Here is a 461,373-nt window from a genome sequence, read left to right as displayed (position 1 = left end):
AGTCGCCATTCTCTTCGCCTCCATTTCCGTCGGCGGAATGGCAACTTGGCGGAGTGGACTATCCAGTCGGCGTGCCCAGCGAGAATGCGCAATATCCGCTGGAAAAGGCGCTGGCGTGCACGCACGTCGGACACTGGATGCAGGATCATCGGATCGAGCTGTACGGCTGGATCAACCCTTCGCTCAACGCCAGCACATCCAGGTTCTCGAACTATCCGTTGTCCTATGACGCGCGGCCCAATCGCGGTGAATTCAATCAATTCCTGTTCCGTTTGCAGCGCCTGCCGGACACGGTGCAGACCGATCACATCGATTGGGGTTTTCACCTGGACGATCTGTACGGTTACGACTACCACTTCACCACGATGAAGGGCGTGACCAGCGATCAGCTGCTGAATCATCCGCGGCCCAAGAGCGCGTTGAACGGCAAGATCTACGGCAACGACCCGATGATCGCCTATGTCGACTTGTACGTGCCTTGGGTGGCGCAAGGCATGGTGGTCCTGCTCGGTCGGTATCTGTCGTTGCCGGACATCGAGGCGCAGTTCTCGCCCAATAACTACCTATTGACCCACTCCCTGTTGTACACGGTCGATGCGTATACCGATATGGGTATCCTCACCACCACCAAGCTCAATGATCAATGGATTTTGCAGCTGGGCGTGCATGGCGGCGATGACACCGCGCTGTGGGATTCCAACAGCCGCTTGAGTGCGCAGGTCTGTTTGCGCTGGGTCTCCAAGAGCAACAACGACATGTTGTATCCGTGCGTGGAGTCCTACAACAACGCCTCGCAGACCTACAACAATCTGCAGGAATTCGTTTTGACCTGGGGGCACCGTTTCTCGCCGCGTGTGCATACGCTCACCGAGGCGTACCACATCTATGTGCGTAATCAGGCGCTGGCCACCGATCCGTGGCAGTCGCAGGCGCCAACCGGCAGGCCCGGTTACCCCCTGGGCCAAGCGCCGAATTTCCCGCTGGGGCGCAACTCGACCGACGCCATCGTCAACTACGTCAACATCCAGCTCGATTCGAAAAACATGCTGTCCATTCGCAACGAATTCTTCAACGACCACGTTGGGCAGCGGACCGGCTTTGCCACGCGCTATTCGGAGCATACGATCGGCCTCACCCACTGGGTGTCGCAGGATCTGGAGATCCGCCCCGAGCTGCGCTATGAGAAAGCTTACGATTTCCCGGCTTACGATGCCGGGCACAAGAGCCATCAGACGACCGCTTTGCTCGACGCGATCCTGCATTTCTAAGTAGTTCATGGTGGCAGCGCGCCGCCGTTGAATGCCGTCGCGCGGTGAGTGCCGCGCGACGGCAGGGCGCCGTCTGGTACCTACTACAGGCGGCGCGTGGTCGATCCGCATCCTGGGCCGCGATACACGTGTGCATGCACCGGCTTTATGCAGAATTTATGCGGTCTGCGCCAGTTCGCTACTGAGAGTTTATGGCGCGCACTTCGATAATATCGATCTGGGCCGCTAGGTCCGTCCGATGCCCCCTCCTATGTTTCCTGCTTGTTTTTTCGGTCCCCGCCCAGCGCGTTCGGCGCTCGGTGGCGTTTGCTTGCGATTTGCGGTCCGCTTTGATTGTGGGCTGCGCACCTGTCTGGAGTTGACACCATGAGCGGTTGGCTTGCATTTGTTTGCGGCGTAGCGGTGATCGTCACCGCTGGCTACCTGTTGTACGTGATCCTGCGTCCCGAAGATTTCTGAGCCGAGTGCCACCCTCATGATCGATACCCTGTTTGTCTATGCGCTCGCGCTGTTGCTGGGATGGCCGTTGGGCCTGTATCTGGCCAAGGTGATGCGCGGCGCACCGATGTGCGGCGATGCGCTGTTCGGCTGGATCGAACGCCCGCTGTATCGCTTGCTGGGCACCGATCCAGCGCGCGGCATGCACTGGCGCGGCTACACGGCGGCGTTTTTGCTCAGCAATCTGGTGCTGGGCGTGCTGGTGTTTGTGCTGTTCGTCACCCAGGCGTGGTTGCCGTTCAATCCCGACGCGGTGCCGAATATGCGCTGGGACGTGGCTCTGCACACCATGGTCTCGTTTCTGACCAATACCGATCAGCAGCATTACTCCGGGCAGGCGCAGTTGTCGTACCTATCGCAGGCGATGGGCGTGGTCGGCCTGCAGTTCGTCACCCCGATGATGGGGCTGGCGTTGGTTGCGGCAACGCTGCGCGGGCTGTTCGGTGGGCGTGCGCACGCGGCCGCAGCGAGTGTCGGTTCGAGTGCGCCAGCGTCTTCGATGGCCGAGCCGCCGCACGCCGAGGTGGATGTCGGCAACTACTGGGCCGACGTGATCCGTCCAACCCTGCGCTTGCTGCTGCCGCTGTGTCTGCTTTGGACGTTGTTGTTGACCCAGCAGGGCGTGCCTTCCACGTTGGCTGCCGGTCCCGCTGCCACGCCGCTCGATGCGAGCGCCGGATTGCAGACGCAGAAGATTCCGCTTGGGCCAGTCGCGGCGATGGTGGCGATCAAGCAGCTCGGCACCAATGGCGGTGGCTGGTATGGCCCCAACAGCGCCATGGCGCTGGAAAATCCCACCCCGTTCTCCAACCTGCTGGAAGCCCTGGGGATATTGCTGATTCCGGTGGCGGTGGCGTTCATGGTCGGCCCGTTCACCGGGCGGCGTAAGTTCACGGCACTGGTGTTCGGCAGCATGCTGGCGATGTCGCTGGCGTCCACCGGGGCATCTATGTGGGCCGAAGGTCATTCGCCCAGTAGCGCCAGCGCCGCGTTGATGGAGGGCAAGGAAGTGCGCTTGGGCGTGGATGCCGCGGCGGCGTGGTCGTCACTGACCACGCAGACCTCCAACGGCTCGGTCAACGCGATGCACGATTCGCTGGCGCCGCTGACCGGGGGCGTGGCGATGATCAACATGTTGATCAACGCGATCTGGGGCGGCATCGGCTGCGGTTTGCAACAGTTCCTGGTTTACCTGTTGTTGAGCGTATTCCTGGCCGGGTTGATGACCGGACGGACACCGGAGCTGTTCGGGCGCAAGATCGAGGCGGCCGAAGTTCGTCTGTTGGCGCTGTTGATCCTGCTGCAGCCGCTGGTGTTGCTCGGCTTCACCGCCCTGACCCTGGCCATGCCGGCGGCGATCATCGCCAATTCCAATCCTGGCTTCCACGGTATCAGTCAGGTCTTCTACGAATACACCTCGGCGTTCGCCAACAACGGTTCCGGTTTCGAAGGGCTGGGCGACGGCATCCCGTGGTGGAACCTGACCTGCACCGTCGTGCTGCTCCTGGGTCGCTATCCCGCCCTGATCGTGCCACTGATCGTGGCTGCGCAGATGGCGCGCAAGCGCGTGGCGCCTGAAACGGGCGGCAGCCTGCAGGTGGAAACGCCGACCTTCGCGCTGACCTTGATCGCGGTCATCGTGGTCCTGACTGTTCTGCAATTCACGCCGGCGCTGGTGTTGGGGCCGATCGCCGATCACCTGACCCTGGCCGCGCACTGAGACGATGACGATGAGCACCTCACAGGTTTCTTCTTCCGTGGCGACTTCCTCCACGCGCAGTCCCGGTCTGTTCGACGCCGCCGCGCTGCGTGCGGCGCTGCGCGACAGCGTGTTGAAATTATCGCCTCGCCATCTCCTGGGCAGCCCGGTGATGGCAGTGGTCTTCGTCGGCACCTTGCTGTCGGCATTGATCACGCTGGCCGGGCAGGGACCAGCCGGATTCGGTTGGACGGTGACCGCGATTCTGTTGGTCACCGTGTTGTTCGGTAACTTCGCCGAAGCCGTGGCCGAGGCGCGCGGTCGCGGTCAGGCCGCCTCGCTGCGGCGTGCGCGCAAGGACCTGGTGGCGCGCCGCGTCGCCAGTGCGCGGCTGGACGGCGAGACCAGCATTCCCGCCGCCGAGTTGCGCCCGGGCGACTTGGTGGTGGTGTCCGCCGGCGAGTTGATTCCCGCCGATGGCGAGATCGTGCACGGCCTGGCGACGATCAACGAAGCCGCGGTCACCGGCGAGTCGGCACCGGTGCTGCGCGAAGCCGGCACCGATCGTTCGGGCGTCATCGGCGGCACCAAGGTGCTGTCCGACGAGATCGTGGTGAAGGTCACCGCCGAACCAGGGCATAGCTTCCTGGATCGCATGATTGCCCTCGTGGAAGGCGCCAATCGGCAGAAAACGCCGAATGAGATCGCCCTGACCATGCTGTTGGCGGCGATGACCCTGACCTTCCTGATCGTGGTGGCGACACTGCCGGCGATTGCCGCGTTCGTCGGTGTGCGGGTCGATCCGCTGCTGTTGATCGCGCTGTTGGTGTGTTTGATTCCGACGACCATTGGCGGGCTGTTGCCGGCAATCGGCATTGCCGGCATGAACCGTGCATTGTCGGCCAACGTACTGGCCAAATCGGGCAAGGCAGTGGAAGTGGCCGGCGACGTGGATGTGCTGTTGCTGGACAAGACCGGCACCATCACTCATGGCGACCGCCAGGCCACCGCGTTCCATGCTCTCAGCGGTGTCGACATGGCCCAGTTGCGCGAGGCGGCGATGCTGTCCTCGCTGGCCGACCCGACCCCGGAAGGCAAGTCGATCGTGCGTCTGGCGCGCGAGCAAGGTCTGCCGCTGGCCGATCCGCAGGATGCCAATTTCGTCGCCTTCACCGCGCAGACGCGCATGTCCGGGGTGGATCTGCCGGCGCAGGGCGAGCACGCCCCACGCTCGATTCGCAAGGGTGCCGCCGATGCGTTGATCCGCCACGTCACCGCGCTCGGCGGGCAGGTGCCGGTGGAGTTGAAGGGCCGTGTCGAGCAGGTTGCGCGTAGCGGCGCCACGCCGTTGGTGGTGGCCGAAGGCCGGCATGTGCTCGGCGTGGTCGAACTGTCGGATGTGGTCAAACACGGGGTGCGGGAAAAATTCGCGCGGCTGCGTGCGATGGGCATCAAGACGGTGATGATTACCGGCGACAACCCGCTCACCGCCGCAGCGATCGCCGCCGAGGCCGGCGTGGACGACTATATCGCCGAAGCCACGCCCGAGGACAAGCTGGCACGTATCCGTCAGGAGCAGGCCGGCGGGCGGTTGGTGGCGATGGTCGGCGACGGCACCAACGATGCGCCGGCGCTGGCCCAGGCTGATGTCGGCCTGGCGATGAATTCAGGCACGCAGGCGGCCAAGGAAGCCGGCAACATGGTCGATCTAGATTCGGATCCGGCCAAACTGTTGGCGGTGGTGGAAGTGGGCAAGCAGCAGTTGATTACCCGCGGCGCGTTGACCACGTTTTCGTTGGCTAACGATGTGTCCAAGTACTTCGCGATCCTGCCGGCGTTGTTCGCCGCGTCGATCCCGCAAATGGCGGCGTTGAACGTGATGCGTCTGTCCAGCCCGGCGCATGCGGTGCTGGCCGCGTTGATTTTTAACGCGCTGGTGATTCCCGCGTTGATCCCGCTGGCGTTGCGCGGTGTGCGCTTCACTCCGTCCTCGGCCACTTCGCTGCTGCGCCGGAACATGCTGATCTACGGTGTCGGTGGCGTGCTGTTGCCGTTCGTCGGGATCAAGGCGATCGATCTGTTGCTGGTGGCGCTGGGTTGAGCCTGGCGCCGATTTTCCCGACTCTTCCGGAACTGCTGCAATGAACGTTTCTTCCGTTTCTCCGCGCGAACCGATGCGCTTGCGCGCGGTGCTGGTCTTGCCGTTGTTGGTGCTGGGCGCGGCAGCGTTGTATTCGCTGATCGCCACCATCCTGGCGGGTGCCCTGTTTCCCGCACAGGCCAACGGCAGCCTGCGCGAACGCGACGGGCACGTGGTTGGCTCGGTGCTGGTGGCACAGCCTTTCGCCGCGTCTGGCTATTTTCAGCCACGTCCCTCGGGCGCCAAGTACGATCCGATGTCCGCCGCCGGTAGCAACCAGGCACGCAGTAACCCCGACCTGATCAAGCGTCTGGACGAAGCGCGCCACGCGATTGCTACGCGCGAGGGCATCGCCCCGGAGGCAGTGCCGGATGACTTGTTGACGCAGTCCGGCAGTGGCCTGGACCCGGAGATTAGCGTGGCCGCGGCGCAGGTGCAGGTGGCACGGGTGGCGGTGGCACGCGGGCTAGCGCCGCAGCGCGTTGCCGCTCTGGTTGCCGCGCACGTGCAGCCGCGCCAGTTCGGCGTGCTCGGCGCGCCAAGGGTGAACGTGCTGGAGTTGAATCTGGAGCTCGATGAAGCAGCTGCAAGCGCGGCGGGTTCTTCGGGAAATGGCGCGCAGCAAGCACAATCACGCCCGCGATAAGGAACAGGGAACGGCGCGGACGCTGTTACGCTGTCGCCACGTTCCATTCCCAGACTTTTCATGTCCGACCTCCGTACCCAGCAGGCCGATGCCCTGATCGGCGAACTCAAGCGCGAACGCGGTGGACGCCTGACGGTGTTCCTCGGCGCAGCGCCCGGGGTGGGCAAAACCTATGCGATGTTGTCGCGCGCCCGGCAGTTGCAGCAGCAGGGGAGCGTGCTGGTGATCGGCGTGGTCGAGACCCATGGCCGTGTCGAGACCGCGGCGCTGCTGGAGGGGCTCACCGTGCAGCCGCGGCGGCGGGTGGAGTATCGCGGCCGGACGCTGGATGAGATGGATCTGGATGCGCTATTGGCGCTGCGTCCGCCGTTGGTGCTGGTCGACGAACTGGCGCATCGCAATGCGCCGGGCAGTCGCCACGAGCGCCGCTGGCAGGACGTGGAGGAATTGCTCGATGCCGGCATCGACGTCTACAGCACGGTCAACATTCAACACCTGGAAAGTCTCAACGATGTCGTTCATCGCATCACCGGCGTGCGCGTCAGCGAAACCGTGCCCGATGCGATGTTCGACCGTCTGCGCGATATCGTCCTGGTCGATCTGCCGCCGCGCGAGCTGATCGAGCGCTTGCAGCAAGGCAAGGTGTATCTGCCCGAGCAAGCGGGTCAGGCCTTGCAGGCGTTCTTCTCGCCCTCGAATTTGGCTGCCTTGCGCGAACTGGCGATGCAGACGGCAGCCGATCGCGTCGACAACGATCTGCGCGACGTGCAGGCCGCACAGGGGCGGCCTGGGCTCGCGCTGCGGCGGCGGGTGATGGTGGCGATCGATGGGCGTGGTCAGTCCGATTACCTGGTGCGGGTGGCGCGGCGTGTGGCCGAGCGCCGCGGCTCCCCGTGGACCGTGGTCACCGTGCAAACTCAGGCGCAGCCTGAAGAAGCATGGCAACTGGAGATCGACCGTGCCTTCGCATTGGCGCGTCGGCTCGGTGGCGATGCCGCGCTGTTGCGCGGCAGCAGCGTGGCCGACGCCTTGCTCGACCACGCCGCGCGTAACGGCGTGTCCACCTTGTTGCTCGGCCGCACGCGCGAGCGACCGCTGGCGCGGATGATCAACCGGACGCTGACACAGCAGCTATTGCAGCGTGGTGCGCACTACGAACTGGTGATCATCAGTTCGCCGGAGGCGCGTGCGCGCTCGCGGCGGCGCTGGCGCAGCCCCGGCCACTGGTTGTCGCGCGACGATCTTGCGTTCGCGATGGTGGCTTCCGCACTGGCGGTGGTGGTGGCATGGATTGCCGAGCGTTGGGTCGGTATCGACGATCTGTCGATGGTGTTCATCGTCGCGGTGGTGATGGTCGCGGCGAAGACGCGCATGGCGGCGGCGGTACTGGCGGCGCTGTTGAGTTTCTTCGGCTACAACTTTTTCTTCATCGAGCCGCGCTTCACCTTCCAAATCGGTACGCGTCAGGGCGTGGTCACGGTGCTGCTGTTCCTGGTCGCCGCGCTCGTCGCCGGGCGCCTGGCCTCGCGTCTGCGCAGCCAGGTGCTGGCCTTGCGCGCGGCCAATGCGCAGACCACCGCGTTGCAGCGGCTGGGCCGCGAACTGACCAGCGCCGCCGATCTTGGACAGGTGCTGGATGCGGGGCGTCACGCGCTGTCCACCACGCTCGATGCGGAGGCCTGGGTGCGATTGCAGCCGCTGGAGGCCGCGCACGCCGGTGCCGACGACTACGCGCCGTCGATGGCGGCGGTGGATCGCAGTGCCGCCGACTGGGCGCAGCGCCACGGTCAGGCCACCGGTCGCTTCACCGACACCCTGGCCGGCGCCAGCTGGTGGTTCCTGCCGGTGCGCCATGAGCGTGGCGCGATCGGCGTGGTTGGCCTGCGCTTTGCTGCCGGTGTGCAGCGTCCTGGCCTGGAACAACAGCGTCTGGCCGAGGCGATGGTCGAGGACATCGGTCAGGCCGCGTTGCGCACGCGCTTGGTCGCCGACTTGGAAAGCGCGCGCGTCAGCGGAGAGACCGAGCATCTGCGCTCGGCGCTACTGTCGTCGGTGTCGCATGACCTGCGCTCGCCGCTGGCCGCCATGATCGGCGCCGCCAGCAGCCTGTCCAGCTATGGTCAGGCCATGAGCGCCGAAGACCGCCGCAGCCTGCTGGACACCATCCAGATGGAAGGCGAGCGCCTGGACCGCTACATCCAGAACCTGCTGGACATGACCCGGCTCGGCCACAATGGGCTGACCTTGAACCGCGATTGGATCGGCGTGGACGAACTGATCGGCTCTGCGGCGCGGCGCCTGCAGCGCTACCAGCCAGAGGTCCTGCTGGACATCGTCCTGGCGGCGGACCTGCCCACGCTATGGGTGCATCCGGCGCTGGTCGAGCAGGCGGTCTTCAACGTGCTGGAGAACGCAGCCAAGTTCTCGCCGCCGGATACGGCGATCCGGGTCGCCGCGATGATGGTCGAAGGACGCCTGCGGATCGACATCGCCGACCGTGGCCCGGGCATCCCCGAGGACGAACGCGCGCGTATTTTCGACATGTTCTACAGTGTCGAACGCGGCGACCGTGGCCGTCACGGCACCGGCCTGGGCCTGACCATCTGCCAGGGAATGATCGGTGCGCATGGAGGCAGCGTCGAAGCCTTGCCTGGTCCCGATGGTCGCGGCACCACGATCCGCATTACCCTTCCGTTGATCGAACCTGCTGCCCCACCACGCCGCCCCGATGCCGACTGAGTCCCACGCCGATCCGATTCCGCCGCCGCGTATTCTGGTGATTGACGACGAGCCGCAGATTCGTCGCTTCCTTGACATCAGCCTGCGCGCGCAGGGCTACCGCGTGCAGCAGGCGGCCACCGGTGGCGAAGGCTTGGCGCAATTGGCCGCGCATGGCGCCGAATTGGTGGTGCTGGATGTCGGCCTGCCCGACCAGGACGGGCACAGCGTGCTGCGCGAATTGCGGCAATGGTCGTCGGTGCCGGTGATCATGCTGACGGTGCGTGCCGGTGAGGCGGAAAAAGTGCAGGCGCTGGATGCTGGCGCCAACGACTACGTGACCAAGCCGTTTGGCGTGCAGGAATTGATGGCGCGTATCCGCGTGTTGTTACGTATGCAGCCGACGACGGGCGAGGCCGAGCCGGTATTCGACGACGGCCATCTGCACATCCATATTGGGCTGCGCGAGGTTCGTCTGGAGGGCGAGCCGCTGCCGCTCAGCCGCAAGGAGTACGCGCTATTGGCGCTGCTGTTGCGCCACAGCGGCCGGGTGGTGACGCAGCCGCAGTTATTACGCGAATTGTGGGGGCCAACGCACCAGGACGACACGCATTACTTGCGCATCCTAGTCGGCAAGTTGCGGCAGAAACTCGGCGACAGTGCGGTGGCACCACGCTACATCGCCACCGAGCCCGGCGTGGGATTGCGTTTCATCGGGATGTCTTGCAGCTCGTAGCGTTTTGTTCGCAACTCTTAGTGGCGAGGTCGTGTGGAAGTAAGCTGTGGCGCGCACTGATTTTTATCGTTGCGTTGCATACCGCTCAAGCGTTGCGCCGCATCAGCGATCCGGCAATACCTTCCCAGGGTTGAGAATGCCGTCGGGGTCCAGAGCAGACTTGATCGCGCGCATCGCGTCCAGGGTCGCGGTATCGAAGGCCTGGGCCATGTAGTCGCGCTTGGCGACGCCGATGCCGTGTTCGCCCGAGAGCGTGCCTTCCAGTGCCAGGACCAGCGCGAACAGGCGTGGCAGCGCGGCCTGCGCGCGGGCACTCTCGTTGGCGTCGTCGGGTGCGTACATGATGTTGACGTGCAGGTTGCCGTTGCCGGCGTGGCCGAAGGCGACGATCGGCAACGCGAACTCCGCCGCCAACGCTTCCACGCCTGCGACAAGATCGGGAATACGCGATACCGGCACCACCACGTCTTCGTTGATCTTGCCTGCACGGATCGTGCGCAGCGCCGGGGACAGTGCGCGCCGCGCCGCCCACAGCCGGTCGCGCGCGCTGCCGTCGGCGGCCACGTCCAATGTCATCAGGCCGTCGCCCTCGGCCGCGGCGGCCAACGCTTGCAGTGCGTAGGGCAGGGTGTCGTGGTCGCCGTCGGCCTCGATCAGCAACATCGCGCCCGCCTCGGGCACCTCGCTGCCGCTCTGGCGTAACAGGGCGATGGCGCTGCGGTCCATGAACTCCAGCATCGTGGGTGTACTCGGCTGTGCCATCAGCCGCGACACGGCTGCCGCCGCGCTGGCGGCGTCGCGGTACAGAGCGCGCAGACCGGCCTGTGCCAATGGCCGTGGCGAGAGTTTCAGGGTCGCTTCCACGATCAGCGCCAGCGTGCCTTCGCTGCCAACCAGCAAGTGGGTCAGATCGTAGCCGGTGGCATCCTTGGTGTACGCGCCGCCGCAGCGGATCAATTCACCGCTGCCGGTGACGGCGACCAGACCGAGCACGTTGTCGCGGGTGGCACCGTACTTCACCGCGCGCGGCCCGCCGGCGTTGGTCGAAAGATTGCCGCCGACGCTGCACATCTCCGCGCTTGAGGGGTCCGGTGCCCAGAACAGGCCGTGGGGCGCGAGCGCTTGCTGCAGATCGCCGTTGAGCACGCCGGGTTCGACCACCGCGCAGCGGTCCTGCGGACGCAACTGTAGGATGCGGTTCATGCGCGCGAACGACAGCACCACGCCGCCGGCGAACGGCACCGCAGCACCAGTCGTGCCGGTACCGGCACCGCGCGCCACCAGCGGCACGCGATGTGCGCGACAGGCGCGCACGATCGCCTGGACCTGTGCACGCGTCTGCGGCAGCGCCACCGCGTCGGCCAGCGCCCAGCGCCGCGAATCGTCTTCGCCGTAGCTGCGGCGGCTGGTAGCGTCGGTGCGCCAGCCTTCGTCACCGAGCAGAGCGGCGAGGGTATCGGTCAAGGTGGCAGGCAGTGACGTGCTCATGGCAGTGACGGCGCAGAGGGAGAACGGGGTGGCGGCAGCAGTTTCCAGGCGAGTACCGTCAGCGTCAGTGGCTGCCACGCCCTGCGTCGTGCGGATAGCGACGCGGCAAGGCCGCATGTGCCGAAGACGCCGGCTGCCAGCGACAAGACCGCGCTGGGCCGCCATGGCGCGAAGGCGGCGGTCTTTAGCGCCAGCGCAACCGCAGTGTGGGGTAAGAAACCGGGCATGTCAGACGTCGTCGGCGCGGAAGGCATCGCGTAGCCAAGTCAGCCGTGGTGGCTCGCCCTCGGCCTCGACCACGTCGAAGCGGCACGGCCATGCCGCGTACTGTGGATGTGCGGCGAGGAATAACTGCGCGGCCAACAGCAGGCGGCGGCGTTTGCGTAGGTCGACAGAGGCCGCGCCGCCGCCGAACGCGGCGTTGCGCCGGTAACGCACTTCGACGAACACCAGGCCTTGTTCCTGCTGCATCACCAAGTCCAACTCGCCGCCGCGGAAGGCCACGTTCGCCGCGACCAGACGCAACCCGGCACGTTGCAGTTCGGCCCGTGCCGCCGCTTCTACCGCCTTGCCGCGCTGGCGGCGATCAGGTTCCATCAGGGAGCGGGGTGGCCTGTCCGCCGCTGAAGGTGGACCATGCCGGTCGGCGCAGGATGTTGCCGAAGCCGTCCAGATGCAGCATGCCCGTGGCGCCGCGCAAGCTGCTTTCCTTGCCAGTTGCCAGTTTTTCCAGATAGGCGGTGATTTGCCAAGCGTCGTAGCCGAACGCGAACAGGCGCTCGGCCGGGCCGCGCGCGGTCGGCAGCATGTCGGCGACATTGGTCGCCGCCGGCAGGCCGCCGACGCCGCGCACGTTCCATAGTTCGCTCGGATAGGCGATGCCGTCTAACACCAGATCGTCTTCGGGTTTGCCGGTACCCAGCACCAATTGCGAGGTCGCCACCCGGGTCTTGCCGGCGAACCCGGCCAGCGCCAGTTGTGGTGCCAGCGCGCGTGCGGTATTGCCCTTCACCGCCAGAAACACGGCATCGGCGGCCGCTGCATTGCGTAGCTGCTGGCCGATGTCGCCGGGCGTTTCGGCCACGCTGACGCTGCCGGCGATCTTGCCACCGCGTTCGCCGAAGCGTTCGCGGAACGCGGCCGCCGCGCGGCGACCATTGTCGTCGTTGCTGCCGATCACCAGCGCATTCCGACGCTCGTGGGCCAACAGGTATTCGGCGGCGGCGATGCCGTCGTCTTCCGGCGCCAGCGAGAAGCCGGCGCTGCCGCTGGGCGGGGCGCTGGTGCCGCGATTCAGCGCCAGCACCGGCACTGGCAGTGCGCCGTGTCCGAAGAGCGCGGTCACTTCGTCGCGGCCGAGCGGACCGACCACGAAATCGGCGCCGTTGTTGATCGCCTTCTGGTAGGCGGCCAGTGCGCCGGCCGGGGTGCCGGTGGTGTCGATGAAGTCGATCGGTGGCCGCCGCCGGCTCTCGCCGTAGTAGCCAGCGAGCAGGCCGTCGCGCACCGGTGCGGCGGCGATGGCCAGGTTGCCGCTCAGCGGCAGCAACACTGCCAATTTCGCTGGTGGGCGGTAGCCATCGCGTTCGGCCGGCGGCCGCTTGCTGGTGTCCACGCCCCATTGCGGTGCTTGGTTGCGATCGTTGCCGCTCGCACTGGCGGCCTGCGCTTGGGTTTGCTGCGCCGGGTTCCTTTGCGCGGCCGATTGGCTCGGCGAGGCGCTCGGCGTCACGCTGGTGGTGGCGCAGCCGGCGAATAGCAGCGCCAGCAACGACAGGGCGGGAATCCTTGCGAATCGCTTGTTCATTTCTGGTCCATTCGGCTGGGCACGCCGGGCGTGCCGGGGAAAACCGCTACGATTCTACCCTTGACTTATGGGATGCCATAGATGAGCGATCAACCCGGAACCCTGCATGTCGTGGCGACGCCGATCGGCAACCTGGCCGACCTGACGCCGCGCGCGCAGGAGGTGCTGCGGTCGGTGGCGGCGATCTGTGCCGAGGACACTCGCCGCAGTGGGCAGTTACTGGCGCATTTCGGCATCGAGCGGCCGTTGGTCGCGCTGCATGAGCACAATGAGGAGGCGCTGGCGCAGCGGATTGTCGCGCGCTTGCGCGGCGGCGAGTCGCTGGCGCTGGTCAGCGACGCCGGCACCCCCCTGGTCAGCGACCCCGGTTACCGGCTGGTGCGTGCCGCGCGCGTGGCTGGGGTGCGGGTCAGCCCGGTTCCCGGCGCCTGCGCGGCGATTGCGGCGCTCAGCGTGGCTGGATTGCCCAGCGATCGCTTCGCTTTCGAGGGCTTTTTGCCGGCCAAGGCCGCCGCCCGCCGCGAGCGCTTGGCGCGGCTGGCCGGCGAGGCGCGCACCCTGGTGTTCTACGAGGCGTCGCACCGCATCGCCGAGTCCCTGGCCGACTGTCGCGCCGCGTTTGGCGACACCCGTCCGGCGGTGATGGCGCGCGAGCTGACCAAGCTCTTCGAGACCGTGCTCGACGGCAGCCTGGCCGACCTGCACGCACGGGTGGAGGCCGACGACAACCAGCGCAAGGGCGAGTTCGTGTTGATCGTGCAGGGCGCTGGCGACGATGCAGACGCGCAACTGGCCGAAGGCCGCCGCGTCTACGCCAAGCTCAGCGAACACCTGCCGCCGTCCACCGCCGCCAAGCTGGCCGCCGAACTCACCGGCGCGGCGCGCAAGGCGTTGTATGGTGGTTGAGGCGGGCATGGTCCAGCGCTTGCGTGTTGGCAATGAGGAAAATATTTCCTAACTACATGCGACAATGCCTGCGGCGGAGTCGGCCAGGCAGTCGCGTCACTCCGGCGCATTTCGGTGCGGCGGGGTGCCGAGGAAAGTCCGGGCTCCACAGGGCAAGGTGCCAGGTAACGCCTGGGCGGCGCGAGCCGACGGAAAGTGCAACAGAAAGATACCGCCTACGTCCCTCGCCACCCCTCTGCCGCTGCTGGAGTGCATTGGCGATGCGCGGCATCGGCCAAGCGCGTTCGGCGACGGTAGCGGGGTGGCGAGGGGCCGGTAAGGGTGAAATGGTGCGGTAAGAGCGCACCGCGAGTCCGGTAACGGACCGGCACGGCAAACCCCACCTGGAGCAAGACCAAATAGGGACCTCATGGCGCGGCCCGCGTCGGGTCCGGGTAGGTTGCTCGAGCGTACCGGTGACGGTGCGCCTAGAAGAATGACTGTCCACGACAGAACCCGGCTTATCGGCCGGCTCCGCCACTTCCTCTTTTTTACATCAGCCGCCGTTTCGACCGCAGCGCGGTCGTGGGGCGTGGCGGCTTTTCCGGATCGCGGGTCCATGCCGCTGGGACGTGGTTCTTCTGTCGCGTCTGCCCAGGAAATCTCCTGTCCGGCCCGAACCGACGCGCGTGGTTCCAGCCGTTGGCGTTCACCGCGACCAGGGCGCTAGCTCGGGTGGCGTAGCCCTGGTCGCGTTCGTCGTGGAGGCGCACGCGCCAACCTGGGTTGCACCCCGGGTGCGCGAACGATCAGGCATATGCGGTCGATTGTGCTGCCTTTGCGCAGTGCCGCACGAGTGGGCGATCCGCGATGGCAGTTTGCCGGGATGATCTTAACGCGGTGTACACGAGGCTTTAACGCCACGTACACGGGGCTGAATTTTCGTTCAATATTAAAATTTCATGCGAAACAGTAACTTGTGGATAAGCTTTGAACAATTCTCTAAAGAGTCGCGCAAGACATTGATCCCGAAGGTGATTTGTTGTTCGGGAAGTTGTTGACAACCGGTCGCGCGCTGCTAAGGTGGGGGCTTGAGGGGAAACCGGGTTTTTTGTGGTTTTTCGTGGTTCAATGACCGCTCCAGGCGGAATCGAAACGAAGAAGGTATAGGCGCTGTGTTTCAGGGCGAGACCGCGATCACTGTTGACGAGAAGGGGCGTATGGCGGTTCCCACCGCATACCGCGACCTCGTCGCGCGCATGAGCGGTAATCGGCTGGTGCTGACCTACAACCCGTTCGAGGCCGGATGTCTGTGGCTGTATGCGGAGAAGGAGTGGGAGCGGGTCCGTGACGAGGTCATGGCCAAGCCCAATACCCAGCGCGTGGTGCGGGTCCTGCAGCAAAAGCTGGTGGGGTCGTCCGCGACACTGGAGCTGGACGCCAATGCCCGCATCACCGTTCCGCCGAGCCATCGCGCCGCGGTGGGCATTGAAAAGCGCGCCGTGCTGTTGGGCATGGGCGATAAGTTCGAATTGTGGAGCGAGCAGGCTCATCGCGCATTGATCCAGCAGACCCTGTCTGACGAGGATCTGGGCGATGGATTGCTCGATCTGAAGTTGTGAGTCGGGGTGTCCGGATGCGCGGACAGGCGCAGGCCGGTCACCTCGCGGTGTCGTACCCATCGGCAGCGCATGTGCCGGTGTTATTCGCGCAGGTCATGGATGGTCTGCAGGTGATCGAAAACGGAATCTATCTGGATGGCACGTTCGGGCGTGGCGGACACGCGCGCGGGGTGCTGCACAAACTCGGCCCAGGAGGCCGGCTGCTGGTGATGGACAAGGACCCCGAGGCGATTGCCGAAGCCGAACACGCGTTCGGCGGCGACGCGCGCGTGTCCATCCGTCGCGGCAGTTTCGCCGACCTGGGGCACTGGGATGCGGCGACCGCTCTGGACGGGGTGCTGTTCGACCTGGGCGTGTCCTCGCCGCAGTTGGACGTGGCCGAGCGCGGTTTCTCGTTCGGCAAGGATGGTCCGCTGGATATGCGCATGGACCCGCATGCCGGCGAGAGCGCGGCGCAATGGCTGGCGCGCGCCGACGAACGCGAGATTGCCGATGTGTTGTGGCATTACGGCGAGGAGCGGCAGAGCCGGCGCATCGCCCGTGCCATCGTCGCGCGCCGTGCCGAGCAGCCGTTGACCCGCACCGCGCAACTGGCCGAGTTGATCGCCACGGTGATGCCGCGTGGCGATAGCAAGACGCATCCGGCCACGCGCAGCTTCCAGGCGATCCGCATCCATACCAATCGCGAACTGGCTGATTTGGAGAGCGGGTTGGATGCGGCGCTGGCCAGGCTCAAGCCGGGCGGGCGTCTGGCCGTGATCAGCTTCCATTCGCTCGAAGACCGCATCGTCAAACACTTCATGCAGCGTCACGCCAAGGCGCCGCCGAGCAACCGGCGTCTGCCCGAGGCGCAGACGTTTGTGCCGGCCCTGCGTCTGCACGGCGGGGCGATCAAGGCCGATGCCGAAGAGCTGGCCGGCAACCCGCGCGCGCGCAGCGCAGTGCTGCGGGTGGCGGAGAAGCTGGCGGGGTTGGGGACCCAGGTTGCGGCGTTGTCTCACAGGAGTGGCGCATGAGCCGCCTGCTGCTGATCGTGCTGTTGGCCTGCACCATCGCCTCGGCGATCGGGGTGGTGTACATGCGCCATCGGCATCGCCAACTGTTCGTCGAACTGGCGCAGTTGGAGCACGCCCGCGACGATCTGAACATCGAGTTCGGTCGGCTACAGCTTGAGCAGGCGACCTGGGCCGAGAGCAACCGTGTCGATCAGATTGCGCGCCAGCGCCTGGGGATGAAGTTCCCCGAAACCGGCGACATCGTGGTGGTGCGCCCATGAGTAAGACCGGTCGCAACCGTTCCCGCAGCAACTTCAATCTGCGCGGTCGTCTGGCGCTGGTCGGTGCCGCGCTGGGGTTGTGTTCGATGACGCTGATCGGCCGTGCCGCCTATGTGCAGTTGATCAACACGGATTTCTATCAGCGTCAGGGCGAGGCGCGTTTTTTACGCGAACTGCCGATTGCGACCTCGCGCGGCATGATCACCGACCGCAATGGCGAACCGCTAGCGGTGTCCACGCCGGTGGAATCGATCTGGGTCAATCCGCAGGAACTGCTACGTAATCCCGACCGCATCCCGCAGTTGGCGCAGGCGTTGGATCTGCCCGTCGATGAGTTGACCGCCAAGTTGTCGCAGAAGGTGGACAAGGAATTCATGTACCTCAAGCGCCGGATCAACCCGGACAAGGCGCATGCGGTGATCGCGTTGGGCATCCCGGGCGTGTTCGCGCAGCGCGAGTTCCGGCGCTTCTACCCACAGGGCGAAGCGATGGCGCATGTGCTTGGCTTTACCAACATCGATGATCGCGGCCAGGAGGGGCTGGAGCTGGCCTTCGATGAGTGGTTGCGTGGTAAGCCCGGTGCCGAGCGCGTGATCCGCGACCGCAAGGGCGCGATCGTGGAGAGTATTGATCTGGTCAAGCCGACGCAGCCGGGCAAGGATCTGACTCTCAGCATCGACCGCCGCATCCAGTTCCTGGCGTACAAGGAATTGCGCAACGCGCTGGTGGAGAACAAGGCGGCCGGTGGCTCGATCGTCATTATGGACGTGGTCACCGGCGAGATCCTGGCCATGGTCAATCTGCCGACCTACAACCCCAATGCCGTCACCGGAGTCAATTCCGACGCACGTCGCAACCGCGCGGTCACCGACTTGGTCGAGCCGGGTTCGACGATGAAGCCGCTGACCATCTCCACCGCGCTCAAGGCCGGTGTGGTGACCAAGGACACCTTGATCGACACCAACCCGGGCTACATGGCGGTCGGTCGCTTCACCATCAAGGACGTGCCGCACAACAACGGTGTGTTGACGGTGACCGGCGTGATTACTCGCAGTTCCAACATCGGTGCGGCCAAGATTGCAGCCAAACTGCCGGATCAGACGTTTTACGACCAGATTCATAGCTACGGTTACGGCAGCGCACCGCACAGCGGCTTCCCCGGCGAATCGGCCGGCGTGCTGCCGTCGCCAGCGCGCTGGAGCGGTTCGTCCAAGACCACGATGGCCTATGGCTACGGCCTGTCGGTGACGCCGCTGCAGATTGCTCGCGCCTATTGCGCGCTCGGCAACGGCGGCAAGTTGGTGACGCCGACCTTCGTCAAGGGCCAGCACGAGGAAACCAAGCAGGTGCTGGACCCGGCGATCGCCAAGGAAGTGGTGGCGATGATGGAGACCGTGGTGACCCAGGGCGGTGCCAAGGGTGCGGCGATCCTGGGCTATCACGTTGCCGGAAAGACCGGCACCGCACGCAAGACCGGTCCCGGTGGCTACGAGCACGGTCACTACAACGCACTGTTCGCCGGTCTGGTGCCGGCGAGCCATCCGCGCTTCGCAACGGTCATCGTGATCAACGATCCACAGGGCACCAAGTACTACGGTGGTCTGGTGTCGGCGCCGGTGTTCCACAACGTGATGGAAGGCGCGCTGCGGCTGATGGACGTGCCGCCGGACGACATCCAGTCGTGGCTGGCGGCGCAGGCCGCCGGCAAGAGCGGGCATGCGTCGTCGCCGTTGCCGACGGAGCCGGATCCGGCCACCGTGCCGGATGCCGCCGCTGAGGTCGATGCCGCACTGCCGAGTGTGCGCGCCATCGCGCCGCCGGCGGCAGCGCTGCCGGCGCCGTTGCAGGAGACGCGTCAGTGACCCGCGCGCTGCCTTTGTCGCAATTGCTGCCGGACGTGGCGCTGCCGCGCGAGGTGCAGGTGTCTGGGCTGGCCATGGATAGTCGTGCGGTGCGTCCAGGCGACGCCTTCGTGGCGATTGCTGGTTTCGGCGCGCATGGGCTGAGTTTCGTCGAACAGGCGCGCGCAAATGGTGCCGTCGCGATCCTGTTCGAGCCGCCAGCACCGGCCGATCTGCCGGCGTCGGCAGATGCGATCGCAGTGCCGGGCTTGCGCGCGCGCATGGGCGCGATGGCCGACCAACTGCACGGCCATCCGTCGCAGGCGATGACCATGGTCGGGGTCACCGGCACCAATGGCAAGACCTCTATCGTGCAACTGTTGACACAGGCCTGGCACGTGCTGGGCACGTGCAGTGGCAGTATCGGCACGCTCGGCGCTGGCTTATACGGTCGTGTGTTGCCGACGGGATTCACGACCCCGCTGGTGCTGCCGTTGCACGCGTTGCTGGCGCAGTTGCGTGATGCCGGTGCGCAAGCGGTGGCGATGGAAGTCAGCTCGCACGCGCTGGATCAAGGCCGCGTGGATGCGGTGCATTTCGACGTGGCGGTGTTCACCAACCTCACCCGCGATCATCTCGATTATCACCGCGACATGGCCGCTTACGGCGCGGCCAAGGCGCGCTTGTTCGCCATGCCGGGGCTGAGAGCTGCGGTCGTGAATCTGGACGATACGTTCGGTCGCCAACTGCTGCATGCACTGGATCCGGCGTTGCGGCGCATCGGCGTCAGTTCGCGTGGCCGCGATGGCGCGACAGTGCGCGCCGAGGCGCTGCATCTGGATGCGCGCGGCATCGGTTTCGACCTGGTCGTCGGGACGCAGCGGCATGCGCTGCAATCGCCCTTGCTGGGTCGTTTCAACGTGGATAATCTGCTGGCCGTGGCCGGCGCGCTGTACGCGCTGGACGTGCCGCCGGTCAGGATTGCCGCCACGCTGGCGCAATTGCAGCCGATCCGCGGGCGCATGAACCGTCTCGGCGGTCGCGATGCGCAACCGCTGGTGGTCGTGGATTACGCGCATACACCTGACGCGCTGGAACAGGCACTGCAAAGCTTGCGCGATCATGCCAAGGGGCGGTTGCTGTGCGTGTTCGGCTGCGGTGGCGAACGCGATGCTGGCAAACGTCCGCAGATGGCGGCGATCGCACAGCGCCTGTCCGATTATGTTTTCGTCACCGACGACAATCCGCGTGGCGAGGATGGCGAGCGCATCGTTGCCGATATTCTGGCGGGCTTCGACGGCATGACGACGGTGCAGGTGCAGCGCGAGCGTGCGCAGGCGATCGCCGCGGCGATCGCCATGGCCGGCGCCGAAGACATCGTGCTGATCGCTGGCAAGGGCCATGAGCCTTATCAGGAGATCGCCGGGATCAAGCATCCCTTCGACGATACCGAGGTTGCCGCACAGACGCTGCGCGTACGCGTGGCGGAGGGGGTTCGATGAAGCGCTTGCCGTTGTCGATGATTGCGCACTGGGCCGACGCCGACCTGCACGGCGATGACGTGGCAATCGATGCGATCAGCCAAGATACACGTCGTCTGGCCGCCGGCAGCCTGTACGTGGCGCTGCGTGGGGAGCGTTTCGACGGGCATACCTTTGCCGCCGATGCCGCCATGCGCGGTGCCAGCGCGTTGCTGGTCGAGCGGCGGCTGCCGCAAATCGAACTGCCGCAAATCGTGGTTGCCGACACGCAACTGGCTTTGGCGAGGATCGCGGCGGGCATGCAGCGCGGTCGCGCCACGCGCGTGGCCGCGATCACCGGCAGCAACGGCAAGACCAGCGTCAAGGCGTTGTTGCTGGCGATCCTACAGTACGCCTGTCGGCTCGATGGCGGCAGCGTCTACGCCAATCCCGGCAACCACAATAACGAGATTGGCTTGCCGCTGGCGGTGATCGCCGCGCCAGACGACGCCGATTACGCGATCTACGAGATGGGTGCTGGCAAACCGGGCGATATTGCCTATCTGACCGACATCGCTCCGCCGCGTGTGTCGCTGGTCAACAACATTGCGCCGGCACACCTGGAGCGCATGGGGAGCCTGCTCGGCGTGGCTCAGACCAAGGGCGCGATCTACGCCGCATTGCCGGCCGATGGTACGGCGGTGATCAACATCGACGATGCCTTCGGTCTGTGGTTTGAGCAGCAACTCTCGGCCGCGTCGCGGCCGCGCGTGCTGCGCTTCGGCTTGCAGCATGGTGCGCACGTCACCGCCACGCGCATACGCATGGCCGCGGACCGTACCCATTTCGTGCTGCTGACGCCGCAGGGCGAGGCGGAGACGACGCTGCCGCTGCCGGGACGGCACAACTTGCTCAACGCACTGGCTGCCGCTGCGCTGGCGCTGGCGCTGGACGTGGCGCCAGCGCGTATCGCTGCCGGTCTGGCGCAGGTGCAGCCGGTGCCCGGTCGGCAGATTTCGCACACCTTGCCAGGTGGCGCGGTTTTGATCGACGACAGCTACAACGCCAATCCCGGTTCGCTGGCGGCGGCGATCGATGCGCTGGCAGCGATTGGCGGCGAGCGCTGGTTGGTGTTGGGCGACATGCGCGAACTCGGCGCCGGCGCCGAAGCACTGCATGCCAGTGGCGGTTCACGTGCACGCGCTGCCGGACTGACACGGCTGTACGCCCTGGGGCCGCTCAGTGCGCACGCTGCGCAGGCGTTTGGCGACAACGGTCGGGTGTTCGACAGTCATGCCACGTTGGTCGAGGCATTGCAGCGGGATCTGGCCGCTGTCGTGGCCCGGGAAAAGCAGGATCAAAAGCAGGAAACAGAGCTGATGCATGACAAGACCGGTGTGCCGTCCGATGGCGCACTCCCACGGGTTCCGGGTCCTGGATCCCGGATCCCGACGCTCCTCGTCAAAGGCTCCCGTGGCAGTGCCATGGATAAAGTCGTGAGCGCGTTGCTTGGTCACGCAGAGGAGGCGCCGCATGCTGCTTGAACTGGCGCGTTGGCTGCGACAACTCGATAGCGTGTTCGGGCTGTTCGGCTATCTCACCTTCCGCGGCATTCTCGCGGCGCTGACCTCGCTGTTCCTGTCGCTGTGGCTGGGACCGGCGGTGATCCGCAAGCTGGCGCAGTTCAAGGGCGGCCAGCCGATCCGCCAGGATGGCCCGCAAACCCATTTCTCCAAGGCGGGCACGCCGACCATGGGCGGTTCGCTCATCCTGCTGACGGTGTTGCTGTCGGTGCTGCTGTGGGGCGACCTGCGCAACCGCTACGTGTGGTTGGTGCTGGTGGTGATGCTGGCATTCGGTGTGATCGGTTGGTACGACGACTGGATCAAGATCGTGCGCCGTGACCCGAACGGGTTGAAGTCGCGCTGGAAATACTTGCTGCAGTCGATCTTCGGCTTGGCTGCCGGCTTGTTCCTGTACTACACCGCCGACGTGCCGGCGGCGATCACCTTCTACATCCCGATGTTCAAGTCCATCGCGCTGCCGCTGGCGGGGATCAGCTTCGTCACCATTGCCTATTTGTGGATCGTCGGTTTTTCCAATGCGGTCAATCTCACCGACGGTTTGGATGGGCTGGCGATCATGCCCACGGTGTTCGTGGCTTGCGCGTTGGGTGTGTTCGCTTATGCCTCGGGCAATGTCGTGTTCTCCGATTATCTGAAGATCCCGGCCATTCCGGGTGCTGGCGAGCTGGTCATCATCTGCACCTCGATCGCTGGCGCGGGCCTGGGCTTTCTGTGGTTCAACACCTATCCGGCGATGGTGTTCATGGGCGATATCGGTGCGCTGGCGCTGGGGGCGGTGCTGGGCACCATCGCGGTGATCGTGCGCCAGGAATTGGTGCTGGTGATCATGGGCGGGGTGTTCGTCATCGAAACGCTGTCGGTGATGATCCAGGTGGCCTCGTTCAAGCTCACCGGCAAGCGCGTGTTCCGCATGGCGCCGATTCATCATCACTTCGAATTGAAAGGTTGGCCGGAACCGCGCGTGATCGTGCGCTTCTGGATCATCTCGGTGGTGCTGGTGTTGATTGGTTTGGCGACGTTGAAGGTGCGCTGATGAACGACACCGCACGTCAGGCGACAAGACTGGAGGCCATCGGCGGGCGCTACGACGCCTGGCTGCTCGGTGCTGCCGTGACGCTGGCTTCGCTCGGCATCGTGATGGTCGGCTCCAGTTCGATCGAGCTGACCACCAGCCCGTTCTACTACTTGAACCGGCATTTGCTGTTCCTCGCCGGTGGTGTTGGCCTGGCCATCTGGGCCATGCGTACCGAGTTGAAGTACATCGAGCACTACAACCAGTTGCTGCTGCTGGCCTGCTTCGGTTTGTTGATCGTGGTGTTCGTGCCCGGGCTCGGCAGCACGGTCAACGGCGCGCGGCGCTGGATCAATTTGGGCATCTCGCGCTTTCAGACCGTGGAAGCGGTGAAGGTGCTGTACATCGTGTGGCTGTCCAGCTACCTGGTGCGTTTCCGCGACGAGGTCAACGCCACCTGGCCGGCGATGCTCAAACCTTTGGGCGTGGCGGTGGCGCTGGTCGCGCTGCTGCTGCTGCAGCCGGATTTCGGTTCGTCCACGCTGTTGCTGGCCATTACCGCCGGCATGCTGGTGCTCGGCGGGGTCAACTTGCCGCGCATGTCGATGCCGATCGTGATCGGGTTGCCGGTGTTCGCCTTCATTGCCATCCTCGAACCGTACCGCCTGCGCCGCATCACCTCGTTCTTGGATCCGTGGGCCGACCAGCTCGGTTCCGGTTACCAGTTGTCCAATGCGCTGATGGCGGTGGGACGCGGCGAATGGTTCGGGGTCGGTCTCGGCGGTTCGGTGCAGAAGCTCAATTATTTGCCTGAAGCGAATACCGACTTCATTTTCTCGGTGATCGCCGAGGAGTTGGGGTTCGTCGGCGTATGCCTGATCGTGGCGCTGTATGCGCTGCTGGTCGGTCGCGCGTTTTGGTTGGGCATGCGCTGCGTGGAGATGAAGCGCCACTTTTCCGGCTACATCGCCTTCGGCATTGGTCTGTGGATCAGCCTGCAGAGTTTCGTTTCGGTCGGGGTCAACCTGGGCATCCTGCCGACCAAGGGGCTGACTTTGCCGCTGATCTCCGCTGGCGGTTCCAGTGTGTTGATGACCAGCCTGGCGATGGGGCTGCTATTGCGCGTGTCCTACGAGTTGAACCGTGCCGAGCGTCAGGTTGCGCTGGTGCGTAGCGATGCGGCGGCTCCGATTAAGCAGACCGTGGACAATGCGGCGGACCTGCAGGCCGCGCGCGAAGCCAGCGCGCATGCGGTTGCTGCGGCGATTCAGTCCGGTGTGCCGGGTCGCGGTACCAGCCGTATGCAGCCGCGTGTCGAACCGACCTTCGGGAGGTTGGGATGAGCACGCCTATGTCTGCATCGACGCTTGGAGCGTCGGCGCCGGTGATGATCCTCGCGGGTGGCACTGGCGGGCATATTTTTCCGGCACTGGCCGTGGCTAAGGTGCTGCGTGCGCGTGGCGTGCCGGTGGTGTGGTTGGGCGCAGCTGGACGCATGGAAACACGGCTGGTGCCGCAACATGGGATCGAACTGGACACCATCGAAATCGCCGGCCTGCGCGGTAAGGGGCCCCTGGCCCTGCTGAGTGCGCCGATACGGGTGTTGCGTGCGATCCGTGCTGCTAGCGGCGTGCTGCGCCGACGTGCGCCGTGCGCGGTGATCAGTTTCGGCGGTTTCGCCGCTGGCCCCGGTGGTCTGGCCGCAGCTCTGCAGAGGCGGCCGCTATTGGTCCACGAACAAAACCGTGCGCCTGGCCTGACCAACAAGGTGTTGGCGCGGGTCGCGCGGCGTGTGCTGACCGGTTTTCCAGGCAGCTTTGCCCGTCATGAGGAAGCGGTGGGCAACCCGGTGCGTGCCGAAATCGCCGCGCTGCCCGCGCCGTCGCTGCGCTTGGCCGCACGCGACGGTGCGCCGCGGTTGTTGGTGCTGGGCGGCAGTCAGGGCGCGCGGGTACTCAATCAAGCGTTGCCGCAGGCGCTGGCCGCGCTGGGGATGCGAGTCGACGTGCGCCATCAATGCGGCGAGGCGCTGCGCGAGGAAGCGGCGCAGGCGTATGCCACAGCCGGTGTCGATGCCAGTGTCGAGGCTTTCATCGGCGACATGGCGGCGGCCTATGCCTGGGCGGATCTGGTGGTATGTCGTGCTGGCGCGTCGACGCTGGCCGAAGTGTGCGCGGTGGGGGTCGGCAGCGTGCTGGTGCCGTTTGCTGCCGCAGTCGACGACCACCAGACCCGCAACGCGCAATACCTGGTCGAGCGTGGCGCCGCACTGCTGTTGAAGCAGGACGATGCCCTGGCCGGTCAGTTGCAGCGCGTGCTGGGTGAACTGTTGGCGCAGCCTGCGCAGCGCCTGGCCATGGCCGAAGCGGCACGCCGCCTAGCCAAGCCGGATGCGGCCGAGCGCATCGCGGACATCGTGCTGGAAGAAGTCGGTGGAGCCGGGACTCGGGACCATCGTCTCGGGACTCGGCAAGAGCACAAGCAAGAGCAAAAAGGCATGCAAGCAGACGATTTCGGTGGCCAGGCGCGTTGCGTTGCCCCTGCGCTTTCCTCGGATCCCGTGTTCCGTGTTCCGTGTTCCGGCGCGGAAGGAGTCCGCGCATGATCCGTCGGCTTCACGACACCGGCGATCTGATGCGCGCGTTTCCACGCGTGCATTTCGTCGGCATCGGCGGCACCGGCATGAGTGGCATCGCCGAGGTCATGCTGACCTTGGGCTATGAAGTCTCCGGTTCGGACAATGCCGACAATGCCGCGACCCGGCGCCTGGTCAAGCTTGGCGCACGTGTACTGCGTGGGCATTCGGCGGCCAACGTACTCGGCACTGATTGCGTGGTGGTGTCCAGTGCGATTCGCGAGGACAATCCGGAATTGATGGAAGCGCGCAGTCAGCGCATTCCGATCATGCCGCGCGCGGCAATGCTGGCCGAATTGATGCGCTTCCGCCGCGGTATCGCGGTGGCCGGCACGCACGGCAAGACCACCACCACCAGCTTGACGGCGGCGGTACTCAGCGAAGGCGGAATGGATCCGACTTTCGTCATCGGCGGCCAGTTGCTTGCCGCTGGCGCCAACGCCAAGCTCGGTGGCGGCCAGTGGTTGGTGGCCGAGGCCGACGAGAGCGACGGCAGCTTCCTGCGCTTGAACCCGCTGATCTCGGTCATTACCAACATCGATGCCGATCATCTGGAGAATTACGGCAACGACTTCGCCCGGATCCAGGCCGCCTTCGCCGAATTCTTGCAGCGGCTGCCGTTCTATGGCTTGGCGGTGCTGTGCATCGACGATCCCGAGGTCGCCGCGTTGGCGGCGCAGACGCCGCGCCACGTGATGAGCTATGGACTCAGCGAGAATGCCGATGTGCGCGCCGAGGACGTGGTCCAGGAGGGTTCGCGCATGCACTTTACCTTGCGCATGCCCGAAGGCAGCAGCACGGCGGTGACGCTGGCCTTGCCGGGTCGCCACAACGTGCTCAATGCGTTGGCCGCCGCGGCGATCGGTTGGCAACTGGGGGTGACGCCGGCGGCGATCGCCAGCGCCTTGCAGAGCTTCGCCGGCATCGGCCGGCGTTTCAACGATCTCGGCGAGGTGGTCACCGCCAACGGCGCGCGCGTACGCGTGGTCGACGACTACGGTCACCATCCGCGCGAGTTGGCCGCGGTGTTCGCCGCCGCACGCGGCGGCTGGCCGGACAAGCGCTTGGTGGTGGCGTTCCAACCCCATCGCTACAGCCGTACCCGCGATCAGTTCGATGCGTTCGCCGCGGTGTTGTCGGAAGTGGACGCACTGGTGCTCAGCGAGGTCTATCCGGCTGGCGAGGCGCCGATTCCGGGGGCTGACGCGCGTGCGCTGGCGCGTGCGATCCGTGCGCGGGGCCGCAGCGAGCCTGTGGTGGTCGGGCAGGTCGTCGAACTCGGCAGCGTGCTGCCGGATGTGCTGCAGGATGGCGATCTGCTGCTGATGATGGGCGCTGGCGACATCGGTTACGTCGCCCAGCACATCGCGCAGGACGGCTTTTCCAGCGGAGCGGGCGCATGAGCATGCCGTCCTTGTCGCCGTCGCGTTACACCGATCCGAGCGTGTTCGGTCGTGTTGCGGTGCTGCTCGGCGGTAGCTCCAGCGAGCGCGACGTGTCGCTGACCTCTGGCGCCAACGTGCTCGATGCATTGCGCAGTCGCGGTGTGGACGCACAGCCGGTCGATGGCATCGCGGCGTTGCTGGAGCGCATCCGTGCCGGTGCGGTCGATCGCGTGTTCAACATCCTCCATGGTGGCGATGGCGAGAATGGTGTGCTGCAGGGGCTGCTACGCGCATTGCAGGTGCCGTTCACCGGTGCGGACGTTCTCGGCAGCGCGCTGACCCTGGACAAGATCCGCACCAAGCAGGTGTGGATCGCCGCCGGGCTGCCGACGCCAGGCTTCGCCCGGATCGCCGCCGATGCCGACCTGGCCGCAGCGGCGGCCGAGCTCGGCTATCCGCTCTTCGTCAAGCCGTCCTGCGAAGGGTCCAGTGTCGGCGTGTTTCGCGTGCTGTCCGCAGTGGATCTGGCCCCGGTACGCGCGTTCGCGGCCGATTACGCCGGCGAACTGCTGATGGAACAGATGGTGCAGGGTGAGGAATACACCGTCGGCATTCTCGGCGACATCGCACTGCCGTCGATCCGTATCGTTCCCGTCGGCGATTGGTACGACTACCACGCCAAATACATCGCCGAGGACACCCAGTACCTGTGCCCTGGATTGTCGGGCGAGGACGAGGTCCAGATTCGCCAGCTTGCATTGCAGGCCTTCGCCGCTGCTGGTTGCAGCGGCTGGGGTCGGGTCGATGTGATGCGCGATCGCGTGCGCGGTCTGCAACTGATCGAGATCAACACCGCGCCGGGCATGACCAGTCACTCGCTGGTGCCTAAAGCCGCGGCGCATCTGGGCATTGATCTGGCCAGCCTGTGCTGGCGCATCCTCGAGCAGACATTGCCGGAGGTGGCGGCGCGATGAACGCTTCGCTGCGTATTTTCGCCTGGTTGCTGGCGCTGGCTTTGGTCGCGCTGCCGATCGTGGCCGTGCTCAACGGTTGGGTTGGTGCCGAGCGTTGGCCGCTGAGCCGCTTGCAGGTTAGCGGCGATTTCAAACGCGTGTCGGCCGAGCAATTGCGCCAGGTGGTGCTGCCGTATGCGCGCCGTGGTTTCTTCGCGGTGCGCTTGCAGGATGCGCAGAATGCGATCCAGCGCTTGCCGTGGGTGGAAAGCGCGAGGGTGCGCAAGCGCTGGCCGGACGTGCTGGAAGTGCGCGTCACCGAGCATCGTCCATTCGCGCGTTGGGGTGAGGATCGCATGTTGTCCGCGCAGGGACGCATCCTCGCCATGCCCAACGATTTGCGCAATGCCGCCCTGCCGCGTCTGGCCGGTCCGGATGCCAAGGCCGCGGAAGTGGTCGCGTTATACAACCAATCGTGCGGCTTGTTCGCGCCGCTCCGATTGCAGGTCGCAGGCGTGGCGATGGACGCGCGCGGGAGTTGGTCGCTGGTGTTTGGCGATGGCGTGCAGGTGGTGATCGGGCGCGACGATGCACATGCGCGCCTGGAGCGTTTCGCCCGTGTGTTGCCGCAATTGCTGCAACCCGGTCAGCCACCGCTGGAGCGTGCGGATCTGCGTTACACCAATGGGTTCACGGTGGCGTGGAAGCCCGAGAGCCGAGACCCGGGGCCGGGGACCGGGGTACCGAAGAAGCCGGAGCCTGGAACCCGAAACTCAAAGCACGAAACAAGCCCGAACAGCCGGGGCGTTGCATTTGCGTCGTTCCGGGTCCCGGGCCCCGGAACGACCCTCACCACTCTACGTAGTAGTCACACATGAACCGCAAAGGCGATAAATCCCTCATCGTTGGACTGGACATCGGCACCTCCAAGGTCGTTGCGCTGGTCGGCGAATACTCGCCCGGCAATCCGATCGAGGTGATCGGCATCGGTTCGCACGAATCGCGCGGGCTTAAGCGCGGCGTGGTGGTGGACATCGAATCCACGGTGCAGTCGATCCAGCGCGCGATCGAGGAAGCGGAGCTGATGGCTGGCTGCGAGATCCGTTCGGTGTACGCGTCGATTTCCGGCAACCACGTGCAGTGCAAGAACTCGCCCGGGATCGTGCCGATCCGCGATGGCGAGGTGACTTGGACCGACCTGGACCGTGTGCTGGAAGCCGCCAAGGCGGTGGCGATCCCGGCCGATCAGCGCATCCTCCACGCGATCCCGCGCGAGTACGTGCTGGACGATTCGCAGGAAGGCATCCGTAATCCGGTCGGCATGACCGGCGTGCGCCTGGAAGTGCATGCGCACCTGGTGGTGTGCGCGCAGTCGGCCGCGGCCAACATCAGCAAATGCGTGCAGCGTTGCGGCCTGCAGGTGGACGACCTGATTCTGTCCTCGCTGGCGTCCTCGGTCGCGGTGTTGACCGCCGACGAACGCGAACTGGGTGTCGTGCTGGTGGATATGGGCGCAGGCACCACCGACCTGGCGGTGTTCGTGCAGGGCGCGATCTGCCACACCGCGTCGTTGCCGATCGCCGGCGATCACGTCACCAACGACATCGCGCACATGCTGCGCACGCCGACCCCGGAAGCCGAACAAATCAAAGTGCGCTACGCCTGCGCGTTGGCGCAGTTGGCCACCGCCGAGGAAAGCATCCAGGTGCCCAGCGTCGGCGACCGTCCGCCGCGACGCATGCCGCGTCACTCGCTGGCGCAGGCGGTGCAGGGGCGTTACGAGGAGATTTTCGAGATGGTGCAGGCTGAGCTGCGCCGCTCCGGATTCGAGGAGCTGGTGCGCGCGGGCATGGTGCTGACCGGCGGCGCCTCGAAGATGGAAGGCGTGGTCGAACTGGCCGAGGAAATGGTGCAGATGCCGGTGCGCGTGGGGATTCCGCAGCACGTCACCGGTCTGGGAGAAGTCGTCGGCAACCCGGTGCATGCCACCGGCGTGGGCTTGTTGTTGATGGGCAGTCAGATCGAACACCCGCGTCGCCCATCGTTGCCCACTGGGCGTGCAGGCAGCTTGTTCAAAAAATTGAAGAACTGGTATCGCGGTGAGTTCTGAGCATTCGATGCATAGGTCGCGGAATCGATAAGAGCGAAAAGCAGTAGAGCAGTAGAGCGGTAAGGCAGATGGCAAAGGCAATAGAGCGTTAACAGCAATATCCACTAGAGAAATTGCCGGTACCAAGACCGGACTGGGAGCGGAATTTTTTTCCTGTACCCGAGTCCGAGTCCGAAGTCCCGGCCCCATAACAAGAGGAAAACGGACATGGCGCATTTCGAATTGATTGAAAAGATGGCACCCAATGCGGTGATCAAGGTGGTCGGTGTCGGCGGCGGCGGTGGCAACGCGGTCGCGCACATGGTCAGCAGCAGTGTGGATGGCGTGGAGTTCATCACCGCCAACACCGACTCGCAGGCCATCAAGAACTGCGGTGCCAAGTTGCAACTGCAGCTCGGTACCAATGTCACCAAAGGTCTGGGCGCCGGTGCGAACCCGGAAGTCGGCCGTCAGGCCGCGCTGGAAGACCGCGAACGCATCATGGATGCGCTACAGGGTGCGGACATGGTGTTCATCACCGCCGGCATGGGCGGTGGTACCGGCACCGGCGCGGCGCCGGTGGTGGCGCAGTTGGCCAAGGAAATGGGCATTTTGACCGTGGCGGTGGTCACCAAGCCGTTCCCGTTCGAAGGCCGTCGCCGCATGCAGGTAGCGCTGAAGGGCATCGAGGAACTGAGCCAGCACTGCGATTCGCTGATCACCATTCCCAATGAAAAGTTGATTACCGTGCTCGGCCGCAACGCCACCATGATCCAGGCGTTCCGCGCAGCCAATGACGTGCTGCAAGGCGCCGTGCAGGGCATCGCCGATCTGATCGTGCGTCCTGGCCTGATCAACGTCGACTTCGCCGACGTGCGCACGGTGATGTCGGAAATGGGCCTGGCGATGATGGGCACCGGCTCGGCGCGCGGCGACGACCGTGCGCAGGCGGCAGCCGAGGCGGCGATTCAGAATCCGCTGCTGGACGACGTCAACCTCGCCGGGGCCAACGGCATCCTGGTCAATATCACCGCCGGTCCGGATTTCACCATGGCCGAGTTCGACGAGATCGGTCGCACCATCGAGGGCTTCTCCTCGGAGGACGCGACGGTGGTGGTCGGCACCGTGCTGGATCCGGACATGCAGGACGAAGTGCGCGTCACCGTGGTCGCCACCGGCCTGAACCGCACGGTGGCGCGTCAGTCGCAGCGCCCGGAGCAGCGCGCGCCGATCAAGCTGGTGCGCAACGCCACCACCGGTCAGCCGGAGTTCGGCGACTTCGACTATGCCGGCGACGCCGTGTCCAAGGCGGTCGGCGGAGCGATGGGTCTGGGCCTGCGCCGTCCGAGCAGCGACGCGGTGGGCGTGGGATCTGCCGGCCCGTCGGCGCCGGCAGCGGCGGATCTGCCCAGCGATTACCTGGATATTCCCGCGTTTTTGCGCCGCCAGGCCGACTGAGGTTCGCTCTCGGCCGGCGTACGCGCCGGCCCGCAATACCGCCGTCCAGGACTGTCCACCTGGCTGGCGTGCCGTGTTCCCTTGCTGCCGGGTCGTCGCGACCCGGCAGGTTTTTGCGACTGTGTCAGCCGCATCGATCAAGTGTTGCGGTACTGAAATGCTGTGACCGCTTTATTAAAACCGCGCCAACCGCGTGATATTCTTGTGATCTGTTCAGTTCCGGTGTGAACAGATGTTCTCAGACTCTCTGCCATGACCCAGCAACGCACCCTCAAGAACACGATTCGCGCCACCGGCGTGGGCCTGCACAGTGGCAACAAGGTGTACATGACCCTGCGCCCGGCCCCGATCGACCACGGCATCGTGTTTCGGCGCGTGGATCTGGACCCGGTGGTGGAAGTGCCGGCCGATGCCGAGCTGGTCACCGAAACCACGTTATGCACCGGGCTGAGCCACGGCCAGGCCAAGATCCAGACCGTGGAACACCTGATGTCGGCGTTGGCCGGTCTTGGCGTGGATAACGTCATGGTCGAGCTCTCTTCGGCCGAATTGCCGATCATGGATGGCTCGTCCGGCCCGTTCGTGTTTCTGCTGCAGTCCGCGGGCATCGTCGAACAGGCAAAGCCCAAACGCTTCATCCGCATCAAACGCGAGCTGGAAGTGCGCGATGGCGACAAGATCGCCCGCTTCACACCCTACGACGGCTATCGGCTGGGCTTCACCATCCAGTTCGATCACCCGATGATCCCGGCCAAGCAGTCGCGCCAGGAAATCGAGTTCTCGACCATGGCCTATATCAAGGAAATCTCCCGCGCACGCACCTTCGGTTTCATGCGCGATCTGGAGTACATGCGCGAGCGCAACCTCGGCCTGGGCGGCTCCATGGACAACGCCATCGTGCTGGACGAGTTCCGTGTCCTCAACGACGACGGTCTGCGCTATGCCGACGAATTCGTGCGGCACAAGATCCTCGATGCCATTGGCGATCTGTACCTAGCCGGCGGTCCGATCCTCGGGGCTTACGAAGGCTACAAATCCGGTCATGCCCTGAACAATACACTGGTGCGTGCGCTGCTCGCCGAGCAGGCGGCCTGGGAATGGGTCAGTTTCGAATCGCCGGCGGCGCCAGCGCCGGTCGCCTATGCGAATGTGGCCTACGCCTGAGCGCGACGGGTCAGGCATCTCCATCCAGGCCAGGGCCACGGAATCGGCAATTCGCCATTCCCCCTTCATTTTAACTTTAATTTAACTTGTTGATAACAGCCTCGCGACGGGCACCCGTTAGGATGCGTCCGGTCGCGGCGTATTTGTCTACGTGCGTCGACGGCTGCGGTCGGAGTCCGTGGTCGTGCCGGGTGTCGTGGAACCGACGTCTTGCAGGGAAGCCAGTGCCTCGCGCAGTCCTTTGTGCGTGGCTGCTGACACCGGTATGGATGTACTCCTTGCCTGCTGCATTGGGGAATGCGCAGGTGTCGTTGCGGTCTTGACGGTCACCTTGGTGACTTTCAGCCCGAGGGAACGGGCGGCGACGAGGATGTCGGCTTCGGCAAGCCTGACGCGGGCGTGCCAGACCGATGATTCAACCAGAAAAATGAGCTGTCCGTCGTTCACATTGGCCAGCCGGCAATGGGAGGCCAGCGGCGGCGGCAGATGGGGGCGTAATTGCCGGTCCAGCGCGTCGAGCCACAAGGCGCGGCGCAACGGGTTGCCCGCTTTGTCTGCCAGTGCGGCGTCCAACGCCTGCTGGGGCGTGGCGGTATGGGCTTCGCCGGATTTTCGCTTAGACATGAAAACTCAATATGGCGTTCAAGAAAATCGTAATCCGTTCCACTGCAACAGGGGGCAACACTCGGTCGTGGCGATGGCAGCAATTCGCCGACCACCGTTCACTCGCCGGGCTCGGTGTGGTGCTGGGTGTCGGCATGGTACTCGGCCTTGGTGTTGGTGCCGCAATTGGATGGGGCGGTTCGGCGTATTTGCGCGCCAAGCTGGAGCGGCAGGATCGTGAGCTGGCGCAGGTGCGCCATGACGCGCAGACACAGGTCAACGCGCTCGCCGCGCGATTGGGTGAGTTGCAGGCGCAGGCGACGCGGCTCAACGCGTTGGGCGAACGTCTGACCCGCATGGGCAAGCTGCAGGATGGCGAGTTCGACTTCGAGCAACCGGTCGGTGTCGGTGGTGGTGGCGACGAACCCAATCACGATATTCCCGCAGCCCAGCTCGGCAAGGAATTGGATGGGTTGCAACAGCGATTTTCCACCTCTGGCCAACAACTGTCGGTGCTGGAATCGCTGTTGTTCGATCATCAGCTCGACCAGAACGCGGTGCCATCGCGGATGCCGATTCGCAACAGCTACATCACCTCTGGTTTCGGCGTGCGTGTAGACCCTTTCGGTCGCGGCACCAGCTTCCATAAGGGGCTCGACTTCCATGCCAGCGTGGGCGATCCGGTCCTGGCCGTGGCCGACGGCGTAGTTAGTTACGCCGGCGTGCGCGCTGGCTACGGCAACGTGGTCGAGATTGATCACAGCAATGGCTATGTCACCCGCTACGCGCATAACTCGCGGTTGTTGGTCAAACTGGGGGATCTGGTGCGCGTCGGTCAGGAAATCGCCAAGGCCGGTTCCACTGGTCTTTCCACCAGCGCGCACGTACATCTGGAAGTGTGGAAGGATGGCGTGGTGATGAATCCAGCCAAGTTCCTCGGCGACGGCGCCCCTCGGGTGGGCCGTCGCGGCCGTGGTTGAGGAAGGTTCCACGCGCATGACCGACGCTTGAGTCGCCGAGCGCCGCCCCAAGTTACAATGTGCTTTGCCATAACAGGGCGCCTCGCGCCCTGTTTCGTTTGCGGCCCAGCGATTCGCTCGGGATTGGGCCGTATGGGCGTTCCTTTCCAATCGGTTTCTTCAATGATCAACAGTCTGCTTACTCGCGTTTTCGGTAGCCGCAACGAGCGTCAGCTGCGTCAGCTCCAGCGTATCGTTGCTAAGATCAATGCGTTGGAGCCGGAGATGGAGCAGCTCTCCGACGCGCAACTACAGGCCAAGACTCCGGAACTGCGTGGGCGTATCGCCTCTGGCGAAACCTTGGACAAGGTGCTGCCGGAAGCGTTCGCGGTGTGTCGCGAAGCCAGCCGTCGCGTGCTGGGCATGCGTCACTACGACGTGCAGTTGATCGGCGGCATGGTGCTGCATCTGGGCAAGATCGCGGAAATGCGCACCGGTGAGGGCAAGACCCTGGTGGCGACGTTGCCGGTGTACCTCAACGCGCTGGAAGGCAAAGGCGTGCACGTGGTCACGGTCAACGACTACCTGGCGCGCCGCGACGCCGCGCAGATGGGCAAGCTGTACAACTGGCTGGGGCTGAGCGTGGGCGTGGTGTACCCGGGCATGCCGCACAGCGACAAGCATGCCGCCTATGCCGCCGACATCACCTACGGCACCAATAACGAGTTCGGGTTCGATTACCTGCGCGACAACATGGCGCTGTCCAAGGCCGACCGTTTTCAACGTGGCCTCAACTACGCCATCGTCGATGAGGTGGACTCGATCCTGATCGACGAGGCGCGCACCCCGCTCATCATCTCCGGCCCGGCCGACGAGTCGCCGGAGTTGTACATCCGCGTCAACCGCATCGTGCCGCAACTGGTCAAGCAGGAATCGGAAGAAGGCGAGGGCGATTACTGGGTCGACGAGAAGGGCAAGCAGGTGCATCTGTCCGAAGCGGGCATGCAGCACGCCGAAGAACTGCTGCGCGCCGCCGGTATCCTCGCCGACGAGAACGACAGCCTGTATGGCGCGCACAACCTGAGCGTGGTTCACCACCTCAATGCCGCGCTACGTGCGCATGCGATCTACCAGCGCGACGTGGACTACATCGTGCGCGACGGCGAAGTGGTCATCGTGGACGAATTCACCGGCCGCACCCTGCCGGGGCGGCGCTGGTCCGACGGCCTGCACCAGGCGGTGGAAGCGAAGGAGGGCGTGCCGGTCCAGCGCGAGAACCAGACGCTGGCCAGCATCACCTTCCAGAACCTGTTCCGCATGTACAAGAAGCTGTCCGGCATGACCGGGACGGCCGATACCGAAGCCTACGAATTCCATAGCATCTACGGCCTGGAGGTGGTGGTGATCCCGACCAACCGCCCGACCATCCGCAAGGACTGGCCCGATCAGGTGTTCCTCAACCGCCAGGGCAAATTCAATGCGGTACTGGCCGATATCGAGGACTGCGCCAAGCGTGGCCAGCCGGTACTGGTCGGCACCACGTCGATCGAGACCTCGGAGATGTTGTCCGAGCACCTGCGCAAGGCCGGGGTCAAGCACGAGGTGCTCAACGCCAAGCAGCACGAGCGCGAGGCGCAGATCGTCGCCAACGCCGGCCAGCCAGGCGCGGTGACCATCGCCACCAACATGGCCGGTCGCGGTACCGACATCGTGCTCGGCGGTTCGCTGGAAGCCGAGCTGCATGCGCTGGGCGAGGAACTGGACGCCGCCGAACGCGCGCGTCTGAAAGCTGACTGGCAAGAGCGCCACGAGGCAGTCAAGGCGGCGGGCGGGCTGCATATCATCGGCACCGAGCGCCACGAATCGCGGCGTATCGACAACCAGTTGCGCGGCCGCTCCGGTCGTCAGGGCGACCCGGGGTCTTCGCGTTTCTATCTGTCGCTGGAAGACAATCTGATTCGTATCTTCGGGGGCGAGCGTGTCGTCAAGATGATGCGCTTCATGGGGATGAAGGACGAGGATGTCATCGAGGATCGAATGGTGTCTCGGGTCATTGAAAATTCGCAGCGCAAGGTGGAAGCGCATAATTTTGATACCCGTAAGAATCTGCTCGACTTCGACGACGTCAACAACGATCAGCGCAAGGTGATCTATGCTCAGCGCGACGAACTATTGGATGCCGACTCGGTCAAGGAGAACGTGGATGGTATCCGCGACGACGTGATCTACGATCTGGTTTCGCGCTTCGTGCCGCCCAATTCGGTGGACGACCAGTGGGACCTGCCAGGCCTTGAAGCGACCCTGGTCAGCGAATTGAGTCTGTCGCTGTCGGTGAGCGAACTGGTCAAGCGTCACGAGGAGCTGGACGCGGCTGGCATCGTCGAGTCGGTGCGCCAAGAGGTGGAACGCCATTTCCACGAGAAAGAGGAGGCGATTGGCAGCGAGACCATGCGCGCGCTGGAGAAGCACATCATGCTTACCGTGCTCGACCAAAGCTGGAAGGAGCATCTGGCGCGCATGGATTATTTGCGCCAGGGGATCCACCTGCGTGGCTATGCGCAGAAGCAGCCAAAACAGGAATACAAGAAGGAAGCCTTCGAACTGTTCTCGGAAATGCTGGAGCATGCCAAGCGCGAAGTGGTGACCTTGCTGGCGCGGGTGCGTATCCGCAGCGAGGAAGAAGTCGCCGCGCTGGAGGTGCAGGAGCGTCAACAGATGGAGGCGAAGCTGAGCCAAGCGCAGTTCCAGCACCAGGAGGCCGGTGGCTACAGTGCGGAGGAGGACGCCGAGCAGCCCTCGCCTGTGCCCAATGGTGTGCCTGTCATGCAGGTCACCCGCGATATCCCCAAGGTTGGCCGCAACGATCCGTGCCCGTGCGGCAGTGGCAAGAAATACAAGCACTGCCACGGTCAGCTGAACTGAGTGCGCTGCCGCGTGGGTGCGCGGCAGCGTCGTGTGCCGGGAAAATGGGCTGGGCGCCGCGTAGATGCGCTCGGTTCGTCTCGGTGTCACTCACGAGGACAGGCGGGCAAATGCGCTGCGGCGCGTGCGGGAGCCATTGCGCGGTACGCGGCCTGTGGGTAGCGTAGCTTGAGCCTTCCAGCGTGGCGTCGGAACTTGCCGTGAAGCCTTGCCCCAGTCTTGAACTGAAGGTGTTCGTGCCAGCGCGCGACTATGCGCTGTCGCTGTGTTTCTACCGCGAATTGGGTTTCGTGGTCGAGGAGCTCAGCGACGGACTCGCCTGCTGCCGCCATGGCGAACGCTGTGCGTTCCTGTTGCAGGATTTCTACGCGGAAGGGTTGGCGCACCATCTGATGCTGCACTTGCTGGTGGAAGATGCCGACGCCTGGTGGCAGCGATGCGAGGCGGTCGATCTCGCCAGTCGCTACCGCGCGCGGTTTGGCATCCCCGAAGATCGGCCATGGGGCATGCGTGATTTCACCCTGCACGATCCTTCCGGAGTGTTGTGGCGGATTGGTCACGCCCTTTCCGCTTGAATCCGCCTCGCCATGGGGCTGCGTGGTAGGCCATGCGTTGTCACGTGGATACACGGCTGGCGCCAGCTAAGTGCTAAGTGAAGCGCATGGTGCGAATCGTCGACGTTGTGACGGCAATTGATTGCGCGGACCCTGCCGGAGACGGCAAGCTTGCCGCATGTCCGAACCGCTCCGATCCATCCATGTCGTGGCCGCCGTCATCACCGATGCGCGCGGTCGTATTCTATTGAGCCGGCGTACTGGCGGCAGCGATCTGGCCGGGCTGTGGGAATTCCCGGGCGGCAAGCGCGAGCCGGGCGAAACCTCCGAGCAGGCGCTGGTGCGCGAGTTGCAAGAGGAACTGGGCATCGATGCGGTGGTCGGCGCGTGGCTGATGGAGGTGCCGCAGCGCTATCCGGATAAACGGCTGCGCCTGGAAGTGCGTCAGGTGCAGTCGTGGAAGGGAACCGCGCGTGGCCGTGAAGGTCAGCCATTGATGTGGGTGATGCCGGACAAGCTGGGCCGTTACGCCATGCCGCCTGCCGATCAACCGGTGGTGGCGATGCTGCGCCAGCCGGACCGTTATCTGGTGACGCCTGAGCCGGCCGATCCTGCGCTGTGGCTGGCCGCGCTGGAGCGCGCGCTGGACAGTGGCGTGCGCTGTGTGCAACTACGCGCGCGCAGTCTGCCGCACGCGCATTGGTGGCCGCTGGCGCGGGCCGCTGCGGCGCTGTGCGCCGCGCATGGCGCGCAGGTGTTGGTCAACCGCGATCTGGCACTGGCGCAGGAACTGGGTGTCGGCGTGCATCTTGGCGCGGAGCAATTGGCGCAGTATCAGGCGCGTCCGCTGCCGTCTGCGCAGGTCGTGGCGGCGTCCTGCCACACTGTGGAGGAATTGCAGGCGGCGCAGCGGCTCGGGTGCGATTTCGCGGTAGTCGGGCCGCTGGCGGCCACCGCCAGTCATCCCGGCGCTACGCCATTGGGTTGGGAGGCGTTCGAGCGGCTGCGCGAGCAGGTGGCCCTCCCGCTGTATCCGATCGGCGGTTTATTGCCATCCCAGGTGGCCGAGGCGCGGCGTCACGGCGGGCAGGGCATCGCCGCGATCCGTGGACTGTGGCCGTTGACCGCCGACGTGGCCTGAGCGCCGTCGGCAGCGCACGCGCCGATTGCCGAGCACCGTTTGCGGCCAAGACGGCGCCACGTGGCACGATTTCCTTGCCGCGGACGGGTAAGGCATCTCACCCCAATGTGCAGCGTACGCTCCAGAAACTGATCCAGTGGGAATCGTGTCGCTGTCTTGGAACCAGCACGGTGGCGATTGGCGTGGCGTTATCGCTGAAGGTTTGCGCCTGCGCTGTAGCGACTGTTTCAGCGGTGGGGCGATCGTATCCCGGCGGTCGAGGATGCGTTGCGCGGCGACGAATACCCGTCCTGGAGGCATCCTCGACACGGGTTCGCTCAGTCGTGCGCGGGTTCCATCGCCAGCCGCGCCAGGATGCTGGTGGTCGGCTTGGCCAGATTGAGCGTGTAGAAATGCAGCGCCGGTGCGCCGCCGGCGATCAAACGTTCGCACAGCGTGGCGACCACATCCGCGCCGAATTCGCGGATCGACTCGGCATCGTCGCCGTAGGCCTGCATGCGTCTGCCGATCCAGCGTGGAATCTCCGCGCCGCACTGTTCGGAGAAACGCCGCAACTGACTGAAGTTGGAAATCGGCATGATCCCCGGCACGATCGGAATCTGCACACCGAGTTTGCGCACCGCGTCGACGAAGTGGAAGTACGCGTCGGCGTTGTAGAAATACTGGGTGATCGCGGCATCGGCGCCGGCCTCGACCTTGGTCTTGAAGTGGCGCAGATCGCTGAGCGCATCGGTGGCCTGTGGATGCGTCTCCGGATAGGCGCCGACTTCCAGGCGGAAGGTGTCGCCGTATTCGGCCCGGATGAAGGCGATCAAGTCCGCGGCATAACGCAGGTCGCCGGGATGGCCCATGCCCGAGGGCAGGTCACCGCGCAGCGCCACCAGGCGTCGACAGCCGATGGCGCGGTACAGCTTGAGCAGTTCGCGGATTTCCTCGCGGCTACCGCCCACGCAGGACAGATGCGGTGCGGTCTCGAAGCCATGCTGTTGTTTGAGGTGGCGCACCGTCTCGGAGGTGTAGCTCAGGGTCGAGCCGCCAGCGCCGAAGGTGCACGACACGTATTCGGGCGCGTAAGACTTCAGCCGCGCGGCGGTGCGGTCCAACTGCACGCGCTGCTCGTCGGTCTTGGGGGGGTAGAACTCGAAGCTGATGGCGGTCATGGGGGCGACGCAGCGGGTAATGCGGGAGATTATATCTCTTCATCCGGATGAATATGCAACAGTGTTGCCGAGTGTCATGGGGGACGGGCCCGGTGCTGAGCATGCGTCCATCGGCGCTGGCGCGCTGCGATGTGGCGCGGTACTGGCGGATGGAAGGGTGGGCGCTTTGCTAAAGTCCCCGGCCTCATTCCCCCTCTACGCGGAGCCATACGATGTCCCATGCCGCCTTCTATCGGATCGGAACGCCGGGGCTGCCTTGGGGCGCTGCGGAACGGGCGGCCTGGCTGGCCGAACAGCATCCCCGGCGTTGTTATCAGACCGAGGTCGTCGCCGCCATCGAAAACCTGCGGGGGCCGTGGGACGTGGTGGAATATGGCGCGCTGAATTACCCACAGGCACGCTATCGGCTCTTGGCGCTGCGTAGTTGCGATTGGGACGTCGCGTTGCCGTGCATGCTGGTCACTGGGGGGGTGCATGGCTACGAGACCAGTGGCGTGCACGGTGCGTTGCAGTTCGCCGCGCAGGAAGCGATGACGTATCGCGGCCGCGCCAATGTGCTGGTCGTGCCCTGCGTAAGCCCCTGGGCCTACGAACGCATTCATCGCTGGAACGCGGATGCGCTCGATCCCAATCGCTGTTTTCGCAACGACAGTCCGGCGCAGGAGTCGGCTGCGCTGCTGCGGCTGGTCGCGCCATTGCGTGCACAGGTGGCGATGCATATCGATTTGCACGAGACCACCGATAGCGATGAGTCCGAGTTCCGTCCGGCATTGGCCGCGCGCGATGGTGTCGCCTACGTACCGGGTAGCATTCCGGATGGTTTTTATCTGGTCGGCGATAGCGAGAACCCGCAACTGGCGTTCCAGCAGGCGGTGCTGGCGGCGGTGGCGCAGGTGACTCACATCGCCCAGGCCGACGCCGCGGGTGAACTCATCGGGACGCCGATTGCCGCGCCTGGCGTCATCCACTACCCGCTGAAGCAGTTGGGCCTGTGTGCCGGTATCACCGATGCACGCTACACCACGACCACCGAAGTGTATCCGGACAACGCCAACGCGACGCCGGCGCACTGCAATGCGGCGCAAGTGGCGGCGGTGCGTGCGGCGATCGACTACGCGTTGGCGCATCCTTGAGAGTGGCTAAAAAATCTCGTGAGTCGCTGTCGGGTGGGCGCCCAAGCGCGGTGCGCAATGTCTGCGCTCTTCTCTGCGTCGGGTTCCGGCATGTCGCGGCTACTGTCGTGCGCGGTCGCGGCCTGACGCGCTAGGCTTACGCGCATCCCTGTTCGCATTTTAGCCATGTCCATCGTTCTCACTGCTTTCGCCCGCCCGCGCCTGTTCCCGCGCGACCGTCGCCGCAACGCGATCCAGGATTGCACGCCCGAGCAGTTCGAGCGCCACCTCAACGACACGGTGCCGTTACAGGTATTGGATGGCTATGCACCGTTTTGCAAAATCCATGTGCATCGCAACTGGACCTCGACCCGCTGCTTGACGGTGCCGATCAACGATGCCAACCGCACTATGCTGTGTTCTGGCTATGAAGCGCGCAGTCGCGAGGAACTTCCCGTGCTGGTGCGTTGGTTCGAGGGCGTCGAACCGCCAGTTGCCGATTATCTGCTGCCGATTCTCTACAGTCGCGATCAACTCGCGCACGAAGGCACGCCGATCGAGGCGGACTGGGGCGTGGTCGGCTGCCTGTATACCGCCGAGCCGCAGGAAATCCCGATGGCCCCGATCACCATGCTACGTAATGCGCTGGGCGTGGAAGAAGGTGGTTCCGGCGTGCTGCTGGACCGCGCGGCCTATCGGCGCAGCGTGGAATTCTGGGAACATCACGCGAACTGGCGTCCGACGCCGTAACGGTTCGGAATGTGCGATGGACCTTGCGAGGGAGTTGGCCATGCCCGTCCCACTGCTGCGCGCACTAGATGCGATATTGACGCATATGTATTCTCCGGAGCATGGGAATGTGCAGTTCACGAAGGGGCATTGCTGGGAAATCGGGGGTTTTCTGCGTTCAATTTTTCCGCTTCGTGGAAGAGAGTGGCTGAAGCGGAGCGGATTCGGTTCGCACGCATTCGGTCATCACGAGCTGGACGTCGTCTGTTTGTCGTGCCCTTCCATGAAAGCGGATGAGACGCTCACCGCATCGTCGATGTGGTAGGCATTGCAGGCTGGGCCGATCGGGCGGTTACAACGTACTTGCGTTCCTGTTCCAGTGGGGCATCTTTATTCAATCCCGCCAAGCGGCGGAGCCCCATCGAGGTGGGGCAACTCTAAGAGTGGCTGATCAGTGATCAAGGTGGGTCCGTTTGAGGGTGCTGCTGACAGCAGCGGTCATGCCGGTCACAGGTGCTTTGTGATGAACGCACTGCCAAGCGCTCCAGAAGATCGAAGCCTGAGCGTCGCGTCCTCTGGGGCGCCTCTTGGTATGCCGGGACAATCCAGTTGCATCTGGAAAATGTTGCAGAAAGCGTAGATGTTTAGGGAGAAATTCAGGAGGCACAATATTTTTTGTGATGTCTGCATAATTTTCTCTGAACATTCACTCGCGTTAGACGCATTCTCAAGCCCGCTTATGATAAACGTACTCCATCAGTGCAGTTCCCCAATAGTTGACAAGCAGGTCACGTCCATCGTCAAATCGAAAGCAATCAACATGACAAGATATTCGGCGTTCGTCATTTTCTCAGGGTCGCGCTGTGCACCGTATTCGCACTGATGACCGGCGTCGCCACAGCGCTTCGCTCACGACAGGTACTTAATCATCATCAATCGGCGGGGTTTCAATTAAAGTCGTTGATGCAAGCGACGGCCAACCCCGCTCCGGGTCGTCGCGTTGCAAATGTCAGCGCAGCCGCGCGGGATGCATCCGGTGGCACGCATGCACATGCTTCGCTTGGCAGGCATGTGTATATCTCCCTTCGCACTTGAGAGGTAATTAACATGGTTGGACGTTCGAGCGTTCGTTATTTTCGCAAAACCGCGCTGTGCGCTTTTTTCGCAGTGGCAGCAGGCGCCTCCATATCGGCTAGCGCAGAAAAATCCGAGCAAGTTATTATCAAAAATTATAGCACATCGAGCGGCGTGCAAGCCTTTTGGATTCAAAGCGAAGCTAATCCTGGCGGATGGGCGTGTTTCCCTGTGAGTCAGCCGACACTGTTGCCTAACGGCCGAGCAATCCCTGGCGGAGCCAATGCTCCGGCAATATTATACAATATTTCTTACGACTTCTATGCATTGAGTTCAACTAGCTGCGAGAAGGGTGGTCAACGTATAACTAAGCTGTCCACAATTAAATACAAAGTGATTGACCCATATGTGAAAACTGTAAATATTGATATTACCGACTATGGGTTGAATATCACTCAGGGTAAGTAAGGTCGTAAAGTTACAGGCGACAACCGTTAATGCAGCGCGGATGCAGATCATCGCGTCACGGGCATCCGCGTTGCATATGTCAGTGCCGTCGCGCAGAATCCAAGCGGCGGCAGATTCTTGGTGTGCATGACGCGATTGGCGCGTAGGTTGTTCATTGTTTCATTGAAATGCAGAAACCATTATGTCCACTGGCTTGGTCAATCTGGCATCCAAGCGTCGCGGACACCGTGTTCATGCCGTCGCCCCGGTCGGTGCGCGGCGATCCTAAGTGTGCATGTGCATCAAGCTGTAGGCCGTCATGTTCAGTACGAACACCTGGTCCAGCTTCTCCAAGCCACGCACCATCGCCTGCCGGATCCGGCCCACGTTCTTGGCCGAGCCAATCCCTACTCGACCCACTTGCGTTTGTGCTGGGGGATCGCGTTGCCCTAGCTGGCCGTTAGCGCATCTGCCACTGCCCCTGCCGAACGGAAGTTTTTTGCGCCACGTGCGGCAGGGCCTTCAGGCGCTCCAGCGTCTGGGTGAATTCGCAGGCCGTCTTGTCCTTGCGACACAGTCGTGCATTCGCATCGTTGGTGGAAATGTGTGTGCCGTCGCTGCGCGATTGTCCGCGGAAATCGTCGTCGTCCTCGTCATTGCCGTTCTTGCCATTGAAGCTCTTGCGCCCTGCTCAGGCCTGGATATCGGCACCTATACCGCGTCGTCGATCGGCAGATCGATGAACCAGCGGTACGTGTAATACACCTGCTCTATTGAATGCGTTCTTCACGAAGGGACGTTACTGGGGGATCACGGGTTCCCGGCGTTCAAGTTTCCTGTTGTCCGGACGATAGTGGCTGAAGCAGAGCGGATTCGGTTTGCATGCATTCGGTCATCACGAATGGGACGTTGTCTGTTTGTCGTGCCTTTCCATGACGGCAGATGAGGCGTTCACCACGTCGTCGATGTGTCGTTATGCAGGCCGGGCCGATCAGGCAGATACAACGCGCTTGCGCTTCCGTTCCAGTGGGGCGTCTTTTTGCGCGATAGCGTCCGTCTGTGTTCCAGGTTGCAACGACTGTGTTTCATCACTTTCAGGAAATCATCATGTTGTTCATTTCATTCGATTCCCACACCGTTGCCGAGGCGACGACGTCACGCGAGGGGGGCGATGAACAGATCTGCTCGCGTTTTTCTGCGGTGGTCTGGCTGTGATGATGACCTGTCGCCGTCGCCACGATGCACTGTCGTCCACGTCCGACAGCAGCATCGGTCTGTCCGGATCTGAAGTGCAACGGCACTCGCACGAGCTCAAGCGTGCGAGCGATACGTCCGCTGTCCAGGTCAACGCCGTCATCGCGGCGAGTGATAGCAGCAACGATGCACTGCGCGAGACGGAGTCCAGCGTGCGCCATGTCGCTGGCATCGTGTGCGAGGTCGCCGCTGTTTCAGCGCAACACAGTGCGGGCATCGCGTCGTCTGGTCGAACCCGCGGGCCGTTGGTGGAGCAGGCACTGCAATGGCAGCGGGCGGAAGCGATGTTCAGGTGGTCGGCGCAGCAGCTCGCCGCCGGCGTGGGCGAGCCGGGCCATGCGTCGATGGAGGTGGTGTCATGAGTACCATAATCAGATCAATGGCCGCGATGGCGCTGAGTGTTGCGGTGCCTGCATGGGCAGCCAGCACGACGGCCAACCTCTCGGTTACCTCGAATTACGTTTCGCGCGGATTCGAGCAAAGCTGGGGCAAACCGGTGGTGCAGGGGGGGCTGGACGTCGTCGGCGACAGCGGTTGGTATGCGGGCACATGGGCTTCCGGAGTGAGTCCGTATTTCATCGAAGGTGGCCATACCGAATGGGACGTGTACGCCGGTTATGCCGCCAATCGCGGCGATTGGGGCTGGCGTTCTGGCGTCTACTATTACGCGTATCCTGGCGCGCTGATAACGGTGAGCGGTACGCACTACGACTACGGCGAATTGATCGTCGCCACGCACTGGCGCACCGTCGAACTGTCCTATGCCAGTACCTGGACCCGCGACTATGTAGGCTACAACGGCGCTTCATTGGGGATCGGTGGGGGACAGCATTCGCGTGGGTCCGGCTATCTGGCGCTGGACGCCACCTACGAAGTGGCGCCGGCCTGGCAGGCGAGCGTGCATGCCGGACACCAGCACATCCGCAATTTCGCCGATTACGGTTGGACCGATGCGCGCGTGGGCCTGAGCCACACCTGGCGCGGGACCGAATTCGGCCTGGCGTATGCACGCGCCTGGAGTGGCGCTGACCTGTACCGGCATTACAGCACGGGTGTGCCGGATGGAAGTGGCCGGATTCATGTCTCCAATCCGATCGACGGTGCTTGGACATTCACCATCAAGCGCAACTTCAAGCTGTAGTCGCGCGCACAAGCCTTGCCGTGCCAGTCTGCGCGTAAACCCCAGTCGTTCCGCGCGCTGCCGCCTCCCGCGCAGCGTGCCGATGCGTGTCGTCGTATGCGCATTTGCTACCGAATACAGCGCGCACGCTGCGCGCGTCGAATGATGTACCCCGTCGAAACTGGCGGCAAGGAAGAAATCCGGCTGTGATAGCTTCGGTCTGTCTGGGTCGGACAGGAGCAGAACGCATGTCGTTGCAAGTGATCGGAGCCGGTTTGGGCAGGACAGGGACGCTGTCGTTGAAGTTTGCGCTGGAGCATCTTGGATTCGGTCCGTGTTACCACGCGACCGAAGTTGCCGCGACCATGCGGAAGGCGTTGCCGCTGTGGAATGCGGCGGAGCGGGGGGCTGCGGATTGGGCGGCGATCTTCGCCGGATACCGGTCGACCACCGACCATCCAGGCTGCTACTACTGGCGTGAGTTGATCGACGTCTATCCCGACGCGAAGGTCATCCTGACCGTGCGCGATCCGGAGAGTTGGTTCGAATCCGTCACCCAGACCATTCTGGTTCCAGGCAAAAAGAGCACCTTTCTGGGACCGGAAGGTGAAGAGTTCAGTAAATTTCTGAAGAAACACTTCGCAGGTCGTAGCGAAGACCGCGCATTCATGGTCGATTATTTCAAAAGATGGAACGAACAGGTCATCGAAACCGTGCCGGCCGACAGGCTATTGGTGTTCTCTTCACAGCAAGGGTGGGCGCCACTGTGCGCATTTCTCGGTGTGCCGGTTCCCACACACGCGTATCCGCACTTGCACGCGCGGCAGCGCTTGCGCTGGTTTACGCGCGGACTGCGCCTTCCCGACGATGTAGCGTTACGCGAGCGACACGTGCGCGATTATCTCGACTACCTACGCAAGGATTTATTTGGGTGAAGATGCCTGAATAGAGGGTGATCCGGATAATTTTGTGATAAGAATCAACAAAACAGAACTGTTGTGAAGAAAGTGTCAAGAATATATTGATATGCCGGATGGAGGTTGCTAGCCTGAAATTGGCTGATGATTTTTCTTCAGCCAATCAATATGAAAATTCATAATAGGTGAGTACGATGAAAATCAAAAATGCCATTTCTATTGTGTTTCGGAAGATGCTTAACGTGTTCGGACCACGTAAGGTCGCTTATATCTATACGCAGTGACAGCATGTACGCTGACAGCGGCTTGTGATGGCCGATCTTGGCAGGTTGGCAGAGTGGTTTTGGTGAATCAGGCGTCTCGTCACGTCTGGTGAATTGCTCGTGTGTTCCATGATAACTTTGCTGCCTGCCGAGATATAGCGTATGGATGGATTCTGCGTCGTATTGCGCGATGTCTTGATTGGATTAATATTTGGAGCAGTACGCATTTGACCGCGCCGCGAGATGTCGCATGCGATGCGTTCCTCGCTAGACGATTGTCCAAAGGATGCCGATGTGAGCATGCCTTCCAAGCAACGGGAATACCCAAATCGTTTTTTCGATTCCACAGTATGGAACGAGTTTGCCTTCCGTCCGGATGACATCGTCATCGCCAGTTACGCGAAGGCCGGAACCACCTGGGTCCAGCAGATCGTCGCACAGTTAATCTTTGGCGGTGACGCGCAGGCCGAGGTGTCCAAGATCTCTCCCTGGTTCGATTCGGTCTATCCGGACAAGGCGACCAAACAGCGACTGCTGGCCGAACAAACCCATCGTCGCTTCATCAAGACCCATCTTCCCGCCGATGCGCTGGTGCTGTCGGAGAAGGCGCGCTATCTCTACGTCGCTCGCGATGGGCGTGATATCGTCTGGAGTTTGTACGATCACCAACGTGCGGTCAGCGCCGATGCGCAGGCGCGGCTGGATGCGCAGTCTCACAGCGGCGGCACGTTGAAGGTGATGCCGCCGCCGGCATGCCCGGTCGATGCGTATTTCGAGACCTGGTTGCGCGAGGATGGCGCGCCGCTATGGCCTTTCTGGGAGGGGGTGCGCTCTTGGTGGGCGTTGCGCGATTGCGATAACGTCCTGTTGGTGCATTACGCACAGCTGTTGCAAGACCTGCCGACGCAGGTGCGGCGCATCGCCGCGTTTCTGGACATCGCGCTGGACGCCGCGCGCTGCGAGCGTGTGGTGGAGCATTGCAGCCTCGGCTATATGCGTCAGCATGCGGCGCGCTATGTGCCGCAGGGTGCTGGTTTTTGGCGCGACGATGGCCGTGCGTTTTTCAACCGTGGCTGCAATGGACGTTGGCGCGACATCCTGACGTCGGCTGCAAGTGCGGCCTATCTGCAGCGCGCCGCTGCCGAACTCGGTAGCGAGTGTGCACAGTGGCTGGCCACAGGCACTCGCGTGGATGGTGCCTGCGCGGATGTCGGGATGGTGGCCTAGGCACGAGGTATCCGTTTTCTATACGAATCACGCCATGCACGCTACGTCAGAGGAGGCCTACAACCGTATTGCGCAGTACTACGACTGGTTGCGGGATGTATTGTGGAACTCGGCCAACACGCCGCAATGTGTGCGAACCTTGGCTGCACTGGTAAAGACTGGAACGGCTCTGGAACTTGGGGTTGGTACTGGCCGCATTGCCTTGCCGCTTGCGGCCAGTGGGGCAACAGTGTGCGGGATCGACAATTCCCAGGCGATGCTGGACAAACTGCGCGTCAAGTCTGGAGCCGAGCGCTTGCGCTTGGTGTGTGGCAATTTCGTCGATGTCCCGGTTGCGGGGGCGTTCGATCTGATCTACTCGGTGTTTTCTTTCGGTTATCTGCTTGAGCAGAGCGAGCAGGTGTGCTGCTTGGCTGCCGTGCGCGAGCGTTTGTCCGACTCGGGGGTGTTCGTGATCCAGACGGCGGTGCCGCAAGCGGAGATGCTTCAGGCTGGGGGCAAGGTATCGTCGGTGCTGGAGGTGCCACCCTTGGATGATGAGGGGGATACGCCGGTGGTGCTGCTGTGTTCCAGCGCCGACCCGTTACGGCAACTGGTGCAGCAACGGATCGTGGTGATGACCGAGTCTGGCACCCATATTTTTAAAGATCGCTACCGCTATGCGTGGCCGTCGGAACTGGACCTGATGGCGCGTCTGGCGGGTCTCGAATTGAAGGAGCGCTGGTCGGACTGGACGCAACAGCCCATCGGTGCGCGGGCGCGCTCTCTGATTTCGATCTACCGTCGCGCTGGATCAGCGTAACGATACGCGCAGGTGCTTGCTTGCGCTGCGCGGGAGCCTGACTCTGGACATGGCGCCCAACAGTGCACCGCGGCCTGGGTGAAATGGCGCTGCGCGTGGCAGATGTATTGTCCATGCCAAAACGGATCGGGCGCCCTGCGGCGCCCGATCTGCGATTGACGACGGCGAGGCCGGCACTCAGTAGCGGTAATGCTCCGGCTTGTACGGGCCGTCGATCGCGATACCCAGATACGCCGCCTGGTCTTCGGTCAACTTGGTCAGCTTGACCCCGATCTTTTCCAGATGCAGCCGCGCCACTTCTTCGTCGAGCTTCTTCGGCAGCCGGTACACCTGCTTTTCGTAGCTGCCCTTGTTGCGCCACAGGTCGATCTGCGCCAGCGTCTGATTGGCGAAGCTGTTGGACATCACGAAGCTGGGATGGCCGGTGGCGCAGCCCAGATTGACCAGGCGGCCTTCAGCCAGCAGGAAGATCGCGTTGCCGTTGGGTAGCACGAACTTGTCCACCTGCGGCTTGATGTTGATCTTCTGAACGCCAGGCAGCGCGTACAGCGCATCGACCTGGATTTCGTTGTCGAAGTGCCCGATGTTGCAGACGATGGCCTGGTCCTTCATCTGCGTCATGTGTTCGATACGGATGATGTCCTTGTTGCCGGTGGTGGTGACGTAGATGTCGGCGCGGCCAAGGGTGTCCTCGATAGTGGCGACCTCGAAGCCTTCCATCGCCGCCTGCAATGCGCAGATCGGGTCGATCTCGGTCACGACGACGCGCGCACCATAGGCGCGCAGGCTGTGTGCCGAACCCTTGCCGACGTCGCCGTAGCCGCATACCACCGCGACCTTGCCGGCCAGCATCACATCCATCGCGCGCTTGAGGCCGTCGGCCAGCGATTCGCGGCAGCCGTAGAGGTTGTCGAACTTGCTCTTGGTGACCGAGTCGTTGACGTTGATCGCGGGCACCAGCAGGGTGCCAGCCTCGGCGAGCTGGTACAGGCGATGCACACCGGTGGTGGTTTCTTCGGACACGCCCTTCCAATCTTGCACCACGCGGGTCCAGTAGCCGGGGCGCTCCACCGCCACGCGCTTGAGCAGATGCTTGATGACTTGTTCCTCGTGCGAGGACGCCGGTTCGTCCACCCACTTGGACCCGTTCTCCAGCTCATAGCCCTTGTGGATCAGCAGGGTCACGTCGCCGCCGTCGTCCACCACCAGTTCCGGACCGGTCAGGGTGCCGTCGGGCAGGGTGAAGGTGAGCGCGTCGAGGGTGCAGTCCCAATATTCCTCCAGTGTTTCGCCCTTCCAGGCGAAGACTGGGGTGCCGCTGGCGGCGATTGCCGCGGCGGCGTGGTCCTGGGTGGAAAAAATGTTGCACGAGGCCCAGCGCACGTCGGCACCGATGTCCTTCAGCGTCTCGATCAGCACTGCGGTCTGGATGGTCATGTGCAGCGAGCCGGTGATGCGCACGCCGGCCAGCGGCTTGGCCGCGGCGTACTGACGGCGGATCGACATCAGCCCGGGCATCTCGTGCTCGGCGATGTCCAGTTCCTTGCGGCCCCAGTCGGCGAGGGCGATGTCGGCGACCTTGTAGTCGCCTGTGGCGGAGAGGCTCTTGCGTACAGCGTTCATCGATAATGCTCCGGTCAATGGCGAGAAAACTCGCGAAGTCCGGGCGCCGTTGTCGCTGATGCCGTCCGCCGAGCCTGGCCGGGTCTGCAGCACGGGAGTCCCGGTCTCGACACGGTCGCAGCGCCCCTCGACGAAGGGGGAATGAATTATAGCGGCTGCGGGGTGCCGGACTTGAATGGGGGGCTGGGAGACCGTGCATGCCGGCCGCACGATCGACAGCGGTTGGCTGCGGACCGTCGTGCGGGAGCATTGCCGCGAGCCGATGCAATCGTTCGTTCTGCAACCGTTATGGTCGCTGACAAGGCGTGTAATCGTTTTCGGTTAGGCTTGCGACGCCCCCACCGTCGAGCCATGCGTTTTCCGATGAACGAGTCCCGTAACAACATCGTCTTCGCCACGCCCGATCTTCCCCTGCGCGACGACGTGCGCCGCCTTGGCGCCCTGGTGGGCGAATTGCTCGCCGAACAGGTGTCCGGCGCGTTCCTCGAGGAGATCGAACGCATTCGTATTGCGGCAATCGCGCGCCGCGAACGCAATGCGCCCTCGTCCTTGCTCAGTCAATCCCTCTCCGGGCGCACACCACGCGAGGCGGAAGCGCTGGTACGTGCCTTCAGCACCTATTTCCAGGTCGTCAACATCGCCGAACGGGTACACCGCATCCGCCGCCGTCGCGACTATCAACGCAGCAGCGCCGATACGCCGCAGCCCGATGGCCTGCACGACGCTCTGTACCGGCTCAAGGCGCAGGGCGTGAGCGTGCAGGAACTGAGCGACTGGTTGCCGCGTCTGGATGTGGAGCCGGTGTTCACCGCGCATCCGACCGAAGCCGTCCGCCGCGCGCTGCTGGAGAAGGAGCAGTTGATGGTGGCCAGCCTGGTCGATCACCTCGACGGCATGCGCACGCCGGGCGAGCAGGCCACCGACGCGGCGCGCTTGCGCATGGCGCTGACCGCCACGTGGCAAACCGCGGACTCCTCGCCGGTGCGGCCGACCGTGGAAGACGAACGCGAGCATGTCGGTTTCTATCTGAACCAGGTGCTGTATCGGGTGATCCCGGTGATGTACGAAACCCTGGAGCACGCGATCGAGCAGACCTACGGCCAGTCCTTGCACTTACCGCGCCTGCTGCGTTTCGGCACCTGGGTTGGCGGCGACATGGACGGCAACCCCAATGTCGATGCGACCACCATGACCGCCACCCTCGATGCGCAGCGTCGCGCGGTGCTGGAGCGCTATCTCAAGGAACTGCGGCAACTCGCCAGCCTGCTCAGCCAGTCGATCATTCTGGTTGGGGTCAGCGCGCCATTGTTGGAACAACTCGAACGTTACCGCCAACTGCTGCCGCAGGCCGCCGCCCGTTCGCGTCCGCGTCATGCGGACATGCCGTACCGCTTGCTCAACGACCTGATGCGGGCACGGTTGCAGGCCACGCTCGACGATGCGCCGGGTGGCTACGCCGCGCCGAGCGAACTGGAACACGACCTGCAATTGATCCTGGACAGCCTGCGGGCGAACAAGGGCTTGCACGCGGGTTGGTTCGCGGTGCGACGCTTGCTGTGGCGGGTGCGCAGTTTCGGCTTCCACCTGGCGCGGCTGGACGTGCGCCAGGAATCCAGCGTGCATGCGCGCGCGGTGGCCGCCGCGTTGGGAGTGCAGGAGTGGGAGGCACTGCCGGCAGCCGAACGTGCGCGCTTGCTCGGTCCCTACGCTGGCGGAGAGACGCCGTTGCCGGCCTGCGCCGATGCCGGCAACGCGCGGTTGGACGCCGTGTTCGCCGCGCTCGCCGATGCGCGTGCGCGTCACGGTGCCGACGCGCTGGGCAGCTACATCATCTCGATGGCGCACGACCGTGCCGACGTGCTGACCGTGCTGGCGCTGGCGCGCCGTGGTGGTCTGGTCGATGCCGCTGACGCGGTGCCGCTGGACATCGTGCCGCTGTTCGAGACCGTGGACGACCTGCGTGGCGGCACCGCGACCCTGCGCGATCTGCTCGCCGATCCGGTCTACCGCCGTCACCTGGATGCGCGCGGCGATGTGCAGATGGTGATGCTCGGATATTCCGACAGCGGCAAGGACGGCGGCATCGCCGCCTCGCGCTGGGGGCTGCAGCGGGCGCAGGTGGAACTGCTGGAGGCAGCGGGCGAATCGGGAATTCGGCTGACGTTCTTCCATGGCCGGGGTGGCTCGATCGTGCGCGGTGGCGGCAAGACCACCCGTGCGCTGGAGGCGGCACCACCCGGCAGTGTCGATGGACGTTTGCGGGTGACCGAGCAGGGCGAAGTGATCCATCGTAAATATGGCATCCGTGCGCTGGCGCTGCGTTCGCTGGAGCAGATGACGGGCGCGGTGCTGCTGTCGAGCCTGCGCCCGCGCCCGGTCGATGCGCGCGAAGCGCAGTGGCGGCCGGTGATGGACAGGGTGGCCGAGCACAGCAGCCAGGCCTACCGCCACTTTGTCGGCGACGCCGAGTTCATGCGCTATTTCCGCTTGGCGACGCCGATCGACGTGATCGAGCGGATGACGCTGGGGTCGCGTCCGTCGCGGCGGCTCGGCCAGGATGCGGCGCTATCCAATCTGCGTGCCATCCCGTGGGTGTTCGCCTGGAGCCAGGCGCGCGCGGTGATCCCGGGCTGGTACGGGGTCGGCAGCGGGCTGCAGGCCGCAGTGGATGCCGGGCACGAAGCCGCACTGCGCGCGATGGCCATCGACTGGCCGTTCTTCCGTACTTTCCTCGACGACATTGCCATGGTGCTGTCCAAGGGCGACCTCAACATCGCCGAAATGTTCTCGCATCTGGCCGGGCCGCTGCACGAGCGCTTCTTCCCGCGCATCCGCGACGAATTAGCGCTGACCAAGCATTGGGTGAAGGCATTGACCGGACAGGCGTCGCTGCTACAACACGACCCGCGCCTGGCGTTGTCGATCCGCCTGCGTAATCCCTACATCGACCCGATCAGCGTGCTGCAGGTGGACTTGCTGCAGCGTTGGCGCGCCACCGACGGCGAGGACGAGGAGTTGCTGCGCGCTCTGGTGGCGTGCGTCAACGGCGTCGCTCAGGGCTTACAGAACACCGGCTGAGCCATGCCGCGCGGATGTGTCGAGGCCGCCGTGCGGGCGGCCTCGTGTTGCTCCACGATGGCGCCGAACCCGTCGCCATGTCCGCGCCGATGGCGGCAACATTGTCACGCGCGAGGCTGGCGTTGCGACCGGATTACCGCCGACTGTGGTGCTGGCGCGCCGTGATCTGCCCTTCTTTATTTGAAATGACGAGGAACACAAACATGCGCTGGATGGTGTGGAACGTATTGATCGCGGCGACGTTGGCCGCGCAGGCGCAACCGGCAGGGAAGGTGGCGCCTGCGCGGCAGTTGCAGGTGGAGCAGGTGTGGATGCTGTTCCGCCACGGTGTGCGCGCGCCATTGCCGGGCGAGGCGGCTGCCGCCGCGTTGGCGCCGCAGCCGTGGCCGGTGTGGACGACACCGCCGAGTCTGCTGACCGCGCATGGCCGTGCCGCGGTGAAACTCAGCGGCGACTACACCCGGCAATGGTTGCTGCGCGATGGCGTCCTGCCGGCCCATGGTTGCCCGGCGCAGGCCACGGTCAGCGTCTACGCCAACACCGACCAACGCACGATCGCCAGTGCGCAGATCCTGGCAGAAACCTTGGCGCCAGGCTGCAAGTTGCAGGTGGGGCACCAGAGCGAGGGCAGCGACGATCCGCTGTTCCGCCCGGTCGAGGCCGGTGCGGTGGACTTCGACGCCGCCGCCGCGGTAGCGTCGATCCAGCGCCAGACCGGTGGTCCGGGCGCGCTGCTGGCGCCGTATGCGAAGGAACTGCAGACCATGCAGCAGATCCTCGGCTGCGCGCAGGCGTGCGACTTCGTCCGCATGCCGTCGTCGCTGACGCCTGGTCGCAACGGTCGCAGTCTTGCCTTGCACGGGCCGTTGGACCTGACCTCGGGCACCGCCGAGGTGTTCATCCTGCAATACACGGAAGGTCTGCCGCTGGATCAGGTTGGCTGGGGTCGCGCCACGCCTGAGCGTCTGGGCATGGTGTCGCGGTTGCACGCCTTGCTGTTCGACATCTATGCGCGTCCGCAGTACATGGCCGCGCGCGCCGGCGCCCCCCTGGCGCACCGCGTGCTGGACACGCTGGGGGTGGCTGACGCGCCACGGCTGAGCGTACTGGTCGCCAGCGACACCCATATCGCCGCGCTCAGCGGCTTGCTCGACCTGCATTTCCATCTGCCCGGCTACGGTCGCGACGATGCGCCACCTGGCGGAGCGCTGGTACTGGAACAGCTGCGCGACCTGCGCAGCGGTCAACGCTACGTGCGCGTGCGTTACCAGGCGCAGTCGCTGGACCAACTGCGCGCATTGACCCCGCTGAGCCTGCGCGCACCGCCGTTGTTGCAGACTTTGCAGTTGTCCGGCTGCAACGATCCTGCGACCGGGTTGTGCCCGCTGCCGCGGTTCCAGGCGCTGCTGAAGCAAGCGCTACAGCGCCGCGGGTGAGCTGAGGTAAGCGCAGGCGCCGCCACACGCTTCATGTGTGCGACGGGTGTGGTTTGCCGAATGCCGGAATAAAAAACGGGCCATGTTGCGGCCCGTTTTCCGTGCAGACGTAGAGCCGCCGATTTACTTCAGCTTGGCGTCCGCTCGCAGCGCTTCGGCGCGGTCGGTCTTCTCCCACGAAAATGCCGTGGCATGGTGCTGGGCACCGGTGCCGTCGGTGTAGCTGAATGCCTTCGGTGTGCGGCCGAAGTGGCCGTAGGAGGCGGTCTGCTGATACATCGGGTGGATCAGGTCGAGCATCTTGATGATGCCGAACGGACGCAGATCGAAGTGCTTGCGGATCAGCTTTTCGATCTTGTCGTCGGCGATCTTGCCGGTGCCGAAGGTGGTGACCGAGATCGAGGTCGGCTCGGCCACACCGATGGCGTAGGACACCTGTACCTCGCAGCGGTCGGCCAAGCCGGCGGCCACGACGTTCTTGGCCACGTAGCGTGCGGCATAAGCGGCCGAGCGGTCGACCTTGGACGGATCCTTGCCGGAAAACGCGCCGCCGCCGTGGCGTGCCCAACCACCGTAGGTGTCGACGATGATCTTGCGCCCGGTCAGGCCACAGTCGCCCACTGGCCCGCCGATCACGAACTTACCGGTCGGGTTGATGTGGAACTTGGTGTCCTTGTGCAGCCACTTGGCCGGCAGCACCGGCTTGAGGATCTCTTCGCGCACGGCTTCGATCAGGTGTTTCTGCTTGATGTCCGGGTCGTGCTGGGTGGATAGCACCACCGCGTCGATCGCCGCCGCCACGCCGTTCTCGTAGCGCAGGGTCACCTGGCTCTTGGCGTCCGGGCGCAGCCACGCCAGCGGCGAGTTCTTCTTCTTGCGCACCTTGGCCTGTTGCTCGACCAGGCGATGGGAGAGGTGAATGGCGGCCGGCATGAAGCTCTCGGTCTCGCGGGTGGCGTAGCCGAACATCAGGCCCTGGTCGCCGGCGCCCTGTTCTTCCGGCTTCTTGCGATCCACGCCCTGGTTGATGTCCGGCGATTGCTTGCCGATCAGGTTGAGCACGCCGCAGGTCTCGCCGTCGAAGCCGACCTGCGAGCTGTTGTAGCCGATCTCCAGAATCACCTTGCGTGTCACCGCTTCCAGATCGATCCAGGCGCTGGTGGTGATCTCGCCGGCGACGATGGCCACGCCGGTCTTGACCAACGTTTCGCAGGCCACGCGTGCGCGCTTGTCCTGGGTCAGGATCGCGTCGAGCACGGCATCGGAGATCTGGTCGGCGATCTTGTCCGGGTGGCCTTCGGAGACCGACTCGGAGGTGAAGAGATAGCTGGACATCGCGGCTATATCCTTGCATTCGGATGAAAAGATGGAGATTCATGATACACGTGCGCGTGGCGTCGTGCATTGCGTCGCGCCCGATGTTGGGCGGGATTAACCGTTCGTGGGGCGCGCCGGTGGCGTCATCATGCGGTAGCCGGATTGCAAGAATGCTGTCGTTGCCGACGTCCAGGCTATGCCTAAGTCAGCAATGGGGATGTGCCGTGCTCCGACTGGAACACAGTGTTCAGGGATGCTTTTCCCATCTTGGCTGCGGCCGGACGCAGCCGCAGAGGCGATCCCAACGCGCATCTGCCGTGAGCAGCGCGCGCTGCCGAGAACGTCTCCCCAGCGAAGCAGAGGTCATCGCATGAATCCGATCAGTCGCCTGTCGCCACGGCGCGCGGTGTTCGTCTCCGATGTGCATCTCGGCGCGCCGCACTGCCATGCCAGCGAACTGGCCGATTTTCTCGGCGGCCTGCGTTGCAACCAGGTGTATCTGGTTGGCGATATTGTCGATTTCTGGTGGATGGCACAGCGGCGCGCGGTCTGGGGCGTGGGCCATCAGCGTGTGGTCGATGCGCTGCATGCGTTGGCGCGTAGCGGCACCGAATTGATCTACGTGCCCGGCAATCACGACCGCCCGATCCGTCGTTTCTGCGGTTTGGCCTTGCCGGCCATGCAGGTGCGCCGACGTGCGGTGCATGCGACCGCCGACGGACGCCGGCTATTGGTGGTGCATGGCGACGATTACGACGCCGTGACCCAGTTCGGTGGTTTGCAGGAAAAGTTCGGCGATTGGCTGTACTACCGCATTCTCACCGGTAACCAATTGACCAACCGCGTGCGCCGTCGCTTCGGGATGCGTTACTGGTCGCTGGCCGATTATCTGAAGCGGCAGAGCAGCGCCGCCGAGCGCTATATCGAGCGCTTCGTCGCGGCGGGCCTGGACGACGCACGTCGCCGTGGCCTGGATGGGGTGATCTGCGGTCATGTGCATCGCGCCGGCCTGTTCGAGCGCGATGGGCTGGTGTACGCCAACGATGGCGACTGGGTCGAGAGCCTCACCGCGCTCAGCGAAGACCATCAGGGTCGTTTGCAATTGCTCTCGCATACCGGAGAGGTGCTGCAGACTCTGCCGCCGCGCGCGCTGTTGCTGTCGCATGCGGCGTAGCACGAGCGCGGGTATGACTGTTCGCACTCGCACTCGCACTCGCCATGCAGATGCGGGATGGTGGAATGCGCATGCGCTGTTCCCTGCCGGTGTTGTTCAAGCCGCGTTGGACAGGGCTGGCGGTACGCCGGCGATCAGTGCATCGAAATAATCGGCGGTCAGCGCCAATTGCGCCTGTGCGCTTTCGGCGCGGTTGACCACGGCGCGGAAGGCGGCGTTCTCCGGCCGGTCCTTGGCGTACCAGCCCAGATGCTTGCGCGCGATGCGCACGCCTTGCGCTTCGCCGTAGAACGCGTACAGCGCGTGCAAATGCCCGAGCAGTGTGTCGCGCACGAATGCCAACGATGGCGCCGGGCTTACTTCGCCGTGGGCCAGGTAATGCGCGATCTCGCCGAAGATCCAGGGGCGGCCTTGCGCGGCACGGCCGATCATCACCGCATCGGCACCGGTGGCCGCCAATACCTGCGCGGCCTTGTGCGGTGAATCGATGTCGCCGTTGGCGATCACCGGAATGCGTAGCATCGCCTTGATCTGCGCAATCGTCGCGTACTCGGCCTGGCCGCTGTAATGTTGGTCGCGCGTGCGCCCATGCACGGCCAGCGCGGCGATGCCGCAATCTTCGGCAATACGGGCGATGGTCGGTCCGTTGCGATGGTCGCTGTCCCAACCGGTACGGATCTTCAGCGTCACCGGCACGGGTGATGCCTTGACCACTGCGCTGAGGATGCGCGCCACTAGTGCTTCGTCGCGCATCAACGCCGAGCCGGCCCAGGCATTGCACACTTTCTTCGCCGGACAGCCCATGTTGATGTCGATCAGTTGTGCGCCGTGGTCGGCGTTGTAGCGCGCCGCGTCCGCCAATTGCTGCGGTTGCGTGCCGGCGATCTGCACGCTGATCGGGTCCGGCTCGCCAGCGTGGTCCATGCGTTGCAGCGACTTGCGCGTCTGCCAGAAGCGTGGGTCGGAGAGGGTCATTTCCGACACCGCCAGGCCAGCTCCCAGGCGTTTGCACAGCAGCCGGAACGGCTTGTCGGTGACCCCGGCCATCGGCGCCAGGATCACCTTGGGGTCGATGGTGTAGGGGCCGATGCGCATATGCCTAGTGTAGCGGGGCGGCCACGGAGATGTCCTCGTTGGCCGCCAGCGCTGACTCCCAACAGGCCGCGGTGCGGCCTGCCCCCTTCCCTTACTGGGAGGAGAGGCGGATGTTGTCCAGGTACAGCGCTGCCGGCGCTGCCGCGTTGGCACGGAACTCGACGCGGTTACTGCCGGCGTTCAATGTCACCGGCTGTTGCAGCGTCGCCCAGTCGCTGGCCGAGGTGGTCTGCGCGAACGTCGGCGTGCCGACCTTGACGCCGTTGATGTACAGATCCACGGTGCCGATGCTTGCGCCGGTGGTCGAATACCGGGTTTGCAGTTGATACGTGCCGGCGCTGGGGACGTTCACGTCGGTGCGGATGCTGGCGGCGGGATTGGTGCCGAAGTCGACATAACCCAGCGCTTGGTAGTTGCGTATCGGTCCGGACACACCGTAGACGACCAGGTTGCGAATGTTGCGGAAATCGAAGTTCTCCGCCTCGTATTGCAGCACCCCGGTGTAAGCGGGTGGCGCATCCGGTGGCTGCAAGGGGACGATCTGCGGCGATGTCTGGCCTGCATTGGCGGTGCCGGTGCACTGCACGGTGATGTCGAGGGGGCCGTTGTGCGCCACGTTCAGCGTCAGTCCGTTGGTTGTCGTGGTGCTGGTGACGATGCTTGCCTGGTGATCGCCGCGATCTGCGAAGGTGAAGGTTGGCGCGGTGGTGGCACCTTCGATATCGATCGTGTCTGTCTTCAACGCGCCGTTGGGGGAGTCGAAGTTGGTGAGGTAGATCGACAGCGTCTGCGGGAATTCCTTGATCACGCCGCTGGTGTAGGGACCATAGGTCAGGTTGAGCGTCGCGCAGCTGTTGTACTTCAGCGGGATGGTGCCGCTCGCGCTCTGATTGGTTTTGAACGGGTTGTAGGTCACCCAGGTGTTGTCTTGTCGCCCTGCATAGAGGGTGCCGGTGTATTCCTGCGGGAACAGCGCGTTGAGTTCGTTGAGTTTGTCGTTGATCGTGGGCCAGCGTGTCGCGTAGGTGGTTTTGGGGATCTGCACCTTGAACGACTTGGCGGTGTCGTCGGTCAATTGGAAGACGGTGGGAATGGCCGGATAACGTCCGGTTTTCTTGTACCAACTGTGCTGGTTCAAATAGGTGCCATCGTCATCCAGCAGATACAGCCCGGTGAAGAGCGACTCCGGTGAGGAATACAGATTCCTGTCGTCGCCGCTGGCGGTGTCGTTGACGATCACCACTTTGGAGCGGTCGATCACTTCCTGACGGCTGAGGATGCGCAGCGTGCCGTCGAGGATCTTGCGGTAGATGTCCAACTGGATATTGCGGTAATGCGGATAGAACTCCCAGCGTCGGGTGGTGTAGCCATCGGCGGTGGTTGCATTCGGCAGGTTATGCACCGCATCCAATCGGATCTGTTCGGGACCATCGAACATGGTTTCGCCAGTGAATGTCAGGTGCTCGATCAGGTGCGGCGAACCGGCCTGCACGGGATAGTTGTCGCTGTCGTCGCCCTTGCTGTCGTACCAACCGCTGCGATCGGGTCGAATGCCGTAATGACCGGCGAAGCCAGACAGGAACATGCCCAGACTCACGCTCTCGATATCGTGATAACCGTAATCGGTGGTGAATTTTTCTTCGATGATGAAGTTCTGCGCGTAGTTGCTCAGCGCATTGCGCAAAATTTGGTCGCGCTTGACCATCGCCAACGGATTGATGTTCGCGCCCCAGAATCCACCGGTGAAGCTCACCGCCAGATAGCCGCCGTATTTGTTGGTGAGTTTGAGCAGGTTCGCCCAGTGCTCCCAGCGTTGGATGGCCGAGCCGGAACACGGCTGGTCGAATCCCCAGAACTGCTCGGCATAGTTGAAGCCGATGAAATTCGGGTAGTCACGGAAGAACTCGCCGTAGACGGTGGATTCCAAGTCTGTATCCGGTGGATAGTCGGGAAAATGGCTGAAGCCGCCGCTGGATGGTTGGATCATCGCCCACACGCCATTGGCGGCGGCGGTCTTGATCCAGGAACGTGCGGTCTCGATACCATCCTCCACTTGCAGCCAGTTGCATTGGTTGCCGGTGGCGCCTTTATGGTAGATGGACAGGGAAATCAGCAGCACGGTATACGGCCGCAGATCGGCTGGGATCAGGTCGATGATTTTCTGCGCGTCAGCCGCGTTCCAGCTGTCGGCATGGATCAGGAACATCGGTTGGCTTGGCGAGAGTGGCCGGCGCAGCGTAGTGCTGTTATCGGTTTGGCTGACGACCTGGCGCGGTACGGTTGCCGTGGTCGGCGTCCGCGTGGTCGCCGACCACACGGTGGGTGTTGCCGAGGCTATCTGCGGTGAGGTGTTGGCCGCGCTATGTGCGTCTTCATCGCCGCCGCATGCGCTCAACAGCATGCTCAACAACGCGCACGGTAGCGCGCATTTATGCAATTCTCGTGGCATCTTCATCGGAGGTTTCCGTTTGCGGAGAGAAAGACGGCCTGGCCAAACACACCGAGGGCGGTCGCAGCGTGCGACACGACGGGAGGATTGGCGCCGTGAACCTATACTCTAGCAAGCACACACAGCTGCAATTGGGAACGCGTACACGCTGCACGCCTGTGTTTACGCAGACGACCACAAGAGGTGTCAAGTATCACATGTTATCTGATTGCCAGATTGCACTGGCCGTGTGTCGTCTTGCAGTTTGTGCGATGGATGAAGGTCGCATGCGGTGCAAGCATGGCGATGATGGTTGTCGTTTCAGGCGTGTTCGTGTCGACGCAATCGATCAACGCTCCGTCCCCGCGGAGCCTGCGTCGCACGCGGTGGCCTCTCAGGTCTCCATGCCGCTCACCGACCCGCGCGATCCACCGCACGTGCTGTCTCTCATCTTGAAGGGTGCGCTTCCGAAAGGCGTCTCGCCGGCATTGCTCGTTCAAGCCGCTGCTGCGCGTTAACAGAATGGTATTTGCGGGCCGCGCGATTTCGGCAACATCTTCAGCAATCGCAATGGTGACAAGTTGGTTTTGTATATCAATTCGGCTTTTGCGGTTGGTCCCGCCATTCTCGATCTCATTCAACCGTGCTTGAGCATGCAGTAGACGATGTAGGAGGTGCGGAAATTCGATTACCCCGAGGTAATCAAGAACGCCGCATCCCAGGCGCAACAGCAACAGTTGCAAGCCCAGCAGGCGCAGATGCCGGGATGGCGTTGAGCACGACGTAGCACGGCGCGCGCCGCATTCGAAGATCAATACTGATCTGTCATCCAACGGACTGAACCTGCGTGGTGGCACGATTGAGATTTATGCTCATCGTGGCGCATCCCGCATGCGTCCAGGTGGATGCGTCATGTCCTCGAAGTCAGCGAAGCCTTGGTGTTCCTGGGACGAGTGCCGCGTCCAGTTGCTTGCGCAGCTGTTCGCTGCTTGGTTGAAGTGGTCGTCTGCGGCGGGTCAGCCGACGTCCGGCGTTATGTGAGGCATGGATGCGCAGGCACCCGCCGCCTCGGTCGAGCGGGCCGCGTAGTGGTTGGCGAAGCGCACATGGGTGGCGAAAGCGGCCTGCGGCACCAGCGCCAGCGAGGCAGCGAGGGCGCCGTTGAATGCGTCACCAGCGCCGGTGGTATCCACGGTATGCGCGGCCTCGGCACCGATGCGGTAATAGGCCTGGGTGTCGCCGCGCAGGTGTTCCTCGGGGTGTGAGATGAAGGCGCCGACTGCACCCAGTGTCACCACGACGGTGCCGTCCGGCAGCAGTTTGCGGCACAGTGCGTGCAAGCTGCCGCCGTCGGTGGCGGCGACGGCGTCGGCGTCCACGCGTTCGCCGACGTGGCGCGCGAGCAGGGCGGCGAACTCGGTTTCGTTGGGGGTGAGGACGTCGGCCAAATTGAGCAAGCCGATACTGGTTTGTGCATTCGCCGGTGCGGCGTTGAGTACCGTGGTCAGACCGGCCTCGCGCGCCAGGGCCAGGGTGCCTTCGATGGTCTCGATGGGCGACTCCAACTGCGCCAGCAGCACCCGCGCCGATCCCAGTAGCGCGCGCTCTGCGTGTACGAAGTCCAGGCGCAGCGCGGCGTTGGCGCCAGGGCCGACGACGATGGTGTTGTGGCCGTGTCCATCGACGTAGATGCCGCCGGTGCCGGTCGGTTCGCTGCTGACCTCGGCGACCAGGGCGATACCGTCTTGCGCGGCCAGTGCGCGTGCCATTGCACCGCCGGTGTCATCGCCCAGTGCGCAGACAAAACTGGTGTGCGCGCCGGCACGGGCCGCGGCGACTGCCTGGTTGAAACCTTTACCGCCGGGGCCGGTGCTGTAGTGCCCGGTGATGGTCGCGCCCGGCGCCGGCAGGCTTTCGCAGCGCCACACATGGTCAACATTGAACGAACCGACGACGATGACCGAACGCATAGACATGGCTGTTTCTCGATTGGAACTGGAACAAAGAACGGGGGAGTGGTGCGTAGATCCGGCTCAGGCAAAGTGCGATAGCACGCCGGCGATGGTGGCGGTCATGAAGGTGGCAATCGAGCCGCCGAGTACGGCACGCAGGCCGAAGCGTGCCAGATCGTGGCGGCGTTCGGGGGCCAGGCCGCCGATGCCGCCGATCTGGATCGCAATGGAACTGAAGTTGGCGAATCCGCACAGCGCGTAGGTGGCGATCAGCCGGCCTTCGTCGCTTAGGTGCATGCCGGGGATCTGGCCTGTCACGATCTTCGACAATTGCGAGTAGGCCACGAATTCGTTGATGACCACCTTCTGCCCGATCAGCGAACCGACGGTGGTCGCATCCACCCACGGGGTGCCGATGACCCAGGCAATGGGTGCCAGCGCGTAGCCGAAGAGGGTGGATAGGTCGGTTGGGTGGCCGATTGTCCTGGCCAGCCCGGTGACGTCGCCGAACCAGGTCAGCGGCGCATTGATTAGCGCGATCAACGCGATGAAGGCCAGCAGCATCGCTCCGATGTTCAGCGCCAGGCGCAAACCGTCGCCGGCACCGGCGGCAGCGGCGTCGATCACGTTACTGGTGGTTTTCTCCACCGCTATCTTGACCGTGCCGTGGGTCAGCGGCGTCGCGGTTTCCGGGACCAGCAGTTTGGCGACGACCAGGGTGGCCGGCGCGGCCATGATGCTTGCCGCCAGCAGGTGCTTGGCGTAGAACGCCTGCTCAACCGGATCGCCGCCGCCGAGCATGCCCACGTAGGCGGCCAACACGCCGCCGGCGATGTGCGCCATGCCGCCGATCATCATCGTCAGTAATTCCGATTCGGTCATCTTCGCAATGTACGGACGTACCGTCAGCGGCGCTTCGGTCTGGCCGATGAAGACGCTGGCGCAGACGCTGGTGGTTTCTGCACCGGACACGCGCATCACGTTGGTGATCGCCCAGGCCATCAGCCTGACCAGCGTCTGCATCATGCCTAGGTGGTACAGCACGCCCATCAACGCGGAGAAAAAAATGATGGTCGGCAGCACTTGGAAAGCGAAGATGAAGCCGTAGGTTTTGCTATCCAGCAGGGTGCCGAAGATGAAGCTGGAGCCATCGTTGACGAAGCTCAGCACCTTCACAAATCCACGGCCCAGCCAGTCGAACACGTCGCGCCCGCCGGGCACTAGCAGCACCAATGCAGCGAAGCCGATCTGCAGGATCAAACCGGTCGTCACCAGCTTCCAATCCACCGCGTGGCGGTTGTTGGAGAACAGCCAGGTGATTCCGATCAGCACCGCCAGTCCGAACAGGCCGAAGCCGACCCTTCCCAAACCCTCGACCATCTGCGTCCCCTGGCCCGCACAAAGGAGGGAAGCCTAGTGCAGGGTGGCACAGGCGGCAAGGCGCGTTGTTTTCAGCGCACGCCTTGTCGCAACGCGCTTCAACTGGCTTGGCACTCATTTCGATGTCGATCGCTCTAGACTGTGTAACCGTCCACCGGCCGTATAAGGGGCCGACATCGCAGGAGGAATTGCCATGCTTTACCGTCGTCTTGGTAGTACGGGGTTGCAGCTGTCGGCGCTGTCGTTCGGTGCCTGGATTAACTTCGGCGGAGAGGCAGGCCGCGACGAAGCTCGCGATTTGATCGCCGCCGCCTGGGATCACGGGGTCAATTTTTTCGATAACGCCGAGGTTTACGCGCACGGTCGCGCCGAACAGGTGATGGGTGATGTGATCGCCGACCTGCGCCTGCCCCGCGATGGTTACTGTGTGTCCAGCAAGGTCTACTTCGGTGCAGTCGAGGCGCCGCGTCCGACTCAGCGCGGCTTATCGCGCAAGCACATCACTGACGCCTGCCATGCCGCGCTCAAACGTCTGCGGGTGGATTATCTGGACTTGTACTACTGTCACCGCCCCGATCTGGACACCCCGGTTGAGGAAACCGTGCGCGCGATGGACGCGTTGATCCGGCAGGGCAAGGTGTTGTATTGGGGCACCTCCGAATGGCCGGCCGAGCGCATCCGCGAAGCGGCGCAGGTGGCGCGCGCGCTTGGCTTGCACGCGCCGTCGATGGAGCAGCCGCAGTACAACCTGCTGCATCGTCAGCGCGTGGAGCAAGAGTACGCGCCGCTCTATGCCGAACTCGGTCTGGGCACCACGATCTGGTCGCCGTTGGCTTCGGGGTTGCTGACAGGCAAGTACAACGACGGGATCGATCCGGCCTCGCGGCTGGGGCAGGACCGCAACGCCTGGTTGCAACAGGAAGTGATCGGACCGCCGGCGCAGCGCCGGGTCGCGCGCGCGCGCGCCTTCACCGCGCTGGCCGCCGCCGAGGGCGTGGCCCCGGCGGTGTTGGCGATTGCCTGGTGTTTGCGTCACCCGCATGTGTCCACGGTGATCCTCGGCGCCAGCCGGGTCGCGCAATTGCTGGAAAATTTCAGTGCGCTGGACTGGGCCGGACGCGAGGATGCGGCTTTGTGGGAGAGGGTCGAGGCTGCCCTGGAGTGAGCATGGGCATGGGGGGGGGGGGGGGGCGCCTTGCGCCCGTCCGAGCGCGAATGCTGGCGATTCAATTTGCTTTAACTTTCAAAATTGAGATTTCGATTTTTAATTTGAATTATTTTAATGAGGATGGATCTTGATTGGCAACTGAGAATCATTATCATTGGATCGACCCTTTGGAAGGAGTTCGACTATGACCGCCCAACCCGTTTTGCTACGTCGTCCCGAGATCCTGAGCCTGCCCGAACGTGTGCTGTCGCGCGCGATGCCAGTCGACGCACCTGTCACGAGCCAGTCGCTGCTCAACGGCCGCCGTGAAGTGCTGATCCAGCACGGCGACCGCATCTATCGCCTGCGTCATACCAGTAACGACAAACTCATTCTGACCAAGTGATGTCCGTCCGGCTGCGTTGGACGTCTTCTCTGCGTCCATCGCGTCGGCTACGCAGCCGCGATCTTCCTCGCCTCCTCTCTACGCTGCACCGCGCGGCCTTGTGCCGCGTTGGCGCAGGTCCTTTGCGAAACCGATGACGTCATGTTCCGTACCGTTGCGCTAACCAGCGCGCTATGGCTGGCTCTCAATGGCGATGCGCACGCCGCTTCCGATTCCGCCGCGGTGAATGCGACCCCGCGCGACTTGGACCGCCTGCAAGTCACGGCCACGCGCACCCAGCGCGCGATCGTGGACGTGCCGGGCAGCGTCGATGTGATCGACCGTGAGCAAATGGACCAGACAATGGTGCATGACCTGAAGGATCTGCTGCGTTACACCCCGGGCGTGTCCGCGACCGTCAACAGTGGTCGCTTCAGCGGCATCGGCGGCATCCGCATTCGTGGCCTGGACGGAAATCGGGTGTTGATCCTGACCGACGGCGTCCCGGTCTCGGACAGCTTCAGCTTCGGCAGTTATCTCAACGCCAACCGCAATGGCGTGGACATGGAGATGCTCAAGCGGGTGGAGATCGTGCGTGGCCCGGCCAGCGCGTTGTATGGTTCGGATGCGCTCGGCGGCGTGGTCGCCTACGTCACCAAGGATCCGGCCGACTACCTGGCAGCGGACAAGGATCACGACGTTTGGCTGAAATCCGGTTACGAAAGCGAGTGGAAGGGGGTCTTCGCCAGCGCGTTGCTTGCCGAAGGCGGTGAGCGCTGGAGCGGCCTGGTCACAGTCAGCCACCGCCAGGGCCAGGAAAGCGAGAATCAGGGCGGCAATCGCAGCATTGGCGCCGCGCGCACCGCGCCCAATCCGCTCGATCGCGACGGCCGCAGTCTGCTCGGCAAACTGGTGTATAGGCCCAGCGCCAATCAGCGGTTCAAGCTGACCGTGGACGCCAACGAGGACAATGCGCGGATCGATGCGCTGAGCAATGTCGGTGCCAACATCCTGTCCCAACGCGGACGCGATCACCAGACCCGCGTGCGGGTGTCGCTGGCCCACGAGGCCGAACAGCTCGATCGCGCGTTCGTCGACGATCTGCAGTGGCAGTTGTATCGCCAGGACAGCCGGAGCCTGCAGCGCACCGACGAACACCGCAGCAACGGTACGCTGCGGCACATGCAACACGATTTCGATCAGCGCATGTCCGGGCTGCAGGCCAACCTGCACAAGCAGGTGGATCGCGGCAGCATTGTGCACGACATCAGCTACGGCATCGACCTGTTGCAGACCGATACGCGCGAAGAGCGCGACGGCCAGACGCAGAACTTGCGCACCGGCGCCATCAGCAAGACCGTGGGCATAGAGACGCTCCCTGTGCGCGATTTCCCGATGACCACGACGCTCAAGGCCGGCGCCTACATGCAGGATGAAATGCGTCTGGCCGATGGCCGTTTCAGTCTGATTCCGGCGCTGCGCGCGGACTATTATCGGCTTTCACCACAGATGGATACGATCTTCGCGACCGGTAATCCCGCAGTGGCGGTGAAGAAAATCGGTACAACCAACGTCTCGCCTAAGCTCGGTGCAGTCTGGCGCCTGGACGATGCCTGGTCGGTGTTCGCCGATTACGCGCATGGCTTTCGTGCACCGCCCTATAACGATGTCAATATCGGCTTCACTAATCTGATGGTCGGTTATACCGCGATCGCCAATCCGGACCTGAAGCCGGAGACGAGCAAGGGTATCGAACTGGGCGTGCGTTATGTCAGCGATGTCGGCTATTTCGGTCTGAGCCGCTATCGCAACGACTATCGCAACTTTATCCAGTCATACAGTTTCGTCGGCTTTAATGCCGATGGCCTGATGTTGTACCAGTCGCGCAATGTTGATCGCGTCGCAATCGACGGTGTGGAAGCCAAGGCCGGGATCGATGCCGGCGCTTTCGATCCGCGCTGGGCTGGCTGGTCGCTGCGTGCCAGCGCCGCCTATGCACGCGGTGACAACAAGACCGACGACGCGCCGCTCAACTCGGTGGAGCCGCTGCGCGGCGTGCTTGGGTTGGCGTACGAGCGCGATGCTTGGGGCGCGCAACTTGTCGGCACTGTTGTGGCGAAGAAGCACCGGCCGCAGTCGCCGACCTACTACACGCCGTCAGGCTACGCGACGCTGGACTTGCTCGCGCACTGGGCCATCACGCCCGGCGCGCGGCTCAATGTCGGCGTGTTCAACGTGACGGATCGCCGCTATATCGACTGGGACATGCTGCCCAGCGCAACGTTGGCTAACAGCACCGTGCTGGATCGTTACACCGGGGCCGGGCGCAACCTGTCGATCAGCCTAGCGTTGGATTGGTAGCGGGGGATGCATACGGCCTCGTTCCCTGGCACTGGCAGCGGCTGCGCCTGTGACCGGCGCGTTTTCTCTTCCTCCACCACGACCCGACCACACACCATACGATGAACGCAACGTATCCGCTCCCGCTCCTGCTGCTTGTCAGCACCGTTCCCGCCCACGCCGAGGACGCCGCGCCGATGCGCGACCGCGCCAGTATCCTGGCGATGCAGGGCGAATACTCAGTAAATTTTGCCTTCGACGAGACAGTGTTGCTGCAACCCGGTTACAAACGCGCGCCGCCGCAGCGCAGCGGTGGCGACGAACTGGTGGTCGTAGTCGAGGACAGCCCACGCAAGGTGGTATTGCAACATCTGCTGGTAGACACCAAGAGCGGTCACGTGACCAAGCACTGGCGCCAGGAGTGGATCTACGAAGCGTCGCAGCGCTTCGAATTCAGCGCCGAGCAGACATGGCAGGTGCGCCCGCTCGCCGCAGCGGCGACGCGCGGCGCGTGGACCCAGTGCGTGTACGAGGTCAGCGATGCGCCACGCTACTGCGGCACCGGGCGCTGGGACTATGCAGACGGCCATCCGACCTGGACCAGCGACCTGAGTTGGCGGCCCTTGCCGCGCCGCGAATACACCAAACGCAGCGACTACAGTGCGCTGATGGTGGTTAACCGTCACACGCTGACCCCGGCTGGCTGGACCCACGAACAGTTCAACACCAAGGTCAGGCGTATGCCGGACGGAAGCCAGCACGACATTGCGCGCGAGTTCGGCTTCAATGACTACGTCAAGACAAAGGACGTCGATTTCGCGCCGGCCTATGCCTACTGGAAGGCGACGCGGGACTACTGGGCCAGGGTGCGCGTGCGTTGGGACAAATGGCTCGGCACCGGGCCGGGTGTGCATCTGAAAACCGGGCGCGACGGCATGGCGATGATCGTGCCGCTGTTCGCGCAGGCCGAGACCGTGCAGCAGGGCAAGCCGGTGACCGATGCGCAGATCGACGCGGTGTTCGCGCAATGGGTTGAACCCGCGCCGACCACGCGCTGAGCGCACACCCGGCGTCAGCGCCGGTCGCGTTCATTGCTCGCGTAGTGCCAAGGCCGGCGGCGTGCGCAAGATGCCCCGCGTCCCTGACCAGCCGGCGAGCAGGCTCAATGCCACACCGCCGAGGCCGCCGAGCAGCAGTGCTGGCCATGGCGGCATCAGGGTCAGCTCGAAGGCTTGCCGGGCGACTACCACGCCGATGATCGCCGCCGCGCCGACCGCCAGGAGCGCGGCGATCAGGCCGAGTGCGCCGAATTCCACCAGGACCGCGCCGCGCAGTTGCCCACGACGTGCACCCAGCGTGCGTAATACCGCGCTGTCGTAGCGGCGCTCGCCAGCGGTCGCCTGTAATGCTGACAACAGCACCAAGGTGCCGGCCAGCAGGCTGAAACCCATGACCACTTGCACGGCCTGCGCCACGCGATCGATGACCTCCCGCACTCGTTGCAGAATTGCATCGATGTCCAGTAACGACACGTTCGGGTATGTGCGGCTGAGGATGCTCAGTTTGACTGCGGAAGTGCGTGACAGATGGAACGCGCAGATCAGGTTGTACGGCGCATCCTGCACTGCACCGGCGTTGAGCAGCAGGAAGAAGTTGGCTCGGAACGAATCCCAGTTGGCCTTGCGCACGCTGGTCACCGTGAAGCTGCGCTGCTGCTCGCCGAGCAACAAGGTGATGCGATCGCCGAGTCGCAGGTCGTAGCGCCGAGCCCAGGCTTCTTCCACCGATGCCTCGGCCGCAGTGCTGCTCGCGCTCCAAAAGCGGCCTGACAACAAACGGTTGGCGGGTGGGAACTGGTGTCGCCAGGAGAAGTTGATTGGACGGTCGGCGGTATCGCCGTCGTCGTCTGGCCCTTGCGTGTGGCGTTGTGGCGGCTTGCCGTTGATCGCTACCAGTTTGCCGGTGCTCAATGGCTCCGCCGTCGGATCGGCGATGCCGAGTCCGCGTAGGGTGGCGAGCACTTGCTCGGTTTGTTCCGGCTGGATGTTCATCAGGAAATAATTCGGTGTGTTCGCTGGCAAGCGCTCACGCCATTGTCCGAGCAGGCCGGGTCCGATCACCGCCAGCAACAGCAAGGCGCACAACGACAGCGACAGGCCCACCAATTGCACCACGCTCAACGCGCGGCGTCGGGTCAGCGCTGCCAGGCCCAGTTTCCAGGGACCACGCAGGCGCGACTGCAATCGCCGCAGTAACGCCAGCAGCACGCTGCCGAGCAAGGCAGCGAGCGTCGCCAACAGGCTCAGTCCGCCCAGGACCCATGCCGCCAGCGCGCCGTCGCCGGTGGCGTAGACCGCCAGCGCCACGGTGGCGACCAGAGCGGCGCTATAGACCAGCAGCGAGGTTGGCGGCAGGGCGGCGAAGCTACGGTTGAGCACGCGCATCGGCGGCACGCCGCGTAAGCGCAACAGCGGCGGCAGGCCGAAGCCGAGCAATAGCAACAGGCCGATGCCGGCGCCGCTCAGTGCCGGTGCCGCGTGCGGCAGCGGCAGCCGGTCGGGGATCAGGTTGCCCAGTGCTGCGACCAAACCGAGTTGTGTCAGCATGCCCAGACCCACGCCGAGCGCGCAGGCCGGAATCGCCAGCAGCAGCAATTGCAGTGCCAATGCGCCGAGAATGTCGCGCTGGCGCGCGCCCAGGCAGCGGAGTATCGCTACGCTGTCGATGCGCTGCAGCGCGAAACGGTTGGCGGCCAGCGCCGTGGCGACGCCGGCCAATAGCACCGCCAGCAATGCCGTTAGCGCCAGGAAGCGTCCGGCGCGGTCGAAGGTGCCGCGTATGCCGCGCTGGCTGTCTTCGATCCCGATCAGGCGCAATGCCTTGGCGCGCGGTGCCAGCCATGCACGCAGGGCGGCGATCTCCTTCGCAGGGCCGATGAACATCAACCGGTAGGAGGCGCGGCTGCCGGGGCCGAGTAGGCCGGCGGCATCGATGTCGGCACGGTTCACCAGCAGTGGCGGCGACAGTTGCATCAACTCGCCGGAAGCGTCCGGTTCGGCGCGCAAAACCCGGGTGACGCGCACGCTGCCGGCACCCAATTCCAGCGCATCCCCGAGCCGCAGGCCCAGTGCATCGAGCAGGCGCGGATCTGCATAGGCCTGGCCGCGCGGAGGCGGTCCGGCGGTTTCGCTATCGGTACTGGCGCGCTCGCGCGCCACCCGCAGTTCCCCGCGCAAGGGATAACTGTCGCTCACTGCCTTGATGGTGGCCATCTGGCTGGCGTCGCCATGGAACAGCACGCTCGGGAAGCTGACCACCCGGGTGCTACGCAGGCCACGGCGCTGCGCCTCCTGGGCGAAAGCGGCGGGAATGTCCTGGCGTCCGCTGACCCCGAGATCTCCGCCGATCACCTCCGCCGCGCTTGCGGTCAGTGCCAGGGTGACGCGGTCGACCAGTGTGCCGACTGCGGTCATCACCGCTACCCCCAACACCAGGGCGGCGAACACGGTCAGCAGGTCGCCGGCGAACAACTCGCGACGTAGGGCGCGTGTGGCATGGCGCAGCAGGTTCATGCGCCGGGCGCCGTGTCGGCGACGCGCAAGCGGCCACCGTCGAGCCGGTAGCGATGCGCGCAGCGCTGCGCCAGGCGCAGGTCGTGGGTCACCAGCACCAGCGTGGTGTCGTTGCTGGCGTTGAGCGCGAACAGTAGGTCGCTGATCTGCTGTCCGGTGGCTTGGTCGAGGCTGCCGGTGGGTTCATCGGCGAACAGAATCCGCGGCCGCGCCACGAACGCGCGCGCCAGCGCCACGCGCTGCTGCTCGCCGCCGGACAACTGCCGTGGATAGTGTTTGGCGCGCGCGCTCAGGCCAACCGCCTCCAGCACCTCGCGGACCCGTACCGGCTCTTCGCGTCCGGCCAGTTCCAGCGGCAGCGCGATATTTTCCGCCGCCGTCAGCGACGGTAGCAGGTGGAAACTCTGGAACACGAAGCCGACCGCGCGTGCGCGCAGCGCGGCCCGCGCTTCCTCGTCGAGAGCGTTGAGGGGCTGCCCAGCGAGCAAAATTTCGCCGCGCGTGGGCAGGTCCAGACCGGCGAGCAGGCCGAGCAGGGTCGTCTTGCCGGAGCCGGATGCACCGACGATGGCGACACTGTCGCCTTCACCGATGGTCAATCCGACCTTGTCGAGAATGTGGACCGTGCCCTCCGGTCCGCTGACGGATTTGCCGACATCGCGCACATCGATGGCGATGCCGGTGCGGGGAGTGGGGGTGGTCTGACTGTCGATGAGGGAATCTCCGAATGATGCGTGGCGATGCGACGAGAAGGAGGTTGGTCTGGATGCGTAGTGTCTGGCTGTGGCTGGCATGGTGTGTGCTGCTGCCCATCATCGCCTGTGCCAAAGATGCCATGGGACCGGTGCTGGTGGTTGGCGATAGCCTAAGCGCCGCGCACAATATCCCGGCCGAATCTGGCTGGGTGGCGCTGTTGGACAAGCGCATGCATCAGCAACTGCGGACACCGCCAGTGGTGGTCAATGCAAGTATCAGTGGCGAGACCTCCTCCGGTGCGTTGACCAGATTGCCGACCCTGCTGCAGAAGTATCAGCCCTCGGTGGTGGTCATCGAACTCGGTGGCAACGACGCGCTGCGGGGCCTCGCGCCCGCAGAGTTACGCGCCAACTTGGAGCGAATGATCGTGTTGAGCCGTCGTGCCGGCGCGAAGGTCTTGCTGCTGGGCATCGATGTACCGCCGAACTATGGGCCGGCGTATCGCCAGCGGCTGCGCGCGGTCTACGCCGATCTGGCCGCACAGTACCGGACCGGGCTGTTGCCGTTCCTGCTGGAGGGGGTGGCACTGCATCCGACGCTGATGCAGGACGATGGGTTGCATCCCACCGCCGCCGCTCAGCCGAAGGTTCTGGATAACGTATGGTCAAAACTCAAGTCATTGATTAATAAGTAGATTTTTTCGATTCCGAATGAATCGCAACGATCTTCACACTGTCACCACCTCGCATCGATCATGTTTCACAAAGCTGAAGAATAGGGGATGGGGTTATGCGTCAGAACAAGGAAACATCAGGGCTTGTCTTGGTCGTTGAGGACAACCGCAACATTTCCGAGATGATCGGTGAGTATTTAGAAGGGCGCGGATTCGAAGTGGATTACGCCTGCGATGGTTTGGATGGCTACCGCCTTGCGGCGGAGAACAGCTACGACGTGGTCGTGCTGGATCTGATGCTGCCGCGTCTGGACGGCATCGAGGTGTGTCGCCGCTTGCGCAACGATGCGCGCAAGTCCACCCCGGTGCTGATGCTGACCGCGCGCGATACGCTCGACGATAAACTTACCGGTCTTGGCTTTGGTGCAGACGATTACCTGACCAAGCCGTTCGCCATCCAAGAATTGGAGGCGCGCTTGCGCGCGTTGATCCGTCGCGAGCGTCGTCAGGTCGGTGCGGAAGTGCTGAAAGTGGCGGATCTGGTGCTGGATCCAGTGAGCATGCGTGCCACCCGCGCCGGTAGCGAATTGCAGTTGTCGCCGATTGGCCTGCGCCTGCTGACCATTTTGATGCGCGAATCGCCGCGTGTGGTCACACGCCAAGAGATTGAGCGTGAGATCTGGGGCAATGGTTTGCCCGATTCGGACACGCTGCGCAGTCATCTGTACAACCTGCGCAAAATCATCGACAAACCCTTCGACCGCCCGCTGCTGCACACCGTGCAGAGTGCCGGCTACCGCATCGCCGACATCGCCCAACCGATGAGTTGAGCCTGCGGCTGATCGTGGCGTGCAAGCGGCCCCAGTGGATGGGGCCGCTTGCACGAAGGGCTCACGATCACTCTTTCTATAATCGCGGCAATGATCATGGACGCTGCAATGCCGCACAGTTTATCGCGTAAATTCCGCTTGCCCCCGATCGCCCGCGTCCTGTTCGCGGGCTGTGTCCTCGCGCTCGCCAGTTATCTGGTGGTGGTGATTGTGCAGTATTCGTTGGTCGGCTCGATCCTGCACGAGGAAGCACGCCATTACTGGCAATTGCGCGCGCAACTGCCGCAACAGCCGCCGCCGGACAGCCATAGCCTGCGCGGTTACCTGGTGCCGCCCGGACAGTTGGACATTGGCGTGCCGGCCAGCTTGCGCACCTTGGCGCCTGGTATGCACGTGGATCGTCCCGGCGGCGAAATTGTGTTGGTCGACCAGACGCCGGCCGGACGCCTGTATCTGGTGTTCATGCGTGCGCAAGTGCAACGCCTCATATTCTGGTTCGGGGTCGTGCCGGTTGTGTTGATCCTAGTCGCGGTGTTGCTGTTTGCCTGGCTGACCTGGCGTGCCTCCCGGCGTTTGCTGTCGCCAGTGATCTGGCTGGCGCGTCATGTCTCGCAATGGGATCCGCGTTATCCGGTCGCCGCCGAGTTGGCGCCGGAAAATCTGCCGGCCGAGGTACAGGGCGAGTCGCGGCAATTGGCCCTGGCGCTGCATGCGCTGGCGCAACGCGTCACGGAGCATGTCGCGCGCGAGCACAATTTCACCCGCGACGCGAGCCACGAATTGCGTACGCCGCTGACGGTGATCCGCGTCGCCACCGACATCGCGATGACCGATCCCGACTTGCCGCCACGCTTGAATCGCAGCTTGCAACGCATTCAGCGCGCCGGGCGCGACATGGAAGCGGTGATCGATGCATTTTTGATCCTGGCGCGCGAAGCGGATGTTGTGCCGCAGAGCGAGACCTTCGAGGTCGCCGACGTGATCGAATACGAGATCGAGAATGCGCGCGAGTTGCTGAGCGGCAAGCCGGTTGCGCTGAGCGTGCGTGTGCTTGCCCCTGTGCGCTTGCATGCGCCGCCACGGGTGTTGCACGTGGTCATGAGCAACCTGCTGCGCAACGCTTGCAGCTACACCGATGCCGGTCGCATCGAAGTGGAGGTCGCAGAAGACCGGATCAGCATCCGCGATACCGGCATCGGTATGTCAGACGACGCGTTGCAGCGTGCCTTCGAGCCATTCTTCCGCGCCGAGTCAGATCGGCCGCAGGGAACTGGGCTTGGCTTGTCGATTGTGCATCGGTTGTGTGACCGCTTTGGCTGGCGGGTCGGGCTGGAAAGCGCCGAGGGCGGTGGCATCACCGCCACGGTGTGTTTCGATCCGGCCAAGTGAGCGCTGCGTCCGACGGTCGTTGCGGTTCCAGCGTTGATGGCACAAGATCAACCGCAGCTTATTCGCGAATGGAAGATCATGCTGCAGCTGCCGCAGGCGGGGAAATCCACCATGCGCTCGGCGCAGGAGCGCGGCTTATGGCAAAATCGGCGCGTACCCGGCTTCGCCATTGCCCATGACCGTTCTCCTCCGGCCTTCGTCGTTGCATCCGCATTGCGCAGGGCTGCGCTGAGCCATGGCCGACCAATTCGGGCACGTGCCGCGTGGACCGCGTCGTATGTTGATGGCGACGCGCTGGTCGTTGCAGGGCTTGCGTGCGGCTTGGCTGCATGAGTCCTCGTTCCGCCTGGAAGTGTGCCTGTGCGTGCTGCTGGCGCCATTGGCGCTGTGGTTGGGGCAGGGGCCGGTGCAGCAGATCTTGATGATCGGCTCGCTGCTGCTGGTGCTGGCGGTGGAGTTGCTCAATTCCGCGATCGAGGCGGTGATCGAGCGCTACGGTCCGGAACATCACGAACTGGCCGGTCGGGCCAAGGACATGGGCTCGGCGGCGGTGTTCCTGATGTTGGGCAATGCGGTGCTGTGCTGGGGGTTGATCCTGCTGCCGCGCATGCTGTGATTCTTCCCGGTCTTCTCCATCGTCAAAGGATGTGCCCGCATGGCCCTTGAATTCCTCGCCGATCCCAACACCTGGGTCACGCTGCTGACGTTGAGCGCGTTGGAAATCGTGCTGGGCATCGACAACCTGGTGTTCATCTCCATTGCGGTGGGCAAGTTGCCGCAGGCCCAGCGTCCGGGTGCGCGCAGGTTCGGCATCGCGTTGGCGTGCCTGACCCGCATCGCGTTGCTGGTGTCGTTGGCGTTCCTGGCGCGGATGCAGGGCGAACTGTTCAGCGTTGCCGGCATGGGCATTTCGATCCGCGACTTGGTATTGATCCTCGGCGGCCTGTTCCTGCTGGTGAAGGGAAGTATGGAGATCCGCGAGTTGATCGTCGGTAGCGAGGAGGCCGATCCCGGCACCGGCAAGGCGTCCGCTGTGTTCTGGATGGTGATCGCGCAGATCGCGGTGATCGACATCGTGTTCTCGCTGGATTCGGTGATTACCGCAGTGGGCATGGCGCAGCACATTCCGGTGATGATCGCCGCGGTGTTGCTCGCGGTGGCGGTGATGCTACTGGCGGCCAATCCGTTGGGCAGCTTCATCGATGCCAACCCGACGGTGAAGATGCTGGCGTTGGCCTTCATCCTGATGATCGGCGTGGTGCTGATCCTGGACGGCTTGGACGTGCATGTGCCCAAGCCCTATATCTATGCGGCGATGGGGTTCTCGGTGCTGGTGGAATGGTTGAATCTGCTGATGCGTCGGCGCGGCGCGGCCTCCAGTAGGCACCGCGCCGGCAAGTGATGCGTCGGGCACCGCCGAATGCGGACGATATGAGATGCCTACTCGCGGTGGGTGAGTGGTTGCGCTGTGACCTGCCCGCAGATGAAGCGGTCTGTGTCGATACCCATGCCAATGGCGATGCGGTGTCGGGCGGTGTCGGTGGCAGAATAGGCAATCTTTGCCTCCCGGCTCACGTCTCCCTATGACCTATCTCCACCAGATCGATCCCATCGCTTTCTCGCTCGGCCCGGTGAAAGTGCACTGGTATGGTTTGATGTACTTGGCCGGGTTCGTATCGGCCTGGTGGCTGGGACGCAGCCGGATCCGTGCCGGGCGCCTGCCGGGCGTGGATGCTGACGGGTTCTCCGACCTGCTGTTTTACGCGATGCTCGGTGTAGTGCTGGGCGGACGCATCGGCTACATGCTGTTCTACGCGTTGCACGATGTCCTTGCCGATCCGTTGTTGGTGTTCAAGGTATGGGATGGCGGCATGAGCTTCCACGGTGGCCTGATCGGCGTACTGGTCGCCTCGGCGTGGTGGACGCGCAAGGCGCGCCTGCATTTCTTCGACACCATGGATTTCATCGCCCCCTTGGTTCCGCTGGGGCTGGGATTCGGTCGCATCGGTAACTTCGTCGGCGGCGAGTTGTGGGGCAAGTTCACCGACGCGGGCTGGGGGGTGATCTTTCCGCGTGCGCCGGAACTGCAGTATTGGCCGATGGCACAGATTCAGGCGCAATACGCCGCCGGCGCGTTGGACAAGTTCGCGCGGCATCCCTCGCAGCTCTATGAGGCGGCGTTGGAAGGTCTGGCGATGTTCGCGGTGTTGTGGACATTCTCGATGAAGCCGCGTGCGCGTTACGCCGTGTCTGGCCTGTTCGCGCTTTTATACGGCGTATTCCGTTTCGCGGTGGAGTTCGTGCGCGTGCCGGATGCACCGATCGGCTATCTGGCGTTTCACTGGTTGACCATGGGGCAGATCTTGAGTACGCCACTGATTCTGTTCGGTCTATTCTTGTTGTGGCGCTCGCGTAGCGCACCGGTACTGCAGCCAGTGCCGCCGATGGAGGTTGCCAAATGACCCCGTATCTGGAGTTGTTGCGTCATGTGCTCACACATGGCGCGGAGAAGTCCGACCGCACCGGAACCGGTACGCGCAGCGTGTTCGGTTGGCAGATGCGCTTCGATCTCAATGCGGGCTTTCCCCTGGTCACCACCAAAAAGCTGCATCTGCGTTCGATCGTGCATGAGTTGCTGTGGTTCCTGAAAGGCGAGACCAACATCGCCTACCTCAAGGACAATAAGGTCAGCATCTGGGACGAGTGGGCCGATGCGCAGGGCGAACTCGGCCCGGTGTACGGCAAGCAGTGGCGGCGCTGGGCCGGTGCCGACGGTCGCGAAATCGACCAGATGCAGTGGCTGGTGGACGAAATCAAGCGCAATCCGGATTCGCGCCGACTGGTGGTCAGTGCCTGGAACGTGGCCGAGCTGCCGCAGATGGCGTTGATGCCGTGCCACAGTCTGTTCCAGTTCTACGTGGTCGACGGCAAACTCAGTTGCCAGTTGTACCAGCGTAGCGGCGATATTTTCCTCGGCGTGCCGTTCAATATCGCCAGCTATGCGTTGCTCACGCACATGGTGGCGCAGGCCACTGGCCTGGGCGTGGGCGATTTCGTGCATACACTGGGGGATGCGCATTTGTATTCCAACCACTTCGCGCAGGCGCGCGAGCAGTTGGCGCGCACGCCGCGGCCGTTGCCGAGGTTGCGTCTGAATCCGGCAGTCACCGATCTGTTTGCCTTCACTTACGACGACATCGCGATCGAAGGCTACGATCCGCATCCGGCGATCAAAGCGCCGGTAGCGGTATGAGTGCCGGCAAGTCACCGCGCGCCGGGCGCTCGGTTTTTGCGCAGGAAAAGTTCGCAGATCACCTAATGGCGGTCGCCACTGGTGTATCGGTCAGTCTGATCAGTGGCCTGTTGGTGCTGCCGCTCCTGGGAATTGCCAGGATGATGCTCTTTCCCGGTCAGCAGTTGACACTGGAAGGAATGCTTTTGGCAGTTTCCGCCCATCCTTTCCAGTCTTCTCTTTTCTTGGCTTTTTATTTCTTGGTCTTGATCTTCATTGAGATGGTGCGCAAGGTTGCAGCCAGGTACTACGACGAAGTCGATCGGGTTTCCAGGAGTAGTCGGGGCGCGCGTTCATGGTCGCGTTGACGCTGTTCGCGGCGATCGACAAGGCCAATGCCATCGGTCGCGACAACGACCTGCCGTGGCGGCTACCGGACGATTTGAAGCGCTTCAAAGCGTTGACTCTGGGCAAGCCAGTGCTGATGGGGCGCAAGACCGCGCAGTCGCTGGGGCGCGCACTGCCGGGGCGATTGAATCTGGTCATGACTCGATCGGGACATGTGCCGTTCGCGGACATGCAGCCTGTGGCGTCGTTGCGGGCGGCGCTCGATGCGGTCCGGGATGCCGGTGCCACGGAACTGGCGGTCATCGGCGGTGGCGATATTTTCGCCATGACGCTGCCGCTGGCCGGACGGCTGTACCTGACCCATGTCGATACGCTGGTCGATGGCGCCGACGCACATTTCCCTGCGTTCGACCCGGCGCAGTGGGAGGTGCTGGCACGGCAACCGCATCCGGTCGATGCCCGCCACGCCTTGGCGTTCGAGTTCGTCGACTACCAGCGCCGACCGAGCGCCGTGTAGGCGCCCGGCTGTGCGAAGCGATCAGTCCTGGCCCGGCGAGGGCGTGGTTGTGCTGCGTTTCTGAGGGTTACGCTGCCGCGGCGTGCTGGCGCGTGCTGCCGGTGGGGGGCCTTCGACCGCGCGCCCAGGGACTTGCACGACCTGTAGCTCCTCGCTATCCAAACGCAGTGCGGTGAGCTTGCCGCCCCAGACCGCACCGGTGTCGATGGCATGCACGCCCTGGGTGATGGTCAGGCCCAGCGCGGACCAGTGGCCGCAGACGATCTTCAGGTCGCGCTCGACCCGTCCCGGCACTTCGAACCAGGGATACAGGCCCTGTGCCTGGGTGCCGGGGGCGCCTTTTTCCTCGATGGCGATGCGACCGCGCGGAGTGCAATAGCGCGCACGGGTGAACAGGTTGATGATCGCGCGCGAACGGTCGTAGCCGGTCAGCCCCGGCGTCCATGCCGGGCGGTCGCCGTACATGTTGCGCAACAGCCTGCGGTAGCCGTTGCCGTGCAGTTGTTGCTCGACCTCGCGTGCGTGTTTTTCGGCTATGGCCGTGGTCCACTTCGGCGCGAGTCCGGCATGGATCATCATCCACCCTAGTGCGCGGTCGGCGTGCAGCAGTTTCTGCATGCGCAGCCAGGTCAGCAGTTCGTCGCGGTCTTCGGCCAGCACGATGCGCTGCAAGTCCGGGTTGACCTTGCGCTGTTCGTCCGCATTGCGTTCGCCGATCGCCAGCAGCGAGAGGTCGTGGTTGCCAAGCACCACCACGCTGTGTTCGCGCAGCGAATGCACCAAGCGCAGCGTTTCCAACGACTGCCCGCCGCGGTTGACCAGGTCGCCGCAGAACCACAGCCGGTCCAGCGCCGGATCGAAGCGAATTTTTTCCAGCAGCCGCTGGGTGATGTCGTAGCATCCCTGCAGGTCGCCGATTGCCCAGACGCTCATGCGGCCGCCATCAGTGCAGGGTCCGTGGCACGGATAACACGAATGGCGCGATTGCGGCGATAAACTGGGTGCCGTCGTCGGCTTCCATGTCGTAGTGTCCGCTCATCATGCCGTGTTCGGTTTCCAGCATGAGTCCGGAGGTGTAACGGAAATCCTCGCCGGGGCGCAGCCGCGGCTGCTCGCCGACGACCCCGTCCCCGTCCACGCGCTCGATCCGCCCGTTGCCGTCGGTGATCTCCCAGTGTCGGGCGATCAGGCGTGCGGCGATGCGGCCACGGTTACGGATGCGGATCGTGTAGGCGAACGCATAGCGCCCTTCCTCAGGTGCCGATTGGTCGACGAGGAATCGGGGCGATACTTCGACCTCGATGCGATAGGGGGCGTCATCATTCATGCTCACAGTGTAAGCAAAGCGGACGCCGGAATGGACGACCCACGCCGAGGAGCCCATCGTGAAAGGGAGGCACACCCCATTGGAGTCGCTGGCTCAGGAGAGCGGTAGATTGGCCAGCCGCACGAAATCGGCGACCGCGAGTTGCTCGGCGCGCGCGTCCGCGCGTACCCCAGCGGCCTCGAACTGCGGGGCATCGCAGACGCCGTTGAGCGCATTGCGCAGGGTCTTGCGGCGTTGCCCGAACGCGGCGCGCACCACGTCGGCGAAGCGGCGCGGATCGGCGATGCCAACCTCTTGGGCAGTCCGCGGGACCAGCCGCACCACCGCTGAATCCACTTTGGGAGGAGGGCGGAACGCACCCGGCGGTACGACGAACAGGGCGGTCACCTCGCAGTAGGCCTGCAGCATCACGCTGAGCCTGCCGTAGACCTTGCTGCCTGGCGCGGCGGCCATCCGGTCGACCACCTCTTTTTGCAGCATGAAGTGCATGTCGGTGATCGCCGCGGCATGGTCCAGGGCATGGAACAGGATCGGCGAGGAGATGTTGTAGGGCAGGTTGCCGACCAGACGGATACGGCCATCGCCGGCCATCGCGCCGAAGTCCACCGAGAGCACATCGCGGTGAAGGATGGTGAGTTCGCCGAGGTTGGCTGCGGCGGTGGTTAGTGGTTCGATCAGGTCGCGGTCGAATTCGATCACCGTCAGTTGGCCATGCCGGCGCAGCAGGGGGAAGGTGATCGCGCCCTGCCCGGGGCCGATCTCGACCAGCCGGTCGCCCGGTTTGGGATCGACCGCGCGGACGATGTTGTCGATGTAGTGGCGGTCGCTGAGGAAGTGTTGGCCGAGCGATTTCTTGGCCGGTGCGCCGAAGCCGGGAGAGGAGGTCATGGTGTGCATTTTATCGGCATGGGATGGACGATGCTGCGTGCTGGCATGATCCGCACGCTCGTCCGACGGGGCTTGGATCGCCTCCGCAGGCCATGAGCGGTATCTTTGGGCGGTTCCGCGCTGCTGCCGTGCCCGTTGTCAGCCGAGACGCGCCTTGTCCCGGATTTCCCATGGGTGTGGGCCACTCGAAGCCGAAGTGTCTACTGCAATGCAGGCACGGTTATCCATCCTGGCGCGCGGCTAGTTGCGCACACAAGGCGACTGCGGCGAACAGGCTGGATGGATCGGCAAGGCCGCGACCGGCCAGTTCCAGCGCGGTGCCGTGGTCGACCGCCACGCGCGGGTAGGGCAGGCCCAGGGTCAGATTCACCGCCTGCTCGAAACCACTGTATTTCAGCACCGGCAGCCCTTGATCGTGGTACATCGCCAGTACGGCGTCGACCTCGGTGAGCTTCTGCGGCAGGAACGCGGTATCGGCGGGCAGCGGGCCGAGCAAGCGCATGCCCTCGCCGCGCAGGGCCTCCAGCACCGGCCGCATCACGTCGATCTCCTCGTGCCCCAGATGGCCGTCCTCGCCGGCGTGTGGGTTGAGTCCGAGTACGGCGATGGTGGGCATGGCGATGCCGAACGCGCGGCGTAGCGCGGCGTGGGTGATGCGCAGGCTACGTTCCAGTAGTTCGGGGGTTAGTGCATCGGCGACTGCGCGCAGCGGTAAGTGCGTGGTGACCAGCGCCACGCGCACGATGTCGTTGGCCAGCATCATCACGACCTCGCAGCCGGCGTGCTGGGCCAGCAGTTCGGTCGTGCCGGTATAGGCGATGCCGCCTGCGTTGATCGCGGCCTTGTGTACCGGGCCGGTGACCATGCCGGCCAGTTCGCCGCGCAGGCAGGCGTCGGCGGCCTGGGTCAACGCGCCGATCACCGCGGCGGCATTGGCCGCCTCGGTACGACCGAATCGGTTGGGTAGGGTGTTGGCGACCACGCGCAGACGCAGGTCGCCGGGGGCGAGGGCGGCACTGGATTCGGGCAGCAGTTGCAGCGGCAGCGATAGCGCCGCGGCGGCGGCGCGTAGGGTGTCGGGATCGGCGAAAGCCAGCAGTTGGCAGTCGTGCCGCGGCTGTTGCGCCAGCCGCACACACAGCTCCGGGCCGATCCCGCCCGGCTCGCCTGGGACCAGCGCGAGCGAGGGGCGCATGGTTCAGTGTTTGGCAGCGGCGGGAGCCGGCGCCGGTGTGGTCTCGGTGGCCGGTGTAGGCGTGTCGGTGTTGCCCAGGCGCAGGTCGACGTAGGCTTCGCCGCGCATTTCCTGCAGGAAGCGGTTGTACTCTTCCTCCAGCTTGCGACGACCGATGGTCTCGCGAACCTGGGCGCGCTGCGTGTCGCTGGTGACGTCGGTCTGACGTTCGCCGACCCGTTGCAGGATGTGCCAGCCGGCCTCGGTGCGGAACGGCGGAGAAATCTGCCCGTCTTGGAGGCTTTCGACCTGGTGGCCGAAATCCGCGCCGAACGCATCGATCGGGAACCAGCCGAGATCGCCGCCCTGATTGCGGCTGTTGGTATCATCGGAGGCTTCCTTGGCCACTTTTTGGAAATCGGCGCCACCGGCGATGCGCGCGCGCAAGGTCTCGATCTTGGCCTTGGCGGCGGCATCGGGCTGCGCGTCGCTCACCCGTGCCAGGATGTGGCGGGCGTGGTACTCGGTGACGGTCTTCTTTTCAGGGTTGGCGGCGGCGTCACGTACTTCGACCAGCTTCAGCAACTGAAAGCCGCTGGGGCCGCGCAGCGGGCCAGCCACCTGGCCGGGCTTCATGTCGCGGATCAACTGGGCGAATGCGTTCGGGATCTCGTCCAGGCTGCGCCAGCCGAGATCGCCGCCTTCCAGGGCGTTGGGGCTGTCGGAGTAGCGCACGGCAGCGGCATTGAAGTCGATTTCGCCCTTGTCGATCAGGCTCTTGACGCCATCGATCTTGCCCTGCGCGGTCTTGATCTGCTCGGCAGTGGCGCCTTCCGGCAGGCCGACCAGAATATGCGCGAGGTGGTATTGGGTGCCGGTGGTCGCTTGCTGGGTCAGGGCGGCGTCCACTTCGCTTTCGCTGACGTTGATGCGGCTTTGCGCGAAGCTCTGGCGCAGGCGCTGCACGGTGATTTCGTCGCGCACCGAGTTGCGGAAGTCGTCGTAGGACATGCCGTCGGCGGCAATTTTCTTGCGCAGGCCGTCCACGTCGGTGTTGTTCTGCTGGGCGATGCTGGCAATGGCGCGGTTCAGTTCGTCGTCGCTGACATGGATGCCGGTGCTGTTGGCGCGGGCCACTTGCAGTTTGACCAGAACCAGGCGTTCGAGCACTTGGCGGCGCAGCACGTTATCCGGCGGCAGTTGCGTGTCGCGACCTGCATACTGCGCCTTGACGTTGCGCACGGCACGATCCAGCTCGCTCTGCAACACGACATCCTCGTCGACCACCGCAGCGATGCGATCCAGCGGTTGGGTTTGTTGTACGGCGGCCTGGGCGGATACGCCAGCGATTGCCAGCACGGCGAGGAGAAAAGCAGAGAGGGTCTTGGTCATGGAATCTGGTTCGGATCGTAAGCGTCCGGATCGGCCGTGGTGTTGCTGGGCGGGACCAAGTACAGGTCGTCGCGGTTGTAGCCGAGGATAGCACGGCGCAGAACGCGGTCCGTGTCCTGCCCCAGCGAGGAGAACCCCTTCAGGACGAATTCGATCTGGAACGCGGTGTCCATTGCGCCGGTGCGATTGCGCACGTAGCGCCGCGCCAGCGCGCGCACGGCCACGCAGCAACTGTCCCATTGCACGCCGAGGATGCTCTCCAGCGGCTTTTTGTCCATCATCGAATAGTAATGGCGGCCGACCAGGCTCCAGTTCGGGTTGATCGGGTACAGGAACGAGGCGTCGGCCTGCTCCAGCAGGTCGCGGCGGTAGCGATAGCCGACGTTGATGATGCCGTCGCCCGGCAGCAGGTAACGCATGCGGAAGCTGGCCAGATCCTTGCGGTGATACTTGGGATCCCACTGATAGGTGGTGCCCAGTGTCCAGCGGTCGTTGATCATGTAGTTGGCGTCGGCGACCCAGGCCGACTTGCCCTGCGCGATCGTGGTGTCGCTGTTGGGCAGGCTGACCCGGGAGTCGTCGAAATACAGGATCTGTCCCAGGCTGACCGACAGCTTTTCCTTGCCGTCGTTCTGGCGCAGCAGGCGTGAACTCAGCGCCATCGTCAATTGGTTGGCATCGTTCTGGCGGTCGGCGCCGGTGTAGCGCGAATCGCGGAACAATTGGCCCCAGCTGAAGGTGAATTCGCGGGTGTCGAAGATAGGCAGGTCGTTCTGGTCCCGGTACGGCGTGTACAGGTAAAAAAGTCGCGGTTCCAGGGTTTGCAGATAATTAGTTTTGCCGAGCTTGGTATCGCGGTCGAAGTAGACGCCGGCATCGACGCTGGCGATCGGCAGGCTGCGCGAGGGCGTGGTGTCGCCGCCGAGCGTGGTCGCAAGATCTTTTTCCAATTGGTATGCGGTATAGCGCCAGGCCAGGGTCGGCTTGAGGAACCAGGCGGCGCCGGCCAGCGGCATGGAAATGTAGGGTTTGAGATCCAGGCGGTCGCCGCCGGGCCGCTCGGTGACCACCCCGGTGCGCTTGTACAGCGCATCCTTGGCGTGGATATCGTCGTGTACGAAGCGCACCGCTTCGCTGTACAGCCCGGCCTCGAAGTAGTCGCCGAGCGGTTTGTTCCAGTTGAAGAACGCGCGCGGCTGGCGGCTGTAGGGCAGCGAATCTTCAGTGAGAGTGTAGTCGGCCAATTGCCAGCGATCGGCCATCAGCCCGGCGGTCCAGGTCTCGCCGCTGCCATAGACGCCGACTGTGCTCTGCAGGTTGCTGACGGTGTTGCCAAGCAGGCGGTTGGAGAAGTCTTCGGTATAGCGATCGTCGCTGACCCAGATCAACGAGGCGCGCACCTGCCATTGCGGGTTGATGTTGTGGTAGCCCTGGTACTGGAAGCGACCGCGGTCCTTGTCGCGCAGTTTATCGTTGGGCAGGTAGCCCGCCAGTGCCTCGCCCTTGCCGCCATCGTAGAGATAACGGAATTCGCTGCCGAGCATCAGGCCGCGTCGGCTCATGAAGCGCGGGTACAGCGTGGCGTCGTAGTTCGGCGCAAGATTGAAATAGTACGGCTGGATGTAGTCGAAACCGTTGCGGCTGTTGAAGCCGAACGTCGGGAACAGGAAGCCGCTGGTGCGATTGTCGTTGATCGGGAACTTGAACCAGGGCGAGTACATGATCGGGACTTTGTAGATTTTCAGGACCGCGTTGCGCGCGGTGCCGAACCCTTCGTTGCTGTCGACGTCGATCTCCGGTGCAGAGAGTTCCCACACCCGTTGCGAGGGATCGCAGGTGGTATAGGTGGAGTGGTGCATTTGTCCCAGCGCACCCTGCAGATCCACCGAGTTTGCGGTGCCGTTGCCGCGCCGGGAGGTCAACTGATAGCGGATGTTGGTGATCTTGTGGGTGTTGGTGTCCTGATTACCCTCGGCGCGGTCGGCGATCAGTCGGATCGACGAATCCTGGTAGCGCACGTGACCCTGAGCGATGTAGTTGCCGGTCTCGGTGTCCATGCGCAGGCTGTCGGTGCCTATGAACTGGTCGCCGCGCTTGAGCGCGACATTGCCGGTGTAGTTCGGGATCGTCGTGGTGCCCGAGAGTTGGTCGCCCTCGACATCGGTCGGCTGCTGTTCGCGGTTCGCAGCGAGCTTCGGATCCGGCTTGGGGGCGTCGTCGAACTTGGGCAGCACGTCGGGGGTCGGGCACAGACCCCAGTTCGGCGGCTTTTCGGCCGCCACTGTCGGCAGACAGAGGGCGATACTGAACGGAAGGGGTAGCAGGCGGAGAGCTCGGCGCACGCGCGTCAGGTATCGGGCGAAAACGGCCGCTAGCTTGCCCCATCCTGCGCATAGGGGCAATGAAGGTGCCCCACGGCGTGGGACGGGGTTCATCGGGGCCGCGGTGGGTTCAGCACAATGCGTCGACGTGGGCGATGCTGCATTCGCGCAGCGCTTGCAGGTCGTAGCCGCCTTCCAGCAGCGACACCACCCGGCCGTCTGCATGCCGCTGTGCAAGCGTGCGCAATTGGGCGGTGAGCCAGGCGAAGTCTTCGCTATCGAGCATCAGGTCGGCAAGTGGGTCGCGCAGATGCGCGTCGAAACCAGCGGAGATCAGCAGCAGTTGCGGTTTGAAGGTGTCCAGCAGCGGCAGCATTTGGTCGGCCCAGGTGTTGCGGAATCCCATGCCGTCGCTACCCGGCGCCAGCAAGGCATTGTGCAGGTTGCCGACGCCGCGCTCGTGGACTCCGCCCGAGTGTGGAAACAGACCGGACTGGTGGGTGCTGAGGTAACGCACGCGAGCGTCGCGCTCGAAGATCGCTTGGGTGCCGTTGCCGTGGTGCACATCGAAGTCGACGATGGCGATCCGCTCCAGACCGTGGCTGTCGAGGGCGTGGGCAGCGGCAATAGCAACGTTGTTGAACAGGCAAAAGCCCATTGCGGTGGTCGCGGTGGCGTGGTGGCCGGGCGGGCGCACCGCGCAGAAGGCGGTGTCGCTTTCGCCGCGCATGACCGCATCCACCGCCGCAGTCCCGGCCCCGGCGGCGCGTAGCGCGGCGGCGCGCGAGCCGGGCGAAAGCATGGTATCCATGTCGAGCATGCGCGTGCCGTCGATGTCGGCCAGGACGCGATCGATCAGCGCCTGCTCGTGCACCCGCGCCAGATCGCCGAGCTTGGCCAGCGGCGCCTGGCGCCATTCCAGCTCGGGGAAGGCCTCACGCAGCGCCGCGACCACTGCCTCCAGGCGTTCGGGCCGTTCCGGGTGGTCAGGCCCAGGCATGTGGCCGAGGCAGGCGGGATGGGTGTAGATCAGCATGTGCAGGCGCGTTGTGGGGTGCCGCTAGGCGTGGCGACGGTCGTGGCGCCACAGCACTTCGCCGTGGCCATCGGCCCGTGCCAGCACGCGTGCCAACACGAACAGTAGATCCGACAGTCGGTTGAGATAGCGCACCGTTTCCGAGCGTACCGCGTCCTGCCGCGAGAGCGCGACTGTCTCGCGTTCTGCGCGGCGCACGATGGTTCGGGCCAGGTGGCAGCGCGCTGCCGCCTCGCCGCCGCCGGGCAGGATGAAGTCCTGCAACGGTGGCAAGGTGTCGTTGTAGCGGTCCAGGTGCTGCTCCAGTGCGTCGATGTCGGCGGCCTGGATCGCGGCGTGGCCGGGAATGCACAACTCGCCGCCGAGGTCGAACAGTTGGTGCTGGATCGCGGTCAGCAACTGGCGTACGTCCTCGGCCAGCGAACAGGCCAGGACCATACCGATCGCCGAGTTGGCCTCGTCCACGGTGCCGTAGGCGGCGACCCGGGCCGAATCTTTGCCGACCCGGTTGCCGTCGCCCAGTCCGGTGCTGCCGTCGTCGCCGGTTCGGGTATAGATCCTGGAGAGACGATGACCCATGTCCGCTCAGTGGCCGGCTGGCTGGTCGCGCTGGCCCAGGCGTGTCAACTGCTCGCCGCCGACCTGGATCGCGGCGGCCAGGGCCACGTACAGGCCCGCGCTGCTCAGGTAAGGCAACAGCCAGTCGCTGTAGTTCTTCAGCCAGCCAGCCAGAGTGGGATTGGGCACGCTGTGGCTGACCCAGTAAAAGCTACCCTGGGCGATCAGATGGCACAGGGCCACCGCTATCAGCAGGCTGCCCGTGGCCAGGCCCAGCGCGCGCCAGTCGGCGCCGCGGTAGTGGCTCACCAGCCAAGCGCCGCCGACCCACAGCACAAAGTATGCGGGGATCAAACACCAGTACGCTGGCGACACGCAGTAGTGCTGCCAGAAATCCAGGCCCTGGCCATGGATGACCAGATAGTCGACCAATACCGCTATGGCCATCAGCAGCGGGAACGCCCAGCGGGTCCAACTGCGCAGGTAGAAGCCGCCGATGAAGAACACCGCCCAGGAAGCATCGGGAATGGCGCCGAAGTGATTGATGCGGGTCGCGGCCAGCAGCGACGCCAGCAAAAGCAGGGCGGGGAGGCGGTGGGCTGAGGACGTCATGGCGAAGGCAATCGTTTGCGCGTGAGACGATGCATTCTACTGGGATGCATGGGGCTTTGCCGCTGCCGAGTCGAAAGTGGTGGTAGGTGCGGGAGTCTGCAAATTGAACCGTTTAACTGTTATGCGATGAACGACGTGCCAAACCGAATTGTCGCACAGGCTGTGAGAATGGCTGCATCTATCGGCAAGCCTGATTTTCTTTCCTCAATGCTTCTTCTAACTGTGCGCGATCACTCCCTGAGACTGCGTCTCTCAGCGAATCGACCTCTTCTTTTCGGATGATGCATGGGTCGATTGTATAGCCTGGGGGCCAGAGGCCGATAAACTTTGAAACCATTGCAATAACTTCTCGCGGCGGCAAGTTGGTGCGCATATGCAATCGTTCCGGCCCAGAAGAAAAGGTTTTCTCACTTGTATGGTGCGCCATGATTTTCGGCGCGAAATCGATGTTGTCTCCGGATTGATTGCCTTTCAGGGGATCAGTGGGTAGCGTCAATATGAGCTGATCTGGTGAGTGTGCCGTGGGTGCAGTTGAATATTCTTCTGTTTCATGGATTGGCGCGGGCGGCGGGACATTGGCGTTGTTTGATTTTTTCGGTTTCCCCGAAGCGCGCTTGCTGGCTAATGGCATATCGCGCTCCTTGCCTGCGACGATGTTGTCTTTGATGTGCTGCAAAGAGGAGGGCTCCAAAGAACTCCTTTGGATGAATTTTATTTTCATTCCTGCTTGGCTGTGCAGGGGTGTTACGGCTGATTTTGAAATTAAAAACAAGAAGAAAAAAAAATGAAGAGTTAAAACGAAAAGTGCGGAAATAAATTTCAGTTTTAAATTGCTATTGTCGAGTTCTTTTTTTGATTTTGAATGCATGGTGCGTGCTTGCCTAGTTATATTGAGATCTCCGGAATTTTGGCTGCGTTAATTCTGGGGTCTTTTGATATTATTGCATCTAGTTGGGTGGTGTTGATTTCTTTATAGTATTTCGGGGTTGTGGGGTGGCATGAATGTTCAAAGATATAGAGCCAGTAAATCAGGTCGTTGCCAATCATTTCCTCGTAACATTTGTAAATTTTTGAAATTGTGTTGTGGTCGCAATAAAAATCCGGCCTGCGGGCTATTGGTTTCAATTGATCGTATATTTCATTTGCCTTTATATGATTTGATCTTATTATTTTGAATTTATAATCTTCCATTATGGGTTTCGATAGGAATGGGATTATTGCGCTATTTGATCGTCTGGCGATATATGCCGCTCCAAGAAGGGTCCTGTAAAATCTACCCATAAAATCAATCGTGTAGGTGTTTTTTATTGAATGGAAGACGTCTGTCATAATTACGGCGACACCTCCCGTTTTTAGCGTTCGGATAACCGATGCTAGTCCTCGTGAGTTGTTATGGACTGGGGTAAAGTCGTCACCAAATTCTGTCGCCATTTTTTTTGCTATTAAATCAAAGTCGCGATTTTTAGCATTGACTTCTGGCTGGTCGTAAATTACGCATATTTTTCGAAATTTTGAAATATGAGAAACTAATGCAAAAATGGCGGGGACAAAAGAGCCGTAGTGCATGGTGGTGAGGAGTATGCCGCTATCAGCTTTGATTACAGCCTGTTCGATTTCTTCAATATTATGCGTGTTGTTTTTGATGAAATTGATACATGCAACGGAGTCTGATTGCTTTAAGATATCAATTGCCAATCTTTCCCTGAGTCTCCATCTGTAATAGTGATTTATCGTGCATCCTGAATTTTTACACGCATCGGTCATGATATCAAAATCCGCTTCCGAAAATTTTATTCCGGTTGTATATTCAATAATTCTGCTCTTCTTATTTTGGGTTGCAAAAAACAAAAAATAATCAATTAGAAATTTCTTTAGCGAGATTGGAGTTTTCACGTGCGGCATCCGGTTTTTCTGAGGATATTTTCAATATTTTCCTTGATGCCCTCCAAATTATTGATGCTGTTTATGGCTTTAATTGCATCATTGGCGTTATTCGCATTCATGGCCAGGAGGGATTGATAATGATTTATGTGGATAATCGCCTCTTCCATGACTTTTGGCATTGATCGACTGGGTTGCAGATTGCTTGTTAGCCACGTGCTCTTCAAAATATTGTCAGCATGGTCAAGATAATTATTCAAGTGGTAGAGTATTGTAGATGCACTTGCGCATTTTTCGATTTTCACGAATTCATGCCCTTGCCAAATGAAGAGTGTTGATCCGTATTTTGATGTGGCTAGTATCTCAAAGGCGCAAAATCCTCGGCTCAATCCATTGCGAGATGAAAATATTTGGATGTTGGGATGGGAGGTGATTTGGTCTGGGAAGGAAAATATAATTGGAAGTAATGCATGCTTGCTTTTGCTTGTTGCATCAATTATAGAAATGGCTTGAGAGCGGCTGATTATTTTTTTATTGGATGGGTGAAGTGCTGATAAAATATCTGGATCGCCAGAAATGTACAAATTCTCTCTGCTCTCCTCGCGAAAGGAGAGGTTGATGAAGTTATGGGTGGTTGGTAAGGCAATTATTACGGGGGAGTCAATGTGGCCAAACGCCGTCATCATGACTTCGTCAATAGATATGCCGTGCATCGTCGGTATCTAATAATTAAAAAAATAAAAGGGCCGTCAAAATGACGGCCCACCTTAAAATCTAGATTTTATTAAAAATGGCAGACGCAAATAGGGGTGGTCGGTGGCTGCGGGATGTCGCTGGTTAGAAAAGAGAGGTGATCTTTGATATGATCTGCTGCCATCAGACTATTTTGCAATAAGTCGAGAAAAATATCAGGCGTAACCATTGTGAATCATCCTTGAATATAATATGGTTTAATTTGCCGTGTTGCGACCGGCACTGCGATTCAAGCAATCTCTAGTTCTCCTTGTCAAGGAAAATTGGTGAGATTTCTACATGGGTAGACGTGCCAGGCTTGGCCGCACCTTGCGAGGCTGGTCGTATCATGGTCGGATGAGCAAACGACATGACGTAGTGATCGTGGGCGGCGGCTTGGTCGGTGCCAGTCTGGCTATCGCGCTGGACCGCCTGGGCATGGACGTGGGGCTGGTCGAGGCCGCGCTGCCGGGCGCGTTGCCTGCGGTGTTCGACCAGCGCAACCTCAGCTTCGCTGCGGCCACGGTCAACGCACTGACCGCGCTTGGGGTGATGCAGCGCTTGCGCGCGCCGACCGGCCCGATCCGGCGTATCCATGTCAGTCGTGCTGGCGATTTTGGCCGGGTCCGGCTGGACGCGGCCGACTATGGGCGCGAGGCGTTCGGTCAGGTGGTGGTGGCGCGCGATTTCGGCGAGGCGCTGGAGGCCAGTCTGGCCGCCGCCTCGCATCTGCACCGCTATCGACCCGCGCGGTGCGTGGCGGTCGAAGACGGGGACACTGCCAATTCGCGGCGGCTGCGCGTCGTTCACGACGGCGTCGAGCAGGTGTTGCAGGCGCGGTTGCTGGTTGGCGCCGACGGTAGCGCCAGCGCCGTGCGGGACGCGCTGGGCATCGACGCGATCCGCCACGATTTCCATCAAACCCTGTTCGTGGCCCGGGTGCGCGGGAGCCGTCAACCCGATGGCACCGCCTACGAGCGCTTCCGCGATGATGGTCCGACCGCGCTGCTGCCGCGTGGTGATCGGCATTACGGTGCGATCCATGCGGTCGCCACCGAGGACGCCGACGCGGTGGTGGCGCTGGACGAAGGGGCTTGGCTGCAGCGCCTACAGGACGCGTTGGGTTGGCGGGTCGGTCGCTTGCTCGGCAGTGGCGAGCGCAGTGTCTATCCGATCGTGCAGGTTCTGGCCGATCGCTTGACCGACGCGCGTGCGGTGCTGTTGGGCAATGCCGCGCAGACCCTGCATCCACTTGGTGCGCAGGGTTTCAACCTGGGGCTGCGCGATGCGCTGACCCTGGCTGAAATACTCGAACACGATCGCACCGATCCCGGCGCGCCGACGCTGCTGCAGGAGTACGTGCGGCGCCGCGAGCAGGATCGCCAGCGCACCGTGGCTTTTTCCGGCGGGCTGGCGCGGCTGACGGCCAATCCCGCGTCCGTTCTGCGCCCGTTGCGCAGTCTGAGTCTGCTGGCCGCCGCCGGTGCCGCGCCGCTGCAGTCGTTGCTGGTCGGTGGGGCGATGGGGTTCCGTGGCGAGGTGCCGCGTTTGTGTCGGGAGTCTGTGGCATGAGTCGGCGCGGGATGCTGGATACGGTGGTGGTCGGCGGTGGCGTGGTCGGTACGGCGTGTGCGTTGGCGCTGGCCAGCGAGGGCCTGGCGGTGGCCCTGGTCGAGGGCCGTGAACCACCGCGTTGGTCGCCTGCTACGCCGGACTTGCGGGTATATGCCTTCGCTCCGGATAACGCGGCGCTGTTGCACGGCAGTGGAGTGTGGTCGCAGGTGCTCGCGCGCCGCGCTTGCGCATACCGGCGCATGCGTGTTTGGGATGCCGGCGGTGGCGGTGAGTTGACGTTCGATGCCGATGCGCTGGGACGCGATCAGTTGGGCTGGATCGTCGAACACGCGCTGTTGCTCGAGCAACTGTGGGCGGCGCTACCGGCGGCCGGTGTGCAATTGCACTGCCCGGCGCGGGTAGAGGCGTTGGAGCCGTCGCACGAGCGGGTCCGTTTGCGCCTGGACGATGGTCGCCGGCTCGATGCGCGCTTGGCGATTGCCGCCGATGGCGCCGAGTCCACCTTGCGTAGTCTGGCGGGGTTGGATGCGCCGGCGCACGATTATGCTCAGTGCGGTGTGGTCGCTTTCGTACAGACCGAACGGCCGCACCAGGACACGGCCTGGCAACGTTTCCTGCCGGGCGGGCCGCTGGCATTGCTGCCGTTTGCCGATGGTCGCAGCTCGATCGTGTGGACGTTGCCCGAGGCGGAGGCGGCGCGGGTGCTGGCGCTGGATGAGGCGGCCTTTGGCGCGGAACTGACCCAAGCTTTCGGTGCGCGCCTGGGCACGGTACGTGCCGCGTCGCTGCGGGTCGGATTCCCGCTACGTCGACAACTGGTGGAAACGTATCGACGCGACGGCCTGTTGGTGCTCGGCGATGCTGCGCATGTGGTGCACCCGCTGGCTGGGCAGGGAGTCAACCTCGGCCTGCGCGATGTCGCCGCACTGACTGCGCTGGTGCGGCAGGCGCAGGCGCGCGGTGTCGATTGGGCTGCGCCGCATCGGTTGGCGCGCTGGGCGCGTGCACGGCGCAGTGACAACACCGTCGCTGCTTACGGTTTCGATACGATCAATCGTGTGTTCTCCAACGATGACCTGCACCTGACCCTTTTGCGTGGGCCGCTGCTGGGGCTGGCCGGCAAATTGCCGCTGCTGATGCATGCATTCTGGAAGCGCGCGTCCGGCATGTGAGTATGTGTTGCAAGCTGAGCATCGTGGTCACTACGCCGCAGATGCATGCGGCAGTCGCTTCGTCTTGCTGGAAAGGAGTCAAAAACATCGGCCCGAACGCAATAGAGTGGCTAAGAAAACGCCGCGAGTCGCTGTCGGGTGGGGGCTGACAGCGCGCAGGAACCTCAGTGTACAAAGGGGTGCATGAGGATTCCGAACACGGCCCGCGCCCATCCGGCGGCGACGCAGTCGTTTTGTTAGCTACTCTTAATCGTGTCTAAAAAATCGGTGCTGCATCGGCGCGCAGCCGCCTTGCTCAACGCGTATTTCCCTTGCTGTCTGGCAGTTGCGCGTATGCCATTGCGTGCGCAGCGTTTGGTATGCGTGATGCTTATCGAAACGGAAACGACCTGTGCAGGTGTCGTAAGCGACCTGCGCCACGAAGCTGGGTTTACAGCCAGCCGGCCAATTGCGCGCGACTGAGGCGTCCGCTATGCGAGGTGTCCAGTGCATCGAATTCGTCGGCCAGCGCTGGATTGGCCTGTGCCTCGCTGCGGCTGATGTAGCCGTCGTGATCGCTGTCCAGCGCGTCGAAGTCGATGTGGTAGTTGCCTGCGACGCGTTCGGGTTGGATCGTGCGCACGGTCACCGGCGCTTCGCCGGCAGCGACCGGTAACTGGACCTGGTGGGTCACCACGCCGTTGCTCAGCGGCTGCGAGCGGACCAGGGCAGGAACCTCGCGCAGCGGTTCGGTGGTCACGCTGGAGGTCGCGTTGAGATTTTGCGCGGTGGCGGGCATGGCGATCGTCGCGGACAGGCAGGCGATGAGGATGGCGATAGGGTAGAGCATGGACACGATGGACTCCGGTGCGGCGATAACAGTGAGCGGTGACGTTTTCAGATGGGAATGAACGGGAACGCGAGTTTCAATAGTCCCTTCAACCCATCTTCGGCGGTGCTGGCGATGGCTTTGACGCCAAGGCTGTTGAGCGCTCTGCGCACATCCTGCCAGCGTAGCTTGCTCAGGTCCTGTTTCAGCAGGTCGGCGACTTCTTCTGCGGTGGGGGCCAACTTTTCCAGCGCGCGCGTCACCTTTTCCGGTTCCGGCTGCAGGTAACCCCATCGCTCGGCGATCTTCAGCAACGTGTCGAAGCGCACCGCGATCACATCGCGGTTGCGCTCGTACACCGGCATCGCGCCGACGTCGAGGATGGCTTGTTCGAAGCGCTGTTGGTCATCGGGGTGCTCGATGCGGATCGCCAGGAAGCCATCTTTTTTGCTGCGTTCGCTGACATGCTTTGCCCCGGCGCGCAGGTTGTCTTCGGTCAATAGCGCGGCGACGATGCGCTGCAGCGCGGTCTCGCCGTCCTCCGGTACCAGTGCGCGCCAGCGAGCGTAGCCGTCGCGGCGCAGGCCCTTCACTTTGGCCGGCGTCACGCGCAGGCGCAGCGCCACCAACGCGTTGGAATCGCTGCGCGCGATCGCGCCGTCGCGTTCCAGTAAGACGAAAATCAGTAACTCCAGGTCGCGTTTGGTCAGCGACTGGAATCCCTGGAGTAGGGTCAGTCGCAGGAATTCCTCGGCGAAGCCGGCCGGGTCGTTCAATGCGATCGGCTGCATGTGTGCGTTCCTCCAGTCGAGGGACGCAGGATGCCCTGCGGCGATTGCGCCGATTGAGACGCCACTGCGATGCGTATCCCATCACTGCCCGTGTTCGCGCCCTGGATGATCGCTGCGGAACGTTTCGATCGCGCCGCGATCCTGCATGGTCACATAGACGTCGCGTCCGTCCTTGCCGCCGAAGGCCAGGTTGGTGGGCTTGCGGCCCTTGGTCGCGACTTCGTGCAGGACGGTTCCGTCGGGAGCCAGTACCAGCACCTTGCTGGCATTGTAGCGGGCGATGTACAGATTGCCGTCGGCGTCGCAGCGCATGCCGTCCAGGCCGAAATTGACGAAGCTGGCGAATAGCCGTTTGTTGGACAGCGTGCCGTCGCCGGCGCGGTCGTAGACCCATATCTTGCGCTGCACGCTCTCGTTGACGTATAGGCGCTTGCCGTCCGGGCTGACCTCGATGCCGTTGGTCGTGCCCATACCGGTTTCGATCAGGTGCGCGCTGCGGTCGCGATCGATGCGCCACAGTTGGCCGACGTTGTGTTTCCAGTCCGGATCGCTGGCGTACAGGGTGCCGTCCGGCGCCATCGCGATATCGTTGGGCTGGAATGCACCGGCAAGCGTGGCGTAGACCTCGATCTGCTTGCTGTGCAAGGCGATGCGCAGGATGCGATGCTGGACGTAGTCGGCCACGTACATGAGCCCGTTGTGGTCGAAGCGGGTGCCGTTGCCGATGCTGCCGTGGGGGAGCTCCACGAACAGCGTTGCGCGCGGGTGCCCGGCGGCATCGCGGTCGACGCGGCCGATGGTGCCGTCGTGGCCGAAATTGTCTACGTACAACGCACCGTCTGGTCCGGTCGCTGGTCCTTCGATGTTATGGGTGAACACACCATCGCCGATTAGGTCGTGGGCGCTGAAGAGGGTGTCTTGTGCACCTGCAGGGGAGGCCAGTAGCAAGGCGGCGATAGCGAGGAAAAGGCGGGGCATGAGCGTCTTCCTGGAGTGCGGAGGCGGCAGTGTGCCATACCCGCCGCGACCAATCGGTTAACCTGCGGACACTGTACGGTTGGAGTTGCACATGATGCTGTGCTCGCCGAATCGCCGTCTTTTGCTGTCGAGCGCGTTGTCTGCTGCGGCTGCTGGAACATTGGCCACGCCGCTGTGGGCAGCCATGCGCGGCAAGCGTCGCAAGCCGTTGGGCGTGGCGCTGGTTGGACTGGGCAGTTACGCCAGCGAGCGCTTGGCGCCGGGCTTGGCATTGACCCGGTATTGCCGGCTCGTCGGCATCGTCACCGGCTCGCCGCATAAAATTCCGCACTGGCAGGCCAAATACCGCATCCCCGATCGCAACGTCTACAGCTACGACGACCTGGAGCGTATCGCCAACAACCCGGCAATCGATGTGGTCTACGTCGTGACGCCGACCTCGCTACATGCGCCACTGACGCTGCGCGCTGCAGCGGCGGGCAAGCATGTGTGGTGCGAGAAGCCGATGGCGCTGCATGCGGATCAGGCCCAGTCGATGATCGACGCCTGCGCGCGCAACAAGGTGCGCTTGAGTATCGGCTACCGCATGCAGCATGAGCCGAACACGCGACGGGTCATCGCGTTGGCCAGCGAACGTCCGTTCGGCGCGATGCGCAAGGTATACGCGGAAGCCGGCTACGACGGCTATCGCGACACCGATCCGGCGCAGCGGCCGTGGCGCCTGCGCAGGCAGTTCGGCGGCGGTGCGATGTACGACATGGGCGTGTATCCGCTCAACGCGGCGCGCTACACGGTGGGCGCCGAGCCGCTGGCGGTCAGCGCGATTCGTTCCACCGAACGGCCAGTGTTGTTCGACGAGGTCGACGAATACATGCGGTTCACCCTGGAATTTCCGCATGGCGTTGTGGCCGAGTGTGCAACCAGCTTCGGTTGCAATATGAATCGGCTGCGCGCCGAATGCGAACGCGGCTGGTATGGATTGGCTCCCTTCCAGGCCTACGACGGCATCCATGGCCAGGCCAGCGACGGGCGTGTGTTCGATGCGATGGTGCGTCATCAGCAGGCGTTGCAGATGGACGAGGACGCCCTGGCGATTCTCACCGGTGGGCCATTGCGTGCACCGGGCGAAGAAGGCTTGCGCGATATCCGCATCGTCGATGCGATTTACCGCTCCGCTGGCGCTGGCGGGCAGCGCATCGTGTTGTAGCGGGCGTTTTCAGGCATTCGTCGTTGGTGCGATCTGCTGGAGGCGATCAACGGATGCAACCGGCGCCGTGTGCTCAGCCCGGTATCGCCAGCACGGTGATCTCTTCGCGGTCGTGATACAGCTGTTTGGCGCGCAGTTGCAGTGGGCGTTCGGCGCGCTCGGCGAATAGATCCAGGCACAGTTGAGTTTCGTCCCAGCGTTTTTTCATCGGCAGCTTGAGGTTGAAGATCGCATGCCGGCACCAGCCTTCGCGGAACCAGGTGGCCATGCGCTCGGCGACGCGGCGCGGTTGTTCGACCATGTCGCAGACCATCCAGTCCAGCGGTTGTGGCGGTTTCCAGTGGAAGCCGTCGGCGCGCAGGTGATCGACCAGCCCGCTGTCGAGCACGTGTTGGCGTAGAGGGCCGTTGTCCACGCTGGTCACGTGCAGATGTTGGCGGGTCAGCACCCAGGTCCAGCCGCCGGGGGCGGCGCCGAGGTCGGCGGCGCGCATGCCTGGCCGCAGCAGGGTTTCGCGCTCGTGCGGCGTCAGGAGCGTCAGCAGCGCTTCTTCCAGCTTCAGCGCAGAGCGCGAGGGGGCATCGGGCAGCAGCTTCAGCCGTGGAATGCCCAACGGCCACAGCGCACTGTCGTCGCTGTCGGCGATCCCGAGCAGGGCGTGGGTGCCGTTCATGAAGCACACGTGCAGGCGCGGTAGCCGGGGGTGCGGCGTGTCGCTGAGCAGGCCGGCCTTGCGCAGCGCTGGACGCAACGCGTTGCCGAAGCTGCGTGCCAGGCCCGACAGTGGCTTGCCGGTGTCCGAGTCCGGGTGTTCGACCCATAGATCGCCACAACGTGCCTGCCCGGCCAGCGCCAGCAAGATTGGTCCGATGCGGTCGTGGGGTGGCAGGTCGCGCAGTTCGGCCAGCAGGTGCAATTTCTGCCGCGCGAAAATCAATTCGCGCCAGGGCAGCGTGTGCGGTGGCAGTGCGGTGTCGCAGATCAGCAGCGCATAGCCGCTGTTACGTTCGGTGCGTGCGTAGGCGGCGAGCCCGATGCTGGCGGCGCGCGCGTTGAGTTCTGCGGCCAGTTCGGGTTCGAAGCCGGGCCGGCAATAGCACAGCAGGCCGTTGACGGAGGACATGGGCAAGCCTTGGTTGGCGGGGTCAGTAGCGGGGGCTGTCGAGTTCGCCGTAGCGACGCAGGACCGCGCAGGCGGCATCGCGGTGCAGGTTGCGTACCACCTCGATACCGCGGCGTTCCAGTTCGCCGACCCAGTCCGCTGGTAGTGGGCCTTCGTCGAATGTGGTCAGTGCCATGACGTCCTCGGCGCTGGCACCGATCAGCAGGCGGTCGATGCCGGCCCAGATGGTCGCGCCATAGCACTGGCAGCACGGTTGCGAGGAGGTCGCCAGGGTGACCGGAGACAGCACAGCGTTCAGACGCGGGCTTTGCAGGCGTTGCTGGGCCAGCATGTAGGCCATGTTCTCGGCATGCGCCAGCGAGGTGGTTTGCGGCACCACCCGGTTCACGCCGACCGAGATGATCCGGTGATCCGGGCCGAAGACCGCCGCGCCGAACGGACCACCGCTGCCGGCTTCCAAGTTCAGACGCGACAGTTCCACCGCCAGCGCCACTTTGTCGGTATCGCTGGCATAGACGGCTTGTGGGTCGACCGCATCGTGGATCCAGGCGGGCAAGGTGAGGTGGACTTGCGCGTAGAGCATCGGCGGATGGTGGCGACTGGGGGTACGTAGCTTAGACGCAATTTCCAGATGCAACACCGCCCGCAAGGTGTTGTGGCGATTTCCAATCGGCGTTCGGTAGGGCAAGGTGCGCGAGTTGGAGCAGATCCGCTGCTGGTCAAGCAGCTGATCCATCTGGCAACATCGTGCTGCTGGTGCAGGCTGACGCGGCCGGCTGGAATCGGCTCGCTGGGCTGAATGTGTCGTGGCATCTGCCTTGGATGCGCTGTGTCGCTGGCGTTGCTTCGGTTCAAGCAGGGCGTCGTATAGTGCGCCGCACGCGCGGTGGTCCGCGTTTGCCCATGTTGGTCTCTGCGTGCGCTTGTTGCCCCGTTTCGTGTCCTTGTCCTTGCGGCGTTACTTAGTGCTGGTGGTGTTGCTGTGCGCGGCTCTGGTCGCGTCCGCTCAGCCGCAGGGTGCGGCCATGCCGCAGGATCCGCAGGTCTTGCTGGACCAAGCCGAGCAGGCGTTGAAGGATGCCCGCCGCGCGCAGGCCGATGCCGTCGACCAGGGGGCATTGCAGGATCTGGTGGTGAAGGTGGGCGACGCTGAGGACGAGGCGCAGGGGGTGGTGTCGACCCTGTCGCCGCAGTTGGCGCAGGTGGATGCCCGCCTGCAGCAACTCGGACCGGCCGCTTCCGGCGACGGACCCGACATCACCGCCCAGCGCAATGCCTTCACCCGCCAGCACGGCAGGCTGGATTCGGGGATCAAGCGCGGCAAGTTGCTCGCGATGGAGGCCAGACAGCTAGCCGATGACATCGAGCGTGCGCGCGCCGAGCATTTCAGCCAGGAGCTGTCGCTGCGCTCGCCCTCGCCGCTGTCGCCCGCGCTGTGGCAGCAGATCGCCAGTGATTTTCCCGACGATCGCGACCGTCTGTTGGGGTTGTACGCACAGGCGGTGCAGGCGTTGGATACGGCGCTTGCCGATCGCGGTGCCGGTGCGCTCGGCATCGGTGTCGCGTTGGCGTTGTCCTTGCTGTTTCCATTGCGTTATCTGCTGCGCTGGCTGGGTAAACGCTATGCGATGTCGCGTGCGCCGGGCAGCCGCCTGCGTCGTTCCGGGTTGGCGCTGTGGTTCCTGCTGCTGGGCACGCTGACCCCTGGTCTTGCCGCGCTGGTGCTGGCCGAGACGCTGCGTAGCATCGACGCGATACCGGCGCGGCTGGAGGCTGTGCTGAGCGGGTTCGTCGTGGTGAGCTTCGCGACTGCATTCATGGGGTCGCTGGGGGCCAGCGTGCTGCTGCCCAACCAGCCGAGTTGGCGGTTGTTTCCGATCGACGACGCCACCGCGCGGCGTTTACGCAAATACACCTGGGCGACTGCGGCGCTGGCCTGGATCAGCGGCATGCTGTTGGTGTTGAACCAGGCCAGTCGTATCGGCGATGCCACCACGGTCGCGGTCGATGGAGTGGTCACGCTGGCCTACGCCGTGCTGATTCTGGCGACGGTCAATAGCCTGTCGCGGTTGCGTCGACGCCAGTACGCCGAGGCTGTGGCGCAGGCCCTGGCCCATGCGCAGCCGCCGTCCAGTCAACATCGTGGTGCATTGGCGTTGATCGGTGTGTTGGTCAAGGTGGTAGTGGTGGTGGCGCTGCTGGCGTCACTGTTGGGCTATCTGCATCTGGGCTTGTTCATCACCCGCCAGCTCATCTGGATCACGATGATCGTCGGCGCAATGCGCCTGATGATGAACTTCGCCGACGATTTCGCGCTATGGCTGTTCGCCAGCGATGGCCACATTGGCCGTATCAGCCGTGTCGCCAACGGTGCTTTCGGCGTGCGTCCCAGCCTTCTGGAGCAGGCCGGCGTCTTGACCTCGGCGCTATTGCGTGTGTTGCTGCTGCTGATCGGCGTTGGCGTGTTGTTGATGCCATTCGGCACGAATGTGTCGATCTTCTCCGAAAGGTTCTCGCTGTTGTTCGAGGGCATCCGGGTCAGCGACAAGGTGGTGTTGTATCCGGGCGCGATCGCGCGTGCAGTGCTGGTGTTGCTGTTGGGCCTAGCCACGATGCAGTACCTGCACCGTTGGTTGACGCAGACCTATCTACCCAAGACCGAACTGGACGATGGCGCACGCAATTCGATCAGTACCATGGCGCGTTATGCGGGCATTTTGCTGGCCACGCTGTGGGCGCTGGCCGCGCTGGGTATCGGCCTGGAGCGGATCGCGCTGGTGCTCAGCGCATTGTCGGTCGGTATCGGCTTCGGCTTGCAGTCGATCACTCAGAATTTCGTCTCCGGCCTGATCCTGCTCGCCGAACGTCCGGTGAAAATCGGCGACTGGATCAAGATCGGCGACTATGAAGGCGATGTGCGGCGCATCAGCGTGCGCTCCACCGAGATCCAAGTGGGCGACCGCTCCACGCTGATCGTGCCCAACTCCGAATTTATCACCAAGACTTTGCGCAACATGACCCTGGCCGGGCCGTTGGGGCGGGTGCAGATCCAGTTCGCGGTCCCGTTGGACACCGATGTGGCAAGGCTGCGGACGTTGTTGCTGGAGTTATACGCGGCGCATCCGGGCGTGCTGCAGGAGCCGGTGCCGTCGGTGTTCATCGACTCCATCGCCAATGGCAGCATCACGCTCAACAGTTACGCTTATGTCGTCTCGCCGCGGTTGGTCTACGCCACCCGCAGCGATCTGTTCTTCGCGTTGCTGCAGCGTCTGGCCGAGGACGGGATCGCGCTGGAGTCGCCGCAGCAGATCAAGCTGCTGCGCGATCCGCCCGGATAGGGGCGGGGCTGTGCATGCGATGCGCGTGGGCTGGGGATGGCCGTTGTGCGCGAGCGCTACGCTGTTGCGAGTGCCGTGTTTCCCAACAGCGGTTCGGAGTGCAGGCTAATCCGCAGAAACCACGCAGTTTTTGCCTGCCTTCTTCGCTTCGTACATCGCGCGGTCGGCACGCCGTACCAGGGCGTCCTGATTTTCGCCGGCCGCGCGCATCGCCACTCCGGCGCTGAAGCTGACGAAGACGCGCTGGTCCTCGTGCGTCAACGCGCGCTGGGACAGGGCACGCAGCACCCGGTTTACCGCCGCGTTGGCCTCGAAGATCGTGCAGTCCGGCATCAGCAATAGAAATTCCTCGCCGCCGAAGCGCGCGATTGCATCGCTGGCACGCAGGGTGGTGCGCGCCACCTCGACCACATGGCGCAGTGCGGCGTCGCCGCCGGCGTGGCCGTAGGTTGCGTTGAGCGTGCGGAAGTCGTCCATGTCCAACATCGCCACGCACAGCGGCTGCGCGCTGCGTTCGGTGCGCACCAACTCGCGCGCGAAAAGTTCGTCCAGGCCGCGACGGTTGAGGCTGCCGGTGAGCTGGTCCACTCCCACTAGGTCGCTGACGTCGCGTAGTTCCTGTTCCAGGTGCAGGATGCGTTGCTCGGCCGCTTCCACGTCCTGGCGCGCGGCGATCAGGTGGTCGCGTGCTTGCAGTGCCTGCTGCTGTACATGGCCGGTGTCTTGTAGCACTTCCTGCAGCAGTCGGTTGAGGTCGGCGATGCTGCGTGCGTCGCGGATGGTCTGCGAGTAATCGGCGATGCGGTCGTGGAACTCGCCGGTGCTGGTTGCCATGCCGTTCAGTTCTTCGACGAAGGACACCATCATGCCTTTCATCGCTTCCTTGGATTCGGCGATGCTCTGCTTGAGCAGGCCCTGCTTGTAGATCACTTCGCGCAGGTTGCCGCGCGCTTCTTCGATCGAGTAGCGGTCCAGCGGCCCTACGATCAGGTCGCGTACCACCGCGATCTGGCCTTGTAGCCAACTGGTGTCGTCGAGCAGTTCGCCGATGTTCTCCAGCAACAGGTCGAACAGGCTCAGTAGCAGGGTCTGCTGTTCCTGGCTGTCGTTAGCGCGCAGCGCGATCTGGTGGCACAACTCGCGCACGCGTTGTGCCACCGGTTCCAACGACTGCCCGGGTTGCCACTGGCGTACTGCCTCGCCGCTGGCTTCGGCTTCGTTGGCCAGTTCCGGCAGGGTGTGCAGCAGCGAGGCCAGGGCACCGGCCACGGTTTGGCGCAGCAGGTCGCGCAGACGCTCGCTGTCGCTGGGTCCGGCCAGTGGGTCGTCCACATCGATGGTGCGGATGTATTTGTCGATGAGTTGGCGCAGCGCGCGGCCGTAGCTTGGCCAGTCGCCGCTGCTGGCCGCCGATTGCAGGCGCCTGCCCATGTCGCCGAGTTCGCCATGCAGCCCGGCCATGCCGTCGGCGAAGGCGCCGAGCAGTTCCGGGGGTTCGTGGGCGTGCTGAAACAGGCGAATCAGTGCCGCAGTGGCCGCGGCCGGGTCGATCGCGGGGGGGGGCAATGGCACGACCTCTTGCGTCTGCACGTGCGCCTGCTTGCGCGTGCGCGCTGGCGCTTTGGCGGCGGCAGCGGTCGCGGGTACCGGATCGCGCCGCCGCGGCGACAATAGCTTGCGCAATCCGCTCACTGGCGGCTCGTCGCGTTGATCCGGCATGCCCGGTTATCCTCCCCGTGGGTGGGCACGCCTTGCCGCATGCGCGGCCCCGGGGCGACCCTCAGGTCCTGGATATCGGCGCCGATCGCGCGGGCTTGAGTGGTGCCGGGATGCGCCTCAGAGTGCGCTGCGCACCTCGTCAAGGGATGGCGGGTTGGCTCCGGCACGGGTGCAGTTGATCGCCGCTGCGGCCACGCAAAAGCGCACGAGCTGCTCCAGTGCGGCGGGGGTGCTGCCCAGCGCAGAGAGTGCGGCCAGGTTGGGCAGTTGGTGCAGCAGGGCGGCCTGGAAGCTGTCGCCGGCGCCGACGGTGTCGGCCACCTGCACCACCCGCCCGGCGACGCGCACCTCGCTGTCGCCGCTCCAGGCCACCGCACCGTCGCCGCCCAGGGTCATCACCACCAGCGATGGCCCCTGCTGTAGCCAGCTGCGGGCGATGGCGAACGGATCTTGGTCGGGGTACAGCAGTTCGATGTCTTCCTGGCTGACCTTGATCACGTGCGCCAGGGCGATCCACGTCGTCAGCCGCGCACGCCATACCGCCATGTCCGGTTCCACGGTGGGCCGCACGTTCGGGTCCAGCGAGATCAGCCGCTGCGCGCGTTCGCGCTCGGCCAGGGCCTGGAAGGTGCTGGCGGTGGTTTCGGCGACCAGGGTATAGGAGCCGAAATGCAGGCCGCCGACCGCAGGGGCCAAGGTCGGCAGATCGAGGCTGGTCAATGCGCGGTCGGCGCAGCCGGTGCCGTAGAACGCGTAGTTGGGAACACCGCCGGCATCCAGCGCGACCATCACCAGGGTGGTCGCCTCGCGTTTGTCCACGCAGTAGTCCAGCGTCACCCTTTCGCGCTCCAGGGTGGCGCGCAATTGGCGTCCCAGCGGGTCGGTGGACAGGCCAGTGAACAGCGCCGAGGCCGAGCCCAGCCTGGCCAGGCCGATCGCCACGTTGAACGGCGAGCCGCCCTGTCGTGCGGTCATGCCAACCGACGTGCCGGCATAGCCGTCGATGAAGATGTCGTACAAGGCTTCTCCACACACTACGAACATCGAACGGCTCCTGGTCAGGTGGCAGCGGCGCCGGTCGGCGCGCCAGCCGGCTATTGTGGCCTATCCTGCGTCGGCAGCGATGGGGCAGTCCTCGATGATCCGGACAATCCGCAGCGTGCGGCAGGTTCTGGCACCATGGCGGCCCGCGTCGCCCCTGCGCCGCACGTGCGCGGCCGTGCGGCCGTAGCGCGCGTGCGCCACGGCAGCCGTCGCCTGTTCCCTTTTCAGGATGTTCGCAGTGAAGAAGACCTACCGGCTCCACATCGAGGGCAAGCACCCCGATCGCTTGCTCGATGCGGCCAAGCACGATATCCGCAAGTACATTCGTCGCGAGCGTCGCAAGACCTTGCCGGCCGGCGCCGACTACTGGGATTTCGATACGCTGTTTGGTGCAGAGCAGGCCAACGCCACGGTGCTGCCGCCGGCGGAGTTGCTGCGCGCGGTGGATGCGTTGGTCGCCGCAGGTGGCACACAGTTTTATGTGGAAATCCGTAGCCGTCCCTGTGCGCGTCCGCCGCGGGCCAAGGGAGCGTCCAGCGTTGCCGAGAGCGATCCGTTCGACGACTGAGGGGCGTTCATTGTGCTGCGTGCCGGTTGTGTTGACCGACGCGACAACGGCAGGGCCTTTGCGTGGATACAGCGATGACGAAAGCGGCTTACACGAGTGCGCTTCGCACACGCCGGTGTCTGCTCGGAAGCTGTGACGGTTCGCCTGGGCGCGCGTAACAAGCTGCGACAGCCGTCGCTGCGGTACCCTTGCCGGCCCAGACTGTCCGCGCCACCCATGCCCGTCGAACACAACCAGCGCCCGCTCGAAACCGGGATCCATACCGATCTGGAAGGCCGTCTGACCTATGGCGGCTACTTGCGCCTGGATCGGCTGCTGTCGGCGCAGCAACCACTGTCGGACCCGCCGCACCATGACGAGATGCTGTTCATCATCCAGCACCAGACCTCCGAGCTGTGGTTGAAGCTGCTGGGGCACGAGTTGCAGGCGGCAATCGCGTATTTGCAGCGCGATGCCGTGTGGCCGTGTCGCAAGGTGTTGGCGCGTAGCAAGCAGGTGCTGCGTCAGCTCACCGAGCAGTGGTCTGTGCTGGAGACGATGACGCCATCGGAGTACATGGGCTTCCGCGATGTGCTGGGGCCATCTTCCGGGTTCCAGTCGTTGCAGTACCGTCTCATCGAATCCATGCTCGGCAACAAGAACGTGCAGATGTTGCCGGTGTTCGACCATGACCCCGAGGGCCAGGCCGCGCTGCGAGCGGTGCTGGAAGCGCCCAGTCTGTACGAAGAATTCTTGCGCTATCTGGCCCGCTTCGGCCATGCGGTGCCGGCGATCTATCATGCGCGCGATTGGCGTCAGCCGCATGTCAGCGATTCTTTGCTGCGCCCGGTGTTCGAGCGCATCTACGAGTACACCGATCGCTATTGGCGCGAATACGCGCTGTGCGAGGACTTGGTGGACCTGGAGACGCAGTTTCAACTCTGGCGCTTCCGCCACATGCGCACGGTGATGCGGGTGATCGGCTTCAAGCGCGGTACCGGCGGTTCCAGTGGTGTCGGTTTCCTGCAGCAAGCATTGGAGTTGACGTTCTTCCCCGAGTTGTTCGAGGTGCGCACGTCGGTGGGAATGGATCGCTAGGATTCAGGACGCGTGGACGCTGACCGGCAGGCGATGCGGCACGCGATGTCGCCGTAGCGCGTGGCGCAGGCGATGCCCCGTTCTTCTGCCGATGCCTTGTTTTTCGAGGCTGCCGCTGTGGGAAAGCGGTGTTCGGATGGCGTTGCGGCGTTGGCACCATGGGGGCGCTTGTTTTGCTTGCCGCGGCCGGTTTTTCTCGCTTCCAGGGTTTGGAACTTCACGGCATTTGACGTCAAGCGCCCGCTCGGTGATCCTCGCCCGTCGCCCGGCCTGGCCGGATGCCTACCCCCAGCCCATACTGAATACGCAAGGGAACACCGAATGAGTGTTGACGTCGTCGCGTCGAACCACCCCGCCTCACCGCAGCCGCCCGAGTTCAAAACCCTGCTGGGCCATCCACGTCCGTTGTGGATGCTGTTCATGACCGAATTCTGGGAGCGCTTCGCGTTCTACGGCATCCGTTGGGCGCTGACCCTGTATATCGTGGCCGAATTCTTCAAGGGCGCCGGGACGGGCGAGGCGCCGGCCAATAAACTCTATGGCGCCTATCTGGCGCTGGTGTACGCCTCGGCGCTGTTCGGCGGTTTCGTGGCCGACCGGCTGATCGGCTATCAGCGCTCGTTGTTGATCGGTGCGGTGGTCATGTCGGTCGGGCTATTCCTGATCGCGGTTCCCAACGAAGCAATATTCAAGATCGGCCTGGCCACGATCATCGCCGGCAACGGCCTGTTCAAGCCGAACGTTTCGACCATGGTCGGCAAGCTGTATCCGCCCAGCGACCCGCGTCGCGATTCGGGGTTCACGATTTTCTACATGGGCATCAACGCGGGCGGATTCTTCGCGCCGATCTTGACGGGCCTACTGGCCGATAAGCTGTTCGGCACCGAGGCCATGCCGGCCTACAAATATGTGTTCATCGCCTCGGGGATCGGCATGCTGATCAGCCTGGTGTGGTTTTGGATCGGACGGTGTCAGCTTGGCCCGGTGGGCCGGCCGCCTGTCGGTGGCGAAGGTATGGGCCGCACGGTTGCGGTGCTGTTGGCGACGCTGCTGTTGATTCCCACGGCCTATGGCCTGCTGCTCATCGATGCCAGCATTCTCGGCTGGATCCTGACCACCCTGTTCGTGGCCTTGTGCGCGATGATCCTGATCGAGGGCATCCGCGAGGGCAAGGTGCCGCGCGATCGTTCGATTGCGATGTTGATCGTGTTCGTGTTCAACGTGATGTTCTTTATGTTCTTCGAGCAGGCGGGCAGCTCGTTCAACTTCCTCGCCCAGAATATCGTCGAGCGCGATCTGGGCGGCTGGATCTTTCCGGTTGGTTGGTTCCAGTCGGTCAATACGCTGGCAATTCTGGTGCTGGGGCCGGTGTTCGTGTTGCTGTGGGTAGCGCTGCGCTCGGCCAATCCGTCGATCCCGCGCAAATTCGGCCTGGGCTTAATCTTCAATGGTCTGGCCTTCGCGCTGCTGATGTACGCGTTGTCCGCGCTGGTCGATGGTGCTGGCAAGATCCCGTTCTGGACCTTGTTCATGGTCTACGTGATCCAGACCGTCGGCGAGTTGTGCCTGTCGCCGATCGGTTTGTCGATGACCACCAAGCTGGCGCCGACCAAGGTCGTGGCCTTCGCCATGGGCGGTTGGTTCCTGTCCACCGCGATCGGCAACAATCTTTCGGGCATCTTCGCCGCGGGAGTCAGCGGCGAGAGCGGGATGACGGTGGCCTCGGCGCTGAAAGGCTACACTTTCGGTTTCTGGGCGTTGCTGGGCTCGGGCGTGTTGCTGTTTCTCATTGCACCGCTGATCAATAAGTTGATGCATGGCATCAAATGACCTTGAGGATGTCGCAATGTCGATGAACAAGACGATGTGGACTGCGCTGGCGTTGATGTTGGCGCTTGGCGCTTGCGACAAGAATGCGCCGCCCCACGATGCGCCAGCGCCGGCCAAGCCGTTGGATACCTCGGTGCAGAAGCCGCCGGTGGCCGATCCGAGCCAGCCGGTGGCCTCGGGCAACACCCCGGCGGCGGCCGACGTGGCCGCGGCGGCGGCGCTGAGCGCGCAGTTCGATCCGCACCGCGATCCGGTCGACGACTTGAAGACGGCGATCGTCGAGGCCAAGCGTGGTGGCAAGCGCATCATGCTCGACGTGGGCGGGGAGTGGTGTTCGTGGTGCCACATCCTCGATGCGTTTATCCAGGAGGATGCAGAACTGCGCAGCTTCCGTGATGCCAACTACGTCTGGGTCAAGGTCAATTTCAGCGAAGACAACGAGAACCAAGCGTTTCTGGCGCAGTACCCGAAGATCGTGTCTTTCCCGCACCTGCTCGTGCTCGATGCCGACGGCAAGTTGCTGCACTCGCAGTTTACCGGCGAGCTGGAGAAGGGTAAGAGCTACGACCGCAAAAAGCTCTTCGCGTTCTTCAAGGAATGGGCGCCGCCGAAGCCGTAGCAGCATGATCGCGACAGCGCCGTCTCCTGGGCTGCTATCGTGGTTGCAGGCGCACCCTGCAACCGCGACAGCACGGTCTCAGCGGCCGGTCATGTTGGCCAGGCCTTCGGTCGCCAGGCGGTCGATCAGTTGGTGCAGTAGGTGTTGCTCGTCTTCGTTGAACGGTGCCAGCAGGCGTCGTTCGCATTCCAACACCATCGGTGCGACCACATGATAGACCTCCACACCTGCGTGGGTCAGGTGCAGCACCGAGCGGCGGCGGTCATCGCCGTGCGTCTCGCGATGAATGAAGCCGCGCTCGAGTAGGCGGGCCACCGCGCGACTCACCGCCACCTTGTCCATCGCGGTGCGCTCGGAGACCTCCCCGGCTGACAGCCCCGGATACAGCGCCAGTACCGCCATCACCCGCCATTCGGTCACCGCCATGCCGTAGCGTTCGCCATAGACACGGGCGATGTTGCTGCTGATCCGGTTGGACAGCACGCTGATGCGGTAGGGCAGGAACTGCTCGAGATCCAGCGAGGACTGGTCAGACGTCGGTGAGACGGGCGTTGCGATCATCATACTGCGTTGCACCTTGATAGTTGTTTCATTTGTAACTATAATGGAGGGAGAAGAAGCTTTTGCTCCATTCTCGCGAGTCTGGCGTCCGTCCGCATGTGAAATCTCCGCTGCGGTCGCCGCGACTCCTGTTCCAGGAGACGGTCATGCGTGCACAGCCGCAACATCCGCCGCAGCCGACCAACCTCGGCATGCAGGTCACCACCTTCGACAACCCGATGGGCATCGACGGTTTCGAGTTCGTCGAGTTCGCCGCGCCCGCCGGTCAGGGCGAGCGTCTGCATGAGTATTTCCGCCGCATGGGCTTCACTGCGGTGTTGCGTCACCGCCATCGCGCGATCACGGTGTACCGGCAGGGTGGGGTCAACTTCCTGGTGAACGAGGCGCCGGATTCGTTCGCTGCCGATTTCTCTGCCGCACACGGTCCCTGCGCCTGCGGTTTCGCGATCCGCTTCAAGCGTCCGGCCGATGTGGTGTTCGCCAAGGTGCTGGAGAACGGTGGCGAAGCTGTGGCGAACAAGCCCGATACCCGCGCGGTGCCGGCACCTGTGATCCAGGGTATTGGCGACTGCATGCTGTACCTAGTCGATCAGTATGGTGATACGGGATCGGTGTATGCCGAGTTCGAGCCGGTGCCCGGTGCCGAGTTGTATCCAGTCGGCTTTGGCCTGACCTTCATCGATCACCTGACGCACAACTTGTATTTCGGCAACATGCAGCGTTGGTCGGATTATTACGCGCGGCTGTTTAATTTCCGCGAGATCCGCTACTTCGACATCAAGGGCGCCAAGACCGGCTTGGTGTCTAAGGCGATGACCGCGCCCGATGGCGTGGTGCGCATCCCGCTCAATGAATCGTCCGATCCGAAGAGCCAGATCAACGAATACCTGGACGCTTACCATGGCGAGGGTATCCAGCACATCGCCTGCTTCACCGACGATATCTACGTGACCGTGGAGCGCATGCGCGCGGCCGGGGTGGAGTTTTTGGAAACGCCCGATACTTATTTCGATGTTATCGATCAGCGTATTCCCGACCATGGCGAGGATGTGGCACGGCTGGCCAGGAACAAGATCCTGATCGACGCCGATCCGGAGACCAAACAGCGCAAGTTGCTGCAGATCTTCACCCAGAATTGCATCGGTCCGATCTTCTTCGAGATCATCCAGCGCAAGGGCAACGAAGGCTTCGGCGAAGGCAATTTCCAGGCACTGTTCGAGAGTATCGAGCGCGATCAGATCAAGCGCGGCGTGCTTTGACCGCCGCGCCGGGCAATGCGCTCGCGTCGTCCGCAGCACTTGGCGTCCTGCGGCTGCGTACACTGTGCTGGCGGTAAGCTCTCCACGCGTTACGTTTTCCGTCATTGCGAGTCCGATCATGCACTTCGATTCCCTTCGCTATCAGTCCGGTTTCGGTAACGAATTCGCTAGCGAGGCGGTAGCGGGGGCGTTGCCGGTCGGGCAGAACTCGCCGCAGCGCGTGGCCCACGGGTTGTATGCCGAACAGTTGTCGGGGACTGCGTTCACCGCACCGCGCGCGACCAACCGACGTAGCTGGCTGTACCGGATCCGGCCGGCGTTGTTGCATGGTGGATTCGTTGCCTACACCCAGGCGTACGGGTTCCATAACGCGTTCCAGGATGGGCCGGTGTCTCCGGACCAGTTGCGGTGGAGTCCGTTGCCGTTGCCGGAAGCATCGTTGGATTTCGTCGATGGCCTGTACACCATGGCCGGCAACGGCTCGGCCGAGGCGCAGCATGGGGTGGCGGTACATCTGTACGCGGCCAATGCGTCGATGCAGGGGCGCTTCTTCTACGATGCGGATGCGGAATTATTGATCGTGCCGCAACTGGGACGGCTGCGCGTGTGTACCGAGTTGGGCACGCTGGAGGTGGCGCCGCAGGAGATCGTGGTGATTCCACGCGGTGTGCGGTTTCGTGTCGCGCTGCCCGATGGCCCTTCGCGGGGATATGTTTGCGAAAACTTCGGTGCCTTGCTGCGCTTGCCGGAACTTGGGCCGATCGGCGCCAATGGTTTGGCCAACCCGCGCGATTTCCTCACCCCGGTGGCGGCCTACGAGGAAGACGAGGGCGACTTCGTCTTGATCGCCAAGTTTCAGGGGCATTTGTGGCAGGCGCCGATTGGGCACTCGCCGTTGGACGTGGTCGCCTGGCACGGCAACTATGCGCCGTACAAATACGATCTGCGCCGTTTCAATGCGATCGGTTCGATCAGTTTCGATCATCCCGACCCGAGCATCTTCACCGTGCTTACCGCGCCCAGTGACACTCCTGGCACTGCCAACGTCGATCTTGCGATCTTCCCGCCACGTTGGTTGGTGGCCCAGCATACCTTCCGGCCGCCGTGGTTCCACCGCAATGTCGCCAGCGAATTCATGGGCCTGGTGTACGGTGCTTACGACGCCAAGGCCGAGGGCTTCGTGCCTGGCGGTGCGTCGTTACACAACTGCATGAGCGGGCATGGTCCGGATGCCGCCACGTTCGACAGGGCATCGCAGGCCGACCTGACGCGCCCTGACGTGATCGCCGACACCATGGCCTTCATGTTCGAGACCCGCGCAGTGTTGCGCCCGACCTCGCAGGCGCTGGAAGCCGCGCACCGCCAGCGTGACTACCGGCAGTGTTGGCAGGGATTACGTCGGCACTTCCGTGCGCCTTGAGCGCGCGTTCCATCCGCTGCGCCCTGTGCGTTCAGGCGGCGGCCAGCGCGTCGTGCAGTGGCGCTGGCAGTATTTCCAGCACCCGTTCACGAATACGCTGCGCGTAACGCTCGGAGGTCATCTCTGGCATGGTGCGTAGCGCCTGCGCGATCGCGTGCAGGGTCGCGGTTTCTTCGCGCGCCGCGCGCAGCCGCTGTTGCAGTGCCGGCGAGGCTGGATGGCGCTGCAACTGCAGTAGGTCGAGCAGGTACATGCGCGCATTGAGCAGTGCGCGGCGTGGGTCGGAGGAAGTGGCGACCGATGCAAGCGGCGTGGCGGCATGACGGCCGTCATCCAGATACCCTTGTTGCAGTAGGCCATGCATGATCGCCGCCGCATTGTGCCCGCCCAGCGCGACCAGTTCCTCGGCGCTGCGCTGGCCGTCGGCCAGAATCAAGACGCGCCGTTGGCGCATGTCCAGCGGCGTGTCGTGGGATTGTAATGCCGCAAGGGCGAGGGCGGTCTTGCGCGGATGCATGTGCGGGGACATGGACGAGACGCCAGCGTGTCGATCTGCGGTGAAACGCGGATGACAAAAGGCATTATTTATGTTTAATTTTTGTTGAAATGAACGGCGCCATGTCACTCGCGCCGACCTGCGGAGCCGGCGCGTTAGGCTATCTGTTGTTCCAGCGAGAGAGACTGTCAATGAAGCCTACTCTGCTTGTCGCTGTGTCGCTGTGTCGCTGTGTCGCTGTGTCGCTGCTGTTCGGCCTTGCCGCTTGCGATCGGGGGCCGTCGCCGCCGTTGTCGCCGCCTCCCGCTCCGCCGCCGGGTCCTGCACCCGCAGCGCCGCCACTTCCCCCTGCACCCGTTGCGGCCGGGGAGGGGGCGTTGCCGCCACCTGACATGGATCAGCCCGATACCGACGTGCCGCCCGCACAGGCGCCGGTCAAGCGCTAACCGGCTGTCCGCATGGCGGAGGCGGTCTAGCCGGCGCGAGGCGTGCGTCGTGCGCGGCGGGTCGATCGTCGCGTGGCTGCCGGCGCCTGTGCGTGCGGCGACCGACGCACATCGTGACGTGCCTCAGCGCTGCGCTGCCATCGGTAATTGTTGGCGTCGTGATTGGCGCCGTTCGCGTCGCGCACGCCAGCGGTCGCGCAGGCAGGAGAAAATCACGTACAGGGCCGGGGTACTGAGCAGGGTCAGGCTCTGCGAGACCAACAGGCCGCCGATCATCGCGATGCCGAGCGGGCGTCGCAGTTCCGAGCCTTCGCCCAGGCCCACCGCCAGCGGCACCGCCGCCAGGATCGCCACCATGGTGGTCATCATGATCGGGCGGAAGCGCACCAGACAAGCTTCGCGCACGGCTTCCATGGGCGTTTTGCCATGCGTGCGTTCGACGACCAGAGCGAAGTCGATCATCATGATCGCGTTCTTCTTGACGATGCCGATCAGCAGCACCAGCGCGATCATCGAGACCACCGATAGTTCGGTGTCGGTGATCCACAGCGCCAGCAGCGCGCCCATACCCGCGGCTGGCAGCGTGGACAGGATCGTCACCGGATGCACCAGACTCTCGTACAACATGCCCAGCACGATGTAGACCACCGCGATCGCCGTCAGCACCAGCACCAGCATTGAATTTGGTTGCATCTTCGCGGTGAAGTCGTCTTTATCGGCAATGCGGATGTCGCCAGGCATACGCAGACCGTTGGCGGTGACCTGGATGATCGCATCGGCTTCACCGGTACTCACGTCTGGCGCCAGGTTGTAGCTCAGGTCCATGGTGGTGTATTGGTCTCGATGGGTGATTTGCGACGGTGCCAGGCCCGGCACCTGGTGCGCGATTGCCATGAGCGGAATCATCGTGCCGTTGCGCGCCGGCACGTAGATGCGGTTCAGCGCCGCCGGCGTGGCGGTCTGATCGGGCAATGCGTTCACCACCACGCTGTACTGGTTGAGGTTGGAGTAGATCGTGGAGATCTGGCGCTGGCCGAAGGCGCCGTACAGCGCGCCATCGATGGCGCCGATCGATACCCCAAGACGTGCGGCCAGTGGACGGTTGATGACGATGTTTTGGCGTAATCCGGGGCTGTCCACGTCGCTGCCGACATCACGCAGTTTCGGGTTTTGCTTCAGCGCCGCCTCCAGCTTGGGCAGCCACTGCTGCAACTGTGCGGCATCGTTGCCCTGTAGCGACACGCGGTACTGCGCGCCCTGGCTGGTACCGCCCCCGTCGTTGCTGGGTAGGTCCTGGATCGCGTGTAGACGCAATTGAAGGTCCGGGTAGCGGTCGGCTTTGGCACTCAGCCGCGTCAGCACTTCCGCTGTGGTATCGGTGCGGCCCTCGTCGCGTTGCTTGAGCTCGATGTTGAAGCTGGCGCTGGAGCCCTGCCGGCTGCTGCCCAGGCGTGCGCCGACGGTTTTTACCGCCGGATCGGACATCAGCATGTCGGTGATACGGCGCTGTCGGCTGAGCATGTCGGCGAAGGACACGGTGGCGCTGGACGTCGCGCGGCCCCAGATCAGGCCGGTGTCCTGCGCGGGGAACGCGCCTTTTTTCATCATCCCGAGTAAAAACACCATGGCGACGATCAGCAGCAGCGGGGTCAGCGCCAGCAGCAGCGTGTGGCGTAGCGAGAAGTCCAGCGCCACGGTGTACACGCGTAGCATGCCGGCGTGCATGCGTTCCAGCCAAGCGCCGATGCGGCCGGGCCGTTCGGGTTCGGCGTGCGCGGACAGGAAACGGCTACACAGCATCGGGGTCAGGGTCAGCGACACCGCCGCCGAGACACAGATCGCGGCCACCAAGGTGACGGTGAACTCGCGGAAGAACAGTCCCATGATGCCGCCGGCGAACAGCATCGGAATGAATACCGCCACCAGCGAGGCGGTGATTGAGACGATGGTGAAGCCGATTTCGCGTGCGCCGACCAGGGCGGCGTCCATGCGCGACATGCCTTCGTCGAGATGGCGCATGATGTTCTCGATGACCACGATGGCATCGTCGACGACGAAGCCGATCGCGATCACCAGCGCCAGCAGGCTCAAGTTGTTCAGGGTGTAGCCCAGGATGGACATCACCAACGCGGCGCCTGCCAGCGAGAGCGGCACGGTCGCCGCGGCGATCAGCGTCGGCGCCAGCCGGCGCAGGAACATCGCCATGGTCATCACCACCATGGCCAGGCTGATCAACAGCGTGGCCTGCACCTCGTTCAACGACGCACGAATGGTTGGAGTGCGGTCGAAATAGGCGGTCATCTTGGTGCCGGGCTGCAGGTAGGTATGCAGCATCGGGATCTGCGCCTTGACCCGGTCCACCGTCTCCACAATGTTGGCGCCGGCGCGAGTGAACACGTACATCACCACGGCCCGTTTTCCGTTCAACCAGGCGGCCTGGTATGCGTCCTGCTGGCCATCGTAGACATTGGCGATGTCGCGCAGACGCACCGTACGGCCTTGTTGTTGTGCGATCACGACTTGGCCGAAATCGGCGGCTTTGGCCACCGCGTCGTTGGCGACGATGGCGGTGGTGGACACGCCGTCGCTGAGAAAGCCGGTGGGCGAGGTCACGTTGGCTGCGCGCACGGCGTTGCGTAGATCGTCCGGGGTCAGGCCCATCGCGTTGAGCGCGCGCAAGTTCACGTCCACCCGTACCGCTGGGGTCGAAGCGCCGCCGATATCGACCGAGGACACGCCGTTGATCTGGCGCAAGTGTTGCGCCAGCAGCGAATCGGCAACGTTGTACAACTCGTCGGCCGACTGTGTGTCCGAGGTCAGGGCGATGGCGATGACCGGCGCGTCGTTGGGGTTGGCCTTCTCGTATTGCGGGGTGCCAAGACCCGATGGCAGGTCGGCTTGCGCGGCGTTGATCGCGGTCTGCACGTCCTGCGCCGCCGAATCGATGTTGCGTGTGCTCTGGAAGATCATGAACACCTGGCTGTTGCCTTCCGAGCTGGAGGAGCGCATGGTGTCGATCCCGGGCAACTGGCCCAGGTGCCGTTCCAATGGCGCGGTGACCGTGGCGGCCATGGTCGAGGCATCGGCGCCAGCCTGGGTGGCTTGGACGAAGATGACCGGAATCGAGATGTTCGGCAGCGCCGCCACGCTCAGCCGCAAGTAGCAGAGCATGCCCATCACGAACAGGCCAATGGCCAGCAGTGCGGTGCCGATCGGGCGACGGATGAAGGGCGCGGAAATGTTCATGCGGCCGAGTTCCGCCGGGTCGCACTTGAACTCATGCCTGCTCCCCCGCGACCGTACCAGCCCGCGCCGCGCGCCGCGCGCGATAGGCGCGCAGGCGTTCGGCGGCGCGCTCCATATACAGATAGATCACCGGTGTGGTGTACAGCGTGACCAACTGCGACAGCAGCAGGCCGCCGACGATGGACAGGCCCAAGGGTCGGCGCAGTTCCGAGCCGATGCCATCGCCCAGGGCAAGCGGCAGCGCACCGAGCATCGCCGCGGCGGTGGTCATCATGATCGGGCGGAAGCGCAATAGACAGGCGCGGCGGATCGCGTCGTGCGCATTGGCGCCTTCGCGGCGTGCGTCGATCGCGAAGTCGATCATCATGATCGCGTTCTTCTTGACGATGCCGATCAACAGCACGATGCCGACGATGCCATCTACCGACAGGCTCAGCCCGCACAGCATCAGCGCCAGCAGTGCGCCGACGCCGGCCGGCGGCAGCGTGGAGATGATCGTCAGCGGATGGATGTAGCTCTCGTAGAGCACGCCGAGCACGATGTAGATCAGCACCACCGAGGCGAGCAGCAGCCACACCACATCGGTCTGGCTGCCGTTGAACTCGGCGGCTTTGCCGATGAATTCGGCATGTACTTGCTGCGGCAATTGCAACTGCGCCTGGGTCTGCTCGATTGCCGACACCGCCTGCGACAGCGAGTAGCCCGGCGCCAGGTTGAACGATAGCGTCACGGCCGGCAGTTGCTGCTGGTGGCTGACCACCAGCGGCGTGGTCGCCAGCTTGGCGTTGGCCAGCGCCGTCAACGGCACGGTGCCGCCGGCGCCGACGGCGATGCCGATGTTCTGCGCGCCGATGCCGGTGGCGGTGGAAGAATTGCTCGATGTTGTCTGACCGAAGCTGGTGGCGTTGCTGGCGGTCAGCGCGCCGCTGCCGTTGCTGGCCACCGCCAATTGATTCAGTAACGCGGTGCTGGTACGGAATTCCGGGGCCACCTCCAACACCACCCGGTATTGGTTGAGCTGGGTGAAGATGGTCGAGATCTGGCGCTGGCCGAACGCGTCGTAGAGGGTGTCGTCGATGGTCTGCATCGGTACGCCGAGCGTGCTGGCCTTGTCGCGATCCACCGACAGTTCCAACGCGCGGCCCTGGTTGGCCAGATTGTTGCCCACATCGGCCAGTTCCGGGCGCTTGCGCAGCGCCTCGGTCAGGCGCGTGGCCTGGGTCGCCAGTTCGGTGCTGTCCATGTCCGATAGCGAGTACTGGTATTCGGTGGCGGCCACGCGGGTGTCCAGGGTCACGTCCTGCACTGGTTTCAAGTACAGCGCGACGCCCGGCAACCCGGCCGCCGCCTGTTGCAGTCGTGGCAGCAGTTCTTCCAGGCTGCCGCGCGTGTTGCGCGGCTTCAGCACGATGCTGAGCTGACCTTGGTTGAGTGTGGGATTCATCGAGCCGGCACCGATGAAGGCAGCCACCCCGGTCACGGCTGGATCGCGGCGCAGCGCCTCGGCCACCGCCTGGGTGCGTTTTAGCATCTGCGGGAACGCCACGTTCTGGTCGGCCTGCACCACGCCGGTGATCAGCCCGGTGTCTTGCTCGGGCAACAAGCCCTTGGGGATCAAAACGTACAGCAGCACGGTCAGCACCATCGTTGCCAGTGCCACCATCAGGGTCAGCTGTTGATGATCCAGCACCCAGTCCAGGCTGCGTTCGTACAGCGCCACAGTGCGTGTCCACAGCGTGGTTTTGCCGGCCGCCGTCGCCCGCTCGTGCGCGTCTTCGCCTTCGGGCAACGCATCGGGTTTGAGCAGGTACGCGCACATCATCGGCGTGAGCGTCAGCGATACCAGCATCGAGATCACCACCGCAATGCTCAGCACCCAGGCGAACTCGTGGAACAGGCGGCCGGTGACCCCGGGCATCAAGATCAGCGGCAGGAACACCGCCACCAGCGACACGGTGAGCGAGAGCACGGTGAAGCCGATCTGGCGCGCGCCGATTTCCGCCGCCTCGCGTCCGCTCTTGCCCTGTTCGATGTAGCGCACGATGTTTTCGATCATCACGATCGCATCGTCGACCACGAAGCCAGTTGCCACCACCAGGGCCATCAATGAGAGGTTGTCCAGTGACATGCCGGCGAAGGTCATCACCGCGAAGGTGCCGGCCAACGACAGCGGCACCGCCACCGACGGAATGATGGTGGCCCACAGCCGGCGCAGGAACACGAAGATCACCGCCACAACCAGGCCGATGGTCAGGATCAGGGTGAACTTGACCTCATGCACCGAGGCGCGGATGGTCTCGGTGCGGTCGGAGAACACGTCCAGATGCACGCCGCTCGGGAGCACCTTGCGCAACTGCGGCAGGATCGCGCGGATATTCTCCACGGTCTGCACGATGTTGGCGCCGGGCTGGCGGCGCACCTCCAGCAGCACCGCTGGTTTGCCGTCGGCCCAGGCGGCAAGTTGGTCGTTCTCCACGCCGTCCACCACCTTGGCCACGTCCGATAGCCGCACCGGCGCGCCGTTGCGGTAGCTGATGACGGTGTCGCTGTAGTCGGCGGCACTGGACAACTGGTCGTTGGTGCCGATGCTGTAGGACTGGGTCTTGCCGTTCAACGATCCCTTCGGCGCGTTGACGTTGGTCTGGGTCAGTGCGCTGCGCAGCCCTTCCATGGTCAGGCCCATGTTCGACAGTTGCGCCGGGTTGACCTGGATGCGCACCGCTGGGCGAACGTTGCCGGCGATCGACACCAGACCCACGCCCGGCACCTGCGACAGCCGCTGGGCCAGGATCGAGTCGGCGTAGTTGTTCACATCGCGCAGCGTCAGCGTGTCGGAACTGAGCTTGAGCGTGAGGATCGCCGCATCGGCCGGGTTCACCCGGTTGTAGACCGGTTGGTACGGCAGCGACTGGGGCAGGATGGACTGACGAATTGCCGCCTGCACGTCCTGTGCGGCGATGTCGATGTTGCGGTCCATCGCGAACTGCAACACGATCGTGGACAACCCGGCCGACGAATCGGAGGTCATCATCTGCAGACCGGAAATCTGTCCGAGCTGGCGTTCCAGCGGCGTGGTCACCAGCGAGGCCATGGTGCTGGCGTTGGCGCCGGGGTACTGCGTGGTCACCACAAGGCTGGGTGCGTCGATTTCCGGCAGCGCCGACACCGGCAATCGCTGGTAGCCGAGGATGCCGAGCAGCAGCACGCCTGCCATCAGTAAGGTGGTGGCGATCGGGCGGCGGATGAAGAGCGTCGAAAAGCCCACGGGGGTAATCCTTGCTGGTGGAAGTCCGGTGCGGCTGTGCCGACAGCGGGAGAAACGGCAGTGTTCGCGCTACCGGAGCCGGCCCGATGTGATGGCCGAGGCGGGGCGGGTGGGGCTGGAAGCGGTGGCGATGGTGTCGGTGTCCATGCACATGAGCGCTTGCGCGAGGCGCACGCGGCCAATCGCATGCCATAGCACGCGCACGCGGCGCACGGGCGTTACAGGACTGCTAAGGCACATGTCTGGCGCGTTCACTCAGTGCGGCCCGCCGCGATGTCCGCCACCGTTGGCTTCCCGGCGTTTCTGTTTTTCTTCGGCGGCCTTCAGTTCGGCTTCGGTCGGCGCCGGTGGCGCCTCGCCGGGCTTGAGCGCGTTGACCTTGGTGCCTGGCTTGAGCCGGAATTGCCCTTCGGTGACGACACGTTCACCGGCTTTCAGGCCCTGCACGAGCTGCACCTGGGTATCGCCCACGTCCGCGCCTTGCAGCACCGTCTGCATCTTGACCTTATTGTCGCCCTGCACCACATACACGTAATCGCCGTTGGGGCCACGCTGCACCGCCTGGGTCGGGACCACCACGGCGTCGGGTATGGTGCGTAGGGTCAGTCGCACATTGACGAACTGCCCCGGCCACAGATTCCGGTCGGTATTGGGGAATTGGGCGCGGACCTTGAACGTACCGGTGTCGGCGTTGATCTGGTTGTCGATGACATCCACATGGCCGTCGCCGGTGATTACATGCGCATCGGTGCGGTCCAGCGCCGCGATCGACAGCGGACCGGCTGCCTGCGCCTGGCGTACCTCCTGCAACTGCCGCTCGGGCAGGTTGAAGGTCACATAGATCGGGTGGATCTGGGTGATGGTGACGATGTTGCTGCTGGTGGTGACGATGTTGCCCACATCCACACCGCGCAGGCCGGTGAGGCCATCGTTCGGGGCAAGGATGCGGGTGTACTGCAACTGCACCTGCGCCGCGCGCATTTGCGCGTCGTTGGCTGCCACCGCCGCTTCATACTGCGCCACCTGGTTGCGTTGCGTATCCAGGTCGGTCTTGGCAACGTACTGGCGGTAGGCGGGCGTGTCGGAGCGCTGGAACGTGGAGCGCGCGGTGGCGAGTAGTGCCTGATTCTGGCGTTTGCTGGCCGCCGCCTGGTCGTAGCTGGCCTGCAGCGAACGGGGATCGATCTGCGCCAGCAGGTCGCCCTTCTTCACTTCCTGGCCCTCGCGGAAATTCAGGCTCAACAGCTGACCACCGACCTGTGGGTTGACGGTGACGGTGCTTAGTGCTGTGACCGTGCCAGTGGCGGTGGCGTAGATCGGCACGGCCTGACGGGTCGCCGCGACCACCGTCACCGGAACCGGCGTGTTGTCGGTCTCGGCGCCCATGTCCGCGCCGTGATGCCAGCCACCATGCAGGACACGTGATCCCACCATCACGACGACCACTGCTGTGAGGATCAGCAGTGCAATCTTCCAGAAACGCGACATCCGAGGAAACTCCTGTGGCAAAGCGGGGCGGGTAAGGCCCGTCCGCAGTGGCTAGTGGGATAGGCTAAGCATATCGCCGCTGTGTTGCGATTGGACCATGACTGAAGGGATAGACCGCCGATGCCTGTCACGTCGGTCACTGGCTGCGGAAACGCACCTGCGCGGCATCGGTTGACACGGATTACCAAGGGTTTTCACGCCGCGGCGCCAATATTGGCCGTTCTGCGCCTGCCGCCAATGCACTACCTCGCCTGAATGCCTCATCCGCATCGACTTGTAGATCGCCATGCCTGGAGTCTGCTGGTGCTCGTCCACGCGCTGGCTTGTCGTTCTCACCCTGGCCTGTGCCCGGAGCCCGAGTGCCCGGCGCGGATCGCTGTCGTCATTGGCATTGCAGCCCAGCCTGACGTGTACATCTGCCAGCCAGACCCTGCCGATTACACTGCAAGGCATGAACACCCCACAGGATTCCAGTCTCGGCCGCGAGGTCACGTATCCGGAGAAGTACGATCCAGCGCTGCTGTTTCCCATTCCGCGCGCTGCCGCGCGCACCGAGATCGGCATCGATGCCGGAGCCTTGCCATTCTTTGGTCTGGATCGTTGGCATGCCTACGAACTGAGTTGGTTGGATCCGCGGGGTAAGCCCTGCGTCGCGACGGCGACCTTGCACGTCCCATGCACTTCGCCGTCGTTGATCGAATCCAAGTCGCTCAAGCTGTATCTCAATTCACTCAACGCGATGCGTTTTAATAGCGCCGAAGCGCTGCGCAGTTGCATCGTTACCGACTTGTCGGCACGCGCCGGCGCCGATGTGGCCATGGAATTCGGCCTGCCGCCATTGGAGACGGTCGCGCAAGGCGAGTCGCTAGACATTCTAGACATCGCCATCGACAACTATGGCCCGCCGCATCCGGAGTTTCTATTCGCCGCCGCGGATGAGGTGGTCGAAGAAACCCTCACCAGCGCTCTACTCAAGTCCAACTGCCCGGTCACCGGCCAACCGGACTGGGCCTCTCTGTACTTGCGTTATCGCGGTGGACGCATCGACCGTGCGGGCCTGCTGCGCTACCTCGTCAGCTTTCGCGAGCATGCGGGTTTCCACGAACAATGCGTCGAGCGCATTTTCCAGGACATCATGAGTCGATGCCATCCGCAGTCGTTACAGGTCGAAGCGCGCTACACCCGGCGTGGCGGTTTGGATATCAATCCCTGGCGTGCCACGCCTGACGTCGTCGCGCCATTGACGTTCCTGCGCGATCCGCGTCAATAAGCCTGGCGGTCTACGGTGGTATCGCCATTGTCACGCCCGCACCGCTGCTGCCTGGGTCGGTCGATCTCTGCGACCCCGCGCATGGTTTACGTGCCGGACGTAGCATGCCATGGGTGGAGAGTGTGTTCGGGTTTGCGCCAGGCGATGCGGGGCAAGAGTGCTGCTTCCAAATCGCCTGTTGCGCTTGAATCTTGATGCCATCCATCCATCCGGTTAAAGACTGCTTGGTGGATTTGGGTATGGATGCACAGATCGGTTCATTGGAGGAGTAGGCAGTGATGGTCTCGATACCAGATGCCAAGTCAGCCGGCGATGCAACTTCCTCGTGCCAAGTTCTCAAGCGGATGCGGGATGTGCAATCGCGGTCATTTCGATACCTCCGTCGACACATCGTTCTTAAAATACGCTGTTGACAGCGCTACGCGCTGGCCGGTTTTTCTGGCAGTCGGCGATGTCGACTGCCAACGTCCTGGCCCGGGTTATGCATAAGCTCCAGCCGAGGGTTTCCACTACCCAGGAGCACGTATGTACGAGTCTTTCAGACAGGGGGCGCCGGCCGAGCTATGGCAGGCGTTGGTGCAGGAGGCCGGACAGCGTCGGGGCCGGCCGTTGGATGTATCGCGCGAGCACTATCTGGTGTTCGTGCTGTTGCGCTATCAGCGCGATGCGCAGTTGTTGGCGCGCACTCAGGCGCTGGCCTGGTTGCATGCGCAGGAGCAGGTCGGGGGTGTCCGTGCCAATGCGTTGCGCGAGGTCGGCGATAGCTGTTTGTTGATCGCCGGGTTGTTTCCCGGCCTGGCCGCGCGGCGTCGGGTCAGCGTGGACTACTTCATCGATCTTGGCCGCGGTGCTTACCATGCAGTCGCAGAAACGCGCGACTGCGACGCGGGTCTGTTCGCGCAACTCGCACGTGGCTACCGCGATCTGGTCGGTACGCTGGGGGCTTTGCGTCCGCCGCGTCCGTTGCTGGCAGGCGTGGATAGCGCAATGCATGCTTGATGTTGGGTGCGTACGCGCCGCTGTGACGGTGCGCGTTCGGACTGCATGTGCAGCGTGGCGACCATCTGGAACCCTGTAATCCGCCAGGTTCGGTACGTCGACGCCGTCGACATGCGGACGGACACCTGGATGGACGTGTATCGTGGGCGCTGTCTCTCCGTTTCTGCATCATCATGACTCAGCATGCCTGGACGGCCAACGCCATCCATACGATCGAAGCCGATTTCAATCGTTCGGCCGACACCCATCTGATCCCCTTGGAACTGCCCGGTTTCTCCGGGATCGACCTGTATTTCAAGGACGAATCCAGCCACCCCACCGGCAGCCTCAAGCATCGTCTGGCGCGCTCGTTGTTCCTGTACGCGCTGGCCAATGGCTGGCTGCGCGAGGGGCGACCGGTGATCGAAGCCTCCAGTGGTTCCACCGCGGTGTCCGAAGCCTATTTCGCCCGCTTGCTGGGGCTGCCGTTCATCGCGGTGATGCCGGCGACGACGTCGCCGGAGAAGATCGCCGCGATCGAATTTCAGGGGGGGCGCTGTCACCTGATCGAGCGCGCGTGCGATCTGCATGCCGACGCCGCGCAACTGGCGCGTGAAACCGGCGGCCACTTCATGGATCAGTTTCTCTATGCCGAGCGTGCCACCGATTGGCGGGCCAATAACAACATCGCCGAATCGATCTTCCGGCAGATGCAGGAGGAGTTGTACCCGGTGCCGGAATGGATCGTATGCAGCCCCGGTACCGGGGGAACCGCCGCCACCCTTGGGCGCTACGTACGCTACCGCCGTCACCCCACACGGATTCTCTGCGCGGACCCGGAGATATCGTTGTTCTTCGACGGCTATCGTGAGGCGCTGGCCGGGCGCGATTACACCTGCTTGACCAGCAACGGAGGTTCGCGCATCGAGGGCATCGGCCGTCCGCAGGTGGAGCCGAGCTTCATCCCCAGTTGCATCGATGCGATGATCAAAGTTCCCGATGCGCTGAGCTTGGCTGCGATGCGTTATGTCAGCGCGCGCCTGGGCCGGCGCGTGGGCGGCTCCACCGGCACCAATTTCGTCGGTGTGTTGCAAGCGGCCATGCGCATGCGTGCGCAGGGCCGTCGCGGTTCCATCGTCACCATCCTGTGCGATAGCGGCGAGCGTTACGCGCATAGCTACTATCGGCCGGAGTGGTACTTGCAGCACGGCATCGACGTCGAACAGGCCGATGCGCAATTGGCCGTGGCCCTGGCGGGTGGCGATCTGCCGGCGCTGCCTTGTGCTGCGCTGGAGTGACCACCATCTCCCCCGTCATGGCTGGCGTCGCCGGTCCTTCCTCCGTTACCGAGAGTTCCGCGATGACCAATCCCCTGCTCGATTTTTCCGGACTACCGCGTTTCGATGCGATCCAGCCCGAACACATCGGCCCGGCGATCGATACGCTGCTGGCGCAAGCCCAAGCGGCGGTCGCCGCGGCCGAGCGGATCGCGCCGTTGCGCTGGGACACCTTCGTGACGCCGTTGGACGACGCCACCGAGTCCCTGTCGCGTGCCTGGGGTCAGGTCGTTCACTTGCAGGCGGTGGTCAACACGCCGACGCTGCGCGAGGCCTATAACGCCAACCTGCCCAAGGTGACGCGCTTCTTCAGTGCGCTGGGGCAGAACCTGGCGCTTTTCGCGCAGTACCGCGCGCTGGCGGATGCGCCAGCGGCCGTTGCACTGGATCCGGCACAGCGCAAGGTGCTGGATAACGCGTTGCGTGATTTCCGCTTGGGCGGTGCGGAACTGGACGAGGCCGATAAGCAGCGTTTCGCCACGATCCAGGAGGAATTGTCCGCGCTTTCGGCTACGTTCTCGCAGCATGTGCTCGATGCGACCGATGCTTGGTCGTTATTGATCGATGACCCGGCACGCTTGGCTGGCTTGCCCGAAGAGGTCGTCATGGCCGCGCGCACGGCTGCGGCGCAGGACGGTTTATCGGGCTGGAAACTGACCATGCAGATGCCGTGCTATCTGCCGGTGCAGATGTACGCCGAAGATCGCGCATTGCGCGAGACTTTGTACCGAGCCAATGCAATCCGCGCCTCGGAGTTTGGCGATCCGGCACTGGATAACAGTGCGGCGATTGCACGCATCCTGGCGCTGCGCAGCGAACTGGCCGGTCTGCTGGGGTTCGCCAGCTACGCCGAGTACTCGTTGGCGACCAAGATGGCGCGCACGCCGGAGGAGGTGCTGGAGTTCCTGGGCGATCTGGCTGCACGCGCCAAGCCCTACGCGCAGCGCGATCGGGCCGAGCTGGAAGCCTTCGCACGCGAGCACCTGAGCTTGGAGACGCTGGAGGCTTGGGATCTGGCCTATGCCAGCGAGCAGCTCAAGCAGGCGCGCTACAGTTTTTCCGAGCAGGAAGTGAAACGCTATTTCACCGAGCCGAAAGTGTTGGAAGGCTTGTTCGGCGTCATCCACGACCTTTACGGCTTACGTGTGGAAGCCGACACCGCGCCGCTGTGGCACCCGGACGTGCGCTTTTTCCGTCTCAGCGATGCACAGGGTCGTTTGGTCGGCCAGTTTTATCTGGACCTGTACGCCCGCGAGGGCAAGCGCGGCGGCGCCTGGATGGACGATGGCCGTAACCGCCGCAATCGCGTCGATGGCGTGCAGACGCCGCTGGTGTATCTGGTGTGCAATTTCGGTCGCGGCAGCGATGGCAAGCCTGCGACCTTCACCCACAACGAGGTCGTCACCCTCTTTCACGAGATGGGCCATGGTCTGCATCAGTTGCTGACCCAGGTCGGCGAGCTGGGCGTGGCTGGCATCAACGGCGTGGAATGGGATGCGGTGGAGCTCCCCAGTCAGTTCATGGAAAACTTTTGCTGGGAATGGTCGCGGGTGCAGGCGATGAGCGCGCACGTGGACAGCGGGGCGGCGCTGCCGCGCGCGCTGTTCGACAAGATGTTGGCGGCGAAAAATTACCAGAGTGGCATGTTTGCCGTGCGCCAGTTGGAGTTCGCGTTGTTCGACATGCAGTTGCACAACAGTGCTCCCGTCGATGCGGCAGGCGTGTTGCAATTGCTCGAACGCGTGCGCGATGCGGTGGCGGTGAATCGGCCGCCGGCCTGGAACCGTTTCCCGCATCACTTCAGCCACATCTTCGCTGGTGGCTATGCGGCGGGCTACTACAGCTACAAGTGGGCCGAAGTACTCAGCGCCGATGCTTATGCCGCGTTCGAGGATGCGCCGGACCAGATGGCCGCGACCGGTGCGCGCTTTTTGCGCGAGATTTTGGCGCGCGGAGGGAGTCGCCCGGCACTGGAGAATTTCACCGCGTTTCGCGGTCGTGCGCCGGAACTGGATGCGCTGCTGCGGCACAATGGTATGGCGAGCTGAGTGCCGCAGTTGCCTCGCAGGTCGGTCATCGCCAAGCCGACGTGCCGTTGCGGCGCGCGCTTGATGCTGGCGGTTGCCGGTGGCCGCGCGGGAACGTGGATGGAGCGGCAGGCGTGGCGAGAGGTCCGCCGCGAATCGGAAGCAAGACGGCGCAGCTGCCGCACCGTGTCGGCCAGCGTCCTGCGAGGTGTGCCGGGGTGGGGCGAGTGGGCGGTCTTCCTCCATATGCGGCGCTTGCGCGTATCATGCCGCAACCATCCGTAGGGGGAGGATGCAGGGCCGATGCGCAAGATCATTCACGTGGACATGGATGCGTTCTACGCGTCCGTGGAGCAGCGTGACGATCCCGCATTGCGCGGCAAACCGGTGGTGGTGGCGTGGCGCGGCATGCGCTCGGTGGTGTGCGCTGCATCCTACGAAGCGCGCGTGTTCGGCGTGCGTTCGGCGATGCCGGCGCTGCGTGCCGAACGGTTGTGTCCGGATGCGATCTTCGTGCCGCCGGATTTCGCCCGCTACAAGGCGGTATCGCGACAGGTGCGCGCGATCTTCCAGCGCCATACCGATCTGATCGAGCCACTGTCGCTGGACGAGGCGTATCTCGACGTGACCGTGCCCAAGGGCGGGCCTGCCGCCGCCACCGAGATCGCCCAGACCATCCGTGCGCAGATTCGCGAGGAAACTGCATTGACCGCCTCGGCGGGCATCGCGCCGAACAAGTTCCTGGCCAAGATCGCCTCGGATTGGCGTAAGCCGGATGGTCAGTGCGTGATTCACCCGCATCGCGTGGAAGCATTCCTGACCCCGCTGCCGGTGAACAAGGTGCCGGGCGTGGGCAAGGTCATGCAGAGCAAGCTGGCGGCGTTGGGTATCGTCACCGTCGGTGACCTGCGTGATTGCAGCGAGGCGGAACTGGAGGCGCGTTTCGGTAGTTTTGGCCTGCGCCTGTATCAGCGTGCGCGTGGCATCGACGAGCGTCCTGTGGAATCGGATCAGCCGGTGCAATCGATTTCTTCCGAGGACACGTTCGCCGAAGACCTGGCGCTGGAGGCGCTGGAGCCGGCGATCCGGCGTCTGGCGGAAAAAACCTGGGACGCCACCCGTCGCACCGACCGGGTCGCCCGCACCGTCGTGCTGAAACTGAAGACCGCGCAGTTCCGCATTCTCACCCGCAGTTTCACTCCGGAGCGGCCGCCGGAATCGCTGCAGACGTTGATCGACATCGCCCTGGCGTTGCGCCAACGTGTGGACTTGCCCGCATCCACGCGTTATCGCCTGGTGGGAGTGGGATTATCCGGCTTCCATGAGTGCGCGCCAGGGCAGACCCAGGGCCAGCTGTTCGCCTGATCCGAGCGTGATGCGCATCGCGCGTCACCCGCCTGCCGATGTGCAGGGGTGTGTCGGTCGCAACATGGTGCCGCCTACAATGCCTGCCTTCTTCGCGGGCACAGCAACGAGATGACGTTTCCTTATGCAGTGGTGATATTCGATCTGGACGGCACCTTGGTGGACAGTGGCGCCGACATCGCCGAAGCGCTCAATCGCACGCTGAGCGCGTTCGGCTTGGCGCGTGTGCCCGAGGCCAGCGTGCTTGGCTGGATCGGCGAAGGCGTGCGCACGCTGGTCGAGAGCGCATGGCGGCACGCGCACGATGCCACTCCGATCGATGTGGTGATGCCGGTTTTCATGCGTCATTACGCGGACTGTCTGTTGCGCAGTCCACGTCTGTATCCGGGCGTGGCTGAGGCGCTGTCCCAATTGCGCGCCGCCGGCACCACGTTGGCGCTGTGCACCAACAAGCCGGTCGCCTTGGTGTCGCCGTTACTGTGTCATCTCGGTGTGGCCGATGCGTTTGCGGCGGTACTCGGTGGCGATAGCCTATCCGAGCGCAAGCCCAGCCCGGCACCGTTACTGCACTTGGCGCGGCAGTTTGCGCAGCCGCCCTCGCGTTGCCTGATGGTGGGCGATTCCGCGACCGACCTGCAGGCGGCGCATGCCGCGGGCATGCCCGTGGCGCTGGTGCGCTATGGCTATCCGCGCATGTTGGATCTGACCAAGGCCGATGTCGTGCTGTTGATGGACGACGTGCGCGAATTATTGCGGTTGCGCTGAACCGCGAGTTTCGAGCGCATACCACTTTCGCTGCGTCTCCACCCGCGCTGCGCCATGCGGCGCAGCGTGTTGTGAACGCTCAGCGTGCCGCTGGCGCGTAGCGCAGGGTTAGGCCGTACTCGCGGCCCAGTTGGTTGTACCAATTCACGGTCTGGTAGCGACGGTCGAATACGTTGCTGGCCTTGGCCTGCAATGTCCAGTCGGCTGCGAATGCGTATTCCACGCGCAGATCGACCGTGCCGTAGCCGCCCAGGCGCACCTGATTGGCCGCGTCGTCGTAGCGGTGGCCACTGCCGAATGCGGTGATGCCGAACTTGATCGGCCCGAAGCCGCGATCCACGTCCAGTCGTCCGGTGTTCTGTGCGCGCCGCGCCAGCCAGTTGTCGCGGTTGTCGCCGTCGCTGCGGTTGCGTGGATCGGTATGGCTCAGCTGCGCCGACAGTTCCCAGCCGGCCAGCGTCGCATAACCGGTCAGCTCGGCACCGCGGATGCGCGCCTCGTCCACATTCACCGGCAGGAACGTGGCGGCGTCGTAGGAGATCAGGTCGTCGACGCGGGTTTCGTAGGCGTTGAAGGTCCAGTTCCAAGTGTCCGCGTACTGTGCCACGCCCAGGTTCCCGCTCTTGGACTTCTCCGGTTTCAGTGCCGGGTTGCCGGCGAAGGGGAAATACAGGTCGTTGAAGGTCGGCGCCTTGAAGCCAGTGCCGATGCTGGCGGTGAGTTTGACCCCGCCGCCCAGGGCCAGGCCCCAGCCGAGGCTGCCGGTGGTGTGTTCGCCGAACTGTTGGTTGTCGTCGCTGCGCACGCTGGCCTGTAGCTGTTGTGCGCCGAAATGGCCCTGGTATTCGGCGAACACGCCGGTATTGCGGCGGCTGTCGACGTCGAAGGCGGTGGTGCTGGTCACTTGTTCGCGCTGCCAGTCGCTGCCGACGCTGAGCAGGTGGCCTTCGGTCAGGGTGATGTCGCCCTGCGCCGCCGCGGTATCGCGGCGGCTGTCGAAGGTGCTGACAAAGCTGCGCGTGTGGCTGCCCGGAGCGCGGTAGTAGCTGTGGGCATCGTCGACATTGCGGCCGAGTTGCGTGCTCAGGTGCAGGCGCTCGGATGGGGTCCAGTCGAGGGTGCCGCCGAACACCTGTTGGGTGTTGTCGGCCTCGTTGCCGGCGTATACCGGGTCGCCGTCGTATGCGTTGCGGCTGTCGATGTTCAGCGCCTGACCTGCGACCCGCAGCGTATCGCTCAGCGCGTAGCCGCCGCGTGCGCTCAGCGAGACGTTGCGGTAGCCATCGCGGTCGGGCTGGTCGACGAAGCAGCCCGCGAACAGCATGGCCGAACCGTTGCAGGCGTTGATGCCGCGGGTCTTCTGGTAACCGCTCTGCACGGCGAGCCAGCCGCGCGTGCCGCGGTTGCTGAAGCCGGCGCTGGCGTCGCGCAGGCCATCGCTGCCGCCGCCCAGGCTCAGGTTCTGTTGGAAGCCCTGGCCGGCATGGCGGGTGAAAATCTGGATGACGCCGCCGATGGCGTCGGAGCCGTACAGGCTCGAACGCGGGCCGCGCACGATCTCGATGCGTTCGATCTGGCTCAGCGGCAGGTCCTGGAACGCGGCCAAGCCGGCGCTGGCCGAGCCGATGCGAACGCCGTCTACCAGCACCAACACGTGGTCCGATTCGCTGCCGCGCAGGTTCAGGGTGGTCAACTTGCCCAGCCCGCCCTGGTTGGAGATACCGATGCCTGCCCGGCCTTGCAGCAACTGCGCCAGCGAATCGGCCTGGCTGCGTTCGATCTCGGCGCGGTCGATGACCTGTGCCGGTACCACGCTGTCCTCCACTGCGATCTGGGTGCGGGTGGCGGTGACCAGGACCTGATCGAGGTCGTTGGCGGCATCGGCGGCCAGCGCCAGCGAAGGCAGGAACAGGGCGGACGCGATTGCGACCGAAAGCAGGTGGGACGACATGGGGTAGCAACTCCGGCGCGCGAGCGTGCGCTGTGACAACAAGGGAGTCGCGAATGGGAGCGAGCGAGTGGACAGCACCGAACATGGCGCAGCACGCGCGACGCCCGCGCATCGCAACCTGTGAACTGCAAGGCCGGTCTCCGGGCTGGCGATGGCGGAGGCGGAGGCGGACCTCCCGGCTGCGACGCCTGCCCATGCCATGGCACAGCGGTGTGGGTCGTCAGCGCGGATCGCTTACCGTTGCTGGGGCAGCGCCGGCTTTGTCGCAAGACGCACCGGCTTCCCGTTTCAACCCGCGGGCCGGAGCCGGCGGGTCACCTTGAAGTGGCTCGATTGTACGCCATTGTGGCGCGGTTCAGTCGATCGCACTGGTGCCGGCGCGGCGGCTGGGCTCCTCATCGCTCCCAGTGCTGTTGTGAGCCTTGTCGTCGTCGTCGTCGCGAGCGAAGCGGGTGGTCGCCACTGGCGCGGCCATTGGTCGACCGTGGGCGGCCTGCAATGCGGTTGCTGCGGTTTCCAGTTCGCTCAGCAACTGCGTGCGTCGTGCTTCGGGCAGTTGCTGCCAATGGCAGTCGCGCAACGCGCCTTCCAGCGAGTACAGCAGGTTGAGGCTGGGTTTGAAGCCGGCGCGCTTGACCTTGAGGAAGGCGCCAATTGCACCGGCCGCCGCCAGATCCTGGGGTGTGTGCACGCCCACCTGACGCAGCCAGGCGGTGCTCTTGGGGCCGATGTTGCGCAGCTTGGTCGGACGACGCATCGCGGTGCGTCTATCGCAGGCTGTCGACGAAGACCTGTGCGATGGCTTCCAGGCCGCATTGGTCGTCGGCGTCGAAGCGGGCCAGGTCTGGGCTATCCAGATCGAACACGCCGATCAGGGCGCCATTGCGTAGCAGTGGCACGACCAGTTCGGAGCGCGAGGCCGCATCGCAGGCGATGTGCCCGGGAAATGTCTCCACATCGTCGATGCGCTGGGTCTGCCCGCTGCTGGCGGCGGCGCCGCACACACCCTTGTGCAAGGGAATGCGCACGCACGCGGGCAGGCCCTGGAACGGCCCGACCACCAGTTCCTTGCCATCGTAGAGATAGAAACCGACCCAGTTCAGTTGCGGCAACGCGTGGTACACCAGCGCTGCCAGATTTGCGGCATTGGCGATGCGATCGGGTTCGCCAGCGACCAGCGCACGCGCCTGAGCGAGTAACTGGGCGTACTGTTCCGGCTTGCTGCCGGTAAGCGAGGAGGACGCGAACATCGTGCGAGTCTAGCAGCGCGACCTGCCTTGTGAGCGCCGTCGCAGGGCTGACGTCGGGCGCGTTGCCGGCTATCCTGCGCGCCGCCGCGCGTTTTGCCGCTCAATCCACAGGCTTTTGTCATGCGTTTTCCCGCCTTCTACGTCACCGGCACCGATACCGGCATCGGTAAGACCATCGCTAGCACTGCGCTGTTGCATGCCTTGCGCACGCGCGGTCAGCGCGCGGTCGGCATGAAGCCGGTCGCCAGCGGCTGCGAGCGTCACGCCGATGGCTGGCGCAACGAAGATGCGCTGGCGTTGCAGGCGGCGAGTGTGCCGTGCCCGGCGTATCACGATCTCAATCCCTACGCCTTGCCGTTGCCGTTGGCACCGGAACTGGCCGCTGCCGATGCGGGTGTGCAACTGTCATTGGAGCCGATCGCCGCTGCCTTCGCCCGCTTGCGTGCCCTGGCGGATGTGTTGGTGGTGGAAGGCGTCGGTGGCTGGGCGGCGCCGCTATCGGCGACGCTGGATCAGGCCGACCTGGCACGCGCGCTGGGTTTGCCGGTGGTGTTGGTGGTGGGCTTGCGCCTGGGTTGCCTCAATCACGCCCGGCTGAGCGCCGCGGCGATCGCTGCCGATGGCTTGCAGTGCATCGGCTGGATCGGGAACGAGATCGACCCGGCGATGGAGCGTATCGACGACAACATGGCGATGCTGAGCGAACGGCTGCCGATGCCGTGCTGGGGACGTCTGCCGTATAGGCCGCAGCCGCAGGCCGAGCAACTGGCAACGTTCCTGCAGCCGTGGTCCGGCGAGCAGGTGGCGCCGGGCTGAGTCGTGCCGTGGCGCAATGCAGCGGTGACGTACGCGCTGTGCTTGCAGCAGTGCGATACCCGTGCAGAGGCCTGAATCCGGCGCATAAAAAAGCCCGGTGGAGGGAGGGATCCACCGGGCCTGAGGTTGCATGGGGGGAGGGGCCCATGCAGACCGCCGGGTGCGTCGCGCGGCATGGCCGCAGCGACGTAGAGCGAGAGATTACTTGCTGGTAGTTTTCGGCTTCGCCGCAGCCTGTTCGGTGGCTGCTTCGAACTGATGCTTGGCCAACTGGCCGATGGCTTCTGAGGTCTTCAGGCCGAGACCGAACACTTCCTGGTTGGCCGTGGCCAGACGCTCGAAGCTGTCGCGGGCCAACTGCAAGCCCTTCGGCCACAGCGCCTGGATGCTGCCAAGATCTCGCGCTTCGGTCAGTTCGCTGAGGAAGCTGGCGGTGGCCGAGATGTTCTTCTCGAAAGTTTTCAACTGTACGCCGAACACGCCCTCCGCGCTTTCCAGCGCCAGACGATTGGCACGCGCTGCGGTAGCGGCGAACTGCTGGGTATAGCTGCTGAACTGGTCGTTGAACTGGGCGGACATCATGCAACTCCGTGGGAATGCTGATTGGCTGTTGCAGCGCAACATACTCCGATCCTGCTGCATTGCAACATGATTTTTCTGAAGCCGCTCAGGATCCGTTTAAATTTATTCAAAATCAATAGCTTGAATTAAAAATAGACGCTCCCGGTGGCGTTCGGGATGTGGTCGCGGGCTGGGGCGTGTGCGGCGACCCGTCGGGCTCAGGCCGCAGGGCCGCGATAGCGGCAGCCGGAGGTGCAGGTCTCGTGCACCACCACTTCGCTGAGGATGGGCAGGACTGGCTTGAGCCGCTCCCAGATCCACACGGCCAGACGCTCGCTGGTCGGATTTTCCAGGCCCTCAATGTCGTTGAGGTAGTGGTGGTCGAGTTGCTCGTAGAGCGGCAGGAACGCGGCCTTGATGTCGCCGAAATCGACAAGCCAGCCGGTTTCGGGATCTGGCTCCCCACTGACGTGCAATTCGACCCGGAACGAATGTCCGTGCAGACGCGCGCATTTGTGACCTGGCGGTACGTTGGGTAGGCGGTGTGCCGCTTCTAGGGTGAAAACTTTGAAGATGTCCATGGCGACATTGTATGAGGAGAGTCGTGCGATATCAGTGGCGTGATCGTGTATGCCCTGGCTACTTCTATGGAGATGGGTCGAGCTGCATGCCGCCCCGAAGGGCGGCATTTGTGGATACGTCCACGCGGGCTGGCGACTGTGTCCTGGCTTCAGTGCGGAGCGTTGCTGGGCGGGCGGTTGCCGCCATTGCCCTGGCGGCGTCCCTGACCCTGGCGGCGGGCACCGTCGGCGTGGTGGCCGCCGGGCTTCTTGCTGCCCGCGTGGGCGTGCGACGGCGCATCACCGTGTCCGCGTCGTGCATGGCTGCCGCGGCGCGGTGGACGGTTGCCGCCCGGACGCTCGTCCGGTGGGTTGTTGTTGCCCCAGCGGATCGGTGTGGCTGGCTCGAAACCCGGCACGTCGCGAATGTCCATATCGCGCTTGAGCAGGCGCGCGATCGCGCGCAGCAGCTTGGCTTCGTCCTGCGCCACCAGCGAGACTGCCTCGCCTTGGGCGCCGTTGCGGCCGGTACGGCCGATGCGGTGCACGTAGTCCTCGGCGACCATCGGCAGGTCGTAGTTGATGACTTGCGGCAACTGGTCGATGTCGATGCCGCGCGCGGCGATGTCGGTCGCCACCAGGACGGTGATCCGGCTGGCCTTGAAGTCACCCAGCGCGCGCAGACGCTGGCCCTGGCTCTTGTTGCCGTGGATCGCCGCGGCCTTGATTCCGGACTTGTCCAGGAACGTGGTCAGCTTGTCGGCGCCATGCTTGGTGCGTGCGAACACCAGCGTCTGCTTGCGCGAGTCGGCCGCCAGCAGGTGCAGCAGCAGTTCGCGCTTGCGCGCGCCATCGACTGGGTGTACGCGGTGGGTGATGGTGTCGGCGACGGTGTTGCTCGGAGTGGCCTGGATTTCCTGCGGGTTGTGCATGAACTCGCGGGCCAACTGCTTGATGCCTTCCTCGAAGGTGGCCGAGAACAACAGGGTCTGCCGGTTTTGCTTGGGCAGCTTGGTCAGGATGCGTTTGATCGACGGCAGGAAGCCCATGTCGAGCATGCGGTCGGCCTCGTCCAGAACCAGGATCTCGATGCCGGACAGGTCCACGCTGCGGCGCTCGAGATGGTCGAGCAGGCGCCCCGGGCAGGCGATCAGCAGATCTACGCCCCGGCGCAGCGCGTCGAGCTGGTTGCCCATGCCCACGCCACCGTAGATGGTGGCGCTGGGAATGCGCAGATACTTGCTGTAGCCGCGCAGGCTGTCGTGAACCTGGGTGGCCAGTTCGCGGGTCGGGGTCAGGATCAGTGCGCGTGGCTTGCGCGGGCCCGAGCCCACCGTCTGCGCCGAGGTGCCCAGGTGTTGCAGCAGCGGCAGGCCGAACGCGGCGGTTTTGCCGGTGCCGGTTTGCGCGCCGGCCATCAGGTCGTGGCCCTGCAGTGCCACAGGAATCGCCTGCGACTGGATCGGGGTGGGGGTTTCATAGCCCTGCTCGGCCAGCGCACGCAGCAGGAAGGGCGCAAGGCCCAGGGATTCGAACGACATCAGGATGCTCCAGGTCACACGTCGACGCCGGGACCAGCCCGGCGCGCAGACGCAAGTAGGTGAGGCTCGGAGCGTTCCCGTGAACCGCGCTGCGAGATGGTGTGGATCGACCCGGAGCGCAAGGCTCGGGTTTGTCGGCACCACGAAAGGCGTCGGGTGGAGCGGGCGAGCGGATCGGGCGATCCTGGCCTCGCCGGCGGTCCTTGAGGGAAACGGACGACCGCATGCAGACTTGCGTAGTATACCCTGAATTGGCGTGTCGCACAAAATGCGGTTTAAGTTTCGATTGAAACCAAGCCGGCTTCTGGTCGTAGAATTACCCCATTAGACCCCGCAATGGACGGACATGAAGCTAGGTTCACTAAAGGAAGGCGGCCGTGACGGTACCTTGATCGTCGTCTCGCGCGACCTCACCCGCGCGGTGCGCGCCACTGGCATCGCCCCGACCTTGCAGCGCGCGCTGGAGGACTGGAGCACATTGGCGCCGCGCCTGAACGCGTTGTCCGAATCGCTCAATGCTGGCAGCGCCGACGGGCAGTTCGACCTGGACATGGTGGCGCTGGCCGCACCGCTGCCCCGCGCCTACGAGTTCCTCGACGGCAGCGCGTATCTGCCGCACGTGGAGCGTGTGCGGCGCGCGCGCGGCGCCGAGGTGCCGGAGAGCTTCTACACCGATCCGCTGATGTACCAGGCGGTGAGCGCCGGTTTTTATGGCCCGCGCGATGCGGTCAAGGCGGTCAGCGAGGAGCACGGTATCGACCTGGAGGCGGAGATCGTGGTGGTGACCGACGATGTGCCGATGGCGGTGGATGTGGCGCAGGCTGCCACACACATCCAGTTGATCGGCCTGGTCAACGACATTTCGCTGCGCAATCTGATTCCGGCCGAATTGGCCAAGGGTTTCGGTTTCGTACAGTCCAAGCCGCGCTCGGCGCTGTCGCCGGTGTTCGTCACCCCGGACGAACTGGGCGAGGCCTGGCGCGACGACAAGGTGCATCTGCCGCTGGTGACCCATATCAACGGTGTCTGGTTCGGCGCGCCGGAAGCCGGCGAGGACATGCAGTTCGATTTCGCCCAGTTGGTCGCGCATGCGGCCAGGACCCGGCCATTGGCGGCTGGTGCGGTGATCGGCTCGGGTACGATTGCCAACCACGACACGACGCGCGGGGCCTCCTGTCTCGCCGAGCGGCGGACCGTGGAAACCTTGCGCGACGGTATGCCGGGCACGCCGTACCTGTCCTTCGGCGACATCGTGCGGATCGAGATGCTGGATCGCGACGGCGCCAGCATCTTCGGCGCGATCGAGCAGCGCATCCAGCAGGCGCCGCGACCCTGATCCCTGGGCTGAGCGGTGGCGGTGTCGGGACGACCGATGGCCTTGCGGCGAGCGTGTCCATCGGTATCGTTGTCGCTTGTGCAGACGAAGGGTGGACATGCAAGAGGCATTGCAGCTTTACACCTACTGGCGCTCCAGTGCCGCCTACCGGGTCCGCATCGGGTTGCAGCTCAAGCGGCTGAGCTACCAGGCGCTGCCGGTTCATCTGCTGCGCGACGGCGGTCAGCAGCATTGCCCCGAATATGCGCGGCTCAACCCGCAGGAACTGGTGCCGACGCTGTGCCACGATGGTCAGCCGATCCGTCAGTCGCTGGCGATCCTGGAATACCTGGATGAGCGCTGGCCGGAGCCGCCGCTGCTGCCCGATGCGCCGATCGACCGCGCACGCGTGCGCGGGTTGGCGCAATTGATTGCCTGCGACATCCATCCGCTCAACAACCTGCGCGTGAGCCAGTTCTTCGAGCGCGACTGGAACGTGCCGCAGCCCGAGCGCGAAGAATGGACGCGGCACTGGATCACGACCGGATTCGACGCGTTAGAACAGTTGCTTGCCGAGTCGGCCGACACAGGTGCCTTCTGTCACGGTGCGCACCCTGGCCTGGCTGACTGCTGCCTGGTGCCGCAGGTCTACAACGCGCGTCGTTTCGGTGTTGACATGCAGGCCTATCCGACGCTGGAACGGATCGAGCGGGCATGCCTTGCGCTGCCGGCCTTCGACGCTGCCCGCCCGGAGCGCCAGCCGGACGCGCAAGGCTGAGCGCGCGGTGCCGGGCGCCGCTGAGAGTGGCGTCGGCCGGCTCTGATCGTGGTTCAGACGAAGCCGTGTGTGATCTGCGACGAGGCGCCGGTGTCGTTTTCGTAGTCTTCGTAGGGGTTGTGCTCGCCGCTGGCGCCCTCGGACAAGCGGAACTTCAGCGCCAGGCCGTCGCGCGAGTCGGCCGCGCGCAGTGCCGCTTCCTGATCGATCTTGTCCTCCTTGACCATCCGGAACAAACACTGGTCGAAGGTTTCCATGCCCTCTTCCAGCGATTCCTCCATCGCCTGCTTGATCTCGTGGACCTGGCCGCGGCGCAGCAGGTCGCGGATCATCGGCGTGTTCAACAGCACTTCCGAGGCGGGGCGGCGGCGCCCATCTTTGTCCTTGACCAGCCGTTGCGAGATCACTGCGCGCAGATTCAGCGACAGGTTCATCAGAACGTTCTTGTGTGCGCTCTCGGGAAAGAAATTGAGGATGCGTTCGATCGTCTGGTCGGCGTTGTTGGAGTGCAAGGTCGCCAGACACAGATGGCCTGTCTCGGCGAAGGCGATGGCCGCTTCCATCGTCTCTGCGTCCAGAATTTCGCCGATCAGGATCACATCCGGTGCTTCGCGCATCGCATTCTTCAACGCGTTTTGGAAAGCATGGGTGTCCAGGCCGACTTCGCGTTGGTTGACGATGGACAGCTTATGTTTGTGTAGGTACTCGATCGGATCCTCGATGGTGAGGATATGGCCGGTGGTGGTGCTGTTGCGGAAATCGATCATCGATGCCAGCGAGGTGGACTTGCCCGAGCCGGTCGAGCCGACCACCAGGACCAATCCGCGCGGGGTCATGATTACGTCCTTGAGGACCTGTGGCAGATGCAGCTCCTCAATGCTGGGAATCTTGCTGCGAATGGCCCGGATCACCATGCCGACCTCGCCGCGCTGCTTGAACGCGTTGACGCGGAAGCGTCCTGCGTCCTGCACGGCGACAGCCATATTGAGTTCCAGATCGCGTTCGAACTGGGGTACCTGTCCCTCGTCCATCAGCGAGTAGGCGATTTTTTTGACCATCCCCGGCGGCAGGCCAGTAGCGCCGAGTGGATACAGTTTGCCCTCGATCTTGATATAGATCGGTGCTCCCGTTGTCAGGAACATGTCCGAGGCGTTCTTTTCGGTCATCAGCTTCAGAAAGTAGCCGATATCCATGTGCAATGATTCCCAAAAAATCCTGTGTCGCCCGTTGCAAGTTGCAAGCGTGTCACAGGCTTCCGACAATAGCCGCGATTGACGTCTCCGTCCACGGCCCCCCTTAATGAAAACTAGCTTCGCACACTTCTCTTGTCAGCAGTATGTATATGTAATGGCAGCCGTATTGGTGTTGTTTGCTGCGCCCGCCGCCTTCGCTCAAGTCGCTTCGCCCGAGTTGATGGCTGCGCAGCAGGCGGTTCAGCGCGCAATCCAGGCCGATGCCGATCAGTACGCCCCGGACCTGATCGCCAGCGCCCGGCAGGGCCTGGAGCAGGCCCAGCAGGCGGCCTCGGACCGCCGCCAGCGCAAGGCCGCGCCACAGTTGGCGCTGCGCGTGGCGGCCGATGCCGACCTGGCGCGGGCGCGCAGCGAGGAGGCGGTGGCCAATGCCCAGCTCAAGCAGCGCCAGGCGGAAGTGGCGCAACTGGAACACACGCTCGGTACCGGGGAGGCGCACCCATGAGCCGTCGTTTGACAGGGGGATGGTGGCCGGCCGCGCTGGTACTGCTGCTGGCGCCGTTGATGGCCGTGGCTGCCGACGATCCGGAGCTGGCGGTGTTGAATCAGCGTCTGGTGGCGCTGCAGGCCGATCCGCGCACTGCCGACGTCGCCGCCTACGAGCGTTTGCAGGCGCAGCAGGCGCTTGCCGCGTTCGCCAACGCCAAGCGCAACGAGCGCGAGGAGGCGCGCTATCTGGCCGAGCGCCGGGTCGAGATCGCCGAGACCATGGCGCGTGCGGAGCTGGCGCGGCGTCAGGTCGACCAGTTGGAGAAAACCCGCGGCGACCTGTTGATCGAGGCCAGTCGCCGTGAGGCGGCGCGTGCGCGTCAGGAGGCCGAACGCCTGCGGGTGCAGGCGCAGATCCAGGCCGAGGAGGCCCAGAGCCTGCGTCAGGCTGCCGAGGCCGATCAGCAGGCGCGTCAGGACGCGGAACAGGCTCTGAGCAGTGTCGCCGGGCAGCAGACCGCCAAGCTCAGCGCCGTGCAACAGAAGTCGGCCAAGTTGGCGCGCGAAGAAGCCGAGCTGGTGTCCGGGGCCAAGTTGCCGGCCTCGCGCTTCGAGGGGCGTGGCGAGGTGTTCACCTTTACCGACGCCGGTTTCGGTGCCGGCAAGGCAGCGCTGTCGGCCGATGCCGCGAGCCAAGCCAAGGCCCTGGCCCAGTATCTGCAGATCGGTGCCAAGGGGCGGGTCCGGATCGAGGCCTACGACGCCGATGCTGGGGTGGCGCAGAAGCGCGCCGATGCGCTGCGCGATGCGCTGGTCAACGGTGGTGTTGCTGCCGGCCGGCTGCAGGCAGTCGGCAAGAAGGGCGCGGCGACCAAAGCGCGCGCTGCCGAGGTGGTGATTGCGCCTTGAGCGTTCGTGTTGGTTTAACGGGTTTTTTCCCTGGGCCTGAGTGTTGAACAACTGAATTGGCGCGCTGCGTCGACCGCTCTTGTCGGCGGCGGCTGAGAGGCGTAGGGTCGGTGTTCCAGGTGGCGTTCGGCTGCCTGGTTCCAAACGGAGAGCCGAGCCGATGACGCAGTTACACGCACCGCAGGATGGCGTCGCCGGGGTCATGGTCCCGGGCGTTGTGGTGGGCCTGCTGTCGGTCTATGCGCTTCCGCTCCCAGGCAACGCCCCGTGCCGTCATGGCCGGGGCGTTCCTGTTTTTCAGTTGAAGGAGGCAATTCCTATGTTCGAAGGGCAACCGCAGACCGAAATCGACGAGTTGATCAAGTCCGATCCGGAATTCAAGCAGCTTTACCAGCGCCATAAAACCTTAGATAAGAAGTGTATGGACGCCGAACTCGGCGTGCTGCCGATCGACGATGTCACCTTGGCCCAGATGAAGCGGGAAAAGCTCGTGGCCAAGCAAAAGCTGCTGCGCCTCTACGAGCAGAAGCCGCACTGAAACCCTGACAGGTTCCATTGTCGCGGGCGGTGGCAGGCCTCCTCGTCGGCCTGCCACCGTCCGCGTCATCTCGATTGAAGCCGGGAGTACGGTTTTTTCGTCTTTTTTCTCACTTTCGGTGTCCGAACGCGGATAATCAGCGTTCCAGTCGCCATCGCGGCGCGACGTCTCCGAATTCGATGGCCATTCATTCCTCCGTCCTCGACCTGATTGGCGATACTCCGATCGTCAAGGCCAGCAAGCTCGATACCGGAGTGTGCGAGCTGTATTTGAAGCTGGAAAGCGCCAATCCTGGCGGTTCGATCAAGGACCGTATCGGCCTATCTATGATCGAAGCGGCCGAACGTCGTGGCGATCTGCGTCCTGGCGCGGTGCTGGTCGAGGGAACTGCGGGCAACACCGGCATCGGCCTGGCTCTGGTTGCGCAGCAGAAGGGCTACAAGCTCATCCTGGTGGTGCCGGACAAAATGAGCCGGGAAAAGATCTTCAACCTCAAGGCAATGGGGGCCGAGGTGGTGCTGACCCGCTCCGACGTCGCCAAGGGCCACCCCGAGTACTACCAGGATCTGGCCGCGCGCATTGCTGCCGAAACCCCCAACGCCTATTTCATCAATCAGTTCGGCAACCCCGACAACCCAGCCGCCCACGAATTCGGCACCGGCCCTGAGATCCTGCGGCAGATGGACGGACGGCTGGATGCGATCGTGTTCGGTTGCGGCAGTTCCGGTACGGTGACCGGGCTTTCCCGCGCCTTTGCCGCCGCCTCGCCGCAGACCGAACTGGTGCTGGCCGACCCGGTTGGCTCGATCCTGACCGAGTACATCGAGCAGGGCACGCTGAGCGAGAAATCCGCTACCTGGCTGGTGGAGGGGATCGGCGAGGATTTCCTGCCGGAGATTTCCGATTTCAGCCGGGTCAAGAAGGCGTATTCGATCAGCGATGCGGAAAGCTTCCACACCGCGCGCGAACTGCTGGCCAAGGAGGGCATCCTCGGTGGCTCCTCTACCGGGACCTTGTTGGCCGCGGCGCTGAAATATTGTCGCTCGCAGAGCGAGCCCAAGCGCGTGCTGGTGTTCGTTTGCGACACCGGCAACAAGTACCTGTCGAAGATGTACAACGACTATTGGATGCTGGACAACGGTTTCCTGGAGCGTCCACAGTATGGCGATCTGCGCGATCTGATCCTGCGCCCGTACAGCCAGCGCGACACCGTGGTGGTCGCCCCTGGCGACCTGCTGACCATAGCCTACCAACGCATGAAGCTGTACGATGTGTCGCAGTTGCCGGTGATGGAGGGCAGCCAGTTGGTTGGGATCGTCGACGAAAGCGATGTCCTGTTGCACGTGTACGGCGACGAAGCGCGGTTCCGCGATCCGGTGTCCACGGCCATGGTCAGCAAGCTCGACCGGCTCGATGTCAAATCGCCAATCGAAGCCTTGCTGCCCGTGTTCGACCGCGGACAGGTGGCCATCGTTATGAACGACGGCGCCTTCCTCGGCCTCATCACCCGCATCGATCTGCTCAACTACCTGCGCCGCCGCGTGCAGTGACATACGCGTCGGTGCGGCTTCTGCGGCATGAGGCCGTTCAGACCTTCCTGTTACCATCACGCCCTTTATTTTCCGGACCCCCCATGACGGATCACACGTCGAACCCCCATGACGCCAGCCCCGCGCTGGCGCTGGCGACACTTGCCATCCATGGCGGTCAGTCTCCAGACCCGTCCACTGGTGCGGTGATGCCGCCGATTTACGCCACCTCCACCTATGCCCAGTCCAGCCCGGGCGAGCACCAGGGGTTCGAGTATTCGCGCACCCATAACCCGACCCGGTTCGCCTACGAGCGCTGTGTCGCGGCACTGGAAGGCGGCAGCCGTGGCTTCGCCTTCGCTTCCGGGATGGCCGCCACCGCCACGGTGATGGAATTGCTCGATAGCGGCAGCCACGTGGTGGCGATGGACGATTTGTATGGCGGCAGCTACCGCCTGTTCGAGCGCGTGCGCAAGCGCACCGCCGCGCTGGAGTTCAGCTTCGTCGACCTGACCGACCCGGCCGCGTTCGCGGCGGCGATCACCCCGTCCACCAAGATGGTGTGGATCGAGACGCCGACGAATCCGATGTTGAAGATCGTCGATATCGCCGCGATCGTCGCGATCGCGCGCAAGCATGGTCTGTTGGTGGTGGTCGACAATACCTTTGCCTCGCCGATGCTGCAGCGCCCGCTCGTCCTGGGAGCGGACATCGTGGTGCATTCGGCGACCAAATACCTCAACGGCCATTCCGACATGGTGGGTGGCATCGCCGTGGTCGGCGACAACGCCGACCTGGCCGAGCGACTGGCGTTCCTGCAGAACTCGGTGGGCGGCGTGCAGGGGCCGTTCGACAGCTTCCTGGCGTTGCGCGGGCTCAAGACGTTGCCGCTGCGCATGCGCGCGCACTGCGACAACGCCCTTGCGCTGGCGCAGTGGCTGCAAGCGCATCCGGCGGTGGAGCAGGTGATTTACCCGGGTCTGGCGTCGCATCCGCAGCACGCCCTGGCGAGCCGGCAGATGGCCGGCTACGGCGGCATCGTCTCGATCCTGCTCAAGGGCGGTTTCGCGGCGGCCAAGCGCTTCTGCGAACGGACCCACCTATTCACCCTGGCCGAATCCCTGGGCGGCGTCGAAAGCCTGGTCAACCACCCAGCGGTGATGACCCATGCTTCGGTGCCGGCGCAGCGTCGCCAACAGCTCGGCATCAGCGATGCGCTGGTGCGGTTGAGTGTGGGGGTGGAGGAGGTGGGGGATTTGCAGCAAGACCTGGAGCGTGCTCTGACATGATCGAGCCGCGGCTGGAGTCCTGCCGGTGAACGACCTTCGCCGGCGCGGGCCGAAGGGTCTGTTTTTGCTCAATCTGTCTGCTTGGATCAGGCAGCGCAGCGGGCTGGGCGTGCTGTATCGGAAGTTGCCTCTTTCCTGGCGCGTGGGTGCAGCTCGGCTGCTGTCAGCGTCGTCTGCCGAAAGTGTGCGCTTTGCGCGTACGCCTGCATGGGATAGGCCGTTGCCCTCGGCTGTCGCTGGCCCAGTCGCGCCGATGCAAGCGACTGTAGGTCCAGGAGTCAATATTCTTGGCTATGTACGCGGACAGTTCGGCCTGGGTGAGAGCCTGCGCATGTACGCACGTGCGCTGATCGAGGCTGGGGTACCAGTGCGATTGTTCGACATCGACCTCGGTCTGCCGCACGGTTGGGATGACCATAGCCTGGATGCTTGGATTGGCGATGATCTGCCCTATGCGGTCAGTATTATTTTTGTCAATCCCGATTATCTGAAGTCGGCGCTCGAGCTCGTGGGCGTCGAGCGTCTCGCAGGAAAACATCTGATCGCCTGTTGGTTCTGGGAACTTGAGCGCGTCCCCAGCGCATGGCTTCCCGCCATTGCCTTGGTCGACGAAATCATGGTCTCCACACGCTTCATTGAAAACGCATTCTCCATGGTCACTGACAAGCCGATTTTGCGCGTGCCGCAGCCACTTTCAGCCATTGGCGACAGCGGCCTGCAACGCGCAGATTTTGGGCTCGAAGAAGATAAGTTTATCTTTCTGATAACCTTCGACTTTAATTCTTGGGTCGAGCGCAAAAATCCCTATGCCGCGATCGCGGCATTCAAACGTGCTTTCCCAAAGGGACGCGACGATGTGCGGTTGTTGGTGAAATCCAGCAATGGGCATCGGTACCAAGATTGGTTCCGTCGCCTGCTCAACGAGGTAGCCACCGATCCACGCATTGTCGTGCGCGACGAGGTGATCGATCGCGCTCATGTTCATGCCTTGCAACGCTGCTGCGATGCTTATGTCTCGCTGCATCGCGCGGAGGGCTTCGGTTTGGGGTTGGCGGAATGCATGGCGATGGGCAAGCCGGTCATTGCGACAGCCTGGTCGGGAAACCTGGACTTCATGGAGACCGGCAATGCCATGCTGGTGGGATATCGGTTGGTGCCTGTGCGCGAGGGCGAGTATCCACACGAACATGGCGATGTCTGGGCCGAGCCCAACGTGGAAGAGGCAGCCGCGTTCATGCAAATGCTCGCCGATGACCCTGTTCGAGCACAGAAACTCGGCCAACGGGCGGCGGAATCTGTCGGTACGCTCCTCTCGCCGCAGCACGCGGCCCGCGCCATCGATGTTCGCTTGCGTCAGCTCACCGCCAGCCCGGCGCTACACTCCTAACACGATTGAGGAACCTCATGTCATCATTAATTGCGGCCGCATGGCGCTACAGGGGCTTCATCGTTTCGTCGATCGCCAACGATTTCCGCTCCAAGCTTGCGCGTAGCAAACTGGGCACGCTCTGGATCGTTCTGCAGCCATTGGCACAGGCATTGATTTTCGCGGTGGTGCTGTCGAATGTCTTGGCGGCCAAGCTCCCGGGCGTCGAAAACCACTTCGCTTTCGCGGTCTATCTGCTTTCCGGTCTATTGTGCTGGTCCGCGTTCGCGGAGATCGTGCAGCGTTGCCTCACAGTCTTCATCGATAATGGCTCGCTACTGAAAAAGATGCAGTTCCCAAGAATCAGCCTGCCTTTAGTCGCGGTAGGTTCGGCAATGGTAACCAATGTTGCCTTGCTCGCGGTCATCATGGTGCTTGTGCCGATCTTGGGCATCTCGCTGACGCCTGCGCTGGTTTGGTTGCCGTTGTTATTGTCGATTAACGTCGCATTGGCGACCGGGATCGGCCTGCTTCTTGGTACGCTCAATGTGTTCGCGCGCGATATCGGACAGATCATGGCGGTGGCGATGCAGTTCTGGTTCTGGATGACACCGATTGCTTATCCCGCACAGGTTGTCCCTGAAAGGTTCCAAGCGATCCTGCGACTGAATCCCGTCGCCGCACTGGCGACGGGGTACCACGACATCTTTCTATATGGTCGTGCGCCGCAGAACTCACTCGTCTATCCGGCGGTGTTTGCATTGGTGGCGCTTGCCCTTTCGTTCTTCGTTTTTCGGCGCGCCTCCGCCGAGATGGTTGATGCCCTATGAGCAATTCCGTACTGATCGTCGATGGTGTGGGCAAGTGCTACCGAAGTTATCGGAGCGAGTTGCAACGCTTCGCCAGTTGGTTCGGCGTTCCCATCAAGCCGCAGTCCGAGCACTGGGTGTTGCGGCATATTTCATTCCGGATAGGGCGTGGCGAAGCCGTCGGCCTCGTCGGGCAGAACGGTGCCGGCAAGAGCACGCTGCTCAAGATCATCACTGGCACGGTCCGCCCAAACGAAGGCTCGGTGGCGGCTATCGGGCGCATTTCGGCGCTTCTGGAGCTCGGGCTCGGCTTCAATGCAGAGCTAACCGGTCGCGAGAACGCACGTCATGCTCTCGGCCTGATGGGGGCGGCGAGTCACGAGATCGAACCGATGCTCGAATCGATCGAGGATTTCGCCGAGATTGGCGAGTACTTCGACCAGCCGATCCGTGCCTATTCAAGCGGCATGCAAATGCGCGTGGCCTTCAGCGTGGCGACTGCTGTGCGGCCGGAAACCTTGATCGTTGACGAGGCACTATCAGTGGGAGACTCGTACTTCGTACACAAGTGCTTCAAGCGGATACGTGAATTCCGAGAGGCTGGCACGACACTTCTGATCGTTTCCCATGATGCTGGTGCAATCCAGGCCTTGTGCGATCGCGCGCTGTTGATCGAGGGGGGGCGGTTGATCAGAGACGGCGATCCGCAGGAAGTCATGGATTACTACAACGCTCTGATTGCCGAAAAGGAGAACGCGAGCGTCAGGACTGCAAGTACCGAGGACGGCCGTACAGCGACCGAGTCCGGTACTGGCGAGGCGGTTGTTGATTCGATTCAACTTCTCGACGAAACCGGCAATCCAGTTGAGTACGTTGGCGTAGGCGATGCGGTGACCCTGCGTTGCAAGATTCGCGTTAACGAGTCGATCGACCGGCTCGTGCTCGGTTACATGATCAAAGATAGGCTGGGTCAGCCTGTTTTTGGCACGAATACCCACCACACGGGGCAGACGCGAGAACGCTTGCAGGCAGGTGACCAGTTGATCGCTAATGCCCGTTTCCCGATGAACCTCGGTCCAGGGACTTATTCGGTGTCGGTGGCGTTGTCCAGTACAGAGACGCATCTGGTCAGGAATTACCAATGGCGCGACTTGGCCCTGGTTTTCAATGTGGCCAATATCCGTCACGACACCTTCGTGGGTACGGCCTGGATTCCACCAACTCTGTCGATCGAAGTCCCGCGCGGAGATCGCTTGCCGTGACTCCTCAGCCTAAAATCGTCGCCACTCCCTCGCCGGTGCTGATAGAAATGAGCGTGGGCGAAATCCTGCGGAAGATCAACGCGGTCGTGCTAAGAAGAAAGGCAACGGGCGTAACTGGCGTCGATTCCCTGCGCTGGCCGGAAAATTTCGAGATATGGACCGCAGCCGCACCCGCAACGCCACCACGAGAAGTCTATGACTTGGGTGATCTGCTTTCTCAGGACGATGCCGATTTCGTTAGCAACGCGTATCGTGTGCTGCTGCGTCGTGCGCCGGACTCGGTCGGGTTCCTCGAGAACATAGAGGCGCTGCGTCGAGGTGCGCAGACCAAGTTGGACGTCATTGCTTTATTGCGTTTTTCACCCGAGGGCATGGCTGCCGGCGTGCCTGTGCGTAGATTGCGCCTAGCGTGGCTATTGCATCGCTGGAAGCGCAAGCGTCTGGTGGGTCCCATCCTCTCCTGGGCCCATGCGCTGCTCTGCCTCGGGCGTCGCGGAAGCCAAATGGAGTGGCTGGAGGTTCGCGGCGCGCGCGAGGTCCATCGATTGGGGAGGCATGTCAACCAGATAGTGCTCGAGGCTGGCAGCCGGCTCGAGGCAATCGAGCATGAACTCTCCGCGTTGCGTGAAACGCGCAAAACGCTGGATGCTTTGGTGCAGTCCAACTTGCGTCTGGAAAAGCGTGAAAGCCGACTGCTTGAGGAGGAGGCGCGTCGTGCCGCTCTTGCGCCACAGTTGGACGCGCTGTATTCAGCGTTCGAAGATCGCTTCCGTGGACCCGAGTCACTGATCCAGGCGCGCGCACGTCCCTACTTGCAACTCGTTCGCGAGTGCGGCGCGGGAACTTTAGAGGCTCCAGTCGTCGACGTTGGCTGCGGTCGTGGGGAATGGCTTGCGTTGTTACGTGACGAAGGGCTGCATGCGCGCGGCGTCGATCTTAATTCCCGTTTTGTCAGTGATGCGGCTGTGCGGGGTATGGAGGTGATCGAGGGTGACGCGATCGAGGTGCTTCGAGCGATGCCAGCAGGCAGTGTTGGCGCGATCACCTCGATGCACTTGGTCGAGCACCTGCCGTTCGACCGCGTTGTTGAACTCATTGACGCATGTCATCACGTATTGCGACCCGGCGGCGTGTTGATCCTCGAAACTCCGAATCCCGAAAACCTGGATGTGGCGACGATCTATTTCTACATGGATCCTACCCATCGCAATCCGCTGCCACCAGAGATGCTGCGTTGGGTCGTCGAGGCGCGTGGTTATTCGGATGCAAGGATCGAGCGCCTCAGTGAATGGCGCGATCTGATTGCTCCACCCTTGCTACCCGACGATCTGCCCGGATCATCCTCGATCAACACTCTGCTTGCTCGCACGCACGTCGCTCCCGATTACGCGATCGTTGCCCATCGTGGGGAAGTTCCGCATGAATGAGGTACGTAAAAAGCTTCTTGTGACTGGGGCCGGCGGGTTCGTCGGAAAGCATCTGCTGGACGCGGTGGCGCGGGGACAGTTCGGTCATGTTGAGGCGATGTCATTGCCAGCCGGTACTGACTTGCGCGATATGGCTGCAATCGAAAGTGCGCTGGGCGATGCGTGTCCTGACGCGGTAGTCCACCTTGCTGCACAGAGTTTCGTACCCCAGTCGTTCGACGACCCTGATGAGACTTTGCAGGTCAACTTGATCGGAACCCTGCATCTCCTTCAGGCGCTTGCGCGGAAAGGCTTCTCCGGGCGCTTCCTGTACGTTAGCTCCGGTGATATTTACGGACGCGTTCCCGAGGGCGATCTCCCTGTCGACGAGACCCTTCTGCCGGAACCTCGCAGCCCGTATGCCGTCAGTAAATGGGCCGCCGAACAGCTCTGCATGCAGTGGCATCGAAGCGAGAAGCTCGACGTGGTGATCGCGCGCCCGTTCAATCACGTAGGCGCTGGCCAGGGAGGTCGTTTCGTGCTTTCTTCCCTTGCTCGGCAGGTGGTCGCCATTGCCGAGGGGCGGCAGCCCGCAGTGATCGAGGCGGGGGATATCGATACGACGCGCGATTTCAGTGACGTGCGCGATGTCGTCTCGGCTTATGCTGCCCTGCTGACACGCGGCAGGTCCGGCGGAATTTATATTGTTGCGTCTGGCGTAGAGCGCCGCGTCCGCGATTTGCTCCTTGAAATGTGCCGTCTCACTGGCGTCGAGGCGGAAGTCCGCCAAGATCCCGCCAAGATGCGTCCTGCCGAGCAGAGGCGCATGGTGGCCAGTCCCGCGAAACTCCAGAGCGATACCGGCTGGATGCAGGCTTTCGACATACAATCAACGCTTTCCGAAATTCTCGAACATGCAAGGAAAAATCAATGAGTAAGAACGCACTGATCACTGGCATTACCGGCCAGGATGGCGCATACCTCTCTCGGCTTTTACTGTCCAAAGGCTACAAGGTGCATGGCATTCTTGCCCGTCGCAGCAGCGACACGCTGTGGCGTCTGCGCGAATTGGGCATCGCCGATGACGTCGTCCTGCTTGATGGCGATCTTACGGATCTGTCGTCACTCATCCGCGCCATGCATATGTCCAAGGCTGACGAAGTTTATAACCTTGGTGCCCAGAGCTTTGTCGGTTCGTCTTGGCAGCAGCCGATTCTGACGGCTCAAGTCGATGGCGTAGGTGCGCTCAACGTGCTCGAGGCAGTGCGCATCGTCAATGACAAGGCCCATTTTTACCAGGCATCCACCAGTGAGATGTTCGGCTTGATCCAGGCCGAGATGCAGAGCGAGTCGACGCCTTTTTATCCGCGCAGTCCCTACGGCGTGGCGAAGTTGATGGCGCATTGGGCGACGGTGAACTATCGAGAGAGCTTCGGAATGCACGCTTCGAGCGGCATCCTGTTCAACCATGAGTCCCCGCTGCGGGGTATCGAGTTCGTGACCCGCAAGGTCACCGACGCCGTGGCTCGTATCAAGCTGGGCAAGCAGCGGGAGCTGCGCCTGGGCAACATCGATTCAAAGCGTGACTGGGGCTTTGCCGGTGACTACGTCGAGGCGATGTGGCTGATGACGCAGCAGGCGGAAGGCGGTGATTATGTGGTTGCCACCGGTCTCACCACGACGGTGCGCGATATGTGCAAGATTGCCTTTGGCCACGTGGGCCTGAAGATGGATGATCACTTGGTGATCGACGAGAAATTTTTCCGTCCGGCTGAGGTGGACGTGCTGCTCGGAAACCCTGGCAAGGCGATGGAAAAGCTGGGCTGGAAACCCAAGACGTCCCTGGAACAGCTGATCACAATGATGGTAGACGCGGATATGCGTCGACTTTCGATCTGAATGACTGAGTAGGGGAATACGGTGCGTCTTGCTATCGACATGCAGGCGTGCCTGACCGATTCGCGCGACCGCGGGATCGGCAGGTATGCAGACAACTTGGTTGCTGAGATGGTGCGTCAGCGCCAGGACGACGAGATCCTGCTGGCGCTGGATGGTGCTGACCCTGTGCGCCTGCGCCAGGCACGGTCGCGCCTGCGCCATCAGTGTGTGCCTACGGCAACGACAGTGATGCATTACCCCACAAGCGCTTTCGTCGATCATGACACGCTACGCATGCAAAGTGCTGCGCGTCTCCGTGGCAGATTCTTTGAATCCTTAGGGTTGAATGCATTTCTGCATACCAGTTACTTTGAAACGGGTGGCAGTTATACAACCGCAATCAACTGGGCAGCGGATTCGCGGCCGAAGACGGCCGTCATTGCATACGATGTGATACCGCTACTATATCCGGAGCGCTATCTGACGCCGCATCCGTTCATGGCTGAGTGGTATCCGCGTAAATGTGAGAGTTTTAGTAAATTCGATTGTTTTCTGGCGATATCCCAAGCGACGCGAGTCGACCTGATCGAACAACTTGGTATTTCTCCGGAAAAGATTCATGTGATCAATGCCGGACTTGATCCGGAAATGTTAGCCATTGCGCAGGCTGACTCGCCTGTGGATGAGGGAATCCTCGCGCGGCGCGGCATCGACGCCCCCTTCGTGCTAATGGTTGGCAATGGTGACTGGCGCAAAAATACCCTTGGTGCGCTCGAGGCTTTTGCACGACTGCCGCGTAGCCTTCAGAAAAAGTATCTGCTTGTGCTCACCCAAGTCGGCACAGATGTCAAAGAGGCACTCGCAGGGTCTTTCTCGCATATCGCTTCGCGGGTGCGTGTGCTTGGCCGTGTCGATGATGTTGAGTTGGCTACGTTGTACCGGGCTTGTCGAGTGTTCTATTTTCCCTCATTTTATGAAGGCTTTGGTCTGCCTGTACTTGAGGCAATGGCATTTGGTGCGCCTGTTATAAGCGCCAACACGGGCAGCCTGCCAGAAGTCGTGCACGATCCGCGTTGCCTGTTCAACCCGCATGACATCGACACGGCTGCATCGCTTCTTGAGGCCGCCTTGGAAGATGTAGCCTTTCGTGAGGTGCTGGTTTCCGGCGTCAAGGCGCATGCTTGGGCTTACAATTGGAAGTCATGCGCTGAAGCCGCATTCGCTGCGATGCGAACTCTGGCCGGCGACGTCAATGCGGTGCAGTCGCAGTTTGGCAACGCCGGCGATTTCGATCGTGTGCGGGTGACTCAGGAGGACATCGATGTCTGGTCGGGGCTCCTCATTGATGCCCCCGATGCAGTCGGTCATCTGGAACAGGGGCTGGCTGCGGCTGCCGCGTGTGGTCGACGCCGCATCCTGGTTGATGTTAGCGAGGTGGTGCGACTGGACGCACGTAGCGGCGTTCAGCGCGTTGTCCGCAATTATTGTGCAGGCCTGCACGCGTTAGCTGACGATGTGGGCGTGGAAGTCCAGCCTATCTGTTGGACCGAGCACGGCATCCTGTATGCCAGTGATTACGCCGCCAACCACCTAGGTATGTCCATTCAGACCGCCAAAGCGGCCATGCGAGTCACGGTGAAGCCGAATGACCTGTTGCTGATGCTCGACTCATCGTGGTGGAGTCCCGAACGATTTGATGCCCTGCACGCCCAGGTGGCCGCCGCAGGCGGCGAGGTGGTCTGGATGGTCTATGATCTTATTCCCTTGCTAGTGCCGCATACCTGCGATCCCGTCATGCCGCCAGTGTTCCGGAGATGGCTTGAGCATGCCGCCGCCACCGCGGATGGGTTTGTCTGCATTTCCGAGGCGACGCGGCAGGATCTTGAGCGTTTCCTAGATGCGCAGCCCGCGCATCCAGTGGCAAGACCCTGGACGCGCACGATGCACCTCGGTAGCGATCTGGAGTCTGGCCAGATCGCCGGCCAGGCTTCAGCGGTGATTGCGTCGCTGCTGGAAGCACTAGAGGCCAAGCCGCTAGTCTTGGCAGTTGGCACAGTCGAGCCGCGCAAGGACTACGCGACCATTCTGGCAGCCTTCGAAAAAGTGTGGGCACGTGGTGGTAATGCCGCACTGGCCATCATCGGTAAACATGGATGGAACGTCGAAGAGCTTGTGCTGAAACTCCAGACGCATCCACAATTGGGTACACGACTTTTCTGGTTGCAGGGAATGTCGGATACCGACCTTCACCACCTGATGGACAGAGCGGACGTCTTGGTCCAGGCATCGGTTGCGGAAGGGTTCGGTTTGCCTCTGGTGGAGGCCGGCAGTCGCGGCAAGCCACTCTTGCTCAGCGATCTCGCGGTTTTCAAGGAGATCGCGGGCGAGGAGGCAAGCTACTTCCCTGTAGGTGATGTAGATGCGCTGGCAAGTGAGATCGAACGTGGTGTAGCGAGCGGATGGAAGGTGCCGGCGAATATCCGGACCTTGACTTGGCGCGAATCGTCACGCGGATTGATGGAGAGGTTGCTGTACTAGGTGACCCATCCCCTCAGGGCGGCAGCGGCTTCAAGCTCAGGGAGACAAGGCCGATGCCGAGTTCGCGGCTGTCGGATGACAATCCCAGGCTCGCTGGCGAAGCCGGCTTGTCGTAACGCAGTTCCACTTCGAGGTTGGCACCTGCGACCAGCGCTGGCAATTGGATGGCTATGGTCGCGGGCTGCGGCTCGGATGCGGTCAGCGTGCGGGTTTGCCAGGGGCCACCATTGACCCGAGCTTTCACCGTCATTGTCTGGCGGCTATCGTGCCAAAGGCCATTGGCTTGCAGCATTAGGTACGATCCTTTCGTGACCGACTGCTTTACTTTGAGGTGGAGGCTGGAGCGCTCACCGAGCGACCACACGCCCCAGGGCTCGTCCACCGACCAGCCCTCGCCTAGGTAGGGGCGCAACTCGTTAGGCCCCGCAGGCTGATTTACCGACAACATGACCCTCAACGCCTCAATATTCTGCAGGTCGACCGAAAAGTAAGTCGGCTCCCTAGGCAGCGATGGGAATTGCTCGTCCACGAGCCGAGCGCCCGCCGCAGCGGTGAGTCCGCAGGCACCCGCTGGATATAGCGCGACGTGGTGTTGCGTACCTGGGAGAAATAGCGCCTTGCGGCAGCCTTGGCCGATTACCAGGGCCGGGCCCTCGGGGGTAAGCTCTCCCAATTGCGCGTTTCGTTCCGCGAACACCTCGGGGCTAGGGTTCCAAAGCCACGGGACATACGTATAAATCAAAGCAGCAGCGCGGCTGGGCGTGGTGTATGACTCGGGCTTGGTTGGTAGATAATCGCTTATGCCAATGGCAGCGGCAGCATAAGCCGTAATCCAGGCGCCACGCGCGAGCCAGCGATTCAATCGCCCGTCAGGCAAAGGTTCAAGCAGCGCGATAATTGGATAAAAAAGGCACAGATACCATAGGCCGTAACGCGCAGGTCCTGCGGTGCCGCCGGAATTGATATTGGTCGTGGCGGCTTGCGCTGCCATTGCAGACAGCAAGAAGACGATGGAGAAGGCGGCCATGCCAAGCTTGGGCAGGGTAAGTCGACGCGTGTACAGCCCATGTGCAGCTACCAGGAGCAGCAGTAGACCGAGGGGCCAGTTCGGGAGCAGTCCGACATCGGGGTCGACCAAGTACTGCATGGATGAAAGAACATCCAGGTGGGCTACTTCCGCGCCTTTGTTGATCAACTGCGGAGTCAGTCCGCCATAGCGCGAGAAATAGTAGAACGGATGCAGGAGCGCCAATAGTGCGGCTGTAACAAGTGCCAGGACATCAGCTAGCCCGGGCTTGTCGGTTACGCTTGGACGATAGGCTGTAAGGGCTAGGATGCAGGCCGCAATGGCGGGAAACACGAAGCTGATGTTCTGGGTTGTCACCAGTGCCAGCATCAGCCCCGCAAAGGCCCAGCGCCGTTCCAAGGTCAAGCTCATTGCCGCAATCGTCAAGACAACGGTGAATAACTCGGTATGGACTTTGTCGACATACCAAAGCGCTGGTGATGTCACGACCAGAGCCAGCGCTGCGACTGTACCCTTGAAGCCATGCAGGCGAAAGCAAAGCAGCAGTATGCCCGCTATTAATAGCGAATGTAGAAGCAGGAACCCGGCATGCGATGCTCGGGTCAGCCCAAGGTGCCCTGCTGGCGTGCCCACAGCGCTCGCCATGAGAGGATAAAACCAGAAATGGTTGAAGTCGGTTTCGCCCCCAAGCGTCAGAGGCACATAGGCTTGCTTTAGTTGATCTGCAGTTTGCAGCGAGGCAATACTTCCCTGTTGCCGCAATCGCTCATACGCTTTCCATGTGGGAGCTGTAACAAATGGTCGATGTGTCTGGCTAATGGCCAGTTCCATCGCGTAATACTCTGCGCCGTCGCCGACCCTTGTCGCCGGGAAGCGCATCAAGGCGGTATAAACGACGCAAGTTATAACAAGAAACGCGATCAAGTAGGCGAGCGCCACCCGAAATCGGCGTTGTGTGGGCGAAAGACGACGCAACAGATCATCCGTGCCCTGTGCGGCGTAGTACGTATTCACCCAGTGTTCCTCCTTGTCGAAAGAATGCTGCGGCCGAGGTCGCGGCCTTCGCGCACGGCGTAGTTGGTGCCGCGGTCCTCCGGATAAACCTGAGCCATGCTGGTGACGAAGGTGTTGGCCAGCGGCGTCGCGCGGCCAGGCACAAACTGCGAGTAGTGCTTTTCGGCGATCGGCTGCGCATAGTCGGCACGCCACACGTGGACGTCCTGGATCCAACTACGGTTGAATTCGGGAAACATCTTCTGCAGATGAGGTACAGAGAAATCCAGCAGCTCCTCATCGCTCATGGTGTACATCAAGTGGCTTGGAGGAAGGTACTTTGACAGGTACACGATGTGGCGACCGCCATACGAACTCGGCGGCTCGAAATTAGTATGTTCGATGACGCCGACGTAGGGGAAGCCAGGGTCGTTGACGTTGAGCCAGTATGTGTCGGATAGGCTGCGGTCCAGGCTTAGCACCATGCAGACGTTGGATAAATAGCGGACACGACGCAGTCGGTCGAGATAATCCTGCGGTGCGCTTCCCTCCAACAGGTCCGCGGTGATCGGAAATGCTGTGGAAAGCACCACGTTTTCGGCCGTCACGGCGCCGTCGCTGGTTTCCACGCCTGTTGCACTGCCGGCATCGGTTGTCACACGGAGCGCCCGAGTGGATAGACGGATTTCGCCGCCGAGCTTGGAAATTTCCTCGCCAAGGCGATTGGCTAGTTCGGCAAAGCCGCCTTTGTAGTACGCAAGCACCTCATCGCCGGAGCTGCTCCGGCTGCCACCACGCAGGACCAGCTTCTTCCAGAACCAGACTGCAGATACATCATCGGCTACATCGCCGAACTTGCCGACCAGGAGCGGGTCCCACACGACGTCATAAGCATTTTGCCCGCAAAGGTCTATCAGCCATTCCTTGGCGCTGAGCTTTTCGAGCTGTTTCCAATCCTTCACTGACCGTGCGCGCAGCACCGCAATGCCGAGTCGGATTCGATCGTGGAACGGGAGCGCCTTGAAACGCAATAGATCCAACGGGGTGCTCAGCCGGAAGAATTGGTCGGCATAGTACATGCCGGTACGGGTCGGCCTGAGTAAGATTTTCTCGCGCTCGCCGAGTTCTTCGATCAGCTTGAATATCTCCGCGTCATTATTGAACCAATGATGATAGAACTTCTCAAGAACCTCATCGCCAACCTTGAAGCCGCCGGCCAGGCCACCAAGCTCACCATCTCTCTCGATGACCACCACGCGCTTCCCGGCTTTGGCTATCTCGTAAGCCACGGACAAGCCGGCGAAGCCGCCGCCGACGACAGCAGTATGGAATTGGTTGCTCATTTGCTTGATTTGCCCGTTGATGCTTTGAAGGTGATGGCACGATTCAGCGAAAACTGAAGGATCAGAACGAAAAACAGCGTTGCGAGTTTAGCTGGTAGCGGTGCCCAGCCCAGCACGCCGACCAATATCCACAGTAGAGCGCTGGAGGCTAGATATCCGACTAAGGCCGCAGCGAAAAACAAGCTCAGCCGCTGCAAGGTCTTGTCATATGCCTGGAAGGTAAAGTGCCGGTTCAACGCGAAACTGATTAAGGTGCCGGCGGCATAGCCGATTGCATTGGCTGCCTGGTAATTGACGTGCAACCAGATGAGTAGGGTGTATAGCGACAGGTCGACCATTACACCGGTGCCGCCACACATGGCATACAGGATGAACTGCCGCAACCGCGGATCGGCGATGGTTGTACGCAGGATCTTCATGCTTGGGGCCCGCTGGCTATGTCGTCGAGGTTAGCTGTCGTCTCGATCACCGTTTGCGGGCTTGCATTGACATGACGGAGAACCCGTCCAACGTACTCGCCGATCACGCCAAGTGCGAGCAGTTGCGCGCCACCGATGATCAATGCCGCCACAATCAGTGAAGACCAGCCCACTGGCATTGCATTGATGGTGAACCGCTGTATAACGAAGGCCAACGCTAGCAGGAATCCGAATGCGGATAGTGCAATGCCCATAAGGGAAGCTAGGCGCAAGGGCAGTACGGAAAAACTGGTCGCCATCTTGAGCCAAAGCGAGATCGACTTGCGCAGGCTATAGCCTGATTGTCCATCGGCACGGGAATGATGGTCGATGGTAATGCTGGTGATCCGGCTGGTTGTGGTCAAAATCAAACCATCGAGATAAACATTTGGTCCGTTGAACTTGATCAGCTCGTCCCGCACGCCAGACACCATTGCCCTAAAAGGGGACAGGTACAGACCCTTCGGTTTGCCGAGCAGCTGCGTGGCGGCCCAATCGTTGAAGTTGCTGCCCAATCGCTTCCAAAGAGCGTGCCGCTTGGAGTGGAAGCCCGCATAGCAGACGTCATAGCGGTCGCCCAGGGCGCTCAGCAGCGTGGGGATATCGATGGGAGCGTGTTGCAGGTCGTCGTCCATGGTGACGATGCGCTTGCCCCTGGCCATGCGCAACCCGCACATGATCGCATTGTGTTGGCCTGCATTCTTGCGCAGGCTGACTACCTTCCACCAGTCGTGCCTGCGTGCTAGTTCGAGCAACACATCCCGTGACCGGTCCGGGCTGCAATCGTTGACCAGAATCACCTCGAACGCGTCGCCAAACAGGGGGGGCAGGGCCTCCTCGAGTTTCTGCGCAAGTGCGGGAAGGATTGATTCGCTGCGGTATACCGGAATGACGACCGACAGCTCGTACATCTCACAACGCATCGGAACGGCCATAATATTTGCGGAGAAGGCGATCAGTGTAGCCGCTGCTGATATCCAGACCTAAGCCCGGCGAGAGCGACAGCATCAACGAGGGATCTGGATGGCTGCCGCCCTCCCGGTCGATCAGTTGTCGCTCAGTGCCGATTCCCATCGCGGATTCGAGCATGTCGACTAGACTTGGCATCGTCACCACTTCAGGTGGCGCGATATCGGCCAGGAGGCGTATCGGGCGGGGCTGGCGTAGCAGCTCCAGAGTGATTGCTGCCACATGCTCCACATCCACCAAGCAACGGATTGCCCTGGACCACAGAGGGATCGTTGCGCCCTGGGAAATACGATTGGCGAGAAAGTTGGTCAATGTATTCGGATTTTGGGTGTTGCCCACTACTTGCGGCAAGCGCAGGATGAGGTAGTTGTCCTGCTTCGCAACCCTGTCCTCCATATGCTTCTTGTGCCGCGCGTACATGCCGGAGCCACGATCAGGATCGGCGATGCTGCACGTGCTGAAGTAGACGAACGTGCCATGGGTCGAGTCAAGGTGCTCGGACAGCAGGCGTTCTTCTCGCGCATAGCAGGCATGGTCGGTCTCGTTGGAATTGGATACACCTGAGGCGAAAATGGTCGCATCGAGCATCTCAACCGTCTTCGGGTCAAATGCGGATGCGAGCAGTCCGTTGCCTACGATCATGCGTGCTGGTCCCCCGGCTCTGCTGTTGGCCGCGCGCTCATCTTGATCGCGAGGTCTCAGAGAGTTGTCGGCCCTTCATGAGACAGTAGATTGTAGGGGATTTTTTCATGATTTCCCGGATATTAACTCGCCAGCGCACCGCCGTGGTGGCCCAATCTGGCGAAAGATCGGCGTGTCAACCAAGCGCGGCTTCCAATTCCGGCAACACCGTGAACAAGTCACCGACCAGGCCGATGTCGGCGATCTCGAAGATCGGCGACTCCGGGTCTTTGTTGATCGCGACGATGGTGCCGGCGTCCTTGATCCCGGTCAGATGCTGGATGGCCCCGGAGATGCCGATCGCCACATACAGGTCCGGGGCGATGATCTTGCCGGTCTGGCCCACCTGCAGCTCGTTAGGCACATAGCCGGAGTCAACCGCCGCGCGCGAGGCGCCGACCGCCGCGCCGAGCTTGTCGGCCAGTTGGTAGACGATCTGGAAGTTTTCCGCCGAGCCGACACCACGCCCGCCGGACACCACGCGTTTGGCGCTTTGCAGGTCGGGACGGTCGGAGTTGCCCGCGGCCAGGCCGGTGAAGCGGGTATGGGTCGGCAGCGCCGCGTCGACGCTGATCGCTTCGATCACGGCATTGCCGCCCTGCGCAGCTTCCGGCCAGGAGGCGCTACGGACGGTCGCCACCACGATCTGGTCGGCCGGCGCCTGTACGCTGATGATGGCGTTGCCGGCGTAGATCGGGCGCTTGAACGCGTACTCGCCGTCCACCGCCATCAGGTCGGAGATCTGGTTGACGCCAAGCAGGGCCGCCACCACCGGCATCAGATCCTTGCCGAAGGTGGTGGAGGGGCCGAACACATGGGTGTAGTCGGTCGCCAGCGCGGCGATCTGCGGGCCCAGTACCTGGGCGATGGCGTGTGCGTTGGCCGGGTTGGCGACGGTGAGCACACGGGCGACGCCGGCGATTTGCGCGGCCTGGGCGGCCACCGTGGTCGGATCGGCGGCGAGGACCACGATGTCGATGCCAGTGGGTGAAAGCGCGTGCGCGGCGCTGACGGTTTTGGCGGTCGCGGCGTTGAGCTGCCCGTTCAGATGCTCGGCGATGATGAGAACGTTGGCCATTACAGCACCCCTTTTTGCTTGAGTGCGGCCACCAGTTCGGCGGCGTTCTTGACCATCACGCCGCGGCTGCGCTTGGCCGGCGGGGCGTAATGGGTGATGGCGAGGCTGTCGTTGGCCTGCACGCCCAGGTCGGTGAAGGCTAGGGTTTGCAGCGGCTTGCTCTTGGCCTTCATGATGTCTGGCAGTTTGATGAAGCGTGGTTCGTTCAGGCGCAGATCGGTGGTGATGACGGCGGGCAGATCCACTTCCATGGTTTCCAGGCCGGCATCGACCTCGCGGGTGACCGTGGCCTTGCCATCGGCCACCACCAACTTGCTGGCGAAGGTGGCCTGCGGCCGGCCCCACAGCGTGGCCAGCATCTGCCCGGTCTGGTTGGCATCGTCGTCGATCGCCTGCTTGCCGAGGATCACCAGGTCCGGCTGCTCCTGCTCGACCAGCTTGAGCAGTGTGCGCGCGGCGGTCAGTGGCTGGATCGCCGCGTCGGTCACCACGTGGATGGCGCGGTTGGCGCCCATCGCCAGCCCGTTGCGCAGATGCGCAGCGGCGTCGGCCGGCGCGATGGTGGCGACCACCACCTCGCTGGCGATCCCGGCGTCGCGCAGGCGCAGCGCTTCTTCCAGGGCGATTTCGTCGAACGGATTGGCGGAGAGCTTGACGCCCTCGGTGACCACGCCAGAGCCGTCCGGCTTGACCTGGATGCGGACGTTGTAGTCCACCACGCGCTTGTAGGCGACGAGGATTTTCATCGTGTACGAGATCCTTCAGCAGTGCGGGAAGGCCCGGCCGCGGCGGCTGGCGCGGGGCAGTCGGTGGATTCTAACCGGGCGCGGTAGACCGTGCGATCGCGTATGGTCAATCGCTTCGGGGGCTGTCGACTGATCGCCACGCAGCGAGGTGCGTGGTCTCATCGCGAGGGCGTTATGATTGCAGGTTACGCTCCAGCCATCTAGCTGGTGCCTGTCCACGATACAGGAGAGAGGAATTGGCGACTTGGCTCGTGACCGGCGGTGCTGGTTTCATCGGCGGCAATTTCGTGCTCGAGGCAGTGGCGCGCGGCGTGCGCGTGATCAACCTGGACGCGCTGACCTATGCCGGGAACCTGAACACGCTGGTGTCGCTGGAGGGCAATTCCGACCATGTGTTCGTGCACGGGGATATCGGCGACCGCGCGCTGGTGAGCCGTCTGCTGACCGAACATCAGCCTGATGCGGTACTCAACTTCGCCGCCGAGAGCCACGTGGATCGTTCGATCGATGGTCCGGGGGCATTTATCCAGACCAATGTCGTCGGCACGCTTGGTCTGTTGGAGGCGGTGCGCGATTACTGGAAAGCGTTGCCGGACGGCCGCCGCCAAGGTTTCCGTTTCCTGCATGTGTCCACCGACGAGGTCTATGGCACGCTCGGCGAGACCGGCAAGTTCACCGAAACCACGCCGTATGCGCCGAACTCGCCGTATTCCGCGTCCAAGGCCGCTTCCGATCACCTGGTGCGTGCGTTCCACCATACCTATGGCCTGCCGGTGCTGACCACCAACTGCTCCAACAATTACGGCCCGTATCACTTCCCGGAAAAACTCATTCCGTTGGTGATCGCCAAGGCGCTGGCGGGCGAACCGCTGCCGGTCTATGGCGATGGCAAGCAGGTGCGCGACTGGTTGTTCGTCGGTGACCACTGCGAAGCGATCCGCACCGTGCTGGTCAAGGGCAGGGTCGGCGAAACCTATAACGTCGGCGGCAACGCGGAGAAGCAGAATATCGAAGTGGTGCAGGCGATCTGCGCGCTGCTGGACGCGCGGCGTCCGCGCGAGGACGGCAAACCCCGTGGTAGTCAAATCACCCACGTCGCCGACCGGCCCGGTCATGACCGGCGCTACGCGATCGACGCGTCCAAATTGAAGAACGAACTGGGCTGGGAGCCGACATACAGCTTCGAGCAAGGCATTGCGATCACCGTGGACTGGTACTTGAACCATCAGGACTGGGTGCAGGGTGTGCTCGACGGTAGTTATCGCCTGGAACGGATCGGGACGACAGCATAACGCGCGTCCCTCGCAACCTCCGTACCGCCTGGGCGGTGCGGACATTCAAAGGAAAGACCTCATGACGCAACGCAAGGGCATGATTCTCGCAGGCGGCTCCGGTACGCGGCTGTATCCGATCACCAAGGGCGTGAGCAAGCAGCTGCTGCCTGTTTACGACAAACCGATGATCTATTACCCGCTCAGCGTGCTGATGCTGGCTGGGATTCGCGAGGTGTTGATCATCAACACGCCGCACGAGCAGGCCCTGTTCCAGACACTGCTCGGTGATGGTGCGCAGTGGGGAATGAACATCGCCTACGCGGTGCAGCCGAGTCCGGACGGATTGGCGCAAGCGTATCTGATCGGGCGCGACTTCATTGCCGGAAAGCCGAGTTGTCTGGTGCTGGGTGACAATATCTTTCATGGCCATGGTCTCACCGAGACCTTGCGTCGCGCCGACGCGCGGCAGCATGGCGCCACCGTCTTCGGTTACTGGGTCAACGATCCAGAGCGCTATGGCGTCGCCGCGTTCGATGCATCCGGCAAGGTGATCGATCTGGAGGAGAAACCACTCAATCCGCGTTCCAATTACGCGGTCACTGGCCTGTACTTCTACGATGGCCAAGCCAGTGATCATGCGGCGGAACTGAAGCCGTCGCCGCGTGGCGAACTGGAGATCACCGATCTCAATCGCCGTTACCTTGACGCCGGCGAACTGCATCTGGAAGCCCTGGGGCGTGGCTACGCCTGGCTGGATACAGGTACCCATCAGTCGCTGCACGAAGCGTCCAACTTCATCGAGACCATCCAGGCGCGGCAAGGTCTGCAAGTGTGCTGCCCGGAAGAGATCGCGTTCGGGCAGGGCTGGATCGATGCGGCGCAGCTGGAGAAACTTGCCGCTCCCCTGCGGAAGAACAACTACGGCAAATACCTGCATGCACTGGCTGCACGAGGAACTGTTCCGTGAAAGTGATTGAAACCAGTCTGCCTGGTTGCCTGGCGATCGAGCCGGCGGTGTTTGGCGATGCGCGTGGCTATTTTTTCGAGGCGTGGAATGCTGAACGTTTCGGTCAACATGGACTCCCCACCCACTTCGTACAGAGCAATGTCTCCACCTCCGCCAAGGGGGTGTTACGCGGTTTGCATTACCAGTGGCCGCGACCACAAGGTAAGTTGGTCAGCGTTTTGGAGGGAGAGGTCTATGACGTCGCCGTGGACATACGCCGCGGTTCGCCCTACTTCGGACGGTGGGTTGCGGCCATCTTGAGCGGGGAGAACCGGAAGCAGTTCTGGATCCCGGAAGGTTTTGCCCATGGTTTCGCCGTGCTTTCCGAGCGAGCGGTGTTCAGCTATCTGTGTACCGATGTGTATGTCAAGGAAGCCGATGCGGTGGTGCGCTGGGACGACCCCGCCATCGCGGTGGACTGGCCGATCAACGCGACGGTGTTGTCGCAGAAGGATGCCGTTGCGCCGTGCTTGGCTGATATCTCTGTCGAGCGCTTGCCGGTCTATCGTCCATGACGGTGCTTGTATTCGGCGCCAACGGCCAGGTCGGGCAGGAACTGCTGCGCGCGCTGGCGGCGCAGGGACCCGTGTTGGCGACCACCCGTAGCGGTCGATTGCCCGATGGTCGCGCCTGCGAGCGCACCGATTTCGATCGGCCGCAGGATCTTGGCGGATTACTGGATCGGTTGCAGCCGGCGGCGGTGGTCAACGCGGCGGCCTACACCGCGGTGGATCGCGCTGAGCAGGACACGGACGCGGCGCATCGGGCCAATGCGCAATCGCCTGGGATCATCGCGGACTGGTGCGCGGCGCATGCTGTGCCGCTGGTGCACTATTCCACCGATTACGTGTTCGACGGGCAGGGCACGCGGCCCTATCCCGAGGATGCGCCGACCGCGCCGCTGGGCGTGTATGGTGCGACCAAGCTCGCGGGCGAGGAGGCGATCCGTGCCTCTGGCGCCCATCACCTGATCTTCCGCACTGCCTGGGTGTACGCCGCGCATGGACACAACTTCCTGCGCACCATGCTACGTGTGGGCGCCGAACGCGACGAATTGCGCGTGGTGGCCGACCAGGTCGGCACGCCGACACCGGCCGCGCTGATTGCGCAGGTCACCGCACACGCGTTGGCGCAGCGTGCGACGCTGCCATCGGGCACCTGGCACCTGACCGCAGCGGGCGAGACCACCTGGCACGGTTTCGCCGAGGCGATCTTTGCCGACGCGGTGGCGGCGGGCTTACTGCCGCGCACGCCGCGTGTGCTGCCGATCGCCACCACGGAGTATCCGACACCTGCCAAACGTCCTGCCTATTCGCGCCTAGATGTGTCCAAGCTGCAGTGCGATTTTTCGCTGGAGCTGCCGCAGTGGCGCGACGGTCTGCGCCAAGTGATTGGCGAACTCGTCGCACGGGCTTCCGCCGCCTAGCACGCCGCATGCGCGAGTGGAAAACCAAAGAGCCGGGCGTTGTCCGGCTCTTTGCGTTACAGCGTGCACCGGATTCAGGTGCGCCCGTAGGTGTCTTCGAAACGCACGATGTCGTCTTCGCCCAGATAGCTGCCGGATTGCACTTCGATCAATTCCAGCGGCAACTTGCCCGGGTTCTTCAATCGATGGGTCACGCCCAACGGGATGTAGGTGCTCTGATTTTCGGTGAGCAGCAGTACCTCTTCGCCGCGAGTGACCTCGGCGGTCCCGCTGACCACGATCCAATGCTCTGCGCGGTGGTGATGCATCTGCAGGCTCAGCGTCGCACCGGGCTTGACCGTGATGCGCTTGACCTGGAAGCGCTGGCCGTTGTCGATCGAATCGTAGGCGCCCCATGGCCGATACACCTTGCGGTGCCAAGTTGCCTCCGAGCGCCCGCTGGCCTTGATTCTGGCCACGATGTCCTTGACCTCCTGGATGCGTTCGCGGTGCCCGACCAGCACCGCGTCGTCGGTCTCGACCACCACCACGTCCTGCAGTCCCACCATCGCGATCAGGCGCGAGCCGTAGGCGTAGGTGTTGCGGCAATCGATCTCGATTACGTCGCCGTGGTGCGCGTTGCCGTTGGCGTCGCGCCGCGACACCTCCAGCAGTGCCGACCAGGAGCCGACATCGCTCCATTGGGCGTCCAGGGGCACCACCACCGCGTCGGCGGTCTTCTCCATCACCGCGTAGTCGATAGAGTCGGACGGGCTGGCGGCAAAGGCATCCTTGTCTAGACGGGTGAAGTCGGTGTCGCGCTTGGCTGCTTGCCATGCCATGCCGCAGGCATCGGCGATGGCCGGTTGGAAGCGGCGCAGTTCTTCCAGATAGCGGGAGGCGCGGAACAGGAACATGCCGCTGTTCCAATAGTACTGGCCCGAGGCCAGATAACCCTGTGCGGTGGCCAGGTCGGGTTTTTCGACGAAACGTTCCACCGCACGGGCGCCATTGCCGGCAGCGGCCTTGATGTAGCCGTAGCCGGTTTCCGGTGCAGTCGGCTGGATTCCGAACGTAACTAACTTACCGGCTGCTGCTGCGGCGGTAGCGTTTTTTACGGCCGTCTGGAACGCGGTTTCGTCCAGGATGACGTGGTCGGATGGCAACACCAGCAGGAGTGGATCGTCGCCATCGCGCATTGCCTCCAGTGCCGCCGCCGCAATGGCGGGCGCGGTGTTGCGGCCCTTGGGTTCGAGCAGGATCGCTCCCGGCTTGACCCCGAGTTGTTGCAACTGCTCGGCGACGATGAAGCGATGTTCTTCGTTGGCGACCACGATGGGCGGGCACTCGGCGATCGGTGCGGCGCGCAGCCAGGTCGATTGCAGCATGCTGTTGTCCCCGACCAAGGGTAGGAACTGCTTGGGATAGGTCTCGCGCGACAGCGGCCACAGGCGCGTGCCGGAACCACCGGACAGGATGATGGGGAGAATATCGCTCATGAACAGAGAAATTCCATGTGGGCGTTGAAGGATTCGGGCGAAGAAGAATTCACGATCAGGCGTTCAATAGATCGGAAATTTCTCGCGTGCGTTGTTCCAGCAGGGCCGCATCGCCGCGCGTTTCCACGTTTAGCCGCAGCAGCGGTTCTGTATTGGAGCTGCGTAGGTTGAAACGCCATTGCGCGAATTCGGCGCTGACGCCGTCGGTGTAGTCCAGCGCGGGCGACTGCGCCGCATAGTGCTGCATCACCCGCGCCACGGCCGCTTTCGCGTCGGCGACTTTGAAGTTGATCTCGCCGCTGCATGGGAACTTCTGCATCCGCGCCTCGACCAGGTCGGCCAGTGAACGCCCCGATTGCGACACCAATTCGGCGATCAGCAACCAGGGGATCATGCCCGAGTCGGCGTAGGCGAACTCGCGGAAATAATGGTGTGCGCTCATCTCGCCGCCATACACCGCATTCTCGCTGCGCATTTTCTCTTTGATGAAGGCGTGCCCGCTTTTGCACAGCACTGGGATGCCGCCAGCGTCCTCGACCATTTCGATCGTGTTCCAAGTCAGGCGCGGATCGTGCACGATCTTGCCGCCGGGCTGCTTGGCCAGAATCGCCTGCGCCAGCAAGCCCACCAGGTAGTAGCCCTCGATGAAGCGGCCGTTGGCGTCGAAGAAGAAGCAACGGTCGAAATCGCCATCCCAGGCGATGCCGAAGTCCGCGCCGTGCTGCTTGACCGCGTTGGCGGTGGCGGCGCGGTTTTCCGACAGCAGTGGGTTGGGAATGCCATTGGGGAAATGGCCGTCCGGCTCGTGAAACACGCGGACGAACTCGAATGGCAGGTGTGGTGCCAGCAGATCGACGATGGCGCCGGCGCCGCCGTTGCCGGCGTTGACCACCAGCTTCAACGGTTTGAGCGTGGCGCTGTCGACGTAGCTGAGCAGGTGCGCGATGTAGGCGGACTTGTCCGGGCGTTGGTGTTCGGCGGCAATCGGTGTGCCGGCGGGTGCGGTATCGGCGGCCACGGTGTCGCGGATGGCGAACAGGCCGGTGTCGGAACTGATCGGACGCGCGTGCTCGCGGACCAGCTTCATGCCGTTGTAGTCCATCGGGTTGTGGCTGGCGGTGACCATCACGCCGCCAGCGGCCTGCAGGTGGTCGGTTTGGAAATACACTTCCTCGGTGCCGCACAGGCCGATGTCGATCACCTCGCGGCCGCTGGCGCGCAAGCCCGCTGACAGTGCCGCCTGTAGCGACGGGCTCGCTAGGCGCACATCGTGTCCCACCACCACCGGCCCGCTCTGCAACTGCCCTGCCAACGCCACGCCGATGCGGCGTGCCAGATCTTCGTTCAGTTCGTCGGGCACGCGACCGCGGATGTCGTAGGCCTTGAATGCGGGAAGCGACATGTGAAGAAGGTCCTGGGTAATATAGAAAGGAGATTGTAACGTTTCCGCGCTTAATCGCTCGTTGCGGCTCTCACTCCAACGTGCAGCACACGCTCTAAACTACCCACCTAACAGTGCAATGCGGAGCTGGCGAATGGGCGACATCTCTCCCGGGGCAACCGGGCAGCGCGGCAAGCGGTTCCCCGATGCGGCCACGGCGCTGGCCGATGTGGTGGCGGATGGTCAGACCTTGGCGGTCGGCGGGTTCGGTCTGTGCGGTATCCCCGAGGCATTGATTGCCGCATTGCGTGATAGCGGCGTGTGTGGACTCACGGTGATCTCCAATAATGCGGGTGTCGACGGTTTCGGCCTTGGCCAACTGCTGGCTACCCGGCAGATCCGCAAGATGATCTCGTCCTATGTCGGCGAAAACAAGGAGTTCGAACGCCAATACCTGGCGGGCGAGCTGGAGTTGGAATTCAATCCCCAAGGAACCCTGGCCGAGCGCCTGCGTGCCGGTGGTGCCGGCATCCCCGCGTTCTTCACCGCCACCGGCTTCGGCACCGTGGTTGCCGAAGGCAAGGAGACGCGCGAATTCGACGGCAAGCACTACGTGCTGGAAACCGCGCTGCGTGCCGACGTGGCCTTGGTCAAGGCGTGGAAGGCCGATGCCGCCGGTAACCTGGTGTTCCGCAAGACCGCGCGCAACTTCAATCCGGCCTGTGCGATGGCGGGCAAGGTCTGCATCGTCGAGGTCGAGCAGGTGGTGGAGACCGGCAGTATCGATCCCGATCAGGTGCATCTGCCGGGCATCTATGTGGATCGCATCGTGCACAACCCGTATCCGGAAAAACGCATCGAACAGCGCACCCTGCGCCAGAAGGAGGCATGACATGGCCTGGACCCGCGACGACATGGCGCAGCGTGCCGCCCGCGAACTCACCGACGGTGCCTACGTGAACCTGGGGATCGGCCTGCCGACGCTGGTTGCCAACCACATCCCCGAGGACATGGACGTGTGGTTGCAATCGGAGAACGGTTTACTCGGCATCGGCCCGTTCCCGAGCGAGGACGAAGTGGATGCGGACCTGATCAATGCGGGCAAGCAAACGGTCACGGCACGCGCCGGCGCCAGTTATTTCGGCAGCCACGACTCCTTCGCGATGATTCGTGGCGGCCATATCGACCTGGCGATCCTCGGTGCGATGCAGGTCAGCGCGCATGGCGATCTAGCCAACTGGATGGTGCCGGGTAAGATGGTCAAGGGCATGGGCGGGGCGATGGACTTGGTGGCCGGGGTCAAGCGCGTGGTGGTGTTGATGGAACACGTGGCCAAGGATGGCAGCCACAAGATCTTGCCTGCCTGCGACCTGCCGCTGACAGGCGTCGGCGTGGTCGACCGCATCATCACCGACCTGGCGGTGTTCGATGTGACGGCGGATGGATTGGTGTTGGTGGAGATCGCCGAGGGTGTGGACGAATCCGAGTTGGTTGCCAAGACTGGGGTGCCGTTCCGGCGAGATTAGGCAGCGTCTTCAGCTCAGTTCCCGCGTTGCGCGTAGGCGTAGTGTGTGTGGGGGGGGCTCGGCGCGCCGATCAATTCTGCGGCGGTCGCCACGCGATAGCCGCGGTGTTGTGCCAGAAGTGCAGTCACGCGCTCGGCCGCATGCGCCAGGGTGCCGTCGATTTGCCCTTGCTCCGGTTCGAACTCTGATGGGCACAGGTGACTATCCAGCAGTGGCCGCAGCGCGTGCAGGCGCACCCAGAACATACTGCCTGAAATGAAGTGTGCCTCGTCCAGGCACACATCGGTGTAGCCGGTTCGACGTAATAAATAATCTGCCGCCATGCGATTGCCGCCCCAGAAATCGGCGAGTGGTAGTAGGTGGCCTTCGGGCGCGACCAGGCCGAGCATCGGATCCTGGGCGAAGGCTTCCAGGATACGCGCCGCGCGGTCGGCACCGGCCAAGCGCTGTAGCAGTTCGCTGCGCCAGGCATCGCCGTTGTGCAAATGCGTGCTGCGTTTGGTATGTAGTTTCAGCACGACGTCCACACCGTCTTGCAACAGCCGCTCGCCCGCGTGCAGGAACGGCAGGATGTCGCGTCCACGGTTCTCCAGCACCATCACCTCGTAGGGGAAGCTGCAATCGCGTAACTGTGCCTGCACGGCACTGGCTTGATCGGGCGAGGTGGTCACCAGTAGGCGCCACGGTAGTGCACTCGCTGCGAGCGGGTTCAGCAGTTCGGGCAGCACGTTGGGATACCAGGCATGCACGATGGCGTGGTGCGGTGCCGTTGCTTCCCGTACCCGCGCCGGTGACAGTGCGCGGCGGGTGGCATCGAGGTAGGCGTGGCCCAGGCGCGTGTCTGGTTCCAGCACGGCACCTTCGGCCCATTCGTTCCAGGCATTGACGAACACCAGACGCTGTTCGGCGCGGCGTCCTTGCAGTCGGGTATGGATGGTGGCGCGCAGCCAGTCTTCGTAGCCGCGCGGGGAAGCATGCAGATACACCCGGCCGTTGCCCGGGCGGCGGGCTTCATTATCCCAACCCGGGTTGACCCCTGGATACAGCGGATAGTCGGGCATTGGCCGCGTGGCGATCTCTGTGGCCAGTTCGCGCCAATCCAGCACGTTGCCGGCGTAGTCGGGATTGAGCAACTGTTGGGCGGCGGCCAGCGAGCGGGGATTGCTCATATTCGGTGGAAACTCGACTGCCGCGTCGAACCCGATGGTGCGTGGGTCTGGCCGTTCGAAGCCTTGTACGTAGGCGAGATGGAGCTCGCCGATGCCGTGCTCGCGGCACCAGTCGCGCCAGCGTGCCGTTGTCGCCTTCGGTTCCGGCAGCATGTGCGGGCGGTAGACCAGCAGCATCGGGCGTCCATCCACGCGCAGGCAGCGCGGGTCGCGCAGGTACTCGGCGACATGGGCGATGAAGTTCAGATCGTCTTGTGGGCTGTGCGCCTGCGCCATCAACACGTCTTCGCCGCGGCCATCCCAGCGCCGCGACCATTGTTCGTTGGCCCAGCACAGGCAGAACGGCAGATCCAGCGTCGTGTCGCGCAACCAGTGGCGCAGTGGTGTCTCCAGGAGTGTCTTGCCGCCGAACCAGTAGAAATAGAAACAGAACGCGCCGATGCCGTACTGTTTTGCCAGTTCCACCTGTTGCCGCATGCTGTGCGGATTGCGCAGGTCGTAGAAGCCAAGGTCCGCAGGTAGGCGTGGTTGTGCATGCCCTTCGAATTGCGGCAGTGCGCGGGTGACATTGCGCCACTCAGTGAAGCCGGTTCCCCACCAGGCGTCGTTCTCCGGAATCGGATGGAATTGCGGCAAGTAGAACGCCACCAGCGTGGCCGGTAGCGGTGCGGGCAACGGCGCGTCGCGGTGCGGCACATGGCCGATCGCGCGCTCGTCGGCGCGTACCCGCGGCCTGCGTTCGCTTTGCTCTGGCGTCAGCCGGCCGCGTGGCGGTGGTGGCACCATGTCCGCATAGCGGGCCAGGAAGCGTGTGCGTAAATGGTCACGCTGACCCTGCGTCAGCGGCAAGGCGCGAAAGCCGGCGCGTAACGAGAAATACAGTGCGCTTTTCAGGCGCGAGAGCAAGGCTGTGCTCACAAATTCTGGTAATTCGGGCCAGATCCGCCTTCCGGCGTGACCCAGTCGATGATCGCGTAGGGGTCCTTGATGTCGCAGGTTTTGCAGTGCACGCAGTTGGCGGCATTGATCTGCAAACGCTTGCCGGCCGCGTCGTCGACGATCTCGTACACCGATGCTGGACAGAAGCGCGTGCAGGGGTTGCCGTATTCCTCGGTGCAGCGGGTGACGCAAATCTGTGGGTCACGCACGCGCAGGTGCACGGGCTGATCCTCCTCGTGCTCGGTGGCGGCGAAGTACACGCCCTGCAGGCGATCGCGTGGGGCCAGTTCGCGTTGCACGTAATCGCGCTTGGGCTGGGTGTGTTCATCCAGTCTGTTCATTGTCTTCCAGTCGGCAACCACCTTGAGCGTCCATGGCGATGCGCCCTTGACCAGCGTTTCCCAGGCCGCGTTGAACAAGCCGAACCACAGGCCTTTCTTGAAACCCGGCTTGATGTTGCGCACCTGGCGCAGTTCGGCCATCACCTGCGAGCTGCGCAATCTGGCGTCGAAGCCGGCCGGATCCAACGTCGCACTGCTGGCCAGGTGTTCGGCGGCAAGCATGCCGCTGCGGATTGCCTGGTGGGTGCCCTTGATCTTGGGCACGTTGAGTAGCCCGGCGGTATCGCCGATCAGCAGCGCGCCGGGCATTTCCACCTTCGGCAGCGATTGCCAGCCGCCGCTGGCGATGGCGCGCGCGCCAGCCGACACAATGGTGCCGCCTTCCAGCAACGGCCTTATCATGGGGTGGTTCTTCCACTGCTGGAAGGCTTCCCACGGCTGGTATGCGGGATCGCGGTAATCCAGGCCGCTGACGTAACCCAGCGCCACCTGATCGTGTTCCAGGTGATACAGGAAGCTGCCGCCGTAGGTCGTGTTGTCAGCCGGCCAGCCCAGGGTGTGCACGATCTTGCCTGGGGTGACGCGGCCTGCCGGGAGTTGCCAAAGCTCCTTGATGCCGATCGAAAACGCTTGTGGGTCGTGACCGGCGTCGAGTGCGAAGCGCTGGATCAGGCGCTTGGTCAGATGCCCGCGCGCACCTTCGGCCAGCACCGTGACCTTGGCGTGGATGTCGATACCGGGGGTGTAGCCGGGTTTGTGCGTGCCGTCCTTGGCCACGCCCATGTCGCCGATACGCACGCCGATGACGCTGCCGTCATCGGCGTGCAGTGTGTCGGCGGCAGCGAAGCCAGGATAGATCTCCACTCCCAGCGCTTCGGCCTGCGGCGCCAGCCACGCGCATAGCGCGCCGAGGCTGACGATGAAGTTGCCGTGGTTGTGCATGCCCGGCGGCACGATCGGGAATTTGTGTGCGCGGTCTTTGCTCAGGTACCACAACTCGTCTTCGCCGGCCTGCACGCAGATCGGCGGCGGCGCATTGCGCCAGCCCGGTAACAGCGCGTCCAGCGGCGCCGGTTCGATCACCGCGCCTGACAGGATCTGCGCGCCCACGGTGCTGGCCTTCTCGATCACGCAAACCGAAATGTCGGGATTGAGTTGTTTGAGCCGAATGGCGAATGCCAGCCCGGCCGGGCCTGCGCCGACGGTGACCACGTCGTACTCCATGACGTCGCGTTCCACCGGCTCCGACGCACTGGTGTCGCCCTGCGTTCCCGTCATCGTGTGTTGCTCCCGCTCGCGTGTTCTGGCGACCCGCATTTTCAGTCTTTGTGCGTGAAGGGGCAAATGGCCAACGCCTGCGGCTGCCGGGGCGCGACGTGTTAGCGTGGTGCGATGGAACTGCACTTGCCAGGCGCCGATATCCGTTGGTTGCCCGATTGGCTGGCGCCGGCGCAAGCTGCGCTGCTATTCGCGCAGCTCCGGGCGGAGGTGAGTTGGGAGGTGCATCGCATCCGCCTGTTCGGGCGGATGGTGGATTCGCCACGGTTGAGTTGCTGGATCGGCGATCCGGAAGCGAGCTACCGCTATTCGGGCACCCGCTTCGCGCCGCACCCATGGCCCTCGGTGTTGTTGCCATTGCGCGAACGGCTGACCGCAGAAACCGGGGTGGACTTCAACAGTGTGCTCGCCAACCGCTATCGCAATGGCCGCGACGCGATGGGGTGGCACAGCGACGACGAAAAGGAACTCGGTCCGAATCCGTTGATCGCTTCGTTGAGTCTGGGGGCGTCGCGCCGTTTTGTGTTGCGCCATCGCGGCGAGCCGACGTTGCGTCGGGCGCTGGAGTTGAGTTCGGGCGGATTGCTGCTCATGGGCGGGGACACTCAGCGCCTGTACCGGCATGCCTTGCCGCGTACTGCCAGGCCGGTCGGCGAGCGGATCAACCTGACGTTCCGCACGATCACCGCCGTGTAGGCGGCGCCACAGTGCTCGCTGCATCGGCCTGACCCTGTTGCAAGGTCCAGCCAACCACCGCGCGGCTCAACTGCGACAGCGCCTGGCCGAAGGCGTCGACCACCTGTGCTTCGGTGGTGCCCCCAGCGGTTTGCGTCACCAGGAACGTGTGCGATGAGACCACGCGCTGGTCGACAGTGTGCAGCAGCTTGGCATTGAGTTCGATCGTGGCCGCGGGAACATCGTGCCCGGCGTAATCCGATTCGAAACGGCGCAGGTCCAGCAAAAGTTTGTAGTCGGCGCCGATACCCGTGCCGAGCCGGGCCACACCGGGGATGCGGCCGGAATCCTCGAACGCGCGCAGCAAGGTGTCTTCGAACATGTCGGTGGCGGGCTGCGCCCAACTCACCCCGCTGTAGACCTGTAATTCGTCGGGCGTGGGGCGCACCGCGATACGTGGGCTGTCGATCATGCGCGTGGCGCTGGGTTTTGTCAGTGCCAGTTGCCAGGTCACCTGCGGCCATGCCGGATCCGGAGTCACCCGCGCATCGGGTGCATAGATCGTGGCCGATTCCTTGTTGCCGCCAGCCAGTGAACAACCGGCGAGCAGCAGGGCCTGAGCGGTGAGCAACAAAAAGGTGCGCATCGGCTTCATTTGGGCTTGAACTCCTTGGGGGTATCGCGACCAAGCAGGTAGCGCGCCGGGTTTTTCTCCAGGCGGTCGCTGACTTGGCGCAGGTCGCGGATCAGGCTACGCAACTCGGTCAGGGTCGGACCGAGTTGGCCCAGGCCGTCGTTGGCGAAGCTGTTGATGGCCGAGCGGTTCTCGCCCAGGATTTTGTCGGCATTGCCGGCGGCCGAATCCAGCTTGCTCAGCGTGTCTTCCAGCTTGTTCAATAGCGGCGGCAATTGCTTGACCAGATTTTGGTCCAGGTGCTGGATGGTGCCGTTGGCGGTATTGAGTGTGGCATCGAGGTGACGTGTGGCATCGCGTGCGCTGAGGATCAGCGATTGCACGCCGTTGTCGCGGTCGGCCAGTGCGCCACTGATTTTCTCCAGGTTGTGCAGCGTCGCGGTGATGCTGGCCACGTTACTTTTGCTGAGCAATTCGTCCAGGCGTTCGACGATTTGGTTGGCGGTATCGGTGATGTTCTGCAGCGCCGAGGGCGTGGTCTGGATGATCGGCGCGTCGCTGTTGTCGATCGCGGTCAACTTCGGCGCCTCGGGAGCACCCCCGGAAAGTTGGATGATCGTTGGGCCGGTCAGGCTGGTGATGCCCAGATTGGCGCGGGTGTCGCTCTTGATCGGCGTGGTCGAGTTCACTCGGATGCGTGCCACGACCTGGCGTGGGTCGTTCGGTGCCAGGGTCAATTCGGTGATCGAGCCGACCGCGATGCCGTTGTATTGCACCGGGCTGCCCACCGATAGACCGGTCACCGCTTCGCGAAATACCACCCGGTATTCCTGCCAAGTGCGGTCGGAGGAGTATTTGGCGGCCCACAGCCCGAACAGCAGCAGCGCGATCCCCGTCACGATGGTGAAGGCGCCGATCAGGACGTAATTGGCTTTGGTTTCCATGACTCAGGTGTTCTCGATCCAGGTGGTTTTGGCATCGCGCGCGGCGCGGGCACGGGGCCCGTGGAAATAGTCCTGGATCCACGGGTGGTCCACTTGCTCGATCTCGGCCAGTGGCGCGTTGGCGATGACTTTGCCACCGGCCAACACCGCGACGCGGTCGCAGATCGCGTACAAGGTGTCCAGATCGTGAGTGATCAGGAAGACGGTCAGACCCAGCGCTTCTTGCAGGGTGCGGATCAGGCGGTCGAACGCCGCCGCGCCGATCGGGTCCAGGCCGGCGGTGGGTTCGTCGAGGAATAACAGGGGCGGGTCGAGTGCCAGCGCGCGTGCCAGTCCGGCGCGTTTGCGCATGCCGCCGGACAATTGCGAGGGGAGCTTGTTTAGCGCATCGGCGGGCAGGCCGGCCAATTTCACCTTGAGCAGCGCCAGTTCGTAGTGCCAGCTGTCGGGCAGTTCGGCAAAATGTTCCTTGAGCGGCACTTGTACGTTCTCGCCCACGCTCAGCGAGGAGAACAACGCGCCATCCTGGAACAGCACGCCGGTGTTGCGCTCCACGTGCAACCGGTCTTCGCGGCGACCGGAGTCGGTGTCCACGCCAAGGACGCGGATCGTGCCAGCGTCGGCTTGGCGCAGACCGAGGATGGTGCGCATCAATACCGATTTGCCGGTGCCCGAGCCGCCGACGACGCCGAGGATCTCGCCGCGGCGCACGTCCAGATCCAGTGCTTCGTGCACGGTCTGGTTGCCGAAACGGTTGACTAGCCCGCGCACCGAGATCGCGAATGTCTCGGCTGCCTCGGGGGAGCGGAGATCGGTCAAGGTCCGCACTCCCGGTCAGGCGCCCGAGTGGGCGCGTGCGGCATACAGTTGCGGTTTTCGCTGTCCAATGCGGTCTTCATCATCACCATCCCATCTTCATGAACCACAGCGCGGCGATCGCGTCGATGATGATCACCAGTGAGATGGTCTGTACCACGCTTGAGGTGGTGCGTTCGCCGACCGATTGTGCGGTCCCTTCCACGCGTAGCCCTTCCAGGCAGCCGATCAGGCCAATCGCGATTGCGAAGATCGGCGCTTTGGCCAGACCGACCAGCATGTGCCGAATCTGGATGGTGTCGTGCATGCGCGCCAGGTACATCTGCGGCGGAATGCCCAGGTCGAACGCACCCACGGTGACGCCGCCGGCCAGGCCGGCAATCATTGCCACGAAGGTCAGCAGCGGCAACATCAGCAGTAGTGCCAGCAGCCGTGGGATCACCAGCAGGTCCATCGGGTCCAGCCCCAGGGTCTGGATCGCGTCGATCTCCTCGCGCGCTTTCATCGCGCCGATCTGTGCGGTGAAGGCACTGGCAGTGCGTCCGGCCAGCACGATGGCGGTCAACAGCACCGCGAATTCGCGTAGGAATGCGATGCTGACCAGTTCCACCACGTAGATCTCGGCGCCGAAGTCGCGCAGGACAGTAGAGCCCAGAAACGCAATCACCGCGCCGACCAGATAGGACAGCAAGGCCACCAGCGGCACCGCGTCCAGGCCGACCTGTTCCATGTGGTGGACGGTGGAGGTGAGCCGGAAACGTCGCGGTGCATGCATCAGGCGCATTAACTTGACCAGGGTTTCGCCGAGGAAGCCGACCAGTGCGACGATTTCCTTGCCGTTGCGATGCACGGTATAGCCAAGGCGTTCCAGTGCCGCGGCAAAGCCGTAATCGCGCTTGCGCTTGGGGCGGTCGTCGGCGACGTCCTCAATGGTCGAAACCAGGGCGCGGTGATCCTGGCGGAAATCCAACGATTCCTGGGCGATGCCGTTGCGGGTTGCGTAACGGATCAGCTGCAACACACCGGCCGAGTCCAATTGAGCGATGCCGCTGGCGTCGATGCCGGTGGTGCCCGCTGGCATGCTGCGCAGTACCTCGGACGCGACCAAGGCGGTGGAAAGAGTCCAACTGCCGGTCAGCCGCACCCGCGAGGGGTCTCGGTCGTCTTGGCGGAATTGGGGGGGCTGTGATTCGATCATGTGGACGTCAGTTTCGCGAGCATACCTGTTTCCCCTTCGGCGCAACGTGGTCGGTCGTACGCGACAGGTGGCTGGGGGCGGTGTTCGCGTCATACTAGCCGCCATGCCCGCCCCTCCCCCGCTCATCAGCCCGTCCGCCAACGCGACCTACGCGCAGCGCATCGCCTTCGTCTCCGAGATCGCCGGGCGCCTGCACACCTACGGCACCACGGCGCAGCGGCTGGAGGCGGCAGTGGTGGCGCTGTCGCAGCAATTGGACCTGGACTGTGAGCCCTGGTCCAACCCCACCGGCCTGATCCTCAGTTTCAGCGACCCCACCAAGGCGATCGGCTCCAGCGATATCACCCGTGTGGTACGTCTGGCGCCGGGCGACAACGACCTGCACAAGCTCAGCGTTGCCGACCGCATCGCCGACGACGTGGCCTGCGGGCGGATGAGCGTGGCGCAGGGCCATACCGCGCTGCGCCAGTTGGACCAGCCGCCGGGGCGGCGCTGGATGGCGATGCAGGTGCTCGGCTTCGGCTTAGCCGCCGGCAGTGTGGCCGGGTTATGGCGGCTGCCATGGCTGGACATTGCCACCGCTGCGGTGACTGGTCTGTTGATCGGTCTGCTCAGCCATTTCACCGACAAGCGGGTTGCGACCCGGGAGGCTCATGACGCGCTGGCGGCACTGCTGGCCGGTTCCGTTGCAACTCTCGTGTCGGCCTTTATCGCGCCGCTCAATCTCAATACGGTGATTATCGCCGCGCTGGTGGTATTACTGCCTGGGATGGCGCTGACCAACGCCGTCAACGAATTGACCAGCCAGCATTGGGGCTCGGGCACGGCGCGTTTTGCCGGTGCGGTCACTACGGTGGTCAAGCTGGCCGTGGGCGCGGTGAGCGCGGTGACGCTGGCGCAGTTGCTCGGCCTGCATCCGATGGTGCGGGCCTTGCGGCCCCAGCCTGACTGGGTGGAGTGCGCTTCGCTGCTGGTCGCGGCGTATGCGTTCGCGTTGTTGTTCAAGGCTAGCGCTCGCGATTATCCGTATGCGATGGCGGCGTCGGTGACCAGTTATGCCATCGCGCGCTTTGCTGGGGATGCCTGGGGTAGTCCGGTTGGCATCTTCATGTCGGCGATGCTGCTGACTGCCGCCGGCAATTTGTTTGGACATCTACTGCACCGACCGGGTGCGTTGATCCGATTGCCGGGCATCATCATGCTGGTCCCGGGGAGTGCCAGCTTGCGTGGGTTGCTCGCTCTGGTCCAGCATCAGGACGTACTCGGTGGGAGGTCGGCATTGTTGACCGTGACCAATATCGTGATGGCGCTGGTCGGTGGCCTGTTGTTCGGCAATCTGCTCGTGCCGGCGCGCAAGAATTTATAGCGCGTGTTACGTGCTCGGCAGTGAGTGCGTCGCCGCCTGGAGCGCGTCGAGACAAAGCGCTCAATACCAGCTTCGCACCGCTTACGACCAACGGACCTGATTTCGAAGTACATCGCGCGATCCAGCCTGCCGCCGCATCGGTGAGGCAATAAAAAACGCCGGCATACGCCGGCGTTTCCGATTGGTCGGTCATTCCCGACTCAAGCTTTTTTAGCAGCGGCCCTGCCTGCTTTCTTGACGATACGCTTGCCAGTCTTCTTGGTGCCTTTCTTGGCCGCAGCGGACTTGGCAGCGGCGCCGGCGATCAGGAAATCTTCGACCTTTTTCCCTTTGGCTACGAGATCGGCCAGCCAGCGCGGCTGCTTGCCGCGGCCGGTCCAGGTTTCGCTGGCATTGGCCGGGTTGCGATATTTCGGCGGCACCTTGCCCAGCTTGCGGCCCGGCTTCGGCCCCGGCTTGCTGACCTTCAGACCGCGCGTTCCGGTCGTGGCGGCGCCAGCGAAAATCTCATCGAGGTTGTAACCGTGGCTCTTCGCCAGCCGCGCCAACTGGGCGCGGACCTTGATGATAGGCGTGCGCTTGGCGACGATGGATTGTTGTTTCTTGGCGGTCTTGATGAGCGCGCCCAACTGCTTGGCCGACAGGCCGCTTAGATCGATGGTCATTTTTTCTCCGGAAATATATGGGGATAGCCTATTCGCCATTCCCTGGCTAGGCTCGAATCATAATCATGCTTTATCCAATTGACAAATACCCCGGTTATTCGTGTGAGCAGTCATTGCCCGATCGGGGCGATGTGATCGGCTTATCCTGTGATACCCATCGTATTCAATCGCCTTATCCACTAGTCCGGATCCGGCCGCGATGCAGTGGTTTGATCGTGGTTTGATCGTCGTGGCGTGAAGGACGGGCAAGGGAAAAGGCCGGGATATATTCCCGGCCCATCTTGTTCATGCCCGCAGCTTTGCCAGCAAGGCGGTATGATTCAGGCTTTCCGGGTCCCCGCCGCTGCGTGCGCGATATTCGAAGGTGCCAGCGGCCAGCCCGCGTTCTGAGACCACGACCCGGTGTGGAATGCCGATCAGTTCTATATCGGCGAACATGGTTCCGGCGCGCAGGCCGCGGTCGTCGAGTATTGCGTCCAGTCCGGCTTGCTGAAGGTCGGCCAACAAGGCGTCGCCGGCGGCGTCGATGGCGGGATCGTGCTTGGGGTTGATCACGCAGATCGCCACTGCCCACGGCGCCATTGGCTGCGGCCAGCGGATTCCCGCCGCGTCGTGGTTCTGCTCGATCGCCGCAGCGACGATGCGGGAAATGCCGATGCCGTAGCAGCCCATCGCCATCGCCACGGTTTTGCCGTTCTCGTCCAGCACGGTGGCGTCCAGTGCCTGCGCATACTGCCGGCCGAGTTGGAATACGTGGCCCACCTCGATGCCGCGGGCCAGGCGGATTTCGCCACCATCCTGGGCGCGTTCGCCTTCCACCACGTTGCGCAGATCGGCGACGGTGTCCGGTTCCGGCAGATCGCGGCCCCAGTTCACCCCGGTCAGATGGAAGCCGATTGCGTTGGCGCCGACGACGAAATCGGCCATCGCCGCCACGTCGCGGTCAGCGATTACACGGATCGGCTGCTGTGGATCCACGGGGCCGAGGAAGCCCGGCTCGCTGCCCAGGTGCGCGCGAATCTCGGCCTCGTTGGCCATGCGGTAGCCGGCCAGGCCGGGGACTTTACCCAGTTTGATCTCGTTCACTGCATGGTCGCCGCGCACCAGCGCCAGCACGAACACATCGCCGGCCATCACCGCCACCGATTTGACCGTGCGCTGCAATGGAATGCCGAGCAACTGCGCGACCTCCTCGCAAGTTTTTTGCGTGGGCGTGGCGACTTTGCGCAGTGTCTCGCTGGCCGCCGCGCGTGGCGGCGGCGTGGCGGCGATGGCGGCCTCCACATTGGCCGCGTAGTCCGAGCCGGTGGAGAACGCCAACGAATCCTCGCCGGAATCGGCCAGGACGTGGAATTCCTGCGAGGCATCGCCGCCGATGTCGCCGGAGTCGGCTTGCACTGCGCGGAACTGCAAGCCCAGGCGGGTAAAAATGCGGTGGTAGGCCGCTTTCATGTTTTCGTATTCGCGTGCCAGATCTGTGTCGCTCAGATGGAACGAATAGGCGTCCTTCATCAGAAATTCGCGCGCGCGCATGACCCCGAAGCGCGGCCGGATCTCGTCGCGGAATTTGCTCTGTATCTGGTAGAAATTGACCGGTAGCTGTTTGTAGCTGTTCAGTTCATGGCGCGCGAAATCGGCGGCGGCTTCCTCGGCGGTGGGGCTATAGCAATAATCTTGTTCCTTGCGGTCGCGTATCCGTAGCATCAAGTCGCCGAATTTTTTCCAGCGTCCGGTCGCGTCCCACAGTTCGCGTGGCTGGATGGTCGGGAACACCACCTCCAGGGCGCCGGCGCGGTTCATTTCCTCGCGCACCACCGTCTCCACCTTGCGCAGCACGCGCAGGCCCAGCGGCGACCACGTGTACAGGCCAGAGGCGAGCTTGCGGATCATGCCGGCGCGTAGCATCAGTCGATGGCTGACCAATTCGGCGTCGGCGGGGGTTTCCTTGGTGGTATGCAGGTGAAACTGGGAAAGGCGCATCGAGGGGGCTTCGCTAGCGGCGGGCGCCCATTTTGCCAGTCATTGCGCGCGCTGCGGGTGGGGCGAGCGGCCCACGCTACGCTGCCGTGGTGCGCGGCTTCACTTGCCCGCGGGGGCCGGCGTGCAGTAGGCCTTGATCGCAGCTTCGGCCAGGGCCTTCTGCGTGGCCCGCTGGGATTCGTCCAGTTCCCCGTCCGGCTTGCCATCGCCCTTGCTATCGGTGGTGATCTTGCCTGGTTTGTTGAGGATGTCCAGGTTCTTGCGCGCGATTAGGCAGTTGGAGTTCTCGGCTGGGCCAGCGGCCTGGGGATCGGCTGAGGTATCGCCGTGGGCGTCGATCCGTCGCTCTTGGTACTTGACGCCTGGAGGTGGCGTCTCCGCATAGTGGGTGACACCCTGCGCGTCCTTCCATTGATACAACGTGGTGGCGCCGAGCATGCCACTGGCGGCGAACAGGGGCAGGCAGCAAAAAAACCGGGGCAGGGCGCGCATCGTGGTCTCCAGGGCGCGGCGGCGAAGTGCCGATTGCAGCATTCGCCGACTCGCCTGGCAAGTCGATTAAACTGCGCGAATGGATCACACCCGACCGCCTCCTCGTTCGCGCGCCATTTATTTGTTGCCGAACCTGTTCACCACCGCCGGCCTGTTTTCCGGTTTTTACGCCATTATTGCTGCGGCCAATGGCGACTTCGTGCCTGCCAGCGTGGCGGTATTCGTGGCCGCGGTGATGGACGGGCTGGACGGACGGGTGGCGCGGTTGACCGGCACCAGCAGCGAGTTCGGCGTGCAGTACGATTCGCTGGCGGACCTGGTCAGCTTCGGTATGGCCCCGGCGCTGGTGATGTACCACTGGTCGCTGTCGGCGCTGAAGTTCGATGGCGGCATGATGGGGCGACTCGGCTGGTCGGCGGCGTTCTTGTATGCCGCTTGTGCGGCATTGCGACTGGCGCGTTTCAATACCCAGACCGGTACCGTCGATAAGCGCTGGTTCGTGGGCTTGGCCAGTCCGGCTGCGGCAGGGTTGATGATGGCGTTCGTGTGGTCCTTCGCTGACGGTGCGTTGGGCTGGGATGGCGGTCAGCTGCGCTACGTGGCGTTGGGGTTGACCGTGATTGTGGCGTTGCTGATGGTCAGTCGCATCCGCTTCTGGAGTTTCAAGGGCGGTGGCGAGAAGGGCCGGCGTACTGATCGGGTACCGTTTCTGATGCTGGTATTGGCATCGGTGCTGATTGCGGTGTTGGTGATCGACTTGGCGCGCGCGTTGCTGGCGATCGCTGTGCTGTATGCGCTGTCCGGACCTTGTCTGTGGTTGGGGCGGCGCTGGCGCAAGGTGCCGGACGCCGTATGAGCGCCCTGTCCGAACCCGCGCTGTTGTGGTCGGTCGAGCAGGTTGGCTGGCTGCAGGCACTGGGCCATACGCTGTATGTCGGTGCCGATGCCGCGTCCGTCGCGGTGCTGTTGCCGGTGGACGAGCCGCCAGCATCGGTGCTGTCGCCTGCGGCGACGCATGTGCCTTCGCGCTCCGCCACAGACACTCTGGTGCCCGCTGTATCCCAGGAGCGTCGCCGTGCGCCCACGTCGGATGAACTGCCCGAACCGGCCCATGTAGCGCCGACCGCGGGTATCGCCCGTGCCGGCGGGCTGCGCATGCCCGACCGTCTGCAGATCGCACTCTTGCGCGCTTCCAGCCTCAACCCCAACGATCCGGCCACCCAAGCCTTGATGGCCACTTGGCCGCTGGATCAACTGCGTGGCAATCCTGCGGCCAAGCGCGCGCTGTGGCCGCAGTTACGCGCGCTACGCAAGCGGGTACCGCGATGAGCGCGATGGGTTGGCCGTCTTCGTCCGCGGCCAACCTGCGGACGCTGCGCGAGGCCGATCTCGATGGGGTGATGGAGATCGAGCGTCGATCCTATCCCTTCCCCTGGACCCGTGGCATCTTCCGCGATTGCTTGCAGGCGGGCTATCCGGGTTGGGTCCTGACAGAACAAGGCGAAATCGTCGGCTATGGAGTCATCAGTGTCGCCGCCGCCGAGGCGCACATCCTGAATGTCTGCGTGGCGCCGGAGCGGCAGTCGCGCGGCTATGGCCGCCTGTTGTTGCGTGCGTTGATCAAGTATGGCGCCGACCTGGGCGCGCGCCGTGTGTTCCTCGAAGTGCGTCCGTCGAACTCAAACGCGATTGCGCTGTACCACAGCGAGGGTTTCAATGAGATCGGTCGACGCCCGCGCTATTACCCCGCCGCGCACGGTCGCGAGGACGCGGTAGTGATGGCGATCGAGTTGTTCTTTGATGGTATGACCTAATTAAGAGCTGCTAAGAATGGCTAACAAAACGACGGCGTCGCCGCCGGGTTGAGGTGGGCATTGCTTTGAGTTTTCGTTTGTATGCCTGGTTTACTGTGATTTCCGCAGCATCGCGCGTGCAGACGCACTGCTGCATAATGCATGTAGGCGGAGACCGCCAGCAGTGCCAGAGCGTGGCGCAAGCACAACGCTAGCTCAAGTAGAATCAACGCATGGCCGAGGTATATGGGATTGCGCGACCACCGATGCAGGCACGATTGCACCAAAGTGTGTGGCGCGTTGCGGTTGCAGTGGATTGACCGTGGGCCGGCGTGTTGGAACCCGCGCTTGGGGGCGACATTGAAGATGACCCCGGCCAGCACAATGACGATGCCGATACTGCCTGCATCGGGCAGTGATGCAGGCCCTGCGTCGATCCGGGACAATCCCCAGGCGGTGACGCCGCATAGCGCCATCGCCAGTTGAGTTGGCAGTCGAGTCTCCAGCCAGCTCACAGCCGGGCTCGCTGTTCGCGCAGACCATCGAGCTGTAAGCTCCAATCGGTCAAGCGTTGACGCTCCTGCTCGATCACCGTGGCCGGCACCTTGTCGGTGAACTTGCCCAGCTTGGCCTCGCTCTTTTCCTTCTCGGCGGCGACCCGGGCGATTTCCTTGTCCAGGCGCAGGCGTTCGGCTTCCAGGTCGACCAAGCCTTCCAGCGGCACCAGCAATTTCAGTTCGCCGACGATCGCCGCGGCAGAGGCCGGCACCGATGCGCCGTCTTCCAGCCACTGGATCGTATCGAGTTTGAGCATAAAGCGCAGTTGCGCGGCGAAACGCTCCACCCGCACGCGATCCTGCGGCAGGCCCGCCAGCAGGCGCAGCGGCACTTGCCGCGATGGCGCCACCTGCAGTTCGCTGCGTACCCGGCGCAGTGCCGAGACCATCGCCTGCAGCCATTCGATATCGGCCGCGGCGCCCGCGTAGGCGGACACGTCCATCGTGGCCGCGTCCGGATATGGCTGCAGCGAAATGGTCGGTGCGGCGATGCCCAGGCGCGGCGCCACCTGTAGCCAGAGTTCTTCGGTGACGAAGGGCGTCAGCGGATGCAGCAGCCGCAGTAGTGTTTCCAGCACGTGTAGCAGGGTATGCCGGGTGCTTTCGGCGGCGGCCACGTCGTCGCCACCCAGCGCCGGTTTTGCTAGTTCTAGGAACCAGTCGCAGAACGCGTTCCAGGCGAATTCGTACAGGCATTGTGCGAGCAAATCGAAGCGGTACGTGGCGAAATGTGTCTGTGCCTCGGCGGTCGTTGCCTGCAAGCGCAGCAGGATCCACTTCTCGGCATCGGTGACGGGGGCGTGCTTCTCCAGGCCCTGATGCAACGCGGTGTCCGTAGCGTTATCCATCTGGGCGTGAGGCGATGCGTTTGTCGCTGTCGTGGCCTCAACATCCTCGGCGCGCGTATTCATCAGCACGAAGCGACTGGCATTCCACAGCTTGTTGCAGAAGTTTTTGTAGCCCTCGGCGCGGCCCAGGTCGAATTTGATGTCGCGGCCGTGGCTGGCCAGCGCGGCAATGGTGAAACGCAGCGCGTCGGCGCCGTGGGCGATGATGCCGGTGGGGAATTCCTTGCGCGTGGCTTTCTCGATTTTCTCGGCCATGCGCGGTTGCATCAGTCCAGTGGTGCGCTTGGCGACCAGGTCGTCGATATGGATGCCGTCGATAATGTCCAGCGGATCGAGCACGTTGCCCTTGGACTTGGACATTTTTTGTCCATCCTTGTCGCGGATCAGGCCGGTGATGTAGACGTCGCGAAATGGCACGCGGCCGGTGAAGCTGTCGGTGGCCATGATCATCCGCGCCACCCAGAAGAAAATGATGTCGAAGCCGGTCACCAGCACGCTGGACGGCAGGTAGCGGTCGAAGCCGCGCTCGGCCATCGCCTGCGTATCCGGCCAGCCCATGGTCGAGAATGGCCACAGTTGCGAGGAAAACCAGGTTTCCAGCACGTCGTGATCCTGGCGCAGCGCGGGGGCCTGGCCGCCGTGCTTGGCCGCCGCCTGCGTTCGCGCTTCCTCTTCGTTGCGTGCGACGTAGCAGTTGCCGGCATCGTCGAACCAGGCGGGAATGCGGTGTCCCCACCACAGCTGGCGGCTGATGCACCAATCCTGGATGTTCTCCATCCAGTGGCGGTAGGTATTGATCCAGTTCGGCGGCACGAACTGGATCTGCCCGGATTCGACTAATTCCAGGCCGCGCTTGGCCAGTGCGTCCATGCGCACGAACCACTGATCGGTGAGATAGGGCTCGATCACCTGACCGGTGCGGTCGCCGCGCGGTACTTGCAGTTTGTGCGGTTTGGTTTCGACCAGGAGCCCCTGTTCTTCCAGATCGGCCAGCACTGCCTTGCGTGCCTCGTAGCGGTCCAGGCCCTGATATTTCTGAGGGATCACCGATGTCGTCGGCTCAGTGGTGAGGGGGCCTTGGTCGGAGACATCCACACAGGCGAAATTCGATGCGCGCTTCCCCGTATAGGTCAAGTCATCCAGTTCGCTGGATTTGAGCTTCGCATCCTTTGTGAAAAGGTTGATCATCGGCAATCCATGCCGCACCCCAACCTGGTAATCGTTGAAATCGTGTGCTGGCGTCACCTTGACCACGCCGGTGCCGAACGCGCGGTCCACGTAGGCGTCGCCGATCACCGGCACGCGACGTCCCGTCAGCGGTAACGTCACCGTCTTGCCGATCAGGTGCGCGTAGCGTTGGTCGTCCGGATGCACCATCACGGCGGTGTCGCCGAGCAGGGTTTCCGGACGCGTCGTGGCCACCACCAGATAATCGCGGGTTTCGCGTAGGGTTTCGTTGCCGTCGGCGTCGCGCTCGATGTGTTCGTAGCTGGCGCGGTCCTCCAGTGTGTAGGCGATCGACCACAGGAAGCCGTCTTCCTCTACGCTTTCCACCTCCAGGTCGGAGATCGCGGTCTTCAGCACCGGATCCCAGTTGACCAGGCGTTGGCCGCGGTAGATCAGGCCCTGTTCGTGCCAGCGCACGAACGCCTCGATCACCGCCGCCGAGGGCTGCGGATCCATGGTGAAGGTGCTGCGCGACCAGTCGGCCGAGGTGCCCAGGCGGCGCATCTGTCGTTCGATGGTGTCGCCGGACTGCTGCTTCCACTCCCATACCTTGGCGATGAAACCGTCGCGGCCCAGCGAATCGCGGGTTTCGCCCTTGCCTTCCAACATCAAATTGCGCGACACCACCATTTCGGTGGCGATGCCGGCGTGGTCGCTGCCGACTTGCCATAGCGTGTCGAAGCCGCGCATGCGGTGGTAGCGCACCAGTGCGTCCATCAGCGTTTGCTGAAACGCGTGACCCATGTGCAGCGTGCCGGTCACGTTCGGCGGCGGCAGCAGTACCGTGTAAGTCGCGCCACGCCCGGACGGTGCGAAATAACCGGCCGCTTCCCACTGGGCGTACAGGCGCGATTCGAAGGACGTGGGATCGTAGCTGGAAGCGAGGGTGGTCATGGCAAACCGCGGTTGGGTATTCGAAGTGAAGGGGGAATGCGTGAGGCTGCCAGCGCAGGCAGGTGGAAACCGTTTGAGCATCTCCAACCGCCATGCTCGGCGCGGTCACATGTCGTACTTGTTGACTGCGTAGCCCTGCGTTTTGTACTGCTTCCAGCGCTCGCGCAGCGGTTCGCGCGCGGAGAGGTCGGCCGGTACCACTTCCAGGACGCGCTCGCAGGTGCCCAAATAGGGCGCGTCGCGCAGGTTGATGACCAGTGGTCGCGATGCTGCGTCCACTTCTGGAGGGGCGATCAACACCTGCGCCTCCTCTTCGTCCGCGTCGGCACCGGCGATCTGGTGGGGGATATAGGCGTCGTCGTCGAACGCCCAAAGCAGTTCGTCCAGTTCCTCGGCCTGGGCCAGGTCGCGCGCCAGCACCAGCGTCCACAGGTTGGCGTCGTTGGCCTTGCGCGCCAGCTCGCATACCAGCCGCAGCGGTGCAGTGAGGAACCGTGGCTTGGCGATCAGGTAGAAGTCGGCGCGCATCAGGAGGAGAGGTCGGCAGGCGGAACGCGGGTTCGTTGCTGGGTAGAGCGCTTGCTGGAACCCAGCAGGCGCTCTTTCGCGCTGACGCGGGGCGGCGAGAACGACATGGGGCTGCCTTACCGCGTCCCCGGTCCCGCGTCCCGCGCCCCAGCGCCACCGGTCCGGTCCAGCAGCCACTGCGTCAACAGCCCGACCGGACGACCGGTGGCCATGCCGCGCTTGCCTTCGTCGCTGGCGACGCCGGCGATGTCCAGATGCGCCCAGCGCTGGCCTTCGGTGAAGCGCGACAGGAAGCAGCCGGCGGTGATCGCGCCGGCCCAGCGGCCGCCGATGTTGTAGACGTCGGCGAAGCTGGAGTCGAGCAGGCTTTGATATTCGTCCCACAGCGGCAGGCGCCAGGCGCGGTCGAAGACGTGTTCGCCAGCGGCCAGCAGTTCCTCGGCCAGATCGTCGTGTTTGCTCATCAGGCCGGCGGTCTGGTGGCCCAGGGCGGTCATGCAGGCGCCGGTCAGCGTGGCCACGTCGATCAGGGCTTCGGGGTTGAAGCGCTCGGCGTAGGTCAGTGCGTCGCACAGGATCAGGCGGCCTTCGGCGTCGGTGTTGCCGACCTCGATGGTTTTGCCGGACATGCTGGTGATCACGTCCGAGGGACGGTAGGCGTTACCGTCGATCGCATTTTCCACGGCCGGCACCACCACCACCAAGTTCAGCGGCAGGCGTGCGGTGGCGGTGGCGACGAAGGTGCCGATGACGTTGGCGCCTCCGCACATGTCGTACTTCATTTCTTCGATGCCGCCCTGGGTCTTCAGGTTGACGCCGCCGGTATCGAAGGTGATGCCCTTGCCGACCAGCACGTAGGGCTTGGCGTTGCCGCCGCCGTTCCACTTCAGCACCAGCAGCCGCGGGCGGTTGGCTGAGCCGCGCGCCACCGCCAGGAGCGATCCCATGCCCAGTTCCTGCATGCGGGTCTCGTCGAGAATCTCGGCCTCGGCGCCGTCCACGCCCTTGGCGAACGCGGCGGCCGTCTCGGCCAGGTAGGCCGGGGTGCACAGGTTGGGCGGCAGGTTGCCGAGTTCGCGGGCGAAGCGTACGCCGGCGGCGATGGCTTGGCCCTGGGCCAGGGCGGTGATGTCCTCGCCGAACACGGCCAGCCGGGCCAGACCGCTGTCCTCGGGTTTCTTCTTGCCCAGGGTGGCGGTGTAGCGGTAGCAGGTGTGCTCGCTGACGATCACCGCCTGGCGGATGTTCCAGGCGCGGTCGCGCCCCTTGACTTCCAGTTCGGGCAGGGTGAGCAGCGCAGACACCGCCGGTCCGCTCTTCAGTGTGCGGGCGGCGTCCGTGATCGCCTTCAGGTACTGCGGGACGCCGAATTTGGTGGCATCGCCCAGGCCCACGGCGAGCACGCGCGGTGCGCTGACGCCTGGCAGGTCGTGCAGCAGTGTGGAGGCGCCGGTCTTGCCGCTGAGGTCGCCGCGGTCCGCCAGGGCTGTCAGGCGTCCGCCGCTGGCTGCATCCAGGGCCTTGGCCGCTGGGGACAGCTGCTTGTCGGCGAAGATGCCGACGACGATACAGTCGAACGCCGCCGTGGTCGGGGCGTCGTGGTTCAGGGTGAATTCCAGGGCCATTGATCAGATTCCGTTGGCTAAACCGTACAATTGCGGACCGTTTACCTCCAGCCGGATGGGCTGGAGCCGCCGCGAACGAATCTCAGAGTTTAAATCAACCCACCCCCATGCCGAAGCTCGATCGATACTTGCTGCGCGATTTCTTCCAGAGCTTCTCGGCCACCTTGATCGTGCTGCTGGTGGTCAGCGTCGGGGGCGTGCTGGTGGACGTGCTGGGCAACATCGCCGATGGCCGCATTCCGGCCAAGTTGTTGTTTTCCCAGTTGGGTTTGCAGTTCGTGGTGTACCTGCCGCTGATCCTGCCACTTGCGCTGATGCTGGGCCTGCTGTTGGCGCTGGCGCGGCTGTATCGCGACTCGGAGATGGCGGTGATCACCGCCATCGGCGTCGGTCCAAGGCGGCTGCTGCGGCCGATCCTGATGCTGGTCGTGCCGGTGGTTACGCTGGTGGGGCTGTGCTCGCTATGGCTGGGGCCGTGGGCCGACCGCACTTCCGACCAATTGGTCAACGAGGCCAACCACAGTTTGCTGATGGCCGGACTGGAGGCTGGGCGCTTCACCTCGCTGCCCGATGGCAGCATCGTCTATGTCAGTACCCTTTCCGGCGATGGCACTCGACTCAGCAAGGTGTTTGTGCAGCGGCAGAAGGACGGCCGTCTGGACGTGGTCACCGGACAGCGCGGCGCGATGTTCTTCGAGGGCAAAGCCGAGCGCTATCTGCGTCTGGAGGACGGCTATCGGTTCGAAGGGCCGTTGGCTGGCGATGGGCTGGATTACCGGATGATGCGTTTCGCCAACAACGATGTGGCCTTGAGCGAACGCAGTGCCGCACGCAAGGACGATGATCCCGCATTGCTGACCACCGCCGCGCTGATCGGCGACCCGCGTCCGCAGGCCAATGCGCAGTTGCATGCGCGTCTGGCGCCGCCGCTGCTGGCACTGGCCTTTGCGCTGCTGACCTTGCCGCTATCGCGCAGCTCGCCGCGGCAGCAGCGTTATGGTCGGATCATGTTGGCGTTCCTGGCTTATCTGGTCGGCACCAATCTGATGTTCATCGGCACACAGTGGCTGAGTACCGACAAGCTGCCCCGCGCGCTCGGCTTGTGGTGGCTGACCTTGCCGCTATTGACCCTGGCGGTGTGGATGTACCTGCGCGATGGCCGGCTGTCGCGGCCACGAAGGCTTGCGCCATGAAACTGCGCCCGAACCTGCACGATCTGTATGTCGGCCGCGCCGTACTCGGCACTGTCCTGTTGACCTGGGCGGTGCTGCTGGGCCTGGATGTCATCATGGCTCTGTCCAACGAATTCAAGGACATCGGCAAGGGCAGCTATAGTCTCGGCCATGCCGTGGCCTATGTCGCCTACACCGTGCCGCGGCGCGCCTACACCCTGTTCCCGACCGGCGCGGTGATCGGCGTGCTGATGGGCCTGGGCCAACTCGCCGCCACCTCGGAACTGACCGCGCTGCGTGCGTTGGGTCTGTCGCGGCGGCGGCTGAGCCTGGCGGCGGCGGCGACCATGACGGTGTTGATCGTGGCTATGGTGTTCAGTGGCGAAACCTTGGGGCCGTGGGCGCAGAACCAGGCCGATGTGATCAAGGCCAACGCCAAGTTCAACAGTAATATGAGCATGGCCCGATATTCGGGGCTGTGGGCGCGCGAGGGCGACACGTTCCTCAATGCGCAGGCCGGCGAGGAGCATCTGCAAGACGGCGGCGGCTCCTGGCTGGAACTGCGCGACGTGCGCCTGTACTCGCTTGACCAAAATGGCCGTCTGGCCACGCTGACCCATGCGAGCAGCGCCGAGCATCATGCCAACGGCTGGACACTCAAACAGGGCTATCGCGACACCTTTGCCGAGCGCTCGGTGCAGCGCGAGACGTTCGACAGCCAGCCGTGGCCGTCGCAGCTGGATGCGGCGGCGCTGGCCTCGGGTTTGGCCAAACCACGCAATCTGTCCGCGCACGATCTGCACGTCAGCATCGAGTACCGCCAGCGCAACGGTCTGGACGCGCGCGATTACGAAGACCAGTACTGGAGCCGCTGGTTCTACCCGATCAATGTGCTGGCGCTGTGCTTCGCTGCGATCCCGTTTGCGTTCGGTGCGTTGCGTAGCGGTGGCATGGGCAAGCGCTTGTTTCTGGGCATCCTGTTCGCACTGGTGTTCTGGCTGTTGCAGTTGTTCTTCGGGCGCATGGCTGGCGCGTTGAAGTTCGACTATCGCATTGCCTATGCGCTGCCGCCGCTGGTGATGCTCACCGTTTCCTGGTTGATGTTCCGTAAACGCAGCAGTTAGCCGCGTTAACGGGGATGCTGGGTTTGTTTTTGAATCCTTGTCAGTCGGGTGTCGCTGGCGCGGTCATGCCACGCCAGCCGTTCCCGATCCACCAGCGCCCACCAGAATCCCAGTCCGCCCAGCAGCAATGACAAGGTGCCGACCAGGTAGCGGCGCCACAGGGCGCCCCAGCACGGTGTGCTGCCGTCGGTCGTCTGCAGGCGCAGCCGCCACGGGCGCATGCCCAGGGTCTGGCCACCGCGGCGCCAACTCAGCGTTGCGTAGAGTCCGGCCACTAACCAGCAGCACAGCCACAGCAACCACTGCAGTGCGCTGAACGGCGCGATGTTCTCGCGTGGTGCATGGCCATTGAGGGTGTAGAAGAGGGTGAACAGCGCTGCGACCACGAACCACAGCGCCAGCACCGGCCAGGCATCGTAGAACAGCGCCAGCAGCCGCCACGGTAGCAACGCGTGTGGGCGTGAGTGGGATTCGGGAAGCTGTGCGCTCATCGGCACAGCTTAGAGCGTGTCGTGTGTTTTGCGGTGGGCTGCCTTGTGTTGATCCGGGGCGGTCCGTTTTGGGGCTGCGCCGACAGCACGCGGCCTGTGTAAAACGGATCCAAGGAGTTAGGATTTCTCGGGTCCCGGAGACGGCCTTTCCCGTATTCTTCTCCACCATGCCCATTCTGCATTCTCCTGCCGAACGCCGCCAGCAGGTGCAGCGCCTCGCGCCGCTGCGCGAGGCCGATGCTGCGGCGATCCAGCAATTTTTGGACGCGGCCTGGACTGAGCAGGGGCTGGCGCGGCAGAGCCTGGACAGCTATCGGCGCGACCTGGAAGGGTTTGCGCGCTGGCGCGATGGGGTCGGGGATGGTCTGGTCGGTGCCGACCGTCAGGCGCTGTTTAATTATCTGGCTTGGCGTACCGAACTCGGCTACACGCAACGCAGCAACGCGCGTTGGCTGTCGTCGTTGCGGGCGTTTTTCGCCTTGCGTCTGCGTCGCGGCCAGCGTGGGGATGACCCGACCGCATTGTTGGAGCCGCCGCGGCTGCCGCGGTCATTGCCCAAGGCACTTGCCGAAAGCCAGATCGATGCGTTGCTGGCGGCGCCCGACACAACCGCGCCGCTGGGCCTGCGCGACCGCGCCATGCTGGAGTTGATGTATGCGGCCGGACTGCGCGTCAGTGAACTGGTGCAGTTGCCCGCCAATGCGGTGAATTTGCGTCAAGGCGTGCTGCGGGTCACCGGCAAGGGCAGTAAGGAGCGGCTGGTTCCATTGGGCGAAGAATCCCAGCATTGGTTGCAGTGCTACCTGGACACGGCACGGTCGGTCTTGGTCGCTGGGCAGGCGGTGCCGGCCCGTGACGGCGCGGTGCCGTTGTTCATCGATGCGGCGCGGCGTCCGTTGAGCCGGCAGCAGTTCTGGGTGCTGATCAAACGCTACGCGACGTTGGCCGGGATCGACCCGATGCGGATCAGTCCGCATGGTCTGCGTCACAGTTTCGCCACCCACCTGCTCAACCGGGGCGCCGATCTGCGCGCACTGCAGATGCTGCTCGGGCACAGTTCGCTGTCCACCACTCAGATCTATACCCTGGTGGCGCGCGAACACTTGCAGACCCTGCATCGCAAACATCATCCGCGCGGTTGAGAGCGATCAGTCAGGGGGCTATCCCTGTTCGGTCCATTCATAATCGCGCGCGATGGGGGGTGTGCGACAATCGGCCCAGTCTGCAGCTCTCAGGATAGTTCATGCTCCGTTTTGCCCTCTGTGCGCTGCTCAGCGCCGTTTCCCTCTCCGCCTGCGCCGAGTCCACCACGCCTGCTGTCGGCGCCGATGCCTCGGCCAAGGTCGCGCCTGCGGCTGGCGGCGCGAACGAGCAGCGGGTACGCGCCGGGTTGATGGAACTCGATCCCAGCTTCAAACCGGACTACATCGGCGCGGCGCCGTTCCCCGGTTTTCGCGAAGTGGTGGTCAGCGGGCATGTGCTGTACGTTTCCGACGACGGTCGTTATCTGTTCCAGACGCAGCCCATCGACATTCAGGAGAAGCAGCTCGCGTCCAGTGAGGGCCTATTGAATTACCGCCGCAAACTGCTTGAATCGGCGCCGCGCGCCGACCGCATCGTGTTTGCTCCGCCCAATCCGAAGTACAAGATCAGCGTGTTCACCGACATCGAATGCGGCTATTGCCGCAAGCTGCACAGTGAGATCGGCGAACTCAACAAGCAGGGTATCGCGGTGGAATACCTGGCTTTCCCGCGCATGGGTCTGGGCAGCCAGGACTACAAGGACATGGTGGCGGTGTGGTGCGCGGCGGACAAGAAGAAAGCGCTGACCGAGGCCAAGGCCAGCGGCAAGGTGCCGACCGCGTCCAACAACTGCAAGAACCCGGTGACCATGCAGTACAACCTGGGCCAGCGTCTGGGTGTCAACGGTACCCCGGCGATCTTTGCTCCTGATGGTACGCAGTTGGGCGGCTACTTGCCGCCAGCGAAACTGCGCGAGGCACTGGACATGCGTGCGGCGGAGGCGTCCAAGGCCGGTGCAAGCCGCTAATGGGGCACGGGTCAGGAATGCTGGAACGCCGGTAAGGGGAGCGTTGGCCGGTGCTGCCGGACAGATCCTGCTGCGTCTTGATCTCCCATAGGCCCCGCCATGGCGGGGCTGATGCTTTTCGAGCCGCGAGTTCGGCGTCGAGTCCCGAGTCCCGGCTACAATAGCCAGCCCGTTTCCTCACACGGTTCACCGGACATGATCGTCCTCGAGGGCGCTTCCGCTCTTTCGCCGTTCCGTCGCGCTCGGCTCGAAACCCGTCTGCAATCCATCGTTCCCGGCGTGCGCATCACCGGCGCCTGGCATGTCTATTTTCTCGATCGCGACAGCGATGGTCGGGTCGATCTGAGTGCTGCGTGTCGCATCTTGCAGGCCCAGGAATCGCCGGTTGCGGCCGAGCCGGGGGCCTGTTCGCGCTATGTGGTCCCGCGCTTGGGAACGCGCTCGCCGTGGTCGAGCAAGGCCACCGAACTGGTACGTGGCGCCGGCCTGGCGATCCGGCGGGTGGAGCGTGGGACCCGGCTAGACCTGGCGGGTTGGCCTGCGACACCGACGCATCAGGCGGCGCTGGCCAAACTGTTGCACGATCCGATGACCCAATCGCTGTTGGAGGACGCGGCGCAGGCGCAGGCGTTGTTCCAGGCGCCGGTGCGCGGCGAGGTCGAGCGCATCGCGCTGGCGCAGTTGGAAGCGGCCAACGTGCGCCTGGGGCTGGCTCTGGCCCAGGACGAGATCGACTACCTGCGTCAGCGCTTCGGCGAGCTTGGTCGCGATCCGGCCGATGTGGAACTGATGATGTTCGCGCAGGCCAATTCTGAGCATTGCCGGCACAAAATCTTCAACGCCAGCTGGACCATCGACGGCAAGGAGCAGGAGCGCTCGTTGTTCCGGATGATCAAGCACACTCACCAGCAGACTCCGCAGCACACGCTCAGCGCTTACAGCGACAATGCCGCGGTGGTGGAAGGATATCCGGCCGCGCGCTACCGCCCGGACCCGGCCAGCGGCGAGTACCGCAGCGAAGCGGTCACGCCCTCGGCGTTCTGCATCAAGGTCGAGACCCATAACCACCCGACCGCGATCGCGCCGTTCCCGGGCGCGTCCACCGGCGCTGGCGGCGAGATCCGCGACGAGGGCGCCACCGGTCGTGGCGGCAAGCCCAAGGCGGGCCTGACCGGTTTCAGCGTCTCGCACTTGCGTATTCCGATGTTGCCGCAGCCATGGGAGCGTGCGCGTCCATTGAACCCGCGCATGGCCCCGGCGTTGGAGATCATGCTGGAAGGGCCTTTGGGCGGCGCGGCGTTCAACAACGAATTCGGTCGGCCCAACCTGCTCGGTTATTTCCGTAGCTTCGAGTTGCCCGAGACGCAGGATCTGACCCGCGCCTACGACAAGCCGATCATGTTGGCCGGGGGCTTGGGCGCGATCGACCGGATGCAGGTGCAGAAGATCGCGCTGCAACCGGGCGATGCGGTGATCGTGCTTGGCGGCCCGGCGATGCTGATCGGTCTGGGCGGTGGCGCGGCCAGTTCGGTGGCTTCTGGCGACAGCGCCGAAGATCTGGATTTCGCCAGTGTGCAACGCGACAACCCGGAGATGGAGCGGCGCGTGCAGGAGGTGATCGACCGCTGCGTGGCGTTGGCGGCGGACAATCCGATCCGCTGGTTCCACGATGTTGGCGCTGGTGGTTTGTCCAACGCCATTCCCGAACTGCTGCACGACTCGGGCGTGGGCGGCATCATCGATCTGGAGCGCGTGCCCAGCGATGACCCGTCGCTCTCGCCGATGCAGTTGTGGTGCAACGAATCGCAGGAACGCTATGTGCTCGGTGTGCCGCAGGCGCGCCTGGCCGAATTCACCGCGATCTGCGAGCGCGAGCGTTGTCCGTTTGCCGCAGTTGGCGTGGCGACGGCGGAGCAGCGGTTGGTGGTGGGCTACGGCACGCTGGGCACTGCGGCCGATGCCGCCGGGATGCGCGACTTGCCCATCGATCTGCCCATGGACGTCCTCTTTGGCAAGCCGCCGAAGATGCATCGCGATACCCGTCAGCCGCCGGCGCCGCGCTGGCCGTCACTGGACACCGCCGCGCTGGACTTGCACGAGGCTGGCTTGCGGGTGTTGGCGCATCCTGCGGTGGCGGCGAAGAACTTCCTGGTCACCATTGGCGATCGCAGTGTTGGCGGTCTCACCGCACGCGAGCAAATGATCGGGCCATGGCAATTGCCGCTGGCCGATTGTGCGATCACGCTGGCCGGCTTCGACACCAATGCCGGCGAAGCGATGGCGATCGGCGAGCGCACCCCGCTGGCGTTGCTCGATGCAGCGGCCGCCGCACGCATGGCGGTCGGCGAGGCGATTACCAACCTGTGCGCGGCACCGGTGCAGGCGCTGGATCAGATCAAACTCTCGGCGAACTGGATGGCCGCGTCCAACCACCCTGGCGAGGACGCACGCTTGTACACCGCGGTCAATGCGGTGGGCATGGAGTTGTGCCCGCAGTTGGACCTGAGTATCCCCGTGGGCAAGGATTCGCTGTCGATGCAGGCGCAGTGGCAGACAGTTGCGCATCACGGCGCTCAGACGTCGGATGCAGGCGCAACCCATAAAAGTGTTTCGCCGGTCTCGCTCATCGTCTCCGCCTTCGCTCCCGTTGCCGATGCGCGTGCGCAGTTGACGCCGTTGTTGGCGCGCGAGGTCGAGAGCGATGTGTGGTTGATCGGGTTGGGTGGTGGCAAGCAACGCCTGGGTGGGTCTGTCCTGGCACAGGTGTATGCCGAGGGCGAACTGCCGGCGTTTGGCGGTGCAGTGCCCGATCTGGACGATCCGCAGCGCTTACGCGCCTTCTTCCACCTCATCCGCGATGCGCGCGAGGCAGGTATTCTGCTTGCCTACCACGACCGCAGCGACGGCGGTGCGTTCGCGGCCTTGTGCGAAATGGCGTTTGCCTCCCGCCAGGGCCTGGACATCACCCTCGATGCCTGGGGCGAGGACCCGTTCCGCAGTCTGTTCAACGAGGAACTTGGCGCCGTGGTACAGGTTGCCAACGAGGACCGCGTCGCCTTCGCCGATCTGGTCGAGCGCCATGCGCTGACCGAATGTGCGCAGCGCATCGCCCGTCCCAGTACGGCCGCCGCCGTGCGCGTGAGTCTGGCCGGCAAGCTACTGGCGCAGTGGCGTTGGGAGGCGTTGTTCGATGCGTGGTGGTCTGTCAGCCATGCCATACAGAAGTTGCGCGACAACCCCGACAGCGCCGACGAAGAACGCGCGTTGGCGCGCGATTTCGCCGTGCCTGGGCTGCAGCCGCACTTGACCTTCGATCCGGCCGAGGATGTGGCCGCGCCGTACATCAAGGGACACGTGCCGCAAGTGCAGGCGGTGCGGCAGCGCTCGCCGGTCGCCAGCGGCCAGCGGCCGAAGGTGGCGATCCTGCGCGAACAGGGCGTCAACGGTCAGATCGAAATGGCGCATGCTTTCGAACGTGCCGGTTTCCGTGCGTTCGACGTGCACATGAGCGACCTCATCGCCGGCCGCGTGAACTTGGCCGATTTCGTGGGTCTGGCCGCCTGCGGCGGCTTCAGCTATGGCGACGTCCTCGGTGCGGGCCGCGGTTGGGCGACGTCGATCCTGGAGCGGCCAGTGCTGCGCGATGCGTTCGCCGCGTTTTTCGCACGCAGCGACAGCTTCGCGCTGGGTGTGTGCAATGGCTGTCAGATGCTCAGCCAACTCAAGGACATCATTCCCGGCGCAGCCCATTGGCCGCGGTTCCTGCGTAACCGTAGCGAGCAGTTCGAGGCACGCACCAGCCTGCTGGAAGTGGTCGAATCGCCGTCGATTTTCCTGCGTGGTATGGCTGGTTCACGCATCCCGGTGGTGGTGGCGCATGGCGAAGGTCGTGCCGAATTCGCCAGCGCCGTCGATCAGGCGGCCGCGCGTGTGGCACTGCGTTTCGTCGATGGCAATGGTGCGGTCGCTGTGCAGTACCCATTGAATCCGAACGGTTCGCCCGACGGCATCACCGGCCTGACCAGCGACGATGGCCGGGTGACGATTTTGATGCCGCATCCCGAGCGCACGTCGCGCTCACTCAACCTGAGTTGGCATCCCGCCGATTGGCCGGACACCTCGCCGTGGCTGCGGATGTTCCGTAACGCGCGGGTGTGGGTGGCTTGAGCTGACGCACTGACGCATCCGCTGCCATGCGGATGCGTCAGTCCGCTGCAGAAGCGATACCGCCGTGATTGCATGACCGGGTAACGGCATCGCGCGGATGCCGCTTTGTTGCTGTTCTGCTGCCATACCCTGCATCGCCGGTGCATGCGCCGGCGGTTGCGTGCGATCGTCCTTAGTCCGTGTTGTGTAGGCAGCACAGCCTGTGCTGCGCTCTTGCCTGCGCCAGTTTGGTGGCGTGTTGTGGGTGATGTTGCGCAATCGGCGCTGGCGGCGATTGGCGGCTGACGCAAGCGCATTGCATGTGTCGATGCGTCAATTCATTGGAGTGCAGGGGAGTCGTGTGAGGGGATGCGCTGCGGGTTACAAAGGATGTGTCGAAAAATTGGCGGACAGTGCTTTGATTTTTATTGAATTTTACTGTTGAGATGGATTTCACTCGAAAAATTTAGATTTATGTCGCAAAAGAAAAATTAAAATGTCAAAAACTTGACTTGTTTCGGGCCTGCGGTTAACACTCCAGTCAGTTCCGCATTCTGCCTCTGTTCATGTAATTGGGGCTGGCGACAGGCGCACGTCTTTTGTGTCCTGGTTCCAAGGAGTATGCGGCGCTAAAAACCGACGGGGGGTCGGCCGGTTGAAACGCCGGACGGGGGTGGCTTTTCGAGCAAAAACCAGCCGAATTTAGGAGCAGCCGTCGATGAATCGGATTTACCGCAAGGTCTGGAACAAAGCATTGGGGATGTGGGTCGTGGCGTCGGAACTGGCCAGTGGCGACGCGCGTGCGGCACGTCTACGCGACGGGCGTGGCGGACATGCTCAGGGGCTCACCCTGTCGGCGGCGATCGTGATGGCGTTGGGGGGCGCTGTATCGGTACTCCCCGTCCCCGGACAGGCGCAGTCGCTGCAAACCGCCAGCGCCGCCGTCGCTCAGGGGCAACGCCATAGCGCCCGCATCGCCGCAGTTACCGATCCGGTCAACGTGCAGCACGTTGATGCGGCCAAGCACGGTAAGGTCAAGTACTTTAAGACCAAGTACGTTAAGACCAAGCACAAGACGGTGAGGCAGATCGCCGAGACCAACGCCAAGTACTTCCAGTCCAGTGGCAGTGCCTACAGCAATGTCGGTGCCTATGTCGAAGGCGCCAATGCAGTCGCCGTCGGCGAAGGTGCCAAAGCCATCGGCGGCGGCGGCAGCGCGCTGGGGAGCGGTGCCACGACGTTGGGGAATAACGCAACCGCCGTAGGCAGCAATGCCAGTGCCATCGGCGTCTCGGCCACGGCGATTGGCGGCATTGCCAAGGTATACGAATACGACGATCAAGGCGTCATCATCGGCAGTCATCAGCAAGCCACTCAGGCCATAGGGACCGCATCCACTGCCGTCGGTGGCGGCGCGCGAGCGCTGGATCCGCTGTCCACTGCGGTCGGCACCGGCACTTCCGCGAGCGGCGTGCAAAGCACAGCATTGGGCTATCACGCGCAAACCTTTCGAAATGGGGCCACTGCTGTCGGTGGTTTGTCCAAGGCGGCCGGCTCTCTGGCCACGGCAATGGGGTACGACGCGCGTGCTGCCGGCGACTACTCGGCTGCGGTGGGCGAAGGCGCGCGGGCAACGGCAACCAGTACCGTGGCAATGGGCATGAATGCGTTGGCCAGCGGTACCGATAGCGTGGCGCTGGGCGGTGTGAGTACCGCTGCGGCCAGCGCCGGCAACAGCGTTTCGATCACCGCCGCGACTGGTATCGGTGGAATTGCGTTGGGCGCGGGCGCCGAGAGTCAGGCGAACTACGCGATTGCAATGGGCTACAACGCCAATGTGTCTCCCAACCGGCCGGGCAACGTCGATTCGGTCGCGATCGGCCACAGCGCCGCATCGTTCGCGCCTTACAGCGTGTCGTTGGGGGGCTATGCCCTTGCCAGCGGCAACGGCAGCATGGCGCTGGGCGAGAATTCCAGCGCCTGGAACGACAACAGCATCGCGCTCGGCGCGCGTGCGGATACCTCGACGTTCCGGGTCAACGGGACGGCGCTTGGTGCCGATAGTGGGGCGTATGGCATCGATGCCACTGCGATTGGTGACGGCGCGCGGGTCGGCACGTGGCTGGATGATGCGCGCAACCACGCGCCGAAAAGTGCGGTCGCGCTGGGGGCGCATTCTTACGCCAGTCGCGACAACAGCGTGTCGATCGGTGATGTTGGTAACGGTCTTACCCGGCAGATCACCAGCGTGGCTGCCGGCACCGAGGCGACCGATGCGGTGAATGTGGATCAACTCGATGCGGTCCGGCAAGTCGCCGAGGGCACGGCGCGTCTGTTTGCCGGTGATGGCGATGGCACTGCGCTGGCACAGGGCACGCAGGCGACCGCCGCCGGTGCCGATGCGTTGGCCACCGGTGACTATGCCACCGCGATGGGATCTGCCAGTTCTGCTATTGGGAGCGGTGCTTCTGCGCTGGGTAGCAGCGCCGTTGCCAACGGTGCCAACGCCAGTGCGGTCGGCAGCAATGCCACGGCCGTCGGCGCCTCGGCCACGGCGATTGGCGGCATCGCCACGGTGTACGAATACGACGATCTAGGCGACCTCATCGGCAGTCATCAGCAAACCACGCAAGCCATGGGCATTAACGCCACGGCGGTCGGTGGCGCCGCGCAGGCGATGAGTCCGCTGTCGACCGCAGTCGGCGCAGGCACCTCGGCGAGCGGCGTGCAGAGCACCGCGCTGGGCTTTCAAGCGCAAACCTCCCAGGATGGTGGCACGGCGGTCGGTGGCCGTTCGCAGGTGTCCGCCTATCTGGGCACGGCCATCGGTTACAACACGCGTGCGGCGGGCGATTACGCCGCTGCGGTGGGTTTTGGCGCGCGGGCGACGGCGACCAGTACCGTGGCAATGGGCATGAATGCGTTGGCCAGCGGTATCGATAGCGTGGCGCTGGGCGGTGTGAGTACCGCCGGCGCCAGCGCCGGCAACGGCGTGGCGATCGCCGCCGCGACCGGCGTCGGTGGGGTTGCGTTGGGCGCGGGCGCTGAGAGTCAGGCCAACTATGCGATTGCGCTGGGTTACAACACCAATGTGTTTCCCAACCTGCCGGGCAACGTCGATTCGGTTGCGATCGGCCACAGCGCCGCATCGTTCGCGCCTTACAGCGTGTCGTTGGGGGGCTATGCCCTTGCCAGCGGCAACGGCAGCATGGCGCTGGGCGAGAATTCCAGCGCCTGGAACGACAACAGCATCGCGCTCGGCGCGCGTGCGGATACCTCGACGTTCCGGGTCAACGGGACGGCGCTTGGTGCCGATAGTGGGGCGTATGGCATCGATGCCACTGCGATTGGTGACGGCGCGCGGGTCGGCACGTGGCTGGATGATGCGCGCAACCACGCGCCGAAAAGTGCGGTCGCGCTGGGGGCACATTCTTACGCCAGCCGCGACAATAGCGTGTCGATCGGTGATGTTGGTAACGGTCTCACCCGGCAGATCACCAGCGTGGCCGCCGGCACCGAGGCGACCGATGCGGTGAATGTGGATCAACTCGATGCGGTCCGGCAAGTCGCCGAGGGCACGGCGCGTCTGTTTGCCGGTGATGGCGATGGCACTGCGCTGGCGCAGGGCGCGCAGGCAACCGCCGCCGGTGCCGATGCGTTGGCCACCGGTGACTATGCCACCGCGATGGGATCTGCCAGTTCTGCTATTGGGAGCGGTGCTTCTGCGCTGGGTAGCAGCGCCGTTGCCAACGGTGCCAACGCCAGTGCGGTCGGCAGCAATGCCACGGCCGTCGGCGCCTCGGCCACGGCGATTGGCGGCATCGCCACGGTGTACGAATACGACGATCTAGGCAACCTCATCGGCAGTCATCAGCAAACCACGCAAGCCATGGGCATTAACGCCACGGCGGTCGGTGGCGGTGCGCAGGCGATGAGTCAGTTTTCGACCGCGGTCGGCGCTGGCACCTCGGCGAGCGGCATTCAGAGCACCGCGCTGGGCTTTCAAGCGCAAACCTCCCAGGATGGTGGCACGGCGGTCGGTGGCCGTTCGCAGGTGTCTGCCTATGTGGGCACGGCCATCGGTTACAACACGCGTGCGGCAGGCGATTACGCCGCTGCGGTGGGTTTCGGCGCGCGGGCGACGGCGACCAGTACCGTGGCAATGGGCATGAATGCGCTTGCCAGTGGAACCGATAGCGTGGCGCTGGGTGGCGTGAGTACCGCTGCGGCCAGCGCCGGCAACGGCGTGACGATCACCGCCGCGACCGGCGTCGGTGGGGTTGCGTTGGGCGCGGGCGCTGAGAGTCAGGCCAACTATGCGATTGCGCTTGGCTACAACGCCAATGTGTTTCCCAATCGACCCGGCAATATCGATTCGGTGGTGATCGGTCACAGCGCCGCATCGTTCGCGCCTTACAGTGTGTCGTTGGGGGGCTATGCACTTGCCACCGGCAACGGCAGCATGGCGCTGGGCGAGAATTCCACCGCCGGCAACGACAACAGCATCGCGCTTGGCGCGCGTTCGGTGACCTCGGACTTTCGAGTCAACGGGACCGCACTCGGGACGGACTCTGCGGCATATGGCGTCGATGCCACTGCGATCGGTGACGGCGCACGGGTCGGTACGTGGCTGGACGATGCGCGCGGCCGTGCGCCGAAAAGTGCGGTGGCGCTGGGGGCGCATTCTTACGCCAGCCGCGACAACAGCGTGTCGATCGGTGATGTTGGTAACGGCCTCACTCGGCAGATCACCAGCGTGGCCGCCGGCACCGAGGCGACCGATGCGGTGAATGTGGCGCAGTTGAATGTGGTCAAACAAGCCGCTGCCGCAACCGGCCAACAGTTCAAGAGCAATAGCGGCAGCGATCCGACGAAGGCTGTCGGCAGCGAGGTGGCGGGCAATGATGCGATCGCTGCAGGTGAGGCGACCAAGGCGCACGGCGATGGCGCTTCGGCATTCGGCAGTGGTGCGCTTGCCGGCGCCCGTTACGCGACCGCTTCCGGCTACAACGCCACTGCCAGCGGGGAGTCCAGCACCGCGCTCGGCGGTGCGCTGTACCACACCGATGCGTCTGGTAAGCAGGTGCTCGATGGTGCCACGACCGCCAGCGCCGTCGGTGCGACTGCGCTGGGTGCCGCCGCGACCGCCAGTGGCCTGCGCAGCTCTGCCATGGGCGTCGGTAGTGTGGCGACTGGGCTTGGTGCTACCGCGTCCGGCGCCGCCAGTTCGGCGACCGGTGCGCGCAGTACCGCCATCGGCCTGCAAACCAATGCCATCGGCGATAACGGCCTGGCGATGGGGTACAACAGCGTTGTCCGTCGCAGTGATGGTGTGGCGCTCGGCGCCAATGCCGGTGTGTCGGCGGACAATGCGGTCGCACTCGGTGCCGGTTCGCGTGTGTACCAGGCCGACACCGTGTCGCTGGGCAGTGGCGACGGCCGCGGCGGCCCCGCCACGCGGCGCATCGTCAACTTGACCGCTGGCAATATCGCGCTAGGCAGTACCGAGGCGATCAATGGTAGCCAGATGTACCAGTCCCTGAGCAGCATGGCGGCGTTCCTTGGGGGCGGTGCCGCCCTCGGTGCGCAGGGGCTGTTCGTCGCGCCGACTTACGTGATCCAGGGCGCCATCTACCACAATGTCGGCGATGCGCTGACGGCGTTGGACAGCAAGGTCAGCGATCTCGCTGCCGGCAGTGGCGGTGTCGCCAGCACCGCGCGCAGCGTGAGATTGGCGGCTGCGCACCCGGTTGCTGCGCAGCAGGCGGCGGTGGTTGCTTCGGCAGCGGTGGCGGTGCCGAGAGCGGTGTTCCCCGCGACGCCGGTATCCGGCAGCCCGCATGCCGCACAGTTCGGTGAGGCTGTGGCAGTCGATACGGTCGGCGGTGCTGCGATTGGGGCGGCGGCGCGCGCCGTCGACACGACTGGGACGGCGATTGGCGCTAGCGCCTATGCGCGCGGCCCCAACGACACCGCGATCGGCAGTAATGCGCTGGTCAATGCCGACGGCAGTACAGCGGTCGGCGCCAACAGTCAGATCGCGGCGGTGGCGACCAATGCCGTGGCGATGGGGGCCGGTGCAAGCGTGAACGCCACTGCGGGGACTGCGTTGGGCCAGGGCGCCACGGTCAATGCGCAGGGCGCGGTGGCGCTCGGGCAGGGTTCGGTTGCCGACCGTGCGCAGACGGTGTCGGTGGGCAGCGCCGGTAACGAACGTCAGCTTGTCAACGTCGCTGCGGGGACTCAGGCCACGGATGCGGTCAACAAGAGCCAGCTCGATAACGGTATGGCGAGCGCCAAGTCCTACACCGATGCGCGTTTCGGCACGATGGCCGATAGCTTCGACATGCTGCGCGGCGACGTCGATGCACGTTTGCGCGATCAGGACCGTCGCATCGACCGTCAGGGCGCGATGAGCGCGGCCATGCTCAATATGGCCACCAGCGCCGCGGGTATCCGCACCCAAAACCGTCTTGGCGCCGGCGTCGGTTTCCAGAACGGTCAATCGGCCTTGTCGGTGGGTTACCAACGCGCGTTCGGCGATCGCGCCACGATGACCATCGGTGGCGCGTTCAGTCGCAACGACAGTTCCGTCGGGGTTGGTGCCGGTTTCGGTTGGTGATCCACCGCGGACGGTGGCATGGCCGCCGTCCGCGACGCAGTGGCTCGAAAGTGCAGACCACGGAACCTTGGCGTGGCCGGGCCAACGGATTCGGAACAAAGCAGTGCCAAGGCCGCAATTGTCGCCTGGTCCACGTAACTTTGAAGGGGATTCCATCGTGATCGACAAGCAACATCTTCGTATCAATGTCATCGCCGCCGCCATGCTGGCCATGTCGCTGGGGGCGTCGGGTGCGTTCGCGGCGGCGGCTGTATCGGCGTTGCCGGTCGAGCAGCCGAGAACGCTCCCGCCTGCCGATGCGGTGACCTCCAACCGCATTCTGGTGCGCTACAAGGCGGGTACCTCCGCAGTCTTCGATCGCTCCGCCAAGCTGTCGGCGGTGCAGGCTGCGGTGTCCCGTGCCAGCAACGGCAAAGGCAACGGCATTGCACGCGCGGTCGCGCCCAGCGTGCATGCCGAGTATGTGCGCACCCTGGGCATCGGCGCCGATGTGATCCGCCTGTCCGGCAAACTGAGCAAGGCCGACGTCGATAAGGTGGTCGCGGAAATCGCCTCCGACCCGTCGGTGCAATACGCCCAGATCGATACCATGTTCCATCTCTTGGATCTGCCGCAGGCACAGGCACAGTTCGTGCCCAACGACCCGCTGTACGCCAAGTATCAGTGGCACTTCAGCGACCCTACCGGCGGCATCAATGCGCCTGCCGCGTGGCAGCTGTCCAAGGGCGATGGCGTGGTGGTCGCGGTGCTGGATACCGGCATTCTGCCGAACCATCCGGATGTCGCGGTGAACCTGTTGCCAGGCTACGATTTCATTACCAATGCGGCGGTCTCGCGGCGTCAGACCGACGAACGCGTCCCTGGTGCGCTGGACTACGGCGACTGGATCGAGGACGATAACGTGTGTTATTTCGGCTCCTCGGCCGAGTCCAGCTCATGGCACGGCAGCCACGTCGCCGCTACCATCGCCGAGGCGACGAATAACGGCATCGGAATGGCGGGCGGCGCGCCGAACGTCACTTTGTTGCCTGTGCGGGTGGCTGGTAAGTGCGGTGCCCAATTGTCCGATATTGCCGACGCGATCACCTGGGCCTCGGGCGGCACCGTTGTTGGCGTGCCTGCCAATGCCAATCCAGCCGAGGTCATCAACATAAGCCTGGGTGGCGGTAGCTCCTGCGATCAAGTCACTCAGGATGCGATCAACGGCGCGGTGGCACGCGGCACCACGGTGGTGGTAGCGGCTGGCAACAGCTCGGCCGATGCCAGCAATATCAGTCCTGCTGGTTGCGCGCATGTGATTGCAGTCGGCGCCACCCGAATCACTGGCGGTATGACCGACTACACCAACTACGGTCCGGCCGTGGATCTGTCCGCTCCGGGCGGCGGCGGCTCCATCGATGGCAAACCGGGCGGCTACATCTGGCAGAACGGCTATACCGGCGCGACCACGCCGACTTCCGGCACATACACCTACAAGGGCATGGCCGGCACCTCGATGGCCTCGCCGCACGTGACTGCGGTCGCGGCGCTGGTGCAGAGCGCAGTGATTGCGGCCGGCAAGCCGCCGTTGAGTCCGTCTGCGCTGGAGAACCTGCTCAAGCAGACCGCGCGCCCGTTCCCGGAGTCGATCCCTTCCGGCACGCCGATCGGCACCGGGATTGTCGATGCCAAGGCAGCACTGGACAGAACGCTGCAAAAACCCTGCGATCCGCAGACCCAAAAATGTAAGCTCCCGGCGATTGCACTGACCAGGAACGTGCCGTTCACCGGCCTGGCCGGCGCGGGGGGGAACGAGGTGTTGTACAGCTTCGATGCCCAAGCCGGCTCGGTGCTGAGTTTCCTCACCTACGCTGGCAGCGGCAATGTGTCGTTGTATGTGAGCTTCGGCAAGGAGCCGGGTCCCAGCAACGCCGACGCCAAATCGACCCGCCCAGGCAACAACGAGACCGTGCGTTTCACGACGCCTAAGACGGGTACCTACTACGTCAAGTTGGTTGGAGAGACCAACTACAACGGTGTCAACTTGGTCGCGCGTCAATAAATCCATTCGGCGTAGGAGGCGTCGGGTGTTCCCGGGAAACCCGGCTTCGGCCGGGTTTCCTGCGTTTGCGGCCCATGCTGTGGGCATGTGATATGTCTGGCGTGTCGCCGCGATGACGTTCGGTGCGCCAATCTAGCTCCCGCATGCCGCAGTAGACAGCGGCTGCCATTGGTACGTGGTTCGGCGTTGGCTCATGCCGAACTGCTAAAGTGGACTGTCATCTGGGAGAGATTGCGTGAACGCGCTCGTGAAGGACATTGCTGTCGACAGCGATACGCCCGAAGCCCGCATCGTTGCGGCCTTGCTGGCCAAGGGCCGGCTCAAGGAAAGCGATTTGGCACGTGCGCGCCAGTTGCAGCGCGAAGCCGGTGGCGACCTGCTGTCGCTGTTAGCGCGGCTGGGCTTGGTGTCCGAGCGCGATCATGCCGAGGTCAGTGCCGAAGTGTTGGGCCTGCCGTTGCTCGACGCCAAGCAGCTGCCGGCCACCGCGCCTGAGACCCAATCCGAGGCGCAGCTGCTGTCGCTGCGCTTCCTCAAACAGTTCCACGTCTGTCCGCTGGGCGAGCGCGATGGCGCATTGGAGTTGTGGATGGCCGATCCGCACACCGCATACGCCGCCGACGCGGTTGGCCTGGCCACTGGCATGCGGGTGTTGCCACGGGTGGGGCTGCGCTCGGAGATCGACGACCTGATCGAACGCTGGTTCGGCCAGGGTCGCAGCGCGATGGGCGCGATCGTGGAGACCGCCGACGGCGACAGCGTCGCCACCGACGACATCGAGCACTTGCGCGATCTGGCCTCCGAAGCGCCGGTGATCCGGCTGGTGAACCTGGTGATTCAGCGCGCGGTGGAGTTGCGCGCCTCGGATATCCACATCGAGCCGTTCGAGAGCCGGCTGAAGGTGCGCTACCGCGTGGATGGCGTGCTGATCGACGGCGAAAGCCCACCGGCCAATCTGACCGCGGCGGTGATCAGCCGGGTCAAAATCATGGCCAAGCTCAATATCGCTGAACGCCGTCTGCCGCAGGATGGTCGCATCATGCTGCGCGTGCAGGGCAAGGAACTGGATCTGCGCGTGAGCACCGTGCCGACCGCGCATGGCGAAAGCGTTGTGATGCGCCTGCTCGACCGCGAGACGGTGGTGTTCGACTTCCACCGGCTCGGCTTCACCGATGCTTTCCTGCCGCAGTTCCGCAAAGTGCTGGAACAGCCGCACGGCATCCTGCTGGTCACCGGCCCGACCGGCTCGGGCAAGACCACCACGTTGTACACCGCCTTGAGCCAGCTCAACACCGCCGACGTCAAGATCATCACTGTCGAAGATCCGGTCGAGTACCAGATCGAGGGCATCAACCAGATTCAGGCCAAGCCGCAGATCGGCCTGGATTTCTCGCATGCCTTACGCAGCATCGTGCGCCAGGACCCGGACATCATCATGATCGGCGAAATGCGCGACCTGGAAACCGCACGTATCGCGATCCAGTCCGCGCTCACCGGCCATCTGGTGCTGTCCACCCTGCACACCAACAACGCCGCCGGCGGCATTACCCGCCTGCTGGACATGGGGGTGGAGGATTACCTGCTCACCTCCACGATCAATGGTATCCTCGCCCAGCGTCTGGTGCGGCGGCTGGAGCCGACCCATGCCGAACGCTATGCCGCCTCTCAGGAGGAAATCGAGCGATTCGAACTGCGCCGGTTGCAGCCGGAGGGCGAGATCTTCCTGTACCGCCCTAGACCCTCGGCGATTGCGCCGACCGGATACGTCGGTCGGACCACCATCATGGAGTTCCTGGTGATGAACGATGCGCTGCGTCGTGCGGTGATGCGCCACGCCGGCATGGGCGAGATCGAGCAACTGGCGCGCGAGGCCGGTATGCGGACCATGTACGAGGACGGCCTGGCCAAGGCGCTCAGCGGCCAGACCACGATCGAGGAAGTGCTGCGCGTGACGGAGGAAACTTGATGCGCGCGGTGCGTCGCGCAAGAGCGCAAACGCGCGTGGTCCCGTCCCTGTGGTGCAAGTTTGCGGTGATGGTCCATGGCTTTTTGCCCGTGTCCCCACTCTCGACGCCCGAGTTCCGTTGCTGATGCCTCTGTACCGTTACAAAGCCCTCGATTCGCGCGGCGAGATTCTGGAAGGGCAGATGGACGCCGCCAGCGAAGCGGAGGTGGCGCTGCGTCTGCAGGAACAGGGGCATATGCCGATACAGGCCAAGCTCGCCACCGAGGGCGGCGGCACTTCGCTGCGCGGCCTATTTCGCACCAAACCGTTCGACGGCGCCGCGCTGGTGCAGTTCACACAGCAATTGGCGACCCTCCTCGGCGCCGGTCAGCCGCTGGATCGCGCGTTGTCGATCCTGTTGGAGTTGCCCGAGGACGAACGCTCCAAACGTACCATCGGCGACATTCGCGACGCCGTGCGCGGCGGCGCGCCGCTGTCCACCGCGCTGGAACGGCAACATGGCTTGTTCTCGCGCTTGTACATCAATATGGTGCGGGCGGGCGAGGCGGGCGGCAGTCTGCACGATACCCTGCAACGTCTGGCCGAATACCTGGAACGCAGCCGCGAATTGCGCGGCCGGGTGATCAATGCGCTGATCTATCCGGCGATCTTGGTCAGCGTGGTCGGCTGTGCTCTGTTGTTCCTGCTCGGCTATGTGGTGCCGCAGTTCGCGCAGATGTACGAGAGCCTGGATGTCGCCTTGCCGTGGTTTACCCAGGCGGTGCTGAGCGTGGGCCTGTTCGTGCGCGATTGGTGGATCGTGCTGTTGGTGGTGCCCGCGCTGACCGTGTTGGTGGTGGACCGCAAACGTCGCGATCCGGCGTTCCGGGCCAGCTTCGATGCCTGGTTACTCGGACAACGCTTCGTCGGCGCACTGATCGCACGCCTGGAGACAGCACGGCTGACCCGTACCCTGGGTACTCTGCTGCGCAACGGCGTGCCGCTGCTGGCGGCATTGGGCATCTCGCGTAACGTGTTGTCGAACTTGGCGTTGATCGAGGATGTCAGTACCGCGGCCGATGACGTGAAGAATGGCCACGGTTTGTCGGCGTCGTTGTCCAAGGGCAAGCGCTTCCCGCGGCTGGCACTGCAGATGATTCAGGTGGGCGAGGAGTCCGGCGCCCTCGACATCATGCTGCTGAAGACCGCCGATACCTTCGAACAGGAGACCGCGCAGGCGATCGATCGCCTGCTCGCGGCCATGGTCCCGGCGATCACCCTGGTGTTGGCCTCGGTGGTCGGTCTGGTGATCATCTCCGTCCTCGTGCCTCTCTACGACCTGACCAATGCAATCGGGTGAGGCATCACGCACGTTCCATGGCGCATATGACACTGTTCACGCCGGCCAAGTCCGGTGCGGTATCGCGATCACGGAGTGTGACGCTGGCCCATTCCCGAGGGGAACCTTCGGCTGCCTGCCCTGTCACACTTCATGCGGGAGTTTGCATGCAGATTTCCGCGTTTCGTGCGTAGACGGCGGCGGTGCCGTGCGCTCCCCGCGGGCCGTATGCGTGAAGCGCAACCGCACGTTCCGCGCACGGCCGCTGTCGTTTTCACCGCGTTTGGCTACATAGGTTTTCCACCGCAAGGACCCGAGGCAATGCGAAATCTCCGCTCCATCACCCGTTCCCCCTCCGCCGCGCGACAGTCCGGTATGAGTCTGCTGGAAATCATCATCGTCATCGTGCTGATCGGCGCGGTGCTGACTCTGGTTGGCAGCCGCGTGCTCGGTGGTGCCGATCGCGGCAAGGCCAATCTGGCCAAGTCGCAGATCCAGACCCTGGCCGGCAAAATCGACAACTACCAGTTGGATACCGGCAAGCTGCCATCCAAGCTCGACGATCTGGTCACCGCGCCAGGCGGTGTCAATGGCTGGCTGGGTCCGTATGCCAAACCTGCCGAACTCAACGACCCATGGGGCCATCCGATCGAATACAAGGTGCCCGGCGACGGTCGTCCGTTCGATCTGATCAGCCTGGGCAAGGATGGTCAGCCCGGCGGCAGCAGCTACGACGCGGATATCAAGTACGAGTGATCCGACGCCGTGATTCAGGCCCTTGCCGGCGGTCTGCGCTCGGGCGCGCGGGAGCGCGTCGCGGTGCCATGTGCGCGCATGCGCGGCGTGTCGCTGCTGGAGATGTTGCTGGTGATCGGTCTGATCGCGATGGCTGCGGTTCTGGCCGCGTCGGTCTTGAGTGGCGGTATCGATGGGATGCGTTTGCGCTCGGCGGCCAAGGAAATCGCTGCGCAGTTGCGCTATACGCGTGCGCAGGCCATCGCCACCGGACAGCCACAGCGGTTTCTGATCGATCCGCAGATGCACACCTGGCAGGCGCCCAATGGCCGTCACGGCGAAATCCCGCCGTCGCTGACGGTGCGTTTCAGCGGTGCGCGTCAGGCTCAGCAGCGCGAAGGCCAAGGTGCCATCGCGTTCTTCGAAGACGGCGCCGCCACGGGCGGACGCATCGAACTGCAGGCGCGGCAGACACTTTGGCGTATCGATGTGAGCTGGCTCACCGGCGCGGTCAAGGTGGGGCGGCCGCCGCAGCAGGATCGGCCATGAGACGGCAACGCGGCTACACCCTGATCGAGGTGATTGTGGCGTTTGCGCTGTTGGCCTTGGCGCTGACCTTGTTGCTGGGGTCGCTGTCCGGCGCGGCGCGCCAGGTACAGCGAGCCGACCAGCTCAGTCGCGCCACGCTGTATGCGCAGTCGCTGCTGGCCGCGCAGGGAGTGGAGCAGCCCCTGCAGCCCGGCCACACCCAGGGCGACTTCGAGCAAGGCCGCTTTCACTGGACGCTGGACGTGGCGCCCTATGTCGATCCACGGCGCCCTCCGGATGCGGCCGTGGCGCTGGGCGCTCCCACGTTGTTGCAACTGGATTTGCAGGTGCGTTGGGGCGATGCGTCGGCGCAGGCGCTGCACTGGCAGACGTTGCGTCTGGTCAATCCGCAGGCCGCGGGGATCCCGCTATGACCTCTGCGCCCCGTCGCGCCGCTGCCGGTGGCTTCACACTGATCGAAGTATTGCTTGCCACGGTGTTGCTGGTCGGCGGCCTCACCCTTGCGTTTGCCACTTTGCGCTCGGCGACCGCCATTAGTGGCCGTGGCGAGGCGATCGCTGGGCGCAGCGAGCAGATACGTGCGGTGGAGGGCTTCCTGCGTCAGCGTCTGAGCGGTGCCAAGCCGATGGTCATGAACATCGATCCGCAGACGTTGCAGCAGGTGCGATTCGTCGGTGAGCCACAGCGGATGCAGTTCGTGGCCGATCTGCCCAGCTATCTTGGCCGTGGCGGTCCCTATCTGCACGACCTGCAAGTGAGTGGCGAGGGCGACCATCGGCAATTGGCTATCGCCTTGGTGCAGGTACAGGCTGGCAAGCAGTTGCCGGAATCCACCCCGCGTCCGCCCGAGCCGTTGGCCGAGGATCTGCGCGAGGTGCGCTTCCGTTATCGCGGCATCGATCCCGAGCGCGGCACGATCGGATCCTGGCAGGAGCGCTGGACGCGTATCGACACGCTGCCGCTACTGGTTTCGATCGAATTGCGTGGCGGCGACGGCACCGTGTGGCCACCGTTGGTGGTCGCGCTGCGCCAGGCTGGTGGCATGGCGGGGGGGCACCAATGAAGCCGGTATCGGAGCGGAGCCGCGGGGCGGCGCTGGTGCTGGTGCTGTGGTTGATCGCGTTGCTCACTGCGCTGATCGGCGCGTTTGCACTCACCGCGCGCACCGAAGGTCTGGAAGGCAAGGTGCTGGGCGACGGTGCGCAAGCGCAGGAGCGCGCCCGCGCCGGACTGGAGTACGGGCTGACCCGGCTCGCCAGTACCGCGACGCAGCCGGGCTGGCGTGTCGATGGGCGCCGTTATCGCTGGCAATACGCCGACGCCACCGTGGATCTGCGGCTGACCGACGAGAGCGGCAAGGTCGACGTGAACAAGGCCGATGCGTCGTTGCTTGCCGCACTGATCCGCGCGGTTGGCGAAGACCCGCAGCGTGCCCAGCGCATCGCCGGAGCGATCGTGGACTGGCGCGATCCGGATAATCTCAGTCAGCCCGGCGGTGGTGCCGAGGATCCGGACTATGCCGCCGCGGGCCTGCCCTATGGTGCGAAGGATGCGCCGTTCGAGAGTCTGGACGAACTGCAACTGGTGCTGGGCATGGACCCAGCGCTGTACGCCAAGCTATTGCCCAATGTCACGCTATATAGCGGAATTCTGCGCCCGGCCCCGGAGTTCGCGCCGGCCCCGGTGCTCACTGCGCTGGGCATGGATGCGCAACAGGTGCTCGCGCAGCGCGAGCGTAACGACCAGACACCAGGCATTGGGGCGTCCGGGCGCGGCACCTACAGCGTCGAAAGTCGGGCGCGTTTGGAGAACGGGCGCGAGGCGGTTCTACGCGCAATCGTGCGATTGGGCTCGTCGCCGCTACCTGGCTCCGCCTACACTGTGCTGCGATGGGAAGAAGGATCGACAGTGCGATGAAGGTGTGGCGCGACACGATGGGAAAAATTGGCTTGCGCCTCGCCCCCGGTGCCGGTGGCCTGTTGGCCTGGTGGCAGCGCTCGCTGATGGCGTGGCTGCCGCCGCGCTGGCAGCTGCAACTGGGCTGGTCGCAGGCGCGGTTGTTGCTATGGCGCCAGGACGATCAACTGATGTTGGCGCGGCAGGTCGACGCCGAGTTGGGTCAGGCGCTGGCCTTGCCGTGGCCGCTGCTGCCCGACGAACTGGATGCGGTGTTGGGGCCGCGGCTGGCCGCACTGCCGCGGGTATGGCTGCTGCCGGCGGCATCAGCGTTGCAACGTCGGTTGCGGCTGCCGGTTGCGGCTGCCCAACATCTGCACGAGGTGGTTAAGTTCGAGATCGACCGGCAGACCCCGTTCCAGCCCGACCAGGTGATCTACGACGTGCGCGCCGACGGTCACCGCGACGATGCCCAGCTCGATGCCGAACTGGTGGTGGCTCCGCGCTCGGTTCTGGAAGATCTGCAGGTCGCTGCTGGTGCGTTGCGTCCGACCCTGGCCGGCATCGATGTGGCCGATGCCGTTGGGGTGCCGCTGGGGGTCAATCTGCTGCCGTTGGAACAGCGCTATCGTCGTGCCGATCCGATGCGGCGCTGGAACGCGATTCTGGCCGTCGTCGCGTTGTTGGCGTTGTGTGCGGCTGGCTGGCAACTGCTCGATAACCGCCGCGATGCACTGCAACAGCTACGCATGCAGGTGGATAGTAGCGCGCAGCGCGCCCGCGCGGTCGCCGCGCAGCGCCAGCAATTGGTCGATCTGGTCGAAGGCGCAGCGTTTTTCGATCAACTGCGCGCCGAGCACCCGACGGCAGTGGAAGTCTGGAACGAATTGAGCAAGCGCCTTCCCGAGGGTACGTATCTGGAAAAATTCTCGATCGAGGGGGACCAGTTGCAACTGATTGGCCTCAGCAGCGAAGCGTCCTCGCTGGTTGGTCGGCTGGAAGGCTCGCCGTTGTGGCACGCGCCCTCCCTGACCGGCGTACTGCAGTCCGATCCGGGCAGCCACCGTGACCGCTTCACCCTCACCGCCACATTGGTGGGGAGCAAGCACAAGGAGGCCGCCGATGCCGGTGCAGGTCGATAAGCGCGATCGCTGGCTGGCGCTGGGGCTGCTGCTGGCGGTGCTGGTGATCAGTTATCTGGCGCTGGTGCATCCATGGTGGAGCGTGCCGATGCATGAGGTCGAGGTGCAGATCCAGGACCTGCGCCAGCGCGAGTTGCGCGTGCGTATGCAACTGCAACAGGCGCCGGAAGTGACGCAACGGCTCCATCAGGCAGAGCGCGAACTGGCGACGCGTCCAGGTTTTTTGCGCGAGGCCTCGGCCGAGTTGGCTTCGGCGGGCCTGGTGCAGCGCCTGGAGAGCGCAGTGGCCACGGCGAGCCCGGGGAACCGCAGTTGCGCGATCAGTAATCGCTCGCCATTGGCTGCCGACAACCGCCGCGACCGTTTCACTCGCGTCGCGGTGCAGGTGCGGCTGCGCTGCGGCACTCCGGAATTAGCGGCGGTGCTGCACGCACTGGAAAGCGGGACGCCGGCGCTGTTTATCGATAATCTCAACGTGATGGCGCAGCGCTACCAGCTGTCGCTGAGCGAAAGCGGTAACGGTCTGGATGTGGCGTTCGAGTTGGCTGGCTACCTGCGGCCGAATGCCATGCCGGCATCGACGGATGCATCGGCGGCGGCTGCGCCGCAGGCGACTGCTGAGCCGGTGATGGATGTCGATACCCCGGCTGGCGATGGGGCGGGCGAACTTGTGCCGACTCCAGCGCCCGCGCCTGCGGTACCCGTATCACCGGCTTTAGCGCCTACACCACACACACCACCCAAGCAGTTACCGCACCAGTCGGTGGACCGTCATGCGGGTTGAGGCGATGGGACTGCGCACCATATGGCTGGGAACCCTGGCACTGTGGGGGCTGCTGATCTGGGTACTGGGCCTGGCGGGTCTCGGCGAGCGCATCGCGCCGCTACCCGACGACCCGGCCATGGTTCCGAGCCTGCCCACCTTGCCCAAGGCGGCACCGGATCGGCTTGCCGATTTATCGCACTACGGCGAGATCGCCGCGCGCCCGGTGTTCGCCGAGGACCGCCGACCGCATCCATTTTTCCTCACTGCCGACAACGGTCAGACAGCCGCGCCGACGGTGCGCTTGACCGGGGTGCTGCTCACGGATGACTTCAAGATGGCCACGCTGACCACCGAGCATGGCGAATCGCTGCGCTTACAGGAAGGTCACGATCCGGTGCAGGGCTGGCGGCTGCTGTCGCTGGAGCCGCGTCGGGCGGTGATCAGCGGCGGTGGCGGCACCCAGACCCTGGAGTTGAAGGTGTTCGACGGCAAGGGCGGGCAGCCGCCGACCGTACTCGGCCACGGTGCCCGCGCACCGGTTGCGCAGCCTGGTGTGTCGAATGTGCAGCCCAACACCGTCCCCGCGCCGCACCTGCCGTCCCCGCCAGGCTCCCCCCCGGTGCAAGCCACGCCGTCCCCGCCTGCGGCGTCTTCGGGGCCATCATCCGAGCAGTTGCAGGCGATCCGTGAACGGATCGAAGCCCGCCGCCGGCAATTGCAACAACAGAGCCAGACCCCCCCCTCCGGCCAGAACCCTTGAAGAGTGATCGCATGACGCCGCGCCTGTTTTCCTTGTTTCTCGCGATCGGCCTGGTGGCCGGCTGCGCAACCACTCCCTCGCCCGACGTCCGCCGTGGCGCCGCGATCAATTCCAATGTCGGTCAAGCTGGCAGCTCGCAGTCTGTTGCAGCGGGCGGCAAGGCCGATCCCGATGCGTTCCCTGCGCGGGCGACGCCGGTGATCCATCACGGTAGCGGCAGCATGATCAACTCCGCGGCTGCCTCCGCGCCGGCGCCGTCGCTGGCCAATGCCAGAAGCGGTAGCGCCACGTTCAACTTCGAGGGCGAATCGCTGCAGGCGGTGGTCAAGGCGATTCTCGGCGACATGCTCGGGCAGAACTATGTGATCGCGCCGGGCGTGCAGGGGACGGTGACCCTGGCGACCCCCAAGCCGGTCTCGCCGGCACAGGCGTTGAATCTGTTGGAAATGGTGCTGGGCTGGAACAACGCCCGTATGGTCTACAGCGGCGGTCGCTACAACATCGTTCCCGCCGATCAGGCGCTGGCCGGCACGGTCGCGCCGAGCAGCGCCTCGCCTGCCAGTGCGCGCGGTTTCGAGGTGCGGGTGGTGCCGCTGAAGTTCATCTCCGCCAGTGAGATGAAGAAGGTGCTGGAACCCTACGCGCGTCCGAATGCGATCGTCGGGATCGACAACGCGCGCAATGTCATCACCCTGGGCGGTACCCGCGTCGAGCTGGAAAATTACCTGCGCACTGTGCAGATCTTCGATGTGGACTGGCTGTCGGGGATGTCGGTGGGTGTGTTTCCGATCCAGTTCGGTAAGGCGGATAAGGTTGCCTCGGACCTGGAGAAGGTGTTCGGCGAGAATAGCAAGACGCCCAGTGCCGGCATGTTCCGTTTCATGCCGCTGGAGAATGTCAATGCGGTGTTGGTGATCACCCCGCAGGCGCGCTATCTGGACCAGATCCAGGAATGGCTGGATCGTATCGACAGTGCAGGCGGCGGTGCACGGCTGTTCTCTTACGAACTCAAATACATCAAGGCCAGAGATTTGGCCGAGCGTTTGTCCGAGGTGTTTGGTGGGGGCGGCAGCAATCGCGGCGATCCCAATGTTTCGTTGATGCCCGGCATGCAGATGAACCAGTTGAACGGCGGCGGCAGTTTTGGCGGTAGCGACCTCAGCATGAGCGGCGGTAACAGCAGCTTCGGCGGCGGGAATCTGGGTGGCAGCGGGAGCGATATCAATTCCTTGGGCGGCGGTGGTTCCTCCAGTGGCATCGGCAGCGGCGGCGGGCTGGGGAATGGCGGCCTGCAACTGTCGCCGCGCACCGCCGGCAACGGCAGCGTGACTCTGGAAGTGCAGGGCGACAAGGTCGGCGTCGCGGCGGTGGAGGAAACCAATACCCTGCTGGTGCGTTCCACACCGCAGGCTTGGCGTTCCATTCGCGACGTGGTCGAGAAGCTCGACGTGATGCCGATGCAGGTGCACATCGAAGCGCAGGTGGCCGAGGTCAGCCTGACCGGCGATTTGCAGTATGGGGTCAATTGGTTCTTCGAAAATTCGGTCAACGCGTCCACCGATGGGAGCGCGGCGAATGGGACGGGGATTGGTCGTGGTGCGGGTCTGCCCAGCGCCGCCGGTCGCAAGATATGGGGCGACATCGCCGGCAAAATCGGCAGTGATGGCGTGGGTTGGACTTTCCTCGGCAGAAACGCCGCGGCGGTGATCACCGCGCTGGACAAGGTCACCAACCTCAAGCTGCTGCAGACGCCGTCGGTGTTCGTGCGCAACAATGCCGAAGCCACGCTCAATGTGGGCACGCGCATCCCGATTAACTCCACCTCGATCAATACCGGGATCGGCATCGATTCCAGTTATTCGTCGGTGCAGTACATCGATACCGGTGTGATTCTCAAGGTGCGTCCGCGAGTCACCAAGGACGGGATGGTGTTCTTGGATATCGTGCAGGAAGTGAGCACGCCTAGCGCGCGGCCGGCCGCATGTACCGCCGGCACGACCAATGTGGTCAACACTTCGGCCTGCAACGTGGACATCAATACGCGCCGGGTCAAGACCGAAGCGGCGGTGCAAAGTGGCGATACCATCATGCTGGCTGGCCTGATCAACGACAGCACAGTGGATAGCAGTCTCGGCGTGCCGTTCCTCAGCAAGATGCCGGTGATCGGTGCGCTGTTCGGACAGAAGGGTCAGCAGAAAAACCGCAACGAAGTGATCGTGCTGTTGACCCCGACGATCGTGCGCGACCCGCAGGAAGCGCGCAATCTCACCGACGAGTACGGGCAAAAATTCAAGGCCATGCAGCCGCTCCCGGCGCCCGGCAAAAAGTAAGCGCAGGTGAGCCTGCCCATCGTGTTGGTGCCTGTCGGTGTCGACGATGTTGCGCTGGATGCCTGCCTGGGAGCGCTGGAGGCGAATACGCCGGTGGGCACCCGGGTATGGCTGGCCGACGATGCGCAGGCCGGGCCGCGTGGTGTCCGGGTGATCGAGGCGTGGCTGGCGCGCACGCGCCTGCAGGCTGACTACACCCGGCGTGCGTGCATGCTCGGTGAGGTGGCGCATCTGGACGAGATGTTGCGCGCTTGTGCCGACGCCGATGTGGCGGTGCTGGCGGCCGATGCGCAGCCGCTGCCGGGGTGGTTGCAGCACTTGAGCGCGTGCCTGGCGCGCGATGCCGCCATTGCCAGTGGCACGCCGTGGAGCAATGCCGGCGAGACGTGTGCGTGGCCGCGCTTGGGCGAGATCAATCCGTTGCCCGAGGATCCCGAACGCCTGGCTCGCGCTTGCGCGGCATTGCCGCCGCTACATCCGGAGTTGCCAGCGGCGGTGTGCCATGCGGTCGTCTTGCGCGGCGCGGCGCGGCAGCGCGTCGGTGGATTGGACGCCAGCAGTTACGGTTCTTGGTATGCGGCGCTGATCGATCTGTCCCTGCGCATGGCAGGACTCGGCTGGCGCAATGTGCTGTGCGAGACGGCGCACGTCGCGCGGCGTGCCGAAGGTTGCGCCGCCGATGGCGACATGGAGGCATTGGCGACGCGTTGGCCGGCCTGGCATGCGCGCCTGGCCGGATTCCTGATGCACGATCCGTTGCGCGCCTGCCGCGATGCACTGCGGCGTGGGTACGACACCCTGTCGCCGCTGGATCCGCAAGGGATGCTGTTCGATGTCTAGCCTGCGCGAACAACCCATCGCGGTGGTGGTGGTGACTTACGAGAGCGGCAGTACCATCGATGCGTGCCTGCAGCGGCTGCGCGCCGCCGCCGAAGTGGGGCAGATCCGGGTCGTCGACAACGCTTCGCGCGACGACACCCTGGAGTTGGTGCAGCGTCATGCACTGGAGGATTCGCGGGTACGCTTCGTCGCCAATCCAGATAACCCAGGATTCGCCACTGCATGCAACCAGGGGGCTGAAGCCAGCGATGCGCCGTGGCTGGCGTTCGTCAATCCCGACCTGCTGGTCGAGCCGGAGACGTTGGCGTTGCTGCGGGCGCGGGCGGTTGCGCTCGGCGAGGCATTGCTGGGGGTGGAGCAAGTCGACACGCAGGGCAATGTCGATGCGGCGGTGCGCCGTCGCGATCCGGATTTTGCGGCGATGTTGCGGCATCCGCTGTCCGGTGCACGGCTGGCGTTGTTGGCCGATCCAACGCAGCCGGTACAGCGTGTGCCGGCGCTGTCTGGCGCACTGATGGTGCTGCCGCGCACGTTGTTCGTGCGCATCGGCGGATGGGATGCAGGTTATCGCCTGCATGCCGAGGATCTGGACCTATGCCGGCGCGCACGCGAGGCCGGGGCGACGGTGGCGGTGGTCAACACCTTGCGCGTGTTGCATGTGCGTGGTGTTTCCGGCCGCAAGCGACCGTGGTTCGTCGAATGGCACAAGCATCGTGGCTTGTGGCGCTACTTCCGCAAGTTCGAGGCGCCGACGCGCACCTGGCCGGTGCGCGTGGCGGTGTGGCTGGCGATCTGGCTGCATGCCTGGGTGACCTTCGCCCGGCTGTGCTGGCGCCGTCGCGGCTGACGCGGCGGCGACTGTTGAAGTAGGCGCGTATCGCGGCGCAGGCCGTAAGTGGAGAGTGGACGCCAGCGTCGGCGAACGGCATTTCCGTAGCGGCGACAGCGGTCGGCGTGTCGATGCAACAGGCCACCGCCGCGTCATGGCAAGGCGCCGTCAGCACTCCATCCGGACGCCGCCAGCAGATGCTCCGGCACGGACCCGCAGCGCGCTCTCCTGCAGCGGTCGCGTCGCGGCTTACGCGAAAGCGTGGCTGTTGCGCATCACCGTCAGCACATCGTGGCAGGCGCCCATGGTGTGGTAGTCGGTCTTGCCGGCGGGGCTCTTCTCGTCGCTATAACTGCGGTTGTCGCGGCTGAGGATGCGGAACCAAGCCCCATAGCGGTGGTCGACGAGATGCGTCCAGGAGTACGCCCACAATTTTTCGTAGGTGGCGCGATAAGCCGTATCGCCGGTGGCGGCGAGTAGCCGCGCGGCGGCGGCGATGGCTTCGGCCTGTACCCAGAAGTATTTGTCGTCATCGCAGAAATAGGTCGGGGCCTTTGCCACGTCGGGCACGCCAACCACCGGCGCGTTTGCGCTGCCGGAAGCGAAACCGTAGACGATGCCACCGTGTTGTGCGTCCCAGCCGTGCGTGAGCGCGGTATCGAACAGGTGCCTTGCGGTCGGCAGCAGCCACGCCGGCGCGCCGTTTGAGGATGCTTGCAAGTGGCCGTGCAGCAGCACCAGCAGCTTCGACCACTCCACTTGATGGCCGGGCTGGAAGCCCCACGGTCGAAACAGATGTTTGGGATTGTCGCGGTTATAGTCCCAGTCAACTTGCCAATTGGTGTCGTAGTGCTCCCACACCAAGCCGCCGGCCAGTGCTGCCTGCCGGCGGGTGATGTGGTCGGCGAGCAGCAGCGCGCGTTGCAGGTAGCGTGTGTCGGCGCTGGCCTCGTAGGCCGCGATCAGCGCCTCGCACAGGTGCATGTTGGCGTTCTGGCCGCGATAGCTGGAGAAGACCCATTCCGGCGTCGCTTCGTCGCGATATAGGCCGGCTGCGTCATCCCAGTAGCGCGTTTCCAGCAGTCGCCAGGTTTCTTCCATCCACGCATCGGTGTCGAGGCCGGCCTTCTTCGCGGTGGCGTACGCCAGCAGCACGAAAGCCGCGCCGTAAGCGTGCTGGGTGCGGTCCTCGGGGACGCCGTCGCGCAGGGTCCACACGTAGCCGCCGCTGGCGGCGTCGCGATGGGTGTCGCGCAGGTAACGTAGGCCATGGCGCGCGGCGTCCAGGTACTCGGCGGCCAGCGGCGAGTCGGCGAATTCCTTGGCCGCCATCGCGTAGTTGAAGACGAAGCGGGTGCTGCTGACCAGATGGCGATGGCCGGCGTCGTACACGCTGCCGTCATCGCGGAAGTAGTGAAAGAAACCACCGTTCGGATCGATTGCACGCGGGTGGTAAAAAGCCATGGTGTCGGCGATGTGCGCGCGCAGCACGGTGGCGTCGGCGAAGTTGGGCAACGGCGTGGAGGGCAGATTCATGGGGGCGCTGGCAAACAGGGTCGGAGGAGGGGGAAGCCACAGGCTGCACGACGGTGGCGGTCGCGCCGCCGTCATGGCTGGCGTGGATCAGATCAGTGCATGACGCGGTTGATGGACGCGGCGCCGGGAACGGTCGCCGACAAGGTGGCCGATAGTCGCGAGCCGCGCACGCCGTACCAGAGGATGTAGGTGTAGCACAGCAGTGGGATCACGAAGGCATGCTGGATACCCACCGCGTCGGCTAGCGCACCCTGCGCCAGCGGTATGATGGCGCCGCCGACGATGCTCATGATCAGCAGGCTGGAAGCCGTGCTGGTCATCAGCCCCAGGCGCTCGATCGCCACGGTGAAGATGGTCGGGAACATGATCGAGTTGAACAGGCCGATTGCGATCACGCTCCACATTGCTACATGGCCAGTGCTGAGCATGCTGGTGACGAGCAGTAGCGAGGCGATGCCGGCGAATAACGCGAGCAGCTTGCGTGCCGGGATCACCTGCAGCAGCGCCGCGCCGGCGAAGCGCCCGACCATCGCCCCGCCCCAGTAGAGTGACAGATAGCGGCTGGCGACGGCTTCGCTGAGACCGCCAGTGGTCGGGCCGGAGATGTAGTTGATCAGGAAACTGCCGATCGACACTTCCGCACCGACGTACATGAAGATCGCCACTACCCCCCAGGTCAAATGCCAGTGGTTGAGCACGTCGACGTATTCTTTCACCGTCTGCGTCACGCTGCGTCGTGTGCCGGTGCTGGCGGCATTGCCTTCTTCGCGCAGCGACGGAAGACGCATCACCAGCACGAACACCGCCAGCACCACCAAGCCAGCAGCGAGCATCAGATAGGGGAACTGCACCGAACGCGCCTGCTCGATGTGGTAGGCCGACAATTGCGCCGGCGTCATCGCCGCCAGCTGATCGGCGCCGAGCACCGTGCCGGCCAGAATCAGCGGGCCGATCAACCACGGGAATACGGTGGTGCCCAGCGAGTTCAGCGCCTGCGCGAAGTTGAGCCGGCTCGGGGCTTTTTCCGCTACGCCAAGCAAGCTGATGTATGGATTGGCCGCGACCTGCAACAGGGTGATGCCGCTGGCGAGCACGAACAACGCGGTCAGGAACAGCGGGTACGACGGCAGTCGCGCGGCCGGGAAGAACATCAGCGCGCCGATCGCCGCCACCATCAGGCCAATGACGATACTGGCCTTGTAGCCGACCCGTGACACCACCGCGCCAGATGGCAGCGACATCAGAAAATACGCGCCGAAGAAGGTGAACTGGATCAACATCGACTGCGCGTAGTTCATCTGAAACACGGCTTTCAGATGCGGGATCAACACGTCGTTGAGGCTGGTCAGACCGCCCCAGGTGAAGAAGATCATGCTGACCACCGCGATGGCGGCGGTGTTGGACAGCGGGCGGGAATTCATACAGCGACTCCGGGAACAGGCAAGAAGGCGGCCCGGCGACCGGCGCGCAGATACAGCCGGGCAGGCACGGCGGTCAGTGCAGGCAGTGCCAGCGCGTCCAGCACCCAGCGCGCGGCCTGTACACCAAGCGCGGCGGTAGTGTTGGACAGGGTGGCGTGGTGGTCGGGGGGAGACAGCGCCACGACGGTTGGAAGGGTTCAAAAGGTCGCATATCCTGCGCCGTCGTGACCCTTCGCGCATTTTGCAGTGCAGCAAAGTCCTGGCCGTCGTCGGTGCGGTCGGTACCGGCGGTGTCGCCGTCCCCACGCGCATGCGCTGGTGAAGCTGTGTGGCGCCCCCTTTTGCATCGCCTGAATGCGCTGGGCGCGAGGTCGGCGGGAGCCAGTGCGTCGTCGCGCCAGTGTGTGGTGACGATCACGGTATCTGGAAGGGCCTGCGCGCGTAACGCCGTATGGGTGACGCTCATCTTCTGTGTATGCGCGCCATGATCTGCGCAGCCGTTGCCAACGGGACGATGGTGGATCATGTGGCTGCGACAACCGTGTACGCATACTCGAACGCTTTCCCACACGCCCCAGGAGTCGATTCGATGAGCGATGCCGTGCACGTCTGGGACGAGGCGACGCAACACGCCTTCGCCACCGCTCAGCACCGCGATCCGTTCGCCGTGTTGGGCGCGCATTGTCTCGGCGACGCGCACGTGCTGCGTAGCTATCTGCCCGGAGCCGAAGCGGTGATCGCCATGTTCGAGGACGGCCGCGATGTGCCGTTGCAGGAGGGGCCGGAAGCTGGCTTCTTCCATGCGCGTTTGTCGCACGCTGGTCACTACCGCTTGCGCATCCGTTGGCCCGGTGGCGAGCAGGAGACGGCCGACGCCTACGCGTTCGGCCCGCAACTGAGCGATTTTGACCTGCATCTGATCGGCGAGGGACGCCATCTGCATCTGGCCGACGCGCTTGGTGCAAACATAGTGGAAGTGGATGGCGTGCGTGGTACCCGCTTTGCGGTGTGGGCACCGAACGCCTCGCGCGTGGCGGTGATTGGTGATTTCAACGGTTGGGATGCGCGCCGCCACCCGATGCGCTTGCGTCACCAGGTCGGCGTATGGGAACTGTTCGTGCCCGACGTCGGCCCAGGCACGCATTACAAATACGCCTTGCGCGGCCCAGATGGCGAAGCATTGCCTGCGAAGGCCGACCCGGTTGCGCGGCGCGCCGAACGGGCGCCTGGCACCGCTTCCATCGTCGCCGACCCAACGCCGTTCCAGTGGCATGACGACGCCTGGATGGCGGCGCGCGCGCGCCGCCACGGCCCGCAGGCACCGATCAGCGTCTACGAAGTGCACGCCGGTGCGTGGATGCACGACGACGACGGCCACATACTCGACTGGGATGGCTTGGCCACACGGCTGATTCCTTATGTCGCCGAGATGGGGTTCACCCACATCGAACTGATGCCGATTGCCGAGTATCCGTTCGGCGGCTCTTGGGGCTACCAGCCGCTGGGGCTGTTCGCGCCAACGGCGCGCTTTGGCACACCGGAGGGCTTGGCGCGTTTCGTCGATCGCTGCCACCGTGAGGACATCGGCGTCATCATCGACTGGGTGCCCGCGCATTTCCCCACCGACGCGCATGGCCTGGCGCACTTCGACGGCACCGCACTGTACGAGCACGCCGACCCGCGCGAAGGCTTCCATCGCGACTGGAATACCCTGATCTACAACCACGGACGCTGCGAAGTGTCCGGTTTCCTCATTGCCAGTGCGCTGGAATTCCTGCAGCGCTACCACATCGACGGCCTGCGTGTGGATGCCGTGGCTTCCATGCTCTACCGCGACTACAGCCGCAATGCCGGCGAGTGGGTGCCCAACCATCATGGTGGCCGCGAGAACTACGAGAGCATCGCCTTCCTGCGTCGGCTCAACCAGGTGGTGGCCGAGCATGCGCCCGGTGCCATCACTATCGCCGAAGAATCCACCGCCTGGCCCGGCGTCACCGCCGACCGCGCCCACGGTGGCCTGGGCTTCGACTACAAATGGAACATGGGCTGGATGCACGATAGCTTGCAGTACATCGCGCGTGATCCGATCTACCGTGGTCACCACCACGACGAACTGCGTTTCAGCATGGTTTACGCCTATTCCGAGCGCTTCATGCTGCCGATCTCCCACGACGAAGTGGTCCACGGCAAACGCTCCCTGCTCGGGCGCATGCCGGGCGACGACTGGCAGCGCTTCGCCAACCTGCGCGCCTACCTCGGCTTCATGTACACCCACCCGGGGCGCAAATTGTTGTTCATGGGCTGCGAACTGGCCCAGCCCACGGAATGGAACCACGACGCTGCCTTACCCTGGCACCTGCGCGACGACCCGCGCCATCGCGGCATCCAGTACCTAGTGCGCGACCTCAACCGGCTCTATGTCGAGCATCCCGCGCTGCACGTCTGCGACGACGTTCCCGAAGGCTTTGCCTGGGTCATCGGCGATGACGCCAGCAACAGCGTATTTGCCTACCTGCGTCAGGCGCGTGACGGCGACGCCCCAGTGCTGGTGGTGGTCAACTTCACCCCTGAGGTGCGCCATGGTTATCGTATCGGCGTCCCCCGTGCCGGCCGCTGGCACGAATGGCTCAACTCCGATAGCGCCATCTATGGCGGTAGCAACGTCGGCAATGGTGGCGATGTTTGTAGCGAGGCGCTCGGCGTTCACGGTCACCCCGTCTCCCTGGTTCTGACCATGCCGCCGCTGGCGGTGTTGGTGTTGGGGTATGCGGATTGAGGCGAGGTTGTGCTGGGTCGGACTAAGGCGGACGAACCTGAGGTGGTTGGGTGTTGGCCGGGAAGATGGATGGTTGTCGCAGCGCCCGTCCCGTCGTGCTTGCTGCGTTCGATTGGTCGAGCCACGCCCGCACACGTGGAGGCATGCATCAGGCCTTGCGCACGGCCACTTCCGCTGGCGTTTGACGCGCGGGCAGACAGCGCCCCGTCGTGGACGTTAAACTCACGCCTGCTCCGGCGCCTTGCGCCGCGTGGATGCCAGAGGCGCCAAGCCGGCAGCCAACGCATCGCCTGCATGCTCCGGATGTTTCCGGGCCTATAGCTCAACGGTTAGAGCAGAGGACTCATAATCCACTGATCGAGGCCGGATCGGCGAGGCGGAATTGAGTGGGACGGTTACCCTTTCGTCTCATCAAAAAAGCAAAAAGGGCCTATAGCTCAATTGGTTAGAGCAGCGGACTCATAATCCGTTGGTTGCAGGTTCAAGTCCTGCTGGGCCCACCACCTTTGCTTGTGCTCGCGTGTCGGTACAGTTTCGGTACAGTGGTGTTACATGCGCACTGTTCTGGAGTAACCGAATGGCGACCATCGTCAAGACACCCTCAGGCACATGGAAGGCGCTCATCCGCAAGACGGGATGGCCGGCCACAGCCAAGACCTTCCGCACCAAACGCGACGCCGAGGATTGGGCGCGGCGCACCGAAGACGAAATGGTGCGCGGCATTTATATCCAGCGTGCGCCGTCCGAACGCATGACCATCGAGGACGCACTCAAGCGCTATCTTTCCGAAGTTTCCCCAACCAAGCGCCAGGCATCGGCCGACAGCGACGCGAGACACGCGAAGCCATTGATGCAGAATCTGGGCAGGTATTCGTTGGCCGCACTGACGCCGGAACTGATCGCCAAGTACCGCGACGACCGGCTCGCTGGCCTGGATCGCAAAGACGCCAAGGGCAAGCCCGCCCCCAAGCCCCGTTCGCCCAACACGGTCCGTCTCGATCTCGCATTGCTCGGCCACCTGTTCAACGTAGCGATCAAGGAATGGGGCATCGGCCTGACCTACAACCCCGTGCAAAGCATTCGCCGTCCTGCGCCCAGCCCAGGACGGGATCGACGGCTCACTCGAGAGGAAGAAATCCGCTTGATGGTCGCGGTCGATGCTCACTCGAACCCGATGCTCGGCTGGATCGTGCGCATCGCGCTCGAAACAGGAATGCGTTCTTCGGAGATTACGGGCTTGCGCCGAAGCCAGGTCGATCTTGACCGGCGCGTGGCACGCCTCCAGGAAACGAAGAACACGATGTCGCGTACCGTTCCTCTGACGGTCGAGGCAACCCGGCTGTTTCGAGAGGCGCTGAACAACCCGGTGCGCCCAATTGATACCGACCTGATCTTTTTCGGTGAGCCCGGACGTGACAACAAGCGCCGGGCTTATCAGTTCAATCCGATCTGGATGCGCATCAAGAAGGATGCCGGCTTGCCGGACTTCCGCTTTCACGATCTGCGTCACGAAGCCGTAAGCCGCTTTGTGGAAGCAGGCTTGTCCGACCAGGAGGTCGCGGCCATCAGCGGCCACAAGTCGATGCAGATGCTCAAGCGATACACTCACCTGCGCGCGGAGGACTTGGTGGGCAAGCTCGATCAGGTCGCGAAAAAGACAGGAAATCCATGAATTATTTCAATGGATTTTCTTATTTTTATAGTCGATACAATTATTTGATTTGAAAGGATATTTTTCTATCCGCGAAATGTTCGACGCCAAGATGCCATATTTTGGTAATCGAGGATGACGCATTTTGGTATGGCGAAATAGCTGGATTTGGCTTTAAAAATCAATTGCTTAGATTTGACCAATAGCCATATCAGTCAAAAAATACGCCCATCGACTCATTATTTCGGTGGATGTATTGATGACAACGGAAGAATATCTACTTCAGCGGTATGGCCCACTCATGAGTCTTGGCGACGTGGCGGGGTTGCTCGGTCGCTCGCCAGACGGTATCCGGGTTGCGCTGTACTCGAATAATGATGTCGCCCGCAAGCTCAAGCCCACAATGCTGCGGGTTGGCCGGCGGGTGTACTTCCGCACCCTTCAAGTGAAGGACGCGCTCGCACTCGATAGCAGTGCGCAAGGAGCGCTGGCGCGATGAGCATCAAAGCGATGAACTGGGCATGGGAGCAGCGGCTGCCACCCAATTCAAAGCTGATCCTGATGGCCTTGGCTGATTCGGCCGATGAGGTCGGGAAGTGCTGGCCGCGCGTGCGGCTCATCGCCGAAAAGTGCTGTGCGTCTGAGCGAACGGTGCAGCGCGTTTTGAAAGAGCTGGAAGAACGTGGCTTCCTGCATATCGAGCGCAGATTTCGAGGCGATGGAGGGCAATCCTCGAATGCTTACTACCTGTGCCTCGAATCTCCCCCCGTCAATTTGTCACCCCCGTCTCCCACCCCCTCCGACAGATTGGCACTGGGGGGCGACACCGCCGTTACTCCCCCGGTGACACAGCAGACGTCCCAGGACGACAGGGCTGTGTCACCCCATGAACCACCAACGAGAACCATTAAAGAATCGTCACTACAACTACTGGCGAAGGTTGTCCACACGCCGCCCCCTTCGCCTGTACCAGGCGAGGCGGAGAAAGGCGCCTGCGGCGCATTGGTGTGGCCTCCACGCCTGAATGAGCGGGAGCGCGGTGCCATCGCACCTATGGTGAGTGGCCTCGATGTCAACGATGCACAGATGCTCCTGGACGAACTTACAGGAGTGATGGCAACGCAGAGCATCAAGACCAGCCCGGAACGCTGGTTTCGCGCGATTTCGGATCGCTTTCGTCAAGGACGTTTCACACCATCGGCCGGCCTTGCCGCGAAGGAAAAGAGATTGCGCATTCAGAGCACACCAGCTGAGAAACCAGTTCAGACAGCTTCGCCCGAGGTCATTCGTCACCACCTGGAGCGCATCCAGACCATGCTTGGCAGAAAGGGGGCCACCGTCAAATGACTTCTCGACCGCAGAGCCGCTGCCCGATTGCGATCTTGCGCTATGGAGACCTGGATGCTTACTGCGACAGCTTGGAGCGAACGGGGTTCGTGCGCGTGATCCTAAAAGCGAATCGGTGGCACGGATACGCCTTGAGCGTGGAGAATGCCGGAGATCTCCGCCGCGTTGTTGATGGCCACGGACGTCAACTTTGGTTCAGAACTGTGGATCAAGTCTTGGAGGAGCTTGCGAATATTCCGTATTTGAGCGGAGAATTCAGTATTGATCGAACCGATTGGTAAATCGGCCGGGTTGTCCCCGGTCACCGTATCCCCCAAGGGGGACGCTTGTTTGCCCCAAGAGCGCTTCGGCGCACTGGGCTGCCGGCCTGAAAAGAAGGGCCTGATGATCGGGGAATGCATCGAGATGCCGATCTGACCCGCCGAAAGTGGCGTGACCGTGGGAACCGGAAAAGACGGCCCTGACGACGCGGAAAGACCGTTGTGATTAGCCCGAGGCCCGTGCAACGTGGGCAGGGTGCCGCCCCAAGTAATGAGGGGCTGACTGCCGGGAACAGTAGCTCGAAAGAGCCGGTGGACAGGTCGGAAAGACGGCTAGCGTCCCCTCCTTCTCACCGAAAAGGAGTGGCAAACATGCAATCTCTCAAAACCCTGGCGGTAGTCACCGTTGCTTGCTCGGTCTTCCTGAGCAATTCCACATACGCGCAGATTCCGGTCACTGACGGCGCTTCCATTGCGCAGCAGGTCACCGCCCATGTCGAAACCATCGCCAAGTGGAAGATGCAGTACGACCAGATGACCAGCCAAATCAACCAGATGAAGCAGCAATACGAGTCGCTGACTGGTTCGCGTGGCCTGGGTAACATCCTGAACAACCCGGCGTTGCGCGAGTACCTGCCGAGCGACTGGCAGGGCGTGTACGACGCTGTGAAGTCGGGCGGCTATTCCAGCCTGAGCGGCCGGGCGCTGTCGATCTATGAGGGCAATAATGCGTTCGATGCCTGCGCGCATTTCAAGGTCGCAGACCAGCGAACGGCATGCGAAGCCCAGGCCGTCAAGGGTGCACAGGACAAGGCTTTTGCTCTGGATGCCTATGACAAGGCGAAGTCGCGGCTAACTCAAATCGACCAGCTCATGGCGAAGATCAACGACACGCCCGACTCCAAGGCGATTGTCGAGCTGCAAGCCCGTATCGCAGCCGAACAGGCCATGATTCAGAACGAGCAAACCAAGCTCCAGATGTATCAGATGGTCGCGGCTGCCGAAGATCGCTTGCAGGAACAACGGCGACGCGAATTGAATGCCAAGGCGGCTGCACGGCGCGGCTGGATTCAGCCCCAGGCCACAAACTAAGGGAGATGCGACCATGATTTCCTATTTTCATATTCCCCTGGTGGCGCTCTGCTTTTTCATCCTGCTGGCAATGTGGCGCTTCTGGTCGTGCATCGACCGGATGGGTTTCATGCGCGAGGTCAGCCGACGTGCGCCCTCGATGCTGCACGGTGATCTTGTCGCCGGCATCCTGGCATTCATGCCGTTCCTACTCGCCCTGGTCGATTGGACAGGTATCACGCTGCCGAGCCAGGACAGCCACATATCGTCCTATGCTGCGGTGTTCCTCTCCCTGGGTTGCTTGCTCGGGTGCATGTTCATGCTGCGCCGGTCAGGCGAACGCTTCGCGGGCCATTGGGCCGGTACGCGAGAAAGCGCCCTACGCACGGTCACGGCGCTGCGCATTATCGACGCGGCCGAGCTGGCCCTCGCGCTGGACGTGGCGCAGCAACACAAAGCTCGCCACGGTTCCGGCCGTGTCATCGATGCGGAAACGCGAGAGGTGAGGAAATGAAAAAGCTCGCTCTCTCCCTGGTCGTCGTGGCCGTCCTAGCCGGCTGCGGCGAGAACACGCCAATTCAAACCGTCGATTGGTACAAGGCCCATGACACCGAGCGCAAGGCAATGATCGCCACGTGCAAGGTCAATCCTGGCGAACTGGCGGCCTCTCCGAACTGCATCAATGCCCAGCAGGCGCAGAACGAGAAAGACCTTTCGCGGCGTGGCTTTTTGAAGATGCCGCAGGTCGATGCTGGCAAGAAGGAGGAATAACATGGGCCCGATGATTTTTCAGTTCATTGGTCAGTACCTCGATACCGCGCTGAAACCGTTCATCAGCGGCACAGTGGGCGAAGTCATCTCGACTTTCACTCTGTTCTTCATCGGCGGGGCCACCATCCACCTGACGCTGATGGGCTATGCCATCGGGTGGGGTTACGTCGAAATGCCGTTCTCCGTGTTCATCAAGACGTGCGTCAAATGTCTGTTCATTGGTGCCCTGGCGCTGAATGCAAGCACCTATTCGGATTGGGTCGTCGGAAGCCTCCAGTCGATGGAAACAGGCTTCACGTCGGCCTTCGCCGGAACGGATGCATCGGCTAGCCCGACATCGGTCTATCAGGTGATAGATGCTGCTCTCGGCAAAGGGTGGGGCATTGCTGGCGACTTGTGGGAACGTGCGGGGAACCGGAGCTTCACTGAAATGGGCATGATGCTCGGCGAAGGCTTGAACGCGATCATCATTGCGGTTGCTACCGGGCTACTCGCCATCCCAGCCGGCGGCATGATCGTTGTCGCAAAGGCTGGCCTGACGCTCATGCTTGGCATTGGGCCGTTTTTTATTGCGCTGTTGCTCTGGCCTGTCACGGCGAAATTCTTCGATTCCTGGTTCGGGCAGGTAATGACCTACATCCTGCGCATTGCCCTTGTGGCCGCTGTCATGGGCCTGATCTTCAAAGGCTTCGATGCCATCGTCAATAGCGTCGATCTGGACAGCGATCAAAACACGTTATTCACGTCATTGGTGCTGCTGACCTTCACGTCCGTAATGTTCTGGCTTGTCCAGGAAGTCAACAACGTGGCAGGGCAGCTTGCCGGCGGCATCAGCAGTGCTGCCGTGACTATGCGCGGAATGGCGCAAGGCGCTATTGTTCCGGCTCGTATGGTGAGCGTAGCGGGAAGAATGCTTAACCCGACATCGACCCGCCTTGACCCTCGTACCGGGCACCAAACCACTGCCGGTCGCCTTGAACACCTTGCAATGGGACGAAGCCTTTGGGCGCGAAATCCGGCTTACCGTGAAGCGGTCGCGGAACGGCTGCGGACTGCGTGGCGATCAGAAGGTGGCAGCATGTCTAAGGGGGGATGAACCATGTTTAGCCAGCTAGAACATGAAGCTCTAATGCGCCTTATGACGCACGCAACTGGTTTTGTTCCTGACAGTCGGCGCATTGCCCACTGGTTGCAAGAGTGGGAACGGGCAGACGACCCACGGAACATCAAAGTCAAGGTTCTCGGCCTTGCCCCGGATCACGCCAGAGACGTGCGAGAAATCGCCCAGGCGGCGAAGCGGACAGGGGCCAAGCCCTCAACGCTCGGCCGCCTTGAGTACGGGTACAACATGGAGAATATCGTGCGGGCCTACCCGCTTCCGTTGATGGAGTTCGAGCGATGAGGGACAAGTCGCACGACGAAGTGATGGCCCAGGCATACCGCAAGCGCCCGGCCGAAGCCTTCGCCATGTTCAGGTCGTTGCTGCTCAATGATGGCCGGCGTGGCGAATGGCGCATCTTCTGGCGTCATGTCCTGCTTGCGCTGCGTCGGCGGTAATTTCCTTCTCGATCTGCACCACGGCCTCGCCTCGGCGGGGCTTTTCTTTGGGTGACGGTGGATTTTCCTCGATCGCGCGGGCCTGTCACCATTGCTGGGCATTGGTGACGCAGGCAGCTCGGCCAGGTCGGCGCCGTGTCACCATACCTGGATTGGTAGTAATAGTCGTAATAATACGATTACTACGACTACAAGGCTCTGCCAGTGACCAAAAGCAGCGCTGGAGGTCTGAGTCCCGATCTCGAAAATTTCGTCATGACGAAATTTTTGGCGCTTATGCCGACTGATGCCGAGCCTGTTGCTCCTTCCCCCGAAGGCTGCGGCGGCGAAGCCGCCTTTTTCTCCACCACGCCCGTAGGGCTAAGGGGGCAGCGTGCTGATCTGCAAGTGAATGACTTGTATTGCAAACAGCGGCACCACGCCCGAAGGCAACGAGCAGTTGAAAGTAGCCCTCGCCCAGCAAAGGTTGGCCGCCCGATGCACAGCGAACCATGCATCCATCTTTCTGGATGTCCTTGGCCATGACCCAAAATTTCTTCGTCATGACGAAAAAACGAGGGGGAGTGTGGGCTAGTGCAGGATAGGCTAACGCCGGTATTTTGTGCCACACTACGAGCAAGCACGTGAACTGAACATATTTCCATCGGGAAGGCCATGCCGAGAAAAACTGAAATCGGAGCGACCCGCGACAGTCACATTTACCGCGTTCGCGTACCGGCCGGATTGCAAGCGCAATGGGAGGAATGGTGCGCGAAGTCGGACAAGAAGCCGTCTGAGGTGATCCGGGCGCTAATGCGCTACCTCGTCCAGGACAACATACCGAACGAGGTGCGCAACTGGGTCGCCACTCAGGCTGCCGGCCATCCAGACGATGGGCCAAAGGAACGGGTCGAGGTTCGACTCACGCCAACCGAGTACCAGAGCATCATGATCAAGGCCGATGCCGAGGGCTGTTCCCCTCATCGCTGGATCGTCAACTGCGTGCGGGCCAGCCTGACCCACGAACCGCAATTCACGATGGAAACAACGAAGGCTCTATGGGAATCGTCGTATCAGCTCAGGGGCATCGGCCGGAACTTGAATCAGATCGCCAAGCGGCTAAACGAGGGCAAGTCGGCCGGAATCAAGACCGAACAGTTGGAGAAACTGGCGACCTACATCTACCGGCATACGGACAAGGTGGCCGCCGTCCAAGACGCCAGCCTTAGCCGCTGGAAATTGGAGGTCAGGAACCCGTGAAACGGCGACTACTGCCTCTCTTTCCAACTCCAAGTCAAAGGTCAGCGTACCAAGCGATCACACAAGCATGGCGTGAATCTGCTTCAACCAGCCGGACACCTCACCGGCAGCGTCGCTCTGTGAAAATCTAGCAGCCGTCATTTTCGCGACGGCATCGCGATTGAGACGCTTCTTGGCCCGGCTGACTTTATCCGCGAGTTCCTTGTGGTCGCCCAAAATGTCCGCCCACGTTCGCGGACTGCCCGATGCCTCATGAACCGCTTTTGCCACAATCAGCGGCACATCGCACGTGTCAGTAAAAGTGATGCCAATGCCGTTCATTCCTTCCGAAATAGCATCGGCATGGAGGTAATTTTCAAGCTCACGCTTGGTCGTTATCACTGCCCATGATCCATTCGTCCGGGCATTTACTGCATCACACTCAGGCTGATACTTCGGTGGATTCGCATCATCCCGGTCATAGATGTGTACTTCTGGCAGGCCAAGGTTCTTCAGGTAATGCTTGGCAACCCATTGCTTCAGAGACGCGCCCCCCAGAGGAACCAGGGCCACCCGACTATCGCTAGTGAAGTCCACGACATCGGCCATGCTTGGCTTGAGCATGGCGCTGATTCCTTCAAGGAATTCAATATCGTTTGTGCCCTCGACAAAAACTAAGACTTGGACGCGCCGATCCGGTAAAACGCCAAGCTCATTTGCAATCACCACCAAGTCGTCGTCACTGCAATGTGATACGGCCGCCGTTCCGTCCGCTTGCTTGCGAACACATCGCAGACTGTCACTCGGCAGAAGACCGGCCAGACCCGGTGTGTGGGAGGTGACTAGCACTTGCGTGTTCTCGTCTATGGCAAGCTCTTTGAGTGCCTGAACAAGCAACCGCTGGTTGTCGGGGTGCTGCGAGGTTTCCGGTTCCTCGATGGCATAGATTACGCTCAACGCCCCCTTTTCCGTGCGCCGGCGTTCCGCTTCGGCTCTGAAAAAGTTCAACAAGATGAGACGGCGGACACCGCTCCCTCGCTTGTTGATGGGAATATCGTTGTCCCCTACCAAACCAAATTTAAAGACATCCCATTTGGGGTCCGCCTTGAAAAACGGCTTCAGCTCGCTAGCTAGACGACCGTCCATTTCGTTCAGCTTCGCCAAAGTCCGCTTCGCGACATCCTCTGCCCGTAGTCTTACCGCATCCTCGATTTTCTTCAGGTCGTCCGCCAGCTCCTTCAAAGCTTGGGTAATCGCGAACTTGAGCGGACTCTGAACTTCTTCGTCGCCGTCTTGGCTTGGCCGATCTGACCGAAAGAGCGCGTACATCGGAAGTTGGGGCCTAAGTTGCTCCCAAACCTTCTTTGCGTCTTCCTTGTCGAGTGGCAGCGACTTCCGTTCAAGCGTAAGCGGGTGGCATGCCTCACGGATGGCTTGCCGCATGCTTCCGTTGATCGCCAGACTCACCGTGGATTCGTCAATCCCCAACTTCTTGACCCTGGCTTTGAGGTCGCTGTTCTTTAGAGTTAGCAGATCGGTCGCATCAGCGTTGGTTGGATGCATCGCTATCGCGAAAACTGATTCTTTCGGAGTTTTGGCTGACGAATCCCATTCTTTGATGATTTCCAACTCACCTTTTTCGTTCAACAGATGTTCGGCAGCGAGCGAGGTATGAGCGGCAGCGTCAAGAACTATCTCCGTCGGAAGGCTTGCGAACGCACAGCCAATACGGATCATCGTATCTGTGCTATGCACGCAAGCATCACCGCGTTCTGGCTTGCCGTCGTTGAAGAAAATATCAAGAGCTTCAAGAATTGTTGATTTGCCTGCATCGTTCTTCCCGATGAAAGCGGTCAGATCATCAATCTCAATTCGAGTACGTTGAGAGTACCCTCGGAAGTTTTCAAGAATGACAGCAGAAAGCTTCACGATAGATGCCCCTTATTGTGGTTTTCAACCAGCCGAGATCAGGATGCGATCAGATGGTGCGCTGGCTGAATTGATTAATAGCCTCAACGTACAGTTCGGAATTACTTTGTTGATTCGATGAAAGCACCGAGCTTATCGAGATCATGCGACCAGAACAGGGATAAGCCGCGCGTCTGCGCCTGTTCGAGATTCAGCACCTTAAAAACCCCAGCCAGCGCAGCGGCCGGTACGACTTGCGCGGTGCCGAACTGCTTGATCCAGTATTCGGCTTTGACTGCTGCGTCGTTGTTCAGGCGTTTGACACTGTTGGTCGCGCTGTTCGACACCTTGCACTCGATAGCCATGAGGCGCGTATCGTGCAGGCGCACGACGACATCAGCCTTGCGCTCGCCGAGCTGGCATTCAGCGCAGAACTGCATGGCCTGCGGCCCTTTGACGATCGTGTTGATCGCCACGGCCGGGGCCTCGGTGAAGCCCAGGCTGCGAAGGTAGTCCTTCACCGTCGTCTCTTGGTTCTGCTTGCCCTCGTTGCGTCGCTCGGTGGCGATGCGCTGCGCGGCCAGGAGCACCGACGAAGCCAACAAGGCCGCTTCGCGTTGTTGATCGGTCGGTGCGCCGCCGGCCTCCATCCACGGGAACCGATGCGGATCAATCACGCGCTCGATGACCTCGAACACCTTACGCAGCGCCTCGGAGTTCTTCTTCAAGACGCCCGGGGCGATCGACTCGACATCGGCGATGACTTGCAGATCGTCATCGGAGATTGGTGGGCCGGCCAGGTAGCGCAAAGCTTCGCCGAGTCCCAGACCGTAGGCTTCGGCCAGGTTGTCATCGGTGATCGCGCCAGGGTTGAGGTCGCTCAACTTCTTGAACAGCAGCTCAAACTTACCGCGCGCTTGGTTGTAGTGGGTTGCCCAGGAGTCAGTGACAGCCAGGCGCTCGGCCCGGAACTGTGCGGCGGAGGTTGCGGCGTCTTCAGCCAGTTCGGCAGTGGTCCATCGAGGCGGTGCGCTTGTCATGCGAGAAGTGTTTCCAGGCTTGGGATGCGCAGGCGCTCGATCTCCTTGGGCTCAAACTTGGTTAAGCCGCCGGCATAGGTTCTGCCGCTCCCCGTGTTGATGTTCTTGTTGAGCCACGTCACCAGCCGGGGCATCACTCCATCGGCCAGCGGCTGGCGAGGGTAGAGGCCGTGCGCGATGTTGATGTGTCGCGCGTCGCATGCGTTGAGCGTGAACTGAGGCGGCCGGCGGGCCATGTAGGTGCACAGGATCGGGGCCGGGGCTTTGAGGCCCACGGACCACCAAGCTTTGCGGTGCTGTGCGATATAGCTCTGATCCGCGCCGTTGATCTTCGCCCAGGACAGGAAAGCGCTGATGCGTCTCCGCTCTTCCTTGGTGAAGTCGTCCAGCTCGGCCGGCAGGTCGATGACACGGCGCAGAACCTCGGCCGAGTGCAGATGCGCACCGGCCTGTATCAAGTCTTTGGCCTTAGTGACGGCCGGCAGCTTGACGCGATCGGGCAAGTCCTTCGCATGCTCACCAGCGATCCAGATGTCGTTTGCTCCTGTGACCTGGCCGCGATGCACACGGAACAGCTCGCCAAGCTCGATGTCGCCAGCCGCTGCTGGCTCGGACGGGCGGACGATGATTGACCAGCGCGGCGCGGCATGCAGGCGTTCGCGCGGGATGTCGGTTCCCTTGGTCAAGCCGTTGAGGCGTTCCAGCTCGTCGACGGCGCGCACTCGAACCGGCTCGGCCGTCTCGCCGACGCGGAAGCAGGTGATCGCCGCCGTTGTCGCCGTTCCGGGGAAGGCTTCGACGGTTGGCTCAAGCACGTGCAGGGCGATCCCGCCCAGCTCGTCGAGCAGCAGCCGGCGCAGCGCCGAACCGTAGTTCACATCCATCCACTCGGCCGAGGTGATGAATGCACCCACGTCGCCCGCCTTGGCGAGCAAGCGCGTTTGCAGGAAGAAGTGCAGATGCAGGCCGGCCAGTGCACTCGCCTTGATGCCGAAGTCGGCGAAGTTCGAGGCATACCAGGCTTTCCAGTCCTCGGCGATGTCGTGATGTCGCACGTAGGGCGGATTGCCTATGAAGGCCGTCATGCCGGCGCAGCGCGGCAGCTTGACCTCCCGATAGTCCTTGACCAGAACGGTCGCCCGATCGGTCCAGTCGCGAGCGCTCAGGTTCGCGCGCAGCATCAGCGCGGCCAGGGGGGCCATCTCCACGGCCACGAGCTGCGCGTCAGGAAAGGCAAGACCCGCGGCCAGGATGAAGCGACCCGACCCCGCCCCAGGATCGACGATGCGGGCTGGCGTTCCTTGGCTGGCCAGCCAGGTCATCATCGAGCGCACGATCGGCGCAGGCGTGTAGACGGCACCGGCTGCACGACGCACAGCCGCGGAGCGAATCGACGAAAAGGCTTCGCCGAGCGGGTCGGTGCCGCGCGAGATCGCCTTGCGGATCGCCTCGATGTCCCGAAGCTTGAGCGCCGATGCCGGCGCGGTCTTTACGAGCTTGCGCTCGGCCGCAGACAGGCCGCCATGTCCTCCGATGAGGGCATGGCAGAGGGCTATCAGCTCTTGTTCCGTCTGCACGTTCATTTCCGTTTTCTCTTGGAGCTGGCGAACAGATCCGCCTGTCCTTGTAACTGCTTCTCCGTGAAGGTGCGCATGAAATCCCGCAGTACATCCGCAGCATGCCGATCTTGCGCACGGCAAGCTTGCACGAACGCTTCGCGTAGATCTTTTTCCACCCGAATACGCATCCCGGAGTCTTTAAGTGCCATAGCTGAACCATACCACAACGGATACACATTTGTGTATCCGTTCGGACCACTGTCGGGCACTCAAGTCAGCATTTCTTGACACCGGGTTGTAGTGGCACATCAACCATGCGTAGGTACGCTGCTGGTACAGAGCTTAGCTTTTCCCACCTTCGCCAAGCTGCGCTAAGCTACTGTTGCAAATTACTTTTTTGTTCTGTAGCTTACGCTCCCCTATGCTTGATTTTCCTAGGCATAGTGCGTTGGCGACGAACTCATAATCCTTTGGTTCCAGGTTCGAATCCTGGTGGGCCGTTGGGTCTTTTTATGCCCGCAACCCCAGTGTTGGCGGGGCTTCCCGTATTGGCCTCTTGAGCATGCACCTGCCGCAGGTGCCGTTTTCGGTGCCCATCCAGCCGTGTTTCTCTCTCCGTTCTCTACTGACCTCTTGAACATACAAGAGGCGGAGTCGTGTGTTGATGCGGGTTTACGCGCCATCGGTTCGCTTCTTCGCATGCTCTAGCAGAGGCGACCGAGAATGCGTCGAATCCACCTTGTACGCCGCCGTGCCGCGTCTCCGCCGTTTCCGTGCTGCGCCGACGTCCCCCTATCCTGCTTCCATCGTCCCCTCGCTTTGGGCTGGGTATAGGCGGTCCTGCTGTTCCCTTGACCGTATCACTGCGTTCGCGCTCTAAAGGGCAACCAAGATGTAGCCGCGTGATGGATCAGTTCGCCGTTTCTGTCGGCCAATCCTCCGGAACCAGCGCAGGCGGCTTGGTCCACGGTTCCTCGACCAGCGCGTTTTGAAACCAATGCTCGCGCAGGTTCGCATGCTCAGTGACGATCAATTGGAAACCTGGGACATCTTCCTGCGTGAACTTCAGCAACAACTCGAACAGCCGACGCACCGCATCTAGGTCGGCGTCGGCTTCCGTCTTCTGCACCGATCCATCGGCGTCCCTGTAGACCTGCTCAGAGGGGAAGTAAACCTGGGTTGGTTGGTCGATCAGCAGGAAGCGTGGAATCGGACGGTTGTTCTGCGCCGCGAACAGATGGAGGGCGAGCAGTGCTGACAGATGGTAAGCGAGATGGTTCTCGCCGCCGCCGGTGCGTCCCATCGGCACTGGACGGCCGGGTCGATCGAAGATGATCGTCAACTGCGGCAGATTGAGGCGCGCAAGGTAAGCGCCGAATTCGGCGTTGAACTTCTGTATGTATAGTGACACCTGTGCGGAGATGTTGTTGAGGATCGAGGCTAGGTGTTCGTTGCTGTCATCGGCACCGACCTGCTCCTCAAGCTGCTTGACTTTGTTGCTGAGGCGGCGATTCTCTGCTTCCAGTTTGGCGAGATCCTCATTCGGGAGGAGCGTTTCCAAGAACAGGCTGATTCGACCGACCACACGTGCGGCCGCATTGTTGCGGGTTCCCATTTGGGCGATGACTTCGTTGGCCGAGATCGCTGCGGACAGTTCCACTTCCTTCTGCTTGATATCGCCCGCGATCCCATCTGCCTTGCCGGTCAGCTCGGCCAAGTAGGCTTCGAGCCTGGGGCGCTGGCCGGTGGCGATGCGCAACTCTTTATCGAGCGACTTCAGTTCGTTGAGAAGAACGACGGCGACCGGAGACTCCAGCGCTAGGTTTCGTTCGCTGAACGGCCATTGCCATTCGCCGCTGTCGGGGTTCTTCGGCATTGCCTTGATTGAGGCCAGCCGCCCTATCTGTTCGGCGGCCTCGTTTTCGTAGCCGCCTGACCTCTTGGCGAACTGTCGTGCCGCGTCAATCCGAGTCTGAGTATCACGGCGATTCTGACGCAGTTGGGCCAATTCATCCTCCAGAAGCGAAACCCGGCTGCCGTCGTCGTCTGGCACTGAACCGCCCCGGTTTCCGCGGAGGCTCAACACTCTGAGAGGATTGAGCCATGAGCAAGTCGAACAAGTTCTCGCCCGAGGTACGCGAGCGCGCGGTAAGGATGGTGCAGGAGCAGCGCGGAGAGTACCAATCGCTGTGGGCGGCCATTGAATCCATAGCCCCAAAGATTGGCTGCGTGCCGCAGACCCTGAACGAATGGGTCAAGCGCGCCGAGGTCGATGCCGGTGCGCGTGAGGGCGTGACGAGCAGCGAGGCGCAGCGGATGAAGGAACTCGAGCGCGAGGTCAAGGAGCTGCGCCGGGCCAACGAGATATTGAAGCTGGCCAGTGCGTTTTTCGCCCAGGCGGAGCTCGACCGCCGACTGAAGTCGTGAAGGCCTTCATCGACCAGCATCGCAATGCCTTCGGGGTCGAGCCGCTCTGCAAGGTTCTGCAGGTTGCCCCGTCGGCCTATCGACGTCATGCCGCGCTACTGCGCGAGCCCAGCAGGCGCTGTATCCGCGCCAGACGCGACGAGCGGCTAATGCCGCAGATTCAGCGCGTCTGGCAAGCCAACATGCAGGTCTACGGTGCCGAGAAGGTGTGGCGGCAACTGGCACGCGAAGGCGTCGTCGTGGCCCGCTGCACGGTCGAGCGGTTGATGCGCAGCATGGGGCTGCGCGGCGTGGTGCGCGGCAAGGTCGTGCGCACCACCATCGGCGATGCCAAGGCCCCATGCCCGCTGGACCGGGTCAATCGGCAGTTCCGTGCCGAGCGGCCGAACCAGCTGTGGGTCAGCGACTTCACCTACGTCTCAACCTGGCAGGGCTGGCTGTATGTGGCCTTCGTCATCGACGTGTTCGCTCGTCGCATCGTAGGCTGGCGAGTGAGCAGTTCTATGCGCACGGACTTCGTGCTCGATGCTTTGGAGCAGGCCCTGTATGCCCGGCAACCTGAGCGCGATGACAGCTTGGTTTGCCACTCCGACAGGGGCTCGCAATACGTCAGCATCCGCTACACCGAGCGGCTGGCCGAGGCCGGCATTGAGCCGTCGGTAGGCAGCAAGGGCGACAGCTACGACAACGCGCTGGCAGAGACCATCAACGGCTTGTACAAAGCCGAGCTGATTCACCGCCGGGCACCCTGGAAAACTAGGGAGGCCGTCGAATTCGCCACGCTGGAGTGGGTGTCCTGGTTCAACCACCAACGCCTGCTCCAACCCATCGGCTACATCCCGCCAGCCGAGGCCGAGGCAAACTACTACCGGCAACTCGCCAGTCAGACCGCCGCCGTGGCGGCCTGACTTAAACCAAACAGCCTCCGCGGAAACCGGGGCGGTTCAATCGCGCTACCTAGCCGACGATATCCGCCCAGGGATCGTGCTTATCGACCGACTCCTGCGCGACCTGGACGCGTGATCGGGATGCAGGGGTGAACCCCATCTCCGACTCGTACCCCTTCATCTCCAACGCGAGATCCCGGATCACATCCATCAGCGGGGAGCGCCGCAAGATGCCACTGGGGGTCTTGATGATCATGCCGGCGACACCAGATCGGTTGATCTTGGCCAGCGCCTCACGGTACAGACCTGCGCAATTGGCCCAGCGTTCCAGAACCGTGGCATCAAGGGAAGAAAACAAACCCAGCGGTGCGTTCTCTACCGCATAGGTCCATGCCTCCTTGGCAATGTCAGACATGTACTCCGGCGGCTGGCCCAACTGCCCGTCGGGGCGGGGCGCATGCGCGTTGGTTCGGCATTTTTGTAGCGTGCCTTTGATCTTCTTGATGGCCACAGGCAGAGGTTTACGACCGCGCATAGGGCTCCAGTTCTACGGGTTCGGCTGGGGTCATGTCCGCGTGCGCTGCCGCAGTCCATGGCGTCACATCGATCTGTCCGATCTGCGCCAAGTCAGCCTTGTAATCCCTTGCAGCGCTTAGCTCTGACACGGATTTTTCCAAAAAAAGTTTTCCATTTTGCACGCGAGAAAAATTGAGGGGGCGAGCGGTCTTTTGCGATTGCATCGCAAGGATTTGACCCCCCTACCCAGGATCGGGGCCGGTTGATGCCCCGAGCATTACTTGAGCTGCCTACACGGCAGTGAACGCTCGCGAAGTGCGCCTGCCCCACCCTAACCATTTCTGAGCTGCCTACACGGCAGTGAACGCCTTATTTGGCAGGTCATCCAGTCAGCCTTTTTTCTGAGCTGCCTACACGGCAGTGAATCGAGCATGCCATGACCGTTGTCATTGTGCATCTGTCCAAATTGTTTTTCATCAAGCACCTTCGCGTCCCTGATGCGATTCCTGGGCCGTCTTGAGTACGTGACAGCGATGGCAGATCGCCTGGCAGTTGTTTGGATGATCGGTGCCACCCTGCGACTTTGGGACGATGTGGTCCACCGCCACGGCTGGCGTCAAGCGTCCTGACTGTTTGCATGGCTGGCATAGTCCTTGATCGCGTTGCATGACGAAGGCGCGCAGTTTCTGCCACGTCGCGCCGTAGCCACGTTGATGTGCATTACGCCGGTCTTTGTGCCAGCCCACCTTGTCACGTTGATGGTCGGCGCAGTAGCCAGAACCATCTGAAACTAGCTTCCCGCAACCAGGATGGCGGCAGGGTGTGGGGGCTTTGCGGGGCATTGATGGCCTGTTCTAAAAAGAAGCAAAAAATGTGCAAAAACCACTTGGCTTTTTAGGTGATTGGAGCGTTCATGCGATCACCAACCAACACGTCGAGGGCGATTCAAATGACCACCCAGCTCACACCAACCCAGCACGCCATCCTGGCCCACGCCCATCAGCACACCGAGGGCAAGATCACTTGGGTCCCTGAAAGTCTCAACGGCGGCGCGCGCAAAAAAGTGCTCGAATCACTGTTTAATCGCGGATTTATCAAGCAAAACCGCAACGCTTGGATCATCACGGCCCAGGGCTACAAGGCGTTGGGCGTGCCGCGCAAGGCGCCAGTCAGCGCCAAGGCGATAGAGGCCGTCATCGAACAAGCCAAACCGCGCACTCGCGAAAACAGCAAGCAGGCGCAGGTGATCGCCATGCTCAAGCGCCCTGAAGGCGCCACCATCGCGCAGATTTGCGAGAAAACCGGCTGGCAATCACATACGGTGCGCGGCACGTTTGCCGGTGCATTCAAGAAAAAGCTTGGTTTGAGCATTATCTCGGATAAAGCGCCTGGTGGGGAGCGTACTTACCGCGTCGAATGAAAAATAGGGTGAAATCGGTAGGTTGTTAAGGATTTGAAGAGCATCGGAGAATGCTCAAGAAGAAAAAAAATAATCAGAAAATATGCAAAAACAACTTGGATTTCTAGGTGATTAGAGCGTACATACGATCACCAACCAACACGCAGAGGAAGATTCAAATGGCCAGCCGAATCACACCAGTCCAGCTCGCCATTTTGGCCCACGCCGATGATTACAACGAGGGCAAGATCACTTGGGTTCCCGGCAACGTCCAAGGTGCTGACCGCCAGAGGGTGATCGACGGCCTCCGCAATCGGAATCTGATCAAGAGCATCGGCAATGACTGGTTCATCGCCGACGAGGGCTACAAGGCGCTAGAATTTCCGCTCAAGGCGCTGGCGAGGGTCAAGCCGCGCACTCGCGAAAAATGCGCTATCGATTGATCGAGGAAAAGAAGCCAGGCATTGCTTGGCTTCTTGCTCGGATATTGCATGATAACGGTGACGGTGCGCAGCACCGTCACCGGTTGCTGCAAGGCGAGGGCAGGCGAGGGGAATTTACGCCATCCCTGGCTGCTCCGCCTCCAGCGTTGAACCGAATTTCACACCATCGCTGGCGCGTATTGCGGCTTGCCCGGTGTAGTCCTGCCAGCGGCGCACGATCACGTCGACATATTTCGGATCAAGTTCGATCACGCGTGCGCGCCTGCCGCACTTTTCGCAGGCAATGAGCGTGGAGCCGGAGCCACCGAACGGGTCGAGCACGATGTCCTTGGTCTTGCTGCTGTTGCGCACGGCGCGCTCGACCAATTCGACGGGTTTCATGGTCGGATGCAGGTCGTTCTTATGCGGCTTCTTGATCTGCCAGACATCGCCCTGATCGCGGGCACCGCACCAAAAATGATCGATGCCCTCGCGCCAGCCGTACAGGATGGGCTCGTACTGACGCTGGTAATCCGCACGGCCCATCGTGAAGGTGTTCTTGGCCCAGATGATGAAGGTCGACCAGTGACCGCCAGCGGCACGGAAGGCCGACTGCAGCGTATCCAGTTCGCTGGAACTCATGGCGATGTAGACCGCGCCCTTGGTGCAGCCCAGGATGTTCATGCATGCTTCGGTCAGGAAGCCGCCAAAGCCTTCGCCCAAGTTGTCGTTCAGGATCGGACGGCTCTTGTTGCTTGCCTTGTCCTTGGCGGCGTTGGCGTAATTCACGTTGTACGGTGGATCGGTGAAGGCCATGTCGGGCAACTCGTCACCGAGCAGCTGCGTGTAGTCGTCGGCCTTGGTGGCATCGCCGCACAGCAGTCTGTGATCGCCTAGCAGCCACACATCGCCTGCTTGGGAGATGGGGGCTTGCGGCACGTCCGGCACATTGTCCTCGTCGGTGAGCCCGTCTTTGGTGGCGTCCTCACCGGCGATCAGTGCTTCCCATTCCTCTGGGGAGAAGCCGGTCAGGCCGAGATCGAAGCCGGCGTCCTGCAGTTCGGACAGTTCGATGCCGAGCAGGTCGTCATCCCAGGCGGCGTTCTCGCCGATCTTGTTGTCGGCCAGGATCAGCGCGCGGCGTTGCGTGTCGCTCAAGTGATCCAACGGGACGACCGGCACCTCGGCCATGCCCAGCTGACGAGCCGCCAGCAGACGACCGTGTCCGGCGATCACATTGTTGTGGCCATCGATCAGGATCGGCGCGCCCCAGCCGAATTCGCGAATGCTGGCGGCGATCTGTGCGACCTGGGCCTGCGAATGCTGCTTGGCATTGCGGGCATAGGGAATCAGCGAATCGACCGGTCGGTAGTGGAGTTGCAGTGCGCTCATCGGGTTCTGAAAATGAAAAAACCCGCCATGAGTCGTCCTCATGGGCGGGTTGATGGGGTTGGCCAGCCGTGTCGCCACGCTGCGTGCAGTGGCTGACAGGTCTGTCCAGACGATAGCGGAAATACTACCCCCGAACGGCCTGTTGTGTTGCACGCCCCGATGGTGTCAAAACAGACATGCACGGCAAAGCGTGGACAATCAGCGCACGCATTACCCTGGGTTGCTCAGGTTTTTGGAAGGCAACCGCAGCCCGTCGCGGTTGAGTTGTTCGGCCACGATCTCCAGCGCCTTGTGCCAACGTCGCCATGCGGTGCTGCGATCACAGGCGAAGCGGGTCGTGATGTCCCGCCAGCCGTAGCGCTTGGCGCGCATCCACACCAGGTGGCGTTGTTCCACTTCCAGCCACAGCACCCATCGCATCGTTTCGAGCATGCGCTCGACATCCTGCGGGCTCGGTGGAAAGGGGCGATAGGAGCGATCCTCTGCAGCGAAGGCTTCCCACTGCTGCCGCACGATGTGGGGCCAGGCGTTGAAGTAGCCGGGTATGCGAACGCAAGGCAGTCGACGCCCCGTCGAGGCGGCCTCTTCGAAGCGATGCGCAATCTCCTGGATCGTCCACGGAGCATGCCGGTTAACCATGGCGCTTGCTCCCATACAGACGCTCGCCGATGCGCTGCACGATTTCCCGTTCGATGAAATCCAGTCGCTCATCCTGCGCGTTGATCACCAGGATGGCTTGGTCGCGCCATCCTTGCCGTTTGATCGTCTCCACATCCACGCGCTCTGGCTGGAAACGTCCAAGCGGGCTGCGGTAGGTCGGGGTCGGGATTTTCATGACGTCACACTCCCTGTGTCTCGATGGCCCAGTGCAGCAGGGCCAGTGCATCGGCTTGGTTGTCATCGATGGGGGTATGACCACGTCGCCGAGCGGAGGCGATCATGTCGTCTTTGCCGGCGTTGCCCTTGCCGGTGGCGTGCTTCTTGATCGTGCCGACGGGTACGCCCTGGTAGGGGATCTGGTGGTGTTCGCACCATGCGGTCAGATGCCCCATGAAGCCGCCATAGGCATGGGCGGCATCGACGCCGGCATGTCGGCGCACCTCCTCGAAGTACACCGTGTGGATGGGATTGGCGGTGGAGAGTACTTCGTTGAGCCAGCGTGAACCTGCCCCCTGAGAACGGACGCCAACAAGCACGGGGTCAAGCGGCCTGCTTCGGCTTCTTTGCGTAGTCGTTAGGCGACAGATAGCCAAGCGCCGAGTGCAGGCGGGTGGGATTGTAGAATCCGTGGATGTAGCTGGCGATGGCGGCATGGGCGGCGGCCTTGGTTTCGTACACGCCGGTCGCCTCTTCGTTCTTGAGCGTGGCGAAGAAGCTCTCGGCCACCGCGTTGTCCCAGCAGTTGCCCTTGCGGCTCATGCTTGGCACGAAGCCGTGCGCGGCCAAGGTCTTGCCGAAGTCGCCGCTGGCGTACTGGCTACCGCGATCGGAGTGGAACAGCACACCGGCACCGACCGGCGCCGCCGACCAGGCGTTGAGGAAGGCTTGCTGGACCAGCGCGTTGGGCATGCGCTCGGACAAGCTGTAGCCAAGCACTTGTCGGGTGCGCAGGTCGATGACCGTGGCCAGATACAGCCAGCCCTCGCGGGTCGGCAGGTAGGTGATGTCACCCACCCATGCCGGCGCCGGGTTGTTCACGGCGAACTGCCGATCCAGCCGGTTCCCGGCCACCGGCCGCCCATGCCGACTGTCGGTGGTGCGGGGCGTGAAGCGGCCCTTGACCTTGCCGCACAGGCCCTCCTCGCGCATCAGCCGAGCCACGCGCTTGTGGCCCACCGCATGGGCACAGGCGCGCAGCGCCCGTACCATGCGCGGCCGCCCATACGTGCCTCGGCTGCTGGCGTGCAGCATGCGCAGGTCGGCACGCAGGGCCGCGTCGGGGTCCGGGCGATCTCGACGCTGCAGCCAGCCGTGGAAGCCGGAGGCAGACACCGCCAGCAGGCGGCACAGCATCCGCAGGGGATAGCGAGTCCGTTCATGTGCGACGAAGGCTTACCTCACTTGGACTCCCTGGCGAAGAACGCCGTCGCTTTTTTTAGGATCTCGCGCTCCATCTTGAGCGTGGCGTTCTCGGCTCGCAGCCGGGCCAGTTCGCTCTCCATCTCACTGACCGGCTTGCGGCTGGGAGAACTCAGTGGCTGGCCGCCACGGGATGCGCCAAGCCAGTTGGCCAGCGTCTTGACCGACATGCCCAGTTGCCGGGCGGCTTTGGCCAGCCCGACCGACTCAGCCAGGGCGATAGCCTGAGCCTTGAAGTCGTCCGTGTAGCGACGACGGGTAATGCGTTGCATGGAAACCTCCAGGGTGCGATCAAAGTATCGCTTCCTGGCGTCCGTCCCTGCGGGGCAAGTTCAGCGCTTGAAGCGCAGGAAGCGCATGCCGCCGCCTTCGAATCGCTGCGGGGTGAAGGGCTCGGTGCCGCTGGTGATGGTGCCATCCGAGTGCTGCAGTGCCCACCCGGTGCGAGTGCCCAAGTCCAGGGCCAGGATCGTCGTGTTCATCGTCAAGTGCTCCAAGTCGGGAGGGGGCGAGTGACGGATGCGACGGGTTTTCTGTATAACTTCTCTTATGTGCGCGCGCACGTGTAGCGCATTAATCAGAAAACCCGTCACATCCGTCACTCGGCCTGTTGTTTCAGTCATCGCGATAGGGGGTGTGATGGTTGTGCGGCTTGGGTCTGAGGGTGATGCCGGCCATGCCGCGCGCGCCTCCGGTCAACCGGCACTTGTCGAACTTGCGCGTCGCCATCAGCTCGGAAAAGCGTTTGACCGAGCCAACGTATTCGCCTGCACGCTCTGCCCATTCGCGCCAGTCCGCGAAGAGTTCGGAAACGCTCTCGCGGTAGGTCTTGGCCAGCAGGCAGCGCTCCTGGATCCAGTGGTACTCCCCAGGTCGAGGGTTGGGATATTCGTGGTCATGGTCGAAGTCCTTGTTCGGTTAGGACTGACGGATTGGACGGGTTACATCGAAACTCCCCGTGAGGCGCGCGCGCGTACGCACGCGTAGGACTTACGATGTAGTGCGTCAAATGCGTCAGTCGGATGTGTCGAGAACGCATTTAGCCGTTGTCGTAGACTGTGCCAGCGGGTGTGTGCAGGTGCTTGAGACGCAGGCAACGAAAGCCACGCAGGCCCGTCGTGTTGCGCCACTTCTCCAGACCACAGGTCAGGAATGATCGGAGAAGCGCTTCTGCGAGCCGATGAACTCGCCTGCGTCGTTGCGGTTGACCTGCGCCCACGACATCTCGGGAGCGGCTTGACCGTCGGTCTCCCACATGTGTTTGATGATCTTGGCGCGTTCCCGCGACAATTCACGCCAGGCCACGAAGTGGGGAAGTTTCAAGTGTTGGTCGTGTAAGAATTTCTCCGGTTCTGCTCCCTCAGCGGGTGTGACATGGCCGCGCAAGATGCGGTCGAAGGTGCTCGCATCGAAAACATCCCTGCCTTTGTGCATGCGAGCGAATTTGTGAAGAGAGCGCATGGCGTGGTCACGTGGTGGCGAGGTGGTCAGCGAGGGTAGCGGCGCCGAACCGTCGGCCATTACCCTGCGTTGCCATCCACTTCGGAAGTTTAGGCGCACCATCCTCGACGGTTGCTATTCCCCGGAGCCGTCATGAAGCACCTCGAACTTGCACCTGCCGCCACGCTGAGCGCCAGCGCGCGTGCTCAGGAGATCACCACCATCCTTGCAGCGGCAATCGTGCGTACTTTTGTTGCGCAAGTGCGACCCAGTGCCGAGAGTGGACTTGGCTTTTTGCCCGACCAGAGCGTCTATACAACTCCCTATCCGCAGGAGTTTTCATGAACGATCAACACGCCTCTGTCGCTGCTCAAATCACGGCGCTGTCCAGCCTGCCTATCGCCGATCTTTGGTTGGTGTGGGATCGCTATTTCACCAGCCGTCCCGTTTACCCCCACCGAGGCTTCATTGAATCGCGCATCGCCTACAAAATCCAGGAGCACGCCTTTGGCGGCCTCTCCCACACCACGCGCCAGCGCCTGGAGGCCATTGGCGCCAAACACTCAAAAATCAAGCTGCGGGCAACGCCGGAGGAGATCACCTTTGCACCTGGCACGGTGTTGCTGCGCGAATGGGGGGAGCGGGAACACAAGGTCCGGGTGACGGCGCAGGGGCTGTTCGAGTACGAGGGCAGCAGTTTCAAGAGCCTGACGGCCGTTGCCCGTCGCATCACCGGCACGCATTGGTCGGGCCCGCTGTTCTTTGGCCTGAAAGGCAAGGGCGGTGCACGATGAACGATCTCACGCAGATGGCTTCCAATAAGGCGCGCAAACGCTGTGCCGTCTACTGCCGGGTCTCCTCGGACGAGCGTCTGGATCAGGAGTTCAATTCCATCGATGCGCAGAAGGAGGCGGGCCACGCCTACGTGGTCAGTCAGCGTACCGAGGGGTGGATGCGGGTGGCCGACGACTACGACGATCCGGGCTTTTCCGGTGGCAACACAGACCGACCTGCGCTGAAGCGTCTGATGGCCGACATTGAGCGTGGTCAGATCGACATCGTGGTGGTCTACAAGATCGATCGTTTGACGCGCAGCCTGGCCGACTTTTCCAAGATGGTCGAAGTGTTCGAGCGCCACGGCGTGTCCTTCGTGTCGGTCACCCAGCAGTTCAATACGACCACCTCGATGGGACGGCTGATGCTCAACGTCCTGCTGTCCTTCGCCCAGTTCGAGCGCGAGGTCACCGGCGAGCGTATCCGCGACAAGATCGCGGCCTCCAAGCGCAAGGGACTCTGGATGGGCGGCGTGCCGCCCTTGGGCTACGACGTGGAGCACCGCAAGTTGGTGATCAACGAAACCGAGGCCGCTGTCGTGCGTCGTATCTTTGTGCAGATGCTGACCATCGGCTCGCCTACCAAAATTGCCGCCAACCTGGCCCAGGAGGGCATCACCACCAAGGCGTGGAGGACGCAAGAGGGTCAGGAGCGGGTAGGCACACGCATCGACAAGAAATACCTGCACAAACTGCTGCGCAACCGCATCTACCTCGGCGAGTTATCGCACAAGGGCGCGTGGTATCCCGGTGTGCATGACGCCATCATCGATCCGGGGGTGTGGGGGCGGGTGCAAGAGGTGCTGGCCAAGGATGGGCATCGCCGAGCGGCGCAGACCAAGACCCGCTCACGCACCGATGCGTTGCTGCGCGGCCTGCTGTATGCGCCCTCCGGGGAACCGATGTATCCGACCTACTCGTGTAAGCAAGGGCGTAAGTACCACTACTACTTGTCCAAGTCCGAATTGCGATTCGGCGCGTCTGGCAAGAGTTGCGAGCGCCTGCCCGCGCTGGAGATCGAGGCGGCGGTGGTGGCCCAGATCCGCACGGTGCTGGCCAGCCCGGAGTCGGTGGTCGCCGTGGTGCGGCACATTCAACGCACCGGTGCCAAGATCGATGAGGCCACCACGGTCATGGCGATGGGGCGCCTCAACGACGTATGGGATCAGTTGTTCCCGGTCGAACGTCATCGTATTGCCAATCTGATGATCGAGCGCATCGACCTCGTCGATGCCGGCGAGGTGCGCGGCATCAAGGTGAGGTGGCGGGAGATTGGCTGGAGTGCGTTGATCGAAGAGTTTGCGCCAAACAGCATCGGCGCCGAATTGCTGGAGGTTGAGGCGTGATGGACGCGTCGATTGAAACCTTTGTACTTCTGAAACCTGGCTCCCGTCGCATCCAGCGCGCGGCGGCGGAGCAGGACCGTGTTTACGACGCCAATCTGATAGAAGGGTTAGCGCGTGCCTTCTACTGGCAGCATCTGCTGGACATCGGGGCCATGCCGAGCGGAGCGGCCATCGCGCGTGCGGAGAACCTGGACCAATCGGTCGTCAACGAGTCCAAGCGCATGACGCTGCTGGCCCCTGACATCGTGGAGCAGTGCATGGCGGGCAAGCAGCCACGGCGGCTTACCTTTGCGTGGTTCCAGCGCAACCGTCTGATGGTCGACTGGGATGCCCAGCGCCAGCTCATGGCCAGTCTCGAGGAAAAGGTATGAGCAAACGACATCGCGGGCGCGTCACGGGCGATCCGGTGACGTATCAGATCCCAATGCCAGCAGGCGAGGTGCAGATGGAAACCTTCCTGCCCTGGACGTTGGTGCGTAGAGGGCTCAAGCAGCAGGTCGTCACCCCGCTGGATGCGCCGCAGGAGTTCGGCGAGCAGGCCCGCCGTGAGCGGCAGGTGCGCAAGGTGCCGCAGGACACCGCGTTGATGCGCGCGCTCGGCTTGGCGCACCACTGGCAGCGTCTGCTGGACCAGGGACGGTTCGATTCCATGACCGAGATCGCGCAGGCCGAAGGCATCGACCTTGGCCAGGCCAGCAGGATGAGTCGACTGGCGCACCTGGCGCCGGATGTGGTCGAGGCCATCGTCTCCAGAAACATCGAGGTGGGCGTCAGTCAATTGCTACGCGGCAGGCTGTCGGCGTCTTGGCTGGCGCAACGTAAGGCACTCGCGGTAGACCAATCAGGCCATCGAACTGCTGGCGCTGTAGGAAAAGTCTTACAACACGACAGTTAGATTCCTGATATACAGGGCGTAGAAGTGACGAGAGACTATGCATGCCGGACGCGGGTGCCATGATGGCCACTCATCTCGCGTGGCGCCTGAGCAGCGCCAAGCCGGCACCGCGCTATCGCGATCACGCCCTGGGTAGTAGGCTGTTTTTTTGCCTTCCCACAGGTGAAACCATGGCTGTGCGATCTCCTGTTGCCACGCCGTCCCATGCCGCGCCCACGCTTATCCTGACCGCCGTGCCGGTCACGCACCTGGGCGACCGATCTGGACTGACCGCATGAAATTACGATCCGTCCTGATGGCATCCCCCCTTCTCCAAGGCCGAGGTCTCGCGCGATGAGCCAGGACACCGACGATCAAGAAGATCACAGCGACAATCCCTATCGCCCGCGCAAACTCAAGGTGCGCGATCCGCTGCACGATCTGCAGCTGCTGCGCGATATGGCGATCATCAATGCGCGGGTGCGCGCCGAGCTGGGGCCGCTGCCACCCGGCGGATTGCCGGTGGAACCCAAGCGTAAACCCGCGCCGTGGCCATTCCAATCGACAGCCGCATCCGCGCCCCATTCCCCCGAGGACGACCCGATGAAACTGCACCACCTTGCCGCCACCGCCATCATGCCGCTGGCACTGACCGCTGCGGGCTGCTCCAAAGGCATCGATGTCGGCAATGACGGCGCCACCGGTCACCTCAATCCGCACCCGGTCAAACGCTACGAAGTGATTGCCACCTCACATGCGCCGGGGCCGTGGGATACGATCAAGGCGTACATCGGGTATGACGTCATCAATGCGAAATGCGTGCCGCTGATCCCTTTCATTGGCCAACGACACATGCCCAATACCGGACTCGATGTTCCCATGACACAGGTGGACGATCACACGTGGAAGGGATATTTTTATCGCGACGCCTTGCAAGATGAAGACTACTTCAAGCTTGGAGTGTGTCACTGGGATGTTACCAGTGTAGGTGTCAGCGCAAGAGGGAAAGGTGTGACGTTCGGCTGGGGTGGTATGTTGGTGGAACTCCTGCATGACAGTCCTGAGACGAGTTATTTTAAGAAAATCTCGTACGGAGACAATGCACTGGTTCCTTATGGCGCTCAGGTGTATCCATTTAACTATATTGATGTAAATAAAAATAAAGATGCGTATTTCTCAGTCACCATCGCCGTCAAGGAAGCCAAGCAATGAATCCTGTCGATCAAGAACGTGCCGATGCAGCTAATGATTCGTATTTCAACCGCCCACAAAGTGATGTTGATGACAATGGAAAGTTTGTATTTCTTGACGGGAATAAATATAAAATATTCGGCTATGCGAACGACTCCATTACAGGCTTTCATGCGACGGCATATCAAAGCTTAGATGATCCAGACAAAATCATCATCGCCTATCGCGGTACCGACCCAGGTCTATTTTCCGGCGAGACCGATGCGGAAAAAGCAGGTCATGCGCTCACCACCCTCCAGGACATCGCCGTCGATGCCACGATGGTGCGCGACGCCGTCAATCCGCAAAAAGCCGCCGCCGATGCGTTCACGGCGCAGATGCTCGCCAAGGCCGCCGCACGAGGTATACCCAAAGATCACGTGACCGTAGCCGGCCACTCCCTCGGCGGCGCACTGGCGCAGATCGAGGCGGCCAAATACGGTTTGGCCGGCGCGACCTTCAACGCTTACGGCGCGGTGAGCTTGAATCACCACGTGCCCGAAGGCGGCTCGGCGGTGACGAATTACGTCCTGGCAGGTGATCCGGTGAGTGGGGCCAGTCGGCATTACGGTACGGTGGTGACCCTGGCGACTCCAGAGAATGTGCAAGCGCTCAAAGACGCGCACTACCTCGACGCCAGCCACGGCGCATCCTCACCCAATCCGTTGCGTGCGATGCGCCTGGGCGATCACAGCGGCACACACTTCACTGGCCCGCAGAGCGTGCTGTCCCCGGAGAGGCTGACGCAGCTCCAAGCCAACTACGCGCACAACAAGGCCGCTTTCGATCATTTCCGCCAGGACGTCCATCAGGACCGCGAGCTACTGAACATGGCGCTGAATCCTGTCGCGACTACCGCCATGACGGCGAAGGCGGAAGCACTGGCGGTGCAGATGCGTGCCGAACATGCCTACGAGGCCGGTCGTCAAACCGTGGAGCGCGGCATCCATGCGGTCGAACACACCGCCGGGCAAGCCTACGACACGCTGACGCATCCGGGACAGTGGTTCCAGCAGAGCGTACCAGCCGCGTCCATCCCTCCCACATCGACGAACCCGGATACGTCTTCCTCCTCTTCATCATCATCCGCTGCCGCGTCCATGCCGCCGCCGGCCATGGACAGGCACACGGGCCTGCAGGACGACCACGCCTTCCAGCAGCGCCAGGAACACATAAGGCAGGCGCAGCAGCAGGCGGCGCACCTGGCGCAAGTCCACCGGCAGACACAGCCGCCGCCTTCTCACAGCGCACCTGTCCATGAAAAGCCGGCCGGCGTGGACATGCAGGAACAGGCGCGGATCGCGCAACTCCAGCAGCATGAACAGCAAGCACAGGCAGCGCGCGAACAGCAACAGCGCCTCGCGCAGCACCACGCGCAGTTGCACCGCCAAGCCATGGAGGCGCAGCAACACGAACACGAACAGCGCCACAGCCAAGACCCCCGGTTGCATCAACACGAACAGCGCCAAGCGGGCGAGACGATGTTGTACACCCCGCCGACACGCCCACCGCGTTCGGATGAGCATCTCCAAGACTTCCGTCACCCGGACCACCCGCTCCACCCACGCTATACCCTGTTCAAGGACGCCCTGGCGCAGTCCCACACACTGCCCAGGAATGGCGACAAATTACCCTACGGCCCAGAGCAGCAGGAACGACTGGCTGCCGCGTTCACCAATACCCTGGGCATCGATAAGAATTTCGAACACAGCATCAAAGGCTTCAAGCAACACGAAGGCCAATTGCTGGCATACGAAAATCCCTTCTCGGTGTACGAGAAAAGCAAGGTGCTGCGGATCGATCCGCAGCAGGCGTTAGCGCAATCGCCCGAACAGCATGCCGCCACCTGGCGGGCACGGGAAGCGACCCATGCACCGGCGCCGCCAAGCCGTGCCATCGCCCCTGTGGCGATCACCGCCGAGGATATGCGCCATCCGGCGCATCCGAGTCATGCGCTGTTCGAACAGGCGCGCGATGCCATTGCCGATGCGCATGAACGCTGGGGTCGTCCCGTGCCGGATGCGGAGCAGTTGGACCGCCATGCGGCACAAGTCGTCGTGGAGACGCGCAAGTTTGGCCATACCGAAGTTGACAAAATCTACCTGGACATGCCGCAAGGCCATACGACTCAGACGCCGAATTACCTGGCGAAATCCCACGGACAGCTATGGGCGCGAGTCGATGCGCCGCAACTGACGCAAGCGCCGGACGTGACCCAGGCTAGCCAGCAATTGCAGAGTGTGGAGCAGCAGCGGCTCGCCGAGCAGGCGATGCAGGCCCAGCGCGCGGCGCAGATGCAAGGGCAGGGCATGGTCATGAAGCTGTAGGCGGCAACCGTAGGCTATACAGGCAACACCGCATGGACGAGCATGCGCCAAGCCGCATTCCTCACACCCGATTTCCACCGATTCCCCAAGGACGACTCCCTCGATGAATTCGCGTACCAAAGGCATTACCGCCGTCATCGCGTTGCTACCCGTTGCCATCGCTGGGCTGTATCTGTCTGGCTTTTTGGTGCTGACTCTGCTCGGAGAACACGCACAGGTCCAACTACTGACCTATTGGCGCTATTGGCAGGTGGTCGATCAGCCTGCGTGGCATCCGTATGCGCCGAAAATCAAGCTGGCGGGTATCTGCGGCTTCGGTTTGCCCGTGATGCTCTACCTCATCATGGTGTATGCCATGTTGCGGACGAAGGCGCAGGAGTTGTATGGCAATGCGCGCTGGGCGCGCAGAGACGATCTGTCCCGGCACGATGTGCTGAAGGACGATCCGCGTGGATTGATTGCCTGCCGCTTCGGTCGCCGCTTCATCCGCATCCAGTCCAAGCACTTGTTGCTGGCGGCCAGTACCCGTGGCGGCAAGGGCGTGAGCGTGGTCATTCCGAATTTGTTGGCATGGCTGGAGTCGGCGGTGATCCTGGACGTCAAGCGCGAGGCATGGGAAAAAACCGCCGGCCAGCGCGCCAAATACGGCCAGGTGTATATGTTCGATCCGTTCAGTGATGACGGCAGCACGGATCGTTGGAATCCACTGGGCTACGTGCGCCTGGACCCGAACCATCGTAACGGCGACATCGTCGCCATCGCCTCCACGCTGTACAAGGAGATGAGGGGCGAGAATCCGTTCTGGCCGGCAATGGGCCGCAAGACCTTTGTGGCTGCCTGCGAATGCCTGTTTGACGATTATGCTTCCAAGAAGGGGACTGCATTTGAAACGGGCTTGCCCACACTTGGGGGCGTCTATCGGCTGCTCGCCGGCGCACACCTCAAACCCGGTCAGTCGATGCAGCACTACCTGGGCGAGCTACTCAGGCAGCCCACGCTCGGCACGCATGCGCGAACCGGCCTGAACAACCTGGTCGGCCTGGCGCCGGAGACGTTCACCTCCGCCATCGAAACGGCGCTGGCGCCGTTGAACATTTTCAGCAACCCGATTGTGGACGCGGCGACCAGCGATAACGATTTCGACCTGAGCAAGTTGCGCAAGACCGTCCAGTCCATCTACGTCGGCGTCAGTCCGGCCAAACTGATCGAAGCCAAAGGGGTGTTGAATCTGTTCTTCGAGCAGGCGATCAAACTCAATGGCCGCGAGTTGCCAGAGCACAACCCAGAACTGAAATACCAGTGCATGTTCATGCTCGACGAGTTCACCGCGTTGGGCCGGGTGGAGATCGTGCCGGTGGCCGTGGGCTGGGTGGCCGGCTATGGCATCCGCATCGTGATCGTGATCCAGTCGATTGCGCAGTTGGAGTCGGTCTATGGCGCCGACACAGCGCGCGGCTTGATCACCAATCTCGGCGTGCGGATCGTGTTCACTCCGCGAGAGCAACGGGATGCCGAGGAATATTCGAAGATGCTGGGCGAGACCACCGTGCGCCGTCGGCAGCGCACGCAATCCTACGGTCAAGGCAGCAGCCACAGCTATACCGAGGTGATTGATCGACGTCCGCTGATGAATCCGGATGAGGTCAAGGGACTGTCACCAGACAAGGCCATCGTGTTCATCGAGGGGGTTGGCTATCCGATCCTGGCAAACAAGATTTTTTACTACAAGGACAGTTACTTCAAACCGCTGTTGCTGAAAGCACCGCAGGTGCCTCGGCTCGCGCTGGGCGGAGCGTAATCGCATGAGATTTTTCGGTCGAGGGCGTGCTGACCTCAAACAGCGGCTGGATGTCCTGGAAAAAGCGCTGCTCGATCACAAGAAAAGCATCCACTTCCTGGAGGGTCAGCGCATCCGCACGGTGCGGCAGTTCGCGGCGATGCAGTCGCTGGTGGAGTCGCTGATTCGCACACATCCGCGCCCGGACATGATGCTGCGTTGGTGGAATCACGAAGTCCCAAAGTTGATCGATGAGGTCAGCCATGTGCCGGAGGATATCCACGTCGAACACCAATTGGAGGCACTGGCCTGGCAGGCGATGGTGAAGCGCTATACCTACCTGATCGAGGCGACGGCAGATTTCTATGCGCAATGCCATGAGGGTGAAGACTGAAACGGCGATCTATCGCCTGTAGAGTTCGAACGGTGCTACGCGCAAAGAGACTTATGAGTGTCTACGGAAGCCTGGGCGATTCATGGACGACAAACCGTTTTCGACAACAATCTGGGGACACAAATGAGTGAGTGGTACTACGCCGATGCGTCGCAGCAGCAACATGGACCGATGTCCGCCACCGATTTGCAGCAGAGCTTCCAGCGCGGAGAAATCGGTCTGTCCACCATGGTTTGGCGGGATGATCTCAGCGCGTGGCGCAAGCTGTCTGAGTGCGTCGAGGAACTCGGCCTGAAGGAGGCGCCGCCAGCCACTCCCGGCGCAGATCAGGCGCCAGCAGCTGCCTTGGCAGCGTCCGAACCGGCCATGGCGCAATCGCGATGCGCGACACCCAGCGCCGTGCTCAACAGTGATTCACACCTTGTCACCGTCGACGAGGTAGTACAGGCCGGCTTCTGGAAGCGCGTCGCAGCCCATTTGATCGACAATTTACTGATCAGCATCGTTGCTAGCTGTATAACTCACAGTATATGGGCGCCACTTGAACATGGTGAGTTGTTGGATTCCTGTCCATCCGGCGAAGCCTCAGTTATAGAAATAATTTTAATATTTCCAGTGATAGGCTGCTTGCTAGGATTGGTGCAAATTGCAATTGCATGGGGGCTTTGTTTAATATTTTCCTGGCCTCTACTTGGAGCTATCTACTTCGGAATCTGCCATAGATTTACCAGGCAGGCCACGCTTGGCAAGATGGCCGTTGGTATCAAAGTGGTTCGCAGCGACGGCAGCTACATCACCTTCGCCCGGAGCATCGGTCGCTATTTCGGCTTCCTACTAAGCAGCATGACCATTGGCATCGGCTTCCTGATCGCCGCCTTCACCAGGCGAAAGCAAGCCCTGCACGACATGCTCTGCGATACGTTAGTCGTGGACAAATGGGCATACACCGACCATCCAGAACGGCAACGGCACAACCTCGGCGCGGTAATTATCGTGATCCTGGCGCTGATCGGCATCCTGATAGTGGTGATGCCACTGCTTATGATGATGCTGTGATCTTGGTCCCATTCAAAGGACTGAGAGGAGCCATGATGGCCGCCCGATCCGCATGGTGCCTGAGCAGCGCCAAGCCGGCCATTGCCGCAGGGTGCGATGCCCGAGCGGTTGATAACCTCCAGGTAATTCAATTGCGCCCTCAGTGCATTATATCGCAACTTGTGACCTGCACAGCCATGGTTTCACCTGAGCGTGATGCCGGTTATGCGTCAATATCGAGGACAAGGCACCAAAGGTTGGTGACAAGAAGCAGTATTGGCTGGTTAAACGGAGACTATAGTGGCGTACTCCTTAGGTCAGAATTTCAAGCAAAAAACCCAGTAATCACGTAGGGCGTTCATAATCAAAGCCACCAACCTAGAGGGTATCTAATAGATGGATTGGTTTAACTTTTTTACGGGTAAAATCGCTTTTGGATCAATTGCCGGCATCGCTATCGCAGCAGTGATCACATGCTGGCGAGCTGGCTCTTTTTACCCGGTCAACGCACGACTTCTCCGATTTTTTATCAGCAAAGATGAAATTGAAGATCCGGATATTCGACAAAACTTAGCTGACCAAGCTGCGCTGGTTAGCTTCAGAATGACTCACGGGGTGCGATCTCGAACTATTATCGATGCAAAAAGACTGGCCTTATTTTCGAAAGAGAAAAATTTACCACTCGACTTGATAGGTAAAGCGGGCTGGGTTTTTGATCTAAAAAAGCTTGAAATTAATCCAAAGAGAATTCCGCATGGTGGCTGGCCAGTAGGGGCGGCTATATTGCTTTTTTTCTTTATTTTTGCGATGATAATTTCAGCTGCTATAGCATCTGTGGACGATCTGTTGATTACGATCAAAGGGACCGATACGTCTTTGTGGTTATCAAAAGATGAAGCGAGAAAAGTTAGGCCTTTTTTTGGAGCAAGATCTAGATTTAGCAAGGACGATTGTTTGGAGATAAAAAATATCGATACTCCCGCTGGCTTCCATCCTGGTGATACAAAGATACTATGTGATATTTGGAAAAATCCTTCATTGGGTAAATCCCTTGAAAAGGAAATACACACGCAGCACTGGGCTTTCTGGTGGGCTTTCGTTATGTGTGCTTTGTATGCCCTTATGATTTTTCGCGTAATGAATCAATGGCTCTCTCAGATTGAGCTTAATAAGATGATTTTACTTGATAAAATGCAAGAAAAAACATAAATAAATATAATGGACTGTTTGAGTTGTAGTACTTATTCATTGGGATTTATAGGCCTGGTGGCGCTTAGAGTCAGGCTGCACGCCAAGCCCTGGGCTACCAGAAAGCTCTGCTAGGCATCGCTGGTATAAGCCGAACTTTGGTCCGAATGAACCAGGGCACCTAGTATGGGTTTGCGCAGAAAGCCGATGGCCTGCTCTTCGGAGAAATCCTTCTTCACGTCCAATTTCCTTGGGTAGGGAATTGGACTTCAATCTCGGCTTGCTACTCAGAACGGGGGGGGGCGTCGCCTGCAGAAAAGCTGGCTTGATCTGGAGGCGAACTCTCTAGTCGGTCGCGACCGCGTCGGAACCAGGCCTTCGTGACGCATGAGCGGTGCGTTCCTCTCGAATCTCGCCATACTGTCTGTGCCGGCGGGCCATGACGTCAGTGCGAGTGGACCCACGCAAGATCGCGAGCTGTGCATAACCGGCGCGGGTCAGCACGATGGCTGCGCCTTCGCCCGCGATCCATTTGTCGTGCAGCTCCCCATCCGGCCCTCCGTCTCGCCAGCAGTAGGCTGTCGCCATCAACTCCCCACCAGTGTCGTGCCATGTACGCTCGTCGACGCTCCGCCAGCCCAGTCTCTTGACTAATTGCAGGTTCAACGTTAGCTCCCAGCGGGGGATAGCTCCCAGGCCTAGGTGGGTGACTCGCTGTACGGGTGCGTCGACAGGAATACGATCGGCAATTGAAAGGGGATCGCCGATTTCCGGCAATTGAACGCCAGACAAGCGAAGACGACTCCATTCATAGTGAGACGAATTGTAGTATCGGCCTTGGAAGCGCGTGATTTCGGCAAGCACCAAATCGTTGCTCATTTGATCGTGAGCATCGTCCTCGACTTGAGCCAGCCACTCGCTTTCATCTCTCTGGCCCTTCGGTAGTGTCGGTCGCGCCACAAAGGCTGGGCGGGCTTCCACCGTGGTGCGCGTCCACTTCTGTGCCAACATGCACTTCTCCAGCAGATTGTCAACCAATTCCAGTGGGATTCGACCTGCGGCAGTGAGCTCGCCAGCGATGTGACGCAGTGCACGGAGTCCAGCCACTAAGTGAGGATAAAAATAAGTGATCTTCAGGCCGAATTTCGATAGGGTTTGTTGTAACTTTTGGATGCCCGGCTGACCATAGGCCTCCACACCACCCCACTCGTCGATCAGTTGTTGCATGCGCCACCGCATATGGTCCTCGGATACGTTGGCGACTGGGGCCAAGGTTTTGATCAGGTCCTTAAACGGCGCACTCCATGCTGCGGGATCGGACACTGCTGGTGGGCCATTTGGCTGACGGCGAAGCACCTCGGAGCTTGCGGACAGACCGACGCGCGGGAGCGCCAAGTCGTAGAATGCAGGGAGCGCCACGCACGTTGGTGACACGGCCTGTCCCCATTGCATGGTAAGCCGCTTTGCAAATACTTGGATGCCGAGGTCAACATGGTCGACCAATGCCACGATGCGCGTCTGCAGCGTTGCATCCGGCGCAAACTGTTTTGCGGTCAGCAGCATCTGCAGTCCGGTGAGGATGCTGTCGTCATCGTGGTTGAGCAGTGCGAGGAGCAGAGCGCTAAAGGCGTCGTGGTCCATCGTCGACATGGCAAGTGCCCCGCGTCCAGCGTGCCATTGCAACTCAGCCACTGGCAGAATGAGCAGATGTTCGATTAAGCTAGCTGCGACGGCAGCGTCGGTGATGGGCGACTCGTTAGGAAGTGCCTGGCCGAGCCGGTAGTCGCGGGTGTACGGCAGCTGCTCTTCTACGGTCGCCCACATGGCCGCCCACTTGGGTGACGCCGTCAGCAATGGCCATATCTCGTCCACACGCCAAAGCAGCGAGTTCACTTGTTCCTGGCCAGAGACCAAGGACGCAGCGAAATTGGCGTAGGCGATGGCATGCACCCCCTCGCCTTCCAAACGCAAACGCGCGTCGAAATAGCGAGGCAGCCCGCCGCCCCAAATCAAGGACCAGCGAGCGCTGTCGTCGGCGAGCGGATAGGCGGCGATCAGACGTTCGGCCACCGTGCGTTCGCCGGTATCCAAGGCGCGGTCGACCAAGTCGAACCGCGACTTGTAGTTTTCCTGTAGCTTGGCATGGCGGTCGAACACGGATAGCGCCAACGAGAATTCCGCTGATGGCAACAGACGCTGGAACGCCATCGACGCTTCGTAGCTCGACTCACCTGCGGTAGCATCCGCGTCAAGGCGTGCGTTCAGCGTGGCCATGTCCTGCACACCATCGTAGCGAGTGGTGGAATATCCGTTTCGCCGGTGCAGCGGAGCTACGCCTTCGAGTGCCTGCAGAGCCGCATCAACCATCGCGGAATCTTCGCCTCGCACGATGAGCGCCTCGCGCAGGACGGCCAGCATCGCGGGTCGCACGTCAATCTGGGCGTGGCACACTATATTTTCCAGTAGTCCATCGCGTAGGGGCGCCAGTTGCCCGGGTGATACGAAGTGGATCGCCTCTTTCACGAACTCGGCCTCTTCGTCTTCGCGGTAGTATGCAGCCCGGTGGAATGGCAAGCACAGCGCCACCCAGATTTGGACACAGACCATCGCGCGCGTCGGATCGCGGTGCAGCGTGCCGCGCATCAGCGAATCGACCATTGGCGCGAACTCAATGAGCCGATTCTCAACCAGCGCTTTGGCCACTGTGGCGCCAAGCGTGGCACTCTCAATCGCCGCCTCCATAACTAGCACGTGCGCCAAACGTTGTGCGGCATCATGACCATCGGTGTTGGCCATGCCAATGGCCTGCCGAGTAAGAACGCGTACGCGCTGAGCCCGCCCGGCTGGATCTACCCGGTTGACCACCTGCAGCAACGCGGACCAGAAGATGTACTGCGGGTCCTTCTTGGCAGGCAGCGTGTAGCCTAGAGTCTCGTCGCGCTGCTGCGCAATCAATTCGCGCGCGCGTTCATATCGGCCAATGTTTGCGTAGGCAACTGCCAAACGCGCGGTACTTGCCAGGAACTGGGTCGGGTTGTGTTCCTCGCGCAGACCAAGCAACCCGTCGAGCCGGCGTTCCGCCTCGTCAGGGTCGTGGCCGAGCTTAGCTACCGTCTCGGCCACCAGAATTTGCAAAGGTACATGGCGGTTACCGTGGTCTGGAGCTTTGGCCAAAGTGTTGTCGAAAGCCTGGATCGTCGCGACGAACTCCACAGATCCTAGGCGAGCCGCAGAATAGAGTAAGTAGTGCATCACTTCCACGGCGGCGTTGTCGAGCTGCCGGGCAGCGAAATGCTCGTCAAATCCTCCCGCGCCGGCGCGACCCACGTAATCCATAAAATCTGCACACAGCCTTGCGGCCTCACCATCCGTGACTGCTCGCGGATCACGACGACTCTGCGCGGACAGAGCGCCGGTGGCGGTCACAAATTGTGGAAGCCGCCGCAAGAGCGGGCGCTGAGTCGTCTGGGACGCGGTTACGGATTCACCCAGCCATGCGGCCAGCTCGATATGCTTGATCACATCACGGGTGATGTCGGTCGCCGACTCGTAGTCCGTGGTGTCATTGATGTTAGAGATCGACGGCGCCGTCAGGTCAGCGTACAAAGACCGGGCCTCATCGATCATTCCACGCCTAGCTGCTAGCAGAGCAACCGCGCGCAGCAGGCTGTGAGGGACCTTCGCTAACGCCGGTCCGTTTGCTAAGGCCTCGCCGATAGCTGCCGCTGCCTGTGCTTCGCGCTCTGGCGTAGCATCGAGCAACAAGTATTGTGCCGATTGCACTATTGCTAGGTGGACATGGGCAATAGCATTGAGGCGGTAGCCCGTAACCAGGCCATCGCGGTCAGTCGAAGGGTCTTTAGCGACTGTCGCGAGCGCCGCATATTCACGCAGAGACTGACCTTCGTCCTCGGGATTCTCTACGCCGTGTTCTTCGCGGCGCATAGCGTCAACGATGCGCTCAATACCGGCCACCAGCTCGCTAGGCGTTCGAAATTCGATAGCGTATTTGACCCACTGAATGAATTCCTGTCGGCGTTGCGAAAGGCCCATGCTGTTGCGTTTGCTGCCAAAGTCATGCAGAGGTTCGATTTTCTCGAACAGCTGGCGCGCTCGCTCGAGATTGCCTTGAGCAAGCCAGGCGTCCACGATCAGGTAACCATCGGCACCGACTTCGTCGAGGAAGTCTTCCGCCTCGTTGAGTTGTCCGATTGCCAACAAAGCGCGAACTAAATCGTCGGGCTGCTGAAACGCATCCTCGCGCCGATTGATTTCGTCGAACGCCAAGATTAGAGAAAATGCGGAGGTGGGGTCTTCCACCTCTCTCAGGGAATTAAATGCCAAGCGAATGTCGTCGCGAATCTCGGAGGCCGCGCGCCCAGCCAAGTACTGCGACCGAAACAAGGCTGGCGTGGCAAGGTCCAGCGCTGTGCGGTGCTCGCCAGCGCGCATGAGATAGCGAGCAACCAAGAAGTGCTGCCTTGAGTCTGCGGCTGCGTGCCTGGCTACCTGCACCAGTTGCAGGTATAGCCGCGCGGAGTATCCGGGGTCGGGGGTGCCGTATCGTGTGTGCTCCTGCCGCAGCAGGAAGAGACGAAAACTGTTGTGAAAAATGGACCAGCTATCTCCAGAGCGTTTGAGCAGGTGGTGAACGCGGTCCCATGCGCGTTCCAAAGCAGCTGGTTGGTACAACTCTTCCAGTTCGCGCAGGTCAAGTGGGGCTTCTGCACGCGCCACCAAGCCAAGAATATCTAGAATTTCACTGTTAGCCTCGAGTCCATGCAGCGCCTTGGCATACAGGTCATCAATATCGCCCACGTACTCAAAACCTTGGTTTAGGACGTGATCACGTGCCGTCTCGTCTGGTGCCGCCAGAAGGGCTTGGAGGAGATAGTGAGTCGCCAGAGGATGGCCGTGCGTCAGCTCGCGCACGCGCGAGCGCGAAACCGATGGCGGCAAGCCGAGCGCGTCGGCCATGCCGGTAATGCCTGCTTGCGATAGCGGTGCCATCATGACTTGGCGTGGCCGTAGCTGCGCTTGGGCTTGAACCGCCGGGGGCATCTCCGGCAGATCGACTTTCTGCGTCCCCAACACAAACAGCACTCCCTCGGGCAAGGACGCAGGCAATGGCAAGTCTGCCAAGAAAGAGCGCTCGGGGCGTTCCTCGCGCGGCACATGGTCCAGACCGTCGATGATGACGAGCGTGCGCACACCATCGGTTCGAAATCGTTCTCCGGCTCGTGCAAGCAAAGTTTCCAGTTCCTCGCGCCGATCTTGCGAGGACTCGCGCCGAAAGCGCAGGCCATGCAGGCCGGTTTTGAGAAGGCCCGCGATCAGATCTTCCTGGAAGTTGGCCGACTCAGCCCGACCAATCCCCTGCGCCCCGCCGGGAACAAAGGCCAGATATCGCACCACCACCAGCTGTGGCTCTGCCTCTAGAGCGATCTGCAGTAGTGTCGATTTTCCCGAGCCGGGAGGGCCGACTAAGGACAGGTAGCCAGAGACGTTTGCGCGCACTGCCTGTTGCAGATCTGCTTCAGAGTTCGGGTTTCGCTGCACAGCCACGCCTACAGGAAACTGATGTCGGTGCCGTGGCTCGTTATCGCGCCAGCCCATTTCCTGAAGGAATTCTGCACGTGTCCACCGTTCACGTTCAGGTACCTGGGCAACGAGTTGCGGCAGCCGGTTGGCGATCAGGTCCACCTGCGGCTGTGTTTGGCTGGTGATACCGTAGCGCACGGCGAAATCCTGCTGGTCGCCGTGCACCAGTTCCAAGTGGTGGAAGAATGCTCCAAACTCGTCTTCTGATAGGCCCGAGGCAGTTTGCAATCCGTCCAGGAACGCACACCAGGGGGTTGCGCGCCACTGCGCGAGCGAACGCTTTGGATGCGCTTGCCATTCAGTAATGAATTGCCGGGTAGTGCCTCCATTGCTGAGACGGTCGGTGTCCGACGGTGTATCGGCTACAACTACGCGCAGCCTGATGCGCATGTCGGGACAGCTGGTTTTTAAGTCTTGCCATGCATGCACGAGACCGGGCAATAGACCGGAAGGCCCGTTCAGGAGCGTAGCAATACGGAATGGGCCAGGATCGCGGCTGGATTTGAACTGATGCCCGATGACCTCTTCTTCGTAGCCGAGCACCACGTCGTCCGCGATGCCTGCGCGCCGATCCGCCAGGCCCACCCAGCGTAGGTCGCCGTGGTGGAGGCCGTGATAGATCGCGGCGGCTGCAGCCGCGTATTGACGTGTGTAACCACGCATTGCGTTACGTTCGCCCTCTGCGGGTGCACGGCGGCGCGGCGTCAGATGTGCCGGAACTGGTAGGATCTTGGGTGATCATCTGGTCCATAATAGAGAATCCTTGTCACTCTGCGGTAAACATCGGCGGCGGCGCTAGAAGGCAGGTAGCTTGAATTCATCCGTATAGCGTTTGCTGCTCATGGACACTTCCAAAATCGTCATTTTCCATGGAAGTGGCCATGAAATGTCTAAGAAACCTTTGGCGTATCAATTGGTGGTTATCGGAACGGCGAGAATAAGGGGGGAGGCAATGAAGATCAGACAGCTGAAGATCTTGAACTTCAGAGGAATTTGCAAACTCGAATGGGATCTCCCTAACGAGAAGACGTTCTGCCTGATCGGAAAGGGCGATTCGACGAAGACCACTGTCCTTGAAGCGATCCGTTGCGTGTTCAGCCCGCAATGGAACCATGCGTTCAACGACTCCGATTTCCACTAATGCGACACGGATAACGCGATCCACATCGAGGTCGTTCTCGGGGATCTGTTGCCCGAGTTCTGTGCGGAGCAAAAGTATGGCGCGCATCTTCGAGGCTGGAACAAAGACAAGTTCAAGCTGAACGACGAGCCGGAGGACGATGATGAACATGTCCTCAGCGTTCGCCTACTCGTCGCGAAGGATCTGGAGCCCAAGTGGAAGATCGTCACCGATCGCAACCCCGATGGGGTCGACTTCAAGGCTGTCGATCGTGCCAAGGTCGGCGTCGGCCTGATCGGCACCTACAGCGAAAAGCAACTTACCTGGGCAGCTGGAACGGCGCTCGCCAAGATCACCGAGGCCGACAATCTGAACGAATCACTGGTAGAGGCCACCCGAGCAGCGAGAAGCTCGCTGGACGGGCAAAGGGCACTGGTCCTGAAGAAGTTCGACGCGGCGGCGACCAAGTCGGAGCATGTGGCCAAAGGGCTCGGCGTACCGGTTGTTCATAAGTACAAGGCCCATCTCGATCTCAATACCATCAGCATTCGCATCGGTGGGCTAACCCTGCACGATGGTGACATTCCGTTGCGGCAACTTGGTCTGGGATCGAAACGCATGCTGTTGTGCGGAATCCAAAAGGAAAGCCTCGAAGATCACCACATCACCCTGTTCGACGAAGTTGAGTACGGGCTGGAGCCACACCGGATCGCGCGGCTGATCAAGCACATTCGAGACGACAAAAAGGGACAGTATTTCCTCACGACACACTCTCCCACTGTTCTGCGTGAACTAACGGTCGGTCAGCTCTATGTGCTTCACAAGGAAGACCAAAGCGTGCGTGTGGTGGCTGCAGCTGGCAATAATCTGGACGAGTTGAACATTCAAGGCCATATCCGCTCGAGCCCAGAAGCCTTCCTGTCCCGGAAAGTCGTTGTCTGCGAAGGCGCAACCGAAGTGGGATTCCTGCGTGGCATGGACAATATGTGGTCGGCCAAAAAGCTACTTCCGTATTCCTATTTGGGCGTGGTCACGCTTGATGCGCAAGGCGCGGGCAAGATCAAGGGTCTCGCGGCCGGATTCAATGCCCTCCACTACGACGTGATGGTACTTGCCGATGGTGATGCACAGGACAAGTTCTCGGATCAAGACGCCGCGAAATTGAAGAATGATGGCGTGGACGTCGTGATGTGGGCTGACAATTTGTGCATTGAGCAGAGAGCGATGCTCGACTTGCCGTGGGAGCAGGTGATGGCGAGTATCCGACTTGCCAAGGATCTGGAGTTTCGGGTCTACGACAACGTCAGATCGAAATTCAAGGCCCATCTGGTAGAAAACATTGGCGAGTGGCAGGATGATCTCGAACTACGCAAGGCCATCGGTGATGCAGCCAAGTCGTCCTCATGGTTCAAGAGCATCACCAATGGCGAGCGGTGGGCCGAAGCCGTCTTTCCGGCTTTTGTGGACGCCGTGTTTCAGAAAAATGACTTCGCGACGAAGCTGAGCCAGTTCCGTACCTGGGTTGACAATGGATGAGGGCTTGCCCCAAGTGTTGGCCGACTTCGCTGGCAAGGGCTACGTCATCGCCCCGGCCGGCTATGGGAAGACGCATCTGATCGCAAGGGCAGTGCAGGCAAGTAGCCGGCGGCAGTTGGTTTTGACGCATACCTATGCCGGGGTGAACGCAATCAGAAAGAAGATGCAGCTGCTGCGGGTACCGCCGTCGCGATACCAGATCGACACCATCGCGAGTTGGGCACTGCGTACCTGCCTGTACTTTCCAAAGACGTCGAAGTGGAAGAAGGACAACCCCGCTGGAAAGGATTGGGCGAAGCTGTACGCTGCGTGCGCCACCATGCTCAATAGGCCATTTGTGCAGCACGTCGTCAAGTGCTCCTACGGCGGGATGTATGTCGACGAGTATCAAGATTGCTCGAACCAGCAGCACGAACTGGTGGAGGCGGTGGCACAGCTGCTGCCTTGTCGCCTGCTCGGCGATCCCATGCAGGCCATCTTCGAGTTCGACGAGCGGCCGGTCGACTGGGAGAAGGCCATCTATCCGAACTATCAGTTGCTCGGCGAACTGAAAACGCCGTGGCGCTGGAAGTTGGCAGGCACCGATGAACTCGGCCAATGGCTGGGCCAGGCGAGAACTCTCCTTTCCGAAGGCAAGCAGGTCCCCCTTGACGAGCAGCTGCCCGCCGGGGTGCATCGATACTCGGTGGACCTCAACGATTTCAACGATCCCAAGCGGCTGCGCGTGTTCTTCGAATTCCTAAAGACCGACGACTCTGTCATTGCGATCCACTCAGGTGACCAGAAGTCCAAGAACAAGACCCACAACTTGGCGTATAGCTTAGCCGGAAAATTTTCCAGCTTGGAAGAGGTAGAGGGAAAGGACCTGCACAGGTTTGTAAAGAAAATCGACAGCGCCAAATCGCCAGGGGAACGATTACTACAGGTGATCATCTTCTTGAAGAAATGCTGCAATGCGGTGGGCGGCGTTCTTGCCGCTGCGACCACGCGTGGAGAGGCAGGGAAGGTCATAAAGACGACCAAGTGCCCCGAGATACTGGATGCTGCAAATCGCTACTTGGCGACGGGATCCTACGCGGACATGGCTGCATTGATGGGACTCATCCGTGGTCATCCAGAGGTGACCGCCTATCGCCGGGACCTCATTAACAGAATGATGGGCGTGCTCCGTACGCACGAGGAGAATCCTGGACTCACCCTTATTGAAGCCGCTAGCTGGTACCAGCGTGAGTTTCGCTACTCTGGAAGGCCGATCCGCCATAACAAGCTCATCGGCACGACGTTGCTGGTCAAGGGGTTGGAGTACGACCACGCCATCATTTTGGAAGCAGAATCAATGACTGCGAAGGACCTATACGTGGCGCTGACGCGAGGCGCAAAGTCGGTCAGCATCGTGTCAGTCGCGAATACGATCCCGCGTTAGTGACAGCGGTCTTGAACAACAGAAGGACTCTGGTGGAAACCCTCTATCGAGGTGGATGGCGGCCGCGCTTGATGCAGGGTCATGGACGTGTCCTTGGGGGGGGGGGCAGCGTCTCAGCATTGCTCATGCGTTCGAATCCATGCCAATGCCATGGGAGAACAGGTTGAAGCTGGGGTGGCGACTGCACCACCAAACGCATGAAAATGCAGTTGGATACTGTATGTATTTGAGAAGGTTGAATTCTAGGGTGGTGCGTCACCAGGCATTGGAGTTGCCAGTATCCTTGATCAGGTAATTCTCGGAAACTTGCTCGGCCATCTGTAGCGAGCCACTCCAGTTATTCCACCTCCAGTTCACCATCAGGATATCTATGCAAGGCAGCCTCTCTCAATTGGCGAGGTCGAGCAGCCTAATCTGCGTGCTTTGCACGTAGAGTTTCGCGACATTCTTGAGCAGATCCGCAGCTTTGCCGCCAAGAATGGCCTGGATAGTTTTGAAAACTGCTTCGTAAGAGCGCTCGAGGATCTTACAGCCGAGAAATCGTGGAACGGATTCCACAAGGAACTGCTCAGCCCTTCCCTGCTCACACTCGATGCCCTCCAACTGCTGTCTGCCGCCCAGTCATCATGGGTCTTCGGTGGCATGGGCTCGTGGAATGACCTGGGTTTTGAAGGCGACGAACAGCAAACTTACGAACGCTTGTCCGAAGCGCTCTACAAAATTGCCAACTGGGCGATCGTGGCAGCGACAAACAGCTCGGTTGGCAGTTCTGTCACCGTTGCCGCGCAGAGCAGCAGCAACGCACTTCCCAAACAGAAGTGGTGGCGACTCTTCAGCTGACTTAGTGCGTCGCCGGCGCCCCCTACGCATCCACGTGTGTACCTGTTGGTGCTGCCGTTGTCGCCCACGCCATTGATCGGGCCATTGCCACTGGATTCGTTGCCTCTGGAGGGCGTCACCCGGGTAAACACGTTGCCTGCCAGGCATGAGGATTGAATCTGCTGAGTTAGATGTGTTGTTTCTTCATGCTATCTACGCAGTTCGCCGAGGTAAGCATTTGGCGCTGAGCAACCTAGGCGGTTGAGTTAGTGCGTCCAGGATCTTTGGATAAGCCCGCATCTGGCGCCGTCACACCTCAACCAACAGCCAATGCCCGTGAGCCGAGGATGATCATGCGTAGCATCGCGGTGATCTGCCGGATCAGTTGCGGGTCTTTCTCCGGTGGCAGGTCCATTGCCGTTGCGCCCATCGCGAAGACCAGCCGGGTGATCGCTTTGGAAACCAGCGCCGGCTCGTGCAGCGGTGCGCCCTCCTGCGCAGCCAGGCGGATCAAGTCCACGCGCAGTTCGTCTTCGAAATAATTCAATTCGCGATCCACCGCCCGCTTGAAAGCGTCCGAGCCGACCGTGCCTTCGCGCAGCAGGACGTGCAGCAGCTTGTCGTCGGCACGTAACTGCTCCATGAACGTCTCCACGGAGCTGAGGATGATGCTGCGGCGGTTGCCAGCGGCGCGCTGCCGGGCTTGGCCGATGATGGTGCGCAGCGAACTACCGGCCAGGTCGATCAGCGCCACCGCCAGTTCGTCCATGTCGCGGAACTGGCGGTAGAAGCTGTTCGGCGCGATGCCGGCCTCGCGGGTGACCTCGCGCAGGCTCAACGTGGACACGCTGCGGTGCGGTCCGATCAGCTTCAGCGCCGCCGCCAGCAGGTCTTCGCGCGAGATCGCACCCTTGCGCGCGGGTAGTGCGTCCTCGGGCTGGGGCAGGGGGGGCGAGGTCATGGGCTGGGCCGGAGCAGGCAATGACCGATCATAGCGCCTTTGCTGAATATACAACTGTATAGACATTTGTCTCTGTGTCTGTATAGTGGATGCCATGAATGCCGTCCGTCGTCCCGCCAAGCTCCGTCCCGCCATCAGCGCGTTGCACGCTTGGGTGCGGCCGGATGTCTTCGATTTCTGGTCCACACGCCTGCATCCGTTGTGGACTTGGCAGCGTCCGCGTGCGCGTTTGTTGCAGCGCGAGGCCGCCAGCAGCGACGCGGTGACCCTGGTGTTGCAGCCCAACCGCCACTGGCGCGGGCTGCGCGCCGGTCAGCATGTGGAACTGGGCGTGGAGATCGATGGGCGTCGGTTGTTACGCAGTTACAGCCCCACGCGATTGCCGGACGGGCGCCTGGCGATCACGGTCAAGGTGATCGACGGTGGCCGTGTCAGCCAATATCTGGCCACTACGGCGCGGATCGGCGAGGTGTTCGAGCTTGGCCAGGCTTTCGGCGAGATGGTGCTGCCGGCCGCGCCGCAGGGGCGCTGGTTGCTGCTGGCGGCTGGTAGCGGCATCACCCCGATGCGTGCGCTGTTGCGGCAGTTGGCGGCGGACGGGATGCCTGCCGATGTCGACTTGATTTATTGGGCGCGCCGCCACGACCAAGTGTGCTTCCGCGACGAACTGCAGGCGCTGGCCGCCGCGCATCCGCGCTTTCGCCTGCAACTGGCGATCACCGGCGAGGGCGATTCTCCCGCGCCGCGGGTGGATGCGCTCCCGCTGGACCATCTGCACGGCCTGGAACAGGCACAGGTGCTGGCCTGCGGCCCGGGAGGTTTCGTGCAGGCGGCGCGTGCGCGTCTGCAGCCGCATGTCGCGCGCTTCCAGGCCGAGGCGTTCAGCCCGCCGCCGGCGCTGGACGACACCGAGCAGGGCACGGTCGCGGTGACCCTGGCGCGCAGCGGCCGTGTGCTGCAACTGCCGCGCGGGCAATCGCTGCTCAGCGCGCTGGAAGCCGAGGGCCTGCGGCCCAAGCATGGTTGCCGCATGGGGATCTGTAACAGCTGCGCCTGCGGCAAGCAGTCCGGTGCGACCCGCGACCTGCTCAGCGGCGTCCACACCACCGAACCCGGTTCGCTGAAGCTGTGCATCAACAGCGCCAGCAGCGACCTGATCCTGGACCTTTGAAGGACTTTTCCATGGCGACTCCCCGCAACCGCGCACTGACTCCGGCCGAATTGCAAGCGTTTGGCGATGAACTGGACGCGCTGCGCACGCGCACACTCGCCGACTTGGGTGCGCGCGATGCGCGCTACATCCGTCGCATCGTCGCGGCGGTGCGCTACACCGGTCTGGCGGGACGCGCGTTGCTGTTCCTGGGCGCGTTCGTGCACAGTGTTTTGCTGCCGGCGTGGATCGCTGGTGTGCTGTTGCTCACTTTGTCCAAGATCTTGGAGAACATGGAGCTGGGCCACAACGTCATGCACGGCCAGTACGACTGGATGGGCGATGCGCAGTTGAACGGCAATACCTACGAATGGGACATCGTCGCCACTGGCGAGAACTGGCGTAAGACGCACAATTTCAAGCACCACACCTACACCAACGTGCGCGGCATGGACGATGACATCGGCTACGGCCTGTTGCGCATCTTCCCCGAGCAGCGCTGGCGTCCGTTCTACCTGGCGCAGCCATTCATCGCGGTGGTATTCGCGGTGCTGTTCGAATGGGGCGTGGCGATCCAAGACCTGCGTCTGGGCCGCTGGTTCGCGGGCAAGATGAAGCCCGGTCAGTTGCGCCGTGCGTTCGCTCCGGTCGGGCGCAAGATGGGGCGGCAGATCATCAAGGACTACGTGGTGTTTCCGGCGCTGGCCGGCCCGTTCTTCCTGCCGGTGTTGCTGGGGAACCTGGTCGCCAACGTGTTGCGCAGCATCTGGACGTTCGTGATCATTTTCTGCGGTCACTTCACCGCCGAAGTCGAGACGTTTTCCAAGGACTCGATCAAAAACGAGTCGCGTGGTCACTGGTATCTGCGCCAGTTGCGCGGTTCGTCCAATCTGGCAGGCGGCAAGCTGCTGAATCTGCTCTCGGGCAATCTGAGCCATCAGATCGAGCACCATTTCTACCCTGATGTGCCGGCCAACCGCTATGCGTCGCTGGCGCTGGAGGTGCGCAAGATCTGTGCGCGTTACGGTCAGCACTACAACACCGGGTCGCTGCCGCGGCAGTTCGGCCAGGTAATGTGGCGGATCGTGCGGCATGCCTTCCCCAGTCGGCCGCGGCCGGCGCGTGCCTTGCGGGTCGAGGTGCAACAAGCCGGTTGAGTACACTGCACGGCGCCGCAACACGTGCCGTGCCGTTGGTGCCCGCAGCGATCATGACGTTGCGCGCATGCCCAGCGCATCCTCATGATCACGACCGCAAGTGCGGTGCTGATCGCGGCGAAAACCGACGCCGAACTAGACCCGACCAACCTCATGGCCGTCGTCCAGTCAACCAGGGCGCTGCATGTACTGTCTGAGCACATCGCACAACAGATGCGTGTTCGTGCCGCCGAAGCAGGCTGACACGAGCACTGAGAACGAGGTGTAACACTGCGTGATGCGTGCCGCGCATGGCCGTGGTTTCGCCCCGCAGGTACGATCGGCTTCGTCGCTTCGTCTTGTGCAAAGGTCGGCCATGCCCCGTTCGCTGCTGCGCCAACTCCTGTTGATCTGGATCGTCATCGCCGCCGCCTGCGTGGGCATGGCGGTGGTGCTGGTCGGGCTGTATCGGCACAGCGAGGGCGTGCGCGCGCAGCGGGCGCAAGCGCAGTTGCAGGAGGTCTGCGCACACATGGTCCAGCGCTACAACGGCGCCAGCGTCGCCGCGCACGGCAGCGATGGCACCGGCCTGGCGGCGGTGGTGACCCAATTGGTTCTGGCCGATGCCGCCGGCGTTGAAGGCGGCATCTGGAACCGTCAGCGCGGCTTCCTGGCTTATGCCTACCCGACCTATGATGGCAGCGAGCACAAAACCGACGTGCCCGTGGCCGAACGCGCGGTGATCGTCGCCACCGCACAGCGCGGCGTCGATGCGCACCAGGCGGTGACATACCGGCGCGACGGGCAGCGCGAGACCTTGCTGATCGCCGCGTGTCCGCTGGATCGCCATGCCGTGGCCTGGACCATGACCCGGGTCGCTTCCAGCGATGCTGCGGCCAGTCTACCGCTGGCGTTGGGCATGGCGCTGATTCTGGCCTTGGTGGTGGGGTCGGCGCTGGCCCTGGGCTGGGTGGTGCGGCGCTGGAGCCAGCGCCTGCGGCGTATCCAGCAGGCGCTGGCGACGCCGGCCGAAATCCCCGTCATCCCCGCGACCGGCGCACCGGAACTGGACCGGCTCGGCGCGGCGGTCACCGACTACGCACAGCGTAGTGCGCAGGCGTTGGCGCAGACGCGCCGGCTCGGCGAGGAACTGTCGCGGCACGAGCGGCTGGTCGCGCTCGGGCGCATGACCGCGACCGTGGCGCACGAGATCCGCAACCCGATCGCGACCTTGCGTCTGGCGTTGGAGAACCAGATCGCAGCGGGCGGGGATGCATTCGACGATGCCCAGGCGCAACTGATGCTGACGCAGATCCAGCGCCTGGACGGAGTGGTCGAAAGTCTGCTTGGCATGGTCCAGCCGATCCGCTTGCAGCAGCACACGGTGGAACTGCGGGCTTGGCTGCAGGCGTTGCTGGACCCGGCCGAATGGGACGCGCAAGTGCCGCTGATTGCACTGCATCTGGACGCGGCACCAGCGCAGTGGAGGCTGGATCCACTGCAGGCTGCGCGTGCCTTGCATAATTTGTTACGCAACGCATTGCAGCACGCCGCGCCAGGCACCGAGGTGACCCTGGCCGCGCATGCCGACGCGGACCTGCTCCGATTGAGCGTGTGCAACCGCGGCGAACCGGTTCTCGCGCCGGTCGCCGCGCACTTGTTCGAGCCATTCGCCAGCGGTCGCAGCGATGGCAATGGCCTGGGCCTGGCATTGGTGCGCGAAATCGCCCGCGCACATGGTGGCGAGGCGCGCTACACGCACCACGACGGCATCACCACCTTCACCCTGGAGTTGCCATGGCGCGCATCTTGATCATCGACGACGACCAGGCGTTCCTCGCCACGCTGCAGGCCACGTTGCGCTCGTTCGGTCACGAGGCGATTGCGCTGGCCGACCCACAGGCCGGGCTGCTACGGTTGGGCGAGGGCGATATCGATCTGGTCTTCGTCGATTTCCGCATGCCGGGGATGGATGGCATCGCGCTGATGCGCGCGCGCCAGAACGATGTGCGTGCCGCGTGCGTGCCGTTGGTGATGCTCACCGCCCATGCGTCCAGCGGCAATACCATCGAAGCGATGAAACTCGGCGCGTTCGATCATCTGGTCAAGCCAGTTGGCCGTGCCGACATCGCGGCGGTGGTCGAACGCGCACTGCTCAGTCGTGCCGAGCAGGCCGCGACATCCGTGCCGGCGACGCCTGCCGAGGACGACGATGCACTGCTCGGTCACAGCGCGGCGATGCGCACCGTGCATAAGCGTATCGGCCTGGCTGCGGCCTCCGATCTGCCGGTGTTGATCAGCGGCGAGACTGGCACGGGCAAAGAGTTGGTGGCGCGCGCCTTGCATCGTGCCAGCGCCCGCGCCGGGCAGCCCTTCGTTGCGGTCAACTGCGCGGCCATTCCCAGCGAACTGATGGAGAGCGAACTGTTCGGTTACCGCAAGGGGGCGTTCTCCGGCGCGGTCGCCGACCGCAGCGGCCTGATTCGCGATGCCGATGGTGGCACGTTGTTCCTCGACGAGATCGGCGACATGCCATTGCCGATGCAGGCCAAACTGCTGCGCTTTCTGCAGGAGGGCGAGGTGTCGCCGCTGGGCGGGCGCGGTGCGCAGAAAGTGGACGTGCGCGTGATCGCCGCAACGCACCGCGATCTGGCCCAGGCGGTGGAGAAGGGGGGCTTCCGTGGCGATCTGCGCTACCGGCTCAACGTGGTGCCGATCGAATTGCCGCCGCTGCGCGAGCGCGGCGACGATATCCTGCTGCTGGCGCAACACTTTCTGGAGACTGGCGCGACCAGTGTGCAGACGTTATCGGCCACGGCGCAGGCACGGCTGCGCGTCTATCCCTGGCCGGGCAACGTGCGCGAATTGCGTAACGCCATGCAGCGTTGCCAGGTGCTGGTGCGCGCGCCGGTGATCGAAGCGCACGATCTGGACGAACTGCTGGCCGAGCCGAACGACGCGGCGGCTGTCGAGACCGATGCGATGACCCTGCCGCAGGCGATTGCGCAACTGGAGCGACGCATGATCCAAGCGGCGCTGGCGCACACCCACGGCAATCGCGCCGAGGCCGCGCGCCGGCTCGGCATCCATCGTCAGTTGCTGTACCGCAAGCTCGACGAATACGGCCTGCAGTGAGTGTCCGCTGCGTGTGGTACTGGGTGAAAAGGTGTCCGCAAAACGGACGGAAGTGGATGGAATGCAGACGCCGCGATCCCCGGAGTTCTATTGTATTTTCTTTTAAATCAAATATTTGGAGGTTGGCACGGTGCCTGCTCTATTTCCACTGCAAGCGGCACTCCCTGCCGCTGTGGAGAACCTCTCATGATCCGTCGTAGCGCACTTGCTCTGTCCCTGGTTTTTGTTGCCACCACTGCCGCCGCGCAGGTGTATCCGCCGCCCGCACCGCCGCCTGTCCCGCCCGCACCGCTGGGAGCCGACGCGCCCGTCGCCGCCACGCAGGTGCAGGTGGACGGTACCGTCGAACGCTTCATGATCAACCCGAATGGCGATGTCGATGGGATGTGGTTGATGGACGGTACCCAGGTCAACTTCCCGCCGCATCTGTCGGCCGACCTGCAAGCGGCGGTGCGCCGTGGCGATGCGGTGTCGGTGCAGGGCTATCGTCTGGGCAGCCTGCCGGTGTTGCAGGCGAGCACGATTACCGCGCGCCGCAGCGGTAAGCAGGTGGTGGACCGCCCGCCGAACCCGATGACGCCGCCGCCCGCGCCTCCAGCGCCGCCGTCGCTCACTCCGCTGCAGGCCGATGGCCGTATCGAACGGTTGATCTACGGGCCGCGTGGCGAAACCGCTGGCGTGCTGCTGAGCGACGGCACGGTGGTGCGAATGCCGCCTCCGGCTGCGTTGCAATACAGCGAACTGCTGCGTACTGGCGCGCGTCTGAGTGTCAGCGGCTTCGGTGTGATCACCAATGTGGGGCGTGCGGTGGAAGCGACGCAAGTGGGCCGCGACCGCGCCTCGCAGCAGGGGGTGTTCATGCATTCCGTCCCGGCCCCGCTGCCGGCAGTGCAGGGACAGCCTGGCGTTCCGGCCGTGCCGCCGCCGGCTTCGCGCTGATCGGTTGCCTCTCGCCACGTCGTGCCCGCCGCATGCGGCGGGCACGTTCGCCGGCCTGATGCCGTCGCTTTTGCAAGGTGCGCTGCTGACGTCACCGCACACACCCGCGACTCTGGTCACCAGCCTGTTGCAGCATCAGCAGGCGCGGCTGCAATGGATGCAGGCGATGGCGTGAGTCGATAACGCAATGTTGCGCGTGCCGTTGCGTCAGCCTGTTGCTGGTGCATCGGCGTTTTGATGATGCGCGGCGGCCAACGTGCTGTCGCGTTCGGCGGCCATCAGGGTCAGCGAGCGGCCAATGCCATGCCACTGCGCGCCGCCTGGCAGGCCATGTTCGCCGCTGCGCTCGGCGGTATCGATCAGCACCCGCCAGTGTTCGCCTTTCACCAGCGGCAGGGTAAACACCATGTCCTCGGCCGCGCCATTGAGGATCATCAACAAGGTCACGTTCGCGGCCGCCCGGCGCAGGCCGCTGGAGGGCGCGCGACCGTCCAGGCGCATCATCAGTGCGCGCGCGTGCGGGTCGTGCCAGGCGGTTTCGGTCATCTCCTCGCCGTCCGGTGCCAGCCAGGTCACGTCCTTGATGCCCAGTTCTTCGTCGTAGACACCGTCGAAGAAGCGGGCGCGATGCAGTAGCGGGTAGTGCGCGCGCAAGTGGGTCAGGCGCGAGACGAAGCTGCACAGGTGGCGGGTGCGCTCGCCGCCCTCCCAGTGCAGCCAGTTCAGTTCGCTGTCATGGCAATAGCTGTTGTTGTTGCCGCCCTTGCTGTGCCCGAATTCGTCGCCGGCCAGCAGCATGGGCGTGCCTTGCGACAGCAGCACGGTGGCCAGCATGTTGCGCATCTGGCGCAGGCGTAGTGCGTTGATCTGCGCGTCGTCGGTTTCGCCTTCCACGCCGTGGTTGGCGCAGAGGTTGTTGTCCGATCCGTCGCGGTTGTCTTCGCCGTTGGCATGATTGTGTTTGTCCGCGTAGCTGACCAGGTCGTGCAGGGTGAAGCCGTCGTGGGCGGTGACGAAGTTGACCGAGGCGGTGGGGCGGCGGCCGCGGTGGTTGAACACGTCGGCCGAGCCGGTCAGGCGCGTGGCTAGTTCCGCAAGTTGGCCGGCGTCGCCACGCCAGAACGCGCGCACGGTGTCGCGGAATTTGTCGTTCCATTCTGACCAGCCCGGTGGGAAGCCACCGACCTGGTAGCCGCCTGGGCCCACGTCCCACGGTTCGGCGATCAGCTTGACCTGACTCAGCAGCGGATCCTGGCGACAGGCGTCGAGGAAACCGCCCTTGGGGTCGAAGCCGTGGTGTTCGCGGCCCAGGATCGTGGCCAGGTCGAAGCGGAACCCGTCCACATGCATCTCCGACACCCAGTAACGCAGCGAATCGTTGACCATGCGCAGTGCGCCGGCATTGGTCAGATCGAAGGTGTTGCCGGTGCCGGTATCGTTGATGTAGAAGCGGCGGTTCTCGGCCAGGCGGTAGTAGCTGGCGTTGTCGATGCCCTTGAACGAGAGCGTTGGCCCCAGTTCGTTGCCTTCGGCGGTGTGGTTGTAGACCACGTCCAAGATCACCTCCAGCCCAGCGTGGTGCAGGCGCGCCACCATCTGTTTGAATTCGGACACGGTGCGCGTGGCCATGTAGCGCGGATGCGGCGCGAAGAAGCCGATGGTGTTGTAGCCCCAGTAATTGCGCAGGTTCTGTTTGAGTAGGTGTTCGTCGTCGACGAAGGCGTGGATCGGCATCAGCTCCACCGCGGTCATGCCCAGCCGTTTGATGTGTTCCACCACCTCGTCCACTTTCAATCCGGAGAAGGTGCCGCGCCAGGCTTCTGGCACCGCGGGGTGGCGCATGGTGGTGCCGCGCAGGTGGGTTTCGTAGATGACGGTGCTGTCCCACGGTGTTTGCGGATGTTGATCCTTGCCCCAGGTAAAGGCCGGATCGATCACCGCGCACTTGGGCATGTAGGCGGCGCTGTCGCGACGGTCGAAACTCAGGTCGGCATCCTTGTGGCCGATGACGTAGCCGAACAGCGCCGGGGCCCATTTCAATTCGCCGACGAGTTGTTTGGCGTAGGGATCGAGCAGCAGTTTGTTGGGGTTGAAGCGGTGGCCAGCATCGGGCGCGTAGGCGCCATGCACGCGGTAGCCGTAGAGCTGGCCGGGGCGTGCATCGGGCAGGTAGCCGTGCCAGATCTCGTCGGTGTATTCCGGCAGTGCGATGCGTTCGATCTCGCGACCGCGGTCGTCGAACAGGCACAGTTCGACCTTGCTGGCGTGGGCGGAGTACAGCGAGAAATTGACCCCCAGCCCGTCCCAGGTGGCGCCCAGTGGATAGGGTCTGCCTTCGCGGATGCGCGAACGACGGATGAGCTTGCGCATAGGCATGCGGAAAAATCCTTACGAAGAAGCAGTGCCGTCGTCGGTGGGCGGCGGCGGTGGGTGAGCGTCCGCGTCGGCTTCGGCAGCGGCTTCCGCGTCCACCAGGCGTTCGGCCATCGCCCAGTGGCGGGCGGCGTGGCCGTCGGGTCTGCCTTCGGCCTCCCAGATTTCATGGGCGAGTTGGCGGATGCGGCGCTGGCGTGTTTCTGCGTCCATGGCGTTCTTGCGGATCAGGGGAAGGTGGCCAGCACGGCCAGTGGGAAATCGGCGAACAGCGTCGATGCCGGTGTGGCGTTCGATGCTGCGACGGTGGTTGCGGTCAGCACGGCGCGATACTGTGCCGTTGGCAGTGTCAGCAAGGTGTCACGCCAGTCCAGTCGCGGTTGCAGCGGTGCGGCTGGATCCAGTGCCTGTGCGCTTGCGGTTAGCCGCGGCAGCACGACGACCAGACTGTCGCCTGCGTGTTCGCGGACGAAACCCAGCACGTGTTCGGCGCGAGTGCCGTGCGCCTGCAACGGGCGATAGCTGCCTTGCGCGAACAACACTGGATACGCGCGCCGTAGTTGCAGCAGGTGTGCGATCAACCAGGCTTTGATGTGTCCGCTGTGCCAGTCGCGCAACAGCACCGAAGGCGCGGTCGTATCGCGTAGCCAGGCGTGACGCAGCGGGTAATCCACTGGGCGACGGTTGTCCGGATCCACCAGCGATAGATCCCAGCCTTCGCTGCCTTGGTACAGGTCGGGGATGCCGGGTAATGTCAGGCGCAGCGTGGTCTGCACCAGGCTGTTGAGTGCGCCTGCCGGGGCCAGTGCCGCCGCCGCCTGCGCCAGCGCATCGCGCAGCGCAGCGCCAGCGGGGTGCAACAACGTGGTGTCGAGCAGGGCACGCGCGTCGCGTTCGTAGGCCTGGTCCGGCCAGGTCCAGTAGGTGCGCAGCTTGGCCTCGCGCGCGGCCTTGCATTGCCATGCGCCGATGCGTTCGGCGTAGGCGCGCAGGCCATCGGGATCGTCGACCGCCAATTCCAGCGGCCAGGCCGCGACCAGCATCTGCCACAGCATCAGCAGGTCGCCGGGCGAGGGGGCGGTGGGACCGACTGGCAACAGGTTCGCCGAGAGTGTCTGGAATCGCGCGACTTGCGCTTCCCACCACGGCGCTTGGCTGCTGAGCACGGCCAGGCGCATGCGCAGGTCTTCGCCGCGCTTGTGGTCGTGGGTGGCGGTGGCCAGCAGCGCGCGCGGATGCTGCTGCGCGCGTGCGGCATTGCCGGCATGGAAGTGGGCTGGCGCCAGTGCGAACAGCGCCGGATCGCTGCCGACCTCGTTGCGCGAGAGCAGCACGCCATGCCGGTAGAACGCGGTGTCTTCGACCGACTTGGCGTTGAGCGGTGCCGACAACTGCTCGATGCGCTGGCGCAGCATGCGCCACAACGCCACGTGGGTCTTGTCGCTGCCGTGGTTTTCTCGGCTCCAGCGCTCGATTGCGTCGATCGCCGCGCAGAGCTGCGGCTCGGTGTCGGTGTCGGTGCGTGCGCGTAGCGCCGCCTGTGCTAGGCGTGCCGCCTCGGTCTTGTCCAGACCGTCGGCGCCGGCATAGGTGCGATAGACGGTGAAGTGCCGCAATATTGCGGCCAGACCGCGCGCCAGCATCTGCGAGCTGAATTCTTGGGTGAGCGGATCCAGTCGCGCGGCAGCGGTCAGCGCCTGCACCGCACGCATGAATTCGGTTTGCAGCGATCCTTGCAGAATCTCTTCGCGCGCGGTGCGTTGCTCTTGGTCGAAATCGCCGCTGCGTCCGCTCCAACGCCGCCACAGCGCGGTCAGCGGCGCGGCGCCAGCGGGATCGTGTAATACACCGGCGATCTGGTCCATGGCGTCGTAGCCAGTGCTGCCGTCGCACGGCCAGTCGGTGCGCAGACGTTCGTGCGGGGCCAAGATCTTTTCCAGATACAGCGCGATGCCGTCGGTGCCGACGCCACGCTTGCGTCCGGCGCGGTCCAGTTGCGCGCGCAGCCGTTGCACGTAGCCGGTGGGGTCTGCGAGTCCATCGACGTGGTCCACGCGGACCCCGTCCAGGTGGCCCTCGGCGACCAGCCGCAAGGGCAGTGCGTGGACGGCGGCGAATACCTCCTGCCGCTCAACGCGCAGCGCTGCCAGCGAGGTGATGTCGAAGAAGCGGCGGTAGTTGAGCATGTCGTTGCCGACCCGCCACCAGGCCAGGCGGTAGCATTGACGTTCGAGTAGGCGGTGCAGTGCGTCCTCGCCCGTCTGCGCGGTAGCGTTGAGCTGTGCCGCCCAGACTTGGCGCGTGGCGGGCGATGCCTGGGCGATCGCGCCTTCCAGGCGGATCGGGAAACGTTGATCGTGGTGCTCCACGCGCACGTTGCCGTCCTCGGTCACACCCAGTTGTAGTGCGCCCTCGCGCAGTGCTTGCGCGTAGGGGCGGTCCAGAACGGGCAACCATAGCTTGCCGTCGCGTCCGGGCGCGCGCCAGTCGATGTCGAACCAGTTGGCATGGCGGCTGCGCCGGCCGTGGCTGAGGACGTCCCACCACCACGGGTTGTTCGGATGGGTGGCCATGTGGTTGGGCACGATGTCCAGGATCAGGCCCATGGCATGCGCGCGGACTTGTTCGGACAGGTGTCGTAGCGCCGGCTCGCCGCCCAATTCGGGGTTGACCTGGCGCGGATCGGTCACGTCGTAGCCGTGGGTCGAGCCGGGCACGGCGGTGCCGATCGGCGACAGATACAGGTGGCTGATGCCTAGGCCGGCGTAGTAAGGCACCTGCGTGGCCGCATCGTGGAGGGTGAAACCAGCATGCAGTTGCAGGCGGGCAGTCGCGCGCAGCGGGATCATGCACATGCGTCGGTGGTTGGCGCGTCAGTGGCGGTGACGGATGCGTGGCGGCGTGTCTGCGCGAAGGCATCTAGGCGCGTCGCCAGCGTTGTCGCGGTGGTGTCCGCGTCGGGGGATTGCAGGCGTCGACGCCAGTTCGGATGGCCGTCGATGGTGCCGGGCAGGTTGGGTTGCTGGTCCAGGCCGAGTGCGTCCTCGGCGGGCAACAGCGCCAGCGGCGAAGGTGTGGCGCCGACGAAGCACAGTGCCATCTGTTCCGGGTCGATGGTTTGTCCCGGCGGCAGTGCGGCGGCACAGGCGCGTTCCATCTGTGCCACATCCGCATGCCGTGTCAGATGGTCGATGCGTTGCTGGGTGGCATCGCACAACTGCAGGCGTGCGCGCCAGTCGATGTCCTTGCCTTGGCACCAGCCGCGTAGGGTCGGCAGATCGTGGGTGGTGGTGGTGGCGATGGCGTCGTGGCGCCACTGCATCGGTGGCAGAAAGGCGCCGTTTGGGTCGCGAGTGAACAGCAGTACGTCGATGCCCATCACGCCGCGTTGGGACAGCTCTGTGCGGATGCCGTCCGGCACCACGCCCAGGTCTTCGCCGATCACGATGGCGCGGTGCCGCCACGATTCCAACGCCAGCAGGCGCAGCAGGTCGTGCAGTGGATAGCGCAGATACACGCCATCGGTGGAGGACGTGCCACTTGGGATTACCCACAGTCGCAGCAGGCCCAGAATATGGTCGATGCGCACGCCGCCACGGTCGCGCAGTACCGCGCGCAACAGGGCGATGAAGGGCGCATAGCCGCTGGCACGCAGTGCGTTCGGCGCATAGCCGCTGATGCCCCAGGCCTGGCCGTCGCGGTTGAACGCATCCGGGGGGGCGCCAAGTTCCAGGCCATGTAACACCGCTTCTGGCCAGGCCGCGGCTTCGGCGCCGTGTGGGTCGAAGCCCACCGCCAGGTCGGCGATCAGGCCGATGCCCATGCCGGCTGCCCGCGCCTGCCGCTGCACGCTGGCCCAACTGCGTGCGGCCAGCCACTGCGCGAAGCGATGCAGGGCCGGATCGGTATCGCCGAAGGCGTGCGCGGCGAAGATGGCGTATTCGCGCAGCGCGGTTCCGCCATCGTGCTCGAAGTTCGCCAGGTCCGCGTGCAGTGCGGCGTCGGCGTGGCCGAAATCGGCATGCAACTGACGCAAGCAGCGCCATTTTGCTGTGGCCGAGGCGGGCCAGTCGATCAGCGGGCGTGCCTGTGCCGCGGCGAAGCTCTGCGTCAGTCCGGCTGTTTCTATGGCGCGCTGCGTGGCGAGCGTGCCGAGGACGTGCGCCGGTGCGGCTTGCAGTGGGTCGAGGAAACGGCGGTCGCTCGGCGAATACGGGCTGTAGTGCGTGCCGACCGGAGCCGCCGCGTGGACCGGGCTGAGGGCGATGGCATCGCCACCGGCTGCGGCGATGCGTGTGACCCAGGTGGCCACGCCGTCTGCATCGCCAATGCCGGCGTCGTGCGCACCTTGTGTCGAATAGACCTGTAGCGATAGCCCCCAACGCCGCGGGTCGTGGATGCCGACTGCGTCGGCGACGCTGTAGCAGCGCGGCGGCGCCACCGCCACGGTGGTGCGGCGTTCGCCATGCAGTAGGGCCCAGTAGCCGGGTGCGGCGGGTGCAGCGAGGCGACCATGTGCATCGAAATGGCCTTCCAGGTGCAAGCCGTCTTCGCGTTCCAGTCGGTACGCCGTGCCGGGTGTAGCGCCGATGTCGAGCGCCGCGTCCGGGTCTGTGGTCAGCAATGGCGGTGTGGCGGTATCGGCCTGTAGTCGGCGCAGACTGTCGCGGCAGGCGGTGTTGTCGCGTGCGTCCAGGCCCAGCGTGTTCAGTACCAGGCGTAGTGTGTCTGCGCCGACCGTGCGCGGGATGTCGCTGGCATCGATCCAGTTCACCAGCAGGCCGGCAGCGCTGGCCAGGGTATGCAGTGCGGCGTCGGTCATGGGGACGGGCCGGCTGCATCGAGATGGAAAGCGCACCGCATCTTCGCTGTCGCCGGTGGTGCGTGTGATCGCAGAGCGTATGCGTGAGCGTAGGGGGAAGCGGAGCACCAGCGGGGTGTCGTCGGCCACACGGACGCGATCGCGTCGCGACAGCCTGCGCTCACGATGCGCTGCCGCAGCGGTAGTGTGCGACGAAGGCGGCCGGTGGCAGGGACGCCGGGTTTTCCCCGGTGTTTTCCCGGTGTACAGCGATGCCGGGCAGGTCCAGCGGCACCGGCGTGTCACCGAAGTTGACCGCGACGTGCCATTCGTCCCTGCCCATGCGCCAGCCGGCGGTAACCGCCTTCGGCCCGAGCACGCGCGCGCCTAGCGAACGTGCCTGGGTCAGTGCAGGCAGCAGGTACTGACGACGCAATGCCAGCACGGCCACGAACCAGTCGCACCAGCGCACACCGTCGCCGTGGGTGGCGTCGCCGATGTCGGCGATGGAGGTTTGGAACGTACTTGGCGCATTCGGGTCGGGAATGCGCGCGCGCTGCTGTGGGTCGGCGAATGCGGCAAATTGCGCGAACTCGCGGCGTCGGCCTTCGCGTACGGCCTCGTCCAGCGGTGGCGGGAAATCGGTGAAAAACATGAATGGTGCGCGGCAGCCCCAGGGTTCGCCCATGAAGAACAGCGGGATCATCGGGGTCAGGGCAGTCAGCGCCAGCGCTGAGCGCAGTGTCGGTTCGGCGACCTGGGTGATGAGTCTGTCGCCATAGGCGCGGTTGCCGATCTGATCGTGGTTCTGCGCGAAAATCACGCATTTGTGCGGTGGCAACTGGCTGCTGGGCTCGCCGCGGGGATGGCCGCGATGATCGGCCTGGCCCTGGTAGGCGAAGCCTTCGCCGAGTACCCGCGCCAGGTGTTGCGCCGGGGCATCGGCAAAGCCGGCGTAGTAACCCTCGTGTTCGCCGGTCAGCAGCACGTGTAGGCTGTTGTGGAAGTCGTCGTCCCACTGTGCGCTATAGCCGCGCATCAGCAAGCTGGTTTGGTTTGCTTCGTTCTCCAAGACCAGGTGTACGTGACGTCCATCCTCCACGCTGGCCATGATTGCCTCGCGCAGCGTATCCAGAAAGGCGTTGGGCTTGATGGCGTGGACCGCGTCCAGGCGTAAGCCGTCGAAGCGATATTCGTGCAGCCACATCAGCGCGTTGTCGATGAAATAGCGCTGTACTTGTGGCAGGCGGAAGTCGATCGCTGCGCCCCATGGCGTCGGCGCATCGGCACGGAAGAAGGTCGATGCGTACTGTCCCAGGTAGTTACCATCCGGCCCGAAATGGTTATAGACCACGTCCAGGAACACGCTCAGACCCAGGCCGTGGGCCTCGTCGATCAGTGCCTTGAGTTCGTCCGGATGGCCGTAGGCCGACGCCGGCGCGTATGGCAGCACGCCGTCGTAGCCCCAGTTGCGGCGGCCGGGAAATGCGCTCAGCGGCATCAGCTCGATCGCGGTCACGCCGAACGCTGCCAGCGTAGGCAATTGCGCACGTAATCCGGCATAGCCGCCGCAGGTGCCGACGTGCAGTTCGTAGAACACCGTTTCCGCCCAGGGCCGGCCTTGCCAGTCGTGGTGCCGCCAGCGATAGCCATCGGTGGCCAGCACGGCGCTGGCGCCGTGTACGCCGTCGGGCTGCCAGCGCGAGGCCGGGTCCGGTACCGGCGCATGGCCATCGACCGCATAGCGGTAGCGGGTGCCGTGCGGGCATGCCACCGTGGCAGCGAAATAGCCGTCGCCGACGGCGCTTAGCGCCTGCCGCCGGTCATCGTCGAAGACAAGTTCCACACCTGTGGCGTCCGGTGCCCATAGCGCGAAGACAACCTCGCCCTCGGTGCTCGGCCAAGCGCCGCAACGCGGCGCAGCGCTGTTCGTACTGGTGTTATCGGTTGATGCGAGCATCGTTGCCATGTTCATTCGCCGTACGCTTGTCGTGCAAGACGAGGGTTATCCAGTTGCATGTGTGTCGTCACATGCGATTTCGCAACAGGGAGCCCGGCCTGTTCGCATTCGCTCATACGCTGGCCGTTGCTATCGACGCGGTGCCGGTTGTCGTGGCTGCCACTGGCGCGGCGGTACGCTCGTACAGCGCCATGTACTTGCGCCCGGCCAACTCCCAGCCGCTGGGGCGTAGCATCGCCGCGCGCCGCATCGCTTGCAGCAGGCCCGGCAGACGGAAGGTGCGGAATACACGCTGCAGGCAGCGGCCCAGGCCGTCGGCGGATGGCTCTTCGAACAGGAAACCGGTCACCCCATCGTCCACCGTGTCGATCAGGCCGCCGGTGGCGTGCGCGATCGGCAGGCTGCCGAAGCGCTGAGCGTACATCTGGCTGAGTCCACAAGGCTCGAAGCGCGAGGGCATCAGCAGGAAGTCCGAGCCGGCGAACATGCGCCGCGCTAGTTGCTCTTCGAAGCCGATGTACGCGCCGACATGGCCGGGGTAGTGATGCGCCAGCGCTGCCACCGCCGCTTCGATTTGCGGCTCCCCGCCGCCGATGATCACGATCTGCCCGCCAGCGGCGACGATCTGCGGCGCGACCTCGCAGATCAGATCCAGGCCCTTTTGGTGGACCAGCCGCGATACCACCGCGAACAGTGGGCCCTCGCTGTCGAGCAGGCCGAATGCGTGGCGCACCTGCGCGGCGTTCTCGTGCTTGCCCTGGAACTGGCCGATGCCGAAATGGGTTTGCAGGTGCGTGTCCGTGCGTGGATCCCAGCTCGCGTCGATGCCGTTGACGATGCCGCTGAGGCGGCCGCTGGCGGCGTGCCGTGCCAGCAAGGCGTCCAGGCCGCAGCCCTGTGCCGGGCTGGTGATCTGCGCGGCGTAGCTGACGCTGACGGTGTTGACATGGTGGGCGTGGACGATGCCGGCGCGCAGGAACGACATCTGCCCGTAGAACTCCATATCCTGCAAGCCTTCATTGGGAATGCCCAGCGCCGCCGCCTTCGCATACGGGAACAAGCCCTGGTAGGCGAGGTTGTGGATGGTCAGCAGGCATGGGGTATGTCCGCCGGACCAGCGCACGTAGGCGGCAGCCAGCGCGCATGGCCAGTCGTTGAGATGCAGCAGGTCCGGGGTCCAGTCCAGTCCGGCGCGGTCGCCCGCGATTTGTGCGGCCGCATACGACAGGGTGGCGAAGCGCAGTGCATTGTCGTCCCAGTCGCGGCCCTGGCTGCAGACGTAGGGCGATCCCTGGCGCTCGAAGAGTGCTGGGCACAGCAGGACATAGACGCACAGTCCATCCGGCTGCTCGATGCGACCAAGTGCGCAGGCCGGCAATGCCGCATGCGCAGCGACCCGGCCCACAATTTCCAGCGGACCGGTCTTGCGCAGCACCGCTGGGTAACCGGGGATCAAGACGCGGATGTCGCAACTGCAGTGCAGCGCACGCGGCAGTGCCGCGGCAACGTCGCCGAGTCCGCCGGCCTTGATGAAGTCGGCCATCTCGGAGGTGACGAACAGGCTGGCGCGGCGTAGTGTCGACTGTAACTTGACAGTTAGCTCGGCGCTGCGCACGAAGCGGCCGCGCGTATCACGGTGACGATGGCGCCGTACAGGTAGCACGGGGTGGCTATCGCGTTGTCTGTCGGAAAGATCGGTAGTGATGCGGGGAGACATGGCGATTCCGTCGGAGCAGTGGGGGGACGGTCACACGGAAAGCAACAGCAGTTGCGAGTCCTCGCGGACGCGCGACGTGGCCATGGGATAAGGGCGATGCGCTTGCTAGTATCGAAGCAATTTGACGCTGTTCGATTAAACTACGATTCACGCAATAAAAGGTGCGTGAAGTACAGCCTTGTCTACATTGGTAAGCGGGTGGCGGTAGAACATAAAGCCGTTGGCATGCAGTCGCATGCGCAACATGGGTGCCAATGAATCGTTTAGTTTCGCTGTGCGGGGAGGATGGTGCGCCAGTGCGCAATCGTTGCTGTGCGCGGTGTCATTTCTGGGATGCTGGTGCGTATTCGCGAGATGGTGCGAGTTACAGTGCATTTACGACTGGAATTGAACGGTTTTGTTCTTGCGGGAAAATCCAGTATGCGATTCGATGATGCACGGGCGTAGGTTGCCGGGGCTAGAGGGTTCCACTTTGCAAGCGATGTAGTGCGGCGAGCAGTTCGCTGCGGCGGTATGGTTTGGGCAGGAAGCAGGTCTGCGTTGGTAGATTGCCTGCCTCGGGGGTGTGCAAGCCCGAGGTAAGCAGGACGGGGAGGGCAATCCCTTTGCGCCGGAGCTGGCGGACCATGCCGAGGCCGTCGCAACGGGGCATCTGCACGTCGCTGAAGATCAGATCCACGTCCGGGTGCCGCGCCAGCTTCTCCATAGCTTCGTTCGCTGTACTTGCCGCCAGCACGCGGTATCCATCGGCAGTCAGCATGTCGGCGGCTAGTTCTCTTATGGTTTGATCGTCTTCAACCAAAAGAATTGTGGCCAGGGCGCCTGTCGTGCGCATAATGCTGTCACCACCGAATACTGTGTGGACGCAGCTTCACGGTTTTCCAGTGAAGCGCTGGTGATGCTGGGGCAATCCCGATATTCTCGATTTCACTAAATTACTGCGAGATGCAGCTTGTCCACTCACGCCCGCTATCGGCAGATCGTCGAACTCTCGCACGATTGCATCAAAGAAGTCGGTCGCGATGGCATCGTGCGTTCGATCAATACGCACGGGTTGACCTTGCTTGGGGTATCGGAGCCCAAGAGCATCGTCGGACGCCTCTGGGTGGGGCTGTGGCCAGAAGATATGCAGCCGCTCGCCGATGCCGCCTTTGCTGCGGCCTTACGCAACGAGCAGAACGAATTCTGGGCGCAACGCCCATCTCAGGATGGGCGGCAACGGTGGTGGCATGTGATGGTCAGTCCGCTGGCCAATGCGTCGGCACTGGTCGAAAGCGTGTTGGTGATCAGTCGCGATGTCACCCCGCAGCGTCAAATCGAGCAGGCGCTGCGCACCCTCGGCGACCTGACGCTGGGGCGCGCGGAGGACGGGGCGGAGACAGAGGCGGTGGTGCAGGCCGAGGCTGCGGCGCTTGGACGGCATTGGCAGGCGCAGCATTCGCAATTGCGTGGGCAACTGGATATCGCCTTGGCGGCGCAGCGCGTTGCCGAGCGCGCCATGGCCCAGGCACAGAAGGGCGAGGCGGTCGGACAGATGCTCGCCGGCGTCGTTCACGACTTCAACAACATGCTGCAGACCGCGATGACCTCGGTGAGTATGGTCGCCGACCAACCGCAGCGTCTGCAGCCGGATCAGCGCAGGTTGCTGGGCATCGCCGGCGATGCGCTGCAGCATGGTGCGCGGATGACCCGGCGCCTGCTCGGCTTCGCGCGGGCGCATCCGGTCAAGCCAGAGTGGTTGGACCTGTGCGATCTTGTCGTGCAGATGCAGCCGCTGCTGGCACAGGCACTGGGCAGCGAGATGCGGCTGCAGATGGATACATCCGCCAGTCCCGCGACCACCTATGCCGACCGCAATTCGGTCGAACAGGCGGTGATGAATCTGGCCCTGAATGCGCGCGATGCCTGCCGCCCGGGCGACGTGGTCTGGATCCGTTGCGGTACGCTGGAAGTGCCGCCTTTGCGCGCGGTGGCGATGCGCCAACCCGGTACGTACGTCACCCTGGTGGTTAGCGATCAGGGCGAGGGGATGTCGGAAGAGACCAAGTCGCGCCTGTTCGAGGCGTATTTCACCACCAAGCCGGAAGGGAAGGGGACAGGGCTGGGGTTGGCCCAGGTCTATGGCTTGGTGCGTCAGGCCGGTGGGTTTGTCGATGTCGATTCCGAATTGGGTCGCGGCACCACGATCACGCTGGCCTTCCCGTTGGTGCCTCGGCCGCTTGGCGATAGCGCTGATTCCAACGTTTCTTAGCAGGTGTAAGTGTTCGCCCGTGCCGGTGGTGGCTGTCCCGTGTCTGGCCCGAACCCGGGCGGGGCTCGTGTCCTGGGGAGATCTTATGGTCCGTTGAAGGCTGGCATGCCTGAATGGATCTGGCGCCTGGGGCCGCCGCAACGCCTGTAACAGCCTTCGTGAGCATACTATCTAGGCTTTACAGTGGCACTGGTGTGCCTGCCGACAGGAGCGAGCGAACGTGGTATCGAGTGGCGAACATAATAAGGTTCGTGCGGCTGTGACGTTAAACGTCGCGATGTCCGTGCGCACACAGCCCCAATACTGGCGCGGCTGTGTCCAAAGCCATCGGTGGATGGCATGAGCACTGTCGCTCCGTCCCGGCCCATGCCCTCAGCAGTGTTCCTCGATGCCGGTCATGCCGTGTTGCCGCCGGAGGCACCGCTAGCAATGCCGCTGCAGTCGCTGAGCGAAGGCAAGCTGCTCAATCGACGTCTACCCAGTACGCCAATGGGCATCGCTTGGCGACGTTTCTATGTCTTCGGCACCACCGCAGCGATGACCGCCTATGCCAGCATGCTGATCGGCAAGGTCCTGCTGATCGGCGGAGTCAGCGTGCTCGAAGGCTGTCTGATGGTGTTGTTCGTTCCGCTGTTCGCCTGGATTGCGTTGTCCTTTGTCAGTGCGCTGGCCGGGTTCTTTACCCTGGTGTTCGGCCATGGCCGCAAGCTCGGCATCGACCCGGATGCGCCGCTGCCCAGCGTGCACTGCCGCACCGCCTTGTTGATGCCCACTTACAACGAGGATCCGCATCGGCTGATGGCCGGCTTGCAGGCGATCTACGAGTCGGTGCAGGACACGGGTCAACTCGAGCGCTTCGATTTCTTCATCCTCAGCGACACCACGCGTCCCGCCATCGGCGCAGAGGAAGAAGTCGTCTACGCCGAACTGCTTGAGCGTGTCGGTGGCCAGGGCCGGTTGTTCTACCGCCGTCGTGCCAGCAACACCGGGCGTAAGGCTGGCAATATCGCCGACTGGGTACGCCGTTTCGGCGGCGCTTATCCGCAGATGTTGATCCTTGACGCGGATAGTCTGATGACCGGCGATAGCATCGTGCGCCTGGCAGCGGGGATGGAAGCCAATCCGGATGTCGGCCTGATCCAGACGCTGCCGGAAGTGGTCAATGGCAATACCCTGTTTGCTCGCATGCAGCAGTTTGGCGGCCGTGTCTATGGTCCGGTGATCGCTTTCGGTGTCGCCTGGTGGCACGGTGCGGAGAGTAACTACTGGGGCCACAATGCGATGATCCGTACCGAGGCATTTGCCGCGCACGCTGGCCTGCCGGTGCTACCTGGACGCAAGCCGTTCTGCGGTCATGTGCTCAGCCACGATTTCGTCGAGGCAGCGTTGATGCGTCGTGACGGTTGGGCAATGCACATGGTGCCGTATCTGCAGGGCAGCTACGAGGAAGGTCCGCCGACGTTGACCGATTTGCTGGTACGCGACCGTCGTTGGTGCCAGGGCAACTTGCAGCACTCCAAGGTAGTGACCGCGCGCGGTCTGCACTGGGTCAGTCGGATGCACATGCTGGTCGGTATCGGACATTACTTCACCGCGCCGATGTGGGGCATGCTGATGTTGATCGGCATCGCCATCCCGCTGCAGAACGGCGGCATCGATCTAGTCGCTTCGGTGCTGGCGCCGTTTTCGCCTGCACGCTACTGGCACCAGCAGGATTCCAGCCGGATGTTCTGGGTGTTCGCGGTGACCATGTTCGTGCTGTTGGCGCCCAAGATGCTGGGTTATCTGGCGATGGTGTTCAAGTCTGAGAAGCGACGCGGGTGCGGCGGCGCATTGCGTGCGCTGTTGAGCATGTTGCTGGAGACGCTGTTGGCTGCGTTGATGGCGCCGGTGGTGATGTACATACAGTCGCGCGGTGTTGCCGAGGTGCTGGCCGGCAAGGATTCCGGTTGGGATGTGCAGCAACGCGACGACGGCCGTCTGTCCTGGCGGGCACTGTTGCGCGGCTACGGCGGGCTGAGCGCGTTTGGGCTGTTGATGGGCGGCATGGCTTATGCGGTCTCGCCGTCACTAGCCGCGTGGATGGCGCCAGTGGTGATCGGCATGGCGCTTGCCGTACCGGTGGTGGCGATCAGTTCCTCGCGCGCGGTTGGCCTGTGGTTGCGCAAGTTGCACATTTTCGCCATTCCAGAAGAATCCCAGCCACCGGCGGTGTTGTTGCGCGCGGCAGAGTTGCGCCGGGAGGCCGCCGCGCGGTGCGTCGAGGCGTGAGCCGGGCATAATGCTTGGCGTCACGATAGGGAGCTAACATGCTGGAGACAGTGGAACACGAAACCGGTGCCGCGCCACGCTGGACCGTTCTTTGGCTGCATGGGCTGGGGGCGGATGGTCACGACTTCGCACCATTGGTGCCGCAACTGGTCCGGCCGGGTTGGCCTTCGTTGCGCTTCGTATTCCCGCACGCGCCGATGCGCGCGGTGACCATCAACAACGGCGTGCGTATGCGTGCCTGGTACGACATTGTCAGCATGGACTTTGCTCACCGCGCCGACAGCAGCGGGGTCGCGGCCTCGGTCGCCCAGGTTGAGGAACTGATCGCGCGCGAGCATGCCCGTGGTGTTCCTGCCGAACGCTTGCTATTGGCCGGTTTCTCCCAGGGTGGGGCGATCACCCTGGCGGCCGGGTTGCGTAGGCAACAGCCGTTGGCGGGCCTGATCGGTCTGTCGACTTATCTGCCGGAACTTGCCGAGGTGGCCCGCTGGCATGCCCCGACGGCGCTGTCGCAGCCGCTGTTCATGGCCCATGGGCAGAGCGATCCGGTGATCCCGCAGGTCTATGCCGAGCAGACCGCGCAGGCGCTGCGGGCGCTCGGCATGCCGGTGCAGTGGCAGGGTTATCCGATGGCGCATCAGGTCTGCCCCGAGGAGGTCGCCGATCTTGGCGATTGGATGGCGGCGCGTTTCGCTGCCGTCTGAGCCCAGGCTGGTGCTGGCGGGGTCGCTTGCCGCCGATGGCAGGTATCAAGGGCGCCCGCTACTATGCATCCAGCGCGCACGCCAGCCGACCGAGGACACGCAGGTGAAAGTGCTGATCGCCGACGACGAACCCCTGGCCCGCGAGCGTCTGCGTGTCCTGTTGACCGAGCACCCCAGTGTCGAGGTGGTGGCTGAGGCCGGCAGCGGTTTGGAGACCTTGCATGCCTGCGATCGGTTGCGCCCGGATCTGGTGTTACTGGATATTGCGATGCCCGGTCTCGATGGCCTGGAGGCCGCTCGCTACCTTGCTGCGTTCGAGCCCCGGCCGGCGGTGGTATTTTGCACGGCTTACGACGCGCATGCCTTGTCCGCGTTCGAAGCGGCGGCGATCGACTATCTGATGAAGCCGGTGCGTGCCGAGCGTCTGGCGGCGGCATTGCAGCGTGCCCGCATGTTCGTAGCTGGGCGTGCCGACAGCGCGGCTGTGCCGATGCAGCGTCGTACCCAGCTGTGCGCGCGTTTGCGCGGCATTCTGCGCCTAATTCCGCTCGATACCATCCACTATTTCCAGGCCGAGGAGAAGTACGTGGTGGTCCACCATGCGGGGGGCGAAGATTTGATCGAGGAATCGCTGCGCTCGCTGGAGGAGGAGTTTGCCGAGCGCTTCGTTCGCATCCATCGCAACTGTTTGGTTGCGCGCCAGGAACTGGTCGAACTGCGCCGTCTTGGCGATGGGCAGGTACAGGCGGTGCTGCGCCATGGCAAGCAGCCGTTGGAAGTGAGCAGGCGTTGCGTGGCGCAGTTGCGGCAGGAGATCCGTCAGCGCTGAAGGTGCCGCATTCCCATTGCGGCAGCGGCGGAAGACGACTTTCCGTGATAATGCGTGGATGAAGATCCTGCGTATTGCCACCCGCAAGAGTCCGCTCGCCCTTTGGCAGAGCGAATATGTCGCCGCCTGCCTGCGGCGCGCGCACCCGCAACTGGAGGTGCTGCTGGTGCCGATGAGTACGCGCGGCGACGAAGTGTTGGACCGCTCGTTGGCGGCGATCGGTGGCAAAGGACTGTTTCTGAAGGAACTGGAGCTGGCGATGCTGCGCGGCGACGCCGATTGCGCGGTGCATTCGCTCAAGGATGTGCCGATGGAATTGGAGCGACCGTTCGTGCTGTCGGCGATCTTGCCACGTGCCGATTCGGCCGATGCGCTGATTTCCAACCTGTACGCGGCATTGGATGCGCTGCCGCTCGGTGCCCGTGTAGGGACCTCGTCGTTGCGTCGGCAGGCGCAACTGCGTGCGCGGCGTCCTGATCTGCAGCTGTTGGACCTGCGAGGTAACGTCAACACGCGTCTGGCCAAGCTGGACAATGGTGATTACGACGCGATCGTACTGGCTTGTGCTGGCCTGCAACGGCTGGGCCTGGAACGTCGCATCACTCAGCGGCTGCAGGCGCCGGACTGGCTGCCGGCCCCGGCGCAGGGGGCAATCGCGGTGGAATGCCGCCAGGACATGGCGGCAGCATGCGCGTTGTTCGCCGTGTTGGACGATGTTGCGACGCGTACCTGCGTGGAGGCCGAGCGGGCGATGAACCGCGCGCTGCACGGCAGTTGTCACGTTCCGGTCGCTGCCTTCGCCCAGTGGCGCGGCGAGGATCTGTTGCTGCAGGGACTGGTCGGTGACGTTGCCGACGGGCGCCTGGTGCGCGCGCAGATACAGCGCAGCGCGCAGGATCCACAGGCGCTAGGTCAGGCCGTGGCCGATGCCCTGCTAGCTGCCGGCGCTGGCGCATTGCTCGCATAGACCGGGCGACTTGCCCCGGAGGTTCTGCTGCCCGCGCTAGCAGGCACCCGTCCGTGGCCGTCTAGGGCAGGGTGGTGCCGAATCCTGGGTTTATTTGAACTTGTACACCACGTTCATCGTGGCCAAGGTGTCGGTCTTCTTCTTTCCGCCACTGACGACGCTGTTGTAACGCGCTTGCCAAGCGGCTTTGAGCGCCAGCCGTTCGTTCATGCTCACCGAGATGCCCAGGTCGTCCTGAGCGAAGGTGTCGTAGGCGCCCGATTCGACCAGTAGGGTGTTGCTCAGTTCGGTGTTGTGGGTCAGTCCATACTTGAAATCAACCAGACCGCGGCCGATCAGCCCGGTTTCGGTGCGGTCCTGCGCCACGTCGTGGGCGCGGCGTACGCCGGGGCCGATCTGTACATCGATGCTCTTGTGGTCGCCGTCCATGATCCGCGTGCCGTAGCCGATACCGATCGTGCCCAGCCGGTCGTAGGTGGCGAAGTCGTCGCGTTCGTAGCGCAGGTTGGCTGTCAACTGACGGTGCTCGCCGAGTTGCAACGCGCTGCCAGCGCTGCCGGTGTAGCGGTTGGAGGTGGTCTGGCGCAAGCGTGTGATCGTGCCGTCCGCGTTGGTGTTGGTGTAATCGGCGCTGGCGCGTAACGCGAACAAGTCCAGGCTGTGGATCCAGTCGCCATCCACGTATTGACCTTTGAACCTGCCGTTGATGCTCTCGTTGGAGCTATTGCCATGCGAGGACGCGATACCCAGTTCGCCAGAACCGCTCCAAGGCGAGCTGGCCGGATCCGTGGGGGCAGCCGTGTCGGCGGCCCATGCCGGAGACGCGCTCAGCAGCAATGAGGCGATGGTGGATGCGATGGGGGCACGGCGGGACATGAGTTTTTCTCCGGAGGGGGGCGGGACGCAGCCTTCGGCTAACGAGTTGAAAACGATTTCATCATACCGGATCCACATGACACCCTGGTCATGCGCTGCATTGCCGGTTTGGTCGCTGGCGGCGCCAGGCTGCGCTGCAGCGGGCGTTTTCGGCCTCGGACTCAGACATAATTGTGCCATGGACCGCTACGAACGTATCAATGCACTGCACCGCCAGCTCAAGTCCGCGCGCTACCCGGTGACGGTGGCGCGGCTGCAGGACGAACTGGGCTGTTCCCGCGCCACTGTTTACCGCGATCTGGCGTTCCTGCGCGATGCGCTGATGGCACCGGTCGAAGGCGATGGCGAAGCGGGTTTCCGCTACGAATCCGCCGAGAGCGACCGTTTCGAATTGCCCGGGCTTTGGCTGAGTTCCGAGGAACTGCATGCGCTGCTGGCCTCGCAACAGTTGCTGGCGCGTACTGGTGGCGGAGTGTTGTCCTCGGTGCTGGCGCCGTTGCAGCAACGTATCGAGAGCCTGCTCGCCGCGCAGGCTGGGGTGACCCAGTGGCCGGTGGAGCGGGTGCGGGTGATTCCGCATCGCGGTCGTAAGCTCGACGAGGCCAGTTTCCGCACTGTCGCCTCGGCGGTGCTGGAGCGTAAGCGGCTGTCGTTCGATTACCGCGCGCGTTCCACCGACGAATCGACCAAACGGACCGTCTCGCCGCAGCGCATCACCCACTACCGCGACAACTGGTACCTGGATGCTTGGGATCACGGTCGCGATGCGGTGCGTAGTTTCGCGGTGGACCGTATCAATCATGCGCGGTTGCTCGATCCGCCGGCGCAGGACGTCGCCGACGCCGAACTGGATTCTCAGCTTTCATCTAGCTATGGGATTTTCTCCGGTGCGCCCAAGGGGTGGGCCACGATCGTGTTCAGTCCCAAGGCGGCGCGTTGGGTCGCCGACGAGCACTGGCACTCCAAGCAACAAGGGCGATTTTTGCCCGATGGCCGCTACGAACTGAAAGTGCCGTACAGCGTCTCGCGCGAGTTGTTGATGGATGTGCTGCACTATGGTTCCGACGCCGAGATCGTCGAGCCGCGCTCGCTGCGCGAGCAGGCCAAGGCGCTTCTTGCGCTGGCATTGAGCAATTACAGCGAGGATTGAGCTGGCCAGCGTCGGTGGCCGCGCCCTGTCGGGCTATTCCGGCAGGGCGTCTGCTACGGCGCTACCGCTGAGAATGCTGCCGATGTTGCGCTCGATGCAGTCAACCAGTGCATGCACATGCACGGCGATCTCTTCGCCGAGCGGAGTCAGGGTGTACTCCACATGCGGCGGTACCACTGGGTAGGCGGTGCGCTGCACGAATGCGTCCGCTTCCAGCGCATGCAAGGTCTGTGACAGCATCTTTTCGCTGACTCCCTCCAGGCTGCGGCGGAGGTCGCCGAAGCGGTGCGTGCCCTTGCGCAGCCCTACCAACACCAGCACGCCCCAGCGGCTGGTCACGTGGCTCAGTACCGCGCGGGAGGGGCAGTTTTGCGCGAACACCTGGCCACGTATCATCGCCGTTTGGGCAGAGGAGCCGGCTGGGTTGTCGATGGATTCGGAAAGTATGCTGGCCAAGTGGTGCACCTGTCTGTGGGGGAGGGCACCCCGATCATACGAGCAGCGCCGGGGAATTCGCTGAGCGCCAGGTGATCGATCGGCGAGTGCTGGGCCGTTCAGGGCTTTTCCGGGACCTCGAAGCCAAGCCGGCCGACCTGTTCGCGGCGTTGCGCGATGCGCAGGAGCTTGTCGGTGTTGATGCCGTATTTGTGGTCCATTTTGTCGACCAATTCGCGGTACTGCTTGTGGCTCATGTCTGGACTACGCGCGAACACCCAGGCCAGATCGCGTCCGGGATAGTCGATCAGCGCCCAGGAATAGTCTGGCGCCACTTCCAGAATTCGGTATTTGGTGGGCAACACGGCGAAGAACCAGGTGGTCCAGCGGCGGTTACCGGTCCCTTCGTTAACCGTGGCGCGAGAGGTGATTTCCTTGAGCGGTTCGTCGAAGCCCTTACGGTACTGGTAGCGCACGGCGATCTTGCCATTGTCCTTGAGCGTGTACTCGTCGCTGCTGGCGACATGGCCGCGTTCGGCGAAATACGGGATATGCGCGATCACGTACCAGCGGCCCATGAAACGCTGCAGGTCGATGGGCGGTCGCGCCGCTTCCTGCTCCGGGCCTGGCGACTTCGCCCGCACTGTCGACGCAGGGGCGAGGATGCCGAGCAGCAACACGGAGGCAAACAGAGGAAGCAGGCGCATGGGGAGTTCCGAGAGGTAGGGTCGAGCGTAACGAATTTTGCGCTTACAGCGTGTCAATGGTACGTCGCAGTCCTTGAGATGTGGCAGCGGCACGCTGCGCGCCTTGTCCCTCCGGAGTCACCGTCATGCCGAATATTCCCGTGTCACGTTTTGTTCATGTCCCGCATCCGGGCCTGTGTCGCTTGCTGAAGCAGGTGACGCTGGTCGGACTGGCGATGGTTGTGGTGTGGCCCGCCGCGCGCGGAGACAGCGCATGGCTGGGCTGGTGGCCGCTGTGGTTGCTGGGGATGCCACTGAGCGCCTGGTGGGCGTTGCACCGCTTCCCGATGCCGTTGCGGCCGCTGCTGGCCTGGGTGCGGGCCCGGCCGCGGACACAGGCCCGGTGGCGGGTGCGACAGCCTCCCGGCGTGGCCTGACCTTCGGCAGGGGAAGGCCGAAATGACGCATGATACGGTGCGGGGCCCTTCTCTAGGATCTATCGCCATGTCGTCTCTCGCGCAGGCTTGCTTGCTCGTCGCTTTGCTCACGGCCGGCTCCGTTGCCGCCAAGGAACCCGCAATGCCCCAAGATCCCTATGCCTGGCTCGAAGACGTCACCGGCGCCAAGGCGCTGGACTGGGTCAAGACGCAGAACGCCAAGGCTGAGGCGCGGCTCGCCGACACACCGGCGTTCAAGGCCAGGGAAGCCGGTATCCGCGAGGTGATGGATTCCGATGCCAAGATCCCGTGGGTGGAGAAAATCGGTCCTTATTACTACAACCTGTGGAGGGATCGCGAGCACACGCGTGGCTTGTGGCGACGCACCACCCTGGAGGAGTACCGCAAGCCCGAGCCGAAGTGGGAGACGGTGCTGGACCTGGACGCGTTGAACAAAGCCGAAGGCGAGAACTGGGTGTGGCATGGCGCCGATTGCCTGCGCCCGCAGTATCGCCGCTGCTTGATCGCGCTGTCGCGCGGCGGCGCCGATGCCGACGTCACCCGTGAGTTCGATCTGAGCACCAAACAGTGGGTCAAGGGTGGCTTCTTCCGATCCGAGTCCAAGGGCCGCCTGGGCTGGATCGATGCCGACACGGTCTACGTGAGCACCGACTTCGGTCCCGGGTCGATGACCACGTCCGGCTATCCGCGCATCGTCAAACAGTGGAAGCGCGGTACCCCGATGCAGAGCGCGACGCTGGTGTACGAGGGCAAGCCGCAGGATATGCAAATCCTCGCGATGCACGACGACACCCCCGGTTACGAGCGCGATTTCGTATCCCGCGTATTGGCCTTTTACAACAGCGAACGGTATCTGCGCGATCCCCATGCCGGCGGCCGTCTACGCAAGATCGATGTGCCCAATTCGGCCAACAAAAATGTGTACCGGCAATGGTTGACCGTGCAATTGCGCGATCCGTGGACTGTGGATGGCACCACGTATCCCGCCGGCGCCTTGCTGGTGACCAAATTCGACGACTTCATGGCGGGTAAGCGTGCGTTCCAAGTGTTGTTCGCGCCGACCAAGACGACGTCGCTGGAGTCCTTCGCCTGGACCAAGTCGCGGCTGGTCCTGAACGTTCTCGACGACGTCAAGAGCCGGTTGTGGGTGCTGACCCCGGGCGAGGGCGAGTGGGCGCGTGCGCCGTTTCCAGTGGGCAATATGGCGTTCGGCAGCATTTTTGCCGAAACGGTCGATGCCGACGAAAACGATCAGGTCTGGCTGACCGTCACCGACTTCCTCACCCCGACCACGCTGATGCTGGCCGATGTGCAGCGCGGTCCGCAGAGCATCGAGACGCTCAAGGCAACGCCGAGCTTCTTCGATGCGTCCAAGGACGAAGTCGAGCAGTATTTCGCGGTGTCCAAGGATGGTACCAAGGTGCCGTATTTCCTGATCCGACCGAAGCAGCTCAAGCGCGATGGCAGTCACCCGACCCTGTTGTATGGCTATGGTGGCTTCGAGATCTCGATGACGCCGGGCTACTCGGGTAGCTTGGGCCGCGCCTGGCTCGATCAGGGCGGCGTGTATGCCTTGGCCAACATCCGTGGGGGGGGCGAATATGGCCCGGGCTGGCATCAGGCCGCGTTGAAGCAGAACCGGCATAAGGCTTATGAAGATATGGCGGCGGTCGCGCAGGATCTGATCGCGCGCAAGATCACCTCGGCCAAGCACTTGGGGGTGGAGGGCGGCAGCAACGGCGGGCTGATGGCTGGCAACATGCTGGTGCAGTACCCGCAGTTGTTCGGCGCGGTGGTTGTGCAGGTGCCGTTGCTGGACATGAAGCGCTACAGCCACCTGCTGGCTGGCGCTTCGTGGATGGCCGAGTACGGCAATCCGGACACCGACGATTGGAAATTCATTCGGACCTTCTCGCCTTACCACCTGTTCGATCCCAAGAAGGCCTATCCTCCAGTGATTTTCCTTACCTCCACCCGCGACGATCGGGTGCATCCGGGGCACGCGCGCAAGATGGCGGCGAAGATGCTCGATGCCGGCAAGGACGTGACCTTCTACGAGAACATCGAAGGCGGTCACGGCGGCGCGGCCAATAACGCGCAGCAAGCGCACATGCAGGCGCTGGCTTACAGTTTCCTATGGGAGCATCTTGCCAAGTGAGAGCGTCGTGGTCCGCTGCCTGCAAGGCCGCGGACCAGCGGTTGTGTCGTTTGGCAGTTAAGTCAGCCGGCACAGCCGCGCGAACGCAGCGTCCTGCATCGTCTGGGCCGTGGCCACGCCGATGCAGTGCGGCGTCTCAGCGCTCCCAACGCGCCAGTCCGCGCGCAATCCGCGCAACCGCCTCCTGCAGCCGCGGCAGGCTTTGCGTGTAGGCGATGCGCACGTGCTGGTGCGCGCGGTGATGGCCGAAATCCACCCCGGGGGTGAGCGCCACATGCTCGGTTTCCAGGAAGTGCGTGCAGAGCGCTTGTGCGTCGTCGGTGAACGCGCCAACGTCGGCATACAGATAGAACGCACCCTGCGGCTCGACATCGATGCGGAAGCCGAGTGCCCGTAACGCTGGTAGCAGGTAATCGCGGCGCCGTGCGAATTCGGCGCGGCGCGCTTCCAGGATCTGTAACGTATCGGGATGAAAACACGTCAGCGCCGCCTGCTGGGCAATGCTGGAAGCGCTGATGTACAAGTGCTGTGCCAGCTTTTCCAGTGCCGGTACCGCCGCGCGTGGTGCCACCAGCCAACCCAGGCGCCAGCCGGTCATGCCGAAATACTTGGAGAAACTGTTGAGGACGTAGGCGTCGTCGTCGACCTCCAGCACGCTGGGCGCGTCGATGCCGTAACTCAGGCCGTGGTAGATCTCGTCCACGACAAAGTGGCCGCCGCGTGCGCGCAGCGCCAGCGCCAGCGCTGCCAACTCGGCACGCGTGAGCAGCGTGCCGGTCGGGTTGGCCGGCGAGGCCACCAGCGCACCGACGCAGGCGGCGTTCCAGTGCCGTTCCAGTAATGCGGGCGTCAGTTGGTAGCCGCTGTCCGGTCCGGTCGGGACCAACTGCGCGTTGCCTTCGACCAGGCGCAAAAAGTTCCGGTTGCAGGGATAGCACGGGTCGGCCATCAGCCAGTGTTTGCCAGGATCCACCAGCAGTGCGCTGGCCAGCAGCAGCGCACCGGAACCACCGGGGGTGATCAGGATCCGTGCCGGGTCCAGGTCGATGTCGTGGCGTTGTTGGTAGAAATCTGCCAGTGCCTGTCGTAAGGCCGGCAATCCCCGTGCGGCGGTGTAACGGGTGTGGCCGGCGGCGAGCGCCGTCTGACCGGCGGCGACGATCGGCGCGGCGGTGGTGAAATCCGGCTCGCCGATTTCCAGATGGATCACATCGTGGCCAGCGTGTTCCAGTTCGTTGGCGCGCGCCAGCAGTGCCATCACGTGGAACGGTTCGATCTCGCGGCTGCGCTGGCTGTATTCCGGTCCAGTCGGGGGCGCCGCAGGGGTGTCGCCGGACAAACAGGTCATGGCGGCGATGGTAGCTGATGGTGACGGGGCCGGAAATACTCATCGCGTGTATTGCCAGAATGCGGTGTTGTGGGGAGACTCGACCGACATTGCACGGTGACGTCTCTCCCTTGTCGGGCGCAGTCCCATTGCGTTTCACTAACCGGAACCCCATCACATGCCGTATCGCCCTTTGCTAGCGTGCCTGCTCTTGCTCATGACCACTTCTTTCGCTTCCGCCACCGATGTCACACCGCCGCGCCCAGCCAAGCATCCGCATGCGGTCAAGGCGCCGTTCGGCGCGGTGCGCCAGGACCCCTATTACTGGCTGCGCGACGACACGCGCAAAAATCCGAAGATGTTGGCCTATCTCAACGCCGAGAACGCCTATGCCGACCATGTGCTGAAGCCGCTCAAACCGCTAGAGGACACGCTGTACACCGAGATCGTCGGTCGCATCAAGCAGGACGACAGTAGCGTGCCGTATCGCGAGCGTGGCTACTGGTATTACAGTCGCTACGAAAGTGGTAAGGATTATTCGATTCATGCGCGGCGCAAGGGCAGCATGGACGCGCCGGAGCAAGTTCTGCTCGACGTCAATGCGATGGCTGCGGGGAAGGGATATTTCAACGTGGGCGATGCGGTGGTCAGCCAAGACAACCGCCTGCTGGCCTGGACCGAAGACGAAGTTGGTCGTCGCCAGTATGTCGTGCGTTTCAAGAACCTGGATACGGGCGAGGTGTATGCCGACCGCATTCCGAGTGTGTCGCCGGAGGTGGTCTGGGCCGACGACAACAAGACTCTGTTCTACGTCGAGAACGACCCGGAAACCTTGCTCAGCGTGCGGGTCAAGAAGCATGTGCTGGGTACGCCGGCGACCCAGGACACACTGGTCTACGAGGAAAAGGACGATAGCTTCTATCTGAGCCTGGAGCGTACCCGCGACGACAAGTACATCGTCATCAGTATGGGAAGCACCGTGTCTTCCGAGCAGCGCTACGCGTCTGCCGCCGACCCGCAACACTTCGCGGTGCTGGCTCCGCGCGAGCGCGATGTCGAATACTTCGCTGACCATTTCGACGGACGCTGGGTGATCCGCACCAACTGGAAGGCCAAGAACTACACGCTGATGACCGCGCCCGATGGTGCGAGCGCACGCGCGCAATGGCAGCCCTGGCTGCATTACGACGAAAACGTGTTCATCGAGGGGTTTGCCTTGTTCGATGGTTTCACTGCCATTGCCGAGCGCTCCGATGGCTTGGAGCGGATTCGCCTGCACTTCGTCGACGGCAAAGAGGAATACGTCAAGGTCGACGAGCCGGCGTATTCGATGGGGCTGTCGATCAATTCCGAACCCAACACGCCATGGTTGCGTTACAGCTACACCTCGTTGACTACGCCGGCCACGACGTATGAACTCAATACCCGCACCGGCGAACGCAAACTGCTCAAGCAGCAGCCGGTGATCGGTTACGACGCCAGCAAATACCAGACCGAACGTCTGTGGGTCACTGCGCGCGACGGGGTCAAGGTGCCGGTGTCGCTGGTCTACAAAAAGGGCTTCAAAAAGGACGGTCGCGCGGCGTTGTACCAGTACGCCTACGGCAGCTACGGCTTGTCCACCGATCCGAGCTTCAATCTGCCGGTGGTCAGTCTGCTCGATCGCGGTGTGGTCTATGCCATCGCCCACATCCGCGGTGGCCAGGAAATGGGGCGCCGCTGGTACGACCAAGGCAAGTTGTTGCATAAGAAAAATACCTTCAACGATTTCATCGACGTGACCCGCGCGCTGGTACGGCAGGGCTATGCGGCGCCGGACCGTGTCGCCGCCGCCGGCGGCAGCGCGGGTGGTCTGTTGATGGGCGCGGTGGCGAACATGGCGCCGCAGGACTACCGCGTGCTGGTGGCGCAGGTGCCGTTCGTCGATGTGGTCACCACCATGCTCGATCCGAGCATCCCGCTGACCACCAACGAATACGACGAGTGGGGCAACCCCGAGCAGAAGACCTATTACGATTACATGCTCAGCTACTCGCCCTACGACAACGTCAAGCGCCAGGCCTATCCGGCGATGTACGTCGGCACCGGCTTGTGGGACTCGCAGGTGCAGTACTGGGAACCTGCCAAGTGGGTGGCCAAGCTGCGCGAGGACGATACCGGCACCCGGCCGATCGTATTCCGGGTCAATATGGAGGCCGGCCACGGCGGCAAGTCCGGACGGTTCCGCCGCTATCGCGAGTTGGCCGAGTCCTACGCGTTCGTGCTCGATCAGTTGGGGGTGGAACACGTCGCGAAGTGATGCGTGCGCGCCACTGGGAGTCCAGATGGCCTGGAGGCTGTGGCGTCGCGCATCTGGATGGCGGCGCTGACAATGGCGCTGTGCATGCGGCGACTGCTGTGGTACCAGCAGTCGCCGCACGATGGACTGTGGCGTGGTCGCTCCCGCGCGCGAGGTGGAAGAGGTGGCAAAGCCAGATTCATGCCAGTGTGGCTATACTCGGCACATGAGCACCCCGTCCTCTTATTCGATCCGTATCGTCCTGGCCGCTGCCGTGCTGTTCGCGCTGACCGGATGCGGCAACAAGGGGCCGCTGGTGATGCCGCAGAAACCGGTGCCGGTGGAGGTCGCGCCGGCCAGCACGCCCGAGGCAACGCCGCCGGCCAGCTCCGATCCCGCCACCCCGTCCACGCCGACCGACGGTCAACCGTCGCAACCGACTACCCCCGCCGATGGAAAAGGGTGAGGCCAGTCGCGGCGCGCGCCTGCGCTTCACCAAGATGCAGGGTGCGGGCAATGATTTCGTGGTGCTCGATTTGCGCGATGGTAGTTCCCCGCCGGATGCCGCGTTGGCGGTGCGTCTGGCCGATCGCCACTTCGGTATCGGCTGCGACCAAATCCTGACGATCGAGCCCGCGCGCAATGCGGCGGCACTGGCCAGCTATCGCATCTGGAACACCGATGGCAGCGCCGCTGGGCAGTGCGGCAATGGTGCGCGTTGCGTCGCCGCGTGGTTGGTGCGCGATGGCAGCGCCAGTGGCGATCGTTTCGTCATCGAAAGTCCCGCCGGAGCGCACCGTATCGAACGCTGCGACGATGACCAGTTCGCCGTGGCGATGGGAGTGCCACGCTTTGCCCCGGAAGACGTGCCTCTGATCGGTTTTCCGGATGCGCTGGACGAATATCTGCTGCCGATGCACGGCGAGAGCGTGCGTTTCGGCGCGGTGTCGATGGGGAATCCGCACGCGGTACTGGAAGTGGGCTTGGTCGATGCCGCGCCCGTCGAACGGCTGGGTCCGCTGCTGCAGCAGCATGCCTCGTTTCCGGACTCGGTCAATGTCGGTTTCGTGCAAGTGATCGATCGTGATCGCCTGCGCCTGCGCGTGTACGAACGCGGTGTCGGCGAAACCCTGGCTTGTGGCAGCGGTGCCTGTGCCGCGGCGGCGGTGTTGATGCAACGCGGTCGTGTGGATCGCGATGTGCGCGTGGTCTTGCCCGGCGGCGAGTTGCGCGTGCAATGGCCGCACGCTGCCGCGCCGCTGGTGATGTCCGGGCCGGCCGCGTTTGTTTTCGATGGAGAGTGGATTCAATGAGCGAGAGTCTGGACAAGATCGGTGCGCACGAGGTCGCGGCATGGTTGCGCCGTCATCCGGGCTTTCTGAAGCAGTTTCCCGATCTGGCGCTGACCCTGGTGGTGCCGCGCGATGATGGCCCGACTGCGTCGTTGGCGAGTTACCAACTGGAAGTGCTGCGCGACAAAAATCGCGAATTGTCGCGACGCCTGGCCGAATTGGCGGCCAACGCGCAGGTCAACGAACGTCTGGCCGTGCGTACGCATCAGTTGACCCTGGCGCTGATGCGGCAAGGCAGCGCCGCCGATAGCGTCCGCGCGATGGCGGCGTCGTTGCAGGAAGATTTCCACGGCGACTTGGTCAGCATTGTGCTGCTGCAGCCGTTGCCCGGTTTGGAGCAGGCGCCCTGGTTGCAGATCGTGGCGCAGGACGATCCGCGGCTGGCGCCGTTCCGCGATTGCCTGAAGGATGGCGAACCGATCTGTGGACGCCTGCAACCGGAAAAACAGGCGTTGCTGTACGCCGAGCGGATCGATACCGTGCAATCCACCGCATTGCTGCCGCTGCCTGGCCTGGGCCTGATCGCGGTCGGTAGCCGCGATCCCAACCGTTTCTATCCCGGCATGGGGACATTGTTCCTACGCATGATGGGCGAGGCGCTGGTGGTGGCGCTGCAACGATGAAGGTGGCGGCGACAGACGCCAAACGCGGAAAGCGTGCAAGCCGCCCTGGCGCGGTTGCCGATGCGACGGCTGGTAGTGCCGTGTCTTCCGCGACGTGTCGGGTCTCCGAGTTCCTTGCCTATCTCCGGGTCGAGCGTCGGATGTCCGCCCATACCCTTGATGCATACCGCCGCGATCTGGCGGCGCTGACCACGTGGGCGGCGGATAACCTGTTGGGTGAGCCGGCGGCGCTCGGTGCCGAGCAACTTCGCCAGTTCATCGCCGCCGAGCATCGCCGCGGATTGTCGCCGAAGAGCCTGCAGCGGCGCCTGTCGGCCTGCCGCAGTTTTTATGTCTGGCTGCTCAAGCACGGTCATATCGAGGCGAGTCCTGCCGCGGCGTTGCGTGCACCGAAGGCGCCGCGCAAATTGCCGCAGGTACTCGATGCCGACGAGGCGGTGCGCCTGGTCGAAGTTCCCACCGACGTGCCACTGGGCTTGCGCGATCGTGCCCTGCTGGAATTGTTCTATTCCTCCGGTTTGCGCCTGAGCGAACTGTGCGCGTTGCGTTGGCGTGACCTGGATGCCGCCAGCGGCCTGGTCAGCGTGCATGGCAAGGGGGGTAAACAACGCCTGGTGCCGATCGGCTCGCATGCGCGCAAGGCGCTGTCGGAATGGCGTGAGGAGCACTGCGCCGATGCCGCCGCGCCGGTATTTCCTGGCCGTGGCGGGGTGCCGATCGGCGCGCGCGCGGTGCAGATTCGGATCAAGCAGTTGGCGGCCCGCCAGGGGCTGTTCAAGCACGTGCATCCGCACATGCTGCGGCACAGTTTTGCCAGCCATATTCTCGAATCCTCCGGTGACTTGCGTGGGGTGCAGGAATTACTCGGCCATGCCGATATCGCCACCACGCAGATCTACACCCATCTGGATTTCCAGCACTTGGCCAAGGTCTACGATGCCGCGCATCCGCGCGCCAAACGCAAGTCCTGAGCGCTGAGCTTGTGGTATCGCTACCGTGGCGTAAGCGTGTCATGGAGTACGCTGCGATAGTACGCAGCAGCGCCGCAGCGATGGCATTGTGCAAGGCGGTGGTTGTTGTCGATTCCTTCGCGTTGCTGCGCGACATTGGTGACGGCCTCGCTGTCGCGAGTGTGTGCTCATGCGCTACACGATGCGTTGTACGCGCAGTCGTGGCCGAGGGCGTGGCGTGAGCCAGCGTGGGCAGTGTCGTGGAGGCGCATTGCAGCCGCGCGGACATGCCGACATCGGCTGCAGCGCTTGAACCCGGCGCCGCCCGCCCCCACACCTCAAAAACCCTTTCGGAGGCCGCATGGATCCCAGTCAGAATCCTCACGTTTTCCACGCCACCACGATTCTGTCGGTACGCCGCGACGGCCGTGTCGCCGTCGCTGGCGACGGTCAGGTGACGTTGGGCCATACTGTGATGAAAGGCAATGCGCGCAAGGTGCGCCGGCTCGGTCGCGACGGCCAGGTGCTGGCCGGTTTCGCCGGCGCGGCCGCCGATGCCTTCACCTTGTTCGAACTGTTCGAGGCCAAGCTGGAAAAGTACGGCCAACTGACTCGCGCGGCGGTGGAGCTGGCGAAGGACTGGCGCACCGAGCGCCGCTTGGGCAAGCTCGAGGCGTTGCTGGCGGTGGCCGATCAGGAAACCTCGCTGATCATCGGCGGCACTGGCGATGTGATCGAGCCGGAGGACGGCATCATTGCCATTGGCTCCGGCGGTTCCTATGCCCTGTCGGCCGCGCGCGCGCTGCTCGGTCATACTAGTCTTGACGCCAGAACTATCGCGGTCGAGGCGTTGAACATCGCCGGCGACATCTGCATCTATACCAACCGCAACGTGGTAGTCGAAGAACTGTGAGCGGCATGCGCCATCGTGTTTGCCTCGATGCCATCCGATCAGTGCTGCGGCGTGCGCAGCATCCTTGCAACCGCTTCCTCTTGCATCGATCGGCTGCACGTCGTGCGCGGGGCGTGGTGAGTCGCGTGCGTCGGTCGTCAGTGCCGATAATCCAACGTCATTCGTGAGTATATCCATGTCGCACAAGATCGAATCCTCCTCCGCCACCATGACCCCGCGCGAGATCGTGCAGGAGTTGGACCGCCACATCGTCGGTCAGCACGACGCCAAGCGCGCGGTGGCGATCGCGCTGCGCAACCGTTGGCGGCGCATGCAGTTACCCGACGCGATGCGCGATGAAGTGATGCCCAAGAATATCTTGATGATCGGCCCCACCGGCGTCGGCAAGACCGAGATCGCGCGGCGTCTGGCGACGTTGGCCAATGCGCCGTTCGTCAAGGTCGAGGCGACGCGCTTCACCGAAGTTGGCTACGTGGGCAAGGACGTGGAGCAGATCGTGCGCGATCTGGCCGATACCGCAGTCAAACTGTATCGCGAGCAGGCCAAGACCCGCGTGCGTACCCAGGCGGAGGAACGTGCCGAAGAACGCATCCTGGATGCGCTGTTGCCGCGGCGCAGCGTCGGCATCGGCTTCGATCCGGACGCTGTGCGCCAGGAGCCTTCGGCGCAGGACAGCGACACGCGCAGCAAGTTCCGGCGCATGTTGCACGCCGGAGAACTGGACGAGCGCGAGATCGAACTGGACGTGCCGATCAATGTCAGCATGGACATCATGACCCCGCCGGGTATGGAGGAGATGGGGCAGCAGTTGCGGCACATGTTTTCCAACCTCGGCGGCGGCAAGTCGCAGTCGCGCAGGCTCACCATCAAGGCCGCGCGGCCGCTGCTGATCGAGGAAGAAGCCGGCAAGCTGGTCAACGAGGACGATGTGCGTGCCGCTGCGATCGATGCCTGTGAGCAGCATGGCATCGTGTTTATCGACGAGATCGACAAGGTTGCCAAGCGCGGCGAAGCTGGCGCGTCCGGCGGCGACGTCTCGCGCGAGGGAGTGCAGCGCGATCTGCTGCCGCTGGTGGAAGGCTCCAACGTCAGCACCAAGTACGGCACGGTCAGGACCGACCACATCCTGTTCATCGCTTCTGGTGCGTTCCATCTGGCCAAGCCCAGCGATTTGATTCCGGAACTGCAAGGCCGTTTCCCGATCCGGGTGGAGTTGTCGGCGTTGTCCAAGGACGATTTCATTCGCATCCTCACCGAGCCTAAGGCGGCGCTGATCAAGCAATACGAGGCCTTGTTGCTGACCGAGGGCGTGAGCCTGAGCTTCAGCGACGATGCGATCGTCCGTCTTGCCGAAATCGCGTTCCTGGTTAACGAGCGTCAGGAGAACATCGGTGCGCGGCGTTTGCATACCGTACTCGAGCGCCTGCTCGACAGCCTGAGCTATGAAGCGCCCGACCGCGACGGCGAGAGTGTCACCGTGGATGCCGGCTATGTCGACGCACGCCTGAGCGAACTGGTGCAAGACCCGGATCTGAGTCGGTACATCCTGTAAGCGCGTCGTGGCCGAAGCCGCGGCACACAGTCGCAAGAACGCCTGTTGCGACTGTGTGCGATGCTGCCCGCTGTCGGGCAGTGCGGGCAGATCCGATTGCGATGCATCTCGCCGATCCCAGGCGTTTGCATCGCGACACCGCCGTGCAGGTGCGGAATCAGTACAGCGGTGTCCCTGCCTTGTACGCGGCCACGAAGGATTGCCAATCCATTTGCACCTGTGCGGCATAATCGAATGCGAACCGGCGCAGCTCCCACTTCAGTCCGCTTGTGCTGGTCACGGCTTTGTCGATTTGCTTGTCGATGCTGTATGGCGCCACCCATGGGTTGTAGTCCCGGTCGGCCAGCGCGTGCGCCGAGGCTAGTGCCTGGCCCACATAGGTCGCTGCGGTGACGAGCGTGTCGGCGCTGTTCAGCACGCTCGGGTCGAAGTCTTCCTGGAACGGCGATTTTTCATGCACGTAGAACGGGGTGCCGTTGACCCGGGTGTAGCCGATTAACACATCGGCAGCGATGGTCTGTGCTTTGGCGGTAAGCGCCACGCGCGCGCCTTCGTTGTTGCCATAGGTGAAGGCGGGCATCTGCCATGGCGGCGTGGCGATCGCCACCGCACTGGTTGCTTCCTGCTTCCATTCCAGGATCACATCATCGTCGGTGGACGTCGTGGGGCCTTCGATCAGCACGTACAGACGCAGTCGGCCCAGGCTGCCGACGCCAGACCCCAGCTTCTGATGCACGTCCTTGATCGTGTAGTAGCTGGATGGATAACGTTTGGAGACGGCGATCGAGTCGATGTAGCCATGCATCGCCGCTGCGACTCCCGCAACGGTGGCATTGTCCACGGCGACCAGATCTTTCAGGGTCTGGAACGTGCGCTTGCCGCCGCTGACCTCGGTGTACTTGGACAGTAATTTATCGCGGCTCTTGCCATCGGCCTTTTCGATGATCTTGGCGACGGCGCCGCTGGTGTTGTCCTTGGTCAACTGAAAGGTCTTTTCCGCATCGCTGCGACTGAACTGGCGCATTTTGTCCATGTAGGCGCCGACCATGGTGTCGATCGCATCGCCGATGTCGCTGTCGGACAAGCCGTTGTCGCGCCCGGCCAGCACCATGCTCGCCGCCAGCCGGCGCAGGTCCCAGATGTATTGGCCGAGATGACCTTCGTCGAAGTCGGAGACCTTGAAGACGGCCACGCCGTTGCTGTCGCGTGCGGCATCGAAGTTGTTGATGTGGGCATCGCCGCTGAGCCAGGTGTAGCCAGTCTGCGGGGAGGTCCAGGGCGAACACGGCAAGCGCTTCATGTCGTGATAGAAGATGGTGTCGGTGCCGCGGTAGAAGGCGTAGGCGCTGCCTGCCATCTTCGCCATCTTGGTATCCAGTTCGCCGTGTTGCGCAGCATAGGGGTGGTTGTCGTTGTAAATCTCCTGCACGACCCAGGCGTCGCGTTTGCTCGCCGCCAGCGCATCGCAACTGCTTGTAGCGAGGGTCATGCCGATGAATAAACACAATGGTAGGTGGGTGGACATCTTGGATCTCCAAGCGTGTACAGTGAAACCCATTCGATCATGCCGGGATTGCCTACGGATGAATCTCGTGTGTCTGCGTCGGTGCTTGCCGCGCTCGGGCATTGCAAAGTGAGAGGCGGTTTGGGCGATGTTCAGCGGTACGACGCGCAGCGGTCGTACAGGCGTGATGGCGATCATCCACAGGGCTCGTGTTCCATCACGCAAATCGGACTATAGGTTTGCATCACATGACGTCCTGAATGGTCAGGAATCCCAGTGTCGGCAAGTGCGCCAGTGTGGTCCGTCTCACATCCGCTGGATCGCCGAGGTGCGGATCGTGCCCGCGCCACTACCACCACATAACGGCTGGCAGTGCGATAATCTCGGCATGAGCGAATCTCCTTACACGACTGGTACGACCCATTTCGGTTTCCGCGACGTTGCCGCCAAGGACAAGCAAAAGCTGGTCGGCGACGTGTTCACTTCGGTCGCCGGTAATTACGATCTGATGAACGATCTGATGAGTCTGGGCATTCATCGGGTGTGGAAGCGCTATTTCGTGGCTACTGCCCAGGTCAAACCGGGCGACCGCGTCCTCGATCTGGCTGGTGGCACTGGCGATATCGCCGCGCTGCTCAAGGAGCGCGTCGGCAGCGACGGTGCGGTGGTGCTAGGCGACATCAACGCCGGCATGTTGTCGGTGGGTCGTGACCGGCTTACCAACCGTGGCCTGGTGGCTGGCCTGGATTATGTGCAATGCAATGCCGAGGCGCTGCCGTTCCCGGATCAGTGCTTCGATCTGGTCACCATCGCCTTCGGTCTGCGCAACGTGACCGACAAGGACGCGGCGTTACGCGAGATGTACCGTGTCCTCAAGGTTGGCGGACAAGCGCGGGTGCTGGAATTTTCCGAGGTCACCGTCGACTGGTTCAAGCCGCTCTACGACTTCCATTCATTCAAGGTGCTGCCGCGGCTAGGCAAGTTGTTCGCCAAGGATGCCGAGAGCTACCAGTACCTGGCGGAAAGTATTCGCAAGCATCCGCCCCAGGAACCGCTGAGAGCGATGATGGAAGAGGCCGGCTTTGCCCGCAGTCACTATAAAAATCTGACTGGCGGAATCGTGGCGATTCATTCCGGCTACAAGATCTGAGGCTGTCAGTTATCTGGTAGCGGATGCGTTGCGTCGCTGTGGCATCCGCGTGAGCAGTTGTGCATCCAGAAGGCGTGCAGCGCATTGTGCTAGGCCGCCGAACTCGGCTCCACCGTTTGAGTCTTTGCGGATGCGTTGACCTACGTTTGGCCGTCTCTCGCATCGCTACGTGAATTTTTAATGTTTCTGAGTTTGCATCGGATCGACGAATGGTGCATTGTCTGGATAATTTATGCGCAATCGGTAAATTCATAAGGAATATGGAGGTTGTCGCGAGATTGTGAGTCGGTTCTATGATTTTGAAGCACATCATTTTTGAAAATTCGCGCCTTCGGCATGTTTTCAAGCAATTATGGCTGAGGCGTGCCGCAATACGTTTCTTCTGCCTATATTCATCGAGATGGTGGGTGACGAATGGCGATTTCTCCTGCGTGCGGTAGCTGCGATACCTTCGAATGGCTTGCGCTCATGGATGTCCTCGGTTTCGAAGATTTCGAATTCACCGTCCTGTGCGGCCAGTTAACACCGTTGATGCTGGATATGCCGCAGCCCGGCCTGCGGAAGTTCAGCCTTGCCAGCGGCAAGCGGTTTTTTTTGATATGCGATGTCGATGCGCAATCTGATCCGTGCTTCCGTCCCCACGATATCGTCTGCCTTTATTCGTCCATGCCGTTGGTGGCGGGAGACGTTTTCATTGCGCAAGCCGAGCGCTTCAATGCGCTAGTCCGGCAAGGCTTGCGGACCTGTCTTCTTTATCGGTGCGAAGGGGGAGCGCTGGGTCAGGCGCTTGAAGAGTGCACCTGCGCTGCTGTCCGGATCGAATGGGAAACACCTTATATGCACGCCGAGGAGCAACGCAGTGGTCTGATGCTGTCCTCGGGTTGGAGGACGGGAATCAGTGAGCATGCGGCCAGCTTGATCGCCAACTATATGCACACACGTGCGCGGTCGGGCGATGCGCTTGCGCAGAGGCCATGCCTGGAAGGGGTCGGGAAGCCATGAATGGTGCGCTGTATTTGATCTGGGGGCCAACCTGCAGCGGCAAGACCGCGCTCGCCGTGGCGTTGGCCGAGCAAAGTGGATGGCCGGTCATCGCGCTGGATCGCATTCAGTGCTATCCAGAACTGGCCACCGGCAGCGGACGTCCGCTGTCGTCAGAACTGCGCGGCACCCGCAGGATTTATCTCGCCTCGCGCGCGGTGCGCGAGGGCATCATCGCAGCGGATGAGGCGCACGCCTTGCTCAAGGACATGGTCGGCCGGCACAGCGCTGCTGGTGGCGTGATTCTGGAGGGCGGGTCGATTTCGCTGATCAATCGGATGATCGCCGACCCGTACTGGGCGAGCGGTTGGCAGTGGCATTCGCGCAGATTACGCCTGGGCGATCCTGCGGCGTTCCTCGATAGAGCGCTGCGCCGCGTCGAGCAGATGCTGCGCACGCACCAGGAACACCCCTCGCTGCTGGAAGAACTGGTGGCGCTATGGCCCGATCCTGCGCTGCGCCCGATCCTCGAGGATGTCGATGGGTATCGGTATGCGATCCGTTTCGCGCGACACTGGAGCTTGCCGGTCGCCGACCTGCTGTCCATGCGTGATGAAATGAAACAGCGCCTGATTCGCGGCATTGCCGAGGAATATCTTGAACATGCGCAGTGGCAGGAGCGGGATTTGCTGGCGTTGCCGGCAAGCTGGCAAGCACAGGAGTTATCGACGTAACGCGGTGGCCTGCGCCAATCGGGTACCGTAGGGCGTGCGGGCGAGGCTGGGTTAGAATCGGGTTTTGCCCGATGCGTTGGCCTGTATGCGATCACCCTTGTTGTTGACCTTGACTGTCGCGCTCGGCATGGCGGGCTGTTCCAATGAACAGGCTCCTGTCGCCGCGGCTCCCGCAACGCCTGCTGCCGCACCGCGCGTGGATCGTAGTCACGACGAGACCTCGTACGCCGAGCCGTCCAAGGTCGTCATCAAGGATCTGGCGCTGGATCTCAAGCTGGATTTCGACCACAAGCAGATCGGTGGCACCGCGACCTATACCTTGGACTGGAAGGATCGCAACGCCAAGCAATTGGTCTTGGACACCCGTGAGCTGACCATCGAGAAGGTACAGGCCGACGATGGCAAGGGCCACCTGGCGCCGCTGCAGTACACGCTGGCGCCGGTCAACGCGATCTACGGCAGCAAGCTGACGATCGAAGCGCCGAACCGGCCGCAGAAAATCACCATCGCTTACCACACCTCCGCCACTGCCTCAGGCTTGCAGTGGCTGGAACCGGCGATGACCGAAGGCAAGAAACTGCCCTTCATGTTCAGCCAATCGCAAGCCATCCACGCGCGCTCGTGGGTGCCGTTGCAGGATACCCCGAGCGTGCGCTTCACCTACAGCGCGCATGTGGTTTCGCGCCCGGATGTGATGGTGCTGATGAGCGCCGACAACGATCCGAACGCGGTGCGCGACGGCGACTACACGTTCAAGATGCCGCAGCCGATTCCGTCCTATCTGCTGGCCATCGCCGCCGGCGACCTGGTGTTCAAACCGATCTCCGCGCGCTCGGGCGTGTGGGCCGAACCGGCGATGGCCGACAAGGCGGCCAAGGAGTTCGAGGACACCGAAAAAATGATCGTCACCGCCGAGACGCTGTACGGCCCGTATCGCTGGGGCCGCTACGACATGCTGGTGTTGCCGCCGTCGTTCCCGTTCGGCGGCATGGAGAATCCGCGCCTGACCTTCGCCACGCCGACCGTGATTGTCGGCGACAAGTCGCTGGTGTCGTTGATCGCGCACGAACTGGCGCATAGCTGGTCCGGCAACTTGGTGACTAACGCCAGTTGGAAGGACATCTGGCTCAACGAAGGATTCACCACCTATGTGCAGGCGCGCATCACAGAAGCGCTGTACGGTGCCGAAGCGGCGGAGATGGAGCGCCAGATCGACCAGACCGATTTACTGGCCGATCTGAAGGGCATGCGGCCGACCGACCAGTTGCTGGCGCTGCCACCGCTGACCGAGCGCGATCCGGATGATGCGCTGAGTCAGATCGCCTATGTCAAAGGCGCTTGGTTCCTGCAATTTCTGGAGCAGCGTTTCGGTCGCGACACGTTCGATGCGTTCCTGCGCGGTTGGTTCGATGACCATGCCTTCCAGAGCGCCAACACCGACCAATTCGTCGATTATCTGAAAACCCATCTGCTGGCCAAAAAGCCCGATGCGGTGAGTGCGCAGGAGTTGCATGCGTGGCTGGACGAGCCGGGCATTCCCGCCTTCGCGCAGAAGGCGCGTTCGCGCAATTTTACGATGGTCGATACCGCACGCATCGCCTGGAGCGGGAGTGGCATCTTGCCGGGCAAGCAGATCACCGACGCCTGGAGCACGCAGGAGTGGGTACGTTTCCTCAGTGGCCTGCCGCCTGTACTCACGCTTGAACAGATCAAACAGCTCGACGCGGCCTACCATTTCACTGGCACGCCGAACGGCGAGATCGCGATGCGCTGGTACCCGCTGGCCATCCGCAGCGGCGACCTCGACGCGCGCCCGGCTGCTGGGGAGTTCATCGCCCGCATCGGTCGCCGCCGGCTGATCCTGCCGGTCTACGCGGAGCTGGTGAAGACCCCGGATGGTCTGGCGTTCGCCGAGCAAGTCTTCGCCCAGGCCAGGCCAGGTTACCACCCGATCACCACGACGTCGGTGCAGGAGATGCTGGACAAGGCCAAGACCGGCCCTGTCGCGCATTGAGCTGGGAGCACTCGCAGACGCAGGTGGGCACGCGGTGCGCCGGGGGCGATCCCGGCCGCCGGGCATTCGGGATATCCTCGGCAGTTCAGATGTCCTCATCGTCCATGCGTGCATCGCCGTCGTTCGCCAAGGCCGATCCGGCTCCCTGGAATTGGCCGTCGTGCTGGCCCGGCGCCTCCAGTGCAGGTGCGACCTAGCCGCCTTCCATCTGCCGAGGAGCACGCTCTGACATGACCGATATCTGCACCACCTCTGGCAAGCTCCTGACGCCACTGCCGGATGCCAGTGGCGGCGAAGTTTTCACCGAATTGCTCAGACGCCCCGGCTGTCGCATCGAACGCATCGTCTCGCATGGGCAAACCACTCCCCAGGAAACGCCTTACCTGCAAGCGCACGATGAATGGGTGATGGTGTTGAGCGGCCGCGCGCGCGTGGTCGTGCACGACCAGGAGGTCGCGCTTGCGCCTGGCGATGACCTGTTGATCCCGGCGCACACGCCGCATTGGGTGAGCTTCACCGACCTGGACCACGCCACCGTTTGGCTGGCGATCCATCTTGGCGAAGCCGACGCGGCCGTCTGAACGTATGTCATGTTTGTGCTTGCGGGTTTTTCCATGGCGTTGATCGCGTGGTTGCTGTGGGGTGTGTTCACCGTGCTCGCCGTGACCTTGGCGTTGTTATTGGGCGTTGTGCTGCTGTTGCGGCACAAGCCATTCCTGCTGCTGCGCCTGGAAGGCCTGCGTCAGCGCTGCGGCAGTGGGTTGCATCGGCGTCAGGCGCAGGTCGCCGGACATCGCTGGACGTATTTGCAACGCGCCGCGACCGAGCCTGCCGCGCCGACGCTATTGCTGCTGCACGGCTTCACCGGCAGCAAGGAAAACTGGCTGCCGCTGGCGCGTGCGCTGGGCACGCGCTATCACCTGATCATCCCCGATCTGCCTGGCTGGGCGGAGAGCCAGCGCATTGCCGGCGAAGATTATGGTTTCCTCGCGCAGGCCGAACGCGTCGCCGCATTCGCTGCGCACTGCGTGCGCCGTGCCGGCAGCGAGTGCGTGCTGATTGGGCATTCGATGGGCGGCGGCATTGCCGCGTTGGCTGCCGTGCTTTATCCCGCGCGATTTGACCGGGTCGGTTTGCTCAATGCGGCCGGCGTGCGTTTTGCCGACAACGCGTTCGGCCAGACGGTGCTGGAAGGTCATAACCCGTTTGCAGTGCACGATGCCGCATCGCTGCGCCGTTACATCGATACCGCTTTCCTGCTCGAACGCAGCAAGCCGCGCATCCCAGCATGGGCGGTGCCGTTGGTGGTCGCCTGGCGCCGCCGAGAAGCCGATTTCGAGCAGCAGGTACTCGCGCGGATCGGTCGCGGCGAGGAGGCGTTCCTGCCATTCGAGCAAGCCGCATTGATCCGTCAGCCGGTCTTGCTGCTGTACTGCATGCAGGATGCGGTGATCGATGCCAGCGCGCTGGCGTTGTACGCGCAGCGCCTGCCGCAGGCGATCCAGGTGATGCTGGATGGCTGCGGCCACATGTCCATTGTCGAAAAACCCAACGACGTCGCGCAGGCGATCGCAACCCTGATCCAACGAGGAACCCCACGATGAAACGTCTCCTGCTCGGTGCGCTGTGCGCTGTTGCCCTGGCCGGTTGCGGCGACCACGAAGCCGAACGTAAGGCGCAAGCCGCCGCTCAAGCGCAGGCCAAGGCGCAGGCCGCCGAGGACCTGGCCAAGCAATACGCCGCCGCCGTCGCATCCGCCAACTGGGAGTTGGCGCGGATTCACGGCGCCGCATTGCTGCAGCAGTATCCCGACTCCGCTGCCGCCGAACGCATCCGGCCCGGCTACGCCGAGGTCAAGGCCAAAGGCGAGGCCGCGCGCGAACTGCGGCGCATGCAGGCCGCCTGGCAGTATTCGCAGGTAACGGCCGGCAAGGGCGTGCAGCGCGCGGCGATGCTGTACAGCCGCGACAAGGTGGACGTGGACGGCAGCGGACCGAAACCGGTGCAACTGGTGTTTCGCGATCATCCCGAGTGGAAGCGCAGCGCCTACCTGGTGTTGCAGTCCGGCGATTTCCGTTGCGCCAACGGCTGCAAGGTGGAATTGAAGGCCGATGCCGGCGCGCCGCGTCCCGCTGCGGCGAGCCGCCCGAAGACGGACGAAGCCATCGCCATGTTCATCACCGACAACAAGGCGCTGTGGAAGCTGGCGCGCAAGACCACGGTGTTGCAGATCACCTTTCCAGTGAAGGCAGGCGGGACGCGCACGGCGGTGTTCGAGACCGGTGGGCTGGACGGCGCGCAGATGCCGGGATGGGATTGAGCCGCATGCATGCCGCCACGCCGCAGGCACAGAGATTGCGCCAAGTGCGGCATTGGGTGTTCGACATGGACGGTACACTGACTCGCGCGGTGCACGATTTCAGCTCGATTCGCCGGGCCCTGGATATTCCGCTGCAGGCCGATATCCTGCAGCATCTGGCGACATTGCCGGAAGCGCAGCGCGCCTCCAAGCATGCCTGGTTGCTCGAACACGAGCGCGCATTGGCGCAGCAAGCGATCGCCGCCAACGGTGCCGCGATGCTGCTGCGGACGCTGCATAAGGCCGATTGTCGGCTGGCCGTGCTGACCCGCAATGCGCGCGAACTGGCGCAACTGACCCTGGAAGAGATCGCACTCCACGATCTGTTCGACGCGGTGACCATCCTCGGCCGCGACGACGCCCCGCCCAAGCCGCATCCGGGCGGCCTGCTGCAGTTAGCCGAACACTGGGGCGTGGCGCCGCAGGCGATGGTGATGGTGGGCGATCACGAATACGACCTCCAATGCGGTCGCCATGCCGGGGCCGCCACGGTGTTGCTGCGTGCGGAGAATCCCTGGCCGGCGCTGGCCGATCTGCACTTCGCCGATTGCGCCGCGCTGCTGGCGTGGTGGCAGGATGCTGCGCCTGTTCCATCGGATTGAGGTGTTGACGCAAGCGCATGATTTTTCAGGAGCGACTAATTTTTCCATTTAATCTTATTGGAAAACTTCGAACATAAAAACCATGTTGTTACTAGCAATGCAAATATTGCATAAAATTTCCACCAGTCAATCAGTTTTTTGAAAGATATTAAAAATGCTAAACTGGCTAAGAAAAGGATATATTGAATGCCATTTAATTTATACATGTGCATTCCATGTTCCAAGGAAATTCAAGACAATTCAGTGCGGTGGGCGCGCTTGGAAATCGGTCATTCCACTCTTGCTGCCTGTACTCATGTACTGAAGACCTGATCTTCAAGACGTGGCATCTCCGGCGATGGTTGCGGCCTCAATTCTTGCACGATCCGTCCATGCTCCATCACCAGGACGCGTTCGGCGCTGGCAATGGTTTCAGGGCGGTGCGCCACGATCACCTTGGTCAGTTGCAAGTGCTTCACCGCCTCGTTGACCAGGCGCTCGCGGGTGACATCCAGATGGCTGGTGGCTTCGTCGAGGAAGAGCAGCTTCGGTTGCCGATACAGCGCACGCGCGAGAATAATCCGCTGCTTCTGGCCGCCCGACAAGGAGCTTCCCATGTCGCCGATCAGGCTGTGATAGCCCATCGGCATCGCCACGATGTCCTCATGCACCGCCGCCAACTGCGCCGCTGCCTCGATCCGTTCCAGGTCGAAATCCGTATCGAAGAAACCGATGTTGTCGGCGATACTGCCTGCGAACAACTGGTCGTCTTGCATCACTGCGCCGACCATCGCGCGCACATTGCGCGGGCCGAGTTTGTGCAGGTCGTGCCCGCCAATGCGGATCGTCCCAGCACTGGGCGTGAGTAACCCCAGCAATAGCTTGACCAGCGTCGTTTTACCGCAACCAGACCCGCCAATGATGGCCACCGATTCCCCCGGCACAATCGTGAAGCGACAGTCTTTGAGCACCCACGGCTCGCCATCGGCGTAGCGAAACGACAGCCCTTCCACCTCGATGCTTGGCTCGGCGGGTGGCAGCGCGTGCGGTAATGCGTGATCGTCTTCTGGCGGAGTCAACACGATATCGGCCAGCCGCTCGCCATGCAGGCGCAGCATGCGGAACTCGATCCATTTGTCGATCAACCCGCTCACGCGCATGGCGAACTGGTCCTTGTAGGCCAGGTAAGCGACCAGCATGCCGACCGAAAACACGTTGTCCAGTGCCAACCTGGCGCCGATCCAGATCACCGCGATGCGCTCCAGGCCGAACACCAACTGGCTGGCTGTGCTGAAGCCCAGAGACATGCGTGCCAGTTTCACGTCCTGATTGACGGTGTCGTTGAGCAAGTTTTCGTAAGTGGAACGACGCACCGATTCTTCACCGGCCACTTTCAAGCTTTGCATGCCACGCAGCGATTCGAGCAGATGCGTCTGTTGCTTGGCCGCGGCCACCAATTGTTGTTCGGTGCGGTCGCGCATGGGCCGATAGGCAATTGCGCGGATGCCAAGATAGAGCGCGACGGCCAGCAGCGTCACCAATGCCAACTTCCAGCTATAGACTAGCATCAACACCAGCGTCACCATCGCCATCACGCCATCGATCATCGCCTCGACAAAGCTGGTGGTGAGCGTGTGTTGAATGGTCTGCACCGAGGACATGCGCGAGGTGACGTCCCCCAGGTGCCGTTTTTCGAAAAAATCTAGCGGCAACTTGAGCAGGTGCGCGAACACGTTGCCCATCCACTGCAATCCGAGCCGGGAGGAGAGAGAGACCACCGACCAACCACGCAGCAGGCCAATGCCGACTTGCAGCAGCAGCGCCAACCCAAAACCCAGGCCGAGCACCACGAGTAAATCGCGGTCCGCCGACACCAGCACTTGGTCCACCACCCATTGCGTGTAGAACGGCGCCAGGATGACGAAGACCTGCAACGCCATCGACAACAATGCGATCTGCGACAGCGCACTCCACAGCCCACGGATGGGGCCGGTGAGTTGGCGTGCGGAAATGGAGGGTGCTGCCTTGTGCTGCTTGAACTCGGTAGTAGGCGTCAGCTCCAGTGCCACGCCGGTAAAGTGCTGGGACACTTCGCTGAGCGATAACCTGCGCTCGCCGATGGCTGGGTCGAGGATCGTCGCTTTGGTTTTGCCAACCTTGGCAAGTACCACGAAGTGGTTGAGATCCCAGTGCAGGATGCAAGGCAGGGCGAGTTGATCCAGTTGTTCCATGTCCAGCCGCAGCGGGCGGGTGGAGAAGCCCAGCGTCTGTGCAATCTGGACCAACTTGTTGAGCCTGATACCCTTGAGCGACAAGTGGAAGCGCCGCCGCAACTCGGGCAGGCCAAGTTGCATGCCATGCGCCGATGCCACCATCGCCAATGACGCCAGACCGCATTCGCTCGCTTCTGCTTGCAAAATCGCTTTCATCGCTCAGATCGCTCCAGTTTCTGAAGATGCCAATATTGGTTTTTTAAGATCATGCTTGAATCCTATCTCCAATAAGCCAATCGCAAGCCCCAGTAGCCAACCCGATGCATGCGCAAACCAACTCGTGCGAGGGGAGAGCACTGAGGAAGCCTGCATCGTTGCCAATACAAAATATGCAAACATCCACCAGAGGACAGGTGGGAATATTTGAAGATTGCGCAGAGATATATAGAAAATCCATCAATATGATAAAAATAATCCGCTAGAAATGCCAAGGAATGCATCCGATCCTGATGAGTTGGTAAGTGATTTCAATAAAAATTCATTAATTAATGCAAAGAATAAGAACGTTAGCCAATTTTAATTTGAGATGCCATGCCCGTAAAAAAATGGGGGCATCGAATTTTCGCCAGGGATTGACAAAATGATTGGGTCAAATGGATACCATTGCAAGATGGCACGCCGTACTGCTGAATCCCCACTCTCGTGTACATCCCAATGGCGGTGGCCATGCTGACCATCTGTATGATGCGTGCGGGAAACTCTCATCCGAATTAAAATGCATTGTGCATATTTCCTCGTCAGCCTGTCAAGGGATAGTTACACACTTTAATTTACAGAATCAGGGGCGGTCATTAATGAGAATTTTTGTAGAGTTGCTCACTGATACAGCGGTAGTCGGCGAGCTTCATCAGCCCGAGTGCATCCCGTTCACGTTCGATCGCGACGGAATTACCTACGTCCAGCGGCTCGCCCGTAGTAGGCGATCGTAGTTGCGAACCGAAGCGTTGAGGCTTTCCCGATGCCAGAAGCACTCTGTCCGATAGCAAGGCGAACTTGCTTGCATCTATTTCACCACTTTTAACCATGGGTTCAAATTTCTTTAGTGCTTTTGATTGAAGTTCAACATCTCCATCAGCGTGTTGAATAAGTAGCCAAAGTGCAGCAAGCCCGTCGCGTCCCACTTCGTCAATAGAGGGAATGGATACTGCATGCCCCAGTTCTTTGTGGAGATAGCGCAGATTCCGTGCTTGCAGTTCCTTAAAGGCAGTTGGATTGACGCTTCCGGATGCCAACTGCTCGTAGAGCCGCTGATCCTCCTCTTCGTGCTCCAGAATGCGATGCCGCTTTGCTTCATCTGTTACCGCCGGTGCCTTAGGTGGCCCCGCCGCCAGCTGCCGGGAAATTTGTGCTTGAATGAACTTCGCTGCGCCGGGGCATGCATCCATTGCTTGACTCAGATCAACCGCCCCGCACGAATCTATGAAGAGCAGGGACGCTAGTCCCAGTGCGCTAACAAGTCTCATATGTCCACCATATCTTGGTCTACACGGGTAATCACGCTGTCGTTCTGTCGGAAGCGCTGTGTTGCAGCGCGAAACTCGACGTACCGATCGCTACTCTCAAAGTCAGGCAGGTTTGCCACATTCCATGGCAATGCCTGGTAGTCCGATGATCCGGCAAGGAGTAAACCGGCCATCTCGCCAAGGAGGTTCATCTCGGGGATGTGGTCATCAATAAATAGAAATTGACCGCCAGTGTTGACCTCGAAGAAAAATACGTTTCCCTGCAAGTCGACCGCAAGGTCGATGCAGCCATATCGCAGGTCAAGCTTTTCCATCAGCGCATTGATTGAGGTGTGTGTTCGTGCGTCGACGTCGTACCAATCCATGCGTAATTCACCTGGCTTTACTGAGCTTGGCCTCCAATCCAGTAGCGCAGTTCCATTATGCTCCACAATTCTCGCAGAGAAAATATGATGTCCAATCACGGTGATTCGAAGATCAAATGCTTTATTGACCAAAGTCTGGTAGATCGCTGGGCATGCACGGATACTGGCATCGTCGATTTTTCGATCTTGTGGGATCACCACAGGCCCACACTGCCAGCACTTTCGATTCTGCTCGCTCGACCAAAAGTGTGGAGTGAAGTGCTTCACTAAGAGATTTTCCTGTCTTGCGCGGAAATCAGCAACGACAGCTGGATCGTTCGTGATCACTGTATCTGGAATGTGGAATCCACATGCGACTGCAGCATCGAGCTGGAGCCCTTTCATGCCTGCATCGATTGGATGCCAATCCCCAACTATGAATGAAGCCTTGGAGCGAAGAGCCGCAGCTAGCGATCCATGCGCGCTCTGAAGTTCGTTGCGCGTGAATTTCAGAGACACCGGATCTAGTCCAGCCAGCGGCTGGTAAGGTACTGGGCGCCTGAACCACAATGAACGTACGTCCTCGATCAACTGATTCAGTCGGATACCCTTGAGCGACAAATGGAAACGCCAGCGTAACTCGGGCAGGCCGAGTTGCATGCCATGCGCCGACGCCACCATCGCCAATGACGCCAGACCGCATTCGCCTGCTTCTGCTTGCACAATTGGCTTCATCCCTCAGTTCGCGCTAGTTTCTGAAGATGGCAGTATTGGTTTTTTAAGATCATGCTTGAATCCTATTTCCAAGAAGCCAATCGTGAGCCCCAACAGCCAACCCAATGCATGTGCAAACCAACTCGTGCGAGGAGAGAGCAATGAGGAAGCCAACATCGTTACTAGTGCGAAATAGGCAAGCAGCCACCCAAGGGCGGGAGGGAATATTCGACGATTGCGTAGCGATATGCCGGCAATCCATCCATATAACGCAAATACTCCGCCAGAGATGCCCAGGAATGCATCCGAGCCGACCCAATGCGGGAGGAATGTCAATAAAAATGCGGGTAATAATACCCCGGATAAGAACGTCAGCCAAATAACCGGTGCCCGGCCAAGCGAGAAAGAAAGCCCGGCTGCGATCATGAGTAAAGAAAAGTTGACGGCCCAGTGTGCAATACCGGAGTGCAGGAATGGTCCGCTGAAATAGCGCCATGGTTGGCGCGGCGCATCTTGGAAAACAAGCCCGTAATGCTCAATTAGACTGAAAATGTTACCGGCGCGCGTCTGTAGGTAGAACTGAATTCCGCCGATCGATATCATCATGACGGCGATTGAAAGTGTTTGCTTGTTCGGTGGCAGATGGCACCATGCGGAAAATCGAGAATATTCGCATAGACTGGATAATTTTCTAAAAATAAATATGTATTGAAAAATCAAAAAAGTGGAAAATAATGCAATTGCAGCGCTTGCTTTGATGAAATAGCTGGCATGGGTTTCAAAGCTTGCAATGGCGAAACCTAGTGTCATGCATAGCATCAGGGAAAATAACGCGAGGTGTTGAAAATGCATTCTTTTTTGAATTTCAGATGCCATGCGTGCAAAGCAAATGGGCGGGAGCATCGACTTCTCGCCTGGGATCGACACGATGATCGGGTCGAATGGATGCCATTGCCAGGTGGCGCGTCGTACTGCGGATTCACCCTCTAATCGACGTCCCCAAGGCGGTCGCCATGCTGACCATCTGTCTGGTGCGCGGGGGAAGCTATTGTCTGAATTCCAATGCATGATACATATTTTCAATACGTGATACTACGCCATTATGCCGGTTATCAATTCAGCGGATTAAGGGGGAGTTGAGCTATTCACTTGAGGCATGCTCCGCAAGGCGTTTGAACGACATCATTTTTGTCAAAGTTCGATTTTCGCGTTTGCATTTGTTGAAATTCAAAAAAGTTCCGCACAAAAATCATGGATTTTTTTAGAAATCAATTTGGGGGCGATAACTTTGCAGCCATCTTTCACGTCGATTAATCTCACTGAATTTTCTTTCCAGGAGATAATCTTTGGGAGTTTACTGAAATATACAAATTCAGTCTGCTTCTCGCACCTTTCGTATCCAAGTTTATCCAGTTTTCCTTCGATTTTATAGCAGATTTCAGCGGCGCTCATTCCTTCGATAATAAAGCTTTTGGGGATAACTTCGTAAAGTGGGAAAAATGATAGAAGGATGGATGGAATCATGATAAATATCTTATCCTCAATATCTCCTGGGAGGATTTCTATCAGGGAAAAAATAAGTATTTCAGCGGAAAAAAGATAGAAAAAAAAGCTTGCTAATTGGCTAATTGACTGAAAGGGGATGATCCTTCTTTTAAGGCTTAACTCCCAGCGGAAATCTTTAATCGGAGCCATTATTTCCTCCATTTTTAATTGGCCCTCGCATTGCACTACTACTGGTTAAGATGTCGACGTATAATGCCATAATATTCCGTCCCGCTGCTGCGCCACCAATCATTGCGATTGGACCGCCAATGCTTCCGACTTCAAGTCCTTCAAGAAAACCGCCAATTATAGATGTTGCAGCACTGCGGCCCAATGCTTAACAGGCAGCGTCCACTGCAGCATCAGACGAAGATCGTATGCCGACAAGGTTGAGATGAAGAATTAAATTATGCTTTTCGTTTTGTAGAACTTGATTTTCAAGGTTCACTACGGGTGTGGATTTCGAGAAATTTTCTTATATATAAATACTGAAATGATAACGCCAATAAAAATAACAAGGCAGCGAATGATGAGGTGTTCATAAAGAAGCGCGGAAACTATCGTTGTTAGTAAGCATACGAATAGTGCAGCTAAAAGCGGAAGAATATTATTCATTTTTTTGGTTCCTGAAATGACGCCAGCATAGATGATGCTGGCGCCAGGTTACGTCACCTAGGCTGAGCGAGGATGTAGCCTATACCTGCGCCAACACCAATTCCAAAGCCGACTAGCCCACCGGCAATACCGCCGACTGGACCACCGAAGACCAAGCCTACACCTGTCCCCATGACTCCAGCAGACCATCCAGATGCCGCTGTAAAGGCGATATCACCAGCTAGTGTGCCGCCATCAACAATTTCAATTTCATTTGCAGTCAATTCGCGCATTACACAATCTCCTTAATGTGGACGCAGTACCCCTGCGTCACGGGATTTTGGGTTTTCCCAAAAAAATTAATCTGTGAATTCAGTTCTGATTCGCAATATTTCGGGAAATTCATCCTTGTGACCTAGCATGTTATCTGGCGATTTCACTCACAAAGCACTCCTGAACATCTTGATTGCAGGCATCGCTCAGTCGATGCATCCAAACCAATCACCTCCCAAGCGACAACAAGGGTTCAAACACCCATTCGATTAGCCTTCTGCGCTCGCCGATGATGTCGGCTTGTAACAGCATCCCCGGCTTGAGCATCTCGGGCTTGCCGTAGGCCATGACGCTTTGCCGCCCCAGCGCAACGGTGACGCGGTAATACGGCTCCCCCTGTTGGGCATTGCCGATCAGCGCGCCCAGTTCACTCGAACTCAGGGCGCTGCGGCTGATCCGGCTCAGGTGGCCTTGCTGGTGACCAAACTTTTGATACGGGAAGGCTTGATAGCGCAGCAACACGTTATCCCCAGGGGCGATAAAGCCGATGGCACGGCTGGGGACCAGTAATTCGGCTTCCAGGCGTCCATCGCCCGGCACCACGCTCAGCAGCGGCTGCCCGAGCTGGATCGCTTGCCCCGGTTTTGCCATCTGCGTGGCCACCACACCTGCCACGGGCGCCGTCACCACCAAGGCGCCATTGACCTGGGTTTGCACCTGTTCCTGTTCCACCGCCGCCGCATCCCGTCGATAATCGGCCTGCACGCCCCCGCGCTGCCCCGGCAACACGCGTAGTTGCTGTTCGATCTGCGCCGCGCTGCGCCGCATCTCCGTCGCCTGCCGTTGCAAGGCCTGCATCTGGCTGGTGTATTCCAATGCGCTGGATTCCTGCTGCTTGATTTGCAGCACGCTGACGTATTTGTCGTCCTGCAATTGGCGCCAGCGTTGCAGCACCTCATTGGCAAGCGCGATCTGGTTGCGACGGGTGGCGACTTCTGCGTCCACTTGCACCAATTCCTGGCGCAGATTGGCTAGCTGCGCACGCAAGCCCTGCTCTTGCGCATCCAATTGCTGCAACCGTGCTTGTTCGGACGATTTCAAGCCTTCGCCGCGCTGACGCAATTGGTGTTGCAGTGCCGCTTCCGTGTCGCCGCTGCCCAGGGTCGCGCGCGGAACCGTGACCACGGCGAGCATCTGACCGGCCTTGACCCGTTGCCCTTCGCTGACCTCCAGCCGGCTCACGACGCCGGTGGCCGGCGCCATCACCGTGGCAAGACCCTTGATCGGCACGAGTTGTCCGGTCACCGTGGAGCGGTGGGTATAGGTGCCCATGCACAAGAAGACCACGACGGATGCCGCCACGATCCCGGCGGCGCTGGCGAGCACCCATGCCCGCACGGGCTGCGCCAAGGAGATGCCGCCCAGCCAACTGTTGCGACGTGCTTGCAGCACTTCCTGGCGGAACAGGGTCATGGCGTGTGTTCTCGACCGTTACGGCGGTTTGCATGGCGAGCGGACACCACCATCGCGAACAGGGTGAATGCGCCGATCAACACTGCCTCCAGGATAGGCAACGCCTGCTCCGGTACCCCGGCGGTTGCCTGGATGCCGCGTGCGCTGAGCATTGCCGCGAGGATGGCGGCCAGTTTCACCCGATTGAGCCTGCCACCACGAAGCCGGACGATGCCGATGATCGGTAGGGCCAGAAGAAGGCCGTCAAGTAATAGCGTGGGTAGGGATTGGAACATGCGACGATCCTTCGAAACGGTCAAAATGGGTTTTTGACTATGTGTTCAATATTGAATGAAAATTTCTTGCCACGCCCTCATTGAAAGATTGGATTGGATAGCATTTTCCTTAGGATGTAAAAAGGGCCGATAACAAGTGGTAAATCATCGTTCTTTTTAATCATGACGTCTTGAGCGTCAAATCTCAGTAGCCTATGGATATCAGGCTCCCAGCAATTTTTATTCTTATCGAATACATATCTATTGGAAATCAGGAATTCTTCAATATCACGGAAATTGGAAATTGAAACTTCGACTTTTGATATCCATGTGGTTTTCCAGTGTCCTGCAATTCCTGCAATGCAACCAAGTAACGCAGCAGTGCCATGATCAATCAAATGTGCTGCTACATATCCCACAAGGAAAAGTGAAATGTAAAATATAACTTTGGGGCGATCCTTGAGCTGTTGGTTGAGTCCTAGGCGTTTTATTTTTTTCATATTGTTCTAATTTTTTATTGTAATGGTGGGGCATTTTTCAATGCCCCACCATGATTAAGTCAACCCTCTACAATTGACTTGCCAATGTAGTAGCCGATGCCTAATCCGATTGCGGCGCCGATAGCTCCCCCTATGGGGCCACCAATACCGAGTCCAATCATTGCCCCTTCTGCTCCGGCTTCGCCGCCTAGAAAGCCACCGGCTGCACCTGTGAAGTCGGCAAACCCTAGGCCTCCTGATACCAGGTTAATTTCATCTGCGCTCAGATCGTACATATCCTGCTCCATTTTTAGCCTGAGTTAATTCGCCTCAGGATTGCGATTTCCAGGCATCCTGGAAATATTAAATATGCCGCGCGCGGAACCGTGACCACGGCGAGCATCTGCCCGGCCTTGACCCGTTGCCCTTCGCTGACGTCCAGCCGGCTCACGACGCCGGTGGCCGGCGCCATCACCGTGGCTAGGCCCTTGATCGGCACCAATTGCCCGGTCACCGTGGAGCGGTGGGTATAGGTGCCCATGCACAAGAAGACCACGACGGATGCCGCCACGATCCCGGCGGCGCTGGCGAGCACCCATGCCCGCACGGGCTGCGCCAGGGAGATGCCACCCAGCCAACTGTTGCGACGTGCTTGCAGCACTTCCTGGCGGAACAGGGTCATGGCGTGTGTTCTCGACCGTTACGGCGGTTTGCATGGCGAGCGGACACCACCATCGCGAACAGGGTGAATGCGCCGATCAACACTGCCTCCAGGATCGGCAACGGCTGCTCCGGTACCCCGGCGGTTGCCTGGATGCCGCGTGCGCTGAGCATTGCCGCGAGGATGGCGGCCAGTTTCACCCGATTGAGCCTGCCACCACGAAGCCGGACGATGCCGATGATCGGCAGGGCCAGGAGAAGGCCGTCAAGCAATAGCGTGGAGAGGGATTGAAGCATGCGACGATCGATCCTTCGAAACGGCTAAGAGTAGTGGTGAGGAAAGCGTCCTAGCGCACCAGCATATGCCCGCCTTCGCAATCATTAGTAACCGGTGAATGCGCGAGTGTCAAGCGTCGAAAGTGTGTCGAATTTCGCGGTTTTAATTTCCATGCCTAGCAGGGCGGTTTCAACTTGCAAGTGCGATACGTCAGTTGAATTTAGCGCTCTTTTTTCCAGCGCCTGATTTTGCGTCTGCCAGTCGAGCGTCTAGCGTGATCGAGCGTTCATCAGATCAGCGACATTATTCAGATATTCCTGGTTTGCCTCGGAAAGGTTTGCCCCCTTGGGCATGAATTGACGCAGAATTTCGTTGGTATTCTCATTGTTTCCACGTTGCCGCGCTCGACCTGCAGAAACGCGCGTTCTTCGCAACTCAAATGACGGTATTGTTTTCCCATGCCAATACTAGGTGATTGCGGAGTTCGATCGCGGAGTGTTGCACTTGGAAATTGAATCAAATCATTCGCATGCCAATGCAGTGCTGGCGCGGGAGATCGGGCGTGACGGATCAGCCCGCCGTGGCCGGTGTTTGCAGCGCCAGCAGTGCGGACGCGGCGGCACCAAGGCTGCGTTCGCGATGCCTCAGAGCGTAAAAGCTGCGTGCGTCCAGCGGTGCGCCGATGCCACGTAGGCGTCCGCTTTCCAGCCACGGCGCGGCGGCGAGTTGCGAGATCGCGGCCAGGCTCTCGCCGGCATGCACCGCCGATAAAACCGCCTCGTTGGAGGGCAAGGTCAGCGCGACGCGCAGTCGGTCCGGAGCAATCCCGGTGGCACGCAATGCCGTCTCGAACGCCGAGCGTGTGCCCGAGCCAGGTTCTCGCATGATCCAGGTGCCGCGCTCGACCAGCCGAGGCAGGCCGAAGCGTCGTTGCCCTGCCAGCGGGTGCCCTGGTGCAGCGACTACCCTCAGTCGATCGTGGTCCAGTGCCGACGCGTGCAGTTCCGGCGCCTGCACGTGGCCTTCGACGAAGCCCAATTCGGCGCGTCCTTCGCTTACCGCGCGCGCCACGTTCTCGGTACTGCCGACGCTGAGCCGCACCAGGATCTGCGGATAGCGCGCATGGAACGCCATGAGCCGGGCTGGCAGCCAGTAGCTGGCGACGGTCTGGCTGGCGTGCAGGTCGAGGGTGCCGCGCAGCACGCCGCGCCAGGATCGCCCGGGCATCCTCGCAGAACGCAGCGCCGGCGGCGGTCAGGACGATGCCGCGACCGACGCGATCGAACAGCGTGACGCCGTACTGGCGCTCCAGTGCCTTGATCGCGGCACTGGCCGCAGACGGTGTGCGGTGCGCGGCGTGTGCGCCCAAGGTCAGATGCTGGCGTTCGGCGACTGCGACGAATAGCGCGAGTTGTTCCAGGGTCATGATGGAACCATTCGATTCATACGAATGAAGTGTGTACAATTATCCGATGGATCAGAAGGGTGCGTAGGCACATCCTGTGGTCATTTCGAGGAGCGCGACACGATGTACACGATGGGGTGGAGCGCCAGAAGGCTGCTGCCGGGTGGCGCGTTGGCGGTGGCCATTGCGCTGTTGGCGTGGTTGGTCGAGTGGGGGCAATTGCAGTGGTTGGGGCGGCGGTGGATCGATGCGCTGGTGTTCGCGATCGTGCTCGGCACGTTGCTGCGTACCGCATGCACGCTGCCATCGTGCGTTCATGGCGGAATCGCCTTCGCCGCCAAATTGCCGCTTGAACTGGCAATCGTGCTGCTCGGGGCCACAGTCGGCCTCGCCGCCATCGGTGCGGCTGGTGGCTGGCTGCTGATCACGATTGCCGCTGTCGTGCTGTTGGCCATCGGGATCGGCTACGGCATTGGCCGCGCGTTTGGCCTGCCGCCGCGCTTGGCCACGTTGGTTGCCTGCGGCAACGCGATCTGTGGCAATTCGGCGATCGTGGCGGCCGCGCCGGTCATCGACGCCGATTCGCAGGACGTGGCCGCTTCGATCGCATTCACCGCGGCACTCGGCATCGTGGTGGTGCTGGTGCTGCCGCTGACGGTGCCGTTACTGGGACTGGATCATCACCACTACGGCATCCTGGCCGGCATGACCGTGTATGCGGTGCCGCAGGTACTCGCGGCGACCCTACCGGTCAGTGCCGTCAGCGCCCAGGTCGGTACGCTGGTCAAGTTGATGCGGGTGGTGATGCTGGGGCCGGTGCTGTTGCTGCTGGGTGTACTCGGTGGCCGCCGACAGACGCAGCGCAGGCCGCTCCATACCCTGGTGCCGTGGTTCGTGTTCGGTTTTATCGGCATGATGGGATTGCGTGCGTGCGGACTGCTGCCGGCGCCTTTGGTGGAAGTGGCGCAATCTGCTTCTTCCCTGCTGACCTTGCTGGCAATGGCGGCTCTGGGGTTATCGGTAAACCTGCGAGCGATGTTGGCCTCTGGTGGTCGTGTGCTTGCGGCTGGGGCGTTGTCGCTGTTGGCGCTGGCGAGCATCAGCGTGCTGCTGCTGCGCTGGCTGCCCTGACATTCGCAGTCGCAGCAAGCGCGTACTGGTGCATGGCATTGCCGCCACGGTGTAATAGTCTCCGTGCCGGCGCCAGCGTATGGTGGTGTCCACTTCCCTTATCGCTTCGTTGCCAGGTGTTCCATGGGACACGACCACAACCACGCGCCGACTCAGATCCGCCACGAAGTACCCTTATGGTGGGCTTTCGGTTTGACGACCATGTTCCTGATGGTGGAGGTGGCCGGGGGGCTTGTCACCAACAGTCTGGCGTTGCTTTCCGATGCCGCGCACATGGCCACCGATGCGTTGGCGTTGATGATCGCTTTGGTGTCGGTGCGGCTGAGTCGGCGTCCGCCCGATGCCAGGCGCAGCTACGGCTATGCGCGGTTGGAAGCGCTCGGGGCGCTGGTCAACGCGGCGTTGTTGTTCGTGGTGGCCGGTTACATCCTGTGGGAGGCGCTGCAGCGGTTCCATCAACCCCAGCATGTCGCAACAGTTGGAATGCTCGGCATCGCCGCGTTCGGCTTGCTGGTCAACCTGATCGCGATGCGCTTGCTCAAGGCCGGCAGTGGCGACAGTCTGACCATGAAAGGTGCTTATTTGGAAGTGTGGAGCGACATGCTCGGCTCGGTTGCCGTGATTGTCGGCGCGTTGGCGATCCGTCTCACCGGCTGGAAATGGATCGACCCGGTCCTGGCGATCCTGATCGGGGCGTGGGTGCTGCCGCGGACCTGGGTGCTGTTGCGCGAGGCGGTCAATGTGCTGCTGGAAGGCGTGCCCAAAGGAGTCGACATGGAGGCGGTGCGCGGTCATCTGCATGCGGTACCGGGCGTGGCGAGCGTGCATGACTTGCACATCTGGGCGCTGGCTTCCAGTACGCCGGCGTTGACCGCGCATGTGGTGTTCACCGAGGGCATCGATGGCGATGTGTTGCGTGCGCGTCTGCGCGAGGAGTTGCACGAACGTTTCGGTATCGATCACATCACCTTGCAGATGGAGGCGGGCCATTGCGGTGCGGCACCGTGCGGCACTCCGGTGGCGAGTGGTGACCACGACCATGATAGTCACGACCACGACCACGACCACGACCACGACCACGACCACGACGCGCACAGGCATGGTCGTGCGCAGGTGCCTCCGCATTCTTGAACTGGCCTGTGTGCGGCAGTAGCCGCGAGCGGTTTCCAGTGGGATGCGTCGCGATCAACGTGACCGTGAGGGTGCGACATAGCGCCAAACCCGAGCCGCGTGTTATCTATGTGTTTCAATCCACGCGCCCGTGAGTGTGGGACTCGGTCAGTAAGCCATCCTTGTGCGCGGTAGAGGTTTCAATTCACGCGCCCGCGACAGTCCGTCGCGCTTGCGAACTTGCCGGCCTGGTGGAATCTCAGACCGGCGCTTCGCGTAATGCCGGCGAATCCCAACCTGGGCGCGGTGCGAAGCGCTCGCCGTAGCGCGCTTGCAGCGTGCGCAAGCGTGCCAGCAGTGTGTCGGCACCGGCGGCGCGGATGTACTGGATCGGGCCGCCACGGAATGGCGCGAAGCCGGTGCCGAAGATCACTCCGGCATCCAGCAGATCGGCATCGGCGACCACGTCGTCGTGCAGGCATGCCACCGCTTCGTTGAGCAACGGCAGGATCAGGCGGTCTTCCAGATCGTCCGGCGCGCGGTAGTCCTTGGTCAATTCGGGTTTCTTGGCGCGACCGTTTTCCCAGACGTACAGGCCCTTGCCGTCCTTCTTGCCGCGCTTGCCCGGCTGCACCGTCTGTAGCGCCGCCGGAATCGGCAGGCCCAGGAATGGCGCCAGCTCCGCGCCGACGCCAGCGGCCACGTCCAGGCCGACGGTGTCGAGGAGTTCGATCGGGCCCATCGGCATGCCGAACTTCACCGCGACCTTATCGATCGCAGGGCCGGGAATGCCCTCGGCATATGCGGTGGCCGCTTCCAACATGTACGGGAACAGCACCCGGTTGACCAGGAATCCCGGAGTGCCGGCGACCGGCACCGGCAGCTTGTCGATCGCCTTGCAGAATGCCGCCAGGCGGTTTTGATTTTCCGGCGGCAGGGCGTCGTGGCAGACGATTTCCACCAATGGCATTTGCGCCACTGGGTTGAAGTAATGCAAGCCGCCGAACTGCGCCGGGTGCTGGAGTTGTTCGCGTAACTCGTTCAACGGAATCGAGGACGTGTTGGTGCTGAGCAGCGCGTTCGGCTGCATCTGTGGTTCCAGCTCTCGATACAGGTCGCACTTGGCTTGCGGGTTTTCGATGATGGCTTCGATCACCAGGTCGGCTGTCGATACGCCGTCGCCGCTCAGGTCGCTTTTCAAGCGTGCCGCCACCTCCGGGCGCTTGCTGTCGTCCTTGACGCGCTTGGCAAACAGGTCGCCGGCACGGCGTAGCGCGCCATCGATGAAACGCTGTTCGCGGTCTTGCAGGGTCACTTCGAAGCCCTTGTAGGCAGACCACGCCGCGATGTCGCCACCCATCACGCCAGCGCCGACTACGTGTACATGGCGGATGCCGTGTTCCTTGCCGCCTAGCGACTTGAGCCGTTCGGTGAGGAAGAAAATGCGAATCAAGTTGTGCGCGGTCGGTGTGCCGGCCAGCTTGACCACCGCTTTGCGCTCGGCGTCCAGACGTGCCTGAATGTCGCTGCCGCCGGTGCGCTCCCACACGTCGATCAGCGCATACGGCGCCGGGTAGTGTTCTTTTCGTGCCTTGCGCGCGACCTGCTTGCGCATCTGCGGCGCCAGCAGTTTGCGCGCCGGCCAGGTATTGGTGGCCCAGGCAGTGACACGCTGCTGGAATGGCCGTGCGCTGCCGGACAGGGCCAGCGTCACCGCGTTATCGGTCAGCATGGCCGGCGCGGCGATCTTGTCGATCAGGCCGAGCGCCCGCGCCGCCGTTGCCGACACGGTACGCCCGGTGAGCATCAGATCCATCGCCGCCGGTGCGCCGATCAATTGTGGCAGGCGCGCGCTGCCGCCCCAGCCGGGGAAGATGCCGAGTTTGGTCTCGGGCAGGCCGATGCGCGTGGACGCATCGCTGGAGGCGATCCGGAAGCGGCAGGCCAGCGCGATCTCGGTGCCGCCGCCCATGCAGAAGCCATGGATCGCAGCGACGGTGGGGCAGGGCAATTCCGCCAGCTTCTGGAAGGTGGCCTGACCACGCCGGATCGCGTCGTTGACGGTGCCGCGGCGGTCGAATTCCTGGAACTCTTTGAGGTCGGCGCCGGCGATGAAGCCATTGGGTTTGGCCGAGCGGATCACCACGCCCCTGGGCGGATCGATGGCAATGCGGTCGAGCAGGTCGTCCAGTTCCAGCAGGACGGCCTGCGACAGCGCATTGACGGGCGCGTCCTGGCGATCGAGGCTGAGTACGACGACCCCGTCGTCGCGGATGTCCGCTTGCCAGTGACTGAATCGGAGCCCATCGAAGCCTGAGACCATGGGAGGACCATTCGTGTGTGTATGGAGAAGGCCGTTATCATCCAGAGGTTGTTTCCATAGCGTCAAATCCAATGTATCGGCATTGACGTGGGTCTTGCGACCGCTGGTCTTGCGCCAGCCTAACGGACTTCTGGTTAACGTGGTGGGACGGCGGTCCGTTGAGGAGCGCTGAACTTTTTTCCGAATTGGCGGTCATACGGTCCGACGTAGGTTGGGCTGACAGGAGTGCGGCCCGCTATGGCCGATGTCGAAACATCCCAGGAGCTGGACTCGGAACTGGTCCGGCGTGTGCAGCGCGGCGAGAGCACGGCGTTCGATGTGCTGGTGCGCAAGTACCAGCACCGGGTCGTCGGCGTGATCGGGCGCTACATCGCCGACTGGAGCGAATGTCAGGACGTGGCCCAGGACACTTTCATTCGCGCCTACCGCGCGATGGGGAGCTTCCGCGGCGATGCCCAGTTCTCTACATGGTTACACCGGATCGCCGTGAATACCGCTAAGAATTACCTGATTGCACATAAGCGCAGGCCGCCCACCGACGATGTCGATGTGCTCGATGCCGAGCAGTTCGACAGCGGCGCGCGGCTGCGTGACACCGATACGCCGGAACGCGAGCTGATGCGTCAGGAGTTGGAGCGCACGGTGATGCAGGCGGTCGATGCCCTGCCGGAAGAATTACGTACCGCCATCACCCTGCGCGAGGTGGACGGCATGCGTTACGAGGACATCGCGCAGAAGATGGGGTGCCCGATCGGCACGGTGCGTTCGCGCATCTTCCGTGCGCGAGAAGCCATCGACGCCCAACTCCGTCCCCTGTTGGATACCGACAGCGCCACTCGTGAGCGACACCGCGTATGACCGAGAACACGCCTTTTCCCCAGCCCGTGCCACCTCCCGGCACTGTGGTCCCGGACAAGTTTGAACTTCACTACCGGCAGCAGTTGTCCGCCTTGATCGATGGCGAATTGCCGGCCGACGAGGCACGCTTCGTGTTGCGTCGGTTGCAGCACGATGAAGAATTGGCCGGCTGCCACGAGCGTTGGCAATTGTGCGGGGAGATCCTGCGTGGCCGTGTTAGCGTGCCGGCGCCAGCGGATTTCAGTGCCCGCGTGCGCGAGGCTGTCGCGGCCGAGGCATCGCAGCAAGTGCAGGCCCGTCGGCTCGGTGCTGCCGGCAACCGCCGCACATGGCGCTGGGGCGGCGGCGTGGCGTTGGCCGCCTCGGTCGCGGGGCTCGCTTTATTCGTGACCCGCGAACGTTTGCCCGAGGCACCCGCGTCAGTGCCGCCGACGCAGGTCGCCAGTGCCACCACACAGACGTCTGCGTCCGCTGCATCGCCGGCGCGGCTTCCAGCGCCCCGGCCGACGCCCGTCGATCCGCAGAGCGATCTCGCCGCCGCTGTTGTCGCTGCCCCGGCGGTGGCAACAGCGGCGCATCGACCTCAGGACGCCGAGGGCCGTGGCGATGGGATGCGCCGCGCGCAAGTGGAGCGCGCGGCTGGCGCTGTCGCGGTCGAGCATCCCGCGCGTGCGGTTGCCGCGCGGCCGGTGCAGGCGACGCCTCCGTTTGCTGTTCCTGCAGTCGCCGCGCCGGCGATCGCACAGCGGGCAGGCGATCCGTTCGGGCATGCGACGCCTGCTTTGCAGCCGCGACCGTGGCCGCGTTCGCCGCTGCCGCAGGGGGCTTCCAGCAGCGAGTTCACGGCTAGTTTTCCTGGTCAAGGTGTGTCTTCAGCGGCGTTTTACCCGTTCGAGCCGCAGTTGTCTGCAGACGCTACGGTCGCCGCACCACCTTCGCAACAGCCTTGATTGCGTGCGTCGGTCGGAATCCTTGCTTCGTTCCAGCGTTTGGTGACTGCGGCATCTTTTCCTCGTTCTAACTCTTCCCTCGAACCGAAGGCTCGTGTCCGATGACTCACCGTATCCACAACAATCTACTGTGCCTGTTGGTCTTGATCATGCCGTTGGCCGCTTGCGCGCAGCAGCATGCACCCAGTACGTCCGTCGCGTCGCCGCCAGCCGCGCAGACGGCACCAGCGCCACAACTGGTCGCTGGTTTGCCCGATTTCACCCGGTTGGTCGAGCAGGTCGGGCCAGGCGTGGTCAATGTCGAATCCACGATCAGCCGCCGCACTGCCGCCACGCGCTCCGATGGCGGCATGCCCGACGACGACCAGATTCCCGAATTCTTCCGTCGCTTCTTCGGGCCAGATGGGATTCCTGGCATGCCTGCGCAGCCGCGCGGGCGTGCGCCGAACGATGACGATGGCGCACCCGCTGGCCGCTCCATGGGGTCGGGCTTCATCATCTCCTCTGACGGCTATGTGCTGACCAATCATCACGTGATCGATGGTGCCAGCGAGGTCAAGGTCAAACTCACCGACCGCCGCGAATTCACCGCCAAGGTGGTGGGTAGCGATCAACAGTACGACGTGGCGCTGCTGAAGATCGACGGCAAGAACCTACCGACGGTGCGGATCGGCGATTCCAATCTGCTCAAGCCTGGCCAGTGGGTAGTGGCGATCGGCTCGCCATTCGGTCTGGATCATTCGGTCACCGCAGGCATCGTCAGTGCCACCGGCCGCAGCAATCCCTACGCCGACCAGCGCTACGTGCCGTTCATCCAGACCGACGTGGCGATCAATCAGGGTAACTCCGGCGGCCCGTTGCTCAATACCCGCGGCGAAGTGGTGGGCATCAATTCGCAGATCTTCTCCGCCTCCGGTGGCTACATGGGCATCAGCTTCGCGATCCCGATCGACTTGGCGATGAGTGCGGCCGAACAGCTCAAGGCCCATGGGCACGTCAGCCGCGGCATGCTCGGCGTGCAGGTGGGCCCGATCGACAGTCTGAAGGCGCAGGGCCTGGGGTTGCCGGATACCCGCGGCGCGCTGGTCAACGATATCCCGGCCGGCAGTCCGGCCGCCAAGGCCGGGGTCGAGGTGGGGGACGTGATCCGCAGCATCGATGGCAAGGATATTCAGTCTTACAGCGATCTGCCGCCGATGATCGGCTTGTTGCCGCCTGGCACCAAGGTGCGTCTGAGCATTCTGCGCGACGGCAAGCCGCGCGACATCAGCGTGCAGTTGACCGCTCTGGCCGACGACCGCACCGCTGGCGCGCGTAGCGCAGGTGCCGACAACACAGCTCCGGCCCATGGCGCCAACGCGTTGCTGGGGATCGAGGTGGCCGATCTGGATGCCGCCTCGCGTCAGCAATTGGGACTGGAACCGGGCAAGGGCGTGCGCATCGCCGCGGTGACCGGCCGTTCGGCCCGCGACGCGCAGTTGGTCCCGGGCATGGTGATCCTGCAGGTCGGGCGTGTGCCAGTCGGGAGCGTGGCCGCGTTAAACCAGCAACTGAGCGGCTACAAGAAGGGCGATGTGGTGATGCTGCTGATCAGCTACCGCAACACCAACAGTTTCGTCGCGGTGCGCGCCGGCGGCTGAGTCCGGCGCCCGGCTGCTGCTTGGGCAGCGTTCCAGGGGCGGTCCAGGAGGGGCCGTCCCCCGGGCTGTGGCGACCCTCTGCTGCCAGCCATGCGATAATAGCCCGTTATCCTGACGACGGTCCTGGCCGCCGCCCACCTCATGTCCTCTGATTCGATGCGGAACATCCGCAATTTCTCCATCATCGCCCATGTCGACCATGGCAAATCGACCTTGGCCGATCGCATCATCCAACTGTGCGGTGGCCTGCAGGCGCGCGAGATGGAGGCGCAGGTGCTCGACTCCAACCCGATCGAGCGCGAGCGCGGGATCACCATCAAGGCCCAGTCCGTGTCGCTGCCATATACCGCGCAGGATGGGCAGGTGTACCACTTGAACTTCATCGACACGCCCGGCCATGTCGACTTCAGCTACGAGGTCAGTCGCTCGCTCGCCGCTTGCGAAGGCGCACTGCTGGTGGTGGACGCTGCGCAGGGGGTTGAGGCGCAATCGGTAGCCAATTGCTACACCGCGGTGGAGCAGGGCCTGGAAGTGGTGCCGGTGCTGAACAAGATCGACCTGCCGACCGCCGACATCGAGCGGGCAAAGGCCGAGATCGAGGCGGTGATCGGTATCGACGCCACCGACGCGGTTCCGGTCAGCGCCAAGACCGGCCTGAACGTGCGCGATGTGTTGGAGGCGATCGTGCAGCGCATCCCGCCGCCGGTGCCGCGCGACACCGACAAGTTGCAGGCGTTGATCATCGATTCCTGGTTCGATAATTATCTGGGCGTGGTCTCGCTGGTGCGGGTGATGCAGGGCGAGATCAAGGCCGGCGACAAGCTGCTGGTGATGTCCACCGGCCGCACCCATCAGGTGGACAGCGTCGGTGTGTTCACCCCAAAACGCAAAGTGCTGCCGAAGCTGGCCGCCGGCGAGGTGGGCTGGGTCACCGCCAGCATCAAGGACGTGCACGGCGCACCGGTCGGCGACACCCTGACCCAGGCAGGCGACCCGGCTGCCAAGCCGCTGCCAGGTTTCCAGGAGATGCAGCCGCGGGTGTTCGCCGGGTTGTTTCCGGTCGATGCCGAGGACTATTCGAACCTGCGCGAGGCGCTGGACAAGCTGCGCTTGAACGATGCGGCGCTGCGCTTCGAGCCGGAAAGTTCCGAGGCGATGGGCTTCGGCTTCCGCTGCGGCTTTCTCGGCATGCTGCACATGGAGATCGTGCAGGAGCGCCTGGAGCGCGAATACAACCTTGACCTGATCAGCACCGCGCCGACGGTGGTGTACGAAGTACTGAAAACCGACGGCGCGATCATCAACATGGACAACCCGGCCAAGCTGCCGCAGTTGAACATGGTCGAGGAAATCCGCGAGCCGATCATCCGCGCCAACATCCTCACGCCCGAGGAATACATTGGCAACATCATCAAGCTGTGCGAAGAGAAGCGTGGCAGCCAGATCGGCATCAATTATCTTGGCAGCCAGGTGCAGATCAGCTACGAGTTGCCGATGGCCGAGGTGGTGCTGGATTTCTTCGACAAGCTCAAGTCGGTCAGCCGCGGCTACGCCTCGCTGGACTACCACTTCGTTCGTTTCGAGGCCGGTCCGTTCGTGCGCGTGGACGTCCTCATCAATGGCGATAAGGTCGATGCGCTGTCGTTGATCGCCCATCGCAGCCATGCCGACCGCCGTGGCCGCGAGTTATGCGAGAAAATGAAGGATCTGATTCCGCGGCAGATGTTCGACGTGGCGATCCAGGCGGCGATCGGCTCGCAGATCATCGCTCGCACCACGGTCAAGGCCATGCGTAAGAATGTGCTGGCCAAGTGCTATGGTGGTGACGTATCGCGCAAGAAGAAACTCCTGGAAAAGCAGAAGGAAGGCAAGAAGCGCATGAAGCAGGTCGGTCGCGTGGAAATTCCCCAGGAGGCGTTCTTGGCTGTGTTGCAGATGGACAATAAGTAAGGCATGGCGCAGGGCACCGGCGGCCGTGCAAACGGTCTGGATCGGCCGGGCTTTCACGTCGTAAATCCCTCCACGTTTTGTCGCGGCCACTGGCTGCTCGTCCCGTCCCGAAGGAAGCAGAATGAAATGGTTTGAAATCGCGCTGGTGGTCCTGACCCTCGCCACTGGCATCGTGACGTTGCTGGACAAGCTGTTCTTTGCCAAGCGCCGTGCCGCGCGCGCCAATTTGCTGGACACCGAGCCTGTGCTCGTGGATTACTCGCGGGCGTTTTTTCCGGTGTTGGCGGTGGTGCTGATCTTGCGTAGCTTCATCGCCGAGCCGTACAAGATCCCGTCCAGTTCGATGATGCCGAATCTGTTGGTTGGGGATTTCATCTTGGTCAATAAGTTCGCTTACGGCTTGCGTTTGCCGATTACCAACAAAAAGGTGATCCCGGTGAGCGAGCCCAGGCGCGGCGACGTGGTGGTATTCAATCCTCCGCAAAATCCAGAAGAGAACTGGATCAAACGTATCGTTGGCTTGCCGGGCGATCGTATCGGCTTCCACGGCGACACCCTGTACATCAACGGTACGCCGATGAAGTACAAGGTCATCGGCGAATACGTGGGCAAGGGCAAAGGCGCGGAGATGACCGGTGCGACCTTGCTCACCGAGTACTTGCCGGGCCGGACCCATACCGAACTGGAGTGGCTGGGCCGCAACATGCCGGCCAGCCAGGGCGACTGGGTGGTGCCGCCAGGCAAGTACTTCGTGATGGGCGATAATCGCGATAATAGCGAAGACAGCCGGTTCTGGACCCAGACCCACTTCCTGCCCGAGGAAAACTTGCGTGGCAAGGCGTTCCTGATCTGGTTCAATTGCCAGGGGTGGTTATGTAACGGCAGTTTCGATCCGTCGCGGATCGGAACGGCGATCCAGTAACGTGCGTGAGGGGAAACGCGATGCAGCATAAACAAAGTGGGATCACCTTGACCTCGTTCGCGGTCGTGTTGGCGGTGGTCGGATTCTTCATCTACATCGGCATGAAGCTGTTTCCGATGTACCTGGAGTTCTACGCGGTGCGTTCGGCGATGAAGGGGTTTGCGGCCGAAGCTGGTAGCGCGGAGATGGACCCGGCGGAGGCGAAGAGGTCGTTGTTTCGTCGCCTGGATATCAGTAACGCGGACAACGTGAAGCCCGAAGACGTTACTTTCGAACGCACCGGTACCGGTGTGAAAATGCACGTGGACTACGAAGTGCGCCGCTCGCTGATCGCCAACCTGGACGTGGTTGGCAAGTTCGACGCCACCCAGGATCTGACGACGCGTGGTGGGCAGTAAAACCGTGCTGCGTGGTGACCGTATCGGTCATCGCTTCACCGAGCCGCAGTTGTTGGCGCAGGCGCTGACCCACCGCAGCGCCGGCGCACCGCACAACGAACGTCTGGAATTTCTTGGCGATAGCATCGTCAACTTGTTGATCGCCGAGGCGCTGTATCAGCGCTGGCCCAAGGCTGACGAGGGTGCGCTGACCCGTGCCCGCGCCGAATTGGTGCGCGAGGCGTCGCTGGCTGCGATCGGTCGGCAACTGGAACTGGGCGACCGCCTGACCCTGGGGCCGGGCGAGATGAAGTCCGGTGGGCATCGGCGCGATTCGATCTTGGCCGACGCCGTCGAAGCGGTGGTCGCGGCGATCTATCTCGACGCCGGCTTCGAGACCTGCCGTGCGACGATCCTGCCCTGGTTCGAGAGCGGACTGGCGGCGTTGCCGGTGGGCAAGCCGGAGAAGGACGCCAAGACCCGCTTGCAGGAGTGGCTCCAAGCACGGCAGCGGGCGCTGCCAGCCTACGAATTGATTAGCGAGACTGGCGACGAGCACGCCAAGCGATTCCGGGTGCGCTGCGCACTCACCGAGCCTGTCCTCGTCGCCGAGGGCGAGGGCACCTCGCGACGACTGGCCGAACAACAGGCCGCCGCCGCTGTCATCGAGCAACTGGATTCGAGCAAGTGAATGACGCAGTGACTTCATACCGCAGCGGCAGCGTGGCGGTGATCGGCCGGCCCAACGTGGGCAAATCCACCCTGACCAACGCCTTGGTCGGCGCCAAGGTCAGCATCGTCTCCAACCGGCCGCAGACCACGCGGCACCGGCTGCTGGGCATCGCCAGTTTTCCCGCAGGGCAATTGCTGCTGGTTGATACGCCGGGTTTGCACCGCGAGCACAAGCGCGCCATGAACCGGGTGATGAACCGCGCCGCGCGCGGTGCACTGGAAGGCGTGGATGCGGGTTTGCTGGTGATCGAAGCCGGGCGCTGGGACGAAGAAGACACGCTGGCATTCAACGTCCTTGGCGATGCCGGGATTCCGGTGGTGTTGGTGGTCAACAAGGTCGACCGGCTCAAGGACAAAACCGCGTTGCTCCCATTCCTGCAGCAGGTCAGCGACGGTCGGAGTTTCGCCGCGGTGCATCCGGTCTCCGCGCTCAAGCGCAAAGGCATGGAGGCGCTGGTACGCGACCTGCTGGCGTTGGTGCCGGAAGCGCCGCCGATGTTCGGCGAGGATGAGATCACCGACCGCAGCCAGCGCTTTTTGGCTGGCGAATTGGTGCGCGAGCAACTGATGCGCCAGCTCGGCGAGGAGCTGCCTTATGCCACCACGGTGGAGATCGAACGCTTCGCCGAGGATGGCGCGCTGTTGCGCATCGGCGCGGTGATCTGGGTCGAGCGCGAAGGCCAAAAGGCGATCGTCATCGGCAAGGGCGGGACGCGTTTGAAGGAGATCGGCGCCAAGGCACGGCAGCAGATGGAGCGCCTGTTCGGTGCCAAAGTGTTCTTGGAGACCTGGGTTCGGGTGCGCGAGGGCTGGTCGGACGACGAAGCGGCGCTGAAGGCGTTCGGATACGAATGAAGCCGGGACGCGGGACTCGGGACCCGGGACCCGGGAGAAGCCAGGGCAACGGTCTCGGCCATGCTTGCTTGCGCGCATCCCGCCCCGAACTCGTCGCTTCACTGCGACTGCGCACTGCATCAATCGGAGAAATCCAGGGCAAATGCGTTCTTGGTCGCGTTTGCTCGTGCGCTTTCCGACGCCTGATTGCTGCTTTTCCCGGGCCCCTGGCCCCGGGTCCCGAGTCCCGGCTTTGATCGAGCACGAGCCAGGCTTTGTGCTGCATGCGTGGCCCTGGCGCGAGACCAGCCTGTTGGTCGAAATCCTGAGCGTGCACCACGGCCGTCTCGGTGTGCTGGCGCGAGGCGTGCAGGGGCCGAAAAAGCAGGCGTTGCGCGCGACGTTGCAGCCGTTGCAGTCGATCCGCTTCAGCGCCCAGCGCCGTGGCGAACTGGCGCAGCTGCGTGCGGCCGAGCCGCTGGATACGGCGCCGCGGCTCACTGGCGAGGCGATGCTCGCCGGCTTCTACATCAACGAGCTGACTCTGCGCCTGGCGCCGCGTGACGACCCCGCGCCGGACCTGTACCTGGCGTACGCACGCGTCCGCGCGCGGCTGGCTGCCGAGGCGCCGCTGGCCTGGTCGCTGCGGTGTTTCGAGCGCGATATGCTGGAGGCGCTGGGGGTATGGTTCGACCTGCGCCACGATGGCGATGGCGCGCCAATCGATCCGGCGGCGCGCTATGCGCTCGATCCCGAACACGGGCCAAGGCGGCTGTTGCGCGATCACGGCCACGACCAGCGCAGTGGTATGGCTACCGGACGTGCGCTGTTGGCATTGGCAGACGATACCCTGCCGGTCGCCGAGGACTTGCCCGGCTTGCGTCGCGGCATGCGTGTGGTGCTGCTGCATCACCTCGGTGGGCGTGGTTTGAAGTCGTGGGAAATGCTAGAAAATCTGCTGCGCAAGCCTATGCCGCTGGGAGACGCAACGTCGGATCCGGCAATGGGAACGCCAGAATCGTAACGCGGTCGGGACGTGGCGGCGGGCAGGGGAAATAGCGCGGCCAGCACACGCAAGCACCGCAGCCTGCGCCAAGCAGGTGCCTGGATCGGCCGGAACACCGATTTTTTTGGCGACGTATGCTGGCGCCCTCCTGCCGACAAGTAGGTGTTCGATGTTTCTGCCGTCAGCGGCGCAGGCCAAAAGCGCCGCTGCGGAGGCGTCTTGCTGCAAGTCCCGCTGTCCAGACCTAATGCAGCAACGCCGCCACCGCCTCGCTGAACTGGTGCAGCGCCTGCGGCGAGGCGGGGTTGCCATGCAACTGGCGCACCGCACCCGCCAGCCGCGTGGCGCCGACGAAACCACAACTGGCCTGCAAGCGGTGCAGGTGGCTGCGTACCGCTTGCTCGTCGCTGAGTTGCAGTGCCGAGGCGATCGCGTCGCGGGCGCCGGGCAGTTCCGTCAGGAACAGTTCGCGTAATGCGATCAGGTGGGCGTGTTCGCCGTTGAGCGCAGTCAGGGCCTTTGTTTCGTCCCAGTCCATGGCGGACAGGTCGCTGGTGGGGCCGCGTGCGAGCAGCCAGCGCACGCGCTGCAACAGGTGCTCGGCACTTAGGGGTTTCAACAGGACCTCGGCGAACCCGCCGCGTAACAGTTGCTCGCGGACGGTGTCGCTGGCGTCGGCGGTGTGTGCCAATCCCTGCGCACCGGGGCACTGTCGCTGCAACTGCTGCAATAGTTCTGTGCCGCTGCCGTCGGGCAGGTTGGCGTCGATCAGCCAAAGATCATGGTTGCGTATTCCCGCGTGGGCGAGGGCAGTGGCGACGGAGTCGGCCAGATCGATCTGTGCTGGCAGGGATTCCAGCGTGATATGAAAAAAGGCGCGGCTGATCGGGTCGTCTTCGACGAGCAAAAGTCGCGTCACAGTGTCCTGGTTCGATGCCATCTTGCGTTGCCTCCATGCGGCGTTGGTACATCATAGCGGCGTCTAAGGAGACGCCGCGTCACTTTGCCGCGTCGTTGTGACCAGCGCAAGTCAGTCCCGGCGCCTGGCCATCTGCGACAATGGCCGCCCTTTTCAGCCCGCAGCCAATCGCCACGTGGCCCGATCCAGAAACCGCCTCGACCGTACCCCTTTCCAGACTGAAATCGCCGATTTGAGCCACGACGGCCGCGGCGTTGCCCGCCGCGAGGGCGACAAGGTCGCCTTCGTCGCCGGCGCCCTGCCTGGCGAGATCGTTCTCGCCGAACCCACTGCCCGCAACCGCCATTTCGACGAGGCGCGCACCCTGCAGGTGCTGCAGGCCTCGTCGCAGCGGGTTGCGCCGCGCTGTCCGCATTTCGGCGTCTGTGCCGGCTGCGTGTTGCAGCACCTGGCCGAGGACCAGCAAATCCTCGCCAAGCAGCAGGTGCTGACCGACAACCTGGAGCGCATCGGGCATGTCACTCCACAGGTGGTTCTGCCGGCGCTGTCGGGCGCGTCCTGGGGTTACCGCCGCAAGGGGCGTTTCTCAGTCCGCCGGGTAGAGAAGAAGGACAAGACCCTGGTCGGCTTTCGCGAGCAGGATCCACGTTTCGTCGCCGACCTGTCGGTATGTCATACGGTGATTCCGCAGGTCGGGCTCAAGGTCGCGGCGCTGGCTGAGTTGGTCGAGCGCCTGGACGCCAAGCGCGACATTCCGCAGATCGAATTCATCGCCGGTGATGCCACGGTGGCGCTGACCTTTCGCCACATGCAGCCGCTCAGCGAACACGACCAGGATGCGCTGATCGCCTTCGCTCAGGCACACGATTTCGCCATCTTCCTACAACCCGCTGGCGTGGATAGCGTGCATCCGCTGTATCCGCAGGCGGCGCCGCTGTCGTTCCGGCTGCCGCAGTGGGACGTGGAGTTGGCGTTCCGGCCATTGGACTTCATCCAGGTCAACGCCGTGCTCAATCAGCAGATGATTGCGCATGCCTTGGCCTTGCTCGATGCGCAATCGGGCGATCGCGTGCTGGATTTGTTCTGCGGCCTGGGGAATTTCACCTTGCCGCTGGCGCGCACAGTGCGCGAGGTGGTGGGGGTGGAAGGCGATGCCGGACTGGTGACGCGCGCGCGAGAGAACGCGCAGCGCAACGGCCTGGATAACGCGCAGTTCTTCGCTGCCGACCTGACGCAGGATCAGCGCCAGGCACCGTGGATGCGCCAGGGCTTCGACAAGCTGCTGCTCGATCCGCCGCGTTCCGGTGCGCTGGAGGTGCTACAGCAACTGCCGCTGAAGCAGTTCCAGCGCATCGTCTATGTCAGTTGCCATCCCGGCTCGTTGGCCCGCGACGCCAGCTACTTGGTCAACACACAGGGTTTCGTGTTGAAGGCAGCGGGAGCGATGGACATGTTTCCGCATACCGCGCATGTGGAGAGTATCGCGGTGTTCGAGCGGTAGATCTTCCGCGGGGCCTGGGATGGCGCCTTGCACAGCGGTACTGCTTTTCGTCGTCGTTAAATCGTTTGACCGCGTTGCGGATGTGCGTATCACGTAATCGTATCGAGACCTCCCCCCGTTTCTGCGAGATTCCCATCATGCCGATCGAAATCGAACGTAAATTCCTGGTCGCCGGCGATGGCTGGCGCACGACGACGCATGCCGTCATCCCGATGGCGCAGGGCTACATGAACGACCCGGTGGCGCTGGCCAGTGGGGCGGAGAAGGCGTCGGTGCGGGTACGCTTACAGGGTGAGCAGGCGTTTCTCAATTTCAAGTCGCGCGAGCTGGGGCATACCCGCCAGGAATTCGAATATCCGCTGCCGTTGGACGATGCACGCGCATTGTTGGCGTTATGCGTGGGCGGACTGATCGACAAGCGCCGACATTTGGTGCAACACCAGGGGCATCTATGGGAGGTGGACGAATTTCTTGGCGATAACGCAGGTCTGGTGGTGGCCGAGATCGAACTGGATAGCGCCGATGAGAGGTTCGCCAGGCCCGATTGGATCGGTGCAGAGGTCACGGACGATCGGCGTTACTACAACGCCGCCCTGGCCGCACATCCGTTTTGTCGCTGGTCGCAGGATTGATATGGGAAACGGAGAGCGCGCTTCGGCAATCGCCGTCGTCGTTCAGTGTCGTATGCTGTCTCATGTTTCATCGTGCTGAGTCTTAAGTCTCCCCAATGCGTATCGACATCTGGTCCGACATGGTCTGTCCCTGGTGCTGGATCGGTCTGCACCGCCTGCAACAGGGCGTCGCGGCGCTTGGCGCGGATGCGCCGGCGTTGGAGATCCACTGGCATCCCTATCTGCTCGATCCCGAGGCCGATTTCACTCCGGTGCCGTTGCGCGAGGCCTACGCATCCAAGTTCGGCGGTCCTACGCGGACCGAGCAGATTTTGATGCAGACCCAGGCCACCGCGCGTGCCGAGGGCCTGCCGTTGGATTTCGGTCGCGGTCAGGTACGAGTGACCACGTTGCCGGCACATCGGGTGTTGTGGCTGGCCGCGCGCGAAGGTGACGCCGACGCGGTTGCCGAGGCGCTGTTCCACGCGCATTTCGCTCAAGGCCGCAATCTCGCCGAGACGCAGACATTGCTTGACGCCGGTGCCGCCGGTGGCCTGCCGCCAGCACGCGTGCAGGCGTTGCTGGACGGGGAGGAGGGCCTGGTCGAGATCCAGGCGCAGTTGCAGCAGGCGCAGGCGATGGGGATTCGCGCGGTGCCCACGTATGTCATCGATGGCCGCCAGTCGCTGCAGGGCGCGCAGCCGCCAGAGGTATTCGCTGCGACCTTGCGCGGTCTGCTGCCGGGCACCTCGGCATCGGGACGCGATTGCGGCGCGGATGCCTGCGCGCCCTAGTCCGTCATCTGGGTGTCCGTCGTCGCTGTCGGCATCTGCGACAATACCGGCCTAGACGCGCTTGAACAGCGCTGGCAGGAGACTCAAGCATGCTCGCGATCGGCGTTGCTGGTACCGAACTCACCGCGCAGGAACGCGACTGGCTGCAGCACGACGCGGTGGCCGGCGTGGTTCTGTTCAAACGTAATTTCGCCTCGCGCGCACAGGTGAGCGAACTGAGCGCGGCGATTCGCGCCGCTGCGCCACGGCCGCTGCTGATCTGTGTGGATCAGGAAGGCGGTCGCGTGCAGCGCTTCCGTGACGGATACAGCGCATTGCCGCCGCTGCAGGGCTTCGGTGCGCTTTACGCGCGCGATCCCGAAGCCGCCCTGGCGCTGGCCGAACAGCATGCCTGGCTCATGGCCAGCGAAGTGCGCGCGAGCGGTGTGGATCTGAGTTTCGCCCCGGTGCTGGATCTGGCGCGCGGCAATCGCGCGATCGGTGATCGCGCCTTCAGCGACGATCCGCAGGTGGTGGCCGCGTTTGCCGGCGCCTACGTGCGTGGCATGCACAGCGTTGGCATGGGCGCCACGCTCAAGCACTTCCCGGGCCACGGCACGGTGCGGGAAGACACCCACGTCGACCGTGCCGAGGACCCGCGCGCGCTGGAGACACTGCGCCAGGAAGATCTGGTGCCGTTCGCCGCCGGCATCGCCGCCGGTGCCGATGCGGTGATGATGGCGCATGTGGTCTATCCGCAGGTGGCGCCGGAGCCGGCTGGCTATTCGTCGCGCTGGATCCAGCAGATTCTGCGCGAGGAACTCGGCTTCCGCGGCGTGGTGTTCTCCGACGACATCGGGATGGCCGCTTCATTCGCTGTGGGCGGTGTCGCTGCGCGCGTGACCGCGCATCTGGATGCTGGCTGCGATGTGGTTCTGGTCTGTCATCCGGAACTGGTCGCCGAATCGTTGCTGGCCGTGCGCGATCGTCCGTGCAACACCGCTGCGCTGCTCGGCCTGATCGGTCGTGGCGGCCTCGGTTGGGATGGCTTGCTGGCCGATACCCGCTACGGCCATACCCAATCCCATCTGCTCTCCACTCTCGGGAAAATCGCCTGATGTCCACGTTCACCATCGCCCAGGTCCAGGCTCATGCCGACCTGCTGGTCGATCGTCCGCAGCTCGATCAGGCCATCGCGCGCATGGCCGATGCCATTGCCGCCGACTACCGCGGCGACATTCCGGTCTACCTGACCATCATGCATGGCGCACTGCCGTTTGCCGGGCAACTGGCACTGGAACTGGGCAGCCGTGGTCAGGATCTGGAACTGGATTATCTGCATGCCACCCGATATCGCGGCGAAACTGTCGGCGGCGAGTTGGTGTGGAAGCATCGCCCCGCCACCGCGCTCTACGGTCGCCGCGTGCTGCTGCTGGACGACATTCTCGACGAGGGGTTGACCCTGCAGGCGGTGCGTCAGTGGTGCCTGGAGCAGGGGGCCACCGATGTCCGCATCGCGGTGCTGGCGGTCAAACGCCACGGCCGCTGCGTCGGCGGGTTGAGCGCCGACTACAGCGGCGTGGAAGTGCCGGATCGTTACGTGTTCGGCTTCGGCATGGACGTCAACGAAGGCCTGCGCAATGTGCCGGCAATCTACGCGATGAAGGAATAGCGCGCTCCGCGCGTCGCTCCGGGCGTCGGCGGTTGGCCGTCGGCGTGCTCACGTTCCGCACGAGGATTTTCATGGACCACATCGCATTGGCCGTCATCGGCGGCACCGGCGTCTACAGACTCGCACAATTGGACGACGTGGAAACCCGCGAAGTCGACACGCGGTACGGCAGTCCGTCCGGACCGCTGCGGATTGGCACGTTGCTCGGCCAGCGCATCGCGTTCCTGGCCCGTCACGGCGAAGGTCACGCGCTGCCGCCGCACAAGATCAACTATCGCGCCAACCTTGCCGCGCTAAAGCAAATCGGTGCGTCGCGGGTGCTGGCGTTGAACACGGTGGGGGGCATCACCGCGCGTTTCGGGCCGCGTGTGCTGGCCTGTCCGGATCAGTTGATCGACTACACCTGGGGGCGCATTTCCACGCTGTGCGAGGAGCCGGGGAGCGAGGTGCTGCACGTGGATTTCGGTCATCCGTATTCGCCGTTGCTGCGCAGCAAGATATTGGCTGCCGCACACGTGACTGGTACCGCGCTGGTCGATGGCGGCTGTTACGGCGCCACCCAAGGGCCGCGCCTGGAAACCATCGCCGAGATCGCGCGGCTGCGCCGCGACGGCTGCGATCTGGTCGGCATGACCGGCATGCCGGAGGCTGGCCTGGCGCGCGAACTTGGCTTGGATTACGCCTGCCTGGCGATCGTGGCGAACTGGGCGGCCGGTTGCGGCGATGCAGAGGAGATCACCCTGGTCGAGGTGCTGGCCAATGTGGAGGCGGCCTCGGTGGGGTTGCCGGAGTTGATCGGTGCGTTGGCGCGTGGGTGATGGTCTTCGTTGTGGTTTCTGCGCGCTGTCCGCGCCCGCCCGACAGCGACGCGCGACGTTTCGTTGGTCACTTTAATATCACGCCGACCGCGTAAACGTTTACCTCGATCCGGCTTGTTTTAAACCCTGCTGTAACCGGATTTCTTGCAATATGTAGTCGCCCCTGAAAAGCCGGCAAACTCGCCTGCACCAAGCCTTTTGTGCCGCAGAGGACGTGCCTGGATTGCCAGTTTCCGTTAGATTGGGCGCGGTTTTCTTGCATTTTCCAAGTATGCGCAATCGACGTCCCGCCGTAGAACATCGCCCGCCCGAAGCGTTGTTCCGTTCCCTTCTGGAGAACCAGATCGATCTGCGTCATCCCATGGCGCAGCGATCGGCTAGCGTGCTGGCGCCGATGGTGGTCAGGTCAACGCTGTATGTGAACCATGATTGCCGAGGGAGATTTTTCAATGGCGACGAGTGAGTTACCCCTGAAAAATCTCCCGCAGTAAATGACGATATCAACGCCTGTTGCTGATTGCGCCATGAGCAACCGCATGATCCCCGGCTAGGCACACAAAAACATGATCCAGCGCATCAGTCAGTGCAGGTTGTCGCCGGCTGCCGCTGCAATGGCGTTCACCGCATCAGCTTGCGCGCCCTTGAACCCGCAACGATCCAGCCGATGCTTCTGCTGCAGATGTCGACGTTGACAACAATCCTTCGTTTTGCACGGGAATCCTGGGTTTTTCAGGTGCAACTCAAGCACATAACAAAGCGCCGCACGGAAGCAGCGCTTTGCTGACTGAAACGCGATTACCACGACTCACACGGGATACTGAGGGCGTAGGCCGACGTCATGAACGCCGAGCCGCTCGTCTTTATCCGCCAATGGGCTGCGTCTGGGCAGCTCCCGCGTCGTCGTTGGCCTCGTCCGCCGGGGCCAGTTGCCAACCAGCGTTTTCACCGAAGGGGGCGAGCGGATTGCCCTTGCCGGCACCGACGGGCAGGCTGTTCGGGGCAGCCATGTAGCTATTGTTAAGCTCTTGCAGCACATCTGCCATTGACGTGTAGAAGAGAATGGAACTGTTGGCAGTGTTGCTGGACGAGATGATCCCAATCAAATTCAGGTCGTAGGTGAGGGCCGGTCCACCGGAGTCGCCGCCGTCAAGGCTGTACAACTCGTCCGCGTGCGCGGCACTGATGTTGGCATAACTCGGCCGAAGCATTCCCGGCTCGAGGGACATGCCTCGCCACACGCAACGGACACCGGTGACAAAACCGCTTGTGCAGAACTGCCCATCCGGCGCGTTCGAATACCCGGCAACAGGAAGACGCCTTTCCCGCCCCCCGCGTAGCATGAAGACTTGATTGCGCGCGCGGGGCGTATAAGCCGCGTATGGATTGCAGTAGGAGGCGCCGCTGTGGTGAGCCTGGCACCACGTGTACGTCGGATTTGCTATGGGCGATACCCGCACAAGCGCGATGTCCGAGCCAGCAGACTGCCACTCGACGGCGCCGAGTGCCTGGTCCCCCGAGTAGACGGTCGCATACATCGGCCCGCAGTGCTTGGCAATCACGAGCCATCGTGTGGCATTTTGGTACGGCGTCAGTCTTTGCCAGATGCTCGTGGGCACCAACACCGCCCCGACGGTGCATGATGACCATTCTGATCCCGTCCTAAGGCGGATCTTCGAGCCCGAGATGACCGGCAGGACGTTGCGGTCGGAATTGCGAGGTTCCACCGCCATGGCAGTCGAACATGCGAGGGTGGTGCCGATGGCCATTGCGAGGCATGCCACGCGCTTTTGCAGTTGTAGGGTTTTCATTAGGGATCGACTCCTATCAGGGGTATTCGGGATCAGGGAAAGTGGTGGTTTGCGAGATATGTTCGCGCATTGTATGGAGCGGTTGTATCCGTGCGTAGACAGAATAAGAAGGCGGTTTCAAGAAGCGAGAAACACCGCTGTGAACCATTTGGTTGCGGTGATCTGACACGAAAAGCATCGCAAGTAATCGGTTGTCTCTGAAAAACCGAGCATGGTCTCACCGGACAGGGCATCGGCATGCTTGAGTTGCAGCAATTGGGCCATCAATTGGATCAGCAACCCCAGGCATCCATTGCGCACAGGATTCACCGATACAGGTCGCTCATCAGCGGTAGGTCGACGCTGGCACTGCAAGAAAAACGCGTCAAAATTAGCGAAAACGGGCAAATACAGGGTGCATGACGAAGCTTGCAATCCTGGCTCTGCAAGGGTGTGTGAAGTTTTTCAGGGGCGACTATGTATGGTCTTAAGGGGGCGTCCGGTCTCAGTAAATAAGATGAGTCCGCAACTCGGGGAGTGGGGCAACATGGCGCTGATGGATGCCTGGAGCTGAGCGCCTGTGTCCGCGAGGCGCCGGACTTGGACGTGGCGCTGAGCTGATACCCGGCGCAACGTCAGGCGCATGTGGCGATGTACCAATTCTGGAGCCGTTAGCTGACGCCGCTGTTCCAGATTGCCAATAGGGCATCGCCGTGGTTTGGGACAATACTGGCCATACGTTCCTGCGGATGGCACCGTTGGCTCCTAGAGTTTCCCCCGTTTGCTGCTCTTCACCGGAGTCGCCTCCACCGACAGGGTGAACGTGCGTTCCTCGCCATTGAGCATGGCCCCGACTCCGACCAACTGCCGCTTGATCTCCTCGCCGCGTCCGTTGCGAATACTCACCAGCACGCTGTACTCCCACGCGGTGCCATCGGCGGGATGGCGGATGGTGCCGTCTACGCGCAGCGGCACCATCGCCGACGGCGCCGATTGCTGCAGCACTGCCGAGTCGAAGCGCAAATGGTGCTTGCACGCCGGGCAGACGCTGGCACTTTCCAGGATTGTGGCCCGGCAGTGCGGGCAGGTCCGGGTCGCTCCCGGGGTGCCAGGACGCGGACTACTCATGCGCCGGTGTCTGACTCCGTGGCCTTGGCCGGCTTGCGGCCATGCTTGTCGTCTTCCCAGCCGAAGTCGGCTTGGCCACGCATCCGCGAGCCGGCGGCGACAGTCAGCGATCCGGCCTTCACGTCGCCGATCAGCGCGCCGGAAGCCAGCAGTTCCACCCGCGAAGCCGATTCGATATTGCCTTCCAGTTCGCCTGCAATGATGACCTTCTCGGCGCGCACGCCACCGCTCAGCTTAGCGCCGGTCTCGATGGTCAGATCGCCTTGCACGTTGACGTCGCCCTTGAACTTGCCGGCAATGCGAATATGGCCGCTGCCTTCGATCTTGCCTTCGATGCTGATGTCGGCGGCGATCAGCGATTCTTTGGCCGCCGGTGTCGATGAGCGGACAGGGGTAGGGGCGGGGGTTGGTGTTGGGGCGGCGGCAATGCTGGTCAGCGGTTCGTTGCCGAGCGCTTCGCCCGTGGGGCGTGGATCCGCTGGCGCGGCGCCGTTACCGGGGACGGGGCCGTCCTTGCGCGTTGAACCCTGATCTTTCCAAATGGACATGGTCGTCGTCTCCAGTCGGGGGAAAACGCCACTATGGCTGCTCTAACGCGTCGATTTTGTGATCTTTATCGCCAATCGGGACCGTCGTCGCATTTGGGGGCGACCGGTTTAGCTGATGTCATCCAGTATTGAATCGTACTGTTGTACTTGGTTGCGACCGCTGCGCTTGGCCCGGTACAGCGCCGCATCGGCTTTGCGCAGCAGGGTAGTGGCGACTGTGCCGTCGCGGCTATAGCTGGCGAGTCCGATCGATAGCGTGACCCCAGGCAACGCCTTGCCGTCCAGATTGGCATTGAGTTGTGGGGCGGCGGCACGGATGTGCTCGGCGATCACCAGTGCCTCTTCGGGGCCGGTTTCAGGCAGGATCACGGTGAATTCCTCGCCGCCGTAGCGGCAGGCGATGTCTTCGCCCCGTAGTCGCGAGGACAGCATCTGCCCGACCGCCGCCAGCAGGCTGTCGCCGCCGCCGTGGCCATGCACGTCATTGAATTGCTTGAAGTGATCCACATCCAGCATCAGCAGCGACAGTGGCATCGAACGGCGTTCGCAGCGGGCCAGTTCGTGCTGCAACGACTCTTCCAGGTAGCGGCGATTGAACAGGCCGGTGAGCGGGTCGCGGATCGATTGCAGGCGCAGCGACTCGCGTAGGCGCAGATTGCTCAGTGCCAGAGACAACTGCTCGGCAGCAGCTTCGGCGATGGCGATGCGCGGCAGTGGCCCAGGGCCAGAACCTGCCAAGAAGACGAAGCCCAACTGCGTGCCCTGCGCCGACAACGGAATGCAGGCGGTACTGGCGCCGATGCTCTGTGGATCGTCGAGCATGTGCGTGCAGGCAGAGTCGTGCCGCTGTGCGTTGACGAAGTGGCTCTTGTCGCGGCGCAGCGCCCAACAGTCATGTGGTGTCACTATCGGTTCGCTGCGCACTGACGGCTGACCCCAGGTGACGATCTGCTCTGCTCTGTCCCGCGAGGCGCGCAGCAGGTAGATGCTGCCGCCGCTGTCGGGTATCAATGCGGCAAGCAGGCGCGTGGTCACCGTCAATGCCTCGGTCGGATCCATGCAGCTCTGTAGCAGGCCGGAGTAGCGGCTGAGTGCATTGAGGTCGGCAGTGGTGCGCTCCAGTTCCAGGATGCTGGCCTCCAGCTTTTCGTTGGCGACCGAAGCGGCCTGTTCTGCCGCGCTGCGATTGCGCAATTCGCGGAACAACAGCGCGTAGACCACGCAGACGCCGCCCAGGCCTAATGGAATTCCTGCCAGTGCCAGGCCTAGTAGCAGGTCGGCGCTGCGCTGGTTGGAGCGATCGCGGCTTTGCAGTAACCGTTGCTCCAGTTCGATCATCTGCTGCATATGATCGCGGATCGCACTGGAATTCTGGAAAACCTCGGCTCCCATCGCGCGCTGCAGGGCGATGAGGCCCGCGCGCTGGTAGGTGTCGAGTAACTGCCGCATCTGTGCCAGGCGTGTATTCGCCAGGTGTTGCAGGACACGGACGTTGGCGATCTGCACCGGATTGTCGGCCACCAGCGCGCGTAATTGCGCTAGTTGCCGCGGTACCCGCTCGGCGCTGTCGTGGTAGGTGCTCAGGTAGGCTTGGTTGTCGGTCAGCTCGTATCCGCGCAACGAAGATTCGCTCATCAGCAGTGTGGACTGCACCTCGTCGATATTGCGCAGCACTTCGTGCGTATGCGCCACCAGTGCGGCATCGGAAATGGCGCGTTGTGCTCCCGAAAACACGCCGAACCCGATTGCCACGAATACCGTGGCGGAGAACAGGAGAGCAAAGCGGGTCCTGGCCCGCACGCGATGAAGAGTCGACATTGGCAAAGTGAGCGCTCCGCGTTAATCGCCTTCGGCCTATGTCACGAAAAAATTCCGCCGCATATAAGGCTGCGCTCCCTCGTCCGCGCGGGTGAAGGCGGGGGCGAGGGCATAAGCTCAGTGCCGCTCTTTGTGAGCGTTATGCGGATCTGCGTCGGCGTTTTCGCGGGCTTTTTCGGCGACCTTTTTCGCGGCCTCGGCGGTGGCCTCGCTGGCATCGGCGGCCATCTCCTTGGCGGCAGCCGTAGCATCCTGCACTGACTCGGAGTTAGCGGCGCGATGCGCGGCGTCGCGCGCGTCGGCAGCGACCTCGCGCCCGGTTTGCGCGACCTGGTCTGCGGCTTCCTTTGCGGCTTTGCTGGTTTCCTCGGCGGCGGCCTTGGCGTCGCGCTGCGCCTGCTGGGCTTCGGGGCCTTGGCAGGCGGTCAGCGTCAGCGTTGCTAACAGGGTCAAAATCGTAGTTTTGTTCATGCGCGTTCTCGGTCGACATGGTGTTTGGCGCAGACTAGTTGCCGCTGCATGCAGTCTGCGTCAAGGCGGTGCATCGGCGCGTACTCGGATTCAGAAATCTGTGTTGCCGTTGGCAGACCCTGGCGCAGAGGGAGTTCAGTGGCACTGGCTGGCCGCAGCTTAGGCCATTGCGGCTGTGAGATAGCGCTGCAGCTCATGCGTAGTGCGAAGTCGATACGGACTAGGAGGGCGTGGCAATTCCTGTTCCTGCCGCAAAGCTGTTTTGAATTGCGCAGACGATAGCGGCTTCTGCAGACAGGTCTTGTTGCAGGGCAAAGAAAAAGCCGCTGGCGAACCAGCGGCTTTCTCAGACGTGCCTGAAGCAAGAAGTGATTACTTCTTGGCTTTTTCGGCGGCTTCCTTGGCCTTGTCAGCGGTTGCTTCCGCAGCCTTGGCGGTGTCGGCAGCCTTGTCGGCAGCAGCTTCGGTCGGGGCAGCGGCGGCGGCGGCCGAGGCATCGGCAGCAGTGTTGGCTGCGGTCGCGGCGGTGTCGGCAGCAGCCTGGGCTGCGTCTGCGGTCGGGGCAGCGGCAGCGGCGGACTGGTCGGCAGCAGCCTGGGCTTCGGTGGCGGACTGGTTAGCGGAAGCCGCGGCGTCTTGGGCCTGCTCCTGCTTCGAGCACGCGGCCAGGGCCAGGCCTAGCGCCATTGCGATCAGCAGCTTGTTGATGCTCATTGTGTCTATCCTCGTCGTTTAGTTAGGCAACGCGCGAGTGCGCGCCTTTAACATGATGACAAGCCAAAGTCGGCTGTCAAGCGTACGCGCATTCATTTTTGTATTGCACGGGTTAACTCTAATCAAATCAATTCGATGGCGACTGCGGTTGCCTCGCCCCCGCCGATGCATAGGGTGGCGATGCCGCGGCGGCGGCCGCGGTTGCGCAACGCGTTTAGCAATGTCACCAATAACCGTGCGCCGGACGCGCCGATGGGGTGGCCAAGCGCGCAGGCCCCACCGTTGACGTTGACCTTGGCATGGTCAAGGCCCAGTTCCTTGATCGGCACCATCGCCACCACGGCGAAGGCCTCGTTGATTTCGAATAGATCGACCTGGTCCAGGCTCCAGCCGACTTGGTCGAGCAGCTTGCGGATCGCGCCGACCGGTGCGGTTGTGAACCATTCTGGTGCCTGCGAGAAGGTCGCGTGGCCGGCGATACGTGCCAGCGGCGTGATACCGCGCCGCGCGGCATCGTCGCTGCTTAGTAGCACCAGTGCTGCAGCGCCGTCGGAGATGCTGGAAGAACTGGCGGCGGTCACCGTGCCATCCTTCTTGAACGCCGGCTTCAATGTCGGGATTTTGGCGATGTCGGACTTGTCCGGCTGTTCGTCGCTGGCGACCTGCACCTCTCCCTTGCGGGTGGCGATGCGCATCGGAACGATCTCGGCATCGAACGCGCCGCCGCGCTGCGCGGCCTGTGCACGGGTGACCGATGCGATCGCGAACGCGTCCTGATCCTGGCGGGTGAAACCGAACTTCTCTGCCGTTGCTTCGCCGAACACGCCCATGGCTTGGCCGTCGTCGGGATTGGTCAGGCCGTCCCAGGCCATGTGATCGACTGCTTGAAAGTTGCCGTAACGGTTGCCGATGCGCGAATTGGGCAGCAGGTGCGGCGCGTTACTCATCGATTCCATTCCGCCGGCGACGACGATGCTGGCCGAGCCGGCCTTGATCAGGTCGTGGCCGAGCATCACCGCCTTCATGCCCGACCCGCAGACTTTGTTGATGGTGGTCGCGCCGGTGGCGTCGGGCAGGCCTGCTGCGCGCGCGGCTTGCCGCGCGGGCGCTTGGCCGAGGTTGGCCGGAAGCACGCAGCCCATGATGACTTCGGAAACGTCGACAGCGGCGATGCCGGATTGCTCCAACGCGGCGCGGATGGCCGCGGCGCCGAGCGTTGGCGTGGGGACGCCATTGAACTGGCCAAGGAAGGCGCCGATGGCAGTGCGCTTGGCCGCGGCGATGACGATCTCGGTCATTTCAAACCCTTGGGGAGAGGTAATATTGATTATCGGTCGTGCTGCCGCTCCTGCCAATGCCAATCGCGTTTGAATCGTGCATCGTCGCGAGTGCGCCATTTCGGTGTAGAGTTCGCTGGGGTTCAAGTGGGGCGTTGGTTTTGTTAATTGAGTGGCGACTCAATTCAGTGCGCGCATTGACGCGCGGCTCAAGGCATAGGGGAAAAACATGCGGACATTGATGGCGCGGTCGCTGCTGGCGGCCGCTGTTGCAGTTGCGTTGACTTCTTGTGGTGGTGGGCACGGTGGCGCTAGCCCGATGGTTCACGGCGGCAATCCACCGCCTGTCTCACCTCCTCCCCCGCCACCACCACCACCACCACCACCACCACCACCACCACCACCACCTCCTCCTCCTCCAAATTCGCCACCGCCGCCGCCACAACCGGCGTTCGACGCGCATCTGGTGCTGACGAATGCCTTGGCGGCGCAGACCGCCGGCTACGACGGCAGTGGTTACCGTATTGGTGTGGTCGATACCGGAGTCAATCGCAATCATCCTGCGTTGGCTGGGCGTGTGGTGTCCAACCTGGTCTACGTCGATCCGGCCAAGAACAACGTCAATGTCGACGATGTCGTGGGTCATGGCACCAGCGTCTCTCAACTCGCCGCTGGTAAGCCTGTCGGTGCCTGGCCGGGCGGCATCGCGCTAGGCGCACAGATCGTGTCGGCACGCATCATCTCTGACACCGAGCCCAAGGATGACGGAAGCGGCAGTGGCAATCAGGTCAGCGGTGGGCTCGGCTTGAGCGGCGTGCACCAGGATCTGATCAATGCCGGGGTCAGGGTGATGAACAATTCCTGGGGAGGGGTCTACTGGACCGATCCCAACGCGACCAACGCGATCGCCAATGATTACCGTCCGTTCGTGCATAGCAATGGCGGTTTGGTGGTGTTCGCAGCGGGCAACGATTCCAAGGCCACGCCGTCGGACATCGCATCGTTGCCGAGCCAGCCCGGACCCGGTGGCACCCTTCCGGCTGCGGACCTGGAGCGCGGCTGGCTGGTGGTGGCCGCAGTGGATTCGACGACCGGGACGCAGTTAGCTTCCTATTCCAATGCCTGCGGCGCGGCGATGCGTTACTGCCTGGTTGCGCCAGGTACTGAAGTGTACGTCGATCCGAAAGCGACCACGTCCACCGCCAATCCGAGCTACTACTACGGCAGCGGTACCTCGTTCGCTGCTCCGTTGGTGTCCGGCGCCGCCACGCTGGTGTGGCAGGCGTTCCCCTATTTCAGCAACGATCTGGTGCGGCAGACTCTACTCGGCACCGCCACCGACCTGGGCGCGCCTGGGGTGGATCCCACGTTCGGCTATGGCCTGCTCAACATCGGCAAGGCGGTGAAGGGGCCGGCCCGGTTCGATTGGGGCGATGTCACCGTCGCGTTCGACGGCAGTTCGACCTGGGCCAACGATATTGCCGGTAGCGGCGGGCTGATCAAGCAGGGCAGTGGTACCTTGACCTTGAGCAGCACTCAGAACAGCTACAGCGGCGATACCCAGGTGCAGGGTGGCACGCTCAGCGCGGCGAGCCTGGGCAACTCGAACGTGGCGATCAGCAACGGCGCGACCTTCATCGGGACCGGCCCACTGGGCGGCAACGTGCTCAATGCCGGTACTTTCCAAGTGGGGGCTGCGGCCTTGAGCCTGAGCGGTAGCTACGTGCAGGCCAGTAATGGTCGGTTGGCCCTGCTGGTGGGCGACAAGCTCTCGGCCGGCGGCACCGCGACCTTGCAGGGTGGCGCGCTGTACGTGCTGGGCAAGCACGACTACGTGGTCAATAACACCGCCTACAAAGTGTTGGAAGCCCGCGGCGGCTTGACCGGCACGTTCGCGTCGGTGACGTCGCCGTCGAACGTGTTCGTGACCGCGTCGCTGTCCTACGATGCCACCAGTGCTTCGATCACGCTGCAGTCGTTGAGTGTCACCGCGGCGGCGGCTGGTTTCGGCATCAGCAATGCGGCCACCCTGGCTTCGGCCAGTCGTGTGGATGCGGCGTTCGCGCGATTGGATGCGCAATTGCAGCATGCACCGGCGACGGTCGATGGAGCCCTGTTGAAAGCGGCCGGCGCGGTGCAGCAGTCGCCGACGGTGGCGGCGGCCACGGCAACGCTGCGCAGCCTGTCCGGCGAAGCCCATGCTGCTGCCGGTGCGATGACCTTCGACACCATGGACTTGCAGCGGCGCGCGCTGTCCAGCCGCTTCGATCTGCTGGTCGAGCGGCCACGTGTGGTCGGTGCCTGGAGTCAGCAACTGGGCGAGACCGGCCAGGGCAGCTTTGCCGGCAGTCAGTTCCAGTTCGATGGTTGGTTGATGGGCCAGGACATGCGGCTGGGCGAGCATACGGTGGGCGGTGTCGCCTTCGGCGAGAGTCACGCCAACGATGCCGGGAGCCTGGATCGCAGCCGCAATCGCCAAGTGCAGGGTCAGGCGTATTTCGGTGCGACGTCCGGTAAGGCGTATGCGTTGGCGCAACTGGGCAGTGGACAATACCGCCGCCAGCTCGACCGCAGTCTGTTGCTCGGCGATAGCGTCGCCGATGCGTCCAGTCGCTATAGCGGGCGCTTTCTCTCCACCAGTGTCGAGATCGGCTATCGCATGGGCCGTGGCCCGGCCTGGCTGACGCCCTATGCCGGCGCCGACTACAGTCGTATCGACAGCGATGGTTTCCGCGAGCAGGGCGGCGACGGATTCGGGCTCATGGCCGATGCCGCGTCTTCCTCGCGCAGCCAGGCGCTGGCCGGCTTGCGCACTGGCGTCGGCGGTCACCGCTGGTCGCTGCAGGGCTATGCCGAGTGGCAGCAGACCCTGGCCGCGCAGGGGTTGGACCGCCAGGCCCGCTTTGTCGGCCTGGACGCGTGGGCGCCGCTGGTCGATCTGCAACCTGCACGCGCCGGTGGTCTGTTCGGCGCGAGCCTGCAGACCCATTGGAACACCTCGGTGCTTGGGCTGGGCTACGACCAGCGCTTCGGTCCGCGTGGCGATGATCGCGTGTTCTCGCTGCGCTACCGCCTGGGGTTCTGACCCCAGGGCGGTAGCGTTGGGCCGAGGTCTCAGTCGCGCTGTTCCGGTGCGGACCGTGACAGCGCGGTAGCGTGTCAGCGGGTGCGGCAAGGGCGCTTGTCGGTGGCGTTGGTCTGCCGCGATTCGGCCTAGGCTTTGCGCCATTGGACGTGCGCTATTCGCCGCGCAGATGCCCCATCGAACGCGGTGCCGTGCGGCCTAGCGGCAGTTTGAGTTTGCCAATGGCCTGCATGCGTGCCTCGGCGATGCGGTCGGCAGCCTGTTGCGGCGGGATATTTTCGCGCTCGGACAGGTCGAAGATCTTGCCGAGGTTGTGATACATGCTACGGATCAAGCGCATCGCGCGTTCGCGGTTGTATCCGTCGATTTCCAGCGATACGTTCATCACGCCGCCGGCATTGACCGCGTAATCCGGTGCGTAGAGGATGCCGCGGCGATGCAGTTCCTCGCCGACGGCCGCACTGGCCAATTGGTTGTTGGCGGTGCCGCAGACGATCTTTGCCTTCAATCGTGGCAGCTTGGCTTCGTCGATGGCATTTTCCAGCGCGCACGGAGCCAGCACGTCGGCGGCGACGTCATAGATCTCCTCGGGCGTCACCGCTTCGGCGCCGTATTCGGCGACCGCGCGCTCGACCAGCGTCGGATCCAGGTCGGTGACGTATAGCTTGGCGCCGCGCTCCTTGAGCAGCTTCACCAACTCCATCCCGATGTGGCCCAGGCCCTGCACCGCGATGCTGATCCTGCCGATTTCTTCGTGACCAAGTTTGCGTTGCAAGGAGGCCAGCAGCGCCTGCAGCGCACCGTAGGCGGTGAACGGGGCCGGATCGCCGGAGCCGCCGTGTACTTGGTGCACGCCGGTGACGTATTCGGTCTCTAGGTAGATCTGCTCCATGTCGTTGACGTCGGTGCCGACGTCCTCGGCGGTGATGTAGCGCCCGCCTAGCGAATCCACGTAGCGACCGAAAGCGCGGAACAGCGCCTCGGATTTGTCGGTTTTCGGATCGCCGATGATCACCGCCTTGCCGCCGCCGATGTTCAGCCCCGCCAGCGCGTTTTTGTAGGTCATCGTGCGGCTGAGCCGCAGTGCGTCCTGTAGCGCCGATTCGGTGTTGGTGTAGGGACGCATACGCACGCCGCCCAGCGCGGGGCCAAGGACGGTGTTGTGGATGGCGATGATCGCTCGTAGGCCGATATCGCGGTTGTGGCAGAAAACGACTTGTTCGTGGCCGGTGGTGGCAAGCGTTTCGAAAAGCATGAGGGCTCCGCTGGCGTTACAGGTGTCGAATACCGTGTTTCCAGGAACTTGCCTAGTTAAATGATTGAAAAACAAAAAACGCGACGGTTCCGGAACTGGCCCTGATCGTCGCGATACTGCATCTTAAATCAATTGTGCGCCGATGTAATGACCCACTGAAATCCCTGCGCGGGTGTGACGTTTCGAAGGAGACACCGATGACTGCAGTGGATGACTACAGTGATGGAGGAGGAGCAGATCAAGCCTTGGATGGCCGGCGCAAGTTGGCGGTCGTGGCAGAGCTTCTTCAAGGCAAGGCTAGGCTGGTCCAGGCCAGCGGCGGTTCGATCTGATGCCGGTGCAGATCGAGGGGGCATCGGCATCGCACCAAGACGGGCGATCCGTCTTGGGGGCGCTAACAAAACGACTGCGTCGCCGCTAGACGGGCGCTGGCAGTGCTCGGAATCCTCATGTACCCCCCTGTACACTGCGGTTCCTGCACACTGTCCGCGCCCACCCGACAGTGACGCGCGACGTTTTGTTAGCCACTCTTACTTCCGCGTTGCAGGCCGCGCTGTGGCCTGCAACGCGGTGGATGTGATTACGGCAGTCCGGCCAGCCAGTCGTCGTCGCTGCCTTCGTTGATGTCGGCGAACAGCGGTGTGGAGAAGTAGCGCTCGCCAGTGTCCGGTAGCATTGCCAGAATCACCGCACCGGGCGCGGCAGTCTCGGCCACCTGCAATGCGGTGGCGACGGTGCCGCCACCGGAAATGCCGGTGAAAATGCCTTCCTCGGCGGCGAGGCGGCGTGAGGTTGCGATGGCTTCGTTGTCCTCCACGCTCAGTACCGTGTCGTAGACCGAGCGGTTGAGCACCTCGGGGACGAAGTCGGGTGTCCAGCCCTGGATCTTGTGCGGCTTCCATTCCTGGCCTTGCAGCAACGCCGCACCGGCCGGTTCGCTGGCGATGATGCGCACCTCCGGGCGTGCGATTCGCAGCACTTCGCCGACACCGGTCAGGGTGCCGCCGGTGCCCCAGCCGCTGACGAAGTGGTCCAGCCGGCGGCCGGCGAAATCGCGCAGGATTTCCGTGGCGGTGGTGTTGCGGTGGTAGGCAGGATTGGCCGGGTTGGCGAACTGCCGTGCCAAAAACCAACCGTGTTCTTTGGCCAGTTCTTCTGCTTTGCGCACCATGCCGCTGCCGCGTTCTGCGGCCGGTGTCAGGATCACCTTGGCCCCATAGGCGCGCATCAACTTGCGCCGTTCGATCGAGAAGGTCTCCACCATGGTCGCGACAAAGTTGTAGCCGCGAGCGGCAGCGATCATCGCCAGGGCCACGCCTGTGTTGCCGGAAGTCGCCTCGACGATGGTGTCGCCGGGTTTGAGCAGGCCGCGCGCCTCGGCGTCGAGCACGATCCCCATGGCAAGGCGATCCTTGACCGAGCCACCGGGATTGAACGCTTCGACCTTGACGTACAGGCTGGTGTGCCTCGGTGCCAGACGTTGCAGCTTGACCACCGGCGTGTGGCCGATGGTGTCGAGGATGTTGTCGTAGATCGCCATTGCAGTGTCTCCGGAATGGGGGCGGGTCAGGCGGTGTGCATGAGCGGCGCCGCTGCCAGCCAGCAGGCGCGCCCGCGATACCGCCACAATCCTTTGTTCCCGCGCCAATGCCCTCCAGGGCAGTCTATCCGGCGCGGCCTTCTCGCGATCATGGTAATCAAAGCAGGACGCATGGTGGAGCGCAATACGGGATGGGGAAAGCAGCGACGACCTTAGCGTCCGCGCCTGATCGCTGGAAATCACCTCCTGTCTGGGGCCAATCGCTTTCGGTTATAAGCTGGGGCCGATTTCCACTAAAGTTGCGATTCCTATGCCAGATATTGTCTCGCCCTCGTTCCGATGACGCTGATCCAGCTTCGTTACCTCGTCGCCATCGTCGATGCCGACCTGAACATCACCCTGGCGGCGGCGCGCGTGCATGCCACGCAGCCGGGGCTATCCAAACAGCTGAAACAACTCGAGGACGAGTTGGGCTTTCTGTTGTTCGTGCGCAAGGGGCGTAGTCTGGAGGCGGTGACACCGCCGGGTCGGGAGGTGATCGCGCGCGCCCGCGCGGTGCTGGCCGAGGCCAATAATATCCGCACCTATGCCGCCAACCAGCGTCGCGAGAGCCAGGGCCAGCTCACCCTCATCACCACGCATACCCAGGCGCGTTTCGTGCTGCCGCCGGCGGTGGCGCGGATCAAGCAGCGCTATCGGCAGGTCAGCGTGCATTTGCAGCAGGCTGCCGAGAGCGCTGCGCTGGATTTGCTGGGACAGGGCGATGCCGACATCGCCATTGTCAGCACTGCCGGCAATGCGCCGGGTGCGGGTATCGCGGTACCGCTGTACCGCTGGCGGCGCCTGGTGCTGGTGCCGCGCGGACACGCCTTGGATATGCCGACGCGGGCGCCGGATATGGTGACGTTGGCGGCGCAGCCGTTGATCAGTTACGAATCCTCGACCCGTGCCGAATCTTCGTTGCAGCGTGCATTCGCTGGCCTCGGGTTGGAGCCGAGTATCGCGTTGACCGCGCTCGACGCGGATCTGATCAAGACCTACGTACGTACCGGGCTGGGCGTTGGCCTGCTGGCAGAGATGGCGGTCGACGCCAACGACACCGATCTGCGTGCATGGCCGGCGCCGGCGGAGATTCCCGAGTGCATCGCCTGGGCCGTGCTGCCGCGCGATCGCGTGTTACGTGACTATGCATTGGAGCTGGTGCATGCGCTTGCTCCGCAAATCGATACACGTGATCTGCGCCGGGTCATGGAGGGTAATCAACCACCGGATTGGCCGATGCCGCCGCGCTGGGAAGCGCTGACTCGGACCCGCATCGACTGATCTGGTGGCCGGGTCGGTGGCTCAGTTTTCTTTCTTTACCGGCAGCGTCACCGTGAAACGGCTGCCGTGGCCCTGGCGGCTGCGGACCTCGACGCCGCACCCGAGGGTGTCCGCTGCCCGGCGCACGATCCACAGGCCAAGGCCCAGGCCATCGCTGCGCGGATCGGCCTGACGGAAGGCCTGGAACAGGGTGCGCAGGCTATCCGGATCCATGCCGATGCCGCAGTCGATGATCTCCACGGCCACCGTGTTGCCGCGCCGGCGGCAGCCGACCAGGACCTTGCCATGCGCGGTGTACTTGACCGCATTTCCGATCAGATTGCCCAGCAACGTGGACAACAGCGGCGCGTTGCTGTGCACGCGCAGCGTGGTCGGCACGTTGCGCAGTTGCACTCCATTGGCTTTGGCCTGGGGGCGCCAGGTTTCCAGAATTGGCGCCAGCACCTCGGCCAGGGGCAGATCGTGCAAGGTCGGCAGGCTGAACTCGCCGCTGACCGCGCTGGTAGCCAGCGTGTCCAGCCCGGTCGCCACCTGATTCAAGGCTGCGCGCGCGGCATCCAGCGGCAATTCGCTGGCCTCGCCGAGCTGGCGTTGTACCTTGGCCAGCGCATAGGAGGCGGTGCGTAAGGGCGCTTTCAGATCGTGGCCGGCAATGGCCAACAGGCGACTACGGTAGTGGCTGGATTCCTGTGCCAGATGCAGCGCTTTACGCAGTTCCAGTTGTGCCATCGCCTGCCGCGCCAATGCGCGCAGTGCTTCGATCTGTTCGTAGGTGAGGTGCCTTGGGCGATGGTCCAACACGCAGACCGTACCCAGGGGCAGACCGTCGGAGGTCTTCAACAATGCGCCCGCGTAAAAATGCAGGTGCATCTCGCCGGTCACCAGGGGGTTGTTGGCGAAGCGTGGGTCCTCGCGTGTGTCCGGCACCAGCAGTAGATCGTCTTCCAGCAGCGCATGCGCGCACATCGAGACGGTCAGCGGGGTTTCCCGTATGCCCAGCCCGACTTCGCTCTTGAACCATTGCCGCTCGCTGTCGATCAGGCTGACCACGGCGATCGGGGTCTGGCAAATCAGCGCGGCCAGCCGGGTGATATCGTCGAAGGCGGGTTCGCGCGGCGTATCCAGGATCGCGTAGCTATGCAGGGCATCCAGACGCAGCACTTCGTTGTGCGGCTTGATGGCGCAATAAACAGGGAGAACGGTGGATTCGTTGGTGGACATGCGGCCCGGTCCGACGGCAGAAGAACCCAAGTCTAGGGTATCGCGTGCGATGCTGCCGACGTTGCGCCCTTGGGGCGCTCGCGCTGGCGGCCTGCGTTGCGTGTTGGCCCGGCCATACGCCAGGGGATGCTTCGCCCATCGGGTGTCGGTGAAGAGCGTATGCATACCGTGTTGTGCGGGGAGCGTCGATAGTCGGTCGGCTCGACGGCTGCGGCGACACGTCGCGTTGGCGTGCCGGTGGGCGTGGACTAGACTGGGATGATGTTCCGTCTCCGCCAGCCACCGTCGTTGTGGGCCGCGCTCGCCGTGTTGGCGATCGGGTTGCTGTTGCTGGCGCCGTTGATCAGTCGTTGCCAGCAGGCGCCCTCTGGTGAGGTGGCGTTGCATGGTCAGGCGTTGTGCACCAGCAGCGGCCTGCGCCTGCCGGGGCTCGCGGGCAGTGCGTTACCGGTGCAGGCCGGACATCACGACGACGCTGGGCTGGCGCACGCACCGCTCTGCGATTACTGCTTGTTGGCCGCGCGTCTGTTGCCGTGGATGGCATTGCTGTTGGTATTGCTGCCCTGGCGCGGTACACCCGCTCCCGACGCGTCTGTATGCAGTGTTTTTGCCACGGCCGATTTCGGTCGCGCACATCCCGCACGCGGACCTCCGCTGTTCTGTTGATCCATAGGTTGGTTGTTTACGTGCTGCGACCTCGTCGCGGCAGGTCCTTCCTTTGTATTGATGGGGTCATCGATGATGCGTTTTCTCTACATGCCGACGGCGGCGTGCTGCTGCGTCTGTGCCGCGGTGGTCGCGCCGGCTCGCGCCGAGGTCGACGCGCCGCCGGTCGCTGCCGGCGACTCTGTGTTGACGTTGGGCAAGGTCCAGGTCGCCTCGCCGCTCGCCGCTGGTTCCAGTGCGCGCAACGTGTTCAGTTCTGTGGACATCCTCGGCGGTGATTTGTTGCAGGATCAGCATATCGATAACACTTCGGCACTGCTGTTGCGCGCGCCTGGTGTACAAGTCACCCAGTTCAAAATGGGGACCGAGGGCGGTACGTTTTCCTTTCGTGGTTTCAACGGCGAAGGTCGGGTCAATGCGGTCAAGCTGCTGATCGACGGCATTCCCAGTAACGACAATAACGGCGCCATGCCTTATCTGGATGCGGTGTTCCCGCTGGATATCGCCGCGCTCGAAATCGTGCGTGGCACCAACGATCCGCGATACGGCCTGAACGCTATCGCCGGCAGCGTGGAAGTGCTGACGCGCAGCGGCGGCAACGATGGGCGTGCCAGCGTCACCGTCGGCAGTTTCGGCACCCGTGAGGTGCAGGCGCTGCAAGGCATCGAGCACGACGGCTGGAGCCAGAACTACTTTGCCGCCTGGCGCGATAGCGATGGTTACCGCGACCATGCCGACGCGCGTAAACACGCGTTCGCTGGCAAGTGGTTCTACACAGACCCGGATGCGCGTTGGCGTGCCGGGCTCAGCATGCGCTACTACCACGACGCGGCCTTGGAAGCGGGGTATTTGGATGCCGCCACGGCGCAGAGCGCGCCGCGCAGTTCGCCGGATTACGCGCGCGATGACCGCAGCGAACGCCAGACCGGGCAGGTCGGGCTACATCTGGATGCGCGCTTGGCCGACACCCTGCACAGCAGTACGACGCTGTACTGGAATCGCTACCAGAACCAGCGATGGGTGCGCTTCACCGCGGCTGGCTTGCAACAGGAACGCGATACCGACGAGACCCAGCGTGGCTTGCTGAGCAAGCTCAGTTGGGGGCCGCATGTGGATTGGGCGGAATCGTTCGCGCTGGAAGGCGGAGTCGATGGGCAATGGCAGGACAACGCTTCGCAGCGTTATCGCACCGTGGCGCGGGTACGCACTGCGCCGTTACGCGACTGGGATTTCGATCTGCACACGCGTGGTGCCTACGTGCAGGTGGTATTGCGGCCGAATGCGCGTCTGCAACTGGTGCCGGGCTATCGTGTGGATTGGGTGGGTGGGCAGTTCCGCGATCTGTCCAGCGGTGCGCGTTATCCGGCCTACGCCTATGGGGCTATCCGCCAACCCAAGTTCAGCGCGGTGTACGCGCTGACGGCGCAGGTCAGCGCCTACGCCAACATCGGTCGCAGCTTCCAGATTGGCAGCGGCAATGGCGCCTATCGCACCCAATCGCGCGATCTGGCGCCGTCGTTCAACGACGGCTGGGAGACCGGCTTGAAGTTTGCCGGTGCGCAACAGCGCTGGGACGCGCGCGTGGCGTACTGGGAACAGCGTGCTTCCGACGAAGTGGCCACCATCTTCGGGGTCAACGGCAGCGTCGGCACGGGCGAGGTCGGTAACGTCGGCAAGACCCTGCGTCGCGGCTGGGACGCGCAATTGAACCTGCATCCGGACGAACGCTGGATGCTGTGGCTGGCGTATTCGCGGCAACGGGCGTTGATTGAGACCCCGGATCCGAGTGCGCCGACGACACGTGGTAAGGAGATCGAAAACGTGCCGCACTTTCTGGCCAGTGCCGGTGTCGACTGGCAGGCGACATCGCGGTTGAAGCTCTCGGTCTGGGGTAACGCGCAGGGCGATTACTACGTGGAGCGCAGCAATACCCTGGGTCGTTACGGGGGTTATGCGTTAGCCAATCTGGGTGCGGCCTGGGACTGGGGAGCGCAGCGCGAGATCTCCGTGCAACTGAAGAACCTGACCGATCGCCACTACGTGTATGTCTGGTACGACAGCGGTTCTTCCGGTCAATCGCCCGGCGACGGCCGTGCCCTGTACGTCACCTTGAGCTGGGGTTGGTGATGACACGCAGCATGACGGCGGAGGTTGTGCCACCGGCGCGTTTTTACCGTGCGGTGTGGCGTTGGCATTTCTACGCCGGCTTGCTGGTGCTGCCGTTTCTGATCTGGCTGGCGTTGACCGGTGCGGCATTCGTCTATCAACAGCCGATCGACGGCTACTTCCATCGCGCGCTGAAGACGGTGACGGTGCCCGCTGCCGCACGAACGCTGCCGCCGCAGCGACTGCTGGATGCAGCGTTGGCGGTGCAGCCGGGGCAGGCGTTGCGCTACACCACGCCGGTGCGTTCCGACGCTTCGGCGGAAGTGACCATCGCCGCCGCTGATGGGCGTCATCTGGTGGTGTACGTAGATCCCTATCGGGCGCGGGTCCTGGGCCGTTTGCCCGAGCACGGCACCGTGGCCTGGACCATCCGCCGCTTGCACAGCCTCGACTACGTCGGCTGGTTCGCCAGGGCGTTGATCGAGGTGGCCGCGGGCTGGGCGATTTTGCTGGTGTTGACCGGAATCTACCTGTGGTGGCCACGCGGGCGGCGCGCTGGTGTGACCAGGGTGCGCGGACGGCCACCACAGCGGCGGTTCTGGCGCGATGTGCATGCGCTCACCGGCAGTGTCGTCGGCGCGATGTTGTTGTTTCTTGCGCTGACCGGATTGCCGTGGTCGTGGTTCTGGGGCGCGCAGGTCAACCGGCTCGCCAATGGCCATCACTATGGTTATCCGGCGGGGCTGCGGGTGGATCTGCCCATGTCCGCGCAGCGCCTGGGCGAGACCGAGGTGCCGGCCTGGTCGTTGCGTCAGGCGCGCGTGCCCGAATCGGTGCTGCCGTCAGCCGCGCCAGCAGCCACGCATGCGATGCGCACCGCCGAGGACGCAAGTGCCGCGATGACCGTTGCCGGCCAGGCCACCATTGCAATTGGCTTGAACGCGGCGGTGGCACGCTTTCGAGCGCGCGGCATCGCTGCCGGTTACAGCGTGGCCTTGCCGCGTGGTCCCCGCGGCGTGTACACCGCCTCGGTGTATCCGCCGGACCTGGCGCAGCAGCGCGTGATTCATCTGGATCAATACAGTGGCAAGGTCCTGCTGGATATGCGCTACGCCAACTATGGTCCGCTTGCCAAGGCGTTGGAGTGGGGCATCAACGTGCACATGGGGCAGGAGTATGGCTGGTTCAATCAGGTATTTTTGATCGCCTCGTGCCTTGGCGTCGGGGTGTTGTGTGTCAGCGCTGTGCTGGTGTGGTGGAAGCGACGCCCGGCCGGCGCGCTGGGTGTGCCGCCACCGCCGGACTGGCGCACGTTGCGCGTTGTGGTCGCGTTGTTGGCGCTCGGTGGGGTGCTGTTCCCGTTGGTTGGCCTATCGCTGATGCTGATGCTGGCGTTGGATTGGTCGCTGGTGCTGCGGCACGAGTGAACGCGCTGGCGATGGGGCACTGCTTTCGCAGCGGTTCCGCTGGCTCTGTGGCAGGGAGCTCGTTGTGATCGGCCATGTTGGAAATCTCGCTATGGCCTCAATCATGGGGAAATCGCTCAGTCCGGTTCTCGTGTTGCTCTTGCAAATTGAGAACGTCCATCGACTGAGCGCCGATGTCCTGCGATAGAGTGCAGTGCGGTGCTGATGGCACCTGATCGTTCTTGTCTTCAGGTCGCGCTGTCGGGCGTCCCACTGGTGTTTGCGGCTGCCTTGGCCGCGTCGCGTGCTTCGCGTTTGCGCGCTTCCTTCTCGTCCTGCTGTTTCTTCTTGGCCAGTTCGCGCTGACGTTTTTCAAAGGAGTAGTTGGGCTTGGCCAAGTGATGTCTGCTTGTCGGTGGTAGATGGCCAGTGTAACCGCTGCGCGGCGCAGTGGCAGAAACGGACAGGCCGCCCGGTTGGGGCGGCCTGTCCTGACGCAGGAGTACGAGTGCGGTACTCCTTGCTCTTGGGCTTACTTGCTCAGGTATTTCCGGATGTGTGGATACACGTCCGAGAAACGCGAGTAGTAATCGGGCTCTTTCGGCGTTTTGCAGGACGAGCCGCCATCGAACAGGCCGCCGCGCAATTGGTAAGCGCCGTTGTCTTTGACGGTGAACAGGGCCGAACCGGACGAACCATCCTCGGTGACACCGGCCTTCCATTGCACACGGTACAGCGGCGACTTGTCTTCGAACGAACGGGATAGGGCCGTCACGTTGCCCAACGAATACTTTTTCACGTCGCCTTGGGGGTGATGAATGCCGATGATCGGGGTGCCTGTTGAAGGGATCGCCTGACTGGTCCATCCAGCGAAAAATGCTCCGCTCGGCGGTGCGGTCTTCAGCTCCAGCAAGGACACGTCGCGGGTGTCGTTGGTGTAGCGTACATAAGCACCGCCGCTGAGCGTGGCGTACTCCGGATTGATCTTTGAACCATTACACGTGGCGGCATCGTAGAACCAGTAGGTTTGCAGAGTGTTGGCCACATCCTGGGTGCTGATGCAGTGGGACGCAGTCCAGAACAGGAATTTCTTCGGCGTATTGAGGTTGTTGAGCAGAGTGCCGGTGCAGGTGAAGGTGGAGCCGTCTTTGTTGGTGATCAGCATGCGCGCCACCGACTTGGTGGCCGAGATGAAGCCGGGCGTCGGATTGGTGCGGCACGCGACGTCGTGCTCGCATGAGCCGCTCTCGCCGCTCATTGGCTGCATCATCGCGTCGTTGGCGACGGGGCTGATGTCCATGTGCGAAACCTTTGGCATCTTCAACGTGAAGTTCTGTGGGGACTGGCCTTTCGGTAGTTCGATTTCCACCACCATGCGCGCGCCAGCGACCACGGCCGACCAGCCTGGTGCGCTACCGGCGAAATAGGCACCGTTCTGTTCGAACACGCGACCATCCTTGCTGGCGAAGCGCAGCGTCGCTTGACTCGGATCGCCGGGGTGAGCGCCGTTGCCGCTGAGTTGCAGCGCCACGCGCAGCGCTGCGGCATTGGTGGAGCTGATCTCGAAGCTGGTCACCTGCGCGCCGTCGGACAGTGTCTGCCAGTTAAGATGGCCCAGGTCGATGTCCGGCTTGACGATATCGCGGGAGAAGCCAATTTGCAGAGGCTTTCCCTGTTTGATTTGCTGTCCGCGTAACTGCTGAATCTTGGCGGTGTTGACGCTGTCGGGCGCGGGCAGTGCGATCAGGGCCTGAGTGTGCGCGCTATTTGCGGCGAGACTGCTATTTGCGGCGAGGCTGTGCAGTTCCGCCCCGCCCAGCGCAGCGGCATTCGGTGGAGTGTCGACCGGTTCGGAATCCATCTCGTCGGCCACGGGTGGAGGGTTTGCGATAGCGGTGTAAGACAGGCCCGCGATGCTGGCGAGCAATGCGATAGACAGTGCATGTTTGCGGCTCATGGATCATCCTTATTGCGTATTACTTCAGGTGGCATCCGGCGGGTTGCCTGATGGCGATTGCGACACTTTTTCAAGTGTTCCTCCAAGCCTAAAACAGGCGCAGTTGCGATAGCGTGTCTGGGATGTGTTTTCTGCGTCATGACATAAGTTCCCTTAGTTTTTCGTGAGTATGCGCACATTTTGGTGGCGGCCCGGCTGCTGTTGCGGATGCCGGAAACCCTCCTGCTTGCACAGGAGGGCCGCACGTATCTGGAGTCGAGCGATGAAATGCCTGCCGTTGTTGTGCGTTGTCCTCGCCGTGTGGGTCACGACGCTGGGTGTGGTGTACGCCGCACCGGCGCCTGGCGCCGCCCTGGAGGGTAAGGTCACGCGTGCGCCTGACACGCTCAAACCCAGCGACGTGATGGCGATGCAGCAGCGGCTGTTGGATTGGGCGCAATTGCAACGCTATCGTGCCGATACGCCGCCCTGGCAGCGTCGGCCATGGGGGCGCGGCGAGTGGTGTTCTATGGCGACTCCATCACCGATGCATGGGGGCGCAGGGAAGGGACACACTTTTTCCCCGGTAAATCCGGCTACGTCAACCGGGGTATCTCCGGGCAGACCACCGCACAAATGCTGGTGCACTTGCGTCAGGACGTGATCGATTTGAAACCAGCGGTGGTGGTGATCCTGGCCGGCACCAACGACCTGGCGGGCAATACCGGGCTTTCCACGCTGGGCATGATCGAGGACAACCTACGCTCGATGACCGAACTGGCCCAGGCCAATCACATCAAGGTGGTGCTGGCATCGGTGTTGCCCGTCAGTGACTATCCGTGGCGGCCGGGCTTGCAGCCGGCGGGCAAGGTCCGCGCGCTTAACGCCTGGATGCGAGAGTACGCGCAGCGCCAGGGTGCGGTGTATCTGGATTACTACGGCGCTTTGAGCAACCGCGAGGGTGGCATGGATAAAGCCGTGGCGATCGATGGTGTGCATCCCAACAACGCCGGCTATGCGCTGATGGCGCCGTTGGCTGAGCAAGCGATACAACGCGCGCTGGCGCACCACTGAGCGTAGTGGCGCGCATGATGGGCCGAGTCGTGCGCGCTGCCATGGCTAGAGGGTGCAGGTTGTACGGTGTCTCCGTGCGGCTCAGAAGCGCTCGCTGTTCGGCAGATAGCGCCACTCGCCCGACGCCAGCTTGCCCAGTGCAATGCGACCGATGCGCAGGCGCCGCAATCCGATCACCTCCAGCCCCACCTGTGCGCACATGTCATGCAACTGACCGGGTTGCACTTGTTTGATCGCGAAACGCAGGCGATCCTCGTTCTGCCAGCTGACCTTGCATGGCGGCAATGTGCGCGATCCGTGGCGTAGGCCGTGGGCGAGCCGGTGCAGGCCATAGGGCAGCAGGTCGCCGCGCACTTGGACCACGAACTCCTGTTCGATTGTGGCGGCGTCCTCGTTGAGTCGGCGCAGCACGCGGCGGTCCTGGCTGAGCACCAGCAGCCCGCTGGCTTCCTGCTCCAGTGGCAACGGCATGCTCAGGTGCAGGAAGTGGCGTTTGAGCATGCGCCTGTCGGTCGGATCGAGCCTGCTGCGCGTCGCGGGACTGGCCAGTGCCAGTGCTTGCGCCGCAGTCAGTCCAATGGGTTTGTGCAGCAGCAAAGTGGCCGCGTCGTCCACTCCCAACTGCGCATCGGGTGCCAGTGTCACATGCTGCGTGGTGATGTTGGCCTGGGGTTCCTCGACCACGATGCCGTCCACGCTGACCCAGCCGCCTTCGATGTACTGCTGGGCTTCGCCGCGCGAGCAGTGCAGCATGGCGGCGAGGTATTTGTCGAGGCGAACGGGGGCGGACATCGGCGTCGCTGCAATCGGTGGGCGGGCAGTGTAAGGGCGCGGCGGTTGTCCCGCCACGCGGCCGGACTCCGATGTCGGACGAAATTCAACGCGATGAGTTGCTGGCGCAGATCAAACGCCAATGTGGAGCCGGCACCATGCGTGCGCATCGTGGGGATGGAAGAGATTGTTGCGTACGCTTTTTTTCGGTGACATTGGAATTGGTGCATGGCGCTCAGGTGATGTGCTCGGGTGCTATGCGCGATGCTGACGCGTGCAGCGGGTATCATTCGGTTCCTAGATAGCGGTTCCGCGGAAGGTTTCGATGCGTAATCCCTTGCAGGAGCAGTTGCTCAAGGCCGGTTTGGTCAAGAAGAGTCAGGTGTCCCAGGTGGCACGGGAACAGGCCAAGGCGCGTCAGGGCAAGTCACCGCCGCCGCCCAGTGCCGAACAAGTGGAGAGCGAGCGGCTGCGCCAGGAACGGGTGGAGCGCGACCGCGCTCTGGCCGCCGAGCGCAATGCGCAGCTGCGGGCGCAGGAGCAGCGCGCGCAAGCGCGACAGATCGTGGAAAGCCACAAATTCAAGGCTGATGGCGAGATCGACTATCACTTCGTTGATGCTGGAAAAATTCAGCGGCTGCGGGTGGATGCGGCGTTGCGCGCGCAGTTGATCGCCGGCAGCGTGGTGATCGCGCGGCTGGAGGCGGGTTATGTGCCGATTCCGCGAGCGGTGGTGGACAAGGTCGCCAGTCGCGATCCGACGGCGATCATATTCGACGCCTTGGCAGCGCCGCTTGCCAGCAGCGGCGAGGACGATCCGTATTACAGCCGCTTTCAGGTGCCTGACGATCTGATCTGGTAAGTGCGCGGATCAGCGAGCGCGGTGTCAGCCTGTGCCTTCCAGACGTTTCCACAGTGCGGTGGGGATGCGCGGCAACGCTTCCAATGCGGGCTTGGCGAACAGATAGCCCTGGTATAGGTCGATTCCCAGCGTGCGCAAGGCATGGTACTCGGCAGGCGTTTCAACGCCTTCTGCGAGCACGGTGCAGCCGAGTGCAGCGGCCATTTGCACGATACCGCCGACGATGTGCCGACGTGTTGCGCTGGTATCGATGCCATGGATCAGGCCGATGTCCAGTTTGATTAAGTGCGGTTGGAAATCGGCGAGTAAATTGAGGCCGGAATGGCCGGCGCCGAAATCGTCGATCGCGGTCAGAAAACCATGCTCTGCGCAGCGGTTCAGGATCTGCATCACTTTGGGTAGGTCGGTGATGTATTCGGATTCGCTGAGTTCGAAGATCAGTCCGCTGATCGGCATGCCGAAGCGCTCGGCGGCGGCCAGGGTCATACGAATGCAAGTCGTCGGCTCGTACATCGCATTGGGGATGAAGTTGATCGACAGGCGCGTGCGCAAGCCCAGGCGAGTGGCGGTGGCAATTGCCTGCACCCGGCAGGTTTGATCGAAGTGGTGCAGTTGCTCTGGCCGGACACGTCCTAACATGGCGGCGGCGCTGCTGCCGTCTTCGCCGCGGACCAGCGCCTCGTAGGCGTAGATCGTGCGTGTGGCGGCATCGACGATCGGCTGGAACGCCATGTGCACTGCGAAATCCAACGGTTCTGCGTCGCCGCAGTTGCCGTAAGCAGGCTGGCCCAGTTCCGCGGACTGAGAACGCAGAATCATACGGGATCGTGATGGCGACGAAGAGCAGACAGTATGCGTAGTCGGTGTGAAGACCGCGCATAGTGCGCGCGTCTAGCCGGCTTCGAGTTCGCCGACTTTCTTCAGTACGCGGGTGGTGCCAAGCACTTCGATGCGGCCGCCGGCCTTGCGGAAGGCGGCCATGTCCGCCTCGATACGCTCGCGGCTGAGGCCCTTCTGCGTCTTGTCGACGGCATTGGCGCCGCGCCCGAGTTTGTTGCTGGACGCAGTGGTCTTGCTGATGGGGCGTGCCATGGTCGAACTCCTGAAATCAGTACATTGTCAACGGAATGCCACGCCGCAACTGGTCGTTGTGGATGCGGCGGATGTCGCGGCAGTACGGACCTGCCATGGTGAACTTGCGGCAGATCGCCGGCCGTTGCGCGTAGATCGAGCAACACATGCGCTTGCTGTCCACGGCCACGCACCAGCCCTCCTCGTCGCGCGCCATCGCGAGCAGGCCGTCGCGGGTGTGTTCGGTGAGGTGTTTGGGGATTTGGTCCTCGGGCATCAGCAGCACGGTCAGACGGCAGCAAATCGCATCGCAGCGGTCGCAGGCAATGGTCGTTTTGCTGCTGTGCGGCGGTGCCGTTGGCGTCTTCATGGGCGGTTGCGGCTGTTACGCTGCTGGGCAGAACGATGCACACAAGAAACGGCGGCGTGATCCGTCCAGGTGCGCGGATGTGGTTGGGAAATAACGGCGGACACGGGCGCTCCCGGTGTAGCAGGCTCGGCAATGGGGCAGAGCCTGGAGCGAGAAGGGAGCGAGTCGGGCGACAGAAAGGGAGGGCCGGACGAGACGCGTGTAACGACTTGATGCTGAAGCGTATTGACGCATATTACGCCAGTCGCGACGGGCGCGTATGAACGGGGTTGGTTTACCCCCGGACACGCTGTTGCGGTTTTAGGGGATAGCGGTTTCGTTACCCGTGTGGTGGCCGAGGGATGGGCCGCGTCGCTGCTCAGTCGTGTGCTGCGGCCAGCGCCAGGCCCTGTACCACTCCGAACGCGGGATCGCCATGCACCAGGCGTGCCTGCGGGAATGCGGCGGCGACCAGTTGCTGCAAATCCTTGGCGCGCGACATGCCGCCGGTCAGAAAGACGGCGGCCGGATTGCCGCCGATCTCCTGGCGCACCTGCGCGAGCAGTGCTTCCAGCGCGTCGCGATAACTGCGCGCGGCCTGTGACAAGGCCTCGGCACACACCTGCACTTGTAGCCCGGTTTCGATGTATTCCAGGGTTTCGCTATGCTGCGCGGTGTCGCTGAGACGGATCTTGCTGCGTTCCACCGCGCGGTACAGGCGCGCGGTGTTGCCTGCGTGCTGCAGGGCTTGCAGGCGCGCGTCGTAGGGCGAGGGCACCGCATCGTAGCGATGCTGGCGAAAGTCGCGCTGGCGGGTGGTGTCCTGCACCATCGCCGCCTCCACGTAGTGGTGCGAGGGTACTCGCGTGATCCCGCGGCCGAACAGTGGCATGAAGCAGGCCAGGCTCAGCGCCAGGTCGATGTCGGTGCCGCCACGGGCGATGCCCCAGGCGCGATGGACCTGCGGCGCTGCGTCGCCGCCGACGCTGGCATGGGCGATATCGGTGGTGCCGCCGCCGATGTCCACCACCACCGCATCGTGTCGCTCGCGGCTGACAGCGTGGTAGTGCATGGCCGCAGCGGCTGGTTCTTCCAGAAACGCCACGTCGTCGAAGCCGGCGGTGATCGCGGCGCCCTGCAGAATCTCCAGTGCTTGCGCGTTGCCGGCTTCGCCGATCGAACTGCGGAACTGCACCGGGCGTCCGAGCAGTGCGCGCCGCACCTGCACGCCGAGCTGTTGCGAGGCGGTCAGGCGGATGTGTTCGAGGATGTGCGCGGCAATGCCGGCGATGGTCTGGCGCGCACGCGGATGCAGGTTGTAGCCCAGCATTGATTTGGGACTCTGCACCAGGTTGCCTTCCCCCTCGACGAAATACGCGTCCAGTGCGGCATCGCCGTAGACCGCATTGTGCAGCAGTGCTGCGGAACTGCGCGGTTCGCGCATCTGTGCTTCCATCCACTGTCGCCGCACCGCCCGGATCGCATCGCGGCGCAGTGCATCGCGGCTGCGTTCGCGTCCAGCGGCGATGGTATCGCGGTGACCGGCGTCGATCAGTTCCTGCACCTGTTGCTCCAGCGCGGGGGTCAGGTCGAAATCGGCCGGGTCGCGCATTGCCTCGGGGAAGTAAACCGTGGTGCGGAACTGCAATTGCTTGCCGAAGCCGATCTGCACCACGTGGCCATCGATCACTGCGGCGGCGGCGGAATTGCTGGTGCCAAAGTCGATGCCGAGTCGCATGGCGCTGCCGGGAACGGGACGGGCGCGCACTGTGTGCTAAGCAGCGCGGCGATGCAAGCCTTGCTGGTCATGCGTGCGACCCGTGTCGGCGGTCGGCATGCTGGCAAGGTGAGGCGTTGCAAGACCTGAGTGCCACGGCGGCGGCAGTGGTGCGTCGCCGCCGTCTGCATGGGTCAGTCCAGTGTCGGGTAGTCGGTATAGCCCTTGGTGCCACCGCCGTAGAGCGTGTCCGCATTCAACGCGTTCAGCGGGGCGTTGCGGCGCAGGCGTTCCACCAGGTCCGGATTGGCGATGAAAGGACGTCCGAATGCCACCGCGTCGGCGCGACCAGAGGAAATCGTCTCTTCTGCCATGGCCTTGTCGTAGCCGTTGTTGACCAGCCAAGGGCCGTGGAATTTTGCTCGAAGCGCGGCATAGTCGAAGGCGATGTTGTCGCGGGGGCCGCCGGTGGCGCCTTCGATCACGTGTACAAAGGCCAAGCCCAGCGGGTCCAAGCGTTCCAACGCACGCTCGAACAGCGGCTGTGGATTGCTGTCGTGTGCATCGTTGGCGGGAGTGACCGGCGATAGGCGCACGCCGGTGCGCTCGCCACCGATTTCCTGCGCCACCGCCTGCACCACTTCCAACAGCAGCCGTGTGCGGTTCTCGATGCTGCCGCCGTACGCGTCGTTGCGGTGATTGCTGCCGTCGCGCAGGAATTGGTCGATCAGATAGCCGTTGGCGGCATGTACTTCCACGCCGTCGAAGCCGGCGGTGATGGCGTTGCGCGCGGCGCGGCGGTAGTCCTCGATCAGCCCGGGAATTTCGTCCAGGTGCAGTGCGCGTGGTGTCGATACGTCGGTGAAGCCGTCGGCGGTATAGGTCTTTGCATCCGCGCGTAATGCGCTGGGTGCCACCGGCGCGGCGCCGCCCGGGAGCAGGCTGACATGCGAAATTCGGCCGACATGCCACAATTGCAGCACGATCTTGCCGCCGCGGCGATGCACGGCATCGGTGATCGGCTTCCAGGCCGCGACCTGTGCGTCGCTGTAGATTCCCGGCGTGTCCTTATAGCCTTGCCCCATCGGGCTGATCTGGGTGGCTTCGGCCACGATTAAGCCGGCGCTGGCGCGTTGACCGTAGTACTCGGCGGCCAGTGCGCTGGGCAGGCGATCCTCGCCTTCGGCGCGGTTGCGGGTCAGTGGCGCCATCACAATGCGGTTGGCCAGTGCGATTGCGCCCAGGCGCACTGGCGTGAACAGCGGGGAAGCGGTCTCGGTCATCGGGAGTCCTCTGTGTGGGTGGGCCAAGGTGCCTGCAGCGCGATGCTGCCAGGATTCGCGACTGCAGAGATGGGGATGGCGGTGCCGATTTCGCGTCGGTTTCTTGGGACAGTGCGTTGCTGCTGCAGGGGGTGCCGGACGTCAGCGTGGCCTGGCGTGCTTGGATGCGCAACATCGCCTTGGGGTCGGTGCAGGGCGGCCGCGACGGGCATGCGTCTGGCTTGGTTGCGTCCATGCACTGTGCGCGCTTGGCCATGCCGCGTTTGTATCTACCCGTTGTGGACGCGTGCGGCAAGTGTGTGCAGAAGAGTGGTGAAACGACTGCGTTGTCGGCGGACAGCGGCGGGCAGTGCTAGTGTCCGGAATTCTCTTGCCGAGCGATTTATCACATGCGCGCTAGGATGTGGCGGCGTGTGCCAACCTATGTCGCATCCTTGGCTGCGTGGTCGTGTCGGTTTCCCATCGTTGCCCTCGCGACAATGGGCATCCCTGCCGAGCGCGGTCTGCCACCATGGAGTGCTATGCCCGATTCCAGCGCCCACGCCGATCCCAGACCGCAGCCGCCATCGCCGCCGGCACCAGGCGACTGCTGCGACAGCGGCTGTCCCCTGTGCGTCCATGATGTCTACCACGACGAACTGGCGCGCTATTTGCATGCGTTGGCGCAGTGGCGCCTGCGCCATCCCGAGGCGGTCGCGGATGGCTGACCCGGCTACGGCGATGGATGGGCGGCGATGGCGAACGCGTCCGGCGTACCCCAGATGAACCGAGTCGCACGTGGCGCTTCGCGCCGCTGCGGTTCGGGATTATCTTTAACAGGCTTTTTCAAGGATTGTCTGATGATGCAAACGCGTGGTGTTTGGATATGGGGATGTGGACTGAGCGGGCTGTTGGCGCCGATGCTCGCTGCGGCGGCCTTGCGTGTGGTGGCGCCGAGCGCGCCCTCCAGCGTACCGGCCCCGATGGCGGTGGCGGAGAAGCTCATCACCCACGGTAGTTTCGAGCATGTGCCAGTGCTGTTGCCGAAGGGCGATGCGCAGCGCGTGGTGCTGTGGTTTGCCGGCGACAAGCGCGGCGAGGCCGACCGCATGCGCCAAGTCGAAGCCCTGCGCCAGGATGGTGCGATGGTCGCGGTGATCGACAGCGCACATCTGCAGGCGGTGTTGACCAAGAACAACGACAAATGCGGTTTCTCCTTCGGCGATGTGGAAAACTTGTCGCGCTACCTGCAAGCCGACTTCCAAGTGCCGACCTATCATCTGCCGCTACTGGTCGGCGACGGTGACGGCGCCGCAGTCGCCTATGCGCTCGCTTCGCAGGCGCCTAAACATGAGTTGGCGGGCCTGCTGACCGAGGATTTTTGTCCGACGCAGGTCCGTTACGACCGGATATGCGGTGCTGGTGTCAAATTGGGGGTGCACGCGCTGAAGCCGAGCGCGTTGTCGGTGCCGTGGTTGGCTGCAATCGATGCTCAAACTCAGGATCGCTGCCGCCAGCAAAGCGATGCGTTCGTGCAGCAGGTGCCGCAGGCACGCCAGTTCCGCCTTGGCGTCAGTGGTGACGCGCTGCCTGGCCTGCTCGCGGCGGTGCGTTCGTTGGGCGCGCGGCCTGGTGTCAGTCTGCCGCCGATCCCGGTTGACCTTGCCGGCCTGCCTGTGGTCGAGGTGCCGGTCACCCCGGCTAGGGTGACCGCGGGCAACGCGAATGTGTTCGCGATCTTTGTTTCCGGGGATGGCGGCTGGGCATGGGCCGATCAGCACGTCGCTGGCGCGCTCGCCGAGGCCGGCATCCCGGTGGTGGGGATCGATTCGCTGCGTTATTTCTGGAGCGAACGCACCCCGCAGGGGATCGCCGCCGACCTGGATCGCATCTATCGCCACTACAGCGGCTTGTGGAAGCGCGAAAAAGTCGTGTTGATCGGCTTCTCGCAGGGCGCGGATGTGCTGCCTGCCGCTTACAACCGATTGCCCGCGCCGATGCGGGATCAGGTGAGACTGACCGCCTTGTTGTCGCTGGACAAGAAGGTCGACTACGAGTTCCACGTCTCCAGTTGGATCAGCTCTCGCGACGACGACGGCCTGCCGATCGTCCCGGAACTGACGAAGATGCCGCCGGCGCAGACCATGTGCATCTACGGCGAAGACGATGACGATACGCTGTGTCCAAGGCTGCCGAAGGGCGCTGTGCAGTTGGTCAAACTGCCGGGTGACCATCATTTCAAGGGCGATTATGCGACAGTGGCCAAGGAGATCCTGCAGCGGGTGAACTGAGGGTTGTGCCGTGGCAACGCGCCGCTCATGTTCCGAGTGCGCGAGTTGGGTTTTCGTCGGCCCACGGTTTCGCGTCAGTCTTGCGGCAGGCGCGGCGCGCGTCTGCAACGCTTTATCGATAGAGCATCGCGCTCGTGCTGCGCTTGCCGAACACAAACGGTCATGTTCCAAGTGCAGGCATGACGCTATTTTTGCGAAAGCCTCGCGGTTTCTCCATCGCATCGTTTGGCGGCGATGTGGCGCGCGACGGGATGTCGCTGTCCCGAGCCTCAGCTTCACTCCGGCTTGCGCGGGTCCAGCGAAATCAGCCGGGTCACGTCTAGTAGCGCTGCCGGCAGGTGCATGCCGCCTGGGGCGGCTAGGTAGCGGGTGCGCCAGGTCGGGTCGAACTTGGACTTGAAGCGGCGCAGGCCGGTAAATCCATAGAAGCGCTCGCCGTGGCGCACGATCAGGTTGCCGAAGCGGTTCCAGCGTCCGGCTAGTCGGTGCTGGGCCAAGCCCGACAACGGTGCCATGCCGAGCGAGAAACGGTTGTAGCCCTGGTCGCGACCCCACAGGAAGAGTTCGATGAACAGGAAGTCCATGGTGCCTTTGGGCGCATCGGCGATATGTCGCATGAGGTCTACCGACAATTCCTTGCTAGCCGGTGCCTGCCAAAGGTTGGCGAAGGCCACGACCTTGCCCTCGCACTCCACCAACGCGATCGGGAACCGACGTAGGTAGTCCGGATCGAAGCTGCCAAGAGAAAATCCCTTTTCGTCACCGGCCTTTTCCTCCAGCCACTGTTGCGAGATGTCTGCCAGGATCTGCAGCAGCGCATCGACATCCGCTGGTGGAACGATGCGGAAGCTCAATCCGCTGCGTTTGCCACGGTTCCATGCCTGGCGTAGGTCGGCACGGTCGCGGCCCTCAAGATGGAAACCTTCCAGCGAGACCAGGGCTTCCTCACCCAGCTTCACCAGGGTCAGGCCCAGATCCAGATAGGTCTGCCAATGTTGCTCGCCCACTTGGTAGAACACCGGGCGCAGGCCCATCCGATCGGCTTCTTCGCGAAAACGCCAGATCAACGCACGGGCGATGTCCGGCGACCCCACCGGGTCGCCCATCGCCACCAGCGAGCCACCATAGCGCTGCATCATCACAAAGCCGTGGTCGTTCTCAGCCGGTAGCAGTGCCTTGTCGCCGGTCATGACGAGGCAGGCCTGAGTGTCGGTGGCGTCGGCCAATACGGGCATCAGTGCGTCCAATTGCGCTGCATCGGCTGACGGCAATGGCGAACGTGTGCTGTGCAGCAACCGCGCCAGCCCGAACACCACCACCGCCACGCTGACCAACAACACTGCGCGCAGCGCGCGAGGGGCGTTGGCCGATGTGGCGAACTCCCACCACAGTTCGTTTTGGTATTCGACGTGGCTGTAGACGAAAAACAGCAGCCATACGGTGGCGATTAACACCAGTCCCAGGTTGCGCAGCCATGGCCACGACCAGGCTTCGTCGAGCAGTGCACCCTCGCGATAGAACTCGCGTCGCGCGCCCCACAGGCCGATTGCCGCCACCAGCGAGGACAGTGCCACCGAGACATGGCCGCCACGCAGCCACGCCGGCAACGGCAACAGTACGCAGATGCCGATCGCCATGGCCCAGGCCGAGTGGCTGCGCCGTTGCAGCCCCTGGCCGATTAGTAGCAGTACCACGCCGCCGAGGCTGGCCAGCAGGTGCGATGTTTCCACGATCGACAATGGCGCCACGCCTTGGCGCCGCTTCGGGGTGGGCAGGGTACCGTCGATGACTAACGCCGCACCGACCGCGAACACCGCAATGGCGATGATCTGCGGCAGCCACGGGCGCAGCGTGCGCCAGGCGACGCGGACGCCACCGGCGCTGGCGACCAGCGGTTGGCGCAGACCAGAAACCGAGGCCATCAGCACCGACAGCAATAGCGGCACCACGTAATACGTGACGCGGTAAATCAGTGCCGCAGCCAGTACTGCCGCCGGCGCGACGCCAGGCAGCAGCTTGAGCAGACTCCATTCGAACACGCCCAGGCCGGCTGGCACGGTGGAAACCAGGCCAGCCACCACCGCGACCAGATACAGGCCGACGAAGCCGATGTACTCGATTCCCGATTCGTTCGGCAGCAGCACGTAGAACGCGGCGCTGGCCAGGCCCAGTTCGACCACGCTCAATAAGGTCACGCCCAATGTGGTGCGCCGGTCCGGCAGCCAGAGTGCATGCTCGCGCCAGTGCAGCGTGCGCCCGTCGCGTCCGGCCAGCAGCAGCATCGCGGCGAAGCCGAGCAGCAGCGCGATGCCGATGGCGCGTACCGCCGATGCGCCGACTGGCAAGGCCAGTGCGGCCGCGTCCGGCTCCAGGGCCAGGGCCAGGGCCAGCAGTAGCCAGGCGCCGAACGAGAAGCCGAGTGTGCTCATCAGCACGACCTGGCCGATTTCAGCCAGGCTCAAGCCGACCCGGCCGTAACCGCGCAGGCGCACCGCCCCGCCAGTCAACGCGGCGAAGCCGAGTGTCTGCCCGACCGCGTGCGCCAGGAACGCGGTGACGCTGATCCGCATCGGATGCAGGGTGCGCCCGCTGCGACGCAGGCCGATCGCATCGAAACCGATCAGACAGGCGTAGCTGCTCAGCCCCAGTAGCATGGTCAGGACGATCTGGCTAAGTCCGAGCTGGTTGAACGCATGATGGATTGCGCTGTAGCCGTGGGTGCTGAACTCGCTATCCAGCGCATGCAGCGCCATGGCGAGGATCGCCAGGCTGGCCAGTACCGGCAGCGCGCGGCGCCAGCCGGAGACAGGGGAAGCGGAGGACGCGGCGTCGGTCATTACGAGTGTGCGTGGGCAGAAGAGGATGGTGGACGCGCCGCAAGCAGCATGCCATGGAGGCAGGGCGGAACTGCAAGCGGCGGAAGAGAGACGGTCTATCGTGATGTCGGTTGACCAGCGCTATACCGGCATACCGACAATTGGCATGATAGTGGAATCGCAGGTCGGCACGGTGTCTGTGCTGCGGCATCGGTGGCGCCGGTCGCGATCTGCGGTACCTTTCCTACGATCCGCAGTTGCCGATGCCTGTGTCCGCCCCGTCTCGCCACCGCGTTGGCCGCGCTTGGCCGGTGTGTTGGCGCTGGTCCTTGCTTTGCTATTTCTTGGGGGTGCTGGGATTGCAAGTGACCCGCCTCGATCTGCACTGGCTGCAGGCCACGCTGAGCTTATACCTGCATGGCATGGCCCAGGTGGCTTGTTGTTGAGGAGCGTCTATGTCCTGTTGGCCGCCGACGCGATGCTGGCAGCCGGGCTGTATGCGCAGGCACCGCGCGGACGGTACCGGTGTTGTTGTTCGTCGTGGCGGCAATGGGCTTGTGTGCGCTCGTGATCGGGGAAAGTTACCTGCCGCAGCAAGCACCGCGGCTTGCACCGCTGGTGCATGCCTTATCGGCGCAAGCCGCGTTCCTGTGCCTGACCAGCGCGATGCTGTTGCAGAGCAGCCTGGCTGCGTCGGCAGGTCGTGCGGCAGCGCAGTGCGGGAACTGCGCAGGGGGTGGCGTTCGCTGCGATGCGGTTGCATGTGCTATGGCGCACGCCGCTGCGCGGGCGGACTCAAAAACTGACCATCGCATTGATCCTGGCGTGGCTGGTGTTGGTCGCCTATTGCCTGTGGCGACCGCTGCCTGCAGCCGCGACGCAATCGCGCGACAATGGCCCGGTCTTCCCACTTCAGGACAATGCCCATGATCCAGCGTTTCGATACCGGCCCACGTATGTCGGAGATGACCGTGTACAACGGTGTGGCGTATCTCGCCGGACAGATCGCCGATGATGCCAGTGCCGACATCGCTGGCCAGACCCGCCAGGTGCTGGCGGCGATCGATCGGTTGTTGGCCCTTGCCGCTACCGATAAAAGCCGGATTCTGCGTGCGGAGATCTACATGACCGATCTGGCCGAGTTCGCCGAAATGAACAAAGTCTGGGAAGCCTGGGTCAGCCCAGGCAACACGCCAGCGCGTGCCACCGTGCAGGCCAAGCTGGCCAATCCGCAATGGAAGATCGAAATCGTGGTCACCGCGGCGGCATAGGTGGCGGCAGTAACCTGGGGAGCTTCTGGTGCCTGCTGCGTGCGCAGCAATGCCTGCGTTTGCGCCAGGAGTCACCTCGGTGGCGACGCATTGCCGGTAGCACGTCGTGGCCGAGGCTGCCCCATGGCGGAAGAAAGCATGCGATTGCCGCCAAACCAGCGGGCTTTCACTGGAATGGCGGCCATGTTGTAACTGACATCGCTCGATGGCGGTTCGGTCTCGACACCATGCTGCGCGTTGCGGTTTCTCAGCGCCGCACGAATCGGTAATGCGCCACGCCCCACTGCTGGCCCTGTTCGTAGCCGAATAGTTCCGCACACGCCATCCAGAACATGCGCCAGCGTTGCCACCAGATCTTGGCATCGTCGCCATAAGTGGCCTCCAGCACTGGCATCAGTTCCTCGCGATGCCGGTCCTGGTTATGCAGCCAGGCGTTGGCGGTTTTTTCGTAGTGTTGTCCGGATAGCAGCCAGCGCTGCTCGAGGGTCAGATCGTCCTGGAATTGCAGCAATGTATCGGCCGCCGGCATCAGTCCGCCGGTGAAGAAGTGCCGTCCCATCCAGTTGTCCTCGCCTTGCACCTCGAATGGGTAAGCCAGATCGCGGTGACAGAAGATGTGCACGAACAACTGCCCGTCCGGCACCAGCCAGTTGCTGATCCGCGCAAGCAGTTCGCGATAGTTGCGCATGTGTTCGAACATTTCGATCGAGACCACGCGGTCGTAACTGGCGGCGGGCAGGGTCAGGGTATTGGCGTCGTGGGTGATGACCTTGACGTTGTCCTGCCCGCGTGCACGGCATTGCGCCAGGATGTGTTCGCGCTGCGGGCGTGAGTTGGACACTGCGGTGATGCGCGCACCAGGGTACTGCTCGGCCATCCACAGGGTCAGCGAGCCCCAGCCGCAGCCCAATTCCAGAATGCGCTGGCCATCGTGCAATTGGGCGCGTTCGGCATACAGGTGCAGCATCCGCTCCTCGGCGGCATCCAGGTCGGCGGTGCTCGCATCCCAGTAGCAACTGCTGTATTTCAGGCGCTTGCCCAGGCATAGCTCGAAGAAGCGCGGCGCTACCTCGTAGTGCTGGCGGTTGGCCGCGTCGGTTTCGATCGCGATGGCGCTTTCGCGTAGCGAGGCGACGAACCTGCGCTGGCGTTCCCAGGCTGCGTCGGCACCACCAGCGCGCTCCTCGCGCAGGCGTTGTGTGCACAGCCGACGCATCGCTGCGCGCAGCAGCGTATCAGGCAGCAGGCCGGATTCTGCCAGTCGCGTGGCCAGCGGTTCGGCCGGCAAGGCGGCCGGGGACGAGGGGACGAAAGTGCTGGACATCGGTGTATCTCCTGAAATGGGCTCAGTGCCGTGGCGGCAAGGGGAAAAAGGCGCTGGTGCTGCGTTGGTAATCGGCATAGTCGTGGCCGCGCGAACGCAACGCCTGCATTTCGGTGTAGGGAATGCCGGTGATGCGGTAGAGGAACGCGAACATCAAGACCGGCCCCAGTGCGGCCACCGCGACCCACAGTGTGCCGCTGCCGACCGCAAGAAAGATGTAGGCGAACCAGTGCACGAATTCGAAGAAATAGTTGGGATGCCGCGAGTAGCGCCACAGACCTTGGCGGCAGGTTTTGCCACGGTGTGCTGGATCGGCGCGGAACGCGGCCAGTTGTCGATCGGCTAGGCTTTCGCCACCGACCGCGAGCAGCCAGGTGGCCAGTGCCAGCGTGGTCCAAACGCTCCACTGTGGCTGCGGATTGTGCGCGGCCACCGACAGTGGCACCGCGAACGCCACCACCACCAGTGCCTGGCCGAGGAAAAAGGTCAGGAATAACCGCTGGTCGTCCTGCCAGTGTTCGCGCAGCGCACGATAGCGGCCATCCTCGTGCGGATCGCCGAACACGCGCACGCCCAGATACCAGGCCAGTCGCGCGCCCCATAGACCGCCCATCGCCGCTGTCAGCACGCGCGGCAACGTCGCGCCGTCAGCGCACCAGGCGCAATACACCGCGGCCAGCGCCATGCATGTCGTCCATAGGACGTCCACCACGCCAGCGTTGCGGCTGTGCCGTTGCCAGGCCCAGCCGGCGAGCATGACCAGCGTGGTGAATACGCCCACGTGCAGGAGCGGCCAGGCGTTCATCGCGCCGCTCCTGCGGTGGGCCATGGTGCCGCTGCGCTTGCCGCGAACCGCCGTGTCGCCAGACTCAGCAGCGTCAGTGCGATTGCCCAGCCCAGCGCCAGCGCCAGTAGCGCATGCGGCAGCGGTGACGCCAGTGTCACGGCCTGCCAGCCGTGCGCGGCCAACACGTAGCCCAGTGGGCCGGCGGTGGCGCCGAATAGCGCAGCGCGCCAGGGCTGCCGCATGACCCAGGCCAGCGAGTGGTTGAACGTCAACGCGAAGCCGGCCCATAGCGCCAGGATCCAGAGCGGCGGCCATGGTGCTGGCGGCGCGGCGCTATAGCGGACCCAGCCGCTGGCGCGCAAGGCCGCGTCCACGCTGGCGCCCAGCGGCAGCGCCAGCGCCATCAGCGTCGCATCGCCGCGCGCGCGGCGATGCCGTTGTAGCTGATACAGCGCGAACAGTACCAGTGCGGCCGGGCCAGCCCAGCGCATGCCGTGGCTGGCACCGGCCACCGCGGCCAACCATAGCCCTTGCAGAGCGAGGTAGTTGATCAGGTTGTTCATGCCTCTCCAGCCAACGCCGGTGCGAACTGCGCCGGACGCGCCAGCGGCTTGCTCAGCCACAGGTGGACATCGCCGATGGAACGCTCCAGAAAGCCACCCTCGCAGTACGCCAGGTAAAACTCCCACATGCGGATGAAACGCTCGTCGTAGCCGAGCGCGCGCACCTGCGGCAACTTGGCCATGAAGCGCTCCCGCCAGGCGCGCAGGGTCAATGCGTAGCTGGGGCCGATGTCTTCCAGGTTGAACAGGCGCAGGTCGCTGGCGCGCGCGATCGCGCCGGTCATCGCCGCCACCGAGGGGATGAAACTGCCGGGGAAGATGTAGCGTTTGATGAAATCCACCGACTTCAGCGCTTGCGCGTAGCGGTGATCTTCGATGGTGATCGCCTGGATCAGCGCCTGGCCGTCGTCCTTGAGCAGCCCGCCGACCTTGCCGAAGTAAGTGTCCAGGTACTGATGGCCGATCGCCTCGATCATTTCGATCGACACCAGTCGGTCGTAGCGCCCGTCGAGGTCGCGGTAGTCGCGTAGCAGTACCTCGACCCGGTCCGACAGCCCTGCTGCCTCGACGCGTTGTCGCGCCAGTGCGTACTGTTCGCGCGAGATGGTGGTGGTGGTGACGCGGCAGCCGTGGTGCTTGGCTGCATGCAGCGCGAATCCGCCCCAGCCGGTGCCGATCTCGATCACGTGGTGGTGCGGTTGCAGGTCCAGTTTGGCGCAGATGCGCTGCAGCTTGCGCTCGGCGGCGCGCTCCAGTGCGGCCTCGCCGAGGGCGGCGTCGCTCTCGCGGAACAGCGCCGAGGAGTACATCAGGTTGCTGTCCAGGAACAATTCGAACAGCGGATTGCCCAGATCGTAGTGCGCGGCGATGTTGCGACGGCTGCCGGCACGGGTGTTGCGCGCGAGCGCATGCAGACCGCGCATGGCTAGGCTGCCGAGCCGGGCCAGGCCGGTTTCCATCGCATCCAGACGGTCGCGGTTGCGCACCAGCAGGCGCACCAGCGCGACCAGATCGTCGCAGTCCCATAGCCCGTCCATATAGGCTTCGCCGACGCCGACACTGCCGTTCAGTGCGGCCTGGCGGTAGAAGCGCGGATCGCGGATGCGCAGATGCGCATGCAAGCTCCCGGGTGTGGAGGCGCCAGCATTGCGACCAGTATCGCCGAGGGTGGTGAGCGTGCCGGCATCCTCGATGCGCAGTTGACCGTCGCGCAGGCTGTCCAGTGTGGTCAGCAGGCGTTGTCGTAGGAATCGGTCGAAACCGCGCAGCGGCGGCGTGGCGGGCACCAGCGTGTTGACGGAAGAGGATGCGTGCGGAGCGTTCATCGGCGTTCTCGCTGAGTGGAAAGGTCGGGGTGGTCGTGCACTGGATTGCCGCGCAGCCATAGCCGCAGTGCCTGCCAGTGGATCTTGGCCAGCACCTGCAGGGTCATCGCCGGATAGCGCAGCAATGCCCGGGCCAGGCTGGCGCCGTCGATTTCGCGTCTCTCCAGCACCAAGGTGGCGTCGAAGCGCCGCGCTGTGGGCGTTGGATCGAGCACGTCCATGTGTACGCGCAGCTGTTGCCCAGGCTCACTCAAACGCCAGGCATAGGTGTGCGTCATCGCCATGAACGGGGAGACGTGGAACCGTTTGTCGAAGCGCCAAGCATGTACGCTGCCGTGGCGATGCGCTTGCGTCAGCGGCAGCACGTAGGCATGGCGTTGTCGCCATGGCGTGTTGGTGATTTCGGCGACGATGCTGTGCAGGCGCTGCTGTGCGTCGTGGCAATAGTAGAACGTGACCGGATTGAAGCAATGGCCGAAGTAGCGCAGGTGGGTGAGCATGCGTACCGGGCCGAGTGGGCGTTCGCCGGTGTGTTGTTGCACGCGGTCGCGTACCGCTTCGTCCAGTGGTTGCGCCGGATCGCCGAGATAATCGCTACGGCGGAATTCGGCCAGGTTGCGGCGGCCCACCGACCACAGCCATCGTCGCGCAAAAACTTGGTCCAGTTCGCTCAGGTCCAGATACATCAGGAACAGTGGATAGCGGAATGCCAACGCCTTGGGTGCATGCCGTCGGTGCCGCACCCAGCCGGTGTATATCGCGCTGTGCAAGCCGGTATGGGGCGTGACCTCCGCCGCCGGCGTTGTCGAGACGGCGCCAGCCGGCGGGGCGGACACGGAAACACGCGGTAGCGCGGTCATGGCCATGAGACCCCGAGCGCGGTGGCGACCTCGACGGCGCTGCGCAGGCCATCTTCGTGGAAACCGAAGCCCCAGCCGGCGCCAGCGAACCAGGTGTTCTTCTGGCCCTGGATCTCGCCTTTGCGCGCCTGCGCCGCGACCGATCCAGACGTTTGCAGTGGATGCCGGTAGCGCATGCGCCGTAGGATCTTGGCCGGATCGATCGCGTCGCTGCAGTTGAGGCTGACGATGAAGGGCTGCGGCGCGTCGATCGACTGCAGTGCGTTCATCCAGTAGCTGACCGTGCACGGTGCATGCGGATCGGCTGGCACGTGCGCGTTCCAGGCGGCCCAGGCGCGGCGATCGCGGGGCAGGACGCGCGCGTCGGTGTGCAGGACGGTGTCGTTTTCCTGGTAATGAAGCCCGCCGAGGATTTCGGTTTCGGCGGTGCTGGGGTCGGCAAGCAGGCGCAATGCGTCGTCGGCATGGCAAGCGAGCACGACCGCGTCGTAGTGCTCGGCGCCGGTATCGGTCTGCACGGAAACCCCCGCCGCCAGCCGCTGCACCGCGCGCACCGGCGTGGCGATGCGCTCGCGCACCTGCCAGCGGCTGCGCAGCGCACGCACGTAGCTGTTGGAGCCGCCACGCACCACCTGCCATTGCGGGCGGCCGCTGAATTGCAGCATGTGGTGATTGGCCATGAAGCCGATCAACTGGCGTATGGGGAAGTCGAGGATCTGTCGCGATGGTGAGGACCACAGCGCCGAGGCCATCGGCACCAGGTGTGCGTCGCGGAACACCTCCGAATAGCCGTGGCGTTGCAGGAATTCGCCCAAGGTGAGTTGCGCCACCGTGGGGTCGTGCAGGACCTGCGGCGCGTGCCGGTAGAACCGGCGCAGGTCGCGCAGCATGCGCCAGAACCGCGGCGAGAGGAGATTGCGACGCTGACAGAACAGGCCGTCGAGGTTGCCGGCGTTGTACTCCAGGCCGGTGCGTGCTTCGTGCACGGAGAAGCTCATGGTCGTCGGTTGCGACGCCACGCCTAGCTGTGCGAACAACGTGCTCAGCAGCGGATAGTGCTGCGGATTGAACACGATGAAGCCGCTGTCCACTGCGTATTCCACGCCGTCCAGGGCGATGGCATGGGTATGGGTGTGGCCGCCGAGGTAGTCGGCCGCTTCGTACAGCGTCACCTCGTGGCGCTGCGACAGCAGCCACGCCGCGCCGAGGCCGGCGATCCCCGAGCCCACCACCGCGATGCGACTCATCGTGTCCGTTCCTTCGCGCGCAGCAGCCCGCTGGCACCGGCTTGAGTTCGCGGATCAGGCCGATCCACGCCATGGCCTTCAGGCCGTACCAGGTCGTGTCCACTTCCCACCAGCGGAAGCCCTGGCGCGCCGCGCCGGGGAAAAAGTGGTGGTTGTTGTGCCAGCCCTCGCCGAAGGTCAGCAGTGCTAGCCAGAGATTGTTGCGGCTGTCGTCGCGGGTGTCGAAACGACGGCTGCCGAAGCGGTGCGCCAGCGAGTTGATGGTGAAGGTCGCATGGAACAAGGCCACGGTGGAAACGAAAAAGCCCCACACCAGTAACTGCGGGCCGTCGGTGCCCAGTTGCGGCACATGCCGCTGCAGCCATTGGCCGAGCAGGAATATTGCCAGTGCCAGCAGTACCGGTATTAGCAGGTCGAAGCGATCAATAAAGCGAAGTTCAGGGAAACGGCGCAGGTCGGGAATCGCCTCCCAGTCGGTGCGGAAACCGCGTGGGGTCAGGAACCAGCCGCTATGACTCCACCAGAAACCATGCTGGCGCGGGGAGTGTGGATCGGCCGCGGTGTCGGTGTGGCGATGGTGATTGCGATGGTGCGCGGCCCACCACAGTGGCCCACGTTGCACGCAAGTGGCGCCGAGCGCGGCGAACAGGAACTGCACTGGGCGCGAGGTCTTGAACGCGCGGTGAGCGAAATAGCGGTGGTAGAAGCCGGTGAGAGCGAACATGCGCACTGCGTACAGGGCCAGCGCCACACCCACCGCGCATCCCGACACGCCGACCCAGAAAACGCCCAGGCAGGCCAGATGCAGGCCGATATAGGGGGTCGCCCGCAGCCAGTCGATGCGGTCGGCGCGCGCCGGGTCCAACTCGATCTGCGCGTTGGTGTCGAACCACTGGCGCAGCGTGCGCAGCACATGCTTGCGCCGCGGCGTAACGGTCGAAGTGGTTGGATGCTCTGCAAAAGATCTCGGCACAAGGGCATCTCATTAGGGACTCGGGATAAAAATACGACCGAAACGAGAGAACGGATGCACCTGCGTTAGATACACCTGCGTTACTTGTGTCTGCGAGGCTGTCTACCATGGAGCGCCGCACGGCCCTATGCAACCTGGCGAGGCTCGATTGACAGCAGTTCTCAGACTCAAGATCAGATGTCTATACCACCCGAAAGGCTGTATGAACAGGGGCGAGTGAATAGGAACCTGCGATAGGCGCTTGCTACAGGGTGCGACTTCATCTGCTCTGGTCTGCTCTGGCCAGGGGCTGGTGAACGCTGTTTTAGAACAGGTTTAGAGCAGACATCGCCGCAGCGACCACGATACGATACGCTGCGTCAGGTTGCGTGCTGCATGGGTTACGGCGCTAGATGCAGGGTGCTGATGCCACCCTTGGCCACCACCGGGCCGGTGGCGACACCGCCGGGTGCGCCGCCGGGCGGCTCCATGGTCACTGCCAGTAAGGCCCCGTCCCGGAGCAAGGGCATCAGCTTTTCTGGGATGCGTGCCACTCGCGCCTGCACATCGTCGAACACGCCCATCGACCGCGCCTTGCCGTCGGCTGGAATCAGCCACAACTCCGGCACGCGTCCGCCATCGTGGTCGCCGGCCAATGGGGTCAGGGTGATGCGTTGCTTGTCGGCGTCCATCAGCACTACGTAACCGGGCTTGCCGTTGTTCTGCATCAGCGTGGAGGTCATCGCAATGCCGCTGGCACTTCTCTGGGGTGTTGTCGGCGCTGCCTGCTCTATTTGCCGCTGTGGCGGCAGCGGCGCGCGCGCCAGGATCAAGGCGAACAGGCAGGCGGCGGCGGTGGCGAAGCCACCTGCACTGAGCCAGCGCCAGGTGCGCACGTTATCCCACATGCTGGGCGCGGCGGCGCGCGTGCGCGACGCAGGCGCATCCAGATGCAGCGAGGCGCGGATGCGCACCCACACGCGCTCGGGAACCGCGACCGGCGCGATTTCGTCGGCCAGCGGCATCAGATGCTGCTGCCACTGCGTCACGGCGGTGGCGAAGACGTGGTCGGTCTCGATGCGCTGTTCGGCGGTGCGGCGTTCGTGCGCGTCGAGCACGCCCAGCACGTATTCGCCGGCCAGCACGTCGCGCGGGGGGAGGGTTTCTTGCGGATCGGGCACGGAGGTGTTCATTGTTCCAGGCACGCTTTCAGTTTGGCCAGGCTGCGCCTGATCCAGCTCTTGACCGTCCCTAGCGGGGTACCGCTGCGATTGGCCAATTCCTCGTAGGTGATGCCTTCGAAGAATGCGGTGCGGATCAGCTCGCCGCGCGGTGGCTCCAGTTCGCCCATGCACACGTCCAGGCGCCGGCCAGCCACGCGCCATTCGGTTTCGGCCAGTGGATCGCGGCCGTCTTCGGGCAGTTCGCCGGCCTCATCGAGCGCCACCGACTGTCGCGCCGGCGCACGTGCGCGCAAGTAGTCGATGGCCTTGTTGCGGGCGATCATGGTCAGCCAGGTCAGGCCGCGTGCGCGTTGCGGATCGAACTGCGTCGCTTTGCGCCAGACCGCGGAGAACACCTCTTGCAGCACGTCCTCCGCTTCGCCGCGTTGCGGCACGATGCGCAGGCACACGCCGAACAGGCGTGGCGAGGTGGTGCGGTACAGGCGTTCGAATGCCGCGCTGTCGCCGGCCGCGGTGGCCAGCAACAATTGTCCTGTTTCGTCGTGATCGGGCGTCTCGGTCATGCCGGGAAACGGTGGCGAAGGTTGCGGCGATGCTACAGGCTTTCGACGTGGGCGTCGCTCAAATGCGTTGCTTGTACCAGAGCGCGACTGCGGCGAGCAGTAGCAGGATCTCGAACGCGGCCAGCCCGGTGGTGGTCGCGCCGACCGGCCACAGCCGTAGCAGGCTGGCGCTGCGGTACAGCACGATCGGCACATAGAACGCCAAGGCCAGCAGTAGGCCGTTGCGCAGTTGTCCGCTTTGGGCGAAGTAGCCGAACAGGAATGCCATTCCCCATTGCAGGCCACCATAGATGACCAGGTATTCGGACTGACCGGAGCGATCCAGGCCCACATAGCCCACCGCCACTGCGGTTGACGCTGGCCAGATGGTGCACCATAGGGCCAGCAGCGCGTAGAGCGCGGCGTTGAACCACAGGTAGGCTTTTGCCATGGGGAATTCTCGGCGATGGGCGGGCGATAAGATGGCATGGTTGTAACGCTCGCAGCGCAGGCTGCTGTGAACGCGGCGGCGGTCCTGGTTAGTGCGCCTTGCACTGTGCGACCAGGGGGTGTTGCAGTGCCTGATCCCAGGCCGTTGCGTCGGCCTGGCCGCGCAGGCGATCGGGGAAGGTGATGCGGACCTGCGGGTAGCGGCCGCGCGCGTCGCGGATGTTGCCGACACCGCGGAATTCGAGCAGGTGCCGGTCCTGGCGCGCGTAGGCGACGTTGATGTCGGGCAGCAGGCCGCCATACCAGGCCGCCAGACCCAGGGTGTAATGCTGCACGTTGGCGTCGGCGGTGCCGGGAGTGATCTGGAATTGGAGCGTGCGCTGGCTACTCGGCAGCGCGAAGGTGATGCGCTGCGGCGTGCCGCCGGCCAAGGCATCCCAGTGCTGGCGCAGATAGGCGTCGAACCCGGCGTCGATCACCAGCGGGGCGTCGGCGCTGGCCGGCAGTGCCGCGTGGTGCTCGACCTGTCCTTTTACCTGGCTGAACATTTCGCGGCCGTTGCCGGTGCTGCGGACCCCTTCGCGATAGCCGCTGCGTGCGTCCACCAGTTCGAAATCGGGTGCGATACCGCCATCGGCCACGCGCTTGCGTGCAAATGCAGCGCCGTTGGCGCACTGGTACAGCACCAGCCGCGCGCCATTCTCGCGCACCCAATGGCTCTCGCGATACAACAGTTGTTTACCGTCGGCGGCGTAGGCTAGGCCTTCGTAGTGCAGCATCGCCCGTGCCGGTGCGGCGGTGGCCAGGACGCACACGCCCAGGATCAGGGCCAGGGTGAACGCGGTCTGTGGACGGACAGACGTGAAGGACACGGTCGACGTGTGCATGGACGGCGCTTCCGTTGGGATGACACTAGGACATACGCGGCGGACGTCGATCCGGATGCGTCGGCCATGGCAGGTCTGTTCAGCGCAGCACGATGCAGTCCACCGGGCAGGCCGGCAGGCACAGTGCGCAGCCCGTACACAGCGGTGCCAGGACCGTATGCATGTGTTTGGCGCCGCCGACAATGGCGTCCACCGGGCAAGCCTGGATGCATTTGGTGCAGCCGATGCAGTCGGCCTCGATCACCAGCGCCACCTGCGGCGGTGTGTGGGTACCGCGGCGACGGTCGTAGGGCAGCGCGGGGGTGCCGAGCACCCGTGCCAGCGCTCGCGCACTGGCGTCGCCACCGGGCGGGCAACGGTCCACCTGCGCCGCGCCACGCGCCATCGCCTCGGCGTAGGGGCGGCAGCCGTCGAAGCCGCACTGGCCGCATTGGGTCTGTGGCAGCAGGCGGTCCAGGCGTTCGAGCAGGGCGTCTTGGGCGGGATGCATGGTGAAAGGGTGTACCCGATGCAGGGCGTCGGGTGGAGCGCGCAGGGACGAGGACTGCAGCATGGCCGTATCGGGATGGGCCGGCCTAGTGTAACGCGCTCACCGTCGCGGCCAGGCCCTAGCCGCGCACGTGTTGATCGCGACCTCGACCGTTGTCCACGACGGGATGAGGTGCGTCCGTGGCAATGGGGCGAACAGCGGCCATTGTGCCGAGGAGTGTGGCATCAGGCGATGCGGCGCCCGCGGTACCAGCGCTCGTGCGCCAATGCCAGCATCGGTCGGTCTTCGTGGCTGTCGCCGTAGGCATAGATGCGTCGATAGGCGGACAGGGTGTAACGCGCGCGGATCAGTGCGGCCTTGTGCGGGCCGCAGTCGCCGCCGGCGTAGCGCCCGGTCAGGCGACCGTCGCACGCTTCCAGACGGTTGCAGATTAGTGCCAGTCCATGTTGCGCGCACCATGGACGCAGGTACAGGTCCAGTGATGCGGAGACCAGGACGACGTGGTGGCCTTGCGCCTGGTGCCAGGCGATGCGTTGCATCATCTGCGCTTGCAACAGCGGTGGTAGCGCCTGCTCCGCGTAGACGGCGGCCTGTGTCGCGATCTCCTCGGCGGCGCGCCCGGCGAACACCATGCGGGTGACCCGTTCGCGGATCGCCACCGCCGAGATCAGGCCGAGGCGGTAGCCGACCAGCCATGGTCCGATCGTCCAGCGCACGCTGGCCTGCTGCGCTGGTGTGGCAACGCGGCGCAGGAAGCCCGAATAGCTGTCGCCGCTGGTGACCGTTTGATCGAAGTCGAACAGGGCCAGTGCGCTGGGTGTGGTCATCTGGAGAGCGGGAGCGGCACGGGCAGGGATGGGTGGGCGCGGCAATGCTGTGCGCCGCCGCCCGCATCGGCGCGACGCTCAGCGCACCGGCATGCCCGGCTGCGCACCGCTGTCGGCGTCGAGCAGGGCCAGCGCACCGCCATCGAAGCCAGCCGACAGGATCATGCCTTCGCTGATGCCGAAGCGCATCTTGCGCGGTGCCAGGTTGGCGATGAAGACCACGCTGCGGCCAACCAGTTTGTCCGGTTCGGCATAGCTGGCGCGGATGCCGGAGAAAATCTGCCGCTTGCCCAGCGCGCCGGCATCCAGTTCGAAGCGCAGCAGCTTGTCCGAGCCCTCGACGCATTCGCAGGCCAGCACTTTGCCGATGCGCAGGTCGAGCTTGGCGAAATCGTCCATGCCGACGAGCGCGGGACTGGCGGCCGGGGCATTCGGCGCGATAGGCGCGGCTGGCTTGGCGGCGGGTGTCGCCGTGCCAGCGGCGGGGGCGAAGGTGTCCTTGGAGGCGTCGGTCATGGCGTCGATCAGGTGGGGGTCGATTCGGGTGAACAGTGGTGTGTAGGGCTTGATCGCGTGCGCCAGCAACGGCGCCTGCAGTGCGTCCCAAGCAGCCAGCGGCGCGACCAGGAACGCCTCGGCTTCGGCGCACGTGTGCGGCAGCACCGGCTTGAGCGCGGCGGCCAGCACCCGGAACAGGTTCAAACCCTGGGTGCATACCGCTTGCAGCGAGGCCTCGGCACCGTCCTGCTTGGCCAGCACCCAGGGTTTGTGTTCGTCGATGTACTTGTTGGCTTCGTCTGCAAGGGCCATGGTCTGGCGGATCGCGCTGGCCGGGTCGTTGCGCGCATACGCCTCGCGGATTGGGGACAATGCGGCGACGAAGTGGGCGTATTGCGCTGGATCGGGCAGCGTCTCGGCGAGCGTGCCGCCGAAGCGCTTGTCGATGAAGCCGGCACAGCGGCTGGCCAGGTTGACGAACTTGCCGACCAGATCTGCATTGACCCGCGCGATGAAGTCGCTGAGGTTCAGGTCGAGATCGTCGACGCCGCCGGAGGACTTGGCGGCGAAGTAGTAGCGCAGCGCTTCCGGCTCCAGGCCTACGTCGAGGTAGGTGCGGGCCATGACGAAGGTGCCGCGCGACTTGGACATTTTGGCGCCATCGACGGTCAGGTAGCCGTTGACGTGCAACCGGGTTGGTGCGCGATGGCCGGTGCCATGCAGTACCGCTGGCCAGAACAGGCCATGGAAGTTGACGATGTCCTTGCCGATGAAATGGTGCAATTCGGTGCTGCTGCCAGCGGCTAGGTGCGCTTCGAACGACTCGCCCAGGCGTGCGCACAGGGTCTGAAAACTGCTCAAGTAGCCGATCGGCGCGTCCAGCCACACATAGAAATATTTCCCCGGTTGCCCGGGGATCTGGAAACCGAAGTACGGCGCATCGCGCGAGATGTCCCAGGCGCGCAGGCCGCCTTCGCTGTCCAGCCATTCCATCAGCTTGGCCTTGACGCCGGGCAGGGCGACGTCGCCGGCCAGCCAGTCGCGCAGGAAGCGGTCGAAGCGGCCGACTTCGAAGAAAAAGTGCTCCGAATCGCGCAGCTCCGGCGTGGTCCCGGAGATCACCGACTTGGGCTCCTTCAGTTCGGTCGGCGCATAGGTGGCGCCGCAGACCTCGCAGTTGTCGCCGTATTGGTCGGCGCTGCCGCAGTTCGGGCAGATGCCCTTGATGTAGCGGTCGGGCAGGAACATGCCCTTGGCTGGGTCGTAGAACTGCGCGACCCGGCGGCGCGCGATATGGCCGCCGGCGTCGAGGCGGGCGTAGAACGCTTCGGTCAGTGCGCGGTTGGCCGCCGAGTTGGTCGAGTCGTAATGGTCGAAGGCGACGCCGAACGCGGCGAAATCGCGCTCGTGGCTGGCCTGGATGCTGGCGATGAAATCTTCCGCAGTGACGCCGGCTTTTTCCGCCGCGAGCATGATCGGCGTGCCGTGGGTGTCGTCGGCACACACGAACCAGGCGCGGTCGCCATGCAGCCGCCGTGCGCGTACCCAGATGTCGGCCTGGATGTAGCCGACGAGATGCCCCAGATGCAACGGTCCGTTGGCATAAGGTAGAGCGGTTGTGACGAGAGCGGTGCGGGTCATGGCGGCCGGCGATCTGGGGGAGGGCGATTATTGCATGCAGGCCGGGATGTCGGGTCTGGTGAAGGACGATGCGCAAGTGTCACAGTTCGACGCTCCGAGTAGCCACAAAAAAAGCGCCTGTGCGGGCGCCTTCGAGGCGAATGCGTGGGTGCGGTGGCGTGTCCATTCGCGCTTGGGTGTGCGGTTTCGGCTCAGCCATACTGCGGCCCGCGTCGGTGTCGCGGAGTCATTGCCTGATCCACGTCTGTGTGCGACCCAATGCTTCGATGCCGATGTAGCCGCGCATCTGCAACTGCTTGCCGTCGTCGCTGAGGGTGATCTTGGCTTTGTAGATTTTGCCTTTGACCGGATCCAGTACCGAACCGCCGTCCCACACCGCCGCGCCGTCGGGCTTGAGTCCCCACAGGATGGTCATGCCCTTGATCGGCTTGCCCTTGCGTTCGCCCTCGCACTTGTCGCACATCGGGTTCGGGCCGTGGTCGGATTGCAGGATCTCGCTCACCTTGCCGCTCAGCGTGCCATCGGTCGATTGTGCGATTTGCACGATCGACTTGGGTTTGCCGGTGTCGTCGTCGATGGTCTGCCAGCGGCCGACCGGCGAGGTGTCGGCGGCGTGGGCGACCAACGCCGTCATGCTCAGTGGCAGGGCCAATATCAGGCTCTTGAAGGTGGTCGACATGGGGCCTCTCCCAGGGATGTTCGGAGTGGTCGACACCATGCCGGCCACACTGCGACTGTATCTTCGCGCACCAGGTATTGGAAATCCGCACCGCAGCATGTCCAGGGTGGCGTGTGCGTTGGATGTGTGTTGCGTCTACCGCAGCGGCGCGACTGGCCCCGTGCCATCTGCGACACTGCGCGCACAGGTGTCGTGCGAGGACATGCCCATGCCGCACAATCCGTTGACTGCGCTGTTGGCTGAGGGACGCTGCATCGTGCTCGATGGCGCGTTGGCCACCGAGCTGGAGCGTTTTGGTTGCGATCTCGACGATCCACTGTGGTCGGCGAAGGTGCTGCTGGAGCAGCCGGAACGTATTCGTCAGGTGCATCTGGACTATTTCGTCGCTGGCGCGCAGTGCGCGATCACCGCAAGCTACCAGGCCACGTTGCAGGGTTTGGCCGCGCGTGGCATCGATCCGGCGCAAGCGCGGCGACTGATCGCGCGCAGTGCGGAACTGGCCCAGCAGGCCCGGCGGGATTACCGCGCGGCGCATCCGCAGGCCGGTACGCTGTTGGTGGCCGGTTCGGTCGGGCCGTATGGCGCTTATCTGGCCGATGGTTCGGAATATCGCGGGGATTATGTTGTAGCACCTGCGCGAATGCGCGATTTCCACCGCCCGCGCATCACCGCGCTGGTGGACGCGGGGGTGGACCTGCTGGCGTTCGAAACGCAGCCATCGAGCGCGGAGATCGCCGCACTGCTGGCGCTATTGGAAGAGTTTCCGCAGAGCGTCGCCTGGTTCGCCTGCACCCTGCGCGATCCCACTCATCTAAGCGATGGCACGCCGTTGCGCGAGACCGTGGCCTTGCTCGATGGGCATCCGCAGGTCGTTGCGCTGGGCGTCAATTGCATCGCGCCGGCGCTTGCCGCGGCGGCGCTGGAGCATCTGTCCACGTTGACCCGGTTGCCGCTGGTGGTGTATCCGAACTCTGGGGAGCGCTACGACGCCGGCGATAAACGCTGGAAGGCCGATGGTGCTGTCGCATGCGCTCTGGTCGAGCACATCGATCGCTGGCGCGCGGCCGGTGCGCGTCTGATCGGCGGCTGTTGCCGCACCACGCCGCAGCAGATCGCGCAGTTGGCGCGGTGCCTGGCGATGCCGCATGGTTGAGCCGTTCTGCGGCGTAAGCGCTTCTTGTCGCGCTGTCGTTCAGTTCTTCTTGCTCGCCACCCAGCGCTCGATTTTTCCCTGCAACACGTTCAGCGGCATCGTGCCATCCTTCACGAGTTCGGCGTGGAATTGGCGAATATCGAACCTGGGCCCCAACTGCGCGCTTGCGTTGTCGCGCAGCTGCATGATCTTCATCTCGCCGATCTTGTAGGACAGTGCCTGCCCGGGAAGGGCCATGTAGCGCTCGGTCTCGGCTTCTGCGTCGCTGCGGCTAGTGGCCGAGTTATCCAGCATGTAGGCAATCGCCTGTTCGCGGGTCCAGCCCAGGCTGTGCAGGCCGGTATCCACCACCAAGCGGATCGCGCGCCACAAGTCGTTATGCAAATAGCCGAAATAATTGTAAGGATCCTGATACAGGTTCAGCTCCTTGCCCAGCGATTCTGCGTACATGCCCCAGCCTTCGATGAAGGCGGTCTCGCCGCCGAAACGGCGGAATTTGGGTAGATTGGTCAGTTCCTGCTGTAGGCCCAGCTGCAAGTGGTGGCCGGGGATGGCCTCGTGCAGATATCGGCTCTCGGCATCCCAGGTCTTGCGATTGGGTAGGTCGGATGTGTTGACGTAGAAGATGCCGGGTTGGTGGCCATCCTCGCTGGGTGGCATGTACGAGCTGCCGGTGGTCGATTGCGCCCGATTCGGCTCCATCGGGCGGATCTCCAATTTGGCCTTCGGCATGAGCGTGAACATGGGCGGCATCGCTGCATTCACCCTGCTTTGCAGGTTACGGTAATCGTTCAGCAGTTCGTCTTCGCTGTTGAAAGTGAAGCGTTTGTCGTTTTGCATGAACTTAAAGAACTTCTGCATCGAGCCACGGAAGCGGACCTGCTTCATCACCGTCTGGATCTGGCCCTGGATGCGCGCCACCTCGTCCAGACCGATCTGGTGGATCTGCGCCGGTGTCAGGTCGGTGGTGGTGCTTTGACGCACGTCGTGGGCGTACCAGGCCTCGCCATTGGGCAGGGTGCCGATGCCGGCACTGACGCGCGTGGCCGGCAAGTATTGCGTGGCGATGAAGCCGCGCAGGGCGCGGTAAGCGGGCATGATCCGGTACTCGATCATGCGCTTGTATTCGGCGGTGATGCGTTGTTTCTCGGCCTCGGGAATGTCCGCTGGCAGATTACGCACCGGCCCCCAGAACAGGCTCTCCTCGGCGGTGGGCTTGATGACCGCATCCAATTGCGGCAGTACTTTTTCCATCAGGGCGCGTGGCTGCACGACGCCGGCCTGCATGCCTTCGCGCATGTTGGCGATGGCTTGGTTGAACAGTGTCGGGATGCCGAGTGCGCGTCGCGACCAGTTGTCGTAGTCCTTGATCGTATGGAAGGGTTGCGCGCCGGCACCGGAGCCAAGCATCGCCATGATGCTGCCGACGTTGTAGAACTGGTTCACCGGCTGCATCCAGCTCGGATATTTCTCTGCCTCCAGCGCGTTGCGCGCGTCGCTGACGAAGATCTCGTAACTGAGAAGGTCCTGCCCGCTGAGTCCGTCCTTGCCGATCGCCTCGGCTTTGTTCAACCACTCCACGGTGAAGTCGTGCGATTGCTGGCGGAAGGCCGCCGAGAGGAAATTCGGTAATTGGTCGTTGTAGCGACTGTCGCCCTGGAATGTTGCCTGTAGCGGGTTTTGCTTGAGCGAGGCTTCCCAGTAGTCGTCGTACAGGCGGTTCAGTCGCTGGGCCTTGGTCAGCGCCACTGTGACCGGGGCATGCGGCACTGCGCGCGCCTTGTGCGTCTTGCTGGTTTTGCCCTTGGTTTGCGTGGCTTGCTGTTTGGCGGTTTTTTTCTTGGTCGCGTCCGCCGGTGTTGCCAGCGACAGGCTCAGGGCGGCGGCGATGGCGAGAGGCAATAGGCGGGGAAAGCTGGACGGCATTGCGGACTCCAACGACAAGCGAGGGGAGGTTGTCCGATCCGTATCGCAGCGGTGACGCGCCGCGGCGACAGGAGGTGGGACGACCTCAAGCGGCTGCGGCTTCTTCGCGTAACTGTTCGGCCCGCTCGGGGGTCAGGTAATCGGTGATCAGGCGGCGCATCAGATACAGCAGCGGGAGCAGCAGGATCGCCAGCAACATCTTGCAGATGTAGTTCAACGTGCTTACCGCGAGGAACAACGGAATCGACCAGTGCTGCGGGCCCAGCACGAACGCGATGTAGATGACCACGTAGCTGTCGATCAGTTGCGACACTGCGGTCGAGCCGGTGGCGCGCAGCCAGACGTGCTTTTCGCCAGTGCTGCTGCGGATGTGATGGAACACCGCCACATCGATCAACTGGCCGGTCATGAACGCGACCAACGAGCCGCCGATGGTCCACAGTCCCTGTCCGAACACCGCGGCAAATGCGGCCTGGTAATTCGGTACTCCTTGGTTTTGCGCCGCGCTGACCCAGAACCCGGCTGGCGACAATGCGATCGCGGCGAACGCAAACAGGAAGCCGTAACCGATCAGCCCCACCGCCAGCCAGGAGATGAAGCGCACGCCGCGGCGGCCGAAGAACTCATTGATGGTGTCGGTAAGGATGAACACCAGTGGCCACAACAGGGTGCCGGCGGTGAAGTTCATCGAGCCTTTCTGGCCGAACAGGTTCCAGTTCAGCGGTGCGATGCCGAGCGTGTCCTCCAGGGCGAAGATCTTGACCCCGATGAACTCGGCCAGCGCTGCATTGACGCAGAAGAACGCGGCCAGTGCGATGAAGAGTCGAACGGCGCGATCGTCTAGCGTGCCAGTGTGCATGTCAACGGTCCATGGTCCGGGTGAATGGTACGCTGTCCGGAGCGACCGCGCCGCCGGAAATGATGAAGCTCATCGCCTGATCCACGCTCCAGTCCGTCGGGGTAAGCCGTTCCACCGGGACGATTTCCAGATAGCCGGAGGTCGGGTTTGGTGTGGTCGGCACGTAGACCGCGGCTAATTCGCGGCCGCTGTCTTGTTCGCGGATCACCCGCGTCACCAGGCCCACCGCTTTCATGTCGCGGTGCGGGAAGTCGATCAGCACCACGCGTTGGGTGCTGCCGGGCTGGGTCTGCAGGATGTCCAGCAGCTTGCGTGCGCTGTCGTAGACCACGCTGGCCAGCGGAATGCGCCGCATCACTGCCTCGAACCAGCCCAGCAAGCGTTGCCCGATCATGCGCCGGCTGAGAATGCCGACCAGCAGGATCGCCGCCAGCGTGGCGATCAGCGCGATGGTGTCCTGTACCCACAGTGCTGTTGCCCAGCCCAGTGCCTGCGGGAACGAGGCGGCAATGCGCGCCGAGAGCGGCACCACCCACGGGCTACTGATGCCCGACAGCAGCACGAATACGAATTTGACCACCACCCAGGTCAGCCAAATTGGCAGCAAGGTGAGCAGGCCGGTGAGGAACAGCCGTTGCAAGGATGGGCGCGGAGATGATGCTTGGGGATCTGGCGACATTCGCCTAGTGTAGTGGAGCGTCGTGCCTGCGGGGATAGTCTTATGTGGTGGCGTCTATGCGGATATGGTGAAGTTCAGTGTTGATTTGCTCAGCTCGACTGTTTGCGGTTGATCTACGGCCGCTTTCGCGTGTGCGCCACAAGCATGTCGCGCGCAACTATTTTGGTCGGGGCTGGGCGGGTGGTCAGGTCGGATATGCCTTGCGTCGGCAGAGCGGCGCTGCCGCCTGCGGGCATTCCCGCCGACGGCGCGTCATGCGTTGGGCGTCAGAACAGCAAGGCCGACATCTTGCGCCGGTAGCGGCCGACCAGATCCGCGTCCTCGATGACACGGAACGCATCGATGAGCGATTTTTTTGCCAGTCCATCGCCGAACTCGCGGTCCTGCCGCAGCATGTCCAGGAAGTGCTCCAGTGCCGCTTCATCGTCGCCGTCGACCAGATGCCGCACGCCCAACAGATGGCGTGCCGTCAGATCGGTCGGATCCTGCGCAAGCGCAGCCTGCAATGCCTCTAAAGGCGGCGCTGACTGCAGCGCGCTGACGAAGCTCAGCCGTGCCCGTGCCCGCACCGCGCGGTCGTCGGTGGCCAAATTGGCCGGCAGAGCATCGAGCAGCGCCTCGGCCTCGCTGGCGGCGCCGGTCTTGATCAGTGCCAGGGCCAGATCCAGCTTCAGTTCGTCCTTGTCCGGCTCGGCCGCCACCGCATCGCGCAGGCGGCGCACCTCGGCATGTGTGTCCAGCACCGCCGCCGGGGCATCGCCCTGCTGGGAGGTGTCCTGCGCCGGTAACGGTTCGACACCGTGCTGTTTGAGGAACGCGCGCAACTGATTTTCCGGCAGTGCGCCGGGGAAACCATCGACCAATTGACCGTCCTTGACTAGGAACACCGTCGGTACCGAACGAATCTGGAAGGCCGCGGCGATCTGCTGTTCCTGGTCCACATTGACCTTGGCCAGCACGAAGCCGCCGTTGTACTCGGTTGCCAGTTTCTCCAGGAGCGGGGTTAGAGCTTTGCACGGGCCGCACCAAGAGGCCCAGAAGTCAACCAAAACCGGCGTTTGCATGGAATGCTGCAGCACCTCGGTTTCGAAAGTCTCGGTCGTGGCGTCGAAAACGTAGGGCGTGTCGGACATGGGGGCATCGTGTCAGGCAAGAAGATAGCCTCTTCATGGTAGCAACTCCGTGCCGATGCAAGGGTGGTCGCGGCATGGATGTCGGGGCGGTCTGCAACCGCCACACTATGCGGATTCGGTCAGTGGCGTGCGCAGGGCGCGGGAGCGATGAATGACGAAAATGGGCGAATGCGTGCTGCGCTGGGTCGGCCCCTTGCTGGCGCTCGGCGCGATCGCGGCGATGGTGGGGTTCGGCATGGCGTTGCCCGGCTATCTGCCGTGGTCGCATCCGCTGGCCTTGCTGGGTGCACGCGGGATTCCACATGCCTGGGCCTTTAATCTGCTGGCCTTCGTGCTGCCAGGGGCGTTGGCGATCGCGCTGGCGCTGCGCCTGCTGCTGCTGGCCGGTCGTGGCGCGACCTGGTCGTTGCGTGTGGGGGGGCAGGTGTTATTGCTGGCCGGGCTGGCGTTTGCCTGCATCGGCCTTTTGCCGTTGGATCCGGCCGATCTGCAGTCGCGCGCCACGCAAATGCACGCCAGTGCCTGGCTGCTGTGGGTGGTGGCGCTGGTGGCGTCGGCGGGTTTGTTGGGCGTCGGCGCCTATCGCGATCCCGCCGCGCGCGCTTGGGCGAGCCTGGCGCTGGCGGTGGCGCTGCTGGCCGCGCTGGGGGCCTTCGCCTTGGACCGACTGTTGTCGCCGCCGTTGGCGCAACGGCTGGTGTTCGTGCTGTGGTGGGGATGGCTGGCGCTATTGGCCTGCTGGCCCGGCCCGCAGGCGCCACGGCAGCGCCGTTGAGCGGTGGAAGGTCGTCGTGGTTGTGACGAACGGCGCGTCGGTGATATGCCGCCGTGTCGGTGCCGTCCGTCGCCCGGGATTGGAGCGGCTTGCCGCGCTACGGTACCCTTAGCTGCTTTGTAGCCGCCTGGCCCTGTCCGTTTCCATGTCCGCCGTCGAGCCCCCCGTCTACGACCCGCAGCAGGTCGAATCCGCCGCCCAGCAGTTTTGGGACGCCACCCGCGCCTTCGAGGTCGATGAGACCTCCGACAAGCCCAAGTTCTATTGCCTGTCGATGTTGCCGTACCCGTCCGGGGCACTGCATATGGGCCACGTGCGCAACTACACCATCGGCGACGTGATCAGTCGCTATCAGCGCATGAATGGCAAGAACGTGCTGCAGCCGATGGGTTGGGACGCGTTCGGTCTGCCGGCCGAGAATGCTGCGATCAAGAACAAGACCGCGCCGGCGCAGTGGACCTACGCCAACATCGCGCACATGCGCAGCCAGCTCAAGTCGCTGGGTTATGCCATCGACTGGTCGCGCGAATTCGCCACCTGTCGGCCCGAGTACTACGTGCACGAGCAGCGCATGTTCACCCGGTTGATGCGCAAGGGCCTGGCCTACCGCCGCAACGCGGTGGTGAACTGGGACCCGGTCGATCAGACGGTGCTGGCCAACGAGCAGGTCATCGACGGTTGTGGTTGGCGCTCCGGCGCGCTGGTGGAAAAGCGCGAGATCCCGCAGTGGTTCCTGCGCATCACCGACTATGCGCAGGAGTTGCTGGATGGCCTGGATCAGTTGCCGGGCTGGCCGGAATCGGTCAAGACCATGCAGCGTAACTGGATCGGTCGTTCTGAAGGGCTGGAGATCCAGTTCGAGGTGCGCGATGCCGACGGCAGTGCGCTGGATCCGCTGCGCGTGTTCACCACCCGTCCGGATACGCTGATGGGCGTGACCTTCGTGTCCATCGCCAGCGAGCATCCGCTGGCCCTGCATGCGGCCAAGTCCAATCCGCCGTTGGCGGCGTTGTTGACTGAACTGAAGCAAGGTGGGGTCTCCGAGGCCGAGTTGGAGACTCAGGAAAAGCGTGGCATGGCCACCGGCCTGACTGCGGTGCATCCGATCAGCGGGGAATGTGTGCCGGTCTGGGTCGCCAATTTCGTGCTGATGGGCTATGGCACCGGCGCGGTGATGGCGGTGCCCGGTCACGATCAGCGCGATTTCGAATTCGCCAGCAAGTATGCGCTGCCGATCCGTCAGGTGATCGCGCTGAAATCCCCGCGCAACGACGACGAACGCCATTACGATCCGAGCCGTTGGCAGGACTGGTACGGCGACAAGACCCGCGATCTGGAACTGATCAATTCGTCAGAGTTCGACGGGCTGGATTTCCAGGGTGCGTTCGAAGCATTGGCCGAGCGCTTCGAGCGCAAGGGCCAGGGTCAGCGTCGTATCAATTACCGCTTGCGCGACTGGGGCGTGAGCCGCCAGCGTTACTGGGGCTGCCCGATCCCGGTGATTTATTGCCCCAGTTGCGGCGCGGTGCCGGTGCCGGAAGATCAGTTGCCGGTGTTGCTGCCGGAGAACGTCGCCCTGAGCGGTACCGGCTCGCCGCTGAAGACCGACCCGCAATGGCGCAAAACCACCTGCCCGCAGTGCGGTGGCGAGGCCGAGCGGGAGACCGACACGTTCGATACCTTCATGGAGTCGAGCTGGTACTACGCGCGTTACACCTCGCCCGGCGCCAAGGACATGGTCGATAAGCGCGGCAATTACTGGTTGCCGGTGGATCAATACATTGGCGGCATCGAGCACGCGATTCTGCACCTGATGTACTTCCGTTTCTTCCACAAGCTGCTGCGCGATGCGCGCCTGGTGGATAGCGACGAGCCGGCGACCAATCTGCTGACCCAGGGCATGGTGATCGCCGAGACGTTCTATCGGCAGAATCCGGACGGTTCCAAGGACTGGATCAACCCCGCCGATGTGGAGGTGCAGCGCGACGACAAGGCGCGGGTGATTGGCGCGATCCACAAGGGCGACGGTCGGCCGGTGTCGATCGGTGGCACCGAAAAGATGTCCAAGTCCAAGAACAACGGCGTGGACCCGCAGGCGATGGTCGGCAAGTACGGCGCCGATACGGTGCGCCTGTTTTCGATGTTCGCCGCGCCGCCGGAGCAGTCGTTGGAGTGGAACGAGGCCGGCGTGGACGGCATGGCGCGGTTCCTGCGCCGGTTGTGGGCGCAGGTGCACAAGCATGCCGCCGATGGCGCGGCCCCGGCGTTGGACTCGGCCGCGCTGGACGCCGAACACAAGGCGCTGCGGCGTAAGACCCACGAAACCATCGGCAAGGTTGCCGATGATTACGGTCGCCGCCACAGCTTCAACACTGCCATCGCGGCGGTGATGGAGTTGACCAATGCGCTGGCCAAGTTCGACGATGCCAGTGCGCAGGGCCGCGCGGTGCGTCAGGAGGCATTGGAGGCGGCGGTGCTGCTGCTCAATCCGATCACCCCGCACACCAGCCATGCCTTGTGGCAGGTACTGGGTCACGCACCGACGTTGTTGGAAGATGTGCCGTTCCCGCATTCAGACCAGGCTGCGTTGGTGCGCGAGGCGGTGACCTTGGCGGTTCAGGTCAACGGCAAACTGCGTGGCACGATCGACGTGGCCGCCGACACCGCGCGCGAGCAGATTGAGGCGCTGGCGCAAGCCGAGCCGAACACGGCCAAGTTTCTGCAAGGTCTGAGTATCCGCAAGATCATCATCGTGCCCGGCAAGATCGTGAACTTGGTGGTGGCGTGAGTCAGCGTGTCGCTGTCGCGCCAGGGTTGCGTGCCGTGGCCGCATTCGCGCGGCGCGGCGTGTCTCAACCCGCGTTCACGCGCCATCGGGCAGGCTAAGCGCCTGTTGCCGCGCCCCGCCAGCTCCTCCAGACTGTGTCCATGACCCGACTCCTGCTTGCCCTTGTCTTCGTAGTGTCCCTGGCGGCCTGCGGCTTCCACCTGCGCGACAAGCTGACCCTGCCGGCGGATACGCACGCGGTGAAAGTGGTGTCTGCGGCACCCTACAGCGAGTTGGCCAAACTGCTCGAACGCGGTCTGCGCGCCGCTGGTGCGCAGATCGCGCCGAAGGACGTCGATACGGACGTGGCGCGGTTGGAAGTGCTGTCCGAGCGCTGGGGCGACCTGCCGATCGCGCTCGACGCCCAAGGCCGCGCGCAGGAGTACAGCCTGCGCTATGCGGCGATCTTCCTGTTCCGCCGGGCCGACGGCAGCGTGTTGGTGCCGCAGCAGGTGATCGAACTGTCGCGCGATTACGTTGCACCGCCCACCGACGCCACCGGTACCACTACCGAACGCGAGATCCTCGCCGACGAACTGCGCCGGGAGATGTCGGCCTCGATGCTGCGTCGGATCGACAGCGTGGTGCGGGCGGAAGTGCGGGCAGGCAAGAACGTCAACGCTGCGCCGCCAGCCGCTACGGGTACCCCGGTCGAGGGCAAGCCGGCACCCTCGTCGAAGCCTTGAACGCCTGCCCGCCGCCGTTGCGCGCGGTGCAGGCACTGCCTGGCGCAGTCGGCGTGCTCAGGATCCGTTGCTTGCGCCACATCACCACAGCGTAGGCTGTCGTCATGGAACTGCGTCCCGAACAACTGCTCACCCAGCCTGCCGCGCAGCCGCTGCACCCGGTCTATTTGATCGCCGGTCCGGAAACCTTGCGGGTGTTGGAGGCGGCCGATGCGGTGCGCGCCCGTGCGCGCGCCGCCGGCATCGGCGAGCGCGAGGTGTTCGATGCCGATGGACGCGACTTCGACTGGGACCAACTCTATTCCAGCTTCAATTCCCCCAGCCTGTTCAGCCCGCGACGGCTGATCGAGTTGCGCTTGCCCAGCGGCAAGCCCGGCAAGGAGGGGAGCGAGGTGATCGCCGCGTTCTGCGCCGATCCGCCGCCGGACGTGGTGTTGCTGATCACCTGCAATGAGTGGAGCAAGGCGCACCAAGGCAAATGGGCCGATGCGGTTGGGCGCATCGGCGTGATTGCGGTGGCTTGGGCGATCAAGCCGCACGAATTGGGCGATTGGATCGAGCGGCGCCTGCGCGGCAAGGGCCTGCGTGCCGATGCCGGCGCAGTGCAGCGGCTGGCCGAGCGGGTCGAGGGCAATCTGCTGGCGGCGGCGCAGGAAATCGACAAGCTCGCTTTGCTGAGCGACGGACAGGGGCTGGACGTGGCGGCGATGGAGTCGCTGGTCGCCGATGCGGCGCGCTACGACGTGTTCCGGCTGGCCGAGGCCACCTTGGGCGGGCAGGCGCCGGCGGTGCGGCGCATGCTCGCCGGTCTGCGCGCCGAAGGCGAGGCGGTGGCGGCGTTGTTGCCGATCCTGATCAAGGAACTGCTGCGCACGGCGGTACTGGCCAAGGTGCAGGCGGCCGGTGGCAATCTGGCCGCGGAGATGAAGGCGCAGGGTATTTGGGAAGCGCGGCAGGCGCCGTTCAAGCGTGCTTTGCAACGCCATTGCGCGCCGCGCCGCTGGGAGCGCTTCGCCGCCGAGGCCGGACGTATCGATCGCATCGCCAAGGGGCGTGCCGACGGCGATGCCTGGATCGCGCTGGAACGCCTGTTGCTGGCTGTCGCCGAGGCGCGTGCGGTGCGGTTGTTGGTGGTATGAAAGCCGGGACCCGTGAGAGCGGGGTTCCCGCGAGGACGTACAGTGCTACCTCCGACACCGGCACGCTGACCCGCGAATCGTCGGGTCACCGTCAAGATGCCGTTGCATCAGTAGCATTGAGCTTTTCCGGGTCCGGGCTCCACCTCATCTACGGCGGCACGTTCGATCCCGTCCACAACGGACATTTGGCGATCGCGCGTGCGGCGCGCGATGCGTTCGGTGTGGCGGTGCGGATGATGCCGGCCGCCGATCCACCGCATCGTCCCGCGCCGGGTGCCGATGTGCAGCAGCGCTGTGCGATGTTGGCACTGGCAATCGCCGATGAGTCGGAGCTGCTGCTGGATCTGCGCGAGGTGCGCCGCGCATCGGCGCAGCCAGGCGTGGCGTCCTATAGCATCGATACGGTGCGCGAACTACGCGCCGAACTTGGCGCCGACGCACCGTTGGCCTTGTTGATCGGTGCCGACAGCTTGGTCGGCTTCACGGGGTGGCGCGAATGGCGTGCGCTGCTCGATACCGTCCATCTGATCGTTGCCGACCGCGCCGGTAGTGGCTGGGAACAGGCACTGCCTGAAGCATTGACGCAGGCGCTGGCCGGGCGCTGGGCCGCTTCGCCGCAGGCGTTGGCGGCTGCGGCGGGTGGTCTATTGTGGTGCCTGGGGCAGCCGTTGCGTACCGAATCGTCCAGTCAGGTACGTGCGCGTATTGCTGCCGGCGGCGATTGGCAGGGACTGCTGCCGGCGGCGGTCGCCGATTACATCCGCGCCCATCGCGTGTATGCAGAAGATGCCAGCACAGCCGGCTGAATACGCGTCGTCGCAGGCTCCCCTATACTTTTCCCATTCCATCGAGTTCGCCGCTTTGTCCAATCAAGCCCACGTCATCAAGACCCAAGTCCCCAACCCGCCGCCGCCACTGCCGGTTTTGCTCGCCCACGTTCGCGAGGCAGTCGAGGAGCTCAAGGCCAAGGAGGTGGTGGAAATCGACGTGCGCGGCAAGTCCAGCGTCACCGATTACCTGGTGATTGTCTCCGGCACCTCCACGCGCCACGTCAAGTCGATCGCCGACGAAGTCATCAAGTACGCCAAACGCCTGGATTTGATGCCGCTGGGCGTGGAAGGCGAACGTGAAGCGGAATGGGTACTGGTCGATCTCGGCGATGTGGTGGTGCATGTGATGCTGCCGCGCGTGCGCGAATTCTATGCGTTGGAGCGTCTTTGGACGGTCGGCGATCAGCCGCCGAGCGATGCCGAAGAGGATCATGGGGGAGTATGACTAAGCGGCAGGACGGAACCCGTGCCGCGAGTGGCCAGACGTTGCTCTTGCGGGTGCGTGCTGGCGCAGGCGAGCCGCGTCCGAGCCCAGCACGCAAGCGCTTCGATACGCTGGTCGAACGCCTTGAAAAAACCCGCCTGCAACTGCGCGCCTGGCACGAGTCGTTGCCGCGCTGGGAACAGCGTTATCACGAACAGGTCGAGCCGTTGCTGCAGGCGCGCGATATGGCGCAGGTGCAATTGGTCCGTGAACTGGATGCGGCGTATACCGCCTACAAGCTGAGCAAGCGCGATCGGGCCGATTTATCCGATGCGATCTGCGAACTCGCCGGTCTGCTCATCGAGGAGGGTGGCTTCGACGATCTGAAATCGGTCTATGACCGCCACAGTGAGGTCGCTTTCGATCAGCAAGTGGCTGAGTCCGATGCGATGTTGAAGTCGTTGATCGGCGGACAGTTCGGCCTGACCGAGGAGGAGTTGGAGCATGTCCAGTCTCCCGAAGCGTTGTACGCACAGATTCAGCAACGTGTGCAGGCGCAACAGGCGCATGCGGCCGGGCGCGCGCAACAGCTCGCCAAGGGACACCGAGCTGGCGTGCGCAAGGCGGTGGGCCCGGCGCTCGATCCGCGACAGGCCTTGCGCACGCTGTACCGCAATCTGGTCGCCGCGTTGCATCCGGATCGTGAGCCCGACCCGCGGCAACGCGAACGCAAGACCGCGCTGATGCAGCGGCTCAACGGCGCCTATCGCGATGACGATCTGCTGGCTCTGCTGGAATTGCAGATGGAGATTGGCCAGCTAGATCAGGCCGGAATCGCCGCCATGGCCGAGCAACAGATCCGCGACTACAACAGCATGCTGGCTGCGCAGTTGAGGCAAATCGAGCAGGAATTGGCGCAGTTGGTCGATGCCTTCATGCACCGCTACGGCCTGGCCGAAGCGCGCCGGCCGCAGCCGCAACGCCTGGACGCGTTGATGGCGCGGCTCAAACGCCAATTGCAGGAGGAGTGCCGCGACTATGCCGAAGAACGCGCTGCTGTTCGGCAGCCTGCCATGTTCAAGCAATGGCTCAAATGGCAGCGTGCGCAGATGCAAGAGCAAGCGCGCGCCGAAGCCATGCTGGACGTGATGTTCACGGTCGAACGCTGGTGATGTGCGTGGCGAGCCCGAGGCGATGAAGGCGCGCCTCATTGCCACAGGGGAGCGTGCCCCGGCCTGGGTCGCCCAGGGCTTTGCCGAATACCGCAAGCGTCTGTCGCACTGGCTGCCGCTCGAACTGGTGGAGATCGAGCCGGGACTGCGCGGCAAGGGCCGCGATGCGCAGCGTGCGATCGAGGACGAAGGGCGTCGTGTGCTTGTTGCATTGCCCAAGAGTGCGCTGGTGGTTGCGTTGGACGTGCCCGGCAAGCAGCACAGTTCCGAACAGTTGGCGCAGCGGATGGAACACTGGCGCGGGCAGGGCCGCGATCTGGCGTTGCTGATCGGTGGTCCGGAGGGCCATTCGGCCGAGGTGCTGGCGGTTGCCGATGAATCCTGGTCGCTGGGACCGCTGACCTTGCCGCACATGCTAGTGCGGCTGATCGTGGCTGAGCAGTTGTACCGTGCCGCGGCGATGCTGGCCAACCATCCCTACCATCGCGCCTGAGTGCACCATCATGGTGAGCTTGTGTCTTGCCGCAAGCCAGGCGCGGCAGCGGCGTGCGCGGCTGTCATGTGCCCCTTGCGGCAGGACATCGTCCGCTCCGCCGGATTCCGCTGACGCGTGACATAGGCGTTATCGGCACGCCCTGTGTGCTGCGTGCCTGGTCCATCCATGTTGCTGCGCGTGCTGCGCCTCCTGGGGCCTGCCGTGGTCGCCGTTCCCATCGCATGGCCGTGCCCCCGCCATGCATTCGTCACTCAATGCCTCGCGATGGTGCGAAATGTCGCTTGCTGCGGCGTTGTGCACCTTTATGGTTCTAGCTGATTCTCGTTCGAAAATCTTGGGACAAGGGTTGCAAATTTGTCTAGATTTTGCTCTAAATGAATCTCCTATTAATAGATGGTTTTTCTTGAAACAAATTTGTGCATGTCAATCGCGAGCGTCTGGTTTCTCGCTGATGTGCAGCTCAGGTTTTTCTTAGGTTTTCTTACTCAGGGAGAAAAATAGATGTCCAAGCACCATCCGCGTTGTGTCGTGCGTCGAAGCGTATTGGCTGTGTTTCTGGGGGCCGCGCTGACGCAGGGAGTTGTTCACGCGCAGAGTACGACGGGTTCCATCTATGGCGTTGCGCCGTCGGGCGCCACCATTACCGTGCAGAGTGACACCGGACTGACGCGCACCGTCCCGGTCGATAGTGCTGGCCGCTTCAATATCGGCTCGCTGCCAGTGGGAACCTACACCGTCACCCTGAATAAGGAGGGTCATGCCGTCGATACCCGCAAGGGCATCGGCTTGCGGGTGAACTCGGGGACCGAGGTGTCCTTCGCCCAGCCCGGCGGAACAACCTCCACGCTGGGTGCTGTGACGGTCAGCGCCAGCAACGTGGCGGCGGTGGACGTCACCACGGTCGATTCGCGCACGGTCATCACCGCCGAGCAGTTGCAGCGTTTGCCGTTGGCCCGCTCCGCCGAAGCCATCGCTCTGTTGGCGCCTGGCGCGGTCTCCGGTAGCGGCTATTTCAAGAATGGGAATGCCGTGTCCTTCGGTGGCGCCGGCGTGTCGGAGAACGCCTACTACGTCAATGGCTTCTCCACCGGTAATCCGCTCGACAACATCGGTGGCGTGAGCCTGCCCTATGGGGCGATCGACCAGCAGGAGGTCTATACCGGTGGCTATAGCGCGCGCTACGGCCGCTCCGATGGTGGCGTGATCAACCAGATCGGCAAGCGCGGCACCAACGAGTGGCATTTCGGCGGGCAGGTGCTGTGGCGTCCGCGCGGCACTGCTGAGTCGCCGAAGGACGTGTACTACCCCAATGGCAGCCTGCCCAGCGGCTATGCGTATCAGAAACCCGAACTGGCCGGCACGCTGTATCGCTCGGGCAAGGACAACCCGACCTGGAGCAACGTGTACAGCGCCTACGCTGGCGGCCCGTTGATCGAGGACCGTCTGTTCCTGTTCGCTGCGGTCGAGCAGGAAAAGATCGACGGTGTCTCGACCAATTCGTCCGATAATGGCGTCGTGGCGCGCAACCATTCCGACGAGAGCAAGCCCAAGGTCTACACGAAGATCGATTGGAACATCAACGACAGTAACCTGCTCGAACTGACCGGGATCAAGAGCAATGATCGCACCGGCGGCTACTACAATGCCTTCGACTACGCCACGCTGTCCGAGGGTGCCCGTAATACCGCGGTCGCGCCGAATATTGTCAAGCAGGACAGCGCCTATTACATCGGCAAGTACACCAACTATCTCACCGACGATCTGACCTTCAGTGCGACCTACGGCAAGAGCACCTTCGACAACAAGAACTATCCGGGCATCGTCAGTGCCGACCCCTTTCTAAGCGGCCAGGTTTTTCAGGATCCCTCGATCACTGGCGGTCATCCGATCTACAACAACCAGGGGGCGCTCAACAAGACCAATGGTCAGGACAAGACCCGTGGCCTGCGTCTGGATTTCGATTATCGCCTGGGTAATCACGATCTCGCCTTCGGCGTCGATAATATCTACTACTCCGCCAAGAACGAAGGCCAGGCCACGACCGGACCGGGGTATGGCTGGTATTACGCGAAGTCGTCCAGGCCATCCCAGCCGATCAGTTCCTCGCTTGGTGTCGGTGCGCCCGGCGGTAACGGGTATTATGTGCGCAAGCTGATCTTCAGCACCGCCACGTCGATGTCGGTCAAGCAGAAAGCCTACTTCTTCGAAGACCGCTGGCAGGTCAGCGACAAGGTGCTGCTGTCGCTGGGTTTGCGCAACGATAAGTTCGTGAACAGCAACAGCGAGGCCAAGCCCTACGTCGACAGTGGCAATCAGTGGGCGCCACGCCTTGGCGCCACCTGGGATGTGCATGGCGATTCCTCGTTGAAGGTCTACGCCAACTTGGGCCGCTACTTCCTGGCGTTGCCCAACAGCGTCGCGATCCGTGGTGCTTCGGCGTCGACCTACACCAGCGAGTACTTCGCCTATAGCGGCATCGACGCCAAGGGTAATCCGACCGGCCTGCGGGCGCTGGGGCCTGGCCCGGTTTCCGCGGATGAAGAGTACGGCGTTGCGCCGGATCCACGCACCTTTACCCCCACCGACCTGAAGTCGATGTACCAAGATGAACTGATCGTGGGCTTCGATCAGGCGTTCGCCGAGAAGTGGGCCTTCGGTGCCAAGGCAACCTATCGCAAACTGGAGTCGACCATCGACGACGTGTGCGATCCGGATCGCATGAGTGCCAAGTTGCAATCGCTGGGTGTGGATCCCAGTACTGTTACCATCCCGGGCTGCATCCTGTTCAATCCGGGCAGGACCAATACCTTCAGTCTTGCCAATAGCAACGGCGGACGTACCCAGTTCACCATGAGCAAATCCGACTGGGGCTTCGACAATTCGGCCAAGCGCAACTACGCCTCGGTCAACCTGTATCTGGAGCATCCGTTCGACGGCAAGTGGAGCACGCGTGTCGACTACACTTGGTCGCGCAACTTCGGCAACACCGAAGGTCAGTTGAAGTCCGACATCGGCCAAGCCGACGTGTCCAAGACCCGGGATTGGGATGCGGCGGCGTTGATGAATTGGGCTGGCGGTTATCTGGCCAATGATCGTCGTCATCAGGTGAAGCTCTACGGTGCGTACCAGGTTGCGCCGGAATGGATGCTGTCGGCCAACCTGCGCATCCAGTCCGGCACGCCGCACGATTGCCTGGGCTACTTCAGCGCCAACGGCACCGACGAGAGCTCTAAGGCGGGCGATCCGATCGGCTACGGCTCGGTCTATCACACCTGTGGCGGCAGCCCCTCGCGCCCTGGCGATGCGGGCCGCACGCCATGGACCAAGCAGGTCGATCTGGGCCTGATCTATCGTCCGGCATTCGCGGACAAGAAGCTGGCGTTCGGGTTGCAGGTGTTCAACCTGTTGAACGAGCGCAAGCCCATCCAGCAGCTCGCGACCTGGGAGTCCGGCCCGTACACGGTGCTCAATACCTATGGCATGGGCAATTACTTCCAGACTCCACGTTACCTGTTGTTGTCGTTGTCCTATGATTATTGATCCAAGCATCGCGTCGTTCGCTGCTTGACGTCGATCTGCCAGGCCTGCTCCCAGTGATGGGGGTGGGCCTTTTCGTTTGGTATCCGTGTTGGCCGTACAAGGGAGTGTGGTACCCGGTGGAAAGCAGCTCTGGCCGCCTTGCCCGAGCGCGCGAGGCAGATGAAGATCAGGTGCAGCGCACCGTTCAGCCACAACAAGCGGCCCTTGTACTTGTCGATGAGGATGCTTTGCAGGGTTTGCTATCGCAGGCCGCTTTTTTCAGATTGGCAAGATCGGCGAAGCGGGCCTCGGTGCCGTAGGAGGCGAAGAACTCGGGTATCGACAATCCAGCTTGGAACGGCAAGTCATGGATGCTCATCACGCCACTTCGTTGGTTTCAGGTGACAGCAGCATCCGCCCGGGCACCACAGATCCTGCGACTTTTGGTTGACGAGTAGGGTTAATCAGGTCGTGTCTTCGATCATGTAGGTGACATAGTCGCCGCTGAAAAACCACGCAAATCCACCTGCGCCACGCCTTCTGTGCCGCAGAAGGCGTGTCTGCATTGCTATTCCGTCAAGCTGGGCGCGGTTTTCTTACATTTTCCGAGCATGCGCAATCGACGTCTCGCCGTTGAAGATCGCTCGCCCGAAGAGTTGTTCCGTTCCTGACTGGAGAACCAGATCGATCTGCGTTATCCCATGGCGCAGCTATCTACCAAGATGCCGTTGGCGGCGCTGGAGCAGGCCCTGTCGGCCCGCCTGCTAGCCGATCCGGTGCGCGGTGGACGTCCCGCCCTGCCGATCCGCTTGATGGCCGGGCTGCTCTACCTCAAGCACACCTATGAGCTGTCCGATGAAGCGGTGTGCGAGCGCTGGCTGACAGTGCTTCACCGGCGAGGTGTTTTTCCAGACGTGTTGCCGTGCGATCCGAGTTCGCTCACGCGTTGGCGCCAGCGTCTAGGCGAAGCGGGAATGGAAGAAATGCTGGTGCAGATGATCAACGCGGCCAAGGCGATGAAGGCGTTCGATGCGCGGGAATTGTCACGGGTGATCGTGGTGCAGGAGAAGGTGATCGCACATTCCACCGACAGATGATTGTTGGAGATGGCCCGCCGCAAGCCGGTGCTGCTGTGCAAGCGGCATTGTGTGAAGTTGTCGCGGTGAGTCAGATTAAAAGTGCTGATGACACGGCAGAGTGCCGAGTCCGAAGGCGCGAAGCCGCATCTGCAGGTGGGGCCGCTATGCCCATGCCAAACAGTTCAAGCGGATGCGACGAGTGCTGTGTCGGCAGTGCAAGGTGTTGGGCCGGGTGATAAGGGACATCGGGCGCTCCTACGATGGCGATAGGCTGGCCGAGTGACTGGAGCAGGCCAGCACGCTGATGCAGGACACGGATGCGCAGCCGCAGGTGGAGATCATGGGGTATCGAGGACGCGAGGTGGAGAGCGCGCAGATTCTGCCCATATTCTGTTTACATATGTAGACTCTTGCTTTGAATGACATCCAGGCCATTGGAAAAGCTAAACGTTCGTAATAATAATGGCCCCACTCCTGCATTGCCACTACGTGTTAGACGAACTGGTTTAAGGCCGATAGTAACTGGCTTGTTGACATGTCACCGTTCTGCAGAAAGCAGTCGCTCATTGCCGCGTCGGGGTAGTTCTGAATCCTTGGGAAAACGGAGTGTCCTTATGCATGGCGAGGATCTGCTGGCGAGAGGGGGGAGCAGGGAAATGCTTGCAAATGAATCAGTGTTGCGGACCATATTGCGGTGCAATTCACCGCTGCAACAATTTATCTGCACTGTGGCCGATTTTCTAAATTCTCAGCGAAGCGAATCAGGCCATACGAGTGTGCAGTTCCATGAGCTTGATTTGCTAATGGAACATGTCGAATCGAGAATATTCTATGCCACTGAGGTGGATGAGCTTGTTTTTGGGCTGAGGCGCGAAACGCCACACGATAAAGTTTTGCAGGAGGCTTATTGTTTATGGGAGACCACTCTGGAACGAAATTTCGTATCCAGGCTATGTGGAGGATCTGCCACTGCGGTTTCAGATTATAGATTGGCTGGCCGTCTGCAACGCCTTGTGCGACGTGAAGTATCCATGCTGCGGACTCAGCCAGAAAGGATACTTTTTATTGGATCGGGTCCACTCCCGTTAAGTGCTATATGGTTCAGTAGGATCCTTGACGTACATGTTGACGGGATTGACATCTCGAAGTCTGCGGTCGAGGAGTCGTCTACGCTCATCAAGGTGCTGGGGCTTGATCGATCCATTCGCATCATCCACCGAAATGCGGTTGATTACGATGTTTCAAATTATGACATGATTGTGATTGCGCTACTAGCGAAGCCGAAGCAATTGCTTTTAGATAACATAGCGCGTACTGCGCGAAGCGATTGCACTATCGTATGTCGTACATCCTTCGGTCTTCGTAGTTTGATTTATGAGCCTACATTTTTTTCTTCAGCGATTCTCGATAATTTCGACATAGAGGATATACGCTTAGTGAAAGGGGCTAGTGACGATACTGTGTCTTCTTTGAAGCTCAGTATCCGGAATTTATAAATGATCGCTGTTGAAAAATGGCATCGGAAAGGTGGATTATTTTAATTTAACTGTGTAACTATTTAGCCCCTATATTTTCTGATCCATGTGTAAAATTAATAAAGATAGATCAAGTTGCGAGGGTGCGGCATGAGGTGCCTCCGACATGGTGTGAGAAAATTGATTGCCCTCATGTCAATGATTCAATAGCTGGGTAAGTGGCATTAAATAACACTCGGGAGTGAAATTATAATGTTGGATCATCTATCCATCGACAGCCATGTACAGCAACTGATATCAGCCTATAACGCTGTTTCATGTCACGAGCCATTAACTATCACTGACACCTCGATCGCAGACTTCTCCAATTTATGGCATCTCTGCCAAAGCCTTCGAAATAAAGAAATTGCTCATGCCGTATGTTCAGATGAGCGATTGAATGACATCAAGCCTAAATTACTAATGCTTTACGCCGAGTGGTGCTACTTACGAGAAATCCAAGCAGCACGGAATATCTTCGAATCCCAAGATGCGCAAAGTGCTTTTCGGACACTTTTTACTGATCTCCCACTTTATGAGCGCATCGTCGCTCTAGAGTATCAGGCCGTTCGCATATGTGCTGGACGCGACCTGAAAAATGCATTGATGATCGGCTCCGGTCCTGTCGGATCGACAGCTATGATTCTTCAAGGGCTAGGGCTTAATGTGGACTGCGTTGATATCAGTGCGGAGGCTACCGAAATATCACGTGAATTGATGCGGTGCCTTTCAATTGCAGCAGGTATGTGTCATATAACCAGCGACATACTTGAGTTGCGCGACCTTTCAAAGTACGATGTCATATGGCTCGCCGGCTTCGTCGGCGTGGCCGGCATGAAGCAAAAAGTCATTGAGCACTTAAGTATGCATGCTGCACCCGGCGCATTCTTGATCGTCCGCAGTGCTTCAACTCCTTGCAATATCTTATATACTGAAGTGCAACCGTGGGAGCTCGATTCTTTCGAGCGCTACATCTATCTTCAGCCACTGTCGTTCAACAATCACTCCTCCTACATCGTGCGGCAATACAACGAGCATACGGCCCATGGCTAGGCTGCTCATGCTTGATAGTTGGGTCTATGCAACAGGCATCACGGTTCCTCTCGCTATCCGTGAATTAGGCCACACTTATACGCTACTGACGCCCAATCCGTCGCGCTTCAAAAACAACCCGCTTGGCGATGGTATACACCCAGTGATCGCAGAAGCGGAGGCGGTTGTCGTGGCCAATGTCAACGACGATACCACCTTACTTGAAACTGCCCGCAGGTTGCATGAACAAAGTCGATTCGACGCGGTAATCACTTCCTGCGATCACTACCTTATCGCCGCTGCACGAGTTGCCGAAATGCTGGAACTGCCGACGGTTGGCAGCAATGTAGTACGCACTACGCGGGACAAGTATTTGATGCGATTGGCGTCGTGTTCCGCGGGTGTACCTACCCCTCAATTTGGTATTGCTGCTACGCATCAGGAGGCTCTAGCCATAGCGCAACGAATCGGCTATCCGGTTGTAGTAAAACCAACGGATATGTCTGCCAGCGCATTCGTCGCACTCGCGATGACGGATGCCGAGCTGCTTAGCGCGACAGATGCCGTCACCTGCTATCGCCAGAACGCAAGAGGACAGGACCTCAATGCCGTCGCCTTGATAGAAGAGTTTCTAGATGGGCAGGAAGTCAGTGTCGAAACAGTGACGGTTAACGGAGCGACTCAGGTGATTGCTGTAACCGACAAATCGCTCTACAGCGACACATTGTTCATAGAAACCGGCCATATGGTTCCGGCGATACTGGATCCTGAAACCGTTCGTGCTGTCGGGGATCTTGCAGAAGCGGCGTTGCGTGCCGTGGGTTATTCTCATGGCGTGGCTCATACAGAAATAAAACTGACGTCCAGAGGTCCACGCGTTGTAGAGATAAATCCGCGAGTGGGCGGCAACTGGATTTCGGAGCTAGTGCGGATCACCGTCGGATTCGATCTCATCCAGGCGTTCGTCAAGCTATCGCTCGGCGCCACGGATCTAAGCGATTGCTTTCTCGCCCCAGTCGCACGTAGTGCGGCGATCCAGTTTTTGTTGCCTCCAAGCCCAGGCATTCTCGCAGGCGTTTCTAACTGGGACGAAATCGTAAGTGACCCGTATGTACATAGGAGCCATTTGGATCCGTTCATGCGAGGTAAAAAGGTGGCAGCTCCAAAAAACAATGACAGCTATCTTGCACACGTGCTATGCATCGACCGGGCAGGAGTGGATGCGCGTGCCCACTGCGAGCGCCTTGTCGCAGCGATTGAACTCACCTACCTTGAAAGACACTAGCCCGCACGGCCGCTCCGAATCACAGCACATCTACGGCCCCAATCCGCATAGGCCTGGGCTAGGGACTATGTTGTGCCTGCGTGCCGCTGCGTGTTCCGTGGCGCTATGCGTGATCGCCGGATGCACATTGGGACCTAATTTCAAGTCTCCTGCACCTAACTATGGCGACATGATCAGTATACCCATCGAGCAGAATACGGCCTCGACAAAGGTGATCGGGGGCGATACCGAAGCGCTTCAGGTAGGTGGCGAAGTGGCAGGCCGATGGTGGGAGCTTTACCGATCTGCCGAACTGACATCTTTAGTAGAACAGGCAGTTCGAGATAATCCTGACCTACAAGCGGCGGGCGAAGCGCTAAATAGAGCAAAGCAACTTGAACTCGCTGAGGGAAGTAAGCGGCTGCCCACTCTTGATGCAAATGTCTCACAGCAACGACGCCGCCATGCTCAGGCCGAAGACGGTGATGTAGGTCCGGCAAGCTATTATTCAATATCCAATGTGCATATTGGTGCAGTATATGATCTTGACCTATGGGGTGGCATACGTCGTTCTATCGAGGCAAGCGGTGCGCAGACTGACTACGCCCACTTCGAAATGGAAGCAGCCTACCTTGCACTGACCAGCAACGTCGTGACCACTGTTATCGAAAAAAGTGCTATCGACGAAAAGATCCGCATTCAACAGCATATAGTCGAAATTGATCAAAATTGGCTAGATATAATGGTCGCACAAGCCGAGCTTGGAACGAGCAGTGATTTCGATGTGGCACTTCAGCAGTCAACCCTTGCAAAATCTAAATCGGTCATGGAAACACTGCTAATGGATCGCGAACAGGTTCAACATAGACTGGCCGCGCTGATGGGCAAGCCGGTCAGCGCCGTTTCCGATATCTCGATTGATCTGGACACACTGCGACTTCCCAGGACGCTCCCAGTGACCTTGCCTTCCAAGTTAATTGAGCAGCGTCCTGACATCAAGGCAGCGGAAGCAGTGTTGCACGCACAGACCGCACTGGTGGGTGTTGCCGCTGCGCAGCGCCTGCCTGATATCACGATCAGCGGACGGCTCGGCTCCGCTTCGCTAGATGCAACCACACTCTTCGGCCCAGGAAGCGGCCTCTGGTCGGTCTCTGCAGGCGTGACCCAGACGATCTTCGATGCTGGAAAACGCAGATACCGCCAGCGCGCCCAGGAAGCAGCAATGCGCGAAGCCGATGCACGCTGGCGAACAACTGTCGTTGAGGCATTCCACTCGTTGTCCGATGTGTTGTCAAGCCTGCAACACGATGCCGTCAAGCTTCAATTGGCAGCCAACGGCGAGATGGCTGCCCACCATGTCCAGATGCTATTGGAGCATCAACGTGAGCTTGGTAGTGTATCCGTATTAAAAGTCCTTGCCGCACAACAAACCTATCAAAACGCATCGCTCGAACTGGTCCAGGCACGAGCCCAACGCTTCGTCGACACCGTCGTTCTATACCGTGAACTCGGCGGCGGATGGTGGAACCGTGGTGATGTCGGCCAATACCCAGCACATTGAGGGTTGCATCGCACCGATGGGCAGTCAGAAAAATAATCTGAACGAAAGGAATGCTGACGATGCAGACGCAAGCTTTGGATACAACAATGCCAATGTTAAAGCGAAAACGCTGGACATTTGCGACGGCGTTTACTGGTAATGCTGTCTACTTCTCTATCATCCCATTTCTAGCTCTATTTCTGGCCGACGTGTTGAGGCTGGAAGCTGGCGCGGTTGGTACGGTGCTTGCGATGAGAGCATTCGCCAGCCAAGCATTCACCTTGCCAGGTTCTTTGGTTGGGCGCCTTCTTGGCCCTAGGCCAACTCTCGCGCTGAGCTCCCTGCTCCGCGCTGTCGCGTATTTCCTATTGGCCAACGGTCACACAGAGATCATGTTAATAGCCGCCGTCCTTGTGATCGGAGTCGCATCGTCGATCACGACTGGCCTAAGTTCAGCGCTAGTCTCTGGGCGGGAGCGCGGGCTCAATGTACTTGCTTTCGCCAACCTCGCCACGTTCCGCAACGCTGGGGAGATCATTGGATTCCTCGTTGGAGGATGGCTCTGCCCGCGCTATTTCGAACAGATCTGCCTGGCTGCCTCGCTGATCTATTTGATCACAACTGCTTCATTTCTTCTGATTTTCAAGAAAGGTGATCTGAGCCTGGATGACCGGCGAGGGAAAGATGATCTGCCTGCAGGCATTCGGGTTTTCAGTCGGCGTTTCGTCGCCACCTGCCTTGGTGTAGCACCCTATTCAGTTCTGGTGGCACAGCTCTACGTGGTAGTTCCACTCTTCATACTCTCTTCCCAGAACCGCGCCGACTTCCTTGGATTGGGTCTGAGCATTGCGGCGCTTGTTGGCGTGGTGGCCCAAGCATTGTTCAGCATGTACGGAGCGTCGATATACCTGAACAAGACTGTGACATCGTTGAGCTATTTGCTGATGGGATTTTCTTTCGTACTGCTTCCTCTTTGCTCTTACATCGGCCTGTCCGACTGGATTTCGTCGGTATGCTGTGGTGCCGTACTCACATTTGGAACGGTGTTCGCATATCCCTCCGCGATGTCGCATATCCGCGCATGCTCGAATGGCAGAGATACCGGACTTTACTTCGGGATTTACTACACATTGGCATCAGTATTGACCGCTATTGTCACAAAATGGCTGGTAGGCGTTGGTGTGCATACGGCAAAAGAGTGGGTTGTTTATGGTGCACTGATGCTCATCGCGCTGCTGGGAGCGGTCGCTGATTGGCTTCTTTCTTCTAAAGCTGATGTCGAGAAGATTGCCGTCCCCTCGCTGCCAGCCACAAATGCATTGATCCATGCAAGTACACCGGTTGAAATGGAGCGCTCATGATCGAAGGAGAGAGAAAGCTTCGGGCACCGCTGCAATCGTTGCGTTGGTGCATGATTGCGATTATTGCGATATGCATCATTGCACTTGCGGCATATAGATACCGCTCCGCCGTAAAAAGTCCAGCACCTGCATTGATCGGCTCGACGGAATTGCCGGTCATTGCCGGATCCAAGGTCATCTGCACGGATTGGCAGCGCAGCGAATCCTTTAGCGGAGTGGTGCGAGCAGCTCACAGGGCCGATCTTAGTAGCGATACCGCGGGCATCATCGAGGCTGTTCGCTTCGAATCTGGTGCATCCGTACAGACTGGCGAGATTCTTGTGCAGCTGCGCCTCAACGATGGGCCTGATGTTTTAGCTGAGAACCAAGCGGATTTGAAGCTTGCAGAGCAGAAAATGTCTCGCGCCAGCGAACAACTACGTATCGGAGCAATTAGCCAAGAGCAATTCGACACTCTGCATCATGCCGCGGACGTAGCAAGAGCGCGCCTCGCTGCGCAAAGGGCACGAATCGGGCAACGCAGCGTGCGCGCACCCTTCGCCGGAACTCTAGGCATTCGGAAAGTGGATCCCGGTCAGTTCATTCAAGCAGGGGACGTCATTACCACCATAGATAGTAGAGAGCCTCTACTCTTCGATTTCTCCATACCTCAGTCGTTGCTTCCGTCACTCAGCGTAGGACAACGCGGCCACGTCGAGTTCGAAGGATATGCGGGCAGGCAATTCGATGTGGTGATAAGTTCGCTGCCGCCGATTGCAGACCCTCAAAGCCATAGCATTGCCGCGCGTGCGACGTTCGTAGGGGATATGCATGCACTTGCATCCGGAATGTTTGGGAGAATGCGACTTGATATTGAGAAATGGAACTCTGTCAAGACCGTACCGAGAGCTGCCATACTATCCAGCACACATGGCGACACGCTGTATCTATTGCGTACCATGGAAAAGGATACCGTCGCCCATCAAGTTCCGGTGTCAGTGAAAGCGGACGATGGCGACAGGGCGGTCGTCGAAGGACCGTTCAAATGCAGCGATAGGATTGTGGTCAATGGACAGATCAAGATCGAGGACGGCACTCATGTCGTTGTCGCACCTCATGAGTAGGTATTTCTCTTGTGGAGGTGGGGCATGAGGTCCGGATCCACACTGATTGCGTTGCTCACACGTGCCAGCACGGTATTCGCTATCGTGCTGGTGATCACGGCCTTCGGCATCCTGGCGATTGTCCGCCTTCCAGTACAGGCGTTCCCCACCATCAAGTACGCCACAATCAACATATCCACGGTCTACTACGGCGCCGATCCTGAAACCATAGAAGGGTTCCTCACCTCTCCACTGGAACAGGCAGTTTTGCCTGCAAAAGGCATCGATTTCGTCACATCTACAAGCAAGCAGGGCGAGTCCGAAATCGTTTTACACCTAACTTTCAATGCTAACCCGGTGGAGACGCTTGCACAGGTGCAGTCGCTCGTCAACGCCGTTCTTTCCAATTTACCGTCAGGCACGCAAAATCCCGCAATCGTCCTTGACCACGGCGACGAAAGTATCCTAGATCTTGCGCTAACCAGTACGACCGCGACCGGAACACAGATGTCCGAATACGCACAGCGCGTGCTGAAGCCTGAAATTGCCACGGTTCCAGGCGTCCGCTCCGTCGCTGTCAACGACAGCCTACCGCTGGCAATGCGCCTGAATCTTGATCCCTATAAAATGACAGCCTATGGACTCACCGCAGAGGTGGTTCGCGACAAGGTCGCGGGAAACAACTACGTGACAGGTGTCGGCACGATCGATGGAGATACGGTTTCAGTGCCGCTCACGATCGCCTCGGGGCTTGAGACAGTTGCCGAATTTAACAATCTTGTGGTTAAAGAAGTAAACGGATCTCCCATTCACCTTAGCGACATCGGGAGTGCAGAGATCGGCACCTCTCGCGACAAGTTTGCCGCTTACGCAGATGGCGTTCCCGGTGTATTCCTGGATGTTGTACCCAACGATGGCGCAAACATCATTCAAGTTGCCAAAGCGGTCAAGAGTAAGGTCTCTCTTCTGCAAAAAACACTACCGCCTGGCATTGCGTTGTCCGTGAACGAAGACGATACGGAGTTCACGCGCCATGCACTTCGCGAGGTATTGCATGCGCTTGCCGAGGCGCTTTTAGTCGTCAGTCTGATCGTCTTCGTAGCCTTGCGCAAAATACGATCCGCTTTGATTCCAGTAATCGCGGTGCCACTTGCGCTCTTGGGTAGCCTTTGGTGTCTAAATTTATTTGGCTACAGCATCAACGAACTCACATTGCTCGCGCTGGTGCTTTCTGTGGGATTGGTCGTAGACGATGCGATCATCGTCGTGGAACGGCACGAGCGTCACCTGGAATCAGGCCTATCGACTCACGACGCAGCGGATATGGCGGTATCCGAGCTGCTTAGGCCTATCGTCTCTATGACCATCGTGCTGGCAGCGGCTTATCTTCCTATCGCGTTGCTGCCTGGAATCGCAGGCATCTTGTTCCGGGAGTTCGCCGTTACCCTCGTCACGTCGGTCTCGGTCTCCGCCCTGATCGCAGTCACTGTCAGTCCCTTGCTGTGCCGGTTTATTGTCAGGCGATCCACCCGCGCTGGCAGCACTGGTGGGTCCAGCCACTGGTACAAAGCGCGACGGGTATTTGACCGAATACAGGCCACGTCGTTGACGAATTACCGGTTGGTGAGCGTGTTCGGTGGTGCGCTAATTGTCGCGACCGTGTTTTTCTTCCTGGGGAGCCGACAGGAACTGGCCCCCCAGGAAGACCAGGGATACGTGCATCTTCGTGGGCATGCTACACCTGGAATGTCCTTTGCCGTATCCCGACAATTCGATCAGGATGTTTTAGCGAGCATAGCTCACTCCCCCTACTCTGGACACTCATGGAACTCAGTCACGCCAGCATCGATTAGAGGAGGGATTTCCTTGATCGACTGGGCATCACGTCCTTCCACAGCCGAGGTCATCGACCAGCTAAGGCAATCGCTGCATGGCATCACGGGATTTTCTTTCTCGCTATACCAGTCCGAGTCGCTCCCCACGGAAGACGGCGACCAGGTTGAGTTTGTCGTCGAAGGCGCGGGCGAACTTGGAGACCTGACCCAGGCTACCCAAGAAATTTTGGCAAAAATGAAAGCATCTGGCCTATTCGCTTATCTAGAGACCAATCAACAGCCTAGCCAGTCGAAAAGTCACATCGTTCTCGACCGGGCTAAGCTTGCCGACTTTAAACTGGATGTTCGACGTGTTTCCGATGCGCTCAGTTCCATGCTGAGTGGCAGCTACATCAATTATTTCAACTACCAGGGACGATCTTACAAGGTCATTTCAGCGGCCGATCCAGACTCCAGAAAGCTCAATCAGAACGTACTCGACTATCCTGTAGCCACAGTTAATGAGCAGCCCGTCCTATTGAGGGCTGTCGCCCATCTGGAGACGACGACTGGTCCAGACGTTCTACGCCATTTCCAAGGGCAGCGCGCCATCACTATTTCCGGTGAGTTGGCAAAAGGGGTATCCCGCGGACAGGTAGCGGATTATCTCGCAGGCATAACTAAAATTTTACCAAAGGACTATTCCTCGGATATCTCTGGCCCAATGCGCGAGTACACACGGAATCAAAAAGGTTATGCGATTATGCTTTTGCTGAGTATCGCAGTGGTTTACTTAACGCTAGCCTCTTTCTATAACAGCTTCACCGATCCAATCATCATTCTCGTATCGGTACCAACTTCGCTGTCAGGTGCGCTGTTCTTCGTATGGCTTGGCCTTGGCCAGCTTTCTGTGAATCTTTATACGGACGTCGGACTACTCACCTTGGTTGGCTTGATCAGCAAGCACGGTATCCTGCTAGTCGAAGTGGCGAACGAAAAGCAGGATTCTGGTCAATGCAAAAAAGACGCCATCCTTGCCGCCTTAAATATACGGCTTCGCCCAATTCTCATGACATCGGCGGCAATGATCATGGGATCATTGCCGTTATTGCTCATTGGAGGCCCTGGCTCAGCGGCGCGCTCGACGATTGGCTGCATCGTCATAGCAGGGCTTGGCATCGGAACTTTCCTAACCCTACTGGTCGTTCCAGCATTATATATGCTATTGGCAAAACCTCGTACAACGCGTGTGGAAAACGCCAGCACAGCGAGCGCCCTGTCAAGCTGATGTTGGCGAACTGAATCGCCTATGGCCCCGTAGATAGTCGGCCTTGAAAAATCGTCTGCATCAACTCCCAATCGCATGCAGCGTTGACCTGGCCGCCATCGAAGCCAGCACGATGGCGCGCAGCCAGACACGCAAAAACACGATCCACCGCATCAGCCAGCGCAGGTTGTCGCTCGCCGCCGCGCCGATCGCGTTCCGTGCATCGCCTTGCACATCCTTGAGCAAGCAGCGGTCCAGCCTGTCTGTCGACGCTTTCGCACGTTCAATGTCATCAACGACTGCATTGGCCGAGTGGGCTGAGCGCAAGAGCATCGCCCTGGATTTCATCGAGCCGGCACGTCCGATGCAAAACGGCTTCATTGAACGCTTCAACGGCAGCTACCGGCGCGGCGTCCTAGACATGCACATCTTCCGCACGTTGAGCGAAGTGCGCGAACAGACCGAATTCGTCTTGTTCATGGCTCCATCTTCTCAAGAGTTGGAGCCTCCCGAAATCCAGGGGCGGTTCAGTTCGGCATGCGGTCGACACTCGTGTCACTGCGTGTCTGCAGTCCCGATTTGACGTGCAATGAGACCGCCGCTTACTTGCCCAGTTCGAACACCACGTCCAGGCTGACCGAGACGCTGCTCTCGCCCGGTGCCACCGGTGTTTCTATCGCTGTATTCGTCGCCATCGCACGCATCATCGCCATCGGCGGGCGCACGCCGCCGCTGTTGCCCTCGGAGATGCTGACGATGCGGCGCACGCGCAGGCCCAGCGTTTTGGCGTAGTTCTGCGCGCGGGCCTGGGCTTTCTTCAGTGCATCGCCGCGGGCCTGGTCGTACAGCGGTTCCGGATTATCGATCTCGAAACTTGGGCCGTTGATCTGATTGGCGCCCTGCGCGGCCAGGGCGTCCAGCACTTTGCCCAGCTTGGCAATGTCGCGCACCTTCAGGTCGACCGAGTTGTTGGCCTGGTAATTGGTCTGTTTTGCCCGGTTCTGGGAGTACGTGTACTGCCGGTTGAGGCTGATACCGCTGGTCTGCACGTCCTTCTCGGGGATACCGGCGGCGTGGATCGCCGCCAGTACCTTGGTCATCTGTGCGGCGTTTTCGCGCATCGCTTTGCCGCTGTCGGTGGCCTCGGTGACCACACCGGCCGACAACCTGGCCACGTCCGGCGCGTGCTTGGCCTCGGCCTGCGAGGTGATATTGAGTAGGGTGCCGTCGGCGGGCACGGCGTAGCCGGGTGTCGCCGGTTGAGCATGGGCGGTGATTGTCGTGCATCCCAGCGAGAGGGGCACAGCCAGCAGCAGGCGAAGGGGCAGGGTGCGCATCGGTGTTCTCCTTGACGGATGGCGTGAGAGTGTGGCGGTGACGATGAACGCGTGATGATCTTTGTTGGAGTTGAGGCGATCGCTCCGCAATTGGCGATCGTTCAGTCAGCCCGGTCGGGTTATCCTTTGGACATGTTGTATCTCGCTTCCCGCTCTGCGCGCAGAAACGAACTGCTGACCCGCCTTGGTGCGACGTTTCGGATCCTCGACCTGGAGGTGCCGGAAGTGCGTGCGACCGGGGAGTCGGCGGAAGCATACGTGCGTCGCGTGGCGCTCGATAAGGCGTGTGCCGGGCTGGCGCAGCGGGCCGGCGAGGCCGATGCGGTGGTGCTCGGTGCCGACACCGAAGTGGTGCTGGGGGATCGTGTGTTCGGCAAGCCGGCTGACGCCGAAGATGCCGCGGCGATGCTGGCGGCGCTGTCCGGGCGCACCCACCAGGCGCTGACCGTGGTGGCGCTGGTCGGCGTCGGGCGCGAGGAACTGGTCTCGGTGCCGACCGCGGTCACTTTCGCGTCGTTGTCGGCGCGCGATATCGCCGATTACGTGGCCAGCGGTGAGCCGATGGGGTGTGCCGGTGCATACGCGATCCAGGGCGGCGCCGAACGTTTCGTCAGTCGCCTGGACGGTAGCTACTCGGCAGTGATGGGCCTACCGCTGCATCAAACCTTCCACCTGCTGCGTACCTTCGGAGTGCTGTGATGTCGCAAGAGATCCTGGTCAACGTCACGCCGCGCGAGACCCGGGTGGCCGTCATCGAGAACGGCATGTTGCAGGAGCTGCACATCGAGCGCGGTTGGCGGCGCGGCGTGGTGGGCAACATCTACAAGGGCCAGGTGCAGCGGGTCATGCCGGGCATGCAGGCGGCCTTCGTCGAGGTGGGGCTGGAGCGCGCGGCGTTCCTGCACGCCAACGACGTGGTGCGACCGGCGCCAGTCTGCAATGGCGACACCGACGAAACACCGCCGCTGCCAGTCTCGGCCGCGGTACCGATCATGGAATTGCTGCGCGACGGCCAGGAGATCGTGGTGCAAGTGGTCAAGGATCCGATTGGCAGCAAGGGCGCGCGGCTGACCACGCAGATCAGCATCCCCTCGCGTTATCTGGTGCTGCTGCCGCAGTCGCGGGTGATCGGGGTGTCGGCGCGGATCGAGGACGAGGCCGAACGGCTGCGGCTCAAGACCATGGTCGCCGATCTGGCGGCCAGCCATGGGGGCTTCGGCTACATCATCCGCACCAATGCCGAGGGGCAACCGGCCGAGGCGTTGGCCGAAGACATCGCCTATCTGTCGCGGGTCTGGAACGTGGTCGAGCGACGCGGTCGCGATGGCGCCCCGGCCAGCATCATCTACGAGGATCTGAGCCTGCCGTTACGCGCGGTACGCGACCTGATCCGCAAGGACGTGGAAAAGGTCAAGGTCGATTCGCACGACACCTTCGAGCGTTTGCAGGCCTTCGTCGCCAAATACATGCCGGTGTTGGCCGAGCGCTTGGAGTTATACACCGGCGACCGCCCGATCTTCGACCTGTATGGGGTCGAGGACGAGATCGCACGTGCGTTGGACAAGCAGGTGCCGTTGAAGTCCGGTGGCTACCTGGTCATCGATCAGACCGAAGCGATGACCACCATCGACGTCAATACCGGCTCGTTCCTGGGCCAGCGCAACCTCGAAGAGACGGTGTTCCGCACCAACCTGGAGGCGGCGCAAGCAGTGGCGCGGCAATTACGTCTGCGCAATCTCGGTGGCATCATCATCATCGACTTCATCGACATGAGCGATGCCGAGCATCGCCGTCAGGTGCTGCGCACGCTGGAAAAAGCGCTGTCGCGCGATCATGCCAAGACCACGGTCTACGATTTCTCGCCGCTGGGGCTGGTGGAGATGACCCGCAAGCGCACGGTGGAAAGCCTGGAGCGGCAACTGTCCGAGCCATGTCCGCAATGCGGCGGGCGCGGCTCGATCAAGACCGCCGAGACGGTGACCTACGAAATCTTCCGCGAGATCACCCGCGCGGTACGCCAGTTCGATGCTGCAAGGCTGTTGGTCATCGCCTCGACCAAGGTGGTGGCGCGGATCACCGACGAGGAATCCTCGGCGGTAGCCGAAATGGAGGAATTCCTCGGCAAGACCATCCGCTTCCAGGCCGACGAGCAGTATCTCCAAGAGCAATTCGACGTGGTGTTGCTGTGATGCAGCCGGGGCCGAGGGGCCGGGTCCCGAGACCTGGCAGGCCAGAGCACTGTGTGGTGTTCGTGCATTGGCGTCGTGGTGGTGTCTTGGCGCTGATGGGGCCTGGGCAGGTCCCCGGCCCAGGCTGCTGATGCACACACCGTTGCGTCGCCGCTTGCGTCTGGCACGCCGTTTCGCGTTCTACGCGGTGGCGATTGGGCTGGTGTGTGTCGCCCTGGTGGTTGGTGCGTTGAGCCAGGCGTTGCCGTTGGTGCAACGGCACCCGCAGCAGGTCGCCGCGTGGCTGAGCGCACGTGCCGGTCAACCCATCCGTTTCGATCGGCTGGAGACCGCCTGGACCCGGCGTGGCCCGCTGTTGCGTCTGGATGGCTTGCGCATCGGTGGTGGCGACGGCGTGCGTATCGGCCAGGCCGAGATCCTCGTGTCCATGTATACCGGTATGTTGCCCGGTCGCTCGTTCACCGAGTTGCGCCTGCGCGGGCTGGCGTTGAACTTGCTGCGCGCCGACGACGGCAACTGGTCGGTGCAGGGCTTGCCGACCTCCGGGCAGGGGGGCGATCCGCTGGATAGCTTACAAGGCTTGGGCGAATTGCAGTTGATCGGTGGGCGCCTGGCGGTAAGTGCGCCGAGTCTGGACGTTGCGGTGCAAGTGCCGAAGATCGACATGCGTCTGCGCGTCAACGGCGATCGTCTGCGCGTGGGCGTGCAAAGCTGGGGCGATATGCATCAGCCGCCACTGACTGCGGTGCTGAACATTGATCGCCAACGCGGCAGCGGTGGCCTCTATGTCGCTGTGCGGCCGATGGACCTGTCGGTCTGGTCGGGTCTGCTGCATGTCGCTGGAATCCAAGTGCAGGGCGGCGCCGGCGAAATCCAGGCGTGGCTGCAACTACAGCAGTATCGCGTTGCCGGTCTGACGGTGCAGGCCGCGTTGCGCGACCTGCGCCTGCGTGGCGCGACGCTGGCCGATGGACGCACGCGACCGCAACTGCTGTTCACCACGCTGCGGACAACAGCGCGGTGGCGCCAGATCGACGGCGCCGGCGGCTGGCGCCTGGATGTGCCGAAATTGCAGATCGATCAGGCCGGCCTGCCGCCGCAGCGCCTGGATGGGTTCACGCTCGCCATCGGGCGCCGTTTCTCCGTGCTGGGCGATCATCTCGATGTCGCACCGCTGATTGCCATGGCCGCGCTCAGCGACCGCCTGTCGCCAGGTCTGCGGAGCTGGTTGCAGATCGCGCGGCCGCACGCGCAACTGACCCAGGTCGCGTTGACCGGAACGCCGGGTGGTCCGTTGTACGGACAGGGCCAACTGACGGAGTTGGCGTTTGCACCGGCCGGCCAGTCTCCGGGCGTCAGCGGTCTGCGCGGTCGCTTCGAAGGCGACGCGCAGGGTGGCCAGCTGGTGCTGGATGCCAGCAGCCCGGTACGCGTGGACTGGCCCAGTGGGTTTGGCGTGGTTCACCAAGTGCAACTGGCTGGTCGCATCGTGGCCTTTCGCGATCACGATGGCCTGCGCGTGGCGACCCCGGGCCTGCGCGTGCAGGGCACCGACTACGGCGCCGACGTGCGCGGTGGGCTGTGCTTTCAGCACGACGGTTCGCGACCGTGGATCGATCTGGCCGCCGATGCCCAAGATGCGCCGGTGGTGGTGGCGAAGAAGTTCTGGGTCCATTCGAAGATGAGCAAGGCCCTCACCGATTGGCTGGATGCCGCGCTGCAGGGCGGGCGCGTGCACGATGGACACGTGCTGATTTCGGGCGATCTCGACGACTGGCCCTTTGTCGAGCACGACGGCCGCTTCGAGGCGACCGCGCAGCTGCAGGACGCTAAAGTACGCTTTCACGAAGACTGGCCGGCTGTAGAGCATGTGGATGCCAGTGTCGCCTTCATCGGCAACGGCTTCGAGGTGCATGGTCGCGGCATGATGGGCGGTGTGCCGGTGGAGCAAATGTCGGCGACTCTGCCCGATTACAGGGAAGGCCAGCTCAGCGTGCTGGCCAACACCCGTGCCGACACCGGCATGCTGCTGGCGATGTTGCGGCAGAGTCCGCTGCGCCTACATTACGGTGACACCCTCGACGGGCTCAGCGCGTCGGGGCCGGCCGATGTCAGCTTCGACCTGCTGCAACCCTTGCGTAGCGATGTCGTTACCCGTCATCTGCGCGGCACGGTGGACTTGCTCGGCGCGCACATCGCCGACAAACGCTGGGACGTGGTCTTCGACGACATGCACGGCAGCGCCACCTACAGCGATACCGGTTTTGCCGCGCAAAAGCTGAGCGTGGTCCACGACGGCCGCTCGGCCGAACTGGCGCTGCGCGCCGGCGATGGTGTGCTGGATCCGCAACAGGCGTTTGAGGCCGCGCTGGGCGCATCGCTGGATGTGGACGAATTGCTTGATCGGGTGCCGGAGATGGCCTGGCTCAAGCCCTATGTGCAAGGACGCTCGCGCTGGGACATCGGCGTCGGTCTGCCCAAGACCACTGATGGCGGGGCGCAGCCGCCGACCCGGCTGCAACTGCATTCGGATCTGGTCGGCACGCAGTTGCTGATGCCGGCGCCGATGGACAAGGATGCGGCGATGCCGCTGGCAACCTCGGTCAACGTGCCGTTGCCGGTCGGCAGCGGGCGCATCGAAGTGGCCTTCGGCAAGTTGATGGCCCTGGCTGCGCGCAGCCAGGGCGGCAAGACCGGGGTCAGGGTGGTGATGGGCAGCGACCACGTCACCGACGAGCCGCCAAGCAGCGGTCTTGTGGTGAGTGGGCATGCTGCGGCCCTGAACGCGATTGACTGGATCAGCCTGGTCAGTCGTCCAGATCCGACAGCGGCCACCGTCCCTGGTGGCGAAGACCCGATGCCGTTACGCTCGATCGACTTGCTTGCCGATCACCTGCTGTTGCTTGGGGGGGTGTTCGACAACACGCGCATGCATCTGCAGCCCCGGACCAACAGCATCGACGTGCGGCTGGATGGCCCGGCGCTGTCCGGCGAACTGAGCGTGCCGAGCAAGGACGGCGGTGTTATCGGTGGGCGTTTGGCACGTGTGTATTGGCGTACGGCGGCCTCGCCTGCGTCGACGGCGGACGCTAAAGCGCCCGAAGTTCAGGCCGGGCACCTTGCCGACAGCATGGACCCGGCCACGATCCCAGCGCTGGCGTTGGATGTGGATGATCTTCGCTTCGGTGCGCTGAGTTTCGGTGCGGCTTCGCTGCGCACGCGCAAGCTGGCAGATGGCATGCAGGTGGACCAATTGCACCTGCGCTCGGACCAACAGCAGATCGACATCAGTGGAGATTGGCGTGGCAAGGGCGCGGCGGCGCATACCCAACTCAGTGCCCGCGTGGAAAGTCAGGATCTGGGGGCGTTGATGCAGAGCCTGGATTTTGGCGGCCAGTTGCGCGGTGGCGAGGGGCGCTTGAATCTGCGTGCGGCCTGGCCGGGAAATCCGGACGCGGTGCAGTTGCCCATCCTGCAGGGCCAACTCGACGTGGCCGTGCGCAATGGCCAGTTGCTGGAGTTGAATCCCGGGGCCGGGCGCGTGCTCGGCTTGCTCAGCGTGGCGCAGTTGCCGCGCCGGCTGATGTTCGATTTTCGCGATTTCTTTTCCAAGGGCTTCGCGTTCAATCGCATCGACGGTCAGGTCCGCTTCGGCGATGGCCTCGCGCACAGCGACGGCATGGTCATCGACGGACCCGCAGCGGAGATCAAGATCCGCGGCCAGGCGGACCTGCGCGCGCAGCAGTTCGACCAAACCATCGATGTCAATCCCAAGTCCGGCAACCTGTTGACCGTGGTCGGCGCGGTGGCTGGCGGCCCGCTCGGCGCGGCGGTTGGCGCGGCTGCCAATGCGGTGCTGAGCAAGCCGCTGGACATGATTGGTGCACGGACCTACCGCGTCACCGGGCCGTGGAAAGACCCGAAGGTGGAGGTGATCGCGCGCGAATCCGCGCGTCCCCCCGCTCCGGTCAATGTTCCGCCCGTGTCCTCCGTCCCACCGTGACGCGCGGTGCTTCGCGCCGCTTGCGCTCCGCACTTCTGTACCCCATGTTGAGACCATGAACGACCACACCCTCCAGCTCGCCGAAACCCGTCTGTTGCTTCCCGCCGGCCTCGATGCCTCCAGCCTGGAGCGTGCCTTCGGCACGTTGCTCGGCCCTGGTGTGGATTTCGGCGATCTGTATTTCCAACATTCGCGCCGCGAGAACTGGAGCGTGGAGGATGGCATCGTCAAGGATGGCGCGCACTCCATCGAACAGGGGGTGGGCGTGCGCGCGATCTCCGGCGAGAAGACCGGTTTCGCCTATTCCGACGACATCCACCACGATGCGCTGCTGGTCGCGGCGCGGTCGGCGCGTGCCATCTCACGCGATGGCGGTGCGCAGGCGACGCAGGCGCTGCAACGCGGTGGCGCGCGCATGTTGTACCCGGCGCTGGATCCGGTGGATAGCATGGACCATGCGCGCAAGCTCGAATTGTTGCGGCACCTGGACCAGTTCGTGCGCGCCGCCGATCCGCGGGTACAGCAGGTCATGGTGAGCCTGACCGGTAGCGTGGACACGGTGCTGGTGGCGCGTAGCGACGGCGTCCTCGCCGCCGACGTGCGTCCATTGGTACGACTGAACGTGCAGGTGATCGTCGAGCAGCAAGGGCGCCGCGAATCCGGCTATGCCGGCGGTGGTGGTCGCTACGACTATGCGGTGCTGTTCGCCGATGGTCGTCCGGAAGCCTATGCCAAGGAAGCCCTGCGCCAGGCGTTGGTGAACCTGGAGGCGGTGCCGGCGCCGGCCGGGGTGATGCAGGTGGTGCTGGGGCCAGGATGGCCCGGCGTGCTGCTGCACGAGGCGGTCGGACACGGACTGGAGGGCGATTTCAATCGCAAAGGCACCAGCGTCTATGCCGGTCGCATCGGCCAGCGCGTGGCCTCGCCGGGTGTGAGCATCGTCGACGACGGGACCCTGGATGGCTGTCGCGGCTCGTTGAACGTGGACGACGAAGGCACCCAGACCCACTGCACGTCGTTGATCGAGGATGGTGTGTTGGTCGGCTATATGCAGGACACCTTGAATGCGCGGCTGATGGGCGTGGCGCCGACCGGGAATGGCCGCCGCGAATCGTTCGCGCATCTGCCGATGCCGCGCATGACCAACACCTATATGCGCGCCGGTCAGCACGATCCGCAGGAAATGATCCGCTCGGTGAAGAAGGGCTTATATGCGGTGAATTTCGGCGGTGGTCAGGTCGATATCACCAGCGGTAAATACGTGTTCTCGGCCACCGAGGCCTACCTGATCGAGGACGGCAAAATCACTGCGCCGGTCAAGGGCGCGACGCTGATCGGCAACGGCCCGGAAACCATGCAGAAAGTCAGCATGATCGGCAACGATTTGGCCCTGGACGAAGGTGTCGGCGTATGCGGCAAGCATGGACAGAGCGTGCCTGTGGGCGTGGGCCAGCCGTCGTTGCTGATCGATGGTCTGACCGTGGGCGGGACGGCGTAGAGGGCGTGATGCACGTTGCGGTGAACTGCCCTGTCGTAGGTGGCGTGTCGGGACCGGCTGCGCTGCTCACGCGCTCTGTGTTGGCCGCGCGCGGGGTTTTGGCGCACACGCGTGTGCGCCGCCGTTGCCGCGCAGGTTGGCGCCGTCTTGACCGACGTCGTGGTTCAGCGGTCTGCGTCGTCTTCGACGTTCTCGTCCGTGGTTGTGCTTTCCGCGCCGCTGGTGTCGGTTCCCGCGCCAAGCATCAGTTCGCGCAACTCCCGGAACAATTCGCGATACGCATGCGGCGGTTTGTTTTTCAGCCGTTCTTCCTTGGCGTTGCGCAGCAACTGGCGCAGTCGTTGCCGGTCGGCGTCGGGGTACTCGGCGAGCAGCGCGGACAGGGCCGCGTCGCCGTCGGTGAGCAGGCGCGTGCGCCAGTCTTCGACCCGGTGCATGGCGGCCACCTCGCGGCGTGCGCTGTCGCTGTTCACGTCCATCGCCTCGCGGATCGACTCCAGCACCGCATCGTCCTCGCGGCGCATCTGCTTGGCCAGGAACGCCAGTTGGCGTTTATGCGCGATGTGCGAGGTGATGCGCCTGGCTTCGGCGATATGCGCCAGCAGCGATTCGGGGACCGGCAATCTGGCCAGTTGCGCCGGGGTCAGGGCCACCAGTTTCTCGCCCAGGCTCAGTACTTCCAGCGCCTCGCGGCGCTGCTGGCTACGGCTTTCGCCGCGGAATTCACCGGTGTCTTCGTCGCGTCCGCGCATGGTCGTGCTACTCGGTCAGTCTGCAACATCACATCTAAACGTCCGGCCATGGAGGCCAGGACCGCTGCGAAAGGATTCGCATGACAAGGATAAAGCATTGAACGCGATCTCCCCCGACGTGTACCACGATGACAGCCAGCAGCGTCTGGAGCGTCTGTCCGACATTGCCGAGCGCTTGCTGGCACGCGCACGTGCGCTTGGCGCCAGCCAGGCCGAAGTCAGTTGCAGCGAAGACCGCGGCATCGATGTCAACGTTCGTATGGGCGCGGTGGAAACTGTAGAGTCTACGCGCGACCGCGGCATTGGCGTCACCGTGTATTTTGGCCAGCGCAAGGGCAGCGCCAGCACGGCGGATCTGCACGACGCCAGCCTGGAGGCGACCGTCGCCCAGGCTTGCGCCATCGCCCGCTATACCGAGGACGACGCCGCCGCCGGTCTGGCCGAGGCGGCGTTGATGGCGCGCGAAATGCCTGATCTCGATCGCTGGCATCCATGGGCGCTGCAGGCGGAGGAAGCGATCGAGCTGGCGCTGGCATGCGAGGCCGCCGGACGCGATGCCGATCCGCGGATCAGCAATTCCGATGGCGCCTCGGTCGGCAGCAGCGAGAGCCTGTCGGTGTACGCCAATTCACATGGTTTCGTCGGTTGCGAGCGCAGCACCCACCATGCGATCAGTTGCGCGCTGATCGCCGGGCAGGGGGACGGCATGCAGCGCGATGGTTGGTACAGCAGCACGCTGGCGCGCGAGGAACTGGAGCGGCCGGCGGCGATCGGTCGCCGTGCCGCGGAGCGGACCGTGGCGCGTCTGCAGCCACGGTCGCTGCCCACCGGTGAGGTGCCGGTGCTGTTCGCGCCGGAGATGGCGCGCTCGCTCATTGGATATCTGCTGGGAGCGGTGTCCGGCGGCGCGTTGTACCGTCGCGCCAGCTTTCTGCTCGACAGTGCGGGGACGCGTCTGTTTCCAGAGTGGTTCGCGATCGACGAATTGCCGCATCTGCGTCGCGGCCTGCGCTCGGCGTTCTTCGACAGCGACGGTGTGGCCACCCGCCAGGCGCCGCTGGTGAGCGGCGGCGTGCTCCAGCGCTACGTGTTGGGTAGCTATTCGGCGCGCAGGCTCGGCTTGCAGACCACCGCCAACGCCGGTGGCGTGCATAACCTCAAAGTCGCGGCCAATGCGGCGGATCTGGCTACGATCATCGCCGGGGTCCCGCGCGGTCTGTTGGTTACCGATCTGATGGGCAATGGCGTCAACCTGGTGACGGGCGACTATTCGCGCGGCGCCGGTGGCTTCTGGATCGAGAACGGCGCCATCGCCTATCCGGTGGATGAAGTCACCATTGCCGGTAACCTGCGACAGATGTTCCAGCGTATCGAGGCAGTGGGCGCCGACATCGACGTGCGCTCGCATCTCCACATCGGCGCAACCTTGATCGGCGCGATGACCGTGGCCGGCGCCGCATCCTGATTGCGCTGTATTCTGGGCGACGCAGGCATGGCTTGACGAGCCTGTTGCCGTCGAGAGTCAGGGCTTGGCGTTTTGTCCGCTTCACCAACGATGGAAATGAAGACCGATGAGCGAATTCGACAACATGACCGCCCCACCGCCGCCGCCGACTTCGTCAGGGTCGAAGGACGATCGCACCATCGCCTTGATGATCCATCTGTCTGGCATCTTCGTCAGCTTCGTCGTCCCGCTGATCGTCTGGCTGCTTTATAAGGACACCCCTGGCAAGGCGTTCCTCAGCGACCAGGCCAAGGAAGCGTTGAATTTCCAGATCACCATCGCCATCGGCTACCTCATTTGCAGCGTGTTCATCATCATTTTGATCGGTCTCGTGGGCATGAAGATCCTGTGGGTGCTGAATCTGGTGTTTTGCATCCTCGCTGCAATTAAGGCCAACGAAGGCGTCGCTTACCGTTATCCGTTCGCGCTGCGGTTGATCAAGTAGCCCGCAATTGCTGCGCTCGCGAAAAGACCCGGCGTTCGACGGGCCTTTTTTGTTGCCTTGGGTAAAGGTGGGCGAGGTTGGCTGGCTTGCGTATCGGCGTGCCTGGAGTAGCAGTGCATGGTGATGCCTACGTTTTGTCGTACGCGTGTAGGCGACAGCACGCATGCTGCGCAGGACGGGAAGGCGTAGGCGATTCAGTGCGCGCGATCCACCGCCAGTTGTGCCAACGCCGCCAGTGGGTCGGCATGCGCGCCGTAATCGTGCAGGCTATCGCGCATGGTGTGCGCCAGTTCGGCGAGCTTGGCCTTGGCCCCATCCATGCCCAGCAGCGCCGGATAGGTCGATTTGGCCTGGGTCGCGTCCTTCCCGGCAGTTTTGCCGAGTTGTTCGGAGCTGGCCTCCACGTCGAGGATATCGTCGCGGATCTGAAAAGCCAGACCCAGTGCGCTGGCGAAGGCATCCAGGTGATTCAGTGCGGCGTGGTCGGCGCCGCCGCCCAGTGCGCCCAGGCGCACGCTGGCGCGGATCAGGGCGCCGGTCTTCAAGGCGTGCATGCGTTGCAGGTCTGCCAGCGGTTGCACGATGCCGGTGGCGTCGATGTCCAGGGCTTGGCCGCCGCACATGCCGGCCGCACCCGTAGCTTCAGCTAGGGTTTGCAGCCACTGGACACGCAGTGTCGCATCGGCGGCATCGGCCTTGGCCAGCAGTTCGAACGCCAGGCTCTGCAGTGCATCCCCGGCGAGGATCGCGGTGGCCTCGTCGAAGGCGATATGCACCGTGGGTTGGCCACGTCGCAGTGCATCGTCGTCCATGGCTGGCAAATCGTCGTGGACCAGCGAGTAGGCATGGATCAGTTCCACCGCCAGTGCCGGCGCATCCAGGCGCGCCGGGTCGGTGCCGAACAGGGCGCCGCTGGCGTAGACCAGCAGCGGGCGCATGCGCTTGCCGCCGCCGAGAGTGGCGTGGCGCATTGCCGCGTGCAGGCGCTGTGGCGCTTGTGCGATTGCAGGCAGGTGCGCGTCCAGGCCGGCTTCGACCCGTTGGCGCCAGCGTGCGAAGACGGCCTCACCCGCCATGGGGCGGGGTGGGATCGAACGGTTCGGCGCTGTCGGGCTGCTCTGGGTCGCTGAGCAGGCGCACACGCAATTCGGCCTGTTCCAGTGCCTGCTGACATTGCCGGTACAGGCCGACGCCGCGTTCGTAGGCGCTGAGCGACTGTTCCAGACTCAGGTCGCCTGCTTCCATTTTCTCGACCAGCACTTCCAGTTCTTCGAGCGACTGCTCGAAGCGGGCGATCGGGGAGGCATCGTCGTGTTGTGGCTTCTTGGGCATCGCGAAAGTGTGCGCGGCGCCGGGGACACGGTCAATGCGCAGCGTCGGGTGCGTGGTCGTCCAGCACCAGACGTGCGTCGCGCGCCTGCAGCCAGGTCTGCAGCGGCGCTGCGAGCAACGTTGGGCCGGCCGCCAGTAACTGTTCTGCGTCGAACAGAAGTGGCATGCGTGCACGCTGCCAGGGTGGCACCGCATGGGCCTGCAGCAGATGTTTGAGCGTCTGCGAATGGCTGCGCCCGGGCAACTGTAGGCGCTCGCCGCCACGCCGTTGTTTTACCAACAGCGGTGTGTCGAAGCCGAGTGGCGTGGTGGCCTGTAGCCGTAACTGGCGGCCATCGGGCAGGCGCAGCGGCGCGCATCCGTCCCAATGGGTTTGCCAGTCGGCAGGCCACGATGGTGGATCGCATTCGGCATACAGCGCTTCGCGCCAACTGCGCACGTGGGCACCATGCCAGGCGAATTCGGCGGCGGCGTCGGCGCGCGGGTACAGCAGCGTGCGCTCGATCGCCGCCAGGCCCGCCGCTGGCAGTGGCGGCAGGCCTGCGTCGCTGATCCAGCGCCGCAGCACGCGTGCGCGGCGCGCGCTGGGAAGTGCGCGTAGCGGCGGCAGCGGCAGCGCGGTGCCTGGCGCATACTGCCAGGCGTTCAGCGTCGCCTGATCGTCCGCATCCAGCAGGGTCGCGGCTTCGGCGCACAGCTGCGCGCTGCGGGCGAGTGCGGCGTCGGCGTGTGGCCAGCGCTGGCGTAGTAATGGCAGCACCCGCAGGCGCAAGAAATTGCGGTCGAAGCCGGGATCTGCATTGCTGGGGTCGTCGATCCAGCGCAGTGCGTGCTGTTGCGCGTAGGCATGCAGTGCGCTGCGCGGCAGTGTCAGCAACGGTCGCCACAGTTTGCCGTCGGCGAAACCGGACAGGGGCTGCATCGCGGCCAGGCCGTCCGGGCCGGAGGCGCGCAGTGCGCGTAGCAGGAAGGTTTCGGCCTGGTCGTCGCGATGCTGGGCCAGTGCCAGCCACTCGCCATGCGCCAGCACCTGGGCAAACGCCGCGCGCCGCGCCTGCCGTGCCGCCGCTTCCAGGCCATCGCCGCGATCGCGTGGTACCTGTACGCGTAGTACCTGCAGCGGTACTGCCAGGGCCACGCTCATCTGTTGGCAGTGCATCGCCCAAGCGTCGGCATCGGGGTGCAGACCGTGATGCACGTGCACGGCGCGCAGGCCGCGCTGGCGATAGTGCGGTTGCTGCGCCAGTGCGTGCAGCAGTACCGTCGAATCCAGACCGCCACTGAAACCTAGCAGCACTGGCGCCGGTGCTGGATTGGGTAAGGCGTCGGCGAGTGCGAATAGCGGTGTGGTGGGCATGCGCGAATTCATCGTGCCACTGTAGACCCAAGCGAGCGTGCGGCGAAGTGCGTGGTGCGTGTGGAGATAATTCGAAAATGGTGCTTGGGCGCACGCTTTCGGGTTTGTTGATACCGGTCGTGCGACCCGTTTTCAAACCATGGCATCGTCGGCGGTGCCCAGGTGCGCTATGGTGCGAAATTGTAGAGTTCTCTGGATAGTGGTTAATGACATTGGTGACGGCGTGGTTACGCATCCCGTTCTGGCAGCGCGTGTTGGCCGGTTTCGCGCTGGGCGCGCTGGCAGGCTGGGCGCTGGGTCCGGCTGCGCAGACATGGTGCAAGCCGCTGGGTGATCTTTATGTCACCTTGATCAAGATGATTGCGGTGCCATTGGTGTTCTTTGCGGTCATCAATGCGATCGCGTCGTTGCATGGGCAGCAGTCGGTGGCCAAACTGGGGGGGCGCACCTTCCTGTGGTTCATCGTCACTGCGGCCCTGGCGGTAGGCGTTGGCCTGACCGTGGGCACGTTGCTGCAGCCTGGCGCCGGTCACCTCGGCTTGCGGGTGGACAGTGCTTGGGCGCCGCACGATGTGCCCAGCCCGATGCAGGTTCTACTGGATGTGGTGCCATCCAATCCGTTCTATGCGCTGACCGGCATCGGCACCCGCACCAATGCCGCCGGGGAAAGCGTGCTGGTGGCCGGGCGTGGCTCGATCCTGCCGGTCATCTTCTTCGCCGCATTGCTCGGTTTTGCGATGGTCAAGCTCGGTGCCCGCGTGGCCGAGGCGCGCAAGCTCTGTACGCAAATGAGCGACATCATGATCCAGGTCACGCGTCTCGTGCTGGAGATGACCCCGCTGGGCACCTTCGGGTTGATCGCTGGGCTGGTCGGCGGCTACGGTTTCCAGAAACTGCTGCCGTTTGGCCATTTCGTGTTGGCGCTGTATCTGGCCTGCGCACTCCACATCGTGGTGGTGTATAGCTGTCTGCTGTTGGCGCATGGGCTCAACCCGTGGAAGTTCTTCCGCGGCGCTGCGCCCGGGATGCAGGTGGCCTTCGTCAGCTCCTCCAGCTTTGCCGCCATGCCGGTGGCGTTGCGTTCGATCACCCACAATCTGGGCGTCAACAAGGACTATGCCGCGTTCGCGGTGCCGCTGGGTGCAAGCATCAAGATGGATGGCTGCGGTGCGATTTTCCCGGCGCTGTGCGCGGTGTTCATCGCCCAGTACACGGGGGTGCCGCTGACTGCCAACCAGTATTTCGTGGTGCTGATTGCCTCCGTGCTGGGTAGCTTCGGCACCGCCGGCGTGCCTGGTACCGCGGTGGTGATGGCTACCGTCGTCCTGAGCGCAGCCAACCTGCCGCTGGAGGTGATCGGTTATCTGTACGCAATCGACCGTGTGCTGGACATGATGCGGACCATGACCAACGTGACCGGGCAGATGTTGGTGCCGGTGCTGGTCGCCAAGGAGACCGGACTGCTCGATCGTCAAGTGTACGAAGCCGCTTCCAGCAACGTTGGTTTGGAGTCGCCGCCGGTCGATCACCCCGATGGCGCAGCGCGGTGAATGTCAGCTGCGCGCTGCGCGCGCAGTTGCAGCGCTTGCCTGGCCTGGTGTTGTGCGACGGTGTGCTGGTGCAGCAGACACAGGTGGAAGATCCGTTCGAGCAGCGCTATCTAGCGGTACGGCATCGCGAAGGCCGTCTCTACAGTGACGAGCAAGTGCGTGCCTTGCCGTATCCCGACGGTGCCCAGGGCGGCAGCTACGAATGGCGGGTGCGTGCCGAGTCGTGCCGGCGGTTGCTGCGCCATTTGCGCGCACGGGGTGGCGACGGGCCATTGCTGGAGGTGGGCTGCGGTAATGGTTGGTTGTCGCGACGCCTGGCCGTGGGGCTGCGGCGCGAAGTCTGCGGCGTCGACGTCAATCGCGTCGAACTCGCGCAGGCTGCGCGCGTGTTCGCCGCCGAGCCACGGCTGAGCTTCGTCGCCGGCGACATCCACAGCCTGCCACTGCCGCGACAAGGTTTCGATGTGGCAGTGTTGCCAGCCTGCCTCCAGTACTTCGCCGATCCGCGTGCATTGATCGCGCGCGTGCTGAGCCTGCTCCATGCCGATGGCGAATTGCACATCATCGACAGCCCGCTTTATGCCGACATCGCCCGAGCCCAGGCCAGTGCTGCGCGTAGCCTGCACTATTTCACCGACCTTGGCTGTGCGGAATTGGCGCAGCAGTACCACCAGCATCCCTACGCCGCGCTAGACGGGATCGTGATGCGGATGTTGTTCGACCCGCGTCGCCTAAGTGCTCGCTGCCTGCGTGCGCTGCGCTGGCGTCAGCCGCATTTCCCGTGGTTGTGTATCCGCACGCGCGACAACTTGGCCTTGTTGGCGTAGCTGTCCATCGTGGTGGCCGCTGCGTTGTTGTCGGCCTGCCGTTGCGGCGCAGTTATGTATTGCCGCATCGGCGCATGGCAGACTGCGGTTTGATTTTTGTGTATGGAGGTCCGATGAGCGGCACGCAACGCGAGCTGACCTTCCGCTTTTTGGCCGAGCCGATCGACGTCAACTACGGTGGCAAGGTTCATGGCGGGGTGGTGATGAAGTGGATCGACCAGGTCGGCTATGCCGCTGCGGTGGGCTGGAGTGGTCACTACAGCGTGACGGTGGCGGTAGGCGGTATCCGTTTCGTGTCGCCGATCCGGATCAGCGACATGGTCATGGTGAGTGCCAAGCTGGTCCACACCGGCACCACCAGCATGCATTTCGCGATCGAAGTACGCGCCCGCGATCCGATGGGCGGGGAGGCGCGGTTGTGTACCCATTGCATTATCGTGTTCGTGGCTCTGGACGGCGTAGAAGGAAAGCCGATCCCGGTGCCATCGTGGCATCCAGACACGCCGGAAGATCATCGTTTGGCCGAGTACGCCCAAAAGGTGATGGAGCTGAGCAAAGGCATCGAGGACACCATTGCCCATTACCATGGCTGATGTTCTGGCGTATTGCAGTTTCATCAACTCAGGCGCGCCAGTTCGACGGCGTCTCACCGCCTTGCGTCGGACCGGGGCACTAAGAGTAACTAACAAAACGATTGCGTCGCCGCCGGTCGCCGGACGGGTGCGTGCAGTGCTCGGAATCCTCATGTCCCCCCTTGTACACGGCGGTTCCTGCGCGCTGTCCGTGCCCAACCGGCAGCGCTCGCGACGTTTTGTTAGCCACTTTAAGTCTGCCTCTGTGCAGGGCAGGCTCCTGATGGTCGTGGCGCTGCAATAACGAAAAAGGCCGCTGTATCCAGCGGCCTTGTGTCTGCCAGATGGGGCGCGCTTACATCGCCACGCGCCGCGCCTGCAGGAATTTCGCGCTCCAGTACCCGGAGGTGAGGGTATCCACGCGCACATCCTTGCCACGGCTCGGGGCATGCAGGAAGCGGCCTTCGCCGACATACAGGCCGACATGGTCGACGCGGCCCTTGTGGCCGAAAAACACCAAATCGCCCGGTGCCAGTGCGTCGCGGTCCTTGATCAATTCGGCATTGGCCTCGTGAGCCATCTCACGCGACACGCGGGGCAGTTCGATGCCCAGTGCGGTACGGAATACGTAACCGATCAGACCACTGCAGTCGAAGCCTTCGGTATCCTCGCCGCCCCAGCGGTACGGCGTACCCAGCAGCGCCATGGCGCGCTTGAGGACCGATTGAACCTTGTCGCCGCCCGGGACTACGCCTTCGTGCAGGGTCGGTTGAGAGATATCGTAGTTGGCTAGCAAGCGGCTGATGTCGCCAGCGAACATTGCCGAGCGATCCATGAGCGGGATAGTGTCGTTGCCGGCCAAGTGGGGCAGTAGGGCGGCCAGAGTGGCGGTGGCGGCGATGTCTGCCTTGCTGCGTGCTGGAGGTGCTGCCTGCGGTGCAACCGTCGGTGTCGGCTTGGCGGAGGGGGACGTAGTGGTGAGCGTATGTACGTTCCCCGCAACAGGGACAGCCGTGGGGACAGTGGAGGGGGTTATTGGATTGGGGGCGAAGGGCGCGATTGCTTCCCGGACGACGGTGTCGGCGGATGGGGGCTGCGCCAGGGCTGGGAGAGCCGTGAGACAGAGCGAGGCGGTGCAGAAAAGGCGGAACGCGGTCCGATGGGGAACAGCAGTCTTGCCTGTGCAGGTCTGGGCTTCAGTCGTCACGCTTGGATCACGAAATCAAAAGTTGGACGATCATCCCCCGGATGAGGCAAGAAGAGGTTTAAATAAAGTTAAATTTTTGTAATTGTGAATGCAATTTAAGTAACGAATATCACATTTCAGTGCAAAACCCGTTTAGCACCAGTGTAATGATCGCGCCAGTAGGTTCCGTCGAGTGAGTCCAAACGCACTGTTCCACCAGTGTTAGGGGCATGCACGAAGCGGCCCTCGCCGACGTAGATGCCGACGTGGCTCACGCTACCTGCGCTGCCGAAGAACACCAGGTCGCCGGTACTCAGGCGTTGCGGATCGATCTTTGGCCCCTGCACGGCGGCGAGCTCGCGCGAGGTCCGCGGCAGCCGCAGGTCGAGCATGTCGCGGTAGACGTAGGCAACCAGTCCGCTGCAGTCGAAGCCGGATTCGGGGGTGTTCCCGCCGTAGCGGTAGGGCGTGCCGACCAGGCCCAGCGCGCGGATCAGTACCGCGTTGGCGGCGTCCGGGTTGGCCGGGGCGATCTGCGGCCAGTCGCGCACCGCCACCCGCGCCGGCCGCGTCGGACGAGCCGTGTGGTGTCCGCAGGCAGCCAGCGCTGCCGCGCACAGCAGCACTGCGCATCTGAGAAGCACGCCGCGTGCATGCGCGGAAACTGGCGTGTTGTGCATGGAGCCGGGATAATGCGCGACCTCTAGAGGGCCACCATCATGGCGGCCCTCCCGGCGGCCGACAAGTCGCCCATTCCATCTGCCCCGGCAGACCTAGCGCAGAGTGCACATGAAGATCGAAAAAGACCGCGTCGTCCGTTTCCACTACACCGTTTCGGAAGTCGGTCAGGCGCCGATCGAGAGTTCTAGGGATCGCGATCCCCTGGTGATCCTAGTCGGGCACGGCAATATCATCCCAGGTTTGGAGAGCGCGATGCTGGACAAGGTGGCCGGGGACAGTTTCGCTGTGGACGTGGCGGCCAAGGACGCATACGGCGACCGCCGCGAGGGCTTGACTCAGCGCGTGCCGAAGAAGCATTTCGGCGCGACCAAGTTGCAGCCGGGCAGCCAGGTGATCCTGCAGACCAACTTCGGCCCACGCGCGGTGACCGTGCAGAAGGTCGGCATGAGCGTGGTCGACGTCGACCTCAACCACCCGATGGCGGGCAAGGATCTGCACTTCGATGTGGAAATCCTGGAGGTGCGCGAGGCCAGTGCGCAAGAGCTCGAACATGGCCACGTGCATGACGAAGCCGAGGGCGACCACCAACATTGATCCCTGATCGCCACGGCGCCGGATGATCCGGTCCCGTGGGCCGCCGCCGCAGTGCGATGGGGCGCCGCTGCGTCAGTGTGGCCGTGGGCATGCCGCGGTGATGGATAATGGCCACCCTCCCGTCTGGTGTTCGCCTTGGCCGCCCCCGCCGCTTCCGTGTTGCAGCCCATCGCGCCCGCCGAGCGCATCGTCGCCTTGGACGTGCTGCGTGGCTTTGCCCTGCTGGGCATCTTGTTGATGAACATCGAGGGCTTCGTTGGCCCGCTGGATGCCGCAATGACCGGGTTGGACCCGGCACTGCGCGGTGCCGATCGCATTGCCGACGCACTGGTGTACGTGTTGGTGCAAGGCAAGTTCTACACCTTGTTCTCGTTGTTGTTCGGCATGGGGTTTGCGGTCATGGCGCAACGCGCCGAGACCGCGCGGCGTCCCTTCACTGGGTTTTTTCTGCGTCGTAGCGCTGCATTGCTGTTGATCGGTCTGCTGCATGCGCTCTTGCTGTGGTCCGGTGACATCCTGGTCAGCTATGCGTTGCTGGCCATGATGCTGCTGGCGTTCCGGGAGGCGCCCACGTCCTGGTTGCCGTGGATGGCGGTGGTGGTCTATCTGTTTACGCCGTTGCTGTTGTTGCTGGTCGGTGCGATGGCGTCGGCGGCGCAGGCCGACCCGCATGGCGCAGCCCATTGGCGGCACGACATGGCCGAACGTGCGCAACGCAGCGCGATGGCCCTGGCGCAGCAGCGCGAGGCGTTTGGTCATGGCAGCTATGCTCAGGCCACCGCCCAGCGCGGACGTGATTTGCTCGACGTATTGAGCACGCTGTTGTTCGATGCCTCGCCCATCTTCGGCATGTTCCTGCTCGGCGCCTGGTGCGTGCGCAGCGGTTTGGCCGCGCAGCCGCAGCGGTTTCCGCGATTGCTGGCGGTACTGCGCTGGGGCGTGCTGCCGCTGGGGTTGGTGCTGATGCTGTGGAGTTTCCGACTGGAACCCTGGATGGATCGGGCGCGGTTGGACCTGCGCTTGACCGGGGCGTTCGCTCTGGCCAACGTCGCCAGTGGGCTCATGGCGCTGGGGTATACGGCCTGGCTGTTGCGCGCGGTGCCGGCGCTGCAGTGGCTGGCGCCGGCCGGGCGGATGGCGTTGAGCAACTACCTGTTGCAGTCGCTGGTATGCACCACGCTCTTCTATGGCTATGGGCTAGGCTATTTCGAGCGTCTGCCGCGTGCCTGGCAGATCCCGTTCGCGTGCGTGCTGTTCGCGCTGCAGGTAGCGTGGTCGCACGTGTGGCTGCGTTGGTTTCGCTTTGGCCCGGTGGAATGGCTGTGGCGCTCGGCCACGTATTTGCACTGGCAGCCGCTGCGTCGAGCCGATACGACATAGCACGGTGTCGTAGAATGGTCGCATGCCTTCGCGATGTTCGCGCCGCTGCACTCCTTGCCAAACGCCCCTGCTGGAACGGCGGGCATGAGCCCGCGCCGCCCGCCGTTGGTCGTGGCCGATCCACATGCACGGATCCTGGCGGCGATCCGCGCGATCCCGTCCGGCCAGGTGCGTGGCTACGGCGAGGTCGCGATGCTGGCTGGGCTGCCGGGACGGGCGCGGCTGGTCGCGCGCTTGCTCGGCGGGCATGCCGAGGCGACATTGCCGTGGCATCGGGTGCTGCGCAGCGACGGCCGCATCGCCTTCCCTGAGGGTTCGCGGGGATATCGCGAGCAATGCCAGCGCCTGCGTGCGGAGGGGGTGGCGGTGCAGGGCGGGCGAGTACAGCGCACCACCACGCAGGCGCTGGACCTCGACGCGGCGTTATGGGGCCCGCAATAGCAAGCGGCTATGATGGGGGCACTTGCTACGGACATGATCCATGTTTCCCAGACTTCCTCCCGTCACCCAAGCACTTCTGATCGGTAATGTTGTGGTGTTCCTGTTGCAGATATCGCTTGGCACCGCGACCTTCGCTCCCTTCATGCTGTGGCCGATCGGGTCGTTCGATCCCTTTTCGTCGGGGCAGAACTTCCAGATCTGGCAGTTGCTGACCTATGCCTTCCTGCATGGGGGCTTCTCGCACCTGCTGTTCAATATGTTGGCCCTGTACATGTTCGGTGGCCCGCTGGAGCAGACCTGGGGCAATAAACGTTTCTTGACGTATTACCTGGTCTGCGTCGCCGGTGCCGGTCTGTGCCAGTTGCTGGTTGGCTGGTGGATGCTGCGCAATGGCAGTGCGCCGTATCCCACGCTGGGCGCGTCCGGTGGCATCTTTGGCCTGTTGTTGGCCTTCGGCATGCTGTTCCCCAATCAGCGGGTGATGCTGCTATTTCCGCCGATCCCGATGACGGCACGCACTTTCGTGATCGTGTTCGGCGCGCTCGAACTGGTCATGGGCTTCGCCGGCTGGGAGCCGGGCGTGGCGCATTTCGCGCATCTGGGCGGCATGTTGTTCGGTTGGTTGATGATTCGCTACTGGCGCGGGCAGCCACCATTCGGCAAGGGCAAACCGCCGCGTCCGCGAATCGTGCGCTGAGCCGGGTAGTACTGTAGCCGCGGCGATCGTCCGCCAGCGTCGGCGGCCCAGACGGGATCGCCGACGCATTGAGGCGTTTGGGATCTTGCGACGCTGTCGCCGATGCGCCCTTGGCCACCCGGCGATGGGTGGCCAAGGGCGTAGTTGCCGGCTCAGAAGCGGTAGCCGATCTTTCCGTACCAGTAGCGGCCATTGAAGCCGAACGGCGATAGCGAGGAGTATTGCAAGCCGTTGGTGCGATCGTCGTAGATGCTGTTCAATGCCGTGCGCGTCGGGTATTGGTTGGTCAGGTTGTCCGCGCCAACGGTGAAGGTGATGTTGCGCCAGGTATAGCTGGTGGACGCGTTCAACAGCCAGCGTGCGGCGAAGGTTTGATCCTGGCTGCCGTCGTCTTTATCGCCGCGGCGGGTGACTGCGCCGTAGCGGGTGGCGTCGCCGTGCAGGGTCCAGCTTGCAAGGTTCCATTCGGCGCCGAGGACATACTTGGTACGCGGTGTGGCGTCGGTGAGCAGGCCCTGGCTGGCACGCCTGAAGTTGGGGTTGGAGACTTCCAGGATCTCGGTCTTGTTGTAGTTGGCGCTGAAGCTCAGGTTGAGTTTGCCGGCCTGGTCGAGATCGAGCAGATAGTTGTTCACCCAATCGATGCCGCGGGTGCGGGTGGTGGCGCCGTTCACGAAGAACTGCACTGCGGCGACCTGCCCGATCGGGACGGCCAGTGCCAGCTGGTCCGTGTAGAGGATTTGATTCCAGATGCGGACCTGGTACATATCCAGCGTGGAACTGAAATCCGTGCCGGATTGCCAGACCGCGCCCAGGCTGTAGTTGCTGGATTTCTCCGGGGTAAGCGGTTTGGCGCCCAGTGCGATGGCTACGGGGTCGGAGGTGCGGTAGGTGCCGACCTGATTCAACTTCCCGTTCTGCAGCACGGTCACCACCGAGGTGTAGTTCTGCTGCGCCAGCGACGGTGCGCGGAAGCCGTTGGAGGCGGTGCCGCGCAGAGCAAAGGTGTCGTTGATCTGATAGCGTGCCGACAGCTTGCCGGAGCGGGTTGCGCCTGCTTCGCTGTAGTCCTCGTAGCGCGCGGCCAAGCCACCGGAAAGTTTCTCGGTCAGGTTGGTTTCCAGGTCGGCATACACAGCTTTGCTGTGCCGCTGGAAGTCGCCGGCCAATGCGGGCGCTAGCCCCGGGAACACCTGCGAGCCACCCGGGTAGGGGCGGCCAGTGTTCGGGTTGATGGTGTTCGGGTTGAAGAAGTACGAATTCGGCGAGCCGGCCACGACCGTGTACTTGTCTTGCCGGTATTCCGTACCGAAGGCGAGATTGACCGGATACGCCAGCCCCCAGTCGAAGGATTTGCTGGCGTCCGCGTTGAGTACACCTTGCTTGGTACGGAAGCCGCCGGCGTTGAACTGCGTTGGCGAGGCGCCCGTGCTCCAGTACAGGTTGGTGTTGATGGTGTGGCGCAGGTCGAACGTCACGTCGTTCTCGCCGTAGTCGGCGGAGACGTCCCAGTTCCAGCCGCTGTCGGTGTTGCCCTTGATGCCCAGGACCGCGGCACGGTCGTTGGCCGGGTTGTAGATCTGCGGCAGGAAGCCGTTGGGGTAGACCGCCTGCACGTTGCGGTTGGTGTTGTTCCAGGCGCGGTAGTAGCCGTTGGACAGCACTTCGCGGCGGCTGAAATTGGCATAGCCGTACAGGCTGATGTTGGGCGTCAGTGCGTAGCCGAAGTTGAGCAGGCCTTGATAGGTTTTGACCGCCGGATCGCCGTAGCGTTCGTAAGGAATGCCGCTGGGATTGTTCGCGCCCGCCAGGGTGGTGGACTTGTCGGTGTTCTCGGCGCGATTGGTGTTCATCGCGTTCTGGTAGTTCCAGGACACACGTGCCCAGCCGGGGGCTTCGCTGCCCTGCGTGCCGCCGAAGGCCAGCCCATAAGAGCCATCCACGCCGTTTTGCGCGCCGTCGCCCTTGTCCATGATGCCGCCGTTGACCGAGACGCTGTTGCTGCCGGGTTTGGCGCCGTGCTTGAGCACGATGTTGATGACGCCGGCGATGGCGTCCGAGCCGTATTGCGCCGAAGCGCCGTCGCGCAGCACTTCGATGCGCGCGATCGCCGACATCGGGATCGAATTCAGGTCCGCCGGCGCCGAGCCACGACCGACCACTTCGTTGTAATTGACTAACGAGCTGGTGTGGTAACGCTTGCCGTCAAGTAACACCAGCACCGCATCCGGCGACAGGCCGCGCAAGGTTGCCGGGCGCAGTGCGTCGTTGCCGTCGTTGATCGCTGGGCGCGGGAAATTCAGCGATGGCAACAACTTGCCCAGCGCGCTGCCCAGGTCGCTGGCGCCGGAGGCCTGTAGCGCTTCGGGACTGATGATGTCGATGGGCGATTGCGATTCGGCCACCGTCCGGTCGGTGATCCGGGTGCCGGTGACGATGACGTTGTCCAGGGTCTTGGGGGCCTGGTTTTGGTCTTGTTGAGCGAAGCTGTTGCCGGAGGCGAGGACGAGCAGGATGGCGCTGGCGAGGGGGACGGGGCGATACAGCATCGGTTTGAGGCTCCAATTGGCTGTGGGATGGCGGGGCTGGGGGATTCCCGTGAAGGTGGGTAGCATGCTGCGCTGCAGTCACAGCCACGTCATTGAAATCTTTTTTTAACGCGCGTGTGTATACAAATTGCGCCGCTCGGTCGGATGGAGGCCGGGGTGCAGCCCGTGTTGGCTGTCGAGGGGGGCGAGTCCACCGCGTTGGTGGGCCATCGCGAGCGAAGCGGATACACTGCCGCCTCGCTAGCCGAGTGCCCTGCCTTGATTTCGTTACGTAATTTCGCTTTGCGCCGCGGCGAGCGGCTGCTGTTATCCAATGTCGATCTGACTCTCCATGCCGGTTATCGCGTGGGAGTGGTGGGCCGTAACGGTGCTGGCAAGTCCAGCTTGTTTGCCGCGGTGAAGGGCGAGTTGGAGGCCGATAAGGGCGATGTCGACCTGCCCGGCAAGGTACGCATCGCCAGCGTGGCGCAGGAGACCCCGTCGTTGCCGGACCCGGCATTGGGCTTCGTGCTCGGTGGCGATACCGTTGTGGCGGCGGTCTTGGCCGAAGAAGCGGCGGCGAGCGCACGCGAAGATTGGGAAGCGGTGGCGGCCGCGCACACGAAAATGGCCGAACTAGGCGCTTACGATGCCGAAGCGCGCGCCGGTAAATTGCTCCATGGCCTGGGTTTCCCGGCGCAGACCCATCACCGCGCGGTGTCCTCGTTCTCCGGCGGCTGGCGGGTGCGCTTGAATCTCGCACGCGCGCTGATGATGCCCAGTGACCTGTTGCTGCTCGACGAGCCGACCAATCACCTGGATCTGGACGCGGTGTACTGGTTGGAGCAGTGGCTGTTGAAGTATCCGGGCACGCTGCTGCTGATCTCGCACGACCGTGAGTTCCTCGACAACGTGGCCACCCACACCCTGCACCTGCATGGCGGCGGCGCCAAGCTGTACACGGGCGGTTACACCGATTTCGAGCGCCAACGCGCCGAACAACTGCGTCAGCAGCAGATCGCGCACGAGAAGGAACAGACCGAGCGCGCCCATCTGCAAAGCTTCATCGACCGCTTCAAGGCCAAGGCCTCCAAGGCCGCGCAGGCGCAGAGCCGGATGAAGCGCCTGGAGAAATTGGCCGGCACCGAGGCGGTGCGGGCCGAGCGCGAATTCCGCATCGAGTTGGCGTCGCCGGCCAAGCTGCCGTTTTCGTTGATCCGCCTGAACCAGGTGCAGGCCGGTTATGGCCGCGATGCGGTGATTCTGCACAACGTCGGTTTTGGTCTGGAGGCCGGCCAGCGCATTGGCCTGCTCGGCCCGAACGGCGCTGGCAAGACCACGCTGGTCAAGACCCTGGTCGGTGAATTGCAGCCCATCGCCGGCGAGCGCATGGCGCATCCGGATCTGCGCATCGGCTACTTCGCCCAGCACACGGTGGAGTCGCTGCACGAAGGCCAGTCGCCGATGGAACACTTCCGCGAGATCGACAAGGAGGCGAGCAATCAGGCGTTTCGCGATTTCCTCGGTAAGTGGAATTTTCCCGGTGACCGTGCGTTCGAGCCGGTCGATGGTTTTTCTGGTGGGGAACGTGCGCGTCTGGCGCTGGCGTTGATCGCCTGGCAGCAACCCAACGTGCTGCTGCTCGACGAACCGACTAATCACCTCGATCTGGAAATGCGCGAAGCACTGGCCGAGGCGCTGAGCGACTTCGAGGGGGCGATCGTGATGGTTTCGCATGATCGACACCTGATCGGCCTGGTCTGCGACAACTTCTGGCGCGTGGCCGATGGGGTGGTCGAGCCGTTTGACGGCGATCTGGACGAATATGCCGCCTGGCTGCGGACGCGTCCGGCCGCGCAGGGCACCAAGCAGAAGCTGGCCGAGGCCGCGCCGACTCCGCCACCAGTGGTCAAACCGTTGCCGGCGAAGAAACCACAGAATCCGCACAAACTCGCGGCGGCCGAGAAGCGCGTGGGCGAGCTGGAGACGGAACTGGCCGAACTGGATCGTCAACTCGCCGATCCCCGCTACTACGCCGATCCCGAGAAAATGGCGGTGCTCGGTCGCGACCGCGAAGCCACTGCGCAACAATTGGCGCAGGCCGAGCAGGTGTGGATGGAACTCATCGAGGGCGCGTAAGCCGCTGCGCGCAGGTGTGCTCGCCAGCGCTGCCCGCACACATGCCGGTTCATCCACGCGGACCGACTTGCCTTGAGAGGGCATACAGTTGCTCGCGATGAGCGGTGGCAGCACGGCCTGGATGCCGGCATCGCAGCGCGGTAAAGGCGCGTCGTGCTCAGTCCGCCGCCTGGGGTTGCTCGCTGCGCAGCCAGTCGCGCAGGCGCCGGGCGGCGTCGCTTTCGGCGCGCGAACGCAAGCGCGTCAACCAGTACCGGCCCAGGTCGATGTGGATCGGGAACGGGCACAGCAAGCGTCCGGCGGCTAGGTCCTGGGCGAACAGACGTAGCGGCAGCAGGGCGACGCCGTGCCCCGCCGCGGCGATACTGGCCAGGGTCAGCGAGGCGTCGCAGATCGGTCCATCGGCCTGCACCTCGGCTGCGCCGGCAGCGTGCAGCCAGCGCGGCCACTCGTCCAGCCGGTAGGAGCGCAGCAGCGTTGTCCTGGCCAGGTCCGCCGGCGTGCGCAAGGCGTGTGCCAGTGCCGGGGCGCATACCGGTGCAAATGGCGCGTCCAGGATCGGTGTGGCGCATTGGCCCTGCCAGTCGCCGTCGCCGAAACGGATCGCCAGATCCAGGCCTTCGCAGGCCAGATCGACCCGGTTGTTGTGGGTGTGTACACGCAATTCGATGTCCGGATGCGCGGTGTGGAAGGCCTCCAGGCGCGGCAGCAGCCAGCCCGCTGCGAAGGTGCCGACCACGCCCACGCGCAAGGTCTCGCGGTAGCTGCCACCGGCAAAGCGTTGCAGGGTGACGGCAATGCGGTCGAACGCTTCGGTCAGGACGGGGTGCAGGCGTTGCCCTTCTTCGGTCAGTGCCACGCCGCGAGGCAGGCGCTGGAACAGGACCAAGCCCAGGCGGGCTTCCAAGTGCTTGATCTGATGGCTCAGCGCGGCTTGGGTCACGCACAGTTCGGCTGCCGCGCGGGTCAGATTTTGGTGCCGCGCGGCGGCTTCGAAGGCGCGCAGGGCGTTCAACGGCAGATGTGGACGACTCATCGCAAACGATCAATATTCCTCATCAGAGCGATTGAATAACCTCGCTGGTGGGCTTCGGTCAAGACGCCCATCATCCTGGCTCCTGACGGAGGTGGACGATGCTGACGAGACGACGGTTCTTGCAAGGTGTGGGCGTGGGCGCAAGCGCGCTGGCGTTGGCCGCAGTGCAGGCGAAACCGCTTTCAAACAAGACGCTGGCGCTGCAACAGCGGCTGGCCGAGATCGAGCGCCGCAGCGGTGGCCGGTTGGGTATCTATCTGCTCGATAGCGGCACCGGCCAGCGCATCGGTCGGCGTGAGCAGGAGCGTTTCCCGTTATGCAGCACCTTCAAATTTGTTTTGGTTGTGGCGGTGTTGCAGCGGGTCGATCGTGGCGAGATCGGGCTGGATCAGCAGGTGCGGGTCCGCGCAGCGGACGTGGTGTCCTACGCGCCGGTGACCAAGCCGCATGTCGGCGGCACGCTCAGCGTCGATGCGCTGTGCCGGGCTGCCATGATCTTCAGCGATGGCGGGGCGGCCAATCTGTTGTTGCGCTTGGTCGGCGATCCGCCGGGGCTGACCCGCTTTCTGCGCGCGCATGGCGACACCCAGACCCGTTCCGATCGCAACGAGCCGTCGATGAACGCCTTCGCCTTGGACGACCCGCGCGACACCACCACGCCTGCGGCGATGGCGAGCACCATGCGCACGTTGCTGTTGGGCGATGTGTTGCAGCCGGCCTCGCGCCAGCGCCTGATCGATTGGATGATCGACAATCGCACCGGCGACGACTGTTTACGCGCGGGCTTGCCGGCGGGCTGGAGGATCGGCGACAAGACGGGCAACAACGGCACCGACAGCCGTAACGACATCGCCATCGTGTGGCCGCCGGGCAGGTCGGCTCCCTTGTTGCTGACCGCCTATCTGAACATGGCGACGGTCGACAGTGATGCACGCGACGCGGCGCTGAAAGCAGTGGCGCAAGCGGTAGTGGCGTGGTGGCCGGGGTGATCCGTGCGCGGTGGCAGTCAGCCCATTGGCGAGGTAGGCGCGGTTTGAATCGGCAGGCATCAATTGGCAGGCATCGAAATCAGCTTCGATCGCGTCAGCCAACAGGCCATGACCCTTGGAATCAGCCCGGTTGCTTGCTCACCTCGGACTGGTACAGCCGCGCCGGACCGCCGAGCGCCGGATCGGTATGGCCCGCTCGTCCGCTCTCCACGCGCCCCGCCAGTCGTTGCGCGCTGTCGTCGGGGTGCAGCAGCCACAGGTCGTACCAGCCGGCGCTCGGTGCCGCTGGCCAGTGCCGCTCGACGGTTTGTCCGGGGGCCAGTTCCAGTTCCAACGCTGGCATTGCGTCGGCGTAGGCGCCGGGGCGCACGCGAATGCGTTGCGGGCGCGCCGCCGTGGAATGCAGGCGCAGGCGCAGCGTGTCGGCCGTGGGCGTAGCGGCTTCTACCTCGGCGATCAATGCCGGTGTGGGGAGTGTGCCGCGATAATGCCGATGGAAGCCGTTGGCGCCGAGCAGCCACAGATCGTAGTGGCCGTCGTGGAGTGTCCAAGTGCCTTCCATGGTGGCGTCGCGGCCAAGCGTGTAACGCCGTGGAATCGCGTCCAGGGCATGGCGGTCGTACACGTGCAGCACGGTCGCCGCGCCGCTGTTGCGCATGCGCAGCCGCACCGTGCCGTGTGCGGCGTCGGCTTGCAACTGCACATCGGGGCGATATGGCACGGCACGCGCGCGACGCACGCCGAAGGACTGACGTGGCGGCTGTATCTGCGTTGGCGTCGGCGGTAGTGCGTGCTCGCGCAACGTCGCCGCGCGTGCCGCCGCGGCACGCACGTCGGGAAGGTTGGCGATGAACGGGCGCGTGTCGGCCTGGCGGAAATCGAAGGCATCGACCAGGTCGCCGCACACGGCGCGGCGCCATGGCGTCAGCCCGTGGGCGACAACGCCGAAGCGGCGTTCCAGCAGGCGCAGTACCGAGGTGTGGTCGTAGACCTGCGAGTCGACCCAGCCGCCGCGGCTCCACGGCGAGATCACGTACAGCGGCACGCGCGGACCCAGGCCATAGGGACGGCCGCGCAGTTCCGGTAGATCGACCTTGTCTTCGCCGGGTGCAGGATGCAGATGGTATTCGCCATGGGTGTCCACGCTGGATGCGCCGGCCCAGCCGCCGGCCGCGGACGGGTCGGGCGAGGGCGGTGCGGGCGGCGGGACGTGGTCGAAGAAACCGTCGTTTTCGTCGAACATCAGCAGCAGTGCGGTGCGTGACCAGACGTTTGGTGCGGCGGTGAGCGCATCGAGCACGCGCGCGGTGTAGGCCGCGCCCTGCGCGGGGCTGGAGGGTTCGGGATGTTCGCTGCCGGCGGCGTCGGCGATGATGAAGCTGACCGACGGCAGGCGCGCGGCCAGCACGTCCTCGCGCAACTGTGTCAGGGTACGCGTGCCGACGCCGCGTGCGCGCAATTGCGGATCGTGCCCGGGGGCGCCGCGCCACGCCGCGCGAAACGCTGCGAATCCGGCCAGCGGGTTGTCGGTGAAGTTGTCGGCCATGTCCTGGTAGATCTGCCAGGACACGCCAGCCTGCTGCAGCGCCTGGACGTAGCTGTGCCAGCGGTAGTCGTTGGGATCACCGCCCAGTTCCGGGAAATTGTCGTGCGAGTTGGCGATCACCGGCCCGCCAGCGCGTGCGTGCGGATCGTTCTGCCCGGTCCACAGGAACACGCGGTTCGGGTTGGTGCCGGCCTGGATCGCGCAGTGGTAGGCGTCGCACACGGTGAAGGTGTCGGCCAGTGCGAATTGGAACGGAAGGTCGGCGCGCTCGTAGTGCGCCAGCGCGTGGTCGCGTTTTGCCGCTGGCCACCGGCCCATGCGCCCGTGGTCCCAGGCCTGTTGCGCGTTGGGCCAGGTATGCGGCGTCCCTTGTACGCGCATGGTGGCGAAGTCGTGCGCGGTGTGCAGGGGGAATGGCGCCAACAGGCGGCTGCCGTCTGCGCTGGGTTGTAGCCATACGCTGCGCGGTGGCGTTCCCGGCAATGGCGGTGCGGGAATCGGGAAGCGGTCGCCGAAGCCGCGCACGCCGGCCAGGCTGCCGAAGTAGTGGTCGAAGGCGCGGTTCTCCTGCATCAGGATCACCACGTGCTGCAGGTCGTTCAGGCTGCCGCTGCGCACGTCCGGGGCGATCGCGGCGGCGCGCGCGATGCTCGGTGGCAGCAGGCTGGCGGTGCTGGCGGCAAGGCCGGCGCGGAGCAGGCGGCGGCGGGTGAGGTCGGTCATGGCGTGCATGAAACGAAAGCGGCGCCGACCATGATAGGTCGCCGCTGCGAGATTGGCATGTGGCCGGCGATACA

395 protein-coding genes, 1 tRNA gene, 4 other RNA genes, 10 pseudogenes, 2 riboswitches and 1 other annotated feature (1 of these 413 running past the window's edge) are annotated in these 461,373 nt (G+C 63.0%); of the genes and pseudogenes, 240 read left to right on the top strand and 170 right to left on the bottom strand.

Translation table 11 applies throughout. The features are described 5' to 3' along the window. The 7 genes from XaFJ1_RS13835 to XaFJ1_RS13805 form a co-directional block, all read left to right on the top strand. Positions 1-1,268 carry the 3' portion of an outer membrane beta-barrel protein gene (locus XaFJ1_RS13835; RefSeq protein ID WP_012917304.1) on the top strand. It extends 247 nt beyond the left edge of the window, so only the last 1,268 of its 1,515 coding nucleotides appear in the window; its start codon lies beyond the left edge, outside the window; the stop codon is at positions 1,266-1,268. A gap of 366 nt (positions 1,269-1,634) precedes the next feature. Next, complete coding sequence (locus tag XaFJ1_RS13830; protein WP_012917303.1) at positions 1,635-1,727, top strand: potassium-transporting ATPase subunit F; 93 nt, start codon at positions 1,635-1,637, stop codon at positions 1,725-1,727. Between the two features lie 16 nt (positions 1,728-1,743). Then, complete coding sequence (gene kdpA / locus XaFJ1_RS13825) at positions 1,744-3,486, top strand: potassium-transporting ATPase subunit KdpA (RefSeq protein WP_012917302.1); 1,743 nt, start codon at positions 1,744-1,746, stop codon at positions 3,484-3,486. Positions 3,487-3,496: 10 nt separating this feature from the next. Next, the gene (gene kdpB, locus XaFJ1_RS13820; protein WP_045757410.1) at positions 3,497-5,566 is read left to right on the top strand and encodes a potassium-transporting ATPase subunit KdpB; all 2,070 of its coding nucleotides are present in this window, start codon (positions 3,497-3,499) and stop codon (positions 5,564-5,566) included. A 40-nt stretch (positions 5,567-5,606) separates the two neighbouring features. Then, positions 5,607-6,251 carry a potassium-transporting ATPase subunit KdpC gene (gene kdpC, locus XaFJ1_RS13815; RefSeq protein ID WP_012917300.1) on the top strand — a complete coding sequence of 215 codons (645 nt, stop codon included), beginning with the start codon at positions 5,607-5,609 and terminating at the stop codon, positions 6,249-6,251. A gap of 60 nt (positions 6,252-6,311) precedes the next feature. After that, complete coding sequence (locus tag XaFJ1_RS13810; protein ID WP_012917299.1) at positions 6,312-8,990, top strand: sensor histidine kinase; 2,679 nt, start codon at positions 6,312-6,314, stop codon at positions 8,988-8,990. Further along, positions 8,980-9,705, top strand: coding sequence for a response regulator (locus XaFJ1_RS13805; protein ID WP_012917298.1), 726 nt, complete (start codon positions 8,980-8,982; stop codon positions 9,703-9,705). Before XaFJ1_RS13810 ends, XaFJ1_RS13805 begins: the two co-directional genes overlap by 11 nt. 102 nt (positions 9,706-9,807) lie before the next feature. Here the strand turns inward: XaFJ1_RS13805 and XaFJ1_RS13800 are convergent, their stop codons facing one another. The 3 genes and pseudogenes from XaFJ1_RS13800 to XaFJ1_RS13790 form a co-directional block, all read right to left on the bottom strand. Then, a complete protein-coding gene (locus XaFJ1_RS13800) occupies positions 9,808-11,193 on the bottom strand; it encodes an FAD-binding oxidoreductase (protein ID WP_012917297.1) in 1,386 nt (461 codons plus the stop codon). Between the two features lie 228 nt (positions 11,194-11,421). Further along, on the bottom strand, positions 11,422-11,790 hold the full coding sequence (locus XaFJ1_RS13795) for a YraN family protein (protein WP_012917296.1): 369 nt from the start codon (positions 11,788-11,790) through the stop codon (positions 11,422-11,424). Continuing rightward, positions 11,780-12,817: pseudogene (locus XaFJ1_RS13790) on the bottom strand (penicillin-binding protein activator); the annotation flags it as partial. The pseudogene XaFJ1_RS13790 and the gene XaFJ1_RS13795, both read right to left, overlap by 11 nt. Before the next feature lie 264 nt (positions 12,818-13,081). On the opposite strand from XaFJ1_RS13790, the gene rsmI reads away from it, so the two are divergent. The 17 genes from rsmI to lpxC all read left to right on the top strand — a co-directional run bounded on the left by rsmI (position 13,082) and on the right by lpxC (position 32,366). Next, the gene (gene rsmI / locus XaFJ1_RS13785) at positions 13,082-13,906 is read left to right on the top strand and encodes a 16S rRNA (cytidine(1402)-2'-O)-methyltransferase (protein WP_012917294.1); all 825 of its coding nucleotides are present in this window, start codon (positions 13,082-13,084) and stop codon (positions 13,904-13,906) included. A 75-nt stretch (positions 13,907-13,981) separates the two neighbouring features. Beyond that, an RNA gene (gene rnpB, locus XaFJ1_RS13780) (RNase P RNA component class A) lies at positions 13,982-14,425 on the top strand. Positions 14,426-15,051: 626 nt separating this feature from the next. Beyond that, positions 15,052-15,507 (top strand): division/cell wall cluster transcriptional repressor MraZ, encoded by a 456-nt coding sequence (locus XaFJ1_RS13775; RefSeq protein WP_104629902.1) that lies wholly within the window; start codon positions 15,052-15,054, stop codon positions 15,505-15,507. Positions 15,508-15,521: 14 nt separating this feature from the next. Next, positions 15,522-16,523, top strand: a complete 1,002-nt coding sequence (rsmH, locus tag XaFJ1_RS13770; protein ID WP_012917291.1) for a 16S rRNA (cytosine(1402)-N(4))-methyltransferase RsmH — start codon at positions 15,522-15,524, stop codon at positions 16,521-16,523. After that, positions 16,520-16,783: a cell division protein FtsL gene (gene ftsL, locus XaFJ1_RS13765; RefSeq protein ID WP_012917290.1), complete on the top strand. Its 264-nt coding sequence runs from the start codon at positions 16,520-16,522 to the stop codon at positions 16,781-16,783. Before rsmH ends, ftsL begins: the two co-directional genes overlap by 4 nt. After that, positions 16,780-18,645: a peptidoglycan D,D-transpeptidase FtsI family protein gene (locus XaFJ1_RS13760; protein ID WP_012917289.1), complete on the top strand. Its 1,866-nt coding sequence runs from the start codon at positions 16,780-16,782 to the stop codon at positions 18,643-18,645. Before ftsL ends, XaFJ1_RS13760 begins: the two co-directional genes overlap by 4 nt. Continuing rightward, on the top strand, positions 18,642-20,126 hold the full coding sequence (locus XaFJ1_RS13755) for a UDP-N-acetylmuramoyl-L-alanyl-D-glutamate--2,6-diaminopimelate ligase (protein WP_012917288.1): 1,485 nt from the start codon (positions 18,642-18,644) through the stop codon (positions 20,124-20,126). Before XaFJ1_RS13760 ends, XaFJ1_RS13755 begins: the two co-directional genes overlap by 4 nt. Continuing rightward, entirely contained in the window at positions 20,123-21,628 is a 1,506-nt protein-coding gene (locus XaFJ1_RS13750) for a UDP-N-acetylmuramoyl-tripeptide--D-alanyl-D-alanine ligase (RefSeq protein ID WP_012917287.1), read from the top strand. The genes XaFJ1_RS13755 and XaFJ1_RS13750 overlap by 4 nt, the downstream gene beginning before the upstream one ends. Further along, positions 21,618-22,703: a phospho-N-acetylmuramoyl-pentapeptide-transferase gene (gene mraY, locus XaFJ1_RS13745; RefSeq protein WP_012917286.1), complete on the top strand. Its 1,086-nt coding sequence runs from the start codon at positions 21,618-21,620 to the stop codon at positions 22,701-22,703. The genes XaFJ1_RS13750 and mraY overlap by 11 nt, the downstream gene beginning before the upstream one ends. Further along, entirely contained in the window at positions 22,703-24,025 is a 1,323-nt protein-coding gene (gene ftsW, locus XaFJ1_RS13740; RefSeq protein WP_012917285.1) for a putative lipid II flippase FtsW, read from the top strand. The genes mraY and ftsW overlap by 1 nt, the downstream gene beginning before the upstream one ends. Then, entirely contained in the window at positions 24,022-25,287 is a 1,266-nt protein-coding gene (murG, locus tag XaFJ1_RS13735; protein WP_012917284.1) for an undecaprenyldiphospho-muramoylpentapeptide beta-N-acetylglucosaminyltransferase, read from the top strand. The genes ftsW and murG overlap by 4 nt, the downstream gene beginning before the upstream one ends. Beyond that, positions 25,284-26,720 carry a UDP-N-acetylmuramate--L-alanine ligase gene (murC, locus tag XaFJ1_RS13730; protein ID WP_012917283.1) on the top strand — a complete coding sequence of 479 codons (1,437 nt, stop codon included), beginning with the start codon at positions 25,284-25,286 and terminating at the stop codon, positions 26,718-26,720. Before murG ends, murC begins: the two co-directional genes overlap by 4 nt. Positions 26,721-26,722: 2 nt before the next feature. Continuing rightward, positions 26,723-27,676, top strand: a complete 954-nt coding sequence (locus XaFJ1_RS13725) for a D-alanine--D-alanine ligase (protein WP_045757032.1) — start codon at positions 26,723-26,725, stop codon at positions 27,674-27,676. Then, the gene (locus XaFJ1_RS13720) at positions 27,673-28,533 is read left to right on the top strand and encodes a cell division protein FtsQ/DivIB (RefSeq protein WP_012917281.1); all 861 of its coding nucleotides are present in this window, start codon (positions 27,673-27,675) and stop codon (positions 28,531-28,533) included. The genes XaFJ1_RS13725 and XaFJ1_RS13720 overlap by 4 nt, the downstream gene beginning before the upstream one ends. Beyond that, complete coding sequence (ftsA, locus tag XaFJ1_RS13715; protein ID WP_012917280.1) at positions 28,530-29,765, top strand: cell division protein FtsA; 1,236 nt, start codon at positions 28,530-28,532, stop codon at positions 29,763-29,765. The genes XaFJ1_RS13720 and ftsA overlap by 4 nt, the downstream gene beginning before the upstream one ends. Before the next feature lie 207 nt (positions 29,766-29,972). Continuing rightward, on the top strand, positions 29,973-31,202 hold the full coding sequence (ftsZ, locus tag XaFJ1_RS13710) for a cell division protein FtsZ (protein WP_012917279.1): 1,230 nt from the start codon (positions 29,973-29,975) through the stop codon (positions 31,200-31,202). 252 nt (positions 31,203-31,454) lie between these two features. After that, a complete protein-coding gene (gene lpxC / locus XaFJ1_RS13705) occupies positions 31,455-32,366 on the top strand; it encodes a UDP-3-O-acyl-N-acetylglucosamine deacetylase (protein ID WP_012917278.1) in 912 nt (303 codons plus the stop codon). 147 nt (positions 32,367-32,513) lie between these two features. Here lpxC and XaFJ1_RS13700 read toward each other — a convergent pair whose 3' ends face one another. Next, positions 32,514-32,990 carry a DciA family protein gene (locus XaFJ1_RS13700; RefSeq protein ID WP_012917277.1) on the bottom strand — a complete coding sequence of 159 codons (477 nt, stop codon included), beginning with the start codon at positions 32,988-32,990 and terminating at the stop codon, positions 32,514-32,516. Between the two features lie 11 nt (positions 32,991-33,001). Between XaFJ1_RS13700 and XaFJ1_RS13695 the strand changes: the two genes are divergently transcribed. The 4 genes from XaFJ1_RS13695 to XaFJ1_RS13680 all read left to right on the top strand — a co-directional run bounded on the left by XaFJ1_RS13695 (position 33,002) and on the right by XaFJ1_RS13680 (position 38,545). Beyond that, positions 33,002-33,949 (top strand): M23 family metallopeptidase, encoded by a 948-nt coding sequence (locus tag XaFJ1_RS13695; RefSeq protein ID WP_012917276.1) that lies wholly within the window; start codon positions 33,002-33,004, stop codon positions 33,947-33,949. Between the two features lie 162 nt (positions 33,950-34,111). Next, positions 34,112-36,850 carry a preprotein translocase subunit SecA gene (gene secA / locus XaFJ1_RS13690; RefSeq protein WP_012917275.1) on the top strand — a complete coding sequence of 913 codons (2,739 nt, stop codon included), beginning with the start codon at positions 34,112-34,114 and terminating at the stop codon, positions 36,848-36,850. Positions 36,851-37,050: 200 nt separating this feature from the next. Beyond that, the gene (locus XaFJ1_RS13685) at positions 37,051-37,425 is read left to right on the top strand and encodes a VOC family protein (protein ID WP_012917274.1); all 375 of its coding nucleotides are present in this window, start codon (positions 37,051-37,053) and stop codon (positions 37,423-37,425) included. Positions 37,426-37,582: 157 nt separating this feature from the next. Continuing rightward, entirely contained in the window at positions 37,583-38,545 is a 963-nt protein-coding gene (locus tag XaFJ1_RS13680) for a Nudix family hydrolase (protein WP_012917273.1), read from the top strand. Positions 38,546-38,862: 317 nt separating this feature from the next. Here the strand turns inward: XaFJ1_RS13680 and metF are convergent, their stop codons facing one another. Beyond that, entirely contained in the window at positions 38,863-39,705 is an 843-nt protein-coding gene (metF, locus tag XaFJ1_RS13675) for a methylenetetrahydrofolate reductase [NAD(P)H] (RefSeq protein WP_012917272.1), read from the bottom strand. A 212-nt stretch (positions 39,706-39,917) separates the two neighbouring features. Here metF and XaFJ1_RS13670 point away from each other — a divergent pair, with 212 nt between their 5' ends. The 8 genes from XaFJ1_RS13670 (at position 39,918) to XaFJ1_RS13635 (ending at position 48,650) form a co-directional block, all read left to right on the top strand. Beyond that, the gene (locus tag XaFJ1_RS13670) at positions 39,918-40,838 is read left to right on the top strand and encodes a M14 family metallopeptidase (RefSeq protein WP_012917271.1); all 921 of its coding nucleotides are present in this window, start codon (positions 39,918-39,920) and stop codon (positions 40,836-40,838) included. 165 nt (positions 40,839-41,003) lie between these two features. Then, on the top strand, positions 41,004-41,567 hold the full coding sequence (locus XaFJ1_RS13665; protein WP_012917270.1) for a DUF3228 family protein: 564 nt from the start codon (positions 41,004-41,006) through the stop codon (positions 41,565-41,567). 1,086 nt (positions 41,568-42,653) lie between these two features. After that, on the top strand, positions 42,654-43,088 hold the full coding sequence (locus XaFJ1_RS13660) for a hypothetical protein (protein ID WP_012917268.1): 435 nt from the start codon (positions 42,654-42,656) through the stop codon (positions 43,086-43,088). 1,190 nt (positions 43,089-44,278) lie between these two features. Further along, positions 44,279-44,683, top strand: a complete 405-nt coding sequence (locus XaFJ1_RS13655; RefSeq protein WP_203417800.1) for a hypothetical protein — start codon at positions 44,279-44,281, stop codon at positions 44,681-44,683. After that, positions 44,680-45,462, top strand: coding sequence for a TorF family putative porin (locus tag XaFJ1_RS13650; RefSeq protein ID WP_045757030.1), 783 nt, complete (start codon positions 44,680-44,682; stop codon positions 45,460-45,462). The genes XaFJ1_RS13655 and XaFJ1_RS13650 overlap by 4 nt, the downstream gene beginning before the upstream one ends. A 227-nt stretch (positions 45,463-45,689) precedes the next feature. Further along, positions 45,690-46,376 (top strand): sulfotransferase family protein, encoded by a 687-nt coding sequence (locus XaFJ1_RS13645; protein ID WP_045758444.1) that lies wholly within the window; start codon positions 45,690-45,692, stop codon positions 46,374-46,376. A gap of 539 nt (positions 46,377-46,915) precedes the next feature. After that, on the top strand, positions 46,916-47,848 hold the full coding sequence (locus XaFJ1_RS13640) for a sulfotransferase domain-containing protein (protein ID WP_012917262.1): 933 nt from the start codon (positions 46,916-46,918) through the stop codon (positions 47,846-47,848). A gap of 34 nt (positions 47,849-47,882) precedes the next feature. Continuing rightward, complete coding sequence (locus XaFJ1_RS13635) at positions 47,883-48,650, top strand: class I SAM-dependent DNA methyltransferase (RefSeq protein ID WP_012917261.1); 768 nt, start codon at positions 47,883-47,885, stop codon at positions 48,648-48,650. A gap of 177 nt (positions 48,651-48,827) precedes the next feature. Here the strand turns inward: XaFJ1_RS13635 and ahcY are convergent, their stop codons facing one another. Beyond that, positions 48,828-50,273, bottom strand: a complete 1,446-nt coding sequence (gene ahcY, locus XaFJ1_RS13630; protein WP_012917260.1) for an adenosylhomocysteinase — start codon at positions 50,271-50,273, stop codon at positions 48,828-48,830. A gap of 34 nt (positions 50,274-50,307) precedes the next feature. Continuing rightward, positions 50,308-50,408, bottom strand: a riboswitch (S-adenosyl-L-homocysteine riboswitch). A gap of 228 nt (positions 50,409-50,636) precedes the next feature. On the opposite strand from ahcY, the gene ppc reads away from it, so the two are divergent. Both ppc and XaFJ1_RS13620 read left to right on the top strand, forming a co-directional pair. Continuing rightward, positions 50,637-53,351 carry a phosphoenolpyruvate carboxylase gene (ppc, locus tag XaFJ1_RS13625; RefSeq protein WP_012917259.1) on the top strand — a complete coding sequence of 905 codons (2,715 nt, stop codon included), beginning with the start codon at positions 50,637-50,639 and terminating at the stop codon, positions 53,349-53,351. Between the two features lie 212 nt (positions 53,352-53,563). Continuing rightward, positions 53,564-54,787, top strand: a complete 1,224-nt coding sequence (locus tag XaFJ1_RS13620) for a histidine-type phosphatase (protein WP_045757409.1) — start codon at positions 53,564-53,566, stop codon at positions 54,785-54,787. Between the two features lie 123 nt (positions 54,788-54,910). Here the strand turns inward: XaFJ1_RS13620 and metK are convergent, their stop codons facing one another. After that, the gene (gene metK, locus XaFJ1_RS13615; protein ID WP_012917257.1) at positions 54,911-56,122 is read right to left on the bottom strand and encodes a methionine adenosyltransferase; all 1,212 of its coding nucleotides are present in this window, start codon (positions 56,120-56,122) and stop codon (positions 54,911-54,913) included. 352 nt (positions 56,123-56,474) lie between these two features. Here metK and XaFJ1_RS13610 point away from each other — a divergent pair, with 352 nt between their 5' ends. After that, positions 56,475-57,278 carry a UDP-2,3-diacylglucosamine diphosphatase gene (locus XaFJ1_RS13610; RefSeq protein WP_012917256.1) on the top strand — a complete coding sequence of 268 codons (804 nt, stop codon included), beginning with the start codon at positions 56,475-56,477 and terminating at the stop codon, positions 57,276-57,278. Between the two features lie 96 nt (positions 57,279-57,374). On the opposite strand, the gene dusB is transcribed toward XaFJ1_RS13610, so the two are convergent. The 5 genes from dusB to XaFJ1_RS13585 all read right to left on the bottom strand — a co-directional run bounded on the left by dusB (position 57,375) and on the right by XaFJ1_RS13585 (position 64,133). After that, positions 57,375-58,373, bottom strand: a complete 999-nt coding sequence (dusB, locus tag XaFJ1_RS13605; protein WP_012917255.1) for a tRNA dihydrouridine synthase DusB — start codon at positions 58,371-58,373, stop codon at positions 57,375-57,377. 91 nt (positions 58,374-58,464) lie between these two features. Next, entirely contained in the window at positions 58,465-60,828 is a 2,364-nt protein-coding gene (locus tag XaFJ1_RS13600; protein ID WP_012917254.1) for a glycoside hydrolase family 98 domain-containing protein, read from the bottom strand. Positions 60,829-61,022: 194 nt separating this feature from the next. Beyond that, positions 61,023-61,544 (bottom strand): hypothetical protein, encoded by a 522-nt coding sequence (locus tag XaFJ1_RS13595; RefSeq protein ID WP_045757029.1) that lies wholly within the window; start codon positions 61,542-61,544, stop codon positions 61,023-61,025. A 273-nt stretch (positions 61,545-61,817) separates the two neighbouring features. Then, positions 61,818-62,771, bottom strand: coding sequence for a ribokinase (locus tag XaFJ1_RS13590; RefSeq protein WP_045757028.1), 954 nt, complete (start codon positions 62,769-62,771; stop codon positions 61,818-61,820). A gap of 63 nt (positions 62,772-62,834) precedes the next feature. Next, complete coding sequence (locus XaFJ1_RS13585; protein ID WP_012917251.1) at positions 62,835-64,133, bottom strand: NupC/NupG family nucleoside CNT transporter; 1,299 nt, start codon at positions 64,131-64,133, stop codon at positions 62,835-62,837. Between the two features lie 193 nt (positions 64,134-64,326). Between XaFJ1_RS13585 and XaFJ1_RS13580 the strand changes: the two genes are divergently transcribed. The 4 genes from XaFJ1_RS13580 to XaFJ1_RS13565 all read left to right on the top strand — a co-directional run bounded on the left by XaFJ1_RS13580 (position 64,327) and on the right by XaFJ1_RS13565 (position 69,063). After that, complete coding sequence (locus tag XaFJ1_RS13580) at positions 64,327-65,298, top strand: aldo/keto reductase (RefSeq protein ID WP_012917250.1); 972 nt, start codon at positions 64,327-64,329, stop codon at positions 65,296-65,298. A gap of 187 nt (positions 65,299-65,485) precedes the next feature. Continuing rightward, a complete protein-coding gene (gene hemP, locus XaFJ1_RS13575) occupies positions 65,486-65,686 on the top strand; it encodes a hemin uptake protein HemP (RefSeq protein WP_012917249.1) in 201 nt (66 codons plus the stop codon). 141 nt (positions 65,687-65,827) lie between these two features. Next, positions 65,828-68,026, top strand: coding sequence for a TonB-dependent hemoglobin/transferrin/lactoferrin family receptor (locus XaFJ1_RS13570; protein WP_012917248.1), 2,199 nt, complete (start codon positions 65,828-65,830; stop codon positions 68,024-68,026). Positions 68,027-68,127: 101 nt separating this feature from the next. Beyond that, positions 68,128-69,063, top strand: coding sequence for a DUF6607 family protein (locus tag XaFJ1_RS13565; protein WP_012917247.1), 936 nt, complete (start codon positions 68,128-68,130; stop codon positions 69,061-69,063). Positions 69,064-69,093: 30 nt separating this feature from the next. On the opposite strand, the gene XaFJ1_RS13560 is transcribed toward XaFJ1_RS13565, so the two are convergent. Both XaFJ1_RS13560 and XaFJ1_RS13555 read right to left on the bottom strand, forming a co-directional pair. After that, entirely contained in the window at positions 69,094-71,577 is a 2,484-nt protein-coding gene (locus XaFJ1_RS13560) for an ABC transporter permease (RefSeq protein ID WP_012917246.1), read from the bottom strand. Then, positions 71,574-72,176 (bottom strand): ABC transporter ATP-binding protein, encoded by a 603-nt coding sequence (locus XaFJ1_RS13555; RefSeq protein ID WP_045757407.1) that lies wholly within the window; start codon positions 72,174-72,176, stop codon positions 71,574-71,576. Before XaFJ1_RS13555 ends, XaFJ1_RS13560 begins: the two co-directional genes overlap by 4 nt. Before the next feature lie 131 nt (positions 72,177-72,307). Here XaFJ1_RS13555 and XaFJ1_RS13550 point away from each other — a divergent pair, with 131 nt between their 5' ends. The 10 genes from XaFJ1_RS13550 to XaFJ1_RS13510 all read left to right on the top strand — a co-directional run bounded on the left by XaFJ1_RS13550 (position 72,308) and on the right by XaFJ1_RS13510 (position 79,262). Beyond that, positions 72,308-72,967 carry an arylesterase gene (locus XaFJ1_RS13550; RefSeq protein ID WP_045757406.1) on the top strand — a complete coding sequence of 220 codons (660 nt, stop codon included), beginning with the start codon at positions 72,308-72,310 and terminating at the stop codon, positions 72,965-72,967. Positions 72,968-73,062: 95 nt separating this feature from the next. After that, positions 73,063-73,776 (top strand): response regulator transcription factor, encoded by a 714-nt coding sequence (locus tag XaFJ1_RS13545; RefSeq protein WP_012917243.1) that lies wholly within the window; start codon positions 73,063-73,065, stop codon positions 73,774-73,776. 108 nt (positions 73,777-73,884) lie between these two features. After that, positions 73,885-75,165 (top strand): sensor histidine kinase, encoded by a 1,281-nt coding sequence (locus XaFJ1_RS13540; RefSeq protein ID WP_045757405.1) that lies wholly within the window; start codon positions 73,885-73,887, stop codon positions 75,163-75,165. A gap of 36 nt (positions 75,166-75,201) precedes the next feature. After that, a complete protein-coding gene (locus XaFJ1_RS15825) occupies positions 75,202-75,498 on the top strand; it encodes a hypothetical protein (RefSeq protein WP_162596417.1) in 297 nt (98 codons plus the stop codon). Beyond that, positions 75,401-75,781, top strand: a complete 381-nt coding sequence (locus tag XaFJ1_RS13535; protein WP_012917241.1) for a diacylglycerol kinase — start codon at positions 75,401-75,403, stop codon at positions 75,779-75,781. Before XaFJ1_RS15825 ends, XaFJ1_RS13535 begins: the two co-directional genes overlap by 98 nt. Before the next feature lie 39 nt (positions 75,782-75,820). After that, on the top strand, positions 75,821-76,567 hold the full coding sequence (locus XaFJ1_RS13530; protein ID WP_012917240.1) for a TerC family protein: 747 nt from the start codon (positions 75,821-75,823) through the stop codon (positions 76,565-76,567). Between the two features lie 181 nt (positions 76,568-76,748). Then, on the top strand, positions 76,749-77,627 hold the full coding sequence (gene lgt / locus XaFJ1_RS13525) for a prolipoprotein diacylglyceryl transferase (RefSeq protein ID WP_012917239.1): 879 nt from the start codon (positions 76,749-76,751) through the stop codon (positions 77,625-77,627). After that, on the top strand, positions 77,624-78,418 hold the full coding sequence (locus XaFJ1_RS13520; protein ID WP_012917238.1) for a thymidylate synthase: 795 nt from the start codon (positions 77,624-77,626) through the stop codon (positions 78,416-78,418). Before lgt ends, XaFJ1_RS13520 begins: the two co-directional genes overlap by 4 nt. After that, complete coding sequence (locus tag XaFJ1_RS13515; RefSeq protein WP_045757027.1) at positions 78,415-78,765, top strand: hypothetical protein; 351 nt, start codon at positions 78,415-78,417, stop codon at positions 78,763-78,765. Before XaFJ1_RS13520 ends, XaFJ1_RS13515 begins: the two co-directional genes overlap by 4 nt. Next, positions 78,753-79,262 (top strand): dihydrofolate reductase, encoded by a 510-nt coding sequence (locus XaFJ1_RS13510; protein ID WP_012917237.1) that lies wholly within the window; start codon positions 78,753-78,755, stop codon positions 79,260-79,262. Before XaFJ1_RS13515 ends, XaFJ1_RS13510 begins: the two co-directional genes overlap by 13 nt. Positions 79,263-79,283: 21 nt before the next feature. Here the strand turns inward: XaFJ1_RS13510 and XaFJ1_RS13505 are convergent, their stop codons facing one another. The 12 genes from XaFJ1_RS13505 to XaFJ1_RS13450 all read right to left on the bottom strand — a co-directional run bounded on the left by XaFJ1_RS13505 (position 79,284) and on the right by XaFJ1_RS13450 (position 91,164). Continuing rightward, entirely contained in the window at positions 79,284-80,195 is a 912-nt protein-coding gene (locus tag XaFJ1_RS13505) for a symmetrical bis(5'-nucleosyl)-tetraphosphatase (protein WP_012917236.1), read from the bottom strand. 10 nt (positions 80,196-80,205) lie between these two features. Next, positions 80,206-80,589: a Co2+/Mg2+ efflux protein ApaG gene (gene apaG, locus XaFJ1_RS13500; protein WP_012917235.1), complete on the bottom strand. Its 384-nt coding sequence runs from the start codon at positions 80,587-80,589 to the stop codon at positions 80,206-80,208. Between the two features lie 93 nt (positions 80,590-80,682). Continuing rightward, positions 80,683-81,477 carry a 16S rRNA (adenine(1518)-N(6)/adenine(1519)-N(6))-dimethyltransferase RsmA gene (rsmA, locus tag XaFJ1_RS13495; protein ID WP_012917234.1) on the bottom strand — a complete coding sequence of 265 codons (795 nt, stop codon included), beginning with the start codon at positions 81,475-81,477 and terminating at the stop codon, positions 80,683-80,685. A 220-nt stretch (positions 81,478-81,697) separates the two neighbouring features. Next, positions 81,698-82,672, bottom strand: a complete 975-nt coding sequence (pdxA, locus tag XaFJ1_RS13490; RefSeq protein ID WP_012917233.1) for a 4-hydroxythreonine-4-phosphate dehydrogenase PdxA — start codon at positions 82,670-82,672, stop codon at positions 81,698-81,700. Between the two features lie 3 nt (positions 82,673-82,675). Continuing rightward, positions 82,676-84,043, bottom strand: a complete 1,368-nt coding sequence (locus XaFJ1_RS13485; RefSeq protein ID WP_012917232.1) for a peptidylprolyl isomerase — start codon at positions 84,041-84,043, stop codon at positions 82,676-82,678. Beyond that, complete coding sequence (lptD, locus tag XaFJ1_RS13480; protein WP_012917231.1) at positions 84,040-86,385, bottom strand: LPS-assembly protein LptD; 2,346 nt, start codon at positions 86,383-86,385, stop codon at positions 84,040-84,042. Before lptD ends, XaFJ1_RS13485 begins: the two co-directional genes overlap by 4 nt. Before the next feature lie 109 nt (positions 86,386-86,494). Beyond that, positions 86,495-87,400, bottom strand: a complete 906-nt coding sequence (locus tag XaFJ1_RS13475) for a histone deacetylase family protein (protein ID WP_012917230.1) — start codon at positions 87,398-87,400, stop codon at positions 86,495-86,497. Between the two features lie 24 nt (positions 87,401-87,424). Next, positions 87,425-87,979 (bottom strand): cob(I)yrinic acid a,c-diamide adenosyltransferase, encoded by a 555-nt coding sequence (locus XaFJ1_RS13470; protein WP_012917229.1) that lies wholly within the window; start codon positions 87,977-87,979, stop codon positions 87,425-87,427. Between the two features lie 6 nt (positions 87,980-87,985). Beyond that, a complete protein-coding gene (locus XaFJ1_RS13465) occupies positions 87,986-88,570 on the bottom strand; it encodes a hypothetical protein (protein WP_012917228.1) in 585 nt (194 codons plus the stop codon). 178 nt (positions 88,571-88,748) lie between these two features. Then, positions 88,749-89,438, bottom strand: coding sequence for a hypothetical protein (locus XaFJ1_RS13460; RefSeq protein ID WP_012917227.1), 690 nt, complete (start codon positions 89,436-89,438; stop codon positions 88,749-88,751). A gap of 17 nt (positions 89,439-89,455) precedes the next feature. Further along, a complete protein-coding gene (locus XaFJ1_RS13455) occupies positions 89,456-90,463 on the bottom strand; it encodes an LpxL/LpxP family acyltransferase (RefSeq protein ID WP_161525199.1) in 1,008 nt (335 codons plus the stop codon). Next, positions 90,460-91,164: a hypothetical protein gene (locus XaFJ1_RS13450; RefSeq protein ID WP_012917225.1), complete on the bottom strand. Its 705-nt coding sequence runs from the start codon at positions 91,162-91,164 to the stop codon at positions 90,460-90,462. The genes XaFJ1_RS13455 and XaFJ1_RS13450 overlap by 4 nt, the downstream gene beginning before the upstream one ends. A 376-nt stretch (positions 91,165-91,540) precedes the next feature. Here XaFJ1_RS13450 and ubiH point away from each other — a divergent pair, with 376 nt between their 5' ends. After that, positions 91,541-92,755: a 2-octaprenyl-6-methoxyphenyl hydroxylase gene (ubiH, locus tag XaFJ1_RS13445; protein ID WP_012917224.1), complete on the top strand. Its 1,215-nt coding sequence runs from the start codon at positions 91,541-91,543 to the stop codon at positions 92,753-92,755. Then, entirely contained in the window at positions 92,752-93,930 is a 1,179-nt protein-coding gene (locus XaFJ1_RS13440) for a UbiH/UbiF family hydroxylase (RefSeq protein ID WP_012917223.1), read from the top strand. Before ubiH ends, XaFJ1_RS13440 begins: the two co-directional genes overlap by 4 nt. Before the next feature lie 108 nt (positions 93,931-94,038). Here the strand turns inward: XaFJ1_RS13440 and XaFJ1_RS13435 are convergent. The 4 genes from XaFJ1_RS13435 to XaFJ1_RS13420 all read right to left on the bottom strand — a co-directional run bounded on the left by XaFJ1_RS13435 (position 94,039) and on the right by XaFJ1_RS13420 (position 96,507). Beyond that, positions 94,039-94,115, bottom strand: a non-coding RNA gene (locus XaFJ1_RS13435) — sX9 sRNA. A 245-nt stretch (positions 94,116-94,360) separates the two neighbouring features. Beyond that, positions 94,361-94,759, bottom strand: coding sequence for an EF-hand domain-containing protein (locus XaFJ1_RS13430; protein ID WP_012917222.1), 399 nt, complete (start codon positions 94,757-94,759; stop codon positions 94,361-94,363). A gap of 47 nt (positions 94,760-94,806) precedes the next feature. Continuing rightward, entirely contained in the window at positions 94,807-95,529 is a 723-nt protein-coding gene (locus tag XaFJ1_RS13425) for a hypothetical protein (RefSeq protein ID WP_012917221.1), read from the bottom strand. Between the two features lie 81 nt (positions 95,530-95,610). Further along, positions 95,611-96,507 carry an SMP-30/gluconolactonase/LRE family protein gene (locus tag XaFJ1_RS13420; protein ID WP_012917220.1) on the bottom strand — a complete coding sequence of 299 codons (897 nt, stop codon included), beginning with the start codon at positions 96,505-96,507 and terminating at the stop codon, positions 95,611-95,613. Positions 96,508-96,598: 91 nt separating this feature from the next. On the opposite strand from XaFJ1_RS13420, the gene XaFJ1_RS13415 reads away from it, so the two are divergent. Next, a complete protein-coding gene (locus tag XaFJ1_RS13415) occupies positions 96,599-97,714 on the top strand; it encodes a Gfo/Idh/MocA family protein (RefSeq protein ID WP_012917219.1) in 1,116 nt (371 codons plus the stop codon). A 73-nt stretch (positions 97,715-97,787) separates the two neighbouring features. On the opposite strand, the gene rlmM is transcribed toward XaFJ1_RS13415, so the two are convergent. Both rlmM and XaFJ1_RS13405 read right to left on the bottom strand, forming a co-directional pair. Beyond that, a complete protein-coding gene (gene rlmM, locus XaFJ1_RS13410; RefSeq protein ID WP_012917218.1) occupies positions 97,788-98,837 on the bottom strand; it encodes a 23S rRNA (cytidine(2498)-2'-O)-methyltransferase RlmM in 1,050 nt (349 codons plus the stop codon). A 22-nt stretch (positions 98,838-98,859) separates the two neighbouring features. Continuing rightward, positions 98,860-99,420, bottom strand: a complete 561-nt coding sequence (locus tag XaFJ1_RS13405) for a nucleoside deaminase (RefSeq protein WP_012917217.1) — start codon at positions 99,418-99,420, stop codon at positions 98,860-98,862. A 442-nt stretch (positions 99,421-99,862) separates the two neighbouring features. Between XaFJ1_RS13405 and XaFJ1_RS13400 the strand changes: the two genes are divergently transcribed. Continuing rightward, a complete protein-coding gene (locus XaFJ1_RS13400; protein ID WP_425509579.1) occupies positions 99,863-102,175 on the top strand; it encodes a DUF3772 domain-containing protein in 2,313 nt (770 codons plus the stop codon). A gap of 105 nt (positions 102,176-102,280) precedes the next feature. Here XaFJ1_RS13400 and XaFJ1_RS13395 read toward each other — a convergent pair whose 3' ends face one another. Further along, complete coding sequence (locus XaFJ1_RS13395; RefSeq protein WP_012917215.1) at positions 102,281-103,894, bottom strand: GGDEF domain-containing protein; 1,614 nt, start codon at positions 103,892-103,894, stop codon at positions 102,281-102,283. 117 nt (positions 103,895-104,011) lie between these two features. After that, on the bottom strand, positions 104,012-104,938 hold the full coding sequence (locus XaFJ1_RS13390; protein WP_012917214.1) for a carbohydrate kinase family protein: 927 nt from the start codon (positions 104,936-104,938) through the stop codon (positions 104,012-104,014). A gap of 238 nt (positions 104,939-105,176) precedes the next feature. On the opposite strand from XaFJ1_RS13390, the gene XaFJ1_RS13385 reads away from it, so the two are divergent. Both XaFJ1_RS13385 and XaFJ1_RS13380 read left to right on the top strand, forming a co-directional pair. After that, positions 105,177-105,506, top strand: a complete 330-nt coding sequence (locus XaFJ1_RS13385) for a DUF6172 family protein (protein WP_012917213.1) — start codon at positions 105,177-105,179, stop codon at positions 105,504-105,506. 216 nt (positions 105,507-105,722) lie between these two features. Continuing rightward, complete coding sequence (locus tag XaFJ1_RS13380) at positions 105,723-106,583, top strand: tryptophan 2,3-dioxygenase (protein WP_012917212.1); 861 nt, start codon at positions 105,723-105,725, stop codon at positions 106,581-106,583. On the opposite strand, the gene XaFJ1_RS13375 is transcribed toward XaFJ1_RS13380, so the two are convergent. Next, positions 106,580-106,819: a hypothetical protein gene (locus XaFJ1_RS13375; RefSeq protein ID WP_155393151.1), complete on the bottom strand. Its 240-nt coding sequence runs from the start codon at positions 106,817-106,819 to the stop codon at positions 106,580-106,582. The two genes, XaFJ1_RS13380 and XaFJ1_RS13375, sit on opposite strands and share 4 nt — an antisense overlap. A gap of 85 nt (positions 106,820-106,904) precedes the next feature. Between XaFJ1_RS13375 and XaFJ1_RS13370 the strand changes: the two genes are divergently transcribed. Together XaFJ1_RS13370 and XaFJ1_RS13365 are read left to right on the top strand one after the other, a co-directional pair. Beyond that, the gene (locus tag XaFJ1_RS13370) at positions 106,905-108,413 is read left to right on the top strand and encodes a peptide MFS transporter (protein ID WP_012917211.1); all 1,509 of its coding nucleotides are present in this window, start codon (positions 106,905-106,907) and stop codon (positions 108,411-108,413) included. A gap of 16 nt (positions 108,414-108,429) precedes the next feature. Further along, positions 108,430-109,032 carry a thioredoxin family protein gene (locus tag XaFJ1_RS13365; RefSeq protein ID WP_012917210.1) on the top strand — a complete coding sequence of 201 codons (603 nt, stop codon included), beginning with the start codon at positions 108,430-108,432 and terminating at the stop codon, positions 109,030-109,032. Positions 109,033-109,110: 78 nt separating this feature from the next. Here XaFJ1_RS13365 and XaFJ1_RS13360 read toward each other — a convergent pair whose 3' ends face one another. After that, positions 109,111-109,596, bottom strand: coding sequence for a MarR family winged helix-turn-helix transcriptional regulator (locus XaFJ1_RS13360; RefSeq protein ID WP_012917209.1), 486 nt, complete (start codon positions 109,594-109,596; stop codon positions 109,111-109,113). 143 nt (positions 109,597-109,739) lie between these two features. On the opposite strand from XaFJ1_RS13360, the gene hppD reads away from it, so the two are divergent. Together hppD and hmgA are read left to right on the top strand one after the other, a co-directional pair. Continuing rightward, entirely contained in the window at positions 109,740-110,852 is a 1,113-nt protein-coding gene (gene hppD, locus XaFJ1_RS13355) for a 4-hydroxyphenylpyruvate dioxygenase (protein WP_012917208.1), read from the top strand. A 118-nt stretch (positions 110,853-110,970) separates the two neighbouring features. Next, positions 110,971-112,272, top strand: coding sequence for a homogentisate 1,2-dioxygenase (gene hmgA, locus XaFJ1_RS13350; protein ID WP_012917207.1), 1,302 nt, complete (start codon positions 110,971-110,973; stop codon positions 112,270-112,272). A 31-nt stretch (positions 112,273-112,303) separates the two neighbouring features. Here the strand turns inward: hmgA and XaFJ1_RS13345 are convergent, their stop codons facing one another. The 4 genes from XaFJ1_RS13345 to XaFJ1_RS13325 all read right to left on the bottom strand — a co-directional run bounded on the left by XaFJ1_RS13345 (position 112,304) and on the right by XaFJ1_RS13325 (position 121,213). Then, a complete protein-coding gene (locus XaFJ1_RS13345; RefSeq protein ID WP_045757403.1) occupies positions 112,304-112,789 on the bottom strand; it encodes a hypothetical protein in 486 nt (161 codons plus the stop codon). Positions 112,790-113,337: 548 nt separating this feature from the next. Beyond that, positions 113,338-116,460, bottom strand: a complete 3,123-nt coding sequence (locus XaFJ1_RS13335; RefSeq protein ID WP_012917205.1) for an efflux RND transporter permease subunit — start codon at positions 116,458-116,460, stop codon at positions 113,338-113,340. A 31-nt stretch (positions 116,461-116,491) separates the two neighbouring features. Next, on the bottom strand, positions 116,492-119,725 hold the full coding sequence (locus XaFJ1_RS13330; RefSeq protein ID WP_012917204.1) for an efflux RND transporter permease subunit: 3,234 nt from the start codon (positions 119,723-119,725) through the stop codon (positions 116,492-116,494). A 255-nt stretch (positions 119,726-119,980) separates the two neighbouring features. Beyond that, positions 119,981-121,213 (bottom strand): efflux RND transporter periplasmic adaptor subunit, encoded by a 1,233-nt coding sequence (locus XaFJ1_RS13325; RefSeq protein WP_012917203.1) that lies wholly within the window; start codon positions 121,211-121,213, stop codon positions 119,981-119,983. A 451-nt stretch (positions 121,214-121,664) separates the two neighbouring features. On the opposite strand from XaFJ1_RS13325, the gene queF reads away from it, so the two are divergent. The 6 genes from queF to gph all read left to right on the top strand — a co-directional run bounded on the left by queF (position 121,665) and on the right by gph (position 128,955). Beyond that, positions 121,665-122,483, top strand: coding sequence for an NADPH-dependent 7-cyano-7-deazaguanine reductase QueF (gene queF, locus XaFJ1_RS13320; protein ID WP_012917202.1), 819 nt, complete (start codon positions 121,665-121,667; stop codon positions 122,481-122,483). Positions 122,484-123,008: 525 nt separating this feature from the next. Continuing rightward, entirely contained in the window at positions 123,009-123,482 is a 474-nt protein-coding gene (locus XaFJ1_RS13315) for a hypothetical protein (protein WP_012917201.1), read from the top strand. 173 nt (positions 123,483-123,655) lie between these two features. Next, on the top strand, positions 123,656-124,759 hold the full coding sequence (locus tag XaFJ1_RS13310; RefSeq protein ID WP_012917200.1) for a PLP-dependent cysteine synthase family protein: 1,104 nt from the start codon (positions 123,656-123,658) through the stop codon (positions 124,757-124,759). Positions 124,760-124,821: 62 nt separating this feature from the next. Then, the gene (locus tag XaFJ1_RS13305; RefSeq protein WP_012917199.1) at positions 124,822-126,846 is read left to right on the top strand and encodes a M3 family metallopeptidase; all 2,025 of its coding nucleotides are present in this window, start codon (positions 124,822-124,824) and stop codon (positions 126,844-126,846) included. Between the two features lie 282 nt (positions 126,847-127,128). Then, a complete protein-coding gene (gene dinB, locus XaFJ1_RS13300; RefSeq protein WP_012917198.1) occupies positions 127,129-128,190 on the top strand; it encodes a DNA polymerase IV in 1,062 nt (353 codons plus the stop codon). Between the two features lie 111 nt (positions 128,191-128,301). Continuing rightward, a complete protein-coding gene (gph, locus tag XaFJ1_RS13295) occupies positions 128,302-128,955 on the top strand; it encodes a phosphoglycolate phosphatase (protein WP_012917197.1) in 654 nt (217 codons plus the stop codon). A 79-nt stretch (positions 128,956-129,034) separates the two neighbouring features. Here the strand turns inward: gph and btuB are convergent, their stop codons facing one another. The 3 genes from btuB to XaFJ1_RS13280 form a co-directional block, all read right to left on the bottom strand. Further along, on the bottom strand, positions 129,035-130,906 hold the full coding sequence (btuB, locus tag XaFJ1_RS13290; RefSeq protein WP_012917196.1) for a TonB-dependent vitamin B12 receptor: 1,872 nt from the start codon (positions 130,904-130,906) through the stop codon (positions 129,035-129,037). A 114-nt stretch (positions 130,907-131,020) separates the two neighbouring features. After that, positions 131,021-131,243, bottom strand: a riboswitch (cobalamin riboswitch). Between the two features lie 18 nt (positions 131,244-131,261). Further along, a complete protein-coding gene (locus XaFJ1_RS13285) occupies positions 131,262-131,663 on the bottom strand; it encodes a TfoX/Sxy family protein (protein WP_012917195.1) in 402 nt (133 codons plus the stop codon). A 10-nt stretch (positions 131,664-131,673) separates the two neighbouring features. Further along, positions 131,674-132,156: a GAF domain-containing protein gene (locus XaFJ1_RS13280; protein WP_012917194.1), complete on the bottom strand. Its 483-nt coding sequence runs from the start codon at positions 132,154-132,156 to the stop codon at positions 131,674-131,676. A gap of 120 nt (positions 132,157-132,276) precedes the next feature. Here XaFJ1_RS13280 and bioD point away from each other — a divergent pair, with 120 nt between their 5' ends. After that, positions 132,277-132,972 carry a dethiobiotin synthase gene (gene bioD, locus XaFJ1_RS13275; RefSeq protein ID WP_012917193.1) on the top strand — a complete coding sequence of 232 codons (696 nt, stop codon included), beginning with the start codon at positions 132,277-132,279 and terminating at the stop codon, positions 132,970-132,972. A gap of 201 nt (positions 132,973-133,173) precedes the next feature. Here bioD and XaFJ1_RS13270 read toward each other — a convergent pair whose 3' ends face one another. From XaFJ1_RS13270 to XaFJ1_RS13260, 3 genes are all read right to left on the bottom strand, one after another. Then, on the bottom strand, positions 133,174-133,551 hold the full coding sequence (locus XaFJ1_RS13270) for a phasin family protein (RefSeq protein ID WP_045757401.1): 378 nt from the start codon (positions 133,549-133,551) through the stop codon (positions 133,174-133,176). Positions 133,552-133,751: 200 nt separating this feature from the next. Continuing rightward, the gene (queD, locus tag XaFJ1_RS13265) at positions 133,752-134,114 is read right to left on the bottom strand and encodes a 6-carboxytetrahydropterin synthase QueD (protein ID WP_012917191.1); all 363 of its coding nucleotides are present in this window, start codon (positions 134,112-134,114) and stop codon (positions 133,752-133,754) included. A gap of 149 nt (positions 134,115-134,263) precedes the next feature. Then, entirely contained in the window at positions 134,264-135,634 is a 1,371-nt protein-coding gene (locus tag XaFJ1_RS13260) for a DEAD/DEAH box helicase (protein WP_012917190.1), read from the bottom strand. A 346-nt stretch (positions 135,635-135,980) separates the two neighbouring features. Between XaFJ1_RS13260 and XaFJ1_RS13255 the strand changes: the two genes are divergently transcribed. Both XaFJ1_RS13255 and maiA read left to right on the top strand, forming a co-directional pair. After that, a complete protein-coding gene (locus XaFJ1_RS13255; RefSeq protein WP_012917189.1) occupies positions 135,981-136,970 on the top strand; it encodes a fumarylacetoacetate hydrolase family protein in 990 nt (329 codons plus the stop codon). A 97-nt stretch (positions 136,971-137,067) separates the two neighbouring features. After that, positions 137,068-137,727 carry a maleylacetoacetate isomerase gene (gene maiA, locus XaFJ1_RS13250; protein WP_012917188.1) on the top strand — a complete coding sequence of 220 codons (660 nt, stop codon included), beginning with the start codon at positions 137,068-137,070 and terminating at the stop codon, positions 137,725-137,727. A 53-nt stretch (positions 137,728-137,780) separates the two neighbouring features. On the opposite strand, the gene XaFJ1_RS13245 is transcribed toward maiA, so the two are convergent. After that, positions 137,781-138,920, bottom strand: a complete 1,140-nt coding sequence (locus XaFJ1_RS13245; protein ID WP_012917187.1) for a PilT/PilU family type 4a pilus ATPase — start codon at positions 138,918-138,920, stop codon at positions 137,781-137,783. A gap of 106 nt (positions 138,921-139,026) precedes the next feature. Between XaFJ1_RS13245 and XaFJ1_RS13240 the strand changes: the two genes are divergently transcribed. From XaFJ1_RS13240 to XaFJ1_RS13185, 12 genes are all read left to right on the top strand, one after another. Next, the gene (locus XaFJ1_RS13240; RefSeq protein WP_045757025.1) at positions 139,027-139,425 is read left to right on the top strand and encodes a DUF4398 domain-containing protein; all 399 of its coding nucleotides are present in this window, start codon (positions 139,027-139,029) and stop codon (positions 139,423-139,425) included. Continuing rightward, positions 139,422-140,318, top strand: coding sequence for an OmpA family protein (locus tag XaFJ1_RS13235; RefSeq protein WP_012917185.1), 897 nt, complete (start codon positions 139,422-139,424; stop codon positions 140,316-140,318). Before XaFJ1_RS13240 ends, XaFJ1_RS13235 begins: the two co-directional genes overlap by 4 nt. 319 nt (positions 140,319-140,637) lie before the next feature. Then, the gene (locus XaFJ1_RS13230) at positions 140,638-140,856 is read left to right on the top strand and encodes an HP1242/YdcH family protein (RefSeq protein ID WP_045757024.1); all 219 of its coding nucleotides are present in this window, start codon (positions 140,638-140,640) and stop codon (positions 140,854-140,856) included. A 179-nt stretch (positions 140,857-141,035) separates the two neighbouring features. Further along, entirely contained in the window at positions 141,036-142,406 is a 1,371-nt protein-coding gene (locus XaFJ1_RS13225; protein WP_012917183.1) for a pyridoxal-phosphate dependent enzyme, read from the top strand. 83 nt (positions 142,407-142,489) lie between these two features. Next, positions 142,490-143,674 (top strand): cystathionine gamma-synthase, encoded by a 1,185-nt coding sequence (locus XaFJ1_RS13220; RefSeq protein WP_012917182.1) that lies wholly within the window; start codon positions 142,490-142,492, stop codon positions 143,672-143,674. 25 nt (positions 143,675-143,699) lie between these two features. Beyond that, the gene (locus XaFJ1_RS13215; protein ID WP_012917181.1) at positions 143,700-145,061 is read left to right on the top strand and encodes a glycosyltransferase family 4 protein; all 1,362 of its coding nucleotides are present in this window, start codon (positions 143,700-143,702) and stop codon (positions 145,059-145,061) included. 17 nt (positions 145,062-145,078) lie between these two features. Next, a complete protein-coding gene (locus tag XaFJ1_RS13210) occupies positions 145,079-145,870 on the top strand; it encodes an ABC transporter permease (RefSeq protein ID WP_012917180.1) in 792 nt (263 codons plus the stop codon). After that, complete coding sequence (locus XaFJ1_RS13205; protein ID WP_012917179.1) at positions 145,867-147,111, top strand: ABC transporter ATP-binding protein; 1,245 nt, start codon at positions 145,867-145,869, stop codon at positions 147,109-147,111. Before XaFJ1_RS13210 ends, XaFJ1_RS13205 begins: the two co-directional genes overlap by 4 nt. Continuing rightward, entirely contained in the window at positions 147,108-148,538 is a 1,431-nt protein-coding gene (locus XaFJ1_RS13200; RefSeq protein WP_230598092.1) for a class I SAM-dependent methyltransferase, read from the top strand. The genes XaFJ1_RS13205 and XaFJ1_RS13200 overlap by 4 nt, the downstream gene beginning before the upstream one ends. Next, positions 148,531-149,451: a GDP-mannose 4,6-dehydratase gene (locus XaFJ1_RS13195; RefSeq protein WP_012917177.1), complete on the top strand. Its 921-nt coding sequence runs from the start codon at positions 148,531-148,533 to the stop codon at positions 149,449-149,451. The genes XaFJ1_RS13200 and XaFJ1_RS13195 overlap by 8 nt, the downstream gene beginning before the upstream one ends. After that, entirely contained in the window at positions 149,448-150,416 is a 969-nt protein-coding gene (locus tag XaFJ1_RS13190; RefSeq protein ID WP_012917176.1) for a GDP-mannose 4,6-dehydratase, read from the top strand. The genes XaFJ1_RS13195 and XaFJ1_RS13190 overlap by 4 nt, the downstream gene beginning before the upstream one ends. Before the next feature lie 21 nt (positions 150,417-150,437). After that, positions 150,438-152,933 (top strand): glycosyltransferase family 4 protein, encoded by a 2,496-nt coding sequence (locus XaFJ1_RS13185; RefSeq protein ID WP_012917175.1) that lies wholly within the window; start codon positions 150,438-150,440, stop codon positions 152,931-152,933. A gap of 13 nt (positions 152,934-152,946) precedes the next feature. Here XaFJ1_RS13185 and XaFJ1_RS13180 read toward each other — a convergent pair whose 3' ends face one another. The 7 genes from XaFJ1_RS13180 to XaFJ1_RS13150 all read right to left on the bottom strand — a co-directional run bounded on the left by XaFJ1_RS13180 (position 152,947) and on the right by XaFJ1_RS13150 (position 160,228). After that, on the bottom strand, positions 152,947-154,974 hold the full coding sequence (locus tag XaFJ1_RS13180; RefSeq protein ID WP_012917174.1) for a DUF7024 domain-containing protein: 2,028 nt from the start codon (positions 154,972-154,974) through the stop codon (positions 152,947-152,949). Further along, the gene (locus tag XaFJ1_RS13175; protein ID WP_012917173.1) at positions 154,971-156,296 is read right to left on the bottom strand and encodes an NAD(P)/FAD-dependent oxidoreductase; all 1,326 of its coding nucleotides are present in this window, start codon (positions 156,294-156,296) and stop codon (positions 154,971-154,973) included. The genes XaFJ1_RS13180 and XaFJ1_RS13175 overlap by 4 nt, the downstream gene beginning before the upstream one ends. Next, positions 156,293-156,715 carry a GtrA family protein gene (locus XaFJ1_RS13170; RefSeq protein WP_012917172.1) on the bottom strand — a complete coding sequence of 141 codons (423 nt, stop codon included), beginning with the start codon at positions 156,713-156,715 and terminating at the stop codon, positions 156,293-156,295. Before XaFJ1_RS13170 ends, XaFJ1_RS13175 begins: the two co-directional genes overlap by 4 nt. Continuing rightward, positions 156,712-157,665 (bottom strand): glycosyltransferase family 2 protein, encoded by a 954-nt coding sequence (locus tag XaFJ1_RS13165; RefSeq protein WP_230598091.1) that lies wholly within the window; start codon positions 157,663-157,665, stop codon positions 156,712-156,714. The genes XaFJ1_RS13170 and XaFJ1_RS13165 overlap by 4 nt, the downstream gene beginning before the upstream one ends. A 1-nt stretch (position 157,666) precedes the next feature. Next, positions 157,667-158,365 carry an NAD-dependent epimerase/dehydratase family protein gene (locus tag XaFJ1_RS13160; protein ID WP_012917170.1) on the bottom strand — a complete coding sequence of 233 codons (699 nt, stop codon included), beginning with the start codon at positions 158,363-158,365 and terminating at the stop codon, positions 157,667-157,669. A gap of 175 nt (positions 158,366-158,540) precedes the next feature. Beyond that, positions 158,541-159,482 carry an electron transfer flavoprotein subunit alpha/FixB family protein gene (locus XaFJ1_RS13155; protein WP_012917169.1) on the bottom strand — a complete coding sequence of 314 codons (942 nt, stop codon included), beginning with the start codon at positions 159,480-159,482 and terminating at the stop codon, positions 158,541-158,543. After that, positions 159,482-160,228, bottom strand: a complete 747-nt coding sequence (locus tag XaFJ1_RS13150; protein WP_012917168.1) for an electron transfer flavoprotein subunit beta/FixA family protein — start codon at positions 160,226-160,228, stop codon at positions 159,482-159,484. Before XaFJ1_RS13150 ends, XaFJ1_RS13155 begins: the two co-directional genes overlap by 1 nt. Positions 160,229-160,464: 236 nt before the next feature. On the opposite strand from XaFJ1_RS13150, the gene rfbB reads away from it, so the two are divergent. The 4 genes from rfbB to rfbD all read left to right on the top strand — a co-directional run bounded on the left by rfbB (position 160,465) and on the right by rfbD (position 163,934). Then, a complete protein-coding gene (rfbB, locus tag XaFJ1_RS13145; protein ID WP_012917167.1) occupies positions 160,465-161,520 on the top strand; it encodes a dTDP-glucose 4,6-dehydratase in 1,056 nt (351 codons plus the stop codon). A 61-nt stretch (positions 161,521-161,581) separates the two neighbouring features. Beyond that, entirely contained in the window at positions 161,582-162,469 is an 888-nt protein-coding gene (gene rfbA, locus XaFJ1_RS13140) for a glucose-1-phosphate thymidylyltransferase RfbA (protein ID WP_012917166.1), read from the top strand. Beyond that, positions 162,466-163,023 (top strand): dTDP-4-dehydrorhamnose 3,5-epimerase, encoded by a 558-nt coding sequence (gene rfbC, locus XaFJ1_RS13135; protein WP_012917165.1) that lies wholly within the window; start codon positions 162,466-162,468, stop codon positions 163,021-163,023. Before rfbA ends, rfbC begins: the two co-directional genes overlap by 4 nt. Continuing rightward, a complete protein-coding gene (gene rfbD / locus XaFJ1_RS13130) occupies positions 163,020-163,934 on the top strand; it encodes a dTDP-4-dehydrorhamnose reductase (protein WP_012917164.1) in 915 nt (304 codons plus the stop codon). Before rfbC ends, rfbD begins: the two co-directional genes overlap by 4 nt. A 74-nt stretch (positions 163,935-164,008) precedes the next feature. Here rfbD and XaFJ1_RS13125 read toward each other — a convergent pair whose 3' ends face one another. Beyond that, the gene (locus tag XaFJ1_RS13125) at positions 164,009-165,412 is read right to left on the bottom strand and encodes a mannose-1-phosphate guanylyltransferase/mannose-6-phosphate isomerase (protein ID WP_012917163.1); all 1,404 of its coding nucleotides are present in this window, start codon (positions 165,410-165,412) and stop codon (positions 164,009-164,011) included. Between the two features lie 55 nt (positions 165,413-165,467). Next, positions 165,468-166,814: a phosphohexomutase domain-containing protein gene (locus XaFJ1_RS13120; RefSeq protein WP_012917162.1), complete on the bottom strand. Its 1,347-nt coding sequence runs from the start codon at positions 166,812-166,814 to the stop codon at positions 165,468-165,470. A gap of 133 nt (positions 166,815-166,947) precedes the next feature. On the opposite strand from XaFJ1_RS13120, the gene XaFJ1_RS13115 reads away from it, so the two are divergent. After that, positions 166,948-167,685, top strand: coding sequence for a CoA transferase subunit A (locus XaFJ1_RS13115; protein ID WP_045757021.1), 738 nt, complete (start codon positions 166,948-166,950; stop codon positions 167,683-167,685). A 1-nt stretch (position 167,686) separates the two neighbouring features. Then, the gene (locus XaFJ1_RS13110; RefSeq protein ID WP_012917160.1) at positions 167,687-168,319 is read left to right on the top strand and encodes a CoA transferase subunit B; all 633 of its coding nucleotides are present in this window, start codon (positions 167,687-167,689) and stop codon (positions 168,317-168,319) included. A gap of 14 nt (positions 168,320-168,333) precedes the next feature. Here XaFJ1_RS13110 and XaFJ1_RS13105 read toward each other — a convergent pair whose 3' ends face one another. Together XaFJ1_RS13105 and XaFJ1_RS13100 are read right to left on the bottom strand one after the other, a co-directional pair. Beyond that, entirely contained in the window at positions 168,334-170,406 is a 2,073-nt protein-coding gene (locus tag XaFJ1_RS13105) for a glycoside hydrolase family 99-like domain-containing protein (RefSeq protein WP_045757020.1), read from the bottom strand. After that, positions 170,403-172,046 carry an electron transfer flavoprotein-ubiquinone oxidoreductase gene (locus XaFJ1_RS13100; RefSeq protein WP_012917158.1) on the bottom strand — a complete coding sequence of 548 codons (1,644 nt, stop codon included), beginning with the start codon at positions 172,044-172,046 and terminating at the stop codon, positions 170,403-170,405. The genes XaFJ1_RS13105 and XaFJ1_RS13100 overlap by 4 nt, the downstream gene beginning before the upstream one ends. Before the next feature lie 114 nt (positions 172,047-172,160). On the opposite strand from XaFJ1_RS13100, the gene XaFJ1_RS13095 reads away from it, so the two are divergent. Then, complete coding sequence (locus XaFJ1_RS13095; RefSeq protein ID WP_012917157.1) at positions 172,161-172,742, top strand: alpha-ketoglutarate-dependent dioxygenase AlkB family protein; 582 nt, start codon at positions 172,161-172,163, stop codon at positions 172,740-172,742. On the opposite strand, the gene XaFJ1_RS13090 is transcribed toward XaFJ1_RS13095, so the two are convergent. The 4 genes from XaFJ1_RS13090 to XaFJ1_RS13075 all read right to left on the bottom strand — a co-directional run bounded on the left by XaFJ1_RS13090 (position 172,729) and on the right by XaFJ1_RS13075 (position 176,313). Next, the gene (locus XaFJ1_RS13090) at positions 172,729-173,376 is read right to left on the bottom strand and encodes an ABC-type transport auxiliary lipoprotein family protein (RefSeq protein ID WP_012917156.1); all 648 of its coding nucleotides are present in this window, start codon (positions 173,374-173,376) and stop codon (positions 172,729-172,731) included. The genes XaFJ1_RS13095 and XaFJ1_RS13090 overlap by 14 nt on opposite strands. Next, positions 173,373-174,299 carry an MlaD family protein gene (locus XaFJ1_RS13085; RefSeq protein ID WP_012917155.1) on the bottom strand — a complete coding sequence of 309 codons (927 nt, stop codon included), beginning with the start codon at positions 174,297-174,299 and terminating at the stop codon, positions 173,373-173,375. The genes XaFJ1_RS13090 and XaFJ1_RS13085 overlap by 4 nt, the downstream gene beginning before the upstream one ends. Before the next feature lie 3 nt (positions 174,300-174,302). After that, positions 174,303-175,118: an ABC transporter ATP-binding protein gene (locus tag XaFJ1_RS13080; RefSeq protein ID WP_045757400.1), complete on the bottom strand. Its 816-nt coding sequence runs from the start codon at positions 175,116-175,118 to the stop codon at positions 174,303-174,305. Positions 175,119-175,200: 82 nt separating this feature from the next. Further along, positions 175,201-176,313 (bottom strand): ABC transporter permease, encoded by a 1,113-nt coding sequence (locus XaFJ1_RS13075; protein WP_045757019.1) that lies wholly within the window; start codon positions 176,311-176,313, stop codon positions 175,201-175,203. Between the two features lie 103 nt (positions 176,314-176,416). Here XaFJ1_RS13075 and XaFJ1_RS13070 point away from each other — a divergent pair, with 103 nt between their 5' ends. Beyond that, positions 176,417-177,679: a threonine/serine exporter family protein gene (locus XaFJ1_RS13070; protein WP_012917152.1), complete on the top strand. Its 1,263-nt coding sequence runs from the start codon at positions 176,417-176,419 to the stop codon at positions 177,677-177,679. A gap of 200 nt (positions 177,680-177,879) precedes the next feature. Here XaFJ1_RS13070 and XaFJ1_RS13065 read toward each other — a convergent pair whose 3' ends face one another. The 3 genes from XaFJ1_RS13065 to XaFJ1_RS13055 all read right to left on the bottom strand — a co-directional run bounded on the left by XaFJ1_RS13065 (position 177,880) and on the right by XaFJ1_RS13055 (position 180,816). Continuing rightward, positions 177,880-178,344 carry an H-NS histone family protein gene (locus XaFJ1_RS13065; RefSeq protein ID WP_012917151.1) on the bottom strand — a complete coding sequence of 155 codons (465 nt, stop codon included), beginning with the start codon at positions 178,342-178,344 and terminating at the stop codon, positions 177,880-177,882. A gap of 285 nt (positions 178,345-178,629) precedes the next feature. Next, positions 178,630-180,324, bottom strand: a complete 1,695-nt coding sequence (locus tag XaFJ1_RS13060; RefSeq protein WP_012917150.1) for a proline--tRNA ligase — start codon at positions 180,322-180,324, stop codon at positions 178,630-178,632. A 99-nt stretch (positions 180,325-180,423) separates the two neighbouring features. After that, entirely contained in the window at positions 180,424-180,816 is a 393-nt protein-coding gene (locus XaFJ1_RS13055) for a DUF4124 domain-containing protein (protein WP_045757399.1), read from the bottom strand. Positions 180,817-180,895: 79 nt separating this feature from the next. Between XaFJ1_RS13055 and pssA the strand changes: the two genes are divergently transcribed. From pssA to rimI, 3 genes are read left to right on the top strand one after another with little or no spacing between them, the layout of a single operon-like run. Continuing rightward, the gene (gene pssA / locus XaFJ1_RS13050) at positions 180,896-181,672 is read left to right on the top strand and encodes a CDP-diacylglycerol--serine O-phosphatidyltransferase (RefSeq protein ID WP_012917148.1); all 777 of its coding nucleotides are present in this window, start codon (positions 180,896-180,898) and stop codon (positions 181,670-181,672) included. A gap of 5 nt (positions 181,673-181,677) precedes the next feature. Then, positions 181,678-182,145, top strand: coding sequence for a hypothetical protein (locus XaFJ1_RS13045; protein ID WP_045757398.1), 468 nt, complete (start codon positions 181,678-181,680; stop codon positions 182,143-182,145). Continuing rightward, positions 182,142-182,630, top strand: coding sequence for a ribosomal protein S18-alanine N-acetyltransferase (gene rimI, locus XaFJ1_RS13040; RefSeq protein ID WP_012917146.1), 489 nt, complete (start codon positions 182,142-182,144; stop codon positions 182,628-182,630). Before XaFJ1_RS13045 ends, rimI begins: the two co-directional genes overlap by 4 nt. A 20-nt stretch (positions 182,631-182,650) precedes the next feature. On the opposite strand, the gene XaFJ1_RS13035 is transcribed toward rimI, so the two are convergent. The 4 genes from XaFJ1_RS13035 to XaFJ1_RS13020 form a co-directional block, all read right to left on the bottom strand. After that, the gene (locus tag XaFJ1_RS13035; protein WP_146084024.1) at positions 182,651-183,124 is read right to left on the bottom strand and encodes an isoprenylcysteine carboxylmethyltransferase family protein; all 474 of its coding nucleotides are present in this window, start codon (positions 183,122-183,124) and stop codon (positions 182,651-182,653) included. Continuing rightward, a complete protein-coding gene (locus XaFJ1_RS13030) occupies positions 183,121-186,135 on the bottom strand; it encodes a valine--tRNA ligase (protein WP_012917145.1) in 3,015 nt (1,004 codons plus the stop codon). The genes XaFJ1_RS13035 and XaFJ1_RS13030 overlap by 4 nt, the downstream gene beginning before the upstream one ends. A gap of 105 nt (positions 186,136-186,240) precedes the next feature. Further along, positions 186,241-186,666 (bottom strand): DNA polymerase III subunit chi, encoded by a 426-nt coding sequence (locus XaFJ1_RS13025; protein WP_045757397.1) that lies wholly within the window; start codon positions 186,664-186,666, stop codon positions 186,241-186,243. Positions 186,667-186,779: 113 nt separating this feature from the next. Further along, positions 186,780-188,288 (bottom strand): leucyl aminopeptidase, encoded by a 1,509-nt coding sequence (locus XaFJ1_RS13020; protein ID WP_012917143.1) that lies wholly within the window; start codon positions 188,286-188,288, stop codon positions 186,780-186,782. Positions 188,289-188,395: 107 nt separating this feature from the next. Here XaFJ1_RS13020 and lptF point away from each other — a divergent pair, with 107 nt between their 5' ends. Next, a complete protein-coding gene (lptF, locus tag XaFJ1_RS13015) occupies positions 188,396-189,481 on the top strand; it encodes an LPS export ABC transporter permease LptF (protein ID WP_012917142.1) in 1,086 nt (361 codons plus the stop codon). After that, positions 189,478-190,584, top strand: coding sequence for an LPS export ABC transporter permease LptG (gene lptG / locus XaFJ1_RS13010; RefSeq protein ID WP_012917141.1), 1,107 nt, complete (start codon positions 189,478-189,480; stop codon positions 190,582-190,584). The genes lptF and lptG overlap by 4 nt, the downstream gene beginning before the upstream one ends. A gap of 5 nt (positions 190,585-190,589) precedes the next feature. Here the strand turns inward: lptG and XaFJ1_RS13005 are convergent, their stop codons facing one another. Further along, positions 190,590-191,075 (bottom strand): RDD family protein, encoded by a 486-nt coding sequence (locus XaFJ1_RS13005; RefSeq protein ID WP_012917140.1) that lies wholly within the window; start codon positions 191,073-191,075, stop codon positions 190,590-190,592. 167 nt (positions 191,076-191,242) lie between these two features. On the opposite strand from XaFJ1_RS13005, the gene xerD reads away from it, so the two are divergent. The 18 genes from xerD to XaFJ1_RS12915 all read left to right on the top strand — a co-directional run bounded on the left by xerD (position 191,243) and on the right by XaFJ1_RS12915 (position 219,083). Continuing rightward, positions 191,243-192,217, top strand: a complete 975-nt coding sequence (gene xerD / locus XaFJ1_RS13000; RefSeq protein ID WP_012917139.1) for a site-specific tyrosine recombinase XerD — start codon at positions 191,243-191,245, stop codon at positions 192,215-192,217. Positions 192,218-192,318: 101 nt separating this feature from the next. Further along, complete coding sequence (locus XaFJ1_RS12995; RefSeq protein WP_012917138.1) at positions 192,319-193,125, top strand: DsbC family protein; 807 nt, start codon at positions 192,319-192,321, stop codon at positions 193,123-193,125. A 195-nt stretch (positions 193,126-193,320) separates the two neighbouring features. Beyond that, on the top strand, positions 193,321-197,292 hold the full coding sequence (purL, locus tag XaFJ1_RS12990) for a phosphoribosylformylglycinamidine synthase (RefSeq protein WP_012917137.1): 3,972 nt from the start codon (positions 193,321-193,323) through the stop codon (positions 197,290-197,292). 697 nt (positions 197,293-197,989) lie between these two features. Further along, positions 197,990-203,893 (top strand): ESPR-type extended signal peptide-containing protein, encoded by a 5,904-nt coding sequence (locus tag XaFJ1_RS12985; protein WP_012917136.1) that lies wholly within the window; start codon positions 197,990-197,992, stop codon positions 203,891-203,893. A 202-nt stretch (positions 203,894-204,095) separates the two neighbouring features. Further along, positions 204,096-205,934 (top strand): S8 family peptidase, encoded by a 1,839-nt coding sequence (locus XaFJ1_RS12980; protein WP_301272311.1) that lies wholly within the window; start codon positions 204,096-204,098, stop codon positions 205,932-205,934. 235 nt (positions 205,935-206,169) lie between these two features. Continuing rightward, positions 206,170-207,900 carry a type II secretion system ATPase GspE gene (gene gspE, locus XaFJ1_RS12975; protein ID WP_012917134.1) on the top strand — a complete coding sequence of 577 codons (1,731 nt, stop codon included), beginning with the start codon at positions 206,170-206,172 and terminating at the stop codon, positions 207,898-207,900. Positions 207,901-208,024: 124 nt separating this feature from the next. Continuing rightward, positions 208,025-209,239 carry a type II secretion system protein XpsF gene (xpsF, locus tag XaFJ1_RS12970; protein WP_012917133.1) on the top strand — a complete coding sequence of 405 codons (1,215 nt, stop codon included), beginning with the start codon at positions 208,025-208,027 and terminating at the stop codon, positions 209,237-209,239. 300 nt (positions 209,240-209,539) lie between these two features. Beyond that, positions 209,540-209,974 carry a type II secretion system major pseudopilin GspG gene (gspG, locus tag XaFJ1_RS12965; protein ID WP_012917132.1) on the top strand — a complete coding sequence of 145 codons (435 nt, stop codon included), beginning with the start codon at positions 209,540-209,542 and terminating at the stop codon, positions 209,972-209,974. A 78-nt stretch (positions 209,975-210,052) separates the two neighbouring features. Beyond that, positions 210,053-210,502: a type II secretion system protein XpsH gene (xpsH, locus tag XaFJ1_RS12960; RefSeq protein WP_080928225.1), complete on the top strand. Its 450-nt coding sequence runs from the start codon at positions 210,053-210,055 to the stop codon at positions 210,500-210,502. After that, positions 210,499-210,915, top strand: coding sequence for a type II secretion system protein XpsI (gene xpsI / locus XaFJ1_RS12955; protein WP_012917130.1), 417 nt, complete (start codon positions 210,499-210,501; stop codon positions 210,913-210,915). Before xpsH ends, xpsI begins: the two co-directional genes overlap by 4 nt. Beyond that, positions 210,912-211,565 carry a type II secretion system protein J gene (locus XaFJ1_RS12950; RefSeq protein ID WP_012917129.1) on the top strand — a complete coding sequence of 218 codons (654 nt, stop codon included), beginning with the start codon at positions 210,912-210,914 and terminating at the stop codon, positions 211,563-211,565. The genes xpsI and XaFJ1_RS12950 overlap by 4 nt, the downstream gene beginning before the upstream one ends. After that, positions 211,562-212,419 carry a type II secretion system minor pseudopilin gene (locus tag XaFJ1_RS12945; RefSeq protein WP_012917128.1) on the top strand — a complete coding sequence of 286 codons (858 nt, stop codon included), beginning with the start codon at positions 211,562-211,564 and terminating at the stop codon, positions 212,417-212,419. The genes XaFJ1_RS12950 and XaFJ1_RS12945 overlap by 4 nt, the downstream gene beginning before the upstream one ends. Further along, entirely contained in the window at positions 212,416-213,540 is a 1,125-nt protein-coding gene (locus XaFJ1_RS12940) for a PilN domain-containing protein (protein ID WP_012917127.1), read from the top strand. Before XaFJ1_RS12945 ends, XaFJ1_RS12940 begins: the two co-directional genes overlap by 4 nt. Next, complete coding sequence (gspM, locus tag XaFJ1_RS12935; RefSeq protein ID WP_012917126.1) at positions 213,521-214,324, top strand: type II secretion system protein GspM; 804 nt, start codon at positions 213,521-213,523, stop codon at positions 214,322-214,324. Before XaFJ1_RS12940 ends, gspM begins: the two co-directional genes overlap by 20 nt. Next, the gene (gene xpsN / locus XaFJ1_RS12930) at positions 214,314-215,066 is read left to right on the top strand and encodes a type II secretion system protein XpsN (RefSeq protein ID WP_012917125.1); all 753 of its coding nucleotides are present in this window, start codon (positions 214,314-214,316) and stop codon (positions 215,064-215,066) included. The genes gspM and xpsN overlap by 11 nt, the downstream gene beginning before the upstream one ends. A gap of 11 nt (positions 215,067-215,077) precedes the next feature. Continuing rightward, on the top strand, positions 215,078-217,396 hold the full coding sequence (gspD, locus tag XaFJ1_RS12925) for a type II secretion system secretin GspD (RefSeq protein WP_012917124.1): 2,319 nt from the start codon (positions 215,078-215,080) through the stop codon (positions 217,394-217,396). A gap of 6 nt (positions 217,397-217,402) precedes the next feature. Beyond that, positions 217,403-218,236, top strand: coding sequence for a glycosyltransferase (locus tag XaFJ1_RS12920; protein WP_045757018.1), 834 nt, complete (start codon positions 217,403-217,405; stop codon positions 218,234-218,236). Next, positions 218,229-219,083 (top strand): glycosyltransferase family 2 protein, encoded by an 855-nt coding sequence (locus XaFJ1_RS12915; protein WP_012917122.1) that lies wholly within the window; start codon positions 218,229-218,231, stop codon positions 219,081-219,083. Before XaFJ1_RS12920 ends, XaFJ1_RS12915 begins: the two co-directional genes overlap by 8 nt. Positions 219,084-219,314: 231 nt before the next feature. Here XaFJ1_RS12915 and XaFJ1_RS12910 read toward each other — a convergent pair whose 3' ends face one another. The 3 genes from XaFJ1_RS12910 to XaFJ1_RS12900 form a co-directional block, all read right to left on the bottom strand. Continuing rightward, complete coding sequence (locus XaFJ1_RS12910; RefSeq protein ID WP_161525197.1) at positions 219,315-220,601, bottom strand: AGE family epimerase/isomerase; 1,287 nt, start codon at positions 220,599-220,601, stop codon at positions 219,315-219,317. A gap of 92 nt (positions 220,602-220,693) precedes the next feature. Beyond that, positions 220,694-222,022, bottom strand: a complete 1,329-nt coding sequence (locus XaFJ1_RS12905) for a sugar MFS transporter (protein ID WP_012917120.1) — start codon at positions 222,020-222,022, stop codon at positions 220,694-220,696. Next, the gene (locus XaFJ1_RS12900) at positions 222,019-222,204 is read right to left on the bottom strand and encodes a hypothetical protein (protein WP_045757017.1); all 186 of its coding nucleotides are present in this window, start codon (positions 222,202-222,204) and stop codon (positions 222,019-222,021) included. Before XaFJ1_RS12900 ends, XaFJ1_RS12905 begins: the two co-directional genes overlap by 4 nt. A 407-nt stretch (positions 222,205-222,611) precedes the next feature. Between XaFJ1_RS12900 and glgB the strand changes: the two genes are divergently transcribed. The 13 genes from glgB (at position 222,612) to XaFJ1_RS12845 (ending at position 232,694) form a co-directional block, all read left to right on the top strand. Continuing rightward, a complete protein-coding gene (glgB, locus tag XaFJ1_RS12895) occupies positions 222,612-224,798 on the top strand; it encodes a 1,4-alpha-glucan branching protein GlgB (protein ID WP_012917119.1) in 2,187 nt (728 codons plus the stop codon). 426 nt (positions 224,799-225,224) lie between these two features. Further along, positions 225,225-225,301 (top strand) — tRNA-Ile (locus XaFJ1_RS12890). Between the two features lie 74 nt (positions 225,302-225,375). Further along, positions 225,376-226,470: an integrase gene (locus XaFJ1_RS12885; RefSeq protein ID WP_012917118.1), complete on the top strand. Its 1,095-nt coding sequence runs from the start codon at positions 225,376-225,378 to the stop codon at positions 226,468-226,470. Between the two features lie 280 nt (positions 226,471-226,750). Beyond that, positions 226,751-226,948, top strand: coding sequence for a plasmid-related protein (locus tag XaFJ1_RS12880; RefSeq protein WP_230598090.1), 198 nt, complete (start codon positions 226,751-226,753; stop codon positions 226,946-226,948). Further along, positions 226,945-227,796, top strand: coding sequence for a helix-turn-helix domain-containing protein (locus XaFJ1_RS12875; RefSeq protein WP_012917116.1), 852 nt, complete (start codon positions 226,945-226,947; stop codon positions 227,794-227,796). The genes XaFJ1_RS12880 and XaFJ1_RS12875 overlap by 4 nt, the downstream gene beginning before the upstream one ends. 261 nt (positions 227,797-228,057) lie before the next feature. After that, on the top strand, positions 228,058-228,213 hold the full coding sequence (locus tag XaFJ1_RS15985) for a hypothetical protein (protein WP_187388413.1): 156 nt from the start codon (positions 228,058-228,060) through the stop codon (positions 228,211-228,213). A gap of 215 nt (positions 228,214-228,428) precedes the next feature. After that, positions 228,429-229,148 carry a P-type DNA transfer protein VirB5 gene (gene virB5 / locus XaFJ1_RS12870; RefSeq protein ID WP_012917114.1) on the top strand — a complete coding sequence of 240 codons (720 nt, stop codon included), beginning with the start codon at positions 228,429-228,431 and terminating at the stop codon, positions 229,146-229,148. Beyond that, positions 229,096-229,641, top strand: coding sequence for a hypothetical protein (locus XaFJ1_RS12865; RefSeq protein WP_238988312.1), 546 nt, complete (start codon positions 229,096-229,098; stop codon positions 229,639-229,641). Before virB5 ends, XaFJ1_RS12865 begins: the two co-directional genes overlap by 53 nt. Then, a complete protein-coding gene (locus tag XaFJ1_RS12860; protein WP_012917112.1) occupies positions 229,638-229,898 on the top strand; it encodes an EexN family lipoprotein in 261 nt (86 codons plus the stop codon). The genes XaFJ1_RS12865 and XaFJ1_RS12860 overlap by 4 nt, the downstream gene beginning before the upstream one ends. Position 229,899: 1 nt before the next feature. After that, complete coding sequence (locus tag XaFJ1_RS12855; RefSeq protein WP_012917111.1) at positions 229,900-230,994, top strand: TrbL/VirB6 family protein; 1,095 nt, start codon at positions 229,900-229,902, stop codon at positions 230,992-230,994. 3 nt (positions 230,995-230,997) lie between these two features. Then, entirely contained in the window at positions 230,998-231,300 is a 303-nt protein-coding gene (locus XaFJ1_RS12850) for a hypothetical protein (protein WP_012917110.1), read from the top strand. Further along, positions 231,297-231,455 (top strand): hypothetical protein, encoded by a 159-nt coding sequence (locus XaFJ1_RS15980; RefSeq protein ID WP_012917109.1) that lies wholly within the window; start codon positions 231,297-231,299, stop codon positions 231,453-231,455. Before XaFJ1_RS12850 ends, XaFJ1_RS15980 begins: the two co-directional genes overlap by 4 nt. Before the next feature lie 654 nt (positions 231,456-232,109). Then, the gene (locus tag XaFJ1_RS12845; RefSeq protein ID WP_012917108.1) at positions 232,110-232,694 is read left to right on the top strand and encodes a plasmid mobilization protein; all 585 of its coding nucleotides are present in this window, start codon (positions 232,110-232,112) and stop codon (positions 232,692-232,694) included. Positions 232,695-232,751: 57 nt separating this feature from the next. Here XaFJ1_RS12845 and XaFJ1_RS12840 read toward each other — a convergent pair whose 3' ends face one another. The 5 genes from XaFJ1_RS12840 to XaFJ1_RS12820 all read right to left on the bottom strand — a co-directional run bounded on the left by XaFJ1_RS12840 (position 232,752) and on the right by XaFJ1_RS12820 (position 239,233). Continuing rightward, on the bottom strand, positions 232,752-234,602 hold the full coding sequence (locus tag XaFJ1_RS12840; protein WP_012917107.1) for an ATP-binding protein: 1,851 nt from the start codon (positions 234,600-234,602) through the stop codon (positions 232,752-232,754). A gap of 101 nt (positions 234,603-234,703) precedes the next feature. Beyond that, a complete protein-coding gene (locus tag XaFJ1_RS12835; RefSeq protein ID WP_012917106.1) occupies positions 234,704-235,621 on the bottom strand; it encodes a XamI family restriction endonuclease in 918 nt (305 codons plus the stop codon). Next, complete coding sequence (locus XaFJ1_RS12830; protein ID WP_012917105.1) at positions 235,618-237,204, bottom strand: Eco57I restriction-modification methylase domain-containing protein; 1,587 nt, start codon at positions 237,202-237,204, stop codon at positions 235,618-235,620. Before XaFJ1_RS12830 ends, XaFJ1_RS12835 begins: the two co-directional genes overlap by 4 nt. Further along, positions 237,201-237,389, bottom strand: coding sequence for a hypothetical protein (locus XaFJ1_RS12825; RefSeq protein WP_045757016.1), 189 nt, complete (start codon positions 237,387-237,389; stop codon positions 237,201-237,203). Before XaFJ1_RS12825 ends, XaFJ1_RS12830 begins: the two co-directional genes overlap by 4 nt. 701 nt (positions 237,390-238,090) lie before the next feature. Continuing rightward, positions 238,091-239,233 (bottom strand): DUF3732 domain-containing protein, encoded by a 1,143-nt coding sequence (locus XaFJ1_RS12820; protein ID WP_012917104.1) that lies wholly within the window; start codon positions 239,231-239,233, stop codon positions 238,091-238,093. Between the two features lie 50 nt (positions 239,234-239,283). Between XaFJ1_RS12820 and XaFJ1_RS12815 the strand changes: the two genes are divergently transcribed. Then, positions 239,284-240,515 (top strand): IS3 family transposase gene (locus tag XaFJ1_RS12815; RefSeq protein WP_425478926.1). Its coding sequence is split into 2 segments (ribosomal slippage): positions 239,284-239,575 and positions 239,575-240,515, totalling 1,233 coding nucleotides; the frame shifts between segments, so codons are not numbered across the junction. After that, positions 239,562-239,678, top strand: a sequence feature (AL1L pseudoknot). It overlaps the preceding gene by 117 nt. A 49-nt stretch (positions 240,516-240,564) precedes the next feature. On the opposite strand, the gene XaFJ1_RS12810 is transcribed toward XaFJ1_RS12815, so the two are convergent. Together XaFJ1_RS12810 and XaFJ1_RS16580 are read right to left on the bottom strand one after the other, a co-directional pair. Then, entirely contained in the window at positions 240,565-241,029 is a 465-nt protein-coding gene (locus tag XaFJ1_RS12810; protein WP_012917103.1) for a phage terminase small subunit P27 family, read from the bottom strand. Positions 241,030-241,486: 457 nt separating this feature from the next. Further along, a complete protein-coding gene (locus tag XaFJ1_RS16580; RefSeq protein WP_425477010.1) occupies positions 241,487-241,678 on the bottom strand; it encodes an HNH endonuclease in 192 nt (63 codons plus the stop codon). A gap of 281 nt (positions 241,679-241,959) precedes the next feature. Between XaFJ1_RS16580 and XaFJ1_RS12800 the strand changes: the two genes are divergently transcribed. Continuing rightward, positions 241,960-242,430 carry a DUF3489 domain-containing protein gene (locus tag XaFJ1_RS12800; protein WP_045764710.1) on the top strand — a complete coding sequence of 157 codons (471 nt, stop codon included), beginning with the start codon at positions 241,960-241,962 and terminating at the stop codon, positions 242,428-242,430. Between the two features lie 158 nt (positions 242,431-242,588). After that, a complete protein-coding gene (locus XaFJ1_RS12795; RefSeq protein WP_012917101.1) occupies positions 242,589-242,852 on the top strand; it encodes a hypothetical protein in 264 nt (87 codons plus the stop codon). Positions 242,853-242,966: 114 nt separating this feature from the next. Here the strand turns inward: XaFJ1_RS12795 and XaFJ1_RS12790 are convergent, their stop codons facing one another. The 8 genes from XaFJ1_RS12790 to XaFJ1_RS12760 all read right to left on the bottom strand — a co-directional run bounded on the left by XaFJ1_RS12790 (position 242,967) and on the right by XaFJ1_RS12760 (position 247,823). After that, positions 242,967-244,265 (bottom strand): site-specific DNA-methyltransferase, encoded by a 1,299-nt coding sequence (locus tag XaFJ1_RS12790; RefSeq protein WP_230596857.1) that lies wholly within the window; start codon positions 244,263-244,265, stop codon positions 242,967-242,969. Between the two features lie 168 nt (positions 244,266-244,433). Further along, positions 244,434-244,877, bottom strand: coding sequence for a DUF6362 family protein (locus XaFJ1_RS12785; RefSeq protein WP_187388453.1), 444 nt, complete (start codon positions 244,875-244,877; stop codon positions 244,434-244,436). Further along, complete coding sequence (locus XaFJ1_RS12780; RefSeq protein WP_012917098.1) at positions 244,855-245,058, bottom strand: hypothetical protein; 204 nt, start codon at positions 245,056-245,058, stop codon at positions 244,855-244,857. Before XaFJ1_RS12780 ends, XaFJ1_RS12785 begins: the two co-directional genes overlap by 23 nt. A gap of 4 nt (positions 245,059-245,062) precedes the next feature. Beyond that, on the bottom strand, positions 245,063-245,419 hold the full coding sequence (locus XaFJ1_RS12775) for a crossover junction endodeoxyribonuclease RuvC (RefSeq protein ID WP_012917097.1): 357 nt from the start codon (positions 245,417-245,419) through the stop codon (positions 245,063-245,065). Positions 245,420-245,423: 4 nt separating this feature from the next. After that, positions 245,424-246,236 carry an IS3 family transposase gene (locus XaFJ1_RS12770; RefSeq protein ID WP_012917096.1) on the bottom strand — a complete coding sequence of 271 codons (813 nt, stop codon included), beginning with the start codon at positions 246,234-246,236 and terminating at the stop codon, positions 245,424-245,426. A 44-nt stretch (positions 246,237-246,280) separates the two neighbouring features. Beyond that, positions 246,281-246,574: a transposase gene (locus tag XaFJ1_RS12765; RefSeq protein ID WP_012916802.1), complete on the bottom strand. Its 294-nt coding sequence runs from the start codon at positions 246,572-246,574 to the stop codon at positions 246,281-246,283. A gap of 60 nt (positions 246,575-246,634) precedes the next feature. Next, the gene (locus tag XaFJ1_RS15820) at positions 246,635-246,784 is read right to left on the bottom strand and encodes a hypothetical protein (protein WP_155393695.1); all 150 of its coding nucleotides are present in this window, start codon (positions 246,782-246,784) and stop codon (positions 246,635-246,637) included. A gap of 664 nt (positions 246,785-247,448) precedes the next feature. Then, positions 247,449-247,823 (bottom strand): hypothetical protein, encoded by a 375-nt coding sequence (locus tag XaFJ1_RS12760; RefSeq protein ID WP_045757014.1) that lies wholly within the window; start codon positions 247,821-247,823, stop codon positions 247,449-247,451. 72 nt (positions 247,824-247,895) lie between these two features. Between XaFJ1_RS12760 and XaFJ1_RS12755 the strand changes: the two genes are divergently transcribed. The 11 genes from XaFJ1_RS12755 to XaFJ1_RS12705 all read left to right on the top strand — a co-directional run bounded on the left by XaFJ1_RS12755 (position 247,896) and on the right by XaFJ1_RS12705 (position 258,767). Next, on the top strand, positions 247,896-248,087 hold the full coding sequence (locus tag XaFJ1_RS12755) for a hypothetical protein (protein ID WP_012917093.1): 192 nt from the start codon (positions 247,896-247,898) through the stop codon (positions 248,085-248,087). Further along, positions 248,084-248,536, top strand: a complete 453-nt coding sequence (locus XaFJ1_RS12750; protein WP_012917092.1) for a DUF2924 domain-containing protein — start codon at positions 248,084-248,086, stop codon at positions 248,534-248,536. The genes XaFJ1_RS12755 and XaFJ1_RS12750 overlap by 4 nt, the downstream gene beginning before the upstream one ends. Further along, positions 248,533-249,921, top strand: coding sequence for a recombinase family protein (locus XaFJ1_RS12745; RefSeq protein ID WP_012917091.1), 1,389 nt, complete (start codon positions 248,533-248,535; stop codon positions 249,919-249,921). Before XaFJ1_RS12750 ends, XaFJ1_RS12745 begins: the two co-directional genes overlap by 4 nt. Then, a complete protein-coding gene (locus tag XaFJ1_RS12740) occupies positions 249,921-250,292 on the top strand; it encodes a hypothetical protein (protein ID WP_012917090.1) in 372 nt (123 codons plus the stop codon). The genes XaFJ1_RS12745 and XaFJ1_RS12740 overlap by 1 nt, the downstream gene beginning before the upstream one ends. Further along, on the top strand, positions 250,289-250,816 hold the full coding sequence (locus XaFJ1_RS12735; RefSeq protein ID WP_012917089.1) for a hypothetical protein: 528 nt from the start codon (positions 250,289-250,291) through the stop codon (positions 250,814-250,816). The genes XaFJ1_RS12740 and XaFJ1_RS12735 overlap by 4 nt, the downstream gene beginning before the upstream one ends. Before the next feature lie 333 nt (positions 250,817-251,149). Beyond that, entirely contained in the window at positions 251,150-252,007 is an 858-nt protein-coding gene (locus XaFJ1_RS15970; protein ID WP_012917088.1) for a hypothetical protein, read from the top strand. Then, positions 252,004-254,352: a Tle-like phospholipase domain-containing protein gene (locus XaFJ1_RS12725; protein ID WP_012917087.1), complete on the top strand. Its 2,349-nt coding sequence runs from the start codon at positions 252,004-252,006 to the stop codon at positions 254,350-254,352. Before XaFJ1_RS15970 ends, XaFJ1_RS12725 begins: the two co-directional genes overlap by 4 nt. Positions 254,353-254,455: 103 nt before the next feature. Continuing rightward, the gene (locus XaFJ1_RS12720; protein ID WP_012917086.1) at positions 254,456-256,150 is read left to right on the top strand and encodes a type IV secretory system conjugative DNA transfer family protein; all 1,695 of its coding nucleotides are present in this window, start codon (positions 254,456-254,458) and stop codon (positions 256,148-256,150) included. A 4-nt stretch (positions 256,151-256,154) separates the two neighbouring features. Then, positions 256,155-256,523 carry a hypothetical protein gene (locus tag XaFJ1_RS12715; protein ID WP_012917085.1) on the top strand — a complete coding sequence of 123 codons (369 nt, stop codon included), beginning with the start codon at positions 256,155-256,157 and terminating at the stop codon, positions 256,521-256,523. Between the two features lie 57 nt (positions 256,524-256,580). Next, positions 256,581-257,579: an RDD family protein gene (locus XaFJ1_RS12710; protein ID WP_230598551.1), complete on the top strand. Its 999-nt coding sequence runs from the start codon at positions 256,581-256,583 to the stop codon at positions 257,577-257,579. A 375-nt stretch (positions 257,580-257,954) separates the two neighbouring features. After that, a complete protein-coding gene (locus XaFJ1_RS12705; protein ID WP_012917083.1) occupies positions 257,955-258,767 on the top strand; it encodes a DUF6216 family protein in 813 nt (270 codons plus the stop codon). Between the two features lie 324 nt (positions 258,768-259,091). Here XaFJ1_RS12705 and XaFJ1_RS12700 read toward each other — a convergent pair whose 3' ends face one another. Beyond that, positions 259,092-265,010 carry a P-loop NTPase family protein gene (locus tag XaFJ1_RS12700; RefSeq protein ID WP_012917082.1) on the bottom strand — a complete coding sequence of 1,973 codons (5,919 nt, stop codon included), beginning with the start codon at positions 265,008-265,010 and terminating at the stop codon, positions 259,092-259,094. Positions 265,011-265,299: 289 nt separating this feature from the next. Here XaFJ1_RS12700 and XaFJ1_RS15965 point away from each other — a divergent pair, with 289 nt between their 5' ends. The 4 genes from XaFJ1_RS15965 (at position 265,300) to XaFJ1_RS12685 (ending at position 269,266) form a co-directional block, all read left to right on the top strand. Continuing rightward, complete coding sequence (locus XaFJ1_RS15965) at positions 265,300-265,488, top strand: AAA family ATPase (RefSeq protein WP_012917081.1); 189 nt, start codon at positions 265,300-265,302, stop codon at positions 265,486-265,488. Positions 265,489-265,536: 48 nt separating this feature from the next. Next, positions 265,537-267,003, top strand: coding sequence for an ATP-dependent nuclease (locus tag XaFJ1_RS12695; protein WP_012917080.1), 1,467 nt, complete (start codon positions 265,537-265,539; stop codon positions 267,001-267,003). Positions 267,004-267,016: 13 nt separating this feature from the next. Further along, positions 267,017-268,426: a UvrD-helicase domain-containing protein gene (locus XaFJ1_RS12690; protein WP_012917079.1), complete on the top strand. Its 1,410-nt coding sequence runs from the start codon at positions 267,017-267,019 to the stop codon at positions 268,424-268,426. Between the two features lie 423 nt (positions 268,427-268,849). Then, positions 268,850-269,266 (top strand): hypothetical protein, encoded by a 417-nt coding sequence (locus XaFJ1_RS12685; protein WP_155393694.1) that lies wholly within the window; start codon positions 268,850-268,852, stop codon positions 269,264-269,266. A gap of 295 nt (positions 269,267-269,561) precedes the next feature. On the opposite strand, the gene fabR is transcribed toward XaFJ1_RS12685, so the two are convergent. After that, on the bottom strand, positions 269,562-270,206 hold the full coding sequence (gene fabR / locus XaFJ1_RS12680; RefSeq protein ID WP_012917076.1) for an HTH-type transcriptional repressor FabR: 645 nt from the start codon (positions 270,204-270,206) through the stop codon (positions 269,562-269,564). Between the two features lie 94 nt (positions 270,207-270,300). Here fabR and XaFJ1_RS12675 point away from each other — a divergent pair, with 94 nt between their 5' ends. From XaFJ1_RS12675 to XaFJ1_RS12650, 6 genes are all read left to right on the top strand, one after another. Further along, entirely contained in the window at positions 270,301-271,377 is a 1,077-nt protein-coding gene (locus XaFJ1_RS12675; RefSeq protein ID WP_012917075.1) for a ferredoxin reductase, read from the top strand. 11 nt (positions 271,378-271,388) lie between these two features. Further along, positions 271,389-272,513 carry a fatty acid desaturase family protein gene (locus XaFJ1_RS12670; RefSeq protein WP_012917074.1) on the top strand — a complete coding sequence of 375 codons (1,125 nt, stop codon included), beginning with the start codon at positions 271,389-271,391 and terminating at the stop codon, positions 272,511-272,513. Between the two features lie 84 nt (positions 272,514-272,597). Continuing rightward, positions 272,598-272,756 (top strand): hypothetical protein, encoded by a 159-nt coding sequence (locus tag XaFJ1_RS12665; protein WP_155393146.1) that lies wholly within the window; start codon positions 272,598-272,600, stop codon positions 272,754-272,756. Between the two features lie 112 nt (positions 272,757-272,868). Continuing rightward, positions 272,869-274,305, top strand: coding sequence for a sensor histidine kinase (locus tag XaFJ1_RS12660; protein ID WP_012917073.1), 1,437 nt, complete (start codon positions 272,869-272,871; stop codon positions 274,303-274,305). Then, positions 274,290-275,627, top strand: a complete 1,338-nt coding sequence (locus XaFJ1_RS12655; protein ID WP_012917072.1) for a sigma-54-dependent transcriptional regulator — start codon at positions 274,290-274,292, stop codon at positions 275,625-275,627. Before XaFJ1_RS12660 ends, XaFJ1_RS12655 begins: the two co-directional genes overlap by 16 nt. A gap of 186 nt (positions 275,628-275,813) precedes the next feature. Continuing rightward, on the top strand, positions 275,814-276,566 hold the full coding sequence (locus tag XaFJ1_RS12650) for a hypothetical protein (RefSeq protein WP_012917071.1): 753 nt from the start codon (positions 275,814-275,816) through the stop codon (positions 276,564-276,566). A 207-nt stretch (positions 276,567-276,773) separates the two neighbouring features. Here the strand turns inward: XaFJ1_RS12650 and glgX are convergent, their stop codons facing one another. The 7 genes from glgX to XaFJ1_RS12615 all read right to left on the bottom strand — a co-directional run bounded on the left by glgX (position 276,774) and on the right by XaFJ1_RS12615 (position 288,252). Beyond that, positions 276,774-278,942 (bottom strand): glycogen debranching protein GlgX, encoded by a 2,169-nt coding sequence (gene glgX, locus XaFJ1_RS12645; RefSeq protein WP_012917070.1) that lies wholly within the window; start codon positions 278,940-278,942, stop codon positions 276,774-276,776. A gap of 12 nt (positions 278,943-278,954) precedes the next feature. Next, positions 278,955-279,152, bottom strand: a complete 198-nt coding sequence (locus XaFJ1_RS12640; protein ID WP_012917069.1) for a DUF2934 domain-containing protein — start codon at positions 279,150-279,152, stop codon at positions 278,955-278,957. A 14-nt stretch (positions 279,153-279,166) separates the two neighbouring features. Further along, the gene (treY, locus tag XaFJ1_RS12635) at positions 279,167-281,788 is read right to left on the bottom strand and encodes a malto-oligosyltrehalose synthase (protein WP_012917068.1); all 2,622 of its coding nucleotides are present in this window, start codon (positions 281,786-281,788) and stop codon (positions 279,167-279,169) included. Then, entirely contained in the window at positions 281,785-283,761 is a 1,977-nt protein-coding gene (gene malQ / locus XaFJ1_RS12630; protein WP_012917067.1) for a 4-alpha-glucanotransferase, read from the bottom strand. Before malQ ends, treY begins: the two co-directional genes overlap by 4 nt. A 160-nt stretch (positions 283,762-283,921) precedes the next feature. Continuing rightward, on the bottom strand, positions 283,922-285,709 hold the full coding sequence (treZ, locus tag XaFJ1_RS12625; protein ID WP_425476762.1) for a malto-oligosyltrehalose trehalohydrolase: 1,788 nt from the start codon (positions 285,707-285,709) through the stop codon (positions 283,922-283,924). A 103-nt stretch (positions 285,710-285,812) separates the two neighbouring features. Further along, complete coding sequence (gene glgA, locus XaFJ1_RS12620; RefSeq protein ID WP_045757007.1) at positions 285,813-287,417, bottom strand: glycogen synthase GlgA; 1,605 nt, start codon at positions 287,415-287,417, stop codon at positions 285,813-285,815. Positions 287,418-287,874: 457 nt separating this feature from the next. Next, positions 287,875-288,252 carry a response regulator gene (locus tag XaFJ1_RS12615; RefSeq protein WP_045757006.1) on the bottom strand — a complete coding sequence of 126 codons (378 nt, stop codon included), beginning with the start codon at positions 288,250-288,252 and terminating at the stop codon, positions 287,875-287,877. 117 nt (positions 288,253-288,369) lie between these two features. Here XaFJ1_RS12615 and XaFJ1_RS12610 point away from each other — a divergent pair, with 117 nt between their 5' ends. The 5 genes from XaFJ1_RS12610 (at position 288,370) to hemC (ending at position 294,439) form a co-directional block, all read left to right on the top strand. After that, a complete protein-coding gene (locus XaFJ1_RS12610; RefSeq protein ID WP_012917064.1) occupies positions 288,370-289,668 on the top strand; it encodes a two-component system sensor histidine kinase NtrB in 1,299 nt (432 codons plus the stop codon). 366 nt (positions 289,669-290,034) lie between these two features. Beyond that, complete coding sequence (gene mdoH, locus XaFJ1_RS12605; RefSeq protein WP_230596947.1) at positions 290,035-291,939, top strand: glucans biosynthesis glucosyltransferase MdoH; 1,905 nt, start codon at positions 290,035-290,037, stop codon at positions 291,937-291,939. Positions 291,940-291,977: 38 nt separating this feature from the next. Beyond that, positions 291,978-292,643, top strand: a complete 666-nt coding sequence (locus XaFJ1_RS12600) for an alpha/beta hydrolase (protein ID WP_012917062.1) — start codon at positions 291,978-291,980, stop codon at positions 292,641-292,643. A 103-nt stretch (positions 292,644-292,746) separates the two neighbouring features. Next, positions 292,747-293,472 carry a LytR/AlgR family response regulator transcription factor gene (locus XaFJ1_RS12595; protein ID WP_012917061.1) on the top strand — a complete coding sequence of 242 codons (726 nt, stop codon included), beginning with the start codon at positions 292,747-292,749 and terminating at the stop codon, positions 293,470-293,472. 58 nt (positions 293,473-293,530) lie between these two features. Further along, on the top strand, positions 293,531-294,439 hold the full coding sequence (gene hemC / locus XaFJ1_RS12590) for a hydroxymethylbilane synthase (RefSeq protein WP_012917060.1): 909 nt from the start codon (positions 293,531-293,533) through the stop codon (positions 294,437-294,439). Positions 294,440-294,529: 90 nt separating this feature from the next. On the opposite strand, the gene XaFJ1_RS12585 is transcribed toward hemC, so the two are convergent. Next, positions 294,530-295,315: a DUF481 domain-containing protein gene (locus tag XaFJ1_RS12585; RefSeq protein WP_012917059.1), complete on the bottom strand. Its 786-nt coding sequence runs from the start codon at positions 295,313-295,315 to the stop codon at positions 294,530-294,532. Positions 295,316-295,493: 178 nt separating this feature from the next. Here XaFJ1_RS12585 and XaFJ1_RS12580 point away from each other — a divergent pair, with 178 nt between their 5' ends. Then, positions 295,494-296,465, top strand: coding sequence for a helix-turn-helix transcriptional regulator (locus XaFJ1_RS12580; RefSeq protein WP_012917058.1), 972 nt, complete (start codon positions 295,494-295,496; stop codon positions 296,463-296,465). 33 nt (positions 296,466-296,498) lie between these two features. On the opposite strand, the gene XaFJ1_RS12575 is transcribed toward XaFJ1_RS12580, so the two are convergent. Both XaFJ1_RS12575 and XaFJ1_RS12570 read right to left on the bottom strand, forming a co-directional pair. Then, positions 296,499-296,930, bottom strand: coding sequence for a winged helix-turn-helix transcriptional regulator (locus XaFJ1_RS12575; protein WP_253328172.1), 432 nt, complete (start codon positions 296,928-296,930; stop codon positions 296,499-296,501). Between the two features lie 89 nt (positions 296,931-297,019). Beyond that, positions 297,020-297,607 carry a lipocalin family protein gene (locus XaFJ1_RS12570; RefSeq protein WP_012917056.1) on the bottom strand — a complete coding sequence of 196 codons (588 nt, stop codon included), beginning with the start codon at positions 297,605-297,607 and terminating at the stop codon, positions 297,020-297,022. A gap of 125 nt (positions 297,608-297,732) precedes the next feature. On the opposite strand from XaFJ1_RS12570, the gene XaFJ1_RS12565 reads away from it, so the two are divergent. Next, on the top strand, positions 297,733-298,023 hold the full coding sequence (locus XaFJ1_RS12565; RefSeq protein WP_012917055.1) for a hypothetical protein: 291 nt from the start codon (positions 297,733-297,735) through the stop codon (positions 298,021-298,023). Between the two features lie 67 nt (positions 298,024-298,090). After that, positions 298,091-300,202: a prolyl oligopeptidase family serine peptidase gene (locus tag XaFJ1_RS12560; RefSeq protein ID WP_012917054.1), complete on the top strand. Its 2,112-nt coding sequence runs from the start codon at positions 298,091-298,093 to the stop codon at positions 300,200-300,202. Between the two features lie 136 nt (positions 300,203-300,338). On the opposite strand, the gene XaFJ1_RS12555 is transcribed toward XaFJ1_RS12560, so the two are convergent. Further along, positions 300,339-301,550 (bottom strand): pyridoxal phosphate-dependent aminotransferase, encoded by a 1,212-nt coding sequence (locus XaFJ1_RS12555; protein ID WP_012917053.1) that lies wholly within the window; start codon positions 301,548-301,550, stop codon positions 300,339-300,341. A 196-nt stretch (positions 301,551-301,746) separates the two neighbouring features. On the opposite strand from XaFJ1_RS12555, the gene XaFJ1_RS12550 reads away from it, so the two are divergent. From XaFJ1_RS12550 to hslU, 7 genes are all read left to right on the top strand, one after another. Then, positions 301,747-303,828, top strand: a complete 2,082-nt coding sequence (locus XaFJ1_RS12550) for a S9 family peptidase (RefSeq protein WP_012917052.1) — start codon at positions 301,747-301,749, stop codon at positions 303,826-303,828. A gap of 205 nt (positions 303,829-304,033) precedes the next feature. Beyond that, positions 304,034-304,273 (top strand): LPS translocon maturation chaperone LptM, encoded by a 240-nt coding sequence (gene lptM / locus XaFJ1_RS12545; RefSeq protein ID WP_045757003.1) that lies wholly within the window; start codon positions 304,034-304,036, stop codon positions 304,271-304,273. Then, a complete protein-coding gene (dapF, locus tag XaFJ1_RS12540) occupies positions 304,260-305,120 on the top strand; it encodes a diaminopimelate epimerase (protein WP_012917051.1) in 861 nt (286 codons plus the stop codon). Before lptM ends, dapF begins: the two co-directional genes overlap by 14 nt. After that, positions 305,117-305,782, top strand: coding sequence for a DUF484 family protein (locus XaFJ1_RS12535; protein ID WP_012917050.1), 666 nt, complete (start codon positions 305,117-305,119; stop codon positions 305,780-305,782). Before dapF ends, XaFJ1_RS12535 begins: the two co-directional genes overlap by 4 nt. 140 nt (positions 305,783-305,922) lie before the next feature. After that, complete coding sequence (xerC, locus tag XaFJ1_RS12530) at positions 305,923-306,753, top strand: tyrosine recombinase XerC (protein WP_045757002.1); 831 nt, start codon at positions 305,923-305,925, stop codon at positions 306,751-306,753. A gap of 340 nt (positions 306,754-307,093) precedes the next feature. Next, on the top strand, positions 307,094-307,645 hold the full coding sequence (hslV, locus tag XaFJ1_RS12525; protein ID WP_012917048.1) for an ATP-dependent protease subunit HslV: 552 nt from the start codon (positions 307,094-307,096) through the stop codon (positions 307,643-307,645). Between the two features lie 175 nt (positions 307,646-307,820). Beyond that, the gene (hslU, locus tag XaFJ1_RS12520) at positions 307,821-309,197 is read left to right on the top strand and encodes an ATP-dependent protease ATPase subunit HslU (protein WP_012917047.1); all 1,377 of its coding nucleotides are present in this window, start codon (positions 307,821-307,823) and stop codon (positions 309,195-309,197) included. 157 nt (positions 309,198-309,354) lie between these two features. Here the strand turns inward: hslU and XaFJ1_RS12515 are convergent, their stop codons facing one another. Next, positions 309,355-310,722: a DUF2252 domain-containing protein gene (locus tag XaFJ1_RS12515; RefSeq protein ID WP_012917046.1), complete on the bottom strand. Its 1,368-nt coding sequence runs from the start codon at positions 310,720-310,722 to the stop codon at positions 309,355-309,357. A gap of 367 nt (positions 310,723-311,089) precedes the next feature. Between XaFJ1_RS12515 and ubiE the strand changes: the two genes are divergently transcribed. From ubiE to XaFJ1_RS12475, 8 genes are all read left to right on the top strand, one after another. Further along, positions 311,090-311,851 carry a bifunctional demethylmenaquinone methyltransferase/2-methoxy-6-polyprenyl-1,4-benzoquinol methylase UbiE gene (gene ubiE / locus XaFJ1_RS12510; protein ID WP_045757392.1) on the top strand — a complete coding sequence of 254 codons (762 nt, stop codon included), beginning with the start codon at positions 311,090-311,092 and terminating at the stop codon, positions 311,849-311,851. Positions 311,852-312,265: 414 nt separating this feature from the next. Beyond that, positions 312,266-312,853 (top strand): hypothetical protein, encoded by a 588-nt coding sequence (locus XaFJ1_RS12505; RefSeq protein ID WP_012917044.1) that lies wholly within the window; start codon positions 312,266-312,268, stop codon positions 312,851-312,853. After that, complete coding sequence (locus XaFJ1_RS12500) at positions 312,850-313,566, top strand: isopentenyl transferase family protein (protein WP_012917043.1); 717 nt, start codon at positions 312,850-312,852, stop codon at positions 313,564-313,566. The genes XaFJ1_RS12505 and XaFJ1_RS12500 overlap by 4 nt, the downstream gene beginning before the upstream one ends. An 85-nt stretch (positions 313,567-313,651) precedes the next feature. Beyond that, complete coding sequence (locus XaFJ1_RS12495) at positions 313,652-315,580, top strand: M1 family metallopeptidase (protein WP_045757001.1); 1,929 nt, start codon at positions 313,652-313,654, stop codon at positions 315,578-315,580. Positions 315,581-315,810: 230 nt separating this feature from the next. Next, complete coding sequence (locus XaFJ1_RS12490; RefSeq protein ID WP_012917041.1) at positions 315,811-316,161, top strand: cupin domain-containing protein; 351 nt, start codon at positions 315,811-315,813, stop codon at positions 316,159-316,161. Positions 316,162-316,194: 33 nt separating this feature from the next. Beyond that, entirely contained in the window at positions 316,195-317,184 is a 990-nt protein-coding gene (locus XaFJ1_RS12485; protein ID WP_012917040.1) for an alpha/beta fold hydrolase, read from the top strand. Further along, positions 317,181-317,900, top strand: a complete 720-nt coding sequence (locus XaFJ1_RS12480) for a hypothetical protein (RefSeq protein ID WP_012917039.1) — start codon at positions 317,181-317,183, stop codon at positions 317,898-317,900. The genes XaFJ1_RS12485 and XaFJ1_RS12480 overlap by 4 nt, the downstream gene beginning before the upstream one ends. A gap of 5 nt (positions 317,901-317,905) precedes the next feature. Further along, the gene (locus XaFJ1_RS12475; protein WP_012917038.1) at positions 317,906-318,541 is read left to right on the top strand and encodes an HAD family hydrolase; all 636 of its coding nucleotides are present in this window, start codon (positions 317,906-317,908) and stop codon (positions 318,539-318,541) included. A 293-nt stretch (positions 318,542-318,834) separates the two neighbouring features. Here XaFJ1_RS12475 and XaFJ1_RS12470 read toward each other — a convergent pair whose 3' ends face one another. From XaFJ1_RS12470 to XaFJ1_RS16260, 15 genes and pseudogenes are all read right to left on the bottom strand, one after another. Further along, on the bottom strand, positions 318,835-320,949 hold the full coding sequence (locus tag XaFJ1_RS12470; RefSeq protein ID WP_012917037.1) for a peptidase domain-containing ABC transporter: 2,115 nt from the start codon (positions 320,947-320,949) through the stop codon (positions 318,835-318,837). Between the two features lie 635 nt (positions 320,950-321,584). Further along, positions 321,585-322,178, bottom strand: coding sequence for a DUF6624 domain-containing protein (locus tag XaFJ1_RS12465; protein ID WP_155393145.1), 594 nt, complete (start codon positions 322,176-322,178; stop codon positions 321,585-321,587). 932 nt (positions 322,179-323,110) lie between these two features. Beyond that, positions 323,111-323,335, bottom strand: a pseudogene (locus XaFJ1_RS16575) (cysteine peptidase family C39 domain-containing protein); the annotation flags it as partial. Positions 323,336-323,338: 3 nt separating this feature from the next. Beyond that, positions 323,339-324,241, bottom strand: coding sequence for a rhomboid family intramembrane serine protease (locus XaFJ1_RS12455; RefSeq protein ID WP_012917033.1), 903 nt, complete (start codon positions 324,239-324,241; stop codon positions 323,339-323,341). Between the two features lie 300 nt (positions 324,242-324,541). Beyond that, entirely contained in the window at positions 324,542-325,009 is a 468-nt protein-coding gene (locus tag XaFJ1_RS12450; RefSeq protein ID WP_155393144.1) for a hypothetical protein, read from the bottom strand. A 518-nt stretch (positions 325,010-325,527) separates the two neighbouring features. Continuing rightward, the gene (locus XaFJ1_RS16395) at positions 325,528-325,746 is read right to left on the bottom strand and encodes a hypothetical protein (RefSeq protein WP_012917030.1); all 219 of its coding nucleotides are present in this window, start codon (positions 325,744-325,746) and stop codon (positions 325,528-325,530) included. Between the two features lie 208 nt (positions 325,747-325,954). Then, positions 325,955-327,199 (bottom strand): HlyD family secretion protein, encoded by a 1,245-nt coding sequence (locus XaFJ1_RS12440; protein ID WP_012917029.1) that lies wholly within the window; start codon positions 327,197-327,199, stop codon positions 325,955-325,957. Next, positions 327,196-327,474, bottom strand: a complete 279-nt coding sequence (locus tag XaFJ1_RS12435; protein ID WP_012917028.1) for a hypothetical protein — start codon at positions 327,472-327,474, stop codon at positions 327,196-327,198. Before XaFJ1_RS12435 ends, XaFJ1_RS12440 begins: the two co-directional genes overlap by 4 nt. Before the next feature lie 77 nt (positions 327,475-327,551). After that, positions 327,552-327,953, bottom strand: a complete 402-nt coding sequence (locus tag XaFJ1_RS12430) for a hypothetical protein (protein WP_080931569.1) — start codon at positions 327,951-327,953, stop codon at positions 327,552-327,554. A gap of 59 nt (positions 327,954-328,012) precedes the next feature. Beyond that, complete coding sequence (locus XaFJ1_RS12425) at positions 328,013-328,228, bottom strand: hypothetical protein (RefSeq protein ID WP_230596843.1); 216 nt, start codon at positions 328,226-328,228, stop codon at positions 328,013-328,015. Positions 328,229-328,242: 14 nt separating this feature from the next. Continuing rightward, complete coding sequence (locus XaFJ1_RS12420; RefSeq protein WP_012917027.1) at positions 328,243-328,614, bottom strand: M23 family metallopeptidase; 372 nt, start codon at positions 328,612-328,614, stop codon at positions 328,243-328,245. Beyond that, a complete protein-coding gene (locus tag XaFJ1_RS12415) occupies positions 328,611-328,889 on the bottom strand; it encodes a hypothetical protein (RefSeq protein ID WP_012917026.1) in 279 nt (92 codons plus the stop codon). Before XaFJ1_RS12415 ends, XaFJ1_RS12420 begins: the two co-directional genes overlap by 4 nt. A 169-nt stretch (positions 328,890-329,058) precedes the next feature. Next, positions 329,059-329,267 (bottom strand): annotated as a pseudogene (locus XaFJ1_RS16265) (IS30 family transposase); the annotation flags it as partial. 172 nt (positions 329,268-329,439) lie between these two features. Continuing rightward, positions 329,440-330,096 (bottom strand): LysR substrate-binding domain-containing protein, encoded by a 657-nt coding sequence (locus XaFJ1_RS12410; protein WP_012917025.1) that lies wholly within the window; start codon positions 330,094-330,096, stop codon positions 329,440-329,442. A 76-nt stretch (positions 330,097-330,172) separates the two neighbouring features. Beyond that, positions 330,173-330,295 (bottom strand): annotated as a pseudogene (locus tag XaFJ1_RS16260) (helix-turn-helix domain-containing protein); the annotation flags it as partial. A gap of 102 nt (positions 330,296-330,397) precedes the next feature. On the opposite strand from XaFJ1_RS16260, the gene XaFJ1_RS12405 reads away from it, so the two are divergent. Next, complete coding sequence (locus tag XaFJ1_RS12405; RefSeq protein ID WP_012917024.1) at positions 330,398-331,405, top strand: YeiH family protein; 1,008 nt, start codon at positions 330,398-330,400, stop codon at positions 331,403-331,405. Between the two features lie 123 nt (positions 331,406-331,528). Then, positions 331,529-332,536 (top strand): cation diffusion facilitator family transporter, encoded by a 1,008-nt coding sequence (locus tag XaFJ1_RS12400; RefSeq protein ID WP_161525195.1) that lies wholly within the window; start codon positions 331,529-331,531, stop codon positions 332,534-332,536. A 238-nt stretch (positions 332,537-332,774) separates the two neighbouring features. On the opposite strand, the gene XaFJ1_RS12395 is transcribed toward XaFJ1_RS12400, so the two are convergent. Next, positions 332,775-334,838: a 3-hydroxyacyl-CoA dehydrogenase NAD-binding domain-containing protein gene (locus tag XaFJ1_RS12395; RefSeq protein WP_012917022.1), complete on the bottom strand. Its 2,064-nt coding sequence runs from the start codon at positions 334,836-334,838 to the stop codon at positions 332,775-332,777. A 237-nt stretch (positions 334,839-335,075) separates the two neighbouring features. Between XaFJ1_RS12395 and rpoE the strand changes: the two genes are divergently transcribed. The 9 genes from rpoE (at position 335,076) to recO (ending at position 344,125) form a co-directional block, all read left to right on the top strand. Further along, entirely contained in the window at positions 335,076-335,696 is a 621-nt protein-coding gene (gene rpoE, locus XaFJ1_RS12390; RefSeq protein ID WP_012917021.1) for an RNA polymerase sigma factor RpoE, read from the top strand. Beyond that, positions 335,693-336,646 (top strand): RseA family anti-sigma factor, encoded by a 954-nt coding sequence (locus XaFJ1_RS12385; RefSeq protein ID WP_012917020.1) that lies wholly within the window; start codon positions 335,693-335,695, stop codon positions 336,644-336,646. The genes rpoE and XaFJ1_RS12385 overlap by 4 nt, the downstream gene beginning before the upstream one ends. 101 nt (positions 336,647-336,747) lie before the next feature. After that, complete coding sequence (locus XaFJ1_RS12380) at positions 336,748-338,286, top strand: DegQ family serine endoprotease (protein WP_012917019.1); 1,539 nt, start codon at positions 336,748-336,750, stop codon at positions 338,284-338,286. A gap of 156 nt (positions 338,287-338,442) precedes the next feature. Then, positions 338,443-340,236, top strand: coding sequence for a translation elongation factor 4 (gene lepA, locus XaFJ1_RS12375; protein WP_012917018.1), 1,794 nt, complete (start codon positions 338,443-338,445; stop codon positions 340,234-340,236). Between the two features lie 121 nt (positions 340,237-340,357). After that, positions 340,358-341,158 (top strand): signal peptidase I, encoded by an 801-nt coding sequence (gene lepB, locus XaFJ1_RS12370; protein WP_012917017.1) that lies wholly within the window; start codon positions 340,358-340,360, stop codon positions 341,156-341,158. A gap of 20 nt (positions 341,159-341,178) precedes the next feature. Beyond that, a complete protein-coding gene (locus XaFJ1_RS12365) occupies positions 341,179-341,556 on the top strand; it encodes a DUF4845 domain-containing protein (protein ID WP_012917016.1) in 378 nt (125 codons plus the stop codon). Then, positions 341,546-342,226 carry a ribonuclease III gene (rnc, locus tag XaFJ1_RS12360; RefSeq protein WP_045757388.1) on the top strand — a complete coding sequence of 227 codons (681 nt, stop codon included), beginning with the start codon at positions 341,546-341,548 and terminating at the stop codon, positions 342,224-342,226. The genes XaFJ1_RS12365 and rnc overlap by 11 nt, the downstream gene beginning before the upstream one ends. Next, positions 342,223-343,122 (top strand): GTPase Era, encoded by a 900-nt coding sequence (gene era, locus XaFJ1_RS12355; RefSeq protein ID WP_012917014.1) that lies wholly within the window; start codon positions 342,223-342,225, stop codon positions 343,120-343,122. Before rnc ends, era begins: the two co-directional genes overlap by 4 nt. A gap of 232 nt (positions 343,123-343,354) precedes the next feature. Next, on the top strand, positions 343,355-344,125 hold the full coding sequence (gene recO, locus XaFJ1_RS12350; RefSeq protein WP_012917013.1) for a DNA repair protein RecO: 771 nt from the start codon (positions 343,355-343,357) through the stop codon (positions 344,123-344,125). A 226-nt stretch (positions 344,126-344,351) separates the two neighbouring features. Here recO and XaFJ1_RS12345 read toward each other — a convergent pair whose 3' ends face one another. After that, positions 344,352-345,047, bottom strand: coding sequence for a response regulator (locus tag XaFJ1_RS12345; protein ID WP_012917012.1), 696 nt, complete (start codon positions 345,045-345,047; stop codon positions 344,352-344,354). A gap of 154 nt (positions 345,048-345,201) precedes the next feature. Between XaFJ1_RS12345 and rlmD the strand changes: the two genes are divergently transcribed. The 6 genes from rlmD to XaFJ1_RS12315 all read left to right on the top strand — a co-directional run bounded on the left by rlmD (position 345,202) and on the right by XaFJ1_RS12315 (position 350,401). Further along, positions 345,202-346,527, top strand: coding sequence for a 23S rRNA (uracil(1939)-C(5))-methyltransferase RlmD (gene rlmD, locus XaFJ1_RS12340; protein WP_045757387.1), 1,326 nt, complete (start codon positions 345,202-345,204; stop codon positions 346,525-346,527). Between the two features lie 137 nt (positions 346,528-346,664). After that, complete coding sequence (locus tag XaFJ1_RS12335; RefSeq protein ID WP_012917010.1) at positions 346,665-347,159, top strand: CYTH domain-containing protein; 495 nt, start codon at positions 346,665-346,667, stop codon at positions 347,157-347,159. Between the two features lie 95 nt (positions 347,160-347,254). Continuing rightward, positions 347,255-347,932, top strand: a complete 678-nt coding sequence (locus XaFJ1_RS12330) for a DsbA family oxidoreductase (RefSeq protein ID WP_012917009.1) — start codon at positions 347,255-347,257, stop codon at positions 347,930-347,932. Positions 347,933-348,021: 89 nt separating this feature from the next. After that, positions 348,022-349,029 (top strand): beta-N-acetylhexosaminidase, encoded by a 1,008-nt coding sequence (gene nagZ, locus XaFJ1_RS12325; protein ID WP_012917008.1) that lies wholly within the window; start codon positions 348,022-348,024, stop codon positions 349,027-349,029. Next, positions 349,029-349,583, top strand: coding sequence for a hypoxanthine-guanine phosphoribosyltransferase (locus XaFJ1_RS12320; RefSeq protein WP_012917007.1), 555 nt, complete (start codon positions 349,029-349,031; stop codon positions 349,581-349,583). Before nagZ ends, XaFJ1_RS12320 begins: the two co-directional genes overlap by 1 nt. A 71-nt stretch (positions 349,584-349,654) precedes the next feature. Next, positions 349,655-350,401: an S-methyl-5'-thioinosine phosphorylase gene (locus tag XaFJ1_RS12315; protein ID WP_012917006.1), complete on the top strand. Its 747-nt coding sequence runs from the start codon at positions 349,655-349,657 to the stop codon at positions 350,399-350,401. Positions 350,402-350,468: 67 nt separating this feature from the next. Here the strand turns inward: XaFJ1_RS12315 and XaFJ1_RS16570 are convergent, their stop codons facing one another. The 9 genes from XaFJ1_RS16570 to XaFJ1_RS12270 all read right to left on the bottom strand — a co-directional run bounded on the left by XaFJ1_RS16570 (position 350,469) and on the right by XaFJ1_RS12270 (position 358,165). Next, entirely contained in the window at positions 350,469-350,759 is a 291-nt protein-coding gene (locus XaFJ1_RS16570) for a hypothetical protein (RefSeq protein ID WP_045756994.1), read from the bottom strand. A gap of 502 nt (positions 350,760-351,261) precedes the next feature. Continuing rightward, on the bottom strand, positions 351,262-352,209 hold the full coding sequence (locus tag XaFJ1_RS12305; protein ID WP_012917005.1) for a chymotrypsin family serine protease: 948 nt from the start codon (positions 352,207-352,209) through the stop codon (positions 351,262-351,264). A 117-nt stretch (positions 352,210-352,326) separates the two neighbouring features. After that, a complete protein-coding gene (locus XaFJ1_RS12300) occupies positions 352,327-352,518 on the bottom strand; it encodes a hypothetical protein (protein ID WP_155393563.1) in 192 nt (63 codons plus the stop codon). A 435-nt stretch (positions 352,519-352,953) separates the two neighbouring features. Beyond that, entirely contained in the window at positions 352,954-353,316 is a 363-nt protein-coding gene (locus tag XaFJ1_RS12295; protein ID WP_012917004.1) for a hypothetical protein, read from the bottom strand. Then, positions 353,313-353,864 carry a bactofilin family protein gene (locus XaFJ1_RS12290; RefSeq protein ID WP_012917003.1) on the bottom strand — a complete coding sequence of 184 codons (552 nt, stop codon included), beginning with the start codon at positions 353,862-353,864 and terminating at the stop codon, positions 353,313-353,315. Before XaFJ1_RS12290 ends, XaFJ1_RS12295 begins: the two co-directional genes overlap by 4 nt. 108 nt (positions 353,865-353,972) lie before the next feature. Beyond that, a complete protein-coding gene (locus XaFJ1_RS12285) occupies positions 353,973-355,682 on the bottom strand; it encodes a sensor domain-containing diguanylate cyclase (RefSeq protein WP_012917002.1) in 1,710 nt (569 codons plus the stop codon). Positions 355,683-355,799: 117 nt separating this feature from the next. Then, on the bottom strand, positions 355,800-356,153 hold the full coding sequence (locus XaFJ1_RS12280) for a hypothetical protein (RefSeq protein WP_012917001.1): 354 nt from the start codon (positions 356,151-356,153) through the stop codon (positions 355,800-355,802). A 372-nt stretch (positions 356,154-356,525) separates the two neighbouring features. Next, the gene (locus XaFJ1_RS12275) at positions 356,526-356,867 is read right to left on the bottom strand and encodes a hypothetical protein (protein WP_012917000.1); all 342 of its coding nucleotides are present in this window, start codon (positions 356,865-356,867) and stop codon (positions 356,526-356,528) included. A gap of 122 nt (positions 356,868-356,989) precedes the next feature. Beyond that, positions 356,990-358,165 carry a thiolase family protein gene (locus XaFJ1_RS12270; protein ID WP_012916999.1) on the bottom strand — a complete coding sequence of 392 codons (1,176 nt, stop codon included), beginning with the start codon at positions 358,163-358,165 and terminating at the stop codon, positions 356,990-356,992. A gap of 445 nt (positions 358,166-358,610) precedes the next feature. On the opposite strand from XaFJ1_RS12270, the gene XaFJ1_RS12265 reads away from it, so the two are divergent. Further along, positions 358,611-361,229: an autotransporter serine protease gene (locus tag XaFJ1_RS12265; protein ID WP_238988311.1), complete on the top strand. Its 2,619-nt coding sequence runs from the start codon at positions 358,611-358,613 to the stop codon at positions 361,227-361,229. Between the two features lie 154 nt (positions 361,230-361,383). On the opposite strand, the gene XaFJ1_RS12260 is transcribed toward XaFJ1_RS12265, so the two are convergent. Further along, positions 361,384-362,484, bottom strand: coding sequence for a Glu/Leu/Phe/Val dehydrogenase dimerization domain-containing protein (locus XaFJ1_RS12260; protein WP_012916997.1), 1,101 nt, complete (start codon positions 362,482-362,484; stop codon positions 361,384-361,386). A 449-nt stretch (positions 362,485-362,933) separates the two neighbouring features. On the opposite strand from XaFJ1_RS12260, the gene XaFJ1_RS12255 reads away from it, so the two are divergent. Further along, positions 362,934-363,010: non-coding RNA, sX9 sRNA (locus XaFJ1_RS12255), on the top strand. Between the two features lie 54 nt (positions 363,011-363,064). Here the strand turns inward: XaFJ1_RS12255 and cysK are convergent. Continuing rightward, positions 363,065-364,024, bottom strand: a complete 960-nt coding sequence (gene cysK / locus XaFJ1_RS12250) for a cysteine synthase A (RefSeq protein WP_012916996.1) — start codon at positions 364,022-364,024, stop codon at positions 363,065-363,067. Positions 364,025-364,363: 339 nt separating this feature from the next. Between cysK and XaFJ1_RS12245 the strand changes: the two genes are divergently transcribed. After that, a complete protein-coding gene (locus tag XaFJ1_RS12245) occupies positions 364,364-365,347 on the top strand; it encodes a LysR family transcriptional regulator (protein WP_012916995.1) in 984 nt (327 codons plus the stop codon). A gap of 21 nt (positions 365,348-365,368) precedes the next feature. On the opposite strand, the gene XaFJ1_RS12240 is transcribed toward XaFJ1_RS12245, so the two are convergent. After that, the gene (locus tag XaFJ1_RS12240; RefSeq protein ID WP_012916994.1) at positions 365,369-366,568 is read right to left on the bottom strand and encodes a GAF domain-containing sensor histidine kinase; all 1,200 of its coding nucleotides are present in this window, start codon (positions 366,566-366,568) and stop codon (positions 365,369-365,371) included. 258 nt (positions 366,569-366,826) lie between these two features. Between XaFJ1_RS12240 and XaFJ1_RS12235 the strand changes: the two genes are divergently transcribed. The 3 genes from XaFJ1_RS12235 to XaFJ1_RS12225 all read left to right on the top strand — a co-directional run bounded on the left by XaFJ1_RS12235 (position 366,827) and on the right by XaFJ1_RS12225 (position 370,767). Next, complete coding sequence (locus XaFJ1_RS12235; RefSeq protein ID WP_012916993.1) at positions 366,827-367,234, top strand: DUF2946 domain-containing protein; 408 nt, start codon at positions 366,827-366,829, stop codon at positions 367,232-367,234. Positions 367,235-367,309: 75 nt separating this feature from the next. Further along, entirely contained in the window at positions 367,310-369,361 is a 2,052-nt protein-coding gene (locus tag XaFJ1_RS12230) for a TonB-dependent receptor (RefSeq protein ID WP_425509578.1), read from the top strand. A gap of 11 nt (positions 369,362-369,372) precedes the next feature. Further along, positions 369,373-370,767, top strand: coding sequence for a PepSY-associated TM helix domain-containing protein (locus XaFJ1_RS12225; protein WP_045757385.1), 1,395 nt, complete (start codon positions 369,373-369,375; stop codon positions 370,765-370,767). A gap of 227 nt (positions 370,768-370,994) precedes the next feature. On the opposite strand, the gene XaFJ1_RS15960 is transcribed toward XaFJ1_RS12225, so the two are convergent. Then, on the bottom strand, positions 370,995-371,144 hold the full coding sequence (locus tag XaFJ1_RS15960; RefSeq protein WP_162836145.1) for a hypothetical protein: 150 nt from the start codon (positions 371,142-371,144) through the stop codon (positions 370,995-370,997). 134 nt (positions 371,145-371,278) lie between these two features. Beyond that, positions 371,279-372,703: a trypsin-like serine peptidase gene (locus XaFJ1_RS12220; RefSeq protein WP_012916990.1), complete on the bottom strand. Its 1,425-nt coding sequence runs from the start codon at positions 372,701-372,703 to the stop codon at positions 371,279-371,281. A 262-nt stretch (positions 372,704-372,965) separates the two neighbouring features. On the opposite strand from XaFJ1_RS12220, the pseudogene XaFJ1_RS12215 reads away from it, so the two are divergent. Then, positions 372,966-373,756: pseudogene (locus XaFJ1_RS12215) on the top strand (SGNH/GDSL hydrolase family protein). 81 nt (positions 373,757-373,837) lie between these two features. Here XaFJ1_RS12215 and XaFJ1_RS12210 read toward each other — a convergent pair. Beyond that, positions 373,838-374,548: an rRNA pseudouridine synthase gene (locus XaFJ1_RS12210; RefSeq protein ID WP_012916987.1), complete on the bottom strand. Its 711-nt coding sequence runs from the start codon at positions 374,546-374,548 to the stop codon at positions 373,838-373,840. A gap of 304 nt (positions 374,549-374,852) precedes the next feature. Here XaFJ1_RS12210 and XaFJ1_RS12205 point away from each other — a divergent pair, with 304 nt between their 5' ends. Continuing rightward, positions 374,853-375,389 (top strand): DUF2058 domain-containing protein, encoded by a 537-nt coding sequence (locus tag XaFJ1_RS12205; protein ID WP_012916986.1) that lies wholly within the window; start codon positions 374,853-374,855, stop codon positions 375,387-375,389. Between the two features lie 24 nt (positions 375,390-375,413). Here the strand turns inward: XaFJ1_RS12205 and XaFJ1_RS12200 are convergent, their stop codons facing one another. The 5 genes from XaFJ1_RS12200 to XaFJ1_RS12180 form a co-directional block, all read right to left on the bottom strand. Beyond that, positions 375,414-376,208: an EAL domain-containing protein gene (locus XaFJ1_RS12200; RefSeq protein WP_012916985.1), complete on the bottom strand. Its 795-nt coding sequence runs from the start codon at positions 376,206-376,208 to the stop codon at positions 375,414-375,416. Positions 376,209-376,280: 72 nt separating this feature from the next. Next, positions 376,281-376,481 carry a hypothetical protein gene (locus XaFJ1_RS12195; RefSeq protein WP_012916984.1) on the bottom strand — a complete coding sequence of 67 codons (201 nt, stop codon included), beginning with the start codon at positions 376,479-376,481 and terminating at the stop codon, positions 376,281-376,283. 16 nt (positions 376,482-376,497) lie between these two features. Next, a complete protein-coding gene (locus tag XaFJ1_RS12190; RefSeq protein WP_012916983.1) occupies positions 376,498-376,830 on the bottom strand; it encodes a YkgJ family cysteine cluster protein in 333 nt (110 codons plus the stop codon). 358 nt (positions 376,831-377,188) lie between these two features. Continuing rightward, positions 377,189-378,547 carry an Hsp70 family protein gene (locus tag XaFJ1_RS12185; protein ID WP_012916982.1) on the bottom strand — a complete coding sequence of 453 codons (1,359 nt, stop codon included), beginning with the start codon at positions 378,545-378,547 and terminating at the stop codon, positions 377,189-377,191. 173 nt (positions 378,548-378,720) lie between these two features. Then, entirely contained in the window at positions 378,721-379,809 is a 1,089-nt protein-coding gene (locus XaFJ1_RS12180; protein WP_012916981.1) for an alkene reductase, read from the bottom strand. 521 nt (positions 379,810-380,330) lie between these two features. Between XaFJ1_RS12180 and XaFJ1_RS12175 the strand changes: the two genes are divergently transcribed. Together XaFJ1_RS12175 and XaFJ1_RS12170 are read left to right on the top strand one after the other, a co-directional pair. Then, positions 380,331-380,516, top strand: a complete 186-nt coding sequence (locus tag XaFJ1_RS12175; protein ID WP_012916979.1) for an oxidoreductase-like domain-containing protein — start codon at positions 380,331-380,333, stop codon at positions 380,514-380,516. A gap of 192 nt (positions 380,517-380,708) precedes the next feature. Continuing rightward, positions 380,709-382,079 carry a virulence factor family protein gene (locus XaFJ1_RS12170; protein WP_049887194.1) on the top strand — a complete coding sequence of 457 codons (1,371 nt, stop codon included), beginning with the start codon at positions 380,709-380,711 and terminating at the stop codon, positions 382,077-382,079. A gap of 275 nt (positions 382,080-382,354) precedes the next feature. Here the strand turns inward: XaFJ1_RS12170 and mprF are convergent, their stop codons facing one another. Beyond that, a complete protein-coding gene (gene mprF, locus XaFJ1_RS12165) occupies positions 382,355-384,916 on the bottom strand; it encodes a bifunctional lysylphosphatidylglycerol flippase/synthetase MprF (RefSeq protein ID WP_012916977.1) in 2,562 nt (853 codons plus the stop codon). A 905-nt stretch (positions 384,917-385,821) separates the two neighbouring features. Between mprF and XaFJ1_RS12160 the strand changes: the two genes are divergently transcribed. After that, complete coding sequence (locus XaFJ1_RS12160) at positions 385,822-386,166, top strand: RidA family protein (RefSeq protein ID WP_012916976.1); 345 nt, start codon at positions 385,822-385,824, stop codon at positions 386,164-386,166. A gap of 247 nt (positions 386,167-386,413) precedes the next feature. Here the strand turns inward: XaFJ1_RS12160 and XaFJ1_RS12155 are convergent, their stop codons facing one another. From XaFJ1_RS12155 to XaFJ1_RS12085, 15 genes and pseudogenes are all read right to left on the bottom strand, one after another. Then, positions 386,414-387,490 carry an SAM-dependent methyltransferase gene (locus XaFJ1_RS12155; protein WP_012916975.1) on the bottom strand — a complete coding sequence of 359 codons (1,077 nt, stop codon included), beginning with the start codon at positions 387,488-387,490 and terminating at the stop codon, positions 386,414-386,416. Positions 387,491-387,512: 22 nt separating this feature from the next. Further along, complete coding sequence (locus XaFJ1_RS12150) at positions 387,513-388,295, bottom strand: DUF1295 domain-containing protein (protein ID WP_012916974.1); 783 nt, start codon at positions 388,293-388,295, stop codon at positions 387,513-387,515. Next, on the bottom strand, positions 388,292-388,840 hold the full coding sequence (locus tag XaFJ1_RS12145; protein WP_012916973.1) for a DUF2878 domain-containing protein: 549 nt from the start codon (positions 388,838-388,840) through the stop codon (positions 388,292-388,294). The genes XaFJ1_RS12150 and XaFJ1_RS12145 overlap by 4 nt, the downstream gene beginning before the upstream one ends. Next, positions 388,837-390,165 carry an SAM-dependent methyltransferase gene (locus XaFJ1_RS12140; protein ID WP_012916972.1) on the bottom strand — a complete coding sequence of 443 codons (1,329 nt, stop codon included), beginning with the start codon at positions 390,163-390,165 and terminating at the stop codon, positions 388,837-388,839. The genes XaFJ1_RS12145 and XaFJ1_RS12140 overlap by 4 nt, the downstream gene beginning before the upstream one ends. Beyond that, positions 390,162-391,031, bottom strand: a complete 870-nt coding sequence (locus XaFJ1_RS12135) for a DUF1365 domain-containing protein (RefSeq protein ID WP_407070985.1) — start codon at positions 391,029-391,031, stop codon at positions 390,162-390,164. Before XaFJ1_RS12135 ends, XaFJ1_RS12140 begins: the two co-directional genes overlap by 4 nt. Further along, positions 391,022-392,272: an NAD(P)/FAD-dependent oxidoreductase gene (locus XaFJ1_RS12130; protein WP_012916970.1), complete on the bottom strand. Its 1,251-nt coding sequence runs from the start codon at positions 392,270-392,272 to the stop codon at positions 391,022-391,024. Before XaFJ1_RS12130 ends, XaFJ1_RS12135 begins: the two co-directional genes overlap by 10 nt. A gap of 31 nt (positions 392,273-392,303) precedes the next feature. Then, positions 392,304-393,185, bottom strand: a pseudogene (locus tag XaFJ1_RS12125) (acyl-CoA desaturase); the annotation flags it as partial. 440 nt (positions 393,186-393,625) lie between these two features. Then, complete coding sequence (locus XaFJ1_RS12120) at positions 393,626-394,417, bottom strand: anti-sigma factor (protein WP_012916968.1); 792 nt, start codon at positions 394,415-394,417, stop codon at positions 393,626-393,628. Continuing rightward, positions 394,414-394,971, bottom strand: a complete 558-nt coding sequence (locus XaFJ1_RS12115; protein ID WP_012916967.1) for a sigma-70 family RNA polymerase sigma factor — start codon at positions 394,969-394,971, stop codon at positions 394,414-394,416. Before XaFJ1_RS12115 ends, XaFJ1_RS12120 begins: the two co-directional genes overlap by 4 nt. A 58-nt stretch (positions 394,972-395,029) precedes the next feature. After that, entirely contained in the window at positions 395,030-395,401 is a 372-nt protein-coding gene (locus XaFJ1_RS12110) for a hypothetical protein (RefSeq protein WP_012916966.1), read from the bottom strand. An 88-nt stretch (positions 395,402-395,489) separates the two neighbouring features. Continuing rightward, a complete protein-coding gene (locus XaFJ1_RS12105; protein WP_012916965.1) occupies positions 395,490-396,287 on the bottom strand; it encodes a KH domain-containing protein in 798 nt (265 codons plus the stop codon). A gap of 79 nt (positions 396,288-396,366) precedes the next feature. Next, complete coding sequence (gene rnfB, locus XaFJ1_RS12100; RefSeq protein WP_012916964.1) at positions 396,367-396,777, bottom strand: Rnf electron transport complex subunit RnfB; 411 nt, start codon at positions 396,775-396,777, stop codon at positions 396,367-396,369. A 224-nt stretch (positions 396,778-397,001) separates the two neighbouring features. Then, positions 397,002-397,604 (bottom strand): HAD family hydrolase, encoded by a 603-nt coding sequence (locus tag XaFJ1_RS12095; protein ID WP_012916963.1) that lies wholly within the window; start codon positions 397,602-397,604, stop codon positions 397,002-397,004. A gap of 78 nt (positions 397,605-397,682) precedes the next feature. Then, positions 397,683-399,743, bottom strand: coding sequence for a methionine--tRNA ligase (metG, locus tag XaFJ1_RS12090; protein WP_012916962.1), 2,061 nt, complete (start codon positions 399,741-399,743; stop codon positions 397,683-397,685). 226 nt (positions 399,744-399,969) lie between these two features. After that, on the bottom strand, positions 399,970-400,422 hold the full coding sequence (locus tag XaFJ1_RS12085) for a DUF2147 domain-containing protein (protein WP_012916961.1): 453 nt from the start codon (positions 400,420-400,422) through the stop codon (positions 399,970-399,972). 208 nt (positions 400,423-400,630) lie between these two features. On the opposite strand from XaFJ1_RS12085, the gene mmuM reads away from it, so the two are divergent. Continuing rightward, complete coding sequence (gene mmuM / locus XaFJ1_RS12080) at positions 400,631-401,575, top strand: homocysteine S-methyltransferase (protein WP_045757381.1); 945 nt, start codon at positions 400,631-400,633, stop codon at positions 401,573-401,575. A 39-nt stretch (positions 401,576-401,614) separates the two neighbouring features. On the opposite strand, the gene XaFJ1_RS12075 is transcribed toward mmuM, so the two are convergent. The 4 genes from XaFJ1_RS12075 to trxA form a co-directional block, all read right to left on the bottom strand. Further along, positions 401,615-403,501: a DUF885 domain-containing protein gene (locus XaFJ1_RS12075; protein WP_012916959.1), complete on the bottom strand. Its 1,887-nt coding sequence runs from the start codon at positions 403,499-403,501 to the stop codon at positions 401,615-401,617. An 85-nt stretch (positions 403,502-403,586) separates the two neighbouring features. Then, positions 403,587-404,360 carry a queuosine precursor transporter gene (locus XaFJ1_RS12070; RefSeq protein ID WP_012916958.1) on the bottom strand — a complete coding sequence of 258 codons (774 nt, stop codon included), beginning with the start codon at positions 404,358-404,360 and terminating at the stop codon, positions 403,587-403,589. A 1-nt stretch (position 404,361) separates the two neighbouring features. Next, the gene (locus XaFJ1_RS12065; protein WP_012916957.1) at positions 404,362-405,039 is read right to left on the bottom strand and encodes a DUF502 domain-containing protein; all 678 of its coding nucleotides are present in this window, start codon (positions 405,037-405,039) and stop codon (positions 404,362-404,364) included. A 266-nt stretch (positions 405,040-405,305) separates the two neighbouring features. Next, on the bottom strand, positions 405,306-406,172 hold the full coding sequence (gene trxA / locus XaFJ1_RS12060) for a thioredoxin (RefSeq protein ID WP_012916956.1): 867 nt from the start codon (positions 406,170-406,172) through the stop codon (positions 405,306-405,308). Positions 406,173-406,332: 160 nt separating this feature from the next. Here trxA and XaFJ1_RS12055 point away from each other — a divergent pair, with 160 nt between their 5' ends. The 9 genes from XaFJ1_RS12055 (at position 406,333) to XaFJ1_RS12015 (ending at position 418,061) form a co-directional block, all read left to right on the top strand. Beyond that, positions 406,333-406,947 carry a DUF998 domain-containing protein gene (locus XaFJ1_RS12055; RefSeq protein ID WP_045757380.1) on the top strand — a complete coding sequence of 205 codons (615 nt, stop codon included), beginning with the start codon at positions 406,333-406,335 and terminating at the stop codon, positions 406,945-406,947. A gap of 145 nt (positions 406,948-407,092) precedes the next feature. Then, positions 407,093-409,735 (top strand): leucine--tRNA ligase, encoded by a 2,643-nt coding sequence (gene leuS / locus XaFJ1_RS12050; protein ID WP_012916954.1) that lies wholly within the window; start codon positions 407,093-407,095, stop codon positions 409,733-409,735. Positions 409,736-409,875: 140 nt separating this feature from the next. Further along, the gene (locus tag XaFJ1_RS12045; protein WP_045756992.1) at positions 409,876-410,460 is read left to right on the top strand and encodes an LPS-assembly lipoprotein LptE; all 585 of its coding nucleotides are present in this window, start codon (positions 409,876-409,878) and stop codon (positions 410,458-410,460) included. A 104-nt stretch (positions 410,461-410,564) separates the two neighbouring features. Then, entirely contained in the window at positions 410,565-411,599 is a 1,035-nt protein-coding gene (holA, locus tag XaFJ1_RS12040; protein WP_012916952.1) for a DNA polymerase III subunit delta, read from the top strand. Positions 411,600-411,715: 116 nt separating this feature from the next. Continuing rightward, on the top strand, positions 411,716-412,405 hold the full coding sequence (gene nadD, locus XaFJ1_RS12035; RefSeq protein ID WP_012916951.1) for a nicotinate-nucleotide adenylyltransferase: 690 nt from the start codon (positions 411,716-411,718) through the stop codon (positions 412,403-412,405). 55 nt (positions 412,406-412,460) lie between these two features. Then, a complete protein-coding gene (rsfS, locus tag XaFJ1_RS12030) occupies positions 412,461-412,874 on the top strand; it encodes a ribosome silencing factor (protein WP_012916950.1) in 414 nt (137 codons plus the stop codon). Continuing rightward, on the top strand, positions 412,871-414,025 hold the full coding sequence (locus XaFJ1_RS12025; protein ID WP_012916949.1) for a hypothetical protein: 1,155 nt from the start codon (positions 412,871-412,873) through the stop codon (positions 414,023-414,025). The genes rsfS and XaFJ1_RS12025 overlap by 4 nt, the downstream gene beginning before the upstream one ends. A gap of 22 nt (positions 414,026-414,047) precedes the next feature. Further along, entirely contained in the window at positions 414,048-414,518 is a 471-nt protein-coding gene (gene rlmH, locus XaFJ1_RS12020; protein WP_012916948.1) for a 23S rRNA (pseudouridine(1915)-N(3))-methyltransferase RlmH, read from the top strand. Positions 414,519-415,022: 504 nt separating this feature from the next. Then, the gene (locus tag XaFJ1_RS12015; protein ID WP_012916947.1) at positions 415,023-418,061 is read left to right on the top strand and encodes a TonB-dependent receptor; all 3,039 of its coding nucleotides are present in this window, start codon (positions 415,023-415,025) and stop codon (positions 418,059-418,061) included. A gap of 184 nt (positions 418,062-418,245) precedes the next feature. Here XaFJ1_RS12015 and XaFJ1_RS15815 read toward each other — a convergent pair whose 3' ends face one another. Then, positions 418,246-418,419: a hypothetical protein gene (locus tag XaFJ1_RS15815; protein WP_155392956.1), complete on the bottom strand. Its 174-nt coding sequence runs from the start codon at positions 418,417-418,419 to the stop codon at positions 418,246-418,248. A 322-nt stretch (positions 418,420-418,741) separates the two neighbouring features. On the opposite strand from XaFJ1_RS15815, the pseudogene XaFJ1_RS16445 reads away from it, so the two are divergent. The 11 genes and pseudogenes from XaFJ1_RS16445 to XaFJ1_RS11970 all read left to right on the top strand — a co-directional run. Beyond that, positions 418,742-418,939: pseudogene (locus XaFJ1_RS16445) on the top strand (transposase); the annotation flags it as partial. Between the two features lie 75 nt (positions 418,940-419,014). After that, positions 419,015-419,134 (top strand): annotated as a pseudogene (locus XaFJ1_RS16565) (IS5/IS1182 family transposase); the annotation flags it as partial. 131 nt (positions 419,135-419,265) lie between these two features. Next, positions 419,266-419,381, top strand: a pseudogene (locus XaFJ1_RS16560) (IS5/IS1182 family transposase); the annotation flags it as partial. Between the two features lie 352 nt (positions 419,382-419,733). Continuing rightward, the gene (locus XaFJ1_RS12005; protein ID WP_012916945.1) at positions 419,734-420,615 is read left to right on the top strand and encodes a nicotianamine synthase family protein; all 882 of its coding nucleotides are present in this window, start codon (positions 419,734-419,736) and stop codon (positions 420,613-420,615) included. A 231-nt stretch (positions 420,616-420,846) separates the two neighbouring features. After that, entirely contained in the window at positions 420,847-421,686 is an 840-nt protein-coding gene (locus XaFJ1_RS12000; protein ID WP_012916944.1) for a nicotianamine synthase family protein, read from the top strand. Next, a complete protein-coding gene (locus XaFJ1_RS11995; RefSeq protein WP_012916943.1) occupies positions 421,679-422,950 on the top strand; it encodes an ATP-grasp domain-containing protein in 1,272 nt (423 codons plus the stop codon). The genes XaFJ1_RS12000 and XaFJ1_RS11995 overlap by 8 nt, the downstream gene beginning before the upstream one ends. Continuing rightward, positions 422,838-424,490: an efflux transporter outer membrane subunit gene (locus tag XaFJ1_RS11990; protein WP_307734388.1), complete on the top strand. Its 1,653-nt coding sequence runs from the start codon at positions 422,838-422,840 to the stop codon at positions 424,488-424,490. The genes XaFJ1_RS11995 and XaFJ1_RS11990 overlap by 113 nt, the downstream gene beginning before the upstream one ends. 59 nt (positions 424,491-424,549) lie before the next feature. Continuing rightward, positions 424,550-425,830, top strand: a complete 1,281-nt coding sequence (locus XaFJ1_RS11985) for an MFS transporter (RefSeq protein ID WP_161525189.1) — start codon at positions 424,550-424,552, stop codon at positions 425,828-425,830. Continuing rightward, a complete protein-coding gene (locus tag XaFJ1_RS11980; RefSeq protein ID WP_045756988.1) occupies positions 425,827-426,933 on the top strand; it encodes an efflux RND transporter periplasmic adaptor subunit in 1,107 nt (368 codons plus the stop codon). Before XaFJ1_RS11985 ends, XaFJ1_RS11980 begins: the two co-directional genes overlap by 4 nt. A 24-nt stretch (positions 426,934-426,957) precedes the next feature. Further along, positions 426,958-430,014, top strand: a complete 3,057-nt coding sequence (locus XaFJ1_RS11975; RefSeq protein ID WP_012916939.1) for an efflux RND transporter permease subunit — start codon at positions 426,958-426,960, stop codon at positions 430,012-430,014. Between the two features lie 280 nt (positions 430,015-430,294). Next, positions 430,295-430,576 (top strand): annotated as a pseudogene (locus XaFJ1_RS11970) (integrase core domain-containing protein); the annotation flags it as partial. A gap of 19 nt (positions 430,577-430,595) precedes the next feature. Here the strand turns inward: XaFJ1_RS11970 and XaFJ1_RS11965 are convergent. Next, positions 430,596-431,330 (bottom strand): SIMPL domain-containing protein, encoded by a 735-nt coding sequence (locus XaFJ1_RS11965; RefSeq protein ID WP_012916936.1) that lies wholly within the window; start codon positions 431,328-431,330, stop codon positions 430,596-430,598. Positions 431,331-431,462: 132 nt separating this feature from the next. Here XaFJ1_RS11965 and XaFJ1_RS11960 point away from each other — a divergent pair, with 132 nt between their 5' ends. From XaFJ1_RS11960 to tldD, 4 genes are all read left to right on the top strand, one after another. Then, entirely contained in the window at positions 431,463-432,029 is a 567-nt protein-coding gene (locus XaFJ1_RS11960) for a Maf family nucleotide pyrophosphatase (RefSeq protein ID WP_012916935.1), read from the top strand. Then, positions 432,029-433,519: a ribonuclease G gene (rng, locus tag XaFJ1_RS11955; protein ID WP_012916934.1), complete on the top strand. Its 1,491-nt coding sequence runs from the start codon at positions 432,029-432,031 to the stop codon at positions 433,517-433,519. Before XaFJ1_RS11960 ends, rng begins: the two co-directional genes overlap by 1 nt. A gap of 130 nt (positions 433,520-433,649) precedes the next feature. Further along, positions 433,650-437,522 carry a YhdP family protein gene (locus XaFJ1_RS11950; protein WP_012916933.1) on the top strand — a complete coding sequence of 1,291 codons (3,873 nt, stop codon included), beginning with the start codon at positions 433,650-433,652 and terminating at the stop codon, positions 437,520-437,522. Positions 437,523-437,577: 55 nt separating this feature from the next. Beyond that, complete coding sequence (gene tldD / locus XaFJ1_RS11945; protein WP_012916932.1) at positions 437,578-439,020, top strand: metalloprotease TldD; 1,443 nt, start codon at positions 437,578-437,580, stop codon at positions 439,018-439,020. Positions 439,021-439,184: 164 nt separating this feature from the next. Here tldD and yjgA read toward each other — a convergent pair whose 3' ends face one another. Further along, on the bottom strand, positions 439,185-439,772 hold the full coding sequence (gene yjgA / locus XaFJ1_RS11940; protein WP_012916931.1) for a ribosome biogenesis factor YjgA: 588 nt from the start codon (positions 439,770-439,772) through the stop codon (positions 439,185-439,187). A gap of 97 nt (positions 439,773-439,869) precedes the next feature. On the opposite strand from yjgA, the gene pmbA reads away from it, so the two are divergent. Both pmbA and XaFJ1_RS11930 read left to right on the top strand, forming a co-directional pair. Beyond that, the gene (pmbA, locus tag XaFJ1_RS11935; protein WP_012916930.1) at positions 439,870-441,237 is read left to right on the top strand and encodes a metalloprotease PmbA; all 1,368 of its coding nucleotides are present in this window, start codon (positions 439,870-439,872) and stop codon (positions 441,235-441,237) included. 106 nt (positions 441,238-441,343) lie between these two features. Next, entirely contained in the window at positions 441,344-441,721 is a 378-nt protein-coding gene (locus XaFJ1_RS11930) for a DUF4870 domain-containing protein (RefSeq protein WP_012916929.1), read from the top strand. 194 nt (positions 441,722-441,915) lie between these two features. On the opposite strand, the gene XaFJ1_RS11925 is transcribed toward XaFJ1_RS11930, so the two are convergent. Genes XaFJ1_RS11925 through tilS form a run of 3 tightly spaced genes read right to left on the bottom strand, consistent with a single transcriptional unit; the run spans position 441,916 to position 444,422 of the window. Further along, positions 441,916-442,797 (bottom strand): polyprenyl synthetase family protein, encoded by an 882-nt coding sequence (locus XaFJ1_RS11925; RefSeq protein ID WP_012916928.1) that lies wholly within the window; start codon positions 442,795-442,797, stop codon positions 441,916-441,918. Next, on the bottom strand, positions 442,787-443,053 hold the full coding sequence (locus XaFJ1_RS11920; protein ID WP_012916927.1) for an exodeoxyribonuclease VII small subunit: 267 nt from the start codon (positions 443,051-443,053) through the stop codon (positions 442,787-442,789). The genes XaFJ1_RS11925 and XaFJ1_RS11920 overlap by 11 nt, the downstream gene beginning before the upstream one ends. Before the next feature lie 31 nt (positions 443,054-443,084). Continuing rightward, positions 443,085-444,422, bottom strand: coding sequence for a tRNA lysidine(34) synthetase TilS (tilS, locus tag XaFJ1_RS11915; protein WP_012916926.1), 1,338 nt, complete (start codon positions 444,420-444,422; stop codon positions 443,085-443,087). 194 nt (positions 444,423-444,616) lie between these two features. Here tilS and XaFJ1_RS11910 point away from each other — a divergent pair, with 194 nt between their 5' ends. The 4 genes from XaFJ1_RS11910 (at position 444,617) to XaFJ1_RS11895 (ending at position 447,607) form a co-directional block, all read left to right on the top strand. Next, a complete protein-coding gene (locus XaFJ1_RS11910) occupies positions 444,617-445,960 on the top strand; it encodes a dicarboxylate/amino acid:cation symporter (RefSeq protein WP_012916925.1) in 1,344 nt (447 codons plus the stop codon). Beyond that, positions 445,957-446,787 carry a class I SAM-dependent methyltransferase gene (locus XaFJ1_RS11905; RefSeq protein WP_012916924.1) on the top strand — a complete coding sequence of 277 codons (831 nt, stop codon included), beginning with the start codon at positions 445,957-445,959 and terminating at the stop codon, positions 446,785-446,787. The genes XaFJ1_RS11910 and XaFJ1_RS11905 overlap by 4 nt, the downstream gene beginning before the upstream one ends. A gap of 113 nt (positions 446,788-446,900) precedes the next feature. Continuing rightward, a complete protein-coding gene (locus XaFJ1_RS11900; RefSeq protein WP_012916923.1) occupies positions 446,901-447,380 on the top strand; it encodes an acyl-CoA thioesterase in 480 nt (159 codons plus the stop codon). A 151-nt stretch (positions 447,381-447,531) separates the two neighbouring features. After that, a non-coding RNA gene (locus XaFJ1_RS11895) (sX9 sRNA) lies at positions 447,532-447,607 on the top strand. 107 nt (positions 447,608-447,714) lie between these two features. Here the strand turns inward: XaFJ1_RS11895 and XaFJ1_RS11890 are convergent. Further along, the gene (locus XaFJ1_RS11890) at positions 447,715-448,566 is read right to left on the bottom strand and encodes a C40 family peptidase (protein WP_012916922.1); all 852 of its coding nucleotides are present in this window, start codon (positions 448,564-448,566) and stop codon (positions 447,715-447,717) included. 116 nt (positions 448,567-448,682) lie between these two features. After that, positions 448,683-449,225 carry a C40 family peptidase gene (locus XaFJ1_RS11885; protein ID WP_012916921.1) on the bottom strand — a complete coding sequence of 181 codons (543 nt, stop codon included), beginning with the start codon at positions 449,223-449,225 and terminating at the stop codon, positions 448,683-448,685. A 109-nt stretch (positions 449,226-449,334) separates the two neighbouring features. Between XaFJ1_RS11885 and XaFJ1_RS11880 the strand changes: the two genes are divergently transcribed. The 4 genes from XaFJ1_RS11880 to XaFJ1_RS11865 all read left to right on the top strand — a co-directional run bounded on the left by XaFJ1_RS11880 (position 449,335) and on the right by XaFJ1_RS11865 (position 452,338). Continuing rightward, positions 449,335-449,820: an FKBP-type peptidyl-prolyl cis-trans isomerase gene (locus XaFJ1_RS11880; protein ID WP_012916920.1), complete on the top strand. Its 486-nt coding sequence runs from the start codon at positions 449,335-449,337 to the stop codon at positions 449,818-449,820. 156 nt (positions 449,821-449,976) lie between these two features. Continuing rightward, positions 449,977-451,200, top strand: coding sequence for a DUF418 domain-containing protein (locus tag XaFJ1_RS11875; RefSeq protein ID WP_045757375.1), 1,224 nt, complete (start codon positions 449,977-449,979; stop codon positions 451,198-451,200). A gap of 84 nt (positions 451,201-451,284) precedes the next feature. Beyond that, positions 451,285-451,641, top strand: coding sequence for an MGMT family protein (locus XaFJ1_RS11870; protein WP_045756987.1), 357 nt, complete (start codon positions 451,285-451,287; stop codon positions 451,639-451,641). Positions 451,642-451,681: 40 nt separating this feature from the next. Next, the gene (locus tag XaFJ1_RS11865; RefSeq protein ID WP_012916917.1) at positions 451,682-452,338 is read left to right on the top strand and encodes a rhomboid family intramembrane serine protease; all 657 of its coding nucleotides are present in this window, start codon (positions 451,682-451,684) and stop codon (positions 452,336-452,338) included. 152 nt (positions 452,339-452,490) lie between these two features. Here XaFJ1_RS11865 and XaFJ1_RS11860 read toward each other — a convergent pair whose 3' ends face one another. After that, positions 452,491-454,887: a TonB-dependent receptor plug domain-containing protein gene (locus tag XaFJ1_RS11860; RefSeq protein WP_012916916.1), complete on the bottom strand. Its 2,397-nt coding sequence runs from the start codon at positions 454,885-454,887 to the stop codon at positions 452,491-452,493. Positions 454,888-455,145: 258 nt separating this feature from the next. Here XaFJ1_RS11860 and XaFJ1_RS11855 point away from each other — a divergent pair, with 258 nt between their 5' ends. Next, entirely contained in the window at positions 455,146-457,005 is a 1,860-nt protein-coding gene (locus tag XaFJ1_RS11855; RefSeq protein WP_012916915.1) for an ABC-F family ATP-binding cassette domain-containing protein, read from the top strand. A gap of 157 nt (positions 457,006-457,162) precedes the next feature. Here the strand turns inward: XaFJ1_RS11855 and XaFJ1_RS11850 are convergent, their stop codons facing one another. Then, positions 457,163-458,041 carry a LysR substrate-binding domain-containing protein gene (locus XaFJ1_RS11850; protein ID WP_012916914.1) on the bottom strand — a complete coding sequence of 293 codons (879 nt, stop codon included), beginning with the start codon at positions 458,039-458,041 and terminating at the stop codon, positions 457,163-457,165. A 98-nt stretch (positions 458,042-458,139) separates the two neighbouring features. Here XaFJ1_RS11850 and bla point away from each other — a divergent pair, with 98 nt between their 5' ends. Further along, positions 458,140-459,030, top strand: a complete 891-nt coding sequence (bla, locus tag XaFJ1_RS11845; RefSeq protein WP_012916913.1) for a class A beta-lactamase — start codon at positions 458,140-458,142, stop codon at positions 459,028-459,030. Positions 459,031-459,151: 121 nt separating this feature from the next. Here bla and XaFJ1_RS11840 read toward each other — a convergent pair whose 3' ends face one another. Beyond that, on the bottom strand, positions 459,152-461,299 hold the full coding sequence (locus tag XaFJ1_RS11840; RefSeq protein WP_012916912.1) for a phosphocholine-specific phospholipase C: 2,148 nt from the start codon (positions 461,297-461,299) through the stop codon (positions 459,152-459,154). Positions 461,300-461,373 lie beyond the last annotated feature (74 nt).

The organism is Xanthomonas albilineans (assembly GCF_009931595.1).
In the GTDB taxonomy this organism is placed as follows: Bacteria; Pseudomonadota; Gammaproteobacteria; order Xanthomonadales; family Xanthomonadaceae; genus Xanthomonas_A; species Xanthomonas_A albilineans.
This window is presented reverse-complemented; position numbering and strand designations above follow the sequence as displayed.

Coding starts and splice junctions, on each gene's coding strand:
- XaFJ1_RS13830 (WP_012917303.1), top strand. CDS start 1,635: ATGAGCGGTTGGCTTGCATTTGTTTGCGGCGTAGCGGTGATCGTCACC.
- kdpA (WP_012917302.1), top strand. CDS start 1,744: ATGATCGATACCCTGTTTGTCTATGCGCTCGCGCTGTTGCTGGGATGG.
- kdpB (WP_045757410.1), top strand. CDS start 3,497: ATGAGCACCTCACAGGTTTCTTCTTCCGTGGCGACTTCCTCCACGCGC.
- kdpC (WP_012917300.1), top strand. CDS start 5,607: ATGAACGTTTCTTCCGTTTCTCCGCGCGAACCGATGCGCTTGCGCGCG.
- XaFJ1_RS13810 (WP_012917299.1), top strand. CDS start 6,312: ATGTCCGACCTCCGTACCCAGCAGGCCGATGCCCTGATCGGCGAACTC.
- XaFJ1_RS13805 (WP_012917298.1), top strand. CDS start 8,980: ATGCCGACTGAGTCCCACGCCGATCCGATTCCGCCGCCGCGTATTCTG.
- XaFJ1_RS13800 (WP_012917297.1), bottom strand. CDS start 11,193: ATGAGCACGTCACTGCCTGCCACCTTGACCGATACCCTCGCCGCTCTG.
- XaFJ1_RS13795 (WP_012917296.1), bottom strand. CDS start 11,790: ATGGAACCTGATCGCCGCCAGCGCGGCAAGGCGGTAGAAGCGGCGGCA.
- rsmI (WP_012917294.1), top strand. CDS start 13,082: ATGAGCGATCAACCCGGAACCCTGCATGTCGTGGCGACGCCGATCGGC.
- rsmH (WP_012917291.1), top strand. CDS start 15,522: ATGCGCGGACAGGCGCAGGCCGGTCACCTCGCGGTGTCGTACCCATCG.
- ftsL (WP_012917290.1), top strand. CDS start 16,520: ATGAGCCGCCTGCTGCTGATCGTGCTGTTGGCCTGCACCATCGCCTCG.
- XaFJ1_RS13760 (WP_012917289.1), top strand. CDS start 16,780: ATGAGTAAGACCGGTCGCAACCGTTCCCGCAGCAACTTCAATCTGCGC.
- XaFJ1_RS13750 (WP_012917287.1), top strand. CDS start 20,123: ATGAAGCGCTTGCCGTTGTCGATGATTGCGCACTGGGCCGACGCCGAC.
- mraY (WP_012917286.1), top strand. CDS start 21,618: ATGCTGCTTGAACTGGCGCGTTGGCTGCGACAACTCGATAGCGTGTTC.
- ftsW (WP_012917285.1), top strand. CDS start 22,703: ATGAACGACACCGCACGTCAGGCGACAAGACTGGAGGCCATCGGCGGG.
- murG (WP_012917284.1), top strand. CDS start 24,022: ATGAGCACGCCTATGTCTGCATCGACGCTTGGAGCGTCGGCGCCGGTG.
- murC (WP_012917283.1), top strand. CDS start 25,284: ATGATCCGTCGGCTTCACGACACCGGCGATCTGATGCGCGCGTTTCCA.
- XaFJ1_RS13725 (WP_045757032.1), top strand. CDS start 26,723: ATGCCGTCCTTGTCGCCGTCGCGTTACACCGATCCGAGCGTGTTCGGT.
- XaFJ1_RS13720 (WP_012917281.1), top strand. CDS start 27,673: ATGAACGCTTCGCTGCGTATTTTCGCCTGGTTGCTGGCGCTGGCTTTG.
- ftsA (WP_012917280.1), top strand. CDS start 28,530: ATGAACCGCAAAGGCGATAAATCCCTCATCGTTGGACTGGACATCGGC.
- ftsZ (WP_012917279.1), top strand. CDS start 29,973: ATGGCGCATTTCGAATTGATTGAAAAGATGGCACCCAATGCGGTGATC.
- lpxC (WP_012917278.1), top strand. CDS start 31,455: ATGACCCAGCAACGCACCCTCAAGAACACGATTCGCGCCACCGGCGTG.
- XaFJ1_RS13700 (WP_012917277.1), bottom strand. CDS start 32,990: ATGTCTAAGCGAAAATCCGGCGAAGCCCATACCGCCACGCCCCAGCAG.
- XaFJ1_RS13695 (WP_012917276.1), top strand. CDS start 33,002: ATGGCGTTCAAGAAAATCGTAATCCGTTCCACTGCAACAGGGGGCAAC.
- secA (WP_012917275.1), top strand. CDS start 34,112: ATGATCAACAGTCTGCTTACTCGCGTTTTCGGTAGCCGCAACGAGCGT.
- XaFJ1_RS13680 (WP_012917273.1), top strand. CDS start 37,583: ATGTCCGAACCGCTCCGATCCATCCATGTCGTGGCCGCCGTCATCACC.
- metF (WP_012917272.1), bottom strand. CDS start 39,705: ATGACCGCCATCAGCTTCGAGTTCTACCCCCCCAAGACCGACGAGCAG.
- XaFJ1_RS13670 (WP_012917271.1), top strand. CDS start 39,918: ATGTCCCATGCCGCCTTCTATCGGATCGGAACGCCGGGGCTGCCTTGG.
- XaFJ1_RS13665 (WP_012917270.1), top strand. CDS start 41,004: ATGTCCATCGTTCTCACTGCTTTCGCCCGCCCGCGCCTGTTCCCGCGC.
- XaFJ1_RS13660 (WP_012917268.1), top strand. CDS start 42,654: ATGGTTGGACGTTCGAGCGTTCGTTATTTTCGCAAAACCGCGCTGTGC.
- XaFJ1_RS13650 (WP_045757030.1), top strand. CDS start 44,680: ATGAGTACCATAATCAGATCAATGGCCGCGATGGCGCTGAGTGTTGCG.
- XaFJ1_RS13645 (WP_045758444.1), top strand. CDS start 45,690: ATGTCGTTGCAAGTGATCGGAGCCGGTTTGGGCAGGACAGGGACGCTG.
- XaFJ1_RS13635 (WP_012917261.1), top strand. CDS start 47,883: ATGCACGCTACGTCAGAGGAGGCCTACAACCGTATTGCGCAGTACTAC.
- ahcY (WP_012917260.1), bottom strand. CDS start 50,273: ATGAACGCTGTACGCAAGAGCCTCTCCGCCACAGGCGACTACAAGGTC.
- ppc (WP_012917259.1), top strand. CDS start 50,637: ATGAACGAGTCCCGTAACAACATCGTCTTCGCCACGCCCGATCTTCCC.
- XaFJ1_RS13620 (WP_045757409.1), top strand. CDS start 53,564: ATGGTGTGGAACGTATTGATCGCGGCGACGTTGGCCGCGCAGGCGCAA.
- metK (WP_012917257.1), bottom strand. CDS start 56,122: ATGTCCAGCTATCTCTTCACCTCCGAGTCGGTCTCCGAAGGCCACCCG.
- XaFJ1_RS13610 (WP_012917256.1), top strand. CDS start 56,475: ATGAATCCGATCAGTCGCCTGTCGCCACGGCGCGCGGTGTTCGTCTCC.
- dusB (WP_012917255.1), bottom strand. CDS start 58,373: ATGCGCATCGGCCCCTACACCATCGACCCCAAGGTGATCCTGGCGCCG.
- XaFJ1_RS13600 (WP_012917254.1), bottom strand. CDS start 60,828: ATGAAGATGCCACGAGAATTGCATAAATGCGCGCTACCGTGCGCGTTG.
- XaFJ1_RS13590 (WP_045757028.1), bottom strand. CDS start 62,771: ATGCGTTCGGTCATCGTCGTCGGTTCGTTCAATGTTGACCATGTGTGG.
- XaFJ1_RS13585 (WP_012917251.1), bottom strand. CDS start 64,133: ATGGTCGAGGGTTTGGGAAGGGTCGGCTTCGGCCTGTTCGGACTGGCG.
- XaFJ1_RS13580 (WP_012917250.1), top strand. CDS start 64,327: ATGCTTTACCGTCGTCTTGGTAGTACGGGGTTGCAGCTGTCGGCGCTG.
- hemP (WP_012917249.1), top strand. CDS start 65,486: ATGACCGCCCAACCCGTTTTGCTACGTCGTCCCGAGATCCTGAGCCTG.
- XaFJ1_RS13570 (WP_012917248.1), top strand. CDS start 65,828: ATGTTCCGTACCGTTGCGCTAACCAGCGCGCTATGGCTGGCTCTCAAT.
- XaFJ1_RS13565 (WP_012917247.1), top strand. CDS start 68,128: ATGAACGCAACGTATCCGCTCCCGCTCCTGCTGCTTGTCAGCACCGTT.
- XaFJ1_RS13560 (WP_012917246.1), bottom strand. CDS start 71,577: ATGAACCTGCTGCGCCATGCCACACGCGCCCTACGTCGCGAGTTGTTC.
- XaFJ1_RS13550 (WP_045757406.1), top strand. CDS start 72,308: ATGCGTGGCGATGCGACGAGAAGGAGGTTGGTCTGGATGCGTAGTGTC.
- XaFJ1_RS13545 (WP_012917243.1), top strand. CDS start 73,063: ATGCGTCAGAACAAGGAAACATCAGGGCTTGTCTTGGTCGTTGAGGAC.
- XaFJ1_RS13540 (WP_045757405.1), top strand. CDS start 73,885: ATGCCGCACAGTTTATCGCGTAAATTCCGCTTGCCCCCGATCGCCCGC.
- XaFJ1_RS15825 (WP_162596417.1), top strand. CDS start 75,202: ATGGCACAAGATCAACCGCAGCTTATTCGCGAATGGAAGATCATGCTG.
- XaFJ1_RS13535 (WP_012917241.1), top strand. CDS start 75,401: ATGGCCGACCAATTCGGGCACGTGCCGCGTGGACCGCGTCGTATGTTG.
- XaFJ1_RS13530 (WP_012917240.1), top strand. CDS start 75,821: ATGGCCCTTGAATTCCTCGCCGATCCCAACACCTGGGTCACGCTGCTG.
- lgt (WP_012917239.1), top strand. CDS start 76,749: ATGACCTATCTCCACCAGATCGATCCCATCGCTTTCTCGCTCGGCCCG.
- XaFJ1_RS13520 (WP_012917238.1), top strand. CDS start 77,624: ATGACCCCGTATCTGGAGTTGTTGCGTCATGTGCTCACACATGGCGCG.
- XaFJ1_RS13515 (WP_045757027.1), top strand. CDS start 78,415: ATGAGTGCCGGCAAGTCACCGCGCGCCGGGCGCTCGGTTTTTGCGCAG.
- XaFJ1_RS13510 (WP_012917237.1), top strand. CDS start 78,753: ATGGTCGCGTTGACGCTGTTCGCGGCGATCGACAAGGCCAATGCCATC.
- XaFJ1_RS13505 (WP_012917236.1), bottom strand. CDS start 80,195: ATGAGCGTCTGGGCAATCGGCGACCTGCAGGGATGCTACGACATCACC.
- apaG (WP_012917235.1), bottom strand. CDS start 80,589: ATGAATGATGACGCCCCCTATCGCATCGAGGTCGAAGTATCGCCCCGA.
- rsmA (WP_012917234.1), bottom strand. CDS start 81,477: ATGACCTCCTCTCCCGGCTTCGGCGCACCGGCCAAGAAATCGCTCGGC.
- pdxA (WP_012917233.1), bottom strand. CDS start 82,672: ATGCGCCCCTCGCTCGCGCTGGTCCCAGGCGAGCCGGGCGGGATCGGC.
- XaFJ1_RS13485 (WP_012917232.1), bottom strand. CDS start 84,043: ATGACCAAGACCCTCTCTGCTTTTCTCCTCGCCGTGCTGGCAATCGCT.
- XaFJ1_RS13475 (WP_012917230.1), bottom strand. CDS start 87,400: ATGCTGATCTACACCCATCCCGCCTGCCTCGGCCACATGCCTGGGCCT.
- XaFJ1_RS13470 (WP_012917229.1), bottom strand. CDS start 87,979: ATGGGTCATCGTCTCTCCAGGATCTATACCCGAACCGGCGACGACGGC.
- XaFJ1_RS13465 (WP_012917228.1), bottom strand. CDS start 88,570: ATGACGTCCTCAGCCCACCGCCTCCCCGCCCTGCTTTTGCTGGCGTCG.
- XaFJ1_RS13460 (WP_012917227.1), bottom strand. CDS start 89,438: ATGCATTCAAAATCAAAAAAAGAACTCGACAATAGCAATTTAAAACTG.
- XaFJ1_RS13450 (WP_012917225.1), bottom strand. CDS start 91,164: ATGCACGGCATATCTATTGACGAAGTCATGATGACGGCGTTTGGCCAC.
- ubiH (WP_012917224.1), top strand. CDS start 91,541: ATGAGCAAACGACATGACGTAGTGATCGTGGGCGGCGGCTTGGTCGGT.
- XaFJ1_RS13440 (WP_012917223.1), top strand. CDS start 92,752: ATGAGTCGGCGCGGGATGCTGGATACGGTGGTGGTCGGCGGTGGCGTG.
- XaFJ1_RS13430 (WP_012917222.1), bottom strand. CDS start 94,759: ATGCTCTACCCTATCGCCATCCTCATCGCCTGCCTGTCCGCGACGATC.
- XaFJ1_RS13425 (WP_012917221.1), bottom strand. CDS start 95,529: ATGCAGCCGATCGCATTGAACGACCCGGCCGGCTTCGCCGAGGAATTC.
- XaFJ1_RS13420 (WP_012917220.1), bottom strand. CDS start 96,507: ATGCCCCGCCTTTTCCTCGCTATCGCCGCCTTGCTACTGGCCTCCCCT.
- XaFJ1_RS13415 (WP_012917219.1), top strand. CDS start 96,599: ATGATGCTGTGCTCGCCGAATCGCCGTCTTTTGCTGTCGAGCGCGTTG.
- rlmM (WP_012917218.1), bottom strand. CDS start 98,837: ATGTCCTCCGTCAACGGCCTGCTGTGCTATTGCCGGCCCGGCTTCGAA.
- XaFJ1_RS13405 (WP_012917217.1), bottom strand. CDS start 99,420: ATGCTCTACGCGCAAGTCCACCTCACCTTGCCCGCCTGGATCCACGAT.
- XaFJ1_RS13400 (WP_425509579.1), top strand. CDS start 99,863: ATGCCGCAGGATCCGCAGGTCTTGCTGGACCAAGCCGAGCAGGCGTTG.
- XaFJ1_RS13395 (WP_012917215.1), bottom strand. CDS start 103,894: ATGCCGGATCAACGCGACGAGCCGCCAGTGAGCGGATTGCGCAAGCTA.
- XaFJ1_RS13390 (WP_012917214.1), bottom strand. CDS start 104,938: ATGTTCGTAGTGTGTGGAGAAGCCTTGTACGACATCTTCATCGACGGC.
- XaFJ1_RS13380 (WP_012917212.1), top strand. CDS start 105,723: ATGCCCGTCGAACACAACCAGCGCCCGCTCGAAACCGGGATCCATACC.
- XaFJ1_RS13370 (WP_012917211.1), top strand. CDS start 106,905: ATGAGTGTTGACGTCGTCGCGTCGAACCACCCCGCCTCACCGCAGCCG.
- XaFJ1_RS13365 (WP_012917210.1), top strand. CDS start 108,430: ATGTCGATGAACAAGACGATGTGGACTGCGCTGGCGTTGATGTTGGCG.
- XaFJ1_RS13360 (WP_012917209.1), bottom strand. CDS start 109,596: ATGATGATCGCAACGCCCGTCTCACCGACGTCTGACCAGTCCTCGCTG.
- hppD (WP_012917208.1), top strand. CDS start 109,740: ATGCGTGCACAGCCGCAACATCCGCCGCAGCCGACCAACCTCGGCATG.
- hmgA (WP_012917207.1), top strand. CDS start 110,971: ATGCACTTCGATTCCCTTCGCTATCAGTCCGGTTTCGGTAACGAATTC.
- XaFJ1_RS13345 (WP_045757403.1), bottom strand. CDS start 112,789: ATGCATCCGCGCAAGACCGCCCTCGCCCTTGCGGCATTACAATCCCAC.
- XaFJ1_RS13335 (WP_012917205.1), bottom strand. CDS start 116,460: ATGAACATTTCCGCGCCCTTCATCCGTCGCCCGATCGGCACCGCACTG.
- XaFJ1_RS13325 (WP_012917203.1), bottom strand. CDS start 121,213: ATGTCGCGTTTCTGGAAGATTGCACTGCTGATCCTCACAGCAGTGGTC.
- queF (WP_012917202.1), top strand. CDS start 121,665: ATGAACACCCCACAGGATTCCAGTCTCGGCCGCGAGGTCACGTATCCG.
- XaFJ1_RS13315 (WP_012917201.1), top strand. CDS start 123,009: ATGTACGAGTCTTTCAGACAGGGGGCGCCGGCCGAGCTATGGCAGGCG.
- XaFJ1_RS13310 (WP_012917200.1), top strand. CDS start 123,656: ATGACTCAGCATGCCTGGACGGCCAACGCCATCCATACGATCGAAGCC.
- XaFJ1_RS13305 (WP_012917199.1), top strand. CDS start 124,822: ATGACCAATCCCCTGCTCGATTTTTCCGGACTACCGCGTTTCGATGCG.
- dinB (WP_012917198.1), top strand. CDS start 127,129: ATGCGCAAGATCATTCACGTGGACATGGATGCGTTCTACGCGTCCGTG.
- gph (WP_012917197.1), top strand. CDS start 128,302: ATGACGTTTCCTTATGCAGTGGTGATATTCGATCTGGACGGCACCTTG.
- btuB (WP_012917196.1), bottom strand. CDS start 130,906: ATGTCGTCCCACCTGCTTTCGGTCGCAATCGCGTCCGCCCTGTTCCTG.
- XaFJ1_RS13285 (WP_012917195.1), bottom strand. CDS start 131,663: ATGCGTCGTCCGACCAAGCTGCGCAACATCGGCCCCAAGAGCACCGCC.
- XaFJ1_RS13280 (WP_012917194.1), bottom strand. CDS start 132,156: ATGTTCGCGTCCTCCTCGCTTACCGGCAGCAAGCCGGAACAGTACGCC.
- bioD (WP_012917193.1), top strand. CDS start 132,277: ATGCGTTTTCCCGCCTTCTACGTCACCGGCACCGATACCGGCATCGGT.
- XaFJ1_RS13270 (WP_045757401.1), bottom strand. CDS start 133,551: ATGTCCGCCCAGTTCAACGACCAGTTCAGCAGCTATACCCAGCAGTTC.
- queD (WP_012917191.1), bottom strand. CDS start 134,114: ATGGACATCTTCAAAGTTTTCACCCTAGAAGCGGCACACCGCCTACCC.
- XaFJ1_RS13260 (WP_012917190.1), bottom strand. CDS start 135,634: ATGTCGTTCGAATCCCTGGGCCTTGCGCCCTTCCTGCTGCGTGCGCTG.
- XaFJ1_RS13255 (WP_012917189.1), top strand. CDS start 135,981: ATGAAGCTAGGTTCACTAAAGGAAGGCGGCCGTGACGGTACCTTGATC.
- maiA (WP_012917188.1), top strand. CDS start 137,068: ATGCAAGAGGCATTGCAGCTTTACACCTACTGGCGCTCCAGTGCCGCC.
- XaFJ1_RS13245 (WP_012917187.1), bottom strand. CDS start 138,920: ATGGATATCGGCTACTTTCTGAAGCTGATGACCGAAAAGAACGCCTCG.
- XaFJ1_RS13240 (WP_045757025.1), top strand. CDS start 139,027: ATGAAAACTAGCTTCGCACACTTCTCTTGTCAGCAGTATGTATATGTA.
- XaFJ1_RS13235 (WP_012917185.1), top strand. CDS start 139,422: ATGAGCCGTCGTTTGACAGGGGGATGGTGGCCGGCCGCGCTGGTACTG.
- XaFJ1_RS13230 (WP_045757024.1), top strand. CDS start 140,638: ATGTTCGAAGGGCAACCGCAGACCGAAATCGACGAGTTGATCAAGTCC.
- XaFJ1_RS13225 (WP_012917183.1), top strand. CDS start 141,036: ATGGCCATTCATTCCTCCGTCCTCGACCTGATTGGCGATACTCCGATC.
- XaFJ1_RS13220 (WP_012917182.1), top strand. CDS start 142,490: ATGACGGATCACACGTCGAACCCCCATGACGCCAGCCCCGCGCTGGCG.
- XaFJ1_RS13210 (WP_012917180.1), top strand. CDS start 145,079: ATGTCATCATTAATTGCGGCCGCATGGCGCTACAGGGGCTTCATCGTT.
- XaFJ1_RS13205 (WP_012917179.1), top strand. CDS start 145,867: ATGAGCAATTCCGTACTGATCGTCGATGGTGTGGGCAAGTGCTACCGA.
- XaFJ1_RS13195 (WP_012917177.1), top strand. CDS start 148,531: ATGAATGAGGTACGTAAAAAGCTTCTTGTGACTGGGGCCGGCGGGTTC.
- XaFJ1_RS13190 (WP_012917176.1), top strand. CDS start 149,448: ATGAGTAAGAACGCACTGATCACTGGCATTACCGGCCAGGATGGCGCA.
- XaFJ1_RS13175 (WP_012917173.1), bottom strand. CDS start 156,296: ATGAGCAACCAATTCCATACTGCTGTCGTCGGCGGCGGCTTCGCCGGC.
- XaFJ1_RS13170 (WP_012917172.1), bottom strand. CDS start 156,715: ATGAAGATCCTGCGTACAACCATCGCCGATCCGCGGTTGCGGCAGTTC.
- XaFJ1_RS13165 (WP_230598091.1), bottom strand. CDS start 157,665: ATGTACGAGCTGTCGGTCGTCATTCCGGTATACCGCAGCGAATCAATC.
- XaFJ1_RS13160 (WP_012917170.1), bottom strand. CDS start 158,365: ATGATCGTAGGCAACGGACTGCTCGCATCCGCATTTGACCCGAAGACG.
- XaFJ1_RS13155 (WP_012917169.1), bottom strand. CDS start 159,482: ATGGCCAACGTTCTCATCATCGCCGAGCATCTGAACGGGCAGCTCAAC.
- XaFJ1_RS13150 (WP_012917168.1), bottom strand. CDS start 160,228: ATGAAAATCCTCGTCGCCTACAAGCGCGTGGTGGACTACAACGTCCGC.
- rfbA (WP_012917166.1), top strand. CDS start 161,582: ATGACGCAACGCAAGGGCATGATTCTCGCAGGCGGCTCCGGTACGCGG.
- rfbD (WP_012917164.1), top strand. CDS start 163,020: ATGACGGTGCTTGTATTCGGCGCCAACGGCCAGGTCGGGCAGGAACTG.
- XaFJ1_RS13125 (WP_012917163.1), bottom strand. CDS start 165,412: ATGAGCGATATTCTCCCCATCATCCTGTCCGGTGGTTCCGGCACGCGC.
- XaFJ1_RS13120 (WP_012917162.1), bottom strand. CDS start 166,814: ATGTCGCTTCCCGCATTCAAGGCCTACGACATCCGCGGTCGCGTGCCC.
- XaFJ1_RS13115 (WP_045757021.1), top strand. CDS start 166,948: ATGGGCGACATCTCTCCCGGGGCAACCGGGCAGCGCGGCAAGCGGTTC.
- XaFJ1_RS13110 (WP_012917160.1), top strand. CDS start 167,687: ATGGCCTGGACCCGCGACGACATGGCGCAGCGTGCCGCCCGCGAACTC.
- XaFJ1_RS13100 (WP_012917158.1), bottom strand. CDS start 172,046: ATGACGGGAACGCAGGGCGACACCAGTGCGTCGGAGCCGGTGGAACGC.
- XaFJ1_RS13095 (WP_012917157.1), top strand. CDS start 172,161: ATGGAACTGCACTTGCCAGGCGCCGATATCCGTTGGTTGCCCGATTGG.
- XaFJ1_RS13090 (WP_012917156.1), bottom strand. CDS start 173,376: ATGAAGCCGATGCGCACCTTTTTGTTGCTCACCGCTCAGGCCCTGCTG.
- XaFJ1_RS13085 (WP_012917155.1), bottom strand. CDS start 174,299: ATGGAAACCAAAGCCAATTACGTCCTGATCGGCGCCTTCACCATCGTG.
- XaFJ1_RS13075 (WP_045757019.1), bottom strand. CDS start 176,313: ATGATCGAATCACAGCCCCCCCAATTCCGCCAAGACGACCGAGACCCC.
- XaFJ1_RS13070 (WP_012917152.1), top strand. CDS start 176,417: ATGCCCGCCCCTCCCCCGCTCATCAGCCCGTCCGCCAACGCGACCTAC.
- XaFJ1_RS13065 (WP_012917151.1), bottom strand. CDS start 178,344: ATGACCATCGATCTAAGCGGCCTGTCGGCCAAGCAGTTGGGCGCGCTC.
- XaFJ1_RS13060 (WP_012917150.1), bottom strand. CDS start 180,324: ATGCGCCTTTCCCAGTTTCACCTGCATACCACCAAGGAAACCCCCGCC.
- XaFJ1_RS13055 (WP_045757399.1), bottom strand. CDS start 180,816: ATGCGCGCCCTGCCCCGGTTTTTTTGCTGCCTGCCCCTGTTCGCCGCC.
- pssA (WP_012917148.1), top strand. CDS start 180,896: ATGGATCACACCCGACCGCCTCCTCGTTCGCGCGCCATTTATTTGTTG.
- rimI (WP_012917146.1), top strand. CDS start 182,142: ATGAGCGCGATGGGTTGGCCGTCTTCGTCCGCGGCCAACCTGCGGACG.
- XaFJ1_RS13030 (WP_012917145.1), bottom strand. CDS start 186,135: ATGACCACCCTCGCTTCCAGCTACGATCCCACGTCCTTCGAATCGCGC.
- XaFJ1_RS13020 (WP_012917143.1), bottom strand. CDS start 188,288: ATGGCCCTGGAATTCACCCTGAACCACGACGCCCCGACCACGGCGGCG.
- lptF (WP_012917142.1), top strand. CDS start 188,396: ATGCCGAAGCTCGATCGATACTTGCTGCGCGATTTCTTCCAGAGCTTC.
- lptG (WP_012917141.1), top strand. CDS start 189,478: ATGAAACTGCGCCCGAACCTGCACGATCTGTATGTCGGCCGCGCCGTA.
- XaFJ1_RS13005 (WP_012917140.1), bottom strand. CDS start 191,075: ATGAGCGCACAGCTTCCCGAATCCCACTCACGCCCACACGCGTTGCTA.
- xerD (WP_012917139.1), top strand. CDS start 191,243: ATGCCCATTCTGCATTCTCCTGCCGAACGCCGCCAGCAGGTGCAGCGC.
- XaFJ1_RS12995 (WP_012917138.1), top strand. CDS start 192,319: ATGCTCCGTTTTGCCCTCTGTGCGCTGCTCAGCGCCGTTTCCCTCTCC.
- purL (WP_012917137.1), top strand. CDS start 193,321: ATGATCGTCCTCGAGGGCGCTTCCGCTCTTTCGCCGTTCCGTCGCGCT.
- XaFJ1_RS12985 (WP_012917136.1), top strand. CDS start 197,990: ATGAATCGGATTTACCGCAAGGTCTGGAACAAAGCATTGGGGATGTGG.
- XaFJ1_RS12980 (WP_301272311.1), top strand. CDS start 204,096: ATGCTGGCCATGTCGCTGGGGGCGTCGGGTGCGTTCGCGGCGGCGGCT.
- xpsF (WP_012917133.1), top strand. CDS start 208,025: ATGCCTCTGTACCGTTACAAAGCCCTCGATTCGCGCGGCGAGATTCTG.
- gspG (WP_012917132.1), top strand. CDS start 209,540: ATGCGAAATCTCCGCTCCATCACCCGTTCCCCCTCCGCCGCGCGACAG.
- xpsH (WP_080928225.1), top strand. CDS start 210,053: ATGCGCGGCGTGTCGCTGCTGGAGATGTTGCTGGTGATCGGTCTGATC.
- xpsI (WP_012917130.1), top strand. CDS start 210,499: ATGAGACGGCAACGCGGCTACACCCTGATCGAGGTGATTGTGGCGTTT.
- XaFJ1_RS12950 (WP_012917129.1), top strand. CDS start 210,912: ATGACCTCTGCGCCCCGTCGCGCCGCTGCCGGTGGCTTCACACTGATC.
- XaFJ1_RS12945 (WP_012917128.1), top strand. CDS start 211,562: ATGAAGCCGGTATCGGAGCGGAGCCGCGGGGCGGCGCTGGTGCTGGTG.
- XaFJ1_RS12940 (WP_012917127.1), top strand. CDS start 212,416: ATGAAGGTGTGGCGCGACACGATGGGAAAAATTGGCTTGCGCCTCGCC.
- gspM (WP_012917126.1), top strand. CDS start 213,521: ATGCCGGTGCAGGTCGATAAGCGCGATCGCTGGCTGGCGCTGGGGCTG.
- xpsN (WP_012917125.1), top strand. CDS start 214,314: ATGCGGGTTGAGGCGATGGGACTGCGCACCATATGGCTGGGAACCCTG.
- gspD (WP_012917124.1), top strand. CDS start 215,078: ATGACGCCGCGCCTGTTTTCCTTGTTTCTCGCGATCGGCCTGGTGGCC.
- XaFJ1_RS12915 (WP_012917122.1), top strand. CDS start 218,229: ATGTCTAGCCTGCGCGAACAACCCATCGCGGTGGTGGTGGTGACTTAC.
- XaFJ1_RS12910 (WP_161525197.1), bottom strand. CDS start 220,601: ATGAATCTGCCCTCCACGCCGTTGCCCAACTTCGCCGACGCCACCGTG.
- XaFJ1_RS12905 (WP_012917120.1), bottom strand. CDS start 222,022: ATGAATTCCCGCCCGCTGTCCAACACCGCCGCCATCGCGGTGGTCAGC.
- glgB (WP_012917119.1), top strand. CDS start 222,612: ATGAGCGATGCCGTGCACGTCTGGGACGAGGCGACGCAACACGCCTTC.
- XaFJ1_RS12885 (WP_012917118.1), top strand. CDS start 225,376: ATGGCGACCATCGTCAAGACACCCTCAGGCACATGGAAGGCGCTCATC.
- XaFJ1_RS12880 (WP_230598090.1), top strand. CDS start 226,751: ATGAGTCTTGGCGACGTGGCGGGGTTGCTCGGTCGCTCGCCAGACGGT.
- XaFJ1_RS12875 (WP_012917116.1), top strand. CDS start 226,945: ATGAGCATCAAAGCGATGAACTGGGCATGGGAGCAGCGGCTGCCACCC.
- virB5 (WP_012917114.1), top strand. CDS start 228,429: ATGCAATCTCTCAAAACCCTGGCGGTAGTCACCGTTGCTTGCTCGGTC.
- XaFJ1_RS12865 (WP_238988312.1), top strand. CDS start 229,096: ATGCCAAGGCGGCTGCACGGCGCGGCTGGATTCAGCCCCAGGCCACAA.
- XaFJ1_RS12860 (WP_012917112.1), top strand. CDS start 229,638: ATGAAAAAGCTCGCTCTCTCCCTGGTCGTCGTGGCCGTCCTAGCCGGC.
- XaFJ1_RS12855 (WP_012917111.1), top strand. CDS start 229,900: ATGGGCCCGATGATTTTTCAGTTCATTGGTCAGTACCTCGATACCGCG.
- XaFJ1_RS12850 (WP_012917110.1), top strand. CDS start 230,998: ATGTTTAGCCAGCTAGAACATGAAGCTCTAATGCGCCTTATGACGCAC.
- XaFJ1_RS15980 (WP_012917109.1), top strand. CDS start 231,297: ATGAGGGACAAGTCGCACGACGAAGTGATGGCCCAGGCATACCGCAAG.
- XaFJ1_RS12845 (WP_012917108.1), top strand. CDS start 232,110: ATGCCGAGAAAAACTGAAATCGGAGCGACCCGCGACAGTCACATTTAC.
- XaFJ1_RS12835 (WP_012917106.1), bottom strand. CDS start 235,621: ATGACAAGCGCACCGCCTCGATGGACCACTGCCGAACTGGCTGAAGAC.
- XaFJ1_RS12830 (WP_012917105.1), bottom strand. CDS start 237,204: ATGAACGTGCAGACGGAACAAGAGCTGATAGCCCTCTGCCATGCCCTC.
- XaFJ1_RS12825 (WP_045757016.1), bottom strand. CDS start 237,389: ATGGCACTTAAAGACTCCGGGATGCGTATTCGGGTGGAAAAAGATCTA.
- XaFJ1_RS12810 (WP_012917103.1), bottom strand. CDS start 241,029: ATGCGCGGTCGTAAACCTCTGCCTGTGGCCATCAAGAAGATCAAAGGC.
- XaFJ1_RS16580 (WP_425477010.1), bottom strand. CDS start 241,678: ATGCAACGCGATCAAGGACTATGCCAGCCATGCAAACAGTCAGGACGC.
- XaFJ1_RS12800 (WP_045764710.1), top strand. CDS start 241,960: ATGACCACCCAGCTCACACCAACCCAGCACGCCATCCTGGCCCACGCC.
- XaFJ1_RS12795 (WP_012917101.1), top strand. CDS start 242,589: ATGGCCAGCCGAATCACACCAGTCCAGCTCGCCATTTTGGCCCACGCC.
- XaFJ1_RS12790 (WP_230596857.1), bottom strand. CDS start 244,265: ATGAGGACGACTCATGGCGGGTTTTTTCATTTTCAGAACCCGATGAGC.
- XaFJ1_RS12785 (WP_187388453.1), bottom strand. CDS start 244,877: ATGGGAGCAAGCGCCATGGTTAACCGGCATGCTCCGTGGACGATCCAG.
- XaFJ1_RS12780 (WP_012917098.1), bottom strand. CDS start 245,058: ATGAAAATCCCGACCCCGACCTACCGCAGCCCGCTTGGACGTTTCCAG.
- XaFJ1_RS12770 (WP_012917096.1), bottom strand. CDS start 246,236: ATGCTGTGCCGCCTGCTGGCGGTGTCTGCCTCCGGCTTCCACGGCTGG.
- XaFJ1_RS12765 (WP_012916802.1), bottom strand. CDS start 246,574: ATGCAACGCATTACCCGTCGTCGCTACACGGACGACTTCAAGGCTCAG.
- XaFJ1_RS15820 (WP_155393695.1), bottom strand. CDS start 246,784: ATGAACACGACGATCCTGGCCCTGGACTTGGGCACTCGCACCGGGTGG.
- XaFJ1_RS12760 (WP_045757014.1), bottom strand. CDS start 247,823: ATGGCCGACGGTTCGGCGCCGCTACCCTCGCTGACCACCTCGCCACCA.
- XaFJ1_RS12755 (WP_012917093.1), top strand. CDS start 247,896: ATGAAGCACCTCGAACTTGCACCTGCCGCCACGCTGAGCGCCAGCGCG.
- XaFJ1_RS12750 (WP_012917092.1), top strand. CDS start 248,084: ATGAACGATCAACACGCCTCTGTCGCTGCTCAAATCACGGCGCTGTCC.
- XaFJ1_RS12745 (WP_012917091.1), top strand. CDS start 248,533: ATGAACGATCTCACGCAGATGGCTTCCAATAAGGCGCGCAAACGCTGT.
- XaFJ1_RS12740 (WP_012917090.1), top strand. CDS start 249,921: ATGGACGCGTCGATTGAAACCTTTGTACTTCTGAAACCTGGCTCCCGT.
- XaFJ1_RS12735 (WP_012917089.1), top strand. CDS start 250,289: ATGAGCAAACGACATCGCGGGCGCGTCACGGGCGATCCGGTGACGTAT.
- XaFJ1_RS15970 (WP_012917088.1), top strand. CDS start 251,150: ATGAGCCAGGACACCGACGATCAAGAAGATCACAGCGACAATCCCTAT.
- XaFJ1_RS12725 (WP_012917087.1), top strand. CDS start 252,004: ATGAATCCTGTCGATCAAGAACGTGCCGATGCAGCTAATGATTCGTAT.
- XaFJ1_RS12720 (WP_012917086.1), top strand. CDS start 254,456: ATGAATTCGCGTACCAAAGGCATTACCGCCGTCATCGCGTTGCTACCC.
- XaFJ1_RS12715 (WP_012917085.1), top strand. CDS start 256,155: ATGAGATTTTTCGGTCGAGGGCGTGCTGACCTCAAACAGCGGCTGGAT.
- XaFJ1_RS12705 (WP_012917083.1), top strand. CDS start 257,955: ATGGATTGGTTTAACTTTTTTACGGGTAAAATCGCTTTTGGATCAATT.
- XaFJ1_RS12700 (WP_012917082.1), bottom strand. CDS start 265,010: ATGCGTGGTTACACACGTCAATACGCGGCTGCAGCCGCCGCGATCTAT.
- XaFJ1_RS15965 (WP_012917081.1), top strand. CDS start 265,300: ATGAAGATCAGACAGCTGAAGATCTTGAACTTCAGAGGAATTTGCAAA.
- fabR (WP_012917076.1), bottom strand. CDS start 270,206: ATGACCTCGCCCCCCCTGCCCCAGCCCGAGGACGCACTACCCGCGCGC.
- XaFJ1_RS12675 (WP_012917075.1), top strand. CDS start 270,301: ATGAATGCCGTCCGTCGTCCCGCCAAGCTCCGTCCCGCCATCAGCGCG.
- XaFJ1_RS12670 (WP_012917074.1), top strand. CDS start 271,389: ATGGCGACTCCCCGCAACCGCGCACTGACTCCGGCCGAATTGCAAGCG.
- XaFJ1_RS12665 (WP_155393146.1), top strand. CDS start 272,598: ATGATCACGACCGCAAGTGCGGTGCTGATCGCGGCGAAAACCGACGCC.
- XaFJ1_RS12660 (WP_012917073.1), top strand. CDS start 272,869: ATGCCCCGTTCGCTGCTGCGCCAACTCCTGTTGATCTGGATCGTCATC.
- XaFJ1_RS12655 (WP_012917072.1), top strand. CDS start 274,290: ATGGCGCGCATCTTGATCATCGACGACGACCAGGCGTTCCTCGCCACG.
- XaFJ1_RS12650 (WP_012917071.1), top strand. CDS start 275,814: ATGATCCGTCGTAGCGCACTTGCTCTGTCCCTGGTTTTTGTTGCCACC.
- glgX (WP_012917070.1), bottom strand. CDS start 278,942: ATGCCTATGCGCAAGCTCATCCGTCGTTCGCGCATCCGCGAAGGCAGA.
- XaFJ1_RS12640 (WP_012917069.1), bottom strand. CDS start 279,152: ATGGACGCAGAAACACGCCAGCGCCGCATCCGCCAACTCGCCCATGAA.
- treY (WP_012917068.1), bottom strand. CDS start 281,788: ATGATCCCGCTGCGCGCGACTGCCCGCCTGCAACTGCATGCTGGTTTC.
- malQ (WP_012917067.1), bottom strand. CDS start 283,761: ATGACCGACGCCGCACTGCATACCCTGGCCAGCGCTGCCGGCCTGCTG.
- treZ (WP_425476762.1), bottom strand. CDS start 285,709: ATGGCAACGATGCTCGCATCAACCGATAACACCAGTACGAACAGCGCT.
- glgA (WP_045757007.1), bottom strand. CDS start 287,417: ATGTCTCCCCGCATCACTACCGATCTTTCCGACAGACAACGCGATAGC.
- XaFJ1_RS12615 (WP_045757006.1), bottom strand. CDS start 288,252: ATGCGCACGACAGGCGCCCTGGCCACAATTCTTTTGGTTGAAGACGAT.
- mdoH (WP_230596947.1), top strand. CDS start 290,035: ATGCCCTCAGCAGTGTTCCTCGATGCCGGTCATGCCGTGTTGCCGCCG.
- XaFJ1_RS12600 (WP_012917062.1), top strand. CDS start 291,978: ATGCTGGAGACAGTGGAACACGAAACCGGTGCCGCGCCACGCTGGACC.
- hemC (WP_012917060.1), top strand. CDS start 293,531: ATGAAGATCCTGCGTATTGCCACCCGCAAGAGTCCGCTCGCCCTTTGG.
- XaFJ1_RS12585 (WP_012917059.1), bottom strand. CDS start 295,315: ATGTCCCGCCGTGCCCCCATCGCATCCACCATCGCCTCATTGCTGCTG.
- XaFJ1_RS12580 (WP_012917058.1), top strand. CDS start 295,494: ATGGACCGCTACGAACGTATCAATGCACTGCACCGCCAGCTCAAGTCC.
- XaFJ1_RS12570 (WP_012917056.1), bottom strand. CDS start 297,607: ATGCGCCTGCTTCCTCTGTTTGCCTCCGTGTTGCTGCTCGGCATCCTC.
- XaFJ1_RS12565 (WP_012917055.1), top strand. CDS start 297,733: ATGCCGAATATTCCCGTGTCACGTTTTGTTCATGTCCCGCATCCGGGC.
- XaFJ1_RS12560 (WP_012917054.1), top strand. CDS start 298,091: ATGTCGTCTCTCGCGCAGGCTTGCTTGCTCGTCGCTTTGCTCACGGCC.
- XaFJ1_RS12555 (WP_012917053.1), bottom strand. CDS start 301,550: ATGACCTGTTTGTCCGGCGACACCCCTGCGGCGCCCCCGACTGGACCG.
- XaFJ1_RS12550 (WP_012917052.1), top strand. CDS start 301,747: ATGACCACTTCTTTCGCTTCCGCCACCGATGTCACACCGCCGCGCCCA.
- lptM (WP_045757003.1), top strand. CDS start 304,034: ATGAGCACCCCGTCCTCTTATTCGATCCGTATCGTCCTGGCCGCTGCC.
- dapF (WP_012917051.1), top strand. CDS start 304,260: ATGGAAAAGGGTGAGGCCAGTCGCGGCGCGCGCCTGCGCTTCACCAAG.
- XaFJ1_RS12535 (WP_012917050.1), top strand. CDS start 305,117: ATGAGCGAGAGTCTGGACAAGATCGGTGCGCACGAGGTCGCGGCATGG.
- xerC (WP_045757002.1), top strand. CDS start 305,923: ATGTCCGCCCATACCCTTGATGCATACCGCCGCGATCTGGCGGCGCTG.
- hslV (WP_012917048.1), top strand. CDS start 307,094: ATGGATCCCAGTCAGAATCCTCACGTTTTCCACGCCACCACGATTCTG.
- hslU (WP_012917047.1), top strand. CDS start 307,821: ATGTCGCACAAGATCGAATCCTCCTCCGCCACCATGACCCCGCGCGAG.
- XaFJ1_RS12515 (WP_012917046.1), bottom strand. CDS start 310,722: ATGTCCACCCACCTACCATTGTGTTTATTCATCGGCATGACCCTCGCT.
- ubiE (WP_045757392.1), top strand. CDS start 311,090: ATGAGCGAATCTCCTTACACGACTGGTACGACCCATTTCGGTTTCCGC.
- XaFJ1_RS12505 (WP_012917044.1), top strand. CDS start 312,266: ATGGCGATTTCTCCTGCGTGCGGTAGCTGCGATACCTTCGAATGGCTT.
- XaFJ1_RS12500 (WP_012917043.1), top strand. CDS start 312,850: ATGAATGGTGCGCTGTATTTGATCTGGGGGCCAACCTGCAGCGGCAAG.
- XaFJ1_RS12495 (WP_045757001.1), top strand. CDS start 313,652: ATGCGATCACCCTTGTTGTTGACCTTGACTGTCGCGCTCGGCATGGCG.
- XaFJ1_RS12490 (WP_012917041.1), top strand. CDS start 315,811: ATGACCGATATCTGCACCACCTCTGGCAAGCTCCTGACGCCACTGCCG.
- XaFJ1_RS12485 (WP_012917040.1), top strand. CDS start 316,195: ATGGCGTTGATCGCGTGGTTGCTGTGGGGTGTGTTCACCGTGCTCGCC.
- XaFJ1_RS12480 (WP_012917039.1), top strand. CDS start 317,181: ATGAAACGTCTCCTGCTCGGTGCGCTGTGCGCTGTTGCCCTGGCCGGT.
- XaFJ1_RS12475 (WP_012917038.1), top strand. CDS start 317,906: ATGCATGCCGCCACGCCGCAGGCACAGAGATTGCGCCAAGTGCGGCAT.
- XaFJ1_RS12470 (WP_012917037.1), bottom strand. CDS start 320,949: ATGAAAGCGATTTTGCAAGCAGAAGCGAGCGAATGCGGTCTGGCGTCA.
- XaFJ1_RS12465 (WP_155393145.1), bottom strand. CDS start 322,178: ATGGATGCATGCCCCGGCGCAGCGAAGTTCATTCAAGCACAAATTTCC.
- XaFJ1_RS12450 (WP_155393144.1), bottom strand. CDS start 325,009: ATGGCTCCGATTAAAGATTTCCGCTGGGAGTTAAGCCTTAAAAGAAGG.
- XaFJ1_RS16395 (WP_012917030.1), bottom strand. CDS start 325,746: ATGCGCGAATTGACTGCAAATGAAATTGAAATTGTTGATGGCGGCACA.
- XaFJ1_RS12440 (WP_012917029.1), bottom strand. CDS start 327,199: ATGACCCTGTTCCGCCAGGAAGTGCTGCAAGCACGTCGCAACAGTTGG.
- XaFJ1_RS12435 (WP_012917028.1), bottom strand. CDS start 327,474: ATGTTCCAATCCCTACCCACGCTATTACTTGACGGCCTTCTTCTGGCC.
- XaFJ1_RS12430 (WP_080931569.1), bottom strand. CDS start 327,953: ATGAAAAAAATAAAACGCCTAGGACTCAACCAACAGCTCAAGGATCGC.
- XaFJ1_RS12425 (WP_230596843.1), bottom strand. CDS start 328,228: ATGTACGATCTGAGCGCAGATGAAATTAACCTGGTATCAGGAGGCCTA.
- XaFJ1_RS12420 (WP_012917027.1), bottom strand. CDS start 328,614: ATGACCCTGTTCCGCCAGGAAGTGCTGCAAGCACGTCGCAACAGTTGG.
- XaFJ1_RS12415 (WP_012917026.1), bottom strand. CDS start 328,889: ATGCTTCAATCCCTCTCCACGCTATTGCTTGACGGCCTTCTCCTGGCC.
- XaFJ1_RS12410 (WP_012917025.1), bottom strand. CDS start 330,096: ATGCCCGGGCGATCCTGGCGCGGCGTGCTGCGCGGCACCCTCGACCTG.
- XaFJ1_RS12405 (WP_012917024.1), top strand. CDS start 330,398: ATGTACACGATGGGGTGGAGCGCCAGAAGGCTGCTGCCGGGTGGCGCG.
- XaFJ1_RS12400 (WP_161525195.1), top strand. CDS start 331,529: ATGGGACACGACCACAACCACGCGCCGACTCAGATCCGCCACGAAGTA.
- XaFJ1_RS12395 (WP_012917022.1), bottom strand. CDS start 334,838: ATGGTCTCAGGCTTCGATGGGCTCCGATTCAGTCACTGGCAAGCGGAC.
- rpoE (WP_012917021.1), top strand. CDS start 335,076: ATGGCCGATGTCGAAACATCCCAGGAGCTGGACTCGGAACTGGTCCGG.
- XaFJ1_RS12385 (WP_012917020.1), top strand. CDS start 335,693: ATGACCGAGAACACGCCTTTTCCCCAGCCCGTGCCACCTCCCGGCACT.
- XaFJ1_RS12380 (WP_012917019.1), top strand. CDS start 336,748: ATGACTCACCGTATCCACAACAATCTACTGTGCCTGTTGGTCTTGATC.
- lepA (WP_012917018.1), top strand. CDS start 338,443: ATGCGGAACATCCGCAATTTCTCCATCATCGCCCATGTCGACCATGGC.
- lepB (WP_012917017.1), top strand. CDS start 340,358: ATGAAATGGTTTGAAATCGCGCTGGTGGTCCTGACCCTCGCCACTGGC.
- XaFJ1_RS12365 (WP_012917016.1), top strand. CDS start 341,179: ATGCAGCATAAACAAAGTGGGATCACCTTGACCTCGTTCGCGGTCGTG.
- XaFJ1_RS12345 (WP_012917012.1), bottom strand. CDS start 345,047: ATGGCATCGAACCAGGACACTGTGACGCGACTTTTGCTCGTCGAAGAC.
- XaFJ1_RS12335 (WP_012917010.1), top strand. CDS start 346,665: ATGCCGATCGAAATCGAACGTAAATTCCTGGTCGCCGGCGATGGCTGG.
- XaFJ1_RS12330 (WP_012917009.1), top strand. CDS start 347,255: ATGCGTATCGACATCTGGTCCGACATGGTCTGTCCCTGGTGCTGGATC.
- nagZ (WP_012917008.1), top strand. CDS start 348,022: ATGCTCGCGATCGGCGTTGCTGGTACCGAACTCACCGCGCAGGAACGC.
- XaFJ1_RS12320 (WP_012917007.1), top strand. CDS start 349,029: ATGTCCACGTTCACCATCGCCCAGGTCCAGGCTCATGCCGACCTGCTG.
- XaFJ1_RS12315 (WP_012917006.1), top strand. CDS start 349,655: ATGGACCACATCGCATTGGCCGTCATCGGCGGCACCGGCGTCTACAGA.
- XaFJ1_RS16570 (WP_045756994.1), bottom strand. CDS start 350,759: ATGACGCAGATCGATCTGGTTCTCCAGAAGGGAACGGAACAACGCTTC.
- XaFJ1_RS12305 (WP_012917005.1), bottom strand. CDS start 352,209: ATGAAAACCCTACAACTGCAAAAGCGCGTGGCATGCCTCGCAATGGCC.
- XaFJ1_RS12295 (WP_012917004.1), bottom strand. CDS start 353,316: ATGAGTAGTCCGCGTCCTGGCACCCCGGGAGCGACCCGGACCTGCCCG.
- XaFJ1_RS12290 (WP_012917003.1), bottom strand. CDS start 353,864: ATGTCCATTTGGAAAGATCAGGGTTCAACGCGCAAGGACGGCCCCGTC.
- XaFJ1_RS12285 (WP_012917002.1), bottom strand. CDS start 355,682: ATGTCGACTCTTCATCGCGTGCGGGCCAGGACCCGCTTTGCTCTCCTG.
- XaFJ1_RS12280 (WP_012917001.1), bottom strand. CDS start 356,153: ATGAACAAAACTACGATTTTGACCCTGTTAGCAACGCTGACGCTGACC.
- XaFJ1_RS12275 (WP_012917000.1), bottom strand. CDS start 356,867: ATGAGCATCAACAAGCTGCTGATCGCAATGGCGCTAGGCCTGGCCCTG.
- XaFJ1_RS12270 (WP_012916999.1), bottom strand. CDS start 358,165: ATGACCGAGATCGTCATCGCCGCGGCCAAGCGCACTGCCATCGGCGCC.
- XaFJ1_RS12260 (WP_012916997.1), bottom strand. CDS start 362,484: ATGCTTTTCGAAACGCTTGCCACCACCGGCCACGAACAAGTCGTTTTC.
- cysK (WP_012916996.1), bottom strand. CDS start 364,024: ATGGCGATCTACGACAACATCCTCGACACCATCGGCCACACGCCGGTG.
- XaFJ1_RS12245 (WP_012916995.1), top strand. CDS start 364,364: ATGACGCTGATCCAGCTTCGTTACCTCGTCGCCATCGTCGATGCCGAC.
- XaFJ1_RS12240 (WP_012916994.1), bottom strand. CDS start 366,568: ATGTCCACCAACGAATCCACCGTTCTCCCTGTTTATTGCGCCATCAAG.
- XaFJ1_RS12235 (WP_012916993.1), top strand. CDS start 366,827: ATGATGTTCCGTCTCCGCCAGCCACCGTCGTTGTGGGCCGCGCTCGCC.
- XaFJ1_RS12230 (WP_425509578.1), top strand. CDS start 367,310: ATGCGTTTTCTCTACATGCCGACGGCGGCGTGCTGCTGCGTCTGTGCC.
- XaFJ1_RS12225 (WP_045757385.1), top strand. CDS start 369,373: ATGACGGCGGAGGTTGTGCCACCGGCGCGTTTTTACCGTGCGGTGTGG.
- XaFJ1_RS12220 (WP_012916990.1), bottom strand. CDS start 372,703: ATGAGCCGCAAACATGCACTGTCTATCGCATTGCTCGCCAGCATCGCG.
- XaFJ1_RS12210 (WP_012916987.1), bottom strand. CDS start 374,548: ATGTCCGCCCCCGTTCGCCTCGACAAATACCTCGCCGCCATGCTGCAC.
- XaFJ1_RS12205 (WP_012916986.1), top strand. CDS start 374,853: ATGCGTAATCCCTTGCAGGAGCAGTTGCTCAAGGCCGGTTTGGTCAAG.
- XaFJ1_RS12200 (WP_012916985.1), bottom strand. CDS start 376,208: ATGATTCTGCGTTCTCAGTCCGCGGAACTGGGCCAGCCTGCTTACGGC.
- XaFJ1_RS12195 (WP_012916984.1), bottom strand. CDS start 376,481: ATGGCACGCCCCATCAGCAAGACCACTGCGTCCAGCAACAAACTCGGG.
- XaFJ1_RS12190 (WP_012916983.1), bottom strand. CDS start 376,830: ATGAAGACGCCAACGGCACCGCCGCACAGCAGCAAAACGACCATTGCC.
- XaFJ1_RS12185 (WP_012916982.1), bottom strand. CDS start 378,547: ATGCGACTCGGCATCGACTTTGGCACCAGCAATTCCGCCGCCGCCGCA.
- XaFJ1_RS12180 (WP_012916981.1), bottom strand. CDS start 379,809: ATGACCGAGACCGCTTCCCCGCTGTTCACGCCAGTGCGCCTGGGCGCA.
- XaFJ1_RS12175 (WP_012916979.1), top strand. CDS start 380,331: ATGCCCGATTCCAGCGCCCACGCCGATCCCAGACCGCAGCCGCCATCG.
- XaFJ1_RS12170 (WP_049887194.1), top strand. CDS start 380,709: ATGCTCGCTGCGGCGGCCTTGCGTGTGGTGGCGCCGAGCGCGCCCTCC.
- mprF (WP_012916977.1), bottom strand. CDS start 384,916: ATGACCGACGCCGCGTCCTCCGCTTCCCCTGTCTCCGGCTGGCGCCGC.
- XaFJ1_RS12160 (WP_012916976.1), top strand. CDS start 385,822: ATGATCCAGCGTTTCGATACCGGCCCACGTATGTCGGAGATGACCGTG.
- XaFJ1_RS12155 (WP_012916975.1), bottom strand. CDS start 387,490: ATGTCCAGCACTTTCGTCCCCTCGTCCCCGGCCGCCTTGCCGGCCGAA.
- XaFJ1_RS12150 (WP_012916974.1), bottom strand. CDS start 388,295: ATGAACGCCTGGCCGCTCCTGCACGTGGGCGTATTCACCACGCTGGTC.
- XaFJ1_RS12145 (WP_012916973.1), bottom strand. CDS start 388,840: ATGAACAACCTGATCAACTACCTCGCTCTGCAAGGGCTATGGTTGGCC.
- XaFJ1_RS12140 (WP_012916972.1), bottom strand. CDS start 390,165: ATGAACGCTCCGCACGCATCCTCTTCCGTCAACACGCTGGTGCCCGCC.
- XaFJ1_RS12135 (WP_407070985.1), bottom strand. CDS start 391,031: ATGGCCATGACCGCGCTACCGCGTGTTTCCGTGTCCGCCCCGCCGGCT.
- XaFJ1_RS12130 (WP_012916970.1), bottom strand. CDS start 392,272: ATGAGTCGCATCGCGGTGGTGGGCTCGGGGATCGCCGGCCTCGGCGCG.
- XaFJ1_RS12120 (WP_012916968.1), bottom strand. CDS start 394,417: ATGAACACCTCCGTGCCCGATCCGCAAGAAACCCTCCCCCCGCGCGAC.
- XaFJ1_RS12115 (WP_012916967.1), bottom strand. CDS start 394,971: ATGACCGAGACGCCCGATCACGACGAAACAGGACAATTGTTGCTGGCC.
- XaFJ1_RS12110 (WP_012916966.1), bottom strand. CDS start 395,401: ATGGCAAAAGCCTACCTGTGGTTCAACGCCGCGCTCTACGCGCTGCTG.
- XaFJ1_RS12105 (WP_012916965.1), bottom strand. CDS start 396,287: ATGCACACGTCGACCGTGTCCTTCACGTCTGTCCGTCCACAGACCGCG.
- rnfB (WP_012916964.1), bottom strand. CDS start 396,777: ATGCATCCCGCCCAAGACGCCCTGCTCGAACGCCTGGACCGCCTGCTG.
- XaFJ1_RS12095 (WP_012916963.1), bottom strand. CDS start 397,604: ATGACCACACCCAGCGCACTGGCCCTGTTCGACTTCGATCAAACGGTC.
- metG (WP_012916962.1), bottom strand. CDS start 399,743: ATGACCCGCACCGCTCTCGTCACAACCGCTCTACCTTATGCCAACGGA.
- XaFJ1_RS12085 (WP_012916961.1), bottom strand. CDS start 400,422: ATGTCGACCACCTTCAAGAGCCTGATATTGGCCCTGCCACTGAGCATG.
- mmuM (WP_045757381.1), top strand. CDS start 400,631: ATGCCGCACAATCCGTTGACTGCGCTGTTGGCTGAGGGACGCTGCATC.
- XaFJ1_RS12075 (WP_012916959.1), bottom strand. CDS start 403,501: ATGCCGTCCAGCTTTCCCCGCCTATTGCCTCTCGCCATCGCCGCCGCC.
- XaFJ1_RS12070 (WP_012916958.1), bottom strand. CDS start 404,360: ATGCACACTGGCACGCTAGACGATCGCGCCGTTCGACTCTTCATCGCA.
- XaFJ1_RS12065 (WP_012916957.1), bottom strand. CDS start 405,039: ATGTCGCCAGATCCCCAAGCATCATCTCCGCGCCCATCCTTGCAACGG.
- trxA (WP_012916956.1), bottom strand. CDS start 406,172: ATGTCCGACACGCCCTACGTTTTCGACGCCACGACCGAGACTTTCGAA.
- XaFJ1_RS12055 (WP_045757380.1), top strand. CDS start 406,333: ATGGGCGAATGCGTGCTGCGCTGGGTCGGCCCCTTGCTGGCGCTCGGC.
- leuS (WP_012916954.1), top strand. CDS start 407,093: ATGTCCGCCGTCGAGCCCCCCGTCTACGACCCGCAGCAGGTCGAATCC.
- XaFJ1_RS12045 (WP_045756992.1), top strand. CDS start 409,876: ATGACCCGACTCCTGCTTGCCCTTGTCTTCGTAGTGTCCCTGGCGGCC.
- holA (WP_012916952.1), top strand. CDS start 410,565: ATGGAACTGCGTCCCGAACAACTGCTCACCCAGCCTGCCGCGCAGCCG.
- XaFJ1_RS12025 (WP_012916949.1), top strand. CDS start 412,871: ATGACTAAGCGGCAGGACGGAACCCGTGCCGCGAGTGGCCAGACGTTG.
- rlmH (WP_012916948.1), top strand. CDS start 414,048: ATGAAGGCGCGCCTCATTGCCACAGGGGAGCGTGCCCCGGCCTGGGTC.
- XaFJ1_RS12015 (WP_012916947.1), top strand. CDS start 415,023: ATGTCCAAGCACCATCCGCGTTGTGTCGTGCGTCGAAGCGTATTGGCT.
- XaFJ1_RS15815 (WP_155392956.1), bottom strand. CDS start 418,419: ATGAGCATCCATGACTTGCCGTTCCAAGCTGGATTGTCGATACCCGAG.
- XaFJ1_RS12005 (WP_012916945.1), top strand. CDS start 419,734: ATGCATGGCGAGGATCTGCTGGCGAGAGGGGGGAGCAGGGAAATGCTT.
- XaFJ1_RS12000 (WP_012916944.1), top strand. CDS start 420,847: ATGTTGGATCATCTATCCATCGACAGCCATGTACAGCAACTGATATCA.
- XaFJ1_RS11995 (WP_012916943.1), top strand. CDS start 421,679: ATGGCTAGGCTGCTCATGCTTGATAGTTGGGTCTATGCAACAGGCATC.
- XaFJ1_RS11990 (WP_307734388.1), top strand. CDS start 422,838: ATGACAGCTATCTTGCACACGTGCTATGCATCGACCGGGCAGGAGTGG.
- XaFJ1_RS11985 (WP_161525189.1), top strand. CDS start 424,550: ATGCAGACGCAAGCTTTGGATACAACAATGCCAATGTTAAAGCGAAAA.
- XaFJ1_RS11980 (WP_045756988.1), top strand. CDS start 425,827: ATGATCGAAGGAGAGAGAAAGCTTCGGGCACCGCTGCAATCGTTGCGT.
- XaFJ1_RS11975 (WP_012916939.1), top strand. CDS start 426,958: ATGAGGTCCGGATCCACACTGATTGCGTTGCTCACACGTGCCAGCACG.
- XaFJ1_RS11965 (WP_012916936.1), bottom strand. CDS start 431,330: ATGCGCACCCTGCCCCTTCGCCTGCTGCTGGCTGTGCCCCTCTCGCTG.
- XaFJ1_RS11960 (WP_012916935.1), top strand. CDS start 431,463: ATGTTGTATCTCGCTTCCCGCTCTGCGCGCAGAAACGAACTGCTGACC.
- rng (WP_012916934.1), top strand. CDS start 432,029: ATGTCGCAAGAGATCCTGGTCAACGTCACGCCGCGCGAGACCCGGGTG.
- XaFJ1_RS11950 (WP_012916933.1), top strand. CDS start 433,650: ATGCACACACCGTTGCGTCGCCGCTTGCGTCTGGCACGCCGTTTCGCG.
- tldD (WP_012916932.1), top strand. CDS start 437,578: ATGAACGACCACACCCTCCAGCTCGCCGAAACCCGTCTGTTGCTTCCC.
- yjgA (WP_012916931.1), bottom strand. CDS start 439,772: ATGCGCGGACGCGACGAAGACACCGGTGAATTCCGCGGCGAAAGCCGT.
- XaFJ1_RS11930 (WP_012916929.1), top strand. CDS start 441,344: ATGAGCGAATTCGACAACATGACCGCCCCACCGCCGCCGCCGACTTCG.
- XaFJ1_RS11925 (WP_012916928.1), bottom strand. CDS start 442,797: ATGGCGGGTGAGGCCGTCTTCGCACGCTGGCGCCAACGGGTCGAAGCC.
- XaFJ1_RS11920 (WP_012916927.1), bottom strand. CDS start 443,053: ATGCCCAAGAAGCCACAACACGACGATGCCTCCCCGATCGCCCGCTTC.
- tilS (WP_012916926.1), bottom strand. CDS start 444,422: ATGAATTCGCGCATGCCCACCACACCGCTATTCGCACTCGCCGACGCC.
- XaFJ1_RS11910 (WP_012916925.1), top strand. CDS start 444,617: ATGACATTGGTGACGGCGTGGTTACGCATCCCGTTCTGGCAGCGCGTG.
- XaFJ1_RS11900 (WP_012916923.1), top strand. CDS start 446,901: ATGAGCGGCACGCAACGCGAGCTGACCTTCCGCTTTTTGGCCGAGCCG.
- XaFJ1_RS11885 (WP_012916921.1), bottom strand. CDS start 449,225: ATGCACAACACGCCAGTTTCCGCGCATGCACGCGGCGTGCTTCTCAGA.
- XaFJ1_RS11880 (WP_012916920.1), top strand. CDS start 449,335: ATGAAGATCGAAAAAGACCGCGTCGTCCGTTTCCACTACACCGTTTCG.
- XaFJ1_RS11870 (WP_045756987.1), top strand. CDS start 451,285: ATGAGCCCGCGCCGCCCGCCGTTGGTCGTGGCCGATCCACATGCACGG.
- XaFJ1_RS11865 (WP_012916917.1), top strand. CDS start 451,682: ATGTTTCCCAGACTTCCTCCCGTCACCCAAGCACTTCTGATCGGTAAT.
- XaFJ1_RS11860 (WP_012916916.1), bottom strand. CDS start 454,887: ATGCTGTATCGCCCCGTCCCCCTCGCCAGCGCCATCCTGCTCGTCCTC.
- XaFJ1_RS11850 (WP_012916914.1), bottom strand. CDS start 458,041: ATGAGTCGTCCACATCTGCCGTTGAACGCCCTGCGCGCCTTCGAAGCC.
- bla (WP_012916913.1), top strand. CDS start 458,140: ATGCTGACGAGACGACGGTTCTTGCAAGGTGTGGGCGTGGGCGCAAGC.
- XaFJ1_RS11840 (WP_012916912.1), bottom strand. CDS start 461,299: ATGACCGACCTCACCCGCCGCCGCCTGCTCCGCGCCGGCCTTGCCGCC.